The organism is Streptomyces umbrinus, from assembly GCF_030817415.1.
GTDB lineage: Bacteria > Actinomycetota > Actinomycetes > Streptomycetales > Streptomycetaceae > Streptomyces > Streptomyces umbrinus_A.
In genome coordinates this window covers 1,593,521-2,054,893 of record NZ_JAUSZI010000002.1, presented here as the reverse complement: position 1 = coordinate 2,054,893, position 461,373 = coordinate 1,593,521, and the positions used below count along the sequence as shown (strand labels likewise).

Genomic DNA, 461,373 nt, shown 5'->3' with positions numbered 1-461,373 from the left:
CGCACTGCTCGTACGCCTTGGGGCCGAGGCGTGCCACGCTCTTCAGCGCCGTACGCGAGGTGAAGGGGCCGTTCGTGTCGCGGTGCGCCACGATGTTCTCGGCGAGTCCGGAGGTGATGCCGGAGACCCGCGAGAGCAGCGGGGCCGAGGCCGTGTTCACGTCCACGCCCACGCCGTTCACACAGTCCTCCACGACCGCGTCGAGGGAGCGGGAGAGCTTCACCTCGGACAGGTCGTGCTGGTACTGGCCGACACCGATCGACTTCGGGTCGATCTTCACCAGCTCGGCGAGCGGGTCCTGCAGGCGGCGGGCGATGGAGACGGCGCCGCGCAGCGACACGTCCATGCCGGGCAGCTCCGCCGAGGCGAACGCCGACGCCGAGTACACGGACGCGCCCGCCTCGGACACCATCACCTTCGTGAGGTTCAACTCCGGGTGCTTGGCGATGAGTTCACCGGCGAGCTTGTCGGTCTCGCGGGACGCCGTGCCGTTGCCGATGGAGATCAGCTCGACCGCGTGCTCCTTGGAGAGGCGGGCGAGCTTGGCGATGGCCTCGTCCCACTTGTTCGCCGGGACGTGGGGGTAGATGACGTCCGTGGCGACGACCTTGCCGGTCGCGTCGACCACGGCCACCTTCACACCCGTACGGAAACCCGGGTCGAGGCCGAGCGTGGAGCGCGTGCCCGCCGGGGCGGCGAGCAGCAGGTCGCGGAGATTGGCCGCGAAGACGTTGACCGCCTCGTCCTCGGCGGCCGTCCGCAACCGCATCCGCATGTCGATGCCGAGGTGTACGAGCAGCCGGGTGCGCCAGGCCCAACGGACCGTGTCCGTCAGCCACTTGTCGGCGGGACGGCCGCGCTCGGCGATCCCGAAACGGTGGGCGACGATCCCCTCGTACGAGGACGGGCCGGGCTGTTCGGAGGGCTCCTCGGGCTCAAGGACGAGGTCCAGGACCTCCTCCTTCTCGCCGCGCAGCATGGCGAGGATCCGGTGCGAGGGCAGGTCGGTGAAGGGCTCGGCGAAGTCGAAGTAGTCGGCGAACTTGGCGCCGGCCTCCTCCTTGCCGTCCTTCACCTTGGCGGCCAGCCGACCCCGCACCCACATGCGCTCGCGCAGTTCGCCGATCAGGTCGGCGTCCTCCGAGAACCGCTCGGTGAGGATCGCGCGGGCGCCGTCCAGGGCGGCCTGCGGATCGGCGACGCCCTTGTCGGCGTCCACGAAGGCCAGGGCCGCGGCGAGCGGGTCGACGGACGGGTCGCCGAGCAGCCCCTCGGCCAGCGGCTCCAGGCCCGCCTCACGGGCGATCTGCGCCTTCGTGCGCCGCTTCGGCTTGAACGGCAGGTAGATGTCCTCCAGGCGTGCCTTGGTCTCGGCGCCACGGATCTGCGCCTCCAGCTCGTCGGTGAGCCTGCCCTGCTCACGCACCGAGTCGAGGATCGCCGTGCGCCGCTCCTCCAGCTCCCGCAGATAGCGCAGCCGCTCCTCGAGCGTGCGCAGCTGCGCGTCGTCGAGCATCTCGGTCGCTTCCTTGCGGTAGCGGGCGATGAAGGGCACCGTCGACCCGCCGTCGAGCAAGTCGACGGCGGCCTTGACCTGCCGCTCCCGTACGCCGAGTTCCTCGGCGATCCTGCCTTCGATGGACCCTACGAGGGGTGTCGTCACGATCCCGTACCGCCTTCTTGACTGAGGTTGCGCGGCAATTGTGGCAGGTGGCACCGACAACGGGGGATCAGGGCGGCGAACAGGGTCTCGACGCGGCGGACATGCGGGGAGCCGGACACGCCCGTGGCGTCTCCGGCTCCGGTGGCAGTCGGCGGTCAGGCCCTGCGACCCCGCCCGCCGCGCGTCGACTGGGAGGCGCCGCCGAACAGCCGGGCCAAGGCCCGGAACGGCAGCGTCACAACCGTGGCGATGGCCCCACCGATCTGCCGCAGCACGTCTGCGATGGCACGGAACACGTGTTTCCCCTTTCCTCTCCCGGCCGGCACGGCCGGAAGACGTACGAGTACCTCGAACAGGGGATCCGAACCATGGCCGGGCGAGCGCCACGCGCGCGTGCCCGACGACGGGCCTGTCCGCCGCGGCCCGCCGCCCTCAGTTCTTGCCGATCATGCCCTCCGGGAAAGCTCCCGCGGCCATCGCCGCCATGAGCAGCCCCGTGGCCAGCTCGGTGAGGCGTTCGACGCCCGGGGCGCCCAAATGCTCGTACGGAGCCGCGTCGAGGCGGTCCGTCCGCGCCTCGATCTCCTTGCGCAGGGCGACGCCGGCGTCCGTCAACTCGCCCTCGGCGTTGAGCAGTCCGCGCCCCCTGAGCCGGTCCACCGCCGCGTCCCAGTCCTCGCGGGCCCAGCCGCGCGTGGCGAGGACCCACCTCGGGGCCATCCCCTTGCCGGTCGCGGTGTGGCTCACCAGCGCTTCCAGGGGATCGAGTTCAGCGTCGAGCAGCGCCGCGAGATGCCCGTCGCCGCGGTGCTCGCGCAACAGCGTGGCCGCGTGCCACAGTGCGAGGTGCGGCTCACCGGGGACCGGCAGATCGGCGTGCGCGGCGTACAGCGGGCGGGCGGTACGGGTGCACGCCTCGGCCGCGCGCAGCGCGAGGTCCGCCGCCTCGGCGACCTCCTTGGACGCGAGCATCTCGTCCCCGAGCAGCCGGCGCAGCGTCGCGTCCACGGCACGCGCGCGTGCCGCGAGCACCACGTCCGGAGAGGCGGTCTGCCACACCTCGGGCACGTGCCGCGAGACCAGGTCATGGCGGAAGTTGTAGAACGTCGCCGTCACCGTGCCCGCGCCCACCGGCCCCATGGCCGCGGCACGCACCGCGAAGTACGCGGCCCTGGGGTCCGTGACACCGACCCCGGCCAGCTGCTCCGCGAGATCGGGCGAGAAGTAGTGGGTCGAGTGCAGGGGATTGAGGACGTTGTGACATCGGCGTCCGGCACGCTCCGGCAGGGCTGTGGTCATGCCACGCACGTTACCGACTGGTCGGTACGTGCGGAATGGCGGGGCGACGATCGGCTCGGGCGGCCGGCCGTCCACCTGGGCCCCGATGGCAGGAAAGGTGGGATGTTCGTCATTGCGGCCATCCCGCCGCCCGCGGAGAATCGACCCATGGCGTACCGAACCGTCCTCGTCGTCCTCTTCGACGGCGTCCAGAGCCTGGACGTCACGGGCCCCGTCGAGGTCTTCACCGGCGCGGACACCTACGCCGGCGAGCCCGGAGAGACGTACCGCATCCGCACCGCCTCCCTGGACGGCGCTCCCGTACGCACCTCCAGCGGCCTGACACTCGTCCCGGACCACGCCCTGGCTGAGGCCCCGGCGCCGCACACCCTGCTCGTTCCGGGAGGCCGGGGCACGCGGGGTCCCGATCCACGCGTGATCGACTGGCTGCGCGAGCACGGCCCGCGCGCCGACCGCCTGGTCTCCGTCTGCACCGGCGCGATCCTGCTCGCCGAGGCGGGCCTCCTGGACGGCCGCCGCGTGACGACCCACTGGGCGTACTGCGACCGGCTCGCCCGCGACCACCCGGCGATCGAGGTCGACCCGGACCCCATCTACGTACGCGACGGCCATGTGGCCACCTCGGCCGGTGTCACCGCCGGGATCGACCTCGCCCTCGCGCTGGTCGAGGAGGACCTCGGCCGGGACGCCGCGCTCGGCGTCGCCCGGTACCTCGTCGTCTTCCTCCGGCGCCCGGGGAACCAGGCCCAGTTCAGCGCCCAGCTCTCCGCGCAGACGGCCCGCCGCGAACCGCTCCGCGAGGTCCAGCACTGGATCACCGAGCACCCCGGCGACGACCTGTGCGTCGAGTCGCTCGCGGCCCGCGCCAGCCTGTCGCCCCGCCACTTCGCCCGCGCCTTCCAGTCCGAGACGGGCATGACCCCCGGCCGCTACGTCGACACCGTCCGCCTCGAACATGCTCGCCGCCTCCTGGAGGACACGACGGACGGCGTCGAACAGATCGCCCGGGCAAGCGGCTACGGCACCCCGGAGGCAATGCGCCGAGCTTTCATCAGGACCCTGGGCGCACCTCCGGCGGAGTACCGCCGCCGTTTCCGACCGGCGCCAACCTCCTGATGCCCCCTTGGCCCACAACCGCCCCGTTCAGGGGCGCGGGGAAATGCGCGACCAGCCCACGACAACCCGCGGATCACCCACAAACGCCCGCCCCCCAACGGAAAGGCACCCATGCAAATCGCCATCGTCCTCTTCGACCGCTTCACAGCCCTGGACGCGGTAGGCCCCTACGAAACCCTGGGCCGCCTTCCAGGCTCAGAAACGGTCTTCGTCGCCGAGCAATCGGGACCCGTCCGCACGGACACCGGCAACCTGGCCATCACCGCCGACAAGACCCTCGCCGAGGTCCCGACACCGGACATCGTCGTGGTCCCCGGCGGCCCCGGCCAGACCCCGCAGATGGACAACGAGGTGCTCCTCGACTGGCTGCGCGCGGCGGACGCCACGAGCACCTGGACGACATCCGTGTGCACCGGCTCGCTGCTGCTCGCGGCGGCGGGGTTCCTGGAGGGCCGCCGCGCGACCTCCCACTGGCTGGCCCTCGACCACCTGAAGCACTTCGGCGCCGAGCCGACCGGGGAGCGGGTCGTGACCGACGGCAAGTACGTGACGGCGGCCGGGGTTTCGTCCGGCATCGACATGGGGCTCACACTGCTCGGCAGGATCGCGGGCGACGAACAGGCCCAGGCGGTACAGCTGTTGACGGAGTACGACCCGCAGCCGCCCTACGACGCGGGCTCACCGCAGAAGGCCCCGGCCCACCTGGTCGAGCGGTTCCGTGCGGACAGCCGCTTCAACGTGGCGTAGACGTGGGCCCGGCCGCGGGCGTGGTCCAGGTGAAGTCGGGCCGCCGGCGCTCCAGGAAGGCGGCGACCCCCTCCGCGGTGTCGCCGCCGTCGCGCGCCTGCAGCGCCCAGTAGTCGTCCCGGTCCGTACGACCGTCGGCGAACTCCTTCGCCGAGGCCTGCGTCAACTGCGAACGCGAGACGAGGATCCGGCTGAACTCCGCGACCCGCTTGTCGAGTTCGCCGCCCGGCAGGACCTCGTCCACCAGACCGGTGCGCAGCGCACGCTCGGCGTCGATCAACTCGCCCGAGAACAACAGGTACTTGGCGGTGGCGGGCCCCACGAGGGACACCAACCGCCGGGTGGAGGAGGCCGCGTAGACGATTCCGAGCTTCGCCGGAGTGATCCCGAACGACGCCTCCTCGTCCGCGAACCGCAGATCGCACGCCGCCGCGAGCTGACACCCACCGCCCACGCAGTAGCCGCGTACGGCGGCGAGCGTCGGCTTGGCGAACGCGGCGAGCGCCTCCTCGGCCCGTACGGCCAGTCCCTGCGCCTCGCCCGACGAACCCCGCAGCGAGGAGATGTCGGCCCCGGCACAGAACGTCCCGCCCTCACCGGTCAGCACGAGCACGCGTACGGCGGGGTCGGCGGCCAGAGTGTCGAGCAGGGGCGGCAGCGCCAGCCACATGTCCGCCGTCATGGCGTTGCGCTTCGCCGGATGGTGGATGACGACGGTGGCGACCCCGTCGGCGACACTGTGCAGCAGCTGCGGCTCCATACGCCGGATGCTATCCGCCCTCGTCGAACGCGCGATCAAGCAGACCTGGGGCTCGTGACGACCGGTTACGGTGGGCGGCGCGGCGTGATTCCGTCCCGGAGCAAACACGTACAACCCGAAGAGTTCCGGATGCGACACAAGACGGACAGGACCAGTCCCACAGCTGACGGTGTCATGCGTAGGCGATCAGAAATCGCCGATACTCGCTGACTTCTGTTCAGTTATCCGGTACGGACCAGCGCGTTACCAACACTCGACGTGTGGTGACAATCGAGCGCAAGGGCGGCGACCGGACGATGGACGACCAGGGGAGGGGGTCCGGCCCACGCCCCGAAGGCGGCGGGGAGGCGCTCCCCGATGTCAGACCGCCGGGTCCGCTGCCGTACGAGGGGGTGTGGCGCTTCACCGCTCCCGCCGTCGACTCCTCGGTACCGCAGGCGCGGCACGCCGTCCGTGACCTGCTGGCCCGCCAGGGCGTACCCGTCTCGGACGACCTGGTCCAGGGGCTCCTGCTGATCGTCTCGGAGCTGGTCACCAACGCGGTCCGGCACGCGGCGCTGCTCTCCCCGATGCTCGCCGTGGAGATCGCCGTCGGCGCCGAGTGGGTGCGGGTCTCCGTCGAGGACAACCACCCCTACCGCCCGACCGCCCTGGAGGCCGACCACGGCCAGACCGGCGGCCGCGGCCTCCTCCTGGTCCGCGAGGTCACAAGAGAAGCAGGCGGAGTCTGCGACGTGGAACACACGGCAACAGGCGGCAAGGTGATCTGGTCGGCGCTCCCACTCGCACCCGCGCCCCTTTAGGGGCGCGGGGCTGTGTCACTGTGCGGCTCCGCCGCGTGGGCGCGACAAGCCACAACGGGCCCGCAGACGACGAATCAGGCGGTCACCAACCCGCAGCGGCCCCGGTCAACTCCCGAATCGCCGGCCGAGCCGAATCCAGCACCGTCATGAACCACGCGGAGAACGGATCCGCCGCATGCCGCTCCACAAGCTCCCCCGCGGTCACGAACGCCGTGGAACCCACCTCCTCCGGATCCGGCCGCACAACGGACTGCACCATCCCCACGAACAGGTGATTGAACTCCTGCTCCACCAGCCCCGACTTCGGATCGGGGTGGTTGTACCGCACCGTCCCCGCCTCGGCGAGCAGCGACGGCGAGACGCCCAGCTCCTCGTACGTCCGCCGCGCGGCCGCCGCGAAGGGCGCCTCGCCTGGGTACGGGTGACCGCAGCACGTGTTGGACCAGACACCGGGGGAGTGGTACTTGCCGAGAGCCCGCTGCTGGAGCAGCAGCCGCCCCCGCTCGTCGAAGAGGAACACGGAGAACGCCCGGTGCAGCTGCCCGGGCGGCTGATGGGCCGTGAGCTTCTCCGCCGTGCCGATCGTGGTGCCGTCCTCGTCGACCAGTTCGAGCAAGATGGCTTCGGCGGTGCCGTTCGACGAACTGTGCGTCGCGGTGGCAGGTGTGATCGGCATACCCATCCTTCGCATCGGTCTTCAAGCCCCAAGTCTGCCGTACGAAACCGGCACTCCCGGCATCACGCGGAGTCCCGCATGTCCGGTTCCGCCCCTCGGCCGAACCGGGCATCGCGGCCGGCGCCGGTCGGACGCCGAAAGCGGCCGGACACCTGATCGTGCCCGCCGTCACCGGGGCGGAACCGTCCGGTCGGGTGCCGCCACGGCTGCCTCCGGCACCAGGAATCCGGGCCGGATGCCGTAACCCGAAGTCGGTACGCCGCGCTCCCGGACCACCCTCACACGCGCCTGTCGCCTCCGTCACCGGACGTACGCCCCGCCCGTACCCGCAGCTCAGTGGCAGACGCGCAGCTCGTGCGCCGCATGCCCGTCGGGCTCCAGCTGGAAGGTGCAGTGCTCCACATCGAAGTGTTCACCGAGGCACGACCGCAGCTCGTGCAGCATCTTCTCGTGGCCGATGGTGTCGAGGGCCTCGGCTCCGACGACCACGTGTGCGGAGAGCACCGGCAGCCCCGAGGTGATCGTCCAGGCATGCAAATCGTGGACGCCCTCGACACCCGGCAGTGCACGTATGTGCGAGCGCACCGCCGCCATGTCGACGTCCTCGGGCGCCGCCTCCAGGAGCACGTTCAGCGTCTCCCGCAGCAGCTTCCACGTACGAGGAACGATCATCAGGCCGATGACGATCGAGGCGACCGGGTCGGCCGCCTGCCAGCCTGTGGTCAGGACCAGGACGGCGGAGACCAGCACCGCGAGCGAGCCCAGAGCGTCCGCGGCGACCTCCAGGAACGCACCGCGCACGTTCAGGCTGTCCTTCTGACCGCGCATGAGCAGCGAGAGCGAGATCATGTTCGCGACCAGACCGATCAGGCCGAGCACCGCGGTCAGTCCGCCCTCGGTCTCCGCCGGGGTCACGAAGCGCTGGATCGCCTCGTACAGGACGTACCCGCCCACCCCGAGCAGCAGCAGACAGTTCGCGAGCGCGGCGAGGATCTCGGCGCGCGCGTAGCCGAACGTGCGGTTCCCGCTCGGCGGGCGGCCCGCGAAGTGGATCGCGAGCAGAGCCATGGCGAGGCCGAGCGCGTCCGTCGCCATGTGTGCCGCGTCCGCGACGAGCGCGAGCGAGTTCGCGACGATCCCGCCGACGATCTCGACCACCATGACGGTGAGCGTGATCCACAGCGCGACGCGCAGCCTCCCCCGGTACGCCGCTGCCGCCGTGCCCCCACCCCCGCCGTCGGCGCCGTGCGCGTGCCCGTGACTGTGACCGGCCCCCATGAAATCCACCCTCCGAGATCGCCCCGACGCCCTGTCGGCGATCTCCAGTGAACTACGGGTGGGGGGTATGTGCAACGCGGTACTGAACACCGTTGTCATATGCTCTGACCTGCGGAAACGGTCCGCAGGTCAGAGTGGGGGCCGGGTGGTCCCGTGAGGCCTCCGGCGGGTCATCCGGGGTGGTGCAGCCGCCAGCCCTCCCAGGCCGACTCGACCATTTCGCGCACTCCGCGGCGGGCGGTCCACTGCAGCTTCTCGGCGGCCAGCGCGGCCGAGGCGACCGCGCGCGGGGCGTCGCCCGCCCTGCGCGGCTCGACGAGTGCCGGACGGCTGTCACCGGTGACCTCGCCGATGAGCGTCACGAGCTCGCGCACCGAAACCCCCTCGCCGCGGCCGATGTTGACCGTCAGGTCGCCCGTCTCGCTCCCGGCGCCCGCCGAGGTCAGCCGCCGGGCCGCCGCGAGATGTGCCTCGGCGAGGTCGGCGACGTGGATGTAGTCACGTACGCACGTGCCGTCCGGCGTCGGATAGTCGTCGCCGAAGATCCGCGGGGCCTCGTCGCGGGTGAGCCGGTCGAAGACCATCGGGACCACGTTGAAGACACCGGTGTCCGCCAGTTCGGGCGTGGCCGCTCCCGCCACGTTGAAGTAGCGCAGGCACACCGTCGAGATGCCGTGCGCGCGGCCCGCCGCCCGCACCAGCCACTCACCGGCGAGCTTCGTCTCGCCGTAGGGGTTCACCGGGACGCAGGGGGTGTCCTCCGTGATGAGATCCACATCCGGGTTGCCGTAGACGGCGGCGGAGGAGGAGAAGAGGAAGCGCTCGATGCCCGCCCCGGCGACCGCCTCCAGAAGTGTGGCGAGTCCTCCGACGTTCTCCTGGTAGTAGCGCGTGGGCTGGGCCACGGATTCGCCGACCTGCTTGCGCGCGGCCAGGTGCACCACACCCGTCACCGCGTGCTCGGCGAGCACCCGCTTCAGCAACTCCCCGTCCAGCGACGAGCCCTGGACCAGAGGAATGTCGTCGGGCAGCCGCGCGGGGACGCCGGCCGAGAGGTCGTCCAGCGCGATCACGCGCTCCCCGGCCCCGGTCATGGCACGCACCACGTGTGCCCCGATGTATCCAGCTCCGCCTGTGATCAGCCATGTCATGGACGCCAACCCTATGCCGGTCCCCGCGCGGCCGGACCGGTGCGCGTCACGAGGAGGAGCACACGCCCACGAGGACCGGGACGAGAGCTATGCCGTGAATTGCGGTGGAATCAGCCGTGGTTTGTGGGCCGGGGCCCGGATCCCCGATGATGATCGCGGCGGACGCGGCACAGCAGACCCTGTTGATCGGGCCGTGAACGGCCGGTGAACGGTCCGTTCCCATCATCCGATAGCCTCTGCCGACACGCCGCCCGGCCGTTCCTGGCCTGGGGCGCCCCCCACCACGCACATGCCCGGCGTCGGCGTACGCCGGAACCCAGAGGAGTGAGTTCGTCCTGTCGACCGCCATCCTCACCGGTCAGCCGGTCCCCGGGTCGTCGCTCGAGAACGATCTCCGGTCGCTCGGCTTCGACGTGCGGGTCGCCACTGACGCGGCCGACGCCGAGACACTCCTCGCCGCCGTCCCCGCGAACCAGCGGGTCGCCGTCGTCGACGCCCGCTTCGTGGGGCACGTCCACGCGCTGCGGCTCGGCCTGACCGACCCGCGCTTCGACGCCGCCGCGATCCCCGGTGCCGTCACCGCCCGGCCCGCGGCCCGTCCGGCGCTGACCCGCGCGCTGCGCACCGCCTCCGACGACGCCTCGAACGGCTCTGTGGTGGTCGGCATCCTCGCCGAGCGGATCGCGGAGGTCCTCGACACCGACCTGCACCGCCCCGAGCTCGGCGAACTCGTCGCCGAGGTTCCGAGGGACCCGCAGGCCCGCAACGAGGCCCGGCAGGCCGTCTCCGTCGTGGACGACGAGGCGATCCGGCTGCGTACGGCCGTGAAGTCCCGCGACGGCTTCTTCACGACGTACTGCATCAGCCCGTACTCCCGCTACCTCGCCCGCTGGTGCGCCCGCCGCGGCTTCACGCCGAACCAGGTCACCACGGCCTCGCTGATCACCGCGCTGATCGCGGCGGGCTGCGCGGCGACCGGCACCCGTGCCGGCTACGTCGCCGCCGGACTGCTGCTCCTCTTCTCCTTCGTCCTCGACTGCACGGACGGCCAGCTCGCCCGCTACTCCCTGCAGTACTCCACGCTCGGCGCCTGGCTCGACGCGACCTTCGACCGCGCCAAGGAGTACGCCTACTACGCGGGCCTCGCCCTCGGTGCGGCCCGCGGCGGTGACGACGTATGGGCGCTCGCCCTCGGCGCGATGGTTCTGCAGACCTGCCGACACGTCGTCGACTTCTCCTTCAACGAGGCGAACCACGACGCCACTGCCAACACCAGCCCCACCGCGGCCCTTTCCGGCAGGCTCGACAGCGTCGGCTGGACGGTCTGGCTGCGCCGCATGATCGTGCTGCCCATCGGCGAGCGCTGGGCGATGATCGCCGTCCTCACGGCGGTCACGACGCCCCGCATCACCTTCTACGTGCTGCTGATCGGCTGCGCCTTCGCGGCGACGTACACGACGGCGGGCCGGGTGCTCAGGTCCCTGACCCGCAAGGCACAGCGCACGGACCGCGCCGCCCAGGCCCTGGCCGACCTCACCGACTCCGGTCCGCTCGCCGAGTTCCTGGCCCGCCTGACGCGTGGCGTACGCCTCAGCGGCCCGGCCGCCGTCGCCCTGGTCGCCGGCGCACTCGTCGTGGGCGCCTCCTGGCTTTCCCCGTACGGCAGTTGGTGGCCCGCCCTGGGCGCCGGCGTGTACGTCCTGCTGTCGCCCGTGGCCCTCCAGCGGCCCCTGAAGGGTGCCCTGGACTGGCTGGTTCCGCCGTTCTACCGGGCGGCCGAATACGGGACCGTTCTGGTACTGGCGGCCAAAGCCGATGTGAACGGAGCCCTTCCCGCGGCTTTCGGGCTGGTGGCGGCCGTCGCCTACCATCACTACGACACGGTGTACCGCATCCGCGGCAACGCCGGCGCGCCGCCGCACTGGCTGGTGCGGGCGATCGGCGGGCACGAAGGCAGGACGCTGCTGGTCACCGTCCTGGCCGCGCTGCTCACCGCCACAGATTTCAAGGTCGCGCTCACGGCTCTCGCCGTGGCCGTGGCGCTCGTGGTGCTCGTCGAGAGCATCCGCTTCTGGGTGACCGCCCACAAACTCGGCGCACCCGCCGTACACGATGAAGGAGAACCCGCATGATCGGCCTCGTGCTGGCTGCCGGCGCCGGACGGCGTCTGCGCCCCTACACCGACACCCTGCCCAAGGCACTGGTGCCGGTGGGACCCGAGGGCAACGAGGACAGCATCACCGTGCTCGACCTCACGCTCGGCAACTTCGCCGAGATCGGCCTGACCGAGGTCGCGATCATCGTCGGTTACCGCAAGGAAGCCGTCTACGAGCGTCGCGAGGCGCTGGAGCAGAAGTACGGCGTCAAGATCACCCTGATCGACAACGACAAGGCCGAGGAGTGGAACAACGCCTACTCCCTGTGGTGCGGCCGTGACGCGATCAAGCACTCGGTGATCCTCGCCAACGGCGACACCGTGCACCCGGTCTCCGTCGAGAAGACGCTGCTCGCCGCCCGCGGCGACGGCAAGAAGATCATCCTCGCCCTCGACACGGTGAAGTCCCTCGCCGACGAGGAGATGAAGGTCGTCGTCGGCCCCGAGGGCGGCATGACCAAGATCACCAAGCTGATGGACCCGGCCGAGGCGACCGGTGAGTACATCGGCGTCACCCTCATCGAGGGCGACGCGGCCGACGAGCTGGCCGACGCGCTGAAGACGGTCTTCGAGACCGACCCCCAGCAGTTCTACGAGCACGGCTACCAGGAGCTCGTGAACCGCGGCTTCCGCATCGACGTGGCCCCCATCGGCGACGTCAAGTGGGTCGAGATCGACAACCACGACGACCTCGCCAAGGGACGTGAGATCGCGTGCCAGTACTGACGAGGCTCATCCCCTCGCCGGTCGTCGTCGACATCAGGCCGGGGGCGCTCGACGATCTGGCGACGATCCTGTCCGACCAGCGCATCGCGCCCTCCGGCCGCCTGGCCTTCGCCATCAGCGGCGGCTCCGGCAAGGTCCTGCGTGAGCGGTTCGCCCCGGCATTCCCCGAGGCGGACTGGTTCTGCGACGCCGACGGCACCATCGACGGAGCGGTCCGTCTCGCCGACTCGATCAAGAAGGCCGGCCGTTACGACGCCGTCGTCGGCCTCGGCGGCGGCAAGGTCATCGACTGCGCGAAGTACGCCGCGGCGCGGGTGGGCCTGCCGCTCGTCGCGGTGGCCACGAACCTGGCGAACGACGGTCTCTGCTCCCCGGTCGCCACGCTCGACAACGACGCGGGCCGCGGCTCGTACGGTGTGCCCAACCCGATCGCCATCGTCATCGACCTCGACGTCATTCGCGAGGCTCCGGTGCGATTCGTACGGGCCGGTATCGGCGATGTGATCTGCAAGATCTCCGCCGTGGCCGACTGGGAGCTGTCGCACCGGGAGAACGGCGAGCAGGTCGACGGCCTGGCCGCCGCCATGGCCCGGCAGGCCGCTGAAGCGGTGCTGCGCCACCCGGGAGGTGTCGGTGACGACGCCTTCCTGACGACGCTCTCCGAGGCGCTGGTCCTGTGCGGCATCTCGATGTCGGTGGCCGGCGACAGCCGCCCGGCATCCGGCGCCTGCCACGAGATCAGCCACGCGTTCGACCTCAGCTTCCCCAAGCGCAGTGCCCTCCACGGCGAGCAGTGCGGCCTCGGCGGGGCGTTCGCCACGTTCCTGCGGGGCGACCACGAGACGGCCGGGCACATGACGGAGGTCCTCCACCGCCACGGCCTCCCCGTGCTGCCGGACGAGATCGGCTTCACCGTCGACGAGTTCGTCCAGGTCGTGGAGTTCGCTCCGTCGACCCGGCCGGGCCGCTACACGATCCTCGAACACCTCGACCTGTCCACCGACCAGATCAGGGACGCATACGCCGACTATGCAAAAGCCATCGGTAGCTGAGCTCCGCCCGGTCGTCCACCCTCCGGGTGTGAAGGACCGGCGGAGCGGCGAGCACTGGGGAGGCCGGCTCTACATGCGCGAGATCTCGCTGCGCATCGACCGGCACCTGGTGAACACCCGGGTCACGCCCAACCAGCTGACCTACGTGATGACCGTCTTCGGCGTGCTCGCCGCCCCGGCCCTGCTGGTGCCGGGCATCCCGGGCGCCCTGCTCGGCGTACTGATGGTCCAGCTGTACCTGCTGTTCGACTGCGTCGACGGCGAGATCGCCCGCTGGCGCAAGCAGTACTCGATGACCGGGGTGTACGTCGACCGTGTCGCCGCCTACCTGTGCGACGCCGCGGTCCTGGTCGGCTTCGGCCTGCGCGCCGCGGACCTCTGGGGCACCGGGCGGATCGACTGGCTGTGGGCGTTCCTCGGCACCCTGGCCGCCCTCGGCGCGATCCTGATCAAGTCCGAGACCGACCTCGTCGGTGTCGCCCGGCACCAGACCGGCAAGGCGCCGGTCCAGGAGTCGGCGTCCGAGCCGCGCTCGTCCGGCATGGCGCTGGCCCGCCGGGCCGCCGGCGCGCTCAAGTTCCACCGGCTCGTCCTCGGCATAGAGGCCTCCCTGCTGATCCTGGTCCTCGCGGTCCTGGACACGGTCAGGGACGACCTGTTCTTCTCGCGGCTCGGCGTCGCGGTCCTGGCCGGCATCGCGATGCTGCAGACCGTGCTGCACCTGGTGTCCATCCTCGCTTCGAGCAGGCTGAAGTGAGCACGGCCATGAAGGTCGGCGCGGTGATCATCACCATGGGCAACCGCCCCGACGAACTCCGTGCCCTCCTCGACTCGGTCGCCAAGCAGGACGGCGACCCGGTCGAGGTGGTCGTGGTCGGCAACGGCTCGCCCGTACCGGACGTCCCCGCGGGCGTACGGACGGTCGAGCTGGCCGAGAACCTCGGCATCCCCGGCGGCCGCAACGTCGGCATCGAGGCGTTCGGCCCCGGCGGCACCGACGTGGACGTCCTCCTCTTCCTGGACGACGACGGTCTCCTCGCGAACCACGACACCGCGGAGCTCTGCCGGCAGGCCTTCGCGGCCGACCCGGAGCTCGGCATCATCAGCTTCCGCATCGCCGACCCCGAGACCGGCGTCACCCAGCGCCGCCACGTGCCCCGGCTGCGCGCCTCCGACCCGATGCGCAACTCGCGCGTCACCACCTTCCTCGGCGGCGCCAACGCCGTCCGTACGAAGGTGCTCGGCCAGGTCGGCGGACTGCCCGACGAGTTCTTCTACGCCCACGAGGAGACCGACCTCGCCTGGCGTGCCCTCGACGCGGGCTGGATGATCGACTACCGCTCGGACATGGTGCTGTACCACCCCACGACCGCCCCCTCGCGGCACGCGATCTACCACCGGATGGTCGCCCGCAACCGTGTCTGGCTGGCCCGTCGCAATCTGCCCGCGCCGCTGGTTCCCGTATATCTCGGCGTGTGGATGCTGCTGACCCTCGCCCGTCGCCCCTCCCGCCCCGCGCTGAGAGCCTGGTTCGGTGGTTTCAAGGAGGGCTGGACCAGTCCGTGCGGCCCCCGGCGCCCCATGAAGTGGCGTACGGTATGGCGCCTGACCAGACTGGGCCGGCCACCCGTCATCTGACAAGCTCGAAATCTGAGAGCATTCGGGCCGTACCCCGGTCCCTGGCTTTGGCCTACGCCCGACCAGGCTGCGTATCTTGAGGACGAAAGTTTCCACTTGTGAGTGAGACAACGCATGACGGCGGTGTCGCGGTGAGCGCCCCTCCGTCGCCCGATGAAGGGCTCTCCGCGGCGGACCTCGCCGCCAAGTACGGGCTTGCCGTCAGCGGCGCCCGGCCCGGACTCGTCGAGTACGTCCGCCAGCTCTGGGGACGGCGTCACTTCATCCTTGCCTTCTCGCAGGCGAAGCTGACCGCCCAGTACAGCCAGGCCAAGCTCGGCCAGCTCTGGCAGGTGGCCACACCGCTGCTGAACGCACTCGTGTACTTCCTGATCTTCGGCCTGATCCTGGGCGCCGACCGCGGCATGCCCCAGGAGGTCTACATCCCGTTCCTGGTGACGGGCGTCTTCGTCTTCACCTTCACCCAGAGCTCGGTGATGGCGGGCGTCCGCGCGATCTCCGGGAACCTCGGCCTGGTCAGGGCGCTGCACTTCCCGCGTGCCGCGCTGCCGATCTCGTTCTCGCTGCAGCAGCTCCAGCAGCTGCTCTTCTCGATGATCGTGCTGTTCGTCGTGGCGGTCGGCTTCGGCAGCTACCCGGGCCTGTCCTGGCTCCTCATCGTCCCGGTGCTCGCCCTGCAGTTCCTCTTCAACACCGGCCTCGCGATGATCGTGGCCCGGATGGGCGCCAAGACCCCGGACCTCGCCCAGCTCATGCCGTTCGTGATGCGTACGTGGATGTACGCGTCCGGCGTGATGTTCTCGATCCCCGTGATGCTGGAGAAGCACCCCGCCTGGATCGCCGACATCCTCCAGTGGAACCCGGCCGCCATCTACATGGACCTGATGCGCTTCGCGCTCATCGACGGTTACGGTTCCGAGAACCTGCCCCCGCACGTGTGGGCGGTCTCGGCCGGCTGGGCCCTCCTCGTCGCCGTCGGCGGATTCGTGTACTTCTGGAAGGCTGAGGAGCGCTACGGCCGTGGCTGAGGAAAACACCGTGGGCCAGATCCCCACCGTCATCGCGGACGAGTTGCACATCGTCTACCGGGTCAACGGCGCCAAGACCGGCAAGGGCAGCGCCACCGCGGCCCTCAGCCGCATAATCAAGCGCGGCGAGGACCGTGGCGTCCGCAAGGTGCACGCCGTCCGGGGTGTGTCCTTCAAGGCCTACCGCGGCGAGGCGATCGGCCTGATCGGCTCCAACGGCTCCGGCAAGTCCACCCTGCTGCGGGCCATCGCGGGACTGCTCCCCGCCGAGAAGGGGCACGTCTACACCGATGGCCAGCCCTCGCTCCTCGGCGTCAACGCGGCCCTGATGAACGACCTCACGGGCGAGCGGAACGTCATCCTCGGCGGGCTCGCCATGGGGATGTCCCGCGAGCAGGTCCGGGAGCGCTACCAGGACATCGTCGACTTCTCCGGCATCAACGAGAAGGGCGACTTCATCACCCTGCCGATGCGCACCTACTCCTCCGGCATGGCCGCCCGCCTGCGTTTCTCCATCGCGGCGGCCAAGGACCACGACGTCCTGATGATCGACGAGGCCCTGGCGACCGGCGACCGCTCCTTCCAGAAGCGCTCCGAGGCCCGCATCCGCGAGCTGCGCAAGAGCGCGGGCACGGTCTTCCTCGTCAGCCACAACAACAAGTCGATCCGTGACACATGCGACCGCGTGCTGTGGCTGGAGCGCGGCGAGCTGCGCCTGGACGGTCCGACCGACGAGGTCATCAAGGAGTACGAGAAGTTCACGGGCAAGTAGCCCGAATCGCTCAGGGCCCCGTCGGAACGTTCCGACGGGGCCCTGCGTCTGCAAAGGAAACGCCAACTCTGGGCGTCCTTAGGAATCTTGACGCCAATCGGTGTGTTGTTGTGATGTGCAGGACACCCCGACGAGGCATGGCGGGTTGTACAACGTAAGCTGTACCGGTGCTGATTCGCGGCAAGTAGGGCGATAATGCGCGACACCCGGCATAGGGTCTGCTGCGCGGACGTCCGGGCGGCGTGTCCGAAATAGTCCGTATTGGGTCGGCAGTGTAGAACGGGAGATGTGACGGCAATGGCTACGGAAACTCTCCAGCTCAGCTGTGCGCGTGCCGTCTTCGCTTGTGCCGTTCGAGGCCCGGGCAGTGAGCGGTGACGCCAGCCGGGACGGCGCGCGCCGGTGACCCGGAGCGCAGCACCCTGGACAAGGCCACGGACGAGAACTTCCCCGTGGCACCGTTCTTCCTGCCCAGGGCCTGGCGCGCCGACCTCATGGCCGTCTACGGATTCGCCCGCCTGGTCGACGACATCGGCGACGGCGACCTGGCCCCCGGCGGTGCCGACGCCCGGCTCCTTGGCGTGTCCCCCGAGGAGGCCGAGGACCGGCTGCTCCTCCTCGACGCCTTCGAGGCCGATCTGAACAGGGTCTTCGACGCGACCCCGCGCCACCCGCTCCTGCGCCGCCTCCAGCCGACGGTCCGCCGCACCGGGCTGACCCCCGAGCCCTTTCTCGGCCTGGTCGCGGCGAACCGCCAGGACCAGCTCGTCAAGCGGTACGAGACCTACGACGACCTCGTCGCCTACTGCGAACTGTCCGCGAACCCGGTCGGCCGTCTGGTCCTCTCGGTCACCGGCACCTCGACCCCCGAGCGGGTCCGCCGCTCCGACGCCGTCTGCACGGCACTGCAGATCGTCGAGCACCTCCAGGACGTGGCCGAGGATCTGGACCGCGACCGCATCTATCTGCCAGCCGAGGACATGAAGCGCTTTCATGTCCAGGAGGCGGATCTCGCCACGGCCACGGCAGGCGCATCGGTGCGCGCACTGGTTGCATACGAAGCAGAACGCGCCCTGAACCTCCTGAATGAAGGCACCCCCCTCGTGGGTAGCGTCCACGGCAGGCTGAGGCTGCTGCTCGCGGGCTTCGTTGCAGGAGGAAGGGCGGCAATCCGTGCGATTGCCGCCGCCGAATACGACGTACTTTCCGGCCCGCCCAAGCCCGGCAAGATCCAGTTGCTGCGCGAGGTGGGAGTGACTCTGCGAGGAGAGGGGTGATCCGGACCGTGGAGGCTCCGCCACACATGTCCGCACCGGTACTCGCCGCATACAGCTACTGCGAGGCGATCACCGGGCAGCAGGCCCGCAATTTCGCGTACGGCATCAGACTGCTGCCGACGCCCAAGCGCCGCGCCATGTCGGCGCTGTACGCGTTCTCGCGCCGCGTCGACGACATCGGGGACGGCACGCTCGCTCCCGACGTCAAGGCCGCGCGCCTCGAAGACACCCGGGCGCTGCTCGCCCGGGTCCGCGACCGCTCCGTGGACGAGGACGACACCGACCCGGTCGCGGTCGCCCTCAGCCACACGGCGGACCACTTCCCGGTCCCGCTCGACGGCCTCGACGAGTTGATCGACGGCGTCCTCATGGACGTCCGCGGCGAGACCTACGAGACCTGGGACGACCTCAAGGTCTACTGCCGCTGCGTGGCAGGGGCCATCGGCCGCCTCTCGCTCGGCGTCTTCGGTACGGAACCGGGGGCGCGCGGCGCCGAGCGGGCGCCCGAGTACGCCGACACGCTCGGGCTCGCGCTGCAACTCACCAACATCCTCAGGGATGTTCGCGAGGACGCGGAGGACGGGCGGACCTATCTGCCGGCCGACGATCTGGCGAAATTCGGCTGCTCGGCCGGCTTCGACGGAGCGTATCCACCGGCCGGCTCCGACTTCGCGGGCCTCGTCCACTTCGAAGTGCGACGGGCCCGCGCGCTTTTCGCGGAGGGCTACCGGCTGCTGCCCATGCTGGACCGCCGCAGCGGCGCCTGCGTCGCCGCCATGGCCGGCATCTACCGCCGCCTCCTCGACCGCATCGAGCGCGAGCCGGAGGCCGTCCTGCGCGGCCGTGTCTCGCTGCCCGGCCGCGAGAAGGCGTACGTCGCCGTGCGGGGTCTTTCCGGTCTCGACGCCCGGCACGTCTCGCGCCGAACCATCAGGAGGCGCGCTTGATGGACACTTTGGGCCAAGATGAGGCAAGTCCCGGGAAACGGCGCGCAACCCTCCGGTCGGGGACCGCGTCCCTGACTTCAACGGCCGACCGTGCGCTGTTCGATCAGCACGGCCCGGCCTCGGGGGAAGGTGCACGATGAACGACACGACGCAGGACGAGGGGCTCGACGCGGATCAGCGGAGCCGCCCGGCGACGGCCGTGGTGGTCGGCGGGGGGCTCGCCGGAATCACCACCGCGCTCGCGCTCGCCGACTCCGGGGTGCGCGTGACGCTGGTGGAGGGCAGGCCGCGCCTCGGCGGGCTGGCCTTCTCCTTCCAGCGCGGCGCTCTCACCGTGGACAACGGCCAGCATGTGTATCTGCGCTGCTGCACCGCGTACCGCTGGTTCCTCGACCGCGTCGACGGAGCAGAGCTTGCTCCCCTGCAGGATCGTCTCGACGTGCCCGTTCTCGACGCGGAGGCGAAACCCGGACGCAGACTCGGCAGAATCGGCCGCACGGCGCTGCCCGTGCCGCTGCATCTCGCCAAAAGCCTCGCGACCTATCCCCATCTGTCGCTCGCCGAGCGCGCCAGAGTAGGACGTGCCGCGCTGGCCCTCAAGGGCCTCGACCTCGCGGATCCGGCGCTCGACGCGCAGAACTTCGGCACCTGGCTGGCCGCGCACGGTCAGTCGGAGCGTGCCATCGAGGCACTGTGGGACCTGGTGGGGGTCGCCACCCTCAACGCGGTGGCCGGCGACTCGTCGCTCGGGCTCGCCGCGATGGTGTTCAAGACCGGTCTACTGTCCGATCCGGGCGCGGCCGACATCGGCTGGGCACGCGTCCCGCTGGGTGAACTGCACGACCGGCTGGCCCGCAAGGCGCTCGACTCAGCGGGCGTCCGTACCGAACTCCGGACACGGGTCACCTCCATCTCCCTCAACGAGAACGGGCGTTGGAGCGTTCAGGTTCCCGGCGAGACGCTCGACGCCGACGCGGTCGTGCTCGCCGTACCGCAGCGCGAGGCCCACGGTCTGCTGCCCGACGGCGCCCTCGACGCCCCTGAACAGCTCCTCGACATCGGTACGGCGCCGATCCTCAACATCCACGTCGTGTACGACCGCAAGGTGCTCAGCCGGCCGTTCTTCGCCGCGCTCGGCTCGCCGGTGCAGTGGGTCTTCGACCGGACCGGGGCGTCCGGGCTCTCGGACGGCCAGTACCTGGCGCTGTCGCAGTCGGCCGCGCAGGACGAGATCGACGAACCCGTCTCGGCACTGCGCGAGCGGTACCTGCCGGAGCTGGAGCGGCTGCTGCCCGGCACCCGCGGCGCCGAGGTCCGGGACTTCTTCGTGACCAGGGAGCGTACGGCGACGTTCGCTCCGACTCCCGGCGTCGGGCGGCTGCGGCCCGGCGCCCGTACCAAGGCACCCGGCCTCTACCTGGCCGGCGCGTGGACCGCCACAGGGTGGCCCGCGACCATGGAGAGTGCGGTCCGCAGTGGCGTGAGTGCGGCGGACGCCGCGCTGAGCGCCCTGGGCCGGCCCCGCGATCACCTCTTCGAGCTCTTCGAGGAGGCGGCGTGACGCTCGAACTGAGCGCGGCGGGCCCCCGCACCCCCCGTATCACCACAAGAGGAGAGACTGTGCCCACTGTGCCCCCGGCATCGACGGCTGCCGACGCGGTGGACGTGACCGCGCTCCTGGAGCGCGGCCGGACCCTGGCCACTCCGGTACTGAGGGCGGCCATCAACCGCCTCGCCCCTCCCATGGACACCGTCGCCGCCTACCACTTCGGCTGGATCGACGCCGAAGGCAACCCCGCGGAGGGAGACGGCGGCAAGGCCGTACGTCCCGCCCTCGCCGTCATGTCCGCCGAGGCCGCCGGCGCGGCCCCCGAGGTGGGCGTGCCGGGCGCGGTCGCCGTTGAACTGGTGCACAACTTCTCGCTCCTGCACGACGACCTGATGGACGGCGACGAGCAGCGCCGCCACCGTGACACCGTCTGGAAGGTGCACGGCCCCGCCCAGGCCATCCTCGTCGGCGACGCCCTGTTCGCGCTGGCCAACGAGCTGCTCCTGGAGCTCGGCACGGTCGAGGCGGGCCGGGCCACGCGCCGCCTGACCACCGCCACCCGCGCCCTGATCGACGGCCAGGCGCAGGACATCTCCTACGAGCACCGCGACCGGGTCAGCGTCGAGGAGTGCCTGGAGATGGAGGGCAACAAGACGGGCGCCCTGCTCGCCTGCGCCTGCTCCATCGGCGCGGTCCTCGGCGGCGCCGACGACGTCACCGCCGACACGCTGGAGAAGTACGGCTACCACCTCGGCCTCGCCTTCCAGGCCGTCGACGACCTGCTCGGCATCTGGGGCGACCCGGTGGCCACCGGCAAGCAGACCTGGAGCGACCTGCGCCAGCGCAAGAAGTCCCTGCCGGTCGTGGCCGCGCTCGCGGCGGGCGGTCCGGCTTCCGACCGCCTCGGCGAACTGCTCGCCGAGGACGCCAAGAGCAGCGACTTCGAGAACTTCTCCGAGGAGGAGTTCGCCGCGCGCGCCGCGCTCATCGAGCAGGCGGGCGGCCGCGAGTGGACCGCCCAGGAGGCGCGCCGCCAGCACACCATCGCCATCGAGGCGCTCGACACGATCCTCATGCCGGACCACGTACGGGCCCAGTTCGTGGAGCTCGCCGACTTCGTCGTCGTACGAAAGAGATGATCACTATCGGTCGAATAAGCCTCGCGTAGTCGCCGGCCGGTGCCGCGGGAGAACGAGCACCGGCCGACGGCGGACCCACAGCAGAGACATGCCACTGCACGAAGGGGAAGCCATGACAGCGACGACCGACGGAAGCACCGGGGCCCTGCCGCCCCGGGCAGCCGCGGCCAGCGAAACCACAGAAGTCACGACTCCCGAGGCGGCCGGGACAGTCGACACCCGAGACGCCGCCGAGCGCGCGATACTGCGCGCCACCGACTTCCTGCTCTCCACGCAGGACGCCCAGGGCTGGTGGAAGGGCGACCTCGAGACCAACGTCACGATGGACGCCGAAGACCTGCTGCTGCGCCAGTTCCTGGGCATCCGCGACGACGAGACCACCCGCGCCGCCGGCCTCTTCATCCGCGGCGAGCAGCGCGAGGACGGCACCTGGGCCACCTTCTACGGCGGACCGGGCGAACTCTCCACCACCATCGAGGCGTACGTCGCCCTGCGGCTGGCCGGTGACGCGCCGGACGAGCCGCACATGGCGAGGGCGTCCGCATGGATCCGCGAGCGGGGCGGCATCGCCTCGGCCCGGGTCTTCACCCGGATCTGGCTCGCCCTGTTCGGCTGGTGGAAATGGGACGACCTGCCCGAACTCCCGCCGGAGCTCATCTACTTCCCCAAGTGGGTGCCGCTCAACATCTACGACTTCGGGTGCTGGGCGCGGCAGACCATCGTGCCGCTCACCGTCGTCTCGGCGAAGCGTCCGGTACGGCCCGCGCCGTTCCCGCTCGACGAGCTGCACACCGACGCGAACAACCCGAACCCGGTCAAGCCCCTTGCCCCCGTGGGGAGTTGGGACGGGGTCTTCCAGCGGCTCGACAAGGCCCTGCACACCTACCGCAAGGTCGCGCCGGGCCGACTCCGCAGGGCCGCGATGAACACCGCCGCCCGCTGGATCATCGAGCGGCAGGAGAACGACGGCTGCTGGGGAGGCATCCAGCCGCCCGCCGTGTACTCGATCATCGCGCTGCACCTGCTGGGCTACGACCTCCAACACCCGGTGATGCGCGAGGGGTTGGCGTCCCTCGACCGGTTCACCGTCTGGCGCGAGGACGGGGCCCGGATGATCGAGGCCTGCCAGTCGCCGGTGTGGGACACCTGCCTCGCGACCATCGCGCTCGCCGACGCGGGCGTGCCCGCCGACCATCCGCAGCTGGTGAAGGCCGCGGACTGGATGCTCGGAGAGGAGATCGTCCGCCCGGGGGACTGGGCGGTCAAGCGGCCCCATCTGCCGCCGGGCGGCTGGGCGTTCGAGTTCCACAACGACAACTACCCCGACATCGACGACACCGCCGAGGTTGTCCTCGCCCTGCGCCGCGTCAAGCACCACGACCCGGAGCGCATGGAGAAGGCCATCGGGCGCGGGGTGCGCTGGAACCTCGGCATGCAGTCGAGGAACGGCGCCTGGGGCGCCTTCGACGTCGACAACACCAGCCCCTTCCCCAACCGGCTGCCGTTCTGCGACTTCGGCGAGGTCATCGACCCGCCGTCCGCCGACGTCACCGCGCACGTCGTGGAGATGCTCGCGGTCGAGGGACTCTCCCACGACCCGCGCACCCGCCGCGGCATCGAGTGGCTGCTCGCCGAACAGGAGGCGAACGGCTCCTGGTTCGGCCGCTGGGGCGTCAACTACGTATACGGAACAGGGTCGGTGGTGCCCGCGCTGGTCGCCGCCGGACTGCCCGGATCGCATCCCGCGATCCGCCGGGCCGTGGCATGGCTGGAGACCGTGCAGAACGACGACGGCGGCTGGGGCGAGGACCTGCGCTCCTACCACGACGTCGCCGAGTGGAGCGGGCGCGGCGCCTCGACCGCCTCCCAGACCGGGTGGGCGCTGCTGGCGCTGCTCGCGGCCGGGGAGCGCGACTCCAAGGCCGCCGAGCGCGGTGTCGCGTGGCTCGCGGAGACCCAGCTGGCGGACGGCTCCTGGGACGAGCCGTACTTCACCGGTACGGGGTTCCCGTGGGACTTCTCGATCAACTACCACCTCTACCGGCAGGTCTTCCCGCTCACCGCGCTCGGCCGGTACGTCAACGGCGAACCGTTCGCCGACCGGCAGGGCTCCTTCGGCAGGGCGAGCTGATGAGCACGACACCGGGCGCCGCCCCGCTGCTGATCGCCTGCGCGCTCGGCATCGAGCAGCTGGCCCTGCGTACCGGCGGCGACCGGGGCAGCGCCGACGGCCCGGTCACCGTGCTGCGTACGGGCATGGGGCCGGGTGCCGCCGAACGGGCGGTCGCCCGGGCCCTGTCCGGCCCCGCGCTGAGCGGGGCGGCCGTGCTGGCCACGGGCTTCTGTGCCGGGCTCGCCCCCGGTATGCACCCGGGGGACCTGGTCGTCGCCGACGAGACCAGGGACCCGCGCGGCACCACGCCCTGTGTGGGCACCGAACTGCTCGTCAAGGAACTGGCACGCGCCCTGCCAGGGCGCACCGTCCACACGGGGCCGCTCACCGGCTCCGATCACGTCGTCCGCGGTCAGGAACGGTCGGAACTGCTCGCGACCGGCGCGATCGCGGTCGACATGGAGTCGGCGGCCACACTCCACAGCGCCGTCCGCGCGGGCATGCGCCCGGTTGCGGCCGTCCGGGTGGTCGTGGACGCTCCAGAACATGAACTCGTCCGGATCGGCACGGTGCGCGGTGGAATATCGGCCTTCCGCGTTCTTCGTGCCGTTCTTCCAGCTTTCTTCGAATGGCACCGTTCTTTGCTGCTCCCCAGGAGGTGAGCCAGATGGCCATGCCGCTCCGCCAGACCATCAAGGTCGCGACGTATCTCTTTGAACAGAAACTGCGCAAGCGGGACAAGTTTCCGCTGATCGTCGAGCTTGAACCGCTCTACGCCTGCAATCTGGCATGCGAGGGCTGCGGCAAGATCCAGCACCCGGCCGGAGTGCTCAAGCAGCGCATGCCGGTGGCCCAGGCCGTCGGGGCGGTGCTGGAGTCCGGGGCGCCGATGGTGTCCATCGCCGGCGGCGAGCCCCTGATGCACCCGAAGATCGACGAGATCGTGCGGCAGCTGGTGGCCAGGAAGAAGTACGTCTTCCTGTGCACCAACGCCATGCTGCTGCGCAAGAAGATGGACAAGTTCACGCCCTCGCCGTACTTCGCCTTCGCCGTGCACATCGACGGCCTGCGTGAGCGGCACGACGAGTCCGTCGCGAAGGAGGGAGTGTTCGACGAGGCCGTGGCGGCCATCAAGGAGGCCAAGAAGCGCGGCTTCCGGGTCACCACCAACTCGACCTTCTTCAACACCGACACCCCGCAGACGATCATCGAGGTCCTCAACTTCCTCAATGACGACCTGCACGTGGACGAGATGATGATCTCGCCCGCCTACGCCTACGAGAAGGCGCCCGACCAGGAGCACTTCCTGGGCGTGGAGCAGACCCGCGAACTGTTCAAGAAGGCCTTCGCTGGCGGCAACCGGCGGCGCTGGCGGCTCAACCACTCCCCGCTCTTCCTGGACTTCCTGGAGGGTAAGGTCGACTTCCCGTGCACGGCGTGGGCGATCCCCAACTACTCGCTCTTCGGCTGGCAGAAACCCTGCTACCTGATGAGCGACGGGTACGTCACGACGTACCGGGAACTCATCGAGGACACCGACTGGGACTCCTATGGCCGCGGCAAGGACCCGCGCTGCGCCAACTGCATGGCGCACTGCGGCTACGAGCCGACCGCGGTCCTGGCCACCATGGGCTCCCTCAAGGAGTCCCTGCGCGCCGCCCGTGACACCGTCTCCGGAAACCGCGGGTGACGTCATGACCGCCATCTCCTTGGGCCTCCCCGAGGTGCCGGTCCGGCCGATCGCGGAGCGCCGCGCCTCGCGGCAGATCCAGGTCGGACCGGTGGCGGTCGGGGGCGGGGCACCCGTGTCCGTCCAGTCGATGACGACGACGCGTACGTCGGACATCGGCGCCACCCTGCAGCAGATCGCCGAACTGACCGCGTCCGGCTGCCAGATCGTCCGCGTCGCCTGTCCCACACAGGACGACGCGGACGCGCTGGCGACCATCGCGCGCAAGTCGCAGATCCCGGTGATCGCGGACATCCACTTCCAGCCGAAGTACGTGTTCGCCGCGATCGAGGCGGGCTGCGCGGCGGTCCGCGTGAACCCGGGCAACATCAAGCAGTTCGACGACAAGGTGAAGGAGATCGCGCGCGCCGCCAAGGACCACGGCACGCCGATCCGGATCGGGGTCAACGCCGGTTCGCTGGACCGGCGGCTGCTCCAGAAGTACGGCAAGGCGACGCCCGAGGCACTCGTGGAGTCGGCGCTGTGGGAGGCGTCGCTCTTCGAGGAGCACGGGTTCCGGGACATCAAGATCTCGGTCAAGCACAACGACCCGGTCGTGATGGTCAACGCCTACCGGCAACTGGCGGCCCAGTGCGACTACCCGCTGCACCTCGGCGTGACCGAGGCGGGTCCTGCCTTCCAGGGCACCATCAAGTCCGCGGTGGCCTTCGGGGCGCTGCTCGCCGAGGGCATCGGGGACACCATCCGGGTCTCCCTGAGCGCGCCGCCCGCCGAGGAGTGCAAGGTCGGCATCCAGATCCTCGAGTCGCTGAATCTCAGGCAGCGGCGGCTGGAGATCGTGTCCTGTCCCTCCTGCGGGCGGGCCCAGGTCGACGTCTACAAACTGGCCGACGAGGTCACGGCCGGCCTGGAGGGCATGGAAGTGCCGCTGCGCGTCGCGGTCATGGGCTGTGTCGTCAACGGACCGGGAGAGGCCAGGGAGGCGGACCTGGGGGTCGCCTCCGGCAATGGCAAGGGCCAGATCTTCGTCAAGGGCGAGGTCATCAAGACCGTCCCCGAGTCGAAGATCGTGGAGACCCTCATCGACGAGGCGATGAAGATCGCCGAGCAGATGGAGGCGGACGGCGTCGCGTCAGGCGAGCCGGAGGTCACGGTGCCGGGGCAACCCACCGTCACCGCGAGTTAGCTGCAGCACGGACCGAGAGGGGGCCGAGCGTGACGATTCTGGAGAGCATCCGGGGACCACGCGACCTGAAAGCGCTGTCCGAGGCGGAGATAGGTCAACTGGGCGACGAGATCCGGGAGTTCCTGGTGCACGCGGTCGCCAGGACCGGCGGTCATCTGGGGCCCAACCTGGGGGTGGTGGAACTCTCCATCGCGCTCCACCGGGTCTTCGAGTCGCCGGTCGACCGCATTCTGTGGGACACCGGCCATCAGAGCTACGTACACAAGCTGCTGACGGGACGTCAGGACTTCTCCAAGCTGCGCGGCAAGGGCGGCCTGTCCGGCTACCCGTCTCGCGAGGAGTCCGAGCACGACATCATCGAGAACAGTCACGCGTCCACCGCGCTCGGCTGGGCCGACGGGCTCGCCAAGGCCCGCCAGGTGCAGGGGGAGAAGGGGCACGTCGTCGCGGTCATCGGCGACGGCGCCCTCACCGGCGGCATGGCGTGGGAGGCGCTGAACAACATCGCGGCCGCCAAGGACCGGCCGCTGATCATCGTCGTCAACGACAACGAGCGCTCGTACTCGCCGACCATCGGCGGCCTCGCGAATCATCTGGCGACCCTGCGGACCACCGACAGCTACGAGAAGGTCCTGGCCTGGGGCAAGGACGTGCTGCTGAGCATGCCCGTCGTCGGCGGCACCCTCTACGAGTCGCTGCACGGCGCGAAGAAGGGGTTCAAGGACGCGTTCGCGCCGCAGGGCATGTTCGAGGACCTGGGGCTGAAGTACGTCGGCCCGATCGACGGGCACGACGTGGGCGCGGTGGAGTCGGCGCTGCGGCGCGCGAAACGCTTCCACGGGCCCGTACTCATCCACTGTCTGACCGAGAAGGGGCGCGGCTACGAGCCCGCGATCGCCCACGAGGAGGACCACTTCCACACCGTCGGCGTGATGGACCCGCTCACCTGCGAGCCCCTCGCGCCGTCCAACGGCCCTTCCTGGACCTCGGTGTTCGGCGACGAGATCGTGAGGATCGGGGAGGCGCGCGAGGACGTCGTCGCGATCACGGCGGCCATGCTGCACCCGGTGGGACTCGCGAAGTTCGCGGAGAGGTTCCCCGACCGGGTGTGGGACGTCGGCATCGCCGAGCAGCACGCGGCGGTGTCCGCGGCCGGGCTCGCGACCGGCGGACTGCATCCGGTCGTCGCGGTGTACGCGACCTTCCTGAACCGTGCCTTCGACCAGTTGCTGATGGATGTCGCACTGCATCGCTGCGGAGTGACGTTCGTGCTGGACCGCGCCGGGGTCACGGGAGTTGACGGAGCGTCACACAACGGCATGTGGGACATGTCCATCCTCCAGGTCGTGCCGGGGCTCAGGATCGCCGCGCCGCGCGACGCCGACCAGCTGTGCGCCCAACTGCGCGAGGCGGTCGCGGTGGACGACGCCCCGACCCTGATCCGGTTCCCGAAGGAGTCGGTGGGGCCGGTCGTTCCGGCGGTCGACCGGGTGGGCGGCTTGGACGTCCTGCACCGGGGCGAGCGGCCCGAAGTGCTCCTCGTGGCCGTCGGCGTGATGGCGCCGGTGTGTCTCCAGGCGGCCGAACTGCTGGAGGCGCGGGGCGTCAACTGCACGGTCGTGGACCCACGTTGGGTCAAGCCCGTCGATCCCGCGCTGCCCGGACTCGCCGCCGAGCACCGCCTGGTCGCCGTCGTCGAGGACAACAGCCGGGCGGCCGGCGTGGGCTCGGCGGTCGCGCTCGCCCTCGGGGACGCCGAAGTCGACGTGCCCGTACGGCGGTTCGGGATCCCCGAGCAGTTCCTCGCACACGCCAAACGGGGTGAGGTGCTCGCCGACATCGGTCTCACGCCCGTCGAGATCGCCGGGCGGATCAGCGCGAGCCTGGCCACTCAGGAGGCGCGCTCGACAGTCATGGAGGCCGAACCCTCGGTCGAGGGGCAGGCACCCGAAGGGCGGGCCGTGAACGGGAAGACCGCTGACGGGAAGGCCTCCGCGGCGGACGTCTCGAAGGCGCGGCCCGCCGGGCAGGGCGCTTCAGACGCTTCAAGGGCGCAGCCCGCCAGGCAGCGCGTCGCGAAGAAGCAGACCGCCAGGAAGCCGGCGGGCAAGGAGCACGCGTCCAAGGAGAAACAGGAATGACCACCAGCAAGCCCCAGGAGTTCGACCTCGCCGGCCTCCTCGCCGAGCGCGGAGCCGAGCGCTACGAGCTGCACGCGAAGCATCTGAACCACCAGCTGCCGCGCATGCTGCACACCATCGGCTTCGACAAGGTCTACGAGCGGGCCGACGGCGCGTACTTCTGGGACGCGGACGGCAACGAGTACCTGGACATGCTGGCCGGGTTCGGGGTGATGGGCCTGGGCCGCCATCACCCCGTCGTCCGCAAGGCGCTGCACGACGTCCTCGACGCCCAGCTCGCCGACCTCACCCGCTTCGACTGCCAGCCGCTGCCCGGGCTGCTGGCGGAGAAGCTGCTCACACACAGTCCGCATCTGGACCGGGTGTTCTTCGGCAACAGCGGTACGGAGGCCGTCGAGACCGCGCTGAAGTTCGCCCGGTACGCGACCGGGAAGCCGAGGGTCCTGTACTGCACCCACGCCTTCCACGGTCTGACCACCGGGTCCCTGTCCGTGAACGGCGAGGACGGCTTCCGGGACGGCTTCGCCCCGCTGCTGCCCGACACGGCGGTCCCGCTCGGCGATCTCGACGCGCTGGCAAGGGAGTTGAAGAGGGGCGACGTCGCCGCGCTGATCGTCGAGCCGATCCAGGGCAAGGGCGTGCACGAGTCGCCGCCCGGATATCTGCGCGGCGCACAGGAGTTGCTGCGCAAGCACAAGGCGCTGCTCATCGCGGACGAGGTGCAGACGGGGCTCGGCCGGACGGGAGACTTCTACGCCTACCAGCACGAGGACGGCGTGGAGCCGGACCTGGTGTGTGTGGCCAAGGCACTGTCCGGCGGGTATGTGCCCGTCGGGGCCACCCTCGGCAAGGACTGGATCTTCAAGAAGGTCTACTCGACCATGGACCGCGTCCTCGTGCACTCGGCGAGCTTCGGGGCCAACGCGCAGGCCATGGCGGCGGGCCTCGCCGTGCTGTCGGTCATGGAGAACGAGCAGATCGTCGCCAACGCCCGGGCCACGGGGGAGCAGTTGAAGTCCCGGCTCGCGGCGCTCGTCGACAAGTACGAGCTGCTGAGCGATGTACGCGGCCGTGGGCTGATGATCGGCATCGAGTTCGGGCGGCCCAAGTCGCTGAAGCTGCGCAGCCGTTGGACGATGCTGCAGGCCGCGCGGAAGGGGCTGTTCGCCCAGATGGTGGTCGTGCCGCTGCTCCAACGGCACCGGATCCTCACCCAGGTCTCCGGCGATCATCTGGAGGTGATCAAGCTGATTCCGCCGCTGGTCGTCGGGGAGCGGGACGTCGACCGGTTCGTGGAGGCCTTCACCGCCGTGATGGACGACGCGCACAGCGGGGGCGGCCTGATGTGGGATTTCGGGAAGACGCTGGTGAAGCAGGCGGTCGCCAACCGGTAGGTTCCGCTGCTGCGGACCGCTTTGTCGCCGCGGACCGCCTTGTCGCTGCGGCCCGGCCTCGGCGCCGTGGCCCGGCGTGGGCGTCGTGGACCCGTCTGGGCGTCGTGGACCGGCTTGCGCGCCGTGGGCCCGCCTCGCTTTTGCCTCTGAGGTAAGAAATTTGCCTCAGAGGTAAGCCTCCGGCTCAATGGATGACATGAGCCCTGTCGAGGGTACGAGCCCTTCTGAGCCGGAGGCGGCCGACGAGCTGCCTGCGGTCGCACCCCAGCTGCGTGCACTGCGGCGCCGTGCCTCACTCACCCTGGAGTCCGTGGCCCGCACCGCCGGGCTCTCGCCCGCGCATCTGTCCCGTCTGGAGACCGGACAGCGCCAGCCCTCGCTGCCGATGCTGCTCGCGCTGGCCCGCATCTACGGTACGACCGTCTCCGAGCTGCTCGGCGAGACGGTCGCCGAGCGGGACGCCGTCGTGCGTGCCGGCGACATGGAGCCCACCCAGGCCGGTGGCTGGACGTACTGGCAGGCCGGGGCGGCCGGACGCGGCATGCAGTCCCTGCGTGTGCACGTCCCGTACGGGGCCCAGGGCGACATCGTGCGGGTCCACCCCGGAGAGGAGTGGCTCTACGTCCTTGAAGGGCGGCTGCGGCTGCGGCTCGGGGACACAGCGCACGTCCTCGAGCCCGGCGACAGTGCGCACTTCGACTCGCTGACCCCGCACCGGATCGCCGCCGCGGACCGGGACGGGGCCGAGCTCCTCTTCGTACACACCCTGCTGCAGAGCCCCACGGCCACGCTGTGCCTCGGGCCGACGACCCCTGGAGAGACGTCATGAAGGACATGGAGGAGAAGTTCCCGCGCGCTCTGTGGGTGCGGCTCATCATCTACGTGGCGGTCGGGCACATCTTCGCCGCCTTCATCTACCTGCTGTTCTCGCTCGGAGCTCAGGGGCAGTAGCAGCGGCGGACTCCCAGGGCGGGAGGCGGGACGTTGGTCGGCGGGAAGCCGGTCAGTCGAGGAACCGCTCCCGCAGTCGCTCCCGGATCTCGGGGGTCACGCCCAGGCCCTGCTCCAGATACGTGTCCACCCCGCCCCACTTCTCCTCGATGGTGTCGAACGCCGCTTCCAGGTACTCGGCGCGCGCGTCGAAGAGGGGGCTGAGTAGCTCCATCACCTCGGGTGAGTACGCCGAGGCGGAGGACTTGCTGCGGTGCACCTTGTAGCGGCGGTGCGTCGCGTTCGACTCCAGGTAGTCCGCGACGATGGCCTCGCGCTCGACGCCGAGGGCGAGCAGGGTGATGGCGATGGAGAGGCCGGCGCGGTCCTTGCCCGCCGCGCAGTGCATCAGGGCGGGGACGCTGTCCTCGGCCATCGAGTGGAGCACCTGGCGGTGCTCGGCCGTGCGCTCCTGGATGATCGCGCGGTAGGAACCGATCATCCGGTCCGCCGCCTTGCCGTCCCCGAGGATCGAGCGCAACTGGTCGATGTCGCCGTCGCGGACCATCGTCCAGAACTCGGCGCCGTGCGCCGGGTCGGTCAGCGGAAGATTCACGTTCCGCACACCAGGCAGCTCGACGTCGGGCCCTTCGAGTTTCTGGTCGGCGGCGTTGCGGAAGTCGAAGATCGTGTGCAGGCCCAGGGACGCGAGGAACGCGGCGTCCGACTCCGTCGCGTGCGCGAGATGGCCGCTGCGGAACAGCCGTCCGTACGCCACGCGCCGGCCGTCCACCGTCGGCAGGCCGCCGACATCACGGAAGTTGCGCACTCCAGCCAGCTCGGGCTCGGTCGACGGGACCTGCTGCGTCACGGGGGCTCCTCCCATTCGGCTGCCGACGCGGCTCGTCCGCGAAGTGCGTTCTCGACGATACGACATCGATTCGTAGGCCAATGAGTTGTCCACAGGCGTTGCCGGGGAGGCACGCGGCCCATAATGATGTTGATGATTGAGCGTGCCTGTTCGGATCTGTGAGGGTTTGATGTTGGAGATCGGCGAAGACGGTCGTACGTGGCTTCTTTCGGGCCCGGCGAGCAGTTATGCCCTGCGGCTCGGCGAGGACGACGCGCTGCTGCATCTGCACTGGGGCCCGCGTATCGCGCTCGCCGACGCCGAGGCACTCGCCGCCGGCCCGGGACCGGAGTACTGGGCCTTCGAGGCCACCCTCGACGGACACGAGGAGTACCCGGTGGAGGGCGGCCCCCGGTTCGTGCGGCCCGCCCTGTCCGTGCGGACGGACGAGCGGCGCGGCACCGAGTGGAGCTTCGAGACGTACGAGGCCGACGGCGACGAGCTGCGGCTGCGGTTCTCCGACTCCGGGCTCGGGATCACGCTGCACTACCGGATGCGGGCCGGGACCGACGTCGTCGAGCGGTGGGTGACCCTCGACAACGAAGGGCCCGCCCTGGAGGTGCTGCGCGCCGACTCCGCGGCCTGGACGCTGCCGCACCGCGACGGCTGGCGGCTGTCCCAGCTGCACGGCCGGTGGGCGGCCGAGTCCCGGCTCGTACGCTCCGAACTCACCTACGGTGAGAAGGTCATCGGCAGCCGGCGCGGGCACACCTCGCACCAGCACCTGCCCTGGGTCGCTCTGGACGCCGACGGCGCGGCCACCGAGGAGCGGGGCGAGGTCTACGGGTGCGCCCTCGCCTGGTCGGGCACCTGGCGGATCGCCGTGGCCCAACTCCCGGACGCGCGCGTGCAGATCACCGGCGGGGTCGGGTACGACGACTCGGGGCTGCTGCGGCTGGAGCCGGGGGAGAGCTTCGTCACACCCGTCTTCGCGGGGCTGTGGAGCGACGGCGGATTCGGCGGCGCGAGCCGTGCCTGGCACGCCTACCAGCGCGCCTATGTGATCCCGGAGGCGGACGAGCACCGGCCGGTGCTCTACAACTCCTGGGAGGCCACGGAGTTCGACATCTCCGAGGAGCAGCAGGGGGCGCTGGCGCGGCGGGCCGCCGCGATGGGGGTCGAGCTGTTCGTGGTCGACGACGGCTGGTTCGGGGCGCGCACCAGCGACCGGGCCGGGCTCGGCGACTGGACGCCCAACCCCGACCGCTTCCCGGCCGGTCTCAAGCCCCTCGCGGACGAGGTGCACGCGCTGGGGATGCAGTTCGGGATCTGGGTCGAGCCCGAGATGGTCAACCCGGACAGCGAGCTGTACCGCGCGCACCCCGACTGGGTGCAGTTCCAACCGGGACGAAAGAGGACGGAGCTGCGCAATCAGCTCGTACTGAACCTCGCCCGCGATGACGTCCAGGAGTATCTCTGGGAGCAGCTCGACACGCTGCTCTCCAGTGCGCCGATCGACTATGTGAAGTGGGACTTCAACCGCTGCTTCACCGACGCGGGGTGGTCCGGCGAGGCCTACCCGCAGCGGCTCTGGGTGGACCATGTGCACGCCCTGTACCGCCTCTTGGACCGGCTGCGGGCGGCCCACCCGGGCGTCGCCTTCGAGTCGTGCTCGGGCGGCGGCGGCCGTATCGACCTCGGGATCATGGCGCGTACGGATCAGGTGTGGACCTCGGACAACACCGACCCGCTCGACCGGCTCGCCATCCAGCACGGCTTCAGCCAGGTGCATCCCGCGCGGACCATGGCCGCCTGGGTCACCGACAGTCCGAACGTCCAGCTCAACGGTCGCGTCAGTTCGCTGCGCTTCCGCTTCGTGAGCGCGATGGCCGGAGTGCTCGGTGTCGGCGGCGACCTGACGCGGTGGAGCGACGAGGAGCTGGCCGAGGCGCGGACGTGGGTGGAGCTCTACAAGGAGATCCGGCCCGTCGTGCAGGGCGGGGACCTTCACCGGCTGCGGGCGCCGGAGGGCGGGCTGAGCGCCGTGCAGTACTCGCGTGACGGCGAGGTCGTGGTCCTCGCCTGGCTCCAGGCCCAGCACTACGGCGAGCCGGTCGCTCCTGTGCGGCTGCGCGGACTCGACCCGACAGCGGCGTACGAATGCCTTGAAACGGGCGAAGTCCACCGAGGTGCGGTGCTGTTGCATCACGGGTTGCGGACGGGGCTGCAGGGTGACCTTGATGCGGCAGTTTTCCGACTGCGTCGCATGTGACTGTTGTGTCCGTAATGGAGGCTAAGTTCCAACTCGCTCTGGAATAAAGGCTCCTGAAACGGCACTCAGTGAGCAGCGTCATATTCGTGACGGTCCGCTGTCGCCATGTTCACGTAATTCGGCTGCGTTTTCAGGGATTTAACAAACGGGGGAGATCCCGGATTTACGCAGCGTGACCGTCATTTCGGTCAGGGATCAAGAGAACGGGGCACACAGGAAACCCCAGAGGTTGTTCCTGCGTCTTCATGTCGCTTACGTTCGCCACCAATCCGGACGGACGCCCAATCCTGCCGCCGCCCGGAATCCGCTCACCCACCCGTACACGGCAGGAGCGGGGGACCCACAGGTAGAACGCCTGTTCCGGTCTCCGGAACGGCTAGGGGTTAAGTCGTGCGCAAACACGGCCGGGCATCTCCAGCTCGCACCCGACAGCTCACCTCGCAGGCGCCGGAGAGGAATTTGCCATGCCCGCGAAGGGTAAGCACCGCCGTCCCAAGTCCCAGCGTTTCACCCGCTCCATAGCCGTCGCCGGAACCGGCGGCGCGGCGCTCGCCCTTCCGCTGCTCGGCGCGACCGGAGCGCACGCCGCGACTCCGCAGTCCGCCGCCGATTCCGTGGCGAGCGTCTCGAATGTCGCGAACAAGGCCGCCGAATCGGCGCCTGCCGCCGCCGGCAAGAAGGCCGAGGCGAAGAAGGCCGCGGCCAAGACCTATTCCGTGCGTGCGGGCGACTCCCTGTCGAAGATCGCCGACACGCAGGACGTCAACGGTGGCTGGAAGAAGCTGTACGAGGACAACCGCAAGGCGATCGGCGGTGACCCGGCGCTGATCCACCCGGGCCTGAAGCTGTCGATCGGCAAGGCCGCCGCCGCTTCGAGCTCCGACTCCGGCGCCTCCAAGGCCACCCAGTCCTCCGCGAAGAAGGTCGCGGCCCCGAAGGCCGCCGCCGCTCCCAAGGCCGCGTCCGAAGCCGGTGCCGCCGGCTTCACGCTGCCGGTCGCGGGCGCGGGCGTCGGTACCCCGTACAAGATGTCGGGCAGTATGTGGTCCAGCGGATACCACACCGGCGTCGACTTCGTGGTCCCGACCGGCACGTCCCTCAAGTCCGTCGGCGCGGGCACGGTCGTCTCGGCCGGCTGGGGCGGCGCGTACGGCAACCAGGTCGTCATCCAGCTCGAAGACGGCCACTACGCCCAGTACGCCCACCTGTCCTCCCTCTCCGTCTCGGCCGGACAGGCCGTGACCGAGGGCCAGCAGGTCGGCCTCTCCGGCGCGACGGGCAACGTCACCGGCCCGCACCTGCACTTCGAGATCCGCACCACCCCGGACTACGGCTCGGACGTGGACCCGCTGGCGTACCTGCGTGGCAAGGGCGTCTCCGTCTGACCCGACGCCAGGCGCGCCCGGACGGCGTACCACTCCGCTCGTCTCCGAAGGCCGGACCCTGTGATCCCCGGGGTCCGGTCTTCGGTGTTTTGGTTCTGTGGCATGGCCGGGCGATGGGTCGACAGGGGTGCGGAAGCCGGACACAGTGATCTCCGCAAGCGCTTTCTATGCGTCTTCCATGCCTTGGAGGTCTTCATGACGACCACACGCAGAACGTTCGGAGCCCTGGCCACCGGTGTCGCACTCGCCGCGCTGGTCCCCACGCAGACGGCGAGCGCGGCGGCCCGGTACCGTCCGGGGCGACTCATCGCCCGCGACGACTTCCGGCACGGCCTCGGCCAGTGGGCGACAGAGCTGCAGGACGGCGGCAGCGTCACCGCGTCCCAGGGCGTTCTGGAGATGGACGTGCCGAGCGGCGCGACGGTCTGGTTCAAGCGAAGGCTGCGAGGGCCGTACGTCCTGGAATACACCGCCACACCGGTCTCGGCGGGCGGCGCCAACGACCGGGTCTCGGACCTCAACAACTTCTGGAACGCCACGGACGTCCGCTCACCGGAGGACCTCTTCGCCACGCACCGCGGCGGCGCGCTCGACGAGTACGACCACCTCACGACGTACTACGCCGGATACGGCGCCAACTCCAACACCACGACCAGGCTGCGCCGTTACGTCGGTGAGGCGGGCGTCCGGCCGCTCGTCTTCGACTACACGGAGCCGCTGCTCGCGGCGAACGAGCCCAACCGGGTCCGGATCGTCTCCAACGGCTCGACGGTCCAGTGGTGGAACAACGGGCGGCTCGTCTTCGACTTCGTGGACCAAGAGCCGTACACGAGCGGCCACTTCGCGTTCCGGACCGTGTGGAGTCACTTCAGGATCACGGACTTCCGGGTGCGGGAGCTGCGACAACGTCCCTGATCGAGCCCCTTATTCCGGGATTGACCAACACTTGACGAGTGGCTTATCTCACCGCCCGTCAACCCTTTCCTACGGTCGCGTAGCTCACACCCGAAGGTGAATCATGGCCCGATGTGGCAGACGATTCGAAGAATGACGACAGATCAGTGATCGGGTCGTACGTGGCGGTGGGGGACAGCTTCACCGAGGGCGTCGGCGACCTTGGCCCGGACGGGGCGTTCGTCGGCTGGGCCGACCGGTTCGCGGTGCTTCTCGCGGACCGTCGGCCCGAGGGCGACTTCGACTACACCAACCTCGCCGTCCGCGGGAAACTCCTCGACCAGATCGTCGAGGACCAGTTGACGCGCGCGAAGGAACTCGCGCCGGACCTGGTCTCCTTCTGCGCGGGCGGCAACGACATCATCCGGCCGGGCACCGACCCCGACGAGGTCGCGGAGCGCTTCGAGCGTGCCGTCGCGGACCTCACGTCGGCCGTCGGCACGGTCCTCGTGACCACCGGCTTCGACACCCGTGGCGTACCCGTGCTCAAGCACATGCGCGGCAAGATCGCTACGTACAACCTCCATATCCGGGCCATCGCCGACCGGTACGGCTGTCCCGTGCTCGACCTGTGGTCCCTCAAGACCATCCAGGACCGGCGGGCCTGGGACGGCGACCGGCTCCATCTGTCGCCCGAGGGGCACACGCAGGTCGCCCTGCGCGCCGGCCAGGTCCTCGGCCTGGAAGTGCCCGCGGACCCCGACCAGCCGTGGCCGCCGCTGCCTCCGCGCGGCACGCTCGAAATGCGGCGCGACAACATCCACTGGGCGCGCGAGTACCTGGTGCCGTGGATCGGGCGGCGCCTTCGCGGGGAGTCCTCCGGGGACCGCGTGGTGGCGAAGGGAAGCCTGTCGCCCGGCGACATCAAGATGCGGATCGAGCCGGTGGCTTGAAGGTCCGAGGGCCTGAGGGTCCTCGGGGCCAGAAGGGGCGGGGCGGGCCGCGGCTCGACCGGCGGTCTCGGCCTGTGGCCCGAGTGTCCGCGGAGGGGCGGGGCTTCCTTGACGGGTGATGTCGGGGGAGCCCCGCTGCTTCTTTGTGGCGCGCCGGATCCTTTGTGGGTGAGGCCGAACCGTCTCGCGGCCAGGTGATGCCGGGGGAGCCTCGGCGGTCACGGCGATGAGACCTCGACGCCCCCCGGTTGTGAATCAGTGGCGCGTCGGTACGCCGCCTCAGGCGCCCGGAGCCGTCAGCGCCTCGCGCGCCAGCCCCAGCTCCCGGGCCAGTGCCTCGTCCACCCACTCCTGGGTGCGGGCGCGTGACACCGCGCCGGGGTACGCCGTCATCTGGACGGCGAGCCCGTCCAGCAGGGCGGTCAGGCGCAGGGCCGTACTCGTGGGGTCCGGGCAGTGGAACTCGCCCGCGGCCACGCCCTCCGCGATGACCTCGGTGATCGCGGCCTTCCACTGCCGGTCCAGGTCACGGGTGACGTCTCGCAGCGCGGGTTCGCGCAGCGCGACCGCCCAGCCCTCGATCCACAGCCGCCAGCCCTTGGCCTGCCCCGTCGGCGCGTACCAGCGGACCGCCGCCCGCAGCCGCCGCAGCGCGGTCGTCCGGCGGCCGAGCAGCTTGCGGAGATGGGCGAGGTCGTCCTCGGCCGCGTACGTGAACGCGGCTGCGACCAGTTTCTCCTTGGTCGAGAAGTGATAGAGCACCAGCGCGTTGCTCACCCCGAGCGCGGTCGCCACATCGGCGATCCGCACCGCGGACACGCCCCGCCCCTCGATCTGCTGGATGGCGGCCCGCAGCAGTTCCTCACGCCGCTCCGCCACGCTCAACCGCACTCTTGCCACCGGGCAACCCTATTGCGTCGCCCCGGAGTGCGCCGGTGGAGGGTCGGTTACCGGCCGCGGCCGGGCCGTCACCGTTCCCGCCGGGCGTGCCCGCGGCGTCAGCGGTACCAGCCGAAGCGCTCCGCGATCACCGGCAGCCGGTCCGCGACGATCGCGTGCGCGGCCGCCCGCGGTGTCGTCCCGTCGGCCTCCGCGCGCGCGAGCGTCTGGTCGATCAGGGCACGCATCGAACGCCGCGTGTACGCGAACGCCTCGTCCGCGTCGGCCCCGATGTCGCCGAACAGGGTCCACCACCACCAGGCGTTGGTCCCGGAGTTGACCACGACGTCCGGCAGGACGGTGACACCGCGGCCGGCGAGCTGCTGCTCCGCGCCCGGCAGGACGGGCATGTTGGCGGCCTCGACGATCCAACGGGCCGTGATCCGCCCCTGGTTGGTGGTGTCGATCGTGTACGAGACCGCCGCCGGCACCAGCACGTCGGCGTCGGCGGACAGCCAGGCGTCGCCGGGCAGTTCGCGGTCGCCCGGACGCAGCGCCGCACGGTCGATCGTTCCGTACGTGTCCCGGGCGGCGAGCAGCGCGTCGACGTCCAGCCCTCCGGGGTTGGCGATCGTGCCCTTCACGTCGGCGACGGCCACGATTCTGAGCCCCGCGCGCGCGAGGAAGCGGGCCGTGGCCCCGCCCATGGTGCCCAGGCCCTGCACGGAGACCCGGGTCCCCTCGTACGCGACCCCGGCCCGGTCCAGGGCCGCGAGGACCGACTCGGCCACCCCGCAGCCGCCGACCAGCTCGTCGAGCCCGATGCCGTCCACCTCGACCGCGAACGCGTCCGCCAGCCGCCGCCGGGCCGCCGCCTCGTCGTCGAGCAGCGGATACACGGCCTGGATCGACGACACGAGCCCCGCCTCCGCCGCGGCCCGGTCGACGAGGTCCTGGGTGAGACCGAGATCCTCCCCGGTGGTCCAGAGGCTCTCGATGTACGGGCGCATGGCACGCAGATAGCGCACGAGCAGGCCGTACGCCTCCGGGGCCTGGGGATCGCAGTCGATGCCGCCCTTGGCGCCGCCCAGCGGTACGTAGCGGCTCTCGGGGTTGTAGTGCAGGGCCTCTTTCATGGTCATTCCACGGGCGAGCCCGGCGACCTCGTCCAGCGTGCAGCCCGCCCGCATGCGCAGCCCGCCGCTGGAGACACCGCGTACCAGCCGGTCGACGACCAGATGCCCCTGGCGGCCGGTGACGTGGTCGGTCCAGGTGAGCGTCATCAACGGGCTGCTGTCCTGGGCGGTCATGGGGCTCCTCGGGAACGGGGATCTGGGAAGCGGGGGTCCGGAAAACGGGGGGCGAGGGGAACAAGGTGACAGGTTCGGAGCGTTTGACCGGCGTGGGGCCGGGTGCACCCTGCGCCCCGGTGCTGTACCGGCTGCCTCTACTGAATGGTCGGTCAGTATCGAAAGTGCTGCATGTATCTGTCAACTTACTGAATGGATCTTCAGTAGAACGTGATGTCGTACTCGATGGATCCCGCCATGGCCCGCGCGGAAACCGCCCCGCCATACGCCCGACCCGGCGCTGTCAGAGGCGGCGACCATAATGGAAAGTCAGACCGACTCCACCTGGAGGTGCCGTGACCGGTTCCCGTTCCCTGAGCTCCGGGCTCCGTGCGCTGCGGCCCGCCGCGTTCGGCGCGGATCCGAGCGGTGAGCGCATGGAGCGCATCCGCAGATCGCCGAACTACGCGGACGGCGTCTTCCGGAATCCCGAGGGCGCTCCCCGGCCCGACGGTGCCATGCTCGAGTTCGCGCGGTCCTTCTTCCGCAAGGAGGAGCGCGTGCGCCGCGCCCCGGCGGGCACGGTGCCGGTGCATGCCACGACCCTCGCCGACCTGGCCCGGCCACCGGCCGACGGACTGCGGCTCACGTGGATGGGGCACTCCAGCGTCCTCGCCGAGATCGACGGGCACCGGGTGCTCTTCGACCCGGTCTGGGGTGAGCGCTGCTCCCCGTTCGCCTTCGCCGGTCCCAAGCGGCTGCACCCCGTGCCCCTACCGCTGGAGGCGCTCGGCCCGGTGGACGTGGTCGTCATCTCGCACGACCACTACGACCACCTGGACCTGCCCACGATCAAGGCCCTGGCCGGTACGGACACGGTGTTCGCGGTGCCCCTCGGTGTCGGCGCCCACCTGGAGCACTGGGGCGTCTCCGCGGACAGGCTGCGCGAGCTCGACTGGCACGAGACGACGAAGGTCGGCGGAATCTCCCTGACCGCCACACCCGCCCGCCACTTCTGCGGCCGCGGCCTGCGCAACACGCAGCACACCCTCTGGGCCTCCTGGGCCGTGGCAGGGGACGAGCACCGGATCTACCACAGCGGGGACACGGGGTACTTCGCCGGTTTCGCGGACATCGGCGCCGAGCACGGCCCCTTCGACGCCACGATGATCCAGATCGGCGCGTACAGCGAGTTCTGGCCCGACATCCACATGACGCCCGAGGAGGGCATGCGGGCCCACCTGGACCTCCAGGGCGGCCGGCACAGCGGCGTGATGATGCCGATCCACTGGGCGACGTTCAACCTCGCGGCGCACCCCTGGGCCGAGCCCGGCGAGGGCACCGTCACCGCCGCCCGCGCGGTCGGCGCCCGGATCGCGCTGCCCCGGCCCGGTGAGCCCTTCGAGCCGACCTCGGAGACCGTCCCGTCCGAGCCCTGGTGGCGCGGTGTGGCCGTCGTCCCGGAGGGCGGCTGGCCCTCCGCCGAGGAGACGGTCGGTGGCACACCGCGTGACACCAAGGAGGACACCGGAGACCCGGAAACCGTCCCCGCGGGGTGACGTAGAAGCCCGCGAAGGCATTCGGCGAGGGCCGAGGAGCATCCTGCTCCTCGGCCCTCGCCCTTTTTTCGCTGACCGCTTCTGACCAGGTCTGATCGGTTCACTGGCGCACGGGAACGGGCGTGCGAGGGGTTTATCGGCCTGTCGTACGAACCCTCATACCAGAGCGGGACGCAGGCCGCCGGACTTTGTCAACTGCCCACCGCACATGATGCGGTGGCGACTACTGTGAGTGGCCGCTGAGCGACACAGGGCCGAATTCTTCGACTCTCTCGACCGGCGCAGCGATGGCGCGTGTCCCATTCGGCGCATGCCTCGGTCGCAGAACCCGCGGGAGCCCCCACGGCCCCGACGCACCAGTACGAGGACGTCGATGTCTCACCTTCGCGCACCGGCCGCACGCGCAGACCGCCGCGAGGGCGGGCGGCACGGGCGACCGGTCGCCCGCACCACCCCCACGCAGCCCGAGACCCACATACGGCCCCAGCTCCTCCGCCTCGCGGTCCTGCCGCCCATCGCGGTGGCCCTCAGCGCCAGCGCCGCTGTGCTCTTCATCGTCCGCACGACCCCCGCACGGCTCGGCCCCACGCTGTGGATCGTGCTCGGCGGAGCCGTCGCGGTCGCCCTCGCGGGCATCGTGATCGCCGCCGTGGCGGCCGACCGCGCCGCCAGGTCCGTACACGAGCGCGTCGGCACCCTGCGCCGCACCAGTGCCCGCGGCCAGTCCGATCTGCGTGCCCTCGTCGAGACGCTGCGCCGGGGCGAGGGGCCGCCCGAGCGCCGACCGGTCGGCCGGCCCGCCTCGGACGCCGACGAGTTCGACCTGCTCGAGGACGACCTGGCGCGCGCCCACGAAGGCGCCGTGAGCGCGGTCGTCCAGGCCGCCCAGCTCTCCAGCCAGGCGGGCAGCGAGCAGAAGGTCGAGGTCTTCGTCAATCTGGCACGGCGCCTGCAGTCCCTGGTGCACCGCGAGATCTCGATCCTCGACGAGCTGGAGAACGAGATCGAGGACCCGGACCTGCTCAAGGGTCTGTTCCACGTCGACCACCTCGCCACCCGTATCCGGCGGCACGCCGAGAACCTCGCCGTCCTCGGCGGGGCCGTGTCGCGCCGGCAGTGGAGCAACCCGGTCTCCATGACCGAGGTGCTGCGTTCAGCGATCGCCGAGGTCGAGCAGTACTCGCGGGTCAAGCTCGTCCCGCCGATCGACGGCACCGTGCGCGGGCACGCCGTCGCCGACGTGATCCACCTGCTGGCCGAGCTCGTCGAGAACGCCACGGTGTTCTCGGCGCCGCACACCCAAGTGCTGCTGCGGGCCAACGTGGTCACGTCCGGGCTCGCCGTGGAGGTCGAGGACCGCGGGCTCGGGATGCCGCTGGCCGAGCAGCACAAGATGAACGCGTTGCTCGCCGACCCCGATCAGGTGAACGTCGCGAGTCTGCTGCAGGACGGCCGCATCGGGCTGTTCGTCGTCTCCCAACTCGCGCGCCGGCACGGGATCGTGGTGCGGTTGCAGACCAATATCTACGGTGGCGTGCAGGCCGTACTGGTCGTGCCGCAGGCGTTGCTGGGGGCGGAGGGGAAGCAGCCGGCCGGGGGCGGGGCCGATGCGGGGGCTGGTTCCCCGGTTGGTTCTGGGGCTGCCTCCGGGGTTGGGTCTCCGCGGGAGGTCACGGCGGGAGGCGCTGCTGCGGGGGCGGCGGCGAGTGCGGGTGCTCGTGGTGGTCCCGCGCATGGTGGTCAGGCACATGTCGGTTCGGCACATGCTGCTTCGACACAAGGCGCCTCGGCGCAAGGTGGTTCGGTCCCCGGGGCGCCAGCACACGCCGCGCCGGTACATGGGACTGCAGCACACGGCTCTTCAACACACGGAGCCGCGATTTCTCATGGCATGCCGACACACGAGCCGCCGCTGAGGAGTACGCCTCGCCACGGCATGCCAGGGCAGGACACACCGGCCCATGGCACGCCACCACATGGCACGCCCGCACATGGGAGCCCCGTTCATGGGACTCCGGCTCACGGGACGCCTGCCTATGGGGCGCCGGCACATGGGACTCCCGCCCATGGGACCCCTGCCCACGGGACTCCCTCCCACGGGACGCCGATCCCCGTACCGGGAGTGGTCCCGGGCGCCTCCGGCGACGTACCGCGGGCGTCGTTTCACGAAGCCGCGTCGTATGCGCCCCACGACGCCCACGGCATGAGGACCGCCGTGCCGGCGCAGCCGGGGCGGGAGAGTGCGCCGGGCGGGCTGTCGGTCGTGAACGGTGGTGCTCCGGCCCCGCTCCCGGTGCGCGGTGCCGAGACGCGGGCCAACCCGGCGGAGGCCGTGCCCGGTATCCGTCCCGGCGACCGGCGGTTCGTCGCCGAGAACACGGTCACGCCCCCGACCCCGCGCGGCGGTGTGGTGCGCGGCACCATGAGCAAGCCGCAACTGCCCAGACGGCGGGCGCAGGAGCACCTCGTGCCCGAGCTGCGCGACGGACCCGCGCCCCGGCCGGACTCCGAGTTCCACGTCGGTCACGACCCCGGTCTGATGGCGGCGTTCCAGCGCGGCATCGGGCTCGCCGACGCCCAGTTCCGGGACTCGGCCCACATGGATGAAACGCCCATAGGCGAAGCGCACCCAGCGCACGAACCACGCGAGGCGCACGTGGCGCACGAGACGGCGCCCGCGCCAGGTCATGACCTCACCGCCCGGCACGACGGGAGCACACCAGCCGGATGAACAACGCCACCCCCACCCACACTTCCGCTCCCGCAGACCTTCGTACTTCAAGGAGTCGATCCCCCATGGCGAGCGATGTGCCGACCGGGCACGCATCCGATCTCGACTGGCTGATGAGCGGCCTGGTGCAGCGCGTACCGCACACCAGGAGCGCCGTGCTGCTCTCCTGCGACGGCCTCGTGAAGTCGGTGCACGGGCTCGACCCCGACAGCGCCGACCACATGGCGGCCCTGGCCTCGGGGCTCTACTCCCTGGGCCGCAGCGCGGGCGTCCGCTTCGGCGACGGCGGCGACGTACGCCAGGTCGTCGTCGAGCTGGACTCCACGCTGCTGTTCGTGTCCACCGCGGGTTCCGGTACGTGTCTTGCCGTGCTCGCCGGACGCGACGCCGACGCGGCCGTGCTCGGCTACGAGATGGCGATGCTGGTCAAGAGTGTCCGCCCGTATCTGATGACCGCGCCGAGGCAGCACAGCGTCGAACCGTCGGCGATGAGGCCTTGAGCGTGACCTCGGCCGGCGACGGGCCCTGGCTTGACGATGCGGCCGGACGCCTTGTGCGCCCCTACCAGGTCAGCAACGGCCGGACCCGGCCGAGCACCGCGCTCGACCTTCTGTCGCAGGTGATGGCCACCGGCGTCACCCCTCTCGGCTACCTCGGCCCCGAGCACGCCCAGGCACTCGAACTGTGCCGGGACCCCGTCTCGGTCGCCGAGGTCGCCGCGCATCTGAGACTGCCCGCCGCGGTGACCAAGGTGCTGCTGTCCGATCTCGTCGGCTGCGGGGTGCTGTCCATGAAGCCCCCGACGTTCCACCACAACCCCACTGACCGGTCTCTTCTGGAGGCAGTGCTCGATGGACTACGACGACAGCTCTGACCCCTTTCCCACCGCCTTGAAGATCCTGGTGGCGGGAGGGTTCGGAGTAGGAAAGACCACCTTCGTCGGCGCGGTGAGCGAGATCGCGCCGCTCAGTACGGAGGAACTGCTGACCACGGTCAGCGCCGCGACCGACAATCTCGACGGCATCGAGAACAAGGTCGAGACGACCGTCGCGATGGACTTCGGCCGCATCACCCTCGATCCCGAACACGTGCTGTACCTGTTCGGCACGCCCGGACAGGAGCGGTTCTGGTTCATGTGGGACGAGCTCTCCGAAGGCGCGCTCGGCGCGGTCATCCTCGCCGACACCCGCCGCCTGGAGGACTGCTTCGCCGCCGTCGACTTCTTCGAACAGCGCGGCCTGGGATTCATCGTGGCCGTCAACGAGTTCGACGGAGGCTTCCGCTACGACCCGGAGGAGGTGCGGGCGGCCATCGACCTCGACCCGGAGGTGCCCGTCGTGCGCTGCGACGCCCGGATCTCCAGCTCGGGAGTGCAGACCCTGCTCACCCTCGTCCGCCACCTCCTCGCCCACACCCCCTCGCACGCCCCCAGCCACGGAGCCCACACATGACGTACGACCCGCCGCGTCCGGCCGGTCGGCTGCTGCTCACCCCCGAGGACAAGGAGGCCCCCGCCAGAACACGGCGCCTGCGGGTGCTCGGCCTGGGGCAGCACACCGAGCCGGCCCTCGACGCGTTCGCGGACCGGCTCGCCGAGCTCGCGGGGGCGCCCTACGCGATGGTCAACTTCATCGACGAGGAGCGGCAGTTCTTCGCGGGCCTGCACACCCCCTACGGGGGCATCCCGGCCGAGCCGCCGACCGAGGCCCGTACGGATCACGCGGACACCACGAAACCGAGGATCGGCCGCTATATGGCCCGGGACCATGGCTTCTGCCCACATGTGGTCGTCCGCCACAAGGCGTTGGTCCTGGAGGACGTCCGTGACTATCCCCGCTTCGCGGGCAACCCGGTCGTCGACGAGTTCGGCATCCACTCCTACCTCGGCGCCCCGCTCATCGACCGCACGGGCATCGCGCTCGGCACGGTGTGCGTCAGCGATGTCGAGCCCCGGCCGTGGGGGCGGGCGGGGCTCGACACCATCAAGTCGATGGCGGCGGAGCTGGTCGAGCGGATCGAGCTGCGGGAAAGTGGATTCTGACCCGCGGCCTTCGCCTCCACACGGACGGTGTCCCTCTCACGCGGACTCACGCGGACTCACACGGAGACGGTGTCCCCCTCGGGAAACGTGATCCGGACTTCGTCCCCCTCGACCTCGCAGGACACCGACTCCCGTAACGCCTGGGGGTGCACGGAGTCCCGCGTCAGCGCGAGCAGCGTGACGTACACGCCGGAGCCGCCCGGACGGCCCGCCGCGCACCGGAGGTACGGCGTCGCGGAGTGCGGGCCGAAGGCGTTGGCCTCGACCTCACGCGCGATGCCCGTGTCCTCGTCCCAGCCGTGCAGCGCGACGACGACACTGGTCAGCCCGTTGTCCGTGCGGGCCAGTGCCCAGCCGTGGCCCCGCTCGGCGGTGGGCCGGGTCTCGGCGGCGACCGCGTAGCCGCCCTCCCGGACGGTCAGGCCGGTCGGCGCGAGCACCCGGTGCACGCGTATCTCCCAGGGGCCGCGCAGAACGCTTGTCGTCTCGATCGGGAACTCCTCCTCGCTGCCGGGCAGTCGGGCGCTGTAGCGGGAGGCGGCCGTCCGCCCGGAGCAGTGCAGCGGAACGATGGTGCGCCGGCGGGACGCGGTGCCGTCCGGGGTCACCAGCGCGATGTGCCCGTCCACGGTCCGCTCCCAGGCATGGGCGGCCGCCTCGGGCGCGGTCGCCGTCGAGTAGCCGAACTTCGCGTAGTGCGGATCGTCCTCGGCGGGCCCGGCCGGGGAGTTGGGGTCGCCGCCGTGGTTGACCAGGCGGACGATGCCGTCGTGTTTCGTGCCGTGCAACAGCCAGCCGGGGGCCGGGAGCGCGGTGTACTGGTCCGACTCCTCAACCGGTAGCGGCAGTTCGCGTGCCGTCCACACCGGGTGCTCCGGAGGCAGCAGCAGCCCGAGGAAGCCCATGCTCGCCCAGTACGGGGACGCTGGCCCCGAGTACGGCTGGGTCATCGGCAGGAACGTTTCGTACCAGCCGAGCGGCAACAGCCCGCGCTCGTCGGGCACCCCCCGCTCCACGAAGTGCCGCACCGTGCCCGACGCCAGCCGTCGGGTGAGGCCCGGCTCCAGCGGCGTACAGCCGGCGAGGGCGCCCATCCATGCCGGGGCGGCGGTGGCGAAACGGTACGTCAGGGAGCGGCCGTGGTGCACGGGGGCACCGTCCGCGCCGAAGAACCGCGGGTAGTCGGCGAGGAACCGGGCGAGCCGTTCCCGGTAGACGTGGCCGCGCCCGCCGCCGTCGCCGCCGGTCATCCGGCACCACAGCAGCGGGTACAGGTGCATGATCCAGCCGTTGTGGTAGTCGAAGGTCCCGCCGTCGCCGTCGCTGTACCAGCCGTCGCCCACGTACCAGTCGTCGAGGCGGTCGAGCCCGGCGTCGATGTCGTCCTGACGGTGGGGCGCGCCGACCGAGGCCAGGAACTGTTCGGCCACCACCTGGTAGAGCCGCCAGTGGTTGTCCCAGGTGCGGCGGCCCACGAAACCCCACAGCCAGTCCACGACCCGCTCCTGCGCCTCGGTGTGCAGCCGGTCCCAGATCCACGGGCGGGTCTCGTGCAGCGCCACGGCGACCGAGGCGGCCTCCGCCATCTGCTGGGAGCAGTCCGTGAGTTCGGGCCAGGCCTCGCCGCTGTCGCGGTCGGTGCCCGTTGTCAGACCCCGCGCGTAGCGTTCTGTGAGACGGGGATCGACGTCGCCCCGCGCCCCGGCGATCCGGAAGGAGGCCAGCAGGAATGACCGCGCGAACCCTTCGAGCCCGTCCGAGACGACACCCGACCACGAGGTCCGCCCGGGCAGCCGGTACTGCGCGAGGCCCGGCGTCGCGTACGGGACCAGGGCTTCGAGCTGCCGGTCGGCGAGCGCCTCCCAGTGCGCCCGCGTCCAGCCGGTGTGCGGCGACAGGACGTGGTCGATGGGCGGCAGGGATACATGCGGTGCGGGCATGGCTGGGTTCCGACTCCTCTGTTCCCGGGCGCGATTCCAGGTTCCGGAGAGGGATACGGCTGGTGGGGGCCGACAGATCAATTGTGCTGTGTGCGTATGCCATGTGTCGTGTGCGCACACAGTGAGACCTGTTCGCATGTGGTCGGCCCTGTTCGTATGTGCGGCCCTCGTGCGCTCTCCCGGAACGCCTCGGCCGATGGGAAGTTGACTCCGGCGCAGGTGGGCACGGCTTCCTCGGCGGAACACGGCCGGGTCTCCTGCCGCCGGACCCGACTCCTCGTCACCGAACGGGAAGGCACCCCATGACCGACCTGCGTCTCGGCGCCCTCGGCTTCGGCCTGCGCGGTTCGCTCGCGCGCATCGTCCACCGGCCCGGCCGGGGCTCGCGCGTGACCGTCGTCGCCGAACACGATCCGGCACTGCGGGACCGCGCCGCCGACCGCATCCCCGGCGTCCGGACCGTAGAGGACCACCGCAAGGTCGTCGACGACCCGGACGTCGACGCCGTGCTCGTCCTCACCCCGGACCACACCCATGCCGACATCGCCTGCGAGGCGCTGCGTGCGGGCAAGCCCGTCTTCGTCGAGAAGCCCCTGGACATCACCATCGACCGGTGCGACCTCATCCTGCGCACGGGCTTCGAGACGGGCACCCGGCTGTACGTGGGCCACAACATGCGCCACATGCCGGTGATCCGGATGATGCGCGACCTCGTCCTGCGCGGCGACATCGGGACGGTCAAGACGGTGTGGGTACGCCACTTCGTCGGCTACGGAGGCGACTGGTACTTCAAGGACTGGCACGCCGAACGCCGGTGCACCACCGGCCTGTTGCTGCAGAAGGGCGCCCACGACCTCGACGTGCTGCACTGGCTCGCGGGCGGATACACCCGGCAGGTACAGGCGTTCGGCGACCTGATGGTGTACGGCGGCAGTCCGCACCGCCGTTCGCCGGGTGAGCCGAAGGCCGACGACTGGTACACGGAGGACGGCCACTGGCCGCCGCACACCCAGCGGGCCCTCAACCCCGTCATCGACGTCGAGGACGTGTCGATCGTCAACATGCGCCTGGACAACGGGGTGTTGGCTGCCTACCAGCAGTGCCACTTCACGCCCGACTACTGGCGCAACTACACGGTCATCGGCGACGCGGGGCGCCTGGAGAACTTCGGGGACGGGCCGGGGGGAGTGGTGAAGGTGTGGAACTTCCGCCGCTCTGGATACCGGGCCGAGGCCGACGCCGAGTACCTGATACCCGATGTGGAGCAGGACGCCGAGCACGGGGGCGCGGACCCGCTGCTGATCGACGAGTTCCTGCGGTTCGTGCGCGAGGGAGGGCGCACCGACACGTCCCCGGTGGCCGCGCGCATGGCGGTGGCGGCGGGATTCCGGGCCACCGAGTCACTGCGCGGGGGCGGCGTTCCGCACGAGGTGCCGCCGCTGGACGCCGAGCTGGTCGCGTACTTCGAGAGGGGGCAGACACGCTGACGGGGACGGGGGATGCGTGGGAGGGGAGCGGATTTGTGGAAGGAGAGCGAGGCGTGAAGGAAAGCTGCGGCGGAGCTTAAGAAAACCTCGATGGACCGCAGCGCCCGCGTACGGCAGATTTCTCGGCGAAGGCAGTGGAGCGCCGCAGCCGCTGAGAGGCGCTCCCGCATGGCCCACCCGCCATGCCCGCTGCCGTGACGCCACCCCTCACTCCGGGCCTGGGCCTGCCTCGGCATGCCCAGGCCCGGAACCCTCGTACACGGGAGCCGTGTTGAAGGCGCTGGTCAAGGAGAAGGCTGAGCCGGGACTCCGGCTCATGGACGTACCGGAGCCGGTCGTCGGACCGGGTGACGTACTGATCAAGGTCCTCAGGACCGGGATCTGCGGCACCGACCTGCACATCCGCAGCTGGGACGGCTGGGCACAGCAGTCGATCACGACCCCGCTCGTGATCGGCCACGAGTTCGTGGGCGAGGTCGTCGAGACGGGCCGCGACGTCGGCGACATCACCGTGGGCGACCGGGTCAGTGGCGAGGGCCACCTCGTGTGCGGCAAGTGCCGCAACTGCCAGGCCGGGCGGCGCCATCTGTGCCGCGCCACGGTGGGGCTCGGCGTCGGCCGCGACGGCGCGTTCGCCGAGTACGTCGCGCTGCCCGCGTCCAACGTGTGGGTGCACCGCGTCTCCGTCGACCTCGACGTCGCCGCGATCTTCGACCCGTTCGGCAACGCCGTGCACACCGCGCTGTCGTTCCCGCTGGTCGGGGAGGACGTACTGATCACCGGCGCGGGACCCATCGGGCTGATGGCCGCCGCCGTCGCCAAGCACGCCGGCGCCCGGCACGTCGTGGTCACCGACGTCAGCGAGGAGCGCCTGGAGCTTGCCCGCAAGATCGGTGTCAGCCTCGCGCTGAACGTCGCCGAGTCGACCATCGCCGACGGGCAGCGCACCCTCGGCCTGCGCGAGGGATTCGATGTCGGCCTGGAGATGTCCGGCAACCCCGTCGCGATGCGCGACATGCTCGCCAACATGACGCACGGCGGAAAGATCGCCATGCTCGGACTGCCGTCCGAGGAGTTCGCCGTCGACTGGTCCCGGATCGTCACCTCCATGATCACGATCAAGGGCATCTACGGCCGCGAGATGTTCGAGACCTGGTACGCGATGTCGGTCCTCCTCGAAGGCGGTCTCGACCTCGCCCCCGTGATCACCGGCCGTTACGGCTACCGCGACCACGAGGCGGCGTTCGCCGACGCGGCGAGCGGCCGCGGCGGCAAGGTCATCCTCGACTGGACCCACTAAGGACTGATGATGTTCGACTCCGTACGCGACGACCTCCGCACCACCCTCGACGAGATCCGCGCCGCCGGACTGCACAAGCCCGAGCGCGTCATCGGCAGCCCGCAGTCCGCGACCGTGAACGTCACCGCGGGCGGCCGCCCCGGTGAGGTCCTCAACTTCTGCGCGAACAACTACCTCGGCCTCGCCGACCACCCCGAGGTGATCGCCGCAGCTCACGAGGCCCTCGACCGCTGGGGCTACGGCATGGCGTCCGTGCGCTTCATCTGCGGTACGCAGGAGGTGCACAAGGAGCTCGAACAGCGCCTCTCCGCCTTCCTCGGCCAGGAGGACACGATCCTCTACTCCTCCTGCTTCGATGCCAACGGCGGCGTCTTCGAAACCCTCCTCGGCGAGGAGGACGCGGTGATCTCCGACGCCCTCAACCACGCCTCGATCATCGACGGCATCCGCCTCTCGAAGGCCCGCCGCCTCCGCTACGCCAACCGCGACCTCGCGGACCTGGAACAGCAGTTGAAGGAGGCCGCCGGCGCCCGCCGCAGGCTGATCGTCACCGACGGCGTCTTCTCCATGGACGGGTACGTGGCCCCGTTGCGCGAGATCTGCGACCTCGCCGACCGCTACGACGCCATGGTCATGGTCGACGACTCGCACGCCGTCGGCTTCGTGGGCCCCGGCGGCCGCGGCACCCCCGAGCTGCACGGCGTCATGGACCGCGTCGACATCATCACCGGCACTCTGGGCAAGGCCCTCGGCGGCGCCTCCGGCGGTTACGTCGCCGCCCGCGCCGAGATCGTCGCCCTGCTGCGCCAGCGCTCGCGCCCGTACCTCTTCTCGAACACCCTGGCCCCGGTGATCGCCGCCGCCTCGCTCAAGGTCCTCGACCTGCTGGAGTCGGCGGGCGACCTGCGCGAGCACCTCGCCGCGAACACCGCGCTGTTCCGCTCCCGGATGACCGAGGAGGGCTTCGACATCCTCCCCGGCGACCACGCCATCGCCCCGGTCATGATCGGCGACGCGGCCGTCGCCGGACGCATGGCCGAGCTGCTCCTGGACCGCGGGGTGTACGTGATCGGCTTCTCGTACCCGGTGGTCCCGCAGGGCCGGGCCCGCATCCGCGTACAGCTGTCCGCCGCGCACTCGACGGCGGACGTGAACAGGGCGGTGGACGCCTTCGTGGCGGCGCGGGCGGAGCTGGAGGCGGAGACGAAGGCCTGAGCGCGGAGGGAACGAGGTCGGGCGCCCGGCGCCGCGGAGGGGCTGAGGACCGGAGCAGCAGGGTGAGCGCGAACCTCTGAGAGAATCGGTCACATGATCGAAGCGCGGCGGCTCCACATCCTCCGTGCGGTGGCGGACCATCGCACGGTGACGGCCGCTGCCGCCGCGCTCTACCTCACGCCCTCCGCCGTCTCGCAACAGCTGACCGCCCTTGAGCAGGAGACGGGCCACCGGCTGGTGGAGCGCAACGCCAGGGGCGTACGCCTTACTCCGGCCGGCGAGATCCTGCTCAGCCACACCAACGCGGTCCTCGCGCAGCTGGAGAAGGCCGAGGCCGAGCTCGCCGCGTACGACTCGGGTTCGGCGGGCACCGTCACGGTCGCCTCCTTCGCGACCGGCATCGGCCTGGTCGTCGCGCCCGCCGTGGCCCGGCTCGCGCGGACCGCGCCCGGCATCCGCATCCGCGTCCAGGACGCCGAGGGCGACGCCAGCCTGCCGATGGTGCTCGACCGGCAGGTCGACGTGGCGGTCGCCGTCGAGTACCGCGGCGCGCCGGACGCCGACGACCCCCGCCTCGCCCACATCCCGCTGTACGCCGAGCCGTTCGACGCCGTCGTCCCGGTGACCCACCGCCTCGCCGACCGTACGGAGGTGCCGCTCGCCGAGCTGGCCAAGGACCCGTGGATCGGCCCGTACCCCGGAAACCCCTGCCACGACGTGGTGGTCCTGGCCTGCGAGCACGCTGGATTCCAGCCCCGTCTCGAGCACTCCTCGGACGACTTCCGCGCGGTCGTCGCGCTCGCTTCGGCGGACACGGGGGTCGCCCTGGTGCCGCGCTCGGCCCTGAGCGGCATGGATCTCTCGGGTGTGGTCGTGCGCCCCGTGGACGGGGTCGCACCCACGCGCCGGGTCTTCGCCGCCGTGCGCCGGGGCGCCGAGGAGCATCCGCTGATCCGGCCGGTACTGGAGGCGCTGGGGGAGGCCGCACCGGTGGGATGAGCGCCGCGCCGCCGTCGCGTTTCACATGTGGGATAGCATCCCGAATATGAGACATGGTGAGGATGTTGACGCGGCCGGCGCCGGACCGGACCCCGTCGATGCCCGGCTCGGCGTGCGACTGGCCGAGCTGCGGGCCGAACGAGGCTGGTCCCTGGGTGAGTTGGCGGAGCGCAGCGGGGTGAGCCGGTCGACCCTGTCCCGGGCCGAGCGCGCGGAGATCAGCCCCACGGCCTCGCTCCTGAACCGACTGTGCGGGGTCTATGGCCGCACCATGTCGCAGCTGCTCAGCGAGGTCGAGGAGGAGCCCGCCCTGCTGGTACGAGCCGCCGACCAGGCCGTATGGGAGGACAGGGCGTCCGGTTTCGTACGCCGCTCCGTGTCCCCGCCGCATGCCGGGCTGCGCGGCGAACTGGTCGAGGGGCGGCTCGCGGCCGGCGCGGACATCGCGTACGACCGGCCGCCCGTACCCGGCCTCGAACAGCACATCTGGCTGCTCGCCGGGCGGCTTGAGGTCACGGCCCAGGACACCGGACACCGGCTCGACGCGGGCGACTGTCTGCGGTTGCGGGTGTGGGGGCCGACGCGCTTCCGGTCCACCGGCCCCGAGGACGCGCGCTACGTGCTGGCGGTGGTGCTGCCATGACCACGACCGTCGTCCGGCTTACGGCCGACCAACTTCTGCGATCGGTTGATGAGTTGGCCGATCTGCTGACCCACACCGTCAATGAGGGAGCGTCGGTCGGCTTCCTCGCCCCGCTCGACCGCGCGGCCGCCGTGGACTGGTGGCGGGGGCGGGCGCACGTGCTCGCGGAGGGCGGTCTCGCCGTGTGGGCCGCGTACACGCGGGACCGGATCGTCGGCACCGTCAGCCTGGCCTTCCCGGACAAGCCGAACAGCAGTCACCGCGCCGAGGTGGTGAAGCTGATGGTGCACCGGGAGGGGCGGGGAAAGGGACTCGGACGTTCTCTGCTCGCGACGGCCGAACGCGCCGCCGCCGAGGCGGGCGTGACCCTGCTCAACCTCGACACCGAGACGGACAGCCCGGCCGAGTCGCTCTACCGGTCGGCGGGTTGGACCCGGGCGGGCGTCATACCCGACTACGCGCGGACGCCGGACGGGGTGCTTCGTCCGACGACGATCTTCTACAAGTACGTGACGGCGGGCGAGGGTTCGGAGCCTGCTGCGAGTCGCTGACCGCTCCGCTCGCAGCGGGTGGCCGAACCGGCTTTCAGAGGCTCCCGTACCGGCTCTCAGCAGGTGGTTGTCAGTGGGATTGGCTACGGTGCTTTCCATGCAGGATGCCGAAGACGTACGCCGAATCTGCCTCTCTCTGCCGGACACGACGGAGAAGATCGCCTGGAGCATGCCCACCTTCCGGGTCGCGGGGAAGATGTTCGCCACGCTGCCCGAGGAGGAGACCTCCATCGCCGTGCGCTGCCCCAAGGAGGAGCGCGACGAGTTGGTGCTGGCCGAGCCCGGGAAGTTCTGGATCGCCGACCACGAGGCGGGCTTCGCCTGGGTGCGGGTGCGGCTCGCGACCCTTGAGGACTCGGACGAGTTGCGTGACATCCTCGCGGACTCCTGGCGGCAGGCGGCTCCGACCCGACTGCTGGAGTCCTACCCGGAATTGGGGCTTCCGGCCGACGGCTGACGGATGAGGTCTGACGCCTGAGGTCTGACGCCTGAGGTCTGACGCCTGGGGGCGTTGTCAGTGCCGCGTGGCATGATCCGAAGGCGGGTGGGGAGCTCGGCGCGGTGGGGCGCGGTGGTCCCGTCGAGGAGTCGGTCGGTGGGGGAGGGGTGTGAGGGGGATGGCTGGGGGAGGGTTGTCCTCGGGCGGGGTGCCGTCGTCGGGGGAGGATGAGAGCGCCGGCGGCCGTGGCCTTGGTGTCGGAGGGCGTGGCCTGGGCGCGGATCGGCGTGACGCTGGCGCCGGTCATCGTGATGCGGGCGGCAATCACCGTGACGCGAGTGGTAGTCGCCGCAACGCGGGCGGCAGCCACCGTGGCGCTGGCCGTGGGCCCGGGCGTCGTGATGTGAGTGGCGGCGCCCGGCTCCGGAAGGTCTGGTCGCGGGATTTCGGACTGTTCTTCACCGCGCGGGCCGTCGCCAAGCTGGGCGACACGATGTTGCCGGTGGCGCTGGCGGCGGGACTGCTGCAGCACGGCTACGGGGTGGGGGCCGTCGGCCTGGCCATGGCCGCGTCGGCCGCCTGCTTCGCGGGTCTGGTGATCTTCGGCGGGGTCTTCGCCGACCGGTTCAGCACCCGTCTGCTGATGATCGGCGCCGATGTGGTGCGGCTGGGCAGCCAGTCGGTTGCCGCCACGTTGTTCTTCACCGGCCATGTGGTGCTCTGGCAGATCTGTGTGATCGGCGCGGTCAACGGCGCTGCGGCCGCGATCTTCGAGCCCGGCGTCGCCAGCACGGTGCCTCGGCTCGCCACCGACGTCCAGGCGGCCAACGGTGCCATACGGGTCGCGGAGTCCACGGCCCAACTGGCGGGCCCCGCGCTCGCCGGCCTGCTGGTCGCCTTCGCCTCACCGGGCGGAGTCTTCGCGGCCCACGCCACGACGTACGCCCTGAGCGCCCTGTGTCTCCTGCTGCTCCGGCTGCCTCCGGCCGACCCCGGCCACCGGGCCCGCACCAACGGCTTCGGGGCCGATCTCGTCCAGGGCTGGCGGGAGTTCAGATCCCGTACGTGGCTGTGGGGCGTCATCGTCATCTGGTGCGTCCTGATGATCTCCGTCTGGGGCCCGACTGTCCCGCTGGTCGCGACGGAGGTCGTCCAGGAGCACGGGCCGCGCGCCTACGGCCTGGTCAATTCCGCCCTCGGCGCGGGCACGGTCATAGGCGGCCTGATCGCACTGCGCCTGCGTCCTCGGCACATGCTGCGCGCGGGTTCGCTCGCCCTCTTCTCCTTCGCCTGCTTCCCGGCGGCCGTGGGAGCGGGCTTCGGAGTGGCGGCGATGGCGGCCGGTGCGGCGACAGCGGGCGCGGGCCTGTCGTTCTGGGGCGTCATGTGGGCGACCAGCGTGCAGACCCAGGTCCCGCCCGATGCCCTCAACCGCATCCACGCCTACGACATAGCCGGCTCCCTGGCCATGATGCCGGTCGGCCAGGCCCTCGCAGGCCCGGCCGCGGCGGCCCTCGGTGCGGACAACGTCCTCCTCGTGGCCGGCGCCATGACCCTCATCGTGGCGACGGCACTGCTCTCGGTGCCCGCGATACGAGGGCTGGTGCGGGCCGAGGCGCCGACGTCGCGGTCGCTGTCGCACGCGTCCACGGGGACGGCCCGCCCTGCGCATACCGGCGGCGGAGGAAACAGCCAGAGGGACAGACAACAAGGGGACGGGCGAGGGGACGGACTGGGGGAGAGACGGACGTGCACCGGCGGGAAGAGCTGAAGCCCGGCCCGGGAGCCCGGCGGCCTACGCGCTGACCCGCGTCGCCCCCAGGAACCCGCCGATACGCTCCCGCAATGACCGGGCGTCCAGCCCGTGCGCGGCCACGTGTTCCTCGATCTGCCCGTAGCGGCGCAGCTCGCGGCGGCCGACGCCGAGGCCGAGGACGCGGTGCGGCAGGTCCGCGAGGGCGTCGTTCGCGGCCGCCGTCGACGTGCCGGCCAGGTACGGCTCGACGAGGACGACGTCGGTCCCGGCGGCATCCGTGGCCCGGCGCAGGGCGGCCGAGTCGAAGGGGCGCACGGTCGTGCCGTACAGCACGGTGACGTCGAGGCCCTCGGTGGCGGCGAGGACCGCGTCGAGCATCGGTCCGACGGCGACGACCACACCGGCCCGCCCCTCGCGGACGGTGCGGAAGCGGGCTCCGTCGACGGCGAGGGCCTCGGCGTTCGACTGCACGGACAGCCGTACGTACACCTTGTCGTCGCCCGCCGCGACGGCGTGCCGCAGCAGGGTCTCGGCCTCGTCCGGGTGGCCGGGGACATGCACTGTCCAGCCGTCGAGCGTGTCCAGCAGGGCGATGTCGCCGGGTGACATATGGGTGTAGCCGCCCGAGGGCCAGTCGAAGGACGCGGAGGCGCTGACCAGCACCGCGCCCACGTCCTGGTGCCCGAGGTCCAGCTTGACCTGCTCGAAGGGCCGCTCGACGAGGAAGCTGGCGAAGGTGTGCACCACGGGCCGCAGCCCGGTCAGTGCGAGGCCCGCGCCCGCCCCGACCAGCAACTGCTCCCGGATGCCGATGTTGATCACGCGGTCCGGATGCCGGTGCCGCGCGTCCTCGAATCCGGCCACACCGATCTCGGCGAGGACGACCGCGACGCGCGGATCCTCGTCGAGCAGCCGTGAGACGACGGGGGCGAAGCGGTCACGCATGGTGTCCATGGGGAAAGTCCTCCGTTGTGGGAGTGCGGGGGTGCCTGGGTGGGTGCGGGCGTGGGTGCGCGGGTGACCGGCTCAGGCGGTCTTCGGCTCCACCTGGGCGACGACCACGCGCGGCCGTCCCGGGTGAGGGGCGGTGAAGGCGGCGTACAGGGCGTCGTGGTCCCGTCCGTCGACGGTCTCGGCCGACCAGCCCGCGGCCTCGAAGCGCGCGGCGATCCCGCCGGGGAGCGCGTAGCTGGCGGAGGAGTTGTCGATCACGACGGTGTGCAGCCGGTCGAGCCCGGCCGGACCGGCGTACGCGATGGCCTCGTGGTTGCTGCCCTCGTCCAGTTCGGCGTCCCCGACCAGCACCCACACGCGAGGGTCGTGCAGTCCTTGGGCGCGCAGACCCAGCGCCGTACCGACCGCGATCGGCAGCCCGTGCCCGAGCGAACCGCTGCCGATCTCGGCACCCGGTACGAGCACGCGGTCCGGATGGTGCCCGAGCGGTGAGTCGTACGAGCCGAAGCCCGGCAGCCAGTCGACCGGTACGAAGCCCTTCGCGGCAAGCACCGCGTAGTACGCCATCGGTCCGTGCCCCTTGGACAGCAGGAACCGGTCCCGTTCCGGATCGTCCGCCCTCTCCGGTGTCACCCGCAGCACCCTGTCGTAGAGCACCCAGAGCGCGTCGAGCGTGGATGTCGCCGCTGGTCCGTGCTTCTCGTCCCCGCTCATCAGCTCCATCAGGCCAGGCAGGTCCGCATATCCGTAACCGCGATTCACCGTTGTCGTCGTCATACGGACGATCGTGCAACCTCAATCAAAGTTGAGGTCAAGCGGCGACCGCCGGGACGAGGCGGTCACCGGGACGAGGCGGTCACCGGGACAAAAGGAGTGCTCGACCACCGACCCGAGTGCGGTATTGTTTCCGTGCGCGTTCAACCAGGGGAAACCCCAGGTCACAACGGGCAACGGGACGTGGCGCAGCTTGGTAGCGCACTTGACTGGGGGTCAAGGGGTCGCAGGTTCAAATCCTGTCGTCCCGACAGGGCGAAGGGTCTTCGCAGGTGAGAGCCTGCGAAGACCCTTTTCGTATGTCGAGCCCCACCGGGCTGTCGCCGGTCAAGCCTCCTTTCCGAAGACGAGCACCTCGGTGGAGGCGATGCCCATGGGGGCCAGGAAGCCGGCCTCCAGGCTGCAGCCGAGGGTCGCGAAGAGGTCCACGCACGTCTGGCGAGGCATGGCGGCCGGGTAGGAACCGTGACCGGTGCCGCCTTTCGTCGCCCAGGCACGCACTGTGGCCGGGTCCAGGCAGGTCTCGGTCATGACGTCGAAGACGATCCGGCCACCGGGGCGCGTGACCCGTGCCATCTCGAAGAAGTAGCGGGAGGCGCAGAGGAAGGTCACGGTGTTGAAGACCTTGTGAGCCTGAACGAGGTCGACGCTGCCGTCGGGTGTCGAGGCGAGACTGCATCCTGCGGTCGGCTGGGCGACCACGCTGAACGCGTCCACCAGGTAGTCGGACCAGGGCGCAGCCGTCTCGTAGATCTCGTAGCGGCCTGGTGAACACTCCTTCAGTGTCTTCTCCAGGTACCGTCCGGACCCGGGGCCGATCTCCAGCACCGTGTCCGGGTTGGCGGTGAAGACGCCGAGAGCGCGTAGTTCATCGATGGTGAATTGGGTGGCGCCAGGCGTCCCGTTCATGACCTCGTCGATGTAGTCACCGACCGACAGGCCGGCCGCCCGTGCGGCCCGCATCGTTGCCTCGAAGGGGATGAAGTCGTCCACTCCGCCCCGGTTGTTGTTGGTGCGCACGATGTCGAATCCCGCACGTCCCAAGAGCCGCTTGACCCCCGACTTCAATGCTGACGTTCCCCGCACTGCTGGGCTCACCAGGCATCCCCCCTCTTTCCGCCTTAGGTGCCCAAAGCATAGGATCTCGGACGCGGACGCGAAGTGGGACGGCGAACTTGGCTACGCGGCAGTCGAGGACCGGTCCACGGCGCCGGGCGCTCATGCCGACGGGCGTGCCGACGTTTCGTGGCTCCGGCACGGGAAGGTGATCCGGAACCAAAATTCACGGAGTGCTGACCCGTGGACTATCCGATGGTGGTTTGCCGCGACCGCCTCGTTGGTTAGGGTGCAACAGAGACTGATTCCGATGCCCTTGACCAGGGTGATGGACAGGCCGGCGAGTTCGGGGCTGCACAGACTGACGGCCCCCGCGCGGGTCAGGTCGGACACAATGGGGGGCTGTGGGTGGCGAGTTGGCGTCGGCAGAGGCCGAGGACCACGTCGAACGGCGTCAGTCGTGTTGGATCGCTCGGTCGGAGCGGGCCCGGAAGTCGGCCCGGCCCGGTTCGCGCATGACGTGTTCGCAATCCTGCTCGGTCCAGTCGCGCGCAGCCCGTACATCTGACAGTCCCGGCCTTGTCGGCGGGCGGCAGCGGGTTCTTCTCGGTCTCGGTCATGAGCGGGGTGTTCGGCTCGACCGCCATCGAGCAGGGGGTCGTGGCGCGGTCGAGTTCGGCGATGAGGCGTGGTCGTCCGCCGGGGTCGCAGAGGCCGTCGGCGACCAGAGCCCGAATCGTGATGCACGCGGCACGTGCCCGGACCACCGGGCGGTGGGCGTGTGACCGGCCGGTCGGCGCCCGCGGTGCTGCCCCCGTCGCTGCGCGTGTGGCTCGGGCTGACTGCGGTCCTCTCCGCGCTGGTGGTCGTCGTGCTCGGGGTCCTGTACGCCGGCCACAGCGAACCCGGCACAGTGGACAGATGGGTCATCCAGCCGACGGCGGACAGTGTGCGGCCGCCGTGGCGGAACGTCGCTCTGGCCACGGACTTCCTGGGAGAGCCCGCCGGAGCAGCGGTGCTGGTCGTGGCCGCCGTGACGGGCTGCCTGCTGCTGCGGCGTCCTCGCGCGGCGGTGCTCGTCGTTGCCGGTGCCGGCCTGACCGTGGCGACGACGACGCTGCTCAAGTCCCTGGTGGGCCGCACCATCCACGGCGACGACAACCTGTCCTACCCGAGCGGGCACTCCGCCTTCCTCACCGCGCTCGCCCTCGTGGTGGCGCTGCTCGCGACCGGTCGGCTCGGCCTCGGCAGGACGGCCGGCACGTCACTCGTTCTCGCGGCGGCGCTGGTCGCCGGCGCCACCATGGGCTGGGCGCAGGTCGCCCTGGGCGCGCACTACCCGACCGACGTCCTCGGCGGCTGGTGCACCGCGCTGGCAGTGACACCGGCGACCGCGTGGCTGGTCGACCGGACGGCCGACCGGATGGCCGACACCGGTCGTCGGGACCGCCGCTGACGTCCCGTCACGCCAAGCGGCGGAATACGGGCTTCACCGGTCGTCCGCCCAGCCAGGGGGTGGGGTCGGCGGCGTCCAGTGCCTTCCGGTACACCGCGCATGCCTGGGCCACCACGTCGACGGTGTGATCGATGTCGACGTCGTCGAGCGCGCTGCTCACCACGAACGACGGGGCCAGCACCCCGCCCGCGAGGAGCCTGCGCAGGAACAGGGTGCGGTACTGCTGCGACGGCTGCCGGTTCTCGTCGAGGGTGGCGAAGACCAGGTTGCTGGCCCGGCCCCGGACAACGACGTGGTCGCCGACGCCCATGCTGTCCGCCGCGTCGCGGACACCGGCGGCCAGCCGCTCGCCGAGGGTGTGCAGCCGCGCGGTGATACCCTCCTCGACGTAGGTGGTCTGCACGGCCATCGCGGCGGCGAGCGAGTGCGTTTCCGCACCGTGCGTGGTGGACAGCAGGAACACCCGTTCGCCGGAGTGACGCAGTCCGCCCAGCTCCATCAGATCGCGGCGCCCGGCCAGTGCGGAGACGGCGAACCCGTTGCCCAGCGCCTTTCCGAACGTGGAGAGGTCGGGGACGACGCCGTACAGGCCCTGGGCGCCGGCCTCGGACCAGCGGAGGCCGGTGATCATCTCGTCGAAGATCAGCACGCAGCCGTGCCGGTCGGCGAGCTCGCGCAGGCCGACGAGGTATCCGGGCGGCGGCTCGGTGTGGGTGGCGGGTTCGAGGATCAGGCAGGCGACCTCGTCCTCGTACCGGGTGAGCAGTTCCTCCGTGGCGACCAGGTCCCCGTAGGGGAATGCCACGGTCAGCTCGTTGGTCGCCGCCGGAATGCCGGCGGACATCGGCGTGGTGCCGATGAACCAGTCGTCGGTGGAGAAGAACGGATGGTCGGCGCAGAGGGCCACCCGCGGGCGCCCGGTGGCGGCGCGGGCGAGGCGCACCGCGGCGGTGGTGGCGTCGGAGCCGTTCTTCGCGAACTTCACCATTTCGGCGGTCGGCACGGTGGCCAGGAAGCGTTCCGCCGCCTCGACCTCCACGATGGACGGCCGGACGAAGTTGCTGCCGCGGTCGAGTTCCCGTCGCACCGCCTCGAGCACGCGTGGGTGGGCGTGGCCGAGGCTGACCGAGCGCAGGCCGGAGCCGTACTCGATGTAGCGGTTGCCGTCGACGTCCCACACGTGGGCACCGCGGCCGTGGCTGATGACCGGGGCCAGGTCCTCGGGGTACTGGTCGTCGCCCTTGGCGTAGGTGTGCGCGCCGCCCGGGATCAGGGCGTGCAGCCGCTCGTTCGCCGCCCGCGATCGGGGAAGGCCGAACTCTTCGGTGTCCACGGTGACTTCAGCTCTCCTTCTGCTTCAGGACCTCGGCGAGGCTCGGCGCCTCCCGGTCCCGCTGGGACATCGAGGCGGGCGGGAGCGGCCAGGGGACGGCGAGCTCCGGGTCGTCGAAGGCGATCGTCACGTCCTCGGCCGGATCGTGCGGGCGGTCGATCCGGTACGAGGTGTCGGCGGTCTCGGTCAGGGCCTGGAATCCGTGGGCGCAGCCCGCCGGGATGTAGAGGGTCGTCTGCGTCTCGCCGGACAGCTCGAAGGTTGCCACGTTGCGGTACGTCGGTGAGTCCGTCCGCAGGTCGACGACGACGTCGAAGATCCGTCCGTACGAGCAGCGCACCAGCTTGGCCTCGCCCGCGCCGGAGCGCAGGTGCAGGCCGCGCAGCACGCCCCGGACCGAGCGGGACAGGCTGTCCTGGACGAAGGCGTCCGGATCGAGGCCCACCGAGCGGACCACGTCGGCGTCGAAGGTGCGGCAGAAGAAGCCGCGCTCGTCGGAGTACGGCGTCGGCTCGAACAGGTACGCGCCGTCGATCGCCGGCACTTCGGTTGCCTTCATCTGGCCTCCCTCAAGGTGTGGGCGTGGTCGGCCGCCGGGAACAGGGCCGCGGTCAAGGCGGTGAATTGGTCCTCGAGTTGCCGGGCGGCGACCAGGTTCCGCTCGGCGAGGGTCCGCCGCAGCTCCGCCGATCGCTCCTCCAGCGCCCGGAACTGTTCGAGCAGCCGGTCGGCGTCGACCTCGCGAGCCGGGTGGCAGTAGACGGCAAGGCCCATCCGATCCATGAGCGCGTCGCTCTTCGCCGCATAGCTGAGTGCGAGTGTCGGCGTGCCGACCTTCAGCGCGCAGACCAGGTTGTGGTAGCGGGTGGCGACCACGGTGTGGGCAGCCGCCATCTCCTTCATCAGGTCGGCGAGCGAGGCCGCCTCGGCAGCGGTGACCAGCGGCGAGTCCACCGCGTCGAGGATCGCGTCGACCACCTGCCGGTCGCACTCGTCGCCGGTGAGCAGCCGGACCGGCCTGCCGTCCTCGACCAGCGCGCGGACGAAGCGAGTTGTCCCGTCGAGGTAGCGCCGGTGGATCTCCTCGGCCCGTGCGCGGTCGTCGTCGCCGCCGTGGAAGTCCATGACACCGACGCAGACCGGGCCCGGCGGAGCTGAGAGCTTGTCGGGTCCGCTCGCCGGCGGCGCCGGCAGGGCGAAGGCGAGGTCCGGGTAGACCTCGTCGCGCGCGGTGTCCACGCCCATCGCCCGCATCGCGTCGCGGGACAGGCCGTCCCGGTACGACCGGTAGCCGGCCAGCCGCGCCGACCAGCGCACCAGGGCCCGGGTGGGCCGGTTGCCGATCGGGGCGGCGCCGACACCGACCAGTGCGACCCGGGTGCCGAACAGCCGGCCGCTCGCGCAGAGCAGGAACAACGAGTACGGGAAGCCCCACGGCCGCAGCGGCAGCGTGGCCTCCAGGACGCCCATGCCCGGCACGATCGCCACGTCGTGCCGGCGCACCCAGGCGGCAGTGCGGAAGACGTCGACGAGTTTCCCCAGACCCTTCGCCGCGATCGAGGCCGCCCGCGACGCCGTCCGGTACTCCCCGCGGTTCCAGTGCAGCCGCGTCGCGGGGATCCCGAACCGGGTCGTCACGGCCTCAGGTCCGCCGCACAGCGCGTCCACCACCGCGTCCGGGTGCTCGGCGCGGAGGTACCCGAGTACGGCCTCCAGTGACCCGTCGTTGCCGAGGTTGCCGGAGCCGAGCAGGCCGAACACCCCGACGCGCACCGGGGTTCGGTTCGCGGGTGTCATGCCTGCCTCCCTTCACGTCCGGCGACGAGGGCGTCGACGGAGACGGTGAGCCGGCCCGGGTCGACCGGGGCGCGGTCCTCGACCCGCTCGCCGGCACCCGGCCGGACCCGGCTGGTCATCCACGAGGCCAGGTGGCGGTAGCAGGCGCGCCGGTCGGCCGGGGACAACGGGGCCCGCCGGATCGCCGAGACGAAGCCCCAGACGTACTCGGCGAGCAGCCGGGGCGTCGGGTGCAGCGGGCCCGCCCGGCGCGGGTCCAGGTTGACGCACCGGGAGCGTTTGCCCGGGTTCGCCCGCTCGGCGCGGGTGGGGTGGTCGCGGCGGAAGTACAGCAGCTCCGGCACCTGGTGGAACGGCCCGTGCAGGGTGATCTCGGCGACGAACGTGCGATCCGCGTGGTGGTAGCTGTCGTGCGGCTTCACCCGGCGCAGCACGTCGGCCCGCATCACACCGTAGAAGTCGTCGCCACCGGGCTCGAACAGCAGACTGCGGAAGCGCTCCGGCGCGTGGGGCGAGTCGGTGGCCAGCCCGTACTCGTACGGGACCTTCACCCGGCCGTCGCCGTCGATGACCGCCTGGCCGGAGTGCGCGAGGATCACGTCCGGCCGCTCGTCCAGCGCCTCCACGCAGCGCCGCAGCAGGTCGCGGGCGTACAGGTCGTCGTGCGAGGCCCACTTGAACAACTCGCCGCGGCACTCGGTGAACACGTAGTTGTGGTTCGGTGCGGCGCCTATGTTCCGGGGCAGCCGGATGTACCGGATACGCGAGTCCTTCGCGGCGTACCGGTCGCAGATGTCCCGGGTTCCGTCGGTCGAGGCGTTGTCGGAGATGACCAGCTCGAAGTCCTCGTAGGTCTGGCCGAGCAGGGCGTCGAGCGCCTCGGCCAGGTACTCCTCGCCGTTGTACACGGGCAGGCCGATGCTCAGCCTGGGTTGGGCGGTCATGAAGTCCTCACTTCGGGAATGGAGTGGTGGTGGCGCTCGTGCAGGGCGGACCGCAGTTGCAGCCACCACACGGCCGAGGCGCAGACGGTCGCGGCGGCCACACCCCAGGCCGAGCCGACCGTGCCGGCCACGGCGGCACCGCCGAGCCCGCCGCCGACGTAGCAGGCGGAGGCGAACAGCTGGCAGCGCAGGCTGCGCCTTGCCGCGGCGAGAGCGCGCAGCCCGGCCGCCGCGCCGCTGCCGAGTCCGGCGCCCGCGACACCGAGCGTGGCCGGCACGATGAGCTCCGAGGCGGAGTTCCAGACGTCACCGAGCACGAACTCGCCCGCCCGGTCCGGCATCAGCAGCAGTGCCGCGCCCCAGAGCAGCGCGGCGGCGGCCTGTCCGCCGCCGAGGAAGAGGCAGAATCTGCTCAGTCGGTGCGGAGCCTGCCGCAGCACGCGTGCCGCCTCCGCGACGGTGACCAGCGAAAGACCCATCAGCAGGGCGAGGAACGGGCCGAGGAGGAGTTCCGCGCCCCGGACCGCGCCCACCGCGCCGACGCCGACGATCACGCCGAGCCCGTACGCCCGCAGTTGGCTCGCGCCGCTGAGGCTGACGTTCTCGACCAGGTACCGGTAGCCGAGGTCGCGCTGCTCGCGAAGCCACCCGCGCGCCCCGGTCATCCGGGGCCGGATGCCGGACTGGAGGCAGCCGTAGCCCGCGGCCACCGCGGCGGACGCGCCCCAGGCGAGCAGGAAAGCTGCCACGGTGCCCACGTGGGCCGCCACCACCATGGCCGGGACGAGCGCGACACCCCACACGACGTCGTTGGCGAACGCCTTCCGCCCGCTGCCGGCGGCGAAGAACGCGAACCGCCAGGCGTCCTGCAGCAACAGCGCCGGCAGTACGACGCCGAGGCAGACGAACGCGGGCCCGACGCGGCCGCCGAGGCCGAGACCGACGAGCAGGCACACCACGCCGAGAGCGGCACCGATGCCGAGCGCGGCACCCGACGACCGGACCGCCGCCGCGCGCCACGACGCGGCCGGCACACCGCTGAAGCGCACCACGAGCGGGTCGGTGGCCAGCCCGCGGGAGACGTTGAGCACCACACCGTAGGTCAGCCAGGCCAGGCTGAACACGCCGAACGCGGTCAGCCCCAGCGAGCGTGCCACGTAGATCCCCACCGCGAAGTTGGTCATGCTGGAGGCCGCCTGGTCGGCCAGTCCCCAGGACAGCCGCCCGACCATGGCCCGCTTGGCGGTCCGCTTCTCCCCCTCGGCGGTCATCGGTGTCACGCCTTGATCAGCCCGGCGTCGTGCAGGGCATCGGCCGCGGCGGCGACGGTGCTGAACGGCAGCCCGGACCGCTCGGCGACGTCCAGCAGACTGTGCTCGCCCTCGGAGAGGCTGAGTACCCAGAGCATGGCCATCTGGGCCTGCTTCGCGTCGCTGCGGCCGCCGAGCGAGTCGTACAGCCCACGCCGGCCCAACTGCGGCTCGCCGTAGGGGCTGAGGTTGACGTACTGCCGGTTGCGGTCGAGGACGGCGAACGCCTCGCGGCAGACGGCGAGCGTGTCCGCCATCGCCTCCGGGGAGACGAAGTCCGGGTTGTCCGCCGAGGTGTGGTACTCGGGGTAGCCGGCGTACGGGGTCCGGCTGAGCGAGCCCACGCCCAGATCGAACCCGGGCGAGCAGTACTGCCGCTCGTCGTAGCCGTAGGGAGTGAACTCGGTGATGTGGTGCGGGCGTTCGGAGGCGGTCAGCACGTGCCGCATCACCCGGTCGATCTCCGCGTCGCCACGCCTGCTCTGCTTGTACGTCAGTTGGCCCGCGTCGCCCGCGCAGGCCAGCACAAGGCCGTGCTTGACCCGTTCCACCCGCTCCGCGTTGCGGGCCAGCCAGGTGATCGCCCCGATGGTGCCCGGCGCGAAGATGAACCGGTAGGTGTAGTACGGAGTCGTCTCCGCCAGTGCCCGGGCCAGGAACGTCGCCACGGCGATGCCGGCCAGGTTGTCGTTGGCCAGTGACGGGTGGCAGACGTGGCAGGAGACGATCACCTCGTCCTGGACCTGCCCGGGTACCACGTGCTCGGCGTAGGTGAGGTGGCCGTCGGCGAGTGTGGAGTCGATGCACACCTCGTACTCGCCGTCCGGCAGCGCGTCCAAGGTTTCCTGGGCCAGGCAGAATCCCCATTTCGGCTCGTAGTAGCTGGTGCGGTACGGCACCCAGGCCGGGTGGTCCGGCAGGGTGTGCAGGCGCGCGCGGAGCTCGGTCAGCGGCATGGTCGCCGACACCGGCACGCTGTAGCCGAGTACGTGCAGGCTGGACGCGGCGAAGTCGACGACCCGGTGGCCCGAGGCGTCGGCGACGTACGCGTCCCGGATGTTCCACTCCTGTGGCACCGTCCAGTCGAGCACCTGCGTCCCGGTCGGGACCTCGTGCACCTGCAGCGGGACGTACTCGCCGACGATGTCCAGGGTGGCGCGCACACCGTCGCCGGTGATGCTCCGGCACAGTGGGTACAGCCGCTCCACCAGCGCGTGCATCTGTTCTCCGGCCCCGGTCGTCGTCCGCTCGCCGGCCGCGGTCATCGGCGCCACCGCAGGGTGTCGTCGACGGCGCCTGCGTCGGACGCCGCGCGCAGCACGGCCAGCCGGGTGAAGCGTTGCTCGAAGTCCTCCCGGGTCAGCCCGAACTTCCGGTAGGCGTCGGCGAGTTCGAGCGCGCCCCGCTTCACCGTCCACTCGCAGTCGAAGCCCGGTATCGCGGCGCGGAACCGGGAGAAGTCCACCCGGTACGACCGCGGGTCGGCGCCGTTCTCCCCGGTGATCCTCACCTTCGCGCCGGACACCGCCTCGGCGACCTGCTCGGCGATCTCGGCGACCGTCACGTTGTTGGTCTCACTGCCGATGTTGAACGCCCGGTCGTGCACCGCCTCCCGGGGCGCGGTCAGCGCGGCCGCGAAGGCCCGTGCGATGTCGGCGGCGTGCACCAGCGGGCGCCAGGGGGTGCCGTCGGAGAGGACCAACACCTCGCCGGACAGCAGCGCGTGGCCCACCAGGTTGTTCAGCACGATGTCGGCGCGCAGCCTGGGTGAGTAGCCGAAGGCGGTGGCGTTGCGCATGAACACCGGGGTGAAGTCGCCGTCCGCGAGCGCGTGCAGGTCGTCCTCCACCCGCACCTTGGACTCCGCGTACGGCGTCACCGGGCGCAGCGGGGCGTCCTCGGTCACCAGACCCTCTCCACCGGAGGCGCCGTAGACGGAGCAGGTCGACGCGTACAGGAAGCGCCGCACTCCGGCGTCGCGGGCCAGCCGGGCCAGCCGCACGGAGGCGTGGTGGTTGATGTCGTAGGTGAGTTCCGGCGCCAGCGACCCCAGCGGGTCGTTGGACAGCGCGGCCAGGTGGATCACGGCATCGACCCCGGCCACGTGTTCGGCCGTCACGTCGCGCAGGTCCACCCGGGGTCCCGGCGGGTCCGCGGGCGGCGGGCCGAGGACGCAGTCGGCGAACAGGCCGGCGTCAAGACCGACGACCTCGTGCCCGGCGGCCGCGAGGACCGGGGCCATCACGGTGCCCAGGTAGCCCTGGTGTCCGGTCAGCAGTACGCGCAAGGTTCATTCCCCCACATTGAAAGTGCCCAGATCGAGAGTGAGTTTGGTGACGGCGAACGCCTCGGCGTAGCGCGCGTGGCATTCGATGCCGCGGATCCGTGCGAGGCCGAGGAATGCCTCCCGGTCGTACCAGGGCCGGTGCCGCTGCGAGGGGTAGTGCTCCTGCAGCAGCCGCACCTTCTGTTCGGCGATCTCCGGCGACAGCGGCTGGTAGGCCGTCGGACGGCCGAGATCGCCGTCCCACTTGACGATCTCGTAGCCGAGGGCCAGGTGGTCGCGGAATGCGGTGGGTACCAGCTGTGCCAGGCCGCGGTGGTCCTGGTGCGCGTCATCGGTACGCGGGGCCAGGACGAGATCCGGCTCGCTCCCCGCACGCAGCTCCTCGACCGCGGCCTTGGCCTCCTCCCACTGCGCCGGCAGCCGGCCGTCCGCCAGCTTGAGCACGGTCAGCCGCAGGTCGGCGCCCGGGCAGAAGGCGGCGAGCGCGGCCCGCTCCTCCTGCTCCCGGTCGCTGCCGCCGCCGGAGAGCACCAGGGCGTCGATGCGGATGCCCGGCCGTGCGTGGCACAGCGTGAGCAGGGTGCCGCCGGCGCCGATGGCGATGTCGTCGCAGTGCGCGCCCACCGCGACGATCCGGTCCAAAGGCCCGGTACCGAGCCGGATCACGCGGTCCTCACCCCGGGGTTCGCTCCCGCGCCGGCCCGTTCCCACACGGCCCACGGGCGGTCGCCGCGGGCGTAGGCGTCGTCGAGCGCGGCCCGCTCCTTCACGGTGTCCGTCGGCTTCCAGAAGCCGTAGTGCCGGTGCGCCACCAACCGGCCGTGCTTCGCGAGTTGGGCGCATCCGTCGGCGACCAGGTCACCGTTCTCCGGTATGTGGTCGAAGATCTCCTGGCGGAGCACGAAGTAGCCGCCGTTCTCCCACAGCGGCATGTCGCTCACCGCGGTGATGCCCCCCACCAGGCCGTCCTCACCCAGTTCCACGCAGTGGAACGACGACTGCGGCGGCACCACCATCATCGACGCACCGGCGTCGCGCCGGGCGAACCGGTCGATCATCTCCGGCAGCGGAGCGTCGGTGAGCACGTCCGCGTAGTTGGCGAGGAACATCTCGTCGCCGTCCAGGTGGTGCCGCACCCGGCGCAGCCGCTCCCCGATCGGCGACTCGATGCCGGTCTGCGCGAACGTGATGGTCCAGTCCGAGATATCGGTGGAAAGGAGCTCGGTCCGTCCGCCCCGCAGCACGAAGTCGTTGGACGTCGTCTCCTCGTAGTTGAGGAAGAAGTCCTTGATGTGGTGAGCCCCGTATCCGAGGCACAGGATGAACTCCCGGTGCCCGTAGTGCGCGTAGTAGCGCATGACGTGCCAGATCAGCGGCCTGGGGCCGACCATCGCCATCGGCTTGGGCACGTCGTCTGCGGCACCGCTGCGCATCCGCATCCCGTAACCGCCGCAGAACAGAACGACCTTCATGCTGCGATCTCCTTCACGGCGTGACCTCGACAATGCTCAGTTCCGGGATCGGAAAGACGAGCCGGCCGCCCCAGTCGTGCACGAAGGACAGTTGCTCGACCAGCTCGGCCCGCAGGTTCCACGGGAGGACGAGGACGTAGTCCGGTCGGTCGGTGGCGATCTGCTCGGGCGACAGGATCGGGATGCGGGTGCCCGGAGTGAACCTGCCGTGCTTGTAGGGGTTGCGGTCGACCGTGTACGGGAGCAGGTCGGGCCGGATGCCGCAGTGGTTGAGCAGGGTGTTGCCCTTGCCGGGGGCGCCGTAGCCGACGACCGTCTCGCCGCGCTCGGCCGCCTCGATGAGGAACTTCAGGAGGTCCCGGCGCACCTTGGCCACCCGGGCGGAGAACTCGGTGTACCCGGACAACTCCTGCAGCCCGGCGGCCTTCTCCCGGTCCAGGGCGTCGACCACCCGCTGCGTCGGCTCGCCGGCCACCTCGGCCGGCCGGGCCCACAGCCGGACGGAGCCGCCGTGCGTGGGCAGCAACTCGACGTCCACGAGCGTGAGTCCACCGCTCGCGAGGGCTCGGATCGCGGACGCGACCGTGTAGTACTGGAAGTGCTCGTGGTAGATCGTGTCGTACTGGTTCTCCTCGATCAGGGTCAGCAGGTGCTGCACCTCGATGGAGACCCAGCCGTCGTCGGCGACCAGGGCACGCAACCCCTGGGTGAAGCCGACCACGTCGGGGATGTGCGCGTACACGTTGTTGGCCACGACCAGATCCGCCGGGCCGTGCTCGGCGCGGACGGCCGAGCCGGTGTCCGGGGACAGGAACTCCGTGACTGTGGGCACGCCCGCGTCCCGCGCCGCGGCGCCCACGTTCACCGACGGCTCGATGCCGAGGCAGCGGATCCCGCGGTCCACCACATGCCTCAGCAGGTACCCGTCGTTGCTCGCGACCTCGACCACGAAGGCGTCGGGGCCGAGGGCAAGGCGCTCTGCGGCGTCGGCGACGTACGTGCGCGCGTGCTCCACCCAGGAGGTCGAGAAGGAGGAGAAGTACGCGTACTCGCTGAACGTCTCCTCCGGCGTGATCAGCGGAGGGATCTGCGCCAGCCAGCAGTCGGTGCAGACCCGCAGGTGCAGCGGGTACGCCGGCTCCGGCTTGTCCAGTTGGTCCGCGGCGAGAAAGCTCTCACATGGTGGCGTCGCCCCAAGGTCGACGACGCTCGCCATCGCTTCCGAGCCGCAGAGTCGGCATCGTGTCATCTGCTGTCCCCATCCCCCCTGCTCGCGCGAGTGTCCCCGCCGCGAGCCAGTGCTGACCGACCCGCGACCGCGGTGCGGTACTCCTCCACCAGGCGCTCAAGGCCGACGGCCGGGCTGAAGTCCTGCTCGTAACGGCGGCGGGCCGCCTGGCCCATCTCCCGGTTGCGGGCCGGCTCGGCCGCGATCCGGCGTATGCAGGACGCGAGCGAGGCGGGCTCGCCCGGCCGGTGCAGCAGCCCGGTCACCCCGTCCTCGACGAGTTCGACGAAGGCGCCGTGACCAGCGGCAACGGTCGGGACTCCCGCGGCCATCGCCTCCACAACCACCAGGCCGAACGCCTCCAGCCATGTCGAGGGGGCCACCACGGCGACCGACCGCGCGACGGCCTTCCGGCTCTCCGCCGTGTCATACAGGCCGACGCAGCGCACGTCGTCCCGGCCCGCCGCCCAGGCGGTCACCTCCTGCTCCAGCGGCCCCGCGCCGGCGATCACGAGCGGCACGCCCACACCACCCCCCGCCGCGATCTCGTCCCACGCGGCCATGAGCAGCCGCACACCCTTGGCCTCCGCGAGCCGGCCGAGATAGAGCAGATGCTCGCCGTCGCCCGCTCGGAAGGCGCCCGGCTCCGGCACGAAGTTGTGCTTCACCGCCAGCCGCTCGGCCGGCATGCCGGCACCCACCAGGACGTCGCGCTGCGCCGCGGAGAGGCAGAAGAACCGCTCCACGCCGGACCACCACCGCCGCCGGTTGACCGACAGGCTGACCGCGAGCGGCACCGTCGCCAGCCGGGAGTTCCGGTAGCAGCCGTGCCGGACGGCGGGCAGTGGTGCGGAGCCGACGCACTCGGTGCACGGCCGGCCGTCCCGTTGCAGCGTGCCGGGCGGGCAGACCTGGGTGTAGTTGTGCAGCGTGGCGACGGCGGGCACGTCGGCGTCGGCGCAGGCGGCAAGGACCGCGGGCGACAGGAGCGGGAAGACGTTGTGAACGTGCACCACGTCCGGCCGTTCGGTGCGCAGCCGGGCGGCGAGCTCCGTGCGGACCGCCGGGTTCCACGGCACGAGGAGCGGCAGCGCGGCCTTGGAGAGCAGAGACCGGGCGGCGATGTCGTCGCTGCGCCGCTCGAACACCTCGACACGGTGGCCGGCCTCGCGCAGCAGCGCGACCTCCTGGTCGACGACCTTGTTCTCCCCACTCGGCTGTGCCGAGGCGTAGCGGTTGTGCACCACGAGGACGTGCATGCTCAGGTCACCTCCGATCTTCTGGCCCATCGCGGGACGTGTCGTCGCGGGGCTTCTGGCGTCGTGAGTCGAGGGACTTCGGGCGTCGGGAGGCGAGTGGCCGCGGCAGGTGTCGCCAGCAGTGAGGCGGCCACGGCCAGATGCAGCAGATACGGCGAGGCGTCGCCAAGACCGGCCTCGGTGTACGACGCGATCCCGCAGTAGCTGATCAGGAAGATCGCGCAGGCCCTCGACAGCGACGGTGGCCGCAGCAACGCGACGCCGGCCAGGACGACGATGATCGCCGCCACCAGGGCGACGCCGATCAGACCCTGCTCCTGGTAGACGGCCAGCCAGCTGTTGTCGATCGGCAGCCCGCCGAACGACTTGTCGCCCAGGCCCATGCCGAACAGCTGCTCCGAGGTCGTCCGGGGCGCTGCCAGCAGGGCGTCCCAGACCTTGGCCCGACCGGTGAGATTGGAGAAGTTCTCCTGGCTCTGCCCGCGCAGGAACCACGCCTGCAGCGCGGAGTTCAACGCCACCGCGGCCACCGTGGCGCACAGCACCGCCCAGACGAAGAACCGGCGGGCGGCGGCGCTGGTCAGGACGAGCGAGCCGATCGCCAACACCAACCCGATGAGCAGCCCGAGGGTGGCCGTCCGGGTATGGGTCAGCACGAGCAGGACGAGTGACGGCACGATGACCACCGCCGCGCTCGTCCTGTCGGTCCTGCGGCCCAGTACGAGCAGCACGGTGAGCCCGATGATCACCGCCGCGTACTGTCCGATCTGCGGCGGGGTGAGCGGCCACAACGCGCCGACGAGGCGTCCGCCGTAGAGCTCGGGCATGGCCGCGCCCGGTGACACGACCAGGCCGGCGGCCACCGACCCGAGCACCGCGAAGTACATCCGGATGTGGTGCCGGACGAACGTCAGGCCGCCGTCCCACCAGCGGCTGAGCAGCCACAGCGTGCCGACGAAGAGAGCCAGCCGGCCGCAGCGGAACAGTGCGCCGAACCCGGACTCCAGGTTCGCGCTGGAGACCACGCTCAGCACCAGCAGCAGGGTGAGCAGGAACACGAAGGCGCTCGCTCGCAGACGCAGCCGGAGATTGACCGCCAGCGCCAGTGCGAACGCGGCGACCAGAGCACCCATGGTGGCCATCTGGATGAGAGAGCGGGGCAGCGGGATGATGGTCCTCGCCCCGGTGGAGCCGAGCGTGTTGAGGATCAGCAACCCCCAGACGATTCCGACGATCCTCGGGGTGCCGCCAGGGCGCGCTTCGGCGCCGGGCCGTGTGCCCGCCGTGTCCGGTCCGCCCGGCAGCCCACCGCGCCGCAGGTCCCCGCCCATCTCAACCACCGGCCCGTGGGCCGAGGGTGCTGCCCGTGTCCTGCTGGTAGGTCCCGCCCTGCCACTGCCCGAAGCTGAGCACCCGGCCCGGGTCGTGGGCGACGAAACTCCATGGGCCGAGGTAGACGTTGTCGTGCCAGCGATTGTGCTGTTTGCGGGTGATCGCGTCGGCCACCCGCTCGCCCTTGTACGGCGACCAGTCCGGATACGTGCCGTAGTTGGACAGCACCGCCATTCGGTCGCACATCGCCGTGCACTCGACGACGGACTTGTCCAGCACGAAGCGGTTGTCGTGGATGTCCACCCGCTGGGTCTTCCACCGGCAGTCGGAGTAGAGCGGTGCCTTGGCGATCGCCGGCTGCGCGCAGCGGTCCGGGTTCCGCACCAGCAACGTGCAGTCACCGGACGAGGTGTTGGCCGGGCTGTTGCAGAACCGGTCGGCGTTCTCCCACAGGGTGATTCCGGACCAGTTGTTCTCCAGCAGGTTCCCGTAGACCTCGATCCTGTCGGTACGGGCTCGGACCCGTGGTTCGCCGCCGGACTCGGACAGGTAGACGGTCGCGTACGGGAAGTCGTCTCCGCCGTCGGCCCCCTTGCGGCCCTCGACCCAGTTGTTCCGCCGGATCGTGTTGTTCCGGATCACCGCGTTGTAGCTGGTCTCGTAGATCAGCGCGGCACCGTCGTTGGCCTCGATCACATTGTTCTCGATGCGGAAGTCGTTGTTGTTCGTGTCCGCCCACAACCCTGTTCCGCGGTTGTCGTGCACCCAGTTGCCGCGTACGTCGGCGCCGTTGACGGCCCAGAACTTGATGCCTCCGGTGCAGCCGCAGCCCTCCTTCCGCCGCTCCCAGTCGCCGGTGTTGTTGCCCACGATCTCGTTGCCCTCGACCACCAGGCCGCGGATGGAGTCGCCGGCCTTGTAGGCGTTCATTCCGTACTGGCCGTTGTCGCGCAGGCAGTTGGCGCGGACCTGTTGGCGGGCACCGGCCATCAGCCCGGCGGCGGAGTTGTTCTGGATCGTCGCGTGCTCGATCACCCATCCGTCGGCCGAGTCGTGGTTGACCACGCCCTCGTCGTGCGGCGCGACGAAACGCTGCACGGTCAGGTAGCGGATGGTGACGTCACTGGCGCTGCCGCCGAACGCGTACTGGTTCTTCTTCCGGCCGTCGAGCACCGCGCCCGGCGCGCCGAGGTAGCGGTTCCCCTTCTTGGGGATGACCTGGGCGTAGCGGTCCGGATCCAGCCTGTGCTTGCCCGGCCGAAGCCAGAACGTGGTCTTCGGGGGGCTGCTCTTGGTCTTCGCGGCCAGGTCACCGACCACCGCGGGGTCCACCGTCACCGCGCCCGCCGGCGCCTTCGTAGGCCCGGCCGCGGGCTCGGCGCACACGTGGGCCACCGATCGGGCCGCGGGCGGGGCGGACGTGGATGCCGCGGCCTTCGGGTCCGTCTTGGTGCCCTGCGAACTGTCGCAGCCGGTCACCATCAGCAGGGCCAGTGCCAACGGTGCCGCCGCCGGCGCCCAGTGCCGCTTCTTGACGCTCACTCGTCCTCCGGGCCGCGGAACCTGAGCACGGTGGTGAACTCCCCCAACGGCGCAGAGCCGTCGGTGAAGCCGGTGCCGACCAGCGTCGTGGCGGGTTCCTTGCGCCCGAAGCCGGGGGAGTACCAGCCCAGCGGCGGGTCGGTCTCGCCGCGATGCGACCGCCAGCTCAGCTGCCCGGGCAGGTCGAGCACGGCGAAGCGGTCCTCGCCGTCCCGGCTCCAGGTGAGCACGGCCCGGTTGTCCGCCAGGTCCGCGGCGATCGCGGGGCCGAGGTGGAACGCCAGTTGTACGGCCCGGCGCGGGCCGCGCACCTCGTCGACGATCCTCAACTCCTGCCTCGCGGCCGTCAGTTCCACCTGGCGGCGGTGCACGCAGGGCTGGTAGCCGTCGTGTTCGGCACACCAGTGGGCCGTCCCCCCGTCGGAGGCGTCGGACGAGTCCGCGACCAGGACGCGGCTGCGGGCCTGCCGGGTCCACAGGAACGGGCCGCCGGAGACGGACTGGTCACCGCCGTCCAGCTGCAGGGTGTTGTGGCCGAGGGTCGAGCGGAAGTACTGCCGCCACTCGGGCTGCCCGTGGTAGCAGTACGTCCCCGGGTCGGCGAGCACGTCGACCCCGTCGTGCCGGATCTCCACGGACAGCGCGTCCGCGTGGGCATGCGCGGCGATGGACAGGAAGCCGTGCGGACCACCGTCGCAGCGGCACCAGATCTCCGCCGGACCGCGCAGGATGGTCATGCCCGCGTCCGCGAAACGGTCCGGACGGCTTGCCGGGCGGGTCACGGCCGGTGCGGTTCCATCTTTCGGGTACGGCCTGATGAGCGCGGCCAGCAGCGGAGTGCGCACATCGGTGCCGGTCACCGCCGGCCACCAGGCGAGCCGGCCGAACACGGCGTCCCCGGTGGCCAGCAGCGAGGCCCAGCGGTCGGTGCCCGCGCCGTCCACGACCAGACCGTGCCCGTCGTCCGCGTCCCCCTGACGCGGGGGCCGTAGCCGGTTGTCCACGACGGCCGCGAGCGCGTCGGTCATCCGCAGCAGCACCAGCCGGATCGTCGCGGGGACGGGTACGTCGGCGGCGTCGGCCTCGGCCACCGCGGCCAGACCGAGTTCCAGCACAAGTCCGTGATACTCGGTGGCCAGCTCGCGGTTGAGGCCGGAGGGGAAGGTGTTGCTTCGCAGGTGACGCTCCAGCGACCGCAGAGCGCCGGCCCGCCAGCGCGCCGAGGAGGGGAACCACCCGAACGCGCAGGCCGCCGCGAACTGCCCGGCGGCCTCGGCGATGACGTGGTTGTTCGCCGAGGACCCCCGGCTGGGGAAGGCGGCCAGCCAGCGCTGGTGGTGCCAGATCTGGTTCAGTGCCACCGGGTTGCCCTCGAACAGACCGGCCGCGCCCGGCCAGCCGTCGAGCAGCCGGCGGATCCACACCCAGGACAGCAGCCGGATGCCCAGCTCGATGCCGCTGATCCAGTGCACGCCGCGCAGCGGTGGGTTGGCCGTCCACCACGACCGCAGGTGCTCGGCCACGCGCTCGGCGTACCGCTCGTTCCCGGTGATCGCGTAGGCGGCGGCGAGCTGGGTGAGGTACTGATGCCGGGACGGCTCCCAGATCTGCTTGATGTCCCCGACCGCGTCCTCGTTCCGGTACGGCACGTCGAAGGCGTAGCCCCAGGGGGCCCGGCGCCCGGTCTTCGGGTCGCACCACCAGTCCGGGTCGGTCAGGTCGTCGCGGACCACCCCGAAGTACTCGGCGTGCCCGTACATCAGCCGGTCCGCCTCGGCGACGAGACGTTTCGCGGCGTCCGGGGGTACTGCGGCGAACGTCCCGGCGGGCAGTACCGCGGTGAACCGGGCGCCGGTCACGCTCGGGCAGTCCGGGGGTTCCGACCGCCACCGCCGCCTGCGCACCGCGTCGCCCACCCGGCCGCCGACCTCCCGCGGTCCCATCCGGGACAACCGCCGCAGGTACCAGGCCGGACTCCCCGAGTTCACAGTCATCGCGCCCTCGCCAACGTCACCGGCGCGCCGCCGGCCAGGCCGGCCTGCACGGCGAGGGTGGCCGACGTGGTGGCGACCAGCGACTCCAGCGGCACCGGCATCGGCCCGCCGGTCCGCACGGCCTTGACGAACGCGGCCAGCTCGGCGTTCTGGCCCTTGTCCCGGACCTTGGGCAGCCGCGAGCTGACCCACTGCTTGCGGCCGGCTGTCCCGTCCGAATACACAGAGGCACGGACGAAGTCGTCGAGCCGCAGCACCTTGCCGTCCGCGATGAGGTCCAGCGTCTCCTTCGGGAAGCCGGCCGCGCCCGTGGTGACGTAGCTGATGGTGGCGGTGGACCCGTCCGGGTAGCCAAGGACGACCTGCAAGTCCTCGTTGCCGGCCGGGGAGACCGCGTACACCGATGCCGGGTCGGCATCGAGTAGCCAGCTCGCCGTGTCGATGAAGTGACCGCCCTCGCCGGCGAACCGTGAGCCCTCGGTGCCCTGTCGGAGATACCAGCTGCCGTGCTGCAGCCGGCCCGCGTTGACCAGGTAGCGGAGGCTCGCCGGGCCGGTCCGGGCGCCGAACCGCTTCCTGGCCTCCTGCAGCAGCGGCGCGAACCGGCGGTTGAAGCCCACCTGCAGCCGGTCGTTGCCGGACTCCTCCACCGCATCGAGCACGCCGGCCAGCTCGTCCTCGGTGAGGGCCAGGGGCTTCTCCACGAACACCGTCTTGCCGGCAAGGAGCGCTCTGCGGGTCAGTTCGGCGTGCGAGCTGTGCCGGGTGACCACGAACACCGCGTCGATGGACTTGTCGTCGAGCACGGCGTCGAGATCGGTGGTCGCCTCGGCGAAGCCGAACTTCCGCTGCGCGTTGGCCGCGGACAGCGCCGTGGTGGTGACCACGGCCGACAACTCGACGCCGTCGCGCCGGGCCAGGTGCGGCAGCAGCATCGACGTCGCGTAGTTTCCCGCGCCGACGAACGCGAGGCGCACCGGCGAGGTGGCGGCCCGGGCCGGGGCCGACACCTTGTCGCTGCGCCGCACCGCGGGCACGGCCACCGCCGGGGCCTCAGGAGCCGCCTCTTCCTTCTGTTCGGGGTACCGGAACAGCACGGCCACGGCCTTCAACTCGCCGTCCTTGAGGCTCTGGTACGTCTCCACGGCGTCGTCGAAGTCCGCGACGTGGGAGACCAGCGGCTCCACGTCGACGCGGCCGCGGGCGAGGAGATCGAGGAAGCACGCCAGGTTGCGGCGCTCGGTCCAGCGCACATAGCCGATCGGGTAGTCCCGCCCCTCCAGTTCGTACTCCGGGTCGTAGCGGCCGGGGCCGTACGAGCGGGAGAACCGGACGTCGAGCTCCTTCTCGTAGTACGCGTTCCACGGCAGGTCCAGGCGGCACTTGCCGATGTCGACGACCCGGCCGCGGTCCCGGCAGAGCCGGGCGGCCAGCTCGACGGGCTGGTTGCTGCCGCCGCCGGCGGCCAGGTACACCTGGTCGACGCCGTGACCGCCGGTGAGTTCGGCGACGGCGGCCTCCACGGCCGTGGACGCGGGATCGCCGCAGGCCGCGGCGCCCAGGCGCTCGGCGAGCTCGCAGCGCACCGGGTCGGGGTCGACGCCGACGACGCGGACCCCCGAGGCGGCGAGGAGCTGCACCACCAGCTGCCCGATAAGACCGAGGCCGATGACCAGCGCCACCTCGCCGAGCTGCGGCTCTCCCTGGCGGACGCCCTGCATCGCGATCGACCCGACGGTGCCGAAGGCCGCGTGCCGCGGCGCGAGGCCGTCCGGCACCGGGGTGTAGAGGTTCTTCGGCACCCAGTTCAGCTCGGCGTGCAGCGCGTGCTCGTTGCCGGCGCAGGCCACGAGGTCGCCGGCCTTCACGTCGTCGATCCCGGCGCCGACCTGCTCGACCACCCCGCACAGCGAGTAGCCCAGCGGCGTGTAGGAGTCCAGCTTGCCCATCACCTTGCGGTAGGTGGCGGGCACCCCGTTGGTGGCGACGCTCTGCATGACCTTGGCCACCTGGTCAGGGCGGGAGCGGGCCTTGCCCAGCATCGACATGCCGGCCTCGGACACCTTCATGAGCTCGGTCCCGGTGGATATGAGCGAGTAGGCCGTGCGGACGAGGACACCGCCCGGCTTGCACCCCGGCACCGGAACGTCGAGCACCGCCAGCTCGCCGCTCTTGTAGTTCTGAACAACCTGCTTCACCCGAAGTCCCCTTGTTCCTCAGCCGTCTTCGCAGTCTTCGTCGTCTTCGCCGTTCTCTACGCCGCCGAGCGAGCGCTCCGACCGGACCCGGAGGTCGCGTCGCGGTACCAGTACTCGAGGGTCAGCACATGCCACAGATGCTTGGAGAAGTCCCGCTGCCCGGCGGCGTCCTCGGCGACCATGCGCGCCAGCGCGTCACGGCGCAGGAGCCCGGAGTTGACGAGCACACCGTCGTTGACCACCTCGCGCACCAGCGGTGCCAGATCCCGGCTCATCCAGGCGCGCAAAGGGGCGCTGAACAGGCCCTTGGGCCGGTACACGATCTCCCGGGGCAGGATCGAGGTGGCCGCCTCCTTGAGGACGGCCTTGCCCTGTCGTCCGACGATCTTGCGGTCGCCGGGCACGGCGAACGCCGCCTTGACCACCTCGACATCCACGTACGGCACCCGCACCTCGGTCGACGCGGCCATGCTGGAGCGGTCCGTGTAGGCGAGGTTCAGGCCCGGCAGGAACATCCGGGCGTCGCCCAGGCACATGCGGTTGACGAAGTCGTCGAGGTCGTTGTCCTGGTAGATGTCCGCGTGCTCGGTCAGCACGTCGTCGACCGCCCCGGCCAAGTCCGGGTTGACCAGGGCCAGTAGCTCCTCCTGGTCGTACATGGTGTAGCTGCGCCGGAACGCGGTCTCCTCCGGCAGATCGGCGAAGGAGAGGAACCGCTTGGCGAAGCGCACCGACCGGTACCCCCGGCGGGCCGTTGCGACCGGCAACCGGTCCACGGCCCTGGACAGGCCGCGCCGCAGGGGCCGCGGGACGCGCTGGTAGCGCAGCGCGATCAGGTTGGCCAGGTGCTTGCGGTATCCGGCGAACAGCTCGTCGGCGCCCATCCCCGAGAGCATCACCTTGACCCCGGCCTCCCTGGCGGCCTCGCAGATCAGAAACGTGTTGATCGCGGCGGGGTCGCCGATCGGCTCGTCCAGGCTGTACGTCATCTGCGGCAGCAGGTCGAGCACGTTCGGGGCGATCTCGATCTCGTGCAGGTCGACGCCGAACCGCTCGGCCACCTGCCGGGCATAGCGCAGGTCGTCCGGCATCGCCTCGAACCTGGCGTCCTCGGCGCGGAACCCGATCGTGTAAGCGGAGATCCCGGGCCGGTCGCGGGCCGCCAGCGCGGTCAGGTAGCTGGAGTCGAGGCCGCCGGAGAGGAAGGTCGCCACGGGTACGTCGGAGAGCAGGTGGCGCCGCGTCGACTCCTCGACGATGGCGGCCAGATCCGGCTGTTCGCCGCTCCGGGCCCGCTCCTGGCCTTCGGCGGCGACGTCCTTCAGGTGCCAGTACCGGCCGCGCTCCACGCGGCCGTCGGGCCGGAACCTCATCCAGCTCCCCGGCGGCAGCTTCTCCGCTTCGCGGAACGCACACCGTGAGTCCGGCACCCAGTAGTACAGCAGCGAGGCCACCAGCGCCCCATGGTCCACCTGCAGCGATCCGCCGGTGGCGGCGGCGAGCGCCTTGAGCTCGGAGGCGAACATCAGGCCCCCGCCGCGCCGGAGCAGGAACAGCGGCTTGATGCCCAACTGGTCGCGGGCTAGCACCAGGTCACCGGTTCGCTCGTCGAAGATCCCGAACGCGAACATGCCGCGCAGCCGGGGCAGGCAGTCCGTGCCCCAGCGACGCCAGGCCTCGAGCAGCACTTCGGTGTCGGAGGTACCACGGAAGCGCACCCCGGCGGATGCCAGTTCGCCACGCAGCTCGGGCGCGTTGTACAGCTCGCCGTTGTACGTCAGGACGAGGCCGCCCGAGACCATCGGCTGGGCGCCGGTCCCGGACAGGTCGATGATGGCCAGCCGGCGGTGCCCGAGCTGTACCTCGCCGTCACCGACGGGGTGGCCGTACCGGCCCGTCCCGTCCGGACCGCGGTGGGCGAGGGTTTCGGTGAGCCGGTCGGTCACGACCTTCCCGTCCGGCCATCGGTAAGTGCCTGCGATGCCACACATGTCCTACCGCGCCTCCTGGTCGTTGTCCGGGCCCTGGGCGGCCCGCACCGGCAGCCGCTCCGTCCGCCGCAGGTCCTCCCCCACTGCCTGAACGGCGTGGGAGGTACCCCCACCGTTCTGCCGGGCCGGCCGCTCGCTCTGGCCGCGCAGCGCGGTGTGCAGCCCGTCCCACAGCGTCCCGTCGGTCCGGTCACGCGGATCGGGGTCGATCAGCACCACCCCGATCACCGGAATGCGCTGGTCCGCGAGCTGCCGCGCCACGGTGTGCAGCCACGCGGCGCTGCCGTGCCCGGCACGCACGACGAGCACGGTCCGGGTGCCGAGGTACTGGAGGTCGGTCCACGCGGTGCCGGGCGCGACCGAGCCGACGCCGATCGGGCGCTCCTGATGCGACACGGCCGCGGCACGCTCGCCGCTGACCACGGTGGGGGCTCCTGGCTTCGGGCGGCGGCCTGCGAGCTGCGGGCCGGGCAGACCGTCGATGACGACCACCGGCCCCTCCGCCGCCAGTGCCCCGGCGAGGTCCAGGGCGATCACGCTGGTGCTGCGCGCACAGCCCAGTTCCAGCAGCGACACCGGTTCCGCGGAGCCGCGTACGGTGCGGGCCAGATGCGCGGTGAGCCGTTCGCGTGTCGCCCGGGTCCGTCGGCGCTGCCACAGCTTGCCCGACCGGCGGGGCAGTTCGGCGATGACCGAGGCGCCCAGGTTCGCCGCGATGTCCCGACGCAGCACGGGGCGGTCCGCCACCACCGTGCGGACCGCGGCAAGGGCGAGCCCGACGACGAGCCCGAGGACGAGTCCGATCGCGGCATTGGTGACAGCGGTCCTGGGCAGGCAGTGCCGCACCGCGCGCGGGGCGTCCACGATCTGCGTGCCGGCGACGACCTTGGGCGTGCCGGTGCGCGCCTCCGCGGCGCGCTGGTCGAAATCGGCGATCCGCGAGTTGAGTTCGGCCCGGCGGGCGAAGAGCGTCTCGATGGTCGCCGACGCCGTCGGCTCGCTCTCCGGCGTTCGGCTTCCGATCTCCTCATTGACCTGGGCGAGTTCGTCCCGCATGCGGTCACGCTGGTCGAGCAGGGCCTTGGACTCGGCCGTCGCGGTTTCCCGCATCCGTCGCACATGGTCCGCGATGAACGCGTCGGCCAGCGCCTTGGCCCGGGCCACCGCTTCCGCGTCGCTGTCACCTGTCACATCGATCTGCATCACGTTGTTGGTCAAGCCGGTGCCCCGGTAGTCCCGCATGAAGTCCTCCGGCTTCTCCCGGGACTTGAGGGCCCGCAGGGCCTCGTCGGCGATCCGCGTGGTCCCCAGCACCGCGACGTCGGTGCGCATCAGCGTTCCGGTGTCGTTCGGCTGGTCCTCCGCATGCGCGACCAGCACCTTGGTCACCGCGCTCGGCGGAGGCGGCAGCAGGACCGCCACCGCCCCGCCGGCCACCAGCCCGAGGAGCGCCATGGCGCACCAGAGGCGGCGGCGCCTGCGCACCGCCACCACCAGTGCCTGAAGGTCGAAGAGCGGAGTGGCGGCCGACGACTCCGAAGTCGTGCTCGTCGTCACGCTGAACCTCCCGTCGAGTGGCCGCGAACCGCGAGTTCGGGAGAGGCGCTCTCCGGCGGATGACCGGCAGACCGTGTCTCACGGGCCCGGACCGTGCCGGCGACGACGATGCCGACGACCTCGTGCCTGCCGTCCGCACACGCCTCGGCGATGCCGGCGAGCTCCTGTGCGGTCCAGCTGCCCGCGCTGAGTACGACCAGGACACCGGACTCGGTGTCGCGGTCCGGCACCATCGGCCGGTCCACCGAAACCTCCACGACCCGCAGCAGCGGATCGCCCTTGGCCTCGGCGACGAGCTGCCCCGCGGCCCGGCGGGCGACCTCGTCGCCGTCCGGTACGACAGCCAACAGCCGCCGGGGGGAGGAGAGTTGGTCCCGGAGGCGAGCGCACACCCGCCGGTAGCGGATCTGCCTGCCGGCCTCGTCGACCGACCTCTGCGGGGCCGGTATGTCCCACCGGGTGTCGATGCCGAGGAGTCGGCGGATCGAGGCCCGTGGGCCGCTGTCCTCCGGCCGGTGCGCGCGCCGTTCATCAGGCACGTCGACGGTGCCGAGCAGCGCCGAGCCCAGGGCCGCGGCGATCTCCGGTTCGGTGCGCAGCCGGCGGTTCAGCCGTGCGGCGGCGAGATGACCGATGACCGCGAACAGGAAGAACAGCAGTGCCCCGGCGACGATGAGCTGCATCCTCGTCGGCGGCGCCTCGCCGGTCGGCCGGGCCGCGGGACCCATGACGACCATGCCGGCCAGGCTGCTCGCCGGATCGGCCTGGTCCAGCTTCGTCATGGCCTCCTCCAGCGAGGTCCGCAGCTTCTCGAGCGAGGTGCGGGCCTGCACGCTCTCCACGGTCTTCCCCGGATCGGCCGCCTTGGCCAGCTCGGTGATGCGGCGGTTGGTCTCCTCCACCTGCTGCCGCAGCGTCTCGGGCGCCGTGGCCGCTTCGGAGTCGGTGCCGCCCGCGATCCGCGCGGCGAAGGTGACGAACTGCCGGGCCACCTGGTCGGAGAGCCGCTGCGCGCGCTCCGGGGTGCCCGCCGTACCCGAGATCTGGATGATGTTCCCGTCGGATGCCTTGGCGCTCACCCGATCCCGCAGCTCGGCGCCGCTGACGCCCGGCCAGCCGAGCTCGGCGGCCGCGCGGTCGATCACCGTCGAACTGGTCGCGATGTCCACCTGGGTCAGCAGCTCGCGCTCTTCCCACTGCCCCGGCAGCAGTACCGACGCCGAGGTCGTGTACCGCGGCGGGAACACCACCGAGGCGCCGTAGCCGACGAGTGCGCCCACCACGGCGAGGGTGGCCAGAAGCCGCCACCGCCGACGGAGAATCCGCCCGATCGTGGCCAGGCGGATCGTGTCTTCGCTCAACGGCGCTGCCTCTTCCCTGTGCGGTTCGGGTCGTTCGCCGACACCGGAGCATGGTCACGGCACGCGGCGGCGTAGGCGGCGAGCAGCGACGTCTGCGAGTTGCGCCAGGAAAGCTGCCCGCTGATCCGCTCCTGGCCGATCCTGCCCATCCGGGCCCGCTTCTCCGGATCGTCGAGGAGCACCGTGATGAGCTTGGCGAATTCGGCCTCGTCGTTGGCGGGCGCGTAGAGGGCGGCGTCATCGGCGGAGACGCGCGCCTCCCGGAGGTCGAACGAGACGATCGGCCGGCCCATCGCCATGTACTCCAGGACCTTGTTCATGGTCGACACGTCGTTGAGCGGATTGCGCGGGTCGGGGGAGAGGCACACGTCAGCGGTGGACAGGTAGCGCACCAGGTCGGCGTCCGGAATGCGCCCGGTGAACTGCACCTGTTCGGAGAAACCGAGCTTCCGGGACAGCTCCACCATCGCGTCGAAGGCGTCGCCGGAGCCGACGAACACCGCATGCCAGTCGGTCCGCCCGAACTCGTCGCGCAGCTTCGCGAGGGCCCGCAAGGCGTAGTCGACGCCGTCCTGCGGGCCCATGACCCCGAGGTAGCACAGCAGATGAGGCTTGCCGCGCTTCAACTCCGGCTCGGGCGGCACCGGTTGGAACCGGTCGGTCTGGGGCGCGCTGCGTACCACGAAAACGTCCTCCGGCCGCCGGCCGCCACGGCGCACCGCGACGTCCCGGTAGCTCTCGTTCGTGGCGAGTACGACGTCCGCGGCCCGGTAGGTCCGCCGTTCCAGCGCGCACACGGCGCGGTAGAGCAGATCCTCGCCGCGGTCGAACCGGGAGAGGTACAGCTCGGGTACCAGGTCGTGCTGGTCGAAGACGAACCGCGCGCCGCGCCGCTTCAGCCACAGTGCAGGCAGGAACAGCAGGTCGGGCGGGTTGCAGGCATGGACCACGTCGACCGGGCCGACCTTGCGGGCCAATCGGGCCGTGTGCCACAACGCCGATCCGTACTCCCGCAGATAGCCGGCCGGCCCTCCGGTGGCCGCGCGCAACGGGTAGCGGTGGATCCGTACCCCGTCGATCTCCGCCTCCGGCTCCGTGTCCCGCTTCTCCCCCCGGGGACAGATGACGTGCACTTCCCAGCCCGCGTCGCGCAGCGTCGTGCACTCCTGCCACACCCGCCGGTCGAACGGCACCGACAGGTTCTCCACCAGGATCAGCGCGCGACGGCCAGGGCCGTCGCTGTCGGCCGCGTCTTCGAACGATCTGTCACCAAGCAAGGCCCACGTACCCCGGTTCGGTCCGGCGCGCGTCGGCGTCGGGAAGGTGGATGAGGTCGACGATCACCGGGCCGTCGCCATGGGGCAGCGCCGACAGCACGGCCGGATCCCTGGTCCCGACCAGGCACACCTCGGAGTGCTCCAGCACCTCGTCGACGGACTCCGCGAGCAGTTGCGCGAGGTGCGGCAGCCGGGTCTCGATGTACTCGCGGTTCGCGCCGATCAGCCGGGAGAGGCTCACGTTGGCGTCGTAGATCCGCAGGTCGTACCCCTTGCCGAAGAGTCTCTCCGCCAGCTCGACGAGCGGGCTCTCGCGGAGGTCGTCGGTGCCGGGTTTGAAGGACAACCCGAACAGGCCCACCCGGCGTTTGCCGGTGCGCTCGACCAGCTCCACCGCGCGCTGCAGATGGTCGGAGTTGGAGGGCAGTACGTGGGCGAGGATGGGTACGGAGATGTCGGCCCGCTGCGCCGCGTGGACCAGGCTGCGCAGGTCCTTGGGCAGGCAGGAGCCACCGAAGGCGAACCCGGGCCGCAGGTAGGCGGGGCTGATGTTCAGCTTGCGGTCGGCCAGGAAGACATCCATCACCTGGTGCGAGTCCACCCCGAGCGCCTGGTACACCGCGCCCAGCTCGTTGGCGAAGCCGATCTTGAGGCCGTGGAACGCGTTGTCCGCGTACTTGATCGCCTCGGCCGTCGGGACCGGCACCCGGAACACCTCGCCGGGCAAGCCGTCGTACAGCGCCGTCACCGCGTCGCCGCTTGCCGGGTCCAGCTCGCCGATGACGGTCTTGGGCGGGTCGAAGAAGTCCCGCACGCTCGTGCCCTCGCGCAGGAACTCCGGGTTGACCGCGACCCCGATGTCCACCCCGGCCGTGCCGCCGACGGACTTCTCCAGGATCGGGACCAGCAGGTTCAGGCAGGTGCCCGGGAGCATGGTGCTGCGGAACACGACGGTGTGCCGGCCCCCCTTCCTGGCCCCCTCGGCCAGCACGGCACCTATCTGCTCGGTGACCCGCTCCAAGTACGTGGTGCACAGGCTGCCGTTGGGCTCGGACGGCGTGCCCACGCAGACCAGCGACACCTCGCTGTCCATGATCGCCTCGCGGACGTCGTCGGTGGCTCTCAAGGCCCCGGTCCGCACGACGTCGGCGATGAGCTCGCCGATCCGTTCCTCGACCACCGGGGCCTTGCCGTCGTTGACCAGGTCGACCTTCACCTGGTTCACGTCCACCCCGATGACCTCGTGACCCATGCTGGCCAGGCACGCGGCTGACACGCAGCCCACGTAGCCGAGCCCGAAAACGCTGACCTTCATGACCTGTCCCTCCCCCCAGGCAGGCCCCTGCGGCCTGCAGTCCGCGCGCGTGCCGGACGACGACCCCCGCGCATCAATACGCCCCCTGCCCATGGAGCACCGCACGCAGCGTCTTCCACAAGATCACTGTGTCCAGGGCGAGCGACCAGTCCTCGACGTACCGCAGGTCGAGGCGGACCGCCTCCTCCCACGCCAGATCGCTGCGTCCGCTGATCTGCCACAGGCCGGTGAGCCCGGGCTTGACCAGCAGCCGCCGCCGGATGTCCGGGCCGTACTCAGCGGTCTCCTCCGGCAGCGGAGGCCGCGGACCGACGAGCGACATCGATCCGGTGAGTACGTTGAAAAGCTGGGGGAGTTCGTCGAGCGAGTACCGGCGCAGCACTGCTCCCACCCGGGTCACCCGCGGATCCTGGCGGAGCTTGAACAGCAGGCCTGCGCCCTCGTTGCGGTCGGCCAGCTCGGCACGTACCCCGTGAGCCCCGGCGACCATGGTGCGGAACTTGAGAATGGTGAACTCGCGGCCGTTCTTGCCGACCCTGCGCTGGCGGTAGAAGGCCCCACCACGGGTGTCCACCATCACGAGCAGCGCGACGAACACCATCAGCGGTGCGAACAGCATCAGCAGAATCGTTGCGCCCAATCGGTCGACGACCCCTTTGATCGCCCGGCGGCCCCCGGTGAAGGTCGGCAGACTGACTCGCAGCAGCGGGATCCCGAGCACCGCGTCGACGTGCAGCCGAGGGCCGGCCACTTCCATCAGCACGGGGGCCACGACCATCTCGGCATCGCTGCCTTCGAGGTTCCAGGCCAGCCGCTGCAGCCGGTCCGGTGACCAGTGCGGGTCCGGTGTGATGGCGACGACGCGGTAGCCGTCGTGGCGGACGTGCTTGGCGACGTCCGTCAGTAGGCCGACGACCGGCACTCCGTCCAGGTGGTCACCGTCGAGCCCGCGACCGTCCGTCGTGCACACCGCGTCCACCCGCCAGCCGATGTGCGGGAACTTGCGGGTTCGCGCGATCAGGTCGCGCACGGTGTCCGGGCTCCCGGCAGCGAGCACCGGTCTCAGGCACCGTCCTTCCTTGCGCTGTCGGTGAAGCCGTAGGCGGAGCAGATACCGCGCGGTCATGGTGACGAGCGCGATCGCGGGGATCGCGACGAAGATCCAGAGCTTGATGTTGCGTGAGGTGAGTGCGATCCCGCCGAGCGCCAGCACGACGGTCGCCGTGAACAGTGAGCGTCCGAGCCGGCGGAATTCCTCGGCGCCCTGGCCGAGCACGGCCGGAGACCACGACCGGCTCACCGCGAGCGCTCCCAGCACCAGCAGCTCGGTGCCGAATGCGAGAATTCCCCACTTCTCATGCCAGTTGGCCGCGTCCCGGGCCCCGAAGAAGTTGCCGATCGCGGCCACCACGAAAGCGGTTGCCACGGTATCGCTGGTGATCACGGTACGGCGGTACCGCTGCTCCCAGTCGATTGCGGGCCGGCTGATTGCCCCGTTCGTCAGATTCCCGCGCGCTGACGAAAAAGGGCCGACTATTCCCCCCTGCCGCACAGAACCCCCCGGTTCCCAGTGGTACGACGTGATCGCCTAACACTGTCCCTCCCCCGGGAGGCCCCACCCTCCCGCACAGTCCCTTCCCGCAGGAGGCACCCGCCTCTCCGCGCATGACTTCACGGCTCTTTGAGCGTTACTTGAACAACTCACCCTGGCGGCAGTGGACTCGTATGTCCTGCCAGACTCTCAAGGTGTGCGGGAACCCCGTCGAAACCTCGGGTGCTCCCCGCACCCGAAGCCCTCTCGCGGGATCAAGAATTGATCATCCCCACGCGTGGCGCGGGGGACGCGGCTGCTGGCCTTTTGTCGTGCCGGACCTATAGATCATTACTGGTCGCCTCGTGTCCGATCAGCTGAAGCACGGTCAATCTAGACCATCGTTGCCAGTCTGTAGAGGGGGTGTGTGTAATTTGTGGTCAAGCTATGGGGCTGGCCCCGTCTACCGGTGACCGCCTACAGGTGACTGACGCAACCGCGCACTCCAGCAGCTCGTCCGACGGCCCCCGGGCGCTGCCTCTGTGCGGTAGCGGCGGTCGTGATCGACGAGCTGCAGCGGGCCTTCTGCGGTGCCCGGTTCGACAGCGGCTTCCCGCTGTTCGTCCACCACGGCGTGCCCCTGTGGGTCCCCCGGAGGCGGGCTGGGCGATCGACTCCCGCTACCTGTCATCCTTCCCGTCGAATTGGAGTGAACAGCTACGTTCGACGGGTGCACAAGATCCCTTGGGGCCTCTTCGTCGTCTTCCTTGCCGGTCTCGATGCGCCCCCTGCCGCTCGCGCGATCCGTACTTGTGAATTCCGGGGGCTACGTGGCGGGGACAGGGCGCACACAGGGTCGCGCGCATGCCCAATTGGGCCTGAGGAAATTGCCGGAAGATTGGCCAGAACGGCGCCGAACTCCGGCCTTCTTTTGGGGTCCGGACGGGGCCTTCGCAGATTGGCGCGTTCGCAGCTTGCTCGCGCAGTTCGCTCCACCGCGCGGCGCCGGAATGGGTACTTGCCAGCGCCGTGTCATTCATTGCCGGTATCCACAGCCGACGAGAGTCGGACAGCCGGGAAATGGTCTCCTCGATCACCCAACCGGGGTCAAGGGGTCGCAGGTTGAAATCCTGTCGTACCGAGCAGCTTTTTGCAGGTCGGAGGTCGTTCTCTCACTGATGAGAGGGCGGCTTTTCGCGTGTCTGGAGGTCAGGCGATCGCAGCCGATCCAGTCGGCCGTCGGGGGAGGCTTGCGGGCCGTCGGTGGGGTAGGCGACCCGGAAGCCGAGGTTGCCCGTCGTGCTGTCGGTGGTGTTGGCCGTGCGGGCGGCGACGCGATAGCGGTTGCAGTACGAGTCGTGGCACAGGTACGAGCCTCCGCGCATGACGCGCAGTTCCGGGGACTTGGTGTCCCACGCGTCGGCGCACCACTCCCACACGTTTCCGGAAACGTTGTAGAGGCCGTAGGCGTTCGGCGGGAAGGCGTGGACGGGCGCGGTGCCGGTGTAGCCGTCCTCGGGGGTGTTCTTGGTGGGGAAGGTGCCCTGCCAGATGTGGCAGCGGTGCTCGCCGTCGGGGGTGAGTTCGTCGCCCTATGGGTAGCGGGCCTGGTCGAGGCCGCCGCGGGCGGCGTACTCCCACTCGGTCTCGGTGGGCAGCCGTCCGCCGGCCCACCCGGCGAACGCCTTGGCGTCGGACCAGCCGACGTGGGTGACGGGATGGTCCCAGCGGCCTTCGAGGTCGCTGTCGGGTCCCTCCGGGGTGCGCCAGGTGGCTCCCTGGACTCCGCACCACCACGGGGTGGCGTCGGGGCGGGGGGAGACGCGTCTCAGGTCGCCTGGCAGGAAGCAGGCGAAGACGAAGCTCCAGCCGTGGCGCTCGGCCTCGGTGCGGTGCCCGGTGTCCGCGACGAAGGCCGCGAAGCGGGCGGTGGTCACGGCGTGGGCGTCGATGGCGAACGCGTCCACGGCCACCTCACGGACGGGGCCCTCACGGTCGCCGGGGTTCGCGTCCGCGTCCTCGGTGCCCATTCGGAAGGTTCCGCCGGGCAGGGCGACGCGGGTGTCGTGGCCGGGCGACCGGGTGCGGGCGGCGGGCGACATGGGTGCGAGGGCGACCGGCCCCGCGCCGACGGCGCCGACGCGGGACGGGGCGCAGCACGAGGGAGAGGCCCGGTCCGCGCTCGATGGGCCGCTCATCGCGTACCGCCGACCGGCGTCGAGGCATCCGTAGCGGTGAGGGTCGAGGAGCCCGCGCCGCCGGCCTTGTCCGTCTCGAACGACGACAGGGTGGTGTCGTGGTCGGTCGGCACGTCGTACATGGGTGTCATCCAGTGGAAGAAGTTGTCGCCGCGGTCCCGTAGCAGGCGGTACAGCCGGTGCATCAACTGTGTGCGTACGTCCAGGAGTTCGGGGTGGTCGTAGCGGTTGAGCAGCTCGTCCGGGTCGGTCTGCAGGTCGTACAGCTCGTTGCGCGACTCGGGGTTGACGACCAGCTTGTGGCGCCGGGTGCGCAGCATGCGCTGCGGGTACGGGAAGTGGTGGCCGTGGTACTCGGCCAGATGATGCTCGTCCCAGGCCGGCCGTTCGCCGCGGGCAAGGGGCAGCAGGCTGCGGCTGTCGACGGCCGGGGCGGGGTCGCTGCCGGCGAGTTCCAGGATGGTCGCCGTGTAGTCGGTGAGGGAGACGAACTCCTCGCGCACCTGGCCCGGTACGGCGCCCGGCACCCGCAGCAGCCCGGGGATGCGGTAGATGTCCTCGTACATGGCGGGGCCCTTGTCGTGCAGCCGGTGGGCGCCGGTGAACTCGCCGTGGTCGGCGGTGAAGCACACCGCGGTGCGCTCGTCCAGGCCCAACTCCCGTACGGCGTCGAGGATGCGGCCGATCTGCTCGTCGATGAGCGTGACGTAACCCCAGTAGACGGCGATGAGTTTGCGGCTGTCCTCGATCGGCATGGTGTCGAACGCCCACAGCTTGCTGTAGTTGCTCTGCACCGGTGGTTTGCCCGCGAAGGTCTCGCCTATGGAGGCCGGTAGCTCCACCAGGTCCGGGTCGTACAGGTCGAAGTACTCGTCGGGGAGGATGTACGGCAGGTGCGGGCCGAAGAAGTGGGCGGCGAGGAAGAACGGGACACCCTCCCCGGACTGCTCGTTCCCGGCGAAGCGGTGGAGCATCTCGATGGTGCGGGTCGCCAGGTAGTACTCGAAGGTGGCCTCGACGGGCTGGTGCAGCCGGGCCGCGAGGAGGTTGCCGGGGCTGCCGTTGGGGTCGTGCCGCGCATCCGGGCGCTGATGGCGTACTCGGGAAGGCCGTTCTCCTTGAGGTAGGCCAGGTAGTCGGGGTGATCGACGGGGTTGTGCCAGCCGGCGAGGTCCGGGCCCTGGAAGCCGTAGTCGGCGGCGGTGCGCCGGACGCCGCCGTGCCACTTGCCCAGGAGGCCCAGGTTGTAGCCCTCGCTGCGCAGTTGCTCGGCGAACGTGAACTGGCCGTCGGCCAGGTCCTCCAAGTACCCCACGTTGCGCTCGTAGTTGGCGAGCAGCTTGTGCCGGAAGGGTGCCGCGCCGGTCAGCAGGCTGGCCCGGGCCGGGGTGCAGATGGCGGTCGGCGTGTAGCAGCTGTCGAAGCGGGTGCCCTGTGCGGCGAGGCGGTCCAGATTGGGGGTGCGCACGTGCGGGTTGCCGTAGACGCCGAGGGTGTCGACGCGGTGCTGGTCGGTCATCAGGAAGAGCATGTTGTGGCGCACGGCGGTGCCTTTCGAGTCGTACGAGGCGAGTTCGCGTTGCCTCACGGACGGGTCGGGACGGTGCGGGAGGCCGCCCTACTTGCCGCCCTGCGCCTTCTCGTAGAGCTCGCCCGCGTAGTACTCACCCGGATCGGGGTTCTCGCCCAGCTGCTTGTTGCGTACGAAGAAATCGCCAAGTGTCTTCAGCCACTTGTCCACTTCACCGCTCTTAGTCTTGGCGACCAGGTCTGCGGTGGAGAGGGTCCGGACGTGGGAGGCGTCGGCCTTCGTCCGGGCTTCGGAGACCTCCAGCAGCTTCGCGGTGAGCGCGATGGTCTCGGCGGGGTGTGCCTTGCGCCAGTCGTTGGCCTGCTGCAGTACCTTGACCACCTTGCTGTTCTTCTCTTCCGGCACCTTGTTGCCAGCGACGAACGCGGTGGGGAAGGAATCCCCGGTGTCCTCGGTGCTGGCGACCTCCACCAGGTTCGGCACCTTCTTCTTGATGGTGTCGATGGCCGGATAGAAGAAGCCGGCGCCATCGATCTTCCCGGAGGAGAAGGCGGAGACGATCGTGGACGGATCCATGTTGACCTTGGCGATGTCCTTGTCGGTCATGCCGGCCTCCGCCAGCGCGATGTTGAGGATCATGTCGCCGGAAGTGCCCTCGGGCACGCCGATCTTCTTGCCCTTGAGGTCCTTCATGGAGTCCATCCCGGGCTGGCCTATGACCCGGTCCGCGTACGTGAGCGTATTGATGGCGATGATCTTGGAGTGACCGGAGGCGGGCAGCCACACGGCGCCGGGGCCGATGTAGCCGTAGTCGAGGTCGCCGGCACTGAGCGCCTGGATCTGCACCGGGCCGTTGTTGAACGTCTTCGTCTCCGCGGTCAGCCCGGCCTTCTTCCACAGCCCCTGCTTCTCGGCGATCGCCAGCAGACTGGCTCCGTTGTAGTCACCGATGTAGCCGAACCTGACCGTGGAGTCGTCGCCGGACCCGCTCCCGGAACACGCGCTCACGGACAGCGACAGAATGAATACGGCGGGCAGTGTCGTGAGGGCGCGTCTGACCGTGCTTCGGTACATGGTGGATGGTTCCTCTCGTGCGGTACGAGGCTGGGGAGCGGAAAGCCGTCGGGCGGTTATGCGGCCGGGGCGGCTTCGTCCTGGTGGTAGACGGAGGTCCAGACTTCGTTGCGGATGCGGCGGAACTCCGCGGACAGCCGTATCTCCTCCGTGCGCGGATAGGACAGGTCCACGTCGATGACGCGGTGGATGCGCCCGGGACCCGCCGCCATGACGACGACACGGTTGGCCAGGTAGACGGCCTCGTCCACGTCATGGGTGATGAACAGCACGGTCCGCTTCTCCTGGCTCCAGGTGCGCAGCAGCTGGTCCTGCAACTGGACCCGGGTGAGCGCGTCGAGAGCGCCGAACGGCTCGTCCATCAGCAGCACTTGAGGGTCCACCGCGTACGCGCGGGCGATGGCGCAGCGCTGCTTCATGCCGCAGCCGCAACGGATCCGACCTGGCTGCAACTTCAGGCAGCTCTACCTTTCTGAAGCGGGTTGCTCCTCCCATTCGTAGGGTGAGGACGCCCAGGGGAGCCGGGTGTGGCTGTCAGGCAGCTGCCGATCATGGCTTTGATGGCTTGGCCGCCCGGCTCCCCACGACGACTCGGCCGCCGATCAGGAAGTGCGAACAGGTCGCTGTGTAGAGCAATGCCGGCGAGGTCGTCCGTGGCACGAACAGCACGAACACGTACGTCAGGAGCACGATGAGCCGGATATGGGTGGGGATCGACAGCGGCAAGGGCCACCATCACGGCCTCGCCCTGGACATGGACGGCAAGACGCTGCTGTCGCGCCGGGTGGCCAACGACGAGCCCGAGCTGCTGAAGCTGATCGGAGATGTCCTGGACCTCGCCGACGGCCGCCACGTCACCTGGGCCATCGACATGACCGGCGGAGAACCCGCGCTGATGCTGGCCCTGCTGGTCAACCATGGCCAGGAGGCCCTCTACATACCCGGCCGGCTGGTCAACCGGGCATCCGACGGCTACCGCGGCGAGGGTAGGACCGACGCCCGCGACGCCTACGTCATCGCCGACCAGGCCAGAATGCGCCGCGATCTGCGACCCATCCGCCCGGGCGACGAAGCCACGATCGAGCTGAAGTTGTTGACCGGACGCAGAGCTGACCTGGTCGAGGACCGGACCCGTTCGGTCAACCGCCTGCGCGGCACCCTGCTGAGCATGTTCCCGGCCCTGGAGCGGGCCCTGGACGTGACCAACACGGGCCCGTTGAAACTGCTGACGGGCTACCAGACCCCTGCCGCGATCCGCCGCACTGGAACCGCACGGCTGGCGAAGTGGCCGGCCAACCACACGGTCCGAAACGCCAGAGCCCTGGCCGAGGCCGCCGTGGAGGCCGCCGTGGAGGCCGCCGGGCGTCAGCACACCGCCGTCCCCGGGGAGAAGACCATCGCGAAGCTGGTCCACACCCTGGCCGGGGAGGTGATGGCCCTCAACGAGCAGATCTCCGAGACGGACAAGCCATCAACGTCGCGCGCGATCAGGACAAGTGACGCTCGGAGGGCGTTCTCTGTGAGGGGGAGGCGGGTTCGGTCGTTCGTGGCCCGGGTCGTCGGCCGGGGCAGCGTTGCCACCCCGGCCGATGGTCCTTCGGGTCAGTCCCCGATCTGCGGCAAAAGGGAGACGATCCTGCTGCCGCTCCGGGCGACCAGAACGTCCTCGTAGAGCAGGAGTTGGGGCGTGTCCCCGAAGGCGGGGCCCGGCTTCTGGTTGCCGGTGTCGGCGTGGCCGCGCCAGATCCGTTCACCCGTGCGCAGGTCGAGGCCGGACAGATCGCCGGTCGGACCGACGAAGTACACGACCCCTTGGCCCGCCGGCACCACGGGAGCCGCGAGGCCCGTCATCGTGTCCTTGTCGGGCATCCTGACGCCCACCGGCCCGGTCCACAGGGTCTTGCCCGTGGTCAGCGAGTAGGCCGAGGCCTTGCCCTTCCAGGACACGGAGATCAGAAGATCACCGACGATGTCCGAGTTGGCCGGCTCTCCCTCGATCCGGTAGGAGTGCGAGGTCTGCTCGCCGGAGCCGCTGAGGGTGGTCAGCCGCAGGTCCTTGTCGCCCGCATTCTTCGCTGCGATCAGGACCATCCGGTCGCCCGAGGTCCCGAGGAACTGTTGCCTGCCGGGCATGGTCAAGACCTTCTCGGCACTACCGGTGGCGGGATCGAGACGGATGACGTCGGTGTCGTCCTGCTTCTCGGTGTCCTGGTTGCACAGGAGATAGGGCACCCCGCTCAGCACCGCGCGTTGGCACACGATGCCCTTGTCCCAGGTGTGGCGCCACTTCTCCTGACCGGTCAGCGGATCGAGGGCCGACATCGTGCGGAGCGTCGGCGTGTTGGCCAGTACCGCGCCGTCGATGAGCATGGCGGCCTGGTCGGTGCGGTCGTCCTGCGGCATCTCGGCCGTCCACAGCACCTTGCCGGTGTCGGCGTCCACCGCCATCAGATCCGTACCGCCCATGTAGTCGCCGTTCGGCTCCTTGTCCGCGGTGTGATTGCGGTAGGCGTAGACCACGCCGTCACGCGCGGCGAACGCGTGGTCGGGCCCGTCGCCCTCGCGGTTGACCTTGACGGTCCACAGCCGCTCGCCGGTGTTGGCGTCGAACTTCGCGACGTCGTACTTGGAACCGCTGCAGTACAGCGCGGAACCATCCACCAGGCAGCCCCGCTCGCCGGCGCCCCGGGCGTTGCTCTGCCACGGTTTCCAGCCCTCCGGCGACACCGCCGGGCGCACAGGCCGGTCCTGCTCGGCAGCACCACCGCCCCCGAGGCCGAGCACCGCCCCCACCGTGATCGCGGCAACGGCCACCGCCGCCCCCGCGGCCTGCGAGAAACGGCGCCGACTGCGCCGTCGTACCACCGTTTCGGCCAGGTCCCCGGGTGCGCGCACCCGGTCCAGGGCGACCGCGCGCAGTGTCTCCCGGACCTTCTCCTCCACCTGCTCCGTCGTCATCCCTGGACCTCCTTCGGCGTGTAACTGAGCTGCTGCACCTGTTCCGCGGGATTTTCGGGCCCGAGCTCCGGTACGAGCAGCCGGAGCTTGGCGAGCGACCGGTACGCCGTACTGCGCACCGTGCCGACCGGACATCTCAGCAGCGCGGCGACCTCGGCCTCCGGCAGGTCCTCGAAGTAACGCAGTACGACCACGGCCCGCTGCCGTTTCGTCAGTTTTCCGAGCGCCGCCCACAGCGCGATCCGCAGCTCGGTGCCCGACTCGGTGTCGGCGTCGCCGCCGGACTCGGGCAGTACGGGCACCGTCGTCTCGGCGCGGTGCCTGCGCAGCCGCCAGCGGTTGACCTGCTGGCGGTACATGACCTGACGGACGTACGCCTCGGGCTGCTCGACATGAGCCCAGCGCCCGTAGGCCTTCATGAGCGCAATCTGCAGCAGATCCTCCGCGGCGTGCCGGTCCCCGCCGGTGAGCAGCACCGCGAGCTGCAGCAGCGCGGTGGAGCGCATCGCTACGAATTCCCGGAACTCGTCGTGACTTGTGGCCTCCATCGACCCTCCCCTTCTCGCAACCACCACGACGTGATGAGCCGCCCGCGGCTATCCCTCCCCGGGCGAGATTGTGTGTTCACACCAAGTCGGTGACAACCTCGTACACGCGAAGGGGGCCGGCCTTCGCCCCGTCACCCATGAACCGGCACCCTCGGGAATGGAGCCGCGAGCGTGACCGACCCGTTGCAGGATCCGCGGCTCTTCGCCGATCCCTACCCGACCTACGCGCGGCTGCGGGACGCGGCGCCGGTGCGGAGGGTGCCCACCGGTTCAGGAGGGCGCCCCAGCTACCTGGTCACGGGTTACGCGGAGGCCCGGGAGGCATTCGCCGATCCTCGGCTTTCGAAGAACACCACGCGGTTCTTCGCCGGCCGGCCGTCGCAGCGCGACCTCCATCCGGCCGTCTCCCGGAACATGCTTGCCACCGACCCTCCGCAGCACGCACGGCTGCGGGCGCTGGTGACGAAGGCGTTCACCACCGGGGCCGTCGCACGCATGCGCCCCTATATCGCCGGCCTGGTCGACGAGTTGCTCGACGCCTGGCCCGAGGGCGGACCGGTGGACCTCGTCGCGAGCCTCGCCGTCCCTCTGCCGGTCACCGTCATCTGCGAGATGCTGGGGGTACCCGAGTCCGACCGGCAGCTCGTACGCACCTGGTCGAGCGATCTGTTCGCCGCCGGAGACCCCCGACGGATCGACACCGCCTCACATGCCATCGGCGGCTACATGAACGAGCTCGTCGCCTCCAGGCGCAGTTCACCCGGCGGGATGCTCGACGACCTCATCGCCGTACGCGACGGCCAGGATCAGCTGACCGAAGCCGAACTCGTTTCGCTCGCCGTGCTCCTGCTCGTGGCCGGCCACGAGACCACCACCAACTTCATCGGCAACGCCGCCCTGGCGCTTCTCCAGCACCCCGAGTCGCTCGCGCGGTTGAGGGCCGAGCCGCAACTCCTCGGGAGTGCGCTGGACGAGTTGCTGCGCTTCGACTCGCCAGTCGGGATCGCCACGTTCCGCTACAGCACCGAGGAGCTCACACTCGGCGGGACCGTGATTCCCGAAGGCGTTCCGGTACTCATCGCTCCCGGCGCCGCCAACCGCGACCCGGACCGATTTCCCGATCCCGACCAGCTCGATTTCAACCGTGGTGCCACCGGACACCTGGCCTTCGGTCATGGAATCCACAGATGCCTGGGAGCACCCCTTGCGCGAGCCGAAGGCGAACTCGCGCTCCGGGCGGTCATTTCCCGCTTCGCCGACATTCGGCCGGCGATTCCCGCGGAGGAACTGGAATGGCGGCATACGCGATTGATGCGTGGCCTTGCATCCCTGCCTCTCACATGGTCGCGAGCGACACCTCGGTCGACTTGATCAGAGCGGTGACGGCGGTACCGGTTCCCAGGCCGAGGTCGGTGACGGCGTCCTTCGTGATCGCCGAGGTCAGGTTGCCGCCGTCGACGCTCACCTTCACGGAGGCCATGGCGCCGCCCGTGGCGATGTCGGTGACCGTGCCGCGGAGCCGGTTGCGGATGGACAGGCCGTCCACCGAGCCGGTGGCCAGCGAGATCTCGGTGGACTTCACCAGGGCGCGGACGGCGGAACCCTCGGCGAGACCGAGTTCCTTCACGGCCTCCAAGGTGATCGCCGCGGTGAGTTCCTGCCCGCCGTCGAGACGTACCTTGACGGTCGCCATGGCCTCGCCCGGGGTGACGGCGGTGACGGTGCCGGGGAGCTGGTTGCGGATGCTCAGACTCATGACGGGATGCCTCACAGATGCCTGGTTAATATGTCCCACTTTGCGGTGGCTGTGGGTTTCACCGTAGCCGGGTGGGGCGTGAGCCGTGGTGAGGCGACGACCTCGCGTGCCGTGGTGAGCGGAGAGTGTCAGGCCGGGTAGGCGTGGGTCTGGGTCGCCTTGACCGTCGCCCACACCATGGCCCCGGGGTGGAGGTCGAGTTCGGCGGCCGCCATGGTGGTCAGGTCGGCGGCGAGGGGGAGTTCGCCGGTGAGGTCGGCCCGGATCTGGTCCCCGTGGGTCTCCATGCCGGCTACCTCGCACTGCCAGAGGTTGCGGGCGCTGGATCCGGTGGGGCGGTCCCGGTAGAGGGTGACCGCGCTGGGCGGGAAGGCCACGAAGACCGGGCCCGTCAGATCCTCCGTGGTGGTGATCGCCGGGCCGTCGTCCACGTGGACCGTGTGGCCTTCGGCCTGTCCCTTGTAGAGGTTCAGGCCCACCAGGTGCGCGATGTAGTCCGTGCGCGGATGGCGTGCGATGTCGGCGGGGGTGCCCTCCTGGACGATGCGGCCGTCCTCGATGACGACGAGACGGTCGGCCAGGACCATGGCGTCGAGCGGATCGTGGGTGACGAGTACGGCGACGGCCTCGAACTCGGCGAGGTGGCGGCGGAGTTGGGTCCGTACCTCCAGGCGGGTGCGGGCGTCGAGGGCGGCGAGGGGTTCGTCGAGGAGGAGCAGGCGGGGGTTGGTGGCGAGGGCGCGGGCGAGGGCGACGCGCTGGGCCTGGCCGCCGGAGAGGCGGCGGGATCTGGCGCCGGCGTGGTCGGCCAATCCCATCCGCTCCAGCCACTCGGCGGCCTGCGCGCGGGCCTCCGCCTTGGTCGAACCGTGGCAGCGCGGGCCGAAAGCCACGTTGTCCAGGGCCGTGAGGTGCGGGAAGAGCAAGTAGTCCTGGAAGACGACACCGACCGGGCGCGACTCGGGCGCCGTACGCTCCAACGCCGCACCGTCCAGGCGGAGATGGCCGCCGGTGAGCGGCGTCAGGCCGGCCAGGGCGCGCAGGGCGGTGGTCTTTCCGGCGCCGTTGGGGCCCAGCAGCGCGACCACGTCCCCGGGGGCGGCGGTCAGCGCCACGTCGAGCCGGAACGAGCCGCGGTCGACGACCAGATGGGCGTCCAGCCCCGCCGGAGCAGGGCCGGGCACGCCAGTGGCCTCGTACGCGGGCTTCTCGGTCTTCTGGGTCTTCTCGGTGTGGGTCATGAGGCGGTCATCCAGCGGTCGCGCAGCCCGGCCAGGACCGCGACGGACACGGCGAGCAGCACCAGGCTGAGGGCGATGGCCGCCTCGGGATCGCTCTGCAGGGCCAGGTAGACGGCCAGCGGCATGGTCTGCGTACGGCCGGGGAAGTTGCCCGCGAAGGTGATCGTCGCGCCGAACTCGCCGAGCGCCCGCGCCCAGGCCAGGACCGCGCCCGCCGCGATGCCGGGCGCGATCAGCGGGAGCGTGACGCGGCGGAAGGCGGTGAAGCGGGAGGCGCCGAGCGTGGCGGCCGCCTCCTCGTAGCGCGGATCGGCGGCACGCAGGGTGCCCTCGACACTGATGACCAGGAACGGCATCGCCACGAACGCCTCGGCGACGACGACCCCGGCGGTGGTGAACGGCAGCGTGACCCCGAACCACGCGTCCAGCCACTGCCCGACGATGCCGTTGCGACCCAGCGCCATCAGCAGTGCCACACCGCCCACCACCGGGGGCAGGACGAGCGGCAGCGTGACCAGGGCCCGTACGAGCCCGCGGCCGGGGAACTCGACCCGGGCCAGCAGCCAGGCCAGCGGCACCCCGATCACCAGGCTCACGGCGGTCGCCGCGGTCGCGCACAGCAGGGACAGCTTCAGCGCCTGCCAGACCTCGGGGCTGGTCAGCTGGTCCGGCAGGCTGTGCCAGGGGGTGCGGACCAGCAGGGCGATCAGCGGCAGCACCAGGAACGCCAGGCCCAGCAGCGCGGGCACCAGCAGGGGCAGCGGTACGCCCCGGCCGAAGCCCGTCCGGACGCGCCCGCGCCGCGGCCCACCCCGGAGGGTGTCGGCCGCGGCGGCGGACTTGTCGGGCGCGTCGGTCGGGGAGGTCACGGCTTGAGGAACCCGGCCTCGGTCAGGACCTTCTGGCCGTCGGCGGACTGCACGAGCGCGATGAACGCCTCGGCCGCCTCGGCGTTGGGGGCGTCCTTCAGCTGGACGATCGGGTAGTCGTTGATGGCGTCGGCCGACTCGGGGAAGTCCACGCCCTCCACCTTGTCACCGGCGGCGTTCACATCGGTCTTGTAGACGACGGCCGCGTCGGCCTCCTTGAGCTCGACCTTGGTCAGGGCGGCCTTGACGTCCTGCTCGTACGAGACCGGTGTGAGCTTGAGCTTGCCGGCGTCCAGGGCCTTCTGGGCGGCGGCGCCGCACGGCACGGTCTTGTCGCAGAGCACGACCTTCAGGCCCGACTTGGTGAGGTCCTTGAGAGAGGCGATCTTGTCGGGGTTGCCGGGCAGGGTGGCGATTTCGAGCTGATTGCGGACGAAGGTGGCGGGCGTCCCCGACGCGTCGCCCTTGTCCGTGACGATGGCCATCGTCTTGGGGCTGGCGGAGGCGAACACGTCGGCAGGGGCGCCGCCGGTGATGCTCGCGGCGAGCGAGTCGCTGCCGCCGAAGCTGAACATCACCTTCGTGCCGGGGTGCTCCTGCTCGAACTCCTTGCCCAGCGCGGTGAAGCTCTCCTTCAGAGAGGCCGCGGCGAACACGGTCACCGTGCCGGAAAGCTTGTCCGGCGAGGACGCCGACGTGGAGGAGTCGGACCCCGTCGACGAGTCGTCGGAGGAGGAGCAGGCGCTCAGGGCGAGCAACGCGGCGGCTCCCGCACCGGCCACCTGCAGGGTCCGGCGGGTCCGGCGCGCGGAACGAGTCATCACGGATCTACTCCCTCTGTCACATGACGAAGAATCCACCGCGGGACTCCTCTACGGTCTCTCGACGACCACGTTGGTCGACTTGATCACGGCAACCGCCGGAACACCGGGCTCCAGCTTCAACTCCTCGGCCGACTCGCGGCTGACCAGGGACACCACCCGGAACGGCCCCGCCTGGATCTCCACCTGCGCGGACACGTCTCCGAGGATCACGTCCGTGACGATGCCGGAGAGGCGGTTGCGGGCCGAGGAGCCGGCGTTCTCCCGGTCCGTGCGGTGCAACTGCCGGGCACAGGCGGCGAGGACCGGCCCCGGGATGATCCGGCGGCCCGTCCCGTCGCGTTCGGCGGCGAGTCTCCCACCGTCGACCAGGCGCCTCACGGTGTCGGCGCTGACACCGAGCAGGGCGGCGGCGTCCCCGATCCGGTAGGTGTGCATGCGCCGATGATACTGCCGCATATGCAAGGCGAAAGCCCACTGTCTCATTGCATGAGCCGGATCATTGATTAGCAGGCCTGGAATGTGCGTTTGTACGAGACGGGCGCCCGGGTACGGTCGTCCGGGAGGCGGTCGCCGTGATGAATCCGGTTGCCGGACGAAGATTCACCCGCCTACGGTCGGGCGCATGGCGGACGACGAACCCACGCGCGGGGCGCGACTGCTGGACGCTCAGGCGAAGGCCGAGCGGCTCTTCGCGGAGATCGAGGAGCGCGGGCTCGTCGCGCCGGGGCAGCGGGAGCGGGCGGTCAGCGACCGGGTCCGGGATCTGGCGAACGAGATGTTCGGCACGACCCGGCACTGGCACAAGCGGATCGTGCGCTCCGGCCCCAACACGCTGAAGCCGTACCGGGAGAACCCGCCGGACCGTGCGATCGACGCGGACGACATCGTGTTCGCCGACTTCGGACCCATCTTCGAGGAGTACGAGGCCGACTTCGGGCGCACCTTCGTACTGGGCGACGATCCGGTCAAGCGGCGGCTGAAGGACGACCTGCCGAAGATCTTCGCGGCCGGGCAGCGGTTCTTCGAGAGCGAGACCGGCATCACCGGCAAGCGGCTGTACGCCGAGGTCGAGCGGCTCGCCACCGACGCCGGGTGGGAGCTGGGCGGCTGGCACGCCGGGCACCTGGTCGGCGAGTTCCCGCACGAGTGGATCGACGGCGCGGACGTGGAGTCGTACATCGCGCCGGGCAACGACACCCCGATGCGGCGCACCGACAAGGCCGGGCGCCGCTGCCACTGGATCCTGGAGATCCATCTCGTCGACCAGGAGCGCGGGTTCGGCGGCTTCCACGAGGAACTGCTCGACCTGGGCTGATCGGTCACGCCACCGACGCCGCGGGGTTCCTGCGCCTCGGCCCGCCGAATCCGGACGCCGCGCGGTGTCAGCCGCCGCCGTCGAGGTCGGCGCGTCGGCGGAGCACGCGCAGCTCGTGGCCGCTGAGTTCCATCTCGTACAGCTTGCCCCGTGCGTTCTCGAAGGGGCGGTGGAGGATCATCATCAGCCGGTCGTCGAAGGTGTGGAACAGCATGCCGTGGCCGCTGTCGTCGCGGACCAGTGGCCGGTGCTGCCGCCACGGCCCTGTGATGCTGCCGGACCTGGAGGTGGCGTAGGTCTGCACATAGCCGCCGCTGATGGACCCGTCCCGGCCGACCACGTTCTTCTCGTACGTCGACCACAGCATGAGCAGGGACCCGTCAGGGGTGCGGTGGAGCTGGGGGCCGTCGGTGACGTAGGGCGGGAGCTGGTTCGGCAGGCCGGCGGGGATCTGCTCGGTGATCCAGGACGCGTCCGAGGCCTTGAACAGGAGGACCGGTTCGCCGATCGTCCGGGTCAGGTCCGGGGCCAGGCGGATCGCCTCCATGGTTCCGTCGATGGTCTGCAGCCACTCGTGCGCGTACACCATCCAGGGCTGTCCGGACGGGTCGACGTGGAGCGTGCCGTCGAGGGTCATGAGATTTTCGGGTGGGGTGGGGCGTGACGGGTCGACGACGGTGAAGGGGCCCAGCAGCGAGTCGGAAACGGCCGTGATCGTGCCGCGCATGTGGGCCGGGATCTGGAACGGCACACCCCACTGGTTCGGCGGAGGAACCGGAATCGGTCTGTCCTGGTTGTGCAGCGTGGTGAACAGGTAGTACCTGCCGCCCCATTCGTGGACCTCCGGCGCCCATCCGCCGTCGGCCGCCCAGAGTTCCTGCTGCTCGGCGGCCAGGAAGACCACGACGGGACGCGTCCAGTCGCGCAGGCCCTCGCTGCGGTAGACCATCGTGCCGGTGCCGTCCACGCCCGACACGGAAGGGTCGTTGGACGTGTAGAGGTGGTAGGCGCGCGTCTTCGGGTCGGCGACGACGAACGGATCGTGCAGCGGCATGTCGGGAAGGCGCATCAGTTCGCTCTCGGCCACGGCCGAAGACTACGTCGACAGGAGCCGAGAGCGGTCGGTTCGCCGGTGAACTCGACGCCGTCAGCCGAGGCACACCACGAGCAGGCATATCTGCGACGGCGAGGTCGCGGTCGGCGCGGGGCTCGTCTGCGGCGGCTGCGAACTCGGCTCGGTGGCAGAGGGCGTGGGCGTCTGGCTGGGCTGCGCCTCGTTGCGGTCGGAGGCCGTGTCCTCCGCGGACGGGGAGGTCGTCTGCGGCTGAGGGGCCGACTCCTCGGTCGTCGTACCGCGCGGCGGGGCGGCCGAGTCGGGTCGCAGGTTCGAGGGCGTGCTCTGGGGCGGGGCGGCGGTGCGCTGCCGGCTGGGGCGCTCGGGCGCGGAGGACGTGGGGGAGGAGGCGCCCGAGTCGGGCCGCGTCCTGCTCGGCGGCGTGTACGGCGTCGACGGCTTCTCGGCGATGTCCGTATCCGTGCCCGTGGACTCGGGCGCCGTGGCCGCCTGTGCCCGGTCACCGGACTGCTGGTCCATCACGGACACCGTCAGGCCGCCTCCGACGAGTGCGACGGCGGTCGCCACCACGGCCCGGCGCTGGTTCTTCTTCCAGCGGGCCCGCTGGCGACGCCGTGCCGCCCGTCCCTGAGGGGCGGACGGCACGGGTACGAGGTCGTTGCCCGGACCGGTCCGCGGGTGCTCGCTCATGGCCGCCGTGATCGCTGCCCCGCCGGCCGTGGCGTGCGGCCGGTCGTCGTGCCATGTGTCCGCCGGGGCGGCATCCCGTGCGGGCGGTGTGCCCGCCCCCGTCGAGGTGGCCGGGACGGTGTGACCGCCGGCGGTGATCGGGGCGATGTCCGGGGCGTAGGCACCGCACCCTGGACACACCAGGGCGCCATTGAGATGCCGGCGGCAGGAGGAGCAGTAGTCCATCTGGGGTCTTCCTGGGTTGACGCACCGTCGACCCTCCGGGCCGCGGCCCGGACACGTTCGTACGTGGGATCGAGCGGCCAGCAACGCTAACGAGGCTTTCGAGGGACTGTGTGCAGTCCGTGTGAGACTCCTGCGCGGGTTCTCCGGGGGGTCTGTGGGTTACGGCGGTGTACTGCGCCCGGCCGGAGCGGGCTCACCGGGGGCCGTGCTCCGGTTGAACCGCTTCGTGTCCGTTGAGTGCCTCGGGCATCTGGCGCTGCGTCTGCTCGGCCACCGCGCGGGCTTCCTCCACGACGTCACCGCGCTCACGCACCAGGCTCTCGTAGACCGGCAGATGATCGTTTCGGGTTGAGCTGGGTATCACTGGGCTGGTCCTTCTTCGTGTCGTACCCGGATGAACGAGCGGTGTCGATACGGCCATTCAACCGGCCGGGCTGAGATTCGCACGCAATTATGCCCGCCAATTGGCGAGGCAATCCCGTGGCCCGGCCCGGTGGATAAATCGCGGCAGGCGGAACGCAATTGAGGAGAACGCGAAGTAATTCTGTGCCCGTGGTGAAAACATTCTGCAGTGGTCCATTCCGCGCGTGCCGTGTGTACCTGACCCGTCCCGGTGGCGGGGAGGGGGCGGCCACCCGGGCGTACCGGCGCGCACGCGGGCGTACGGGGGCGCACCGGTAGGGGCGGGCCAATGGCTGAGAAAAACGCTTGGACTCGGGGGGTGCCGTCGCGGGACGATTCGGTTCCAGTTGGCACACAACACCACAGGGTTGGAATGGAATCGCCCGAATCGCGAGAGGTTCCGCGGAGCAGGGGCTCGGTGCTCCTGGCACTCCGGTACTACGGACGGGAGTTGGCCCGGTTACGGTGGCTGACGGTACCCGCGATGCTGATGCCCGCACTGGGCAACATCGGCATCAACTACATTGCGCCGCTGATCGTCGCGAAGCTCGTCGGCCGCATCGCCGGTGACGCCGGTATCGACCTCGGCTCGACGCTGCCGTACGTTCTCGGCTTCGCCGGTGCCCTGCTGCTCGCGGAAATACTGTGGCGCATCGGCCTGCACTGTCTGAACCGCCTTGCCGCCCGCGGTATCGAGCGGCTGTACGTGGTCGGCATGGACGAGCTCTTCGCCAAGGACGCGGCGTTCTTCCACGACAACTTCGCCGGGGCGCTGACCAAGCGGGTGCTGAGCTTCGCCTCCCGCTTCGAGGAGTTCGTCGACACCCTGACGTTCCAGGTCGTGGCCAGTCTGGTGCCGCTCGTGTTCGGGTCGGTGGTGCTGTGGCGCTATGAACCGCTGCTCGTTGTGGGCCTGTTGACGATGATCGCGTTCACGGCGCTGCTCGTGGTGCCCCTCATCCGTCGCCGTCAGGCGCTCGTCGACAAGCGCGAGGAGGCGATCGCCAGGGTGGCGGGCCACGTCGCCGACAGCCTGATGAACATGGACACGGTCCGGGCGTTCGCGGCCGAGGAACGGGAGGCGGCCGAGCACCGCTCCCGCGTCGCGCAGTCGCGGCGGCTCACGCTGAGGTCGTGGGACTACGGCAACCTGCGCATCGACACGCTGGTCGCGCCCATGTCCGTACTGACCAACGCGCTCGGCCTGTTGCTCGCGGTCGCGCTCGGCGGGGGGCGGCTCGGCGTGGAGGCGGTCGTGGTCGCCTTCACGTACTACACGAACGCGACGCGGATCATGTTCGAGTTCAACCAGATCTACCGCCGCCTGGAGAGCGCGATGACGGAGGCCTCGCAGTTCACCGAACTGCTGCTGGCGCCGCCGACCGTGCTCGACCCGGCGACACCGGCGCCGCTGCCCGGGGCCGCCGACGTCCGCTTCGAGCAGGTGACCTTCGCCCACGGGGGCGCGGAGCCGCTCTTCGAGGACCTCGACCTGGCCGTGCCCAGTGGGACGAAGATCGGCCTCGTCGGACGGTCCGGCGGCGGCAAGACCACGCTCACCCGGCTGCTGCTGAGGATGACGGACATCGACGCCGGCCGGATCCTGATCGGTGGCCAGGACATCAGCAGGCTGCGCCAGGCCGACCTGCGCGGTCTGATCGCCTACGTACCGCAGGACCCGGCGATGTTCCACCGCACGCTGCGGGAGAACATCGCGTTCGCCCGGCCGGACGCCACCGACGCCGAGATCCGCCGGGCGGCCGAGGCGGCGCACGTCGCGGAGTTCGCCGACGCGCTGCCGGACGGCTTCGACACCATGGTGGGCGAGCGCGGTGTGAAGCTGTCCGGCGGACAGCGCCAGCGGGTCGCTCTCGCGAGGGCGATCCTGCGCGACGCGCCGATCCTGCTGCTCGACGAGGCAACCAGCGCGCTGGACTCCGAGAGCGAGATCCTCGTCCAGGAGGCGCTGTGGCGGCTCATGGAGGGGCGGACGGCGCTCGTGGTGGCGCACCGGCTGAGCACGGTCGCCACCATGGACCGACTCGTCGTCCTCGACCGCGGACGGATCATCGAGCAGGGCACGCACCAGGAGCTGCTCGCGTCGGAGGGCGCGTACGCGAAGCTGTGGCAGCACCAGTCGGGCGGCTTCCTCGACGAGGACGCCATCGACCCCCTCGACGACCCTCTCGACGGCAGCCCCGCCCGGGCCGACCTGCGCTGAACGCGAGCCGGTCGCGCGTCAGGCGGCGAAGACCTGGGAGTCGTCGGCGAACGCCTTGAACTCCAGGGCGTTGCCGGCCGGGTCGAGGAGGAACATCGTCCACTGCTCGCCGGTCTGCCCCTGGAAGCGGACGTAGGGCTCGATGACGAACTCTGCGTCCGCCGCGCGCAGCCGGTCCGCCAGCTGCTGGAACGCGGGGACCGTGAGGACCAGCCCGAAGTGCGGCACGGGTACGTCGTGGCCGTCGACCGGGTTGTGTATGCGCTGGGCGCGCTCCGGCGAGAGGTGCGTGACGAACTGGTGGCCGTGCAGGTTCCAGTCCACCCAGGTGTCCGAGCTGCGGCCCTGCTCCAGGCCAAGCACCTCACCGTAGAAACGGCGGGCGGCCGCCAGGTCGTCGACCGGCATGGCCAGGTGGAAGCGCGGGATCGGGGAGTCGAGAACGGTCATGGACGTCTCCTGCCTCTCAGCGACGCGGGTCCGGCCCCGCCTTCGAGGATTGTCCAGGGTCTCGTCAACGGTCCGGCTGCGGATGGGCAGCCGTGTCGCCAGCCTGTCGGCGACGGACGGCATCTGTCGGTGATCTGTCGGAGGCCGCCGGGATCTTGGGGATGTGGGCATCGGCCATGAACGCACGGCCCCCCACAAACACAGCCAGACCGTCCCGAACGCAAGGAGCCTGCCATGCCGTCCGCAGTCCAGTCCCTGCCGTGGTCCGTTCACCGGCCCCCGCGTGCCGACGGCAAGACCTTCCTGGTCACCGGCGGCAACGCGGGCATCGGGTACTTCGTCGCCGAGCAGCTCGCCGGCACCGGCGCCACGGTGGTGCTCGGCAGCCGCGACGCGGCCAGGGCCGAAGCGGCCATGGTCTCCATCCGCTCCCGTGTCCCCGACGCCCGCGTACGTCATCTGAGGCTGGACCTCGCCGACCTGCCCTCACTGCGGGCCTGTGTGGACGCGCTGGAGATGGACAGCCTGGACGCGGTGGTCCACAACGCCGGGGTCCTGATCGAAGAGCCGGAGCGCCGGGAGACCGCGGACGGCAACGAGTGGATGTTCGGCATCAACCACCTCGGGCACTTCGCGCTGACGGCATGGCTCGCGCCCCTGCTGGCGGCCGCGCCCGCCGGCCGCGTCGTCACCACCGGAAGCTTCACGGGCAAGTCCGTGCGGCTGGACCTCGCCGACCTGCAGAGCACCCGGGACTACCAGCCCAAGCGCACCTACTCCCGCTCCAAACTCGCGCAGATGCTCTTCGGCTTCGAGCTCGACCGCCGGCTGCGGGCCGCCGCGAGCACCGTGTCGAGCGTGGTGACCCACCCCGGCGGCGCGCTGGACTCCCTGACTCCCGAACGCGCGGATGTGCACCGGCGCACCACCGGTGAACGGCTGCGAGGCCTGCCCGCCGGTCTGCTCGTCCAGGGCAAGGAGCACGCCGCGTGGCCTGCCGTACGGGCCGTTCTCGACCCGTCCGTGAGCGGCGGGCAGCTGTGGGGGCCCCGGGTGTTCGGCCTGCGAGGCGTGCCCAGACTCGAACCGGTCGGCGACCGGCTGGCCGACCGGGACGCCGCGGCACGTCTGTGGGAGGCCAGCCGCGACCTGACCGGGGTCGATCCCATCTTCGGGCCCGCGTGACTGTGCACCCCGTAACTGGGTAGCCGCCCGACCGCTCAAGGAGTTCGTCGGTGGCCCGCGAGGCCGGCCAGTGGAGGTCTTGGCCGGGTACCCGGCTGCTCCGCGGGCCGGAGGCGCCCGGACGAGTGGCCCGGCTCACATGGCGCGGGGCGGGCGGGGCCGACACGATGGTGCGCGTCACCGGGCAGGCTGAAGGGATCCAAATGTTCCGCAAGGTGCTGGTCGCCAACCGTGGTGAGATCGCTATTCGCGCGTTCCGCGCCGGCTATGAGCTGGGCGCGAGGACCGTGGCCGTCTTCCCGCACGAGGATCGCAATTCACTGCACCGGTTGAAGGCGGACGAGGCTTATGAGATCGGGGAGCCGGGACACCCGGTGCGGGCCTACCTCTCCGTCGAGGAGATCGTCCGCGCGGCGCAGCGGGCGGGAGCGGACGCGGTCTACCCGGGATACGGCTTCCTGTCCGAGAACCCCGACCTGGCGCGCGCCTGCGAGGAGGCCGGCATCACCTTCGTCGGCCCGAGCGCGGACACGCTGGAGCTGACCGGCAACAAGGCGCGCGCGGTGGCCGCCGCCCGTGCGGCCGGCGTACCGGTGCTCGGCTCCTCGGAACCCTCCACCGACGTGGACGAACTCGTCCGCGCCGCCGAGGACATCGGCTTCCCGGTCTTCGTCAAGGCCGTCGCGGGCGGTGGCGGGCGTGGCATGCGGCGGGTCGAGGAGCCCGCCCAGCTCCGCGAGTCCATCGAGGCGGCGTCCCGCGAGGCGGCGTCCGCGTTCGGCGACTCCACGGTCTTCCTGGAGAAGGCCGTCGTCGAACCCCGCCACATCGAGGTGCAGATCCTCGCGGACGGGGAGGGCAATGTCATCCACCTCTTCGAGCGCGACTGTTCGGTGCAGCGCCGCCACCAGAAGGTGATCGAGCTCGCCCCGGCGCCGAACCTCGACCCCGAGCTGCGCGACCGGATCTGCGCCGACGCCGTACGGTTCGCCCGGGAGATCGGCTACCGCAACGCGGGCACCGTGGAGTTCCTCCTCGACCGCGAGGGCAACTACCACTTCATCGAGATGAACCCGCGCATCCAGGTCGAGCACACGGTGACCGAGGAGGTCACCGACGTCGACCTCGTGCAGTCGCAGCTGCGTATCGCCTCCGGCCAGACGCTGGCCGACCTCGGACTCTCGCAGGAGACCGTCACCCTGCACGGCGCCGCACTCCAGTGCCGGATCACCACCGAGGACCCGGCCAACGGCTTCCGCCCCGACACCGGCAGGATCAGCGCCTACCGCTCACCCGGCGGCTCCGGTATCCGGCTGGACGGCGGAACCACCCACGCCGGTACGGACATCAGCGCGCACTTCGACTCGATGCTGGTCAAGCTCACCTGCCGGGGACGCGACTTCGGCACCGCGATCGGCCGGGCCCGGCGTGCTGTGGCCGAGTTCCGCATCCGCGGCGTGGCCACCAACATCCCCTTCCTGCAAGCGGTGCTGGACGACCCGGACTTCCGGGCCGGCCAGGTCACGACGTCGTTCATCGAGAAGCGTCCGCACCTCCTCACCGCCCGCCACTCCGCCGACCGCGGTACGAAGCTGCTCACCTACCTCGCCGACATCACGGTGAACAAGCCGCACGGTGAGCGGCCCGAGCTGAGCGACCCCGTCACCAAGGTCCCGTCCGTGTCGGCCACGGAGCCGCCCGCCGGGTCCCGGCAGCGGCTCGTCGAACTCGGCCCCGAGGGCTTCGCCCGGTGGCTGCGCGAGTCACCGGCCATCGGCGTCACCGACACCACGTTCCGCGACGCCCACCAGTCGCTCCTCGCCACCCGGGTCCGTACCAAGGACATGCTCGCCGTCGCGCCCGTCGTGGCGCGGACCCTGCCCGAGCTGCTGTCCCTGGAGTGCTGGGGCGGCGCCACCTACGACGTCGCGCTCCGCTTTCTCGCAGAGGACCCCTGGGAACGCCTGGCCGCACTCCGCGAGGCCGTGCCGAACATCTGTCTGCAAATGCTGCTGCGTGGCCGCAACACCGTGGGATACACGCCGTACCCGACCGAGGTGACCGACGCCTTCGTCCAGGAGGCCGCGGCGACCGGCATCGACATCTTCAGGATCTTCGACGCGCTGAACGACGTCGGGCAGATGCGCCCTGCGATCGACGCCGTACGCGAGACGGGAACGGCGATCGCCGAGGTCGCCCTCTGCTACACCTCCGACCTGTCCGACCCGTCCGAGCGGCTCTACACCCTGGACTACTACCTCCGCCTCGCCGAACAGATCGTCGAGGCGGGGGCCCACGTCCTCGCCGTCAAGGACATGGCGGGCCTGCTGCGCGCCCCGGCCGCCGCGACCCTCGTGTCGGCGCTGCGCCGCGAGTTCGAGCTGCCGGTGCACATCCACACCCATGACACCGCGGGCGGTCAGCTCGCCACCTACCTCGCCGCGATCCAGGCCGGTGCGGACGCGGTCGACGGCGCGGTGGCCTCGATGGCGGGCACCACTTCGCAGCCCTCGCTGTCGGGCATCGTGGCCGCGACCGACTACACCGAGCGGTCCACCGGGCTCAGCCTCCAAGCCGTGGGCGACCTGGAGCCTTACTGGGAGAGCGTCCGCAAGATCTACGCGCCCTTCGAGGCGGGGCTTGCCGCGCCGACCGGGCGGGTCTACCACCACGAGATCCCCGGCGGGCAGCTCTCCAACCTGCGCACCCAGGCGGTCGCGCTCGGCCTCGGCGACCGCTTCGAGGAGATCGAGGCGATGTACGCCGCCGCCGACCGCATCCTCGGCCATCTGGTGAAGGTCACCCCTTCGTCGAAGGTGGTCGGTGACCTGGCTCTCCACCTGGTGGGCGCCGGCGTGTCGCCGACGGACTTCGAGGCGACGCCGAACAGGTTCGACATCCCCGACTCCGTCATCGGCTTCCTCCGCGGCGAACTGGGCAACCCGCCCGGCGGCTGGCCCGAGCCGTTCCGCACCAAGGCACTGGAGGGCCGCGCCGCCCCCAAGCCCGTCGAGGAACTGACCGCGGACGACCGCGAGGGGCTGGTGAAGGAGCGCCGGGCGACACTCAACCGGCTGCTGTTCCCCGGCCCGACGCGTGAGTTCGAGACACACCGCCAGACCTACGGCGACACCAGCGTGCTGGACAGCAAGGACTTCTTCTACGGGCTGCGCCCCGGGAAGGAGTACGCGGTCGACCTCGAACAGGGTGTGCGGCTGCTCATCGAGCTGGAGGCCGTGGGCGAGGCCGACGAACGCGGTATGCGTACGGTGATGTCCGCCCTGAACGGCCAGTTGCGGCCCATCCAGGTGCGCGACACCTCGGTGGCCTCCGACGTCCCGGCGACGGAGAAGGCCGACCGGGCCAACCCAGGCCATGTCGCGGCGCCGTTCGCCGGAGTCGTGACGCTCGCGGTCGCCGAGGGTGACGAGGTGGCGGCCGGTGCCACGGTGGCCACCATCGAGGCCATGAAGATGGAGGCCGCGGTCACCGCCTCGAAGGCCGGAACGGTGTCCAGGCTGGCCATCAACAAGATCCAGCAGGTGGAGGGCGGCGACCTGCTCGTCGAGATCGGCTGACCCTCCCGGCGGTTCCGGCCGAACGGTTCGGAGAGTTCGAAGGGTCCGGAGGGAGTTGAGGGGTCCCGGGAGGCGGTTCGCCCCCCCCCGGGGCCCCTGTTGCGTTCTTTCGCGATCTGTTTCCCTCCGACATGCTGAGGGTCTGCCACCGTCGCTGCACGTCCTTGCACAGTCCTGTCCGAGGCGAAGCCGGAGCAGTGAGATGAGCGACGAAGGCGACCCCTTGCACGGCACGGGTGCCCGAGCTGATCGAGCGGTTCGGCGTCACCTCGTTCAAGGTGTTCATGTTCTACGGCAGTCATGGTCCGCACGGCAGATCGGCCGACCAGAACGCGTTCCTGATGATCCCCGAGGACGAGCGGTACGACTACGCGCACTTCGAGTTCGTGATGCGCGGGGTACAGGCCGCCCGCGAGCGGTTTCCCGAACTCGCCGACGAGATCTTCCTGTCCCTGCACTGCGAGACCGCCGAGATCATGACCGCGTACACCAAGCTGGTCGAGGAGGCGGGCGAGCTGACCGGGCTCGCCGCCTACAGCGCCTCCCGGCCGCCGCACTCCGAGGGGCTCGCGGTCTCCGTCGCCGCCTACCTCGCGCACGAGACCGGGCTGCCGACGATCAACCTGCTGCATCTGTCGTCCCGCAAGGCGGTGGACGCGGCCGTGCGGATGAGCCGGGCGTTCCCGCACATCGACTTCCGACGCGAGGTCACCGTCGGACATCTGCTTGCCGACATCACCACCGCGCACGGCCTCGGCGGCAAGGTCAACCCGCCGCTGCGGCCCCGCGACGACGTCGAAGCGCTGTGGGAGTACGTGCTCGACGGCACCGGCGACCGGGTCGTCAGCGATCACGCGTGCTGCCGCGAGGAGGCGAAGTTCGGCGAGCCCAAGGACGACGTGTTCCTCGCCAGGTCGGGGTTTCGGCGGAGCCGAGTACCTCCTCCCCGGCCTGATCACCGAGGGCACCAGGCGCGGCCTGTCCCTGGGCCGGATCTCGGCGCTGACCTCCTGGAACCCGGCCCGCCGCTACGGGCTGCGCACCAAGGGAACCCTCGCACCCGGCTTCGACGCCGACATCGCCCTGGTCGACCCGGACCGTACCTGGACCGTGCGCGCCGCCGAGTCCGAGTCGGCGCAGGAGTACACCCCGTTCGAGGGCTTCGAGCTGACCGCCCAGGTCACGGACACCTTCCTGAGAGGCCATCACATCCTGCGGACGGGCAAGATATCTGGCGAGCCCATGGGGGCGTACCTACACCGCCCTGTGGGTGGGGGGGCACTGCGGGCGGTGAACCTGTGGGGATCACTGCCGGGCGGTGAGCCAGGAGGGTCACTCCCGGGCAGTGAGCCAGCCGGCGTCCGCCCAGAGGGCCGTCGGCGGGATCCGGTCCGCGTAGGCGGCGTCCTTCTCCAACCGCGCGCGGACGCTCTCGTGCACGTGCGCGCCCTGGGGGAGTCCGCGACGCCGGTAGGTGAGCAGAGCCCAGATCCAGCCCATCCGGTGCACCTTGCCCAGGGCGTCCTCGGGCACGAGGGTCACCTCGCGCTCGTAGGCCCGGGGCTTCAGGAGGAGACGCGCATCGGGCTCGCCGTCCCGCGCTTCGAGGGCGCCGTCCACGACCCACTTGAGGGCGATCGTGGGGAGCCGGGGATCGTCGTCGAAGGTTCCGCCGATGTCGGAATGGACCCCGGCGAACCACACCTGCTCGACCGTCGACGGCACGGCGGCCCGCTTCCTGTCCCCGTCGGCGGGGGTGACGAGGTACTCGCGGTAGGGCCTGCGCTTCTCGTCGATGGACACGGCGTGGCGGATGCGGCGGACGTTCGGAGCCTGACGGGTGTACGGCCAGCGCAGGTTCCAGCGCAGGAGGCCCGCGGCCTTCACGGAGTCCCAGATCCCCAGGTACTCGACGCGGATGCCGACCCGCCCGTCGACCGCGTTGCTGAACGCGCCCGCGAATCGGTGGAGTTGGTCCCAGTCCTCCCGCGTCCAGTCCTTGTTCCTCGCGTAGACGGACACGGCGTACGGGACGAGGTTCTCCATGCCGGGCCGCATCAGACCGACCGCCTTGAGCATGCCCACCAGGGCACGGGCCGTGTAGGCGCCGCGGCTGAAGCCGAACACGTAGATGCGGTCGCCCGGTTGGTAGTGCCGCATCAGATAGGTGTAGGCCTCGGCGAGGTTGGTCCGCATTCCGGAGCCGAAGGCGAGACCGAGGAGTTTCGACAGATGCCGGCCCACAGGTGTCCAGGCACCCGCGGCAGAGAACGTGCCGACACCGGGGTCGTAATAGGCGATCTGCCGGGCGGGATCGGTGAGGTCCAGCATTTCGTAGAGCCGGACGACATTGGTGTTCCCTTTCGCCTTCAACTGATTGCCCGTGCCGTCCAGACAGACGACGAGATTCTTGGCCATGGGGGGCCTCACGTTCACCGAGGAACACGGTCACTGCTGATATATCGGGACACATTGGATGTCTCAGGAATATAATAGGGAAAATGCTGCCTTCGGGCATGCTCCGGCGCGGTAGTAGGGGTTCCGGAGGATCCATGGCCGGTTCCGTGGTCCACCTCGATGAGCACGCCGGTTCTCCGTGCACCCACGCACTGGTCATCGGCGTCGGCAAGTATCCCCACCTCGCCGGTGGCGAGGCACCGGTCGCCGATTCCGACGGAATGCGGCAGCTCAGTTCGCCGCCCATCTCCGCCCGTACGCTCGCGACCTGGCTGCTGGCCGAGTACCACGACCCCGGGCGACCGCTCGGCAGCGTCGCCCTGCTGCTCAGCGAGGAGACGCCGGCCCCGTTCGTGAACCCCCGCACCCAGCAGGCCCACCAGGTCGAGACCGCCACCATCGACAACATCCTCACGGCGGTCACCCAGTGGTACGACCGCGGCGACAGCCATGTCGACAACCGGCTCGTCTTCTACTTCTGCGGCCACGGCGTCTCGCAGGGCGACGACATGGCGCTCCTGGCCGCGGACATCTTCGCCGACGAGCACAACCCCCTCAACAGCGCACTGGACTTCGCGGGCCTGATGAACGGCCTCAAGCGGTGCAAGGCGAGCGAGCAGGTGTTCTTCGTCGACGCCTGCCGGTCCAACTCCGATGTCCTCATCGAGCGTTCGGGCGCCCGGTTCGCGGGGCGCTCGCCGCTCGGCGCGGGGACGCGGCCCCTCGATCTCCCCCGCCGCTTCCACATCCCGTACTACGCCACCCTGTCCGGCGACCGCTCGCACGCGCGGCCCGGTCAGGTGAGCCTGTTCACCGAGGCCCTGCTGAAGAGCTTCTCCGGCGCCGCGAGCGACGATCCCGAGGGCGACTGGCGGGTCGACACCTCCGACCTGCTGAAGGCCATCGACCACTTCATGCGTCAGCCGCGGTTCGCCGGGGCGGTCGCGGGCGTCCAGGTCCCCTCGGTCGGCGAACTGCCCGTGTTCGTCCTCCATCAGCTGGACGGCCCGCCGGTCGTCCCGGTGTACGTCGGCTGCGATCCCGCCGAGGACAACGCCGAGGCCGAGTTCGTCTGCCGTGAAGACGGTCTCGAACGGCTGCATCGGGCCGCGGGCGACGTCGACGGCGAGGACCCCCAGAGGGAGTGGGCCATCGAACTGCGCTTCGGGGACTACGACTTCGAGGCCAGACTCGGCGACCAGGACGTGCGGACGAAGTCCGTCACCGTACGTCCGGTGTTCCGCCGCGTGAAGTTGGAGAAGCCATGAGCGCGGGCCTGAGCGTGAACGTCGAGCTGAGCCTCCACGAAGCCGACCTCGCCGACGGGGCGAAGGTGGTCGGCAACATCTACCCGTCCGAGGGCAGCGGCCCGGGTCACCGCGCCGTCCTCTTCCCCTGCGGGACCACGGCACCTCCGGCGCGGTTCGAGGTCGACCCCGGCCACTACATCGTGTCCGCCACACTGCCCTCCGGGGTCGTGCTCTCCAAGGACGCCGAGGTGGCGGACGGCGAGGAGATGCAGGTGACGCTCCGCCCGGCGGCCTCGCCCTTCGAGTCGCACTCCTGGCAGCACCTGATGGGCAACATCGAGTCCTACGGGGCCTACCACGACGGGCTCACGATTCCCGTACCCCGCTCCCTGGGCTCGCGGTCCGGGACCTGGGAGCGCGGCGCGTTCATCGAACCCGGACACGCGGCCTGGGTCGGCGACCCGAAGCCGACGAGCTGGCAGTTCCCGTCGATGCTCCGGCTGACCGACGGGCCCGCGAAGCAACTGGTCCCGTTCGAGATCGCCCGCTCCGAACCGCACACCGTCGCCAGTCTCGAACTGGGCGACGCCGCCGCCCGGCTGTACCGCTTCGGCGAGCACGGCCCGGTCGACGAGCGGGGCGGCCGCACGCTCGACGTGCCCCTGGGTCCACGCCAGTTCCTGGTCGTCTCGCTGGCCGGCACCGAGTACGTCGTCACCCTGCCCGCCCCCTGGGGTGACGCGCAGGTCGAGGTCCTCGTCAACGAACGGCAGAGCCCGACCGGCAGCGCCGTCTCGGTGTCCGTACGGGACAGCCGGGTGGGGCCCGCCCTGGCGTACATGGCCCGGGGCGCCTTCGACGCGGCGGCGACGCTGGTCAGGGACGCGGAGACCATGCTCTACGACGGCAGGATGACCAACCCGCTCGCGGCGGTGGCGGGCGCCTATGTACTCGTCGGCAGCGAGCTGACCGAGCGGCCGCACCGCTGGGACCCTTGGCTGTCCCGGCTGCGGCACGAGTTCGACTGGTTGAGCGACGGATCCCTGCTGTGGGCCATGCGGCATCTGCGCCGGGCCCACACCGAGCCGGAGCGGGAGGCGGCGCGGGACGCCCTGGTCGAGGCCTTCGACCGCGGAGTGCCCGTCTTCACCCTGGGGCTGAGCCGCCTCATCCACGGGCTCTCCGAGTTCCCCGACGACCCCGGGTGCGCCGCGCGGCTCGAACAGGCCCGCCGCCTGTCGTGGCGCGTCGACATGCGCGAGCCGTTCGTGATCGTCGCTCTGCGAGGGAGACAGCAATGATCCGGTTCACGATGATGCCCGGCGAGGACGGCGACTGCCTGCTCCTGGAGTACGGCGACGGCGGCTTCGTACGCCGGATCCTCGTCGACGGCGGCCGCTCGGGCACGTATCCGCTGATCAAGCCCACGCTCGCCGGGCTCGACGGTCAGGTCGACGTCCTCGTCGTCACCCATGTCGACCAGGACCACATCCTCGGCGTGCTCGCCCTGCTGGACGACCTCGACCGGTCGGTGGAGTTCGGGGACGTGTGGTTCAACGGCTTCGACCACCTCCTCGACACCGAGGGGTTCGGCGCCCAGGACGGGGAGAAGCTCACCAGCGTCCTGCTGGAACAGAAGGTGCCGTGGAACGACGCGTTCGGCGGACGCAGTGTCGAGGTCGGCCGGGAACTGGCGTGGTTCGACGACGGATCCACGATGGACGTGCTCTCACCCGACCGCAGGCAGTTGGAGAAGCTGGCGCCGGCCTGGACCGCGGAATGCGCCAGACACGGTCTGATCCCCGGCCGGGATCCCGAGGAGAACGCCCCGGTCCCGGGCTTCGAGCACTTCGGCGGCGTGAACGTGGACCGGCTGGCCGCGTCGGTGTTCAAGCCCGACACGTCGAAGACGAACGTGTCGAGCATCGGTCTGCTCTTCGAGTTCGAGGACAAGCGGGTCGTCCTCACCGGTGACGCCGACGACCGCCGGCTCGTGGCGTCGATACGGCCCCGGGCCGAGGCGGAGGGCGGACGGATGCACGTCGACCTCCTCAAGGTCGCCCACCACGGCAGCGACCACAACCTCTCGAACGAACTGCTCGACCTGATCGACTGCGACCGCTACCTGATATCGACCAGCGGCGCGCGGCACGACCACCCCAACGAGATCGCGATCGCCCGGATCCTCAAGCACGGCGGAGCCGAGAAGGAACTCGTCTTCAACTACCGCGACCGTGCGGCGCTGTGGGACGTCACGGGCCTGAAGGATCGCTTCGGCTACACCGTGACCGCCCCGGCACCGGACGAGCCGGACGGGTTCGTCGCTCTCGAACTCTGAGAACTCCGGGGCAGGACGGGCGCCCGTCGTCAGGACAGGTGGCCGATGTGCGCGAGGGCCTGCTTGAGGAGGGCTCCGGTGCCGCCCGGCATCTCGTTGATGACCACGGGCGACGCGGCCTCCTCGGGGCTGAACCAGACCAGGTCGAGAGCGTCCTGCCGCGGGCGGCAGTCACCGGACACCGGGACGATGTAGGCGAGGGACACCGCGTGCTGGCGGGGGTCGTGGAACGGCGTGACCCCGAGCGTCGGGAAGTACTCGGCGACGGTGAAGGGCTGCAGCGAGGCCGGCACGCGGGGGAGTGCGACCGGGCCGAGGTCCTTCTCCAGGTGGCGCAGCAGGGCGTCCCGCACCCGCTCGTGGTGCAGCACCCGGCCGGAGACGAGCGCGCGGCTGACCGTCCCGTCCGACCCGATGCGGAGCAGCAGTCCGATGCTGGTGACTTCGCCGCTGTCGTCGACGCGGACAGGTACGGCCTCCACGTACAGGATCGGCATGCGTGCGCGCGCCTGCTCCAGTTCGTCGTGTGGGAGCCAGCCGGGCGTGGTTTCGGTCATGTCAGACATTGGTTGATCATACTTTCAGCGTCTCCAGTAGCGAGCGTGTCGCGTGACACAGCCGGGGCCGAGGTCACACGCGCGACACGGCAGGACCGGGGTCACGGTCCGCCCGTGGCCCGGCCCTCTGTATACATCCGCCGGGTTCCCCGCGGACGTCGTCAGGACGTCGGCTCGGTGACCTTCGTGGCCGTGTCGCCGTCGACCGCCGCGCCGAGCGGGGGGACCAGACGCTCCAGCATGTACGGCAGGCTCAGCACCGACACGAACGAGACGGCGTTGCCGTAGTCGCTCGACTCCTTGACGAAGACCTCACGCCCCTGCTTCACCACGTTCAGGTCGGCGTAGAGGGCGTTCTTGTGGAGCGTGGCCGCGTCCTTGGCCGTGTCGCCGACGATCCACACGATCGCGTCGGTGTCCAGCAGGCCGGTGCGCTCCTTGCTGATGTTGGCCCCGAACTCGTCACCGATGACCTTGTCCAGGTCCTTCGGCAGCTCGAAGCCGAGGTCGGTCAGGATGCGCGAGCGCGGATCCTGGCTGCCGTAGACGAAGATGCCCTCGTACGGGGTCGCCATCACGCCGGTGGACTCGGCGAACTCCGGATTGTCCTCGGCCGTGGCCGCGATGTCGTCCTGGACGCCCTTGACCAGGTCCTTGGCCTTGCTCTCCCGGCCGAGTGCCTTGCCGATGGTCTCGGTCTGCTTCTGCCACGGCACACCGAAGTCGTTGTACTCCTTCGGCTGGGCCACGACCGGGGCGAACTTCGACAGGGTCGTGTACTGGTCCTTCGTCAGACCGCTGTAGACCGCGAGGATCAGATCGGGCCGGAGAGCTGCGATCTTCTCCGTCCGCGGGCCCGTGCCGGTGTCCTTCAGCACGGTCGGAGCCTCGGCGCCGCCCAGTTTGCCGGCGGCCCAGGGGCCGATGGCGCCCTTGTAGTCGCCGAGCCACTGGGTGGTGGCGACGGGCACCTTGCCCAGCGCGAGCACGGGGTCCTGGTCGGTCAGCCCGACCGTGACGATCCGCTTCGGCTCGGACTTGACGGTGGTGCTGCCGTACTTGTGGGCGATGGTCACCGGGAAGGCGCCGTTCGCGGACGTGGACGAGTCCGGGCCCGCCTCGGAGCTGTCGTCCTCGGAGCCGCAGGCCGCGGCGGTGGTGAAGAGGAGGAGTGCCGACGCGAGCGCCGCGACGAGGCGTGTGCCTCTTCTGGAAGAGCCGGGCATCAGTGGTCCTTCAGGGTGGTGGTGTCAGGGCGGTGGTGCGTGGGGGTCTGGTCGGCCGTGGTGCGGGTGCCGGACCACGCCTCCCACAGGGAGGCGTAGACGCCGGCCGCTGTGCACAGCTCGTCGTGGGTGCCGCTCTCCACGATCCGGCCGCCGTCCATGACGACGATCCGGTCCGCGGTGGCGGCCTGGGTGAGGCGGTGCGCGACGACGAGCGCGGTACGGCCGTCCACCGCCCGGTCCGCCGCCTGCTCCAGAAGACGGGCACCGGTGCTCCCGGCCTCGGCCGTCGCCTCGTCCAGCACGGCCACCGGCGGATCGGCCAGCATGAGCCGCGCCAGGGCGAGTTGCTGGACCTGCGCGGAGGTGAGGCGGTGTCCGCCCTCGCCGACGACTGTGCCCAGGCCCTCCGGCAGTGCCTCGACCCAGTCGAGAGCGGCCACCGGGGTCAGTGCCGTGCGCAGTTCGTCGTCCGTGGCGTCCGCCCGCGCCAGGCGCAGATCGTCCGCGAGCGGCCCGGCGAAGACGTGCGTCTCCTGGGTGACGAGCGCGACCGGCACCCCGTCGCCGGACTCCCGAGCGCCGTTCGTCGTCACCCGCACCGAGCCGGCCGTCGGACTGTGCACGCCCGCGATGAGCTTGGCGAGGGTGGTCTTGCCCGCGCCGCTCGGGCCGACCAGGGCCACCCGCTCGCCTGCCCGCAGTGTGAGGTTCACGTCGTGCAGGACGGGGCGGCCCGGCTCGTACGCGTGATGGATGCCCGTCACGGTGACCGTGCCGCCCGCCTCCGTGGTCCGGGGCCGCGACTCGTGGGCCTGCTTCTCCGGTTCGGGCTTCTCCGCTTCGGGCGACGTCTGGTCGGCGACTCCGACCAGACGGGCCAGCGCCGCGGTCGCCGACTGTGCGTCGTCCAGGAGGACCAGCGCCGCGTTGACCGGCGTGAACAGGCTGTGGAAGTAGAGCGCGGCGGCTGTCGCCGTGCCGATGGACACCGACCCGCCGCGCACGAGCAGGAACCCGGTGACGAGGACGGCCGCGAGCCCCGCGTACTCGGCGATGTGCAGCCGGTTGTAGAAGTCCAGCACCAGCCGCACGCCACGCAGCGTCAGTTCGACCGCCGCCGACGACCGCCGGGTCACCCGCTCGGTGTGCTCCTCCTCCAGCCGGAACGCCCGTACGGTGCCGGCGCCCGCGATGGTGTCCAGGAGCTGCTGTTGCTGTGACCCGGTGGCGATCCGCTGCCGGGCGTAGAGCGGCACGGCGTTGCGTACGTACCACCGCGCGGTGGAGGCCTGGACGGGCACCGTGATGAGCGCGGCGAGGAAGAACCGCCAGTCCAGGGCCGCCATCGCGGCCAGGGTCAGTGCGATGGCCAGCACGGAGCGGGCCAGTTCGGGCAGCGCGTCGCGTACCGCCTCGCCCACCACCGACACGTCACGGGTGACCCGCGCGGTGAGGTCTCCGGCGCCAGCCTTCTCGACCTGTTCCAGGGGCAGCCGCAGCGCCTTCTCCACGAACCGTTCGCGCAGCCGCGCCAGTACGGTCTCGCCGAGCCGGGAGACGAGGGACAGGCCCAGCGCGGTGGTCGCGCCCTGGGTGAGGGCGACCAGGACCAGCAGGACGACCGGGAGGGTGATGTCTCCCGGCGGACGGTGGTCGGCGACGATGTCCACGATGCGGCCAAGGAGCGGCTGGACCAGCAGGCCCACACCGGTGGCCACGATCATCGTCGCGAAGCCGGCGACCGTCAGGCCCCGGCGCGGACGGACGAGTTCGCGGACCGCGGCACGGGTGCGTGACGGGGGCGCGGTGGGCAGCAGCTCGCGGCCGGCGGGCTCCGAGCCGAAGTCGCGCTCCGAGCCGTCGTCGGGGACCGCGCCGGTCGGGCCCGTGTGTGGTGTGCTGGGGGAGTCGCTCATGCCAGCACCGCCGCGCGGTAGGTCTCGTGACGGGCTATGAGGCCGGCGTGCGGGGCGGTGTCCGTGACCCGGCCGTCGTCGAGCAGCACCACCCGGTCGGTGACGGAGAGCAGCGCGGGACTCGTGGTCACGAGGACCGTGGTGCGGCCCTTGCGGATCTCCCGGATGCCGGACGCGATGCCCGCCTCGGTCACCGCGTCGACCGCGGTGGTCGGATCGTGGATCACCAGGACGGGCCGGTCGGCCGCCAACGCACGGGCCAGGGCGACCCGTTGGCGCTGTCCGCCCGAGAGCGAGCGGCCGCGTTCACTGACCGCCGTGTCCTCGCCGTCGGGGAGAGTCCCGGCGACCTGTGCCATCCCGGCCGCGGTCATCGCGGGCTCGGGATCGGCGGAGCCGGGGGCGACGGCGGTGACGTTGTTGCGGACCGTGCCCTCGAAGAGGTCCGCGTCGTGCTCGGCCACCAGCATCGCCGTACGCAACTCGGCCGGGTCCAGGTCCCGCAGGGGCACGCCGTCCAGCTCGACCGTGCCGCTGTCGGGGTCGGCCCGCCGGGCCAGGCAGCGCAGGAGGTCGGTGGCGTGCGCGGGGTCGGTCGCGACCACGCCGAGCAGTTCGCCGGACGCGATGTCCAGGTCCACCTCGCGCAGGCCGCCGTGACTGACGCCGGTCAGCCGCACGGCGCCGCGCACCGGCTGGGCCAGGCTCCGGTCTCCGGCCGTGACGGTGTGCGGGGTCGCCAGCAGCTCCGCGATCCGGGTGGCCGAGGCGCGTCCCTGGGCGAGCCCGGCGTTGACCCACGCGAGTACCTGAAGCGGTCCGAGCAGGAAGAGCGCGAGCCCCACCGCCGACACCAACTGGCCCAGGCTGATGCTGCCCTGCGCGGCCAGCCGCCCGCCGACCAGCGCGACGAGGGCGATCAGTCAGCCCGTGAGCGAGATCACCATGCCGTTCTGGAAGGCCTGTGCGCGAGCGGCCTTGAGGGTGGCCTGCAGCGAGTCGCGGCTGGTGGTGCGGTAGCGGGCGATGGCCGTCGACTCGCCGCCGATGCCCTTGAGGATGCGCAGTCCGGCCACCAGGTCGGCGGCGACGGCCGAGGCGTGCGCCGCGCGCTCCTGCTCGGCCTCGCTGCGGGTCTCCAGCGGCTTGCTCAGCAGATGTCCGAGCCAGAGCAGCACGGGTGTGCCGAGCAGGACGACCAGGCCGAGCGTCACCGACGTACGCAGCAGGACGACGGCGGTGGTGAGGATGCCGACCAGGGCCGAAATCCCGTACATGACCGCCATGTTGACGGCGCCGACGCGCTTGGCGTCCTCGGTGGCGATGTTGGCAAGGGCGCCGGGCAGCCGGCCTTCCTCGGCCCCGCCGCCGGGATGCAGTACCCGCTGTACGAGGGCGATGCGCAGGGCGTGTTCGGCCCGTACGGCGGAGCGGTCGCCGGACCAGGCGCCGAAGCGCCAGCTCAGTGCCAGCGCCACGTAGACCACGGCGAGGACGCCGAGCCACAGGACGAGGGCGCCGGTGTCGGACCTGGTGACGGCCCGGTCGATGACCAGGCCGATGAGGACCGGAACCAGCGCCTCGCCCAACTGGTGCCCGGAGCCGAGGAGCGAGCCGAGGGCGACGTCCCGCCGCTGCCCCCTGACCGATTCCCGCAGGACGTCCCGCCCCGTCGGACATGAAGGACTCACCCGTATCCCTCCGGGATCGAACGCGGAAAAGTTAGGTGAGGCTACCTTAAGTTAATAGGCGCTGCCGGTGAGGGAACGTGGAACCGGCGGCGGCCCTGCAGGTGGGACGGCACGTGGATCCGTGCCGTCCCACCCGGCCGTCGGGGGCTCTCAGCCGGCTCGCGCGGTGAGGCCGTCCGCCAGGTCGGCCGTGCGATGGGCGAGCAGGGAGTCGAGGATCTCGCCGGACCGGACCGCCGTGGTGGACAGCAGGGTCGAGGTGAGTCCGTGCGTGTGCTCGGTCGCGCCCTGCAGATAGATGCCTGCCGTGACGTCGGGAGTGAGCTCGACACGGTGATCGCGCCCGACGCGCACGGCGTCCTTGTCGTCCCGCAGGCAGAGTTTCGCGGTTCTGCCCAGGAGGGTGTCGAGATCCCTGGGGCGGTAGCCGGTCGCGTGGACGAGCAGGTCCGCGGAGAGCACCTCCCGTTCTCCGGTGGGGAGATACTCGACGGTGACCTCCAGGTGGTCGTCGAGACTGCGTACGTCCCGGATGCGGGACACGTTGCGCAGGCGCAGCCGCTCACGGCCCTGCACCTTCTCGCGGTACATGGTCGCGTACAGCGACTCGATGAGATCCATGTCCACCACCGAGTAGTTGGTGCTGCGGTGGTAGTCGACCAGGGACTGCTTCACCTCCGGTTTGGAGCGGAAGTAGACGTCCACGGCCTCCGGGTCGAAGATCCGGTTGGCGAACGGGCTGTCGTCGGCGGGCGTGTACCCGTACTTGGCGAAGATCGCGCAGATCTCCGACTCGGGGAAGGACTGGTGCAGATAGTCCACGGCCTCGGCCGCGCTCTGGCCCGCGCCGAGCACCAGGACACGGCCCACCGGGGTACCGGATTCGTTCAACTCACGTACGCGCGGGACGAGTTGGCTGTTGTGCCAGATGCGGTCGGACAGGGCCGTGTCCGGTGGCAGGTGCGGCTCCAGGCCGACGGCCACCGAGATGTTCCGGGCCCTTCGGGTGACGGTCCGCTCGGGGGCGCCGGGCACGCGGCTGACCACGTCCAGCCAGCGGACCTCCCCGTCGGGTCCGGTCACCGGGTCGACCGACACGACCTCGTCGGAGTAGTCGACGAGGTGGGCCACCCGGGCGGCGGCCCACTCGAAGTACTCGTGGAACTCGATCCGCAAAGGGAACAGCGTCTTCGCGTTGAGGAAGTCCACCATCCTGCCCCGCTCCCGCAGGAAACACAGGAAGCTGAAGTCGCTGGTCGGGTTGCGCATGGTGACCAGGTCCTTGAGAAAGGACACCTGCATCGTGGCGTCTTCGATGAGCATTCCCCGGTGCCAGCCGAACGATGGCTGGCGTTCCAGGAATCCCGCGCGGATCCGGTGCTCCGGAGCGACTTGGGCGTTGTGTTCCTCAACCGCAATGGCCAGTGCGAGATTTGGACGGCCCGAAACCTATACCGAGCACGTCAAGGATGGCGTCCGGCTCGTCATGCAGTGCGTTCACCGCAACTTTCCTTCCCCTAGGCGCCACTGATGTTAAATAAGGTTAGCCTTACCTTGCAATGGTGTGTCCTAGGAGAGGATCGACGATGCGGGTCGTCATGTTCGGCTGTCAGACCTGGGGGCACCTCACGCTCCAGGCTCTGTTGGACTCCGGCCTGGCCGAGAAGCGCGGGGCCCGCAGCGGCCGGCGGCCGTGAACGGGGCCGTCGTGGCCGAAACGGCCACCTCCTCCGACACCGAGTCCTCCGCCGGTGACCTCACCAATCGCCTCGCGGCGCTGGAACCCCTGCGTGGACACACGGTCGTCGTCAAGTACGGCGGCCACGCGATGACCGACGAGACGCTCCGGCGGGCCTTCGCGCAGGACGTCCTCACCCTGCGGCGCGCCGGGGTCCGGCCCGTCGTCGTGCACGGCGGCGGTCCGCAGATCGGCGCCCACCTGGACCGGCTGGGCCTCAAGTCGTCCTTCCTGAACGGGCTCCGGGTCACCACTCCGGAGACCATGGAGGTCGTCCGCATGGTGTTGTCGGGCAAGGTCCAGAAGGAACTCGTCGGCCTGCTCAACGAAGACGGCCCGTACGCCGTCGGCCTCAGCGGCGAGGACGGGCGCACCCTCACCGCCGTCAAGCGGTACGCCGAAGTGGCCGGTGAGCCCGTCGACATCGGGCTCGTCGGGGACGTGGCACGGGTGAACACCGCGGTCGTGCGCATCCTGCTCGACAGCGGTCACATCCCGGTCGTCTCCTCCGTCGGCCGCGGCGAGGACGGGCAGGTCTACAACGTCAACGCCGATACGGCGGCAGGGGCGTTGGCGGCGGCGCTGGGGACGCGGATCCTGGTCGTCCTCACCGATGTTCCCGGGCTCTATGCCGACTGGCCCGAGAGCGACCGGATCGTCGACCGGATCGGCGCGGGGGAACTGGAGCGGTTGCTGCCGACGTTGAACGGCGGCATGGGGCCCAAGATGGAGGCCTGTCTGAGGGCCGTCAGGGGTGGGGTGGGAGCGGCCCGGGTGCTCGACGGGCGCGCGCCGCACGCATTGCTCGACGGGCTGGCGGATGTCGTCGGAACGGGGACGACGATCGTGCGGTGACGCTCCGCTGGGAGCAGGGCTGTTCGGCCGCGGGTGTGTGGGGACCGGCCGCGCCCCGCGGCGGAGCCGCAGATCGACGCAGCCCCGCGCCCCTAACGGGCGCGGGCCCCATGGTGACGGCCTATCGGGATCACCAGCGGGGTGCCGCTGACCGGGTCCGTCGTGATCTGGCAGGTCAGGTCGAAGACGTCCTCGACCGTGGCGGCGGTGATGACCTCCACGGGGCTTCCTTCGGCGACGATCCGCCCGGACTTCATCGCGACGACGTGATCGGCGTACCGGCAGGCCTGGTTGAGGTCGTGGAGCACCATGACGACCGTGCGGCTCTCGCGCCGGTTGAGGTCGGTGATGAGGTCCAGGACGTCGATCTGATGGGCCAGGTCCAGATACGTCGTCGGCTCGTCCAGCAGCAGTACGGGGGTGCCCTGGGCGACCGCCATGGCGATCCAGGCGCGTTGGCGCTGGCCGCCGGACAACTCGTCCACAGGCCGGTCCGCGAGGTCCGTCATGCCCGTGGCGTCCAGGGCCTCGCGCACGGCCTGCTCATCGGCCTTCGACCACTGCCGCCACCAGGTCTGATGCGGTGAACGCCCGCGGTTGACCAGGTCGATGACCGTCAGCCCCTCCGGCGCGAGCGGACTCTGCGGCAGGATGCCGAGGCGCTGGGCCAGCTCCCTGCTCGGTATCGACCGGATGGCCCGGCCGTCGAGATGGACGGCTCCTTCCTTGGGCGCCAGCAGCCGGGCGAGGGCGCGCAACAGGGTGGACTTGCCGCACGCGTTGGCGCCGACGATGGCCGTGATCCGGCCCGGCGGTACGGCCAGGTCGAGCCCGTCCACGACGATCCGGCTGTCGTAGGCCAGCCGCAGACCGCTCGCGCGCAGGTCCGGGTCGGGGGGCGGCACGCGGTCGGTCGACCGGGGATCAGCCGACGTGGCATCAGCCGACATGGGATCAGCCGACATGGGTTCAACCTCCTGAACCCGCGCGGTTGGCGCGGGCGAGCAGCCAGAGCAGGACCGGTGCGCCGAGCACTCCGGTGACGATTCCGACCGGCAGCTCCGTGCCGGGGACGAGCGTACGGGCGATGAGGTCGCCGCCGAGGACCACCAGCGCCCCGGTCAGTCCCGAGGCGACGGTCGGTGGCCAGGCCGTACGGGCCAGCCGTTGGGCGATCTGCGGAGCGGCGAGCGCCACGAACGCGACGGGACCGGTGGAGGCGGTGGCGAACGCGATCAGTCCGACACCGGCGAGCAGGATGGCGAGGCGGACGGGCTGTACGCGCGTACCGAGGCCGGTGGCCACGTCGTCGCCGAGCTGGAGGGTGCGCAGCAGCCGGCCGAGCAGCAGTGCCGTCGGCAGCAGCACAGCCAGCGCCACGGTGAGCGGGCCGACCTGGTCCCCCGTACGGCCGTTGAGGTTGCCGACCAGCCAGCCGAGGGCGGCCTGTGCCTGGAAGCGTCCGCCCTTGGCCACCAGGTAGTCCGTGGCGCTCGTACAGATCCAGGCCACGCCGATGCCGACCAGGACGATGCGGTATCCGGTGGTGCCGCGCCGCCAGGACAGCACGTACACGACGAGGGCCGAGGCCAGGGCGCCGAGCAGGCCGAGGGCCTGGGTGCCGAGGCCGCCGTCCCAGCCGAGCACGATGCCCGCGACCACGGCGGTGCCCGCGCCCTGGGTGAGGCCGATCATGTCGGGGCTGGCCAGCGGATTGCGGGTCATGGTCTGGAACAGCGCGCCGGAGACACCGAAGGCGATGCCCGCCAGCAGCCCGACCAGGGCGCGCGGCAGCCGCAGTTCCCGCACCACGAGGACTGTTCCGGGGTCGCCGGAGCCCACCAGGGCCCGTACTACCTCGGTGAAGCCGATCGGATAGTCGCCGGTCGTCAGGCCCCAGCAGAACAGCAGGAAGGTGGCGGCGGCGAGCACCGCGCACAGGGTCACCAGGCGGGGGCGGAAGACGCCGGAGACGGGCGGCAGGGCCAGCCGGTAGGTGCGGAAGCGGGGGCCGCCGGGCGAACCGTCCGGAACCGGGCGGGAGTTGAGCGCGGACTTCGGGTTCGGCACGTTCACACCTCCGCCAGATTGCGTCTGCGGACCATGGCGATGAAGAACGGGCCGCCGATGAAGGCGACCAGCACGCCTGCCTGGATCTCGGTGGGCCGTGCCACCAGGCGTCCGAGGATGTCGGCGGTGAGCAGCAGGCTGGGGGCGAGCACCGCGGACAGCGGCAGCAGCCAGCGCTGGTCGGGGCCGATGCCCGCCGACTGGGCCAGTGCACGCGCGACATGGGGGACCACCAGGCCGATGAAGACGACCGGGCCGATGACCGCGACCGAGGCCCCCGTCAGCAGGGTGACCGCGGCGACGCCCGCGAGGCGGACCAGGCCGAGGCGCCGGCCGAGCGAGGCCGCGACGTCGTCGCCGAGGGCCAGGCTGTTGAGGGCCGGAGCGCAGGCCAGCGCCAGCACCGCGCCGATGACGAGGAAGGGCAGCACCCGCCACACCATGCCGCTGTCCGCGTCCGCGAGCGAACCCGCGGACCAGAAGCGGAACTTGTTGAGCGCGTCCGCGTCGGTGAGCACGATGGCCTGGGTGAACGACCACAGCATCGAGGTGACGGCGATTCCCGCGAGCGCCAGTTTCACCGGGGTCATCCCGGACCGCCCGAGACCGCCCAGCAGATAGACGGCCACCGTGGCGATCAGTGCTCCGGCGAACGCGAACCACACATACCCGTACAGGGAGTTGATCCCGAGCACTCCGACGGCCAGCACGATGGCGAAGGAGGCACCGGCGCTGACCCCGAGCACCCCGGGGTCGGCGAGCGGGTTGCGGGTCAGGGCCTGCATCAGCGCGCCGGCCAGCCCGAGGGCGGCGCCCGCCGCCAGCGCGAGGGCGGTACGCGGTACGCGCGCGGTCCAGACGATGTTGTCCACGAAACGGCTCGGAGCGTCGCCGAACAGGGCCCGGATCACCTGGTCCGGCGGGACGTTGGCCGCGCCGAGCGCCAGCGACAGCAGACAGAGGACGGCCAGGACGACACCCAGCAGCGCCACGAGAAGGGCAGGGCGCACCCTCTTGCCTGTCACCTTGCGGTCTCCAACGGCCGGCTCCCTTGGGTGCGGCAGGCCCGAATCGTAGAGGGAGCGCCCCCGCCGTGCGGAGACGGGAAGTTCCGCACGGCGGTGGCGTCCGGCCGGCCCACGGGACCGTGCTGGGGCCGGGGTATCAGGGGCGGGTGGTGAGATAGCCGCCCATGGAGGTGAAGTACTGGGTCGCGGGCAGCTCGCGGCCGTCCTCGGTCCGTACCCGGGTGATGGCCAGGCCGTGGTTGCGGCCGGTGCGGGCGTCGGCTCCGGCGACGATCACCACGCCCTCGCCCTCGCGGTAGAAGATGCGGCCGGGCGTACCGCCGTAGCGGCCCTGGGACACCACGGCGGCGAGGACCTCGAGTCGCTTGCCCTTGTGGAAGGTGAAGGCGCTGGGGTACGGCTCGGACTGGGCGCGGACCAGGCGCTCCAGGTCCTCGGCCGGCCAGGCCCAGTCGATGCGGATGTCCTCGGCGGCCCGCTTGTGGAAGAAGCTGGCCTGGGACCGGTCCTGCTTGGTGAACTCCGTCTGCCCGGCGGCGATGAGGTCGAGCGCGCCGACGGTGACCGGGGCGATGAGGTCGACCGTCTTGTGGAAGAGGTCGGTGGCGGTGTCCGTCGGTCCGACCGGCACCGCCTCCTGACGGACGATGTCGCCCGCGTCGAGCTCGTCGTTCATCATGTGCGCGGTGACGCCCACTTCGGTCTCGCCGTTGATCAGGGCCCAGATCAGCGGGGAGAAGCCGGCGTACTTCGGCAGCAGCGAGTCGTGGACGTTCAGCGTGCCGTGGCGCGGCAGGTCGAAGATGCGCGGGGGGATCCAGGTCCGCCAGTTGTTCGCCACGAGGATGTCCGGGTCGGCCGCCTTCAGGCGCTCGAACAGCTCGTCGTCGTCGGGGCGGTTGCGGATCAGCACAGGGACGCCGTGCTCCTCGGCGAGGTCGGCGACGGAGTCGCTCCAGATCTTCTCGTACGCGTGCTCGCTCTTGGGGTGGGTCACGACCAGCACCACGTCGTGTTCGGAGTCCAGAAGGGCTTGCAGGGTGCGGTGCCCCCAGGTCTGGTAACCGAACATGACGACCCGCATGGGGTTCCTCCTCGAAGGCAGGGGATGGACCGGGGTCAGTAAAGCAAGGCTTACCTTAGTATGCAACGGGGGTGCGCAGTGCCCCAGTTGGCGGGTGCCGGCGCCTCATTGCCCGGTTCGTCCGGTCGACAGCTTTATGGGATTAGCTTAGGCTAACCTAAATTCCCGGCGAGCTCGGCCGCTGGCATGCCCGCCTTTCTCACCTCGTACTTTCCCCACGCCTGACAGGCGACTGCCCCGCACGATGGGAGTGACATGTCACAGGTTCTTCCTGATGACGCACCACTGGTCCACGACCTCATTGGCATCGGTTTCGGACCGTCCAATGTGGCCATGGCGATCGCACTCGGCGAGCACAACGCACGAGCCGGCGAGCAGGAGGCGATCACCGCTCACTTCTTCGAGCAGCAGCCGTGCTTCGGCTGGCACCGGGGCATGCTGATCGACGACGCGACCATGCAGGTGTCCTTCCTCAAGGACCTGGTGACGCTCCGGAACCCGGCCAGCGAGTTCAGCTTCCTCTGCTACCTGAAGAGCAAGGGCCGGCTGATCGACTTCATCAACCACAAGAACCTCTTCCCGCTGCGGGTCGAGTTCCACGACTACCTGGAATGGGCCGCGGCCCAGGTCGAGGACACGGTCTCCTACGGCCACGAGGTCGTCGGCGTCGCGCCCGTCGTCCGTGACGGAGTCGTGGATCACCTGGAGGTGACGGTCCGGTCGGCGGAGGGCCTCGCGGTCCACCGGGCCCGCAACCTTGTCCTCGGCACCGGGATGCGTCCCCTCATGCCGGAGGGCGTCGAGACGGGCGACCGGGTCTGGCACAACTCCGAACTGCTGGCGAAGGTCGACCGGTTGGAGGGCACCTCGCCCTCCCGGTTCATCGTCGTGGGCGCCGGTCAGAGCGCTGCCGAGAACGTCGCCTACCTGCACCGCCGCTTCCCCGGGGCCGAGGTCTGCGCGGTCTTCTCCCGCTACGGCTACAGCCCCGCCGACGACAGCAGCTTCGCCAACCGGATCTTCGATCCCGCGGCCGTCGACGAGTACTTCGCCGCGCCCGAGAACGTCAAGCGCCGCCTGATGGACTACCACGGCAACACCAACTACTCCGTGGTGGACATCGACCTGATCGAGGACCTGTACCGGCAGACGTACCAGGAGAAGGTCCTCGGCACCGAGCGGCTGCGCTTCCTCAACGTGTCCCGGCTGACCGACGTCGAGGAGACCGCGGGCACGGCCCGTGCCACCGTGACGTCCCTCGTCACCGGCGAGGAGACCGTCCTGGACGCGGACGTCGTGGTCTTCGCCACCGGCTACAGCCCCGCCGACCCCCTCGGACTCCTCGGCGAGGTCGCGGACCACTGCCTGCGTGACGGCGAGGGCCGCGTCCGCGTCGAGCGCGACTACCGCATCGTGACGGACCCCGAACTGCGCTGCGGGATCTACCTCCAGGGCGGTACGGAGCACACGCACGGCATCACGTCGTCCCTGCTGTCCAACACCGCGACCAGGGTCGGGGAGATCCTGGACTCGCTCCTCGCCCGGGGCGTCACGTCCCCCTCGGACGAGGCCTGGACGGTCGCCGCCTGAAAGGCCATGGCCATGCTTCTCCGGTGGATCAATAGGGATAACGTACTTCGCCATGGGCACGACTGCGGTTGAGCGCCCCGCGCCCAGGGGCACAGACGCCCGTCGGCGGCGGGTGGTGGGTTTGGGCACGCTGGTGGTGGTCCTCGTGGCCGCGGGGGTGGTGTCGTTGGCTGTCGGTGCGCGCTCGTTGAGCCCCGCCGAGGTGTGGCACGGGCTGTTCGCGGCACCGGACTCCGACCAGCGGCTCACCGAGATCAGGCTCATCGTGCGGACCGTGCGGGTGCCCCGGACGGTGCTCGCGATCGTGGCGGGCATCGCGCTCGGGGTCGGCGGGGCGCTGATCCAGGGGTACACGCGCAACCCGATCGCGGACACGGGCCTGCTGGGCGTGAACGCCGGCGCCTCGTTCGCCGTGGTGTCGGTGATCGCCGTGTTCGGGTTCTCCAACCCGTTCCAGTACGTCTGGTTCGCCTTCCTGGGAGCGGCGGTCGCCGGCGTCGTCGTGTTCGGCCTCGCGAGCATCGGCCGGGGCGCCGGTAATCCGTTGACGCTCGCGCTGGCCGGGCAGGGGATCACGGTGTTCCTCGCGGCGATGACCACCGCGGTCGCGCTGACGGACCTGGCGTCGCTGAACGCGCTGCGGTTCTGGAACGCGGGATCCGTGGCCGGCGTCGGATTCGACGTCATCTGGCCGGTGACCGCGTTCATCGTGGTCGGGCTGGTGCTGGCCCTGGCCGTGCTGCCGTCCCTCAACCTGCTCAACCTGGGCGACGACGTGGCGCGGGGCCTCGGAGTGAACATCGCGCTGAGCCGGACCGTCGGCATCCTCGCCATCACCCTGCTCGCGGGCGCGGCGACCGCGGCATGCGGCCCCATCGCGTTCCTCGGGCTCATGGTGGCCCACGTGGCCCGGTACATGACCGGTCCGGACTACCGCTGGCTCGTGCCGTACGCGGGTCTGCTCGGCGCCATCGTCCTGCTGGTCTGCGACATCGTGGGGCGACTGGTGGTGCGGCCTGGCGAGTTGGACGCGGGTGTCCTCGTCGCCCTCCTGGGCGCTCCGTTCTTCGCGGTCCTGGTGTGGCGCGGAAAGTTCAAGAACGCATGAACGGGACAGACGTGAAGCCTTCGGTGGCGCCGGGTGTGCGGCTCGGCCAGGTCTCGTTCGTATGGCGGCCGTTGATCGTGTTCGTCACGCTGCTGCTGGCGGCGGCGACCTTCCTGGTGTTCTGCGTGTCCATCGGCGTGGGGGACTTCCCCATCGGCCTGTCCCGGGTGATCGCCACGATCCTCGGCCGGGGCGAGCGGGTCGACGAGTTCGTGATCATGGACCTGCGGATGCCGCGTGCCCTGGCCGGGCTCGTCGTGGGGATCGCGCTCGGGGTGTCCGGGGCGATCACGCAGTCCATCGCGCGCAATCCGCTGGCCAGCCCGGACATTCTGGGGGTCACCGGGGGCGCCAGCGCGGTCTCGGTGTTCCTGGTGACGGTGTCGGGCGGGACCGCGACGGCGATCGTCAGCTCCGTGGGCCTGTCCGCGGCGGCGCTCCTCGGCGGGCTCGGCACGGGTCTGCTGGTGTACTTCCTGGCATGGCGGCGCGGGGTCGACGGCTTCCGGCTCATCCTCATCGGCATCTCGGTGAGCGCGGTGATGGAGGCGATCACGACCTGGCTGCTGGTCACGGCCGACATCCGGGACGTGGCCAAGGCCCAGGCGTGGCTGGTCGGTTCGCTGGACAACCGGTCGTGGGGCGAGGTCCGCATAGCCCTCTGGTGCACGCTCGTCCTCCTGGTCGTCGTGGCGAGTGTCGCGTTCCAGTTCAAGCCGATGCACTTCGGCGACGAGATCGCCGCCGGCCTCGGCGTCCGGTACTCGATGGTGCGGGCCGTCCTGCTGCTGTGCGCGGTGCTGCTGGCCGCCGCGGCGGTGAGCGCGGCGGGTCCGGTCCCCTTCGTCGCGCTCGTGGCGCCGCAGGTGGCGATGCGGCTGGCGAGATGTCCGACGCCGCCGATGGTGGCCTCGGGACTGGTCGGGGCGCTGCTCCTGATCGGCGCGGACCTGGTGGCGCGCACGGCACTGCCCATCAGTCTCCCGGTCGGTGTCGTCACCGCCGCGATCGGCGGCCCCTTCCTCGTCTATCTCCTGGTGCGGGCGAATCTCAGATAACTGGTACAAAGAGTTAGGCAAACCTAAGTAGGCAGAGGGGGATTCGTGGCCGCGCAGCACATCGCCGAGGTCGGGTCCGAGGTCGCTGACACCTCGCGGCTGGCGGCCAGGGGCGTCACGGTCGGGTACGGCGGCCGGATCGTCATCGACGAGCTCGACGTGGCGATACCGCCAGGGGTGATCACCACGGTCATCGGCCCCAACGGCTGTGGGAAGTCAACCCTGTTGAGGACCCTGTCGCGGCTGCTCAAGCCGACCAGGGGGACGGTCGTCCTCGACGGCGACGACATCGTCAAGCTCAGGACCAGGGACGTGGCCAAGAAGCTCGGCCTGCTGCCGCAGGCGCCGGTCGCGCCGGAGGGGCTGACGGTGTCCGACCTGGTCGCCAGGGGCCGCCATCCGCACCAGAGTTGGCTGCGGCAGTGGTCGTCGGACGACGTCGCCGTCGTGGAGCGCGCGCTGGCCATGACCGGGGTGTCCGACCTCGCAGACCGTCCGGTCGACTCGCTGTCCGGCGGACAGCGCCAGCGCGTCTGGATCTCGATGACCCTGGCCCAGGGCACCGATCTGCTGCTGCTCGACGAGCCGACCACGTACCTGGACCTGGCGCACGCGATCGACGTGCTCGACCTGGTGGACGACCTGCACGAGGCGGGCTGCACCGTCGTCATGGTGCTGCATGACCTCAACCTCGCCACGCGCTACAGCGACAACCTCGTCGTGATGAGGGAGGGGGCGATCCTGGCGCAGGGGCACCCGCGTGACGTGATCACCGCCGAACTGCTCCACGAGGCGTTCGGACTGCGCGCCAAGGTGATCGACGACCCGGTCGGCGACCGGCCGCTCATCGTGCCGATCGGCCGCACTCACGTCCAACTCGACTAGATCCGCATAAAGATGGCCAAGTTAGGCTAGGCTAACCTCACTTCGCCAGGATAAGGTTTGCCTGCCCTAAGACAGGGTGCAGCGGATGGCGCTAAAGCAAGGGATCTGGGATGTTCCTCCTTCGAACGACGCGTATGAAGCCCTGGCGGCGGGTGGCGGCGACGGTTTCCGCGGCGGCGCTCGGCGTCGGTCTTCTCGCGGGATGTGGTTCCGACTCCAAGGACGAGTCGAACGACAGCGCCCCGGCTGCCAAGTCCGGCGCGTTCCCGGTCACCGTGGAGCACGCGTTCGGATCCACGAAGGTCGCGGAGGCCCCCAAGCGTGTGGTCACCGTCGGCTACACGGACGACCAGAGTGTCCTGGCGTTCGGCATCAAGCCGGTCGGCATGGTCGACCAGTACCCGAACCCGGCGGGCAAGACCCCCGACATCAACACCCAGTGGCCCTGGGTGAAGGACAAGTGGGGCGACGCCAAGCCCGAGGTCATCATGAAGAACGGTGACGCCGGCCCCAACTACGAGAAGATCGCGGCCCTTCGGCCGGACCTGATCATCGCGGTCTACTCCGAGGTCGACAAGGCCGCCTACGACAAGCTCTCCCAGATCGCCCCGACCGTGGGCCGTACCAAGGCCGAGAAGGAACCGTTCAGCGCTCCGTGGCAGGACAACGCCCTCCAGATCGCCAAGGCGCTCGGCAAGGCCGACGAGGGCGAGAAGATGGTGGCGGCCATCCAGGCCCAGCTCGACACCGCCAAGAAGGAGCACCCGGAGTTCGCGGACCAGAAGGCCGTCGCGCTGTCCTGGTACAAGGACGCGGTCAACCCCTTCACCTCCACCGACGTGCGCGGACAGCTCCTGACGGGCATCGGCTTCAAGTACCAGACCGAGATCGACAAGGTCGCGGACGGCAGCTTCTCCGTCGCACTGTCCCCCGAGCGCATCGACCTGGTCGACGTGGACCGCGTCTTCGTCATCAACGACAAGGCGGACACGGAAGCCCTCAAGAAGTTCAAGCTGTTCACCAACCTGGACGCCGTGAAGAACGGCAAGGTGTCCTACCTGCTGGACAGTGAGGGCCCGGCGATCGGCGCGGCCATCTCCCAGGGCACCCTGCTGTCCATGCCATACGCGATCGATGAGCTCGTGAAGTCGGCGGCCGGCTGAAGATGTCGATGGTCAACGGATCCCGTCCCCGACCCGATCTGGTTCTGGTGTGAGCACTACCGACACACACGTCGCCCCGGCAACTCTGCGTACGGCGACCGGGGGTGAGGCCACCCGCTGGGTCGCGGCACACTGCCGCGAGGTGCCATGGCTGACCCTCTCCACCGTGCTCAGCACGGTGGTAGGAGCGGCGCTCCAGGTGCTCCCCGTGCTCCTTCTCGGCCGGGTGGTCGACGGGGTGGTCGGGGGCGAGTCCCGCTCGGTCCTGGTCCAGGTCGGGGTGTTGATGGTGGCCGCCGCGGTGTTCGGCGCGGTGGCCACCGCGGTGTCGACGTACCTGATCGGGCGGCTGGGCGCGGATCTGCTCGCGCGGCTCCGTGAAGGGGCCGTCCGGGCGGTGCTCGGGATGCCCAGCGCACGGATCGAGCAGGTCGGCCGGGGAGACGTGCTGTCCCGGGTCGGCGACGACGTCGCCGTGATCTCCAAGGGCATCCGGACGGCCATCCCCACGGTGTTCTCGGCGGGAGTGCTGGTCGTCATCGCCACGGTCGGCATGTTCGGCCTGGACTGGCGGCTCGGCCTGGCGGGCGCCGGCGCACTGCCCGCGTACGCGCTGGCCCTGCGCTGGTATCTCCCTCGGTCGGCTCCGCTCTACCGGAAGCAGCGGGTGGCCCAGGCCGACCGCGCTCAGGCGTTGATCAGTGGTCTGAACGGGATCGACACGGTCCGCGCGTACCGCCTGGAAGGTGCCGTCCGCGAGAAGGTCACCAGCGAGTCGTGGCGGGTGCGCGAGCTCGGCATCGAGGTGTTCCGGTTCTTCGGCCGGTTCGTCGGCAGGGAGAACCGTGCCGAGTTCATCGGCCTGGTCCTGATCCTCGTGGTGGGGTACGCCCTGCTGGAGGCCGATGCCGCCAGCCTGGGCGAGGTGTCGGCGGCCCCGCTGATGTTCCACCGGCTGTTCACCCCGCTGGGCGCCATCATGTTCACCTTCGACGAGGCGCAGAAGTCGGGCGCGAGCCTGACCCGGCTGGTCGGGGTGCTGGGGGAGGACGCGGAGGACCGGCTGGTGGGCGACGAGGCCGTCGCGGCCGCGGACGCCGTGTCGTACCAAGTGACGGTGGAGGGGCTGACGTTCAGCTATCCCGACACCGAGCAACCGGTCCTGAGGGATGTCGGACTGACGATCCCGGCCGGTGGTTCGCTCGCGCTGGTGGGGGCGACAGGCGCGGGCAAGTCGACCCTGGCCGCGCTGATCGCCGGCATAGGGACACCGCAGGCCGGGTCGGTGCGCGTCGGGTCGACCGACCTCGCCGGTCTGGACGAGGCCGGGGCGCGGGCCCTGGTCAGCATCCTGACGCAGGAGACGCATGTGTTCTCCGGTCCGCTCGCCGACGACCTGCGGCTGGCCGCGCCGGAGGCGGCCGACGCCGAGCTGATGGACGCGTTGCGCACGGTCGGCGCCGGCGGATGGGTCGACGCGCTGCCCGACGGGCTGAACACCCTGGTCGGCGAGGGCGGCGAGCGCCTGGACGTCACCAAGGTCGCCCAGATCGCCCTGGCCCGCCTCGTGTTGGGCCGGGCTCCGGTGGTCGTGCTCGACGAGTCGACCGCGGAGGCGGGCAGCGAGGGCGCCGCCGAGCTGGAGCGGGCCGTGCTGGCCGCGTGCGCGGGCCGGACCACGCTGTTCGTGGCGCACCGGCTGACCCAGGCGATGGCGGCGGACCGCATCGCCGTGCTGGACGCGGGACGCGTCGTTGAGCAGGGGACTCACGAGGAGTTGGTGGCTCTGGGCGGCCGCTACGCACGACTGTGGCGGGCCTGGCGCGAAGGCAGTTAGGTAAACCTAATTTAGGTTAGGCTAACTTTCATTACCTGGAAGGGACGCTGAGTCTTCGATGATGGAACCGAGCGCTCGTCTCGTACTGCTTTCTCCCACGCGCCTTGCCGACGTACGCAGGCGGACCGGCGACTTCTCCGACCGGACCATCGTCGAGGCGTGCGCCATCGGCCTTTCGTACTGGGCGACGGGGCAGAGTCCCGACGGCATCGACCTCACCCCCGGCACGCTGTTCGCCGACGTGCTTGCGTGGGTCGACAACGGCGGGGACACGCCCGGCGGTTGGGAGAGCGGTGGCTGGGAGGCCGACGGGGACGGCTGGAGTATCGCCGTCCCGGCGGGCGCCATGCAGTCCGACGCGCAGCTCGCGCTGGACGACCTGGCCGACTTCCCGGACCGGCCCATCGGCACCATCGGCCCGTCCGGCGTGGCGGCGCGGATCGAGGCCCTGGCCGAGTGGAACGACACCGAGGCCGACCGGGTCCGCCCGACCATGGTGGAGATGTTCCGCGAGCAGGTGCGTACCAGGCCCGACGCCGTTGCCATCGTCGACGAGCACCGATCCCTGACATACCGTCAGGCGGCCGAACTCTCCGGCCAATTGGCCCACCACCTGATCGAGCGCGGACTCACCGCCGAACAGGTCGTCGGCATCTCACTGGGCCGCTCCGCCGACATGGTGATCGGTCTGCTCGGCGTCCTCCAGGCCGGATGCGCGTTCGTCCCGCTCGATCCGCAGTGGCCCGCCGCACGCCGAGCCGTCGTCATCGAGGACGCCCGGGTCGTGCTGCAGCTCAACGACTCCGGCGAGCAGGCCCCGGGCGAACCCGACGCCGTGGCCGTCGACCTCGGCGACTGGAAGTTCGGCTCCCACCCCACCGACGGGACCGGGATCGCCGTCGACGGCGACGCCCTGGCGTACGTGATCTTCACATCCGGGTCGACCGGGCGGCCCAAGGGCGCGATGATCCGTCACGAAGCCATCAGCGAGCGCCTGTTGTGGCAGGTCGACGAGATCCTCGGCTTCGGCCACGACGACGCGTCGCTGTTCAAGGCGCCGCTGTCCTTCGACATCTCCATCAACGAGATCTTCCTGCCGCTGGTGAGCGGCGGCCGGCTGGTGGTCCTGCGGCCCGGTGGCGAACGCGACCCGCACCACCTGCTGAGCGTCATCGCCGAACACCGCGTCACCTTCACCTACTTGGTGTCGTCCATGCTGGACGTACTCCTTGAGATCGCCGGCGACTCCGGAGACCTGGACAGTCTGCGGCACGTGTGGTGCGGCGGCGAGGTGCTGACCCCGGAGCTGTACGAGCGGTTCCGTACCCGGCTCGACATCCCCATGTACCACGGCTACGGCCCGGCCGAGACGACGATCGGCGTCTCGCACGTCATCTACCGGGGCGCGGCGGAACGCCTGTCGACGTCGATCGGCAAGGCCAACCCCAACACCCAGCTGTACGTGCTGGACGACGAACTGCGCCCGGTCCCGGTCGGAGTCGGCGGCGAACTGTACGTGGGCGGGTTCCTCCTGGGGCGCGGCTATGTCAACGCGCCCGGCCTGACGGCGTCCCGGTTCGTGGCGAACCCCTTCGCCGGGGACGGCTCCCGGCTGTACCGGACCGGTGACCTCGCGAGGTTCGCCCCGGACGGATCGCTGGACTTCCTCGGCCGGGCCGACAACCAGATCAAGATCCGCGGTATGCGGCTGGAGATCGAGGACGTCGAGGTCGGTCTCGCCGAACACCCCGGCGTACGGCACACCTGCGTCGTCGCGAAGAAGAACGCGGCGGGCGGCACCTACCTCGTGGGGTACGTGATCCCGGCCGCCGGGAGCGAGACCCTGGGGGCGGACGAGGTCAGGACGTGGGCCGCCGAGCACATGGTGGAGTACATGGTGCCCGCCCATGTCGTCGTGATGAAGGAGTTCCCGCTCACCGCGAACGGCAAGCTCGACCGGAACGCGTTGCCGGAACCCGCCGTCGGGACGGGCTCGATCGTCCCGCCCACCACCGAGAACGAGCGCGCGGTGTGCGCGGCGATCGCGGCGCTGCTGCAGCTCGACGAGGTCGGTGTCGACCAGGACTTCTTCCAGCTCGGCGGCGACAGCATCCTGGCGATCTCGCTGCTGAGCGCGCTGCGCGACGTGGGTCTCTACGTCACGACACGGCAGATCTTCACCCACACCCTGGTGGGGGCGCTGGCGGCGGTGGCGAGCCGTGAGGACGTCTCCACCGTGGACCACGGGGACGTCGCGACCGGCGCCGTCGTGGGATCGCCCATCGTGCAGTGGCTCGGCGAGACCACGGACGCGATCGACGGCTTCGTCCAGTCGGTGGTGCTGAACACCCCGGCGGACCTGACCGCCGACGCGCTCGACGAGATCCTCGCCGCCGTGGTCGGCCGGCACGACATGCTGCGCGCCGAGCTGGTGCGCGGCGACCGTTGGAGCTTCGAGATACCGGAGGCGGACCAGGCAGCCCCGGGGTGGCAGGAGAGCGACCGGCCGCTCGACGAGTGCGTCGCCCTCGCCACCGACGGACTGGACCCGGCGAACGGCGCGATGCTGCGTGCCGTCTGGCGCCGCGAGGCACGCCAACTCGTCCTGGTCGCCCACCACGTGGTGATCGACGGCGTGTCCTGGCGGGTCCTGATGGAGGACCTGGCCACGGCGTGGCGGCAGTTCTCCTCGGGCACGCCGATCGACCTGCCCCCGGTGGGCACGTCGTTCCGGCGCTGGACGCAGTTGCTGGACCGCGCGGCCTTCGACGCGGACAGCGCCTACTTCCGGCGCCCCCTGCCCGGAGCGGACGAACCGGTGGGCAGGCGTGCGCTGTCCGAGGCCGACACCGTCGCGGGCGAACGGCTCCGGACCGTCTCCGTCGGACCCGAGGTCACGGCCGCGCTGCTGGGCGAGATCCCCGCGAAATTCCACGCGGGCGTCAACGACGTACTGCTGACCGCACTCGCCGTCACCCTCGCACGCCGGCGCCGCGACCTCGGTCAGGACCAGACGTTCGCTCACATCGAACTCGAAGGCCACGGCCGCGAAGGACAGTTCGTGGCGGGCACCGCCGGCTTCGAACCCGAACTGTCCCGGACCGTGGGCTGGTTCACCACGCTGTTCCCGGTGACCGTGGACCCCGGCGCGGCGAGCGACCTCACCGCACCCGAGTACCTGGCCGCCGCGCTCAAGGCGGTCAAGGAGGACCTCGCCCGGGTGCCGGACAACGGCGTCTCCTACGGCGCCCTGCGCTACCTGGCCCAGAGCGAGTTCGACGCGCCCGCACCCCAGGTGCTGTTCAACTACCTGGGCCGCTTCGACGCGGGCTCGTCCGGTGACTGGCAACTCGCGGGCACCACCGGCCAGTTGGGCGAGAAGCGCGACCCGAGGATGCGCCTGCCGCGCGCCCTGGAGTTCAACGCGATCGCCGAACCCGCCGCCTCGACCGGCGAGTACGAACTGGTCACCACCATCTCCTGGCCCGACGGGATGTTCACCGACGAGGACATCACGACGCTCGGCGAGTACTTCCGGGTGGCCCTGGCCGGACTGGCCGCGCTCGACCAGGGCGGCCACACCCCCAGCGACTTCCCCCTGGTGCCCCTGACACAGGCCGACGTCGACGCCCTGGACGGCCCGGAGCTGCGGGACATCCTGCCGCTGACCCCGTTGCAGGAAGGCCTGTACTTCCACTCGGTCTTCGACGACGACTCCGCGGGCAGCTACGTCGAGCAGCAACTGCTCACGCTGGACGGCGAGGTGGACGCCGACCGGCTCGCCGCTGCGGCCACCCGCCTGCTCACGCTCTACCCGAACCTGGCCGCACGGTTCGTGGCCCTCACCGACGGCCGCGTGGTCTCCGTGCTGGACAGCGGTGTGGAGGCCCCCTTCACCACGCTGGACCGCCCCGGCATCACCGACGACGAGATACGCGACCACGCGGAACGGGACCGCCGCGCCGGGTTCGACCTGGCCACAGGACCGCTCATGCGGTACACGCTCATTCGCGCGGGCTCCGGCCGCAGCGTCCTGGTGCAGACCGTGCACCACATCATCGCCGACGGCTGGTCGGTGCCCCCGATGCTCCGCGCGCTGCTGGCCGAGTACCACGCGCCGGGGACCGTGTACGCGATCGGCGGCTTCCCCGACTACGTGCGCTGGCTCGCCGGACGCGACGCCGACGAGAGCGACCGGGTCTGGCAGGAGCAGCTCGCCGAGCTGCCCGGCCCCTCCCTCGTCGCCGAGGGGCACACCGCCTCCGACCGGTTCGCCGACACCGCGGTGGAGCCGGCGGACGACATCGACGCGGCCGTCCGGTCGGCCGGGGTGCCGCTGAGCGCGGCCGTGCACAGCGCCTGGGCCGTGACGCTGGGCGGCATCCTGCACGGCACGGACGTCGTGTTCGGCTCCACGGTGTCCGGGCGCGACGCCGAGGTGCCCGGCATCGAGACCATGGTGGGTCTGTTCATCAACACGATCCCCGTACGAGCCCGTTGGACCGGGACCACCACGGCGCGCGACCTGCTCGCCTCGGTACGGGAGCACCAGAGCGCGGTACTGCCGCACCAGCATGTCTCGCTGGCGAGGATCGGCCGCCAGGCCGGCGCCGGCTCCCTGTTCGACACCCTGGTGGTGTTCGACGTGGCGACCGACGTGGACGCGCTGCGAGGGCCCGACGACGACCTGGTCATCACCGACATCGTGAACGAGGGCGCCCCGCACTACCCGTTGACCCTGGTGGTGGAGCGCGCACTCGACGGCCGTCCCCGCTTCAACCTGATCTACGACGGCGAACTCCTGCGGGAGGCGAGCGCCCAGGCGATCCTGCGTACGTTCACCCGGACCCTCACCGACCTGCTCACCCGGCCCGACGCCCTGGTCGAGAACCTGGCGCCCGAGGACGGCCGACGTCCCGCGCGCATCACTCCGACCACCCTGGGCGGACTGTTCGACGCCGCCGCGCAGCGGGACCCGGCCGCCACCGCCGTCACCCAGTGCGCTCTCGACGGCGGAACCAGGTCACTTACGTACGGCGAACTGTCGGACGCGAAGGACGAGTTGGCCTCGGTGCTGCGTGCGTCCGGGGTCGCCCCGGGCAAACGGGTCGCCGTCGCCGTCCCGCGTTCCCTCGAACAGGTCGTCGCCCTGGTCGCGATCGTCGGCGCCGGCGGTGCGTATGTGCCGCTGGACCTGGCGTACCCGGACGAGCGACTGGAGTACATCCTCGCCGACTCCGCTCCGCAGGTCGTTCTCGTGGACCGCGAGCAGCGGGAACGCTTCACCCAACTGCTGGCCCGGGCGGGCGTGCCGGCCCGCGTGCTCGTACAGGGGGACGAGCTGCCGCAGGGACAGGGGGATGGGCAGGCGGAGGGTCTCAACGAGGCCGTTCCGGCGGTCAGTTGGCGCGACCCGGCGTACGTCATCTACACGTCCGGGTCGACCGGTCGGCCCAAGGGTGTCGTCGTCCCGCACTCCAGCGTGGTGACGCTCCTCGCGAACACCCGGCCCGACATGGACTTCGGTCCGTCCGACGTGTGGGTCCAGTTCCACTCCTTCTCCTTCGACTTCGCGGTCTGGGAGCTGTGGGGGGCGTTGGCCCATGGCGGTGAGCTCCTTGTCCCGGAGTACGGGCTGACCCGCTCCCCGGTCGACTTCCAGCGGCTGGTCCGCGAGCGCGGAGTCACCGTGCTCAACCAGACCCCGTCGGCGTTCTACCAGTTCATCGAGGCCGACCGGCATGCCGGTGAGCCCGTCACCGCACTGCGCCGGATCATCTTCGGCGGCGAGGCGCTGGATCTCGGGCGGCTGCGCGGCTGGGTCGAGCGGCACGGCACCGGTTCGCCCGAGCTGGTCAACATGTACGGCATCACCGAGACCACCGTCCACGTCACCCACCGGGTGCTGACCGACGAGGACTTCGGACTCGGCGACGACGTCAGCCCGATCGGTGGTCCGATTCCCGGCCTGGCCACCTACCTGCTCGACGACCGGCTCCGGCCGGTGCCGCCGGGCCGGGTCGGCGCCATCTACGTCGCCGGCGACCAGGTGTCCCTCGGCTATCTGGGCAGGCCGGGGCTCACCGCGGGCCGGTTCGTGGCGAACCCCTTCGCGGACGACGGCTCCCGGATGTACCACACGGGCGACCTCGCCCGCCGCACGCTCGACGGCGAGCTGGAGTTCGCAGGGCGTGCCGACGACCAGGTCCAACTCAAGGGGTTCCGGATCGAGTTGGGCGAGGTCGAGTCCGCGATCAGGGAACTCGACGGCGTGATCGACGTGGCCGTCACCGTGGCGGACAGCGGCGACCACCTGGTCGCGCACGTGGTGGGGTCACTGCCCGGCGACCTCACCGGCCTCCTGTCCACGAAGCTGCCCGTGCACATGGTGCCGGGGCAGGTGCTGTCGGTCGACGCCTTGCCGTTGACGGTCAACGGCAAGTTGGACCGGCAGGCCCTGGCGGACCGGGCCGAACGCTCCGCGGGGAGTGCCGCAGCAGGAGGGTCTTCGGCTGCGGGTGCGTCGTGGCTGGGCGCGCAGTTCCCCGCGCCCCTTACGGGGCACGTCAGTGATTCCACGCTCGCCGAGCTGGTCGGCATCTTCGCGGAAGCCCTGCCCGGCTCCGCAACAGGCACCGTGGACGCCGACACCGACTTCTTCATGGCCGGAGGCGACAGCATCGTCGCCATCACCGTGATCAACCGGGCCAGGGCGCTCGGCCTGCCGATCGCGCCACGGGACGTGTTCCTGTTCAGGACACCGCGCGCGCTCGCCGAGCACGTGGGTACGCGCACACCGCAGGCCACGGCGACGGACCCGGCACCCGCCCGCCGCGAGGACGGCCCGCTGACGCCGACGCCGATCATCCTGCGCCAGCGCGAACTGGGCGGATCGCTCGCCCGGTTCGCCCAGGCGAGGATGCTCGTCGCCCCCGAGGGCACCGGTTTCGCCGATGTCGAGCGCGCCGCGAACGCCGTCGTCGAGGCTCACCCGGCCCTCCGCCTGCGGCTGCGCGCCGGGCACGGGGTGTGGGCACTGCGCACCGAACCCGCCCGCGGGGTCACCGTCGTGGAGACGGACGCGACCGACGCGACGACCGCGGCGAACGAAGCCGCCGGACGGCTCGACCCCGAGTCCGGGGACGTCATCGCGTTCACGTGGCTGGCGGCGAGCCGGACCCTGGTCGTCACCGTGCACCACCTCGCAATCGACTCGGTGTCCTGGCTGATCGTCCTCGACGACCTGGCCGCCGCCCTGAGCGGTGCGCCCCTGGCACCGCCGACCACGTCCTACGCCGAGTACGCCGAAGCACTGACGCTTCAGGCCACCTCGGCGATCGACGACCTCGGGCACTGGGTCACCACGCTCCGGGCGCCCGAACTGCTGCCCGCGGTCGACAGATTGCGCGAGATCACGGTCGTACTCGCGCCCGACGTGAGCGACCGCGTGACCCGTACCGCGCCCGCCGCACTCGGCGTCGGTCTCACCGAGCTGCTGTGCGGCGCCCTGCGCACCGCGCTGACCCGCGTCCAGCCGTCACCCACCGACCTGGCGGTCGAGCTGGAGCGGCACGGCCGGGTCCCGGCCCTCGAACACCACGACTACACCCGTACGGTCGGCTGGTTCACCTCCATCGCGCCCGTGCGGCTCACGGCGCACACCGACCCGGTCGCCGCGGCGCGCGAGGTCGCCGAACGCCAGCCGGACGAGTGCGGACACGTCGCCTACGGCGGGCTCAGGTACCTCAACCCGCAGACGGCCCCGCTCCTCACCGCCCGCCCGCAGGTGCTGTTCAACTACCTCGGCCGGGGGAGCGAGTCCCAGGCGCTGCACATCACCGGCGGCGATCAGGGCAGCCCGTACGCCGTCGAGGTCAACGCCTGGATCGACGAGGCCACCGGGAGCCTGCGCGCGGAGTTCATCCTCGCCGAGGGCGTATCCGACGAGATCACCGAGCACTGGCTCGGCGCGCTGAAGCACATCGCGGACGCCTCCGCGACGGCCGAGCGCACGGCGCCGGTCACTCCGCTCCAGCGGGGCCTGTTCTTCCAGGCCCAGATGGCGGGTTCGGCCGGACACTACGTCGCGCAGAGCTGGTTCACCTTCGACCGGCGGCTGGACACCGACGCGCTGGCCGAGGCCATGGCGTACGTGATCGGGCGCCACCCGGTCGTGGGCGCCGGCTTCTCCACCGACGACGACGGAAACCCGGTCCAGGTCCTCAAGGCGGGCCGCCGGGTCGACGTACGTACGGTCGAGTCGGCGACGGACGCGGAGGTCGAGGCCCTGCGCGCCCGGGACCGGGACACGGGATTCGACCCGGGTGAGCCGCCGCTGATCCGGCTGACCGTGGTACGGCTGCCCGACGGCCGCGACGGCCTGCTGCTGAGCTACCACCTGCTGCTGTGGGACGGCTGGTCCCGCGAGATCATGCTGCGGGACCTGTTCGACGCCTATCAGGCCGTCGTCGCGGGCGAGCCACTGGACGCGGCTCCGGCCACGCCGAGCTTCGAGGACTACGCCCGGGCGCTCGACGCCAAGGACCCCGCCGTATCGGAACGCTTCTGGGCCGAGCACCTGGCGGGCCTCGCGGGCCCGACACTGCTCGCCGGACCGGCGCCGTCCCTCTCGGACGACCTGCCGCAAGCGCTCGTGCACCAGATGTCCGAGGAGCAGTCGGAACTGTTGCGGGAAGCGGCCAGGACGCACGGTGTCACGCTGAACTCGGTGCTGACCGGCGCGTTCGGCCTCCTGCTCGGCGCCCACACGGGCCGCAGTGACGCCGTGTTCGGCGTGACCGTCTCCGGCCGGGAGGGCGAGGGGCTGTCCGACATCGTCGGCGTGCTCCTCAACACCGTGCCCATGTGGACGCGGGCACGGCCGGACGACACGGTCCGCGAGTACCTGTCGGCCGTGCAGACGGCCAGGGTCGAGGCGATGGAGCATGAGCACCTCGGCCTCGGCGAGATCCAGCGGGCCAGTGGACACGACACCCTGTTCGACAACCTGTTCGTGCTCCAGAACTTCCTGGACATGGACGCGTTCGCCGAGATGAACGCCAGGCACGGCATCACCTCGGTGAAGGCCGACGACTCCACCCACTATCCGTTCACCTGGGTCGTCACGCCCGGCGACCGGCTCACGGTCAAGCTGGAGCACCGCCACGGCGACACCGACAGCGCCCGCCGTCTCCTCGACGACTACCTGCGCGTGCTCGAAGACCTGGCCCGGTCGACCGGACCGGTGGGTGCACTGCGGGGCTTGGGCGCGGAGCCCGAGCCGGGCGAGCGTACCGACGTCGGCACGGACACCGTGGTCGACCGGTTCGACCGGGCGGCGGACCGCGACCCGGAGCGGGTGGCACTCGTCGCCCATGGCTCGACCATGACCTTCGCCCAACTGCGGGACCGCAGCCGCGCGGTGGCGGGTGTACTCGCCCAGCGGGGCATCGGCACGGAGACGAACGTGGGGCTCGCGATCCCGCGCTCCCTCGACTCGATCGTGGCGCTGTTCGCCGTGCTGCGCGTCGGCGCCGCGTACGTGCCGCTGGAACTGGACCACCCGGACGAGCGGATCGCCGCGATCGTCGAGGACGCCCGCCCGGACGTGATCCTCACCGTGAGCGCCGTCTCGCCCCGGCTGACCGGCGACCTGATCGAACTGGACCGACCCCTGCCCGAGGCCGAGCCGTTCGTGACGTTCGCGCCGGACGACCCGGACCGCCTGCGGCACCCCGCGTACACGATCTACACCTCCGGTTCGACGGGGAAGCCGAAGGGCGTGGTGACCGAGTACGCCGGGCTCACCAACATGCTGATCAATCATCAGCGCCGTATCTTCGAGCCGGTGTTGGCGGAGCACGACCACCGGGTCTTCCGGATCGCGCACACCGTGTCGTTCGCCTTCGACATGTCGTGGGAGGAGCTGCTGTGGCTCGCCGACGGGCATGAAGTGCACATCTGCGACGAGGAGTTGCGCCGCGACGCACCCCGACTGGTCGAGTACTGCCTCGAATTCGGGATCGACGTCATCAACGTGACCCCGACCTACGCACAACAGCTCGTCGCGGAAGGGCTGTTGGACAACCCGGCCCGACGGCCGGCGCTGGTGCTGCTGGGCGGCGAGGCCGTCACCCCGACGCTGTGGCAGCGGCTCGCCGGGACCGAGGGGACGGTCGGCTACAACCTGTACGGGCCCACCGAGTACACGATCAACACCCTCGGCGTCGGCACCTTCGAGTGCCAGGACCCGGTGGTGGGCGTGGCGATCGACAACACCGACGTGTACGTACTGGATCCGTGGCTGCGCCCGCTTCCGGACGGGGTTCCCGGTGAGCTGTACGTGTCGGGCATCGGCATCGCGCGCGGCTATCTCGGGCAGCCCGCCCAGACCGCGCACCGCTTCGTCGCCTGCCCGTTCGGCGAACCCGGTGAGCGCATGTACCGCACCGGGGACCTGGTGGTCCGGCGGCCCGACGGCAATCTGATGTACCTGGGCCGCACCGACCAGCAGGTCAAGATCCGGGGACACCGGGTCGAACTGGGCGAGGTCGAGGCCCTGTTCGCGGCACACCCGGCTGTGCGGTTCGTCGCCGCGGTCGCCCAGCCCGACCCGCAGGTCGACGGGGCGTACCGGCTGGCCGCCTACCTCGTCCTCGACGGCTCCGACCTGGCGGCGGTCGCCGCCGAAGTGGGCGCCGGGCTCCCGGACTTCCTGCGCCCGACGCACTACGCCGAGGTCGACAGCATCCCGCTGACGGTGAACGGGAAGGCTGACACCAAGGCGCTGCCGGAGGCCAAACCGCTGGGCGCGCTGACCACGGCGGGGGAGCGCGGACCGGAGACCGAGACCGAGACCACGGTGTGCGAGTTCTTCGCCGAGGCACTGGACCTGGACGACGACGAGGTGAGCGCGGTGAGCGACTTCGTGTCCCTCGGAGGGCACTCCATGCTGGCGGTACGGCTGATCGGGCTGCTCCGCCGGGAGTACGGTCCTGTGATCACCATCCGAGACCTGTTCACCCTGCGAACCCCGGAAGCGATTGCCCACCATCTCGATGACAACTCCTGACACGCAGCGGCCCCGCCCGGGGTCCGACATCCTCCGTACCGCTCTGCGTCGCAACATCGGCGCCATGGTCTGGGGCACCGTCCTCATGGGCCTGTACCAGGCGGGTGAGACGGCCTTTCCCATCGCGCTCGGTCTGATCGTCGAACACACGATGCAGGGCGACCGGAGCCTCGGCGCGCTCGGCCTGTCGATCGGCGCGCTGGCCGTGATCATCACGACCGTGTCGCTGTCGTGGCGGTTCGGGATGCGCGTCCTGCAGAAGGCCAACACGACCGAGGCACACCGCTGGAGGGTGCGGGTCGCGGCCTGCGGACTCCAGCCGGTGGCCAGGGACGTCGACCTCAAGTCCGGCGAGATCCTGACCATCGCCACCGAGGACGCCGACCAGACCGCCGACATCATCGAGGTGGTGCCGCTGCTGATCAGCTCGCTGGTCGCGGTGGTGGTCGCGGCGGTCGCGCTGGGCCTGGCCGACATCCGGCTCGGTCTGCTGGTGATCGTGGGCACCGTCGCGATCCTGTCCGTCCTGAGCGTGATGTCCAAGCGGATCGGCGCCAGTACCCAGGAACAGCAGGCCCGGGTCGCGCGGGCCGGGGCGAAGGTCGCCGACCTGATCATCGGCCTCCGTCCGCTGCACGGCTTCGGCGGCAACCACGCGGCGTTCCGGTCCTACCGGAAGGTGAGCACCGAGGCGAAGCACCAGGCGATCACCGTCGCCAAGGTGAACGGCGTCTACGCGGGCACCGCCCTGGCCCTCAACGCGGTCCTCGCCGCCGCCGTGACCCTGACGGCGGGCTGGCTGGCGTTCGGCGGCGAGATCACCATCGGTGAACTCGTCATGGCCGTGGGCCTGGCGCAGTTCATCATGGAACCCCTCAAACTGTTCTCGGAGATGCCGAAGTACGTGATGATCGCCCGCGCGTCGGCCGAGCGGATGGCGCTGGTCCTGACCGCGCCGCCGGTGACGACACCGGGCCCGGAGCGCCCGTCCGAGGGCGGATCCCTGGAGATCGACTGTGTCCGGTACGGGACCCTGCGCGACGTGAAGTTCCAGGTGCCGGCCGGCGAGTTCGTGGCGATCGCCGTCTACCAGCCCCGTTCGGCGGCCGACCTCGCGTCGGTCCTGGCCGTGAACGTCCCGCCCGAGGCGTACGAGGGAGCCGTGCGGGTGGGCGGGCAGGAGCTCGCGGACCTGTCGGTCGACGCGGTGCGCGAGCACATGCTGGTGAACCCCTACGACGGGGAGATCTTCGCGGGCACCCTCCGCACGAACATCGACCCGTCCGGCACCAGCCGGACGGTCACCGAGGCCGTCGAGGCGTCCCTGCTGACCGATGTCGTCGCCCTGCACCGCGAAGGCCTCGACCACGGCGTCCGCGACCGCGGCGCGAACCTCTCAGGAGGACAGCGCCAACGGCTGTCCCTGGCCCGCGCGTTGGCCGCCGACACGGACGTCCTCGTCCTGCACGACCCGACGACGGCCGTCGACGCGGTCACCGAACAGCTCATCGCCCGCAACATCGCGAAACTGCGCCGGGGCCGCACCACCGTCGTCCTCACCAGCAGTCCGGCCCTCCTGGACGCCGCCGACCGAGTCCTCGTCCTGGACGACGGCGTCATCACAGCAGAAGACACCCACCGCAACCTCCTCGCCAAGGACGCGACCTACTGCTCGGCGGTGGCCCGGTAACTCTCTGACAGACCTGCGGCTTCCAAGGGGCGCGGGGAACGGCGCAGTCCTTTGCCTTCAGGGGCGCGGGGAACTGCGCGACCAGCCCCCACCGGACCCGCAGACAGCAACCGTGCCCCGCGGAGCGCCTACGCGAGGGCCCAGGCCACATCCCTCAACAGGGCTTCCCGCCACCCCGCCCGGTCATGGCCGGCGGCCGACCGCGAAACCCGCACAGCCGCCCCAGCTTCCGAGGCCAGCGCCTCAACCAACTCACAGTGCGGCAACATCCGCGTCTCGTGTTCCCCCACATCGAACGCAACCCGCAGCCCGGCCAGTCCGGCGGGCCCCCGGCCCCGCAACAGGGCAGCGATGGACCCACCGAGCGGCCCGCCGAACGGGTCGGCCAAACCCATCGCATCGGGCGTCCACCAGAACGACCCCGACTGGCAGGCGACACGCGACACCAGCTCCGGGAACTCCAACGCCGCGTACAGCGCGCTCAGCCCCCCGAGGCTCTGCCCGGCGACCACCAGCCGGTCCGGGTCGGAGGGGACGTCGGACTCCGCCACCAGCGGCAGCAGTTCGTCCCGGATCGCCTCCCAGAGCTCCCGCCTGCACGCGAACTCGGCCGCCCTGTCCTTGCTCGGAAGGAAGACGAGGGTGACGGGGGGCATCTCACCACTGGCGACGGCCGAGTCGAACGCGGTCATGGCCGGGTGCAGGTACAGCCAGTCGTCCCCGTCGAGCAGCAGGACCACCGGTCCGCCGCCGCCCACTGGATGGACCCGTACGGTGCGCCGCCCGCCGAGCCGTTCACTGGTCCAGCGGAGCCGGGTGAGCGGGAGGGGCAGTACGACATCGGCGCCGATGACGGGCCAGTGCGGCTGGGCCGGGGCGTCCGGGGTCGCGGCGATGGACCGGTCGCCGCCCGCACCGACCGGGTTGAACGGGTCGGCGTGCGCCTCGTCGCCCGCGAGGAACCGGTAGGTCACCCGCAGCCGCTCGGGCATGGGCACCTCCGCGTACCAGCAGTCCGTGTCGCCCCACCGGCGCAGGGGTACCGGCTCCGACCAGCTCTCGAACTCGATGCTTGCCGGAGAGCCGCGCCACAGGAACAAGGTCACCCAACCGCCGCCGTCGGCAGGTACGGACGCGGGTGTCCCCGCCGCCGCCCAGAACTCGTCGGTGCCTGGTCCGCCGGGGAGTCCGAACGCGACGAAGGCGTTCTCCCTGTCGGCCGCGAGGCCGGGAACGGCATCGGTCACGGCCGGACCCCTTCGATCGCCAGGCGCATGAACGTCTCCTTGTGAGAGGGAAGGAGCAAAGGCTAAGCTCGCTTCTAATTAGGCGAGCCTAACCTAATCATGGCATTCCTCTCCATCCCCGATTCCACCCCGGCTCCATCCCCGATGCGCTTCCTGAAAGGGCCACCGATACATGAGCACCAACCCCTTCGACGACACCGAAGGCCGCTTCCTGGTTCTGGTGAACGACGAGGGCCAGCACTCACTCTGGCCGTCCTTCGCCGAGGTGCCCGGGGGGTGGACGGTCGCCTTCGACGAGAACACCCGGGAGGCGTGCCTGGACTTCATCGAGGCCAACTGGACCGATCTGCGCCCCCGGTCCCTCGCGGCGTCCATGGACGTGTGACCCTGCCGACCACTCCGGGGGAACACCGCTGATGCTCTGTACGAGACTGACGAACGCCCGCTTCCTCACCATGGATCCGGACCACCCCGTGGCCCACGACCTGGGCATCTGGCGGGGCCGGATCGTGGGCCTGGACGAAGCCGTGACCTCCCTGCCGGCCCGCGAGGTGATCGACCTTCAGGGCGCCACCGTGCTGCCCGGGTTCATCGACAGCCATGTGCACCTGGCCTGGACCGGTTTCAAGGCGGGCACGCCGAGCGTGGCGCCGTGCACGTCGGTCGAGGACGTGCTCGCCGCCGTGGCGGAGGCGGTGGCTCGTACGCCGGAAGGGGGCTGGGCGGACCTCGCGGGGTACGACCAGCGCGGCCTCGGACGCCATCTGACCGCCGCCGAACTGGACAAGGTCAGCGCCGGGCGAAAAGTCTTCATGATGCACGACTCCGGACACGGCTGCATGGTCAACACGGCTGTCCTGGACCTGCTGCCCGCCGAACTCCCGCACGAGGAGGGCTTCCTGGCCGAGGGTGCCATGGGAGCCGCGCGGGCGCTTCGACTGCCGTACTCCCAGCAGGAGTTGGCCGACGCGATCGGGCTGGCCGCCCGGACCTGTCTGGCCGAGGGAGTGACGGCCTGCGCGGAGGCCGGCATCGGCGGCGTGCTGTTCGGCCACAGCCCGGTCGAGCTCGGCGCCTATCAACTCGCCGAGGAGCAGGGCAAGTTGCCGCTCAGGGTGCAGCTCATGGTGTCCGCGGACCGGCTGCGCCCCGTCACCGCGCACGAGGACGACGGTATTCCCCGCGCCCTCGACCTCGGTCTGCGCACCGGGTTCGGTGACGACCGGCTCTCCGTGGGCGCGCTGAAGATCTACACCGACGGCGGCATGATGGCCCGTACCGCCGCGCTGACCGGCCCGTACCAAGGGCTCGACCACACGGGTCAGTTGCAGGACGACCCCGAGACCCTCGCGGACACCATCGTCGACGGCCATCTCGCGGGCTGGCAGCTCGCCGTGCACGCCATCGGCGACCGGGCGGCCGATGTCGCCCTGGACGCCCTGGAGCGGGCGCAGCGAATACGGCCGCGCCCGGGCGCCCGGCACCGCATCGAGCACGCGGGCCTGATCCGGCCCGACCAGCTGGAGCGCTTCGCGCGGCTGGGCGTGACGGCCGTGATCCAGCCGAACTTCCTGCGCTATTTCGGCGACGACTACGCGACGATCATGGGGGAGGCGCGGGCGCACTGGCTGTACCGGGGGAGGGGATTCCTGGAGCACGGGATCACGCTCGTGGGCAGCTCGGACCGGCCCGTCGCGGACGGATCGCCGCTCAGGGCCGTGCAGTTCATGGTCGAGCGCGCGTCCGAGTCGGGTCAGGTCATAGGCCCGGACGAGGGCATCACGGTCGACGAGGCTCTGCGCGCGTACACCGTGGCCGGCGCCTTCGCCTGCCACTGGGAGGACAGCGCGGGGAGTCTGACCCCGGGGAAACGCGCCGACCTGGTCGTCCTGGGCGACGACCCGAGGAGGGTCGACGTCTCGCGCATCGGCGACATCGAGGTGGTCGCGACGTTCGTCGACGGCCGTGAGACCGAGGAGGCCGCGTCGTGAGCACGCGGACGGACAACGACAACACCCGGTACGCACACCTGTGGCAGGGCTCGCCCTACCCGCACCGGTGGGTGCTCTGGGACACCGCCGACGACATCCTGGTGTTCGACCGGGACGCCAACGGCCTTGTGGACATCGACGACGAGCGTGTCCGGCAGGAGGTCGTGCGCAGGATGCGCGAGGCGGGCGTACCGGAGAGCGACGACTACCCGGGTCGCCCCTGCTCGTGAACGACCCGCGTCGGCGAGGGCGAGGGCGAGGGCGGCGAAGGCATCACATGCTCTGTGCCGCCCTGCCGTGCAGGAGTTGGCGGATCAGCTGGTCGGTGGTGCACACCACGCTGGTGCGTCCGATCCACCGCAGTGCCATGGAGTGGTCCTCGGCGGAGAAGTCGGCCACCGCGTCGGCCACGACGAACGGCTGGATGTCGTTCATGAAAGCGTCCGCGGCCGTCAGCAATATGCCGAGATGCGCCCGTACCCCGCAGAGGATCAGCTGGTCGCGCCCCTCGGAGCGCAGCAGCCGGCCCAGATGGCTGCGGAGGAAGGCGTTGTGGCGGACGTTCACCAACACGTGTTCTCCCACCCTGGGCGTGAGTTCCGCGACGATCGCCGCGTCGTCGCCGGGCTCCTGACCGATGCCCGGGCCCCAGATGTCGGTCATCAGCCCTCGCTGGCCCGGGCGTTGGGCGGCCGGCTCGGCGCTGAACACCACCGGCATGCCGAGCGTCCCCGCGAGCTCGCGCAGGGTGGCGCTGTTGTCGAGCAGCTCCACGACGGGCGAGCAGTCCGGCGGGAAGGCCTGGACGAAGTGGTTCTGCATGTCGTGGATCAACAGCGCGGCCCGTGCCGGATCGATCGTCCAGGGCGGGCCCGACGGGGGCACCGCGGAACGGTCGGGCATGGGATAGGAGTTGATGACCGGCAAGCCCATGGGCGGACTCCTCCCTGATGGCGTGTGCGCCGAGTCCGATTGAGGGAAGTTAGCTTAGCCTAAGCTAACTTGATGAGTGGTGGATCGTCAGGTGGCCGGTTCGGCCCGGTTACCAGGAGTTCGAGGAGCGAGGATCATGGCGAGCAGTACGTACCGGGACGCCTGGGGCATTCCGCATCTCCGTGCCTCCGATCCGCTGCAACTGGCCTTCGCCCAGGGGAAGAACGCGGCGCGTGACCGGGCCTGGCAGATCGAGGCCGAAAGGCATCGCTCGCAGGGCACCACGGCCTCCTTCCTCGGGGCGGCCGCCGTCCCCTGGGACCGTTTCGTCCGCCGGGCCCGGCTCGACGACACGGCCCGGCGCTGCTTCGAAACGCTGGAGGAGGAGACGGCGGCCTGGGTGTCGGCGTACGTGGACGGGGTGAACGCCGGCCTTGAGCGGGGAGTGGCCGACGCGCCGGAGTTCGCGGCCACGGGACTGGCCCCGGGGACCTGGCAGAAGTGGACGCCCCTCGGAGTCTGGCTCGCCCACCACATCCTCTTCGCCGGATTCCCCACCAAGCTTTGGCGCGAGGAGGTCGCACGCCGACTCGGCGACGAGGCCCTCGGACTGTTCGCCGCGGACGGCCCCGCCACCTCGGGCTCCAACGGCTGGATGGTCGCGGGCGACCGCACCGAGTCCGGGGCCGCGCTCATCGCGGGCGACCCCCACCGCTTCATCCAGGACCCAGGGTTTTACCAGCAGATCCACCTCTCGTGCCCGGAGTACGACGTCGTCGGCTTCGCTGTCCCCGGGGTGCCCGGCATCGCGCACTTCGGCCACACCGGGACCGTGGCCTGGGCCATCACCAACGCCATGTCCGACTACCACGACCTCTACCGGGAGCAACTGCGTACATCGGATGACGGCATCGAGGCGCTGGGGCCCGAGGGGTGGCGGCCGGCCGCCCATCACCGGGAGACCATCCGGGTCGCGGGCGGCGACCCGGTCGAGATCGACGTGATCGAGACGGAGCGCGGGCCGGTCGTCATCGACGGACCCGCCGAGAGGGCCGAGGGCGACTCCGGGCCCGCCGCGCTCTCCGAAGGCATCAGCCTCCGCTACCCGCCCCGCGTCACCGAGGACCTGGGGTTCGACGTGCTCCCGGCGCTCCTCCGGGCCCGTACGGTCGCGGACGTGGACCGGGCGCTCGACCGCTGGATCGAGCCGGTGAACGTCGTGCACGCAGCGGACACGTCCGGCGGCCTGCTGCACCGGGTGGCCGGATACGTGCCCGTACGGCACCGGGAGAACGGGCTGCGGGTCGTGCCCGCCTGGCGGAGCGGGCACGAGTGGCAGGGCCGTCACGACACACCTCGCGCCGAGGTGGCCGGCATCGCGGTGATGGCCAACGAGTGTGGCCTCGCCGCGCCGTTGGGCACGGAGTTCGCCCCGCCGTACCGCGCCGACCGTATCGACGGCCTGCTGCGCGCGTCACGGCAGTGGGCGCCCCAGGACATGGCCGCCATCCACATGGACACCCAACTCGCGGCAGCCACACCCCTGTTGGAGCGAGTGGCACGGCTCGACGGACTCGGCCACGAGGCGACGCGACTGAGGGCGCGGCTGCTGGCCTGGAACCGGCACATGGACGCCGACAGCACCGCCGCCGCGGACTTCGCGCGGCTGCGCTCCGCGGTCGTACAACGGGTCGCGACGGCACCGGAGTTGCAGAGTCTCGCCGTGCCGCCCCTGCAGTATCCCGTGGTGTTCGAGCCATGGCTGAACCTCACCGCGAAGGTTGCTTCCGCGCTGGAGAACCTGCTGGCCACCGAGCTGCTCCCGGGGCTGGACAGCACGGCGGTCGTCCGGGCGGCCCTGGAGGAGACGGCGCGCCTGGAGCCCGTCACCTGGGGCGAACTGCACCGGCTCGCCCCCTCCCGGATCCTGCCCGCCGCCGAGGGCGAGGAGTGGCCCGGCCTCGGCGGGGACCACGACTGCGTGCTGGCCACGTCGAGCACGCCAGGCCTGACGGATCTCAGCTCCCGAGGGCCGTCAGCCCGGTACGTCTGGGACCTCGCCCGCCGCGAGAACAGCCTCTGGACCGTGCCCCTGGGCACACGCGGCATCCCCGGAGACCCGCACCGGCGGGACCAGCTTCCGCTGTGGCTGTCCGGTCAACTTGCCCCTGTCATCACTGATTTCGCGCTCCTCACCGAAGAACCGGAGCATGGTTCCCGGGGTCTCGGAATGTGATCGTCCGTTCTTCATGCGGACGAATGAAAGGTGAAGGCCCCTGGTTTTTCGCTCTCCCCGCTCGGACAGACCGGGGCCATGGTTCACGGGAATTGGGCGGAGACCTCAGGCGAGTCCGGGTTCGGCGACCGTGAACTCCAAGAATCCCAGGAGGAGTTACGAAGGGCCCTTTCCTGGGAGGTGATCGCCGGCCACCGGGAGCGGCTGATGAGACTCGTCCGTCGGCGGCTTCCGCATGCGCAGGACGCGCAGGACGCGGAGGACTGCGTACAGGAGGCGATGCTGAGGGCCGCCGCCTGCGGCGATCTTGACCCGGAGCGGATCGGTCCCTTTCTGACCTCGGTGGCCCTGCGCCTCTGCGTCGACAACCACCGCGAACAGGAGCGCAGCAGACGGCTGTTGCCCCGCACCGCCGATGTCCGTACGCCCGAGACCCCGGACGAGGGCGTGTGCGACAGGGACTTCGGGCGCTGGCTGCTCCGCCAGGTGTACCTCCTGCGGGGCCGCGAGCGGCAGGTCGTGCTCGCCCGCGCCCATGGGATCTCCACTCTGGAATTCGCCCGCATCCATCAGATCTCGGTCAAGGCGGCCGAGGGCGCGTTCACCCGCGGTCGTGCGCGGCTTCGGCTGATCTGCGCCAGGTCCATGGACGGTGTCGTGGCGTAGTCGGCGTACGCCGTTTTCGAGCAACGCTCCCGATTTCTCCGGCCACGCTGTTCAATGAGTGTGAACGTATCTGCGGAAGGAGCCGTCCGTGTCCCCTGTGGTCGTGCCGCCCGTCGGCGCGCGCATCCGGCAGGCGCGTACGGCGCGGGGGGTGAGCCTGCGTGGCCTCGCGCGGGAGATCGGGGTCTCCGCGAGCCTGATCTCCCAGATCGAGACCGGCAAGAGCCAGCCCTCGGTCAGCACCCTGTACGCGATCACCACCGCGCTCTCCATCCCGGTCGAGTCGCTCTTCGACGCGGAGGGGGAGACCGCCCCAACCCCGGCGACCGCGGTCGTGGGCGCACCGCCCGACACCGTGCTGCACGCCCTCGCCGCCTTCGCCGCCGACCCCGGCCGCAGGATCGGACCGCTGGTCGGAGGTGGTGAGCGGGAGGTGCTGGAGCTGGACTCGGGTGTTGTGTGGGAGCGTCTCGGCCATGTTCCGGGAGCGGACGTCGACTTCCTGCGCGTGACCTACCGGCCCGGCGGGACATCCTCCAGCGCGGGAGGCCTGATGCGGCACCCCGGGACGGAGTACGGCTATCTGACCTCCGGCGAACTGGTCCTCACACTCGGTTTCGAGGAGTACGTGATCCGGCCGGGCGACGCGGTCTGCTTCGAGTCGACGACCCCGCACCGGTATCGCAACGACGGCAGTGAACCCGCTGTCGGCGTCTGGTTCGTGTTCAGTATGGGTTGACACTTTCCCCGGACGGTCGTTCACTCCGAATGAGGGTGGTGGTCGTCATGGCAATCCGCACATTCGGACCGAACGCCGTCGACTGGGAACAGCGCATCGACCTCGACCGGCTGCGCACGCAGCGGCTGGCCCGGCTCCACGAGGCACTGAACCGCTCCGAGCTGGGAGCGCTGCTCAGCTTCGACTTCGCCAACATCCGCTACATGTCGTCCACCCACATCGGCACCTGGGCGATGGACAAGCTGATCCGTTTCGCGCTGCTCGTCCGCGGCGGCGAACCGATCGTCTGGGACTTCGGCTCGGCCGCCCGCCACCACCAGCTCTACAACCCCTGGCTCGACTACAGCGACGGCAAGGAAGGCCCGCCCACCGGCGCCCGCGCCGGCATCTCCACCCTCCGCGGGGCCTTCCACCCGGACGCCGGCATCGGCGCGGACGTCGCGGCGAAGGTCGCCGCCGAACTGCGCGAACACGGCCTGGCGGGCGAGCCGTTGGGCGTCGACCTCGCCGAGATGCCCGTCCTGCACGCCCTCAAGGAACAGGGCATCGACGTCGTCGACGGCCAGCAGGTCTTCCTGGAGGCCCGCCGTGTCAAGACACCCGACGAGATCTCCCTGCTCACCCAGGCCTGCTCGATGGTCGACGCCGCCTACGAGGAGCTCTACGCCCACCTGCGACCGGGCATACGCGAGAACGAGTGCGTCGGACTCGTCAGCAAGGTCCTCTACGACCTCGGCAGCGAGTACGTCGAAGGCGTCAACGCCATCTCGGGCGAGCGCTGTTCACCGCATCCGCACGTCTACAGCGACCGGCTGATCCGCCCCGGCGACCCCGCCTTCTTCGACATCCTGCACAGTCACCTCGGCTACCGCACCTGCTACTACCGCACGTTCGCCGTCGGCAGCGCCTCGCCCGCCCAGCGCGACGCGTACATCCGCTGCCGCGCCTACATGGACGAGGCCATCTCCCTGGTCCGACCCGGCGCCACGACCGCCGACATCGTCCAGGTCTGGCCGCGCGCCGAGGAGTTCGGCTTCCCGGACGAGACGGCCGCCTTCGCGCTGCAGTACGGGCACGGGGTGGGGCTGTCCATCTGGGAGAAGCCGATCTTCAGCCGCCTCGTCTCGCTCGACCACCCCGAAGTCCTCGAAGAGGGCATGGTGTTCGCCCTGGAGACCTACTGGCCGGCGGCGGACGGCTGGTCGGCGGCGCGCATCGAGGAGGAACTCGTCGTCACGGCCGACGGGTGCGAGGTGATCACCAAGTTCCCCGCCGAGGAACTCCTCGTCGCGGGCCGCAAGTACTGGACCGTCGGCGGCGAACTCAACACCCGGCGCGAGTCCCAGTCCCACCTCAACACCCGCGAGGGCAGGGGGGAACGATGACGGAATCCCCTCACCCGGACGCGGCCCAACTCCTCGCGCTGTACGAGCAGATGGCCGTCATCCGGCGTACGGAGAAGGCCGCCCACGACCTGTTCATGTCCGGCCTCGTCAAGGGAACCACCCACCTCGCCGCCGGACACGAGGCCATCGCCGTCGGCGCGAGCACGGCCCTGCGCGACGACGACTACGTCTTCGCCACCTACCGCGGCCACCACCACGCGCTGGCCCGCGGCGCGACCCCCGAGGAGTGCCTGGCCGAACTCATGAGCCGCGCCACCGGACTGTGCAAGGCCAAGGGCGGCTCGATGCACCTGACCAAGGCATCGCGGAACATGCTCGGTTCGTACGCGATCGTCGGCGCCCATCTCCCGATGGCGGTCGGCGCAGCCTGGTCGGCCCGGCTGCGCGGCACCGAACAGATCGCCGTGGCCTTCTTCGGCGACGGCGCGACCAACATCGGCGCGTTCCACGAGGCGCTCAACCTGGCGGCCGTGTGGAAGCTGCCCGTGCTGTTCATCTGCGAGAACAACCTCTACATGGAGTACACCCCGATCGCCGACGTGACAGCGGTGGCCAACCCCGCCGCAGACCGGGCGCCCGCCTACGGCATCCCCGGCGAGATCGTCGACGGCAACGACGTGGTCGCCGTCCAGGAGGCGGTGACCCGGCTAGCGGGTCGGGCCCGGGCAGGAGACGGGCCCAGCCTGCTGGAGGCGCAGACCTACCGGCACTTCGGCCACAGCCGCGCCGACCCGGCGACGTACCGCCCGGCGGAGGAGGTCGAGCGCTGGCTCAAGCACGACCCGCTGGACGTGGCACGCGGCCGCCTCGCCGAACTAGGGGTGCCCGCCGGCACGGTCATCGAGGCCGACGAGCGCGCAACCGGCCTCGTCCAGGCGGCGATCGAGGCCGCCAAGAACGCGCCCGCGCCCGATCCCCGGGAAGCGCTGACCGACGTATGGGCCGACGGAGGTGCGGCGTGGCGGACGTGATCACCTACCGGCAGGCGGTCGCCGAGGGAATCGCGCGGGAGATGCGGCGCGATCCGACGGTGGTGTGCCTGGGCGAGGACATCGGCGCGGCGGGCGGGGTGTTCAAGACGACCGCCGGGCTGTACGAGGAGTTCGGTTCCGGGCGGGTGTGGGACACGCCGATCTCCGAACAGGCCATCGTCGGGGCCGCGATGGGCGCCGCGATGACCGGCATGCGGCCCGTCGCCGAGATCATGTTCTCCGACTTCCTCGCCTGTTGCTGGGACTACCTCGCCAACGAGATACCCAAGGTGCGGTACATGACGGGCGGTCAGGTCACCGTGCCGCTCGTGGTACGTACGGCCAACGGCGGCGGGCTCGGCTTCGGCGCTCAGCACTCGCAGGCCACCGAGAACTGGGCGCTGACCGTCCCCGGACTGAAGATCGCGGCACCGGCCACACCCGCCGACGTGGTCGGCATGATGGCGGCCGCCATCCGCAGCGACGACCCCGTGGTCTTCTTCGAGCACAAGGGACTCCTGGCGACCAAGGGAGCGCCCGCGCCGCCGGACCACGTCGTCGAGCTGGGGCGGGCCGCCGTCGTGCGCGAGGGCGCCGACATCACGCTCGTGGCCCTCGCCTCGATGGTGCCGGTGGCGCTCACCGCCGCCGAACGGCTGGCCGAGGAGGGCATCGAGGCAGAAGTGATCGACCTGCGCTGTCTGGTGCCGCTCGACACCCGGACCGTACTCGGCTCCCTCGCGAAGACCTCGCGGCTCGTGACCGTCGAGGAGAACCCGTACCAGGGCGGCTGGGGCGGCACGCTCGTGTCGGTCGTCGCCGACGAGGGATTCGGCCTCCTCGACGCGCCCGTGCGCCGGGTCGCCGCCGAATGCGTGCCCCTGCCCTTCGCGGACGCGCTCGAAGAGCAGGTGATCCCCACCGTCGACAAGGTCGTGACCAAGGTCCGCGACCTCACCGCGTACTGAACTCGGCAAGGAGAGAGGCGAGTAGGGCGATGACGAATCGGATGCTCCTGCGCTCGGGCCACGTGATCTCGATGGACCCCGACATCGGGGACCTGCCCGGCGGTGACGTCCTCATCGAGGACGGAAAGATCGTGGCGGTCGACCGCGACATCAGCGCGGACGCCGAGGTGCTCGACATGACGGGCCGCATCCTCGTGCCCGGCTTCGTCGACACCCACCGCCACACCTGGGAGGCGCCCATCCGCGGCTGCGCGCCCAACGCCACCCTCGACGACTACTTCGTGGAGGTCCTCGACACCTTCGCGCCCGTCTACACACCCGAGGACGTGTACGCGGGCAACCTGGCCGGCTCGCTGGAGTGCCTGAACGCCGGGATCACCACCCTCGTCGACTGGTCCCACATCAACAACACCCCCGAGCATCCGGACGCCGCGGTCCAGGCACTCGGCGAGACCGGCATCCGCGCCCAGTACGCGTACGGCAGCGCCAACACCTCGCTCGCCGACTACTGGTACGAGAGCAAGATCTCGATTCCGGGGGACGACGTACGCCGGGTGAGGGACCGTCACTTCGCGTCGGACGACGGGCTGTTGACCATGGGCCTCGCCACCCGTGGCCCCGGCTTCTGCATCAACGATGTCGTCGAGGCCGAGTGGCGCCTCGCACGCGAACTGGGCATCCCCATCACCGTGCACGTCGGCATGGGACGGCTCGCCGGCCGCTTCGGAATGGTCAAGCAACTGCACGAACTCGGGCTGCTCGGCTCCGACACCACCTATGTGCACTGCTGCTACTTCAGCGAGGAGGAGTGGCGGATGGTCGCCGACAGCGGCGGCACGGTCTCCATCGCACCGCAGGTGGAGACCCAGATGGGGCACGGCTGGCCGCCCGTGATGAAGGCCATCGAGCACGGGCTGCGGCCGTCCCTGAGCATCGACGTGGTCACCACCGTGCCCGGCGACATGTTCACCCAGATCCGCGCGGCCTTCGGCGCCGAGCGGGCCCGGGTGAACGCCGAGTGCTGGCAGGCCGACATCCCGGTCCCCGAAACGATGTTGACGGCACGTCAGATGCTGGAGATCGCGACGGTCAACGGCGCGCATGTCGCGGGACTTGAGCACCGCACCGGTTCACTGACCCCCGGCAAGCGCGCCGACGTCGTCGCGATCGACGCGACCGCGCTCAACGTCGCGCCGCTCATCGACCCGGTGGCCGCCGTGACGCTGAGCGCGGACGTGTCCAACGTCGACACCGTCATCGTCGACGGCGTGGTCCGCAAGCGCGACGGCAGGCTGCTCGCCGACGTCGGACGGGCGCGGCGCCTGGTCGAGGAGTCCCGCGACCGCCTCGCGGCAGCGGTCGAGGCACGTGGGAAGCAGCAGGCATGACGCACCACGTGATCCGGCGGGCGGCGGACGCCACGTTCGCCGCCCCGCTCCAACTGCCGTACGGGAGCACGGGATTCACACGGCGGACCGTGGTCGGCGAGGAGGACGGCTCCGTACACACGGGCTTCGGCGTCTGCGAACTGACACCGGACGGGGGGATCGGGGCCCACGTCCACTCGTACGAGGAGTCCTTCCACCTGCTCGCCGGGACGGTGATCCTCGATACGCCCGAGGGCTCGTACCTCCTCGAAGAAGGCGACTACGGGCTGCTGCCGACGGGCGTGCCGCACGCCTGGCGCGGGGCCGGGGACACCCCCGCACGCTGGGCGGACATGCTCGCACCGGTGCCGAGGGCGCGCTACGGACACGACACCCGGGCGGTGCCCGCGCTGACGGACCGCGAGTCGTTCCGCGAGCCGGTCCGGATCGACGTCCGCGACCCGCGCACCCGCTCGTTCGGCCACTTCGAGGCCGCCCAGATGGACCCCGGCAAGCAGTCCCAGGACCTCCTCGCCGTGTCGGCCAGCATGCGCACCGCGCTGCTCGTCTACAGCGGGATCACCGTGAAGATGATGGTGGACGCCGACCTGGGCGCGGTGGCCTCGACGATGTTCATGGTGCAGTACGCGGCTGACGGCGTCGCGGGCGCGCACGACCACCCCTTCGAGGAGACCTATCTCATCGTCGAGGGAACCGTGGACGCCGCCTTCGACGGCGAGCAGTACCGCCTCGGCGTGGGCGACGCCGCCTGGGCTGGCGCCGGTTGCGTCCACGGCTTCACCAACGCCGGTACGGGACCGGTGCGTTGGCTGGAGACACAGGCACCGCAGCCGCCGTCGCGCCACTCCTACCGCTTCGCCCGCGACTGGGTCCATCTGCGCGACGTGCTGGGAGCAGAAGAAGGGGAGAAGAAGCCGTGAGCCAGCAAGCACCGGAGGGGAAGTCCGTGAGCCGTGACGTGCCGGGGGAGGGGCCATGAGCAGTGTTGTCGTCATCGGCGGTACGGCTGGCATCGGCCGCGAGTTCGCCCGCACCCGCGCGGAAAGGGGCGACGAGGTCGTACTCACCGGCCGCGACGCCCACCGCGCCGACACGGCCGCCAAGGAGATCGGTGCGCACGGGCTGGCACTGGACCTGTCCCGGCCCAGGGAGATCGCGGCCGCGCTGGCCGGTGTCGAGCACGTCGACCACCTCGTCCTCGCGGGCATCTCCCGCGACCAGAACAGCGTCACCGACTACGACATCGACGCAGCACTGCACCTCGTCACCCTCAAGCTCGTCGGCTACACCGAGGTCGTCCACACGCTGCTGCCCCGGATGACCGGGGAGAGCGCCGTAGTGATCTTCGGCGGGCAGGCCAAGGAACGGCCCTATCCGGGCGCCACGACCGTCGCCACGGTGAACGCGGGCGTCACGGGCCTGGTGCGCACCCTCGCGAGCGAACTCGCCCCGATCCGCGTCAACGCCGTCCACCCGGGCATCGTCGGCGACAGCCCCTTCTGGGCGGGCAAGCCCCCGGAAGTGCTGGAGAACATCCGCGTTCAGACGCCCACGGGACGGCTCGCGCGCATGCGGGACGTCGTCGACGCGGTGGACTTCCTGCTGCGCAACGGAGCGGTCAACGGCGTCAACCTCGGCGTGGACGGAGGGTGGTTGCTGCGGTGAGCGAGGGTGCTGTCGCCGCGCTCAAGAGGCGGCTCAGGGCGTCTTGAACCCCACACCCGCGTACAGCGGCACCGGCGCCTCGCCCTTGAGCCGCTCGCCCGCCGCGAGTTCCGGATGCCATTCCGGCAGGGGGACGACCCCCGGCTCGACCAGTTCGAGTCCCGTGAAGAATCGGGTCACTTCGGCGTGCGAACGGGCCACGAGCCTGACGCCGCCCGCCGCGTACGACCGCACCGCGCGCTCCATGTTCTCCGGGTCGTAGTCCCCGGTGATCATCGACAACACGAGGCAACTCCCGGCCGGCAGCGCCTCGACCAGGCTGCCGACCAGGTCGTACGCCCCGTCCTCGTCGGCGACGAAGTGCAGCAGCGCGACCAGCGACAGCGCGACGGGCCGGTCGAAGTCGAGGACGGCCCTGGCCTGTTCAAGGATCTTGCCCGTGTCGCGCACATCCGCCTGGACGTACTCCGTCACCCCCTCGGGAGCGCCGTGCAGCAGCGCCGCGGCGTGGGCCAGCACGATGGGGTCGTTGTCGACGTACACGATCCGCGCGTCGGGCGCCGCGGTCTGCGCTATCTGGTGGAGGTTGGGCTCCGTCGGTATACCCGCGCCGATGTCGAGGAACTGACGGATGCCAGCCTCCTGGACCAGCCACCGCGTGGCACGGTGCATGAACCAGCGGTTGTTGAGCGCGGAGTGCCTGGCATGCGGCTCCAACGCCAGCATCTGAAGGCCGAGTTGCTCGTCGACCGGGTAGTTGTCCTTGCCGCCGATGAGCCAGTCGTACACCCGTGCGGGATGTGGCCTGCTGGTGTCGATCCGGTGCGCGGAAGGCTCTGTCCCCGTCATGCGGCGCTCCTCTGCTCATCGATGTGTGCGAGCAGTGTGCCACCGGTCACCGGATCTTCGAATGCCTTTCCCGGGCCCCGCGAGGGGAAGCCTGGGAGGGGAAGCCTGGGGAAGCCCGCCGCTCTAGGAGGGCGGCTTGAGCGGGTCGTGGCCCAACGCCATCAGCCGATGCCGGCGCTGTGTCTCCTCGGCGCCGGAACCGGCCAACCCTTCGCCCTCCGGCTCCGTCTCGGCCGTGACGGTGTCCACGACCTCGTACATCACGTCGAGGTCGTCGTCGGTGAGGTCGGTGCGGCGCTTCTGGAGGATGGCCAGCACATGCTGACCGGTGGGCGAACCCGCGTGCTCCGGCAGCGGTTCCGTCTCCTCGGAGGCGTCGCTCACCCGCAGCCACGCGGCCAGCTCCTGCGAGGTCATGTTCACCGCGCGGTGGAACTCGTCCCACAGCGCGTCGAGTTCGAGGGCGTCGGTCATGACGTACCCCTTTCGGTCGTGCGCTCGTCCCTGCCTACGAGGACTACGAGGCATACGTGGCCTGCGTGCGCTGTTGTGCCGCGCACGCCCGCGGACCTCAGGTGCGCGGCCAGTCCTCGGCCTGGAACATCCAGCGGTGCTTCTCCAGCTCCGCCGTCAGACCGATCAGCAGGTCCTGGGTGACGGGGTCGGGCTCGGCGGTCGCGGTGATCCGCTCCCGCAGCAGTCCGATGGTCGTCTCCAGCGCCTCGACGAGCACGCCGACGACCTCGGTGTCCTGGACCCAGCCCTCCTTCGGGCCCTGCGGGACGGCCGTCGTTGCGACCGTCTCGGGCCGGCCGTCGGGCGGCACACCGAGCGTCGCCGCGCGCTCGGCCACGGTGTCGGCGTACGTACGGGCCGTGTCGACGACCTCGTCGAGCTGTAGATGGATCGAGCGGAACCGCGGGCCCACAATGTTCCAGTGGGCCTGCTTGCCGATGAGCGAGAGCCCCAGCAGATCCACCAGAGTGCCCTGCAGGGCCTCCCCGACGACCTGACGAGCAGACTCGGACAGGGTGCTCTTCACCACGGTCATGGTGCACTTCTCCTTGACGTTTGCGATGTTTTCCGGCGGCGGACCTTGCGGAGCAGTGCGGCGCGCTCTTCCTCGCCCGTGCCGCCCCACACACCGGAGGTCTGCCCGGTGGAGAGCGCCCACGCCAGGCACTGGCCGGCCACCGGACAACGGGCGCAGACGCGCTTGGCGGCGGCGATGTCGTGCCGTGCGGGGCCGACCGAACCCACGGGGAAGAACAGTTCTGGGTCCTCCTCCGCGCAGGCCGCTCGCCGCAACCACTCCATGCGGGGCCGGGTGCCCACGGCGGATCAGCGAAAACACCCGATTTCGAGGACGCGGGGCCCGTCCGCCCTCAGTCGGCGAGGAACCGGTTCACGAAGGCGGTCACGTCCGCGAGGACCGTGTCCTTGTTCGTCTCGTTGAACACCTCGTGCTGCGCGCCCGCGTACACGCGCTCGGTCCAGTCGGCCCCGCGCAGTTCCTCGATGCCCGCGCGGCTGGCGGGCAGCGGCACGATCCGGTCGTCGTCCCCGTGCAGCCAGAGCAACGGCAGCGCACCCACGTCACCGCTCTTGGCGATGGTCTCCAGAGTGCGTACGAACGCCTCCAGGGTGGGGCGCTTGAACGGTCCGTGCCAGACCAGCGGATCCGCCGCGTACGCCGCACCGACCGACGGGTCGCGCGAGAGCGTCGTCGGGTCGATGGGGATGTCGGGAAGCGGATCGAGCGCGAGCAACTGGGGCAGCAGGTCCCAGCTGCCGATGACCGGCCCGGAGAGGACGAGCGCGGCGAGCCCGTCCCCGTACCGCTGGGCGTGTCGCGCGGCGATGAGGCCGCCCATGGAGTGGCCGATCAGCACGACCGGTACGTCCGGATGGGCGGCCCGGGCCAGCCTCTCCACGGCGTGGACGTCGCTCACCACGTCCTCGAAGTCCTCGACCAGCACCCGCTCGCCCGCCGACTTCCCGTGCCCCATGTGGTCGGGGCCGAACACGGCCGCGCCGTGCCCGTGCAGCACGTCGGCCACGTACTCGTACCGGCCGATGTGCTCCCCGTAGCCGTGCACCAGCAGCGCCACGTACCGCGGCCGCTCCCGTGGCCACTCGCGTGCGGTGATCGTGCCCCGGGTGCCCGTGAGGGTGTGCTCGCGGGAGTCGGCCATGGGTCCTCCGTAAGTTGTTAGGCGGCCCGGGAGGGCCGGGTGTGGCTTATGGGTTCTTGCCTTCAGTGGCTTCGAAGGAGTGGCCGCCCGGCTCTCCGGGGCGCCCTGGCTGCTGATTGAGATGTGCGCGCTTCGTGCGGTCGCTGATTACGGAGATGACAGCGGGGTGTTCCTCGGGCCGACGGCATGCCGAACGGCGCGAGGAGGGCGAGTGAGCAAGCGGAGGGCCCAGCTCTGGGCCGGTGTCGACGCGGGCAAGGGCCACCACTGGGCGGCTGTGGTCGATGAGACCGGCGCCACGTTGTGGTCGAAGAAGATCGACAACGACGAGTCGGCGATCCTGGCCGCGCTCGGCGAGATCCTCGATCTGGCGGACGAGGTTCACTGGGCGGTGGACATCTCCGGCACGTCCTCGGCTCTGCTGTTGGCCCTGCTCGCGGCCCACGGCCAGCGGGCCGTCTACGTGCCTGGCCGCACGGTCAACCGCATGTCGGGTGCCTACCGGGGTGAGGCGAAGACCGACGCCCGCGACGCCTACGTCATCGCCGAGACCGCCCGCCACCGCAACGACTTCACCGCCATCGACGTGCCCGCCCAGCTGGCCGCCGACCTCGCGCTGCTGACCGCCCACCGCTCCGACCTGGTGGCCGACCGCGTGCGGATGATCAACCGCCTGCGCGATGTGCTGACCGGCGTCTTCCCCGCGCTGGAGCGGGCCTTCGACTACAGCTCGCACAAAGGCGCGCTGGTCCTGCTGACGGGTTACCAGACCCCGGCCGCCATCCGCCGCCGCGGCCGGGCGAGGCTGACAGCCTGGCTGGCCAACCGCAGCGTGCGCAGCGCCGACGAGGTCGCCGCGACCGCACTGGAGGCGGCACAAGCCCAGCAGACCGCGCTGCCCGGCGAGGACGTCGCCGCGCAGATCGTGGCCGACCTGGCCGGGCAGATCCTGGCCCTGGACGACCGGCTCAAGCGGATCGACAAGCAGATCCGCGACACGTTCCGCGGTCACCCGCAGGCGGAGATCATCGAATCCCTGCCCGGGATGGGCCCGATACTCGGGGCCGAGTTCGTCGTGTCCGCCGGCGACTTGTCGGCCTACGCCGACGCCGGCCACCTGGCGTCGGCGGCCGGGCTGGTGCCCGTCCCGCGTGACTCCGGCCGGCGCACCGGCAACCTTCACCGGCCCAAACGCTACAGCCGCCGCCTGCGACGGGTGTTCTACATGTCCGCGCAGACCAGCATCATCCGCGAGGGACCGAACCGGGACTTCTACCTCAAGAAGCGGGGCGAGGGCTGCAAACACGTCCAGGCCGTCATCGCCCTGGCCCGCCGACGAGCGAGTGTGTTGTGGGCTCTGCTGCGTGACGGACGGGTGTTCACCTCCGCTCCGCCGGTCACGCAGGCGGCTTGACTTCGTCATTGAGACTCCATCGGCGTCGGCGAAGGGTCGAGGGCGATCTTTCCAGGGGGCGGGGGAGCGGTCCACAGCGCGCGACCGGCGTCGGCGGCAGGGGCCACCTGTCGAGACGGTCCTGACGCGACGGGATACGTGGGCATAGCATCGGTCTCCGCATGAACACGATGACCCTCTGGCACATATCCCTGTGGGAGTTCGCCGCGCTCGCCGCCGCGGCCCTGCTCGTCGGCTTCTCCAAGACAGCCGTCAGCGGAGCCAACACCGTCAGCCTCGCCATCTTCGCGGCCGTGCTGCCCGCCCGGGCGTCGACCGGAGTCCTGCTGCCGATCCTCATCGTCGGCGACGTGCTCGCCGTGCTCACCTACCGGCGGCACGCCCACTGGCCGACGCTGTGGAAACTGTTCCCGGCGGTCGCCGCGGGAGTGATCGTCGGCACGGTGTTCCTGATGTGGGCCGACGACCAGATCGTACGGACGTCGATCGGGGCGATCCTGCTGCTGATGGCCGGGGTCACCATCTGGCGCCGCCGCAAGACGGAGGCTGAGGAGGAACCCGACTCCGTGGCCACGCGGACCGGGCGCATCAAGGCCCGTTCGTACGGCGTGCTGGGCGGCTTCACCACGATGGTCGCCAACGCGGGCGGCCCGGTGATGTCGATGTACCTGCTCTCCGCAGGCTTCCGGAAGCTCGGCTTCCTGGGGACCTCCGCCTTCTTCTTCCTGATCGTCAACGTCTCCAAGGTCCCCTTCAGCGTCGGCCTCGGCCTCATCGACGGCAACTCGCTGCTGCTGGACGCGGCCCTCGCCGCCTTCGTCGTACCGGGGGCGTTCATCGGCAAATGGGCCGTGAACCGGATCAATCAGCGCCTCTTCGAACAGCTGGTGATCGCGGCGACGGTGGTGGGCGGAGCACAGCTGCTCCTACGCTGATCTCATCGCGTCCCCACCCGGCCGCAAGACCGCGCCCCTTAAGGGGCGCGGGGCTGTATCGATCTGCGGCTCCGCCGCGGGGCGCGACCAGCCCCCACCGGCTCGCGGCAAAAACGAACCGCAAACCCAGCGGAGCGCCTACGCTGGAAGGCGTCAACAGTGTGTTCCCGGGGCAGGGAGGCTGCGGCCATGTCCGAGGCGTCCGGTCACGAGGATCCACCGGCATCCGCCCGCTATCTGCCGATCGCCGAGCACGGTCTGATCGGCGATCTGCGCAGCGTGGCCCTGGTGGGCACGAACGGCACGATCGACTGGTACTGCTGTCCGTCCTTCGACGCGCCCAGCGTCTTCGCCTCGATCCTCGACGCCGACCGGGGCGGCTCCTTCGAGCTGGCGGCCGCCGTGCCTGCCAGGACCAAGCAGTTCTACTTCCCCGACACCAACGTCCTGGTCACCCGCTTCTTCACCGAGGACGGCGTGGGTGAGATCCAGGACTTCATGCCGGTGGACGGCGACGAGACCGAGGCGGACCGGCACCGGCTCATCCGCCGCGTGCTGTGCGTACGCGGCTCGATCCCCTTCCGCGCGCGGGTGGCCCCCCGGTTCGAGTACGGAGCCCAGCCGCACACCGCACGGACCCACGACGACATGGTGATCTTCGAGTCGGCGGGCCTGTCCCTCGCGCTGACCGCCACGGAGCCGCTCGAATGCGACGGGCTCGACGCGCGCGTGGACTTCAAGCTCCAGGAGGGCGAGTCCGCGGTGTTCGCCCTCGACCAGGTCAGCGGCGACATCGCGCCCCGCCGCTGCCCGCGCGCCGAGGCCGAGGACCTGTTCGCCGCCACGGTGGCCTTCTGGCGGCACTGGCTGACCTCCTCCCAGTACCGCGGCCGGTGGCGGGAGATGGTGCACCGCTCCGCACTCACCCTCAAACTGCTCACCTACGCGCCGACCGGCGCGATCGTGGCCGCGGCCACGACCAGCCTGCCCGAACAGCTCGGCGGCGAGCGCAACTGGGACTACCGGTACGTGTGGGTGCGCGACGCCGCCTTCTGCGTGTACGCGCTGCTGAGGCTGGGTTTCACCACCGAGGCCGAGTCCTTCATGGCCTTCGCGGCCAAGTACATCACCCCGGGCGACGGCCACCCCGGGGGCCCGGTGCAGATCATGTACGGCATCGACGGCCGCACCGACCTGCCCGAGCGGGAACTGCCCCACCTGGAGGGATACCAGGGCTCGGCCCCCGTCCGGGTCGGCAACGCGGCGTCCGACCAGCTCCAGCTCGACATCTACGGAGCGCTCATCGACTCGGTCTACCTCTACGACAAGTGGGCCCAGCCGATCTCCAGCGACCAGTGGGACGACATCTGCGGACTGGTCGACTGGGTCTGCGAACACTGGGACCAGCCCGACGAGGGCGTCTGGGAGACCCGCGGCGGCCGCAAGAACTTCCTCTACTCCCGGCTCATGTGCTGGGTGGCGATCGAGCGGGCCATCAGGCTGGCCACCCGCCGCGGCCTGCCCGCGGACATCGTGCGCTGGCGCGACGCCCGCGACACGATCTACCGGCGGATCATGAAACGCTGCTGGTCACCGGCGCGCCAGGCGTTCGTCCAGCACGAGGACGACGACGTCCTGGACGCCGCGGTGCTGATGATGCCCCTCGCCAAGTTCATCTCGCCGACCGACCCGAAGTGGCTCTCCACCCTCGACGCGCTCACCGAGGACCTGGTCTCCGACTCGCTGGTCTACCGCTACGACCCGAACGCGAGCCCCGACGGCCTGCGCGGCGAGGAGGGCACCTTCTCGATCTGCTCCTTCTGGTACGTCGAGGCCCTGACCCGGGCCGGACGGCTCGACGAGGCGCGGCTGGCTTTCGAGAAGATGCTCACCTACGCCAACCATCTCGGCCTGTACGCCGAGGAGATCAGCCACACCGGCGAACAGCAGGGCAATTTCCCGCAGGCCTTCACCCACCTCTCCCTGATCAGCGCGGCGTTCAACCTGGACCGGGCCCTGGGCTGACAGCGGCCGGGACGGAGGACGGACGGGCGGATCGGGCGAGGGAGTCCGCCCCGTACGCTCGATGCCATGTCCCCGCATGTCCTGGTCCTCGGCGGGACCACCGAGGCGCGTGAACTGGCCGCCTCGCTCGCGGCCCGCCCCGGTGTGCGCGTGACCTCGTCGCTCGCGGGCCGCGTGTCCCGGCCGGGGGCCCTGGACGGGGACGTACGCGTCGGGGGGTTCGGCGGGCCGGAGGGTCTCGCTCAGTGGCTGCGCGCCGAGCAGGTGGACATCGTCGTCGACGCCACGCACCCCTTCGCGACGGGCATCACCGAGAACGCGGCACGGGCCGCGGCGGTCACCGGTGTCCCGGCCGTCGTCCTGCGCCGCCCGGGCTGGACCCCCGCCCCCGGCGACCGCTGGCACCCGGCGGCCTCCCTCGCCGAAGCCGCCGCCCTGCTCCCGCCCCTGGGCCGGCGCGTCTTCCTCACGACGGGCCGCCTGGGCCTCGCGGCCTTCGCCCGGGAGCCCGAACTGCACTACCTCGTACGCTCGGTGGAGCCCCCCGAGCCGCCGATGCCGCGCCACACCGAAGTCCTGCTGTCGCGCGGCCCGTTCACGGTGGAGTCCGAGACGGCCCTCCTGCGCGAGCACCGCATCGACGTCCTGGTCACCAAGGACAGCGGCGGCTCGGCCACCTCGGCCAAACTGACGGCCGCCCGCGCACTGGGACTGCCGGTCGTGGTCGTACACCGCCCTCCCCTCCCGCAGGGGGTACGAGCCGAACCGGATGTGGCGTCGGTGCTGGCCCGGCTGGGCTTCGGGGCGGGGTAGGGCCGCTCGGGCGGCGTGCTCGTCAGGTCTCCGTCGTGGCCGCCGCCAGGGACTTGGGGCGGTCCTCCGTCAGGATGTCGTGGGTCAGGTCCTCGACCAGGAGACGCTTGGCGATGGTGTCGACGGCGGCGCGGAGGTCCGCGCCGGAGGGGCGGCCGATGTCCTGTTCGACGCGTTCGGCGAGCGCGGTGGCCAAGGCCTTGCCGATGACGTGGGCCTCGCGGTCGCCTGCCTCGGTGTGGGAGAAGAGGGTGCCGTCGCGCGTGAGGTAGCCCTCCTCGACCATGCGCTGGAAGACCGGGACCAGGACCTCCGGAGGCATGTGGCGGCGGGTGGCGATCAGGCTGAGGCTCGCGTGGCCGACCATCCGGGTGAACAGCTCGACCTGCATCACGGCCCAGGCGCCCGCGATGTCGAGACGGGTGTCGGACTCGGTGACGAGCCGGCGCATGGCGTCCGGACTCGTACCGCCGATGATCTTTCCGACCACGGCCTCCAGACGCCGCTGGTTGTCGGCCGGGGAGGGGGTACCGAAGCCCTCGCCCAGGTCCGTGGACCCCATCCGGGCGCTGTCGCGCAGCTGCACCTGCTTGAGGAACAGCGCGACCACGAACCCGGTCAGCGTCACCGGTACGGTCCACAGGAAGACGGTCTGGAGCGTGTCGGCGTACGCCTCCACGATGGGGGCGGCGGTCGCCGACGGCAGTCCGTGCAGCCCCTCGGGACTGGTCGCGGCCTTCATGAGAGTCGCGGGGTCGGTCCCGCTCGTCCGGGCCGCCTCCGCGACACCGTCCGCGAGCTGGGGCTTCAGTGTGTTCGTGTAGATCGTGCCGAACACCGCGGTGCCGAACGAACTGCCCAGCGTACGGAAGAAGGTCACCCCGGACGTCGCGGTGCCCAGGTCGGTGTACTCGACGGTGTTCTGCACGGCGATGGTCAGCACCTGCATGCACAGGCCGATGCCGGTGCCCAGGACGAACATGTAGAACGACGCGAGCCAGGTGCTGGTGCCCGGGCCCATCATGGACAGCAGAAACAGGCCGACGCCCATGACGAGGGACCCGACGATGGGGAAGACGCGGTAGTGGCCGGTCTTGCTGACCACGTTGCCGCTGAACACCGACGCGATGAGCAGCCCGATGACCATGGGCAGGGTGCGGACGCCGGAGATCGTGGCCGAGTCGCCGTCCACGTATTGCAGGAACGTCGGCAGGAACGTCATTGCGCCGAGCATCGCGAAGCCCACGATGAAACTGAGGATCGAGCAGACCGTGAAGACGGGGTTGCCGAACAGCCGCATCGGCAGCATGGGCTGGGCCGCGCGGGTCTCCACCCAGCAGAACGCCGCGAGGGCGACGACGCCGCCCGCGAAGAGACCGATGATGACCGGCGAGCTCCAGGCGTACTCGTTGCCGCCCCAGCTCGTCGCCAGGATCAGGGCGCTGGCGCCCACGGCCACGAAAGCGATGCCCAGGTAGTCGATGACCGGGCGGGAGGGCGACTTCACCACCGGGATCGTGCGGGCCGCGGCCACGACCACGAGGATCGCGATGGGGACGTTGACGTAGAAGCACCAGCGCCAGGTGAGGTGGTCGGTGAAGAGGCCGCCGAGCAGCGGGCCGATGACGGTGGCGACACCGAAGACGGCACCGATGGCGCCCTGGTACTTGCCGCGCTCGCGCAGCGGGATCACATCGGCGATCAGGGCCATCGCGGTGACCATCAGACCGCCCGCGCCGATGCCCTGCACGCCCCGCCAGACGATCAGCAGCGTCATGTTCGAGGCGAGGCCGCAGAGGAACGAGCCGGTGATGAAGATGATCGCCGACGCCTGGAAGACCACCTTGCGGCCGAACAGGTCACCGAACTTGCCGACCAGCACGGTCGCGACGGTCTCCGCGAGCAGATAGCTCGTGACCACCCACGACATGTGCTCCGCACCGCCGAGGTCCGACACGATCGTCGGCAGGGCCGTGCCCACGATCGTCTGGTCCAGCGCGGCCAGCAGCATGCCGAGCATGATCGTCACGAAGACGACGTTGCGGCGGCGCTTGTCCAGCACGGGCGGCTGCGCGGGGGCAGCCTGAGCCCCGGACGGCGGCTCGGCGGTGTCGGTGGTCGTCACACCGGTCAGCTTCACACCGGGTGGTGGCGGGTGCATGCGGGGCCGTCCGCACGGGGGCGGGCCGCTGCCGCGGTGGTGCGGGGCCAGCGGTGTGGTGCTCGGCGTCCCACCCCTGTCACGCACCACCGCGGGAAGTCCGGTGCGTCGGCCGCGGGTCCGCCGTGGCTGGTCGCGCAGTTCCCCGCGCCCCTTTGGGGCGCGGTCTAGGCCCGGGGGTGCCTGCGCAGCAGGTATGTGTCCATGATCCAGCCCTTGCGGTCGCGGGCCCGCTCGCGCAGTTCGGCGATGCGCGGGGCCGTCTCCGCGAGGGGGCCGGAGGCCAGGATCTCGTCGGGCGTGCCGATGTAGGCGCCCCAGTAGATGTCGATGTCCTGGTCGGCGTACCGCTGGAACGTCTGGTGGGCGTCGAGCATGACCACCACGTCGTCGACGTCCTGAGGGAAGCCCTGGGCGAGCCGGCGGCCCGTGGTGATCTGGACGGGCCGGGCCACGCGGTTGAGCCCGGTGCGGTGGCGGGCGACCAGCGCCGAGACGCTGCTGATGCCCGGCACCACGTCGTGTTCGAAGGAGACCGCGCCCCGGTCGAGGATCTCCTCCAGAATCCCCAGCGTGCTGTCGTACAAGGAGGGGTCGCCCCAGACGAGGAACGCTCCGCTCTCGTCCTCGCCCAGTTCCTCGGTGATCAGCCGTTCGTAGATGTCGGCCCGCGCACTGCGCCAGTCGCCGACGGCGGGGGAGTAGCCCGCGCCCCCGGCGGCCCGGTCCCGCTCCGGATCGCGCGCCTCCACCAGGCGGTACGCCCCGTCCGGCAGATGCGCGTCGAGAATGTCACGGCGCAACTGGACGAGGTCCGACTTGGCCTCGCCCTTGTCGAGGATGAAGAACACGTCCGTGCTCCTCAGCGCTTTGACCGCCTGCAGGGTCAGTTGGTCGGGATCGCCCGCCCCGATGCCGATGACATGAATCTTTCGCACACCCCGAGTCTGCCCCACGCCACCGACAGCCCCGTCACCGCGTCCGACGCAGGAGGGCCGGCCCGGTCCTGAACCGCTGTCAGGCCCCGCCGCCCCGCAGCCGCGGCGCCCACACCTCCGCGTCCACGGCCGCCCCGTCCTTCTCCACCGTGCCCGCCAACTCCCGCGCCCACGCGGCCAGTCCGGCCAGCTCAAGCCCGTACGGCCGAGACCGCCCGGCCTCCGCCGCCCACTGCTCGACCGCCCCGGCGCCCCGCCGCAGCAAGCGCGCCCCGCCCGTCACGTTCCCCCGGGCCGCGTGCGTGAGCCCCACCGCGAGCTGGGCCAGCCCGCGCCACAGAGCCCGCTCCTCGTCGGGGCCCGACTTCCACGCGTCCTCGAACACCTCGTGCGCGTGGAACGGTTTGCCCGCCGCCAGCAGCGCCTGCGCCTCGACGACCGTCTCCTCGGGCGCGCGCACCACCCCTTCGGGCTGCCGCTCCACCCCGTCGGTCCCGTACGGCAGGGGCCGCCCGAGCCCGTCCCGGGGCCGCGCGTTGCGCGCCCGCCCCTCGGTGTCCCGGTCCCGCCTGTCGTCAGAAGCACTGCTCATGCACCGATTGTCCCTCGCCCCACGCCACCTTCGAAGCAGCACCGGGTGTGGGGTAGTGTTCTGTTTGCGCGATCACGCGGTTCTGCCGCGAGGAAGCGCATCGGGACGTGGCGCAGCTTGGTAGCGCACTTGACTGGGGGTCAAGGGGTCGCAGGTTCAAATCCTGTCGTCCCGACGGTGCGAAGGGTCTTCGCAGGCGAGAGCCTGTGGGGGCCCTTTTCGTGTGGGTCGCTTCCGGCTTCGGGGGTGAGCATGCCGCTCATCGGCAGCTTTACTCGGAGGCCGGCGAAGAGGCCGTTGCTGGGTTTGGAGAAGATGACTGCGGGTCTGTCGGAGGCCTGGTCGGGGTTCCTGCGCCGAAAGCTCCTCTGTGCTGCGTATGTCACTTCAAACCACAGGCCCCACCAAGGCAGAAACCAACTCGCCCCGAACGACCACTGCCATCCCCGTCCGCCAACGGCTCGGATTGAACGCCACGAGGCCGTTGGCGGCCTCATCAACGAGTACCGGCAAGCTGGCTGACGACAGCCAGATCCCAAGCTCAGCACCAGTGAAGCCATTCCGAAGCGCTATGGGCGTCGAGTGCTGGACTGGCAGGCACTCACGTGGCGGAGGTCTCTTTGGCCAGCAGTGCCTGGGGGGCATATCGCAGCACGGTCTCGACCGCCTGGTGGCCCAGACGCCGACGCAGCCGCGGGACGAAGTCCCTGCCGAGCACGTCCATGCCCGGGCCACCACCGTAGGCGTTGAGCGAGGACTTGCGTCCGACGTCGGTCCCCAAGCAGATCTGGCCCAGCTTGCCGGCCTCGGCCATGCGCTCGATGAGGTCGAGGACAACCGAGTCCGGCCGGTACTTGATCCGCCCGATCGTGTCGTAGACGAGGTACGCGCCCCGGGCGATCAGGTCGAGGTGGAGTTCCGGATCGGGGTTGCGGTCGGTGTGGGCCAGCAGGACCCGTCCAGCCGGGACGCCGTGCTTGTCCAGGAGATCCAGGGCGGCGTGCGCGGCGGTCCCGATCTCGGTGTGCACCGCCACGGCCACTCCCGTGCTCCGGGCCGCCGCCGCTCCAGCGGCGAACCAGCGCTCCTCATGGCGGTCGATCCGGTGGTACGAGGCTCCGAGTTTGATGACGCCGGCCTTGTGTGGGCTGGGCATGGGGCGCGGAAAGTCCCAGTCGTGACTGTCCATGCCAACCCGCAGGTCGTCCAGGAGTACGTCGAGAAGCGTCGCGTCGTCGGCGTGGCGGGCCCAGTGGGCGGCCGGATAGTGCGCGCTTCGGTGGAAGCCGGTCGCGGCGACCACGTGGATCCCGCTCGTGCGGGAGGCCTCGGCGAGTTGGCCTGGGTGGCGTCCCAGGCCGACCGGTGTCAGGTCGACGACGGTACGAATGCCGCTTGCCGCGACACGCAGGAGCTCGGCCGCCGCCTTGTCGGTGTCGAGAAACTCGTCACCCGGGTTGACCGGGGTGCGCAGGAAGACGTGCTCGTGAGCATCCACCTCGCCGAGTTCGTGAACGGCGACAGGGCCCAGGACGGTCTCGACGACAGGCAAGGCTGTTTCTCCTTTCGGGTACCGCCCTCTTCGGTGCCCCTGCGAGGGGATCCGGCACGCGACCGGTGGTCCGAGCCGAAGCGGCTAGGCCAGTTCGATGTGGAACACGAAACGGGAACCCGCGTAACGGGATTCGGTGAGTTCGACGGGTGTGCCGTCAGCGGTGGTGATCAGTCGGCGCTCGACAAAAATGGGCGCACCGATGGGCAGGTCCAGGAGGGCGGCGTCGTCTTCGGTGGCGATGGCCGCTATCTGCGTGCCGGTCGCGCGCGTGGGGGTGAATCCCTTGTCGGTGAGCGCCTGATGGAGCGAGCCATGGGTCAGGTCCTCGCCCAACAGCCAGGCGCAGGACGGTGGCAGGACGACGTTCTCGATCGCCATCGGCTGGTCGTCGGCCAACCGCAGCCGTCGCACGTGAACGACGTTGGACTGGGGCGCGAGCCTGAGCGCGGTGATCTCCTCCTGACTGCCCACGCGCAGTTCACTTGTCAGGACAGTCGACGACACGGTCATGCCGCGCAGGGCCATCTCCTCGGTGAAGGAGCGCAGTTGGCCCATCTGGCGGTGGACCTGCGGTTCCCCGACGAAGGTGCCGACGCCGGAGATCCGGTAGATCACGCCTTCGCCGACCAGGCGCTGGGTCGCCTGCCTGACGGTCATCCGGCTGACTTGGAACAGATCACACAGTTCCGCGTCGGACTCGATCTGATCTCCGGGGTTCAGCCCCGCGATCCGACTGCGGATGTGCCGTTCGACTGCTTCATGTCGCGGCATGGGCCGCCGAGCCACGTTTTCTCCTTTGTCTATACCGGTATACGCCTTGCAGCATAGGCCGTCCCTCGATGTGCGTCCACACCTGTCGCGCTCGGTCGGAACCGAAGATCAGCCAGTTCTGATGCTTGACGTGGTGCCGGTCGTCACTCTAGCGTCCGGCATGTACTACCTGTCTATACATACTCCTCGCACCGAGAGGTTTCCGCACGTGCCATCGTGGATCCGTACCGCAGTCGGGATCGTCGAGCAGATTGCCGAGTCCCAGGCCGGCGCGATCGAGGCCGCGGCCCAGATCGCCGCCAGGTCGATCGCCGACGACGGCGTCGTCTACACCTTCGGCACCGGTCATTCGCGCATGCCGGTGGAGGAGTTCTTTCCCCGCTACGGCTCCTACCCCGGTTTCCAGCCGCTGGTGGAGCTCTCGATGACGTTCCACACCCAGGTGGTGGGGGCCAACGGACAGCGGCAGGCGATGTTCATCGAGCGAGTCGAGGGGCTCGCCGACCAGATCCTGGCCAATTTCCGGCTGCGCCCTGCGGACAGCATGTTCATCTTCAGTGTCAGCGGGCTCAACGCCGTCCCCATCGAAATGGCGATGGGCGCGAAGAAGGCGGGCCTGCCGGTCATCGCGGCCACGTCGCTGCAGGAGACGCACGCCGCCGAAGCGCGGCATCCGAGCGGATCCCGGCTCGCCGACCACGCCGATGTCGTGATCGACCTGGGTTCGCCGGTCGGCGACGCCATCTGCCGGGTCCCCGGCCTGGACGTTCCGGTCGGCCCGGTGAGTACCTTCACCGCGGTCGCCGTGGTCAACGAGATCAAGGTCCGGGTCGCCGAGCTGCTGGCCGAACGGGGCGCCATGCCGCCGGTCATCACCAGTTCCCGCCTGGTCGGCGCGGACCGCAGCAACGAGTTGTTCGAGGGCGCCTACCTCGAGTTCGCCCGCCGTTCCGCCGCCGCTCTGCGCACCGCGGACGGTGCACGGTGAGGCGCCTGCTGGTGGCCGGCGCTCAGGGCGGAATCGGCGCCGCGTGTGTCAACGCCGCTCGGGCCGCCGGTGTGCAGGTCTTCGAGGCCGACCGTGACACGTACGACATCACCGGGTCCGCGGGTGCCGACGCGGCGGTGGCGCGAGCAGCCGAGGCACTGGACGGTCTCGACGGCATCGTGCACGCGGTGGGCATGTCCGGCCGGCGTCTCGGCGACGGACCGGTGGACGAGTGCAGCGACGAGGCATGGCACGAAGTGCACCGGGTCGACCTCGACTCGGTGTTCTATCTGCTGCGCGCCGGCCTACGGCAGTTGTCCGGTTCGGGCGGGTCGATCGTCGTCATCGGCTCGGCCCTGGCGAGCACACTGGACGAAGACTTCCTCACCGCGGCCTACGCCAGCGCGAAGGGCGCCCTGGTCCCCCTGGTGCGCTCGGCGGCGTTCACCGGGGCTCCCAAGGGTGTGCGCGTCAACATCGTCGCGGCCGGCCTGGTGGACACCCCGATGGCCGCACGCGCCATGACCGATCCCGCGATCCAGGACCGGATGCCGCGGTTGATGCCGCTCGGTGCGCGGGCCTGCAGCCCCGACGAGATCGCCGACACCGCCCTGTGGCTGCTGTCGGACGCCTCCTCCCGCACGACCGGTGCGGTGGTCCCTGTAGACGGAGGGTGGCACCTGAGGTGAACAGCGCACGCGTCAGTCAGGCGCAGGCCGAGCGGCATCCGCTGCTGTGGGACGGCGATGTGGTGGTCGTCGGCGGCGGGTCGGCGGGCTCCGCGGCAGCCGTCGCGGCCGCCCGTCGGGGCGCTTCCACCCTGCTCGTGGAGAGCGCCGCTCACCTGGGCGGCACCGGGGCAAGCGTCCTGGACACCTTCTACGGTTTCTACGCACCCGGCACGGGCGACCGCGTCGTCGGCGGCGTCGGCTGGGAGGTGTGCCAGGCGCTCACCGATCGCAAGGCGGCCTTCGAACGCCCCAACACCTACGGCGCGGGCACCGGCATCACCTACGATCCCGAGACGCTCAAACTCGTGTGGGACGAACTCACCGGCTCTGCCGGGGTGCGGGTCCTGTTCCACGCCCGTGCGTCACGGGTGGTGATGGAGGGGGAGAACGTCCTCGGAGTGGTCGTCGAAACGGTCGCCGGCCCCGGGCACATACGCGGCAGGGTGGTCGTCGACGCCAGCGGCGACGCCGACATCGCCTGGCGCGCGGGTGCGGCGCTGGAGCGGCCCGCCGAGGACCGCGTCGTGCAACCGCTCACCCAGACCTTCCGGCTCGCCGGTGTCGACGCCGCGGCGACCCCGACGGCGGAACTGCACCGCCTGATGTCTCTGCACGCGGACTCGGGAGCGTACGCACTGCCCCGGCGCGAAGGGTCCGTCCACCGGACCACCGAACCCGGGGTCGTCCACACCAACGTGACCCGTGTGAGCGGCGTCGACCCGACCGACCCGTGGCAGCTTTCGGCAGCCGAGCAGGAGGGACGCCGCCAGGTCGTCGAGTACACACGGTTCCTCAGAGAACAGGTCCCGGGGTATGAACGGGCTTTCCCCATCGCGTCCGCACCGCGCATCGGTGTGCGGGAGAGCCGCCGCCTGATCGGCGAGTACGTCCTGGGCAGGGAAGACGTCCTGACGGCGCGCCAGTTCGAGGACACCATCGCGCTCTGCGGCGCTCCGATCGAGGACCATGCCGCCGGGCAGCGGACGATCTGGCAGTACGTCGGCTCCGGTGACCGGACGCCCACCGGCCGCACCTACGGTGTGCCCTACCGATGCCTGCTCCCTCGCGGGGTCGACGCTCTACTCGTCGCGGGCCGGTGCCTGTCGGCCACCCATGACGCCCACGCCTCGGTCCGTTCCATCGGGCAGTGCATGGCGATGGGGCAGGCCGCGGGGACGGCGGCGGCGCTGACGGTCTCCGCCGGATCCCGGCCCCGCGATGTGGACGCCGTCGAACTGCGCGAGCACCTCACAGCCGACGGCGCCCTGCTCTCACCCGGCTGAACCCCACTTCTGAGTCAAAAGGCTAGACAGGTCTTTGGCCTCCGCCGACGGCTCAGTCGAGGGCACCGTCGCATTGAACCAACAGCCATTCTTTCAAATTCTTTACGTCCCGACTGATTGACTGAACGATTCGCGGCGGCCTAGCTTCCAATAAGTCTATACAGGCAGTACTGATCAGGGAGATCGCATGGTCGCGACCGGGAGCGGTCCTCGCCCCGCAGGTTCCGCCCTGGGGGTGGACATCGGGGGCACGAACATCAAGTGGGTGCACCGCGCCGACGCGGCCGTCGTCGCGCGGGGCACACTGCCTACCCCGGCGGCCGGGCCGGCGCAGGTCACCGCGGCCATCGCCGAGATCGCCGCCGCGCGCAACGTCGAGGCCATCGGCGTAGCGCTGCCCGGCCATCTGAGCCCAGCCCTGCGGTCAACCACCACCATCCCGAACCTCGACGGCGACTGGCAGGACTTCCCGCTGGCGGACATGCTCGAGCGCGCGACCGCGAAACCCGTCCTGCTGATGAATGACGCACGCGCGTTCGCCTCGGCGGAACTCGCCCTGGGCGCCGCGCGCGGCCACAGCGACGTGGTGTTCATGACCATGGGCACCGGGATAGGCGGTGCGATCGCCCTGGGCGGCACCGTCCTGCGTGGTCCCGGGGACAGGATCGGCGAGATCGGGCACATGACCGCCGCGCCCGGCGGTGACCGTTGCGGATGCGGGGCCCGCGGCTGTCTGGAGACGGTGGCGGGCGGCCGGGCGCTGGCGACCGCCTGGTCCCGGGCCCTCGCCTCTCGCGGGACCGGGAACCAGGACCGGTCGCCAACACCCGAGGACCTGGTCCAAGCCGCCCGGTCGGGCGACGCCACGGCCCGGAAGATCCTCGACACCGCCGCCACGGCCGTGGGCACGGCGCTGGGGAGCGTACTGGCCCAACTCGGCCTCTCGACCGTCGTCGTGGGCGGCGGGGTCGCGCCAGCCTTCGACATGATGCGGCCGGCCGTCGAGCCGGCCCTGCGTGACCGTCGGCGACTGATCGGGCCGGTGACGCTCCTGGCCGCCGCGCTCGGTCCGTACGCCGGCGCAATGGGGGCGGCCCTGAACGCCACGGCGCAGCCCCTCGTCGTGCCTTCGGCGCCACCTCGGTTATCAGCGATCTGACGGCCTTTCGCACCCGTCGGCGGGCGTCGCCGCCCCGCGAAACGGCCTTGCCGCCCCGCCGACGGGCGGTCCCGTCCGTCGGCGCGGCGGCGACACGGCTCCGCCCACCGAAGGAATTCGTGCCCCTCAGCTCCATCGCCCCTCCTGCCAAGCCGCCTCCCCGCGCGCCTTCCGTGGCACAGGATCCGGCGCTCTGTCCTCCGGCCGTCGTCCGCCCCGCTCGGCGGCCGGTTTCCATCACGCCCATCCCAGGACGGTTTCCCGATGATCGACGCGTTCGTCGACGACGGCCCGGTACAGAACGAACCGAGCCCCTCCGAGCGGTCCGAGCACACCGCGCAACAGCAGTGGTGGCGCACGGCCGTCATCTACGAGGTGTACGTCCGTAGCTTCCTCGACAGCACCGGGGACGGCATCGGCGACCTGGCCGGTGTCCGTGCGGGCCTGCCGTACCTCAAGCGACTCGGTGTCGACGGCATCTGGCTCAACCCGTTCTATCCTTCGCCGCAGTACGACCACGGCTACGACGTCGCCGACTACTGCGACGTGGACCCGGTCTACGGAGACCTGGCGGAGTTCGGCCGCCTGGTGGACGACGCGCACCGCCAGGGGTTCAAGGTGCTCATCGACATCGTCCCCAACCACTGCTCCAGCAAGCACCCGTGGTTCCTTCAGGCCCTGGCCGAAGGCCCGGACGGCGGCCCGGCCCGATGCCGCTTCCACTTCGCCGAGGGCCGTGGCGCAGGTGGCGAACTGCCGCCCAACAACTGGCACTCCATGTTCGGCGGACCCGCCTGGACCCGGGTCACCGAGCCCGACGGGACGCCGGGCCAGTGGTATCTGCACCTGTTCGGGCCGGAGCAGCCCGACCTGAACTGGCGCAACCCCGAGGTCGGCGGCTACTTCGAGCAGGTGCTGCGGTTCTGGCTGGACCGCGGTGTCGACGGGTTCCGCATCGACGTGGCCACCGGCCTCTTCAAGCATCCCGGACTGCCGGACTCCCCGGACCCGGCAGCCGACGCGCGGGCCCGCGACACGGTCAACCCCCTGGCGTGGAACCAGCCCGAGACGCACGGTGTCTGGCGCACTTGGCGAGCCGTCTGCGAGGAGTACACCGCACGGGACGGCATCGACCGGCTGCTCGTCGGAGAGGTGTCCGTACGCACCCCGGCCGAGCAGGCCGCCTACGTCCGCCCGGACGAGCTCCATCAGGCGTTCTTCTTCCACATGTTGACGGCCCCGTGGGACGCCGCCGTCTTCCGCCGGGTCATCCAGGACGCCCTGCGGGACATCGCCGACACCGGCTCGACCATCACCTGGGTGCTCAACAACCACGACCAGGTCCGCACCGTCACCCGGTACGCGGCCGCGGCCCGCGCTCGCGCCGCCGCGCTGCTGATGCTCTCGCTGCCCGGCGCCGCCTACGTCTACCAGGGCGAGGAGCTCGGTCTGCCGGAGGTCGTCGACCTGCCGGACGAGGTGCTCACCGACCCGATCTTCCACCGCAGCGGCAGCCGTGTGGGAATCCGCGACGGCTGCCGCGTACCACTGCCGTGGTCGGGGCACATGTCCCCGTTCGGTTTCACCTCGGGCGAAGGCGTCGCCAAGCCGTGGCTGCCCCAGCCCACGTGGTTCGCCGCGCACACCACCGAACGGCTCATGGCCGACCCCGGTTCCTTCTGGCACCTCTACCACGACGCGCTTCGGCTGCGCGCGAGCCTGCCGTCGCTCGGCAACGGGACGCTGCGCTGGCTGGAGTCCCCGCCGCAGGTCCTGGCCTTCGTCCGCGGTGACGGGCTGGTGTGCGCCGTCAACTTCGGCGATGTCCCTTGTCCCGCCCCGGTCCCCGGCACGCCGCTGCTCGCGAGCGGTCCCTGCCCGCCCGGGACCCTCCCCGGCAGCACCGCCGCCTGGTGGGCGGCCGACAGCCTCATGGGCTGACCCCGCTGTCCCTCGCCACAGGTTCCGTCCGTCGTCACATCTTCCGTTTCCGTCGCTACATGTTCCTTCCGTCTTTCACAAAGGAGTGACCCGATGAATGGCAGAGCGGCAGCACTGACGGCCGTGGCCGTCCTGGTGATGGGGGCCGCCGGGTGCGGCTCCTCGGACAACGACGCCTCCGGCACCCCGGCGACCACCGGTGCCGAAGACGCCTCCACACTGAACCTGCCCCAGCTCGACGGGCAGGAACTGCAGGTGGCCGGCGTCTGGACGGGCGCCGAGCAGAAGAACTTCCTCAAGGTACTGGCCCGGTTCGACAAGCTGACGGGAGCGAAGACCACCTTCGTGCCCACCGGCGACAACGTGTCGACATTCGTCGGCAGCAAGATCCAGGGCGGCTCTCCGCCGGACGTGGCGCTGCTGCCGCAGCCCGGTGTGCTCCAGCAGTTCGCCAAGGCCGGCTGGCTCAAGCCGCTCCAGCCGGCCGTGACCAAGGAGCTGGACCAGAACTACAGCCAGGTCTGGCGCGACCTCGGCACCTACAAGAACACCCCGTACGGTGTGTTCTTCAAGGTCACCAACAAGTCCCTGTTCTGGTACAACACCGCGGCCTGGGAGCAGGCCGGACTGACCGAAACCCCCACCACCTGGGAGCAGTTGCTCAAGGACGGTCAGACGCTCTCCGACTCCGGCACTCCTCCGTTCTCCATAGGCGGCGCCGACGGCTGGCTCGTCACCGACTGGTTCGAGAACATCTACCTCAGCCAGGCCGGCCCGGCCATGTACGACAAGTTGACGAAGCACCAGATCAAGTGGACCGATCCCTCGGTGGCCAAGGCGCTGACCACCCTGGGCCAGATCTTCGGCAGGCCCGATCTGATGGCGGGAGGCACACGGGGGGCGCTGCAGACCGACTTCCCCACCTCGGTCGGCCAGGTCTTCTCGAAGCCGCCCAAGGCCGCGCTGGTCTACGAGGGCGAGTTCATCGCGACCAATATCACCCAGGAGACCACGGCCAAGGTCGGCACCGACGCCAAGGTCTTCCCCTTCCCCGCCGTGGACGGCGGTAAGGCACCAGTGCTGAGCAGCGGCGACGTCGCGGTCGCACTCAAGGACGGCGAAGGCGCACGGGCGCTGATGCGATTCCTTGCCTCCCCGGAGGCGGCGGAGATCGCCGTGCAGCAGGGCGGTTTCCTGTCACCGAACAAGGCAGTCGGCTTCTCCAACTACCGCGACGACACCGTACGGAGCATCGCAAAGAACCTGATCAAGGCCGGCGACGACATCCGGTTCGACATGTCCGATCAGGCACCGGCCGCCTTCGGCGGAACGAAGGGGCAAGGAGAGTGGAAGGACCTGCAGGACTTCCTCGCCAAGCCCTCCGACGTCGCGGGGGCGCAGAAGCAGCTCGAAGCGGACGCCGCGAAGGCGTTCGCCAAAGCGGGCTGAGGCAGCCGTCATGTCACAGACCCTTACCCCTCCGTCCCCCGCCGCCCCCACGGCGGCGGGGGCACCCGCCCACCGCAGGAGGAGGACGCCCCGAGGCCGTACGTGGATCGCGGCGTTCTTCCTGCTGCCCGCGCTGATCCTGCTCGGCGCGCTCGTGGTGTATCCGATCGTGTGGTCGGTGATACGCAGTCTCTTCGGCCCCGACGGCTTCACCCACTTCGTCGGGCTGTCCAACTACACGGGCATCTTCACCGACCACCAGACTCTCGTCGCCATCAAGAACAACGCGATCTGGGTCGTGGTCGCACCCGTCGCGGCCACCGGGCTGGGCCTGATCTTCGCCGTGCTCACCGAGCGGATCCGTTGGGGCACCGCCTTCAAACTGGTCGTCTTCATGCCGATGGCCATCTCCATGCTGGCCGCCGGCATCATCTTCCGGCTCGTCTACGACCAGGACCCCGGCAAGGGCGTGGCCAACGCGGTGGCAACCGGCGTCCACGACACCTTCTTCAAGGCATCGGCATACCCCGGAGCGCACCCCAGGGTGGCAGGCCCCGGCAGCACCCTGACCGGCCCGGTCGGCGGCCCCTACACCGGTAGATCCGTCAGCCCCGGTGACGGTCCGGCCGCGCTGGCTCTGGTCGGGGTGCAGCCCAGTACCCTGACCGGCGCGACGCAGGCCGCCGCGCCGCGTGCCTGCCCGCGGGGCGCCTTGTGCGGCACGGTCTGGCTGGACTTCCAGCCGGGCGGCGGCACTCCCGGGAAGATCGACCGGGGAGAGAAGGCGCTGGCCGGCGTTCGGGTCGAGGCTGTGCGCGACGGGCGCGTCATCGCCACGGCGACAGCCGCCAAGGACGGCACATTCGCTCTGCCCGCTGCCCGTATCGACGCCTCGCCGCTTCAACTGCGCCTGCCCGCGACGAACTTCACCGCCCAGTACGCGGGCGTCAACTGGCTCGGTCCGACCCTCGTCACCTGGTCGATCATCGGCGCCTACGTCTGGATGTGGACCGGCTTCGCCATGGTCCTGATCGCTGCCGGGCTGGCCGGGATCCCCCGGGAACTCCTGGAGGCCGCACGTGTCGACGGCGCGAGGGAGTGGCAGGTCTTCCGCCGCATCACGGCGCCGCTCCTGGCGCCGGTGCTGGGTGTCGTACTGGTCACGCTGGTGATCAACGTGCTGAAGATCTTCGACCTGGTGTACGTCATCGCACCCGGCGCCAGCCAGCAGGACGCCAACGTGCTCGCCCTGCAGCTCTACCTGTCCTCCTTCGGCGGCGGCAACGACCAGGGCACCGGCAGCGCGCTCGCCGTACTCCTGCTCGCCCTGGTCGCGCCGGTCATGTTCCTCAACATCAAGCGGTTCCGAAAGGAGAAGTCACGGTGACAACCCTTCAGACCGCCCGGGCCGCGCAGACCGCAGCCACAACCGCCTCCGGCCGCACGGGACCGGGCGCCGCCACCCGTGCGGCTCGGCGGCTCGCCGGCGGATCCACACGTCTGGTCCTGCTGGCTGTCGCCCTGTTCTGGCTGTTGCCCACCGTCGGTCTGCTGCTGTCCTCGCTGCGCGGGCCGCTGGACATCCAGTCGTCCGGCTGGTGGACGGTCCTCACCAAGCCCGCGCAGCTGACCCTGCACAACTACACCAACCTGCTGGACAACTCGACGATCACGCATTCGTTCCTGAACAGTCTGCTGATCACCGTCCCTGCCACGCTACTGGTCGTGGTCGTCGGCTCACTCGCCGGATATGTCTTCGCGTGGGTCGAATTCCCGGGCCGGGACTGGGTTTTCCTGCTCATAGTCGGCCTGCTCGTGGTCCCCCTGCAGGTCGCGCTGGTGCCCATCACCAGCCTGTTCGGGAAGCTCGGGATCTTCGGCAGCATCATCAGCGTCGTCCTCTTCCACGTCGCTTTCGGCCTGCCGTTCGCGATCTTCCTGCTACGGAACTTCTTCGCGGGTATCCCACGCGAACTGCTGGAGGCCGCCCGTCTCGACGGGGCGGGCGAGTTGTGGCTCTTCCTCCGAGTGGTGGTTCCGCTGGGCGGGCCCGCGATAGCTTCGCTCGGCATCTTCCAGTTCCTGTGGGTCTGGAACGACATGCTCGTCGCGCTCATCTTCGCCGACCCCGGCTCGGCCCCACTGACCGTGGCCCTGCAACAGCAGACCCGCCAGTTCGGCACCAATATCGACGTCCTGTCCTCCGGCGCCTTCCTCTCCATGATCATCCCGCTGGTGGTTTTCTTCGCCTTCCAACGGCAGTTCGTCAACGGCGTCATGGCGGGAGCACTGAAGTAACCTCTGCCGCTCGAAAAGGCATCGCCGCAGGTGGAGGAGAACGAGCGTGATCCAGATCCTGGGAGAGCCGTAGGTGTCACCCGATTCCTCGAAAACGCGCATGACCGCCTCGGCCGGCTGCCCGCACCGGATCCAACGGGCGGTGGCGGGCGGGTCGTGCCACTTGTAGAACCACGACTCCGACACCCCAGCACCCGGCAGATGACGCGGTGAGGCACGTGGTGCTCGGTCCTCCGACCACCGATGAACGCGGCCGACTCGGCCGGAGCCGTCTCCGTCTTCATCCAGAGGACGTGCGCCGTTTGGGGACATCACGCTCCCTCTCCAGCTCGCGGATGCGTTTGTTCTTCTCCGTCATCTCCCGCCGTGGCCTCTCCAACTCGGCGCACTCAGCCTCCCGCAGACGTCCGCCAGGCGCCGGCTACGGGCCGCCGGCGACAGCGGCGATCTCATGCTGTTACTCGGTTGGGAGTCCGACACTCGGTTGGGAGTCCGACGACATGCCACGTCACCACGGTGCCGGCGCGGCCGCCGAGCGCGCCCAGGAAACCCATCTCAGGATGAGCGCGGCAAGGGCTGCCGCGCAGGCGTCCTGGGCACCGCCCCGTCGGACGCGCCGCCTCCACCACCGAGTGTGCGGAAGGTGACCGGCTGGCTCACCCGCCATCCCACGTCTCTGAACGAGGAGGACGGTGCCGCCTTGAAGGACCTACTGGCCCGCTGTCCTGAACTGGACACGGCCGCCGGGCACATCCGAGACTTCGGCGAGATACTCACCGGCCGCCTCGGCGCCACACACCCCACCTGGATCGACGCCGTTGATACCAGCCAGTCACCCGGCCTCACCGGCTTCGCACTCCACCTGCTTCGCGACCTCGACGCCGTAACTGCCGGACTCAGCCTGGAGTGGCGCTCCGGCGGCACCGAAGACGCCGTGAACCGCATCAAGAAGATCAAAAGGCAGCTCTACGGAATAGCCGGATTCGAACGGCTCCGCAGAATGATCCTGCTCCAGTAACCCTCCGTGACCGCTTGCCAAGATCTGTGCCAGAGCCCAAAACAAACCGACATCGCAAACTCGGTCAGATGGTGACTCCCGCAAGCACGTCGAAACCAAAAGCGGGCGGGCCTTGGAGCATCCACGGACTCACGCGAAGCGGCGCAGGTCGCCGACGGGGAAAGGGCACGAGGTGACAGGGGCGCCGTTGCGGCCGGCCTCGGCTCCGGCGTTGATGGCACGTACGAGGTCGCCTCGACTGCCTACCGCTGCCCCTCGTTCAGAGTCGGTTCTGCTGATCGCCGCGGGTCTTGCGCGCGGCGTCAGCGGCGGCGCTTCGCACGCCGACATGCTCCGACTTGCTGGCTCTTGGCCGAAGCGAGACGTTGGGAAGAGTCAGAGCTCGTTGCGGTTCCCCCCTCGACGAGGGGGAGGCGGTGCGTGAGGCGACGAGGCCGTCCGGCGGAGCTGGGGGTCAAGGGGTCGCAGGTTCAAATCCTGTCGTCCCGACTAGAGGAACACCGATATTCGCAGATCAGAGCCCTGCTTCACTCTTGTGAGGCAGGGCTCTCGATCGTCAGCCAGTCCAGCGCGGTGACCTGCCGTCCTCCCTTCGCCACGAGGTAGAGGTCGTGGGTACCGGACACGTCGCGCTTCAGGCTCACCGTTCGCTCCCGCCACTCGCCGCCGCTGTCGCCCCGGAGGAGCACCACGGCGACCAGCGGACCGTCCGGTGCGTCCAGGCGAAGTTGGATCGAACAGGTGCGCGGACAGGAGGACGCGCTGCGCACGGTGAGCCGCCCGCCGTCGATGTTCACCGCTCGGAAGCCCACCCGGTCGCCGGAGCCGAGCACGCCGGTGGCGGCCGTGCCGCGCTCCACGCCCCGCACGACCGTGGCCTGCTCGGCCTGAAGCGTGGTGGAGGCGTCGGGGCCGTCGCCGTACAGGCGCAGGTCATTGACGACCCAGGGGACCGGTCCGCTCGCGGTGAGCGTGATGCGGAGGTAGCGGGCCGTGGTCTGCCGGGGGAACACCGCGTCCTGGGTGAAGGAGCGGCCCGAAACCCGGGCGAGCGGCTCGCCCCAGTGGGTGCCGTCGCGGCTGACCGAGACGGAGAAGCCGTACGGCTGGCCGACGGTGTCGCGGCCGGCGTCGAGCGAGAGCCTTCCGAAGGCCCTGGGCTCACCGAGATCGACGGTCAGGGACTGGACCGGGGACTGTGGACTCGCCGCCGTCCAGCGGGTGTTGATGTCCCCGTCGGTGACGGCGGCGGCGTCCGTGCCGTCGCTCGCGGTCGCCGTCCAGGTGCCGTGCCGCACTCGCTGCACGCAGCCCGGCAGGTTGCAGCCCGTCGACCAGATGGGTGCTCCGTACTCGTACGCGCCCTGGTCGGGGCCCGCGCCCCGGACGTCCGTCGTGATGCCGTCGATCGTCTCGCCGGCGTCGATGGCGGGTGAGCCGGCCGTCAGCCACAGTTCGCCGTTCACGGCGTCCGTGTAGCCGGGCTTGTCGCTGATCAGGTTGGAGCGGACCACCGGCAGCGGGTCGCCGGTCTGGGTGGCGCTGATCGGCTTCGGGCCGATGATGTTGCTGATGTACGAGCCGGAGGCGTCCGTCGCCCCGCTGAGCAGCACCGAGTTGCCGTTGATGCCCATGCCGTAGCTGGAGTTGTGGTCCTCGTTGGCGAGGCTCGGGCCGGTGTGGCCGTTGAAGAAGGTGCCGCGGGTGCCGGTGTTCCAGGCGACGTTGTGGTGCAGCCGGAAGTGGCCGGAGTAGTTGTCGACGTAGAAGCCGACCTGGCCGTCGGCGTCGTGCGCGGTGTTGTGGTCGATGGAGGTGCCGGTGCCGTTCAGGCTGCAGCAGACGTAGAACGGGGAGCCGTCGCGGGACGTGCGCATCGCCTCGGACATGTCGTTGTAGGCGATACGGTTGTCGTGGAACTCCGTGCCGTTGAGCTGCCATGCCGTGTCGATGGAGGCTCGTCCCGTGCGCCGGATCGTGTTGTGGGTGACCGTGTGGCCGTTGCCGTTGACCTCGATGCCCGGCGTGTAGCTGCCCATCCAGCCGACGTCGTGGATGTAGTTGTTGGTGACGGTGTTGCCGGTGCCGCGCAGCAGGACGCCGTCCCCGGCGGACTGGGAGATCTCGCTGTTCTTCAGGGTGTTGCCGGTGCCGAGGATCTGTACGCCCGAGTCGAGGATGCGGGACGCGACGATGTGGCCCTCGAAGGGCGGGATCGCGAGATCGCTGTCCGGCGGCATGGGGAGAGTGGAGAACTCCGAGATGTAGGTGGCCCGCAGCCGGTCGACCACAACTCCCTTGCTGCTGTCGCCTGTTCGGAGCGAGGTGCCCCACAGATTCAGGCCGCGCACGGTGACGTACGAGCTCTTGCTCAGGTCCACGCCCCACAGCCGGTGCTTCGCGGTCACCGTGTGCCCGGCCATACCGCCCTTCGGCGGCACCATGTAGAGCCGGTGCGCGGTCTCGTCGTAGTACCACTCCCCGGGCCGGTCGAGGGCGGCCTTGGAGCCGACGAGATAGTAGTTGCGGTAGTTCTGGTTACCCATGCACAGCGGCGGGCAGCGGTAGTTGCCGCCCTTGAAGTCCAGCTTGCCGGGGCCGGTGGTGGTGACCGTGCCGGTCTGCTGGGCCCAGGGGTTGGAGCCCGCCCACAAGTGCACGGTCGCGCCGGTCCAGCCGGCGTCCGCCAGGTCGGTGTCGTCGATGTGCTGGTCGGTGGAGGTGGGATCGGCCTCGGCCCAGGTGGTGTTCAGCGGATCGGGGCCGGAGTTGGGCCAACGGCCTTCCTGAGCCCGGGCGTTGTCCAGGAACACCGCGTTGAAGTCGGGGTCGGGGGGAAGGTCGGTGTCGGCGGCGACCAGACCGTCGCCCGCGTCCTTCCAACCGGTCACCGGTTCGGTCCCGTCGACCGTCACCGGTCCGTCGCCGTACGCCCGCGACGGTGATCGGCGCGTTCTCGGTGCCGGAGGGCGGAGCGAGTTGCTCGCGGTAGGTGCCGCGGTGGATCAGACAGGTGTCGCCGGGGCGGACGCGGGAGAGACAGTCGCCGATGGTGCGCAGCGGTCTTGCCGCCGATCCGGACGCGTGGTCCTGGCCCGAGGCGGCGACGTGGTAGATGCGGCCGGGGCCCGCTTCCTGTGCCTGCGCCGGTGTCTGCGCCTGGACCGGGAGGGCCAGCAGTGCCGTGGCAGCGGCCAGCACGGACAGGCGTCTGAGCCTTCTGGTTGTCATGTCCCGCCTCCAGTGGTCGAGGGTTCCGGGGGTTCGTCGGGATTCCGGAGCGTGCCGCCGGGGCCTCCTCGGGTTCCGGACCGTCCGGGGCGCCGAGCACCGCGAGTCTCAACCGGCGCTCGCCCGGCGGGAGTCGGCTGGTCGGCGTGGGCAGTGCGGGACGCCGGGCAAGGACTTCGGTGTCGGGGAGGCAGCCGACGACCACGCCCTCACGTGGCAGGGAGTGGCGTGCCATCTCTGCATCTCGGGACCGCCTCTACTCCCGGGAGTATGGTTGCGATAGTTTTCGCAACTCGTGACCGCCTCGGAAACGTAGGAGATTCATCCGATGACGTCAACAGTTCGGACCGGATCTGCCCCAGGGAGGCGGCGTACTCTGGCCGAAATTGCCGAACAAGCGGGCGTTTCGGTCTCCACTGTTTCCAAGGTGCTGCACGAGAGATCCGATGTATCAGCGGAGACCAGGGCCAAGGTGCAGCGCATCCTCGAACAGCACGGCTATCTGGCGAAGCATCGTCCCGCGGCCACCGCGGCACCACCCGGTGGTCTGATCGACTTCGTCATCAACGAACTGGACAGCCCCTGGGCCGTGGAGCTGATCCGCGGTGCGGAGGACGTCCTGCACGACGCGAACATGGGACTGGTCGTCTCGGCCACTCATGGTCGGACCAGACGCGCCCGCCAATGGCTGGACTCCCTGGCCACCCGGTCCACCCGCGGGGCGATCCTCGTGGTGCCTGAGCTGACGCCGGAGCAGCACGAGGAGCTGGGCCGGCTCGGCATCCCGTACGCGCTGGTGGCGCCGATCGACGAGCCCGCGCCCGGGACGCCGTGGGTGGGTGCGACCAACTGGCCCGGCGGTCTTGCCGCCACCCGCCATCTCATCGAGCTGGGCCATCGGCGGATCGCGATCATCAGCGGCCCGGAGCGCCGGCTCACCTCGCGGGCGCGGGTCGACGGCTATCGCTCGGCGCTGACGGAGGCGGGGCTCCCCTTCGATCCGGCGCTGGTGCGCTACGGCGACTTCACCCACGACCTCGCGCACCGGCACGCGCTGGAACTGCTGGCGCTGCCCGAGCGTCCGACGGCGGTCTTCGCGGGCAGTGACCACCAGGCGCTGGGTACCTACCGGGCCGCCGCCGAACTCGGGCTGCGGATCCCGGCCGACGTCAGCGTGGTCGGTTTCGACGACCTGCCGTTCGCCGACTGGGTGACCCCTCGACTGACCACGGTCCGCACCCCCCTGGCAGACATGACCGCCCTCGCGGCGCGGATGGTGCTCCGGCTGCTGTCCGGGGAGCAGCCGGAGGCGACGCGAGTGGAGGTGGCGACGGAACTGGTGGTGCGGGAGAGCAGCGCGCCGCCGGGTCGTGGATGAGTCGTCGTTGATCAGTCATCGGATGAACAGCTGAGTGTGTGAGTCGTATTGACGCCTCATTAGCTGCTTCCTACCCTCGCATTCAACCAAGTCATCGGATCAATGTGGCGGGACGGGAGTCGATGATGGGTGTCAGCAGGCGGGGATTCCTGGGCCGCGTCGCCGCGAGCGCGGCCGGCGGAGCGGCGACCGGAATGGGCGTCGCGGAACCGGCGTCGGCCCAACCGGGCCCGCTCGTCGGCCCCGTGGCCCTCACCGGTATGCGTACGGACCGCGAATGGCGGGACTTCCTCGCCGGACAGGACCCGCGCTGGAAGCGACTGCCGCGCGCCTGGTACGAGGGGCCCTTCCTCGGCAACGGCCTGCTCGGCTCGATCATCCACGGGGAACCCGGGACCAACGCCCTGCGCTTCACCGTGCACCACACCGAAGTGCAGGACCACCGGCCGGAGTTCGGCCACAACTGGGGCGTGGCCCGCCTCCCGGTCGGCAACCTCCGTCTGCACCCCGTCGGCGCCATCACGGGCGCCGACCTGCGCCTGGACCTGTGGAACGCCGAGGTCAGCGGAACGGTCACCACGGACAAGGGCACCATCGCACTGCGCGCGCTGGTCCACAACGACCGGACGCTGCTGCTCGTCACCGCACGCGCGAGCGCGGGCGAGCGTGATTTCCGCTGGGAGTTCGTCCCCTCGCCCGCCGTCAGCCCGCGCATCGTCCGGGAGGACCCTCCGGCGGGCCTGGAGCCCAACCCCGCTCCGGTGACCACACGCGAGCCGGACGGCACGGGCGTCGTCGTCCAGTCGCTGGTCGCGGGAGGCCAGACAGTCACCGCCCACCGGGAACACCGGCGGGGCGACGAGCGCGCGTACGTACTGGCCGTCGCCCACTCCCATCCCGGCACCGACGCCGAGGGACGGGCGAGATCCGCGGTCCGCAAGGCATCGGCGCTGCCCGTCTCCAGCCTGCTGCGCACCCATCGTGCGTGGTGGCACCGCTTCTACCGCAAGAGCTTCCTCTCCGTCCCCGACGAGATGCTGCAGAGCTTCTACTGGATCCAGCTCTACAAACTCGCCTCCGCCGCCCGCGAGGACGCGCCCATCATGGCGACCACCGGACCCTGGCTGGAGTCCACGCCCTGGCCCGCCGTGTGGTGGAACCTCAACGTCCAGCTGGAGTACTGGGCGGTGCACGGCTCCAACCACCTTGAGCTGGACGCCGTCCCACGCACCCTCGCCGAGAACACCGGCACACTCGTCGGCGGCCTGCGCCCCGAGTACCGGCCCGACTCGGCGGGCCTGCGCCGCGCCACCGACGCCACCTGCGACACCAGCGGCACCGTGGCTGTCCCGGGCATCGGCGCCAGTCCGGAGCTCGGCAACCTCCCCTGGGCGCTGCACAACGTCTGGCTGACCTACCGCCACACCATGGACCGGGGCGTCCTGGAGGACGTCCTGTACCCGCTGCTGCGCCGAAGCACCAACTACTACCTGCACTTCCTGTACGAGGGCGACGACGGCAGGCTGCATCTGCCGCCGACCCACTCGCCCGAGTACGGCAACGCTCCGGACTGCAACTACGACCTGGCACTGCTGCGTTGGAGCTGTACGGCCCTGCTGGAGATCGCCGCCCTGCTCGGTGTACGGGACGAGCTGGCGCCCAAGTGGCGCGAGGTGCTGGAGAAGTTGACCGACTACCCGGTGGACGGGAACGGCTTCATGATCGGCGCCGGCGTTCCCTTCGCCAAGTCCCACCGCCACTACTCCCACATGCTCTCCGTCTACCCGCTCCACCTCGTCAACTGGGAGCAGCCCGAGCACCGGGACCTGATCGAGCGGTCGCTGAATCACTGGATCGGCTTCGAGGGTGCCCTGCGCGGCTACAGCTTCACCGGCGCCGCCTCCATCACCGCCCAGATGGGCCGGGGCGACGACGCGCTGACGTACTTACGGGAGCTGGTCGACCGGTTCGTACAGCCCAACACCATGTACTACGAGGCGGGTCCGGTCATCGAGACACCGCTGTCCGCCGCGCAGAGCCTGCACGACATGCTCTGCCAGAGCTGGGGCGACACGATCCGCGTCTTCCCGGCCGTCCCGGGCGCGTGGCGGGACGTCACGCTGCACGACTTCCGCACCCAGGGCGCGTTCCTCGTCAGCGCCGTCCGCCGGGGCGGCACCACCCGCTGGATCCGTGTACGCAGCCTCGCCGGAGAGCCGTGCCGGGTACGCCACTCCCTGCGCGGCCGGCTCGCGGTCGCCGGGGTCGGCGGCCCCGCACCCGCCTGGCGCGACCTGGGCGACGGTGTCGTCGAACTGGACCTGGCACGGGACGCGGAGGCGGTGATCCACCCGGTCGGCTCGCGGCCCGACCTGCGGATCGCCCCGGTGAAGGTGACCGTGCCCGCCGACCCGTGGGGACTGCCGGAACCGCCGCAGAGCGGAACCGTCACCCAGCTCGATCTCACAGGGCACTTCGACAACGACGGCATCACCACCGAGATGTACTACGGCGACGGGGACTTCGACGGCACCGGCCGTACGTACCCCATGGCCCAACTTCCGCAGACCGGGCAGACGACGGACAACGGGATCGCCTTCCTCTTCACCAACGGCAGCGAGGGAACGAACAACAACCTCGTGGCGGCAGGGCAGGAGATCGCCGTTCCGCAGGGCGCGCAACGTGCGTTCACGAAGCTGCACGTGCTCGGCGCGGGCGACACGGCGGCCGTGACCGTCCCCGCGGTGGTCCGGTACGCCGACGGAACGAGCGAGGCCGCCCCGATCGCGCTCACCAACTGGCTGGCGTCCGGTCCCGAGTTCGGAGAGACCGAGGCGGTGATCACCGGTCAGATCCACTCGCGCACCGGGCCGTTGGCCACCAAGGCGGCCGTCTTCCATCAGGTGATCGAGCTCGACGCGAGCAAGCAGCTCACCGCGATCATGCTGACCGGGCCCTCAGGGTCGTCCAGGGCCCATGTCTTCGCCGTCTCGCTGGAGCAGTAGTTGCGAGTGGCGGGAGCAGCAGGATCGGCGAACCGTGAGAAGTCGTCGAAGTCCGGCGATGTCTCGACCCGGTACGACGAAGGTCACAGTTATATATCGGACACTTCGCCCTTCAATCTTCACACGAGGTGCACATGTTGGCTAAGTTGACGGACAGGACGCACGACTCCCTCCGGTGAACCTCGCCGGGTCGCGCGGCCTCCGCCGAATCCGGTGGCCCTCGCGGCGACCGGAACCGGGGACCCAACCGAACTTTGGGGTGAATCGGCCCGACCGCCCGACAGGGCAAGGGCCGTAGGGCATACCTTCCGGATTCCTCGCCCGAACCCGACAGCTAACTCGGTAGGCGGAGCACGGAAGGAGTACGGCTCCCATCGCGCCGGAACGAACCCCGCGCCCCGGAGGCAGCAACCTCCCGGGCATACCCCGGCCCGCCCTCGCGACGGCGGCCGCCACCTCAGTGGACCTCTACTCCTCGGCCGGCGGATCCTCGCCCGCAAGAGGGGACGACGGGCCCAGTCGCGAAGAGGTCCAGCAGCGGATCAGCAGCCTCTACGACCAGGCAGAGACCGTCAGCGGGAACTACAACGCGACCCGGGCGATGAACTCGGGCCGGCCGCGTGAGCGTATGGCGCCCGGGCCCGACACCGGGCGTGGGCGTGCCGACACGGTCGCCGCCGCCGATCCCGTTCTGAGCGACCGCGCCAAGCAGTGGTTCGACGTGGGGCGTTCGCAACTGGGGCCCCTCATCCCCGCCGTGCTGCCGCCCGACAGGGCGCCGGACCGCGGCCAGGCCGCGACGCGGCCCAAGAGCCCCGGTGACCGTCCGGCAGACCGGTCACCCGACCGCTCGCCCGACCGTGCGCTGGAAGGGGCGGGCAAGCCCCTCCTGGAGCTGACCGCCGGACCCGGCGCCGCGACAGCCGCCCGACCCGTGGCGGAGTTGACCGCAGGACCCGTCGCCGCGCTGCCGGCCGTGCCGCAGGCGCGTCAGGAGGCCACCGCGGTACTGCCCGTGACTGCCGCCGATCCGCGGCAGTCGCTGAAGACCTCCAAGCAGCGGAACCAGAGCAAACTCGCGAAGGCCCGTGAACTGCTCTCCGCACACATCGCCCGGCGGAGCGCGCCGGTGGCGGCCATCGAACCTCCTCCGGCGGAGACCGCCTGGGTCACCACCGAGGGACAGGGCTACCGCCAGGCCGAGGCCGAATGGTGGCAGCCGCAGGCACAGGCGCAGCCGCTGTCGGCCGGTTTCGGCATGGAACCGGCTGTCGACGCCTTGGGCGGCCCGGACCTGACGTTCGGCATGGGGCTGCCCGCCGCTCCGGCTCCGGCAATCGTTCCACCAATCGCTCCGGCTCCGTCGTTCGGCATGGATCTGTCCATGGGCCCGGACCTGTCGTTCGGTATGGCTCCGCCCGTCGACTCCCGTACGCCGATCGGCACGGGCCTGCCCATCGGTTCGGACGGTGCTGCGAACCCGGGGTATGGCACTCCGACCCCGGGATACAGCGCTTCGTCTCCGGCATACAGCGGTCGGTCGACCCCGGGATACGCCGGATCGACCCCCGGATACGGCGGGAAGGCCGCGACAGCCGTCGACTTCGCCCGTGAGCAGATCGGCAAGCCCTGTGTGTGGGGAGCGATGGGGCCGGGCTCGTACGACTGCTCCAGCCTCACCCAGGCGGCGTGGAAGGCGGCGGGGGTCGCACTCCCGCGTACCGTGCACGATCAGGCGGTCGCCGGTACGGCTGTCCCCCTCTCCGACATCCGTCTCGGCGACCTGGTCCTCTTCCACGGGCACGTCGGCCATGTCGGCATCTACAGCGGCAACGGCATGATGGTCCACGCGCCGAGCCCGGGGGCGTCCATCCGCGAGGAGTCGATCCACTGGGCCGGCGAGGCGGCGATCCACAGCGTGATCCGGCCCGCCTGACCCCGGAGCCGTACCTGACCCGGAGGCCGTATCGGAACGCGCGCGAGGCGCCGACCGATACGGCCTCTGATCGTCTCGTCTCCGAGACGGCCGGTCCGCGGTCGGGTCAGCCCGCGTCGAGCGCGACGGCGATGTCGGTGATGGGTATCGGGAACGCGTACACGTCGGTCGTGGCTCCGGTGAGTACGTCGACGGTGTAGAGCGTCGTCGTCGAGGCACCGGCCGGAGTGAGGGCGGCGAAGGCCGTGTTCGAGATGGTCTTGCCCGCGCTCAGGTCGCTGAAGATGTCGAAGCCCGCGTTGGCGCCGGCGTCGAAGCCGAGCGAACCGGTCGCGGTCAGCAGGCCGTTGGCGGGCGGTGACTGGATGACGACCTGGTCCGAGGTCGTGTTGATGTCGAACAGCGTGGTCGCGGTGGCCGAGTTGAGGTCGTTGTTCGTGTAGGCGGCGCCGGTGACGCCGTGGGTCGTCGCCCCGTCCGTGGTCAGCGGGGTGTTCGTGGCGGTGCTGCTGTTGGCGAGGTTGTGCGCCAGGTTCTGGCCGGTGTCGCTGATGATCCGGAGCCGGTCGGCCGCGGGGTTGAAGTCGACACCGAAGTTGGTGCCCTGCAACGGGACACTGAGCTGCGAGACCTTGGTGACCTGTACGTCCGGGACGGCGGGCGGGGTCTTGACCGTGTAGACGCCGCCCTGGTTGCCGACGGCGTACATCAGTCCGTTCTGTACGCGGAAGTCGATCCCGATGACCGAGGTGTCGCCGCTGAGCCCGTTGATGACCCTGAACCAGTTGAGCACGTCGGGTCTGTCGGTGGTGAAATACGCCATCAGCTTGCCGTCGGCCGAGATGCCGAACGCCGGCAGGCTGGGCGTCGCCGCGTGGCTGGTGCCCGGGGTCGCCACGACGAGTGCCGCCATGGCGGACGCGGCCGCGACCGCCGTGGCCAACTTCTTCCTGAGCCCTGCTTTCATCGCTTCTTCCCTCTCGGTCGGCGTGAGCTTGAGCGTGGAGGTGAGCACGAGCGTGTACTGAGGCATAGGCATTGCCGCCTGGTCCGCCAGGCCGGATCGTCAGGCGGCGACGGCAAGCTATGGGGCAGGACTGGACGTCCACTGGACGGTGGTTGAACGGCTGGACGGTTGAACGGCGGGGCTCCGCGGGTTCACGGCCCCGATGTGGTCGACGACGCGGTGGCTGTCACCCACGGCCCCAGGGCCCGGCGGGCGCGCTCGGCGCCTGCGTGCGCCCGTGCCAGTTGGTCGTGTTCACCGGTCACGGCCGCGACCGTCGCCGCGGTGGAGTGGTGGTCGAGCGCCTCGTCGTGACGGCCGCTGCCGTGCAGCGCCTCGGCCAGGCCGTTGAGCGCCGACGCCTCGCCGTAGCCCTCCCCGTTCTCACGGAACAGTTCGAGGGCTCGCCGCTGACAGGCGACGGCGGCCTGGAACTCGCCCTGTCCCAGCCGGATGTCGCCTAGGCCGGACAGCGCGTACGCCTCGCCGCCGTGGTGCCCCAACTGCCGGAAGAGCGTGAGGGCCTGCTCCTGGCATTCGGCCGCGGACTCCGAACGGCCCAGCCGCAGAAGGGCGTTGCCGAGATGGGAGAGGGTGCGGGCGCGGCCGATCCGGTCACCGGTCAGGTCGTGCAGGGCGAGGGCCTGCCGTTGGTGGTCGGCCGCCTGCTCGTACTCGCCCAGCCGCAGACACACATTGCCGAGGTTCGTGAGGGTGCGCGCCTGGCCCACCTGGTCGCCGGTCTCCCGGTAGAGGGCGAGGGCCTGTTGATGGTCGTGCGCCGCGTCGCGGAGACTGCCCAGCCGCCAGTGGACGTTGCCGAGGTTGGACAGGGTTCGCGCCCGCCCAGCGCGGTCGCCCGTCCGGAGGTGCAGTTCGAGGGCCCGTACGAGGTGGTCCTCGGCCGATCCCGCGTCGGCGAGCCGCCAGTGCACGACCCCGAGGTTGGTCAGTGCGTGGGCCTGTCCGCCCAGGTCACCGATCGTCTCGGCGGCCCGCAGGGCGTGGCGGTGGATCTCCAGCGCCTCGGTGTGGTGACCGGAGTCGAGGTGGCGGAACAGCAGAGCAGCCAGACGGACGGCGTGCCGGGGACTGCCGCGGTCCGCGGCCACCGCGCAGACGGCGGCCAGCGTCGGCCGCTCGGCGTCCAGCCAGGCCAGTGCCGCGGCCGCGTCGCCGACGGCGGGCGGGGCATGGACGGAGGGTGCGACCGCGGGCCTGTGGTGCCGCTCGGCCGGGTAGAGCGTGTCCATGGCTGCCGCGGCCGTGCCGAGGTAGTGGTCGAAGAGACGAACCAGCGCGGCCTGCCGTTCGGCCTCGGAGTCATGCGTTCGGGTCAGGCGGTACGCGTAGGCACGCAGCAGATCGTGGGTGCCGAACCGGCCCGGCCGGGCGGGCTCCAGGAGATGGGCCCGGGCCAGCAGGGCCAGTGTTGCGGCGGCCTGGGCGGGGCTCTCACCGGCACCCGCGCGCTCGTCGCCCGGTACGGCATCTGACGCGTGGGCCGACACCCGGCCTGGCATGTGGTCCGGCAGGTGGTCCGGCGCGTGGAGTGGCAGGCTGTCCGGCACCTGGTCCGACAAGGCGCCCGGCACGTGCTCGGGTCTCTCTTCCTGCGCTGCGCCCGGCACATGGGTCGGCCCCTCGCCCGGCACACAGGTCGGTGCTTCCCCCGGCGCTTCGCCGATCAGCGCCGCGACCGCATGGGCGTCCGCCTCCGGTCCCGGGTGCAGGCTCAGCAGGCGGAAGGTGCGGGCGGCCGGGGCGGGGAGCCGCTCGTAGGACCAGGAGAACACCGCCTCCACCGCCGCGCGCCGGTCGCCGCCCGCGTCCAGGAGGTCGAGCCGCCGCTGCTGGTCGGCCAGCTCCGCGACCAGGTCCGCCAGTCTCGACGACGGGTGGGCGACGGCGAGTTCGGCCGCGACCCGGAGCGCCAGCGGGAGACGTGCGCACTGTTCGGCCAGGGCGGCGGCCGACCCCGGCTCGGTGTCGACGCGCGCACCGACGAGCGTGCGCAGCAGGGCGAGGGCGTCGGGCGGCGGGAGCGGGCCCAGACCGATACGGCGGGCGCCGTGCAGGGCCACCAGTCCGGCGAGGCTGTCCCGGCTGGTGACCACGACCGCACAGGCCGGCGAGCCGGGAAGCAGCGGGCGGACCTGCTCCTCGGACAGGGCGTTGTCGAGGACCAGCAGCATCCGCCGGTCGGCCAGTTCGGTCCGGAACCGGCTCGCGCGGTCGTCGACGTCGAGCGGGATCGCGTCACCGGGCACTCCGAGGACGGTGAGAAACCGGGTGAGGGCGTCGCCGGGCGGCATGGGGCGGTCCGGGTCGTAGCCGCGCAGGTTGACGTAGAGCTGGCCGTCGGGGAACCGGTGCCGCGTGCGGTGCGCCCAGTGGACGGTCAGCGCGGTCTTTCCCACCCCGGCCGTGCCGGAGACGACCGTGACGGCCCCGGCCGTCGGACTGCCCGCCGCCGCGGCCAGCAGCCGGTCCAGCGCCGACAGTTCCGGGTCCCGGCCCGCGAAGTCGGGTACATCCGCGGGGAGTTGCGCGGGTAATCGGCGCGCCGAAGTCGGGTACGGGGGTACGTGGGCGGGCACCTGCGCGGGCAACTCGGCGGCGCCTGCCGTGCCAGGGCCGTCGGCGGTGTCGTGGGCGGGAGCGTGCCCGGCGTCGGGAGCGGAAGGCCGGGTGCGGCGGCGCAGCAGGGCGGCATAGGCCTCGGCCAGTGCTGGGCCGGGGTCTACGCCGAGTTCGTCGGCCAGCCGGCGCCGGCTCCGTCGGTAGACGGCGACCGCCTGATCACGTCGCCCGACGGCCTCGTACGCCCGGATGAGCCGGGCCTGGGCGTCCTCGTCCAGCGGCTGCGCGACCGCGGTCTCCTCCAGGACGGGCAGCGCGTCGGCGCTCCGGCCCGCCGCGATCATGGCCTCGCCGTACTGGGCGACCGCCCCACGGCGTTCCTCCGCCAGCGCGACGACCACCGGGTGTGCGGAGAGGAAGGGCAGGTCCGCGAGGGGCGGTTGCTGCCAGAGCCCGAGTGCGTCGGTCAGCAGTGCGGCGGCCCGCTCCTGGCCGCCGCGCCGCCCGTCCCGTCGTACGGTCACCGCCTCGGCGACCAGGTCCCTGAAGCGCAGCAGGTCGATGGCGTCGTACGGGACGCGCAGCGCGTAGCCGTCGCCGAGCCGGGGGAGCAGCGCACTGCGGGAGCGTGGTGGCCGGTCCGGCTCCAGCAGGTGGCGCAGATGCTTGATGTGGGTCTGGACGACGTTCGGCGCGGTCGCCGGCGGGCGCTCGCCCCACAGTGCGTCCGCGAGTCCGAAGAACGGCAGTTGCTGTCCACGGGACACGGCGAGCAGGGCGAGTACCGCGCGGCGCTGGGGCGAACCGAGGTCGAGGCGGGTGCCGTCCCGCCAGGCGCAGACCGGCCCGAGTACCTGAATGCGCATCCGCTCCCCGCCCCCAGTTTTACAACTCCCTCACTGTTCCCTTTCTCTATCCCCGTTACCGGCATATCCGGAAGGCGTATTCAGGCCCACTGCCGCACAGTTGTCACACCCGCCGGTGGGCCGGCGCTCAGGTTCTGCGCTCAGCGCTCGTCGGTGGAGAGGTCCGGGTGATCGCCGAGACGTCGTACGTACTCCTCGATGTGGCGGTACGGAGCGAGGGTGCCGGCCGCGTCGAAGTGGTCGAGGTGGGTGAGTGTCACCCAGAGGTCCCTGTCAGCGGTGCCGAGCTCGTCGCCCAACACGTAGGGCTGGCAGGCGAGTTGCCGGTCGAGCCGGTCCAGTGCGGACTCGCGTGCTCCGTCGGCGAGCAGGCCGGCCAGGTCGCGGAGGATGTCGGGCGTGTGGTTGCTGACGACGCGTCCGCTCCAGCGGTCGCACAGCGCGGGCGCGGTGAGCGGGCCGTCGTAGTGGTGCCAGGTCGCCTCGTAGGCGCCGCGCAGCGATGCGAAGCCATCGGGTGTCTCGGCGGGGAGCTTCAGGACCGTGGTGGTGAGCGCGCCCTTGAGGCCGAGCAGGTCGAGGACGACCGCCACGCGCCCCGAGTAGGGACAGGCCTCCGACAGATACAGCTGATAGCGGTGCGGCGCCGGGTAGAAGCCGCCCGCGAGACCGACGCCGATACGGCTGCGGAAGCGGTGCGGGCGGGCGGCCGGAACGGGGACGGACGTGCCACCGGCGGCCGTACCGCAGCCGGAGGAGTGGGCGGCGCTCGGGCGGGAGGCCGCCGTCGTGAAGGTGTCGGTGCTGCTGGAACCACGGGAAACTGTCTCGGGCATGACTCTCCAGGGGGAACGCGGAGGCCCTGGCCGCCTCGTGGGCGCCAGCGGCGGAACGGAGTGACTGCGCTGCCGTACAGGTCCGGATCGGTCGGACGCGTAGCGGATCAGTAAGCGCTGGAGACACGCGACAAATCGATGTGCAGGCGCCTCGTCAAGCCGTTCCTGGACAATTCCCACCGGTCCTGCCGTCGGGGCTCGCGAGACGCGAGACCACGCTTGCCCCGCCGCTCCGGCGGAACCCGGTCGTCACCCGGGGCACCCCGTCGCGGTGGAAGGGTTGCCTGCCAGCGGGCCGGGGCCGATGACCGCACGAACGGGGAGTCCCCGCACGACGGGCGCTGGCAATCGTGACCGTCTCCGTCAGTGTTGATGCGCTCAGCGTGACCGTCAAGACGGCGTCTCAGCAGCTGGGCATCCGGCCGCCTCACCACAAGACCGGCTTCGCACCTCGTGATGAGAAGCGTCCTGACAGGAACGCCCGGTGGCCGAAGGAACAGGAACTCCCGCCAGCCGTGGCAACAGGAACTCTTGGTAGCCGGAAGAAAAGGCACAGCCGTACTGTTGTGCTCGTTGACGACGAGGCGGTGCCCGATCGAGGGCCCGCGAACACGAGGTCGGCCGGACCCCAGGTCCGCCGGGCCGGAAGGGCGGAGGTGACGCACGTGCCGGCGCGAACCGTGTCCCGCCGCAGCGCCCCGAAGGCCGCCCCGCTCCATCGCGTACGCCTCTACTCCCGGCCGCACATCGACCTGCTGCGCGTTGCCGGCGCGCTCTGTTGCTCCTGACCCGAATCCCACGCGGCCGCGTCCTCCGGTGAGGGCCGGCTTTCTCGTACGGTCGATCAGGAAGGCACACCTCTCGTGTCCTCAGCACCTTCTGCCCTGCCCTCCTCCGCGCATCTGCACCTCGCCGTGGCGCTCGACGGCGCCGGCTGGCATCCCTCCGCCTGGCGCGAACCGGTGGCCCGGCCCCGGGAACTGTTCACCGCCGGTTACTGGGCCGACCTCGTCGCCGAGGCCGAGCGCGGTCTCCTCGACTTCGTGACCTTCGAGGACGGCCTCGGACTGCAGTCGTCGCACTTCATCGAGCCGGACGGGCGGACCGACCAGGTCCGCGGCCGGCTCGACGCCGTTCTCGTCGCCGCCCGGGTCGCCCCGTTGACCCGCCACATAGGTCTGGTGCCGACCGTGGTGGCCACGCACACGGAGCCGTTCCACATCTCCAAGGCCATCGCCACCCTCGACTATGTGAGTTCCGGCCGGGCGGGCTTGAGGGTGCAGTTGACGGCACGCCAGAACGAGGCGGCGCACTTCGGCCGCCGAACGCTGCCCCGCCTGGACGCCTACGACAGCCCGGCCACCCAGGACGTGGTGACCGAACTCTTCGACGAGACGGCCGACTACGTCGAGGTCGTACGCAGACTCTGGGACAGCTGGGAGGACGACGCCGAGATCCGGGACGTGACCACCGGCCGCTTCGTCGACCGCGACAAGCTCCACTACATCGACTTCGAGGGCCCGCGCTTCAGCGTCAAGGGCCCCTCCATCACCCCGCGTCCGCCCCAGGGCCAGCCCGTCGTCAGCGCCCTCGCCCACCAGACCGTCCCGTACCGGCTGGTGGCCCGCGCCACCGACATCGGCTACGTCACCCCGCACGACACCGACCACGCCCGGGCGATCGTCGCCGAGATCCGCGCCGAGCAGGCCCTCGCGGGCCGCGCCGACCAACCTCTGCACGTCTTCGGGGACCTGGTGGTCTTCCTCGACGACGATCCGGCCGCCGCGGCCGCCCGAAGGGACCGTCTCGACGCCCTCGCGGGAGAGCCGTTCACCAGCGACGCCCGCGTCTTCACCGGCACACCCGCCCAACTCGCCGACCTGCTCCAGGAGCTGTGGTCGGCCGGGCTGAGCGGCTTCCGGCTGCGCCCCGCCGTCCTCGGCCACGACCTGCCCGCCATCACCCAGGGACTGGTCCCCGAACTCCAGCGCCGGGGTGCCTTCCGCCGCGCCTACGAGGCCGACACCCTGCGCGGACTGCTCGGGCTCACCCGCCCGCCCAACCGCTACGCCACCGGCGCTGCTGCCGCCAACGCCAACGCCGCTGCCAACGCCACCGCCTGAGCCGGACGGAGACCGCAGGACCATGAGCAAGCCGCTGAAGCAGATCCACCTGGCCGCCCACTTCCCCGGCGTCAACAACACCACCGTCTGGAGCGCCCCGGAGGCCGGCAGCCACATCGAGTTCAGCTCCTTCGCGCACTTCGCACGGACCGCCGAACGCGCCAAGTTCGACTTCCTGTTCCTCGCCGAAGGGCTGCGACTGCGCGAACAGGGCGGAAAGATCTACGACTTGGACGTCGTCGGCCGCCCCGACACCTTCACCGTCCTCACCGCGCTCGCCGCCGTCACCCAGCACCTCGGCCTGACCGGCACCATCAACTCCACCTTCAACGAGCCCTATGAAGTAGCTCGGCAGTTCGCCAGCCTCGACCACCTCTCGGACGGGCGCGCCGCCTGGAACGTCGTCACCTCCTGGGACGCCTTCACCGGCGAGAACTTCCGGCGCGGCGGCTTCCTCCCGCAGGACGAGCGCTACTCCCGGGCCAAGGAGTTCCTGGCCACCGCGAACGAACTCTTCGACTCCTGGCACGGCGACGAGATCATCGCCGACCAGGACACCGGCACCTTCCTGCGCGACGCGAAGGCCGGCGCCTTCGTCCACCAGGGCCGGCACTTCGACATCGAGGGGCAGTTCAACGTCCCGCGCTCCCCACAGGGCCGCCCGGTGATCTTCCAGGCCGGCGACTCCGAGGAGGGCCGGGAGTTCGCCGCCGCAGGCGCCGACGCGATCTTCAGCCGGTACGCCACCCTCAAGGACGGCCAGGCGTTCTACACGGACGTCAAGGGACGCCTGGCCCGCTACGGCCGTACGCCCGACCAGTTGCTGATCCTGCCCGCGGCGACCTTCGTCCTCGGCGACACCGACGCCGAGGCGGAGGAGCTGGCCCGCGAGGTGCGCCGGCAGCAGGTCAGCGGGGCGACCGCCATCAAGCACCTGGAATTCGTCTGGAACCGCGACCTGTCCGCGTACGACCCCGACGGCCCGCTGCCCGACATCGACCCCGACCTCGGCGAGCACACCGTCGCGCGCGGCCGGGCCCAGGTCCGGATGTACCGCGACCCGCTGGCCACCGCCCGGGAGTGGCGGGAGCGAGCGGCCGCCAACAACTGGTCCATCCGCGACCTGGTCATCGAGACCGGCAACCGCCAGGCCTTCGTCGGCTCCCCGGCCACGGTCGCGGCCACCATCGACGACTTCGTCCAGGCCGACGCGAGCGACGGCTTCATCCTCGTCCCGCACATCACCCCCGGCGGCCTCGACGCCTTCGCCGACACGGTGGTCCCGCTGCTCCAGGAGCGCGGTGTGTTCCGTACGGAGTACGAGGGCACGACCCTGCGCGACCACCTGGGCCTGGCCCATCCCGATTCCCGTACCAGTGCCGATGCCGATGTCGACGCCGCCGACGACATCGGTGAGCGAGGTGAGCGGGTGGCTTCGTGAACGTACGGGCGGTCACTCCGATCGTGTAAGCACGAGACCACAGAGTGAGGGTCGAAACCGGTCACCTGGCTTGATACGGATGCCGAAGGGGACGATTCTTGTACACATGGTGACATTGCCGCGCGACGGAGGACCGGCGGCCACGGCCGGTGACGCCATGGCGGTGGTCGACGCGAGCGGCAATGTCACGGGCTGGAGCGAGGGCGCGCGGCTGCTGACGGGGTACACGGCCGAGGACGTGACCGGGCGCCCGGCGTCGGAGCTGGTGGCGGGGGAGCCCGCGGCGGCCCGGCGGGCTCTGCTGACACACGGCGACACTGTCGTGACCGTGCGCCACAAGGACGGGCGGCGGCTGGAGCTGGCGCTGCGAATGTGCCCGCTGCAGGGCGGGAAAGGGTGCCAGGGTCCCGGGTTCGTCGTCACCGCGACTCCGGACCCGGGCGAGCGGACCCTGGGCGAGCTGGCCTTCAAGCAGGCGTCGATGTCCATGTCGATCTTCGACACCGGGCAGCGCTACCTGCGGATGAACGACTTCGCGTGCCAGGTCATGGGACAGCCCGAGACGGCGTTCCGGCACCGGTACTTCCCCGACACCGTGGAGAACGCCGAGCACAGCCGCGGCTTCCTGCGCCATCTGGAGATCGTCGCCGAGACCGGGCAGCCGGTCCACTACGAGAGCTGGACCCGCGCGCCGTCCGGCCGTCGCATGCACGCCTGGAGCTTCGAGATGTGGCCGGTGCGGGACCGGACCGGAGAGCTGCTGGGCACCGCGCTGGCCGGGTTCGACAGCAGTGAGCAGTACTGGGCACGACAGCGGCTGGCCCTGCTGAACGAGGCCGCCGGCTCCATCGGCACCAAGCTCGACGTGATCCAGACCGCCCGTGAACTCGCCGAACTGGCCGTGCCCCGGCTCGCCGACTTCGCCGGCGTCGACCTGCTGGACTCGGTGCTCCAGGGCGAGGAACCCGAAACGGGGCCGGTGGAGGGCGGCGTGGAGCTGCGCAGGGTGGCCCACCACTCCGACACCCCCGGTGTGCCGGAGGCGGCCATCGACCTGGGTGCCGCCGACATCTACCCGGCCTTCTCCCCGCCCGCCCGCGCCCTGGCCACCGGCGAGCCGGTGCTCACCCGGAGCGGCGACAGCGGCCTCGACACCTGGTTCGCCGAGCACGACGCCCGCTCCGCCAAGCTGCGGGAGGGCGAGGACCACGAGCTGTCGCTGATGGCCGTCCCGCTGGTGGCACGCGGCACGACACTGGGCGTGGCCGTCTTCGTACGGATCCTCACCCCCGAGCATCCCGACGCCTTCGACCCGGACGATGTGTCGCTGGCCGAGGAACTGTCCAGCCGGGCGGCCGTCTGCGTCGACAACGCCCGCCGCTACAGCAAGGAGCGCACCACCGCGCTGGCCCTGCAGCGCAGCCTGCTGCCCCAGGTGATGGCGGTGCAGGCTGCCGTCGAGTTCGCCTCCCGCTACCTTCCGGCGCTGTCGCAGGCGGGAGTGGGCGGCGACTGGTTCGACGTGATCCCGCTGTCCGGGACCAGGGTGGCGCTGGTCGTCGGGGACGTCGTCGGACACGGCCTGCACGCCTCCGTCACCATGGGCCGGCTCCGTACGGCGGTCTGGACCCTCGCCGATGTCGACCTGCCGCCGGACGAGCTGCTCACACACCTGGACGACCTGGTCGGCCACCTCGCGGCCGACGAGAGCGCGATGATCGGCGAGATCGGCGCCACCTGCCTGTACGCGGTGTACGACCCGGTGTCCCGCCGCTGCACCGTCGCCTCCGCCGGCCACCCGCCGCCCGTCGTGCTGCTCCCGGACGGGACGGTGAAGGTCGTCGAGGTCGCCGCGGGACCGATGCTCGGCGTCGGCGGCCTGCCGTTCGAGGCCACCGAGCTGGACGTGCCCGAAGGTGCCGTACTCGCCCTCTACACCGACGGTCTCGTCGAGGCCCGCGATGTCGACGTGGACGTGGGCACCGCCGCCCTCTGCACCGCCCTGGCCGCCCCGGCCCGGAATCTGGAGGACACCTGCGACAACGTCCTCAAGGCCCTGCTCCCGCAGCGCCCGGCCGACGACGTGGCGCTGCTCCTGGCCCGTACCCGTGCCCTGGACGCCGACCAGGTGGCCGTCTGGGACCTGGAGTCCGATCCGGCGCTGGTCGCCACGGCCCGGCAGTACGCCACCGAGCAGCTGACCCGCTGGGGGCTCGACGAGGCCGCCTTCGTCACCGAACTCGTCGTGAGCGAACTGGTCACCAACGCCATCCGCTACGGCGGTACCCCGATCCAGCTCAGGCTCATCCGCGACCGTGCGCTCATCTGCGAGGTCTCCGACGCCAGCAGCACCTCGCCCCATCTGCGCCGGGCCCGCACCTTCGACGAGGGCGGCCGGGGCCTGCTGCTCGTCGCACAGCTCACCGACCGCTGGGGCAGCCGGCCGAGCGGCACCGGAAAGACCATCTGGGCCGAGCAGGCACTGCCGGTCCAGTGAGCACTCGGCCGGACTCAGGATTTCGCACGGACTCAGGAAGCGGGCCCGACTCAAGAAGTGGGGCGGCTCGGCTCAGTCGAGGCCCACGTAGTCGCGCAGGGCCTGTGAGCGCGACGGGTGGCGCAGCTTCGACATCGTCTTGGACTCGATCTGGCGGATGCGCTCGCGGGTGACGCCGTAGACCTGGCCGATCTCCTCCAGGGTCTTCGCCTGTCCGTCGAGAAGCCCGTACCGCAGGGTGATGATGCCGGCCTCGCGCGGGGTCATATGGGCGAGGATCTCCTGGATGGTGTCCTTGAGCAGGAGGAACGTCACCGCGTCGAAGGGGGAGATGCTTTCGCTGTCCTCGATCACGTCACCGAGTTCGCTGCCGCCGTCCTCGCCCAGCGGCAGGTGCAGCGAGACCGGGTCCTTGGTGTAGCTGTCGAGCTCGATGACCTTGGAGACGGGCAGCTCCATCCGCTCCGCCACCTGCCCCACCGTCGGCTCGACGCCCAGTTCCTGAAGCATCTCCCGGCGGAGCCTGGCCATTCTGTTGATGACCTCGACCGCGTGGACCGGAATGCGGATCGTGCGGCTCTGGTCGGCCAGGGCCCGTGTCAGCGCCTGCCTGATCCACCAGGTGGCGTAGGTCGAGAACTTGAAACCCTTGACGTAGTCGAACTTTTCAACGGCCCGAATCAGACCTGTGTTGCCCTCCTGGATCAGGTCCAGAAAAGTGAGACCCCGTCTCGTATAACGCTTTGCGATGGACACGACCAGGCGGAGGTTGGCCTCGATGAGGTGGGATTTCGCCCGGTGGCCGTCCTCGACGAGGATTTTCAGCTCGCGCCGGAACGCCGGATCGAGATCGGGTTCTTCTTCGAGCCTGTGCTCGGCGAACAGGCCGGCCTCGATCCGCTTGGCGAGGTCGACCTCCTGTGCGGCGCTGAGGAGGCGGACCCGGCCGATCACCTTCAGGTAGTCCCGGACCGGATCGACCGAGGCACCGTCGGAGCCGAGCCGGGGCTCGGGGGCGTCGGCGTCGTAGTCCGGAGACACCAGAAGAGTCTCCTGCCCTTGTTCTGGGGTATCCGTCTCCATTGCGGTCAACATCTCTTCCCGTGCCTCAGTTCTTGGTGCAAACTCAACAATGTCGAGCAAGACCTTCGGTCTTCAGGAATCCTGAATTCTCGTCGTCCACGGTGCTGATCGCTGGGCGTGGGAATCTTCATCAGGCTCGCCCCATTACGGTACACCCGCCGGAGCCCCGGTCAGCGGCCCCGCATTGCCTCGAATTGTGGGTGACATGAATCACGTCGTCCGCGCTGTTGATTTTCTCGACGGATTCTGAACGCCCAATATTCCGTGGCCCGCAGGGGCGGGGTCAGCCCATACTCCGACACCGATGAGTACACAGACTTCCGGGGAGATCCCCGAAAAGTTCGCCGCCCGGGACTTCCTGGACCGCTGGTCACTGACGCCGGACGGCCCGACGGCGCGCGGTATGGCCTCCGTCATCCTGCCGGTGACCCGCGCGGACGGCACGCCCGCGGTCCTGAAGTTCCAGGAACTCAGCGAGGACAACGCGGGCGCGACACTGGGACTGCGGGTGTGGAACGGTGCCGGCGCGGTGCGTCTGCTCGACCACGACCCGGACACCGGCACCATGCTGCTGGAGCGACTGGACGCGGCGCGGCCGCTGTCGTCGCTGGCCGACGACGCCGCCGCTCTGCGGATCCTCGCCGACCTGTTGGCGCGCCTGGTCGCGGTGCCCGCGCCGGACGGCCTGCGACGGCTCTCCGGCATCGCCGCCGCCATGCTCGACCAGGTGCCGCACGCGCTGCCCGCCCTCCGCGACCCCGCCGACCGGCGTCTGCTGCGCACCTGCGCGTCCGCCGTGGCCGAACTCGTCGGCGAGGCGGGGGACCGGCTGCTCCACTGGGACCTGCACTACGACAACGTCCTCGCCGGGCAGCGGGAACCCTGGCTCGCCATCGATCCCGAACCCCTCGCCGGAGACCCGGGGTTCGACCTGTGGCCCGCGCTGAACAGCCGCTGGGACGCGGTGACGGCGACCGGCGACGAGGCCCGCGCGGTGCTCCGCCGTTTCGACGTGCTGACCGGGACGGTCGGCCTGGACCGCCAGCGGGCGGGTGGCTGGACGCTGGGGCGCATCCTGCAGAACACCCTGTGGGACATCGAGGACGGCAAGACGGCGATCGATCCGCCTCAACTGGTCATCGCCTCGGTGGCGTTGGGGCGGTGGGTCGGGAGGGGGTAGGGGGTGGCTTCGGGGCGCCGGGTGCGTGCGGGTCGTCTCTGGCTGGTCGCGCAGTTCCCCGCGCCCCTGAAGGGGGGCGCCCCCGCGTTCCCAGCGAAAGTTTCGAATAGCGGTGCTCGTCCGACGGGAGCGTTGACCCTGCGGCAACCGGTTCCTACATTGAGCGCGCCTCAGCGAGGCGTGGCGGACTCCGTGTGAAGGGACCTGCATGACCGTGGGCCACATCAGCAACCCCGTGCTGCCCGGATTCCACCCGGATCCGAGCATCCTGCGCGTCGGCGCGGAGTACTTCCTCGCCACCTCCACCTTCGAATGGTTCCCGGGCGTACCCGTGCACCGCTCGACGGATCTCGTCCACTGGGAGCAGGCCGGCCACATCCTGGACCGGCCCGATCTGCTCGACCTCCGTGGAGTCGCCGACTCGGCGGGTGTGTGGGCGCCCTCGCTCTCGCACCACGAGGGGCGGTTCTGGCTCGTCCACAGCATCGTGCGGACGATCGGGCATCCGTTCAAGGACGTCGACAACTACCTGATCACGGCCCCGTCGATCGACGGCCCGTGGTCCGAGCCGGTGTTCCTCAACTCCTCCGGCTTCGACCCGTCGTTCTTCCACGACGAGGACGGCCGCAGCTGGCTGCTCAACATCCAGTGGGACCCGCGCGACGGCCGCCCGTCCTTCGCCGGGATCGTGCTTCAGGAGTACGACGCCGACAAGCGTGCCCTGATCGGACAGCCGCGCACGATCCTCACCCATGAGGAACTGATCGAGGGGCCCAACGTCTACCGGCGCGACGGCTGGTACTACCTGATGCTCGCCGAGGGCGGCACCGGCTGGAACCACGGCATCCTGATGGCCCGCTCGCGCGAACTGACCGGACCGTACGAACTCGACCCGGACGGCTCGCTGTTGACGACCCGCGACGCCCCGGACTGGCCGTTGCAGAAGGCCGGTCACGGCGAGCTGGTCGAGACGCCGGAGGGGGAGTGGTACCTCGCACACCTGGCCTCCAGACCCGTACGGACGCCGGACGGACCGCGCTGCGTCCTCGGCCGGGAGACCTGTCTGCAACGCGTTACCTGGACGGACGACGGCTGGCTGCGGCTGGCGGACGGAGGGCGGCGGCCGAGTCTGGAGGTCCCGGCGCCCACGGGGGTCGAGTCGGGCCCGGTCGGCCCTCCCATCGCCCGGGACGACTTCGACTCGCCCTCCCTGGGCGGGAGTTGGAGCACACTCCGCGTCCCCGCCACCCCCGACTGGCTGACTCTGCGCGAGCGTCCCGGACATCTGCGGCTGCGCGGCAGGCAGAGCCCGCACTCGCGGTTCGACCAGAGCCTGGTCGCGCGGCGGCTCACCTCGGTGCGCTGCGAGGTGACGACGGTCGTCGACTTCCGCCCCGCGCACTTCAGCCAACTCGCGGGCCTCATCTGCTGGTACGACACGTCGACGCACTTCTATCTCCGCCTCACCCATGTCGAGGGCCGGGGCCGCGTCCTGGGCGTGGTCCTCACCGACGACGGCGCGTACGGAGAGCTCCCCGCCGGCGAACTCGCCACGGACGACTGGCCGTTGGTCCATCTGCGGGCCCGCTTCGACGGCTCGGAACTCCGCTTCTCCGCGTCGCCCGACGGCACGGACTGGCATGCCGTCGGCCCCGTCCTGGACGCGAGCAAGCTCTCCGACGACTACGGGGACCGACTGCGGTTCACCGGCGCCTTCGTCGGCATCTGCGCGCAGGACCTGGGCGGGACCCGCACCCCGGCGGACTTCGACTGGTTCGAGATGCGGGAGCTCGACGGCAGGCAGTAGGGGTCCGGCGACCCCTCTCCGAACAACCGGTTGCGCGGCTGCCCCGACGGTCGGACCGCGTGTCATCACCTCACCGACACCGACGTTCGGCATGCCCCGGACCTCTGCTTCGGGGCCTCCTGGGCACCGGTTCTTTTCGAAAGTCGGCGCAGACCCTTGACGCGGTTTCCGGAGAGGAAGAAGCTCTGCGCACCCACCTATAGAAACCGGTTGTCGAACGTGCCGCCGCACACAACCCGAAGCAGGAGATGACCAGTTGATGCGCTCACCCGCCGTCGCTCCCCTCGGCCGAGGTCCCTTCCTCACCCGCTCGGCGGTCGGCACCACCGGAGCGGAGGACGGAGCCGAGGACGGACCGGAGGCCGCCGATCGGCTGGTGGTGCATCCCGTACCGACCGGGCTGCCGCTCAACACCAGCTTCTCCGTCAAGGCCCGCACACCCGGCGGCGGGTGGCGGACGGTGCCCGTTCTGCGTGCCAGGACGAGGACCGTCGACGAGACGACCGGCGCGGGCATCGTCAGGAACTCCTCGGTCGCCAACCTGGACTTCACCGGCACGGTCGAGGTCGAGGTCACCTCCGCCAAGGGCGCCATCGGCTCCGTACGAATCCGCCCCTTGTCGTACGCGGTCGAGCACGAGGTGAGTGGCGACACCGTCCGCTTCGGCCTCACCGAGCCGCGCAACCTCTCCGTCGAGATCGACGGCGACCGCTACGACAACCTCCACCTGCACGCCAACCCGATCGAGCAGCGGCGCCCCGATGCCGACGACCCGGACGTCCTCTACTTCGGCCCCGGTATCCACACCGTCCCGGACGACGTGCTGCGGGTGCCCAGCGGGAAGACGGTCTACCTGGCCGGCGGCGCGGTGCTCAAGGCACGGGTCGACTTCACCGACGTGGAGAACGCCCGGCTGATCGGCCGGGGCATCCTGTACGACGCGGACGGCGGCACCACGGTGGCGTTCTCCAGGAACATCGAGATCGACGGCATCCTCGTCCTCGACCCGAGGACCGGATACTCCTGCGCCATCGGCCAGTCCCAGCAGGTCACCGTCCGCAACCTGCACTCGTACAGCTGCGGGCAGTGGGGCGACGGGATCGACGTGTTCAGCAGTGAGGACGTCCTGATCGAAGGCGTCTTCATGCGCAACAGCGACGACTGTGTCGCCGTCTACGCCCACCGCTGGGACTACTACGGCGACTGCCGCAACATCACCGTCCGCGACTCCACCCTGTGGGCCGATGTCGCGCACCCGGTGAACATCGGCACGCACGGCAACCCGGAGCAGCCCGAGGTCATCGAGAACGTCGTCCTGAGCAACATCGACGTCCTCCAGCACCGCGAGCCGCAGGTGCTCTACCAGGGCTGCCTCGCCCTCAATCCCGGTGACTCCAACCTCCTCCGGAACGTCCGTGTCCAGGACGTCCGGGTCGAGGACTTCACCTGTGGCCAGCTGGTCAACCTGCGGGTGATGGCCAACCGGTACAACGCCTCGCCCGGCCGGGGCATCGAGGACGTGTACGTGCGGAACCTGACGTACGACGGCACCCACGCGGACACGGCGATCCTGGCAGGCTACGACGCCGACCGGTCCGTCAGGAACGTCACCTTCCAGAACCTGACGGTCAACGGCACGGTCGTCCACGACAGGATGGAGAAGCCGGGCTGGTTCCTGACCACCGACATGGTGCCGATGTTCGCCAACGAGCACGTGCGGAACCTCCGCTTCCTCGACGAGGAGACGGCCGCCTCCACGGCGGCCCCGGAGATCACCAGCGCGGACGAGGCGACGGCCACGAACAACCGCGCCTTCAACCACCTCGTCACCGCGACCGCTCTGCCGACGTCGTTCGACGCCGAGGGGCTGCCGAAGGGCCTGGCCATCGACAAGGGCACGGGACTGATCTCAGGGACCCCGGAGGCGCCCGGCACCAGCACGGTCACCGTCTCGGCCACGAACGCGGCGGGCACGGCGACCAAGCCGCTCAAGCTCACCGTCCGGAACGTGTGAGGGGAGTCACCGTGCTTCTCCCGAGCCGACGGACATTGCCCGGCAGCACAGGGCGCGAGAACGCTTTCCGTCCGAACCGAGCAGTACGGGCGGGCCGTACGTACTACTGCTCGGTCTCCGCCACCAACCCGCAGGAGGCAAGCGGCAGCAGCTCGGGGTGGGTGGCGGTGACCGTCGGCCTCCCCGCTGTGCCGCGACCGACGAGCACCGGGACTGCTTCCGGCGCGGCCCTTTCCTCTGATGACGGCGTCGCCCGGCCCCCTCGCCGAAGGAGAGATCCCCGACCCCTGCGACGCCCCCCACCTGAGCGGTCCCCGGCAGCGCGGGTGCGTTCCCGTGTGCCTCCGGGCCGCTGATCCTTCCCAGGATTGGAGATGCACAGAATGAGCCGCACATCCCCCCACCAGCACCTCCCCAGCACGGAGTTGAGCCGACGCGGTCTGCTGAGGACCGCCGGTGGCCTCACGGCCGCCCTCGCGGTCGGCGCCTCCGCCACGGCCCTCACCGGCAGTACCGCGGCGGCGGCCCCGGCGACCTTCACCCACCCGGGCATGCTGCACGCGTACGGCGAACTCAACCGGGCCAAGGTACGGGTCGCCGCGGGGAACGAGCCGTGGCTGTCCGGCTGGAACCGGCTGACCGCCAACTCCCACTCCGCCGGCACCTGGACAGCGCGTCCGCAGGCCACGATCATCCGCGGTGGCACCGGCGAGAACTACAGCCTCCTGTACAACGACATCCACGCCGCCTACCAGAACGCCCTGCGCTGGAAGATCGCCGGTACCACGGCCCACGGCGACAAGGCCCGCGACATCCTCAACGCCTGGTCGGCCACGCTCACCACGGTCACCGGCAACGCCGACCGCTTCCTGGCCGCCGGGATCTACGGCTACCAGTTCGCGAACGCCGCCGAACTCATGCGCGGCTACAGCGGATTCGACCTCGACCGGTTCAAGACGATGATGCTCAACGTCTTCTACCCCCTCAACAACCAGTTCCTGAACAGTCACAACGACGCCTGCATCACCAACTACTGGGCCAACTGGGATCTGTGCACCATGAACTCGATCCTGGCGATCGGCATCCTCTGCGACGACGCCGCCAAGTACGACGAGGCCGTGAACTACTTCAAGAACGGCGCGGGCAACGGCTCCATCAACCACGCCGTCCCGTTCGTGTACGACTCGGAAGGGCTCGCCCAGTGGCAGGAGAGCGGGCGGGACCAGGGCCACACCATGATGGGCATGGGCCAGATGGGCGCGTTCTGCGAGATGGCCTGGTCGCAGGGCGAGGACCTGTACGGCTACGGCGACAACCGGTTCATGAAGGCCGCCCAGTACGTCGCCAAGTACAACCTCGGACAGGACGTGCCCTTCACGAGGTACACGTGGGGTTCGGGTCAGAACTGCGCCCAGCAGGCGCACACCGTGATCTCCGCCAACAGCCGGGGGCAGATCAGGCCGGTGTGGGACATCCTCCACTACCACTACGCCCGCCGGCGCGGGCTGTCCGTCCCGTACATCACCGCCATGGCCGAGAGCGTGCGGCCCGAGGGCGGCGGAGGTGACTACGGTGCCGCCAGCGGAGGCTTCGACCAGCTCGGTTTCGGGACGCTGATGTACGCCAAGTAGGCGCCGCCGGTCACCGCCGAGTGTTGGGCGGGGGCGCCACCGAGGCCCGTACGACCACGTGCGTGCCCAGGAGGAGGTGTTCGTCGGGGGCGTCCGGGGTGCGGGTCAGGGCTGTGCGGACCGCGAGCCGGCCCAGGTCCTCGTAGGGGACATGGACGGTGGTCAGCGGCGGATTGAGGTCCCGGGCGAAGGGGATGTCGTCGTAGCCGACCAGCGACACGTCCTCCGGGACGGAGAGCCCCGCCTCGTGGAGCGCGGTCAGGGCTCCCGAGGCGACCATGTCGGTGGACGCCATGACCGCGGTGAAGTCGAGGCCCTGGGCGAGGGCCTGGCGGACGAGGCGGTGGCCCGAGTCGCGGGTGAAGTCGCCGAAGAGGCGGAGGGCCGGGTCCGCGGTGACGCCGCGGGCCCGGTGGGCCGCGAGGTAGCCCTGCTCGCGGCCCTGGGCCGTGGTGTTGGACGGTTTGCCGCCCAGGAAGAGGACGCGGCGGTGGCCCTGGGCGAGGAGATGGGCGCAGAGTGCGTACGCCCCGCTCTCGTTGTCGTATTCGATGACGGTCACCGGCGTGCCCGGGTCCAGGGGCGGGCGGCCGCAGAGGACCAGGCGGGAGCCCGCGGAGGCAAGTGAGTCCGCGATACGGGCCATGCGTTCGCGGTACTCGGCGGTGTCCGCGGTTCCGCCGACGAGGATCACCGCAGCGGCGCGCTGGGCGCGCATCATCTCGATGAACTCCAGCTGGCGTTCGGCGTCGCCGTCCGTGCTGCACACGAGGGACAGATGGCCGAGGCGGGTCGCCTCGCGTTCCACGCCGTGTGCCATGTGTGCGAAGGACGGGCCCGTGATGTCGTCCAGGACGAACGCGAGCGTGGGAGTGCCCGCCCCCGCGATGGCCTTGGCGCGGGCGTCCGCCACGTAGTCGAGGTCGCGGACCGCACGCATCACGCGGGTACGGGTCGAGGTGCTGACCGGGTAGTCGCCGCCGAGGACGCGCGACACCGTGGACGCGGAAACGCCGGCCCGTGCGGCCACGTCCCGGATGGTGCGTCGGCCCGCGACGTCGCTGGTGGTCTTCCTGGTCATGACCCGCCCCTCTGCTCCGCCCCGGAAGCGACTCGTCCGCCGTCCGGGTGCGCCCCACCCCTGGGAAGTGCGGCAACGCTCGTGGCAACCGGTTCCCGGGCCGGAGGCTAGCAGGGGGAGCGGCGGACGGGGAGGGGGCGGAATTCCCCTGTCACAGGGAGTAGCCCCGCAGCTTTCGGTACAGGGTCGCGCGGGCGATGCCCAGCGCCGCCGCGGCCCGTGCCTTGTTGCCGCCGTGACGGCGCAGCGACTCCAGGATGGCCGTGCGCTCGGCGAGTTCCATCGGACTCAGCTGCCGTGTCGCGGGGCCCTCCCGGACGGGGTCCGGGAGTTCGGTGCGACGCACCGGCCCCGCCACCTGTCGGTGCTCGGCCAACGCCCTGACGAGATGGGCGAGTTCCGTGATGTTCCCGGGCCACGGATGGTGTTCCAGGGCCCGCAGCGCGTCCAGAGTCCAGGTGAGAGGCGGCCGTCCCGGTACCGGCTTCGGTGCCAGTTCGGGGAGCAACTCCCTTATGTCGTCCGGGCGTTCGCGCAGCGCCGGGAGAGTCACCGAGCGGACGGCCAGGGTGTCGAGCAGCCGCTGGAGACAGGGGCCCGGGGGAGTGCCGGGTGTGAACGTGAGGAGCAGGGGCGCGTCCGGGCGTTCGTCGAGCAGGGAGTTGAGAGCGGCGACGTCGGCCTGGGCGAGGCGCTCGGCGTGGCGGAGGAGAAGCGCGCGGCTGCTCGCCAGTGCCGTTGCCCAGATGCCGGGTTCATCGACCGGGCCCTCCGCCGCGTCCACGACCAGCGGATCCAGATCCCCGCGCGCCCTCAGCAACTCCCTTGCCAGGGCGGTCTTTCCGGTGCCGCGCTCCCCGGTCAGGAGCAGGGGCTCCCGGGAACGGGCCAGTTCCGCGGCCATCGCCGTCGCGTGACGCCACGGCACCGAGCGCCCGGCGAGCGCGACGCGGGGCTGCCGCGTGTGCTGTCGCACGGCTTCGTCGGCGGGCGGCTCGACCACGGCGACCACACCGATGACCGCGCCCTCGTGGCGTACGGGAGTGACATGCGCCGTGCCCGTGCCGTCGGGGAGTTCGAGGTGTCCCGAGCCGTTCGCCGCCGCGGTCCGCTCCAGGACCGCCACCGCGCCCGGCGACAGCATTCCCGCTGCCGCGTCGCTCAGCAGCCGGTTCCTGCCGTCGAGCGCCACGACCGCCGCCCCCGGCCGGGCGGCGGCCCGCTGGAAGGCGTCGAGCAGCGCTCGTTCCGTCGTGCGGGACCGCGCCACCAGCTCCGCCTCGACGGCCGTCGCCGTGGCCTCGGCGAGGGCGGCGCCCGGGTGCGGCGTGCACCCGGTGCACAGGCCGGACGCGACGGTCACCGTGCCCAGGACCTGGCCGTTCTCCGGGGCCAGCACCGGCACGCTGACGGCGGACACGTCCTGCCACAGGTCGAGGAAGTGCTCGGGGCCGTGCACCTCGGCGCGACGCCGGGTGCGCAGGGCGAGGGCCGCGCTGTTGTGCCCGACCTCCTGCTCGGACAGGTCGTGGCACTTCTCGTCGCCGGGCCCGCTCCCGGCCGACCAGAGCACGCGCAGCCGCTCGTCGGTGAGGACGAGGGACGACTGCCCCGAGGCGAGGGCGGGGGCGAGCCGTTCGAGCACGGGGCGCGCGGCGGTCAGCAGGGCCGACTGCACGGGAGGCAGGGTCTCGGAGGGTTCCGTCAGGTCGTGGCGTACGCCGAAGAACCGGGCACGCCGCCAGGCGGCGACGATCTCGTCCGGTACTCCGTCGGGCAGCGGGCGTCCCGTCAGGAACCGCTCTCGCGCCTGGCGCAGCGGCGTGAGAGCGGGACGGGCGGGGGACTCTTCGGTGGTCGTCACGGCGCCTCCCACCGTACCGGGCATGGTTGAACAGGTAACAAAGGGGCGCACTCGTTGTGTTCCGCGCCCGCACCGGTCGGTGTTCCGCGCCCGCACCGGTGCCGCGCAAACCCGCACCGGTGTCTCGTAATGAGACACCCGCGCTCCCGCGCCCCGGACCATGATCATGAATGGTTGGTGCTGTTCTCATCCTCTGGAGCGTGCCCGTGCACACCGTCGAGCCCGTAGTCGAGACCGACGTACTCATCGTGGGCAGCGGCCCCGCGGGCGCCTCGGCCGCCCTGGCCCTCAGCACCTACGGTGTGCCCAACATCGTGGTCACCCGCTACGCGAGCCTCGCCGACACACCCCGGGCCCACATCACCAACCAGCGCACGATGGAGGTCCTGCGCGACCTCGGCGTCGAGCAGGACGTCGTCGCGCAGGCCACGCCCCAGCACCTGATGGGCAACACCACCTTCTGCACCAGCCTGGCCGGCGAGGAACTCGGCCGCGTCCGCTCCTGGGGCAACGACCCCCTCGTACAGGCCGCGCACGACCTCGCCAGCCCCACCCGTATGTGCGACATGCCGCAGCACCTCATGGAACCGGTGCTCGTCGACGCCGCCGTCGCCCGGGGCACCCACCTCCGCTTCAGCACGGTCTACAAGTCGTTCGTCCAGGACGCCGACGGAGTCACGGTCACCGTCGAGGACCGGCTGCGCGGCGACGAGTACACCATCCGCGCCAAGTACCTGATCGGCGCCGACGGGGGCCGCTCCAAGGTCGCCGAGGACGCGGGTCTGCCGATGGGCGGCCAGATGGGCGTGGCCGGCAGCATCAACATCGTCTTCGACGCGGACCTGAGCAAGTACACCGCGCACCGGCCGTCCACGCTCTACTGGGTGCTCGCCCCGGGCGCGACCGTCGGCGGCATCGGCGCCGGCCTCGTCCGCAACGTCCGCCCCTGGAACGAGTGGATGATCGTCTGGGGCTACGACGTGACCGCGGGCGCCCCCGACCTCACCACCGAGTACGCGGAGTCCATCGTCCGCAGACTCGTCGGTGACGACGAGATCCCCGTGACCATCAAGTCCTCCTCGGCGTGGACGGTCAACGAGATGTACGCCGAGACGTACTCGAACGGCCGCGTCTTCTGCGCGGGCGACGCCACGCACCGCCATCCACCGTCCAACGGCCTCGGCTCCAACACCTCCGTCCAGGACGCGTACAACCTGGCGTGGAAGCTCAGGCTCGTCCTCGACGGCACGGCCTCGCCGAAGCTCCTCGACACGTACACCGCCGAGCGCGCCCCGGTCGGCAGGCAGATCGTCACCCGCGCCAACAAGTCCATCGGCGAGACCGCGCCGATCTTCGAGGCGCTCGACGGCCTCTCGCCGCAGAGCCCCGAGCAGCTGTGGGCCAACATCGCCGCCCGCAAGGACGCCACCGAGGCCGCCGAGAAGCAGCGCGCCAGGCTCCGCGAGGCGATCGCCTTCAAGGTGTACGAGTTCAACGCGCACGGCGTCGATCTCAATCAGCGGTACGTGTCGGACGCGGTTGTCCCCGACGGTACGGAGGATCCCGGGTTCGAGCGGGACCCCGAGCTGTACCACCAGCCGTCCTCGCGGCCCGGTGCCAAGCTGCCCCATGCGTGGATCACGGCCGGGGACCGGACCCTGTCCACGCTCGACGCGGCCGGGCAGGGGCGCTTCACCCTGTTCACCGGTATCGGTGGGGACTGCTGGGTGCGGGCCGCCGAGGCCGTCGGCCTCGACATCGCCACCGCCGTCGTCGGGCCCGGGCAGCAGTACGAGGATCCGTACGGTGACTGGGCGCGGCTGAGTGATGTCTCCGACTCGGGTGTGCTGCTTGTGCGGCCCGACGGGTATGTGGCGTTTCGGTACGGGACGGCTGTCGGCGACGCGGAGGCGTTGCTGGGGGATGCGGTGCGGCGGATCCTCGGTCACGGGTAGCTCTGCTGGTTGTGCCGTTGGGCGTCGGGGTTGTGTGGGCCGTCGTGCTTGTGCGGGTCGTACGTGGCTGGTCGCGCAGTTCCCCGCGCCCCTGAAGGGCGAAGGGCTTGCGTCGTTCACAACGCGAGGCAGGCTGTACGGGACAGTGATCGTCGGGAAGCGGGACACGGTGAATCAGGAGTCGTCATGACCATCGATGCCGGCGGGACCGCGGTCACCGAGGAGGCCGTCGGGAGTCTTGGTGCGGGTACCGATCCGCGGTTGCGGGAGTTGCTCACCGGTCTGATCCGGCACCTTCACGACTTCGCGCGGGAGACGCGGCTCACCCAGGAGGAGTGGGAGCGGGCGATCGGGTTTCTGACGGCGACCGGGCAGACGTGCACCGACACCCGGCAGGAGTTCATCCTCCTGTCGGACGTGCTCGGACTGTCGATGCTGGTGGAGACCCTGAACGCCGACCGCGGCCCCGGCGCCACCGAGTCGACCGTCCTCGGTCCCTTCCACATGACCGAGTCCCCGGTCCGTGAACTCGGGGCCGACATCGACCTGGTGGGCAGCGGCGAACCGTGTGTCGTCAGCGGCCGGGTGCTCTCCCAGGACGGCACCCCGCTGCCCGGCGCGGTCCTCGACGTCTGGCAGGCCGACGCCGACGGCTTCTACGACGTGCAGCAGCCGGACCTCCAGCCGCCGGGCAACGGACGCGGTCTGTTCACGGCGGACGCGGCGGGCCGCTTCTGGTTCCGCACCTGCGTACCGAGCCCGTACCCCATCCCCACCGACGGACCGGTCGGCGACCTGCTCCGCGCCACCGGCCGGCACCCCTACCGCCCCGCCCACATCCACTTCATCGCCACCGCCGAGGGCCACGCCCCCGTCACGACGCACATCTTCGTGGCGGGCAGCGACTACCTCGACTCGGACGCGGTCTTCGCGGTGAAGAGCAGTCTGGTCGAGGACTTCGCGACGACCGACGACCCCTCCCTGGCGCGGGAGTTCGGCATCCCGAACCCCTTCCGGCACGCGCAGTTCGATCTCGTACTGACTCCTGGGGCGAAAGCGTGAACTTCTCGTACGAGGCCCAGCCCATGCGGGTCGTCTTCCGGCCCGGCGCCTCGGTGAGCGCGACGGCGGAGGAGGTCCGACGGCTCGGTCTGCGGCGGGTGTTGCTGGTGTCCGGCGCGCGTGGCTCGGACACCGCGCGGGCGGTCGCCGACTCGCTGGGCGAGCTGTGCGCGGGACTGCACACCGAAGCCCGGATGCACGTCCCGGTGGAGGTCGCCGACCGGGCCGTCGAGGTGGCTCGCGAGGCCGGCGCCGACGGCTGCGTCGCCGTGGGCGGCGGTTCGTCGATCGGCCTGGGCAAGGCGATCGCGCTGCGCACGGGACTGCCCCTGATCGCCGTGCCCTCCACGTACTCCGGTTCCGAGATGACCCCCGTGTGGGGCCTCACCGAGCACGGCGCGAAGCGCACGGGGCGCGACCCGTCGGTCCTCCCGCGCAGCGTGGTGTACGACCCCGAGCTCACCCTCTCCATGCCCGTGCCCCTCTCCGTCACGAGCGGAGTCAATGCCGTCGCACACGCGGTCGAGGCGCTGTACGCCCCCGACACCTCGCCCCTCGTCTCCCTGATGGCCGAGGAGGGCGTACGGGCGATGACCGCGGCGCTTCCGGAGATCGCTGCGGAGCCTTCGTCCCTGGAGGCCCGCGGGCGTGCCCTCTACGGGGCCTGGCTGTGCGGTTCCTGCCTGGGCGCGACCACCATGGGTCTGCATCACAAGCTCTGTCATGTGCTGGGCGGCACGTTCGGCCTGCCGCACGCCGAGACGCACACGGTCGTCCTCCCGTACGCCCTCGCCTACAACGCGCCCGCCGCTCCCGAGGCGATCGGGGCCCTCGATCGCGCCCTGGACACCGACAACGCCCCGCTCGCTCTGTGGACCCTGTCCGGAAAGCTCGGCGCACCTCGGTCCCTCGCTCAACTGGGTCTCGCCGAGGCCGACTTGGCGGTCGCGGCCGAGCAGGTCGCGGGCCAGGCGTACGCCAATCCGCGCGAGGTCACGCACGAGGGTGCGCTCGCCGTGCTGAGGGCGGCGTTCGCGGGGGACACCCCTCGCGTCTAGGTCTCCATGTCTTGACATACACCTGAAACGATTCTTAGCTGGCTGCGCGCCATCTAGATTCATGAAGCAGGTTCATGGACGTGAATGGAGCGTGTGTGAAGCTCATCGACCACGGCCTGGAGGCAGTCCGCGCATGACCACCCCCGACAGTCGGATCCGTGAACTGATCGTCACGCCGATCGCCTTCCGTGACCCGCCGCTCCTCAACTCCAGCGGTGTGCACGAGCCCCTCGCCCTGCGGCTGATCCTCCAACTCGTCCTGGAGGACGGCACGGTGGGCCTCGGCGAGTCGACCGGCGGTGACATCCGTATCGAACGGCTGGCGGCCGCGGCGCAGGTGGTCGTCGGTATGGACGTCTTCGACACGACCGCCGTCGCCGCCGCGATCGACACCGTCCTGCTGCCCACCGTGCCCAGTTCCCACGAGCGCGGCTGGACCACCTCCGCCGTGGAGGTCGCCTGTCTGGACGCCCAGGGCAAGCTCCTCGGGCGCTCGGTCAGCGACCTGCTGGGCGGCGCGGTCCGCGACGCCGTGCCCTTCGCCGCGTACCTCTTCTACAAGTGGGCCGAACACCCGGCGCTCGACGGCAACCCGGCCGTCGGCGACGAGTGGGGCGAGGCTCTCGACCCGGCGGGCATCGTCGAGCAGGCCCGGCTGATGCAACAGCGGTACGGATTCGGCTCGTTCAAGCTCAAGGGCGGTGTCTTCCCGCCCGACGAGGAGATCGCCGCGATGAAGGCGCTCGCCGAGGCCTTCCCGGGACAGCCGTTGCGGCTCGACCCCAACACGGCCTGGACGGTGGAGACTTCGCAGTACGTGGCGCGGGAGCTGGACGGCTGCCTGGAGTACCTGGAGGACCCCACCCCCACGATTCCCGGCATGGCGGGAGTCGCGAAGACCTCGCCCATGCCGCTGGCCACCAACATGTGCGTGGTCGCCTGGGAGCACCTGAAGCCGGCCGTGGAACAGGACGCCATCCAGGTCCTCCTCACCGACCACCACTACTGGGGCGGACTCCGCCGCACCCGTGAACTCGCCGCCGTCTGCGAGGCGTTCGGGATCGGCCTGTCCATGCACTCCAACTCGCACCTCGGCATCAGCCTCGCCGCCATGACCCATGTGGCCGCCGCGATCCCGAACCTCGACACCTCCTGCGACACCCACTACCCGTGGAACTTCGCGGACGACGTCGTCGTCCCCGGTGCCCTGGAACTGCGGGGCGGCGCGGTCAAGGTCCCCACGGGTCCCGGTCTCGGCGTCGAACTCGACCATGACGCGCTGGAACGGCTCCACCGGGTCTATCTCGACTCGGGGATGAAGGGCCGCGACGACACCGGTTACATGCGGCGCGTCCACCCGGAGTACGAGCTCAAGCTCCCTCGGTGGTGACGCCGGCGCGCCCATGAGGCCGTGGGACACGGGTGCCCGTAGGCCACTGCCGTGACACGGGCGTCCGTAAAACTATCGAAACAGAAAGCGCTGTCACGCGTCTCGACAACCGTTTGCCCCCGCCCCATTCTTCAACCAGGTTGTGGCATGAGCGCGACAGGAGACCTCCATGATGAAGCGCAGATCGCTGCTGGCGGCGGCGGGCGGCACGCTGCTGGGCAGTGCGCTGGCGACGGGCACCGCCCGCGCCGACGCGACCATCGGCGTCAACCCCGGTACAAGCTACGGGCGTTGGGAGGGCTGGGGTACCTCGCTCGCGTGGTGGGCGAACGTGTTCGGCGCGCGGGACGACTTCGCCGACATCTTCTTCACCACCAAGTCCGTGGCGTACGGCGGCAGGACGCTGCCGGGCCTCGGCATGAACATCGCCCGCTACAACCTGGGCGCGTGCAGCCCGAACAGCGTGGGCGGCCAGTCCATGGTCGCCTCGCCCAACATCCCGGCCTTCAAGCAGATCGAGGGCTACTGGCAGGACTGGAACAACGAGGACCCCACCTCCTCGGCCTGGGACTGGACGGCGGACGCCAACCAGCGCGCCGCCCTGGTGAAGGCCGTCCAACGCGGCGCGGTCACCGAGCTGTTCGCCAACTCGCCCATGTGGTGGATGTGCCTCAACCACAACCCGTCGGGCGCGTCGGGGGGCGGCAACAACCTCCAGTCCTGGAACTACCGCCAGCATGCCTCCCACCTGGCGGCCGTCGCCCTGCGCGCCAAGAACAACTGGGGCGTGAACTTCGCGACCGTCGACCCCTTCAACGAACCCTCGTCCTCCTGGTGGACCGCCACCGGCACCCAGGAGGGCTGCCACATGGACGCCGCCGTCCAGGCCGCCGTCCTCCCGTACATGCGCAGCGAACTCGACACGCGGGGCCTGTCCGGCATCAGGATCTCGGCGTCCGACGAGACCAGCTACGACCTGGCCCGTACGACCTGGAACTCCTTCGGGGCGTCGACGAAGGCCCTGGTCAGCCAGGTCAACGTGCACGGCTACCAGGGTTCGGGCGGCCGCCGCGACCTCCTCCACACGGATGTCGTGACGACCGCCGGCAAGAAGCTCTGGAACTCCGAGACCGGTGACAGCGACGGCTCCGGCCTCACCCTGGCGAGCAACCTGTGCCTGGACTTCCGCTGGCTGCACCCGACCGCCTGGGTCTACTGGCAGGTGATGGACCCCTCCACCGGCTGGGCGATGATCGCGTACGACGCGAGCACCCTGCAGCCCACCACCGTCCAGACCAAGTACTACGTGATGGCCCAGTTCAGCCGTCACATCCGGCCGGGGATGACCATCCTCGACACCGGTGTCGGCTACGCGGTCGCCGCCCATGACGCGACGCAGAAGCGCCTCGTCATCGTGGCCGTCAACTCCGGTGCCGCGCAGACGCTCACCTTCGACCTGTCCCGCTTCACCACGGTCACGGGCGGCAGCGGCGGGCTCGTACGGCGCTGGAACACGCTCACCTCGGGCAGCGGCGACCTCTACACGGCACGCTCGGACACCTACCTCAACGGCAAGAGCCTGAGCGTGCCGTTCGCCGCCGCCTCGGTGCAGACCTTCGAGATCGACGGTGTCACCGTGTGAGGGCGGCCCCGCCCGCGCCGGTGACCTTCAGGTCGCGCATCCGTCCGATGTTGTCGAACGAGCCGAAGCCCACCCGGCCGGAGGAGAGCGTGGTGTCGACGGCCGTCATCAGGGGCTGTTTCGAACCGTCGAGATAGACCGCGATCTCACCGGTGCCGGGGCAGTGCACCACCCGCACCTTGTGCCAGGCCGAGTCGGTGACGGCCGGTGGCGCACCGGTGGTGCCGTTCCACTGGTCCTCCAGGCGCAGCCGGTCGGCGTCGTTCACGACGAAGATCCCGTTGTGCGGATAGATGGTGTTGTCGGTCGACAGGTGCGCGTAATAGAACTTCGTGTCGGACTGGTGGCCGAACACGACGATCACGTCCCGGTTGGTGACCTCGACGGGCGTGTCGAGGCGGACCTGCGCGTCGATCCGTACAGAGCCGAAGGCCGGGGGACCCGCGGTGAGCACGGCGTACTCGAAGGGTCGGCGCGGGCCGGGGCGGGCCACTCCCGCCTCGGCGAGGATCGCCTCACGGCCCGGGAACCGCCACTTGGACGGGGTGACCGGCGCCCAGTTCCGTCCGGCCATGACGTTGGTGACCTTCGTGCCGTCGGTGTCGCAGGAGGCGAACTTCCGGGTGCCGGTCACCTTCCAGATCCTGCCGTTGGCCTTGGAGAGCAGATAGAGCCCGCCGTCGGCGTCCTGCCCGAAGCGCAGGTCGACCCGGTCGTCCCCGGCCAGGTCCTGCAGCGTCACCCGGGCGCCGCTCTCGTCGTACAGCATCAGGTCGTACAGCTCGGCCAGTTCCGTGCCGCCCCGGCGCATGTCCTTGGTGTCGGCGTAGAGGAGCCGGCCGTCGACGAGGTCGCCGAAGACGTACTTGCCGTACAGCTCGGGCAGGTCGCGGTCGCGCAGGACGAAGCCGCCGACGACGGCCCGTCCGACGTCGGAGGTGCAGTTCCAGTCGGCGGGCGGGTCGTGGTCGTAGGCGGCGACGGGATACGTGTAGCCGTACTTCTCGTCGTCGGCGGGCAGCGGCTGGATCTTGGCGCAGGGATCGGTGGCTGCCTTGTCGAAGACGAAGGCGCCCTCGCGTTCGCTCCAGCCGAGGTTGTCGCCGGCCCTCACCTCGTAGACGGCCTCTATGGCGTGCTCACCGATGTGGCCGAGGTACATACGGTTGCGGCCGCCGGAGTCCCAGCTGAAGCGGTGCGGGTCGCGCATGCCGTACGCGTAGATCTCGCCGAGGGCGCCGGGGGTGTCGACGAAGGGGTTGCGGGACGGGATGCCGTACTTGCCGTTGGCGCTGTCGGTGCCCCGCGGGTCGATGCGCAGGATCTTGCCGTGCGGCACGGTCAGGCTCTGCGGCTCGCTGTTCCTGGCGCCCTGGCCGCCGTCGCCGACGGCGAGGTAGAGCAGCCCGTAGTCCTTGTCGTGGGGCCGGGCGGTGGGGTTGAAGTCGATCTGCTGGATGCCGTGGACGCGGCCCGTGAAGCCGATCCGGAGCACCTCGCGACGCGTGCCCTCGAAGGTGTCGGCCGAGGGGGCGTCGGCCGTCCACTCGGTGACGACGCCGTGGTACACCGTGTTCGACGCCTGCCGCATGTCGGGCACGGCGGTGGTGGCGGAGGCCAGTTCGGTGTGGACGGTGTAGAAACGGCCGTTCTTCTTGAAGCGCGGGTCGAAGGTGACGAACCCGAAGCCCATGCCGAGACCCTGGCTGCCGAAGAACGCGGGGGAGAAGGTGCCGGCGACGTCGAGGTAGACGCGCGGGGTGCCGTTCTCGACGAGATACAGCTTGCCGTTGAGGTCCGGCACGGCCATCCGGCCCGAGCCGTCGGGCAGTTCGCTCAGATAGTTGATGCGGGCGTGCCGCCTCAGCCGTGGATCGGTGACGGGACCGTCCGGCGGCTCGCTCTTCGGGAAGGCCGCGAACTCCTCGACGGTGAGCCCGATGCCGGAGGTGGTGGGCCGCTCGGGGATCGGGTCGGTGATCGGTTCGGCCGCGTGGGCCGTGGCGCCGGGCAGGGCGACGAGGACGGACAGCAGCAGGGCGAGAACGAGTAACGGTGTAAGGACGATGGGCCTGTGGCTGGGCCCGTGTCTGGGTCTGGTGCCGGGGGATCCGGTCATGGCTGTCACTCCTCTGCGGCCTTGTGCGTGACCAGTCGGTACTGCGCTCGCACCAGCGCGGCGTCCACCGCGCGGTCGAGGAACATCAGGCTGTCCATACGGCAGTTGCAGGGATTGCCCTCCCGGGTGTTCTGCGGGAAGCTGCCGCCGATCTTGATGCCTCGCGGGTCGGTGGCCGAGGTGCGGTGCGGGCCGGGGCCCGAGAGGTCCCAGGGGTCGCCGGGCACGGTGTAGAAGCCGTCCAGCGGCCTGCCGTTGCGGTAGAGCGCCATCTCACCGCTGTCGAAGTCGAAGGTCGCGGCGAGGAACACCCACTTGCCGGGCGGCAGCAGGGTCCGCCAGTCCTGGGAGGCCGCGAAGGTCTGGGAGGCGGCCCCGTCGATCCGCCGGCCGAGGGCGACCAGCCGGAGTTCGCCGTTCACGTTGATGAGTTCCAGCAGGGCGCGCACACCATGTCCGTCGGAGTCGCCGGAGAGCACCCCGGCAAGACCGATCGCGCCGTAGAGGTCGTCGGGGGAGGCCGTGTTGGTGTTGGGGCTCGGGTTCTGCCCGGTCATCTTGAACCACCCCATGACGCTGGTCCCGCGCACCGCGTTGAAGGCGTTCAGCGTCGGCACGCCGGACGCGGAGTACACGCCCGCCTTCCAGTCGTCGTTGCCCGCCGAGTCCGGATCGACCTGCCGCACCTGGAGCGAGGTCCGGCTGCCGCGGTGCGCGCCGTCTCGCGCCCGCATCTGCGCGCCGCCGCCGACGAGGTCGATGTCGGTGCCGGAGAAGCCCCGGTCGCGTTCCCGGGCCGGATTGCCGCGCACCGGATGCTCGAAGTCGTAGTGGGCGGCGAGGTGGGGTCTGAGTCCGGGGTGCACGGCGGGTCCCGGCCGTCCGTCGCCGCGGGCCCCGGCCGGAGCTGCCGCCAGTGCCGTGAGGACTGTCAGGAGAACGGCGAGAACCGCTCCCTCGTACCGTCTGTGTGCTCTGTGTGCTCTGTGCGGCCTGTGTCCATAGGGTCTACGGGGTCCATGAGGTCCGTTCCGTCCGTGCTCAACCATGTCGCTCGCTCCTTTGCGAGGCGTGCCACGTCATAGCTGTCCTTGCCGTGTGTCATCCCTGCGGGGCTACCTCTTGGGTGTGGCCGGTGGCTGCGCCGGCCTGCCCCCGAGGTAGAGCTCGCCCAGCTGTGGATCGGCCAGCAACTCCCTCGCCGGACCCGAGATATGGACCCGTCCGAGGTCGAGTACGCAGCCGATGTCGGCGGTCTCCAGCGCGCGGCGGGCGTTCTGCTCGACCAGCAGTACGGCCGTGCCCGCCTCCCGCATCCGCACGATCTGCTCGAAGACCACGCCCGTCGTCTTCGGGTCGAGCCCCATGGACGGTTCGTCGAGCAGCACCACCCGGGGCCTGACCATCAGCGAGCGGGCGAACTCCACCTGCTTCTGCTGGCCGCCCGATAGCAGTCCGGCCAGGCTCGTCCAGCGTTCGGCGACGAGCGGGAAGAGGTCGCGTACGAAGTCGGCGCGCTCGGCGACGACCGCCTTGTCCTTGATGGTGTAGCCGCCGAGGAGGACGTTCTCGGCGACCGTCATCTCCCGGAAGACGCTGTGCCCTTGGAGGACGTGGGCGACCCCGGCGGCGAGCAGTTGCTGCGGTCCGCGGCCGGTGACGTCCTCGCCGTCGACCAGGACCCGGCCGGAGCGCGGTGCGAGCAGTCCGCTGGCCACCTTCAGCACGGTGGACTTGCCCGCGCCGTTCGGACCGACCAGGCACACGACGCCCCCGGCGGGCACTCGTACCGTCAGACCGCGCAGCACCAGGGCCGCGCGGCCGTATCCGGCGCGGATGTCGTCGAGTTCGAGAAGGAAACCGGAGTCGGAGGGGGACGGGGACGGGGAGACGGTGGAGGAGCCGGAGTCAGACGCCAAGGTAGGCCTCCAGGACTCGTTCGTCGGACTGGATCGCCGAGGGCGGGCCTTCCGCGATCGGCCGCCCGCGGTCGAAGACGACGATGTGGTCGCTGAGGGACATGACCAGGTCCATGTTGTGCTCGACGATCAGGAACGTCCGTCCCTCGGCGTTGAGTTCGCGCACCAGGTCGCAGATGCGGTCGATCAGCGCCGGGTTGACCCCGCCCGCCGGTTCGTCGAGCAGGATCAGCTCGGGCTCGCTCATCAGGACGCCCGCGAGTTCCAGCAGCTTCTGCTGCCCCCAGGACAGATTTCGTGCCTCCGCCCGTTCCAGGTGATCGATACCCATGCGCGTCAGCCAGTACCGGGCCCGTTCCGTCTCCTCCCGCTTGCGGGCACCGGCGAGTTGGGCCAGGAGGTTCTGCGGGCGTACGGCGACGAGCAGGTTGTCCAGGACCGTCATCCGGGGGAAGACACGGCAGAGCTGGAAGGAGCGGCCGATACCGGCCCGGGCGATGCGGTGCGGCGGCCTGGCGGTGATGTCCCGGCCCCGGTACGTCGTGCGGCCCGCGTCGGGACGGATCATGCCGGTGACGCAGTTGAAGAACGTGGTCTTGCCGGAGCCGTTGGGCCCGATCAGGGCGTTGACCCTGCCGTGCCGGAAGGACACGGTGGCGCCGTCCAGGGCGGCGACCCCGCCGAAAGCCTTGGTGAGTCCGACGGTCGCCAGGCTCTGCTCACCCTCGTCCGCGCTCACTGCCTCACCTCTCTTTTCCCGTCTCTCTTCCCGTCCGGTCTTTTCCCGTCCGGCCGGTGGTCCGGCCGGACGTCCGCCTCGCGCTCGTCGCGCTCGTCGCGCAGTTCGGCCGCGGTGACCTCGCGGATCGACGTCTCGCCGGTCCCGAGGACACGGGCGACCAGACCGGTCACCGCCGGGATGACACCGTCCGGCATGAACATCACGACGACCCCCAGCAGCAGGCCCGCGAAGACCAGGTGCAGCGGAGTGTCCCCGTATTCGAGCTTGGAGTACTCGAGGCCGTACCCGACGACCACCGCCCCGAGCAGTGGCCCGTACAGATGGCGTACGCCCCCGAGGAGCGCCATCAGGACCATGTAGGCACCGCTCAGGATCGAGAACTGGAAGACGGGGTCGAGGTCGCCGAACCACAGCCCGTAGAGCCCTCCGGCCAGAGCGGTGAAGGCCGCCGAGACCACGAAGACGACGAGCTTGTACGTATAGGTGGGGGTGCCCAGCGACTGGGCCTTGTCCTCGTCCTCGCGGATCGCCTTCAGGCCCATGCCGAACCGCGAGCGGTCGATGATCCACCAGGCCAGCAGCGCCAGTGCCAGCAGCCCGAGGAACAGGAAGTAGAAGATCTCGTGGTGCTCGGAGCGCAGCTTGCCCGGGAACGGCCGCGGGACCACCAGACCGCGCGAGCCTCCGGTGAAGGAGGCCCAGCTCTGGAAGACCAGCAGCATGATCAGCACGAGTGCGATCGAGACGATGACGAAGGACGCGCCGCGGACCCGCAGTGCCGCGTAGCCGACGGGTATCGCGAGCACGGCGACCAGGGCGGCCGCGACGAACAGCGCGACGAAGGACGGCAGTTCGCCCTTGGTGACGAGCAGCCCGGTCGCGTAGGCGCCGAGCCCGGCGAACGCGCCGTGTCCCAGGGAGATGTAGCCGGTGAAACCGCCGACGAAGTTCCAGGAGGTGGAGAGCACCGCGAAGTTGAGGATGGCGATGCCCACCGTCAGCTCGTACGGACTCGGGGCCATGGACGGGAAGGACAGCGCGACGGCGATCCCGGCGAGCAGTGCTCCCAGCCGCAGCAACCTGGCTGTGTGGCGCGGGCGTTCAGAATCTCTGGGCAAGCCGACCCCCGAAGAATCCCTGCGGCCGGACGGCCAGCGTGGCGAAGAGCGCGACGTAGAACACCGTCTGCGCCCAGGTCGTGCTGAGTTCCAGCTGCAACAGGCTCTGTGTCATGCCGAGGGCCATGGCGGCGATCGCGGCGCCCGGCACGCTGCCGAGGCCGCCGACGACGATGATCGCCATCAGCGGGCCGATCCAGTGCCAGTGCAGCGACGGGTAGATGGTCGTGTCGAGCGAGAGCGCCGTACCGCCGACCGCCGCCGTGGCGAGACCGAGTCCGAAGCCGTACCCGGCGATCCGGTCGGTGTCGATGCCGACCAGCGCGGCGGCCTCCCGGTGCTGGATCGTCGCCCGCAGCGCCTGGCCGAACCTGCTGTGCCGCATCAGGAGATACAGCCCGAGCAGTGCGGCCGCCGCCAGGCCGAACGCGATGAGCTTGACCACCGCGACGCGCGCGCCGAAGAACTCCAGGCTCGCGGAGGAGTAGCCGAGCCGGATGCGGCGCTGGGTGCCGGAGAAGGCGTACCCGAGGAGCCCCTCGATGACGAGGGCGACGGAGAACGTCAGCAGCACCGACATCATGGTCAGGGTCGCCGGGCGCAGCCGGGTCAGGAGCAGCCGTTGCATGGCCACGCCCGCGACGAAGAACAGGGGCACGGTCACGAGCAGGGTGAGCAGCGGGTCGACACCGGTCTCCCGGTGGGCGTACCAGGCGAGGTAGGCGGCGAGGATCAGGAACGCGGAGTGGGCGATCATCACGACGCGCATGACACCGAAGTAGAGGGTCAGGCCGGCCGCCAGGAGGGCGTAGAGCCCTCCCAGCAGCACGCCGAGGACGATGCTCTGGAAGACGAGGCTCGCGGAGGGCACAGAGGCTCACCACTTCGGCTTGGGATGGACCAGGTCGGCTTCCTTCTGTTCCTCGGGCAGAACGATCTGGATCTCGCCGTCCACCCACTGCTGGATCATGTGCGCGCTCTGCGGGCGCCCCTTGTCGTCCCACTTGAGGGGCCCGACGACGGTCTCCACCTCGTTGCCGCGCAGCCACTTCACGAGCTTCTGCTGGCATTCCTCGTCCTGGGAGGCGCACTTGGCGGCCTCGACGGCCGCGGCGACGACCTGTCCCGTGGTGTAGGCGTTGGCCTCGTCCTCCTCCGGGGCCTTGCCGAACTGCTCGGTGTACTTCTCGACGAACTCCTTGTTGCTCGGGTAGTCCGCGTGCTGCGTGTAGCCGGTCGGCGCGAGGATGCCCTCGGTCTTGTCGCCGATGGCCTTGGCGAACTCCGGTTCGGTGGGGGCGGTGGAGAAGGCGGCCATCTTCGGCTGGTAGTTCAGCTGTTGGAGGGCGACGATCAGGTTCACCCCGTCCTGGTACTGCGAGCCGCCCACCACCATGTCGGCTTTGGAGGAGGCGATCTGCGCGGCGATCGAGCCGAAGTCGGTGGTGTTGGGCGGGTAGACCTCGTCGACGACGGTCTTGATACCGCCCTTCTCCAGCTTGTCCTTCAGCCCGTACGCCGTTCCCTGGGCGAAGGGGTCGTCCATCGCCGCGTACGCCACGGACTTGGGACGCTCCGCCTCGGGCAGCGCCAGGATGTAGTCGGCGAGGTGGTTGTAGTGGTCGTTGGCGACCGCCGGGGCCGCGTAGAAGAGGTTCTTGAAGCCCTGGTCGAAGACCTCCGGGGCCGCGCCGGCCGGTTCGACGAAGAGCAGACCGTACTCCTCCGCCACCCGGGCCGCCGGCACCACGAGCCGGGTGGAGAACGGGCCGAGGACCAGGTCGACCTGGTCCCTGCCGATCAGCTGCTCGTAGTCGGAGACCACCCTGTCGGCGTTCGACTGGTCGTCGAGGATCTTCAACTCGACCTTGCGGCCGAGCAGTCCGCCCTTGTCGTTGACGATCTTCGCCCATGCCTTGTAGCCGCGCTCCACACCCTTGCCGGGCTCCGAGAAGTCCCCGGTGAGCGGCAGTGAGACACCGATGGTGATGGGGTCGTCGGGTGAATCCTCCGAGCCGCCGCCCGAGCCGCAACCGGCGGCAGTGAGTGCCGTGGCGGACGCGAGGGCGGCAACTCTCCATGAAAGGCGCTGTGTTGTGCTCATCGCTGGACTCCCCTGTCCGCAGGCACTCTCTTCGCCGTTCGAAAGCGCTTTCGCGAGCGCTTGCGTACTATGTAAGCCACGTCACATGAGTTGAGACAAGCGTCGTGCACGGACCGATTGACAAGGCCCTGTTCGGAGGCGGTGACGAATGCCAAGGCCCCGTTCACGACTGCGGCTCGCCGATGTGGCCGAGCGCGCGGGCGTTTCACTGACCACGGCGTCCCGGGCGCTCGCCGGACGGGACGGGGTGCGCGAGGAGGTGGCCGAGCGGGTCCGCCGCATCTCGCGGGAGCTCGGCTATGTCGCCAATCCCCATGCGCGCACCCTGGCGGGCGGTACCGCGTCGACGGTGGGGCTGATCGTCCATCAGATCGACGACCCGTACTTCTCGGAGATCGCGGGCGGGGTCGTACAGGTGGCGGGCGAACGGGATCTGATCGTCCAGATCTGCCATTCCGGCCGCAATCCGCAGAACGAACTGCGCCAGATCCGCCATCTGATCGCCCAGCGCGTCGGCGTCATCATCATCGCGGGCTCCGGGTACGTCGATCCCCGGATGGAGGCCGAGTCCAGGGCAGAGCTGTCCGCCTTCCAGGACGCCGGCGGGCGGCTCACGGTGATCGGCCGTCACTTCCTCAACGCGGACGCGGTACGGCCCGACAACAAGGAGGGCGCCGAGACCGTTACCGGGCATCTGCTGGCCCTCGGGCACCGCCGGATCGCGGTGGCGGCGGGGGAGATGCTGCTGTCCACGGTCGCCGACCGGTTCGCGGGGGTGGCGGCGGCGCTGGCGGGGGCCGGACTGCCCTCGGACGAACTGCCGTTGGCGCAGGCCGAGTTCACCCGCGACGGCGGGCGCCACGCGGCCGAGCGGATCCTGCGCGACCACCCGGACACCACCGCGATCGTCGCCCTCAACGACGCCATGGCCATCGGTGTCCTCTCCGCGCTCCGTACCCACCGCGTGCCGGTCCCGCACCGGATGTCGGTCGCCGGATTCGACGACGTGTCGTTCGCGGCGGACCTCGCCCCCGGCCTCACCACCGTCCGGCTGCCCCTCGCCGAAATGGGCCGCCAGGCCCTCTCGATGGCCCTCAGACCACCCGCCTCCCGGCCCCGCCGCAAATCCACCGGCCATGAGCTGGTGGTACGCGACTCCACGGGACCCGCGCCCTCGCGGTGAGTCCGGGGCGGGCTCGCGGAGTCCGGACGTCGTGCCGTCGAGCCACCTCTCGTACGGCGAGCCACTGTCTCGTATTGAGACACCCACGCCGTGGATGGCTGGATCACGATCATGAGTGGCTCACGTCCCGGTCCGCCGTGCCCGTGTCCGTGCGGCCCACGGGCCTGCCGGGTGCGTGGGAGGGCGTCGAGCCGTGGCACGCAACGGAATTGAGAAGACAGGTGAACATCATGGCCCTCGGACTGCTTCGGCGTCGGCGTTCCAGGGACGCCTCCGCCGCCTCGGGCCTCACGCTGCCCTTGCCGCCCGGCGCGGGCGCGGTCGGCTGCGAGGTCGCGGACCCCATGGGACAGCCCATGGGCGGCGCCGACGTCACGATCACCGCGCTCGACTCCCATCGCGTCGCGGCCCGCGGCACCACCGACCCGTACGGCTTCTTCATGGCCGTGCTGCCGCCGGGCGGCTACAGCATGATGGTCATGGCCGAGGGGCTCTCCCCGGTCCGCGAGACCGTCGAGATCGTCGCCGGCGTCACCCTCCCCACCCTGTACGCCCGCCTGGAACCGGCCCGTCAGCTCGACCTGCCGCCGACCGGCACCTGGCTCTTCGACCCGCCCCACACGGCGATCCGCTTCATCGCCAAGCACGTCGGGATGGCCCATGTGCACGGGCGCTTCGAGCGTTTCGACGGCGGCATCCAGATCGCCCAGGACATGACCGAGTCCCGGGTCCATGTCCGGATCGACGCGTCGAGCATCACGACCGGCAACACGACCCGCGACAACCACCTCCGGTCGGCGGACTTCCTGGACGTCAAGCGGTTCCCCTTCATCGACTTCCACAGCACGCGGTTCGCCTACCGCGGCGGCAGCAAGTGGATCCTGCAGGGCTCGCTGACGATGCACGGGGTGAGCCGCTCGGTGGCTCTGGACACGACGTACCTCGGTATGGTGAACGGCGGTTACGGCGAGGAACTGCGCTGTGCGGCCCTGGCCAAGGCCGAACTGCACCGCGAGGACTACACCCTCAACTGGCGGAACATGCTGGCCCGCGGTATCGCGGTGGTCGGCCCGACGATCCAGCTCGAACTGGACGTACAGGCGATGTACCGCACGCACGACACACCCACGCCGCCGGAGTAGCGGGCCCTCTCCGAACCCGCTCACCGTCCGATCGAGTTGAGGGCGTCGAGCAGCCGGGGACTCGCCGGGGAGCCCTTGTCGGGCGGCCCGGCCGTGCGATGGAGTTCGCCGTCGACGATCTCGTAGTGCCCGATGGCCTCGATCGGCGGCGAGTAGACGTGGATGGTCACCGCGCCGGCGTCGTGGTCCATCCGATGGACGCCCGAACCCGGGAACGAGAACGACTCGCCGGGCCCGTACCTGCGGGTGCGACGCGGGCCGCCCACCGGCAGTCCCTCCTGCCAGGCGGCGCCTTCGATCACGTGCACGCCGACGCAGGACCCCTGATGGTCGTGGTAGCCGGTGTCGCGCGACTGCCACCAAGTGTTCAGCCACGCCTCGGAGTTCGCGTTCCGCCACAGCAGCAGATACGAGCCGGGACCGGAGCGGTCGAGCGCGGGCGGTGTCGACGAACGCCGCGGCCCGGCGGGCCCGGTCCGCGCACTCCTCGGGCCGGAACGGCCGGTCGGACGCGCCGAGTTCGGCGAGCGCGGTCGTGTCGATCGGGGTCGGGTTCATGGTCATCCCCCTGGTGCCGGTTGCGTGTTGGACGACGGCCACGGGTGGCCGTCGGGCGCGGTCAGTCCTCTCCGGTGAGCAGGCGGCGTGGATTGGTGATGCGGAAGGCGTACGCGGTGGCTCCGCCCAGGCCGAAGCCGGGCTGCTGCGGCGGTTCCGCGTAGGGCCGGTCCGAGCCCATCACGACGACGTCGGTACCGAGGACGCGGACGACCGAGTCGACGGCACGCGGACCGTACGAGGACGTCTCGACGAACACATCGGGGTCGACCCCCGCGTGCCCCTCGGCCCCGCCACGTGCGGCGAAGCGCTCCCCGTGCAGCGGGGCGAGCCCGGCCAGCAGCGCGAAGCACACCCGCAGCCGGGGATGACGAGGCCGGCCGAACGCCCGGAAGGCGAACCAAGCGGAGTGCATCTGCTGCACGTACGGCACCATCGCGGGCCACCAGCCGGGCCCTGGCGACGCACCGGGCGCCGGGCCGGGGTGGACGAACAGCGGGAGGCCGCGCGCTTCGAGCAGATCGAGCAGCGGGGCGCAGCGCGCGTACCCCGCCTCGTCGGTCAGGGCGTTCGCCGGGAGCTGGAGCCCGGCGAACCCGCGGGCGAGGTCCGCGGCGGTCGCGTCGGCGTCGATGTCCCGGACGCAGGCGGCGGCCCAGGCCCCGAACGGCTCGGGCAGGCCTGCCGCGTCCTGGTGGTAGGCGGCGAGCAGGGGGCGTGCCTCGTCGGACGGCAGCCACTCGATGCCGAGCGGGGCGGACAGTGAGACGAGCGCTCTGCCGAGCCCGTCGGCGGCGGCCCGTTCGGCACGCGCGGCCACATCGTGCTGGGCGGCCGGGACCTCGTAGGGCGGCTCACCGGCCGTGTGCAGGGTCCAGCCGTCAAGGAACGGCGGCTCGTCACGCGCGCGGAGGGCCGCGAGGAACGAGGCGGTCCACAGATGCTGGTGTACGTCGACGTTGGTCACGAAGGTCCTTCCACCAAAGCGTGCAGAGCGCTTCGTACCTCGTCGGACCCCAGGACGTCCCGGCTCACCAGGTCCACGTCCACTCCGCAGGGCCGGTCGTCGTCCAGGCGCGGGACCAGCTCGCGGATCGCGCGGTGCAGGAGACCGGGCCCCCGTCCCATGGTGGCCGGGGCCGCCAGGTCCACGGCCTGTGCCGCGGCCAGGGCCTCCACGGCGAGCAGTTGCCGCAGCCTGACCAGCATCGTCGTCAGCCGTCGCGCGCCGAGCGCCGCGTTGGTCGAGTCGTCCTCGACCGCGTCCGCGCCGTGCCGGGGGTCGGTGCACACGGGCGCGGACAGGGCACGGATCTCGGCGACGAGTGCCTGTGCCGTCTTGGCCAGCGGCGCGAAGCCCGAACGCTCCGGACCGTACGGCGAGAGGTTCGCGGGCAGTCCGCTGACAGCGGGATTCAGCAGTCGCCGCATGCGCTCGGCGGAGATCGCCGCGGTCTGTGTCAGGGCCAGCGCGACGGTGTCGAAGCCGAGGGCCAGGGCCGGGGTGTGGAAGTTCCCGGACGAGAGGATCTCCCCGGTGTCGGCCAGGACCACCGGGTTGTCGCCGCAGCCGTTGAGTTCGGGTTCCAGTGCGGCGAGGGCGAAGTCCAGGGCGGAGTGCAACGCCCCGTGCACCTGGGCGGCACAGCGCAGGCTCACGGGGTCCTGGACGCGCCTCGCGTGCCGGGGATCCGCCAGCTCGCCGCCGTCCAGCAGGGCGAGCAGTTCGGCCGCCGCCCGGGCCTGGCCGGGGGCCGGACGCAGGCCCAGTACGCGGCTGTCGAGCGGGCTCGTGTTCGCCCGGAACCCCTCGAAGGTGAGCGCCGTGACCGCCTGGGCGAGGGTGAGGACGGCGGCCGCCTCGTGGAGGGCGAGGGCGCCGGCACCGGCGGCCAGCGGGCTCGCGCTGCACAGCACATGCCCGTCCTTCGGCCCCAGTTCGGCGGGGGCCAGCCCGGCCCGCCGCAGTGCCTGCGCACCGTCGAGAGCCTCACCGGAGACCTCGGCACGGCCCTCGCCGATGACGACCAGGCCGACATGGGCCATCTGGCACAGGTCGGAGGCGCCGATCGACCCCACCTCGGGGATCACCGGGTGCACCCGTGAGTTGAGCATGGAGACCAGCAGCGGCACGATCTCCGGCCGCACCCCGCTGCCGCCGCCCGCGATGCCGTTCACCCGGGTCAGCAGGGCGGCGCGTACGACGGGGACCGGCAGCGGATCGCCCACCGCGTTGGCCCGTCCCCGCACCGTGCGCACGCTGAACTCGCCGAGTTCGGCCCGCGGCAGCGCGTACGAGGACCGGCTGCCGAGCCCCGTCGTCAGGCCGTACGTCGGCACCTCACGGTCGACCACGTCGTCGACGACCGCGCGGTCGCGCTCCAGCCGGGGCAGTACCTCCTCGGCCAGGGCGACCCGGGCGCCGCGGAGTGCGACGGCGGCGACGTCGTCGCAGGTGAGGGCGCTCCCGTCGAGGACCACGGCGTCAGCCGCGACGGGTGGGGTAGGAGCGGGAGGCGTACCGCTCATGAGAACCGCAGGTTCTGCCCGAGGCCACGTTCTTCGGCCTTCTTGAGCATGGCCGCGCCCAGCGCGATGTCGGACAACGAGAGGCCGCGATGCCAGAACAGGATGGTCTCGTCGTCGCGCTCACGGCCGGGCTTGTCGCCGACGACGATCTCGCACAGCTCGCCGTGCAGGGTCTCCTCGCTGAGCCGCCCCGACTCGACATGCGCGCGCAGGGCACCGAACGGCCCGGACCGGCACTGGCCCCAGTCGTCGACGACGACCTTGTCCATGATGTCGGTGAGGGAGAGTTCGACCGCGCTCATCGTTCCGTACGGTACGACAAGCGCTCCCGGCGCGATCCACTCCGTCCTCAGCAGGGGCTCGGGCCGTTCCAGCCGGGACGCCTCCACGACGATGTCCGCGCCCTCGACACAGGTCTTCCAGTCGTCGGTGACGGTCACGGGCTTGCCGAGGTCGTTCTCCAGGCGCTCGGCGAAGGCCTCACGGCTCTCCGAGCGGCGCGAGTGGACACGTATCTCGTCGAAGTCGAAGATCCGGTCGAGCAGGCGGACGTTCCAGTAGGAGGTGGCGCGGGCGCCGATGTGGCCGAGCACCTTGGAACCGGGGCGGGCCAGATGGCGCGCCCCGAGCGCGGTGAGCGCGCCGGTGCGCATCTCGGTGATGGCGGTGGCGTCGACCACGGCCACCGGCATGCCCGTACGCGGGTCGAAGAGGTTGAGCAGCGCCATCTCGGAGGGCAGTCCGGCCTTGTAGTTGCCGACGTAGTCGCCCACAATCTTGACTCCGGCCAGCCCCAGTGGCGCGATATAGCCGCGCAGGACGTTGAAGTGGCCGTTGAACGAGGGATCGGGCGTGAGGTGGACCCGTGGTTCGATCACCGTTTCCCCGCGGCCCTGAGCATGCAGCCCCTGCTCGACGGCGTCGAGCACCTCGGTGTCGTCAAGTTCGAGCTGTTCGATGTCCGAGCCGTTCAGGAACGTGAACCAAACCGGGTCAAACGCCTGCATTTCGGGCGCCCTTTCACTTTCTTCGGACGAACGTAACGTGCCGTTTACAAAAGGGGATTGACTGTAATTCAGCCACACACAACTCTGCATGACCATATGCAGTCGGGTAAGGGGCAGCTTTGATCAGATTCGACGCGGTGAGCAAAAACTATCCCAACGGCACGACAGCCGTGGACGAGCTGTCGCTGGAGTTGGCGGAGGGCGGCATCACGGTCCTGGTCGGCCCTTCCGGCTGCGGCAAGACCACGACGTTGCGCATGGTCAACCGCATGGTCGAGCCGACGGCCGGCACGGTGAGCCTGCGCGGCCAGGACATCCGGGAGATCGCCGCCCCGGAGCTGCGCCGGGGCATCGGCTATGTGATCCAGCACGCGGGGCTGTTCCCGCACCGCACGGTGCTGGACAACATAGCCACCGTGCCGCTGCTGCTCGGCTGGGGCAAGAAGAAGGCGCGCTCGCGGGCGGCGGAGCTGCTGGAGCTCGTGGGGCTGCCGGCCTCCATGGCCAAGCGCTATCCGTACCAGCTCTCCGGCGGGCAGCAGCAGCGCGTCGGAGTGGCCAGAGCGCTGGGCGCGGACCCGCCGGTGCTGCTGATGGACGAGCCGTTCAGCGCGGTCGACCCCATCGTCCGGGGGGAACTGCAGGCGGAGTTCATCCGGCTGCAGAAGGAGCTGCACAAGACGATCGTGTTCGTCACCCATGACATCGACGAGGCGATCAAGCTCGGCGACAACATCGCCGTGTTCCGCACCGGGGGCAAGCTGGCGCAGTTCGACACCCCGGAGCGGCTGCTCGCGCATCCCGCCGACGACTTCGTGGCCGATTTCGTCGGCCAGGACCGTGGCATCCGCCGTCTGTCCTTCGTCAAGGCGGCCGATCTGCCGCTGCGGGAGGGGCTGGTCCTGCCGGCCGACTCCCCGGTGGCCCGGGCCCGAGCGGCGGGCGAACCCTGGGTGCTCGTCGTCGACGGGGACCGGCGTCCGCTCGGCTGGGCCGCGGTCGCCGACCTGCCGGCCGGCGGCACGCTCGCGGACGCCGCGCTGACCCCCCTCGGCCACACGTTCAGCCTGGCCGGCGACTCGGCACGGGCCGCCCTCGACGCGGCCCTGCTGTCGCCGTCGCGGCTCGCGGTGGGTGTGGACCCCCAGGGCGCGGTCGTCGGGGTCGCGGACGCGTACGAACTGTCCGCGGCGATGACCGGGGACGGCGCTGTCGGTGACGCGGCGGCCGAGGAGGCGACGGCCGCACCCGGGACGGCCCAAGTGGAGACGACTGAAGCGGAGACTGCCGAGGCGGCGGCGACCGGCGCGGGGACGGTCGGCACGGAGACGGCTGGCGCGGAGACCTCCGGCGCCGAGTCGGCCGACGCGGCGACCGCCGAGGACTCGGTGTCCAAGGTGCCGGTCGCCAAGGACGAAACGGTCGGCGGCAGCGGCGGCGATGCCGACGGAGCGGGCTCGGGTTCGGGCGGTGACGGGCGATGAGAGACGGCGAACCCCTCATACGCTGGGACTGGATCGGCGATCACATCGGCGAGCTGGCCGACTACACCGGCGTCCATCTGCGGCTCGGACTCCTGCCGGTGCTGTTCGGGCTGATCATCTCCGTGCCGCTCGGCATCCTCTGCCACCGGTGGCGGTGGATCTACCCGCCGACCCTCACCGCGGCCAACGTGCTGTACTCGATCCCGTCGCTGGCCCTGTTCATGATCTTCGTGCGCTACACGGGTCTGACCGAACGCACGGTGATGATTCCGCTGACGCTCTACACGCTGTCGGTGCTCATTCCCAACGTCGTGGACGGACTGGCCTCGGTCCCCGAACCGGTACGGCAGGCGGCCACCGCCATGGGATTCAGCACGGTACGCCGTGTCGTCCAGGTGGAGCTGCCGATCGCCGTGCCCGTCGTCGTGGCCGGCGTCCGGGTCGCCGCCGTCTCGTCCATCAGCCTCGTCGCCGTGGGGCAGCTGATCGGACAGGGCGGCCTCGGCTACTACATCACCCGCGGACTCCAGCTCGACTTCCCGACCCCGATCATCACCGCGACCGTACTGATCATGCTGCTGGCCCTCGTCACCGACGCACTGCTCGTGCTGGCACAGCGGCTGCTCACACCATGGGCGCGCGGCAAGGGGGCGACGGCGTGAACGACTTCCTGAACCAGGTCGAGCTCGTGGGCGACTGGCTGACGTCGTCCCAGCAGTGGAGCGGTGACGACGGCATCCCCCACCGGCTCGCGGAGCATCTGACCTACAGCGGCATATCGCTGGTGTTCGCCACCCTGATCGGGCTGACGTTCGGACTGCTGGTCGGGCACACCGGCCGGGGCGCGTTCGCCGTCGCGAGCGTGGCGAACCTCGCGCGCGCGATCCCCACCTTCGGCCTGGTCGTCCTCGTCGTCACGGTCGCCGGGCTGAGCACCACGCCGGTGCTGGTCGCCCTGGTCGCGCTGGCGGTCCCGCCGATCCTCATCAACACCTTCGAGGGCGTACGCGGAGTCGACCCCGACACCAGGGACGCGGCGCGCGGGATGGGCATGACCGGCTGGGAGGTCCTGCTGAAGGTCGAGGTGCCGATGGCGCTGCCGCTGATCCTGCTCGGGCTGCGGGTCGCCGCGATCCAGGTCGTGGCCACGGCGACCGTCGCCGCGTACCCCGGTCTCGGCGGTCTGGGGCGCTTCATCGTCGACGGACTCGCCCGCAACAACTACGAACTGGTCATCGGCGGCTCCGCCGTCGTCGTCATGCTGGCGCTCGTCGTCCAGGCCGTCTTCACCGCGCTGCGGCGCCTCGTCGTCTCGCCGGGGCTGCAGCCTTCGGCGACCAAGTCCTGATGTCCCGAGTTCCTGATTTTCCGAGCTCCCACGCTCCTGAAGGCCCCGAGAGCTCCTGAGGGCTCCCAAGAAAGGAAACACCCATGAAAGCCAAAGCCATCGTTCGCGCCACCGCGTTCGGCCTCGTCACCGCGTTCGCCCTGACCGCCTGCGGAGGAGGCGACGACAGCGACGACAACCCGCTGACGGGCAGCAGCGGGGACAGCGGAGGCGGCAAATCCATCGTCGTCGGCTCGGCCAACTTCCCCGAGAACCAGCTCCTCGCCGAGATCTACGCCCAGGCCCTGGAGGACAAGGGCCTGAAAGTGACCCGCAAGTTCGACATCGGTGCCCGCGAGGTGTACTACGACCAGGTGGTCAAGGGCGGCATAGGTGTCTTCCCCGAGTACAACGGCGCGCTGCTGTCCGTCGCGGTCGACAAGAAGAGCACCGCCACCAGCACGGAGGAGATCAACGCCGAGCTGAAGGCGAAGCTCCCGAAGTCCGTGGAGATACTCGACTCCGCCGCGGCCGAGGACAAGGACTCGGTCACGGTCACCTCCGAGACCGCCGCCAAGCACAACCTCAAGACCCTGGCCGACCTGAAGCCGGTCGCCAAGGACATGACCATAGGTGCCGGCTCGGAGTTCAAGACCCGCACGCAGGGCGGTGTCGGTCTGAAGACGGTCTACGGCGTCGAGTTCGGGAAGTTCCAGCCGCTGGACGCGGGCGCCCAGAGCACCTTGCTGAAGCTGCTGAAGGACAACAAGGTGCAGGCCGCCAACCTGTACACGACCGACCCCGCCATCGTCGAGGACAAGCTGGTCGTCCTGGAGGACCCGAAGAACCTCTTCTCCTCGCAGAACGTCACCCCCCTCGTCTACAAGGCCGCGGTCGACGACAAGGCCAAGGCGGCCCTCAACGCCCTCTCGGCCAAGCTCACCACCGAGGACCTGCTGGAGATGATGAAGAAGCTCGTCAACGACAAGGAGGACGCCTCCGACGTCGCCAAGGAGTGGCTGACGAACGCCGGTCTCGCCGGCTGACGCCGACGGTCGCCCGGACCGTCCGCAATGTGTGTGGACGGTCCGGTAACCCCCGGTGGGGAGTCAGACAGGACCGGCAACGAGTCCGGTACGCGCGCGGCAGGGAGGGGGACCAGGGTGACCGACACGGAAGGGGCCGGCGTCGGTGTCGACGCACCTCAGGGGGCTGTCGAGCCCGCGCGGCTGCACCAGTTGTTCGAGGGGCGCCGGCTGACGCCCACGCAGCGCCGGATCGCCCACTGTCTGGTCCGGCAGACCGCGGCCGCACCCTTCCTGTCGAGCGTGGAACTGGCCCAACTGGCAGGCGTGAGCCAGCCGTCGGTGACCCGCTTCGCGGTCGCCCTCGGCTTCGACGGATACCCGGCCCTGCGCAGGCACCTGCGGGACGTGGCACCGGCCGGGCCGTCCGTGGACGCGCGGCCGGCCAACCCGTACCAGCAGGCGGTACGGGCCGAGATCCACCACCTGCTCCAACTCGCCTCCCTGCTCGCCGATGCCGGGCCCGTGGAACGCGCGGGACGGCTGCTGGCCGCCTCGCGGCCTCTGCCGGTGCTCGGGCTGCGTGCCTCCGCGGCCCAGGCCCGCGGCTTCGCGTACTTCGCGGCCAAGGTCCACCCGGACGTGCGTCTCCTCGACGAGGGAGGCTCACGGCTCGCCGACCGCATCGACATGGCCAAGAACGCCGGTGCGAGCGCCCTCATGTGCTTCGCCCTTCCGCGCCACCCGGCCGAGCTCCTGGACGCACTCGACCACGCCCGCGCGACGGGACTGACCGTGGTGACGATCGCCGACGGCACCTTCGCCCCGGTCGCCGCCCACAGCGACCTGCTCCTGCCGGCCGCCGTCGGCACCGACCTGGTCTTCGACACGGTGAGCGCCCCCATGCTCCTCGGCCAGGTCCTCCTGGAAGCGATGTGCGACGCCCTGCCCGACGCCCAGGCCCGCCTGGAGGAGTTCGACACGAGGGCGGCGGCACGGGGCCTGTTCGTCGACTGACCGCCGCGGGCGAGCGCCGCGCGACGGGTGCCGCCCCGACACCGGTCACGAGTGCTGAGCGGGCCTCGGTCACCGGGCGCGTACGATAAGGTTCACCTGCGTGTTCACGCGGAACTCCGCGACGAAGCGCATCGGGACGTGGCGCAGCTTGGTAGCGCACTTGACTGGGGGTCAAGGGGTCGCAGGTTCAAATCCTGTCGTCCCGACTGGAGACAGTCGCAGGTCAGGGCCGGTTTCGGAGGCATCCGAAACCGGCCCTTGGTCATTCTTGGGGACCAGTTGGGGACTGGCGTCCTTGACCGGGGTCAGCGGGTCATGACGATCGGGCTCGGCAGGGAGCGCGGAGCGCGCTGCGCCGGCGGCTGTGATCTTGTGTACGTCCGGGTGGAGGTAGCGCTGGGTGGTGGTCAGCGATCCGTGGCCGGCGATCCTGCGGAGGACGTGCACGTGGACTCCGGCGTCGGCGAACCAGGTCAGTCCGGTGTGCCGGAGGTCGTGGCGGCGCAGGTGCTCGTAGCCGAGTTTGCGCACTCTGCAGGGGCGACGCCGAAGCCGACCTGAACGAGATGCCGGCATGGCGCAAGTCGTAGGGGTGCTTGGCCGGTTCAAGGGCCGTGTTCGTCAAGAGCGAGAACAGCCGGCACTACCCAGGCGGATAGCCGCTGATGTCTCTGTCCGCCAGGAGTTCCCTGATGCGCTCGTCGACCTGCTTGCAGTCGTATCCTCGCCCCACGACCTGGAACAGAGGCGGGCTCGCTGCCGAGTCGGTTTCGGACAGCGCTTCGAGATAGCGGTCCACCTGATCGCGGGCGTAGCCCTCTCGCACCACATCGAAGCCCCGGACTCCGGACGGTGACGGCGCTTCCCAGCCGCTCCTCGTGTATCCGTACACGCGTGTCATCAAAGCCGGGGCCCAGCGCCTGTGTACCCGGCTTTCAGCAGCAGCGAAGCGTTCGGTCATCGACTTCGCAGTCGGGGGTCGCTGGCTGTGCAACGTCCACAAGGCCACCGGCGCGCCGATCGCAACCAGCGCGGCAGCGGTGTAGAGCCCCGCTTGGTATCCCGCCAGAAATGCCTCACCGGCATGGGCTCCCGCGGAAGCCGCTGAGTGTTGCCGGTACGTGACGATCACACCGACCACGGCGACGCCGAGGACACCCGAGGCTTCGCGGGTGGCGCTGAACAAGCCCGCGGCGATACCTGATGCATGGCCAGGGGCGGCTTCCAGAGCCCGCGTCGTCAAGGGAACCGCCATGGCGGAGCCGATGCCGATACAGGTCAGCCCGGGCAACAGGTCGGTGAAGCCGCCCGCGGCGCTGCCGCGGGCGACGAGCAACAGCCCCAGGGCCACAAGTAGCAATCCCACTGCCGATACCCGCCCCTCGCCCCACCGCCGGACCATCTTCGGGACCAGCACAGCGGTCACGAGCAGGGCTGACGCCACTGGCGTGAACGTCAGGCCGGCGGACGTCGGGCTGAAATCCAGCACATTCTGCAGGAATTGCGAAGTGAAGAAGAATACGCCAGTGACTCCCAGGCCCCACAACAGCTGGGTAACGATTCCTCCCGCGAACGCCCGCCGAAGAAGTAGATCGGCAAGCGGCGTTCTCCTGCTCGATGATTCCGTTATCACGACGGTAATCAAGCAGATGAGGGACATGATTCCAGGAACAACGATTCTGGCGGCCGTGAAACCGTAGCGAGGCCCCTCAATCAGGCAATAGGCGAGTCCGCCGAAGAAGAGACAGGCCAGCATCACTGTGCGGAGTGGAAGGGCGGAGTTCGGGGGCTGCCGCAGGACAGCGCCGTCGGGTTTGGCGGCGCGAGGAATCGCCGCGACCGTCACGAGCAGGGAAAGAACGCCGAGCGGCGCGTTGATCGCGAACAGCCATTTCCATCCCAGGTGTTCTGTGATAATTCCGGAGATCACGGGACCGCAGGCGAGTGCGGTGGCCAGTGCCCCAGTCAGCGCGCTGATACCGGCGTTACGTGCGCCGGAGGGCAGGTCGTGGGACAGCAACGCGAGCGAAGCCGGCATGATGAGAGCCGCTCCCACCCCCTGCACCCCCCGCCAGACGATCAAGTCCGGACCGTTCGTGGCCACGCTGCACAGCAGTGACGAAGCCGTGAAGAGGGCGATCCCCGAGACCTGCGTGGGACGCCGCCCTCTGGAGTCCACACAGCGGCCCCCCAGCAGCAGGAAGCTGGAAAAGGTGAGCGGGTACACCGTCGCGACCCACTTCAGGCCGGACTCGCCGAGGACCAACTCCTCTTGGATTTGCGGAAAAGCGACGTTGACAATGGTGTTGTCGAGAGCCGTCATGAAGGACGGCAGGATGATTGCCGCCAGAACGCTGAGTCCGCGCAGTCGGCTCATCAACCATGCCTCGGAAGTCGACCCCGATCGACGGGGGCGGGAGCAGCCCGAGCGGGCTCGAACAGGTGGAGCAGGAATTTATCGTACAGAGTGGACCAGCGGACGCAAGTGGACACGCCACGCTTGCTCATTCCGCCTGCTGCCCTTCCCGTGTGCTCCTCCGTTCCGTCCTGTGCGTAGCATGGATGAGAATGAGGACATCCGTACAGCGGACCCCGCGTGTCGTCCTGTCAATATCATAGCTTCATGTTTCGCTGACGCTGAATAAGGGGCCTCTCAGGCATTGCCGGAACGAACGGAAGCACGCCCGTATCCATCCTTCCCTGTGCTGCACGGGGCGCGCCTCGGATGGTGAATCGGCCGGGCCGCGGAAAGCCCTGTCATGCTGTCCGACCCCTATCAAGGCATGGTGATCAGATGTCGTCAGCCACGGGCGATACACTCAGCCGCCATTTGGCCCTCTCCGCCCAGCAGACACCCGATGAAGCGGCCTTCACCTTCGTGCACTTCGGCGCCAACAGGGGCGGGGACTCGGTCGAGCTGACGTGGAACGAGCTGGACACGCGGGTGCGGACGGTGGCAGCAGGGCTGCGCCGGGCGGGTGCGGTAGGCGAGCGAGTAGCCATCGTCGCACCGCAGGGCCTCGACTACGTGGTCGGATTCCTGGGGTCCGTATGCGCGGGCGCGATTGCCGTGCCGCTCTTCCCCCCCGACCTGCCCGGCCACGGCGAGAAACTGGCGGCTGTGCTGGCCGACGCGGCACCCTCCGTTGCCATCTCCGCCCCCGAGCAACGGGAATCGGTGGCGGACTTCTGCGCCGGCCACGGTATTGCTCCCCGTTTGCGCGTCGTGAGCGTCGAGGACCTGACGCAGAGTGCTGGAACAGAGGGTACGGAAGCTCGGACAGCCCGGGAGCCGCAGCCCGAGGACTGCGCCTACCTGCAGTACACATCCGGATCGACGAGGATGCCGTCCGGGGTGGAGATCACCCATGCCAACGTCTGCGTCAACGCGCGGCAGGCTATGGAAGCGTATGGCGTCCGCAGAGGGCGCAACTGCGCCGTGAGCTGGCTTCCGCTGTATCACGACATGGGTCTGATGCTGGGGATCGCCATGCCGGTCGTGGGCCGCATGCGGTCCGTCATCATGGATCCGCTGGATTTCGTCCAGCAGCCGGCCCGCTGGCTCCGCTTGCTCACGCGCCATGACGGAGCCCTCACAGCCGCACCGAACTTCGCCTACGACTACTGCGTTCATCGGGTGCCACCCGAGGAACGGACCGGCCTGTCCCTGGGATCGGTCGCCGGCATGATCAACGGCAGCGAGCCCGTCAGCCCGCGGACTCTCGAGCGCTTCCATGAAGCCTTCGCGCCGTCCGGCATCCACAGGACGACCATGCGCCCCTCCTACGGCCTCGCGGAAGCCACCGTGTTCGTCGCGGCGTCGCCTGCCGGTGAGGAACCGACCGTCACCTCCTTCGACCGGAACCTGCTGGCGCAAGGCACCGCGCGTGTCGCTGAACCGACCGAAGGCGGACCCAACATTGAACTGGTCGCCTGCGGCCGACCGACCGATCAGGAAGTGGCCATCGTCGACCCTGCCACCGGCCGCCGACAGGAGGACGGGACAATCGGGGAGATCTGGCTACGCGGCCCGAACATCGGACGCGGCTACTGGGGTCGCTTGCTGAACGGGGAGTCCTTCGGCGCCGTTATGGAGGGCGGAGACCCGGCTGATCCGGCACAGCGTTGGCTGCGCACGGGCGATCTGGGCATGTGGCACGACAAGCAGCTCTATGTCACGGGTCGAATGAAGGACCTGGTGATCGTCGACGGTACGAACCACTATCCACACGACGTCGAACTCACCGTAGAAAACGCACACTCTGCTGTCCGACGCCACCACACGGCCGCGTTCGCCGTGTCCACCGACGAGGGCGAAAGGCTGGTCGTCGTCGCCGAGCACTCCCCTGCCGTCACGGACCCGCACACGCATCTCGACGAGGTGACGCGGGCCGTACGCGGGGCTGTCTCAGTCACCCACGGCATCGCCGTTCATGACTTCGTCTACGTCCCACCCGGCGCCGTGCCCCGCACGACCAGCGGCAAAGTGGCCCGCAGCGCCTGCCGAGCGCGCTACCTCGCCGACACCTGGACGGCTACGAAGAACGCGGCACTGAAGGGATCTGGTAGCGCATGACCACCGCACAAGGAGGGGAGGCGGAATCGCAGCCGCCGAGCGCTGAGCACGCGCCTGCGCCGGGGACCGCGGGTATCGAGGCACCGACCGCCGCCGAGATCCGCTCCATGGTGCGTCATCTGGTCGCGGACCTGTGCGGCGTACCCGGTGACGAACTCGACGCCGAGCGTCCCCTGACCGAGTACGGACTGACCTCGCGCGACGCGGTCGGTCTCAGTGGACGGCTGGAAGAGCTGCTCGACCGGACACTCCCCGCCACCTTGGTGTGGGAGAACCCGAGCATCGAGCAACTGGTCCGCAGCCTGGCATCAGGAGAACCGCGCGAACAGAGCACCCGCCCCCAGACGGCGGCCAAGGGCACCGACCGCACCGGCGCCGACGCGGTCGCGGTGGTCGGTATCGGCTGCCGTCTCCCCGGTGGCATCAACGGGCCTGACGCCTTCTGGGAGGGACTGCTCGCAGGCACGGACGGTGTGGGCCAGGTCCCGGACGAACGCTGGCAGTTCTTCGACGACGGGGCGGCCGAGACCGCGGCAGCGCTGGCTCGTACCACTCGCTGGGGCGCTTTCCTGGCCGACATCAAGGGCTTCGACGCGGACTTCTTCGGGATCACGCCCGACGAAGCCGAAGTCATGGACCCTCAGCAAAGAATGCTGCTCGAAGTGGGATGCGAGGCCCTCGATCACGCCGGAATCCCGCTCTCGGCCCTCCAAGGCAGCGCCACCGGCGTATTCGTCGGTCTCAGCGCGCTCGAATACGGGCATCTCACCACGGCCGACCTGTCAGGAGTTACGCCGTGGACGAGCACCGGGGCGGCAGGCAGCATCGCCGCAAACCGTATGTCGTACCTGCTCGACCTCCGCGGCCCCAGCATGACGATCGACACCGCCTGTTCCTCGTCCCTGGTCGCCGTGCACCAGGCGAGCCGCAGTCTCCGCGACGGCGAATGCGAGACCGCTCTCGCCGCTGGGGTCAACGTGCTCCTGTCGCCGGCCATCACCGCCAACTTCGACCAGGTCGGCGCGTTGGCACCGGACGGCAGATGCAAGCCGTTCGACGCGAGGGCCGACGGCATCGTGCGCGGGGAGGGATGCGGCGTCGTCGTCCTGAAACGGCTGACCGACGCCCAGCGCGACGGCGACAGGGTGCTGGCCGTCATCCGCGGAACAGCAGTCAACTCGGACGGCCGCTCAGCCGGGCTCATGGCACCCAACCCGGTCGCCCAGGAAGCACTGCTGCGCAGCGCACTGGGCGACGCCGGCACCGAAGCAGCCGACATCGGCTATGTCGAGGCCCACGGCACCGGAACGCTGTTGGGCGACCCCATCGAGGCGGGAGCCCTGGGCGCCGTCCTGGGCCGTGGCCGCCCGGCCGACCAACCGCTGCTGATCGGCTCGGTCAAAAGCAACCTGGGGCATCTGGAGGGCGCAGCGGGGATCGTCGGCCTGATCAAGACGGTGCTCTCGCTTCACCACGGAAAGCTGCCTGCCAACCTCCACTTCCAAAGCCCCAACCCGCACATCGACTTCGCGGAGCTGGGCCTGCGCGTCGTCACTGAGCCGACTCGCTGGCCGGCCGAACGCGGGCGCCCCGCCCTGGCGGGCGTATCGGCCTTCGGCTTCGGGGGCACCAACGCTCATGCCGTCCTCGAGCAGGCGCCCCGACCGGCTTCTCCGCGCGCCGAGGAAACCGCCGAGGGTGTCCCGCACATCCTCGTGGTCACCGCACGCTCGCAGGACCGGCTCGGCGACGTTGCCACCGGTCTCGCCCATTGGCTGAACGCGCGGGGCCGTACTCTGCCGCTCGTTGATGTCGGCCACACGCTGGCACACCAACGCCGGGGACCGGCAGGCGCCGCCGTCGTCGGCCGGGGGCGGCAAGACCTCACCGCAGCACTCGCAGCGCTCGCCAAGGGCGAGACTCCGACGTGCGTCGTACCACCACGGACAGCACAGGACTCGGAAGCGGACCGGAAGACGCCGAGAAGACCGGTCCTCGTCTTCTCCGGTTACGGCTCCCAGTGGAACGGAATGGGCCGCGGGCTGCTGCGCGACGATCCCGTCTTCGCCGCTGCCGTACGCGAACAGGACCCGGTCTTCGAGGCGGAGACGGGCAGTTCCCTGACGGATCTCATCTCCCGCGCGGACCAGGGCACGGGCGTCGACCGCACGCAGCCTCTGCTCTTCGGTCTCCAGCTCGCCCTGGCGGGCACGTTGCGTGCCTACGGCGTCGAACCCGGCGCTGTCATCGGACACTCGATGGGAGAAGTGAGTGCGGCCGTGGTCGCCGGCGCCCTTGACACCCGTGACGGCCTACGAGTGATCCTCAACCGGTCCACCCGGCTCGCGGCCATCGACCAGGAGCAGGCCGGCGCGATGGCGGCCGTGGAACTGCCGGAGGAAACCCGCGCGGACGTCCTCGACCGCTATCCGGATGTCGGCATCGCGGTGTACGCCTCGCCGCGGCGTTGTACCGTCACGGGCCCCAGCGAACCGATCGCGCGCATGGTCGAGGAAGTCGAGGCGCAGGGGCGACTCGCCCGGCTCCTCGCTGTCGGCGCCGCCGGACATTCACCGGCAGTCGATCCCGTCCTTCCGGCACTGCGCGACGCCCTCGACAGCGTCAGCCCACGTACCGCGACCATCCCCTGGTACGGAACGGTCCTCGACGACGCGCGCGCCGACATCCATGCGGACGCGCAGTACTGGTGCGCCAACGCCCGCCGCCCCGTTCGCTTCCAGCAGGCGGTGGCCGCCGCGGCGGCCGACGGCCACGACATCTTCCTGGAGGTCTCACCCCACCCGATTGCCGTCGTTCCCGTCACCGAGACGCTTGACGCGGTGGCCCCGGGGCGCGGCCGCGTGCTGTCGACGATTCACCGGGACAGCGATGAGTGCGTGCGCCTGCGCACCGCGCTTGCGGAACTCCACCTGGCCGGAGTGCGAGGTCTGGCCGGACAACTGTGGCCGGACGGCAAGCGGGTGGCCTTGCCGAGCCCTCCCTGGCGTCATGTCCCCCACTGGTTCCGCAGGGGCAGCCTGTCGAGTCGGCCGGTCCCCGCAGGCGGCCACGGGCTGCTGGGTACGCGCGTGGAGGATCCTGGCACGGACCGTGTCCTGTGGCACGGGGACATCGGCACCGACGGCTGGAACCAGCAGCCGGCCAAGCTGCACGGCAGGGCCGTTCTTTCGCTGCCCGTCTGCGCGGAACTCATGATCACCGCCGCGACTGCCGCGAGCGCCAGGGCCATCGAGACGGTACGCATCGAGAACCTGGCAGTGCACCATTGGCTGCCGGTCTCCGCGAGGACGCCTGTCACCACCGTCTGGGAGCCGGAGGGGCGCGATCAGGCAACCGTCGGCATCCACTCACGGTCGTCCTCCGGCGCCTGGCTGTGCCATGCCTCTGCCCGTGTTCTCACCAGACCCGAACCGCTGGCCCGCCGTGAACCAGGAGGGGCCGCGCCCTTCGAGGCCGGCTTCCCCGTGCCCGGCACTGAGGAGCACGCACCGAACCAACGGCCACACGGAGAGCTCCTCCATGCCGTCCTGCACGCACCTGCCGGTCGCGACCGCCCGGACGGGGAGGTGCCCGGGGCAGATCAGGCACCGTCCGCAACGGAAGACGTTCCGGTCTTCGTACGGTCTCTGCAGGTACGGCTGCAGGCTCCTGCCCGGAACGAGTGCCGGGTCCGGTGCCTGCCGTGTATCGATGAATCGACTACCGGCGACGCCCGGGGGCGATCACCCCACCGCGGCAGGTGGGACATCCACGCGGAGGGCCCCGGGGGACGGGAGCTGGTCGTCGCTAATGACACGCGGCTCCGGACCGTCGAACCGGGGGAGATTCCGCGGCCGCTCGACGAAACCACGTATGAGATCACGTGGGAGAAAGCACCTGTCTCCCTCCCCTCCCCACCGGCCCACGTCCTGCTGCTGACGGATCAGTCCGGCGGCGGCGTCCACCCCTGGGCCGCTTCCCTCGCGTCGGCACTGCGGGAACAAGGCTTCGAGGTAGCGCTCGCGGATCACCAGGCCGATTCCCTCGGCAGCCTGTTGGACACCTGGCGGGAGGAGACCCGCGACGGGCGGGCTGCCGTGGTCATGCTCCTGGCGGCCGGTCCCGAGCCGACCGGAGCGTGCCGAGGACTTCACGCCGCCGCGGACGTCGCCCGCCGTCTGGCCTCGGACGAGCGGCAACTGTCGCTTCCCCGGCTGTGGCTGGTGACCGAACGGGCCCAGACGGTGGTGCCGGGGGAAACAGGGAACCCCGATTTGGCCGCTCTTCGCGGTCTCGTACGCGTACTGGCCCTGGAGCGTCCCACTCTGCGTACGACCCTCGTGGACATCGACCCGCAGCCCGGTCTCGTCGACGACCTGGCCCAGGAACTGCTCGCCGACGGCGAGGCCGACGAGGTCGCCTGGCGCGGAGGTACCCGCTTCATTGCCCGGCTGGCTGCCGTGGACCCTGACGACGCATGCGCCAGGGTGCCCTTCGCGCGTTCCGACGGCGCCTACATCGTGACGGGCGGACTGACCGGCCTCGGCCTGGCGACGGCGCGACGGCTGGCCCAGCAGGGCGCCGGCCGCATCGTCCTGAACGGCCGCAGCGCCCCGGGCCGCGCGACGCAGGCCGTCCTGACCGAACTCGGCGAGCTCGGCACCTCCCTCGTCGTGGTGCAGGGGGACGTGGCTCATCCAGGTGTGGCTACGCGTCTGGTCGAGGCGGCCCTGTCCAAAGGCCATTCCCTGTGCGGAGTCGCACACGCCGCGGCTGTGCTCCACGACCGCGTCATCACCGACCTGCAATCGTCCGACATCGAGGCTGTCTTCCGGCCGAAGGTCACTGGCGCCCTCCAGTTGGAGGCGGCCACCGCGGGGCACGATCTCGACTGGTGGCTGGCGTACAGCTCCGCCGCCGCCCTCTTCGGCTCTCCCGGGCAGGCGGCCTATGCCGCTGCCAACGCCTGGCTGGACGCGCACGCCCACCGCCGCCGGGTCGGCGGCCTGCCGGCAACCGCCATCGCATGGGGCCCCTGGGCCGACGTGGGTGCGGCACCCCAGAACCCCGCCGTGGCTCTTGAGCCCATCACCTCGGCCGAAGGGTTGGACGCCCTCCAGGCGCTTGTCACCCGGGGCAGGACGTACACCGGCGTGGTACATCTGGACGCCCGTCGGGCTTTGGAAGCCTTCCCGGGACTGGACGCGGTCGCGTTCTTCGCGGGGGTTCTGCGCGGCAGTGGTCTCCCCGACGACGACTGGGACGGCCCGGGAAGCATCTCGACGCTCGGCGGAGCGGCCCCCGCCAGAATTTACGAACGTCTCGGCAGGCGTACGGCCGCTGTCATGGGACGTGCCAGCCAGGACCTGGACGAGAACGTTCCGCTGACCGACCTCGGCCTCGACTCCCTCATGGCCGTGCGGATCCAGAACGCCGTCAAACAGGACTTCGCCGTGGCATTGCCCGGGCCTCTCCTTCTGCGGGGTGCCAGTCTTCGTGCCGTCGGTGACGCGGTACTGCGAGAGCTGGGTCTGGCAGGGGCTGACACCCGTGACACGGCAGCAGCCGCTCAGCCGAGGGGCGTCGAGCAGGAGCGCGTCGGCAGCGAGGCGATCCCGGCGCTGCCGACCACGCTGGATCCTCGAGACGCCGCCGAACGCCTGGTGGCCGGCGTCTGGCACGAGGTCCTCGGACGGCGGCCAAAAGGCGTCAACCAGGACCTCCTTGCCGCAGGTGGTGACCAGCACACCGCTCATGACCTGGTGGAGGGCATCCGCCGGCGCCTGGGCGACACCGCCCCGGCCCTTACCGAGGAGCAGGTGCTCGACCACTCCACCGTCGCCACCCTCGCCGAGCTGATCCGGCCCGCGGTGAACGAAACGGGCGGGTCCGTCCTACGCGTCATCCGGCCCGGGACCCACCGCCCCGCCCTGTTCACCTTTCACCCCGCCGGCGGCCCGACATCGGTCTACCGACCCCTCGCCCAGCTACTTCCGGCGGAACAGCCCGTGTACGGATTCGAGCGCGTGGACCGCCTCCACACGATGGAGGAGAAGGCCGCCCACTACCTGGGTCTCATCCGGGAGCTCCAGCCACAGGGGCCGTACCACCTGCTGGGCTGGTCCTTCGGCGGCTGTCTCGCCTACGAGGTCGCCCGCCAGCTCCGCGAGACGGACCAGGCCGTGGGCTTCCTCGGACTCCTCGACACCATCCTGCCGGCAGCACTCCCCGGGCTGGACTCCAAGGAACTGCTCCTCGAACGGTTCGGCCGGTTCGCCGAATACATCGAGAAAACATACGGCCGCCGTCTTGACCTGCCCTACGAGGAACTGGCTGCCACGCCTGACGAGCAGCAGATCGACGTGGTCATGCGACTCGTCGCCGAAGCCGGCCTCGACATGAGCCCCGGCATCATGGAGCACCAGCGGACGTCCTACATCGACGCGCGCGTCGGAGAGCGGTACCGGCCTCAGCCCTGTCCGGACCCCGTCGTGCTCTACCGGGCCCAGGAGGCACAGCGGCTGACCACGTCGCTCGACCCTCGTTACCTGCGCAGCGAGCCAGACCTCGGGTGGGCATCGTTGTGCCCGTCGCTCGAGGTCGTACCCGTCCAAGGCGACCACTTGTCGCTCATCGACCCGCCTCATGTCGAGGTCATCGCACAGCACCTGACCAAAGCCCTTCAGGGGCAGGGGGACGAGTAGCCGGCGGTTGCGACGCCGTCGAACGTGCGGGACCGGGCCGAAAACGGGAGTTCACGCCCATCCAGCCCGAACCGAGCGATCACACCGGCGAGCCGGCCGTGCCGGACCGGCTCGCCCGTGCCGGACCGGCCGGACCCGATGAACGCCAAGGCCGGTCTTCACACACGAGCCAACCGGCGCCCTTCGTCATGGTCACGGCCGGAAGAAGCATCGGACTCACTCGTCCAGCCCTGGAAGGTGCGCAGACGGTCCTCGCCCACTCGTGCCCTGGCCTGCGGGTCCGTCACCCCCAGCCCAGGGCGTGGGGCCAGACACAGAACGCCCACCTTGCCGATGTGCTGGTTGGTCTGGACGCTCCGGGCAGCCGTTGCGACCTCGTCCAATGGGTATGTCGTCGACAGGGCCGGCAGCAGACGGCCCATGCTGAGCAGCCGGTTGGCCTCCCACTGCTCATGCAGGTTGGCCCCGTGGCTTCCGATGATCCGCTTGAGCCGCATCCACAAGTAGCGGTTGTCGTAGGTGTGCTGGTATCCGGTACTGGAACCGCACGTGACCACTGTCCCTCCGCGTCTGGCGAGGAAGACCGAGGCACCGAACGTCTTCTCGCCGACGTGCTCGAAGACGATGTGCGGGTCTTCTCCTACCGCGTCGCGCACCGCGGCGCCGATCTTCCTCCAGCCTTCCGGCCGCTGCAGCAGGGTGGCGTCTCCCCCGTCGATTTCCGAGCGGTTGATGACGATCTCGCATCCGAGGGACCGCAGCAGGTCAGCCTTCCGGCGGGAGTTCACCACGCCCACCGGAATACCGCCACCGTTACGGACGAGTTGCACTGCGTAGGAACCGAGCCCCCCGGTCGCACCCCAGATCAGCACCACATCGCCCTGCTTCATGTGCGCTCCGCGATCGCTGACCAGCATGCGGTACGCGGTGCCGGCACACAGGGGATTGACGGCCGCCTCCTCCCAGGTGAGCAGCCCTGGTTTGGGCATCAACTGGCTTGCCCGCACGATCGCGTAGTGCGCCAGTCCGCCGAAGTTCGTTTCGAAGCCCCACGCTTTCTGTCCCTCGCCGAGCATGCCGTCCCGATGTGTGTCATGGTCCTGGTCGTCGACGTACGCGGTGGCCACCACGACGTGGTCTCCGGCCTTCCACTTGCGCACGGACGACCCTGTCCGCACGATGACGCCTGCGGCGTCCGACCCCACGACGTGGTAAGGCAGGTCATGGCGCCGCTCCCATCCCCCGGCCTTTGCCATCTGTTTCAGGAACTGGAACGTCGGCAGCGGCTCGAACATCGCGGTCCACACGGTGTTGTAGTTGATGGAGCTCGCCATCACAGCGACCAGTGCCTCGTCCGGAGCCAGTTCGGGCATCGGGACCTCATCGACGATGAGGGACTTCTGCACATCCTTGTCGTCGACGTCCTGGAACATTTTGATGTCAGCCAGACGCACCGTCGCCGCGGCGAACCGCTCGGGCAAAGGCAGTTTCTCCAGCGCATCCCCGCCGGCACCCGCGATGACGGCTTCGGACATGGTCGTGCTCATCGACTCTCCCTCACTCCGGGCCGCGTGGAGCCCTGCCCTTCAGTTCACCGGCTGATCTGACCTGCCAACTTGTACCTAGCAAGCTGCCTGCCTCGTCGCGTCGCAACCGCACAGCCCCCGCCTGGTGTTTCCTTGGAGGGAAGACGCAGGTCAGTTGAGGTGGAGCGGTATGCGTGCCGTTGCTCGAAGGGTGTAACGGCATGGCCGCCCGGTGGCCGACGCGGACGGGGCCGGACGCGCGATCAGCTGTCCGGCTGATCTTTCAGGCGGTGCCGTCGGCCTTCGGGCTCCGGCCCGATTCATCCCCTCCAACGGACGGGATCCGGCGACGACATGGACGGCCGACCACGGAGCGGTGGTCCGGTTGCCTGATCTGACCGCGGTGGGACACCTCATCGCCATGGTCGCGGTCGCCGCCGACGCGGCAGATGCCCCTCCCCCAGGTGACGTGCGATCGGTTGATCATATTCACATCAAATCGGTGTGTCGGCTGGTCTTTGATCACCTATTTCGACATGGTCTGCACGTATATGTCCACTTCGGTTCTGGCGATCCGTTGGCACCCGGGACGGCCACTCCTGCCATGTCCGCAGCACGGAGCGAAGCACCCCAGCGTCGAGCCGACGCTGACGGCTGGTTACCGGCGTCGGCGGCAGTACAGGAGTGTCGAGCACCTGAGGAGGTATCGCGACCCGCGGCCCCGGCTTGTCGCGCACGCCGCTCGCCGTCTCGTGACGACCGTCGCCCCCGTGGCCAAGCCCCCGGGAGCCGTGAGCCGCTCAGCACGGGCTGGGCCGTGCATCGTGTCAGCGGTCGGCCCCGGGGCTCCTCTCCGCTTCCGCCTGTGTCCCGTCGTCCGGGCTTCACCCGCCCCAAGGAGTTCCGCAGCCCATGCCATCCGCCCCCACACTGTTCACCGGCCGGGCACGACTCACCGGCCTGTCACTCCTTGCCTGTCTTTCGCTCCTCACACCGCTGGGCGGCACCGCGACAGCCGCGGCCACCAGTGGCCCGGACCATCGATCGTGGTCGTCCGACACCGGCGCCTGGATCACAGGCGTCAAGACCATCGACGAGCGCACGCTCGATCTGACCGTCCTGTCACGGGCCATGCGAAGCACCGTGCCGGTCCGTGTCATCCTCCCCAAAGGCTGGTACAGCGAGAGGAGACGCACGTTCCCCGTGGTGTACATGCTGCACGGTGGGGAGGACGACTACACCTCCTGGACGCGCGAGACGGACGTCGAGGTACTGGCCGAGAACTCCGGCGCACTCGTCGTGATGCCCGACGGCGGGAGATACGGGTACTACTCCGACTGGTACGCCGGCAGACCTCGCTGGGAGACGTTCCACACCAGCGAACTGGTCCGGCTCATGGAGAGCAGATTCCGGGCCAACTCCTCCCGGGCCGTCATCGGCCTGTCCATGGGGGGGTTCGGCGCGCTCAACTATGCGGCGCGTCACCGGGGAATGTTCCGGTACGCGGCCTCCATGAGCTCGTACGTCGACCTCAACGACCCCTTGGTGCGTTTCCTCCTCGACCTCGGCTCCCGCGGGGACGGAACCGATCTTCATGACATCTGGGGCGACCCGAAGGAACACGACGACATCTGGCAGACCCACAACCCGTCCGCCATGCCACGCGCTTTCCGGGGAACGAAGGTCCACCTGTCCACGGGAAACGGAACACCCGGCCCCCTGGACGACGGCAATCCGTCCGGTGTGACCCTTGTGGGCGCGCTCGCCGAAGCCGCACTCCCGGCATCGGTGAGCAAATTCGCCGAATCGCTCCGCTCGGTGGGCGTCGACGTCACGACGAACCTCTACGAACCCGGGACGCATTCCTGGCCGTACTGGGAGCGGGAACTGCACCGCATCTGGCCCACGGTGATGAAGGAACTGGATGGATCGAGGGGGGCATGGCCCGCACAGTAGTGATCTTCGCTGCGGGGTCGCGTGGCGACGTCCAGCCGTGCCTGGCGCTGGGCAGGGCACTGAGCCGTCAGGGCGATGCCGTCCGCCTGCTCGCCAGCGCCCGTTACCAGCAACTGATCACCGCGGCGGGACTGCAGTTCCACTCGCTCCCGGCGGACCCCACCGAGATCATCGAGTCGCCCGAAGGCCAGGAACTGCTGGCCGGCAGACGCAATCCGGCGGCCTTCATCCGCGGCATCAACCGGATCGTACGTCCCCTGTTCTCCCGCTTGCTCGCCGAGACCCAGGCCGGTGCGCAGGGAGCCGATCTCGTCCTTGCGCCCACATTCGGCTTTCTGGGCATCCACCTCAGCCAGTATCTGCGCGTCCCGCACGCGATCATCCATTTCCAGCCCAGCCAGCCCACGGGCGTGTTCCCCCACCCGTTCACGCCTACCGCACGCTTCCTCGGATCGCTCGGGAACCGTCTCAGTTTCGAGGCGGTCAACCTGGGATCGTGGCTGGTCTCCCGCCCGTTCATCAACGCCTGGCGCATGGAGAGCCTCGGTCTTCCCGCCCTCTCCCCGCTCGGCCCTTTACACCGAGTCCGCCATGCCCCCGTGCTGTGTGCCTTCAGCCCCACCGTCGTACCCCGGCCGACCGACTGGGGACCCAACGTCCACATGACCGGCTTCTGGCACCACGAACAGCCACTGTGGAAACCGCCACGGCGCCTGCTCGACTTCCTGGACGACGGACCCCCGCCCGTGTACGTGGGCTTCGGCAGCATGAGAACCTGCGACCCCGAGGCCACCGACCGCGTCGTACGCGCCGCACTGCGGCGCGCGGGACTGCGTGGTGTCCTGGCCGGAGATCCCGCCACGAGTGACGACGACATGCTCGTGGTCGGGGACACGCCCCACAGCTGGCTGTTCCCCCGTATGGCTGCGGTGGTCCATCACGGCGGTGCGGGCACCACCGCCTCGGCTCTGAGTTCTGGAGTGCCGTCCCTGGTCTGCCCGTTCTTCGGCGACCAGCCCTACTGGGCCGACCGGGTCCACAGCCTCGGAGTGGGGCCGAAGCCCTTGCCTTCCCGGCAGCTCACCGTCCCCGCTCTCGCCGGCCGCCTGCGAGCCGTCACGAGGGACAGCGGCCATGCTGAGGAGGCCCGCCGACTGGGCCGTGCGCTGACGGCCGAGGACGGGGTCGGGCGTGCATGCCGCATTCTGAACCGGCTTGTCGGGTGACCCAGCCGGCCACAGGACAGCCACGGGGCTCCACCTCCCCAGGTAGAGCTGAGTGCGCCAGGTCGGGCCTCGGGCCAAGATCCGGGCCGTTCCCGGATCATCAAGCCGCCACCCGCTCCTCAGCCGAAGCCAATTCGGATGAGCAGTGGTCGGTGCTGGAGCCGTTGTTGCCGGTCGTGGGGCTGGGGCGTCCGGCTCGCAACCGGCGGCAGTTGATCGACGGGGTGCGGTGGCGTGTGCGGACCGGTGTGCCGTGGCGGGACCTGCCGGTGGAGCATGGGCACTGGCAGACGGTCTACGGACTGTTCAGGCGCTGGCAGCGTGAGGGCGTGTGAGCCGGGATCCTGACTGCACTGCAGGCCCGGGCCGATGCTGCGGGCCTGATCACGTGGGAGGTGAACGTCGACTCCACGGTCTGCCGGGCCCATCAGCATGCCGCCGGTGCCCCGCCGGGACCCGGCCGGGCAGAAGGAACCGCCGGGCGGGACGCGGACCGAGCCGGACGATCACGGGCTGGGCCGCTCGCGCGGCGGATTCTCCACGAAGATCCATCTGACCTGCGAGCAGGGACAGAAGCCACTGTCGCTGCTGGTCACAGCGGGCCAGCGGGGCGACAGCCCGCAGTTCGAACCGGTCCTCAAAGCGATCCGGGTGCCCCGCACCGCCGGCGGACGCCCCCGGGTGCGTCCTTTGCGGGTACGGGGCGACAAGGCGTATTCCTCGCGAGCCAACCGCGCCTGCCTGCGCCGACGCGGAATCAGGTGCACGATCCCCGAGCCGGCCGACCAGATCCGGCGGTGATCCGTCCGGCACCTGCTGGTCTACGGCAGGCAGATACCCACGCTGTCACCACTGCCCTGGGGACCATTCGGGGACCACACGGTGCTCGCGACCCTGAACAGCACGCTCGGGGATGCACGTCCTGCACCCTGGTTCTGCTTGATATGTGCAGGTAATTCCTATGGCCCTCACTCCTGGGGGTCAAGGGGTCGCAGGTTCAAATCCTGTCGTCCCGACAGAGCGAAGGGTCTTCGCAGGCGAGAGCCTGTGAGGGCCCTTTTCGCGTGCGGGTGTTGTGCCGATGCTCAGCATCGGCGGGGGAGAGGCGCGTACCTCTGGCTGGAACCGGTCATCATCAACGTCCGATATTTCGTTCGTGGTTCGAAGTTTCGGTGCTGAAAATAGAGCCGTGCCGGAAGCGCGTCAAGACCCTTGCCATGAACCCGTGTTGTGGGCCGCCGGCCCGACACCGCGTGCTTCCGCCGCGTTACTCAAACGTGACGTCCTCCTGCTGTTCGAACCCTTGACCGGCATGAATTGTTAGCGCTCACAATGACCTCCGCAATCACCGGCCGACTTCCAGGGAGGTACGACCATGGCGTTCGCGACGCCCCAGCTCGCCTCCGTGGCAACTGCCGTGGTCGTGGAGCTCCCGCCCGGAGAGTTACCCGGCTGTCCGGCGGACCGGTTGCCGTTGTCGCGGGCCGGGCCCCAGCGCCCGGAGACGTCCACGGGTGCCACAGAAATCTTCCGGTATACGACCGCCAAGGAGGTGCGGCCATGGCACAATCGCAGCTTCGGCCGCCCACCATGGCCGATGTCGCGCGACTGGCGGGCGTGTCCCACCAGACTGTTTCCCGTGTGCTGGGGGATCACCCCAACGTGCGGGACGAGACACGGGCCAGGGTGCTGCACGCGATCGAGGAAATGGGCTACCGCCGCAACTCCTCCGCACGAGCCCTGGTCACACGACGCACTCGGACCCTGGGAGTCGTCGCCTCCGACACGACGCTCTACGGTCCGGCCAGCACCCTCTTCGCACTCGAAGAGGCCGCGCGCGCCGAGGGCTACCTCGTCTCCACTGTCAGCCTGCGCAAGCTGACCGTCGGGACGCTGTCCGAAGCCCTGGACCACCTCAGTGAGGGCGGGGTGGAGGGAGTCGTCGCCATCGCCCCGCAGCGGTCGGCGGTCGAGGCCCTCGCCGAACTCCGCCATCCGTTCCCGGTGGTGACCGTGGGCAGTGGACCGGGCGTGGGGATCCCCTGCGTCAACGTGGACCAGCACATGGGCGCACGGCTGGCCACCGGTCATCTGCTGGCCGCCGGCCACCGTACGGTCTGGCACCTCGCCGGACCCGAGGACTGGCAGGAGGCGGCCGACCGGGCCGCCGGCTGGCGGGCGACCCTCGAAGAGGCCGGTGTCGAACCGCCGATGTCCCTGCGCGGGGACTGGAGTCCGCTGTCGGGCTACCGGGCGGGCCAGGAACTGGCCGGCTGGGTGGGCCGGGGGCTGACCGCGGTCTTCGTCGCCAACGACCAGATGGCACTGGGGGTGTTGCGGGCCCTTCGGGAAGCGGGCGTGCGAACTCCCCAGGACGTCGCGGTGGTCGGCTTCGACGACATACCGGAGTCGGAGTTCTTCGCCCCACCGCTCACCACCGTCCGGCAGGACTTCTCGGCGGTGGGCAAACGGAGCATCGCCCTGCTCCTGGACCTGATCGAGGGCCGTGACCCGGCCGGGACACCCCGGTTCGCCATCGAGCCCCAACTCGTGGTCCGCGCAAGCACTTTCCCGTACACCGCGGACCCGGGCGCAGCACCCACCTGACACCGCGCACAGCACCCCCCGGCCGATTTTCACCGCATCTGTATGGCCGATATGTCGAACAATGATCGACAGGCTGGACGAGGGCAGCCTGTCCCGGCGAGTAGCAAGGCGTACCAGCAGGTCCCCCAGGGACCGGCTCTTCAAAGGAGAAGACACATGCTCAACAGAAGGAACTTCCTCACCGCGGCGGTCGGCGTGGCGGCGGCGGGCGGCCTGGCGGCCTGTGCCAAGGAGGACGAGGGCAGCTCGAGTTCCTCCGCCGGCGGCAGCGGTGGCAAGAAGATCACCCTCGGCTTCGCACAGGTCGGCTCGGAGAGCGGCTGGCGCACCGCCAACACCAAGTCGGTCAAGGCGGCGGCCAAGGACGCCGGTTACACCCTCAAGTTCTCCGACGCGCAGCAGAAGCAGGAGAACCAGATCTCGGCGATCCGCAGCTACATCGCGCAGAAGGTGAACGTCATCGCCTTCTCGCCGGTGGTCGTCACCGGCTGGGACGCGGTGCTCAAGGAGGCCAAGACCGCGAAGATCCCGGTCATCCTCACCGACCGCTCGATCGAGACGTCCGACGACTCCCTGTACGTCTCCTTCATAGGCTCCGACTTCACCGACGAGGGCCGACGCGCGGGCAAGATGCTGGAGACGGTTCTCGAGAAGGCCGGCCACAAGGGTGCGGTGAAGATCGCCCAGCTGGAGGGCACCACCGGCGCCGCCCCCGCGCTCGAACGCGCCAAGGGCTTCAAGGAAATCATGGAGGCCGACCACAAGGACGACTGGAAGATCGTCGTCAGCCAGACCGGCGACTTCACCAGGGCAGGCGGCAAGCAGGTCATGGCGGCCTTCCTGCAGTCCAACCCGGACATCAACGTGCTCTACGCGCACAACGACGACATGGCTCTCGGCGCCATCCAGTCCATCGAGGCGGCCGGCAAGAAGCCCGGCAAGGACATCCTGATCATCTCGGTCGACGGTGTGAAGGACGGCTTCGTCGCGATGTCCGAGGGCAAGATCAACGGCATCGTCGAGTGCAACCCGCTGCTCGGCCCCCAGCTGATGGAGCTCGTGAAGAAGGTCAACGACGGCGAGACGGTCGAGCGCCGTATCAAGACCAAGGAGGGCGACTTCCTGCAGGAGCAGGCCAAGGACGCGCTCCCGACCCGCAAGTACTGACCCACGGGTGCCGACCCGCAGGTACTGACCTTCGGGTGCCGATCCGCAGTCACTGATCCGCGGGTGCCGATCCGCACGTACGGATCCGCGGGCGTCGGCCCGCACGTACTGACCGACCGCACCCACCGCCAGGGAGCCTCCCTCCGGCCGAAGACCTCGGCCCAGGGGGCTCCCTGCGGGACTGAACGAAATCCATGAGGAGCGCTGCCATGGCAGAGCCGCTGCCCGTCCTGGAGATGACGGGCATAGTCAAAGAGTTTCCGGGGGTACGGGCTCTGTCGGGTGTCGACTTCCGGCTCTTCCCCGGCGAGATCCACGCACTGCTCGGCGAGAACGGCGCCGGCAAGTCCACCCTCATCAAGGTGCTGACCGGGGTCCACTCCCTGGACGGCGGCACCATCACCCTCAACGGCACGAACGTACGGTTCGCCAGCCCGTCGCAGGCGCAGCAGGCCGGCGTCAGCACGGTCTACCAGGAGGTCAACCTCTGCCCCAACCTGTCGGTGGCGGAGAACATCTTCATCGGGCGCGAGCCCACCCGCTTCGGCCGCATCCAGTGGAAGCGGCTGCGCCGTGAGGCCGCCGAGCTGGTCGACCGGCTCGGCCTCGACATCGACGTCACCGCGCCCCTGTCCTCGTACCCGCTGGCCGTGCAGCAACTGGTCGCGATCGTACGGTCGGTGGGCACCGGAGACGCCGACGGTCAGGGGGCGGGCACCAAGGTGCTCATTCTCGACGAGCCGACCTCCAGCCTCGACCGCGACGAGGTCCTCGAACTCTTCGCCCTGATGCGGCGGTTGAAGGACGAAGGCGTCGCGATCCTCTTCGTGTCGCACTTCCTCGACCAGATCTACGAGGTCTGCGACCGGATGACCGTCCTGCGCAACGGCACCCTGGTCGGCGAGCACATGGTCCGCGACCTCGACCAGGTCGGCCTCGTCCAGCTGATGATCGGCAAGGCCCTGGACCAGCTTGAGGAACTGCACGACCAGCAACTCCACTCCGACGTGGGCGAACCGCTGCTCCAGGCGGACGGCCTCGGCCGCGTCGGCGGCATCGCCCCCTTCGACCTGGAGATCAAGAAGGGCGAGGTCATCGGACTCGCCGGTCTCCTCGGATCGGGCCGCACCGAACTCGCCCGGCTGCTCTTCGGCGCCGACCACCCCGACAGCGGCAAGCTGACCATCGGCGGCAAGCAGGTCTCGATGAGCGCCCCGAACGACGCGATCGCCGCGGGCGTCGCGTTCTGCTCGGAGAACCGCAAGACCGAGGGCCTCGTACCGGACCTGACGGTGCGGGAGAACATCATCCTCGCCCTGCAGGCCTCCCGCGGCTGGACCCGGCCCATCCCCATCGCCCAGCGCGACGAACTCGTCGCCAAGTACATCAAGGCCCTGGACATCAGGCCCGCCAACCCCGAGGCCAGGGTCGGCCAGCTCAGCGGCGGCAACCAGCAGAAGGTGCTGCTCGCCCGCTGGCTGATCACCCAGCCCAAACTGCTGATCCTGGACGAGCCGACGCGCGGCATCGACATCGGCGCGAAGGCCGAGATCCAGAAACTCGTGGTCTCGCTCTCCGAGGAGGGCATGGCCGTGCTGTACATCGCGGCCGAGCTGGAGGAGGTCCTGCGGCTCAGCCACACCATCGGAGTGCTGCGCGACCGCAAGCTGGTGGCGCAGCTCGCCAACGGGCCCGAGATCACCACCACCCGGATCCTGGAGACCATCGCGAGCGGAGAGCACCAGTGACCACCACTCCCCGATGGCGAGCGCTGACACACCATCACCTGTTCTGGCCGGTCGCCGTGCTGGTCATCCTGCTGCTCGTCAACGTTCCCTTCACACCCGACTTCTTCGCGATCAAGATGACGGACGGCCACCTCTACGGCAGCCTCGTCTCGATCGTCCTGTTCGGCTCGCCCCTCATCCTGGTCGCGGTCGGCATGACCCTGGTCATCGCCACCGGCGGCATCGACCTCTCCGTCGGCGCCGTGGTCGCCATCACCGGCGCCCTGACCTGTTCGTACATCAGCGACCAGGCCGACCAGAGCGCCCTGTCCGGGGTGTTCCTGGCCCTGGGCATCGGACTGGTGGCCGCGATCGTCTGCGGCCTCTGGAACGGCTTCCTGGTCGCCAGGATGGGCATCCAGCCGATCATCGCCACGCTGATCATCATGGTCGCCGGCCGCGGTGTCGCCCAGCTGATCACCGACGGGCAGATCATCACCGTCAACAGCGAGCCGTACAAGCTGATCGGCGGCGGCTACTGGCTGACGCTGCCCTTCTCCATCTTCATCGTGGCCGCCGTCGTGGCCGTCACCGTGGTGATCACCCGCCGCACGGCCCTCGGCCTGCTCGTCGAGTCCGTCGGCGGCAACGCCGAGGCCAGCCGCCTGGTCGGCATCAGGTCCATGCGGATCAAGATCATGGTGTACGTGTTCTGCGCGCTGTGCGCCGGTATCGCGGGCCTGATGATCAGCTCCAACACCTCGGCCGCGGACGGCAACAACGCCGGTCTGTGGATCGAGCTCGACGCGATCCTCGCCGTGGTCATCGGCGGTACGTCGCTGCTCGGCGGCCGGTTCTCCATCGGCGGCACGGTCGTCGGCGCCCTCGTCATCCAGACCCTGACCACCACGATCTACACCATCGGTGTGCCGACCCAGACCAACCTGGTCTTCAAGGCCGCCGTCGTCATCATCGTCTGCCTGATGCAGTCGCCGAAGTTCCGCGCCAAGGTGTTCGGCGCGAAGCTCGGCGGCAAGCAGGCCGCGGCACCGGCACCGGCGGAGACCGCCCCGGCGGCCGAGGCCTCCCCCAAGATGGAGGTGTCGTGATGAGCACGACCACCCAGCGGCCGACGGCGGCGGACAGCCGTACGACCAGCAAGGCCGCGCGCGTACTCGGCGACCGGCGGCTGCCCGTCCTGGTGACGGCCGGTCTCTTCCTCGTGATGTACGCCGTCGGCCTGAGCCGGTACCAGAACTACGGGTTCGCCGAAGCGCAGGTCTTCCTCAACCTGTTCATCGACAACAGCTATCTGCTGGTCGCAGCCGTCGGCGCCACCTTCGTCATCCTGTCCGGCGGCATCGACCTGTCGGTCGGCTCCGTCATCGGCTTCACCACCATGTTCACGGCATGGCTGGTGGAACGTCAGGGCCTGCCGATCGTGGTCGTCATCCCCATGGCGCTCGCCGTGGGAGCCTTCGGCGGCTTCCTGATGGGCTATGTGATCCAGAACTTCGAGATCCAGCCCTTCATCGTGACCCTCGCCGGCCTCTTCCTCTTCCGGGGCCTGTGCCTGGTCATCAGCAAGGAGTCCATCTCCATCGGCGACTCCTCCGTGAGCAGCATGGCCCAGACACAGGTGTCACTGGGAGGCGCCTTCCTCTCCATCGGGGCCATCGTGGCGCTGGTGGTGCTGGCCGCGGCGTTCTACGTCCTGCACTACACGCGCTTCGGACGTCGGGTGTACGCCATCGGCGGCAACGAGCAGTCGGCCCTGCTGATGGGCCTTCCGCAGGGCGGCACCAAGATCGCCGTGTACACGATGAGCGGTTTCTGCTCGGCGCTCGCCGGACTCCTCTTCACCCTCTACATCCAGTCCGGCGACCCCCTGCACGCCACCGGCATGGAGCTCGACGCGATCGCCGCGGTCGTCATCGGGGGCACGCTCCTCACGGGCGGCTCCGGCTATGTGATCGGCACCCTCTTCGGCGTCCTCGTCCTCGGCCTCATCAAGAGCCTCATCCAGTTCGAGGGCACACTGAGCTCGTGGTGGACGAAGATCGCGACGGGTGTGCTGCTGTGCGCGTTCATCCTGATCCAGCGGGCGATGACGTCCCGCCGCAAGACCTGACCCACCGTTCACTCCTCGCCTTCGGGCCCGCCCGGAAACACTCGGGGCGGGCCCTTGGCGTGCGTGGCGGGCCGAGTCAGGACAACGGCGGCAGCTCCCCGCCACGGTGGCCCGAGTCGTCCGAGGCCAGCGTCTCCTTGATGGCGCCGAAGAGTGACCGCCGCGCCACGACCTGAGCGCCCCGCATGTCCGCGAGCGGCTCGGGGCGATCGCCGAAACCGGCGGGCAGCGGGGGCAGCCCGAGCAACGTGAACGTCTCCCCGATGTGCTGCAGTGGTGCCCCGGTGCCGCGGAGGGCGGCGGTGAGCGGCCGGTGGTCAGCCAAGCCGTAGCAAGCCGCCAGTGCTGTCGCCCGCTTGGCCGCCTCCTCCTGCGTCGGCATCTCGGCCGGGTCGGTCCACCAGACATGGGCGGTCAGCTCCCGGCCGTCGCGGTACAGGCGGAGCGTGTAGTCGGCTCCCTCCTTCGCCACCACGAGGACCGGCCATGTCTCACCCCTGCTGAACGCGCGGGCGAGCCGGGGCAGTTCGCCCTCGCCCAGCAGCGTCCTGCGCATGCCCTTGCGGCGGGCCGGCGGATCGGCCGAGGGTGCGGTCTCCACCAGGGTGCTGCCCCGGGGTGCCGGGGCAAGGCGCATGGTCGTACCGGTGATCAGGACCGCCTCGCGGACCTCGCTCATCCGGGCACCGACGACTGCCAGGGCCATGGCCGTGGCCGCGGGTACGGTCGCGGTCGTGCCCGGCGCCAGGGTTTCTGACGGGGCCTCGGCCACCGGGGAGGGGATGGAACCGCCGAAGTACGGGGTGGATGTGGAGACTTGGACGCGGACCCCCTTGCGCAGGAGGAGGAAGATCTCCCGGGCGTCGCCGAGGTACGCCCAGGGGAAGGTGCGCGCGTCGGTGCCGATGAGCCGGAAGGTCTCCAGGGCCTCGTGGTGGCGCTCGCAGCGGATCAGCGCGAGGGCGAGATGGTTGCGGAACTTCGCGGCCTGCCGGTCGCCCGGCCCGTACGCGGCGGAGAGTTCGAGACCCGCCTCGACGAGGGCCTCGATACGGGACCAGGCCACCGGCCCCTGGCCCATCCCCGCGTCGTGGTCCAGCGCGTACTCGGTGACCGCCTGCAGGGGCAGACCGCGCAGCAACGAGCCCTCGGGCGCAGCGGCGGCGGCCGACTCCGCGAAGTCGAACATCTCGGCATGCGAGCCGTACCACTTCTGTGCCAGGTACTGCACCGCACGGGTGTGCAGGCCGAGGTCGTGCGGGTCGCAGTCCCTGCCCCGTGCCAGGTACTCGTCGAAGACGTCGCGGGGCCCGCCCAGTCCCATGGCATGGCCGATGAGGATCCGCCAGGGAACGGGGTCGCCCGGGTTCAGATCGGCGGCCGTCCGCAGTACCGGCGTGGCGTCGTTCAGGAGGGTGCGGAACGCGTGGAACTGCTCCTGTGACACATGGCGGGCGCGTGCCGCCGTACGGATCTCCCAGGCGCGGTCGATCTCCAATTCGGCGAGTACCAGGGCCAGATCGGGGTCGCCGGGCCGTGCGCGGTTCCAGTCGTCCAGCCACCCGTGGTGGTGCAACGCGAGTTCGGCGAGACCGGCGCTGAACAGGCCGCGCCGGTACCAGCCCCCGGCGGAGCGAGTCTCCGCCAGCAGAGTCGCGGCAGGCTCCCAGGTCCCGGACCTCGCGGCGGAGAGCACGGCACGGAGCGCGTCGTCCGGGGCATCCACCTCCACCGCGCCGTCCTCGGGGAGCCCTTCGCCGGTGGTCGCGAAATGACGGAGCATCCGAGGCAGCGCCAGCACGCCCGGCAACTTGGCCACAGCAGTCCTTCCCCCAGCGGTCCGGGGACCGCACACATGTGATCGTCGACAACGTGGACGCACCCTACCGAGGGAGCGGCGCCCGGGCTCACGAGCCAGGGCGCCGCTCCCTCGGTGGTATGTCAGCCGCCAGACCTCAGCCGAGCACGATGCCGTAAGCCTTCGAACCGGTGCGGTTGTCGTAGATCACGTCGCCCGTGGACTTCTTCCAGATCCTGATGCGGTAGGTGTCGGGGGAGTCGGTGATGGTGATGCGGAAGGCGTATCCGCTGGTGCCGTTGACCGTGCCCGAGCCCTGGTACTGGGCTTCGGAGCGGGTGACGACCAGCCAGTCCGAGTCGGTGGAGCGGAACTTCACCTTGCCGGCCGCGAAGTCGAAGGTCGCGTTGCCGCTGGGCACGGTGTCCTTCGCCTTCTTGTACGCGGCGCCGAAGGAGAAGCCCGCAAGACCGGTCAGCGAGGGCTTCGCCGGGTAGGCGCCCGCCGGGGAGGAGATGACTCCGACGCCGGCGATCGGACCGGCCGCACGGTCGTAGACGACCAGTTCGGGCAGCTGGATGCTGTCCTTGCCGCCGTCGTCGTCGGTGACGGTGAGCACCGGACGGTGGATGCCCGCCTTCTTGTACGTGTGTGTGGCCTCGCAGCCGGTGGAGGTGACCGTGCCCGTGGTCGGCTCGGTGCCGTCCTTCCAGTCGACCTTGCACGTCTGGGTGTCGTCGGACCCCAGGTCGGTGAACAGGGCCTTGACGGCCGCGCTCTTGCCGACGGACACCGCCGAGGCGGGACCCGTCGACGACGTGATCACCGGCGCCGCGTTGTCCACAGTCACGGTGAGCGTGTCACTGCTGCGGCCCCCGGCCAGCGTCACCTCGTACGTACCGTCGTCGGCGCAGGTGACCGAGGTGAGGACGGCGTCGGGGTCGGCGAAGGTGCAGGGAGCTCCGCTCTCGACCGTCCACCGGGGCTTGCCCGCCCCGGAGATCGTGCCGGTGACCGGGATCGCGCTCCCCTCGGTGCCCATCGCGTCCGGACCCGCCCGGACGATGGTGACCGGGTCGATGCTCGACAGCGTCGGGACGACCTTCTTGATCAGCCCGTCGGCGTCGAACTCCAGCTTGTCGATGGTGGTTTCGCGGTTCGTGCCGTCACCGCCCGGGATGGCGAAACGGTGGTAGGCGATGTACCAGTCGTCGGTGTTCGGCACCTTGACCACCGAGTGGTGGCCGGGGCCCTTGATGCCCAGGGACAGGTCCTTCTCCAGGATCACGCCCCGCTTGGTCCAGGGGCCCGTGGGCGAGGAGCCGGTCGCGTAGGCGACGCGGTAGTTCTCGTCCCGGGTGTCGTTCTCCGACCACATGAAGTAGTAGGTGCCCTTGCGCTTGATGACGAAGGTGCCCTCGTTGTAGCCGCTGGGAGTCATGTCGGTGACCTTCGACGTGTCGAAGGAGACCATGTCGTCGTTCAGCGGGACGGCGTACGCCCTGCCGTTGCCCCAGTAGAGGTACGGCGTGCCGTCGTCGTCCGTGAACACCGCCGGGTCGATCATCTGGCCCGGATACTGGCCCGCCTTCAGCAACGGCTTGCCCAGCGCGTCCTTGAACGGGCCGGTGGGCGAGTCGGACACCGCGACACCGATGTTCGCGTCGGCGCAGAAGTAGAAGTAGTACTTGCCGTTCCGTTCCTCGATCGCCGGCGCCCAGGCCCTGCTGTCGGCCCAGCCGACGTCCGGACCGAGGTCGAGGATGACGCCGTGGTCCGTCCAGTGGACCAGGTCCTTCGACGAGTACGCCTTGAACTGCGTGCCGCTCCAGCCCGGGAAGCCGTCGGTGGTCGGGTAGATGTAGAAGGTGTCGCCGAACCTCGTGATGTTCGGGTCGGCGTTGAGCCCCGGCAGTACAGGGCTCTTCATCTCCAGGGCCCGGACCGTCCAGGTGCGCTTCTTGCCGTCCGAGCCGGTGACCTCGTACGTCACGGGCTCGGTGAAGTCGTGGAGCGAGCCGGACGCGGGGCTGATCGACGCCCCGTGGGCGAGCCCGAACTCCGGTGCCAGCGCGGTGAGATCACTGCCCTCGGCCAGCGGGAGAGTGACCTTGCTGTCCGCGTCGTCGATGATCGCGTCGACCTTGAGCGCGGGGTGGGTCGCCGTGGCGATGCCCGTGGTGTTCCCGCTCAGCTCCAGGACCTCGGTGGGCGACAGGGCCCGGTTGTAGATCCGGAAGTCGTCGACCTCGCCGCCGAAGTACGGGTCGGGGGAGTACATGGACCGGCCGATGTAACCGGAGTAGCCCTTCGACGCGTCGTACAGCTCGGACGGCTTGATGGTGACGCCGGTCGCCCGGGCCGCTTCGACGCCGTCCACGTAGAGGACCGCGGTCTCGGTCGCGCCGTTCACGGTCACGGTGACGTGCTGCCACTTACCGGGTGTGAGCTGCGAGCCGCCGGTCATCTGCTTCTCGCCCGACCAAGTGGCCTTGGTGATCGCCGAGAACAGCTTGCCGCCGCCGTTGGACGGAGTGGCGAAGAGGTACTTGTCGCTGTCCGGGCCAAGACCGAAGAGCCACTGGAAGTTGTCCCCGCCCTTCCACTTGGCGTACGTGGAGACGGTGACGCTGTCGGCACCCTTCAGCACGCCGTTGGGGATCCTGACGTACGGGGAGGAGGTCGAACTGCTCGAACCGCCGGACATCTTGAACGAGCCGCCGTCCACGCCGGTCCCGAAGTCGGGCGTACGGACGTAGGTGCCGTGGTAGCCGTGGCCGCTGGAGTCACGGGCGATGCTGCCGCCCGTCTCGTCGAAGCCGTAGTGCAGGACCAGGTCTGCGGGCACGTCGGGGCCCTGAGCCGAGACCGTGACCTCGGCCTCGACCCTGAGCGCGGCACCGTCGGGCAGGCTGCCCTTCACGGTGAAGGTGCCGGCCTGCGCGTACTCCGAGGCGGGGACGTCTTCCCAGGTGACGGAGACGGGCCGCTTGACGCCGTCGGCGTAGTCGGCGATGACCGTCCCCGGCAGGACCGGGGCGTCACCGATGCGCGTCGTTACTTTGACGTCCTCGACCGACTCGACGATCTGGTCCGGCTGGTACGCCTTCAGCAGCCGGTCGTACTCGGCCTGCGTGACCGGAAGTACCGTGCCGTGGCGCGGTTTTGACGGAAGGTCATATCCGGTGGACGGCGTCCAGTTGCCGGAGGCGAGGTTCGTCGTCTCGAAGGGGATGTAGCCGCGGCCGCCGAACTCGTCGAGGAACGCGTACCACTTCTCCTCGGTGTTGGACTTGAACACCAGCGGTCCCTCGGCGGCGCTCATCGCGCCCTTGCCGATGCCCTCGGCTACGAAGTCCCAGGACTCGTCGAGGATCGAGTCGCTCTTCTCCTGGAAGATGAACTTGCTGTTGGGAGTCGACGAGGAGTTGTTCCGCTCGTCCTTCGACAGCCGGTAGTAGGTGTCACCCTGCTTGATCATCGTGGAGTCGATGACCGAGTAGCCCCGGTCGATCCACACCTTGGGCTCGCTGAAGGTACGGAAGTCGCGGGTCGTCGCGTACATCATGCGGTTGTACGTGTCGCCCGAGTGCTCGGCGTTGTCGTACAGCTTCGACGCCCAGAAGACGACGTACGAGCCGAGCTTCTCGTCGTAGAACGCCTCGGGCGCCCAGGTGTTGCCGGCCGAGTCGGGCGAGACCTTGACCAGGCGCTGGTCGGTCCAGTGGACCAGGTCGGTGGACTCCCAGACCATGATGGACTTGCTGCCGGTGCGCTGGGACGCGTCCCAGTTGCCGTTGCCGTAGATCCGCAGGTCGGTGGCTATCTGGTAGAACTTGTCGCCCTCGGGGGAGCGGATGATGAACGGGTCGCGCAGGCCCTTCTCGCCGAGCGTGGAGGTCAGGACGGGCTTGCCGTCGTTCAACTCCCGCCATTTCAACGGGTCGTCGCCCTTGCTGAGGGCCGCGTAGAGCTGCTCGCCGTCCGAGGTGCCCTCGCCGGTGAAGTAGCTGAACATGTAGCCCTTGAGGGGCGCCTCGGCGGGGAGTTCGGGCACCTTCGCGGTCAGGACACGGGTCGCCTCCGCGTCGCCCTTGGTGACGGTCGCGGTCAGCTCGACGGTGGTGCCGCCGTCGCCGTGCGCCGGGCGGTGGACGATGCCGTCGGCGGAGACGACGTCCGGCTTCGCGGAGGTCCAGCCGACCTTCGTGCCGTACGAACCGGTCGACGGCAGAGTGATGTTGCCGCGCACGTCGTCGAGGCTGTCCACCTTCAGCGCCTCGGCGGCCTGTTCGGTGGCCGTGTCGTCGTCGAACGCGGGCGGGACCGTGATGTCGAAGGTCTTGGTGCCGGTCACCGAGCCCTTCTTCAGGGTCGCGGTGAGCGTGGCGTGGCCGTCCGGTTCGCCGGCGGCGGGGCGGGTGACGGCACCGGAGTCCGACACCACCGAGGGGGTGTCGGACTTCCAGCTGATGGCGGAGCCGCCCGCGGTGCCCGTGGTCGGCAGGGTCACGTCCGCGACGACGGCGCTCGTGTCGCCGAGGGTGAGGGCGGCCTTGTCGTCGGCGACACCCTGAGTGGCGACGGGGAGGGAGAGCTGCTCGACCTCCGAGCCGGCCAACGCCCGGTCGTAGACCCGGAAGTCGCGGATGCTGCCCTTGAAGAGCTTGTCGCCCGGGTACACCGATTTGCCGATGTAGTTGGCGGTCGTGGTGCCGGAGCCGATGGAGCCGGGAGTGATGGTGACCGCGGTGTTGCGGGCCACCTCGATGCCGTCCTCGTACAGGACACCGGTGTTGCCGGTCTGGGTGTACGTGACCTGCTTCCACACGGCACGGGTCATGGCGCGGGCGGGGGAGGGCTGGGTGGTCTGTTCCGTCGACCAGTTGCCGGAGGCGATGGAGGTCCGGAAGGTGCTGCCGGTGGTGAAGAGGTAGCCGTTGCCCGCGGAGCCGCTCGTGTTGCCGAACCCGTAGATGAAGTATGGGGTGTTCTGCGCGGAGTCGACCTTCACGTCCATCGAGACGGAGATCGAGTTCATGCCGCTCATGACGTTGTCCGGCACCTTGACGTAGGTGTCGGAGCCGTTGAACGAGAGCCCCTCGCCGGTGTCGGACCAGGTGGCGGCGCCGTTCACCGTGCCGGTCCGGCCGTTGCCGGAGGCGTCGGCCACCGTGGTGCCGGAGGCGGCGTCGAGCTTGTACCAGAGGGCCAGGCCGTCGGTGATGTCCGCGCTCTCGGCCGCGCTGGCGGGGGCGACGGGCCCGGCGAGTCCGAGGAGCAGTGAGGCCGCGGTCAGTCCCGCGAGCCCTCCTGCCCAACGTCTCGTACGGCTACGGGGTCTCGCGGGTTGCATCGTTTCAACTTCCTCTGCTGAGACATGCCGGAAGGAAAGGACCGCGAGGTCTCAGCAGCGGGCTCGTGCCGTTTCGCGTGTGTGACGTCGCGTTGCGAGAGTGTGAAGCGGTGTGAACGGGGGCGTCAAGAGGTTCCGAACAATGTCCGACAGGTCGAACGATGAGGAGCTTTGTGCAACACCCGTAAGTCCGTGTGGCGTTCGTGGTTTTACGTCACGGAAAGCCGACCGGAACCAAACGCGTCAGAAACGTTGACGCCTACCTCGTGCGTACTTATCTTCTGGTCGAAGTTACGCACGCTGTACGGGATTTCGAACATCGCGCATGTCGTGCTCATCGGAAGGGGATCCGCCGTGTTCCGTGCCCGTCACTGGTGCACCCTCGTGGCAGCGCTGCTCGTGATGCTCGCCTCCGTCGCCACGCAGCCCGCCACGGCCGCGGAGGGGCGGCCGTACACGAACCCCGTCAAGGCGCAGAAGGGCGCCGACCCCTGGCTGGAGTACTACAACGGCAACTACTACCTGGTCACCACGTCGTTCACCGGTGTGCTGACCATGCGGAAGTCGCCGACCCTGGCCGGTCTGTCGGTGGCCCCCAGTGTCCAGGTGTGGAGTGACACCACCTCGACCCGCAACACCAACTTCTGGGCCCCCGAACTGCACTTCTTCGACGGGCACTGGTACCTGTACTACTCCGCCGGGCAGGGCGGAGTCGCCTGCTGCGACTCCCAGCGCACGTACGTCCTGGAGAGCGCGGGCACCGATCCGATGGGCCCGTACAGCTTCAAGAACCAGCTCACGGGCTCCAACCTCACCCCCGGCGGCTGGCTCATCGACGCCAGCGTCCTGAAGCAGGGCAACAACCTGTACCTGGTCGGCAGCGGCTTCATCAACGGCAGTACGCAGAGCCTGGTCATCGCGCCGATGAGCAACCCGTACACGCTGAGCAGTTCCACCTTCAGCGTCATCTCCAGCCCCACGCTGAGCTGGGAGACCTCCGGCGGCGCCGTCAACGAGGGGCCCGAGCCGCTGTACCACGACGGCCGCACCTTCCTCACCTTCTCCGCCAGCCACTGCCAGACCGCGGACTACAAGCTCGGCCAGCTCGAACTGACCGGCACCAACCCGCTGTTGGCGTCCTCCTGGACGAAGAAGCAGACCCCGGTCTTCCAGCGCAATGACGCGGCGGGTGTCTACGGCCCCGGCCACAACGGCTTCTTCACCTCGCCCGACGGCACCGAGAACTGGATCGTCTACCACGGCAACAACACCGCGAACGGCGGCTGCGGCAACGGCCGGACGACCCGCGCCCAGAAGTTCACCTGGAACGCGGACGGCACGCCCAACTTCGGCACCCCGGTCGCCCTCGGAACCACCCTTCCCGGCCCGTCCGGCGAGACCGCGGCGACCCCGACGGCGTACACGCTGGTGAACCGCAACAGCGGCAAGTGCCTGGACGTGGCCGGCGGCAGTACCGCGGACGGCGCCAACATCTTCCAGTGGACCTGCACCGGCGGCGCCAACCAGAAGTGGCGGATCGAGGACCAGGGCAACGACACCAGCCGACTGGTCAACGTGGCCACCGGCAAGGTCATGGACACCGCAGGCTGCGCCGCCGCCGACGGAACCGACATCGCCCAGTGGTCCTGGCTGAACAACAACTGCCAGAAGTACCGCCTCGTGTACACGGCCACCGGCGACTACGTGCGGATCGTCAACGAGAGCACCGGCAAGGTCGCCGACGTCGCCAACTGCGGTACTGGCGACGGCGTCGACGTACGCCAGTGGACCTGGCTCAACAACACCTGCCAGCAGTGGCAGTTCAAGCCCACGACGTGACCGGCGCGTTCGACGTGATTTGACGCATTCGACGTGATCGAGAGGAACTCAGTGAGACGCACGATCGCAAGGGTGGTCACGGCGCTGCTCGTCACCCTGGCCGCCCTGACCTCCGGCATCGCCGAGGCCGCCGCCCCCGCCTCGCCGGCCGTCACCTTCACCAACCCGATCGCCGAACAGCGCGCCGACCCGCACATCTTCAAACACACCGACGGCTACTACTACTTCACCGCCACCGTGCCCGCGTACGACAGGATCGTCATGCGGCGGGCCACCACCCTCCAGGGGCTGTCCACCGCCGCCGAGACGACGATCTGGACGAAGCACGCCAGCGGTGACATGGGCGCGCACATCTGGGCGCCGGAGATCCACTTCATCGACGGCAAGTGGTACGTCTACTTCGCCGCCGGTGCCACCAACGACATCTGGAAGATCCGGCCGTACGTCCTGGAGACCAGCGCCGCCAACCCGCTGACCGGGACCTGGACCGAGAAGGGCCGTATCGCCCTGCCGCTGGACACCTTCTCGCTCGACGCGACGACCTTCACCGTCGGCGGCACCCGCTATCTGAGCTGGGCGCAGAACGACCCGGCGGTCGGCACCGGAACCAGCATCTACCTCGCCCCGATGTCCAACCCATGGACCATCAGCGGCACTCCGGCGCGCATCTCCACCCCCACGCTGTCCTGGGAGACCGTCGGTCACCGCGTCAACGAAGGACCGGCCGTCATCCAGCGGAACGGCAAGGTCTTCATGACCTTCTCGGCCAGTGCCACCGACGCCAACTACTGCCTCGGCCTGCTGACCGCCAATGCCACCGCCGACCTGATGAACCCGGCCTCCTGGACGAAGACCCAGACTCCGGTCTTCAAGAGCAACGACGCGACCGGCCAGTACGGCCCGGGCCACAACACCTTCACCACGTCCGAGGACGGAAAGTCCGACGTCCTCGTCTACCACGACCGCAACTACAAGGACATCAGCGGCGATCCGCTCAACGACCCCAACCGCCGTACGCGCTACCAGAAGCTGTACTGGAACGCCGACGGCACGCCCAACCTCGGCATCCCGGTGGCCGACGGCGTCACCCCGGTCCGCTTCTCCTCGTACAACTTCCCCGACCGGTTCATCCGGCACTGGGAGTACCGGGCGAAGATCGAGCCGAACGTCACCAACCTCGCGGACTCCCAGTTCCGTGTCGTGACCGGCCTGGCCGGTACCGGGACCGTCTCCCTGGAGTCGGCGAACTTCCCGGGGTACTACCTCCGCCACCGGAGCAACGGTGAGGTGTGGGTGGACAAGAGTGACGGGAGTACGGCCTTCAAGGGCGATGCGAGCTTCTATCGGCGGGCGGGGCTGGCCGATGCGTCGGCGGGGGTTTCGTTCGAGTCGTACAACGTGGCGGGCAGCTATGTCCGGCACTACAACTATCTGCTGGTGACGCAGCCGGCCGATACGACGACGGCGAAGGCTGACGCCACGTTTTACGCCGAGTAGGCGGAGGGCTCGCCCCGTGGGGCGCCGGGTGCGGGTCGGCTGTGGCTGGTCGCGCCCACGCGGCGGAGCCGCTCAATGTCACAGCCCCGCGCCCCTTCGGGGCGCCCGAGCTAGGGGGCGAAGGGAAGCCTCATCGTGAACGTTGTCGCGCCCGGGCCGCTTGTCAGGGTGATGGTGCCGCCGTGGGCCTGGACCAGGGAGCGGGCGACCGCCAGGCCGAGGCCGCTGCCTCCGCGGTCTCGGCTGCGGGCCTTGTCGATGCGGAAGAAGCGGTCGAAGACGCGCTCCTGGTCGGCGGCCGGGATGCCGGGACCGGAGTCGGTGACCCGGACGATCGCCGCGCCGGACTCGACGGACACCTCCACGGACACCTCCGTACCGGCGGGGGTGTGGACGGCGGCGTTCGTGAGGAGGTTGTCCAGGACCTGCCGGATGCGCAGGGCGTCGAGGCGCAGCCGCACCGGACCGGGACCGGCCGTCACGGCCAGCGGATGGTCCGGGCGGGCCGCGCGGAAGGCTTCCGCGGCCTGGCGCACCAGCTCCGCGAGATCCGCGTCCTCCAGCCGAACCGGCGCCTCCACCTCGGCGGCGTCCAGCCGGGCGAGCAGCAGCAGGTCGTCCAGGAGGATGCCCATCCTGGCCGCCTCGGCACGCAGCCGGGCCAGGTGCTTCTCCCGTTCCTCGGGCTCGTTGGCCGCCGCGTACTGGAAGAGGTCCGCGTAGCCGCGTACCGACATCAGGGGCGTGCGCAGCTCGTGCGAGGCGTCCGCGACGAACCGGCGCAGCCGCTGCTCGGCCTCCGTGCGGACGGCCAGTGAGTCGTCGATGTGCTCCAGCATGGTGTTGAAGGCGGTGCGCAGTTCCTCGACCTCCGGGCCGCCGTTCCCGCGGTCGGCGCGCACGGGAAGCCGCGCCGAGTCGGTGAAGTCGTGCGAGGTGATGCCCCGCGCCGTGTGCGCCATGTCGCTGAGCGGCTTCAGGCCCCGCCGCAGCACCGCACGGCCGAACACCACGAGCCCGACCAGCGCGAGGGCGAACGCGACGACCTGGACCGTGGCCAGCTGGTCCATGGTGTCCTCGATGTCGTCCATGGGCGCCGCGGTGACCAGGACCACCCCGGGTTCGGCCTCGCAGGCACGCAGCCGGTACGTTCCCTTCCCCTTGATGTGCGCGGTGCGGAAGAGCGGGTCGTGGCCCGAGGCCTGGAGCGCCTCGGCGACGGTGGCGAGCTCGTCGGCGTCCGCCGGTACGTCCGCGGGCTTGCGGAGGACGGCAGAGTCGGCCGAGACCTCGTAGGAGGCGGTGTACCAGCCGTAGTACGGCTTGCCCTGCACGGTGCCGTACGCCGTGACGTCCTTGGACTGGGTGATCTGGACGAGCTTCATCTGGTCGTTGAGCTGGCGTTCCAGATAGCCCCGCATGTACATCGACAGCGACGCCCCGACGACGGCGAACACGACCAGCGAGAGCACGCCCATGCCGAGGGCCAGCCGGGTGCCCAGCCGCAGCCTGCGGTAGGTCTCCCTGAAGCGACGGATCACTCGGCGACCTGCCGCACCACGTATCCGACGCCCCGAACGGTGTGGATGAGCGGCGCCTCGTCCTCGTCGCTGCCGTCGAGCTTGCGGCGCAGCCTGCTGATGACCAGCTCCACCACGTTCGACCGGCCGCCGAAGCCGTACTCCCAGACATGGTCGAGGATCTGCGCCTTGGTGAGCACGGTCGGCGACTTCCGCATCAGATAGCGGAGCACCTCGTACTCGGTCGGGGTGAGCGTCAGCAGCCGGTCACCGCGGCGCACCTCGCGGGTGTCCTCGTCCATGGTCAGGTCCGCGACACTGAGCACCGACCGCTGGAAGGCCGGTCCCGCGCTGCGGCGCAGCACGGTCCGCAGCCGGGCCATGAGCTCCTCCACCGCGAACGGCTTCACCAGGTAGTCGTCACCGCCCCTGGTCAGGCCCGCGACCCGGTCCGCCACGCCGTCCCGGGCGGTCAGGAACACCACGGGCACCATCGTTCCGGACAGCCGCAGCCGGTCGAGCACGGCGAAGCCGTCGAGCCCGGGCAGCATCAGGTCGAGCACCACGATGTCCGGATGGAAGTCCGCGGCCCGGTGCAGCGCCTCCTCGCCGGAGTTCGCGGTCACCGCCTCCCAGCCCTCGTAGCGGGCGACCGTCGCGACCAGGTCGGCGATGGGCGGGTCGTCGTCCACAACGAGAAGTCGTACTTTTTCCACGTGCCCATAGTGCTTCACGCGCCTCCCGACGCCATAGCCACGGGCCTGTCTACTTCATATCGATAAACACTTGAAAGTTGACCGACAGGAAAACGACAGCACTCGGCAGGCAGGCTCGGAGTCCCAGGACCCGATCAAGGAGTTGCCGACCCCGTGACTACTGTCCAGACGACCGTTCCGCCACCTTCCGCGGCTGTACGCCCCAAGGTGGTGGCCCGCGCCGGCCTGTACGGCGTGCTGGCCGTGAACGTAGCCGTGGTGACCGTGTTCTTCGTCCAGGCCGGGTTCGCCTCGAACGCCCTCATCGTCATGGGCCGGCTCCTCGGCCTGTACGGCGCGCTCCTGATGGCCTTCCAACTGCTGCTGGTCGCCCGGCTGCCGTGGCTCGACCGCCGCATCGGCATGGACCGGCTGACCTCCTGGCACCGCTGGGTCGGCTTCGGCCTGCTCTGGACGCTGCTGGGCCACGCCGTGTTCATCACCTTCGGCTACGCCGACTCCTCCGGCATGGACCCGGTGAGCCAGCTCGTGGACCTCGCCGAGACCGTCGAGGGCGTGCTGCGCGCCGTCGTCGCGCTGGTGCTGATCCTCGTGATCGGCGGCGTCTCGGCCCGCTACGCCCGCCGAAGGCTGGCCTACGAGACGTGGCACTTCATCCACCTCTACACGTATGTCGCGGTCGTGCTGGCCTTCACGCACCAGGTCGCGGTGGGTACGACCTTCACCGCGTCGTCCTTCGCCACGGCGTACTGGTACGGCGTGTGGGGCGTGGCGCTCGGCGCGGTCGTCTTGGGCCGGCTGGTGCTGCCGCTGTGGCGGAACATGCGCCACCAGCTGCGGGTCTCGGCCGTGGTCCCCGAGTCCGACAGTGTCGTGTCGATCTACATGACGGGGCGCGACCTGGACCGGCTGCCGGCGCGCGCGGGCCAGTTCTTCCTGTGGCGGTTCCTGACCAAGGACCGGTGGTGGCAGGCCAACCCGTTCTCGCTGTCGGCGGCGCCGGACGGCCGGACGCTGCGGCTCACCGCCAAGACGGCGGGTGACGGCACCGCGGGCCTGCGGCACCTGAAGGTCGGTACGCGGGTCTTCGCCGAGGGCCCGTACGGCGCCTTCACCGCGATGCACCGCACCCGGCCGGAGTCCGTGCTCATCGCCGGCGGTGTGGGCGTCACCCCCATCCGGGCCCTGCTGGAGGAGGTGCAAGGGCACGCGGTGGTCATCTACCGGGTGTCCACGGACCGGGAAGCGGTCCTCTACGACGAGCTGCGGGAGCTCGCCCAGGCCAAGGGCGCCGAGCTGCACCTCGTGTCCGGGCCGGTCAGCCCCGACAAGCTGGCGCCGCACGAGCTCGTACGGCTCGTGCCGGACATCGGTGACCGGGACGTCTTCCTGTGCGGACCGCCTCCGATGATGAACGCGGTGCTGGGCAGCCTGCGCGAGCTGAACGTGCCCAAGCAGCAGATCCACTTCGAGCGCTTCAGCCTGGCGGGATGAGAGAGACACCGTGAAACGAGCCATTCCTGTCCTGGTCCTGACCGTCGCGGGTCTGATCCCGGTCTGGCGCTACGCGCCCTCGACCGACACGTCGTCCACCACGGAGGTCGCCGAACCCGCCTCGACACCTTCCACGTCCTCCTCGGGGGGTACCTCGAACCAGGTCGTCGCCGGTTCGACCATCAAGACCGAGAAGGGTCCCGTCCAGGTCGAGGTGACCTTCGACGGCGACAAGATCAGCTCCGTACGGATGCTGCAGCAGCCGAACCACCCGCAGACGAAGGCCGCGGTCCCGAAGCTGATCGCGGAGACGCTCACCGCGCAGAGCGCCGACATCGACGCGGTGTCCGGCGCCACGATCACCAGTGAGGGGTACGTCGAGTCCCTCCAGGCGGCCATCGACGCGAAGCCGGCATCTTCCTCGTCCTCTTCGTCCTCCTCCTCGTCCTCGCCGTCCGCCTCGGCCGCCTCCCAGGTCGTCGCGGGTTCGGCTGTCGGCACCGAGAAGGGCACCGTGCAGGTGGAGGTGACCTTCGAGGGCGACAAGATCGACGCGGTACGGATGCTGCAGCAGCCGAACCACCCGCAGACGAAGGCCGCCGTGCCGAAGCTGATCGCGGAGACGCTGGAGGCGCAGAGTTCCGACATCGACGCCGTCTCGGGCGCCACGATCACGAGCGAGGGGTACGTCGAGTCCCTCCAGGCCGCCATCGACGCGAAGGGCTGATCGCGATGTCGACGGCCGAGGAAGTGCGCCGGGTCGAGCACATCATGGGGCTGCCGATCTCCCTGCGGATCGACGACGGTGACGCTGACGGGGGTGACCCCGCAGGGAGCGCGTCCGTGGCCGCGGACCGGGTGTTCGCGTGGCTGCGCGAGGTCGACGCGCGGTTCAGCCCGTTCATCGCCGACAGCGAGGTGTCCCGGCTGGGCCGGGGAGAGCTCGAGTCCCACGAGCTGAGCCCGGACCTCGTCGAGGTGCTCGACCTGTGCGAGGAGTACCGGGTCGCGAGCGGGGGCGCGTTCCAGGTGCGGCTGCCCGGCCGCGGACTCGACCCCTGCGCGATGGTCAAGGGCTGGGCGGTGCAGCGGGCGGCCGAGCTGCTGCTCGCCGAGGGCGTGACGACGTTCTGCCTGAACGCCGGCGGCGATGTGGTCTCCGCCGGCCGTCCGTGGCGGGTGGGCGTGCGTCACCCGGAACAGGCCGACCGGCTGTGCACGGTCCTGGAGATCACCGACGGCGCGGTGGCGACCTCCGGGCGCTACGAGCGCGGTGACCACATCCTCGACGGCCGCACCGGCCGTCCGGCGACCGGACTGCTCAGCCTGACCGTCGTGGCCCCGTCCCTGACCGAGGCGGACGCGACGGCGACCGCGGCGTTCGCGATGGGCGCGGACGGGATCGACTGGGCCGCCGCGCGCGAAGGCTGCGAGGTGTTCGCCGTGGACGCCGAGCGCCGCGTCCTCCGCACGTCGGGGTTCCCTGTCGCTGCCTGAGCGCGGGAGACCCCTCGTACGAACTCCTGAGGGCCCTGGTATCCGCAACTGCGGATACCAGGGCCCTTGTTGGTATGTGGTCGCACCACATGGAGAACAAAATTGTTGACAATCTTGTTCGTCTAGATTTAGGTTCGACAGGCACTCACTCAGGGAGAGCACACATGCCGAAACAAGCCCGTCCGAGCACTGGGGAGCAGGCCAGGCAGCACGCGCTCGCGCAGCTGCGGCAGGCGATCCTGCGTGGCGACATGGCACCGGCCCAACGGCTGGTGGAGAACGAACTCGCCGAGCAGTTCGGTGTGACACGGGCCAGTGTGCGGGCGGCACTGATCGAGCTGGAGTCGGAGGGTCTGGTCGAGCGGATCCGCAACCGCGGTTCGCGGGTGCGGGTGGTGACCGTGGAGGAAGCGGTCGCCATCACCGAGTGCCGCATGGTCCTCGAAGGGCTGTGCGCGGCCAAGGCGGCCGTCGCGGTCACGGACGAGCAGCTGACCCGGCTGGTCGACGTGGGCGAGGCGATGTCCAAGGCCGTCGCCGACGGCGAGCCGGTGACCTACTCCGACCTCAACCACGAACTGCACGCCCTCATCAGACAGTTCTCCGGCCAGCAGACGGCCGTGGAACTGCTGGAGCGGCTCAACGGGCAACTGGTGCGCCACCGTTTCCAGCTCGCGCTGCGACCGGGGCGGCCCCAGAAGTCCCTGGGTGAGCATCTGGCCATGATCGAGGCGATCAGGGCCCGGGACCCGCAGGCGGCCGAAGCGGCCGTCCGCGCCCACCTTTCGGGTGTGATCGACGCGTTGCGCGAGTGACACCTCGGGGGTGGGCCAACCGGCTTGTCCACCAAGGAGATTGCAACAATGACGCATGGCAATGCGGCCGGTACCTCAACACCGTCGACGCCCGCCACCCCACGATCCACGCTCGTCATCACCGCGCATGCCGGGGACTTCGTGTGGCGCGCGGGCGGAGCCATCGCCCTCGCCGCCTCGCGCGGCGAGAAGGTCACCATCGCGTGCCTGACCTACGGCGAGCGCGGTGAGTCCGCGAAGGCATGGCGCGAGGGCAGGTCGCTGGAGGAGATCAAGGGGATGCGTCGCGCGGAGGCCGAGGCGGCCGCCGCCACCCTCGGCGCCGAGGTCGTCTTCTTCGACGCCGGCGACTACCCCCTGACCATCACGCCCGAGCTGACGGACCGGCTGGTGGCCGTCTACCGCGAGGCGCAGCCGGACGTCGTCCTGACCCACCCGCTCGACGACCCGTACAACGGCGACCACCCGGCGGCCGCCCGGATGGCGTTGGACGCGCGGGTGCTCGCCCAGGCCATCGGCTACCCGGCCGAGGGGGAGATCATCGGCGCCCCGCCGGTGTTCTTCTTCGAGCCGCACCAGCCCGAGATGTGCGGCTTCAAGCCGGAGGTCCTCCTCGACATCTCCGAGGTGTGGGAGACCAAGCGCAAGGCCATGGAATGCCTGGCCGCGCAGCGGCATCTGTGGGACTACTACACCGACCTCGCCGTCCGCCGCGGTGTGCAGCTCAAGCGCAACGCGGGCCCCAACCTCGGCCTGCCGCACACCACTTACGCCGAGGCGTACATGCGCCCCTACCCGCAGGTCACGGGGGAGCTGGCATGAGCGGCCTGATCGTCACCAACCCCCCGAAGGCCGCCGAGAAGGACGTCGAGGCGCTCTCCGCGTACGGCGTGGCGACCGTCCACGAGGCCCTCGGCCGCACCGGCCTCCTCGGCAGCGACCTGCGCCCGATCCAGCAGGGCGTACGGGTCGCGGGCACCGCCGTCACCGTGTTGAGCTGGCCCGGCGACAACCTCATGATCCACGCGGCGGTCGAGCAGTGCGGCGAGGGCGACATCCTCGTCGTCACCACCACCTCGCCCTCCACGGACGGCATGTTCGGCGAACTCTTCGCCACCGCCCTGCAACGCAGGGGCGTACGCGGCCTGGTGACCGGCGCCGGAGTGCGCGACACCGAGGAACTGCGCGCGATGGGTTTCCCCGTCTGGGCGTCGGCCGTGTCCGCGCAGGGCACCGTGAAGGCCACCGGCGGATCCGTCAACGTACCCGTGGTGCTCGGCGGCCAGAGCGTCCGGCCGGGCGATGTGATCCTCGCCGACGACGACGGCGTGATGGTCGTCCCGCGCGAGCGGTCCGCCGAGGCCGTCGACGCGTCCGCCGCGCGCACCGCGAAGGAGGAGGCGACACGCGCCGCCTTCGCCGAGGGCCAACTCGGCCTGGACCGCTATGGGTTGCGCGAGACGCTCGTACGACTCGGCGTGCGCTACCAGTCGTACGAGGAGTACCGGCGGGAGCGGCAGGAACGGCCGGAGCGTCGGGAGCCGTGGGACGGGGCCGGGTCGTGACCGGGCACAGGGTCGGAGTGGGTCCGTGACCGGGGCCGGGGCCGAGGAGGTGCGCTGCATGCTCATGCGCGGCGGCACCTCCAAGGGCGCCTACTTCCTGGCCGGGGACCTGCCCGCCGAACCCGCCCCGCGCGACGACCTGTTGCTGCGCGTCATGGGCAGCCCCGACCCGCGCCAGATCGACGGCCTGGGTGGCGCGCACCCCCTGACCAGCAAGGTGGCCGTGGTCTCCGCGTCGGCCGACCCCGAGGCGGACGTCGACTACCTGTTCCTCCAAGTCGGCGTCGACACGCCGGAAGTGAGTGACCGTCAGAACTGCGGGAACCTCCTCGCCGCGGTCGGCCCGTTCGCCGTCGAACGCGGACTGGTCGCCGCCGGAGACGGCCGTACGTCGGTGCGGATCCGCATGCTCAACACCGGGGACCTCGCCGTCGCGTCCTTCCCCACCCCGGAGGGGCGCGTCGACTACACCGGTTCCGCCGAGATCTCCGGGGTGCCGGGGGCCGCGGCGCCGGTGGTCATCGAGTTCCCGCAGGGCGGCAGCCCGTTGCTGCCGACCGGCCGGGCACGTGACCTCGTCGCCGACGTACCGGTCACCTGCGTGGACAACGGCATGCCGACCGTGCTGATCGCCGCGTCCTCGCTCGGTGTCACCGGCTATGAGACGCCCACCGACCTGGAGGCGGACCAGGCCCTCGCGGAACGGCTCCGGGAGATCCGGCTGGAGGCGGGAAAACTGATGGGGCTCGGCGATGTCGAAGGCACCACCGTGCCCAAACTCAGCCTGCTGGCACCGCCGTTGGACGGTGGTGCGGTCATGACCCGCACTTTCATCCCGGTGCGCTGCCACACCTCGATCGGGGTCCTGGGCGCCGCGAGCGTCGCCGCCGGGCTGCGGATCGAGGGCGGCGTCGGCCGGGCGGTCGCACGTCTGCCGGCCGGCGGGGACCGGGTGCGTATCGAGCACCCCACCGGATTCCTCGACATAGAAACGACCCTCGCGTACGACACCCCGGACGCTGAACCTGGAGCTGAACCGGGCGCCGCATCGAGTGTCGCTTCAGGCGCTGCCCCCAGCCCCGTCCCGGTGGCCCGGCGCACCGCCGTCGTCCGTACCGCACGCAAGATCTTCGACGGCACGGTCTTCCCCCGGCCGGCCGGAGCCGTACAACACCCCTGAGGAGGCCTCATGGCCCCGCCGCTAGGCGACATCGCCCACCTCGGGCACGTCGAACTGCTCACCCCCGACCTGGACGCCAGCGTCCGGTTCTTCACCGACTACCTCGGCCTGACCGAGAACGGCCGCTCCGGGGACTCCGTATACCTGCGGACCTGGGACGACTACGAGCACCACAGCGTGACCCTGACCGCCCACGCCACGTCCGGGATCCGCCGCACCGCCCTGCGCGCCTCCAGCGAGGAAGCCCTCCAGCGCCGGGTCAAGGAGACCGAGAACGCCGGCCGCCCCGGCCGCTGGGTCGAGGACGAGCCGGGCATCGGCCCGCTGTACGTCACCACGGACCCGGACGGCCATGAACTCGCCCTCTACTGGGAGAGCGAGTGGTACCGGGCGCCGGACGAGCTGAAGCCAGGCTTGAAGAACCAGCCGCAGGCCAAGCCCGGTCACGGCGTGGGCGTACGCCGCCTGGACCACGTCAACTTCCTCGCCGCCGATGTCGAGCCCAACGGAGGCTTCGTCCACGAGGTGCTCGGCGCCCGGCCCACCGAGCAGATCCGGCTCGACAGCGGGAGGATCGCCGCCCAGTGGCTGACCTTCAGCAGCAAGTCGTACGACATCGTCTACACCGAGGACTGGACCGGCTCCAACGGACGCCTGCACCACATCGCGTTCGCCACGGACACCCGTGAGGACATCCTGCGGGCGGCCGATCTCGCCCTGGACACCGGTGTGTTCATCGAGACGGGCCCGCACAAGCACGCCATCCAGCAGACGTTCTTCCTGTACGTCTACGAGCCCGGCGGCAACCGCGTCGAGCTGTGCAACCCGCTCACCCGCCTCGTCCTGGCGCCCGACTGGCCGCTGATCACGTGGACCGAGGAGGAGCGGAAGAAGGGTCAGGCCTGGGGTCTGAAGACCATCGAGTCCTTCCACACCCACGGCACGCCGCCGGTCGGCTGACACCGGCGTCCCCGTTCGCTTCCGAGGCGGCACACCCCTGCCGTGTGCCGCCCCGGCGACCGCCTTGCCTCTGTGATTGTTTACGAAAAGGTTGACAATTTCGAAGGGGATTTCCAGCGTCATGCGCATCACGGGGTCAGCCGCACGAACCGCTCGCGCCGCACGCTCCCCGCCTCCCCGATCCCCTCCAGGGACACGACTCCTGGACGAGAGGAAACAACGATGTCCTCCTCCTTCGCCCTGTCCGCCCGCGGCGGCAAACTGGCGGCACTGGTCGTCGGTCTGTGCTGGATGGCCGTGCTCTTCGACGGCCTCGACATGTTCATCTACGGCTCGGTGCTGCCGCACATGCTGGCGGAGAAGTCCCTCGGCATCACTCCGGACCAGGCCGGTGACCTGGGCAGCTACGCGACCTTCGGCATGCTGGTCGGCGCACTGACCGCGGGGACGGTCGCCGACCGCATCGGCCGCAAGAAGCTGATGGTCGCCTGCGTCACGCTCTTCTCGCTCGCCTCCGGGCTGTGCGCGATGTCGGGCAGCGTCGCGGTCTTCGGCCTCGGCCGCACCCTCGCCGGAGTCGGTCTCGGCGGACTGCTGCCCACCGCGATCAGCATGGTCTCCGACTACGCCCCGCGCGGCCGCACCGCCCTCACCATCGGCATGCTGATGACCGCCCACCACGCCGGCGGCATCCTCTCCGCCTATGTGGCCCTGTGGATCGTGGAGCCCTTCGGCTGGCGTGCCGCCTTCTGGGTCTGCGTGGTCCCGCTGCTCTTCGTCCCGGTGCTCGCCAGGTTCATGCCTGAGTCGCTGAGCTTCCTGGTCGCCAAGGGCCGTACCGAGGAGGCCCGCGAGCTGGCCGGCCGCTTCGAGGTCGAACTGCCCGCCGCGGCAGGGAAGAAGGCCCCCGCCGACCGCTGGAACGCCCTCGTCAACCTGTTCCGCGGCGGCGAGTGGACCCAGACCCTGCTGTACTGGCCGGCCTCCTTCGGCGGGCTCCTGCTCGTCTACGGCGTCGCCACCTGGCTGCCCACCCTGATGCGCAGCGAGGGCTACGAGTTGGGCTCCGCGCTCACCTTCGTCGTCCTCTTCAACCTCGGCGGCATCGTGGGCATGCTGGTCGCGGGCCGGGCCGCCGACCGGTTCGGGGCGCCGCGCATCTCGTCGATCTGGTTCGCGCTGACCGCCGTCGGAGTCTTCCTGCTCAGCGTCCACATGCCGCTCGCGGTGACCTTCACGGTGGTCTTCCTCACCGGCGTGTTCCTCAACAGCGCCCAGACCATGATCTACGCGACGGTCTCGATCCGCTCGACCCCCGACAACCGCGCCACCGCCGTCGGCTGGACCTCCGGCATGGGCCGCTTCGGAGCCGTGTTCGGCCCGTGGCTCGGCGGCCAGCTGCTCGCCGCGGGCAATGGCGACTGGGGCTTCACGGCCTTCGCGATCGCGGGCCTGTCGTCGATGGTCTTCATCGGCATCGCCGCGCTGCGCGGCTCCAGGCAGGCGCCGCGCAGCGGCACCCCGCAGACACTGCTCACCATCCACTGACCACGAAGGGCCGGGCCCGGACGCCATGTTCATGAGCGCCCCGCCCCGGCTCCTCCACCGCCCCGGCTCCTCGACCGCCCCAGTTGCTCCACCGCCTCGGTCAATCCGGCCCCCTCCGCACTGGTTCCGCACGGAGTATTGACTCGTGCGGCCGCGCTGTGAACACTGGCCTGACTACGCAGTCATCCCGAACCTCGCATCATCACGCGCGAGATTGACTACGTAGTCAACGCCGATGAACACCGGACGAGCACGAGGAGGGCCATGGCCACCACCGGCACCGAGCCGTCGTCCCCCCGTGGTCCCGGACGCCGCCGGCGCGGCCCCGGGATGATGGAGGTCGCCCGTGCCGCGGGTGTCTCCCAGAAGACCGTGTCCCGCGTCGTCAACGGCGAACCCCACGTCAGCGCCGACGTCCGCGACCGCGTGCTCGGCGTCATCCGCGAACTGGACTACCGTCCGAACAACGCGGCCCGCGCCCTGCTGATGGGCAGGTACCGGCGGATCGGCGTGGTCTCGCTCGGCAGCGCGCTCTACGGTCCGTCGACCCAGCTCATCGACCTGGAGCGGGCCATGCACCGGGTGGGCTACTCGTTCGCCGTGGCCAGCACCCTGGAAGGTCAGGGCGGCGCCGGAATCGCGGCAGCCGTGGAATCCCTGCTGGAACAGGGCGTCGACGGGATCGTCCTGTCGGAGCCCATCGACGACGGCACGCCCCTGCGACTGAGCGCGGACGTACCGGTGGTGAGTCTGGGCGAGGGCGTGCACCTGGCCGACGCGCCCAGCACCGTGGTCCGTGCCGACGGAGTCGCCGCCGCACGGATCGCCACACAGCACCTGCTCGGGCTCGGACACCGCACGGTCTGGCACATCCCCGGCCCGCAGGACTGGTGGACCGCCCGCGACCGGCTCCGCGGCTGGCGCGAGGCGCTGGCCGACGCCGGAGCCCCCGAACCACCGCTGCCCGCGGACGGCGACTGGACCCCGGCCTCGGGCTACGCGGCCGGGCGGTCGCTGGCCCAACTCCCCGACCTGACCGCGGTGTTCGCCGCCAACGACGACATGGCCCTCGGCGCGCTTCGTGCCTTCGCCGAGGCCGGACGTGCCGTACCCGCCGCCGTGAGCGTGGTCGGCTTCGACGACATCCCCGCCGCGCCCTATCTCTCCCCGCCGCTGACCACCGTCCGTCAGGACTTCGCCGCCGTCGCGTCCCGCGCCGTCGACGTCCTGGTCGCCATGATCGAGGGCCACTCCCACCCGGCCGAACCCGTCGATCTCGCGGTCGAGTTGACCGTACGTTCCTCCACCGCACCGCCTGCCTTCTGATCGACCCCCACCCCCCCTGAACCCCCGAACCCCTGAACCGCCGAATCGCTGAACCGTCGGCGGGACGGCCGACCTCGCCGTCGGCCGGATCCGCCCTGCCCGCGCGCGCCCGGACCGGGACGTCCGTCGCACGCACACCCCGTAGCCGCCACGTGAGGAGTCACGTGTGTACACCCCACCGCCCCTGCCGCGCCGCACCCTGCTGCGTGGTGCCCTAGGCCTGGGCACGGCCACCGCGCTCGCCGCCTGCGGCCGTGACAGCACCACCGCCCGCACCTCGGGAGACGTGGACCTCGCCCTGTGGACCCACGACCCGGGATACGAGGCCTTCTTCCGCAAGGGCATCCCGGAAGCAGACCGGCTCGCCGACTTCCGCTACCACCTGACCGTCACCCGCGCCGGACCCGCCGACATCGTCACCAAGCTGCTCGCCCAGGCCGTCGCCGGACGCGGCACACCGGACATGGCCGGCTTCGAGATCGGCAGCTTCCCGCGCATGCTGCGCGGCGACATCTCCGAGCGGCTGCTGCACGACTTCACCCCCGACATCGCGGCCGTGCCAGGCCTGAAGAACGACCTCCTGCCGGCCCGAACCGCCCCCTACAGCAAGGACGGCCGGGTCTACGCCCTCGACTCGGACACCCCCATGGTCGTCTACTACTACCGCGACGACCTGTTCACGAAGTACGGGCTGGCCAAGGACACCCCGACCTGGGAGGAGTTCGCCGAACTCGGCGCCCGCGTGCACAAGGACCACAACGCCTCGCTCTGCGTCGTCAGTACCAACGGCAGCGACACGGCACAGATCGTGCAGTCCTTCCAGATGCTGCTCTACCAGCGCGGCGGCGCCTTCTTCGACGCCGACCAGCAACTGGTGCTCGACTCGGCCGAGGCCGAGGAGGTACTGGGCTTCCTCTGCAAGGGGCTGCGCAGCGGCTTCGTCATCGACATCTCCGACTACTACGGCGCCGCGATGCAGACCGCCCTGAAACAGGGCAGGGTCATCGGCCTGCCCATGGCCATCTGGTACAAGAGCTACGGTCTCGTGCCCAACGTGCCCGAGCAGAAGGGGAAATGGCGGGTCCGCGCGATGCCGCGGTTCGCGGAGGGCGGCGGGACGACGGCGGCCCTCGGCGGCACCGGCTTCGGTGTCATCAAGGACAAGGCCAACACGCGGGCCGCCACGGACTTCCTCCTCAACACCTGGCTCACGCACGAGGGTCAGGTCCGGCGGTTCATCGAGACGGGCTATCTGCCCACGCGGCGTTCCGTGTTCGAGGACCCGCAACTCAGAGGTCTCAAGGACGACTTCTGTGGTGGTCAGCGGTTGTTCGGTCTCTACCGCGACCTGCTTCCTGATGTGCCTCCGCAGCACACGAGTCCCGACCAGTCGATTCTCTTCGACGTGCTCGCCGGGAATCTGTTGCGGGCCTATCGCGGGGACGTCAGTCCCCGGCAGGCGTTGCGGCGGACCGCGGAGGAGTTCCGAGACCAGGCCGGGCGCTAGCGCCGCTTGGTCAGGCGCCGTTGGAAGACTGCGGGCCTTCCGTGGCTGGTCGCGCAGTTCCCCGCGCCCCTGACGGGGCGCGCCCCAGGACCGCATCCGATGTGTGGCACGTACGCCAGGAGAGCCGCCCATGACCACTGCCATCGCCGGCCCCGCCGGCAGTACCCGCGAACGCGCGCACGCCAACCGGACCGCTCCCCGTCTCAAGCAGTCCCGCGCCCCCTATCTCTTCATCGCCCCCTTCTACGTCCTCTACGTGCTCTTCATGCTGGTGCCCGTCCTGGTGTCGCTCTGGCTGAGTCTCACCGAGTGGGTGGGTCTCGGTACTCCGCACTGGGTGGGGCTGCGCAACTACCGTCTCCTCGCCACCGACGTCAGCTTTCACCGGGCCCTGGGCAACACGGGCGTCTTCGTGATGATCGCGGTCTTCGTCGTCGTGCCGCTCGCGCTGCTGATCGCGCAGGCACTCAACACCCGTGGCCTGCGGGTTCGCGACCTGTGGCGCACCGCCTACTTCGTGCCGATCGTCGTCTCGCCGATCATCGTGGCGCTCATCTTCGGGCTGATCTTCGACCGGCAGTTCGGGCTGCTGAACTCCGTCCTGCGGGCCCTGTTCGGCACCGGAGGCGTCGACTGGCTCGGCGATCCGGACCTGGCCAAGGTGAGCATCGGGCTCGTGATGCTGTGGCGCTGGACCGGCTACCTCACCGTGTTCTTCCTCGCCGGACTCCAGGCCGTACCGAAGGAGTTGTACGAGGCGGCCGCCCTCGACGGCGCCGGACGCATCCGCACCTTCACCACCGTCACGCTCCCGGCGCTGAAACCGGTGACCGCCTTCGTGGTCGTCACCTCCTTCATCGGCGCCGCGCAGATCTTCGAGGAGCCGTATCTGCTGACCGGCGGCGGACCGGCCGAAAGCACCCTGTCGGTGACGATGTTCATCTACCGGGCGGCCTTCCAGCGCCAGCAGTTCGGGTACGCGGCCGCCGCGGCCGTCGTGCTGTTCGTCCTCGTCTTCGGGCTCAGCCAGCTCTTCAACCGTCTGTTCGGCATCGGGAGGGCAACCTCATGAGCGCGACCACTTCCCCCATACGCACCTCGACACATGCATCCGTACGTTCCTCCGCGGGCGCGAGGAGCCGGCGCGGCCTGCTCTACCTGACGCTGGTCCTGCTGCTGCTCGCCTTCCTGGCGCCGCTGGTGTGGGCACTGAGCGGGTCGTTCAAGCCGCGCGGCGACATCTTCGCGTACCCGCCGAAGCTGCTTCCTGATCCCTTCACCCTGCACAACTACCGGGCGCTCATCGAGGATCAGCCCTTCGCGCAATGGTTCGTGATGAGCACGGTGGTCGCCGTCGTCGCCACCGTCGTGTCGGTCTTCGTCTGCGCCCTGGCCGGCTACGGCTTCGCCAAGTTCCGGTTCGCGGGCAAGAGGCTGCTGTTCGGCGTGATGTTCAGCTCGCTGTCCATCCCGTTCGCCGTGATCCTCGTGCCGCTGTTCGTGATCCTGGTCAAGACCGGGCTCGGCAGCCCGTGGTTCGCGCTGATCGTGCCGTGGGTGGCGCCCGCGTTCGGGATCTTCATGATGCAGCAGTACATCGTGCAGTCCGTCCCCGACTCGGTCCTGGAGGCCGCCCGTATCGACGGCGCGAGCGAGTTCGGCATCTTCCGGCGGATCGTGCTGCCCCTCCTGCGGCCCTCGCTCGGCGCCCTCGCCGTGTGGACCTTCCTGCAGAGCTACAACAGCTTCCTGTGGCCGCTGGTCCTGGTCTCCGACAGCTCGCAGTACACGCTGCCGCTGGGCCTGCAGACGCTCTTCGTCTCGGAGCAACGGCAGTACGACCTGGTGATGGCCGGTGCCGTGCTGGCCGTCCTGCCCGCCGTCGCCCTCTTCGTGCTGCTGCGCAAACAGCTCCTCGAAGGCCTTTCCACGGGTGCCGTCAAAGGCTGATGCACCCTCACATCCCGTAAAGGAGAAGCATGTTCGAGCTGCCCGGCCGGGTTCTGTTCGGTGCCGCCTACTATCACGAGTACCAGCCGAACGAGCGGCTCAAGGACGACCTCGACCTGATGGCGGAGGCCCGCTTCACAGTGATCCGGGTCGGCGAGTCCGTCTGGTCGACGTGGGAGCCGGAGAACGGCCGCTTCGACCTTGACTGGCTCCAGCCCGTCCTGGACGGGGCGGAGGAGCGGGGAATCGGCGTCATTCTGGGGACGCCCACCTATGCCGTGCCGCCGTGGCTGGCCCGGCAGTACCCGGAGATCGCGGCGGAGCGGCGCACCGGCGAGCGCGTTCCCTGGGGCGCCCGCCAGGAAGTCGACTACACACACCCGGCGTTCCGCTTCCACGCCGAGCGGATCATCCGCAAGGTCGTCGGCCGGTATGTTGCGCACCCTGCGGTGATCGGCTTCCAGGTCGACAACGAACCCGGCCTCGAACTCTTCCACAACCACGGTGTGTTCCAGCGCTTCACCGACCATCTGCGCGAGACCTACGGCGACGTGGAGACCCTCAACCGCGAGTGGGGACTGGTCTATTGGTCGCACCGGCTGTCCACCTGGGCCGACCTGTGGACCCCCGACGGCAACGCCCAGCCGCAGTACGACCTCGCGTGGCGGCGCTTCCAGGCGAGGCTCACCACCGAGTTCATCGCCTGGCAGGCGGACATCGTGCGCGAGTACGCCCGGCCGGACCAGTTCGTCACGACCTGCATCTCCTACGACCGGCCCACGGTCGAGGACGACGAGCTGACCAGGAAGCTCGACGTCACGGCGGGCAACCCCTACTACACGATGCAGGACGCCCTTGCGCTGCCGGACCGGAACCGCCAGGACCAGGGCTGGACCACCAACGGCACTTGGGCGCTGTACCAGAGCGCCGACCGCATGTACGCCTCCCGCCAGGAACCCTTCCTGGTGACCGAGACCGACGCGCAGGCCATCGGCTTCCCCTGGAACAACCGCCCCGCGTACGACGGGCAGTGGCGCCAGGCCGCCTGGGCGCTGATATCGAGGGGCGCCTCGATGATCGAGTACTGGCACTGGCACACCCTGCACTTCGGCACCGAGACCTACTGGGGCGGAGTGCTGCCGCACAACGGGCGACCCGGCCGTGTGTACCGCGAACTGGCCGCGCTGGGAGCCGAGTTGGAGACCGCGGGTGACCTCGTGTCCTCCCTCACCCCGGACGCCGAGGTGGCGTTCCTCTACTCGAACCCGAGCAAGTGGGCACTCCAGGCGCAGCCCTCACTCGCCACGCCCGACGGAGGGCCCGACCGGCGCTCGTACCAGACCGTCTTCGACGCCTTCTACCGCGGCGCCTTCGACGCGGGGCTGCAGAGCAGGCTCGTACACCCGGGCCAGTTGGACGACACCGACCTGCCGCCGGTACTCGTCGTCCCCGCCTTCTACGCGGCCGACGACGCCACCCTCGACCTCCTCCTCGCCTACGCCGAGACCGGTGGCCACCTGGTCCTGGGCCCGCGCACGGCGTACGCGGACCACGAGGCGCGGGCCCGTACGGAGGAACAGCCCGCCCGGCTGGCCGAGGCCGCCGGAGTCACGTACGACGAGTTCAGCAATCTGAGTACCGGACTCGCCGTCCACGGCACGGATTCCCTTCAGCTGTCCGGGGAGGCGCGTGCCCTCCACTGGGTGGACGGCCTGCGACCCAGGGGAGCGGACACCCTGGCCACGTACGACCATCCGCACTTCGGCCGCTGGCCCGCGGCCACGACCCACGCACATGGCGCGGGACGTGTCACCTACGTCGGCACGGTGCCCGACCCGGAGTTCGCCAGGGCCCTCCTCCGCTGGGCTGCCCCGGCGGACCTCGTGAGTCCGGCCCACCCGAGCGTCACGTCGACCAGGGCGACCGCGCGTGACGGCCGCCGGGTCCGGTTCCTTCACAACTGGTCGTGGGAGCCGGTGGAGGTCACGCTGTCGACGCCGGTACGCGACGCGCTCACGGGGACGTCGTACGCGCCGGGCGAGGCGGTCCCGCTCGGGGCGTGGGACGTGAAGGTGTTCCAGGAGGAATCATGAGCAACTGAGCAACTGAGCAACTGAGCGGCCGACGGTTTTGTGGGCGGGGCCGGGGCAGGTCGCCTCGGTCTAGCCCCGTTGCCGCGCGGCCAGTTCATGGGCGATGTCCCGTGTCGCCGGGTAGAGGCGAAGGTACAGCGCGTACAACTCGTCGTAGCCGTAGCGCAGTTGAGGGTCCGGGGCGACGCGTTCGCGTACCGGGTTCCACTCGTCGATGAGCGGGTCGCCGACCGCGCTCGCCGCGAGGAACGCCGCGCCGTAGCTCGCCCCGAGGGTGACGGTCCTGATCTCCTGCTCCAGGCCCGTCACGGCCGAGACGATCCGGGTCCACAGGCCGCCCCGGGTGCCGCCGCCCACGGCGACGACACGGCGGATGTCCGCGCCGGCGGCGCGCATCGCGTCGACGTTGTGCCGTACCCCGAAGGCCGTCGCCTCCAGGGCGGCACGGTAGAGGTCGCCGCGGGTATGCTCCACCGTCAGCCCGGCGATCACCCCGCGGGCGTGCGGATCGGCCACCGGCGTCCGCTCGCCCGCGAAATACGGCAGCATCAGCAGCCCGCGCGCACCGGGACCGGACGCCTCCGCCCCGGTGAGCAGGTCGGTGTGCTCGGTCGTGCCGAACAGCTCCCGCAGCCAGTCGGTGATCGTGCCGGAGGTGGCCATGCCACCCGCGAGACTGCGCGTTCCGGGCAACGCCCCGACGGTGCTCCACAGTTGGGGCACCAGCAGACGCTCGGACAGGGTGTTGATCAGGAACATCGTGCTGCCGTACATGAGCATGAGGTCACCCGTGCGCTGCGCGCCCACGCTCAGCGCCTCGGACCAGGCGTCGCCGGCGATCACCGGGATCCCGGCGGGCAGACCGGTGGCGTCGGCGGCCTCGGCCGTGACCTGCCCGGCGATGTCGCCAGGCCAGAGCAGGCGGGGGAGTTCGAGCCAGGGTGCGATGTGCCGGGTCCACGGCTCGAACCACTCCCGGGCCACGGAGTCGTACAGCGGAACGGCCTGGCTCGCCGAGTGGTGGTCGAGCACATAGGTCCCGGTGAGCCGGACCACCAGGTACGAGCTGGGCATGTAGAGCCGCCGGGCCCGGGCGACCACGTCGGGCTCGTGCTCCGCCAGCCAGGCGATCTTGGGGCCGACTGCCTGGGTGGAGAGCAGCGACCCGCAGCGTCGGAGTACGGCGTCGCGGCCCAACTCGTCGTCCAGGCGGGCGATCTGCTCGGTGGCCCGGGTGTCGACGCCGTACAGGATCGCCGGGCGCAGCGGCGTGTCCGTCTCGTCGGCGAGGGCTACGCACGGGCCCATGCCGCTGACTCCGACCGCGGTGACGGAGGTGCCGTCCGGTGCGGACGTGAGCAACTCCCGGGTGATGGAGGCGAATTCGTCCCACCACACCTGTGCGTCCATCTCGACGTGCCCGGGGTGCGGACGGCCGACCGTGTGCGGGCGGACAGCCGTCGCGAGGACGGTTCCGTCCCCGTCCACCAGCACGCCCTTGCTGCTGGACGTACCGATGTCGACCCCGATCACCGTCATACGCTCACATCTCCCCGCTCACCCGCACCGGCCCGATGGGGGGCGGCCTTCGCGGACCGCCCCACCCCGATGTTCTACGGGATCGACAGGGATCCGTCGCGCTGAGGCGGAATCGCCACGCCGTTCTGCTGGAGGGCGACGGTGCGCGCGGGAGAGGGGATGCGGATGCCCTCCACGTGGTACCGCTTGTGCAGCCGCTTCACGAACTCGTGCTTGATCCGGTACTGGTCGCTGAACTCCCCGACACCCAGGATGACGGTGAAGCTGATCCGCGAGTCCCCGAACGTGTGGAAGCGGATGGCGGGTTCGTGCTCCGGAACCGCGCCCTCGATCTCCGTCATGACCTCGGTGACGACCTCGGAGGTGACGCGCTCGACATGGTCGAGGTCGCTGTCGTAGCCGACGCCGACCTGCACGGTGAGCGTCATCTCCTGTTCCGGACGGCTGAAGTTGGTCATGTTGGTGCTGGAGAGCTGGGCGTTCGGGATGATGACGAGGTTGTTGGAGAGGTTGCGTACGACGGTGTTGCGCCAGTTGATGTCGACGACGTACCCCTCCTCCCCGCTGGTGAGACGGATGTAGTCGCCGGGCTGGATCGTCTTCGAGGCGAGGATGTGGATGCCCGCGAAGAGGTTGGCGAGGGTGTCCTGGAGGGCCAGGGCGACCGCGAGACCGCCGACGCCGAGGGCCGTGAGCAGCGGGGCGATGGAGATGCCCAGGGTCTGCAGGACGACCAGGCAGCCCATGGCCAGCACGACGACCCGGGTGATGTTGACGAAGATCGAGGCCGATCCCGCGACCCCGGAGCGGGACTGGGTGACGGCCCGCACCAGGCCGGCGACCACGCGTGCCGCGGTGATGGTGGCGGCGAGGATGAGCAGGACCGTCAGGATCTGGTTGACGGTGTGGTTGACCTTGCCGGTCAGCGGCAGCGCCGCCGCGGCGGCCGCGATGCCGCCCGTGAGGGCCGCGACCGGTATCAGCGCGCGCAGCGCGTCGACCAGGACGTCGTCGCCGCTCCAGCTCGTGCGGGTCGCGTGCTTGCCCAGCCAGCGCAGGAGGAGGCGCAGCAGGACGCCCGCCGCGAGTCCGACGGCCAGCCAGACACCCGCGACGATCCAGTCGTGCACAGTGAGGTCCCGGTTCACCAACTGCCTCCCGTCGTGCCGCGAAGGGCGCTCGCGCCCGGTATGTGATGTGTCGTCACCTTGTTGCCACCTGCTGCTCGATTCCTGGATGTACGACCGCGCCGGGAACGACAAGTCGTTGACCGGCGGGTTCGCTCATCTTGCTACATGCGCACAGGTGTTCCGTGCCAGGACCGCTCGGGTCAGGCCATCTCCCACCAGCATCGCCGCCAACTCGTCATGCCCGTAGGCATGTTGGCGTCTTCCTCGCCTCTTCCCCTCCTCGGACGAGTGCCGAGGCCCCCCTCATCGTCCGGCCCGGCGGACGTCCCCAGCCCCCTTGGTGGATCCCACCCCAACTTGGCCTGGATACGCCGTCGGGAACGCTCAGATCTCGCCGAACGAACCGTGCCGCCCCGCACCCGCCGAGAACCGCGCCGCCCCCTCAAGGCTCTCCTCCAGTACACCTGTCCCGTGACGGAATTCACCCCGCATCGCGGCGCGCTCGTTCAGCCCCTCCTGGTCGAGGACGGAAGCGCGGTCGCCGCGGAGACAGGCCTGCGGGAAGCGGGCGATCGACGTGGCCAGCGCCTCCGCCTCCGCACGGGCCCGGCCCGGCGGGACGACCCGGTTCGCGAGGCCCATCTCGTACGCCTCGGGAGCCGCCACCGGGCGGCCGGTCAGGATCATGTCCATCGCACGGCTGGTGCCGATGAGGCGGGGGAGCCGAACCGTGCCGCCGTCGATGAGCGGCACGCCCCAGCGGCGGCAGAAGACTCCGAAGACCGCGTCCTCCTCGGCGACCCGCAGATCGCACCAGAGGGCCAGTTCCAGACCACCCGCCACGGCGTGGCCCGCGACCGCGGCGATCACCGGCTTCGACAGCCGCATCCGCGTGGGGCCCATCGGTCCGTCGCCGTCCTCCGTCACATGATTGCCGCGTTCCGTGCCGAGCGCCTTGAGGTCCGCGCCCGCGCAGAAGGTGCCGCCCTCACCCCACAGCACCGCCACCCGGGCCGTCTCGTCGCTCTCGAACGCACGGAACGCGTCGGCGAGGTCGGCCGCCGTGGGGCCGTCCACCGCGTTGCGGACCTCGGGGCGGGAGAGGACGACGGTGGTGACGTGTTCCTGGCGCTCGATCCGGACCGGCATATCGCGGACCCCTTCGTGTGACGACGCCAGCAGGTTACTCCCGAGTCACACCGGCGAGTTCAGGCCGTCCACGTCAACTTCCGGGCGGAATGAGAAGAGTGCTTTCCGGCCCGGACGCCGACACGCTCAGATCATCTTCAGCCGCACGAGCGCGCCGAGCGTCAGCGCCCCCGGCAGCAGCGGCAGCCACACCGTGATGATGCGGTAGGCGAGCACCACCGCCGTCGCCACCGCCACCGGACCGCCCGCCGCCACCAGCGCCAGGATCAGCGCGGCCTCCACCGAGCCGATCCCGCCCGGCGTCGGCACCAGGGCGACCGCCACCGTCGCCGCCAGATACGCGAGCGCCATGTGCAGCGGCGGCACCGGCAACCCGAGCGCCTGCCCCACCGCGGCCAGTCCGGCCGCCTGGAACATCGGGAAGGAGAGCGAGCCGCCCCACAGTGCGAGCGCGCGGGCCGGCCGCAAGTGCACGGACCGGGCCTCACCCAGCGCGGTCCGCAGGAACGTGAACACGACCGTACGCACCCGTCGTGCGAGCAGAAGCACCGTCACCGCGACGCACACCACCGCCCCGACGGCGAGCAGCAGCGGGCCGACCGCGCCGTCCGGCAGGAGCTCGCCGACCCGCAGTGCGTCGGGGAAGGCGATCAACAGGGCAAGCAGCAGCCCGACCCGGGCGACGGACTCCGCCAGCAGGTAGAGCGCGAGCGCGGCCGACGAACGGGCCAGCGGCACCCCGCACACCGTCATGAACCGCAGATTGACGGCACTCGCGCCAAGACCTGTCGGCAGCAGATGGTTGGCCGCGCCCGCCGCGAACTGCGTGGCCAGCAACCGCCGTTTGGGCAGCCGTTCGACGAGCGCGCCCTGCCGGGTGACGGCGGCCGCCACCCAGGTCAGACAGGTCGCGGCGACCGCGGCCAGCAGCCACGGCCACTTCGCAGACGCCAGATGCCCGAAGCCCTCCGCGAGCACGGACCGGTGCTGCACCGCGACCACGGCCACGAGGGCCAGCGGGACGAGGCACAGGATTTGCCGGACCGGAAGGCGTCTGGCGAAGCCCTGGGGAAAGCGTTCGACCGTCACATCGGGAGAGGGTTTCCACACCGCACCAACGTGGGGTTGCGGGCACGGGGACAGCGGCTGACACGCCGGGCACGGCATCGGGTCGCCGGGCCCGGCGAGGGCCTTCGTCCCGGTGAGAACCGCTGTCCCGGTGGGATCCGTCGGCCCTGCGAGGGGAGTGGGTTCAGTCAGTGTCATCGATCACCCCTTGACCTCAAGATTGCTTTAGGTTCTACGGTCTGTCCCATGAGTATGGAGACCACAGCCTGGACGCAGCTCCACAGCGTCATGAACGCCGAGCAGGAACGCCGCCCCTTCGCCCGAGCGACCCTGCGTCGCATTGCCGGATTTGCCCGCCCGCACCGCCGCCGAATCGCGCAGTTCGTGGTGCTCAGTGTGGTGACGGCGCTGCTCGCCGTGGCCACCCCGGTCCTCGCCGGACGCGTCGTGGACGCGATCGTGTCCGGCGGCGACGAGAGCACTGTCGTACGACTCGCCCTGCTCATCGCCCTGATCGCGTTCGCGGAGGCGGCGATCGGACTGGTGGGCCGCTGGCTCTCGGCGAACCTCGGCGAAGGACTCATCCTGGATCTGCGGACAGCGGTCTTCGATCATGTACAGCGCATGCCGGTCGCGTTCTTCACACGCACTCGTACGGGCGCGCTCGTCAGTCGACTCAACAACGACGTGATCGGCGCCCAGCGGGCGTTCAGCAACACCCTCTCCGGAGTGGTGAGCAATCTCGTGACCCTGCTGCTCACCCTCGCCGTGATGCTCACCCTGTCCTGGCAGATCACCCTGCTCGCCCTCGTACTCCTCCCGGTGTTCGTGGTGCCCGCCCGCCGGATGGGCAGCCGGATGGCGAAGCTCCAGCGCGAGGCGGCCGACCTCAACGCGTCCATGGGCACCCGGATGACCGAGCGCTTCTCCGCACCGGGCGCCACCCTGATCAAGCTCTTCGGCAGGCCGGGCCAGGAGTCCGCGGAGTTCGCGGTGCGTGCCCGGCGGGTGCGGGACATCGGGGTGCGCACGGCGATGGCTCAGACCGCGTTCATCACGGCCCTGACCCTCGTCTCCGCCCTCGCACTCGCCCTCGTCTACGGACTCGGCGGCTGGTATGCCCTGCGCGGCAGCCTGGAACCGGGCGCGGTCGTCTCGCTGGCCCTGCTCCTGACCCGTCTGTACGCGCCACTGACCTCGCTCGCCGGTGCCCGCGTGGAGGTCATGAGTGCCCTGGTCAGCTTCGAGCGGGTCTTCGAGGTCCTCGACCTGAAGCCGCTGATCGACGAGAAGCCGGACGCCCGCGCGGTCCCCGACGGCCCGGCCTCCGTCGAGTTCACCGACGTCCGATTCGCCTACCCGTCCGCCGACAAGGTCTCCCTCGCCTCCCTGGAGGAGGTCGCCGCACTCGACACCCGCGGCGGCGCCGAGGTCCTGCACGGCATCTCCTTCCGCGCCGAACCCGGCCAGACCGTCGCCCTCGTCGGCTCGTCCGGCGCCGGCAAGTCCACGGTCGCCTCGCTGCTGCCACGGCTGTACGACACCGACGAGGGCTCCGTACGCATCGGCGGCGTCGACGTCCGTGACCTGAGCGCCGAGTCGATGCGGGCCACACTCGGAATGGTCACCCAGGACGGCCACCTCTTCCACGACTCGGTCCGCGCCAACCTGCTCCTCGCCAGGCCCGACGCCGACGAGGAGGAACTGTGGGACGTCCTGCGCCGGGCCCGCCTCGACGACCTCGTGAACTCCCTGCCCGACGGCCTCGACACGGTCGTCGGCGAACGCGGCTACCGCCTCTCCGGCGGCGAACGCCAGCGCATGACCATCGCCCGGCTGCTCCTGGCCCGCCAGCGGGTGGTCGTCCTCGACGAGGCGACGGCCCACCTGGACAACACCTCCGAGGCCGCCGTACAGGAGGCACTCGCCGAGGCACTCCAGGGCCGCACCGCACTCGTCATCGCCCACCGCCTCTCGACGGTACGGGCCGCCGACCAGATCCTCGTCGTCGAGGCCGGCCGCATCGCGGAACGCGGCACCCACGAGGAACTCCTCACGGCGAACGGGCGGTACGCGGAGCTGTACCGGACCCAGTTCGAGAAACCGGCACGGGCCGACGGGACCGAGGCGGACGCCACCGACAACGGCGTGACCGAGGACGGCGTGACGGAGATCGCTGTGGCGGAGGAGGCAGTGGCATAGGCGCCGCGCACGACGCCGCCGTACCTGACGGCGTCGGCGCGTCCCTGCTTCCCGGGACGCGACCCTCTCACCGCACCGCGCTCTTCTCGAAGGTCCAACTGGCAGCCGCCGCCCTCGACGAGCTCCAGCACCTCGCGCCCGCACCACGGGAGCTCCTGCGCCATGCCGTGGCGGGGAGGGATTCACTCCATCGGGTGGGAGATACCGCAGGTCGGCGTAGTGCCGAAATGCCATGGGCAATTTTCGCAGCGGTGTGGGTTCCACGCCATCAGCGGATGTAAGGGAGGACTTGCATGCAGCAGGACGAAGTGTACGAACCGCCGGCCATGGTGGAAGTCGGTGACTTCGCCGAGCTGACCCGCGGTGAGGCCCTGGGCGCGCACTACGAGGGCGGATTCCCGCCCTACGAGTGATATCTCGGCCCCAACTGAGACCGAGACCGACAGGACATGATGGGTAACGTGCCATGAGCGGTGACGTGTGGTTCACGATCCTTCCGGACGGTGAATCCGGCGTGGCCGCGGCGCGGCTCCTGCGCCCCTGGGCCACCGAGACCATCGCTCACCACTCCGGTCGGCCGTGGCTGCTGGGCAGTTGGCCGGACGGACTGGTGACGGTGGGCGCGGCAGGGGCGCGGCGAGTCGCGGTGATCGGGCGCTGCCCGGTCACCGTCGAGGCGCTGTCCGCGCGAGCGCGACGGCTGCGGGACATCGCGGACGTGGAGGCGGTCGCCCACGGGCTGCCTGGAAGCTTCCACCTCATCGCCTCCGTCGACGGTTCGGTGCGGGCCCGGGGGACCGCGTCCGGGGTGCGACGGCTCTTTCACGCGCGGGTGGGCGGAGTGACCGTGGCCGCCGACCGGTCGGACCGGCTCGCGGCCGTGACCGGTGCGGCTCCCGACGAACGGCTCCTCGCCGCTCACCTGCTCGCCTCGCCGCTTCCCTATCCGCTGGACGACCGCTGTGTGTGGCAGGGCGTGGAAGCACTTCCGTCCTTCGACAGTCTGCTGATCGACGCGGACGGGCGGGTCCGGACCCAGCGGTGGTGGACTCCGCCGGAGCCGCAGCGTCCCTGGCGGGAGGGAGTGCCCGCGGTGCGTGCGGCGCTGACCGCCGCGGTGGGAGCGTGCACGGCCGACGGGGGCACGGTGAGCGCGGAACTGTCGGGCGGCCTGGACTCCACCAGCCTGTGCTTCCTGACCGCACACGAGCAGGAGCGGACCCGCCCGGCCGGAGCCAAACTGGTGACGCTGGGCTGGCGAAGCCTCGACCCGGAGAACGACGACGCGGCATGGGCTGCCCGCGCCGCCGCCCGGCTTCCCGGCAGCGAGCACGTCACGCCCGCCCCCGACCAATGGCCCCTGTGGTACAGCGACTTGCCGGCTCTCACCGGCGACGCCGTCCCCACCGACGAGCCAGGGCCATGGGTCCGCGACGGCGCCAGGATGGCAGCGCTCTGCCGCCTGATGACCGGCCGGGGGTCACGCCTGCACCTGATGGGCGGCGGCGGAGACGAGTTGTTCAGCACGTTCCCCTCACACCTGCACGACCACGTCCGACGCCATCCGCTGGCGGCGTATGCCCGTATCCGTACGCAACGCGCCTCCCAGCACTGGCCGCTCGGACAACTGCTGCGGCAGCTCGCCGACCGCAGGACGTTCGGCCAGTGGCTGGCCGCATGGGCACAGGGCCTCACCGCCGCCGGGCCGTCCTCGTCGGCCCTGGTCCGCGGAGCGCCCTCGACGGCATGGGGCGTGGAGTCGCGCATGCCGCCGTGGGCGACCCGCGACGCGGCCGCGGCCGTGCGGAGCTTGCTCCGGGAAGCCGCCGAGAGCGCCGAGCCGCTCGCGCCCCAGCGCGGACAGCACACGGCACTGGCGTGCGTACGGACCGGTGGGCGTGGCCTGCGGCAACTGGATCAGGTGACCTCCCGCAGAGGCCTGGGTCAGGCCGCGCCCTACCTCGACGACCAAGTGATCGAGGCGGCCCTGGCCATCCGCGTGGCCGAGCGCAGCACGCCCGGCCGGTACAAGCCGGTGCTCGCCGAGGCGATGCGCGGCATCGTGCCCGACGACGTCCTGCGCCGGCACACCAAGGGCGAGTACAGCACGGACTTCCACGTCAGTCTGCGCCACAACCGCGCCGACCTGGTCGAGCTCTTCGACGGCTCGCGGCTCGGCCGAGCCGGACTGATCGACGACGCCGCCGTCCGTGCGTCCCTGCTCGGGGTGCATCCCACCCCGGAGGGGCTGCGCTCCCTCAGCTCCAGCCTGGGCAGCGAGATCTGGCTCCGTGCCCGTCCCGCGCACATCCGCCCGCCGAGCACCGCGATCACTGAAGGAGCGCCGTGAGCCTGAGCCTGCGATCCGACGTCTGCGCGACGGACACAGCGGACGGCATGGTGCTGCTCGACGAGGTCACCGGCCGGTACTGGCAGCTCAACCGCACCGCGGCGCTCGTCCTGCGCGGGCTCATCGACGGCGCCGAACCATCGGACATGGCCCGCGCACTGTGTGAGGCCTACCCCCGGCTCACCGCCGAGCGCGCCGACGCCGACACGGCCTCGATCACGCGCGCGCTGATGGCGTCCCGGCTGGTGGTGCCCGCATGAGCCAGCCGATGGTGCCCGCCACCCGCAGCTGCCTGCCCCTGCGCCGCCGTCCCGCCGTCCTTCTCGCCACGGCCGCCGCCCGGCTGATCGTCGCGTTCAAGCCGCACCGCATCCGCCGCGTCCTGTGCGTGGTCCGGCGCGGGGCCGCCCCCGCCACCACCCGGCAGGCGCTCGCTGCCCGCGAGGCAGTGGTCGCGGTCAGCGCGCGTTGCGCCGGCGAGGGCTGTCTCCAGCGTTCGGTGGCCACCGCATTGCTGTGCCGGATGCGCGGAGTCTGGCCGGACTGGTGCACAGGGGTGCGGACGGCACCGTTCCGCGCGCACGCCTGGGTGGAGGCCGACGGCCTCCCGGTGGGCGAACCGCACCGGCCGGAGGAGTACCGGCGCATGATCGTGGTGCCGGCCGTCCGGCCGGAGAAGCGGCCGCCGGAGGACAGCCCTGAGGCCCCCGGCCGCAGAGACGTCCCGGTAGCAGAGGAGCGTCGGTAGGAGGGAGGCCTCGGTAGCAATGAGGCCGGCGGTCACCGGTCCTGGGCGAGGCGGTAGAGCTCGGCGAAGAGTCCGTCGCGTTCCATCAGCGCCTGGAAGTCGCCCTCTTCACGGACACGACCCCGGTCGAGGACGACGATGCGGTCCGCGATCCGGGCGTTCTCCAGTCCCTGGGTGACGAAGACGGCGGCGTCCGAAGACGCGTACACCACCGGTGGCGGCGACGGTTTGTGGCGCATCAACGGCCTGACGCCGCGATGGGGCGGTAACACCTCGCCAGGCGGCCCGGACCACCGGAACAGTGATCACGGAAGGGGGCCCGGCGGGATTTCTCCCAGCCTGGGCCCCTTTCGAGCCGTGCGAAGAACTGGTGGACACGAAGAGCTCGCTTCCGGCAGGTGCGCATGTACGTGAGGGCTCGCAGTGGCGAAGGTCACGACTGCCCGTCAAGCCCGATGCGTAGGCTGGTCGACTGAGCCGATGACGTGTCGGGAAAGTCGGCAATCGGTCAGCGCAAGTCCTGAGAACCCGTCCAATGCTGCCCGTGCGCGCGACTCTTCGTAAGGTAAGGAAACAGCCCTTGACCTGCAAGAACGCAGGCAGGGAGCCTAGGTCCGGGAGTCTGTCCATGCTGCGCACCATGTTCAAGTCCAAGATCCACCGTGCCACGGTCACCCAGGCTGATCTGCACTACGTCGGATCCGTGACCATCGACGCCGATCTCCTCGACGCCGCCGATCTGCTGCCGGGAGAGCTGGTGCACATCGTCGACATCGACAACGGCGCACGCCTGGAGACGTACGTCATCGAGGGGGAGCGCGGGTCCGGTGTCATCGGTATCAACGGTGCGGCGGCGCATCTCGTGCACCCCGGAGACCTGGTGATCATCATCAGTTACGCTCAGGTCTCCGACGCCGAGGCCCGGTCGCTGAGGCCGCGGGTCGTGCACGTGGACGCGGGGAACCGGATCGTGGCGCTCGGCGCGGATCCGTCCGAGCCGGTACCGGGCTCGGACCAGGAGCGCAGTCCCCAGGCCGTCCCGGCCTGACCGCCATCCACATCCGCATCCGCATCCGCATCCGCGAGGAGAGACCATGAGCGAGATCGCGATCCGCGACGACCGGGAGGCCGGCCGCCTGGAGGCGTACGCCGGTGACGAAGTCGTCGGCCACATCGAGTACTTCGTCCTCGAAAGCCCGGGTCGCGCGCTCGTCCCGGTCCACACGATCGTGGAGCCCGCCCATGAGGGCAAGGGCATCGCGGGCTCCCTCGCCCGCGAGCTGTACGTCATGTCGGCCCGCGAGGGAGTCCCGGTCGCCCCGCTCTGCCCGTACGTCGTCAAGTGGGCCGCACGCCACCCCGACGAGGCTCCGGTGGCCGACCCCGAGCTGCTGATCGCGGCGAAGTCATGGCTGGCCGCCCACCCGGGCCGGTTCTGATGGGCCGGCTCGCCCTGCTGCACACCTCGCCCGTCCACATCCCCGTCTTCGACGCGCTCCGCGACGAGGACCACCCGGCCCTGGAACTGCGGCACTTCGTGTCCGAGGAGCTCCTGGAGCGGGCCCGGGCGGAAGGACCGGAGGCGGTGGCCGACGGGGTGCGCGCGATGCTGGACCGGGCCGTCGCCGACGGAGCGGCGGCGGTCCTCTGCACCTGCTCCACCATCGGCGCGGTCGCCGAGGCCGCCCGTCCCGGTGTGCCCGTGCTCCGGGTGGACCGTCCGATGGCGGCCGCCGCGGTGGCGGCCGGCCCGCGTGTCGTCGTGCTCGCCACGGTGGAGAGCACCCTCGGCCCGACGGTGGCCCTCGTCGAGGAGGAGGCCGCCCGCGCGGGATCCCCGACGGCCGTACGCACCCTGCTGGCCGCCGACGCCTGGGACCACTTCGAGGCGGGAGACATGGACGCGTACGCCCACGCGGTCGCGTCCGCCGCCGACAGCGTCACGGACGCCGACGCGATCGTCCTCGCCCAGGCCTCGATGACCCCGGCCCAGCACCTCACCACGACCGCCGTGCCGGTGCTTTCCAGCCCGCGCCCCGGCCTCGCTGCGGGAGCGGCCGCGGTGGGCATGGTCGGCGCGGCGGGCGGGGCGTAGGCCCATCTGGTCCCCCGTTCGTCCCGCGACGGGGTGAGTGGGCGCGCGGGGCACGGGTACGCGTGGGAGAAGTCCAGGGCCGACGTACCGACTGGCTGGAGGACGCCATGACGCACCCGTACCCCGACCCCGTGAAGCCGGGCCCCACCCCGGGCCCGGGCCCCGACCACCCCCAACCCTTCCCGGAACCGGACCCGGTCCCGTCCCCCAAACCCCACCCGGTCCCAGAACCGTCCCCGTCCCCCCTCCCTCAGCCCCCCGATCCGTCCCCGGCCCCACCCCCGGAGCCCCAGCCGGGCCCCTTGGGCTGAGGGCGCACAAATGCCGGCGGGCCGGCGTGGACCATGTCCACGCCGGCCCGCCGGCATTTCAGGGGCGCGGGGAACTGCGCGACCAGCCCCCACACCCGCAGCCCGAAACCGAACCTCAGCCGGCAACCTCGGACCGGTCCCCGCCCCACAGCGTGTGGAACGACCCTTCCCGGTCGGTCCGCCGGTAAGTGTGCGCACCAAAGAAGTCCCGCTGCCCCTGAGTGAGCGCCGCAGGCAACCGCTCCGCACGCAACGCGTCGTAGTACGCCAGCGCCGCCGCGAACCCGGGCGTGGGCACCCCCTGCTGCACGGCGGAGACGAGCACGGCCCGCCAGTCGTCCTGCGCGGCCGCGATCTCCTGCGCGAACGTCTCGTCGGCCAGCAGGCTCGGCAGATCGGCGCGTGTGTCGTACGCGGCGCGGATCCGGTCGAGGAAGGCCGCCCGGATGATGCAGCCGCCGCGCCAGATCGACGAGACCGCACCCAGGTCGACGTTCCAGTCGTACTCGGCGCTGCCGGCCGCGATCTCGTGGAAGCCCTGTGTGTAGGACACGATCTTCGACGCGTACAGCGCCTGCTCCACCTGGTCGGCGAAGGCCGCGGCCTCGGTCTCGCTCAGCGCCGTGGCCTTGGGCCCGGCCAGCCCCCGCGAGGCCTCACGCAGCTCGGTGTGGCCCGACAGGGACCGCGCGAAGACGGCCTCGGCGATGCCCGACACGGGAACGCCCAGGTCGAGGGCGATCTGCACGGTCCACCGCCCCGTGCCCTTCTGCTCCGCCTGGTCCTGCACCACGTCCACGAAGGCCTTGCCCGTCGCCGCGTCCACGTGCGACAGGACCTCGGCGGTGATCTCGATCAGGTAGGAGTCGAGCCGCCCGGTGTTCCAGGTGCGGAAGATGTCCGCGATCTGCGCGGGGGAGTAGCCCGCCACGTCACGCAGCAGCTGGTACGCCTCGCCGATCAGCTGCATGTCGGCGTACTCGATGCCGTTGTGCACCATCTTCACGAAGTGTCCGGCGCCATCGGGACCGACGTGCGTGACACACGGCGCGCCGTCGGCGGCCTTCGCGGAGATCTTCTCCAGCATCGGGCCGAGCGACTCGTACGACTCGACCGGACCACCGGGCATGATGCTCGGCCCGTGCAGCGCGCCCTCCTCGCCGCCGGAGATGCCCGCGCCGACGAAGTGGATGCCCTGCTCGCGCAGTTCGCGCTCCCGGCGCCGGGTGTCCGCGAAGTGGGCATTGCCACCGTCGATGATCATGTCGCCGGGCTCCAGGAGCGGGGCGAACTCCTGGATCACCGCGTCGGTCGGCTCGCCCGCCTTCACCATGATCACAAGGCGGCGCGGGCGCTCCAGCGCGGCCACGAACTCCTTGGCGGTCTCCGTCGCGACAAAGGTGCCCTCGCTGCCGAACTCCTCCACCAACGCGTGCGTACGCGCCGCCGTCCGGTTGTGCAGGGCGACCGCGTATCCGTTGCGCGCGAAGTTACGGGCGAGATTGCGCCCCATGACCGCGAGTCCCGTGACGCCGATCTGGGCTGAAGTGCTCATACGGTTGGCTCCTAGAGGTGCTGAATCGGTAGTGCCGGTCATGCCTGCCAGTTTGCCCCACCGACCATCCTGACTTGCAGGTTCGCCGACCGCACATCCTGACTTTCCGACGGTGTGTACGCAGCGGAGCCGCCCCCGCCTCAGTGCCCCGCCGAACTTCGCCGTCACATCTGCCCCGGGCATACGCGTCGGCAGCCGCCAACGAAGGTCGATTCCTGGTCACTTGGCGGGATAGGGAGGCCGATTGCCCTCTTGTCATGGCCTGTTAGCAGCGTTTACTTTTGCCGCTCCTGACGCTTGTCGAGGGGGCACCTTCATGGCCGTACGCGGCCGGCACCGCCGGTATCAGCCGAATAGGATCAACCGCGCCTCACTCACCGTCACAGTGGGCGGCGCCGGGATGGCGATACCGCTCATCGGTACCGGCGTCGCGAACGCGGCAGACGTGGACACCTGGAACAAGGTGGCCGCCTGTGAGTCCACCAACAACTGGAAGATCAACACCGGCAACGGCTACTACGGCGGGCTGCAGTTCACCCAGTCCACCTGGGAGGCGTACGGCGGCAGGGCCTACGCGGCACGCGCCGACCTCGCCTCCAAGGACCAGCAGATAGCCGTCGCCGAGAAGGTCCTCAAGGGCCAGGGCCCCGGAGCCTGGCCGACCTGCTCGGTGCGGGCGGGCCTCACCCGCGGCGGCGACACCCCCGACATCAACCCCTCGGGCAGGTCCACGCAGCCGTCCAAGCGCACCGTCCGCGACGTACAGCCGCAGACCACGCCCCAGTCGCAGGCCGGCACCGCCGAGATGTACACGGTCGTCCGCGGCGACACACTCTCGGGCATCGCCGGAGCCCGCGAGGTCCCGGGCGGCTGGCGGCAGTTGTACGACGCCAACCGCAGGACGGTCGGCGCCGACCCGGACATGATCGTTCCCGGCCAGCGGCTGAACCTGAAGCCGAAGGCGTCGCCGGGCGCGGGATCCACCTCCGACACGTCGGAGAAGACGGAGAAGAAGCCGAAGGCAAAGGCCAAGGCGAAGGTCGAGGAGAAGTCCGAGAAGAAGACCCAAACGACCACGCGCGGCCTCACCGCCCCGGTGAGCGCCGGTACGGGAACGCCGTACCACGCTGCGGGTTCCTCCTGGTCGAAGGGCTACCACACGGGCGTCGACTTCCCGGTGCCCACCGGCACGTCCGTCAAGTCGGTCGGGGCGGGCAGCGTCGTGACCGCGGGCTGGGGCGGTTCCTTCGGCTACCAGGTCGTGATCCGGCACGGCGACGGCCGCTACACCCAGTACGCCCATCTGTCGGCGATCTCCGTGAAGGCCGGGCAGAGCGTGGTGACCGGCCAGCGCATCGGCCGCTCCGGTTCCACGGGCAACAGCACGGGCCCGCATCTGCACTTCGAGGTGCGGACGGGGCCCGGTTTCGGCAGCGACGTCGACCCGGTCGCCTATCTGCGCGCGGGTGGCGTCACGATTTGACGCTGGAGCGGATCACCACCGGGGCGGGGAGCAACGGCAGGAAGGGAAGGCCGTAGTACCCGCCGCGGGGCCAGGAAGGTTCGTCGATGCCCTCGATGTCGTCCGGTGTGTCGCCGGACGGCGGGGGCCCGTTCGACCCAGGCGGCGGCAGGAGCGAGTCCTGCCGCGCCGAGGCGGAGGCGAACATCCCGGCGTGCGCGAACGCGTCCTCCCGGGTCGGCTCCTCGTCCCGTACCTCCGCGGAGACCACCAGCCGCTCCGCCGGGACAAGCTGCTCCGGTAGTACGCGGTCGGGCGGAACGACGGCGGGCTCCTCCATGTGGCTCGGCTCGGCTGCCGGGCCCGGCCGGGTCATGACGGCCGCGTCGGTCATCGCTCCGGCCACTGCCGGGGCGGGCACGGGTGCAGGTGCGGACACCGGCGCCGTACGCTCCGAACCGCTGATGCGCTCCGTCGTGAGCAGGATCAGGCCGCCCGCGGCGACTACCCCGCAGCCCAGCGCGAGGGCGGTACCCGTCTCGCCGTAGCGGAACGTCTCGCCGAACATCGTGATGCCGACCGCGGCGGCCACGATGGGGTTGATGACCGTCAGCGTGGCCAGCGGCGCGGCGAGTCCGGCGCCCCGGTAGGAGGCCTGCGACAGGAGCATTCCGGCAGTCGCCAGGACACCGATCACGGTGAGGCTCGGGACGTCGGCGAGCGAGACGCCGCCCGTCCAGTCGACCGCGACCGTCTTCGTGAACACCGACGACATACCGAAGGCGACACCCGCCGCGGTCGCGAGCAGCACGCTGCGCACGGCCGGGTGCCGGTGCACGGCGCGGGCGGCCATCATCAGGGCCACCACGGCACCGCCGGTGACCAGGGCCACCACCACGCGCTGGGTGCTGTTCAGGGACTGCGAGTCGGCCGTGCCGACCAGGGCGAGCAGACCGGCCAGGCCGACCGTCGCCATGATCGCGCCGCGCCAGGCCGTCGCACCGGCCCTGCGGCGTACGAAGACGGCAGCCATGGGAAGCGCGAAGACGATGGTCAGCGCGCCCAGCGGCTGGACCAGGCTGAGCGGTCCGTAGGCGAGCGCCACGACGTGCAGCAGCCCGCCGAGGGCGTTGAGGCCGACCGCGATCCACCAGGCGAGCTGGCGCATGGGTGCGTACGTCGTGCCGGGCGTGTTCGCCGCGACCCGTTCCTGCACGATCGCTCCGCCGGCGTACGCGACGGCGGAGACGAGAGAGAGCAGCACAGACAGCACGAGTGCGTTCATGTGTCGCTCCTCCTCTGCATGTGACGGACGTTCTCCCGAAGGCGGGGAGTCCGGTGCGGCGATCGGTCGGCTTCCATGGTTAATACGATCCCTTTTGAAAGCGCCCGTGTCGTCGTACCTGAGCAGTCATTGGGTCCTACTGCCGATGGAGTACGTCTTGGGCCTAGTCCTCCCCAGGTCGGGTGACACCGGGTACAACCCCCCTAGTGGCTCCGTTATGCCCCCTTGGTGTACTTGGTCTCCGTGAACCTCGATCCGGATCTCAATCGACTCGCCTCTCTCGAAGGTTTCTTCGCCCTGCGCACGGGACGGCCGTCGCTGCCGACCCTCGCGGAGGCGTATGGGATACGGAGTGTCACCGAAGGGTCGGATCCGCTCACTTTCCGTGTCCGTAAGGTCGTACGGCTGCTGGACGCGCCCGAGACGCGTATCGGGGTCTCGGTGATGCAGCAGGGACTCGCCGCCCGGCTCTGGTCGGTGGCCCTGGGCGCGGCCGCCCTCTACGGACAGATTCCCGACCTCGACGCCCGGCTGCTGCGCTGGGACGCGGACGGCAGCGCGCCCGACGACCTGTGGCTGGCCGAGACACGCGCCCTGCCCGGCGACGCGGCCACCGTCCGGCAGGTCGTACAGGACGGCCATCTCGAACCCCTCGCGGCGGCGCTGCGGGCCCGGCAGCCCGTCTCCGCGGGGCTGCTGTGGGGCAACGCGGCCTCCGCTCTCGCGGGCGCCGCACGCGAACTCGACCGCTGGGCCCGCGCCAACGGCCACCCGGAGGTGGGCGACAGAGGCCGCTCACTCGCCGCCGAACTCCTCGATCACCCCGACCTGCGGGACACCGGCACCCTGAACGGCACGGCGTTCCGGCGGCGCAGCTGCTGCCTCTACTACCGGGTGCCCGGCGGGGGCGTATGCGGCGACTGCTGCTTCGTGCGCCCGCCTCGCAGACTCTGAGCACGGAGGGGTCGCTCCGAGCACGGTGGTGCCGAGCCCTGAGGCGTGCCTTGCCTCGCGGTCTTCCCCAAGGGCCACTTCTGGGTGACCATGTGGGAACCAGCCGCTGAGACAGGGGGTTCCGGGTGCGTGTGGGACTGCTTTCCCGGGAGTACCCGCCGGATGTGTACGGCGGTGCGGGGGTTCACGTCGAGTTCCTCGCCCGGGAGTTGAGGCCCCTCACCGACCTGGACGTGCACTGCTGGGGCGAGGGCGCCGCGGGCGGAGTCGTACGCCACCGGCCCTGGCCCACGCTCGACGGCGCGAACGACGCGCTGCGCACCTTCTCCGTGGACCTCGCCATCGCCGCCGCCCTCGAAGGCCGCGAACTCGTCCACTCGCACACCTGGTACGCCAACCTCGCGGGCCACATGGCGAAGCTGCTGTACGGCATCCCGCATGTCATGACCGCACACTCCCTGGAGCCGCTGCGCCCCTGGAAGGCCGAGCAGCTCGGCGGCGGCTACGCCCTCTCCAGCTGGGCCGAGCGCAGCGCCATCGAAGCCGCCGACGCCGTGATCGCCGTCTCCACGGCCATGCGCGAGGACATCCTCGGCTGCTACCCCTCCCTGGACCCGGCGAAGGTGCGCGTCGTGCACAACGGCATCGACACCTCCCTCTACGCGCCGGACCACGGCACGGACGTGATCGACCGCATCGGCCTCGACCTCGACCGCCCGTACGTCCTGTTCGTCGGCCGCATCACCCGGCAGAAGGGCGTGCCCCATCTGCTGCGCGCGGTCCGGGACATCGACCCGGCCGCCCAGGTCGTCCTCTGCGCGGGAGCCCCCGACACACCGGAGATCGACCAGGAGTTCCGCGACCTGTTCCAGGAGCTCAGCGGCGTCCGGGAGGGCGTGCACTGGATCCCGCAGATGCTGCCGCGTCCGGATGTGATCCAACTGCTCACGCACGCCGCCGTGTTCGTCTGCCCCTCGGTGTACGAGCCCCTGGGCATCGTCAACCTGGAGGCGATGGCCTGCGGCACTGCCGTCGTGGCCTCGCGGGTGGGCGGGATTCCCGAGGTCGTCGCGGACGGCGAGACCGGGCTGCTGGTGTCCGTCGAGGACGATTTCGAGGCGCAGCTCGCGCGTGCCCTCGACTCGCTGCTCGCCGATCCGCAGGCCGCCCGGCGCATGGGCGAGGCGGGACGGGAACGGGCGGTGCGGGAGTTCGGCTGGGACGCGGTGGCCCGGCGAACCGTCCAGCTGTACGAGGAAATCCTCAAACAGGGGTAGTCCGCGGGCGCGGATCACCCTCTCACGGGGGTAGTCCTCTGGCAGGTGTAGTTCAAGAACGTGGCCCGAACCGGGCGGTAGAGGGGCGGCGGCATGCGACGCGGTGGACCTTCGGTACTGGGAATCGTATTGGCGGGCGGCGAGGGCAAGAGGCTGATGCCCCTGACCGCCGACCGGGCGAAACCCGCGGTGACTTTCGGCGGCACGTACCGCCTCGTGGACTTTGTACTCTCCAACCTCGTCAACGCCGACATCCTGCGCATCTGCGTCCTGACGCAGTACAAGTCGCACTCGCTCGACCGGCACATCACCACGACCTGGCGGATGTCCAGCCTGCTTGGCAACTACGTGACGCCGGTCCCGGCCCAGCAGCGGCTCGGCCCGCGCTGGTACCTGGGCAGCGCCGACGCGCTCCTGCAGTCGCTGAACCTCGTGCACGACGAACAGCCCGACTACATCGCGGTGTTCGGTGCCGACCACGTCTACCGCATGGACCCGCGGCAGATGCTGACCCAGCACATCGACAGCGGCGCGGGAGTGACCGTCGCGGGCATCCGCGTGCCCCGGAGCGAGTCGTCGGCCTTCGGGGTCATCTCTCCCGGGACGGACGGCCAGAGCGTCCGGGGCTTCCTGGAGAAGCCCGCCGACCCGCCGGGCCTCCCGGACGACCCGGAGTGCGTCTTCGCGTCCATGGGCAACTACATCTTCACCACCAAGACCCTGGTGGAGGCGTTGCACCGGGACGCCGAGGACGAGAACTCCGTGCACGACATGGGCGGCTCGATCCTGCCGACGCTCACCGACCGCGGCGAGGCCCAGCTGTACGACTTCAGCCAGAACCACGTGCCCGGCGAGACGGTCCGCGACCAGGGCTACTGGCGTGATGTCGGGACCCTCGACGCGTACTACGACGCCCACATGGACCTGATCGCCGAGCGGCCCGCCTTCAACCTCTACAACCGAAGCTGGCCCATCTACACCCACTCCGGCCAGCTGTCGCCCGCCCGCTTCAACGCCGGCGGTATGGCGAGCGAGTCCATCATCAGCGCGGGCTGCCTGATCCGTGGCCAGGTCACCCGTTCGGTGCTCTCGCCGGGTGTCGTCATCGATCCGGGCGCGGTCGTCCAGGGCTCGGTGCTGCACGACAACGTGCACGTGGGGCGGGGTGCGGTCGTGCGCGGCGCGGTCCTCGACAAGAACGTACAGGTGCCCCCGGGAGCGACGATCGGCGTCAACCCGGAGCGGGACCAGGAGCTCTACACGGTCTCCAAGGGCGGCGTGATCGGGCTCGGGAAGGGCCAGCACGTGTCGTAGCGGCCGGGCACGTTGGGCTGCCGGGGTGGCAAAGGCGCGGCCCACCCCGGCAGGTCCGAGGTGACGGGCGGGCCGAGCGGTCTCATAAGTACGACCGCACGGTGATCAAGCCCGACACGGAGGACCTGCGTATGAGATGGACCGGACGCCCGCGCCCGCGTACGGCCGCGGTGATCGCTGCCGCCCTGCTCGGGCTGGGCGGCGGGCTCACCGCTCCCGCCGTCCGGGCCGCCGAGCCGGGGGAGGGCCGGCTCACCGAGCTGGTCAACCCGTTCATCGGCAGCCAGAACGAGGGCAACACCTTCCCGGGTGCCGCCGTGCCCTTCGGCATGGTGCAGCTGTCCCCGGACACCGGGCACAACACCGGCTACGACTACTCGCAGCGCCACATCCGCGGCTTCTCCCTCGTCCACCTGTCCGGTGTCGGCTGTCGCCTCGGCGGGGATCTGCCGGTCCTGCCGACCACGGGTGACGTCACACAGACCGACTACGCGAAGTACGCCGCAGAGTTCGGCCACGACTCGGAGAAGGCGAGCCCCGGCCACTACAGGGTCGGCCTGAAGAGCGGCATCGACGCCGAGCTGACCGCCACCGCGCGCACCGGTGTGCAGCGCTACACCTTTCCGGCCACGGACAAGGCGAACGTCCTCCTGAACGCCGGCCAGTCGCTGCACAAGACGGTCTCCACGACGATCGAGATCCTGGACGGCCGCACCGTACGCAGCACCATCACCGGCAGCGGCTTCTGCCGCGCCACCGGGCCGTACACCGTCCACACCCTCACCCGCTTCGACCGGCCGTTCACCACGTCCGGCACCTGGCAGGGCGACACGGTCACCGAGGGCTCGACGCGCTCGGCCGGCACGGGCCGCAACGGGGCGTACCTCCGCTTCGACACGACGAAGGACCGCACGGTCGAGGCGACCACCGCGCTGTCGTACGTGGACGCGCGCGGCGCCGCCGTGAACCTCCGCTCCGAAGGAGACCGTTCCTTCGACAGCGTCCGGGACTCGGCGCGGCGGGCCTGGGAGAACCGGCTCGACGACGTACGGGTGCGAGGCGGCGAGGACACGCTCCGGCGCACCTTCTACTCCTCTCTCTACCGGTCCTTCCTCGCCCCGAACATCGGCAGCGACGCGGACGGCCGCTACACCGGCTGGGACGGGAAGGTCCACCGGGAGAAGGGCTTCACCTATTACCAGAACTGGTCGCTGTGGGACACGTACCGCACCCAGGCACAGCTCCTCGCCCTGCTCGCGCCCCGCGAGTCGCGTGACATGGCGCTCTCCGTCCTGAAGATCGACGAGGAGGGCGGCTGGCTGCCCAAGTGGGGTTACGGGACGATCGAGACCAACATCATGACCGGCGATCCGGTCACCCCGTTCCTCACCAACGCCTACCAGCAGGGCCTGCTGGACGGGCACGAAGAGGAGACCTACCGGGCGCTGAAGAAGAACGCCGACGGGGTGCCGCCCGCCGGCTCGCCCGCGCTGGGCCGGGAGGGCAACAGGGAGTACATCGCCGACGGATTCGTGCCCCGTCTCAAGGGACGCCCGCACGCCAAGCCCGGCGACTCGGACTACGACCACGGGGCGTCCGCGACGCTGGAGTACGCCCTGTCCGACGCGATGCTCGCGCAGATGGCACGGGATCTCGGGCACGAGGCGGACGCCGAGCGGTACGCCGCCCGCGCCCAGAACTACCGCCGTATCTTCGACCCCTCGACCGGCTTCTTCCGGGCACGGGACGGCTCGGGCGCCTTCACGGGCGCGGCCGATCCGGCCAGGACCGAGGGATTCCACGAGGGCACGTCCTGGCAGTACCAGTGGCTGGTTCCGCAGGACCTGCCCGGGATGATCGACCTGATCGGCGGAAGGCAGGCCGCGAACGACCGGCTCGACGCGTTCTTCGCGTACGACCGGTTGATGAAGGACCCCGCGAGGACGGCCCGTGAGGTGTGGGTCAACGGGCCGTACGCCTACTACAACGCCGACAAGTACAACCCCCAGAACGAGCCCGACCTGATCGCCCCCTACACCTATCTGTCGACCGGCACGCCCTGGAAGACCACCGACGTCGTGCACGCCGCGCTGACCCTCTTCACGGACGCGCCGACCGGCATGACCGGCAACGACGACCTGGGGACCATGTCCGCCTGGCACGTCCTGTCGTCCATCGGGATCTTCCCGGTGCAGCCCGGATTCGACACCTGGGGCCTGTCCACACCGGTCTTCGAACGGGTGGACATCACGCTCGACCGCCGCTACCACCCGCTCGGCGCGCTGACCGTGACGGCCGGGCCGGACGTCTCCGACGGGCGCCGGTACATCCAGTCGGTACGTGGTGACGGGGCCGCGCACGACCGTACGTACCTGACGACCGGCGAGCTGCGGGGCATCCGCGAGTTGGCCTTCACCGTGGGCGGGAAACCGTCCGCCTGGGGCACGGCCCCGGACGCCGCGCCGCCCGTCCTGAAGTGACATCGCCCACTGACCTGACCCCATAGACCACACGAGTCCCGCCACCGCCACCGGTGGCGGGACTTAATCTGCTGTTAACTGAGCGTAGCTTGATCGTACTTGACCGTAATCGCCTGCCCGGGATTGACTGCTTGCTCACCCGTCGTCGACGCGAGAGCCAAGCCCTTGACCTCTGACCTTCTCGCACCTCTCGACCTGGCGTTCTGGAACATCGAGTCCGCGGAGCACCCGATGCACCTCGGGGCCCTCGGCATCTTCGCGGCCAACTCGCCCGCCGCGGCCGCGCACGCGGCCGACCTCCTCGCGGCCCGCGCGGCCGGCGTCCCCGGGCTGCGGATGCGGATCCGCGACATCTGGCAGCCGTTCGACCTGCGGCAGCCGCTGGCCTTCGCCTTCGGCGGCGCGACCCGCGAACCCACTACCGACTTCGAACCCTTCGACCACATCCGGCTGCACGCACCCGTCGCGGACTTCCACGCCGCCGCGGGCGCGATCATGCAACGCCCCCTGGAGCGCGGAAGGCCCCCGTGGGAAGCCCATGTGGTGCCCGGCGTGGACGGCACCTCGTTCGCCGTGCTCTTCAAGTTCCACCACGCCCTGGCCGACGGACTGCGGGCACTGACGCTCGCCGCGGCGCTCATGGACCCCATGGACATGCCGACGCCCCGCCCCCGCCCCAAGCAGGCCTCGCGCGGCTTACTCCCCGACGTGCGCAAGCTGCCAGGACTCGTCCGCGGCACGCTCTCCGACGTGGGCAGGGCCCTCGACATCGGCGCCTCCGTCGCCCGCGCCACCTGGGGCGTACGCTCCTCCGCCGCCCTGGTCTCCGAGCCGACCGGCACCCGCCGCGTCGCGGGCGTCAACGTGGACCTCGACGAGATCCACAAGATCCGCAAGAGCGCGGGCGGCACCGTCAACGACGTACTGATCGCCGTCGTCGCCGGCGCCCTGCGCCGCTGGCTGGACGAGCGCGGCGACGGCAGCGAGGGCGTGGCGCCCCGCGCCCTCATCCCCGTCTCACGGCGCCGGCCGCGCACCGCCCACCCACAGGGCAACCGGCTCTCCGGCTACTTGATAAGGCTTCCCGTCGACGATCCGGACCCGCTCGGACGGCTCTCCACGGTCCGAACGGCCATGAACCGCAACAAGGACGCCGGTCCCAACCGTGGCGCGGGCGCCGTCGCACTGCTCGCCGACCATGTGCCGGCGCTCGGTCACCGGCTCGGCGGGCCCGTCGTCGGCCAGGCCGCCCGGCTGCTCTTCGACATCCTGGTCACCAGCGTGCCGCTGCCCAGCCTCGGCATGAAGCTCGGCGGCTGCCCGCTCGCCGAGGTCTATCCGCTCGCGCCGCTGGCCCGCGGCCAGTCCCTCGCGGTCGCGGTCTCCACCTTCCGCGGACGGGTCCACTACGGTCTCGTCGCCGACGCGGAGGCCGTGCCGGACCTCGACAGGTTCGCCAAGTCGCTCACCGCCGAGGTGGAGGAACTGCTCGCCGCCTGCCTGCCCTGAGGCGCCGCTTCCGGGTCCCGTGGACCGCCCGCCACGGGCCCCGGAAGAGACCGGTGATCATCTCGGGTTTGGTGCCTTTGCCCTGGGCTCCGTAAAATTCCGCCTTCGAAAGCGAGCGCGGTTCGAGCGCGGCGCGGAACCCTAGGAACGGCAACGGCGATGACGGTGACAGAGGACAGCCAGGCGGCCCCCGCCGTGGACACGGCAGAGGCTCCGGAGGGCTCGTACGGTCCCGGTATCGACCCGGAGCGGCTGGCCGTCTGCCTCAGCGTGCTCGACGAACTCGAGAAGATCGAGGTCGACCACCCCGACGCCGTCGCCGTGCGCCGCGCCACCGCGGGCGTCTACCGCACGGTCAAGCAGCGCCGCCGCCAGGAGCGCCGGGCCGCCAAGACCGCCCACGACAAGGCGGTCACCGAGTCCACGGCCACCGGCTCCGCCCAGCGCATCGACGACGAGACCGAGGGCATCCTGCCCTCGTCGGTGACGGACGAGGGCCAGATCGCGGGGATACTCCAGCGCCCCCGCTCCTGCTACATCTGCAAGGCGCGGTACGTCGAGGTCGACTACTTCTACCACCAGCTCTGCCAGAACTGCGCCGCCGAGAACCGCACCCGCCGCGACGCCCGCGCCGACCTCACCGGCAAGCGGGCACTGCTCACCGGCGGCCGCGCCAAGATCGGCATGTACATCGCCCTCCGGCTGCTCCGCGACGGCGCGCACACCACGATCACCACGCGCTTCCCGAACGACGCCATCCGCCGCTTCAAGGCCATGCCCGACAGCGACGAGTGGATCGGCCGCCTGAAGATCGTCGGCATCGACCTGCGTGACCCCGCCCAGGTCGTCGCCCTCGCCGACTCGGTCGCCGCCGAGGGCCCGCTCGACATCCTGATCAACAACGCCGCCCAGACCGTACGCCGCTCCCCGGGGGCCTACAGCGAGCTGCTCGCCGCCGAGTCGGGACCGCTGCCCGCCGGTGAACTGCCGCCCGCCGAGGTGATCGGCACCTTCGGCTCCGGAGCGGTGTCCGCGCTTCCGGTGGCCGGGGGCGGCGCGCTGACCGCCGAGGACGTCACCGGCCTGGCTCTCGTCTCCGGCTCGGCGTCCCTGGAGCGGATCGCCGCCGGTACGGCCATCGACGCGGGCGGTCTCGTGCCCGACCTGCACGACACCAACAGCTGGATCCAGGCCGTCGAGGAGGTCACGCCGGTCGAGCTCCTGGAGGTCCAGCTCTGCAACTCCACCGCGCCGTTCATCCTCATCAGCCGGCTGCGCGCGGCGATGTCGGCCGCCGGGGCCGACCGCACGTACATCGTGAACGTCTCCGCCATGGAGGGCGTCTTCAACCGTGGCTACAAGGGTGCGGGCCACCCGCACACCAACATGGCCAAGGCCGCGCTCAACATGCTCACGCGCACCAGTGCCCAGGAGATGTTCGAGAAGGACCGCATCCTGATGACCGCCGTCGACACCGGGTGGATCACCGACGAGCGGCCGCATCCGGACAAGATGCGGCTCGCGGACGCGGGCTTTCACGCGCCGCTCGATCTGATCGACGGGGCGGCTCGGGTGTACGACCCGATCGTGCGGGGGGAACAGGGCGAGGATCTGTTCGGGGTCTTCTTGAAGGACTACGCGCCCGGTAAGTGGTGAGTCTGCGGGTGTGTGGGGGCTGGTCGCGCAGTTCCCCGCGCCCCTATCGGGGCGAGGCCCCTGGGACCCGAGCCCGCAGCTGTTCGTGGACGGTGTACGGCGTGGTCGTCGCTGCCGCGCGCACCCTCGTGCCGCCGTCCACCAGCAGGTCCGTCCCTGTGATCCACTCCGCCGCGTCCGAGGCCAGCCAGACCACCGCGCGGGCGATGTCCTCCGGTTCGCCGATGCGGCCCAGGGGGAGTGCGGCGGCGAGTTCGTTCTCGGCCTGTTCCCATACGAAGCGGGCCATCTCGGTACGGATGAGGCCGGGGGAGACGGAGTTGACCCGGACCCTGGGGGCCAGTTCGCCCGCGAGTTGCCGGGTGAGGTGGAGGAGGGCTGCCTTGCTTGTGGAGTAAGCGCCCACGTTCGGGCCCACGTGTGTCGCGCCCTCCGTGCAGATGTTGATCACTGAGCCGCCGTGGTCGGCCATCCAGGCCCGCCACGCGTACTGGACGAGCCGCAGCGGTGCCTCGACGTTGACCGTGAACGCCTCGCGCCAGAGGTCCGGGTCGGCGTCCATGAGCGGGCCGTAGGGCTGGTTGGTCGCCGCGTTGTTCACCACGATGTCGATACGGCCGAACTCGTCCATCGCCAGCTCGGTCAGCTCCCGCAGATGCGCCGGATCGGCCACGGTGCCTGCCAGCCCCACGGCACCCAGCTTCGTGGCGGCCCGGCGCACGTCCTCGGCGTCCCGACCCGTGACACACACCCGTGCCCCCGCGGCCACGAGCCCCTCGGCGACGGCCAGCCCGATCCCGCGCGAGGCCCCGGTGACGACGGCGACCCTGCCCTGAAGTCCGTACGGCGACATCATCCGCGTACGGTCTCATGACGGGCCGTCAGTCAACAGGCCTCGGTCCGACCGTGCTTGAGCGGCGGGTGTGTGTGACCGTCAGCCGACGGTCCTGGGGCGTGCGTGACGTGCCGCGACCAGCTCCAGCACCGTGCGCCAGTCCTCCAGGACCCCTGCGTCGAGGCCGGACGCCCACGAGGCTTCGTCCGCCTGCCGCAGGACCTGGACGTCCTCCATGACCGGGTCGTCCTCCCACCCGCCCCGGTGGAGGCGGACGAGACGGGAGACGCGCTCGCCGAGCAGCGGGCGAACCGTGTCGGCCGCGTGGTCCGCGTGCGCCGCGACATCACCGGGCCGCAACAACTGTCCGATGACATGCACCAGGCCCGCCACCTGGAGTTCCTTGTCGGCGGGGCGACTTCGACGCAGCAGCGCCGCGGTCTGCAGCGCGTGGTCGTGGAGATCGGCCGGAGCGCCGCCGTGGCCGGCGGAGTTCCGGAAACCTCGGCAGGCGTGCAGCAGATCCATCAGCTCTTCGACACTGCGCAGCTCCATGCGCCAGTCCTCCCTGCGGGCGAGAAAGGCCGTTGCCACGCGTCAGCAGATCATGGCCAGCTTTCGATCGAACCAACGGGAACTGAACTGCGAGCCGTGGAATGCCCGGGACGCCCCGCCCCGCTCCACCCCGCCCGCACCGCTCCACCCCACACCGCCTGCCCCGGGCCACGGTTCCCGGGGCGGGCAGTGCTGTCTCCCGGCGGCCTCGGCTCAGTGCCCGCGGTCGATCCACTCCTGAAGGTTCGGGGCCTCGGCACCGACCGTCGTCGAGTCGCCGTGGCCCGTACGGACCACCGTCTCCGGGGGCAGGGCGAGCAGCCGCCCCCGGATCGATTCGACGATCGTCGGGAAGTGGGAGAACGACCGGCCCGTCGCGCCCGGGCCGCCCTGGAACAGGGTGTCCCCGGTGAAGACCGTGCCCAGCTCCGGGGCGTACAGGCACACGGCGCCCGGCGCGTGTCCCGGTGTGTGCAGGACGGTCAGCTCCACGCCCGCGACGGAGAGCTGCTCCCCGTCGGTGAGCTCGCCGTCCGGCAGGCGGTCCGGGTGGGTCTGCTTCCACAGGGGGAGGTCGTCCGGGTGGAGCAGGACCGGAGCGCCGGTGCGGGCCGCGAGGGCGGGCGCCGCGTCGATGTGGTCGTTGTGGGCGTGGGTGCAGACGATGGCCCGCAGCGTGCGGTCGCCGAGCGCCTCGGCGATGGCGTCGGCGTCGTGCGCCGCGTCGATCACCACCGCCTCGGAGTCGTCCCCCACGATCCAGACGTTGTTGTCGACGTCCCAGGTGCCGCCGTCCAGGCTGAACGTGCCCGACGTGACCAGATGCTCGATCCGGGCCGCCATCACAGCATCACCACCGAGCGCAGGACGTCGCCCTGGTGCATGCGGTCGAAGGCCTGCTCCACCGCGTCCAGTTCGATCGTCTCCGTCACGAAGGCCGCCAGGTCGAGGCGCCCCTGCTGGTGGAGGTCGATCAGCATCGGGAAGTCGCGCGAGGGAAGGCAGTCGCCGTACCAGGACGACTTGAGGGCGCCGCCGCGGCCGAAGACGTCCAGCAGGGGCAGCTCCAGCTTCATCTCCGGCGTCGGCACACCGACCAGGACCACCGTGCCCGCGAGATCCCGGGCGTAGAACGCCTGCTTGTACGTCTCGGGGCGGCCGACCGCCTCGATGACGACGTCGGCACCGAAGCCGCCGGTCAGCTCGCGGATCGCCTCGACCGGGTCCGTCTCCTTGGAGTTGACCGTGTGGGTGGCGCCCATCGTGCGGGCCTTCTCCAGCTTCCGGTCGTCGATGTCGACGGCGATGATCCGCGCGGCGCCGGCGAGGTTCGCACCGGCGATCGCCGCGTCCCCGACGCCGCCGCAGCCGATGACGGCCACCGAGTCTCCACGGCCCACGCTGCCGGTGTTGATGGCGGCGCCGATGCCGGCCATCACACCGCAGCCGAGGAGGCCCGCGACCGCGGGGGACACGGACGGGTCGACCTTGGTGCACTGGCCGGCCGCGACCAGGGTCTTCTCGGCGAAGGCGCCGATGCCCAGGGCGGGGGAGAGCTCCGTGCCGTCCTCCAGGGTCATCTTCTTCTTGGCGTTGTGCGTGTTGAAGCAGTACCAGGGGCGGCCGCGCAGACAGGCACGGCACTGGCCGCACACCGCACGCCAGTTGAGGACCACGAAGTCACCGGGCGCCACGTCGGTGACGCCCTCGCCGACCGTCTCCACCACACCGGCCGCCTCGTGGCCGAGAAGGAAGGGGTAGTCGTCGCTGATGCCGCCCTGCTTGTAGTGCAGGTCGGTGTGACAGACCCCGCAGGCCTGCACCTTCACGACGGCCTCGCCGGGACCCGGGTCCGGGATCAGAATCGTCCGGATCTCCACCGGTTCGTTCTTACCGGGGGCGATGACACCGCGTACCTGCTGGGCGGCCATGTCGGGCTCCTTCGCGTGGACAATGGGGCGTTGATCATGTTGGCACAGGGCCGGTCGAGTGGATCCGAGCCTGTGGACAACCGAGTGAAACACGCCCGACCGGGGCCTGAACGGACCCTGAAAGACTTCAGACGGTTACACCTTGTTTTCAGCCCCATCGAGCGGACGCCCGCTCATTTGGTTACCCTGTACGGGACGGACAGCTTATTTGGGTCCCACCCACACCCACGGTCCGTCCCGGGACAAGCCGGTCACCACGGCCTGCTCTCATACGAGTTGACCGGCGCCACCGCGTCCGAACGGCCTCTACTCAGACCCGAGCGGGCGTCAGGCGACCGGTAGCAGAGTGGTCCTGCACGCCCCGAGGGTGACCGACACATAAGGAGTGCGCGGTGACACCGGAGAAGACGAATCTCGATCAGGGTCCCAAGGAACGTACGGAGCACGCAGGCCGGGCGGAGAAGCTCGGCAGTCTGGACGTCTGGGCCAGGTCCGCACCCATCCGCCTGGCGGGCTACGAGGACGACCTCGCCGAGCCTCACATCCTGCCCAGCGTGGACTGACCGCCGAGGTCCACGGCAGGACTGCAGGACCCGCACGATCGCTGATCGGCATGGGCGTGCCAGACTCACGTCCATGCTGATCAGAGAAGCCGCGGCCAGTGACTGGCCGCGGATCTGGCCTTTCTGGCACCGCATCGTCGCCGCCGCCGAGACCTACGCCTGGGACCCGGACACGTCCGAAGAGGACGCCCGCGCCCTGTGGATGGCCCCGGGCAAGCGCGTGTACGTCGCCGAGGACGCCACCGGAGCCGTGGTCGGCTCCGCCTACGTCACGCCCAACTACGGCGGCCCCGCCGACCGCATCGCCAACGCCGGCTTCATGGTCGACCCGGACCACTCGGGCCGGGGCATCGGCCGGGCCCTGGCCAATCACGTCCTGGAAACGGCCAAGGCCGACCGCTACCGGGCGATGGTCTTCAACGCCGTCGTCGAAACCAACCCCGCCGTCAACCTCTGGCTCTCCCTGGGCTTCACCATCGTGGGCACGATCCCGGACGCCTACGCCCACCCGACCAAGGGCAGAGTGGGCTTGCACGTGATGCACCGGGCCCTCTGACGGCTCAGGGGACGTGATCCCGGGGCCGGGGATCCTCCGGCCTTCGGGTGCGTCTGCCGTCTTTCGGGGTCGCAGGCAGCGCCTTTCTCGCAAGGGCCACGGGCAACCCCATCTTTCAGGGGAGCGGGGAACTGCGCGACCAGCCCCCACGCGCCCGCAGCCGACCTACAACCCTTCCCCCGAACCCCCCAGCGGAGCCGTCCGCGTCCAAGGCCGCAACTCCTCCAACTGCCCCGCCAACTCCAACAACACCGCCTCACTCCCGGGCCGCCCCACCAGCTGGACAGCACCCGGCATCCCCGACGCCAGTGTCCCGAACGGCACAGCCATGGCCGGCCACCCCGTCAGATTCCACGGCGGCGTCAACGGCGAATAGTTCGTGTTGACCAACACATTCCGCAGCCACCCCCGCCGATGCCACTCCGCAGCGGCGGGCCCCCGCCGAGCAAGCGCGGGCGTGAGCAGCACCTCGTGCTCCGCGAAGAACGGCTCGAACCGCTCCCGCAACTGCTCCCGCCGCACCCCACCCCGCACCGACCCCACAAACCGCCGCCCCAGGGCAGCGTGCACCCGAGTCCGCCGAGCCAGCCGCCGCGGATCGAGCCCCTCCGCGTCCACCGCCGTCCCCGCGGTCCAGTGCGCGAGCGAGGTCGTCCCCAGCCACACGGGATACGGCGGATCCGCCCGCCGAACCCGATGCCCCGCTCCCGCCAGCAACTCGCCCGCCGCACGGGCCGCGTCGGCGTAGGGCCGGCTGACGGTAACCCCCATCAGAGGACTCCGCACGGAGACGGCGACCGTCCGGGTGACGGGATCCCCGGCCCGTACGACGCCGGTCGCGGCCTCGGCCCCCGTCGTGCTTTCCGTCCCGGTCTCCGTCCCGGCCAGGACCGAGAACATCAGCCGCGCGTCCTCGACCGTCGTCGCCAGTGGCCCGTTCTCGGACATCCCGAACCAGTCACCGTGGCCGATGCCCGCCGGGACGACACCGTGACCCGGCTTCAGCCCGACCAGGCCACAGTTGGCGGCGGGTATGCGCAGTGACCCCATGCCGTCGTTGCCGAGCGCGATGGGCACCATGCCGGCGGCGACCGCGGCGGCGCTGCCGCCGGACGAGCCGCCCGCAGTGCGCGTGGTGTCCCACGGATTGCGGGCCGTGCCGTGCACGCCCTCCGTGGTGCCGAAGACGCAGAGTTCCGGGCAGTTCGTCAGCCCCACCACGACCGCGCCCGCCGCGCGCAGCCGCGCCACGGTGACATGGTCCTCGTCGGCCGGAGTGTCCGGGCTCGCGGCGGTGCCGTTGCGGGTGGACTCGCCGCGTACCGCCAGATTGTCCTTGACCGCCACCGGCACGCCCGCGAGGGGCAGTTCGGCCAGGTCGGCGCGGGCCGCCACCTCGTCCGCCTCGGCGAGCGCCGCCGTCGCGCGCAGGGTGCGGAAGGCACCCACGCGGGCGTCGAGCAGCTCGATCCGGGCGAGGTGCTCGGCCACGACCTCGCGCGGCGTGACCCGCTTCTCGCGTACGGCGGCGGCGATCTCGGCGGCGGTCCGGCCGGCCCAGCTGGTCACGGTGGCTCCTCGGGGGCGTGTGATTACCGGTGAGTACGAGTGAGTTACGAGGAGCACTGTGCCCCGGCGCGGGGCATTCCGTCGAGAGTCACCGCGCTTGGACATTCGCTCCGGTCCTCTTGGACTTTTCGCGCCGAGGTTGTCGCACTGTTCGCGCGGAGTGGCAGGTCATCCGACCACTGGGTCAACTTGGCTGACTTCAGACCCCATTGACAGGCCCTGAAGCCAGCCCAATTATCACACCTCCGATGATTGGGAGGTGCCCGTGCGTACGGATGCCAGGAGTACGTATCCAAGACGGTCCCGGCTGGTCGGCGTCGTGGCGGCACTGCTGCTGCTCGCGGCCCCGGTCCCGGCGGCCCAGGCGGCCGGAGGGGTTGAGAAGGCGGTCCCGGCGACCCCGGTCACCGTTCCCGCGCTGTCCGACTGGGCGCCGGAATCAGGACAGTACGTCTACGGCCGCGGCACGCGTCTCGTGGCGGACGGCAAGGCCGAGCGCCGCGTCGCCGACACCCTCGCCGACGACCTGCGCGCGGCGGGCCACGGGAGCGTCCCCGTCGTAGGCGGGGAAGCACGGACGGGGGACATCGTTGTCGACGTCGCGCCGGCCAGGGCAGCGCTCGGCAAGGAGGGGTACGAACTCCGCGCGGGCAAACGCCTGTCGGTGACGGGCGCCACCGAGACCGGCGTCTTCTACGGCACCCGGACCATCCTCCAACTCCTGGCCCAGGGCGACCGGTTGCCCGCCGGACGCACGGTCGACGTGCCGCAGTACGAGGAGCGCGGCGTCGGCGTCTGCGCCTGCTACATCCACATCACCACGGCCTGGCTCGAGAACCTCGTACGCGACATGGCGTACAACAAGCTCAACCAGCTGCTGCTCGAACTGAAGGTGAAGAGCGACGCGCACCCCGAGGCCAACACCTGGGGCTACTACACCAAGGACGAGATACGACGCCTCGTCGCCCTCGGCGAGAAGTACCACGTCACGATCATTCCGGAGATCAACTCCCCAGGGCACATGGACCCGTGGATCGAGAACCGCCCGGATCTCCAGCTCACCGACTCCGACGGCAACAAGCAGCCGTCCCGGCTCGACATCACGCGCCCCGAGGCCTTCGCCTACTACACGAGCCTGATGGACGAGTACGCGGAGGTCTTCAAGGCCGGCTCGTGGCACATGGGCGCCGACGAGTACATGCTCGGCTCGGACTTCGCCAAGTACCCGCAGGTCCTGGAGTACGCCAGGGCGAAGTACGGCGCGAACGCCACGCCCCAGGACGCGTTCATCGACTTCGTCAACCGTGTCCACGCCTACGCGGCGGGCAAGGGCAAGAAACTGCGCATCTGGAACGACGGTCTCACCGGCGCCAACACCGTGCCCGTCACGGCCGGGACGACGGTCGAGCACTGGCTGAACGTGGCGACGAAGCCCAGCCAACTCCGGGACCAGGGCTACCCGTTGATGAACGCGGCCTACGCTCTCTATCTCGTGCGCGGCGGCTTCCACTCGGACACCAAGGGGCTGTACGACCAGAGTTGGGACCCGCGCAGCTTCGAGGGCGAGAAGCTCGCCTCACGCGCGGGCATCACCGGGGCGAAGATCAGCCTCTGGCCCGACAACGGGCGCGGCGAGACCGAGAACGAGGTCGCGGTCGACACGGATCCGGCACTGCGGCACGTCGCGCAGGCCACGTGGGGCAGCCCTCACCCGGACGCCACCTACGCGCAGTTCACCGCTCGCGCGGCGGCCGTGGACCACGCGCCCGGATGGCGGGACCTCACCCGCGTGCCGGTCGCGGACGGGACGTACACCTTCCGCGCGGGGAGCGCGACCATGATGGCCGAGGTGAAGCGCACCCCGGACGGTTACGTGACCTTGAAGACCGCGAACGGCTGTCTCGAAGTACGCGGCGGCAAGCTCACCCTCAATGTGCCGCTCCAGCCCGGTGTCGAGGTGTCCCGGGGGACCTGCGACCCCGCGAACACCCTGCAGCGCTGGCAGTTGGCGCCCGCGCAGGACGGCTACCGGCTCGTCAACGCGATCACCCAGATGGCAGTGCACGTGACCGACGACGGTCGCCTCGTGCAGTACCCGCCGGACCAACAGCCGCCTGCCGTATGGCAGTTGACCGCCGGATGACCCGTAGAGCCGTAGCTCGTACCCCCGTTGACCCGCTGACCTGAGGAGTCCGACCCGCATGGCAGTCTCCAGACGTCTCTTCGTCACGGCCGCCGCCTCGCTCGTGGCGTCGAGCGGTACGTCCCTGGCCCTCGCGCCTTCCGCATCCGCCTCCACGGCTTCCGCTTCCGCCTCGGCCTCCGCCTCGGCCGAAGAGCCGTGGTACCGAATCCCCGTCAGCCCCGACGACACCCCGGAGGAACTGGTCCGCAAGGCCTCCCAAGTCCGGCCCACGCAACGGCAGATCGCCTGGCAGGCCCTCGAACGCACCGCCTTCCTGCACTTCGGCGTGAACACCTTCACCGGCCTCGAATGGGGCACCGGGGACGAGGACCCCGACGTCTTCCAGCCGGTCGGCCTCGACACCGACCAGTGGGCCCGAGCCCTGCGCGACGGCGGCTTCAAGCTGGCCATCCTCACCGTCAAGCACCACGACGGCTTCGTGCTCTACCAGTCCCGGTACACCAACCACTCGGTGGCGTCGAGCAGTTGGCAGGGCGGACAGGGCGACGTCCTGCGCTCGTTCGCCGACTCGATGCGGCGCCACGGCCTCAAGGTCGGCGTCTACATCTCACCGGCCGACGAGAACCAGTACCTGCACGGCGTGTACGCCAACGGCAGCGCCCGCTCCGAGCGCACCATCCCCACCCGCGTCCCGGGGGACGACCGCCCGGACGGGCCCACCTTCACGCTCCCGGCCACCGACTACGGCGCCCATATGCTCGACCAGCTCTACGAGGTCCTCACCGAGTACGGGCCCGTCGACGAGGTCTGGTTCGACGGTGCCCAGGGCCGCATCCCCCCGGACAAGGTCGAGAAGTACGACTGGGACAGCTGGTACACGCTGATCCGGACGCTCGTGCCGGACGCCACGGTCGCCGTGTCGGGACCCGACGTGCGCTGGGTCGGCAACGAGGGCGGGTTCGCCCGCGAGAACGAGTGGAGTGTCGTCCCCGTCCAGGAGAAGGACAACGGGCGCATGGACTTCGCGCTCTCGTACGAAGCGCCCGACATGGGAGGCCGGGACGCCCTGGTCGCCGCCCAGCCCGTGGCCGACTACCTGCAGTGGTGGCCGGCCGAGGCCGACGTCTCCATCAGGGACGGCTGGTTCTACCACGCCGACCAACAGCCCAAGTCCGTGCAGCAGTTGACGGACATCTACTTCGGCTCGGTGGGCCGCAACTCGGTACTCCTGCTCAACATCCCGCCGGACAAGCAAGGCCTCCTCCCGGCCGCCGACGTCACCCGCCTACGGGAGTTCCGCGAACGAATCGACCGCGAACTGCCGGAGGACCTGGCCCACGGCGCCCGGGTCACCACGTCCCCGGGCACAATCACGGTCGACCTCGGCCGAGCCCGCGAGGTGAACCGCATCCGCCTCGCCGAGGACATCCGGCACGGGCAACAGGTGGAGGGCTTCGTGGTCGAGACCCAGTCCGGCGGCGCCTGGACGCGAGTCGCCGAAGCGGGCACACTCGGCGCGAGCCGCATCCTGCTCCTGCCGACCCCCGTACGGGCAAGGCACTGGCGGGTACGAGTAACCCAGTCACGCCGACCACCGGTCCTGGCCCAGTTCGCCCTATACCGCTCGCGAATCTGATTCCCACAGGTGAGGGCGCGCTCGTTCAGCAGGGCGCGCCCTTTCAGGGGCGCGGGGAACTGCGCGACCAGCCCCCACTGTCCCGCAGACGAAACACCACCGCCCCCAACCTTGCCGCTCAAGCCCCGCAGGGCCCCGTACTCTCCCGAGAGATCAACCGCGGCACAGGCACCCGCACCGCCCGCGCAGGCCCCCCGTCCAGCAGTGACGTCAACTCCTTCGCGGCGGTGCGCCCGAACTCCACCGTGTCGCGGGACAGCGCCGACAGCCACGGCTTGACCATGCGGCACAGCGCCGAGTCCTCCCAGGCGACGACCGAGACGTCGCCCGGCACCGAGAAGCCCAGCTCCGTCGCCGCGGCGACTCCGGCGACGGCCATCACGTCGTTGTCGTAGATCAGCGCGGTCGGCCGCGAACCGCCCTCCACAATGCCGCCCGCCAGAACCTCGCCCTCAAGAACCCCGCCTTGCAGGACCCGGCGCGTGACGGCGGCCCCCTCCGCGTCCGAGTAGTCCGTGGTCACCGAGCGCACCTCCGCGAGCCCGCGCCGATCGGCCTCGGCGCGCAGCGTACGGATGCGGCGCTCGGTGTGCGCGAGGCCCGGCAGGCCCGCGATGTGCACGATCCGGCGGTGCCCCAGCGCGGACAGCTCGTCCACGACGGCGGCCATCGCGCCCGCGTCGTCCGCCCAGACGGTGGACAGACCCGGGTGCCGCGCGTCCGGCGCCCCGCCGATGACCACCGCGGGCAGTCCCAGCTCGTCCAGCAGGTCCGGGCGTGCGTCGTCCGTCCGCGGGTCGACGACCAGCACCCCGTCCACGCGGTGCTCCGCCCACCAGCGCCGGTACACCGCGCACTCGTCGTCGACGTCCTCGACCACCTGGAAGAGCAGGCCGAGATGACGCTCCGCCAGGACCTCCTGGATGCCGGAGATGAGCTGCAGGAAGAACGAGTCCACGCCCAGGGTGTCCGCGGGCCTGGCCAGGACGAGGCCGACCGTCGCCGCGCCCTCGCCGGACAGTTGGCGCGCCGCCGTGCTGGGCCGCCAGCCCAGTTGCTCGGCGACCCGGCGCACCCGGTCCCGGGTGATCTCGGAGACCCCCGGCCGGTCGTTGAGCGCGAAGGAGACCGCGCTCTCGGAGACCCCGGCACGCTGCGCGATGTCCTTCATCGTCGGCCGGCGCGCGGGAGACCGCTTGGCTGGCAACCTTGCTCCCCATTTCATGAAGCCCTGCTCAATGAAGCCCTGCTCAATGGAGCTCCGCACTAATGCGCTTGAGTCAGGTCACTCTAAAGCGCATTAGTGATCGGTTGCAAGAGGCGACCCGCAAGCTCATGACCTGGTCTTATCTCCAGCTAATGAATTTAGCAAGGTGGAATCCATTGACTTCCCCACCGCGATGGATGCAAGGTCTGCCCGTCACCTCCGACCCACTCCGTCGCAAAGGAGCCCAGTCACCGTGCGCATGCCTCGCAGAGCACTCGCCGCCGCTGTCGTCGCCCTAGCCCTGCCGCTCAGCGCCTGCGGCTCGGGAGGTGACGAGGGCGGTTCCACGGACGCCTCCGGCAAGGTCGAGGGCGACATCACCTTCCAGACCTGGAACCTGAGGGCCAACTTCAAGCCGTACTTCGAGGGCCTGATCGCCGACTTCGAGAAGAAGTACCCCGGCACGAAGGTGAAGTGGGTCGACCAACCCGCCGAGGGTTACGCCGACAAGATCAGCGCGGACGCGGCCGGCGGCACCCTGCCCGACGTCGTGAACGTCTCGCCGGACCTGGTCGCCCCGCTCGCCAAGGCGGGCCTCGCGCTCGACCTCGACAAGTCCGCCGCGAAGTACAAGAAGGAGTACCTGCCGGGCGCCTGGGCGAGCCACGAGATACCGGGCATGGAGGGCACGTACGCCTTCCCCTGGTATCTGAACACCGGCCCGCTCTTCTACAACAAGTCGCTGTTCAAGGAGGCCGGCCTGGACGCCTCGAAGCCTCCGAAGACGTACGACGAACTGTTCGACGACGCACTGGAGCTGGCGGACAAGAGCGACGGCAAGGTCGCCACCCTCGCGAACGTGCCCACCATCGAGGACTTCGGCCGCTACGGCGTCGAGCTGATGAACAAGGAGGGCACCGCCTTCGCGTTCAACGACGCCAAGGGGGTGGAACTCCTCACCAAGTACAAGGAGTTGTACGACGCCAAGGCGCTCGACTCGCAGGCGCTGACCGCGACCCCCGAGTCGTCCGGCAAGAAGTTCCTGACCGGGGCCGTCGCCATGAACCCGGGCAGCGCCCTGGACCTCGGCAACTTCAAGAAGCAGGCGCCGAACCTCTACAAGAACATCGGCATCACCGACCAGATCACCAGCACCGGCAAGGTCAACATGTACGTGATGGGTGTGATGGTCAACGCCCAGACCAAGCGGACCCCCGCCGCGGTCGCCTTCGCGCACTACGTCACCGACGCGCAGAACCAGATGTCGTTCGCCAAGAAGGTCGCGATCTTCCCGAGCACCGCCGGTTCGCTGGACGACCCGTACTTCACGAAGGAGGACGGCACGGACGAGACCCGCGTCCGGATCGCCGCCGCCAAGTCCCTGAAGAACGCGGTCAACTACACGCCGGTTCTGTTCAGCGAGCAGATGAAGACCGAGCTGCGGAACTCCGTCGCCAAGGCGCTGCAGGGCAAGGTGAGCCCCGAGGAAGCGCTCGACAACGCTGTCAAGGCGTGCGACCGGCTGCTCCAGCAGCAGGGTTGACCGACATGGCGAGTTCTTCCAGTACCGCTTCCTCCGGCACCGCCGCTCCCCGTGCCGCTTCTTCCGGGGCCGTACGGGTGCGGCGCCAACTGCCCACCAGTCCCTGGCTGTTCGCCGCCCCGGGGCTGCTGGTCGTCGGCATCTTCATCCTGTACCCCTTCGTCTCGACGCTGGTCAACGCCTTCACCGACCGCCGGACCCTTATCCCCGGCGAGTTCGTGGGCCTGGCCAACTTCCGGGAGCTGCTGCACGACGAGATGTTCTGGATCGGCCTGCGCAACAGCACGCTGTACGTCCTCGGGGTGGTCCCCGCGCTCGTCCTGCTGCCCCTGCTGCTCGCGCTCCTGGTCCAGAAGAACATCCCCGGCATCGCCTTCTTCCGGTCGGCCTTCTACACCCCGGTCGTCGCGTCCATCGTCGTGGTGGGACTCATCTGGGTGTGGCTGCTCGACGAACGCGGCCTGGTGAACTCGCTGTTGGAGACGATCGGCGTCGGCAGGATCGGCTTCCTCAGCGACCAGTGGCTGCTCCTGCTGAGCGCCATGGCCGTCACGGTCTGGAAGGGGCTCGGCTACTACATGATCATTTATCTGGCCGCGCTCGCCAACGTGCCGCGCGAGCTGCACGAGGCCGCGTCGGTGGACGGCGCGGGCGCGATCCGCCGCTTCCTCACGGTCACCGTGCCCGCCGTCCGCTCCACCATGGTGCTGGTCGGCGCGCTCTCCTCGGTCGCCGCCTTCAAGGTGTTCTCCGAGGTCTACCTGATGGCCGGCCCGGACGGCGGGCCCGCGGGCGAGGACACCACGCTCGTGATGCTCGTGCAGCGCACCGGCACCGGCCTGACCGGCCGGGTCGGCTATGCCTCCGCCATCTCGGTCGTCGTCTTCGTCGTCACCGTCGCGCTGATGCTGCTCGTGCTGCGCGCCGACCGGAAGGAGGACGCGTGAGCATCGCCGAGAAGGTGCGCGAGGAACCGGCCGCCGTGGAGGCGGCGCCCCGCCGCAAGCGCGTCACCGACGAGCACGGCCGAAGCGTCCGGGTGTGGGAACTCGCCCTGCGCTACCTGCTGTTGATCGCCGTCCTCGCGCTCACCGTCGGGCCGTTCGTGTGGCAGCTGTCCACCTCGCTGAAGGGCCCGACCGAGGACATCTTCAGCTCGCCGCCCAAGTTCCTGCCGAGCGAACCGACCCTGCACAACTACGAGCGGGTCGCCGAGACCATCCCCGTATGGGACTACGCGTTCAACTCGCTGAAGGTCGCCACCGCCAACGTCGTGACGAACTGCGTCGGTTCGGCACTCGCGGGTTACGCGCTCGCCCGACTGCGCTACCGCGGACGCAAGGTGACCACGCTCGTGTTCATCCTCGCGATGCTGGTGCCCGTGGAGGGCATCATCATCGCCCAGTTCACGACGATGCGTGAGCTCGGTCTGAACAACACCCTCATCGGGGTCGTCCTGCCCGGCTGCATCGGCGCGATGAACGTCCTGCTGATGCGCAACGCCTTCCTCAACCTCCCCTACGAGATCGAGGAGGCGGCCTACGTGGACGGGGCGAACGTCTGGCAGCGGTTCCTGCGGATCGCCCTGCCCTCGGTGAAGGGCACCCTCGCCGTCGTCGCGATCTTCGCCTTCATGGGCGCCTGGGACGACTTCCTGTGGCCGCTCATCGTGCTCAGCGACCCGGACAAGTTCACCCTGACCATCGGCCTCAACTATCTGCACGGCACCTTCGCCAACGACGAACGGCTCGTCGCCGCGGGCACGATCATCGCAGTGGCACCGCTGATCGCCCTCTTCGCCTGCCTCCAGCGGTACTTCTTCCGCGGGGTCGGCGAGGGCGCGGTCAAGGGCTGAGCCCCCCCGGCAACCACCGGCTCGCCCGCCCACACCACGGGCTCAGCCGTCCACACCGACCCCGGGCTGAGCCGCCCGCAAGTCCCCCACACCCCCACGTACGCACCCCAGAACCAGGACTCCTGCATGCCGCCTTCTGTCGTGCGCTTCGGCGTCAACTACACCCCGAGTGAAGGGTGGTTCCACCACTGGCTGGACTTCGACCTCGACTCCGTACGGGCCGACCTCGACTCCATCGCCGCACTCGGCCTGGACCACATCCGGGTCTTCCCGATCTGGCCCTACTTCCAGCCGAACCGTTCGCTGATCCGTCCGCGGGCCGTCGAGCAGCTCGTCGACCTCGCGGACGCGGCCGCCGAGCGCGGACTCGACGTCAACGTCGACGGTCTGCAAGGGCACTTGTCCAGCTTCGACTTCCTGCCCTCGTGGACGCAGACCTGGCACCGGCGCAGTCTCTTCACCGACCCCGAGGTGGTCGAGGGGCAGGCGGAGTACCTGCGGACCCTCGCGGCGGCGCTCGCGGACCGGCCCAACTTCATCGGTATGACGGTCGGCAACGAGGTCAACCAGTTCTCGGCGGGCCCCCATCCGGACCCCGACCGCGCGGAGCCGGCCCAGATCGACGCCTGGCTGGAGCGGATGCTCACCGCCTGCGAGAAGGGCGCGCCGGGCAAGCTGCATCTGCACGCGGAGTACGACGCGGCCTGGTACCAGGACGACATGCCGTTCACCCCGGCCCAGGCCGCCCGGCGCGGCGCGGTGACCGCCGTGCACTCGTGGGTCTTCAACGGCACGGCCCAGCGGCACGGACGTACCGGAGTCGCGACCGAACACCACGCCGCCTATCTGATCGAGCTGTCCAAGGCCTGGGCCGACGACCCGTCCCGCCCGGTCTGGCTCCAGGAGGTCGGCGCCCCGGCACCGCTGGTCCCCGCCGAACACGCCGCCGCCTTCACCGAGGCGACCGTCGCGAACGCGCTCGACTGCACCGATCTGTGGGGCATCACCTGGTGGTGCTCCCACGACGTGTCCCGCGACCTCGCCGACTTCCCCGAACTCGAATACGGGCTGGGCCTGTTGACCAACGACCGCCGCCCCAAGGACAGTGCACGGGCGCTCGCGCGCATGGCCGGCTCGGCGCGCGAGCACACGTACGCCCCCAAGACCCGCACCACCGCGCTCGTAGTCCCCGACAGCCCCGCCGACCGCTCGCTCTGCGCGCCCGGCGGACCCGTCTTCGAGGCGTTCTTCCGGCTCACCGCCGACGGCGCCCGCCCTGCCACCGTGCTCGCCTCACGCGCGGACGACGAGGAACACCTCGCCGCCCGCGGCATCACCGAAATCGTCACTCCCGATCAGGTTCCGTAGTCCCCCACAAGAACTCCCACAAGGAGGCACTTGCTCGTGAACCCCACCAGACGCACCGTCCTGCTCGCCGCCGGCACCGGAGCCGCGGCAGCCCTGCTCCCGGCCGCACCCGCCACCGCCGGGCCGAAGGCCGCCGCGGCACTCCAGCCGTACGCGTCCTACTGGTACCCGGACTCGTTCCCCTCGGGCTCCCCGGGCGCGGGCATCACCTGGCGCAGCCTGAAGGCCTGGCGCGCCGCCGACGACACCGACCTGGCGTTCAACGCGGCGTCCGTGCCGCTCGCCGACCGCTTCACCCCGACACCGGCGAACACGACGGCCCGCTCGGGCCAGGCCCGTATCCAGTCCCTGGTCTCCTTCGGCCCGACCGCGAGCAACCCCTCGCAGGGCGCGGCCAACGCCGACTACTACGCCCTCACCCACTGGTCGTACGTCGACGAGCTGGTCTTCTGGGGCGGCTCCTCCGGCGAGGGCCTGATCCTGGCCCCGAACGCGCCGATCGTGGACGCCGCCCACCGGCACGGCGTGCCCGTCCTCGGCAACATCTTCCTGCCGCCCGTCGCGTACGGCGGACAGCTGCAGTGGACCCGGGACCTGGTGCAGAAGGACGCGGCCGGGCACTATCCGCTCGCCGCCCAGCTCGTCGCGGTCGCCGAGGCGTACGGGTTCGACGGCTGGTTCGTCAACGCCGAGACCAGCGGCGGGAACGCCGCCCTCGCCACCGACATGCTCGGCTTCCTCACCGAGCTGAAGACGCTCAGCGCGGCGAAGGGGCTGCGCGTCACCTGGTACGACTCCATGACCGTGAGCGGCTCGGTGAGCTGGCAGGGCGCGCTCAACAACCAGAACAGGGTGTTCTTCCAGGCCGCCGACTCCATGTTCGTCGACTTCCGCTGGTCGTCGAGCAGCCTTGCCTCCTCGGGCACGACGGCCCAGCAACTCGGCCGCAGCCGCTACGAGTTGTGGGCGGGTGTCGATGTGGAGGCCAACGGCTGGAACCGCTCCGTGAACTGGGACGCCATGGTGCCCAGCGGCTCGGCGCACGTCGTCTCGGTGGGCTTCTACCGGCCCGAGTGGACCCGCAACCACCTGCCCGCCGGGCGCACCCCGGGCGACTTCCACGCCGCCGACGACCGCTTCTGGACCGGACGCTCGCTCGATCCGGCGAAGCCCGACGCCACCGACACCTGGCGGGCCCCCGCCGTGTCCGTCGCCGACCGCTCGACGGTGACCTCGGTCCCCTTCGCGAGCACCTTCAACACCGGGCACGGACTGCGCTGGTACGAGGACGGCCAGGTCACCTCGACCGCCGCCTGGAACCACCTCGGCCTCCAGGACCGGCTGCCGTCCCGGCGCTGGGTCGTGCGCACGACGGGCGCGCGCCCCGCCGTCACCTTCGACTTCGCCGACGCCTGGAGCGGGGGCAGCAGCGTCCTGGTCACCGGCGCCCTCGACGCGCCCGCCACCCTCGACCTGTACGCGACCAGGCTCCCGATCGGCGAGGACACGGTCGTCGAACTGACCCACCGCCTCGACTCGGGGAGTGCGACGGTCGAGCTGGCCGTCGCCACCGCCGAACCGTCGGGCGCGGGCCAGCCGTACGCGTACACGTACTTCCCGGTCACCGTAGGCAGCGGCTGGGGGACCTCGACCGTACGGCTGACCGGTCTGCCGGCCGGCGGCACTGTGCACGGCCTCGGGGTCCGGCTCACCGGGTCCGGCGGCGCCGTGAAGTGGCGGCTCGGCGGAATAGCCGTACGGAACCAGGCCGCCCAGAGCCCGTCCGTCCCGGCCGACCTGAGCATCACCGGCGCCTCGGGAGGCGACCTGCGCTTCGCGTGGCGGGCCGTCCCCGGTGACGTACGCCACTACACGCTGCACCGGGTCCTGCCCGACGGCACCCGGCGCTTCCTCGGCGGCACCGCCCAGCGGGCCTTCTTCGTCGGCGGATTGACACCCGAGGGCGGTGAGTCCACGGCGAGGTTCGAACTGCGGGCCGTGGGGGAGCTTTACACCGCGTCGGCCCCCGCTACCGTCACACACACCTGGTGACCGCCGACCAGGTGGTCACCATCGAAAGCCGGTGTTGACCACCGACACCGAGCAGCAACCCGCACAACGGAGTTACGGAGCACCTCACATGCATGACGACCGCAGCCTGGTCGAAGCCCGCCTCAAGCGTGTGCTCGACGAGCGCATACGACCCGCCGTGTACCCCGAGTCGGTACCACTGGAAGTGGCGGTGTGGCACGCGCCCGGCGAGCCCGTGCCGGTCGACGAAGGGCTGTCCGCCCCGGTCGAACCGATCGAGGCGGGCGCGCGGTGGGGTGCTCCGTGGGGCACGAGCTGGTTCCGGGTGACCGGGACCGTGCCCCAGGAGTGGGCCGGCAGGACCGTCGAGGCGATCCTCGACCTCGGCTTCGACGAGAACATGCCGGGCTTCCAGTGCGAGGGCCTCGTCTACCGGCCCGACGGCACACCGGTGAAGGGCCTGAACCCGCGCAACCAGTGGGTGCGGATCGGCGCCCCCGTCGAGGGTGGCGAGGAGGTGCGGCTGCACGTCGAGGCCGCGTCCAACCCCGTCATCCTCGACTACCACCCCTTCCGGCCCACGCAGTTGGGCGACAAGGAGACGGCCGGCAGCGAACCGCAGTACAAGCTGGAGCGCATGGACCTCGCCGTCCTCGACGAGACGGTGTGGCAGCTGGTCATCGACCTGGAGGTGCTCGGCGAGCTGATGGCCGAGCTGCCGGTGGAGTCCGCCCGCCGCTGGGACATCCTCCGGGCCGTGGAGAAGTCCCTCGACGCCGTCGACCTGCAGAACGTGGGCGGCACGGCGGCCGCGGCCCGCACGCACCTCGAAGGGGTGCTGTCCGCGCCCGCCGTCCCCTCCGCCCACCGCATCAGCGCGGTCGGCCACGCCCACATCGACTCGGCATGGCTGTGGCCGCTGCGCGAGACCGTACGCAAGGTCGCCAGGACCACCTCCAACATGACCGCCCTGATCGAGGACGAGCCGGACTTCGTCTTCGCCATGTCGCAGGCCCAGCAGTGGGCCTGGGTGAAGGAGCACCGGCCCGAGGTGTGGGCGAAGGTGAAGAAGGCCGTCGCCGACGGGCGGTTCGTGCCGGCCGGCGGAATGTGGGTCGAGTCGGACACCAATATGCCGGGCTCGGAGGCGATGGCCCGTCAGTTCGTGCACGGTAAACGGTTCTTCCTCGACGAGTTCGGCGTCGAGAACGAGGAGGCGTGGCTACCCGACACCTTCGGCTTCGCCGCCGGACTGCCGCAGATCATCAAGGCGGCGGGCTCCAAGTGGCTGCTCACACAGAAGATCTCGTGGTCCCAGACCAACAAGTTCCCGCACCACACCTTCCAGTGGGAGGGCATCGACGGCACGCGGATCTTCACGCACTTCCCGCCCGTGGACACGTACAACTGCTCCATGAAGGGCAGCGAGATCGCCCACGCGGCGAAGAACTTCAAGGACAAGGGCGCCGCCCGGCACTCCCTCGCGCCGACCGGCTGGGGCGACGGCGGTGGTGGCACGACCCGCGAGATGGTCGCCAAGGCGGCCCGGCTCCGGGACCTCGAAGGCTCGGCCACCGTGGTCTGGGAGACCCCGGAGAAGTTCTTCGAGAAGGCGGAGGCCGAGTACCCCAACGCCCCTGTCTGGGTGGGCGAGTTGTACCTGGAGCTGCACCGCGCCACGCTCACCAGCCAGGCCAGGACCAAGCAGGGCAACCGACGCAGCGAGCACCTTCTGCGCGAGGCCGAGCTGTGGGCGGCGACCGCGGCCGTCCGGACCAAGTTCACCTACCCGTACGAGGAGTTGGACCGCCTCTGGAAGACGGTGCTGCTCCACCAGTTCCACGACATCCTGCCCGGCTCGTCCATCGCCTGGGTGCACCGCGAGGCCCGTAGGACGTACGAGGCCGTTGCCGAGGAGCTGAACGGCATCATCGACTCCGCCCAGCGCGCGCTGGCCGGTGACGGCACGACCGCGCTCGCCTTCAACTCGGCGCCGCACATCCGCGACGGGGTGCCCGCCGGCGGAGCGCGGACCCCGGCCGTCGGCGGCGAGTGCACACTCGTGCCGCGCACGGACGGCGGCTATGTGATCGACAACGGACGGCTGCGGATCGAGATCGACGAGCGCGGCCTCGTGGTCTCCGCGTTCGACCTCGCCGCGGACCGCGAGACCCTCGCGCCCGGCAAGGCGGCCAACCTGCTCCAGATCCACCCCGACTTCCCCAACATGTGGGACGCCTGGGACGTCGACGAGTTCTACCGGAACACGGTCACCGACCTGGTCGACGCCGACGAGGTCGCCCCCGGTGACGACGGCGTCTCGGTCCGGATCGTACGGACCTTCGGGGCGTCGAAGGTCACTCAGGTGCTGTCGCTCGCGCCGGGGGAGTGGCGGCTCGACATCGACACCGAGGTCGACTGGCACGAGACGGAGAAGTTCCTGAAGCTGGCCTTCCCGCTCGACGTGCACGCCGAGCGGTATGCGTCCGAGACGCAGTTCGGGCACTTCTTCCGGCCGACGCACACCAACACGTCCTGGGAGTCCGCCAAGTTCGAGGCCTGCAACCACCGGTTCGTCCACATGGAGGAGCCCGGCTGGGGTGTCGCGGTCGTCAACGACTCCACGTACGGCCATGACGTGACGCGTGCGGTGCGCGACGACGGTGGTACGACCACCACGGTCCGCGTCTCTCTGCTGCGCGCCCCGCGCTTCCCCGACCCCGAGACCGACCAGGGCGTCCACCGCTTCCGGCACGCACTGGTACCCGGTGCCGCGATCGGCGACGCGGTGCGCGAGGGCTGGCGGATCAACCTGCCCGAGCGGAAGGTCGTGGGCGGGGCCTCGGAGGTCGCGCCCCTGGTGGCCGTTGCCCAGGACGCGGTCGTGGTCACCGCGGTGAAGCTCGCCGACGACGGCAGCGGCGACGTGATCGTCCGCTTCCACGAGTCCCGCGGCGGCCGCAGCCGGGCCACCCTCACGGCGGGCTTCGAGGTCGAGACGGTCACGGTCACGGACCTCCTGGAACGGCCCCTGGCCGACGCAGTCGCCCCGGAGCGGGACGGCAGCCGGCTCACCCTGAAACTCCGCCCGTTCGAGCTGGTGACGCTGAGGCTGAAGAGGGCCTGAGGTTCCTTTTGGGCTGCGGGTGCGCTGTGGTTGCTCGTGCAGTTCCCCGCGCCCCTAAAGGCGAAAGACAGGGGCGCAGCCCCGTCTTTCAGGGGCGCGGGGAACTGCGCGACAAGCCCCCACCGGCCCGCAGATGCCCCCGACCCGACTTCGGACCCGGTTCCAGCCCTCAAGGCTGGAGCTGGGTCCGAAGCCATTGCTCAACCTCACCCACATGCGCCGCCGCAGCGGCCCGCGCGGCCTCAGGATCGCGGGCGACCAGCGCACGATGGATAGCCGCATGCTCCCGCCGCGTGCGCTCGAACGCCCCCTCCTCCTGATAACCGCGCCAGACCCGGGCGCGAAACGTGCGCGAGGAGAGCCCCTCCAGGATGGCCGCCATCGTGTCGTTGCCCGCGGCGACCCCGATGGCGCGGTGGAACGCCAGGTCGTGGGAGAGGATCTCCTCCGGGTCGTCCGTCGCGTTCATGGCCGTCAAGTGCTTCTCGACCTCGGCCAGTTGGTCGGCGGTGATCCGTGCGGCCGCGAGCGCCGTCGCCGTCGACTCCAGGATGCGCCGCACCTCGAGGAGTTCGACCAGCCCCGGCCCCCGGGAGAGGTCCGCGACCACGCCGAAGGTCTCCAGCAGGTCCCCGGCCTCCAACTGCGTGACGTAGATCCCGGACCCGTGCCGGGCCTCCAGGACGCCCAGGACCGTGAGGGCCCGGATCGCCTCGCGCATCGAGCTGCGCGAGATGCCCAGCTGTGACGCCAGATCCCGCTCGGTGGGCAGCCGCGCGCCCGGCTCCAGACGGCCCTCGCCGATCATCGCCTTGATCTGGTCGATGGCGCGCTGCGTCACGGTCCCCTTCTGCGGGGCCGTCGTCGTCCCCTGGGGCAGGCTCTCGTCCACGCCATGTCCTCCTGTTGCCGGGTGCGCCGCAGTCTAACCACTCAGGTGGTCGGACCACTACGTATGAAAACCAGGGAAAAATGCGGTCCAGGGGTGTTGTCAGGGGGAAGTGGTCTGATAAATATGCGTGGCACCTGCTCGATCACGCTCAACGAGGAGCCGATAGATGGCCGGCAGAACAGTGCGGTACCGGAACGGTCGAAACACCTCACGGGCGATACGTGCGGCGGCCGTTGCCGCCTGCGCCACGCTCGTACTCGCGGCATGCGGCAGCACCAAGGACAACGTCGCCTCCAAGGGCGACGGCGGAGGCGACGGCAGCGGCAAGGTCGGCGTGATCCTGCCCCTGCTGACCTCGCCGTTCTGGCAGTCGTACAACGACTACGTGCCCAAGATGGCGAAGACCGAGGACGTCGACGCCCTCAAGACCGTGAACTCCAACAGTGACCCGTCGCAGCAGATCACGGACATCAACAACCAGCTCAACCAGGGTGTGAAGGGCCTCGTCGTGGCCCCCCTGGACAGCGCCGCGATCTCCGCCGGGCTCGACCAGGCCGAGCGCAAGGGCGTGCCCGTGGTCGCCGTGGACGTGGCGCCCGAGAAGGGCAAGGTCGCGATGGTCGTACGCGCCAACAACGTCGCGTACGGGGAGAAGGCCTGCGAGTACCTCGGCAAGCAGATCCCCTCCGGCAAGGTCGTGCAGATCATGGGCGACCTGGCCTCGGTCAACGGCCGGGACCGCTCCGAGGCCTTCCGGGCCTGCGTGAAGGAGAAGTTCCCGAAGCTGAAGGTCCTGGAGATCCCCGCGAAGTGGGAGTCCGACACGGCGGCCTCCAAGCTGGACACGCTCCTCAACGCCAACCCGGACATCAAGGGCATCTACATGCAGGCGGGCGGCGTCTACCTCGCGCCCACGCTGCAGACCCTGAAGTCCAAGGGGCTGCTGAAGCCGGTCGGCCAGAAGGGCCACATCGCGATCGTCTCGAACGACGGCATCCCGCAGGAGTACGACGCCATCCGCAAGGGCCAGATCGACGCCACCGTCTCGCAGCCGGCCGACCTCTACGCCAAGTACGGCATGTACTACATCAAGGCGGCGATGGAGGGGAAGACCTTCAAGCCGGGTCCGACCGACCACGACTCCGAGATCGTCAAGCTGCCCAGCGGCATCCTCGAGGACCAGCTGCCGGCGCCGCTGGTGACCAAGGAGAACGTCGACGACCCCGAGCTGTGGGGCAACACGGTCAAATGAGCACACCACTCGTTGAGGCGCGGGGCATAGCCAAGCGGTACGGCCCCACGGTCGCCCTCGCCGACGGACAGCTGACCGTGCACGCGGGCGAGTCCCATGCCCTCGTCGGGCGCAACGGCGCGGGCAAGTCCACCCTCGTCACCGTACTCACCGGCCTCCAGGCCCCCGACGAGGGCACGGTCAGCTTCGACGGCGAGCCCGCGCCCGCCCTCACCGACCGGGACGCCTGGCGGCGCAAGGTGGCCTGCGTCTACCAGAAGCCCACCGTCGTCCCCGAGCTGACGGTCGCCGAGAACCTCTTCATCAACCGGCAGCCGCAGGGCCGCGGCGGCTTCATCAGCTGGCGCAGGCTGAAGACCGAGGCCGCGGAGGTCCTCGACACCTGGGACGTCCACGTCGACCCGGACGCGCGGACCGCCGACCTCAAGGTCGAGGACCGCCAAATGGTGGAGATCGCCCGGGCGTTGAGCTTCGGCGCCCGGTTCATCGTCCTCGACGAACCGACCGCCCAGCTCGACAACCGGGAGATCGAGCGCCTCTTCACCCGCATGCGCGCGCTCCAGGAATCCGGCGTCACGTTCCTGTTCATCTCGCACCACCTCCAGGAGGTGTACGAGGTGTGCCAGACCGTGACGGTCCTGCGCGACGCCCGCTGGATCACCACGGCCCCGGTGGCCGAGCTGCCGCGGGCGGCCCTGGTCGAGGCCATGGCGGGGGAGTCCATCGCCGCCGTGGAGGAGAAGGCATCCCGTGGCGACGTGGACGCCGGCGCGCCCGTCGTCCTCGAAGCACACGGGCTCACGTCGGAGTCGTACGAGAGCATCGACCTCACCGTCCGTGGTGGTGAGGTCGTCGGTCTCGCCGGATCGAGCGGCAGCGGCAAGATCGAGCTGGCCGAGTCCTTCGCGGGACTGCACACGCCGACCGGCGGAACCGCCCAACTGGAGGGCAGGCGGCTGCCGTTCGGCGATGTGACAGCCGCTCTGCGCGCGGGGGTCGGCTGTGTCCCGCGCGACCGGCACGGGCAGGGACTTGTCTTCGGCATGACCGTCGGCGACAACGCCACCATGAGCGTCCTGGACCGCCTCGGCCGGTACGGGTTCGTCGGCACCGACCGCAAACGGGGCTTCGCCGACGAGCTGATCGAGCGGCTCGACATCCACACCGCGGGACCAGACCAGCCCGTGTCCGACCTCTCCGGCGGCAACGCGCAGAAGGTCGTCATGGCCCGGGCCCTCGCCTCCGACCCACGGTTGCTGGTCCTGATCAACCCCACCGCGGGCGTCGACGTGAAGTCCAAGGAGTCCCTGCTCTCCCGCATGGACTCGGCCCGGGACGACGGCACCGCCGTGCTCGTCGTCTCCGACGAACTCGACGACCTGCGCCGCTGCGACCGCGTCCTCGTCCTCTTCCACGGCCGCGTCGTCGCCGAGCACCCGGCGGGCTGGCGCGACCACGAGCTGATCGCCTCCATCGAAGGAGTGGACCACCATGGCTGACACGAAGGCCCCGTCGGCCTCGGCCTCCACCCCCCTACGGCCACTCAAGAGCAAGGCCGACGCCAAGGCCGTACTCCTGCGCAGGGCACGCGAACTCGCCCTCGTACCGGCCCTGTTGCTGCTGCTCGTCCTCGGTGCGTTCGTCAACGACGCCTTCCTCACCGAGCAGAACCTGATCTCCATCCTTGGGGCCTCGGCAGCCCTCGCGATGGTGGTCCTCGCCGAGTCGCTCGTGCTCATCACCGGCAAGTTCGACCTGTCGCTTGAGTCGGTCGTCGGCATCGCGCCCGCCGTCGGCGCGCTGTTGCTGCTGCCCGCCGCACAGTCGGGCTGGGGCACGGAACTGCCCGCCGGAGTCGCCCTGCTCGCGATCCTCGTGGTGGGCGCGATCATCGGCGGCTTCAACGGCATCCTCGTGGTGAAGCTCAAGCTCAACGCGTTCATCGTGACGCTGGCGATGCTGATCATCCTGCGCGGTCTGCTGGTCGGCGCGACCGAGGGCAAGACGCTCTTCGGCATGCCCGACGCCTTCTACACGCTCGCCACCACCACCTTCCTGACCGTGCCCATCTCGGTGTGGCTGGCGGCGGCGTCGTTCGGCGTCGCCGGGTTCTTCCTCAAGTACCACCGCCTGGGGCGTGCCCTGTACGCGATCGGCGGCAACGCGGACGCGGCCCGCGCGGCCGGCATCCGGGTCGAGCGCGTGATGCTCGGCGTGTTCGTCGTGGCCGGGACGCTCGCCGCGGTCGGCGGTCTCATGCAGACCGGCTACGTCGGCGCGATCAACGCCAACCAGGGCCAGAACATGATCTTCACGGTGTTCGCGGCCGCGGTCATCGGCGGCATCAGCCTCGACGGGGGCAAGGGCACGATGTTCGGCGCCCTGACGGGCGTCCTCCTTCTTGGGGTTGTGCAGAACCTGCTCACCCTTGCGCAGGTGCCGTCCTTCTGGATCCAAGCCATTTATGGGGGAATCATCCTTGTTGCCCTGATGATCGCCCGCGTGACCACCGGCCGTGCGCAGGACTAGGTGTCGTGTGCAGCCGCGGGTCCGTCGTGGCTGGTCGCGCAGTTCCTCGCGCCCCTGAAGGGCGCCTGTCCCTGACCGAAAGGCACCTCCGTGTCCTCATCTGCCGCTCGCATCACCGCGGTCGACACCTACGACATCCGTTTCCCCACCTCGCGCGAGCTCGACGGCTCCGACGCGATGAACCCGGACCCCGACTACTCGGCCGCGTACGTCGTGCTGCGCACAGGCAGCGACGACACGGCCGACGGCCTGGAGGGACACGGATTCACCTTCACCATCGGGCGGGGCAATGATGTCCAGGTCGCCGCGATCGAGGCGCTGCGCCCGCACATCCTGGGCCGGCCGGTGGACGAACTGTGCGCGGATCCGGGCGCGTTGAGCCGGGACCTGATCGGGGACAGCCAACTGCGGTGGCTCGGGCCCGAGAAGGGCGTGATGCACATGGCGATCGGCGCCGTCGTCAACGCCGTCTGGGACCTGGCCGCCAAGCACGCCGAGAAGCCGCTCTGGCAGTTGCTCGCTGACGCCACGCCCGAATGGCTCGTGTCCCAGGTGGACTTCCGCTACATCGCGGACGTCCTCACGCCCGAGGAGGCCCTGAGCCTGTTGACCCGGGGCCGGGAGGGCGCGACGGAACGCGTCGCGCTGCTCAAGGAGCGCGGCTTCCCCGGCTACACCACCTCGCCCGGCTGGCTGGGCTACTCGGACGAGAAGCTGACCCGGCTGGCCCGCCAGGCCGTCGCCGACGGCTTCACCCAGATCAAGCTGAAGGTCGGCGCGGACCTCGCCGACGACGTACGCCGCTGCCGGGTGGCCCGTTCCGTGGTCGGGCCCGACATCCGCGTCGCCATCGACGCCAACCAGCGCTGGAACGTCGACGAGGCCATCGAGTGGACCAGGGCACTCGCCGAGTTCGACCCGTACTGGATCGAGGAGCCCACCAGCCCCGACGACGTCCTCGGCCACGCCACGATCCGCAAGGCGATCGCCCCGGTCAAGGTCGCCACCGGCGAGCACGTACAGAACCGGATCATCTTCAAGCAGCTTCTCCAGGCGGGTGCCATCGACGTCCTGCAGATCGACGCGGCCCGTGTCGGCGGCGTCAACGAGAACCTCGCGATCCTGCTCCTCGCGGCCAAGTTCGGCGTCCCGGTCTGCCCGCACGCCGGCGGCGTCGGCCTGTGCGAACTGGTCCAGCACCTCTCGATGTTCGACTACGTGGCACTGTCCGGCACGACCGAGGACCGGGTGATCGAATACGTCGATCATCTGCACGCCCACTTCCTCGACCCGGTGGTGATCAGAGAGGGTCACTACATGGCACCCACCTCACCGGGCTTCTCGGCGACCATGCGGCCGGAGTCCATCGCGGAGTTCACGTTCCCCGGCGGCACCTTCTGGGCCGCCGACCTCGACCGGCAGAAGGAGCAGGCGGCATGAGCGACTTCGAGGGCCTCAAGGCCCTGGTGACGGGCGGCGCCTCCGGCATCGGCCGGGCCACCGCGGAGCTCCTCGCCTTCCGCGGCGCCCAGGTCGCCGTGCTCGACCTGGACCCCACGAGCGTGGAGAAGCCCCTGCTCGGCTATCAGGCGGACGTCACCGACGACGACTCCGTACGCCGGGCCGTCGCCGCCGCGGTCGCCGACCTGGGCGGCCTCGACGTGCTGATCAACAACGCGGGCATCGGCGCCCAGGGCACCGTCGAGGACAACGACGACGAGGTCTGGCACCGCGTGCTGGACGTCAACGTCCTCGGCATGGTCCGTACGGCCCGGGCGGCCCTGCCGCACCTGCGGAAGTCCTCGCACGCGGCCATCGTGAACACCTGCTCCATCGCGGCCACCGCGGGCCTCCCGCAGCGCGCCCTGTACTCCGCGTCCAAGGGCGCCGTCCTGTCGCTGACCCTCGCCATGGCCGCCGACCACGTCCGCGAGGGCATCCGCGTCAACTGCGTGAACCCCGGGACCGTCGACACCCCGTGGGTCGGCCGCCTCCTCGACGCCGCGACGGACCCCGCCGCCGAACGGGCCGCTCTGGAGGCCCGCCAGCCCACCGGCCGCCTCGTCTCCGCGTCCGAAGTCGCGGGCGCCGTCGCCTACTTGGCGAGCCCGCTGTCCGGCGCCACCACCGGCACCGCGCTCGCCGTGGACGGCGGTATGCAGGGGCTGCGACTGCGTCCGGCGGGCCAGTGAGCGGGCCGGTGGGCGAGCCCGTGAACAGGCTCGGCCGCAGCGGCGTCGAGATCACCACCCTCGCCCTCGGCGCGGCCGGCATCGGCAACCTCTTCACGGAGGTCCCGGACGAGCAGGCGTACGAGACCGTGGTCGCCGCCTGGGACGCGGGCGTCCGGTACTTCGACACCGCGCCCCACTACGGCATCGGCCTCTCCGAACGCCGCCTGGGGGCGGCCCTGAGCGAGCGCCCCCGGTCGGCGTACACCATCTCTACCAAGGTGGGCCGCCGTCTGGAGCCCAGCGACGCGGGCGGCGACGACCTCGCCAACGACCTCGCCAACGGCTTCGCCGTGCCCGCCACACACCGCCGCGTTTGGGACTTCAGCGCGGACGGCGTACGCCGCAGCCTGGAGGCCAGCCTGGAACGGCTCGGCCTCGACCGGGTGGACGTCGTCTACCTCCACGACCCGGACGACCACGCCGAACAGGCCTTCCGGGAGGGCTATCCGGCGCTGGAGAAACTCCGCGCGGAGGGCGTGGTGAGCGCGATCGGCGCGGGCATGAACCAGGCCGAGATGCTCACCCGCTTCATCCTCGACACCGACGTCGACGTGGTGCTCTGCGCCGGGCGCTACACCCTCCTCGACCAGGGCGCCCTGGCCGAACTGCTGCCGGCCGCGCAGGAGCGCGGGACCTCGGTCGTCGTCGGGGGTGCCTTCAACTCCGGTCTGCTGGCCGACCCGAGGCCGGGAGCGACGTTCAACTACACGGCCGCACCGCCCGAGGTGCTGGACCGCGCCCTCGCTCTCGACGCCATGGCCGACCGGCACGGCACCACCCTGCGCGCCGCCGCCCTGGCCTTCTGCGCCGCCCATCCGGCCGTCGCGGGCGTCCTCGTGGGAGCGAAGTCGCCGCACGAAGTCCGCGACTGCGCCGAGCAGTTCACGGCGCCCGTGCCCGCCGCCTTCTGGCAGGAGGTGCGGGACGCGGGCCTTCTGCCCGCCGACGCCCCCGTACCCGGCGAGGACGCGTCGAAGCCGGAGGAGCCGTCATGAGAGTGGCCCTGCACACCAAGGTCCGCGCCGACCGCGTCGCCGAGTACGACGCCGCCCACCGCGAGGTCCCCGAGAAGCTCACGGACGCCATCCGCGCCGCCGGAGCCTCCTCCTGGACGATCTGGCGCAGCGGAACCGACCTCTTCCACGTCCTGGAGTGCGAGGACTACCCGCGACTCCTCGCCGAACTGGAGCAACTGCCCGTCAACATCGCCTGGCAGGCCCGGATGGCGGAGCTCCTCGACGTGGTGCACGACTACTCGGCCGAGGGCTCACGGGCGGAGCTTCCGGTCGTATGGGAGCTGCCATGACCGCACGCACGGGCGCCGTCGACGCCCACCACCACGTCTGGGACCTCTCCGTACGGGACCAGGACTGGATCACCGGCCCCGAACTGGTGCCCCTGAGAAGGAACTTCACCGTCGAGGACCTGGAGCCCGAGGCACGTGCCGTCGGAGTCACCCGGACCGTCCTCGTGCAGACGGTCACGGTGGCGGAGGAGACCCCGGAGTTCCTGGCCCTGGCGGAGGCACAGGACCTGATCGGCGGAGTCGTCGGCTGGACCGACCTCACCAGTCCCGGCGTGGCCGACGAACTGGCCCGGCTGCGCGAACTGCCGGGCGGCCGTCACCTCAAGGGCATCCGTCACCAGGTCCAGGGCGAGCCGGACCCCGAATGGCTGCTGCGCGAGGACGTACGCCGAGGACTGGCGGCGGTCGCCGAGGCGGGCCTGGTCTACGACCTGGTGGTCCTCCCGCACCAACTGCGGGCCTGCGCGAGGGCGGCGGAGCTCCACCCCGAACTCACCTTCGTACTGGACCACTTGGGCAAGCCCCCGATCGCCGCGGGCGAGCCGGAACCCTGGGCCACCGGCATCCACGCCCTCGCGGCGCTGCCGAACACCGTCTGCAAGCTCTCCGGAATGGTCACGGAGGCGGACCCGAAGGGCTGGAAGGTGGGCGACCTGACCCGCTACTCGGACACCGTGCTGGAAGCCTTCGGCCCCGGCCGGCTCATGTTCGGCTCCGACTGGCCGGTGTGCACCCTCGTTGCCTCGTACACCGAAGTGGCGGACATCGCGGGCCAGTTGACCGGGAAACTCGGTGAGAGCGAACAGGAGGAGATCTTCGCGGCCACCGCGACCCGCGTCTACGGCCTCTGACGCACAGTGCGGATTCACTTCTACGACCTCTGGACCACCACGTCCAGCCGCGTCGGTGGTAGGAATTCCCGTACATACGTCCGCTCCCAGCAGGCGCCCGTCTCCCGCAGTTCCTGCCAGGTCGTGTACCGGTAGCGGAAGAGGCGGGCCCGGACGTACCGGGGCGGTGCGTCCGGCGGGAACGGGGAGCGGCGCAGGAGGCGCAGCGTGTCCCGGTCGTTCTCCAGGAGCCGCTCCACCAGGGTGCCGAACCACGATTCGGCGTAGGCGGGGGAGAGCGCGGCGAACCACATCATCCAGTCGAGCCGCAGGTGGTACGGGGCGAACTGACGCGGCCAGCGCCTCGGATCGCCGGGCTTGCCCCTGAACTCGTACTCCCGCCAGTCGGAGTCCTCGTGGGGTACGGAGTCGGCCGTGCCCTCGACCACCACCTCGTACCGGATACGGCTGACGCTGCCGAACGCCCCGTAGGTGTTCACCAGGTGGAGGGGGTCGAAGGAGCGGTTCATGACCTGGCGGCGGGAGATCATGTTGCGGACCGGGCGGTAGCTCAGCGTCACGAGCAGCACGGCGACCGCGAGGACCACGACCTCGTACCAGAGCGGGGCGCCGGGGACGTCCGGGGCCGTGCCCGGGAGCTCCAGTGCCGAGAGGGCCAGCACGATCGTGATCCAGTTCAGCCAGGAGAAGTTGCCGGACAGGATCAGCCACAGCTGGGTGAGGATCATCAGGGACGCGGCGGCCGTGGCGACGGGCTGAGGCGTGAACAGCAGGACGGGAACGACGAGTTGGGTGAAGTGGTTGGCGGCCACCTCGACCCGGTGCAGCGGCTTCGGCAGATGGTGGAAGAACCAGCTCAGCGGGCCGGGCATCGGCTGGGTCTCGTGGTGGTGGTCGAGGCACGTCAGCTTGCGCCAGCACGCGTCGCCGCGCATCTTGATCAGCCCCGCCCCGAACTCGACGCGGAACAGGATCCAGCGCAGCAGGAAGAGCACCACGACCGGCGGCGCGACCTCGTCGTTGCCCAGGAAGACCGCGAGGAAGCCGGTCTCCAGGAGCAGGGACTCCCAGCCGAACGAGTACCAGGTCTGGCCGACGTTCACGATCGACAGATACATGACCCAGGGCACCAGCCAGAGCAGCATGGCGCCCCACAGCGGCAGCAGACCGTCCAGCCCGGCGACGAGCGCCACCGACACCGCGCAGCCGGTCCACGCCCAGGCCGCGAAGAAGCGGTCGGAGCAGTGGAGATGGAACGCGCTCGGCGCCTGCCGGAACGGCACCCGCGCCACGAACCGGGACACCGGCAGCATCCCGCGCTCGCCGATCAGTGCACGGAACTGCAACGCCGCGCCCAGGAACGCGACGAGATAGATCACGGCCAGAGCCTTCTGGAGGACCAGCCGGCTCATCCAGTACTCGGGGGCTGTGAACCACTCCACGGAGCCCGCTCCCTTCCCTGCCATTGTGACGCTGCGTGACTCGCTCCGGCTTGCGGGGTTCCCGGGACCGGCGCAGACAATGGTGGACATATTGCCCGGGCCGGACCGGGACGGACGGGAGAACGTGGTGCGCATACCCACCAGAACCCTCGTCACGGCCTGCGCGCTCTCCGCGGCGCTCCTCACGGGGGGCTGCGGCGGCGACGGGGACAAGGCGTCCGGCTCCGCCACCTCCGGCGGCGAGGTCTTCCTCCAGCCGGTAGCGGACCAGGGCCCGGACCCCTTCACCGACTCCACGGCCACCGCGACCGCGCCACCCGTCACCCGTACGCCCGAGTCCACGCCCACCGGACACGCCACGGCCACGGCGGAGGGCGTGAGGTCCATCTCCGGCGGCACGCCGGGCCTCTACGGAGGCACCCGGCACGTCGGCAGCTGCGACGTCGACCGGCAGATCCGCTTCCTCACCGCCGACCAGGTCAAGGCGCGCGCCTTCGCTCGGGCCGCAGGCATCGCCCAGGCAGGCATCCCCGACTACCTGCGCGGGCTGACCTCGGTCGTGCTGCGCGCCGACACCAGAGTCACGAACCACGGTTTCCGGGACGGGCGCGCGACCGAGTACCAGGCCGTCCTCCAGGCGGGCACCGCCGTCCTCGTCGACAACCGGGGCGTACCGCGTGTGCGCTGCGCCTGCGGGAACCCCCTCAAGCCGCCGGTCGCCCTCCAGGGAACCACCGGGCACAACGGCCGCCCGTGGTCCGGCTACCAGCCCACCAAGGTCATCGTGGTCACTCCGGCCCCGCGGGTGATCGTCAACATCACGATCATCAACATCCAGAACAACACCTGGATCGAGAGGCGGATCGGCGACCACGACGGCGACGAGGACCGCATCGTGCCCGCGCCCCTCGTCGACCCGCACAGCCCGCGCCCGGACGGATCCTCGCTGTCGCCGGACGATTCGTCGTCCGATCGGCCGTCGCCCGACGGGTCGTCGTCGGAGAGTTCCCCGGAAAGCGCCGACGAGTCCGCGAGCGACTGCGTGACACCGACCGTGACCATCACCCCCGGCACCACCGAGGGCACTCCGACGGACGACTCCACGGACACCACGCCCCCGGACCCCTCGGACTGCCCCACGGTCACCGAGACGGCCACTCCGGACCCCTCCGACGGCCTGGTGTCGCCCCCGGACGGTACGGACACGGGCACGCCGCCCGACACGGACGTCCCCGACGAGCCCACCGTCGACCAGCCCGAACCGCCGCTGGACTCCCCGGACAGCGAGGCCGGCCCCGACACCGTCCCGGAGGGCCCCGATCTGCCCGACGGCGGCGGCCTGATCCCCGGCTAGGCGCGGCCGTGCGCAACCTGTCGTACATCCGTCGGCCGAGCGGTTCCCGAGGGCGTCCCACGGGTCGAAGAATCACCCAAATCCTGGCAAGGTGGGCCCATGGTTGATCGGGGAGCGAGCGCCCTGTCACTCCCGGACGACTGGCCCGCCCACCCGGACCCGATCCTGGCGCTCAACCGCATGGGCAGCTTCGACTGGGACCTGGACACCGGAACGTTTCAGATGGATGCCCTGGCCCACGAGATCTTCGACGTGCGCCCCGACGAGTTCGACGGCCGCCCCGAATCGCTGAGCCCCCGGGTGCCGCCGACCGAGGGCCGCCGCCTGGACGCCCATGTCTCCCAGGCCATCAAGGACGGCAGCGAGAACTACGGGGCGTACTTCCGGGTCCGCCGCCGTGACGGCACCCTGCGCTGGACCCACACCCAGGGCTACATCCGGCGCGACGAGACCGGCCGTCCGCGCCGCATCATCGGCATCGTCCGCGACGCCACGGAGGAACTCGGCGAGGCCGAGGCCCGCCGCGAGCAGGCCGCCCTGGACGCGGCCCGCCGCGAGCAGACGAACGTCGTGCAGATCACCACCGCGGCCCTCGCGCACGCCCACACCGTCCAGGACGTCATCGACGTCCTCAAGGACACCCACGGGGTCACCCACCTGGGCGCCAAGAGTCTCGTCATGGGTCTGGTCGAGGCCGGCCGCATCCGGCTGGTCGCCGAGGGCCCCGAGGGCAGCTTCGTACCGGGCACCCTGGTCACCCGTATCGACGAGCAGTACCCGATGAGCGAGGCCGTGCGCACGCTCGCCCCGCGCTTCATCGAGTCGCCGGAGGAGTTCGCCGAGCGCTACCCGCTGCTCTGGCCGCACATCACCGGTCTGGAGATCACCTCGGCCGCCTATCTGCCGCTCATCGCCCAGGCCAGACCCATCGGCGCCATCGGACTGCTCTACAACGACCGGCATGGCTTCTCGTCGGAGGACCGCAACGTCCTGGTCGCGCTCGGCAGCAGCATCGCGCAGAGCCTCCAGCGGGCCATGTTCTACGAGCAGGAGAAGGACCTCGCCCAGGGCCTCCAACAGGCCATGCTGCCGCGCTCCATCCCCAGCGTCCCCGGCGCCGACATCGCGGTCCGCTACCGCTCCGGCTCCCTCGGCCGGGACATCGGCGGCGACTGGTACGACGTGATCCCGCTGCCCGGCGGACGCGTCGGGGCCGTCATCGGCGACGTCCAGGGCCACGACACGCACGCGGCCGCCGTCATGGGCCAGCTGCGCATCGTCCTGCGCGCCTACGCGGCCGAGGGCCACACCCCCGCCACCGTCATGGCCCGCGCCTCCGTCTTCCTGCACGAACTCGACACCGAGCGCTTCGCCACCTGCCTGTACGCGGAGGTCGACCTGTCCACCGGTGTGATGCAGGTCGTCAGGGCGGGCCACATCGACCCGCTTGTCCGTGACACCGACGGCAGCTGCCGCAGACTGCCCGTCGAAGGGGGCCTGCCCCTCGGCCTCTCCGCCCTGTTCGGGCGCCTCGAATACCCGGTCAACACCCTCGAACTCGACCCCGGCCAGACCCTCCTGCTGTGCACCGACGGCCTCGTCGAACAGCCCGGGATCGACCTCGACGACGGCATGCAGACCCTGCGCGCGCTCATCTCCACCGGCCCCGACGACGTACGCGACCTCGCGGACCGGCTCATCGACGTGGCCGAGGAACGCGGCGGCGAGGACGACGTGGCGCTGCTCCTGATGCGGCGCCTCGGCCTCGACGCGCAGCGCCCCGGAGGCCGCCTCCAGCAGCACGTCGGGCCCGGCGACCCCGAGGCGCTCGCCGAGTCCCGGCACATGATCCGGGCGGCCGTACGCGCCTGGGGCGCGGGTGAGAGGGCCGACGAGATCGAGCTGGTCGCGGACGAGCTGATCACCAATGCCCTGATGCACACGGAGGGCTCCGCGATTGTGACGTTGCGTGTCCTCGCCGGGCTCGACCGGCGGCTCCGTGTGGAGGTCGAGGACGCGTCCAGTGCGTTGCCGCGGCGGCGGGAGGCGGGGGAGTCCGGGGTCTCCGGGAGGGGGCTGCTCTTGGTCGACCGGCTCGCGGATGTGTGGGGCGTGGAGGCTCGGGGTGGTGGCAAGTGCGTGTGGTGCGAGTTCTCGGTGCCCGAACGGAAGTGAGCGGGGCTGGAGGCTTGCGGGTGCGTTGTGATGTGCCGGTCGTTGAGGCTTGTCGCGCCCACGTGGCGGAGCCGCACGATGTCACAGCCCCGCGCCGTGGAGGGGCGGGGGTGGCACCCTGGTTCTATGCCGGAGCTGCCTGAGGTCGAAGCCCTGAGGAACTTTCTGGGTGATCATCTGGTCGGTCACGAGATCGTGCGGGTGTTGCCCGTCGCGATCAGTGTGCTGAAGACGTACGAGCCGCCGCTGAGCGCCCTCGAAGGGCGTGAGGTCGTGGCCGTGCACCGGCACGGGAAGTTTCTGGACCTGGAGACGGACGGCGGGCCGCGCTTCGTGACGCATCTGGCACGGGCGGGGTGGCTGCACTGGAAGGACCGGCTTCCGGACGGGCCGCCGCGGCCCGGCAAGGGCCCGCTGGCGATGCGCGTCGCCCTGGAGACCGGCGAGGGCTTCGACCTCACCGAGGCGGGCACCCAGAAGCGGCTGGCCGTGTACGTCGTACGGGATCCGGGTGAGGTCCCGGGTGTCGCCCGGCTCGGCCCGGACCCGCTGGCCGACGACTTCGACGAGGCCCGTTTCGCGAAGCTCCTACACGGCGAGCGGCGGCAGCTGAAGGGCGCCCTGCGTGACCAGAGTCTGATCGCGGGAGTGGGGAACGCCTACAGCGACGAGATCCTGCACGCCGCGAAGATGTCGCCCTTCAAGCTCGCCTCGTCCCTCACGCCGGAGGAGACGGGGCGGCTGTACGAGGCCCTGCGGACGACCCTCGCCGACGCCGTCGAGCGCTCCCACGGAATCGCCGCGGGCCGGCTGAAGGCCGAGAAGAAGAGCGGACTGCGGGTCCACGGCCGCACCGGAGAGTCCTGCCCGGTCTGTGGCGACACCATCCGCGAGGTCTCCTTCAGCGACTCGTCCCTCCAGTACTGCCCGACCTGCCAGACGGGCGGCAAGCCCCTCGCGGACCGCAGGATGTCGAAGTTCCTGAAGTAGGCCATGTGAAGCCACGGCGAGCCGTGACCGGCCGTCAGGCGCCCACGCAAGGGCCGTCGGGCACCCGCTTAGGTGCCGTCAGGCGCCCGCGCCTCAGGGGGCCTTGAGCGTCACCAGTGCCTGCCCGTCCGGGTTGCGCACCTCGTAGCGGACGACCTCGCCGGGATGCATCGCCGCCGCGCCCTGCATGGGCTCGGAGGGCTTGCTCTCGGCGGTCCCGCCGGTCTTCTCGGGCACGGTCCAGCTGAGTACGACCTGCTCCGAGTCGTCGCGGCCTATGGCGACGAGCTGGCAGCGCAGGAGACTCGGCGCGTTCTTGACCTTCAGGTCCACTTCGCTGCCCCAGGCGCGGTTCAGGGTGGTGACCTCGGCCCATACGCCCGACGACGGGTCGGTCGCCGCGACCGTCTGGCCGCCGGAGGACTCGTCCCCGGTGAAGACCGCCACCGCGGGACCGCCCACGGCGAAGACCACGGCCGCGGCGACGGCGTACAGCCAGCGCCTGCGCCCGCTGCGGCGTGTCGACGCGACATCGTCCAGGAGCCGGTCCAGCAGGGCCGGCCCGGCCTGCGTCATGGGATGCACCGCACGTGGCGTCGCCTGGGCGTATGCCCGCAACGACCGTGTGGTGGCTGCCAGTTCATGTATCTGAACCGCACACTGGGGACACTCCGTGAGGTGGTCCTCGAAGCGGAAGGCATCCGCCTCGTCCAGCACGCCGAGCGCATATGCGCCGACGTCGCGGTGGCGTTCCAGCGACCTCATACCAAATCCTCGGTGCCGATGGGGTGTGTGTGCGGGGAGTAGTTGCTTGCCCACCGGTACGCAGGAGACCGCCGAATCACTCAAGTCCCGCAGGAAACGAACCAAGAGATTCGGAGCGGACGGGCCCTCGGATTGGTCGAGGTTCAGAAAAAACTGGCCAGGGTAGTTGGAGGGGGAAGTCTGTCGGAAAATCGCTCAGAAAAGATGGATCGCCAGGTGCCCCAGCGGCAGCCCCAGCTGCCAGGCGGGCGTCCAGACCTTCGGGCCGTCGTCCTCCCCGATGACCGGACCGCCGCCCGGCACCGCGTCCAGGTCGGGCGCGAGCAGTTCGGTCTCCTCCAGCCAGCGCCAGGCCGCCGTCGCCAGGTCCAGATCCGGCGCCGGGCCACCCGCGTCGATCGCCTCGGCCGCGAGTCCGGCCATGCGCTCGCGCACCCAGTCCTGCCACGGCTGGTCGTACGCCGTCAGCGACAACCACGTCTCCAGCTGTGAGACGACCCGGATGCCGGAGAGTTCGCCACTCGTGTCCGACAGGAAGATGGTGAGCGCCAGGGCGTCGCGCCCGGCGCGGAACTCGAAGGACGTCGGCGGCATCAGGTCGCCCGTCCGCAGCAGTTCGTCGGCGATGTACTCGGCGTACAACCACGCCATGGGGACGGTGAGTTCACCACCGCCCGCGCCGTCCGTGCTCTCTTGACCTCTGTGCAGCATCCCTTCCTGCCTTCCTCCGGTGCGTGCGCGTCGCCCGACCCCGGGCCCCAGTCCGGAACACGGATGAAGACAGCTGATTGCTCAACCATGGTCCTCGGCAAGGCGCTTTACGGAGGCTTGACCTGGCCTCCGGTTTCACCGCAGGTCGGCCGCGTATCCCGGAAGAACCCGGCGCAGGGCGCGCAGCGCGTAGTACGCGCGAGATTTCACGGTACCGGGCGGAATCCCCAGGGCCTCGGCGGCCTCCGCCACACTCGCCCCCCGGAAATACACCTGCACCAGGACTTCACGGTGCTCCGGAGTGAGTGTCTTCACAGCCTCTCGCACATCGAGGGTCGCCACCGAGCGTTCCGCGTGATCGGCCGCGACCCGCGCGCTCTCCAGTACGGCGTCCCCGACCTCGGCGGGCCGCGCCTGACGGGCCCGCCGCGCGTCTATGGCCAGCCGCCGGCCCACCGTCAGCAGCCAGGGCCGTACGGACTCGAAGTCGTCGGCGCGCAGCGCCTCGGGATGCTGCCAGGCGCGTACGAACGTCTCCTGCACCAGATCCTCGGCACGCTGGCGGTCTCCGTCGGAGAGCCTCAGCATCAGGGCGAAGAGCGGTGCGCCGTGCTCCCGCTGCAATTCGGCCAGCTCGTGCTCGGCGGTCGTCCTGCTGGTCATGGTCGTGGCGGCCGTCATGGCCGTATGCCAGCGCAGGGCGACCCGCCGGGACAGGCCACGGACACGGCTCGTCGGCAGACGGTCGAACCCGTCGACGAACGGTACGACGAACGGTCAACCGGGACGGAAGGCTCCGCCTCCGCATCTCGGTTCGCCCCAATGGCCCCGTCCTGGAACCCCGTTCGGGGCAGTGGCAGTGGCGCCTTCTTGCCTCCCGTCGGACTCTTATCTGGACACATATGGGTTCGTACTCAAATACGACCGCATTGAGTGGTATTGAGCCGCATGGGAGCGAGGCCGAGAATGGCGAGGACACCACGCACCCGACAGGCGGCAACGGTCCTCGCGGTCCTGTGCTGCGCCGCGGTTGTCGCGAGCTGTCAAGGTCAGGACGGGCCGAAACGCCGGGGGAGCCCGGTCGGGGGCGGAGCGTCGGCGCAGGGCTTCACACTCGTCGCCTCCGGTGACGTCCTCCCGCACAGCTCGATCATCGACAGGGCGAAGGCCGACGCGGGCGGTTACGGCTACGACTTCCGCCCCATGCTGTCGGGGGTCAAACCCGTCGTGGCCCGCGCCGACCTGGCGATCTGTCATATGGAGACGGTGTACGGAGCGGACGGCGACTACACCGGCTACCCCACCTTCAAGTCCCCGCCGCAGGTGGCGGAGGGCCTCGCCGCGACCGGCTACGACGCCTGCTCGACCGCCTCCAACCACACCCTCGACGACGGCGCCGCCGGTATCCACCGCACCCTCGACGCGCTCGACCGGGCCGGGGTGCGGCACGCCGGGTCCGCCCGCAGCGCCGCCGAGGCGGGCGCGCCCACGATCATGCAGACGGGCACCGCCAAGGTCGCCCACCTCGCGTACACGTACGGCACGAACGGCTTCCCGCTCCCGGCCGGCGAACCCTGGGCCGTCAACCTCATCGACTCCGACCGGATCGTCACGGACGCCCGGGCCGCCCGGAAGGCCGGTGCCGACGTCGTGGTCGTGTCCCTGCACTGGGGCACCGAATGGCAGGACGAGCCGGACGACCAGCAGCTGGACCTGAGCAAGCGGCTCACCGGGGCCCGCACGGACGGCCGCCCCGACATCGACCTGATCCTCGGCACCCACGCCCACGTGCCCCAGGCGTACGAGAAGGTCAACGGAACCTGGGTGATCTACGGGATGGGCGACCAGATCGCGGGCAGGATGACCAACCACAGCGGCGCCCAGGACCCCCGCGGCAACGAGAGCACGATCGGCCGCTTCACCTTCGCCCCGCCGGAGAGGTCCGGCGACCGCTGGCGGGTCGAGAAGGCCGAATTCGTACCCCAGTGGTTCGACGTCGACTCGGGCCGCGTGGTCGATCTCAACAGCGCGATCGGCCAAGGAGCCGACGTGACCGCTGTACGCGACCGGATCCGCCGCGTCGTCCTCAGCCGGGGCGCGGCCGCCGACGGCCTCGTCATGGGGAAGCCGGCGAAGCAGATGAAGTAGCGGGGCGCGTTGAAGCGCCTCGCGGGCGTGAACGCCTGGGGAGCGCCGTCCGTACCCCCGGCGCCCGCACCGACGGCACCGCCCGCACTGCTCGGCGCTCTACGGCACCACAGTCACCGGCCACCGCCCCGCCTTCACCAGGCGGATCGCGACGGAACCGACGATCCGGTGGCCCGCCTGCTCGGAGGCGCCCACGACGACGGCGTCCGCCTTGAGCTGGTCCGCCGCCGAGACGAGTCCGTTGTACGGGTCGCCGCGGAAGGTGTGGAACTCCCAGCGCACATCGAATATGCCCTTGACCTGCTCGGTCGCGTCCCGGATCTCCCGCACCAGCTCCTCGGCGATCTGGTCGGTCGTCTCGGCGACCGGAACCCCGAGCGCGGCGCCGGCCGCCATCACCGGCTGGATGTAGACCAGGGCGAGCAGCGCCCGCTGGCGCCGGGCCAGCCCCGCGGCGTAGGCGGCGGCGCGCAGGGACGAGTCGGAGCCGTCCACGCCGACCACGATGACCTTGGGCCCGTCGGTGCCCCGTTCGAACTGGTGGGGGTGCTGTTCCGTCACGGCGCAGAGGCTATCGGAACGGGTGGCTCCCACGGTCGCCCGGGACCGCGCACGGCCGCGCTCGACAGGCGGCCGGGCCCCGCTCTTCCTACAGTCGAGAGCATGAGTGCCGGCGTCCGGGCGGAAGCCCCGAGGGACCCGAAGGACACGACAGGGCCGATACGCCCGTCGCGGGACGGTCTCCTCAGCAAGGTGCCCGAGGGATTCGCGGTCTTCTTCGCCGCCCTCGGCCTGCTCTGTCTGGTGCTGGCCTTCATCCCGCCGCTGCGCCGGCTGCTGCGCCCGGTCGTCCACGTGCTGAACCTGGTCGTGGTCCCGGTCAGCGCGAACCTCGCGTACGCCGTCTTCCTGTTCCTCCTCGCCGCCGCCATCGCGGCCCGCAAGAAGATCGCCTGGTGGCTGGTCGTCGTCTATCTCGGACTGCTGGTCCTCGTCGACGTGCTGGGCACCGCGATGGGCCAGTACGCCGACTCCGTCCCCTCGCTCGTGGTCTGCGCCCTGGCCCTGGGCCTGCTGATCGTGGCCCGCCGGGAGTTCTACGCGGACTCGCGCAGAGCCGCGGTGCGCCGCGCCCTCGGCGTGCTGCTCGCCGGGCTGGCCGTGGCGATCCTCGTCGGCTGGGGCCTCGTCGAACTCTTCCCCGGCACACTGCCGCGCGGCCAGCGGCTGCTGTGGGCCGCCGACCGGGTCTGCGGCGGACTGATCTCGGGCGGCGCCTTCGACGGGCGGCCACCCCGCCCGCTGTTCTTCTTCCTCGGCCTGTTCGGTGCGCTCGCCCTGCTGAACGCGGCGTCCACCCTCTTCCGCTCCCAGCGTATGGAGGCGGCCCTGCACGGCGACGAGGAGCGCCGCATCCGCGCCCTGCTGAAGGCGTACGGGGCGGACGACTCGCTCGGCTACTTCGCCACCCGTCGCGACAAGGCCGTCGTCTTCTCACCCAGCGGCAAGGCCGCCGTCACCTACCGTGTCGAAGCCGGGGTGTGCCTCGCCAGCGGAGACCCCGTCGGCGACCGCGAGGCCTGGCAGCACGCCATCGGCGCCTGGCTCGACGTGGCCCGCCGCTACGCCTGGGCCCCCGCCGTCATGGGCGCCTCCGAGGAGGGCGCGAAGGCGTACGCACGCTCAGGGCTCGGAGCTCTGCAGCTCGGCGACGAGGCGATCCTGCACGTCGCCGGCTTCGACCTCGACGGCCGCGACATGCGGGTGGCCCGACAGGCGGTGGGCCGCGTCCGCCGCACCGGCGCCACCTGCCGCGTACGCAGACACTCCACCCTCACCGACGAGGAGATGGAGGAGATTGTCGACAGGGCGGACGCCTGGCGGGACACCGAGACCGAGCGCGGCTTCTCCATGGCCCTGGACCGGCTCGGCGACCCCGAGGACGGCGACTGCCTCCTCGTCGAGGCGATCGACTCCGACGGCAGACTGCTCGCGCTGCTGTCCCTCGTGCCCTGGGGCCGCGACGGCGTCTCGCTCGACCTGATGCGCCGGGACCGCAGCGCACCCAACGGCGTCATGGAGTTCATGGTCGCCGAGCTGTGCGCGGTCGCCGGAAAGCTCGGCGTGCGCAGGATCTCGCTCAACTTCGCCGTGTTCCGCTCGGTCTTCGAGGAGGGCGCCCGCATCGGCGCCGGACCGGTCCTCAGACTCTGGCGCCGCCTGCTGCTGTTCTTCTCCAAGTGGTGGCAGCTGGAGGCCCTCTACCGGTCCAACGCCAAGTACCACCCCGAGTGGTATCCGCGCTTCATCTGTTACGGAGACACCGCGGCCCTCGCCCGGATCGGACTGGCCTCGGGCATCGCGGAGGGCTTCGTCTCCGTACCGTCGCTGCGCACGCTCCGGGGCCGGGGGCACGCGAAGGGCGGGCCGAAACCGGCGAGCACCGAGGGCCTGCCGTCGCTGTCGGCGCTCGGCCTCGACGGTGGGGACGAGGCCGAGGCCGCCGATCCGACGTCCGGCCTGCCCGAACAGGTCCGCATCCGGCACCGCACACTCGACCGGCTCCGCGAAGAGGGCATCGACCCCTACCCGGTCGGCATCCCGCCCCGCACCCACACCCTCGCCGAGGTCCGCGAGGGGCAGCACGTGACGGTCGCGGGCCGCGTCATGCTCGTACGCGACTTCGGCGGCATCGTCTTCGCCGTCCTGCGCGACTGGTCCGGCGACTTCCAGCTCGCCCTCACCCGGAAGGACACGGGCCCCGGCCTCGACCGGTTCCGAGAGGACGTCGACATCGGCGACCACGTCAGCGTCACCGGTCTGACCGGTGTCAGCGACAAGGGGCAGCCCACGGTCTTCGTCACCTCCTGGCAGCTCATCGGCAAGTGCCTGCGCCCCCTGCCGGACAAGCGGCGCGGCCTCGCCGACCCCGAGGCCAAGGTCCGCCGCCGCTATCTCGACCTGGTCGCGAGCCCGGACACACGGGACGTCGTACGAGCCAGGTCCACCGCCGTCCAGGCCCTGCGCCAGGGCCTTCTGGAACGCGGCTATCTGGAGGTCGAGACGCCGATGCTCCAGCAGATCCACGGCGGCGCCAACGCCCGGCCCTTCCACACCCACATCAACGCCTACGACCTCGACCTCTATCTGCGGATCGCCCCCGAGCTGTATCTGAAGCGGCTGTGCGTCGGCGGCATGGAGAAGGTCTTCGAGATGGGCCGCACCTTCCGCAACGAGGGCGTCTCCTACAAGCACAACCCCGAGTTCACGATGCTGGAGGCCTACCAGGCCTTCGCCGACTACGACGTGATGCTCGACCTCACCCGCGAACTGATCCAGGGCGCGGCGACCGCCGCCTTCGGTTCGCCGGTCGCCCGCAAGGACGGCACCGAGCACGACATCTCGGGACCCTGGCCCGTCAGGACGGTCTACGGGGCGATCTCCGAGGCGCTGGGGGAGGAGATCGACGCCGACACGCCCCTGGAGTCCCTGCACCGGCTGTGCGACCGGGCGGGCGTCCCGTACACCGCCGAGCACGGCCGTGGCGATGTCGTCCTCGAAATGTACGAACGCCTGGTCGAGGAGAAGACCGAGCTGCCGACCTTCTACAAGGACTTCCCGACCGACGTCTCCCCGCTTACCCGCCAGCACCGATTGGACCCTCGGCTCGCCGAGCGCTGGGACCTCGTGGCCTTCGGCACCGAGCTGGGGACCGCCTACTCCGAGCTGACCGACCCCGTCGAACAGCGCCGGCGTCTCACCGCGCAGTCGCTGCTCGCCGCCGGGGGAGACCCGGAGGCGATGGAGCTGGACGAGGACTTCCTCGACGCCCTGGAGTACGCCATGCCGCCCACCGGAGGGCTCGGCATCGGCGTCGACCGGCTCGTCATGTTCCTCACCGGGCTCACCATCCGCGAGACGCTGCCCTTCCCGCTCGTACGCCGCCGCTGAGCCGCTCCCGACGCCCGGGAACTGCTCTCAACGGGTGCTTTCGTGCGTCCGCACCGGTGGACATGTGCTGCGGCACACGTCGGTCGGGCGACTGATTACTCATGAATAAGGATCAGTTCCTCTCGCGGCGCCGGGCGTTGTTCGCCGGCGCCGCCGTGCTGGGAGCGGTGGGCGCGGCCGGCACGGTACAGGTGCTCACCGCCGACCCGGGCTCCCCGGTCCGGTCCTCCGCCGCTCCCGCCGCCGGCGCCCAGGCGAAGCGCGCGGCCCTGAGACCCTCCGCCTACCGTCTTCAGCCCATCGCCGGATACGGGCCGGTCCGCGGCACGGCCGCGCGGACCCTCGTACGGCACCAGCCGTTCCTGCGTATGTCGGGGCGCGGCAAGACCATGGTCCTGACCTTCGACGACGGGCCCGACCCCCGCTATACCCCTCAGGTCCTGCGCACGCTCAAGGCCCACAAGGTGCGCGCCATGTTCTTCGTGTGCGGGGAGATGGCCGCCGGCCACAAGGACCTGCTGCGCCGGATGGCCGACGAGGGACACGTGGTGGGCAACCACACCTGGTCCCACCCCCTGCTGACCCGGCTGACCAGGGCCGAGATCCGCTCCCAGATGGAGCGCACCTGCGATGTCATCGAGGAGGGAACCGGGGAGCGGCCCGGCTGGTTCCGCGCGCCGTACGGGGCCTGGAACCGGGCCGCCTTCCAGATCGGCGCCGAACTCGGCATGGAACCGCTCGCCTGGACCGTCGACACCCTCGACTGGACCTCGCCGGGTGCCGACGCGATCGAGGGCCGGGTCATCAAGGGCGCGGCCCCGGGCGTCGTGGTCCTCGGACACGACGCGGGCGGGGACCGCACGCAGAGTGTGACGGCGCTGCGCGACTATCTGCCCCGGCTGCTGGACTCGGGCTATCACATCATCGTGCCCCGGCGGCATTCCACATAGATGCCGGCACATAGATGTCGGCAGTCCACATAGAGCCGCGGAGTTCCACGGAACCGAAAGGGTTCCGTGGAACTCCGCGGGTTTTCGCCCGCCCGGCCGGGGAACGCTCAGCGAACCTCGATCAGGCGGGCGAACACGACGACGTTCCCGTCGTAGCCGTTCTGCTTGGAGAAACCGCCCCCGCAGGTGATGACGCGAATTTCGGGGGTTCCGGTGTTCCCGTAGACACGGTCTCCGGGGAAGTTGTTCTTCTCGAAGACCTCGATGCCGTAGATCTCGAACACGGCGGTCTTTCCGTCCTTGCGCAGGACCTCCACGCGATGTCCCTTTTTCAGGGCCCCGAGTCCGTAGAAGACGGCGGGGCCCTGCCGGTTGTCGACGTGGCCGACCATGATGGCCGTGCCCTTCTCGCCGGGCGAGACCGCGCCCGAGAACCAGCCCGCGAGGTTCGGGTCCTCCGGCGGTGGCGCGTCCACCCAGCCCTCCATGTCGAGGCCCACGGGTGTGGCGGGGGCGTCGACCCGGATCGCCGGGATCCTGATGCGGTCGACCACGGAGAACGTCAGGGGGGCCGGAGTGCCCGTGCGGGTCGTGTCGCCGGTGACGTGGTTGTCCGCGGCGGCGGCCGTCGCGGGTTGCGGGGGCCCGACGTCGAACTCTCCCGAACCATTCCGGACGAGAGCGAGGCCGGTCAGCAGGACAAGCGCTATCACGCCCCAAGGAGCGCGCTTCTTGGGGCGCTCCTCCTCTTCCGCCAGCTCGGACACGGACATTCGCAATCCCCTCTCGACGTGGCCGTCGCCACGTCCGTCGCGCATACGAGAACGCTAAGCGCAGCGCGCGCACAGGGCGACGGGAGAAGCGCGAACGGGTGGCGGAGTGTGTCGCCGTGCGCCATCCGAGTTGCCGTCGCCAGGAAATTTCTGACGGTCCGTGACCTGCGGCGATATCCGATTGTGTTCCTTTCCGTCGGCGTGTCCTCTCACCGGTACGGAGCATTCTCGAAATGCGGCCCTGTGCACGGCAACTGAGGGTCTGTCTGGGAGGCGTTTTCTCGCCGATCGACTCGGGGACGGTTCCCGGGGCGCCTTCCGCGGAGGATCACATGCGTACCAATCGTGCCCTGGCGGTCTCTGCGGCGGCGTTCGCCGCCCTCGGACTCGCCGCTCCCACGGCCGCGGCCTGGGACAACCCGAGCAACATCACCGCGATGCCCAGCGTCATCGCCCGCGGCGGCCAGCTGTCGGTCACCGTGGACGGCTGCCCGCACGGCGGCACCATGACGTCGACCGCCTTCCCGCAGTCCACTCTCACGTCGGTCAACGGCGGCGGCAACGAGACGGCGAAGGGGAGCGCCACGATCAACAGATCGGCCAACCCCGGTTCGTACGACATCACGGTCCACTGCAGCGGCAAGACCCTCACCAAGCCGCAGGCCTTCACCGTCATCGGCGGTGTGAAAGGCGGTCTCGGCGGCAGCAGCACCACCGGTGCCACACCGACCGACATCGCGATCGGCGGCGGCCTTGTCGGCCTCGCCCTCATCGGCGGCGGGGTGTTCTGGATGCGCCGCCGCTCCGAGAACAAGATCTGAGCCCGGACAGCCCTTCGCCCCGGAACCCTTCAGGGTCCGGTGCGAAGGGCTGTCCGGTGCGTGCGGTGCGTCAGCCGCCGTGCTCGCCGGTGCGCCGCCGCGACCAGTAGTACGCCGCGCCGACCGAGCCCGCGATGAGTGCGGCGCCGAGGCCGATCTCGCTCAGGTCGAAGCCACCCGCGCTGCCGCCGACGCCCGCCTTGACGCCCCGGTGGACGGGGGTGTGCGTCGGGTCGTCCGGGCGGCCGGTGGCGATGGTGAGGTCCGTGTGGCCGGACTCGTTGCCGCACTGGAAGGTCACCTCGTACACCGCGCCGGGCTTGGCGTCCCAGTCGACGGTGGCCGTGGCCGAGCCCTGTCCCTTGGGGATCGTCACCGTGTCGAAGACGCCCGAGGAGACCTTCGTGTCCGATTTGCACCCGTTGACCGACAGCGAGACGCGCCCGCCCGCGGCGATGGTCGTGGGCGAGACGTTGAAGCCGAACGAGGTGATGTTGCGCTCGCCGTCGTCCCGGGCGGCGGCGACGGGTGCGGTGAGGGTCAGGGCGGTCATGCCCAGCAGTGCGGCCGAAGCGACGCGTATCGCGCGCATGGTGAGTCCTCCGGGTCCCCGAGGCGCAGCCGCGGACCTTTTCCGCTGCGCCGTACATGCACCTCGATGATCGAAACGCTAGGAAGGTGCGGGCGCCGGCGCGATCGCTGTCGCGCGAATGGGGCAACCGTGTGGGCCGAACCGGGTATCGGATGCGTGCGGTCGGGGGACGGGCCCGGCGTGGCGTCCGTCCCCCGGTGACGTCGGCTCGTAAGGGTCCCCGTCACTCACCGGCCTTCGGGAAGAGCGTCAGGAACGGATCGGCGGTCGCCGTGATCCCGCGGCTGTAGGGAGCGTCGAAGTCCCAGATCAGGAAGAGCAGGAAGGCGATCAGAGCGGCGAACAGGCCCGCCAGGATCACCTCGCGCAGGGTGCGGCGGATCTGCAGCGCGAAGATCAGCCCGACGGTGACCACGGCTCCGGTGATCAGACCGAACCACACGACGCCCGGCATCGTCGGGGCTGTCGACTCCGCGCGGGCCGTGCGCGCGTTGTCCGCCGCGGTGACCTGGTCGAGGAGCGGCTGGTAGGCCTGGGCCTCGAAGTCCGTCCGCGGCTCGTAGTCGGTGACCTCGTTGCGGATCCTGGCCAGCAGTTTGGTCCCCCGGTCGGTGACCTTGCCGTCGTCGGCCATGGCCTTCCACTCGGTGGTGACGACGTGGCCGACATAGTCGTTGACGTCGTCCCGGATGCGGTCGCGCACGTCGGGCGGGTACACCCGGACGCGCTCGGAGATCTCGTGCAGCGCGTACGCCTCGTTCTGGACGTGATCCTGGGCGACGCCGCGCGCCTCCCAGACACCGGCGATGGCCAGGCCGAGCACGATGGCGTACACCACGCCGATCATCATCGTCATGTACTCGATCACGTCCGGAGTCTCGGACGGATCGTCGTCGTCGGCGGCGGTGTGGTGCCGCACGACGGTGACGATGAGGACGACGACACTGGCCGCCGCCATCGCGAGGGCGAGAACAAGCCATTCCGACAAAGGATTCCTCCAGGGGTCAGCGCGGGCGCAGCGCGGCGACGGCGAACACCGCGGGCGCGGTGATGAGCAGGGTGAGCGAGACCAGGGACGGGCCGCCGCGGGGCGGCGCCTTGCGCGGCCGAGTGCGGTACGGGGGATAACTCACCGGAGTCGGCGAGGGGCTGGGACGCACGGTGGGGGTCGGCGTCGGTGTCGGAGTGGGCTTCGGGGCCGGTACGGGAGCCGCCGGGCGCGGTACGACGGGCGCCGGCCGTGGTGGGGCGGGCGCGGGCGGCGGCACGGTCGGCGGGTCGGGGGCAGGCCGCGGTGGGGGAGGCGGCGGGTCGGGTGTCGGGGTGGGCGTCGGAGTCGGCTTGGGCGGGGACTTCGGCGGAGGGGACGGTTCCGGAGTCGGGCAGGGCGGTGTCGGTGTTGGCGTCGGTGTCGGTGTCGGCGTGGGGCAGGTCCCCGCGACGGCCACCGCCACCGTGCCGTTGCCGCCGGGCCCCGTGGCGGCGTACGCGCAGGAGTCGGCGGCCGCCGGAGCGGGCGCCCCACCGGCGATCCAGGTCAGAGCGAGCAGCATCAGCAGGCGTATGACGAGGGCGCATCCGGTCCGTGGCTGAGTTCGTAGTGGTCCAGGCACGACGGAGATCATCGGTCCCCACGCGCTCGCGCGCGCGAGAGTGGCCTCAGGTTGCCCCGAAGGAGGGACTAGGGGGCTCACGCGCTTGCCGTCACGCGCCCGAACAGGCCTCCCGCGCCCCACCGAAAGCAGGGCTCCCGGGCGTTACCAGAAAGAAATTTGTGCGCGCTTTGAACACTCACCGCACTCCCACCCGTACCTAGGGCCATACGCGGTGTGGATCAGCGCCGCAACACCTAAGCAGACAGCGGGAGTTACCAATGAAGACCTCCTGGCGGAGCGCCTCACTCGTAGCGTCAGCTGCGGCAGTGCTGGTGCTGACGACGGCGTGCGGTCAGGACAAGGCGGACACTTCGACCGGCAGCCAGAACGTGGGCGCGGCGCCCGCGGCCAATGGTTACGGTTCGGCGGGAGCCGCGGCCAGCCCGAGCACCGGGGCCGGTGCCGGCACGGCCGGTGCGGCCGCCGGTACCCAGACGCAGAGCGCCGGACAGCTTGCCGTGGCGGACACCGACAAGCTCGGTGAGGTTGTCACGGACAGCGCGGGCATGACGCTCTACCGCTTCGACAAGGACACTGCCGAGCCGCCGAAGTCGAACTGTGACGGCGACTGCGCCACTGCCTGGCCGCCGGTTCCGGCTTCGGGCGCCACCGCGCCGATCGGCGTCGACAAGACCCTGCTCGGCGAGGTCACCCGTACCGACGGTTCCAAGCAGCTGACCTACGAGGGCTGGCCGCTGTACCGGTTCGCGAAGGACACCAAGGCCGGTGACACCAAGGGCCAGGGTGTGGGCGGCACTTGGTACGCGACGGCCCCCGACGGCAAGAAGGCCTCGGGCGGCGGCGAGGCCGCGGCCGGCGGCAGCGCGGAAGCCGCGGACCTGCCGGGTCTGTCGACCCGTAACGACCCCGAGCTCGGTGAGGTCGTCGTCGACAAGAACGGCATGACGGTCTACCGGTTCGAGAAGGACGTCCCCTGGCCGATGAAGTCGAACTGCGTCGGCGAGTGCCTGGAGAAGTGGCCGGTCGTGGCGCCGGTCGACGCCGCCGACACCAAGGGCATCGACAACAAGAACGACGGTCGGCGCGGATACGTCGTCAACAACCGTCCGGACGGCCTGAAGCAGCAGAGCATCGACTGCTGGCCGCTCTACACCTTCGCGGGCGACAAGAAGCCCGGTGACACCAACGGCCAGGGCGTCGGCGGCACGTGGTACGCCATCTCCCCGGAGGGCAAGCCGCTCGGCAAGCCGAAGTAGTCCGGCCGAAGCAACCGCGACGCAGCCAAGCAGACGACCACTTCCCCAGGTTGGTCACCGAGACACACCGATCACGAAGCGCGGAGGGGAGGCGACGTTCGAAGCGCGGAAGGTTGTGAACGCACAGAGAACGTGAACGCACAGAGAAGGAGAGTGCCGAAAGTTCGGAAAACGTGTGCACAACCACCGGTTCGCCCCCTCCGCACCGCACGGAGGGGGCGAAGCGGCTTTTTCACATCCGGCCGGACCCGGTCGCGTGAACGGTTTTCCGGGGCTTCTTCGTAACGCTGCGCAGTTTTACCGGAACTCTTTGGAATGCTTCGGTGTGATTTCGTAAGGCGGTCAATTCGGCACGTGCCGGAGGCAGTGACCTGGAACGGACGGTCAATTTCCGTTTCCACTCGCTCCTTTGGCGGGCGATCAGTAGCCTCAGCTCGAACACCGGATCGCCTACGCCTTGGAGAGATAGATGGAGCGTCCCGCCTGGGCCCCGCGTGGCATCGACATCTCGGTGCCAAGCGTGAGCCGCGTCTACGACTACTACCTGGGCGGATCGCACAATTTCGAGGTCGACCGGGAAGCCGCGCGCCGGGCCATGGAGTTCATGCCGGGACTTCCCAAGATCATGCAGGCGAACCGCGCGTTCCTGCGCCGCGCCGTGCGCTTCGCGGCCGACGAGGGCATCTCCCAGTTCCTCGACATCGGTTCGGGCATCCCCACCTTCGGCAACGTCCACGAGGTGGCTCAGAGTGCCCGCCCCGGCGCACGTGTCATGTACGTCGACCACGACCCGGTCGCCGTCGCCCACAGCATGGCAGTCCTGGCCGGGAACGAGGACGCGGACGTGGTCGCCGCCGACCTCCGCAAACCCCAGGAGATCCTGGCGAGTCCTCAGGTTCAGCGCCTGATAGACCTGAATCAGCCAGTCGCACTCCTTCTCGTTGCCATACTTCACTTCGTGGAGGACGCGGACGACCCGTACGGGGCGGTGGCAGAGCTGAGGGACGCGCTTGCGCCCGGCAGCCTGTTCGTCGTCTCGCACGCCTCGTACGAGGGACTCCCGCTCTCCCAGGAGCGGGCCGAGGGCGCCGTCGACGTCTACAAGGACATCCGAAACCCGCTGATCATGCGCTCGCGCGAGGACGTCGCGCGGTTCTTCGAGGGGTACGACATGGTGGAACCCGGACTGGTGCCGATGGCGAAATGGCGGCCCGACTCGGCGTCCGAGGACGAGGATCCTTATTCCTACTCGGGTTTCGCGGGCGTGGGGCGCAAGGCGTGACCGCCGAGCCGGACGGGCCGGAGGACAGACTGCGCAGGTTCGCGACGATCTGGAGCCGGGCCGTGTTCCCGGCGACCGCGACGTCGCTGACCAGGCCGGAGTTCGAGCAGCGCCTGGTGCCGCTCGCCCGGCGGCTCAGCGAGGCGCTGCGGGCCAGGACGTTCGAGGCGGCCGAGGGCCAGGCCGTCGGTGCCGCGCTCATCGACGCGCACTGCACCGAACCCGAGGCACTCAGCCGCACACTCGACTGCGTCGACGCCTATCTGGTGCTCTACTGCGGCGGCGACGGGTCCCAGGAGGCCCTGCGCACCCGCTCGGCGCGCCTGCAGCACGCCATGGCCGCCGGGTTCGCGCACGCGCTGCGCGAACGGACGCTGGCCGAGCAGGAGTCCATAGCACGCGCCGCCCTCCAGGCCCAGGGCGTGGTGGCCGACGCACTGCACGCCACCGAGGCACGCTTCCGCGCGGTCTTCGAGGGCGCCGCGATAGGCATCGGCGTCGCCGACCTCGACGGCAACATCCTTCAGGTGAACAACGCCCTGCTGCGTATGTTCGGCGGCACCGAGCAGCTGATGCGCGGCCGCAACGTCACCGAGTGGACCCACCCCGAGGACGCCCCCCAGGTGTGGCGGCTCTACGAGGAGCTGGTGCGCGGCGACCGCGAGCACTACCACGTGGAGAAGGCCTTCTACCGGCCCGACGGAACGGTTCTGTGGACCAACCTCACCGTCTCCCTGCTGCGTGACGCGGACGGCCGGCCCCAGTTCCAGCTCGCCCTCATGGAGGACACCACCGAGCGGCGGCTGCTCAACCTGCGGCTGCGGTACGAGGCCACGCACGACGCGCTCACCGGACTGCCCAACCGGACGCTGTTCTTCGAGCGGCTCGACAAGGCGCTCGCGGCGGGCGACGGCATGCGCTTCGGTCTCTGCTACCTCGATCTCGACGGCTTCAAGACCATCAACGACAGCCTCGGGCACGCGGCCGGCGACCGGCTGCTCGTCGAGGTCGCCGACCGGTTGCAGTCCTGCGCGACCGCGCCCGGCGAGATGGTCGCCCGGCTCGGCGGCGACGAGTTCGTCGCCCTGACGACCGGGCCCGACACCGAGAGCGAGGTCGACGCGCTCGCCGACCGCATCATGAACGCCCTGATCACACCGGTGCGCATCGACGGCAGGGAACTGACCGTCCGGGGCAGCATCGGCATCGTCGAGGGCCCGGCGGGCGAGCGCGGCCCGGCCGAGGTGCTGCGCAGCGCCGACATCACGATGTACCGCGCCAAGTCGGCGGGCGGCAACCGATACGAGCTCGCCGACCCCGAGGCCGATGCCCGTGCCATCACCCGGCACGGGCTCACCACGGCGCTGCCCGCGGCCCTGGACCGGAACGAGTTCTTCATCGAGTACCAGCCGCTCGTCCGCCTCGGCGACGGCAGTGTGCGCGGCGCCGAGGCGCTCGTGCGCTGGCTGCATCCGCAGCACGGCGTGCTCGGACCCGACCGGTTCATCCCGCTCGCCGAGCACACCGGCCTGATCGTGCCGCTCGGCCGCTGGGTGCTTGAGCAGTCGGTCCGCCAGGCCCGCGAGTGGCAGGAACGTCACGCCGACGCGGGGCCGCTGCGCATCAACGTGAACCTCTCGCCCTGCCAGCTGACCCATCCCGGTCTGGTCGCCGACACCGTCGACATTCTGGAGCGCATCGGGCTCGACCCGTCCTCGCTCTGCCTGGAGGTCACCGAGTCCGCCCTGATCGGCGCCGACGACGACCTGCTCAAGCCGCTGCGCCGGCTCGCCGAGATGGGCGTCGACATCGCCCTCGACGACTTCGGCACGGGCTATTCGAACCTCGCCAACCTGCGTCGTCTCCCGGTGAGCATCCTCAAGCTGGACCGTTCCTTCACCCAGGGCATGCAGCAGTTCCCCGCCGATCCCGTCGACCTCAAGATCGTCGAAGGGATCGTTACTCTGGCCCACAGCCTGGACCTCGCGGTCACGGTCGAGGGCGTCGAAACAGCGGCCCAGGCCGAACAACTCCGCATACTGGGCTGCGACACGGCCCAGGGCTGGTACTACGCCCGCCCGGGACCCCCGGACCGCCTCCACGAGCTGGCGCTGGTGGACGCGACGGGTTGAGCGCGGAGCGCTCCGCGGGGCCGCCGTTTTGGTGGAGCGCCGTTTTTGGGTGCGGCTCCGTTCTGGCTGGTCGCGCAGTTCCCCGCGCCCCTAAAGGCGAAAAGCCAGGGGCGCAGCCCCGCTTTCAGGGGCGCGGGGAACTGCGCGCTCAGCCACGATGCACCCGCACCCAAGGCGCCACGCCGACCCCCACCCACCCAGGGGCGCGGGGAACTGCGCGCTCAGCCACAATGAACGCGCACCCAAAAACGGCGCTCCACCAAAACGGCGGTCCCGGGCACGGCCCCCCGGCGGAGCCTCACCGCTCCAACAGCATCCGCTGGAGCTCCCGAGCCGCCCGAGGCGGAGCCACATCGCTGCGGTGCGCCAGCGCGATGGTCCGAGCCAGCCCGGGCCGGGCGAGCGGGGTGACCCGCAACCCCCGCCCGGTCCGCGCAGCGACCATCCGCGGCACCACAGCCACCCCCAGCCCCGCCCGGACGAACCCCAACACCGCGTCCATCTCCCCACCCTCCACCGCGAAATCCGGCTCGAACCCCGCGGAGCGACACGCGGCAACCGTCAGCTCCCGCAAGTCGTACCCGTGCCGGAACATCACCAGCCGCTCACCCTCCAGGTCGGAAACCCGCACGGACCGCCGCCCGCCCCCCGGCGCCGACGCGTCCGGCGACGACACCACCACCAGGTCCTCCCGCAGCACCTCCACCGTGGTCAGAGCGGGCGACGGCGTGGGCAGCGGCAGCACCACGAGGGCGAGATCGAGCGCCCCGCGCGCTAGCTCCCGTACGAGATCGTGCGAGCCGCCCTCCTCGATCAGCAGCCGGATGCCGGGATACCGGTCATGGAAGGCGCGCAGCACATCCGGCAGCAGGCCCGTGCACAGGCTCGGCGTCGCGCCCAGCCGGACCCGCCCGCTGCGCAGCTGGGCCAGCTCCTGGACCTCGTGCCGAGCCGTGTCCGCGTCGGCCAGGATGCGGCGGGCCAGCGGCAGCAGCGCCTCGCCCGCGTCCGTGAGCGTGATGTTCCCGCGGGCCCGGAGAAAGAGATCGGCGCCCAACTCCCGCTCCAGAGCCTTGATCTGCTGGGAGAGCGACGGCTGAGCGACATGGACCAGATCGGCGGCCCGGGTGAAGTGCCGCGTCTCGGCGACGGCCACGAAGTACTGGAGCTGCTGGAACTGCATGCCCCAAGAATACGCCCACGATAGCCAGGGCCTATCGAATCGAGCTGCTCCATGTCTTGGACCGATCGGCCCTCCCGGCCCTAGCGTGCGTTCCATGGCTCTGGCAACGCGGACGGAACGAAAACCGTCCATGACGCGCACCATGTGGGACTCGTCCGTCGGCAAGAAGACCGTGATGGCCGTCAGCGGCCTGATCATGCTGGGGTACCTGGTCGTCCACATGCTGGGCAACCTCAAGATCTTCTTCGGGTCGGACGAGTTCAACCACTACGCGCACTGGCTGCGCACCATCGGCGAGCCCTTCCTGCACTACGAGTGGGCGCTGTGGATCATCCGCGTGGTCCTGGTCGCCGCCGTCGTCGCGCACGCCGTCTCCGCGTACCAGCTGAGCCGCCGCGACATCAGGGCGCGCCCCACCAAGTACGTCCACAAGAAGCCCCGGGCGAGCTACGCCACCCGCACCATGCGCTGGGGCGGGATCATCCTCGGCCTGTTCATCGTCTGGCACATCCTCGACCTGACGACCGGCACCGTGCACGCGAACGGCTTCCAGCACGGACACCCGTACCAGAACGTCATCGACACCTTCTCCACCTGGTACGGCAACCTCATCTACATCGTCGCGATGCTCGCGCTCGGCCTGCACGTACGGCACGGCTTCTGGAGCGCGGCACAGACCCTCGGCGTGGGCAGCCGCACCCGCGACCGGGCTTTCAAGACCATCGCCAACGTGCTCGCGGTGGTGCTGACGGCGGGCTTCATCGCCGTACCCGTGGGCGTGATGACCGGAGTGGTGAGCTGACATGACCGCTGAATTCGCCGAGTACACGACCGGGGAGCCGGTCGTCGACACCAAGGCCCCCGAGGGACCGGTCGGTGAGCGCTGGGACACCCGCCGCTTCGAGGCCAAGCTGGTCAACCCCGCCAACCGGCGCAAGCACACCGTGATCGTCGTCGGCACGGGTCTGGCAGGCGGCTCCGCCGGCGCCACGCTCGCCGAACAGGGCTACCACGTCGTCCAGTTCTGCTACCAGGACTCCCCGCGCCGCGCTCACTCGATCGCCGCGCAGGGCGGCATCAACGCCGCCAAGAACTACCGCAACGACGGCGACTCGATCCACCGGCTGTTCTACGACGCCGTCAAGGGCGGCGACTTCAGGGCACGCGAGTCCAACGTCCACCGCCTGGCGCAGATCTCGGTCGAGATCATCGACCAGTGCGTCGCCCAGGGCGTGCCCTTCGCCCGCGAGTACGGCGGCCTCCTCGACACCCGTTCCTTCGGCGGCGTCCAGGTGTCCCGCACCTTCTACGCCCGCGGCCAGACGGGCCAGCAACTCCTGCTCGGCGCCTACCAGGCGCTGTCCCGCCAGATCGCCGCCGGCAACGTCGAGATGCATCCGCGCACCGAGATGCTCGACCTGATCGTGGTCGACGGACGGGCGCGCGGCATCGTCGCCCGCGATCTGATCACCGGGAAGATCGATACGTACTACGCGGACGCCGTCGTCCTCGCCTCCGGCGGCTACGGCAACGTCTTCTACCTGTCGACGAACGCCATGAATTCCAACGCCACCGCGATCTGGCGGGCCCACCGGCGCGGCGCCTACTTCGCCAACCCGTGCTTCACCCAGATCCACCCCACCTGCATCCCGCGCACCGGCGAGCACCAGTCCAAGCTCACGCTGATGAGCGAGTCGCTGCGCAACGACGGCCGGATCTGGGTCCCGAGGGCGAAGGGCGACAATCGCCCCGCGAACGAGATCCCCGAGGACGAGCGCGACTACTACCTGGAGCGCATCTATCCTTCCTTCGGCAACCTCGTCCCGCGCGACATCGCCTCCCGCGCCGCGAAGAACGTCTGCGACGAGGGCAGGGGAGTGGGCCCCGGCGGACAAGGGGTCTACCTCGACTTCGCCGACGCCATCGGGCGCATGGGCCGCGAGAAGGTCGAGGAGAAGTACGGCAACCTCTTCGAGATGTACGAGCGGATCACCGCCGAGAACCCGTACGAGGTGCCCATGCGGATCTATCCCGCCGTGCACTACACGATGGGCGGCCTCTGGGTCGACTACGACCTGCAGACCACGATCCCCGGGCTGTTCGCGATCGGCGAGGCCAACTTCTCGGACCACGGCGCGAACCGGCTCGGCGCCTCCGCGCTGATGCAGGGACTCGCCGACGGCTACTTCGTCCTCCCGTCGACCATCAACGACTACCTCGCCCGCAACCCGCACCACGAGAGGGTGGACGATGAACACCCCGTCGTCCAGGAGGTGTTGGCCGACACCGAGGACCGGCTTCGGCTGCTCCTCGCCGTCGACGGCGACCGCACTCCCGACTCCTTCCACCGCGAACTCGGCGAACTGATGTGGGAGTTCTGCGGAATGGCGCGTACGGACTCGGGGCTGCGCAAGGCCCTGGAGCGCATCCCGCAGATCCGCGAGGAGTTCTGGCGGCGCATCAAGGTCCCCGGCGCCGGCGAGGAGTTCAACCAGTCGCTGGAGAAGGCCAACCGCGTCGTCGACTACCTGGAGCTCGCCGAGCTGATGTGCCTCGACGCGCTGCACCGCGACGAGTCCTGCGGCGGCCACTTCCGCGAGGAGTCCCAGACCCCGGACGGCGAGGCGGAGCGCCGGGACGAGGAGTTCTCGTATGCGGCCGCCTGGGAGTTCACAAGTACGGGCTCTGCTCCCGTCCTGCACAAGGAAGACCTCGTCTTCGAGTACGTCCACCCCACCCAGCGGAGCTACGCATGAAGCTCACCCTGCGCGTCTGGCGGCAGCGCAACGCCGACGCCGACGGAGCGATGTCCACGTACGAAGTGGACGGCATCTCGGCCGACATGTCCTTCCTGGAGATGCTGGACACTCTCAACGAGGAGCTCATCCTCAAGGGCGAGGACCCGGTCGCCTTCGACCACGACTGCCGCGAGGGGATCTGCGGCGCGTGCTCGCTCGTCATCAACGGCGACGCGCACGGGCCGGAGCGCACGACCTCCTGCCAGCTGCACATGCGGTCCTTCGAGGACGGCGACACGATCGACATCGAGCCGTGGCGCGCCTCCGCCTTCCCGGTCGTCAAGGACCTGGTCGTCGACCGGTCCGCCTTCGACCGGATCATCCAGGCCGGCGGATATGTCACCGCGCCTACTGGGGCCGCGCCGGAGGCGCATGCCACGCCAGTGCCGAAGCCGGACGCCGACTTCGCCTTCGAGCACGCCGAGTGCATCGGCTGCGGGGCGTGCGTGGCGGCCTGCCCGAACGGGGCCGCGATGCTCTTCACCTCGGCGAAGATCAACCATCTGAATGTGCTGCCGCAGGGTGCGCCGGAGCGCGAGACGCGGGTGCTCGACATGGTGGCGCAGATGGACGAGGAGGGGTTCGGCGGGTGCACGCTGGCCGGGGAGTGTGCCACCGCGTGCCCCAAGGGGATCCCGCTGGTCTCCATCACGGGGATGAACAAGGAGTGGCTGCGGGCGACTCGAAAGGCGGGTAAGCGGTAGCGCCGTAGGGGCCGTGGTTGTTTGCGGGCTGCGGGTCCGATGTGGCTGGTCGCGCAGTTCCCCGCGCCCCTTGCGGGGCACGGTTTGCCGCGGTTTCATCAGGCACCCCTGGCATTCAACAAGCTCACACCCGGTCTCTCTCCGGGGGTTACTCGCCGGTCAGCCGGCGTCGGAAGAACAGGAGCGCACGGACCGTTCGCTTCGGTCCGTCGCGCCGCTCCGCCGAACCGGCCCGTGACCAGGAGAGTGCCATGACCGGCGTTTCCACGCTCGACAGCCCCCCACTGTCGACGGCCCCCACCCGCTACACCGTCACCCTCGCCCGCGACGAGGCAGACGTCCGCGCCGCCCAGCGGCTGCGTCACGACGTCTTCGCCGGGGAGATGGGCGCGCTGCTCTCCTCCTCGCAGCCGGGCCTCGACGTCGACGCCTTCGACGCGTACTGCGATCACCTGCTCGTACGCGACACCACGACCGGGCAGGTGGTCGGCACCTACCGGCTGCTGCCGCCCGACCGCGCGGCGATCGCCGGACGGCTCTACTCGGAGGGCGAGTTCGACCTCGGACCGCTGGCCGGAATCCGCTCCGGGCTCGTCGAGGTCGGCCGCTCCTGCGTCCACCCCGACCACCGCGACGGCGCGGTCATCGGTCTCATATGGGCCGGGATCGCCCGCTACATGGTCGACGGCGGCCACGAGTGGCTGGCGGGCTGCTGCTCCATCCCGCTCGCCGACGGCGGCACGATCGCCGCGGGCACCTGGGACCGGGTGCGGGACAAGCACCTGGCGCCCGAGGAGTACCGCGTACGTCCGCTGCTGCCGTGGAGCGCCGAGGGCGTCACCCGCCCCGCCCGCACCGAACTGCCCCCGCTGCTGCGCGGCTACCTCCGCCTCGGCGCCTGGGTCTGCGCGGAACCGGCCCACGACCCCGACTTCGGCGTCGCCGACCTGTACGTGCTGCTGTCGATGCGCCGGGTCAACCCGCGCTACCTGCGGCACTTCCTGTCGCTCGTGCCGGCGTGATCACCATGTCCCGCATGGGTGCGATGGGTGCGACGGGTGTGTCTCGCGTGGCCGTGAAACTCCGCCCGCGCCGGGGCGGCACCACGGCGTTCGTGAGCCCAGGCGTGAGCACCCCGGTGTTCCCGGGCCCGGGCCTCGGGAAGGTGCTGCGCCCACGGCGCGGCGGTGTGCGTGTCGGAGCAGGGGAACGTCCGGTCGCGGCGCCCTCGGCACCCGCCCCGGTGAGCGCGTGGCTGCCCAGCGCCCCGTGCTCCCGGGTCTGTGTGGAGTCCGTGGGGTCGCCGGCCGCCGTGCCCCGCGCGCTGCTGCGGCTGGCCGCACTCCTGGCCGTGCTCCTCTTCGGGATCGTGCTCATCCCGGTCGTGGGACGGCTCGCCGCCGTGTGGCGCGACCCGCTCACCCGGACGTGGTGCCGGACGATCGTGCGCGCCACGGGTGTCCGGTTGCGGATCACCGGGTCGGCCCCGCCCGGCGGTGGACTGCTCCTGGTGGCCAACCACATCTCCTGGCTGGACATCCCCCTGCTCGCCGCCGTCCGCCCCGCCCGGATGCTGGCCAAGGCGGAGATCAGGCAGTGGCCCGTGGCGGGCGTGCTCACCGCGAGCAGCGGCGCGCTGTTCATCGAGCGCGACCGCCTGCGCGCTCTGCCGAGGACCGTCGAACGGATCGCGGACTCCCTGCGCGGCGGATCGGCGGTCGTGGTCTTCCCGGAAGGGAGCACCTGGTGCGGCCGTGCTCAGGGCCACTTCCGCAGAGCCGCCTTCCAGGCCGCCCTGGACGCCGCCGTGCCCGTCCAGCCGGTGCACCTCCACTACCGGTTCGACGGGGGAGCGGCGACCACCGCGCCCGCGTTCGTCGGGAGCGACTCGCTGCTTACCTCGGTCTGGCGGGTCGTGTCGGCCCGCGCCCTCGTGGCCGAGGTGCGCGTGGAGCCGGTGCTCCCGGCGGGCAGCGCACCCGACCGGCGAACACTCGCTCTCGCCGCAGAGACGGCCACCACCGGGGCGGCCGGCACCGGGACGGCCGTCGTCGAGACCGCCGACGCCCACCGAAGGAGCGCCGACGCCCACCGGCGGAACGCGAACTCCAAGGCGTATGCACACCTCTGACGCACCGTCACCACCGCGAGGTACCGTCCCCGCATGTATCCCGGAGCGTACGACCCCGCCAGGCCGGCCGTCGTCACCGCGGACGGCGGCCGGACCCTCACCTACGGCCGGCTCGAAGAGCGCTCCCTGCGCCTCGCGGACCACCTGCGGACCGCCGGACTGCGCGTGGGCGACCATCTGGCGCTCCTCTCCGACAACGACCCACGCGTCCTGGAGGTCTACTGGGCGGCCGTCCGCTCCGGCCTCCACCTCACCGTCGTCAACCACCACCTGACCACCGACGAGGCCGCGTACATCGTCCGCGACTGCGGTGCGAGCGCACTCGTCGTCTCCGGACCGCTCACCGAACTCGGGGAGCGAATACGGCAATTGGTGCCCGGTCAGGCCTCGTACCTGGGCTTCGACGACGGCTCGTACGAGCGGGCGCTGGCCGCCGCCTCCCCCGAACCCCCGGCCCACCAGCCCCGCGGCGCCGACATGCTCTACTCCTCCGGCACCACCGGCCGCCCCAAGGGCATCGCGCCGACGCTCCCCGAGGGTGATGTCCGCGAGGTGATGACCATGTATCAACTGCTCTTCCAGCCCATGTACGGCTTCGGCGAGGACACCGTCTACCTCTGCCCCGCCCCGCTCTACCACGCCGCGCCACTCCGCTTCAGCCACGTCGTCACGGCGACCGGCGGCACGATCGTCCTCATGAACACCTTCGATCCACAAGGGGCGTTGGAGGCGATCGAACGCCACCGGGTGACGCACAGCCAGTGGGTGCCCACCATGTTCGTACGGATGCTGAAGCTGCCGCGCGAGGTGCGGGAGGCGTACGACGTGTCGTCGCTGAAGGTCGCCATCCACGCCGCTGCGCCCTGCCCCGTCGAGGTCAAATGGCGGATGATCACCTGGTGGGGTTCCGTCCTGTACGAGTACTACGCGGCGACGGAGGCCAACGGGATCACCTTCATCGGCCCCGAGGAATGGCTGCGCAAACCGGGGTCCGTGGGCCGCGGCGGCCTCCTCGGTGAGCTGCGGATCTGCGGCGAGGACGGCAAGGTGCTGCCCGTCGGAGAGACGGGAACCGTGTACTTCGAGCGCGAGGAACTCCCGTTCAGGTACCACAACGACGACACGCGCACCCGTGAGGCGCAGCACCCCGAGCACCCCAACTGGACGACCACCGGGGACATCGGGCACGTCGACGAGGACGGCTACCTCTTCCTCACCGACCGCAGGGCCTTCACGATCATCTCCGGCGGCGTGAACATCTACCCCCAGGAGATCGAGGACTGTCTGACCCTGCACCCCAAGGTCACCGACGTCGCGGTCGTCGGCGTCCCGGACGCGGAGATGGGTGAGGCGGTCAAGGCGGTCGTCCAGCCCGCCCCCGGCGTGGCCCCCGGTCACGAACTCGAACGTGAACTCCTCGACTTCGTCCGCGACCGCATCGCCCACTACAAGTCGCCCCGCAGCGTGGACTTCACGGACGCGCTGCCGCGCACACCCACGGGGAAACTGGCCAAGTCCCAGCTCAGGAAGGTCTATTGGGACTGAGCGCTCCCGGTGCCGAGCGCACGGGCGAGGTACGGAGCCGTGGTGCTCGACTCCGCCCGTGCGACCTCCGCCGAAGGCCCCGCCGCCACGATCCTGCCTCCCGCGTCGCCGCCGCCCGGCCCCAGGTCGACCACCCAGTCCGCGCCCGCCACCACCGCCATGTCGTGCTCCACGACCACGACGCTGTGCCCGCCGTCGACCAGACCGTGCAACTGCCGCATCAGGACCTCGACATCGGCCGGGTGCAGTCCGGTTGTCGGCTCGTCGAGGAGATACAGCGTGTGACCACGGCGTACGCGCTGGAGTTCGCTCGCGAGCTTGATGCGCTGAGCCTCACCGCCGGACAGCTCGGTCGCCGGCTGGCCGAGCCGCAGATAGCCGAGTCCGACATCGAGGAGCGTGGAGAGGCTGCGTGCGACGGCCGGAGTGTCGGCGAAGAACTCCGCGGCGGCCTCGACCGTCAGATCCAGCACCTGCGCGATATTCCGTTCCCTGTACGTCACTTCGAGCGTCTCGGGGTTGTAGCGCGCCCCGCCGCAGTCCGGGCACGGGGCGTAGGTGCTCGGCAGGAAGAGCAGTTCGACGCTGACGAACCCCTCACCCTGACAGGTCTCGCAGCGCCCGCCCGCCACGTTGAACGAGAAGCGCCCCACGCCGTATCCGCGCCGGTGCGCCTCCTCCGTGGCCGCGAAGACCTTCCGCACGACGTCGAAGAGCCCTGTGTACGTCGCCAGATTCGAGCGGGGTGTGCGGCCGATCGGCTTCTGGTCGACAGCGACCAGCCGCCCCACACCCGGAAGGTCCTCCCTGATCTCTCCGATGAGCGTGGACTTGCCCGAGCCGGAGACACCGGTGACCGCTGTGAGCACGCCGAGCGGGAACTCGGCGGTCACCCCGCGCAGGTTGTGCCGTGTCACCGGGCCGACCTTCAACTGGCCGCGCGGTGCCCGGACTTCACGTACCGGAGCGGGGGAGCGGTCGAAGAGGAACCGGGCCGTCGCGGACTCCGTGACACTCTCCAGGTCCGCCACCGGGCCGCTGTGCAGCACCTCTCCTCCGTGCTCGCCCGCCCTCGGCCCCACGTCGACGAGCCAGTCGGCGCCGCGCATGACGTCGAGGTGGTGCTCCACGACGAACACCGAGTTGCCGGCCGCCTTCAGCCGTTCGAGGACGGTGAGGAGTGCCTCGGTGTCGGCCGGGTGCAGTCCGGCGGACGGCTCGTCGAGGACGTACACGACCCCGAAGAGACCGGAACGCAACTGCGTGGCCAGGCGCAGCCGTTGAAGCTCACCGGCCGACAGCGTGGGGGTGGCGCGGTCGAGGCTGAGATAGCCGAGGCCCAGTTCGGTGACGGGGTCGATACGTGCGAGCAGATCCTCGGTGAGGACGCGGGAGGTCTCCGAATCGCCATGTCCGGTAAGGGAGGCGGCCAGTTCGACGAGCGGCAGCGCGGCCAGCTCCGCGATGGTCCGGCCCGCGAACGTCACCGCGAGCGCCTCGGGCCGCAGCCGGCTCCCGCCGCACACCGGACAGGGCGCGGCCTCCAGAAACCGCTCGGCTTTGGCCCGCAACGTCTGACTCTTCGAGTCCGAGAAGGTCTTCATGACATAGCGCCGAGCGCTCATGTACGTGCCCTGGTACGGGCGTTGGATCCGCTCGGCGTCCCGCACCGGATGCACGGTCACGACCGGCTGCTCGTCCGTGAACAGGATCCACTCGCGCTGCTCGGCGGGCAACTCGCGCCACGGCCGGTCCACGTCGTACCCCAGCGCGTCGAGGACATCGCGCAGGTTCTTGCCCTGCCAGGCGCCCGGCCACGCGGCGATCGCACCCTCGCGGATCGACAGCGACGGGTCGGGGACCAGCGACTCCTCGGTCGTACGGTGCACCCGACCGAGCCCATGACACTCGGGACAGGCCCCGGCGGCCGTGTTCGACGAGAAGGCGTCCGAGTCGAGACGCTCGGCCCCCGGCGGATAGTCGCCCGCGCGCGAGAACAGCATCCGAAGCGAGTTGGAGAGATTGGTGACCGTACCCACCGACGAGCGCGAGGTGGGCGTCGACCGTCGCTGCTGCAACGACACCGCCGGCGGCAGCCCGCTGATGTCCCCGACCTTCGGTGCCCCCACCTGATGGATCAGCCGCCGCGCGTACGGGGCCACCGACTCGAAGTACCGCCGCTGCGCCTCCGCGTAGATCGTCCCGAAGGCCAGCGACGACTTCCCGGACCCGGACACCCCCGTGAAGACCGCCAGCACATCCCGAGGAACATCGACATCGACCCCCTTGAGATTGTGCTCACGGGCACCACGCACACGGACGTACGGGTCGTGGGGGCTGTGCATGGGGTGACTCCTGAGATACGACGGGCGAGGCAGGACCGATGATGCACGGTGCGGCACGGCGCGCCCCACAGGGGCGCGGGGAACTGCGCGACCAGCCACAAACGGCCCGCAGCCAACAAATGACCTGAGCGGATCACTCAGGCGGGGCCCAGCCCCACAACCCCGGCCAACCGCCGGTACGAGTCCACCAGCGCCTCCCGGTCATACGTGCTGGTCGTAACCAGCACTTCATCCGCCGCGGTCTCCTTGATCACCGTCTCCAGCTCGTGAGCGACCTGCTCCTCCGTCCCGACGACCTGGCCGGAGAGCCCGGATTCGTAGAAGCCGCGCTCCCTCCCCGTCATCGTCAGCGACTCGACGCGCTCGGCAGGCGGGAGTGGCGGAAACGTGCCGTGCGTGCGCGAGTACGCCATCGACCAGGCTTCCGGGACGAGCAGGCGCCGAGCCTCCTCCGGGGTCGCAGCGACGGCGACCGTGCCGGAGATGACCACGTACGGTTCCGGCGCCCAGGCGGAAGGCCGGAACGTCTCGCGGTAGTGGTCGATGCCGCGGCGCATCTTGTCGCGGTTCCTGAGGTCGCCGATCACCATGGGGAGGCCGGCCCGGGCGGCGATGGTCGCGCCCTCGCCCATGGCCAGCACGAACGGCGGCACGGTCAGGCCTTCGGCGGGACGGGCGTGCACACCGGTCGGGGACGTGCCGCGGAACCAGCCGAGCAGTTCGTCCAGCTGGGCCGCGAAGTCGTCGGCAACGTCCTTGTCCCGGCCGAGCGCCCTCCGTACGCCGTCCGTGAACCCGACGGAACGGCCGAGGCCCATGTCGATGCGGCCGGGGAAGAGGGACTCCAGGACGCCGAACTGCTCGGCCACCACCAGGGGCTGGTGGTTGGGCAGCATCACCCCGCCCGTGCCCACCCGGATCGAGCTGGTCGCGGCGGCGACCGCGGCGGCAAGGACGGTCGGCGCGGAACCGGCGACGCCCGGCACGCCGTGGTGCTCCGAGACCCAGATCCGGTGGTACCCGAGCTCCTCCAGGTCCCGCGCAAGCCGGACGGTGTCGCGCAGCGCCTCGGGGGCGTCGTGGCCCTCCCGGGTGCGCGAGCGGTCGAGGACGGAGAACCGTGTCCCTCCGAGGCGGGAGCCCGGGGCCGGGTCCCGTCGGGCTTCGTGATCCTGCTCGTTCACCATGGTCTCTCCGCTGGAAGAACTGTGCTCTGTTGTGTCAACAGTCATTCCGCCGATTTCTTCCGCGGCTCCCGGCAAAGCCGGAGAGGGTGGTGCCGGAGCGGCACCACCCTTTCCCGTCGCTCTCCGACCGTGGTCGGACGTGTCCTCAGACCCCGGCCGGAAGGACCGTTCGCGGGCGGGGCGGGAACCCGGCCCCCTGGTAGCAGTCGTCGATGAGCCGCATGGTGGCGAGCGCGTCGTCGGCGTCCAGGCGCAGGGGCGTGCCCCGGCGCAGATGGGCCGCGAACGATTCGAGCTGGTAGGTGTACGAGGACCGGCGGCCGAGCATCTCGGTGCGCTCGCCCGTGGCCGTGCGGACCAGGACCCGGTCGTCCACGTGCGGCTGGACGAAGTTCACCGCCGTGGCCTCGCCGAGTGAACCCACGATCCGGTAGCTGAACTGCAGCTCGTGGTGGGCCATGTGGCAGCGGGCGGTACCGGTGGCCCCACCCGGGAACTCCAGGTCCGCGTCCAGCCACTCGTCCACTCCGGGCGCGCCCGGACGCTCGCCGCCGCTCGCCGCGACGAGCCGCGGTGCGCCGCCCGCCCAGGGGGCGAGCACCCGCTGGGCATGCAGGCTGTAGCAGCCCAGGTCCATGAGCGCGCCGCCCGCCAGCGGAAACGACCAGCGCACGTCGGTGTCCTCGGGCGCCGGCATGACCATCGTGGTTTCCACATGCCGGAGTTCGCCCAGTTCCCCGCTGTCCAGCAGCTCGTGCAGGCGCCGGGTGACCGGGTGGAACAGGTAGTGGAAGCCCTCCATGAAGGCCGTGCCCGCCTTCGCGACGGCATCCCGGACCTTGATGGCCTCCTCCGCGCTGCTCGCGGAGGGCTTCTCGGTGAGCACGTGCTTGTCCGCGGCGAGGGCGGCGAGGTTCCAGGGCCCGTGCAGACCGTTGGCGAGGGGGTTGTAGACGACCTCGACCTCGGGGTCGGCGATCACGTCGGCGTACGAGTCCAGGACCCGTTCGACATCGTGCTCGGAGGCGAACTCCTCGGCGCGGGACCGGTCGCGGGCGGCCACCGCGACGAGGCGGTGGCCGGTCACACGGGCCGGGCCGACGATCGAGAGCTCGGCGATCCGGGCGGCGCCGAGAACGCCGATCCGTAGTGGTTCCTCCGTCATGCCTTGCGCACCTCTTCCAGTCGTACGGGCCGGTGCTCGTGCAGCGACAGCGTGCATGCCTCGGCGATCCAGCTCGCTTCGAGGGCGTCGGCCACGGTGCAGGGGGAGGGACGGGAGCCCGCCACGACCTCGGTGAACGCGGTGAGTTCGGCGCGGTAGGCGTCGGCGAAGCGGTCCATGAAGAAGTGGTGCGGGGGGCCGGCGGGGAAGGTGACCCCCGGCTCGACGGACCGCAGCGGCAGCTTGTCCTCCAGGCCCACGGCGATGCTGTCCTTCATGCCGTGCACCTCCAGGCGGACGTCGTAACCGCGGGCGTTGTGCCGGGAGTTGGAGATGACGCCGATCGTGCCGTCGTCGAAGGTGAGCAGCGCGGAGGAGGTGTCGACGTCGCCGGCCGCCGCGATGTAGTCGGCGCCCCGGTTGCCGCCGGTCGCGTACACCTCGACGACCTCGCGGCCGGTGACCCAGCGCACGATGTCGAAGTCGTGCACGCTGCAGTCGCGGAAGATGCCACCGGAGACGGCCACGTACGCGGCGGGCGGCGGGGTGGGGTCCAGGGTGGTGGACCGTACGGTGTGCAGCAGTCCGAGTTCGCCGTTCACCACGGCCTGGCGCGCGGCGACACAGCCGGCGTCGAAGCGGCGGTTGTAGCCGATGTGCACCTCGACCCCGCCGTTCTCCACCGCACGCAGTACGTCGAGGCTCTCCTCGACGCCGCGGGCCACGGGCTTCTCGCAGAAGACCGGGATACCCGCCTTGACGGCGGCGAGAATGAGTTCGGGGTGCGCGTCGGTCGCGGCGGCGATCACCACTCCGTCCACACCGGCGGCCAGCACCGCGTCGGGGGAGTCCACCGCCGTGGCTCCGAACCGCTCCGCGGCGGAGGAGGCGGCCGCGGCCACCGGATCGGTGACCACCAGCGAGTCCACCGCCTCGAGTCCTGCCAGGGTTTCCGCGTGGAACGCGCCGATCCGGCCCAGCCCCATGATGCCAATACGCATGAGAATCGTGCTCCTTCAGCCCAGGGGGCGGTTCAGTCGAGTCCGCCGAAGACGATCTGGTCCCAGTCGATGACCGAGCCGGTCACCACACCGCTGCGGTCGGAGAGCAGGAAGACGACGAAATCGGCGATCTCGTCGACCTGCCCGATCTTGCCCATCGGCTGGGACGCGGCGGCCTGCTCCAGCCAGTCGTCGCCCGCACCGTGGAAGGCACGCTGGGTGGCGTCCTCGCCCTCGGTGTCGGTCCAGCCGATGTTGAGGCCGTTGATACGGACGCGGTCCCAGCGGTGTGCGTGGGCCGCGTTGCGGGTCAGTCCCGCGAGCCCGGCCTTCGCCGCGACGTACGGGGCGAGGAAGGGCTGGCCGCCGTGCTCGGCGCTGGAGATTACGTTGACCACGGTGCCGGGGGCCTTGCGCGCCACCATGTCCGCCACCGCCGCCTGCATCGCGAAGAACGGCGCCCGCAGATTGATGGCGATGTGCGCGTCGAACAACTCCGGCGTGGTGTCCAGGAGCGAACCGCGTGACGTCAGCCCCGCCGCGTTGACCAGGCAGTCGACGCGTCCGTGTGTGTCCACCGTCTGTACGACGCTGTCCCGGGCCTGAGCGGCGTCCGACAGGTCCGCGCGTACGAAGCGGGCGCCGGTGTCAGCGGCGAGTTTCTCGCCGACGTCGGCCCGGCGTCCGGTGAAGACGACGGTCGCGCCTTCGCGCACGGCAGCCCGGACGATTCCCGCGCCGACGCCCTGGCTGCCGCCGTTGACGAGGACGACCTTGTCCTCAAGCAGTCCCATGAGTGCGTTGTTCTCCTTCAGCTCCGGCGGCGCTTGGCGCCCGCCTGTAGTTCCTGGCGGAGCCGGGCCGGGGCCCAGCCTTCGGCGACTGCCTGCCAGAGGGTGTCCGCCTGGGAGGGCGGAGCGAGACCGTCGACCGGCGGGTCGAGGTCCAGGTTGGTGGGGAAGGGGTAGCCCTCGGCGGTGGCGGCGACCACGCGGCGCAGCCAGCTCTCCGGGGCGCCCTCCTCCTTGCGGCGCAGCAGCACCGGGAACAGGGCCACAGCCATGGCCTCCCGGTCCACGGACTCCATGGCGCGGCCGAAGGCGGAGGAGATCTGCAGCAGGTTGGCCATGCGCTTGATGTCCGCCGAGCGGTTGTGTCCGGCGGCGTGGAAGAGCGCGGGGTTGAAGAACACCGCGTCCCCCTTCTCCAGCGGGAGCTGGACGTGATGCTCCTCGAAGTACGCGATGAACTCCGGGTGCCGCCAGGCCAGATAGCCGGGCTCGTACTTCTGCGAGTGCGGCAGGTACAGCGTCGGCCCGGACTCGACCGGCATGTCGCAGTGCGCGACCGCGCCCTGGAGCGTCAGTACGGGGGAGAGACGGTGGACGTGCGCGGGGTACGCGGCGGCGACGTCGTTGCTCAGGAAGCCCAGGTGGTAGTCGCGGTGCACCCTCTGCGCGGCGCCGCCCGGGTTGACCACGTTGATCTGCGAGGTCACCTGGTAGGCGGGGCCGAGCCAGGCCTCGGAGGCCAGGGCCAGCATGTCGTTGGCGTAGTAGTCCGCGAACACCTCCGGCGCCCGCACGGCCACCTTGTCCAGGGCGTTCCACACCCGGTCGTTGGCGCCGGGCCTGGCGAAGTGGTCACCGCGGGCCGTGCCGCTCGAACGTTCCTCCTCGATCAGCGAGTTGAAGGCACCGGAGGCCGCGTCCACGACGGCCGGGTCCGTGAACGCGCCCTTGAGGACCACGACTCCGGGCCCGTCCAGCAGGGCCCGCACCAGCTCGGCCTGCACCTCCCGGCGCCCCTGCGGGGTGACCGCGAGCTCGCGGATCCGATCACTGATGTAGACCAGGACGTTCTGCTCGATCCGCTCGGCCGTGGGATACGCCTGCGGCTCGGTGCTCTGCTCGACCAGCGAGCGGAACGCGTCGAGATCGCAGTCGTCCTCGCTCAGCCAAGTCGGTGCTCCCGCCTCCTTGGGGGACATCCCGGATCCTTTCGCCATGCGTGCTTTTCTGCCAGTCTTGTGAACCAGAGCCCGTCATTCAATCCGCAGAGACCCATCAAAAGTCCATCATTCAGCTTTCGGGGACCGCCATGCGACATCCGTATCCGATCAGAGAGATCGCCCGTCAGGCCGGTCTGAGCGAGGCCACGGTCGACCGGGTCCTCAACGACCGGGGCGGCGTACGGGAGAGCACCGTCATGGAGGTCCGCCAGGCGATCAAGGATCTGGACCGTCAGCGCACCCAGGTACGCATCGGCGGACGCACGTTCATGATCGACATCGTGATGCAGACACCGGAGCGGTTCTCCACCGCGGTACGGGACGCCCTGGAAGCCGAACTGCCGTCCCTGCACCCCACCGTGGTGCGATCGCGCTTCCACTTCCGGGAGGCCTGCCCCGCCTCGGACCTGATCGCCACCATGGACAAGATCGCGAAACGCGGTTCGCAGGGCGTGATCCTCAAGGCCCCCGACCTGCCGGAGATCGGAGCGGCCGTCAGCCGTCTGGTCGCGACCGGCATCCCCGTCGTCACACTGGTCAGCGACCTGCCCAGCAGCGCGCGCATGGCGTACGTGGGAATCGACAACCGGGCCGCGGGCGCCACCGCCGCCTACCTCATCGGGCAGTGGCTCGGCGACCGGCCGGGCAACGTGCTCGCCACGATCAGCCGGGGCTCCTTCCGCGGTGAGGAGGAGCGAGAGATGGGCTTCCGCAGCGCGATGCGGATCGCGCAGCCCGGGCGTTCCCTGGTGGAGGTCACCGACAGCGACGGCCTCGACGCCACCCAGCGGGACCTCGTCCTGGAGGCCCTCAAGCGGGACGAGGACGTCATCGCCGTCTACTCCGCCGGCGGCGGCAACGCCGCGACCCTCGACGCGTTCGACACCCTCGGACGGGAGTGCGCGGTCTTCATCGCCCACGACCTGGACCACGACAACACCCGCTTCCTGCGCGACCGCCGCCTCTCCGCCGTCCTTCACCACGACCTGCGCCAGGACATGCGCCGCGCCTGCCAGACCATCATGCGTGCCCACAATGCCCTCCCGGACGAGGGCCCCTTCCTCCCCTCGGCGATCCAGGTGGTCACGCCCTACAACATGCCACCGGGGGTACCACTGGCGGAGTTCGCGGGCTGAGGCGAGACCACCTGCCTCGCGTCGCCACGCCGGAGAGGCTGATGTGAAGGGTTGCTCGTCCGGTGTCGGGTGCGGGTGGTGTGTGGCTGGTCGCGCAGTTCCCCGCGCCCCTGAAAAACGCGCCCTCCCAGCCCGGTCCGCATCATCCAGCCCGTCCGGCGTTCGAGGACGAGGGCGCCAGGCCGATTCCCCACCGACCCACGGTCAACCCGCCCACCCTCGGCAGCGCCCGCCCATCCAGCCCGTCCGGCGTTCGAGGACGAGGGCGCCAGGCCGATTTCCCACCGACCCACGGTCAACCCGCCCACCCTCGGCAGCGCCCGCCCATCCAGCCCGTCCGGCGTTTGCGGACGAGGGCGCCAGGCCGATTCCCCACCCACCCACGGTCAACCCGCCCACCCTCGGCAGCCCCACCTACCCAGCCCGTCCGGCGCTTGAGGACAAGCGCGGCAGCGCGATGCGTAGGCCTGGGGGAGGAGCCCCCAGATAAGGGACGGGAATGGGTAGGGGCGGCGGGGGCGAAAAAAGCCATGAGCCTCACGGGATGCCAACGCGAAGAGACACCCACCGTCTGTATATGCAGACGGCGTCTCTAATATGGAACGTCAGCGTCAACGCCAACGCCAGCGTCAACACAAACCCCTGGCGCGCCAGAACGCCCCCGCACCCGTGAAGACAAGAGGCCAACGTGCAAGCGCTGATCGCCGGCCAGCCAACCCCCGGCGCCGCACTCCTCCTCCTGGCCGCAGGCATAGCCTCCGGACTGGCCGGATCGATAGCCGGCCTGGCCTCCCTGTTCAGCTACCCCGCACTCCTGGCCGCAGGCCTCCCCCCGGTGGCAGCCAATGTCACCAACACAGTCGCCCTCTTCTCAAACACAGTCGGATCCGCGGTCGGCTCCCGCGAGGAACTCCGAGGTCAGCGCGCCCGACTCGTCCCCCTGGCCATCACGGCGGCCCTGGGTGGCGCGATAGGGGCGGCCCTCCTCCTCGGCACCCCGTCCTCGACGTTCGAACTGGTCGTACCGTGGCTCATAGCCCTCGGCTCGGTCCTGATCCTGGCCCGCGAACCCCTGCGCCGGCTGACCGCGAGATTCAGTCCGGATCAGGGCTCCCTGCCGAAGCTCCCACTGGCCTGTGCCGTCCTCCTGGTCGGCCTGTACGGCGGCTACTTCGGCGCCGCGGCAGGCGTCCTCATGCTGGCCGTCCTCTCGTTGTCCGCGACGGAGCCCCTGCGGGTGACCAACGCCGTCAAGAACATCGCCACCGGCGCGGCCAACGTCACCGCCGCCGTCGCCTACGCGTTCCTCGCCCCGGTCGACTGGAGCGCGGCCCTCACACTCGGTCTGGGCTGCTTCGTGGGCGCATGGATGGGACCTGCGGTCGTACGACGCCTGCCCGAGGCCCCGCTCCGGATAGCGATCGCCCTCGCCGGCCTCGGACTCGCGTGGAGCCTGTGGCGCGAGGCCACCGCGTCCTGAACGCCGGCTGCGCCGACACAGTGCGGTGCGTATGCCTCCACGTAGGCGTTTGTTTACCTTCTGGGGGTGGTTTTGTTTCTGATGCCTAACAACGCTGTCAGTTCGCACCATCGGTCCCCGGAGGAACAGTGAACGTCTCCCTTGGCGTGTGGGCGCTGTCTGTCGCAGTGCTCTGCGGGCTCATCGCCGTCGACTTCTTCATCGGCCGCAAACCCCATGAGGTCTCCCTCAAGGAGGCCGGCATCTGGAGCGCGGTCTGGGTCGCCCTCGCGGTGGCGTTCGGAATCGGACTGCTGGTGGTCCACGGAGGCGGGCCGGCGGGCGAGTTCTTCGCCGGCTACATCACGGAGAAGTCGCTCAGCGTCGACAACCTCTTCGTCTTCGTCCTGATCATGGCGAAGTTCTCGGTGCCGGCCCAGTACCAGCAGCGGGTGCTGATGGTCGGCGTGCTGGTGGCCCTGGTGCTGCGCACGATCTTCATCGCCGCCGGTGCCGCGATCATCTCGACGTTCTCCTGGGTCTTCTACATCTTCGGCGCGTTCCTGATCTGGACCGCGTGGAAGCTGGTCCAGGACGCCCGCAAGGGCCACGGGGACGAGGAGTACGAGGAGAACAAGCTGCTCAAGGCGGTCGAGCGGCGCTTCGGTGTGGCCGACCGCTACCACGGCACCAAGCTGTGGGTCGAGCAGAACGGCAAGCGGGTGATGACCCCGATGATGGTGGTCATGCTGGCGATCGGCTCCACGGACGTCCTGTTCGCCCTGGACTCCATCCCGGCCATCTACGGCCTCACCGAGGAGCCGTACATCGTCTTCACCGCGAACGCCTTCGCACTGATGGGCCTGCGGCAGCTGTACTTCCTGATCGGCGGCCTGCTCAAGAGGCTCGTCCATCTCTCGTACGGGCTCTCGATCATCCTCGGGTTCATCGGCGTCAAGCTGGTGCTGCACGCCCTGCACGAGTCGGGGGTGCACGTCCCGGAGATCAGCATTCCGTTCTCGCTCGGCTTCATCGTTCTGGTACTCGCGGTGACGACCTTCACCAGCCTGCGGGCCTCGAAGAAGCAGCAGGTGGAGACCGGGCGGTCCATGTCCTAGGTGCTCCGGTAGTAGTCCGATGGCAGTCCGGCACGTCGTCTGCGGGCGCGTCGTGGCTGGTCGCGCAGTTCCCCGCGCCCCTATCGGGGCGCTGCCGCCGCACCGGACTCTAGGGTGGGCCGAGTGACGAACACCAGCAGGCCACGCCCCGGATCCGACGCCCGCGGCGGTGCCGGCGGACGCAGGCCCCTCGCCGTATTCGACCTCGACGGCACCCTCGCCGACACCGCGCACCGGCAGAAGTTCCTGGAGCGCAAGCCGCGCGACTGGGAGGCCTTCTTCGCGGCGGCGCCGGACGATCCGCCGCTCGCGGAGGGCGTCGCCCTCGCGCTGGAGCACGCGCGGGAGTGCGAGATCCTCTATCTGACCGGGCGGCCCGAGCGCTGCCGCAAGGACACGGAAGCCTGGCTCGTGGCCCAGGGCCTGCCCGAGGGCCGCATCCGGATGAGGCGCAACGACGACCGCAGGCCCGCTCGGCGCACCAAGCTGGAGATCCTCCGCGAGCTGGCCCGGAACCGTGAGATCCGGGTGCTCGTGGACGACGACGAGCTTGTGTGCGATGACGCCGAGCGGGCCGGCTTCAGCGTCGTACGGGCGCGCTGGGCAGCCGCGTCCGAGGCGTTGAAGGTGGCGCAGGAGCGGGAGGGGCGGACCTGACGGGTTCGCCCCTCCCGCTCCTGCCGCGGCGGTGGGGTTCCGCAGAGGTCAGTCCGCGTCCTCCAGGCGGAAGCCGACCTTCAGGCCGACCTGGTAGTGCTTGATCTGCCCGTCCTCGATCTGGCCGCGGACCTGGGTGACCTCGAACCAGTCGAGGTTGCGCAGGGTCTGCGAGGCCCGGGAGATGCCGTTGCGGATCGCCTCGTCGACGCCCTCGTGCGAGCTGCCGACGATCTCGGTGATCCGGTAGGTGTGGTCGGACATGCGGGTGCTCCTCTCCGCCGTGGCCTGTGTGCCACGCGTCATTCCACGGTGCCGCACGAGGCGGGGGACCGCGAGATGTAGGCCCGAGGGACATGGGTCCGTACGGGTTCCCGCCCGGTGCGGGTCACCGGGCCGTGCTCAGCGACAGCGCGAACCTCCCTTGTGCGTCCGTCCACCAGTGCGTGAGGTCCAGTCCGGCCGCCGCCAGTTCCGTGCGTACGCCGTCCTCGCGGAACTTCGCCGACACCTCGGTGCGCATCTCCTCGCCCTCCGCGAAGTCCACGGCGAGGTCGAGCGCGGGGATCTTCACGGTGAGCGCCGAACGGGCGCGCAGCCGCATCTCGATCCACTCCCGCTCGGCGTCCCAGAGGGCGACATGGGTGAAGTCGTCGGGGTCGAAGTCGGCGCCGAGTTCGCGGTCGACCACGGTCAGCACGTTCTTGTTGAACGCGGCCGTCACCCCGGCCGCGTCGTCGTAGGCGGCGACGAGGACCGACTCGTCCTTGACCAGGTCGGTGCCGAGCAGCAGGGCGTCGCCGGGCGACAGCAGCGAGCGTACGGACGCCAGGAACGTGGCGCGTTCGGCGGGCAGCAGATTGCCGATCGTGCCGCCCAGGAACGCGACGAGCCGCGGACCCGGCGTGCCGGGCAGGGTGAGACCGCCGGTGAAGTCGGCGATGAGCGCGTGCACGTCGAGCGAGGGACGCTCCTCGATCAGAGCCTGCCCGGCCTGGGCGAGCGCGCTCTCGCTCACGTCGACCGGCACGTACGTGTGCAGGTCATGCATCGCGTCGAGCAGGTGGCGGCTCTTGTCGGAGGACCCGGAGCCCAGCTCGACGAGCGTGCGCGCCCCGGTCGCCTCGGCGATCTCGGCGGCCCGGGCGACGAGAATCTCGCGCTCGGCCCGCGTCGGGTAGTACTCGGGCAGTTCGGTGATCTTCTCGAAGAGCTCGCTGCCGTGCGCGTCGTAGAACCACTTCGGCGGGAGCGTCTTGGGCGTGCGGGTCAGGCCGTGCAGGACGTCGGCGCGCAGGGCGGCGTCGGTGGCGTCCTCGGGCAGGGTGCGGGTGACGAGGAACGGACTCACGTACTGGGCTCCTTGGGTGCGGCGGATGCCAGGTGTTCTTCCACGTCCTTGAGCGGGGTGAGCAGGACGTCCGTGCGGCTCGCGGCCAGCAGCGTGCGGTCCGGCACCTCCTGCCAGTGCGGATCGTCGTCGTACGGCTCGGACGCCACGACCGTGCGCCGGCCGGGCTCGGTCAGATACCAGAGCGTGTCGCCCCAGGCGGTGGCGGCGATCACCTCGCCGTTGGTGAGCAGGAGGTTGAGCCGTGAACCGGGGGCCGCCGCCGCGACGTCGAGGACCGTGTCGGCGAGCGCCTGGCCCTCCTCGTCGCCGCCGCGCAGCCGGTTCAGGACCAGCGCCCAGACGAGCGCCGAGTCGCAGCGCGCCTCCATGGACAGCAGGTCCTCGGCCGGCAGTGTCCGGGTGAGCGGGGCGAGCGAGCGCGGCCAGCCGGCGACCGCGCCGTTGTGGCTGAACAGCCAGGTGCCCGCGGCGAACGGCGCCGCCGCGGCCTCCCCGTCGGCGCTCGCCACGGTCGCGTCGCGCACCGCGGCGAGCAGCGCGCCCGAGCGCACCACCCGTGCGAGGTCGGCGAACGAACGGTCGCCCCAGATCGGCCCGGTACGCCGGTAGCGTGCCGGTACCGGATCGCCCTCGGCATACCAACCGACCCCGAAACCATCGGCGTTGACGGTCCCGTGCTGTTGCCGCCGTGGCGCCCACGACTGCCGGAAGAGGCTGTGTGGCGGGTCCACGAGGAGCCGTCCGAGCCGCTCCTCAGGGCCCAGGAACGCGAGATGACGGCACATCAGACCGTCTCCGGATCGGCGTCCCGAGCGGTACGGAACCCGGAGAAGATCTGCCGACGGATCGGGTAGTCCCAGTTGCGGAACGTTCCCCGGCAGGCCACGGAGTCGACCGCGAACGAGCCGCCGCGCAGCACCTTGTACTCGGGCCCGAAGAAGACCTCCGAGTACTCCCTGTACGGGAAGGCCGCAAAGCCCGGGTAGGGGAGCAGATCGCTTGACGTCCACTCCCACACGTCACCGATCAACTGCCGTACGCCGAGCGGGGACTGGCCCTCCGGGTAACTGCCGGCGGGGGCCGGTCGCAGATGGCGCTGGCCGAGGTTGGCGTGCTCGGGCGTCGGGTCGGCGTCGCCCCACGGGTAGCGTGTGGAGCGGTCGGCCACCGGGTCGTGACGGGCCGCCTTCTCCCACTCCGCCTCGGTCGGCAGCCGTCGGCCCGCCCAGCGGGCGTACGCGTCGGCCTCGTACCAACTGACGTGCAGCACGGGCTCGTTCGCCGGTACCAGCTCGGTGACACCGAAGCGCCGCCGCAGCCACTGCCCGCCCTCGCGGCGCCAGAACAGCGGCGCCTCTATGGAGTGGGTCCGGATGTGGGACCAGCCGGCGGGCGTCCACCAGCGCTGGTCGGTGTAGCCCCCGTCCGCCATGAACGCTTGGTACGCGCCGTTGGTGACCGGAGTCGTGTCGATGTGGAACGGCGGCACGAGCCGTTGGTGCGCGGGTCGTTCGTTGTCCAGCGCCCATGGCTCGGTGGACGTGCCCATCGTGAACGGGCCGCCGGGGACCAGCACTTCGGACGGTCCGGTGAACGCCGGGTCGGGCATGGGGTCCGGCGCCGTCAGCGCCGCCGGACCCCTGCGCAGCTGATGGGTGATCAGCATCGTCTCGTCGTGCTGCTGTTCGTGCTGGGCGATCATGCCGAAGGCGAAACCCGCCTCGGTGAGCTGCGCGCCCGTGCCCTGGAACGAGGCGCTCTCCAGGACGTCCAGCGCCCGCCCGCGCACCTCGGCCGCGTAGTGGCGGGCCTCGGCGGGCGGCAGCAGCGGCAGCGAGGGCCGCTCGGAGCGCGAGTGCTCGAACGCGTCGTAGATGCCGTCGATCTCGGGCCGCATCGCGTCACGGCCGGCGACCGTCCGCAGCAGCCACAGCTCCTCCTGGTTGCCGATGTGCGCGAGGTCCCACACCAGCGGCGACATCAACGGCGAGTGCTGGGCGGTCAGTTCGGGATCCTCCACGCAGGAGGTCAGGAGCGCGGTGCGGTCACGGGCCGTGGTGAGTGCCGCCAGCGCGCGCTTCCTGAGCGTCTCCGGGTCGGTGGGAGAGGAGTGGGTGTCAGGGCCGGTCATGTGCGGATGTCCTTCCCGGGGAGCAGGTGTTCCGTGCTCCGGAGTTCCGTGCCGTTGAACAGGTGGTCGGTGCCGTCGGTGTGGTCGAGGATGTCGTCGGCGGGGCAGCGGCCCCGGGCCACATAGCGGTCGGTGAACTCCGCGACCGCCTCCTGCACCTCGGCGCTCGCGCCGATCCGGGGCAGGGCGTCGGCGGCCGCCGTGAAACAGGTGACGGCGGCCTCGCGTAGCTCGGGGTCGGTCAGGCCCGCGCGGGCGGCCGTCGTCCACAGCGGGTTCTGCGGAGCCGGCAGCGAGCCGGCCCGCTCGGCGAGCGGTTTGACCGTCCGGTACGCGGTCTCGGCGGCCTCCGGGTCGTCGAACAGCGCGGCCGTCACGGCGAGCGGCACGATCCAGCCGTTCTCGCCCGGCTGCGCGTCGATCATGCGCAGCTCCAGATGGCCGCGCGGCCGCACCGGCGGGAACAGGGTCGTCTGGTGGTAGTCGAGATCCTCCCGGTCGGGCGGTGCGTCGGACCGGGTCCACGCACGGAAACTCAGCCCCTCCGGCACGTCCCAGGGTCCGCTGGGCGCCCGGACGCACATGACCGGCGCGTCCAGGACGTGCCGGGCCCAGGCCGTCCGCGGATCGCCGTCGAGGGGCGGGGCGCTGGTGCGGCCCGGATCCATCGCCGCCCACAGGGACTGCCGGGTGGAGCGCCAGCCCGTGGGCTGCCCACAGGCCATCGGGGAATTGGCGAACGCGGCCACGAGGACCGCGCCCAGCTGATGTGCGAGCCACCAGCGCCGCCCGTGCCCGAGCGGGCCCGGCTCCTCGTACCCGGCGTCCAGGCAGACCTGGACGGAGGCGGAGGTGCACATCATGGCGCGGCCCTCGGGGCCCGTGCGGTCGAGGTAGGTCTCCATGGCGTCGTAGCGCGGGTCATGGAGGAAGCGGGTGGGCGGGTTCCAGGGGTCCTGGCCGAGGCCACTGAGGGTCAGGTCCGCCTCGCGCAGTACCGCGCGTACGGCGTCGAGGTCGGCGGACACGGACCCCACGCACTCCATCAGGGAGGCGGCGGGAGCGGAGCTGAGCTCCAGCTGACCACCCGGTTCGACGGTGAGCGCCGAACTCAGGGGCAGGGCCCGCAGCGCGGCGTAGGCCGCTTCGAGACGTTCCGGTGGTACGGGGAGTCGCGGGGAACGCGACTCGTGGACGAGCCATTCGAGTTCCACACCGAGGAATCGGGGCGGGCCGGTCTTGAAGCAGATGCCGCGGACCAGCGCCTCCACTTCGGCCTCGGTGACGGCGGAGCGCCGGGGCTCCGTACAGTCACTCACCGAATCGGACATGTCGGGATCCTCCTGAGATTCCATCCATGCCGTCGGCCCGGTGTCGGATGGACCGGGCCGACAGTCGCTCGTCCCACCCAAGACCCTCGCGGCGCCTCGCACAAGGGTGCGTATCGTCGCTTTTGGGGCCGGGAAACTCTGTTGCGGCGGAATACCAGGATCGCTCACCATGCGTTCATGAGCACGACGGGGGATGCGACGGGGGAGTCGGGGGAGATCGCGCGGGACGCGATCATGGCGCGTACAGGGGTGGCGCCATGAGTGCCCGCCTGCGCGGGATCGCGCGGCAGACGGAGGAGATCGTCGCGGCGGGTTCGTACCGCGCGTCCGACGGACGCACGGTGCCGATCGCCGCGGCGGTGGCCGCCGCGCGGCAGGGCACGCGGATGTACGGGCCCGGGCCCGTCGAGACAGCGCAGACCAGCCCTTGGACCCCTTCCCGGGGCGGCCCGGTGGACACGTTCTTCGAGGTCACGGGCGAGAGCAGCCTGGAGGCGGCGCGTCGGCTGACCGGCCCGGTGGCGGTCCTGAACTTCGCCTCGGCCCGTAACCCCGGTGGGGGCTATCTGAACGGCGCGCAGGCCCAGGAAGAGGCCCTGTGCCGGGCCTCCGCGCTGTACGCGTGCGTGGTGGAGGCCAGGGAGTTCTACGACCACCACCGGGCACACCGGGACCCCTTCTACACCGATCGGGTGATCCACTCACCCGCTGTCCCGGTCTTCCGCGACGACCGGGGACAGCTCCTGGACGAGCCGTACACCGCCGGATTCCTGACCGCGGCCGCGCCCAACGCCGGGGTGGTCCTGCGCACGGCGCCGGAGCGCGCGCCCGAGCTGCCGGGCGCCCTCGCGTCACGGGCCGAGCGGGTCCTGGAGACGGCCGCGGCGCACGGCTACCGACGGCTGGTGCTCGGGGCCTGGGGCTGCGGCGTCTTCCAGAACGACCCGGCGCAGGTGGCGGACGCGTTCCGCGCCCTGCTCACGGACGGCGGCCGGTTCGCCGGCTCCTTCGAGCACGTCGTGTTCGGAGTCCTCGACCGTACGAAGGGTGCGGTGGTCCTCAGCGCCTTCGAGCGGGCGTTCCGGGAGGTACTGGAGGCGAAGGCGGCTCAGCGCCAGCCGTAGCGCTCCCGCAGCCGGTGCACCACCGAGTTGAACCGCATCCGGTCCAGCGCGCACGCCTCCCGGCGCATCCCCTTCTCGTGCAGCCGCAGCACCCGGTCCACGTCCACCCAGGAGTCGCGCCCCGACCGGTCCCACGGCCCGCTGCCGATCGGCACCCACTCCCGGTCGCCGTCGTGCCGCTTGCTCGACAGCTGCACGGCGAGAAACGTCCCGGCGGCCTCACGGGCGACGACCAGCACCGGCCGGTCCTTGCCACGACCGTCGTTCTCTTCATAGGGCACCCAGGTCCACACGATCTCGCCCGGGTCCGGATCCCCGTCGTGCGCGGGCGAGTACTCGGTACGCACCTGACCCACCCGGCGCGGATCCGCTTCGACGGTGGCGGAGGGCCCGGAGTGGCCGGGGATGTCTTGCTCGGTAGAGGCAGTCACGGGCACACGGTAGCCCGCGCCCTTCCGACTGGTGCCCGCGCCCCTTTTGGCCAGGGGCGCGGGCCGTTGTTCTTAGGGGCGCGGGGAACTGCGCGACCAGCCACGTACAACCAGCAGTCGACCCATCACCGTTCTACGACTCCCCATCCATCGGCACCTTCTGCGAAGGAGGAGCAGCCGACGGCGTCGCAAACCCGTTCACCGCCGAACCGTCCTTACCAGCCTGCCCGTTCTGATCCTGACCCATCGACGACAGCAACTGCCGAGCCAGCCCCAACCCCGTACCACCCATCGTCAACGCCTTGGCGAACATGTCGGACATCCCATCGGCCCCGTTCAGCAACACCATGTGCTCAACGTTCCCGAACGCGCCGGCCCCCGCCCGCACGATCTCCGGCCAGTTCTCGGCAAGTTGCTGCGCGACAACGGCCTCCTGGTTCTCCGCGAGCGCGGCGGCCCGCGCCTTGATGGCCTCGGCCTCCGCGAGCCCCTTCGCCCGCGCGGACTCGGCGATCGCAAGGCCCTTGGCCTGCTGGGCGGCGGCCTCCGCCTCACCGGTGGCCCGGGTCGCCGTCGCGGCGGCGGCGCCACGCGCCTTGGTCGCCTCGGCCTCGGCACCCGCGGCCGTGGTGACCCGGGTCGCTTCCGCCGCGGCCGCGAGTTCCGTCTCCTTGGCCTTGGCCTGCGCCGCGGAGATCCGGACGTCGCGCTCGGCCTCGGCCAGCGTGCGCTTCTCGTACGCCTTCGCGTCCGCGGGCTTGCGGACGTCCGCCTGGAGCTGCTGCTCGCGGCGGTGCGCCTCCAACTCGGCGACACGTGTCTCCTGGACCACGACCTCCTGCCGCGCGGCCGCGTCGGCGAGCGGTCCGGCCTGCCGGGCCTTGGCGGAGGCGTTGTCTCGCTCCGCCTGGTATCCGGCCTGCAGGATCTCGCTGTCCCGGGTCGCCTCCGACATCCGCGCGGCGGCCTGCTGTTCGGCCTCGGTGGCCCGCCGGTTGGCCTCGGCCTGCGCGATCCGGGCGTCCCGCTGGACGGCCGCCGCGTGTGGCATGGCCAGGTTCTTGATGTAACCCGTCGGATCCTCGATCTCGTGGATCTGCAGCGAGTCGACGATCAGCCCCAGCTTCTCCATCTCCGTACCGCAGGCCGCCCGGGTCTGCCCCGTGAGCTTCTCGCGGTCGCGGATCATGTCCTCGACGGTCAACCCGCCGACGATGGACCGCAGATGACCGGCGAACACGTTGTGCACCCGCTCCGACATCAGCTTCTGCTGGTCGAGGAAGCGGCGGCCCGCGTTGGCGATCGACACGAAGTCGTCGCCCACCTTGAAGATGACCACGCCCCGCACCTTGAGCGGAATGCCCTGGTGGGTCACGCAGTCCACGGACAGCTCGGTCTCGTTGAGGTCGAGCGAGAGTTTGCGCACCGCCTGGACGCCCGGCAGCACGAGCGTGCCGCGGCCGGTGACGATCCGGAAGCCCATGCCCTCCTCAAGGCCTTCCGTGCGGTGCTTCGAACCGGAGATGATCAGTGCTTCGTTGGGCTCCGCCACACGCCACATGAGCTTGAAGATCACCACGATGAAAATGAGCGCGAGGACCGCTGCCCCCGCCACGACGCCGACAATCATCGGCATACGCCCCCTGTTGGATGGTGCCCTTTCGGCACCGAACGAACGGAGTGTGCGCCCGGTCGGGCCCGGCGGTACAGACGCCGGCGACTCTTTGGCGCATCTTTGACGAGCACGACACGCTCACATGGCACAGCGGCTCACGGCCGGCTCAACTGTCGTACGCCGCCGACACGTACACCGTCCGGGGCGGTAGGTACTCGACCACCATCACCACCGTGCCCGACTCGATGCGGTCCTTCGGGGAGGCGGGATACGCGAGGAAGTGCTCGGCGCCACCGCGGACCCGGACGATCACCTCGCCGACGAGCCCCGGCCCGATCGTGCCGGTCACCCGTCCCATGAGGCCCACCATCGACGCGTCGTCCATGGCCCCAGACTACGGGCCGGAGGGCGACCCGAACTCAGGTACGGCACCGTCCACTTCGCGGCTCGGCCAGCTCTCGTACCACCGCTGGTCCGCCTCCAACTGCGCGGCCAGCGACACGAGAACGGGTTCGCTGTCCGCGGGCCCGAGCAGCTGCGCGCCCACCGGCAGGGAGCCGTCGACGAACCCCGCGGGGACGTTGACACCGGGCCAGCCCAGCACGTTCCATGGCCAGGCGTACGGACAGGCGGCGATCATGGCCCGGTCGGTGCCGAAGCCGCTCAGCTCGTGCAGCGCGCCGATACGCGGCGGGGGAGCGGCGGTCGTCGGCGCGAGCACCACGTCGTACGTGTCGAAGAGCGAGCCGATGCGCCGGTGCAGCCTCGCCTCGGCGCGCCGGGCCAGCCGCAGCGGGGCCCCGCCGAGCAGCCGGCCCAGTCGGGCGGCTTCCAGAGTGCGCCGGTCGAGCAGGTCGGGATAAGGCGTCTCGCGGACCCGCTCGGCGATCCCGGCCGTGGCGCGCGGGACGAAGGCCAGCCCGATCTGCCCGTACGGCGGATCGGCCTCCTCCACCTCGTGGCCGAGCGCGGCCAGCCGCTCCGCGAGGGCGAGGACCCGGGCGCGTACGTCGGGTCGCAGCCGGGCGGGCAGCGCCGTGAACGGCGGCTTCAGCGAGAGCGCGATGCGCAGTCTTCCCGGCTCCCGGCCCACCGCGTCCGACACACGCAGCGCGGACGGGCGGTGCAGATCGCGCTCGTGGCTGCCGCTCGCCGCGTCCAGCAGCAGCGCGGCGTCCTCGACCGTACGGGCGAGCGTGCCGTTGACCGTGATGCCGTGGAAGGACTCCGCGCGCGGCCAGGTCGAGATGCGGCCGCGCTGCGGTTTGATGCCGATCAGATGCGTCCAGGAGGCCGGGATCCGCACCGAGCCCGCGCCGTCCGAGCCCAGCGCGGCGGGCACCAGACCGGCCGCGACCGCGGCCGCCGAACCGCCGGACGAACCGCCCGGCGTGTGCCCGGTGTGCCACGGGTTGCGGGTCTCACCGAAGGCCGGCCCCTCGGTGAAGGGCCACTGTCCGAACTCGCAGGTGTTGGTCTTGCCGACGACCACGGCCCCGGCCGCCCGCAGCCGCCGCACCGCCTCGCCGTCCTCGGCCACCGGCGGGAACTCCCCGCGGCAGCCGAACGCGGTCGGCTCGCCCGCCACGTCCATGTCGTCCTTGACCGCCACCGGCACCCCGAGCAGAGGTCGGCGTTCGCCCGCCGCCAGCTCCTTGTCCGCGGCGTCGGCCTCGGCGAGCGCGGCCTCGGCACGCACCAGCCGGAAGGCGTTCAGCGTGCCCTGAGATGCCTCGATCCGGGCGAGGGCCTCCTCGACGAGCGTCCGCGAGGACACCGTTCCCTCGGCCAGGGCGCGGGCACACTCCGCGAGACCCGCGGCACGGTCGGGAGTCACGGGAGTCATACGGCCACCTCCGGGAGCGTGTTGTCTACTGAACGGTAACGTCAAGGCGGGCCCAGCGGTACGGGAAGGGCGACTTCCCTTGCCGGGGTGGTGATTCGCCCGTCCGTGGCACCGCTCCCGCCGGTCGGACGGTACGTCGGCCCTTGACTTCGAGCGTGCTCCAAGATCTACCGTCATGGCAGTCGGTGACGGTCCGACGGTGAGCCCAGGGTGACGGAGACGGACATGCGGGTCGGCGTACACATCAACCGGTTCAACCACCCCCGGGGCGCGGCCGCGCTCGGTCCCGAGCTGGCCGCCGCGGGCGCCGCCGCCGAGGCGGCGGGCGTGAGCTGGATGTCGGTCATGGACCACTACTTCCAGATGGAGTTCAACGGCGGTGCCGAGAGCGACATGCTGGAGGCCTACACGACCCTCGGCTTCCTCGCGGCCCACACTTCCACGGTCCAGCTCGGCACGCTGGTGACCGGCGTGACGTACCGGCACCCCGGACTGCTCGCCAAGATCGCCACCACGCTCGACGTCCTGTCCGGCGGCCGGGCCACCCTGGGCATCGGAGCGGCCTGGTACGGCCGCGAGCACGAGGGTCTGGGCGTGCCGTTCCCGCCGCTCGCGGAGCGCTTCGAGCGGCTTGAGGAGACACTGCGGATCTGCCTGCAGATGTGGGACCCGGAGGCCGACGGTCCCTTCGAGGGCAAGCACTACCGGCTCGCCGAGACCCTCTGCGTACCGGCGCCGGTGAGCACCCCGCGTCCGCGGATCATGATCGGCGGGGGCGGCGAGAAGAAGACCCTCCGGCTGGTCGCCCAGTACGGGGACGCCTGCAACCTCTTCGCATCGACCCCGGAGGAGGTCGCGCACAAGCTGGACGTCCTGCGCGGGCACTGCGACGCCGTGGGGCGCGAGTACGCCGACATCCACAAGACGCTCACCCACTCGGGCGACCCGCGGGGCGAGGCCGAACTCGACGCCTTCACCCGGGAGTTGGAGGGCTACGCCAAGCTCGGGATCGAGACCGTGATCCTCGGCCCGCGCGTGGACGAGCCGGCCGAGTGGATTGAGCGGAGGGTGGCCCCGGCGGTCGAGCGCCTGGCCGAACTCGGCTGAACCACAGGGCTTTTGGGGCGCGCCCTCGACCACCGTGATTGATTGGCCTGCCCCGCAGGACTTCTGACGCGCCCCGACCCACACGGACTCGGGCGAGCTGCCTACGCGGGCTGGCGGTACGCCAGTGCGACGAACTGCTCCAGCACCCGGGCCACCCCGTCCTCGTCGTTGGAGGCGGTGTGGAACCGCGCCGCCCTCCTGACCTCGGGATCGGCGTTGGCCATGGCGTACGAACGGCCCACGGCCCTGAGCATGGGCAGGTCGTTGGGCATGTCGCCGAACGCGGCGATGTCGTCGGGACGTATGCCGAGCCCGGCGCTCCAGGCGGTCAGCGCGCTGGCCTTGGTGACCCCCGGCGCGCTGAACTCGACGAGCGCGAGCCCCGTGGAGTGCGTGGTCTCGGCGTCCGTGCCCGCGCTGACATGCGCCCGCGTATGGAAGTCGCGCAACGACAGCGTCGGATGATGCGCCAGGATCTTGAGGACCGGACGGTCGGGGTCGCTCGCCAGCAACTCCTCGGCGCTGCCGATCAGTTCGACCTCGGACTCCCCGTACGACCATGCGGGGTACGCCGGTTCGTGGCCGAAGACCGTCTCGTACTCGAAGGCGAAGGAAACACCCGGCACCGCCGCGCGCACCCGCGCCACGAGCGGGGCCACCGAGGCGGCAGGGAACGGCGACAGCCGTACGGGCGTGCCGTCGGGTGCGTACACGGCGGCGCCGTTCGCGGTGACGGCGAAGTGCCGGCCGATGTCGCGGTGCAGAGCGGGAAGGCCACGCGGGGGACGGCCGGTGACGAGGGCGAGGCGGATCCCCGCCGCCTCGGCCGCCGCGAGCGCGACCGCCGTCCGCCCGGAGAGGGTCCCGTCGCTGCGCAGCAGCGTCCCGTCCAGGTCGGTCGCCACCAGCTTCGGCGGCGTGGCGGGGACGGGGGCAGGGGCCGGGTCGGGCGTCGTCATCGTGAACCGGTGCCTTCCAGGCCGGATCGAGGGCCCGGCCGGGCTGTGAGGACCGGTGGTGCCGGGAGGCGGCCACCGGACGGACGGACGTACGGGAGGGGGCCGGAACCAGGTCGGTTCCGGCCCCCTCCCGCCCCTCGCGGCGAGCCGCGGGAGTCTGTCGTCGTCAGGCGGCGACGGGTGCGCCGGCCTCGCCGTGGATGCGGCCGATGACCTCGGTGAGCTGGGCGGCGACCTCGGTGTCGTCGGCCGGGTGCGTCTCGGCGAAGCGGACCACGGAGCCGGGGATCGAGAGCTTGATGTCCTCGAGGACCTTGGCACCGGCGATGCCCGCCGCCTTGCGGGTCTCGTCCTGCGCCCAGACGCCGCCGAACTGGCCGTAGGCGGTGCCGACGACGGCGAGGGGCTTGTCCTTCAGCGCGCTCGCGCCGAACGGGCGGGACAGCCAGTCGATGGCGTTCTTCAGGACGGCCGGGATGGTGCCGTTGTACTCGGGCGAGAAGAGCAGCAGGGCGTCGGCGGCGGCCGCGGCCTCGCGCAGCCGGACGGCGGCGGCCGGGACGCTGCCCTCCACGTCGATGTCCTCGTTGTAGAAGGGGATCTCGGCGAGGCCCTCGAACAGGTTGATCTCCGCGCCCTCGGGGGCGAGCTTGACGGAGGCCTCGGCGAGCTGGCGGTTGTGGGAGCCGGCGCGGAGGCTGCCGACGAGCGCGAGGATGCGAACAGACATGGGGAACTCCAAGGGGGGTGAAACATTGCCGTTACGATCCGGACCGAGGTCCGTTTAAAGTTGTAGCACCTAAACGGACCACGGTCCAGTTTTCTTCCCGGGGCGATACGCTGTGTTCATGTCCGCCTCCCTGCCGCCCCTGCCGAAGCCTCAGGAATCGACCGGCGAGCCCGTCCTGCTGGAGCTCGGCTCCGCCGAGGACGAGCCCTGCCTGCGCGCCGACGCGGCGCGGAACCGGGCCCGGCTGCTGGAGGCGGCCACACGGCTGATCGAGGAGCACGGAGCGGCCGGCGTCACGATGGAGGCGGTGGCCGTGGCGGCCTCGGTGGGAAAAGGGACGGTCTTCCGCCGCTTCGGCGACCGCACCGGCCTGCTGACGGCCCTGCTCGACCACTCCGCGAAACAGCTCCAGGCGGCCTTCCTCAGCGGGCCGCCGCCGCTGGGCCCCGGAGCGCCGCCCGTCGACCGGCTGAGGGCGTTCGGTCTGGCCGTCCTGCGTCAGGCGGCCGACCACCTGGAGCTCCAACTGGCGGCCCAGCCGGAAGCGGCCCGCCGCTACTCCATCCCACCTACGCGTTTTCTGTCCGGTCACGTCACCCTGCTGCTGCGGCAGGCGGTGCCCGACGCCGACTGCGCCCTCCTCGCCCAGGCCCTGATGGGCTATCTCGACCCCGCCCTGATCCACCACCTGACCGAGGAGTGCGGGATGCCGATGGAGCGCCTGGACGCGGGATGGATCGACCTGGTCGCACGTGTGACGAGTACGGAACTGCCCCAGTAGGCCCGGGACTTGGGCCGCACTGGGCCCGGTGCGGCGGTTCCGCAGGTCCGCCGCGCGCGGCGCCCCCGGCCCCGGGCCCTTCCCCGGCTTCTGCAAAGATGCCGTACGTCATGGTGCAGATACCGAAAACATCCGCCCTTACGTCGCCCGCGCCGCACTCCGTGCCCACGAGTGCCGATGTGGCCCGCCTGGCGGGGGTCTCGCGCGCGACCGTCTCCTACGTCCTGAACAACACCAGCGCCGTACGGATCAGCGAGCCCACCCGTCGCCGTGTCCACCAGGCGGCCAAGGAACTCGGGTACGTACCGCACGCCGCGGCCCGCAGCCTGCGCGCCGGGCACAGCCGCATGGTCCTGATGCCCGCGCCCGACGTGCCCGTGGGCCCGCTCTACAGCCAGTTCTTCAACGAACTCCAGTGGGCCCTGAGCCGACTCGACTACACCGTCGTGCAGTACGGCAGCGTCGGCCTCCAGGGCGACGAGGCGGCCCGCGCCTGGGCCGAACTGCGCCCGGTCGCCGTGCTCGTACCCGGCAGCGGACTCGGCACGGAGGGCGTGGCCGTCCTCAAGCGCTCCGGCGCCCGGGCCGTCGTCACCCTCGGACCCGACCGGGTCGAGGGCGCGCACGCCCTGATCATGGACCACCACGAGGTCGGCCGCAGTGCGGGTGCCCACCTGCGGGCCCGCGGCTACCGTCGCGTCGGAGTCGTGGTGCCCGAGGACCCCGGTCTGGAGATCTTCTCCAAGCCCCGCTTCGAAGGCGTACGGCAGGCCCTCAGCGGCTCGGACGCGTCCGTGACCGAGGTGTCGCTCGCCTACGACGAGGAGGCCGCGTCCCAACTCGCCGCTCGCTGGCGCTCATTGGGCCTGGACGCCGTGTTCGCCTACAACGACGAGTACGCGATGCTGCTGATGCGCGCCCTTCAGGATGAAGGCATCGGCATCCCGGGGGACACTGCTGTCATCGGCGCCGACGACCTGATGCTCGGCCGGCTGCTGCGTCCCCGGCTGAGCACCGTCCACATCGACCTGCCGTCCGGACGGGAGCTCGCCGAGCTGGTCGACCGCGCGGTGCGGGAGCCCGGCGCCCCGCCGGAGGCGCACGAGGTGCTGGGAGCGACGGTCGTGCACCGCGAATCGAGCTGAACACCTGGGAGGCGCGTCATGCGTACCACGGTCGGCATCATCGGCGGAGGCCCGGCCGGGCTCCTGCTGGCCCGGCTGCTGCACCGGACGGGGATCGACTGCGTCGTCCTGGAGAGCAGGACGCGCGAGTACGTCGAGCAGCGGCAGCGCGCCGGGATGCTGGAGCAGGGCACGGTGGACGCCCTGCGTGAGTGCGGCGCCGCCGACCGGCTGGAGGCCGAGGGGCTGGTCCACAACGGCATCGAGCTGCGCTTCGACCGCGAGCGGCACCGCATCGACTTTCCCGTGCTCACCGGCGGCCGCACCGTCACGATCTACGCCCAGACGGAGATCGTGAAGGACCTCGTGGAACTCCAACTCGCCGACGGGGCGCCGCTGTTGTTCGAGGCCGAGGTGCTCGCCGTCGAGAACGCGGTCGAGGAGCCGGGCGGCGGCGCACCCCTCGTGCGCTTTGTGCACGACGGCCGCGAACAGACCCTCACCTGCGACTACGTGGTCGGCTGCGACGGCTTCCACGGCATCGCCCGCGATGCCTTCCCGGCCGGCCTCAGCCGTACGTACGAGCACGACTACCCCTACTCCTGGCTCGGGATCCTGGCCGATGTGGCGCCCTCCTGCGAGGAGTTGATCTACGCGCGCGGCCCGGGAGGCTTCGCGCTGCACAGCATGCGCTCGACGTCGGTGTCACGGCTGTATCTGCAGGTCCCGAACGGCACGGACGCCGACGACTGGCCCGACGAACGCATCTGGGACGAGCTCGACGCACGCTTCGCGATCGACGGCGACTGGCGGCTGGAGCGCGGCCCGATCACCTCCAAGTCGGTCACCGGGATGCGGAGTTACGTCCACGAGCCGATGCGCCACGGACGCCTCTTCCTCGCCGGGGACGCCGCGCACATCGTGCCGCCGACGGGCGCCAAGGGGCTGAACCTGGCCGTGTCCGACGTCCGGGTCCTGGCCCGCGGCTTCGCCGAGCTCCACCGCTCGGGTTCGACCCAACTCCTCGACTCCTACTCGGAGTTGTGCCTCGAACGGGTCTGGCAGGCGACGCGCTTCTCGTACGACATGACTAAGATGTTGCACGCTCAACCAGATAGGGATGCCTTCGAGGACCGGCTGCAGCTCGCGCGACTGCGGCGGATCGCGGCATCCCGCCCCGCGGCCGCCGAACTGGCCGCGAACTACACGGGACTTCCGCTCGCGGCCACCCTTCGCGCTGTGGGTCCCACCGGTGTCCACTGACCGAACGGAGAGCCGTCATGCCGCTGCTCGACCCGGAGAACTGGCAGTCCCCCAGCTTGTCGGGCGGTGAGTACGCCGTCACGGAGCCCGCGACCGGCGACCCGCTCGGCACCGTCACGCTCGCCTCCGCCGAGGACGTCTCGGCAGCCGCCGGGGCCGCCCGTGCGGCCCAGGCGGAATGGGCCCGCGCCCCGCACTTCGTCCGCGCCGCCGTCCTGCGCAGGGCCGGTGACCTGTTCACCCAGCACGCCGACGAACTGCGCGACTGGATCGTGCGTGAGTCCGGGTCCATCCCCGGCAAGGCCGACTTCGAACTGCATGTCGCGGCCCAGGAGTGCTACGAGGCGGCCGCGCTCGCGTCGCGTCCGGCAGGACAGGTCCTGCCGTCCGAGGCCGCCCGGCTGTCGTACACACGGCGTGTCCCGGTCGGCGTCGTGGGAGTCATCTCGCCCTTCAACGCCCCGCTGATCCTCTCGATCCGCTCGGTGGCCCCGGCGCTCGCGCTCGGCAACGGCGTCGTACTGAAGCCGGACCCGCGCACCGCGGTCTGCGGCGGCCTCGCGCTCGCCGCGGTCTTCGCCGAGGCGGGCCTCCCGCAAGGGCTGCTGCACGTGCTGCCCGGAGGCCCGGAAGCCGGGCAGGCACTGGTCGCCGACCCGCAGGTGCCGGTGATCTCGTTCACGGGCTCAACCGCCGCCGGGCGAGCGGTGGGTGAGGCCGCCGGCCGCCATCTCAAGCGCGTACACCTGGAGTTGGGCGGCAACTCCGCGCTGATCGTGCTGGAGGACGCCGACATCGACGCGGTGATCTCCACGGCGGCCTGGGGCTCGTTCTTCCACCAGGGCCAGATCTGCATGACCACCGGCCGCCACCTCGTCCACGCCTCTCTGTACGAGGAGTACATCGAGCGGCTCGCCGCGAAGGCCGACTCGCTGGCTGTCGGAGACCCGCACCGGGAGCAGGTGCACCTCGGGCCGATCATCGACGACGCCCAGCTCGCCAAGATCCACGGTCTGGTCGAGTCCAGCACCGCACGCGGCGCCAAGCTGGCTGCCGGCGGCACCCACGACCGGCTGTTCTACCGTCCGACGGTCCTCGCGGGGGTCGACGACTCGACCCCCGCGTACGCCGAGGAGGTCTTCGGCCCGGTCGCGCCGGTGCGCTCGTTCAGCACCGTCGACGAGGCCGCAGCTCTCGCTTCCGACGGGCCGTACGGCCTCTCGCTGGGCATCGTCACCCGGGACACCGCGCGTGGCCTCGACCTCGCCGAGCGTGTCCCCACCGGGATCGTCCACATCAACGACCAGACCGTCAACGACGAGGCCGTCGCGCCCTTCGGCGGCATTGCCGCCTCCGGCACCGGCGCCAGGTTCGGCGGCGAGGCCAACCTGGAGGCCTTCACCGACCTGCGCTGGACGACGGTGCGGGGAGATGTGGCGGGCTACCCCTTCTAGGGGCGCCGACGAGGTACTGGGCCCGCCAGGGGCGCCGGCGGATCGCCGGGCCTCAGCGGCGCCGGCTGATCACTGGGCCTGCTGGCCCTGCTCCGCGATGGACTTGCGGACCTCGTCCATGTCCAGCTTCCGGGCCTGTCCGATGACGTCCTCGAGGGCGGCCTCGGGCAGCGCCCCGGGCTGGGCGAAGACGGCGACCTGGTCACGGACGATCATCAGCGTCGGAATCGACTGGATGTTGAAGGCCGCGGCCAGCTCCGGCTGCGCCTCGGTGTCCACCTTGCCGAAGACCAGGTCGGGGTTGGACTCCGCCGCCTTCTCGTAGACCGGGGCGAACTGGCGGCACGGGCCGCACCAGGACGCCCAGAAGTCGATCAGGACGAATTCGTTGTCCGTGACCAGCTGGTCGAAGTTGTCCTTGGTGAGCTCCACGGTGCTGCTCATGGCGTTGAATCCCTCTTCCTGGGGTCGGGGCCTTGCCGCTGTCCACAACGGCGTCGATCAGTGGCGTATTCCGCGCACGTACCCGTGTGGCCACGGCCCACACCAAGCACCAGACTGGCCCCATGACGGAATCGGAATCCATCGCGTACGACGTCGTGGTGCTCGGGGCCGGGCCCGTGGGGGAGAACGTCGCCGACCGCGCCCGCGCGGCAGGCCTCTCCACCGCGATCGTGGAGAGCGAGCTGATCGGCGGCGAGTGCTCCTACTGGGCGTGCATGCCCAGCAAGGCCCTGTTGCGCTCGGTCCTCGCCCGTGCGGACGCACGCCACGTGCCGGGCCTCAGCCAGGCCGTGCAGGGCCCCCTCGACGTCGGCGCGGTCCTCGCCCATCGTGACGAATACACCTCGCACTGGAAGGACGACGGCCAGGTCCGGTGGCTCGACGGCATCGGCGCCGACATCTACCGAGGACACGGACGGCTCGCCGGACCACGCAAGGTCACGGTCGACGGCCCCGACGGGGAACGGCACGTCCTGACCGCCCGGCACGCCGTGGCCGTGAGCACCGGCACCCGTGCCGTCGTGCCCGACCTGCCCGGAATCGCCGAGGTCAAGCCCTGGACCAGCCGCGAAGCCACCAGCGCACACGCCGTGCCGGGCCGCCTCGTGGTGGTCGGCGGCGGGGTCGTCGGCGTGGAGATGGCCACGGCCTGGCAGGCCTTCGGCTCGAAGGTCACGGTCCTCGTCCGTGGCAAGGGCCTGCTGCCCCGTATGGAGCCCTTCGCCGGGGAACTGGTCGCCGAGGCGCTGACGGAGGCGGGCGCGGACGTGCGGACGGGCACGTCGGTCGAGGCGGTGACCCGGGAAGGCACGACGGTCGTGGTCACCACCTCCGCGGGCGACCGCATCGAGGCCGACGAGATCCTCTTCGCCACCGGCCGCGCCCCGCGCACCGACGACCTCGGACTCGAGACGATCGGCCTGGACCCCGGTTCCTGGCTGTCGGTCGACGACAGCTGCCGGGTGACGGGCAGCGACTGGCTCTACGCGGTCGGCGACGTCAACCATCGCGCCCTTCTCACCCACCAGGGCAAGTACCAGGCCCGTATCGCCGGCGCCGCCATCGCGGCCCGCGCGGCCGGTGTCCCGCTCCTGGAGACCGATCCCTGGGGCGCCCACGCGGCGACGGCGGACCACGCGGCCGTTCCGCAGGTCGTCTTCACCGACCCGGAGGCCGCCGCCGTCGGCCTCTCCCTCGCCGAGGCCGAACAGGCCGGTCACCGGGTCCGGGCGGTCGACGTCGACCTCTCCTCGGTCGCCGGCGCCGGCCTCTACGGAGAGGGCTACCGCGGACGCGCCCGCATGATCGTGGACCTCGACACCGAGACCCTCCGTGGCGTCACGTTCGTCGGCCCCGGCGTCGGTGAAATGCTCCACTCCGCCACGATCGCGGTCGCGGGCGAGGTTCCGGTGAACCGGCTGTGGCATGCGGTGCCGGCGTATCCGACGGTGAGTGAGGTGTGGCTGCGGCTGCTGGAGGCGTATCGGGACGCGTGAGCGCTCCGCTGGGGTGCGCGTCTTTGGCTGCGGGTTCGTTGTGGCTGGTCGCGCCCACGCGGCGGAGCCGCATATCGATACAGTCCCGCGCCCCTTGAGAGGCCCTGCGGGCACTCAAGGGGCGCGGGGGCTCAGCTCTCCGCTGGCAGGTCGAAGCCGAGGTCCGCAGCCGCCTGGCTCGGTGTCGGGTGGGACCAGCGTTCCGCCATCGCCTGGTTCGAGGAGAGGGAGCGCAGTTCGGCGCGGTCCAGGTAGAGGGTGCCGTTCAGGTGGTCCGTCTCGTGCTGGACGATGCGGGCGGGCCAGCCCGTGAACACCTCGTCCAGCGGGCGGCCGTTCTCGTCCTGGGCCAGGAGCCGCACCTCGGCGGGCCGGGCCACCACCGCCTGCCAGCCCGGCACGCTCAGGCAGCCCTCGAAGAACGCTGCGCGGGCGGGACCCACCGGCTCGTACACCGGGTTGACCAGCACGCGGAAGGGCAGGGGCACCCGGCCGCGCGCCTCGCGGATCTCGTCCGGCACCGGTGCCGGGTCCTCGACGACCGCGAGGCGCAGGGGTACGCCGACCTGAGGTGCGGCCAGCCCGACGCCCGGTGCCGCGTGCATCGTGTCGCGCAGGGCCGCGACGAAGCGCGCGAGGAGCGTCGGGTCCAGCTGGCCGTCGAAGGGCTCGGCCGCGCGCCGCAGCACCGGGTCACCGGCGGCCACGATCGGCAACGGGCCTGTACGGGAGAGCAGTTCCTCCACCTGATCGCTGAGGGACGAGGGCACGGGGTCACTGGTGGAAGCCATCGCGCCAGGATGCCAAAGCGGGATGCCGGGGCGCGAGGCGGCTCTCTGAAGGGGAGCGAAGGTGCCGAACCCCGGCGGGGTGCGAGGGAGCCGCGCCACCCGGGATCCCGGATCCTCCCCCGGCTCCCTACCCGGCCCCCTGATCCACTCCCTGCCCCTCCCTGGTTCCCTCCCTGCCACCTCCCTGGATTCCTATCCCGCGGCTTCCAGCAACGCCGTCACGCTCTCCCGGGCGCGCGCGACCCGCGACCGTACGGTCCCGACCGGGCAGCCCACCGCCGACGCGGCATCCGCGTAGGGCAGGCCCGCCAGTTGGGTCAGGACGAACGCCTCGCGCCGTGGGGCGTCCAGGGTCTCCAGGAGGTCGAGAAGAGCCACGCCCTCGTCGAAGCCGGGCAGCCCGCGCGGCTGTGCGCGCTCGGCGGCCGTCTGCCAGTCGCCGGTGTCGGACATACGCGGCCGGGTCGCCGCTGTGCGGAACCGGTCGGCCACCGTGCGGCGGGCGATCGCCAGCAGCCAACTGCGGGCACTGGAGCGGGCGGAGAACCCCGGCAGGGCGGTCAGCGCCCGGAGGAAGGTTTCCTGGGTGAGGTCGTCGGCGCCGTGCACATCGCCGCTGAGGTGGGCCACGAAACGCCATACGTCCCGGTGGGTGGCCCGCACGAACCGCTCGACCGCGTCGGGGTCGCCGGCCCCGGCGGCCAGGGCCCAGCGGGTGATCCGTTCGTCGTCGTGTGCCTGAAGCAGGGCAGTAGCCATCGCAGGTGGTCCTTCGGTGAAGGGAAGCGCGGAGTGAGGAGAGCGGCGTACGGCCCGCGCGACCCGGAGGTGTGCGCGTGAGGCACGCGCGCGTGGGCCTCGCGTGGACCAAGGGGCCATCGCACGCGCGCGTGGGCCTACGGCGACGGCACGCGCGCGTGGCTTCGTACGACGCCTGGGCGCGGTACGAGAAGGACCAGGATTTCGGCCTACGAGTTGGACCGGGACCGGCCTATGAGCAGGACCGGGACTGGTCTACGAGGAGGACCGGGACTTGGTCGCCGGGCACGCGAGCCGTTCGCCGACGGCAGGCACGTACGCCGCGTATCCGCCCGTCACCGGTGGCGGGACGGACGGTCAGCGGGCGGCCGGTGCGACCGGCGGACCCCTCCGCGCGACGGCGTACTCCAGCAGAACTCCGCGCAGCCGGCGCACCGGGACGAACACGGGGGTCCGTACGGGCCCGGCCGGACGCATGGCCGCCGACACCCGCAACGCCCGCCGCAGCGGCTCGAAGAGCGCGGTGCCGAGCAGCCGGCCGGTCCGGTACGCGATCGCCCGCGCCGTGCGGAACGCGGCCTCCTCGCCGCGCCACAGCCACACACCGCAGACGAGCGCGGCGAGCAGGTGGGCCGCGAACATGCCGACGTCACCACCCATGAGCAGGGTGTCCGCCGGATCGGGGCCCATCGGGTGCGTATGGCCCGCGTCCATGGACGACGTGGACATGAAGATGTCCGACGAGCGCGCCCGCTGGGCGAGTCCGAACAACTGGTGCAGCCCGAGCTGCGCCACGACCGTGGCCGCGGTCACCAGCCCGGCGCCGCGCTCCCGCCCGGTGAGCCACCACGCGGCGGCCGTCGTCGCGGCGAACGCGTACCCGACGGCCCACCACGGCAGACCCGCCCCGGACATCAGCGCGTGCCCCAGGGCCGCCGACACCCACGCACACGGCCGCGAACACGGCGGCACGCGCGAGGCGGAAGGCGATCCCGGAGGTCATGGCGAGCATCGTGCCAGTCCAGGGCCGCCCGGATGACCGGAGCCCCGATATGCGCCTCACGATGTGACCCACACCACGCGAACCTCCGGGAACTCAACGCCCCCGCCCACCGACTACTGCACCGCAACGGCCGAGCACGGCCCGTCGTCCCCTGCCCCACCGGAGAAGCCCGCCGATGACCACCGCTCCCACGACCGAGACGGACGAGTCCCCGCAAGCCGTCGCCCCCTCCCCGAAACGCGGCCTCTGGTCGCCGCTGCGACCTCTGGTCCTGCGGCTGCACTTCTACGCCGGAGTGCTCGTCGCCCCGTTCCTCCTGGTCGCCGCCACGACCGGATTCCTGTACGCGGCGTCGTTCCAGGCCGAGAAGATCCTGTACTCGCATGAGATGACCGTCCCGGTCGGCGACGAGAAGCTGCCGATATCCGAGCAGGTCACCGCCGCCCGCAAGGCCCACCCGGAGGGCACGGTCTCCGCCGTACGCCCCTCGCCGAAGGACGACGAGACCACCAGGGTGATGCTGTCCGGCGTCCCGGGCATCGAGGAGACGCACACCCTCGCGGTGTTCGTCGACCCGTACACCGCCAAGGTGCGCGGCTCGCTCGAACAGTACGGATCCACCGGCGCACTGCCGCTGCGCACCTGGATCGACGAGTTCCACGCCAACCTGCAGCTCGGCCAGAACGGCCGGCTCTACAGCGAACTCGCCGCCAGCTGGCTGTGGGTGATAGCGGGCGGCGGTCTGGTGCTCTGGTTCAGCCGCCGCCGTACGCAGCGCAAGATACGCGGCACCACCGGCCGCCGACGCACACTCGGTCTGCACGGCACGGTCGGAGTCTGGGCCGCCCTAGGGTTCTTCTTCCTCGCGGCGACGGGGCTGACCTGGTCGACATACGCCGGCGCGCACATCGACGAACTGCGCACCTCGCTCCACCAGGCCACCCCCGCGGTGTCGGCGGCCGCGGGCGGCGAGCACTCCGGCCACGGCTCCGCCTCGGCCGAGGAAGACGTCGAGCACGGCGTCGGCCTCGACAAGGTGCTGGCGTCCGCGCGGGCGGAGGGCCTGGGCGACCCGGTGGAGATCGTCCCGCCCGCCGACGCGGAGTCCGGATACGTGGTGAGGCAGGTCCAGCGCAGCTGGCCCACCAAGCAGGACGCCGTCGCCGTCGACCCGTCGAACGGCGAGGTCACCGACACGGTGCGGTTCGCCGACTACCCGGTCCTCGCGAAGCTGACCCGCTGGGGCATCGACGCCCACACCGGAGTCCTCTTCGGCCTCGGCAACCAGCTCGTACTGATGGCCCTGGCCCTCAGCCTGATTCTCCTCATCCTGTGGGGCTACCGAATGTGGTGGCAACGCGGCCGAGCCTCGGCCTTCGGCCGCCCCATCCCGCGAGGTGCCTGGCAACAGGTCCCCGCCTACATCCTGGTCCCCCTGATGGCGGCAATAGCCGTCCTCGGCTACTTCGTCCCCCTCCTCGGCATCCCACTGGCCGCCTTCATCACCGTGGACGTCGTCCTGGGCGAGATCGCACACCGCCGCGGAAAGCGGACGTACGCGACGGCCAAGTAGCGGCCCGCCGTTGCCCGTGCGGCCGGGACCCTTCGGGCGGGGACCCGGCCAGCCGCAACGAGGTGGCTCAACGAGGCGCCCGCAACGATGTGGTGGCGAAGAGATGTTCGCGAAGAACTCTTCCGGAAGAGTTCTTCGCGTTCTACGCTGCGGCCCATGGCGGACGACGACCTCACCCTCGACACGGCCGCACTGCGTGTACTGGCGCACCCCATGCGGCTCGCACTGCTGAACCGGCTGCGCCGGCAAGGTCCGGCGACCGTGCGGCAGTTGGCCACGCACTTCGAACTGGACTCCGGCGCGGCCAGCTACCACCTGCGGCGTCTGGCGGCGGGCGGACTCATCGAGGAGGACACGGAGCGGGGAACGCGGCGGGACCGGTGGTGGCGTGCGCGGCACCGGATCTCGATGCACGACCCGTCCACGTCACCGGACGCCACCGAAAGCCGTGCGTACGTACAGGCTCTGGCCCTGTCCGACGGCGAGACGCTGCGCAGGGTGGCCGGCGAGGTCGTACCTGTACTGCCCGACGAGTGGTTCGGGGTGAGCGCGTTCATGAGCCAGACCCTGCACCTGACGCCCGGTGAACTCGACGTGATGAAACGGGAGTTGGCGGGAGTCATCGAGCGGTACCGGGCGGGGGAGCCGACCGAGGGGGCCGAACGGGTGGCCGTTCAGCTGCAGATGTTCCCGTTGCTCACCGACGAGACGTGACCGCGAGGCCCGCCTTCCGCGATGCCGACGTCCTGCGCTGGCTGGGCGCGTACACCACGTCGGTCACCGGCGACGTCGCCTACTTCATGGCCCTGTCCTGGGCCACTGCCCGGATCGCGGGTCCCGCGCAGGTGGGTGTCGTCCTCGCCGTCGGGGCGATACCCCGTGCCGTCCTCATGCTGGGCGGCGGTGTGCTCGCCGACCGCTTCGGCCCGCGCCGCGTCCTGATCGGCAGCGACCTCGTACGGTGCGGGGTGCTGCTCGGCGCCGCCGCCGCGACCTGGGCCGGTGGCCCTCAACTGTGGCTGCTGTACGCCCTGTCCGTGCTCTTCGGCGTGGTCGACGCGGTGTTCATGCCGGCGGTGGGCGCCCTGCCGCCGAGGCTCACGGACCAGGGGCAGTTGGCCCGCGTACAGGGCATGCGGGTCCTGGCGGTGCGGTTCAGCAACGCGGTGGGACCGTTGGTCGGGTCCTTCGCCCTGGTCGTGGTGGGGGCGGCCGGCGCATTCGCCGTGGTGGGCGTGCTGTTCGGGGTGTCGTTGGGGCTCTTGTCGGCGGTGAGCGTGAAACCGGTCGCCGTGACGACGGTCGCCACGGCGCCGGGGGAGAGGGACGCCGAGCCCGCCCCGCATCGGAGCGGTCCCGTCGAATCCAGTCCGCCCCGGCCGCTGTCGGCCGACCTGCGCGACGGCCTCCGCTATCTTCGCGGTCACCGGCGGCTGCGCCGCCTCGTCTGGGTCATCGCTCTCGGTGAGATGTGCTTCAGCGGCCCGCTCGCGGCCGGACTCGTCCTTCTCGCCGATGAACGGAAGTGGGACGCCGCCGCACTCGGCTGGATTCTCGCCGCGTTCAGCGTCGGCGGTGCCGTCAGTGCCCTGGCGATGGCCGCGGCCCGCCGGGTGCCACGCGCCGGAGTCGTCCTGGCGGTCTCGCTCGCCGTGACCGCCGGTCTGGTCACGGCGCTGGGCAGGGCCACGGCACCAGGAACCGCTGTCGCGCTCGGCGGGCTTCTCGGTGCGGTCAGCGGTGTCGCGATGGTTCTGGGCAACGCCCTGCTGCAGAAAGAGGCCGACCCCCGGTACCTCGGGCGCGTCACCTCCGTGACGACCCTCGGCACCTTGGGGCTCAGCCCTCTGCTCTTCCCTCTCACCGGCCTGGCCGCCGCACTCTGGGGCACGGCGACCTTCTTCGCCGGCTGCGGCGCGGTCTGCGTCCTGGCGGCCGCGACCGCGCTCAGCCCGCCGCTTCGCGGCGCGCGCCTCTAGGCGCTACCGCTTCTCCCGGCACTCACAACGACTCGAACTCGCCCGCCAGAGCCGAGGCGAGGCGGATGTGGGGCTCGGCCTCGTCGGTTCGGCCCTGGCGTTGGAGGGTGCGGCCCAGCATCAGGCGGGCGTAGTGCTCCACGGGGTCGCGCTCGATGAGTAGCCTCAACTGGGTCTCCGCGCGGCCCAGTTGGGCCGAGTGGTAGTACGCGCGGGCCAGCAGCAGTCGCGGGCCCACCTGCTCCGGCACCTCCTCGACCAGGCCGTCGAGGATGCGCGCCGAGGCGGCGTATTCCTTGGCGTCGAAGAACATCCGGGCGCGCTCCCAGCGCTCCGCGGACGTCCCGTGGTCGTAGTACGTCGTGTCCACTGTCCGACCTCCTTCGACGGGCAGAACGACGTTGATTCGTTGAATATTCCACGACCTCTACGACCTCCACGAGTGCCCTGGAGTGGCTGCCGGTGGTGCTAGATCCGGGCGAGTTCGGCGTTCGCCCGCTCGGTGACGAGTGTCAGTACGCGGCCCGCCGTCGCCAGGTCCTCGGCGGGAATGTCCGCGTAGATCCGGGCGGAGATCTGGTTGGTCTCGGCGGTGACCCTCTCGTACAGCTCTCGGCCGCCGGGCGTGAGCCGCAGCCCGGAACCGTCCGGCGAATCCTCTTCGACCAGCTTCGCTGCCACCAGTTCGTCGATGGTGGTCTGTACTGCCGACTCCTCGATCTTCAGCGAGCCGGTCACCTCGGCGGCCACCGTGTCGCGAGCTATGGGGGCGTCCGCGATCGCGACGACCCTGAGGGTCACCGACTGGTGGAACGTGTTGCCCGTACGCGCCAGGACTCGCTCCAGGACGGCCCGTCCCGCGTAGTGGGCCAGGGCGATGACGCGGCCGTTGACGGTGGGTTTGGTGGGTGTGGTGGTGGTCATGACTGCTCCGTCTCGTTCTCGGTCGGCGGATCAAGGGGTACGTCCAGCAGGGTCGCCAGCTCGCGGCTGAAGGCCTTCGTACGTGGGCCGTCGAGGCCCCCGAGCGGCGTCAGCAGTTGTTCCAGCAGTCCGTGCACGATCCCGATCGCGCGGCGGGTGACCTCGCGACCCTGATCGGTGAGCGTCAGCTGCACCGCACGGGGATCGGCGGGGTCCCGCGTGCGCTCGACGAGGCCGGCGGCCTCCAGGGCGCGGGCGAGCTTCGACACGTACAGCGGTTCGAGCCCTGTGTGGTCGGCGAGTTGCCGCTGGCTGGGGCGCAGCCCGGCCCGGTGCATGCCGTACAGCGATGCCACCAGCGAATACTGCGCGTGGGTCAGGCCGAGCGGCGCCATCGCCCGGTCGACGGCGACCCGCCATTTCATCGACAGGCGCCACACCAGGAAGCCGGGCGTCGCGCCCTCGGGGTTCGTACTCACGAGAAATACAGTACATGGCTACTATGTACATGGCTACTACGTTCGGCGCGGGCACCGTGCCCGCCGATCGGCGGGTGGATGGCCTGACGGAGAGTCCTTCGCGGGGCTAGGTTGTGGGCCATGAGCAATCTTGATCGCGAGGCAGTTCCCGCTCTGTGCGGCGGCCGGGGTTTCGTGGTGGCGGAGCCGGTGCGTGAACTCCTCAGTCCCCGCCGGGTCAAGCTGGGCGAGTCCAGCGAAGTCCGCCGTCTGCTGCCCAACCTGGGCCGGCGCATGGTGGGCGCCTGGTGCTTCGTCGATCACTACGGCCCCGACGACATCGCCGAAGAGCCCGGCATGCAGGTCCCGCCGCATCCGCACATGGGCCTGCAGACCGTCAGCTGGCTCCACGAGGGCGAGGTCCTGCACCGCGACTCCACCGGCAGCCTCCAGACGATCCGGCCGCGCGAGCTGGGCCTGATGACGTCCGGCCGGGCGATCAGCCACTCGGAGGAGAGCCCCAAGTCGCACGCCCGCTTCCTTCATGGCGCGCAGCTGTGGGTCGCGCTCCCCGACAGTGACCGCCACACCGACCCGCTGTTCGAGCACCACGCCGAACTGCCCGTCGTCACCGCACCCGGCATCGAGGCCACGCTCATCCTCGGCAGTGTCGACGGGGCCGCCTCGCCCGGCACGACGTACACCCCGATCGTCGGTGCCGACCTGGCCCTCGCCCAAGGCGCCGACGTACGCCTCCCGTTGGAGCCGGACTTCGAGTACGCCGTGCTCTCCATGTCCGGCGAGGCCCACGTCGACGGCGTACCGCTGCTGCCCGGATCCATGCTCTACCTCGGCTGCGGCCGCTCCGAACTCCCCCTGCGCGCCGAGTCGGACGCGGGCCTCATGCTCCTCGGGGGTGAACCGTTCGAGGAGGAGCTGATCATGTGGTGGAACTTCATCGGCCGCTCCCAGGAGGAGATCACCCAGGCCCGCGCGGACTGGATGACGGGCTCCCGCTTCGGCGAGGTGGTGGGGTACGGCGGGGCCGCGCTGCCCGCTCCCGAACTTCCGCCCGTGCCGCTGAAGCCGCGTGGAAGGGTGCGCTGACGTGGAGTTGTGACGCGGCGGCCGCTCTCCCGGGGCGCGTCGGCTTCTGTGCGGTGCCTGGCGCGCCGGACCGAAGCCGTCGCGCCCCTTCTGTTTTCCGCCTGTTGGGTACCGGGCGGCGGCCCGACTTCACGGGCGGCGAACGTGTAAGGGTCATGGACTTCTCGCGGAGAAAGTGACCGTCCCGGCGCCCGAGTCCGGCTCCTATGCCCGGATTGCGGGTGGAGGAAACTATGAACCTGAGAATTCAGTGAACATCCTGTGACCACATCCGTATCAAAGGAGAGCTTCGCCCACACCGGAAGTCCCGCCGGTTCCGAGGATGTTCAGAGAGGCCTGATGAGACGCAACACGCGGAAGAAGTCGAAGACCACCGTTCGGGTGGTGGGCGCTGCGGCGGCACTGGCCATGGGGGCCGGCGGACTCGTCGCGGCCAACATCTACGCCTCTGCCGACGAAACCGGCGCAGCGAAGGGCACGGCCCAGAACCAGGCGTTGGCGGCCGGAACCTCCACGATCGACTGCCCCGACGTCGGCCAGCAGTTGAAGGCGGTGCCCGAAAAGGCCCGAACCCAGGTCGACAGGGAGCTTGCCCTGCTCGACAAGCAGGTGTCCGAGGCCTACCAGCGCCTCTCCACCTCCCAGCAGGCGATTCAGCAGGACGCCAACTTCGCGCAGAACGCGATCGTGAATCCGCTGAAGGACAAGCGGAAGGCCACGATCGACCGGATCGTCATCGCCATCGGCCGTGTGGGCGCCAAGCCGCAGGGCCTTGAGGCGCTGGCGCCCTGTACGTTGCGCTCCACCGGCAACCAGCCCGCCGCCGGTCAGCCCTCCGGCCAGCCCGCCGCCGGTCAGCCCTCCGGCCAGCCCGCCTCCGGTCAGCCGGCTTCGGGCCAGCCCGCTTCTCCGGCCGCCGGCCAGCCCGCCGCGGGCAACGGGCCCGTCGCCGCCGACTTCGTGGACATCACCAAGGTCAAGGCCAACGTGAGCACACCGCGCAAGTCGTCGAAGGCGTCCAGGGGCACCTTCGTCACCAAGTGCGGGGTGAACGCCAACAAGCTGTACAACAGCGACAACGTCATCGTCGCGCCCGGTGTCACCAACGGTGCCCACCACGTGCACGACTACGTCGGCAGCCAGGACAACGACGCCTTCACCAGCGACCAGGACTTCCTCAAGGCCAACACCAGCTGCAAGAACAAGGGCGACAAGTCGTCCTACTACTGGCCGGTGCTGCGTCTGCAGGACGGCACCAAGGAGTTCGACGCCGACCGGCTGGGCGGTGGGGCCGAGGGCAACACCGGCCGCATCCTGACGGCCAAGCAGGCCACGCTGGACTTCGTGGGCAGCCCGCGCGGCAAGGTCGTGGCGATGCCGCAGCTCCTGCGCATCATCACCGGTGACGCCAAGGCGTTCACGAACGGCCCGGGCAACGCGAACGCCTCCTGGAGCTGCACGGGCTTCGAGAACAAGGTGCAGCTGAAGGACAAGTACCCCCTCTGCCCGTCGGGCCGGGACGTGGTGCGCACCTTCAAGTTCCAGAGCTGCTGGGACGGCACCAACATCGACAGCGCCAACCACCGTACGCACGTGGCCTTCGCGGACGCCAAGGGCAACTGCCCGACCGGCTTCAAGGCCATTCCGCAACTGGTTCAGCGTCTGGTGTACGACGTGGACGCGCCCAGCCTGAAGGACAACGGGAAGACCCGGCCGTTCTTCTCCCTGGACGGGTTCCCCGAGCAGGCGCACAAGCCGATCACGGACCACGGTGACTTCATCAACGTGTTCGACACGAAGGTGCAGAACAAGATGGTCCAGTGCATCAACTCCGGACGCAGGTGCAGCTGAGTCCGAACAGCGGGTCTAGCTAGTTGGTCCGCGGTAGGGGTGGGCGTCGTGCGAACGGCGCCCACCCCGGCGCGTTTGCGGCCACCTCGGCGCGTTCGCGGCGCCACCCCACCGCTTTCGGGGCGCCGGGCGGGCCGACCGCCTAGGCTTCCGGTCGGCACCGGAACCGGCACAGACCCCAGGAGCGCACACCGTGTTCGACCCCGCACCTGAGCACCCGTACCCCGACGGCCACCAGCCGGACGGGGCGCCGAAGCCGCACGCACTCCTCGAACCCGTCCTGGGCCTCCTGGGTTCCTGGCACGGCCGGGGCCAGGGCGAGTACCCGACGATCTCCGGGGACTTCGTGTACGCGCAGGAGGTGACCTTCAGTCATGACGGCCGCCCCTTTCTGCGTTACGAGGCCAGGGCCTGGCTGCTCGACGCCGATGACGCTCCGCTGCGTCCGTCGGCCAGGGAGAGCGGCTGGTGGCGGCTGCAGCCCGACGGCCGGGTGGAGGCACTGATCACCCAGCCCACCGGTATCGCCGAGATCATGGTCGGCCGCGCGGCCGACAAGACGGTCGACCTCTCCACCCACCAGGTGGCTCTCGCCCCCACCGCCAAGAAGGTCGACGCCACCCGCCGCCGCTACACGCTGACCGACGACGACACGCTCACGTTCCACCACGACCTGGAGGCGGTCGGCCAGCCCATGCAGCACCATCTCTCGGCGCTGCTGCACCGCAAGGCCGACGACGGCTCCGGCGGGCGGTTCACAGGGCGCTGAGCAGGAGTGACGCCCCCACGCCGAACCGACCCCGGAGATCGAGGAAGACCATGACCAGCATCGCCATCATCGGAGCCGGACCCGGGCTGGGAGCGGCCGTCGCGCGGCGCTTCGGGCGTGAGGGCTTCGACGTCGCGCTCATCGCCCGCGACCACGAGCGGACGAACGCCCTCGCCGCCGAGCTGCGCCGGGAGGGCGTCACGGCCAGGGGCTTCGCCGCCGACGTACGGGATCCGAAGGCGCTCGCCGCCGCCCTCGACGCGGCGAACGCGACTCTGGGGCCGGTCGAGGTCCTGCAGTACAGCCCGGTCCCGCAACGGGACTTCATGCTGCCGGTCCTGGAAACCACCCACGCCGACCTCACAGGCCCGGTCGAGTTCTCCGTCTACGGGCCCGTCGTCGCCGTACAGCAGGTGCTCCCCGGCATGCGCGCCCTGGGCCGCGGCACCGTCCTCTTCGTCAACGGCGGCACCGCGGTCGTCCCCCACCCCGACCGCGCCGGCACGTCCATCGCCTTCGCCGCGGAGAGCGCGTACGGCCATCTGCTGCACGACGCGCTCGGCGGCGAGGGCATCCATGTCGCCCAGCTGATCGTCCCCGGCGCGATCATCGCCGGACACCACAGGAAGGACCCGGCCGTGCTCGCGGACACCTTGTGGGGGATCCACCAGGAGCGGCACGGGTTCCGGCACTACGCCGACGACCTCGACTCCTGACGGCCGGACGGTGACCGGGCGGCGCACTCCGCGGCTCAAGCGGTGGACTCCGCGGCCTGGACGGCGGACTCCGTGACTAGGCGGCGGACTCCGCCGGGCGGGGGAGGAGCCGCATCGTGGTGGAGTTCGCCTCGGGGCCGGTGATGGCCTTGATGATGTCCGCGGCGTAGTGGCCGTACTTGGCGCGGTAGGCCGCGTCGACCTCGTCGTTGAGGGCGGGATCCGCGTCGACGAACGTCACGTCCTTGTCCACGCCACCGGCCTGGATGCGGCCCTGCAGCCGGGCACGTGTGCCCCGGTACCAGGCGGCCGTCGGCCCGTTGACGGACCGTACGCAGATGTCGTCGCCGACGCGGACGACCCAGATGGTCCGCCAGCTGCCTGGCGATCCGTCGCGCCGCAGGGAGACGACGCGCAGCTCCTCGGCGTGCTCGATCCGGGCGAGTTCGTCATTCGGCCAAGTCGTCATCGACGGTCTCCTTGTCGCTACCGGTGTGCCGCCTTCGGATCCAGCCTCACCGCCGCGATCGGCACCGGCAACAGCACGGCGCTCAATGGGCTGACGGGGTGCCGGGAGGCGTCGCGGATGCCGAGGGTGATCCCGCGCGTGAGGCGCTGTTCCCCCTGGTCGTCGAGCGGGGCGGGCGCCCGCGGGCGGAGGGAGACGGTCGGGTGCGGCCAACGGCAATGACTCCAGGGGGAGTTCACGCCGCACCGCTCTGGCGCGTGTGCGATCACTTGGGCTACCGTCGGTAACACCTTGCCGTCGCAGCGGCATCTTTGGCGTCTCCCGCCCCTTCCGTACCTCCTCCGGAAGGCACCCCATGGAGAATTCAGCAGCCACGGCTGCCATCACGCGCCGCCGTGCCCTGACGGTGGCGGGCGGCACGCTCGCGGGCGCCGCCCTGGCCCAGTCGGCCGGATCCGCCTTCGCCGCCTCGGCGTCGGACGCGGACGCGATCGTCGTCGGCGGGGGGCTCGCCGGTCTTGTCGCCACGGCGGAGCTGGCCGCGGCGGGCCGCAAGGTACTGCTCCTGGACCAGGAACCGGAGTCGAACCTCGGCGGACAGGCGTTCTGGTCCTTCGGCGGTCTGTTCCTCGTCAACTCCGACGAGCAGAGACTCATGGGCATCAAGGACACCCAGGAGCCGGCCTGGCAGGACTGGCTGGGCACGGCCGGCTTCGACCGCGGCATCACCGACCCGAAGGGCCAGGACCACTGGGCCTACAAGTGGGCCGAGGCGTACGTCGACTTCGCCTCCGGTGAGAAGCGCTCCTGGCTCGCCGGCCTCGGGGTGCAGTGGTTCCCGATCGTCGGCTGGGCCGAGCGGGGTGGCGGTCTCGCGGACGGACACGGCAACTCCGTGCCCCGCTTCCACGTCACCTGGGGCACGGGACCGGCGGTCGTCGAGCCGTTCGAGAAGAAGGTGCGCGCCGCGGTCGAGGCCAACAAGGTGACCTTCAAGTTCCGGCACCGCGTCGACGGACTCGTGACCACGGGCGGCGCCGTCACCGGCGTACGCGGCGCGATCCTGGAGCCGAGCAGCGCCGCCCGCGGCAAGCCCAGCTCCCGTACGGTCGTGGGCGAGTTCGAGCTGCGCGCCCCGGTCGTGATCGTCACCTCCGGCGGCATCGGCGCCAACCACGATCTCGTACGCCAGAACTGGCCGGCCCGGCTCGGCACCCCGCCCAAGACCATGATCACCGGCGTGCCGGCCCACGTGGACGGCCGCATGCTCGCGATCACCGAGAAGGCGGGCGGCCGGATCGTCAACCCGGACCGCATGTGGCACTACACCGAGGGCCTCAGGAACTACGACCCGATCTGGCCGGGCCACGGCATTCGCATCCTGCCGGGCCCGTCGTCCATGTGGTTCGACGCCACCGGCAAGCGCTTCAGCGCACCCGACCTGCCCGGCTACGACACCCTCCACACGCTCAAGTCGATCACCGCGACCGGGTACGACTACTCCTGGTTCGTGACGACCCAGAAGATCATCGCCAAGGAGTTCGCGCTCTCCGGCTCCGAGCAGAACCCGGACCTCACCGAGAAGAACATCTGGATGCTCCTCTCGCGCATCTGGCAGACCCCGGAGCCGATCGAGAAGTTCAAGAAGAACGGCGTGGACTTCGTCGTCGCCACGACACTGTCCGAACTCGTCCGCGGCATGAACAAGCTGACCGGGGACGGCCTGATCGACCTGAACGACCTCCAGCGGCAGATCGACGCGCGCGACCGGGAGATGGACAACCCCTACTCCAAGGACGCCCAGGTCATGGGTATCCGCAACGCCCTCTCCTACCCGGGGGACACCCTCAGCCGCACGGCCGCCGCCCACAAGATCATGGACAGCAGTGCCGGGCCGCTGATCGCCGTACGCCTCAACATCCTCACCCGCAAGACCCTCGGCGGCCTCCAGACCGACCTCTCCGGCCGCGTCCTGAACGCCGCCGGAGAAGCCGTACCCGGTCTGTACGCGGCCGGTGAGGTGTCGGGATTCGGCGGAGGAGGCGTCCACGGATACCGCTCCCTGGAGGGCACGTTCCTCGGCGGTTGTCTGTTCTCCGGCCGTACGGCGGGACGGGCCGCGGCAGCGGCGACCGGGTCCTGAGACTCACGTCGACGCGGTGCCGATGTGGCGCCGAATGTGGTGCTGGCTCGGAGATCAGTCCCGCGCCGGCGCCTGAAGCTTCGCGAGCGTCAGTACCTCGCCGCCGACTCCCCATCCGCCGTCGGTGACCTCCTCGACCACTACGAGGGTGCTGGCGCGGGCGCGTTCGCCGTAGATGTCGACGTAGAGCTCGGTGGTGCGGGTGATGATCTGCTCCTTCTGCTTCTCGGTGAGGGTGCCGGCGGGCACCTTGAAGTTCGCGAACGGCATGTTCGTTCTCATTCCTGTGATTGCTGGTGATGGATGGCTGTTGTTCGTCGCGCCGATGGGGCGGCCGTCAGACGATGCCGCCGTTGGCCCGGACGACCTGTCCGTTGATCCAGTGGCCGGCCGGGGAGGCGAGGAACGCGACTGTCTCGGCGATGTCGGCAGGGGTGCCGAGGCGTTCCAGCGGAGGCTGCGCGGCCAGCCGGGCGACGGTCTCCTCGTCCTTGCCGTCGAGGAACAGATCGGTCGCGGTGGGACCGGGGGCGACGGCGTTCACCGTCACGTCCCGGCCGCGCAGTTCGCGGGCGAGGATCATCGTCAGCGCCTCCACCGCTCCCTTGCTCGCGCTGTAGGCCCCGTACGTGGGAAACGCGAGACCGACGACGGACGTGGAGAAGGTGATGATGGTCCCGCCCGGCCGGATCCGTCGTGCGGCCTGCTGGGCGACGACGAACGTGCCGCGGATGTTGGTGCGGTGCAGCGCGTCCAGATCCGCCAGGTCCAGGTCGACGACGGCCGCCGTGTGGGCCCGGCCCGCCGCGTGGACGACCACGTCGACTTCGCCGTACGTGGACTCGGCCAGGTCGAACAGCGCGGACATGTCGTTCTCGTCGGCGACGTCCCCGCGTACGGCGATGGCCCGGCCGCCGGCCGCGGTGACCTCCTTGACCGCGGCTTCGGCGAGGTCCGCGTTGCCCGAGTAGCCGGCCACGACCGCGAATCCGTCGGAGGCCAGGCGGGCCACGGACTGGCGGCCGATGCCGCGTGAGCCGCCCGTGACGACGGCGACGCGGGGGTGGGGGCGAGCACCCGGCACCACCGGGTTCTGGACGTTCTCCGCGGGATGCGTCTCCTCCGGATTCGTCTCCACCGGATTCGGAATGGGCATGATGGTGATGGCTCCTTGCTGCGGTGTCTGCGGTATCGGTGAGCGCTGTTCCGCGACTTCTCCACGGGCGCCCCGAGATCCACCATCGGCGGCTCTTCCCGCGTTAACCAGGGCTGTCTCTACCCTGGGGTCGGCATCCCCTGGCTCCGGATGCGCGCGCGAGTGAGGATGAGGGGGTGACCTTTCCCGAACTGGCGGCATTCCTGAAGTCCCGGCGCGACCGTGTGAAGCCGGGTGATGTGGGGCTGCCGGTCGGCCCCCGCAGGCGCGTACCGGGGCTGCGCCGGGAGGAGGTCGCCCAGCTGGCCGGCCTGTCGGCGGACTACTACACCGAGCTGGAGCAGGGGCGCGGCGCCCAGCCCTCGGAGCAGACCCTGGCCGCTCTCGCCCGCGCTCTGCGGCTGGCCGGCGACGAGCGCGACCATCTCTACCACCTCGCGGACCGGCGAGTCCCCCCGGCCGCGCACGGTCCCGCCGCCCACGTCCAGCCGGCGCTCCTCCGCCTCCTCGACCAGCTCACCGGTACGCCCGCGCAGGTCATCACCGACCTCCACGAGACGCTCGTCCAGAACGAGGCGGCCGCTGCCCTGATCGGCCGCCCTCCGGCCGTCCGCGGACCGGCGGCCAGCTTCGTCTTCCGCTGGTTCACCGACCCCGCGGCCCGCTCCCTCTATCCGGCCCCGGACCATCCCCGCCAGTCCCGGGCCTTCGTGGCGGACCTGCAGGTGGTCGCCGGCCGACGAGGCCGCGATGCCGAGGTGGCCCGGATGATCCGCGAACTACGCCGTCGCAGTACGGAGTTCACGGAGCTGTGGGACACCCACGATGTGGGCCTGCGCAGGAACGACCACAAACGCATCGTCCACCCCGGCCTCGGCGTCATCGAGGTCGAATGCCTCACCCTCTTCAGCGAGGACGGCCGCCAGCGCCTGCTCTGGTTCACGGCCCCGCCCGGCAGCCGTGCCGCCGAGCAACTGCGGCTGCTGTCCGTCATCGGCACCCAGGACATGACGGAACCGGCCCCTCTCCGGCCGTGAACCAAACTCACGGCGACGCGCGCCCCAACCCCTCAACTGCCTTGCGGCGAACGACGTAATGTGACCGGTCATGAAAGATTCGGTTCGGTTCATGAGGGGCGCAGGGGTATGGGGGACGGCGGCTCGTTAGGCGACCTCGTGGTCGCGGCGCGGGACCGGGCGTTCGTCGGGCGGGCGGCGGAACGGGCGATGTTCCGGTCCGCGCTGGCGGGGGACCCCCACGGTTCTCCGGTGCTTTATCTGCACGGGCCCGGCGGAATCGGCAAGTCCACGCTGCTCAGGCGGTTCGCGCTGGAGGCGCGGGAGGCGGGACGGCTGGTCGTCGAGGTCGACGGCCGTACGGTTCCGGCGACGCCCGACGACTTCGAGCAGGCCGCCGGAAAGGCGATCGGCGAGCCCGGATCGGTGCTCCTGGTCGATGCGTTCGAGCACTGTCAGGGCCTGGAGCACTGGTTGTGGGAGCACTTCCTGCCGCGGCTGCCGCTGGGCACGGTCGCGGTGGTCGCCGGGCGCTCGGCCCCCGATCCGCGCTGGGTCGCCGACCCGGGATGGGCGGACCTGATGCACGTCGTGCCGCTGCGGAACCTGGCCCGGGGCGACGCCGCCACCTTCCTGCGGGTACGCGGAGTCCCGGACGGGGCACACCACGCGCTGCTGTCCTTCACCGGCGGCAATCCGCTGGCCCTGTCCCTGGCCGCCGCGGTCGTTGTGCGGCAGGACGCGGACGGTACGGCCAGGGCGGCCGAATGGGCACCAGGCCGGGACGTGATCGCGACGCTGCTGCCACGACTCGTGGGCGATCCGCCGAGCTCCGCACACCGCACCGCGCTGGAGGTCTGCGCCCAGGCCGACGTCACCTCCGAGGCCCTCCTGCGGGCGATGATGGGCGAGCGCGCCCCCGAACTTTTCGCCTGGCTGCGCACCCAGCCCTTCATCGAATCCACCCCGGCGGGGCTCTTCCCGCACGACGTGGTGCGCGAGGTCCTGGCAGCCGACCTGCGCTGGCGCGACCCGGACGGATTCGCGGCCCTGCGCCGACGGATGTACGAGTATCTGCTCGGCCGCGTCCGGGAGGCGTCCGCCGCGCAGATACTCCCGGCGATGCAGGCGCTCGTGTACCTGCACCGGACCCTCGGCCATCTCGCGCAGGCCTTCGACTGGCACTCCCACGGCCTCGTGCGGGAACTCCCGTGCACTCCCGCCGACGAGAAACGCGTGGTGGAACTGGTCCACGAGGCGGAGGGCCCCGAGTCCGCCGCGCTCGCCCGCTTCTGGCTGGACCGGCAGCCCGAAGCGTTCGTCGTGTACAGGTCGACCGGCACCGATGACATCGTTGCCCTCTCCGCCTGGCTGCAACTCGCCGAGCCGGAGGGGGAGGATGTGGATCCGGTGGTGGCCGCCGCCTGGGCCCATGTGCGTACGGCCGGGCCGTTGGGAACGGGGGAGCGTGTCGCCGTCGCGCGTTTTCATGTCAACCCGCAGGCGTACCAGCGGCCTTCGGCCTCCATGAACCTGATCCAGTGGCGCGTCATCGGGGAGATCGTCCGGTCCGACGATCTCGCGTGGTCGTTCGTCGTGATGCGGGACGACGGCTTCTGGAACGACTATCTCGAACGCAGCGACATGCTGCCGACCGACGCCAGACCCGTGGTCGGCGACCACGGATACCGTCTGTTCGCCCACGACTGGCGTACCCGGCCCGCCCTGGCGTGGATGGTCGAGAAGAACATGGCCCTGCTGGCCGGTGCCGGCATCGATGTCGGCAGCGGCACCCAACTCGTCGACGCCATCGGCGAGTTGGCACCTCCGCCCTCGGGCGGAACTCCGCGGGAGGGGGCGGACCGTGTCGTGCTGTCCCGGCGGGAGTTCGACACCGCGGTACGGGACGCCCTGCGCGCGCTGTGGTGGCCCAACGAGCTCGCGGCCAACCCACTCAGCCGCAGCCGCCTCGTCGCGGCGCACGGCCAGAGCCTCCACGACGTCCTGCTGTGCGCCATCGACACCGTCCTGGCAGAGCGCGGCGGGGAGAAACGACACCGCGTCGTCACGACCACGTACAGCAAGGCCGCGCCCACCCAGGAGGCGGTGGCCAGACGCCTCGGGATGTCCTTCAGCACCTATCGCCGCCATCTGACGGCCGCGGTGAAGCGCGTCAGCGATGTGCTGTGGAGTCATGAACTGAGCGGGGAACCGATGGTGCCTGCCGACCGGGACGCGACGCCGGACCAGCGGGACGGCCGGTCGCTCGACGGCCCGGGCTGATGGACAGCACATGGGCATAAGCGCCTGGTCCGGCGAGGTCAACAGGGTGCGCCCGCCGGCCCGTTGACGCTCCGCCTGCGCGCCCGCGGGCGGCTCGCCTCGGCCGACTCACCCAGTGGCGCGGACCGCCCGCCGTGTCGGACGCCCGGCCAGCAGCCGAAGGCACGCCACCGGACGGTCCCGTACCGGACGACGGGCCACCGAGGCGCCGCGGGCCGTCACCGACGCCAGTCGCTGGTGGTGCAGGTCCAGGATGAAACGCATCAGCCGCCGGTGCTCCTCGGAGCAGTGCTCCAGGAGCACGGTGGCCTCGTGGAGCGTGGCGCGCGCCGCCTCGACGGTGGCCGCGACCAGCGCGCGGACTCCGGGCAGGTCGCGCCCCTTCTCGAGGTCGGCGCGCGTGATGCCGTGCCGGTCGAGATCGCTGAGGGGCAGATACAGCCGCCCGCCGCGCAGGTCCTCCGACAGGTCGGTGAGGATGTCCGTGCGCTGGGCGGCGTCGGCGAACAGCCGACAGGAGGCGGCGAACTCGGCGCTCCCGCCCCCGAGATGGGCCAGCCCCGACGTGATCATCAGGAACGGCCAGGTGAGCTGCTCCACATACCGCTGGTAGTCGGCCTCGGTCTCGAACCCGGAGAAGTCGAGGTCGATCCGCGCACCCTCCAGATACGAGTCGACCCAGCGGCGCGGCAGTTCACGCTCCGCCGCGGTGTGCAGGAACGCCCGCAGCAGAGGATGCGCGGCGCTTCCCGTACTCAGCGCCGTACGCACCTGCTCGGCCCACGCGTCGTAGTGCCCTGTGCGTTCCTGGACCGTCCCCCGGTCGCAGACGTCGTCGGTGAACGCCGCGAAGGCGTACCCGGCCAGCACATGGGGCTGGTGGGAGGCGGGCACCAGCAGGCGCACCGCCAGATAGCCGGCCGGCTCCCGCCGCTGCATGAAACGCGCGACCTTCATGTAGTCGTCACGCAGAGCGCCCTGGTGCGCTCCTGCCGATTCCAGACAACTCCGCCAGGTCCGCACGTACGTCTCCCACGCGATGGTTCCTTTTTATAACTAAAGAACGCGCAGGCTATCAGTCACGGTTTTCGAGCTTCTCACCGGCGGCGGCGCAGGGTGAACGCCGCGCCCGCCGTGATCAGCAGTCCGGCCGCACCGCCCGCGACGAGAGGCAGGGCCAGGGCCTGGCTGTCGTCGTCGGAGCCGGGCGAGGAGACCGCCTCGCCGGCCGCGTCGGTCACGGTGACCGACGGTTCCACGGGCGCGCTGGTGGCCTCGGCCGGGGACTCCGACGGCGTGGGAGTGGCCGCGGCCTTGGTGGGGGCGGCCTTCGTCGGTGTCGCCGCGGGCTTCTCCGACGCTGACCCGCCGGCCCCGGCACCCGCGTTCTCCTTCGCCGCGGGGAAGACCACGTCCGAGCACGAGTAGTACGTGTCCGGCGTGCTCGTGTTCTGCCAGATCGTGTAGAGCAGATGGCGTCCGGTGCGGTCGGACGGCAGCTTGGCCGTGATCCGGTAGGCGCCGTTCACGAGCGCCGGGTCGGTGGCCGTGGCGAAGGGCTGCGACGGCAGGTCGGACCAGGTCAGGGGCTTCGTCGGGTCGTAGCCCTCCTTGGTCAGGAACAGCTTGAACGAGCCGGTGTGCGGAATCGTCGACCGGTAGGTGAGCGTCATGTTCGCCCCGCCGGTCAGTTTGGTCGACGGCCAGTCGGCGCGGGCCAGATCCAGGCCCCGGTAGGCGGCGATGCCTCCACTGCACAGCTTGCCGTCGGGGACGACCTGGCGGTCCCGGCCGTTGACACCTGCGAGGCGCAGATTGTCGAAGGCCGCGATGCCGGAGGAGGCGGCCGCCCGGCACGCCGCCGCCTGCGACTGCTGCGCTCCGGGGGAGCAGGCCACCACCCGGCTCACGGGGTCCGTCGGCGCACCGTGCGCGGCGGCGGGCCCGGCGGCCCACACCGCGAGCAGGAGCGGGGCCGTCCCGAGGAGGGCGGCGGTGCGGTGTGCGGTCATGGGTCGGGTCCTCCTAGCACGGCAGACGGGTCGGGCCCGCTGCCCCTGAAGTACGGGGATCACGCGAAGCCCGTTCAACGCCCCCGTACGGGCGATCAATACGCGCCACCCCGCGCCCGCCCGGCTGGAATGGAGCCGTGACCGCGCCCCCGGACGACTGCCTCGCGCGCAACGAGTGGATCTGCGGTGAATACCTCAGCACCCGCCGCGACATCCTCCTCGACGCGGTCGGTCAGCACCTTCAGCTGACCGCGCTCTCCGTCCTCATCGGGCTGGCCCTCGCCGTGCCGCTGGCCGTGCCGGCGCGCCGCTGGGGCTGGGCGGCGGGCCCGGTGCTCGCCGTGACGACGATCCTCTACACGATCCCGTCGCTCGCCATGTTCTCGCTGCTCCTGCCGGTGTACGGGCTGTCGGCGGCCCTCGTCGTCGCCGGTCTCGTCCTGTACTCGCTGACCCTGCTCGTACGGAACATCCTGGCCGGACTGCGCGCCGTGCCCGAGGAGACCCGGCAGGCGGCCCGCGGCATGGGATACGGGCCCATCCGTCTGCTGCTCACCGTGGAACTGCCGCTCGCCCTGCCCGCCGCCATGGCCGGGCTGCGGATCGCGACCGTCTCGGCGGTATCGCTGGCCACGGTCGGCGCGATCGTCGGCTTCGGAGGGCTCGGCAACCTCATCTACTCGGGCATGAACACCTTCTTCAAGGCGCAGGTCCTCACCGCGTCCGTGCTGTGCGTCGTCATCGCCGCCGATCTGCTGCTGCTCGGTGTGCAGTGGCTGATCACCCCGTGGACCCGGGCGGCCCGGGCGTGAACACACTGGCCGACGCCTGCGACTGGCTCACCGACTCCGCGAACTGGGCGGGCGACGACGGCGTGTGGCACCGGCTCACCCAGCACCTGGTGCTGACCGTGGTCTGTCTCGTCATCAGCTGTCTGATCGCGCTGCCGGTCGCGCTCGTCCTCGGCCACCTCGGCAAGGACGGCGCGCTCGCCGTCAACATCTCGAACGTCGGCCGCGCGATCCCCACCTTCGCCGTCCTCGTCCTGCTGCTCCTCACCCCCATCGGCAAGTGGAGAGAGGGCCCGACGGTCGTCACGCTCGTCCTGTTCGCCGTGCCACCGCTGCTCACCAACGCGTACGTCGGGATGCGCGAGGTCGACCGCGACGTCGTGCGGGCCTCGCGCGGTATGGGCATGACCGGGCGGCAGATGCTGTGGCAGGTCGAGGTGCCGCTCGCGATGCCGATGATCCTCAACGGGGTGCGCATCGCGGCCGTCCAGCTCGTCGCCACCGCCACGATCGCCGCGCTCGCGGGCGGCGACGGCCTCGGACGGACCATCACCGCCGGGTTCAACCTCGCGAGTACGCCCCAGGTCGTCGCCGGAGCCGTTCTCGTGGCCCTCTTCGCGCTGCTCGTCGAAGGCGTCTTCGAGGCGGCCGAGCGACTGGCACCCAAGAGGGGCGCACGATGAGGCGCCGCGCCGCACTCGCGGGCCTGCTCCTGCTGACCGGCTGCGCCTCCGGTCCGTCGCTGGAGACCCAGGGCGAGGTCACCGAGGCGCCTGGGGACAGCAAGCATCTGACCATCGGCTCGGCCGGCTTCACCGAGAGCGACCTGCTCGCCACCATGTACGGGCTGCTGCTGAACGAGGCCGGCTACAAGACGTCGATGCTCACGGTCGCCAACCGCGAACTGTACGAACCCGCCCTGGAGTCCGGGCAGATCGACGTCGTCGCCGAGTACGCGGCGACCTTCGCCGACTGGCTCAACGCCAAGACCAACGGGGCGGACGCGCCGGCCGTCGGCTCGCCCGACCTGAAGGCCACGATGACCGCGCTGCGCAAGCTCGCCACCCCGCGCGGGCTCACCGTCCTCGATCCCGGCCGGGCGGTCGACCAGAACGCCTTCGCGGTGACCGGAGCGTTCGCACGGCAGCACGATCTCAAGACACTGAGCGACCTCGGCAGATCGGGCCTCGAAGTGCGGCTCGCGGCGGGCGACGAGTGCGTACAACGCCCCTATTGCGAACCAGGGTTGAGGAAGACGTACGGCATCGACATCACCGGTGTGGACCCGAAGGGCGTCGGTACTACGCAGGCGAAACGGGCCGTGCAGAACGGCCAGGACCAGATGGTGCTCACCACCACGACGGACGCGACGCTCGACGAGTTCCGACTCGTCCTGCTCGCGGACGACAAGGATCTGCAGAACGCCGACTACATCGTGCCGGTCGTGAACCGCTCCCGGTCAGGCAGCGAGGGTGCGACCGGGGCACTGGACAGGCTCAACGACGTACTCACGACTGCCGATCTGGCGTCCATGAACGAGCAGGTGGACAGCTGGCGCCGCCTGCCGGAGGACGTGGCGCGTACGTACCTGGAGGACAAGGCCTCCTCAAGTGACAGGGCTGTGACGTCGGTGACCGTACTGGAGCGGTGGCTCGGGTTCCCGCGTCCGGTGCCCGTCGGTACAGGTACTTCATGGGGGACAAAAACGGGGGAAGCCGCCGGGACTGGCGGAAGAGAGTGTGCGAGACGGTCGAGGGGGCGGACACCGATCTCGATCCGCAGGGGTTGATGGACCTGGTGGAGCCCGAACTGCGGGACGCGTACGCGCAGTTCGGCAGGTCGTTTCCCGCGGAGCAGCTGCACCTGCAGTCGCTCTACGGCGAAGCGCAGCGCGCCTTCGAGGAGAAGACCAGGCAGTCGCTGCGCACCACGGTTCAGCGGGTGCTGAGAAACGTCCTGCGTGATCAGCGGCTGGGAGACCGGCAGTCCGACGAGCATCTGGCCGCCTATCTGGAACGGGAGATCCTGCGCATCCGGGTCCGCCTCGACCAGGACGGCGAGCTCGCCGTCAACCGCGGGCTCAACAGCGGATTCGTGCTGGGGATGGTCCTGCTGATCGTGCCGTTGCTGGTGGGGGAGAAGCTTCTCGGCCTCTGTGACGTCTCGCTGAAGTGCACCGACCGATGGAGCCTGCTGGGCGCGCTCGTGTGCGGGGGAGCGGGAGCGTTCGGGGCGGTGCTCAGCGTCCTGACAAGGTTGCGCAACAGCGGCGACCAGCTGATGCGCCGACCGGCCAACGGGTCGAGGGAAGCGGTCCCGCCCGGCCAGCAGGCCCGCGCCATGCGGCGCGGCGGGGTCCACCGGGTCTTCCTCGGCTGGCTGCTCGCGATCGCCGTCTACCTGCTGCTCGGCAGCGGTCTCGTCACCGTGATCGAGATACCGGCCGGCATCACCGACATCTGCGCCCCGGATGGCCGCGCGGACTCGGCGGGCACCGCCTTCTGGGGGTTCTGGGGCGCGATCGGCTTCCTGGCCGGGTTCAACGAGCGGTGGGCGTACGGACTGGTCGGGCGGGGGGCCACCTCGCGCAAGGGCAGCGGTTAGGCGTCCGCCCAAGGGTAGAGGGCAGGCGCCAGTCCAAGGGCAGGGGACAGGCGCCCGTCCAAGGGCGGAGCTAGGCGTCCGCCACCGAGTCGAACTCCACCTGGCCCCGGGCCACGCCCAGGGCGTCCGCGTCCACCGACCGTCGCAGCGCCTCGTGCAGCTTCGCGGGAGTCAGTACGCCGAGGAACCGCGCGCCCTCCAGCATGGCCACCCACCCGGCGTCGTGCTGGAGCATCACACCGAAGGCCTGCTTCAGCGGGGCGCCCACCGGTACCCAGGAGTTCATCCGGTGGGCGAGGTCGCCGACCGTGCCGCCCGCGGCGAGCTCGTCGACGCCCACCCAGCCGTGCAGCTCGTCGCCGGAGTCCAGGACTACGGCCCAGCGGGAGCCGTCCGCGTTCATCCGGGCGGCGGCCCGCTCGGCCGGCTCGTCGAGGCGCGCGACCGGCGGCTGCTCCAGGTCGTCGGGCTCGATCTCGGTGACCGACAGCCGCTTCAGACCCCGGTCGGCGCCCACGAACTCGGCCACGTTAGGGAGTCGCCGGGGTGCCCAGCACCGCCCGGGGCGTGTCGAACTGCTCGATGCGCCCCTGCCCGTACACCGCGATGCGGTCGCCGAGCCGGACGGCCTCCTCGATGTCGTGCGTGACCAGCAGCACCGTCTTTCGCACGGCGGCCTGCATCCGCAGGAACTCGTCCTGCAACTGCTCGCGCACCACGGGGTCGACCGCGCCTGGGGGCACCTCCCACGCCCGTTCAGGGCAGTGGGGGAGGCTCGTCCATCAGCAGCACTGGGGGTCCCCCCGGCCGAAGGCTGGGGGAGGGTCGGCGGCGAGTGCCCGCGCCACGCCGACACGCTGGCGCTGACCGCCCGACAACTGGTCCGGATAGCGCGAGCCGAACGTCTTCGGGTCCAGACCGACCAGGTCGAGCAGCTCGGCGGCCCGCGCCCCGGCCTTCGCCTTCTTCCAGCCCACGAGTGTCGGCACGGTCGCCGTGTTGTCGAGGACCGTGCGGTGCGGGAAGAGGCCCACCTGCTGGATGACGTATCCGATCCGGTGCCTGAGCTTCACCGGGTCCACCGCCGCGATGTCCTCGCCGTCCACGAGGATCGGGCCGGACGTCGGCTCGATGAGGCGGTTCACCATCATCATGGTCGTCGTCTTGCCGCAGCCGGACGGGCCCACGAGCGTGACGAGTTCGCCCTCGGACACCTCGAACGAGAGGCCGTCCACGGCCGTTGTGCCGTCCGGGTAGCGCTTGGTGACCTGTTCGAACCGGATCATGCCTTCACGCCAACCGCGTCCGTCACTCTGCGCTCACCAGCACCACCTCTAGGGTGCGCGGACCGTGCACCCCCTCGACCCGGTCGAGTTCGATGTCACTCGTGGCGGACGGCCCGGAGATCCAGGTCAGCGGACGGGCCGGGTCGAGGCGCTCCAGACCCTGGGGCACGGAGGACACGACCTGGTCCGGGACGCGTACGACACAGATGTGGTGGTCCGGGACCAGGGTGATCCGGCGGCGGCCCTGGTCCGGGCCGCCGTCCAGGACGATGGTGCCGGTCTCGGCGATGGCGACCGCGCACGCGGTGACGACGCTGTCGACGCGGTCCAGTTCGGCCGGGGTGCTGTCGAGCCGGTCCGCAACCCGCGTCACGGCGGTGGCCGCGAGCCACTCCGGGTCCAGGCCCGTCGGCACGACGACCGACGTCGAACCCCGCTCGGCCAGCAGCCCGGCGATCGTCGCCGCCAGCCCGTCGGCGTCACACCGGTGCACCCGCGCCCGGTAGTCCGCCAGGTTCTCCGCCAGCAGATCCACCGTCTGCTCGACACTCCGGTCCCCGTGCTCGCGCAGATACCCGCGCTCGAAGGCCTGGTCGTACGGCGTGTCGTCCCGTGGCACGTCCGCGAGCGCGCGCCGCACCCGGGCCAGGATCAGATCCCTGCTGCTCACTTCGAGGCGTCCTTTCCTCCGTGCGTCCGCTGCCACCAGTCGCGGAACGGCTCCGCGGGAACCGCCGGCAGCGCCCGGGTCTCGCTCCACGCCTTGCCGGGCCCGGGCAGCGTCCGTGGATGGAAGCGACGGGTCCGGGACGCGAACCGCTGGCCGGTGCGCAGAGCGCCCGGGTGACCGAAGGCCCACCGCGCCGCACGCATCGCCGCCCGCTCGGCGGCATGCCCCTTCGCGGGCTTGAGTACGACCTTGGCGCCGTCCCGGGTCACGACGCCGCCCTCGACGACCCGCTCCCGAAGATGCACCAGCACCTCCGGGATGTCGATGGCCACCGGGCAGACGTCGTAGCAGGCACCGCACAGCGAAGAGGCGTACGGGAGGGAGGCGTCGATCTCGCTCTGGGTGCCCCGGAGTTGAGGGCTGAGGATCGCGCCGATCGGGCCCGGGTAGACCGAGCCGTACGCGTGGCCGCCGGCCCGCTCGTACACCGGGCAGACGTTGAGGCACGCCGAGCAGCGGATGCAGCGCAGGGCCTGGCGGCCGACCTCGTCGGCGAGCGTGTCGGTGCGGCCGTTGTCGATGAGGACCAGATGGAAGGTCTGAGGACCGTCCTCGTCCGTCGTACCCGTCCAGGTGGAGGTGTACGGGTTCATGCGCTCGGCGGTGGAGGAGCGGGGGAGTGTCTGGAGGAAGACCTCCAGGTCCTGCCAGGTCGGCACGATCTTCTCGATGCCGACGACCGAGATCAGCGTCTCGGGGAGGGTCAGGCACATCCGGCCGTTGCCCTCGGACTCCACGACGACCAGCGTGCCGGTCTCGGCGACCATGAAGTTGGCGCCGGAGACACCGACCTTGGCGCGCAGGAACTTCTCCCGTAGGTGCACGCGTGCTGCCTCGGCCAGTTCGGCGGGCGTGTCGGTCAGGCCCTCCGGTGCCGGGCGGCCCCACTCGCTCATCTCGCGGGCGAAGATGTCGCGGATCTCGCCGCGGTTGCGGTGGATGGCCGGGACGAGGATGTGGGAGGGCCGGTCCTTGCCCAACTGCACGATCAGCTCGGCGAGATCGGTCTCGTAGGCGTTGATGCCCTCGGCTTCGAGCGCTTCGTTGAGGCCGATCTCCTGTGTGGCCATCGACTTGACCTTGACGACCTCGCTCTCGCCGGTCGCCTTGACGAGGTACGTGACGATCCGGTTGGCCTCGTCCGCGTCGGCGGCCCAGTGCACGGTGCCGCCGGCCGCCGTGACCGATTCCTCCAACTGCACCAGATACCGGTCGAGATGACGGAGCGTGTGGTCCTTGATCTGCTTGCCGGCCTCGCGCAGCTCGGCCCAGTCGGAGACCTCCGCGACCGCGTTCGCGCGCTTGGCGCGGATGGTGTGGGTGGCGTGGCGCAGATTGCCGCGCAGGGTCTGGTTGTGGACGGCCTCGTGCGCGGCCTTCGGGAAGGACGGCATCCCGACGAAGGTCCCACCGCTCATGCGCTCGGCTCCTCTCCGATGTGGCTGTTCGTGCCGGCGAACGTCCCTCTCATGCGTGGGTCTCCTCCTCCGTGCTCGCCAGGATCTCCGCGATGTGCACCGGACGCATGTCCGTCCTGAGCCGGGTCATGGTGCCGCCGATGTGCATGAGGCAGGAGTTGTCAGCGGCGCACAGCACGTCGGCGCCCGTCGACTCCGCGTTGCGCACCTTGTCGGCCCCCATCGCCGCGGATACATCGGAGTTCTTGACGGCGAACGTGCCGCCGAAGCCACAGCATTCGTCCGCGCCGGGCAGCTCCTTGAGCTCAAGTCCCTTGACGGACTGGAGCAGTCGGCGCGGCCGGTCGCCGAGCCCGAGGCTCCGCAGTCCGTGACAGGTGGGGTGGTACGTGACGGTGTGCGGGTAGTACGCGCCCACGTCCGTCACCCCGAGCACGTCCACCAGGAACTCGGTGAGCTCGTACGTCTTCGGCACGACCGGTGCGAGCGTCGCCGCGAGGGTGTCCCCGCGGCCCTCGGCGCGCGCCCGCTCGCCCATCCGCGGGTACAACTCCCGCACCATCGCGCCGCACGAACCGGACGGGGTCACGATCGCTTCGTACCCACCGAAAACATCGGAGAAATGCCGGGCCATCGGCTCGGCCTGGTGACGGTAGCCGGTGTTGTAGTGCGCCTGCCCGCAGCATGTCTGCGCCATCGGGAAGTCGACGTCCACGCCCAGCCTGGTCAGCAGTTTCACCACGGCACGGCCGGTGTCCGGATAGAGCGTGTCGTTGACACAGGTCAGGAACAGAGCGACACGCATCGCGGCTCCTTGGGTTCGATCATCGGATGAGTGCAGCGTACGCGGCGATGCGCTTTGCTGGAATGAGGTGCGTCGGCTGTTGGTTGTCGGGTGCCGGTCGTCGGTGGCTGATCGCGCAGTTCCCCGCGCCCCCATGGGGCGCCTGTGCTGGGGCGGGGATACAGGTCATCGGCCTGTCGGGCGAGCCTCGGCGGCCTGCCATGCCGACGTGGTGCCCCGGGGTTCGTAGCGGGTCAAGGGCTGCGTACGGGCGAGCAGTTCGCGCATCGACGTGCGGTCGCCGACCAGGCCGTGGGTTCGGGCCTGGACGAGGACGTTGCCGAGGGCTGCCGCTTCCGCGGGGCCCGCCACGACCGGGAGGCCGCAGGCGTCGGCGGTCAGCTGGCAGAGCAGGGCGTTGCGGGTGCCGCCGCCGACGATGTGTACGACGTCGACCGGGTGGTCGGCCAGTTCCTGGGCCTGGGCGATGGCCCGGCGGTGGGCCAGGGCGAGCGAGTCGACGATGCAGCGCGTGATCTCGGCGGGCGACTCGGGCACGGGCTGCCCCGACTCCCGGCAGGCGTCCGCGATCCGGGCCGACATGCGGCCGGGGGCCAGGAAGGCCGCGTCCCCCGCGTCCACGACGGACCGCAGCGCGGGTACCTCGGCGGCGGCCGACAGGAGGTCCCCCAGGTCGGGGTCTCCCCATTCCCGTACGCACTCCTGGAGCAGCCAGAGCCCCATGATGTTCCGGAGATAGCGGACCGTGCCGTCCAGGCCCAGTTCGTTGGTGAAGTTGGCCGCGCGGCTCGCCTCGGTGAGGACCGGCGCCTCCAGCTCCAGGCCCGCCAGGGACCAAGTGCCGGTGCAGATGTAGGCGAAGCGCTCGCCGCCCACGGCCGGAACCGCGGCCACCGCGGAGGCGGTGTCGTGCGAGCCGACCGTCGTCACCGGCACCGGACCGGTCAGCCCGGTCTCGTCCAGCACGCTCTGCCGGAGCAGCCCCGCCGGATCCCCGGGCTGCCGCAGCGGCGCGAACAGCGTCAGGTCGATGCCGAGGCGCTCCGCGATGTCGTACGACCAGTCGCGGGTGCGTGGGTCGATCAGCTGGGTCGTGGAGGCGTTGGTGAGCTCGGTACCCAGCACGCCCGTGAGCCAGTACGCCAGCAGGTCGGGGATGAGCAACAGGCGGCGTGCGTGAGCCAGTTGGGACGACGAGTGGGCGGCCACCAACTGGTACAGCGTGTTGAAGGGCGCGTACTGGAGCCCGGTCGCCGCGTACAGCTCGGCGGCGGGCACGCCGGCCCACACCTTCTCCGCGACGCCCTGGGTACGGGTGTCGCGGTAGTGCACCGGGTTACCGAGGAGCGCCCCGTCGGCGTCCAGCAGGCCGTAGTCCACGGCCCAGCTGTCGATGCCGACGGAGTCGACCTGCCCTGCCGCGCGCAGCCCGTCGAGGACACCCGCGTACAGCGCGAGGATGTCCCAGCGCAGCCCTTCGGGCGTCCGCACCGGCCGGTTCGGGAAGCGGTGCGCCTCCGTCAGCTCCAGCGAGTCGGGGCCCACGCGGCCGACCATGACGCGCCCGCTGGACGCGCCGAGGTCGACCGCGGCGTACGACTTCACAGCCGCCTCCTGAGGTTCACTGTCGCTTCCTGAGTCACGTTCGTCACCGGAGGAACGCGGCGGCGACACCGGCGTCGACCGGGACGTGCAGACCGGTGGTGTGGGTGAGGTCGCCGCCCGTCAGGGCGAAGACGGCGTTGGCGACGTGCTCGGGCAGCACCTCGCGCTTGAGGATGGTCCGCTGGGCGTAGAACTCGCCGAGCTTCTCCTCCTCGATGCCGTACGTGGCCGCGCGCTGAGCACCCCAGCCGCCCGCGAAGATCCCGGAGCCGCGCACGACCCCGTCGGGGTTGATGCCGTTGACCCGGATCCCGTGCTCGCCCAACTCGGCGGCCAGCAGCCGCACTTGATGGGCCTGGTCGGCCTTGGTGGCCGAGTACGCGATGTTGTTCGGACCTGCGAAGACGGCGTTCTTGGACGCGATGTAGATGACGTCCCCGCCGAGTCCCTGCGCGATCATCACCCGGGCCGCCTCGCGCGAGACGAGGAATGAGCCGCGGGCCATGATGTCGTGCTGGAGGTCCCAGTCCTTCGCCGTGGTCTCCAGGAGCGGCTTGGAGATGGAGATGCCGGCGTTGTTCACGACCAGGTCGACACCGCCGAAGGCGAGCACCGCCGCCTTGAAGGCCTCGGCGATCTGCTCCTCGGAGGTCACGTCGACGGTGACGGCGACGGCCTTGTCGGGCCCGCCGAGCGCGGTGGCGACATCGGCCGCGTTCTCCGCGTTCAGGTCCGCGATCACCACGCACGCGCCCTCGGCGACCAGCCGCTCGGCGATCGCCTTGCCGATACCGCTGCCCGCACCCGTCACCAGCGCCACCCGCGTGGCGAGCGGCTTGGGCTTCGGCATCCGCTGGAGCTTGGCCTCCTCAAGAGCCCAGTACTCGATGCGGAACTTCTCCGACTCCTCGATCGGCGCGTACGTGGAGACGGCCTCGGCCCCGCGCATCACGTTGATCGCGTTGACGTAGAACTCGCCGGCCACGCGCGCGGTCTGCTTGTCCTTGCCGAAGCTGAACATGCCGACCCCGGGAACGAGCACGATCGCCGGATCGGCGCCGCGCATCGCGGGGGAGTCGGGCAGGGCGTGCCGCTGGTAGTAGGCGGCGTACTCCTCGCGGTACTCGGCGTGCAGCTCCTTCAGCCGTGCGATCGCCTCGTCCGGTTCGACGGTCGGCGGCAGATCGAGGACGAGCGGCCTGACCTTCGTACGGAGGAAGTGGTCGGGGCAGGAGGTGCCGAGCGCGGCGAGCCGCGGGTGCTCGGCGCTCGCGAGGAAGTCGAGCACGACCTCGGAGTCGGTGAAGTGACCCACCTGCGGCCGGTCCTGCGAGGCCAGCGACCGGATCACGGGCGCGAGGGCGGCGGCCCGCTCCCGGCGCTCGACGCCACCGAGAGCCGCGTACCCCTCGACGACCGGCCCGAAGGGCTCGTCCTTCCCGCGCTCGGCGAGGAACGTCTCGGCGGTACGGATGATGTGCAGCGAGTTCCGCTCGCACTCCTCGGCCGTGTCGCCCCAGGCGGTGATGCCGTGCCCGCCCAGAACGCAGCCGATGGCCTGCGGATTCGCTTTCTTCACGGCGGCGATGTCAAGACCGAGCTGGAACCCCGGCCGGCGCCACGGCACCCACACCACACTGTCCCCGAAACACTCGGCGGTCAGCTTCTCCCCGTCGGCCGCGCAGGCGAGCGCGATCCCGGAGTCGGGATGCAGATGATCCACATGCGCCGCGTCCACCAGCCCGTGCATGGCCGTGTCGATCGACGGAGCCGCCCCGCCCTTCCCGTGCAGGCAGTAGTCGAACGCGGCCACCATCTCGTCCTCGCGCTCGACCCCCGGATACACGTCCTTGAGCGCCAGCAGCCGGTCGATCCGCAACACCGCGAGCCCGGATTCGGTGAGGGTCCCCAGGTCGCCCCCCGACCCCTTGACCCACATCAGCTCGACGTCCCCACCGGTCACAGGATCGGTGTCGATGCCCTTCGCGGACGTGTTCCCGCCCGCATAGTTCGTGTTCCGCGGATCAGAGCCAAGCCGATTGGAACGGGAAAGCAGAGCGGCGGCTTCGGGATGGGGTGCCATGTTCCTAGTCCTTAGAAGAGTGTGTGTACGTGTGCTCGTGCCCCGTAGGGGCCGTGCCCCTTCAGGGGCGCGGGGAACTGCGCGACCAGCCCAATCCGGCCCGCAGCCTGCAACGGTCCGCACCAGGGCAGACGAGACTCAGAGGTCACGCCCCCCAGCCGGCCTGCTGCCCACCAACCCGCTCCGCAGCGATCTTCTCCGCCCACCCGGACCGCCGATACGCCGCCATCGGGTCCGCGTCCAACCCCAGCTCCTCACGGACCTCACCCACCAACGGCCGCACATCCGTGTTGTACGCGTCCATGACGACAGCGTTCGCAGCCAGCACATCCCCCGACCGCTGGGCGACGACAAGAGCCTCGCGGTCCACCAGGAGAGCCTTCGCCGTGGCCTCCTGGACGTTCATCACCGAACGAATGATCGCCGGGATCTTCGCCTCGATGTTGTGGCACTGGTCGAGCATGAACGCCACATCCGGACTGAACCCACCCCCACGAATCACCTCGTACATGATCCGGAACAACTGGAAGGGATCGGCGGCCCCGACCATCAGGTCGTCATCGGCGTAGAAGCGCGAGTTGAAGTCGAACGCCCCGAGCTTCCCCTCGCGCAGCAGCGTCGCGACGATGAACTCGATGTTGGTCCCGGGAGCGTGGTGCCCGGTGTCGACGACGACCTGTGCCTTGGGCCCGAGCTTCAGGCAGTGGGCGTAGGCCGTGCCCCAGTCCGGCACGTCCGTCGTATAGAAGGCGGGCTCGAAGAACTTGTACTCCAGCAGCATCCGCTGGTCGTCGCCGAGCCGCTCGTACACCCGGGCGAGCCCCTCGGCGAGCCGGTCCTGGCGCTCGCGGATGTCGTCCTGGCCGGGATAGTTCGTGCCGTCCGCGAACCACAGCTTCAGGTCCTTCGAACCCGTGGCGTCCATGATGTCGACGCACTCCAGCAGATGGTCGAGCGCCTTGCGGCGCACCGCCGCGTCCGGGTGGCAGATGCTGCCCAGCTTGTAGTCGTCGTCCTGGAAGGTGTTGGAGTTGATCGCGCCGAGCTTCAGGCCGCGCTCCTCGGCGTGCTTCGCCAGGGCTGCGTAGTCCTCGACCTTGTCCCACGGGATGTGCAGCGCCACGGTCGGCGCGGCGCCCGTGAACTCGTGCACCTTCGCGGCGTCGTCCAGCTTTTCGAAAGGATCGCGCGGGACTCCTGGCTGCGCGAACACCTTGAAGCGGGTTCCCGAGTTCCCGTACGCCCATGACGGCGTCTCTACTGCCTGGGTCTTGAGGGCGGCCTTCACCGCGGCAAGCTCGGTCACTTCAGGGCTCCTGTGACTTCGGTTGTGGCTTCGGGTCCGAAGGGCTTCAGCGCGGCTTCCGCACGACGTACAGCGCGAGGCCACTCTGAAACGATTCAGAACGCTGAAGCTATGAGCAGCCCGAATGGCTGTCAACCCCTCCGACGAATACGTCTCTCCGTGACTCGGTTGTGACCTTTGGCTATCGAAAATTTCGGCCTTTACCCATTGACGTGACCTGGGCTACCTGCCTAACGTCCCGGCAACCTAGTTGAAACCTTTCACGACGTCGTGAGGCCGCATCGCCCGCGTCGTTGAGGAGCCCTCATGACCCACCGGTCCGACGCGGGTCCGGCCCCCGTGCTGGCGCTCAAGGACATCTCGAAGTCCTTCGGCGCCGTACGCGCCCTGCGGGACGTGTCCCTCGAACTCTTCCCCGGCGAAGTGCACGCACTCGCCGGAGAGAACGGCGCGGGCAAGTCGACCCTCATCAAGACGCTCGCCGGCGTGCACCGACCGGACGCCGGTCAGGTGCTCCTGGACGGCGAGCCCACCGTCTTCCACGGTCCCGCCGACGCCCGGGACGCGGGCATCGCGGTGATCTACCAGGAGCCCACGCTCTTCCCCGACCTGTCGATCGCCGAGAACATCTTCATGGGCCGCCAGCCGCGGCGCGCGCTCGGCCGGATCGACCACAAGGCCACGCACGCGTCGACCCTGGCCCTGATGAAGCGCCTCGGCGTCGAGCTCGACCCCGACCGCCCGGCCCGCGGCCTGTCCATCGCCGACCAGCAGATCGTCGAGATAGCCAAGGCGCTCTCCTTCGACGCCCGCGTCCTGATCATGGACGAGCCGACCGCCGCCCTCACCGGCAGCGAGGTGGCCCGTCTGTTCGGCGTCGTGCGCACCCTGCGCGAGCAGGGCTCGGCCGTGCTGTTCATCTCGCACCGCCTGGAGGAGATCTTCCAGATCTGCCAACAGGTGACGACCCTTCGCGACGGCGCCCTGATCTCCAGCGAGCCGATCGACGGCTTGACCGAGGACGACCTCGTACGCCGCATGGTCGGCCGCGACCTCGACGAGCTCTACCCCAAGCAGGACGTCCGGGCGGGCGAAGTCGCCCTGAGCGTAAGGCGGCTGACCCGCGAGGGCGTCTTCACCGATGTCTCCTTCGACGTCCGCCGCGGCGAGATCGTCGGCCTCGCCGGACTCGTCGGCGCCGGGCGTACGGAGGTCGCCCGGGCCGTCTTCGGCGTCGACCGCTGGGACGCCGGAGAGGTCGAGATCGACGGCAGGAAGCTCACCAACGGGGCGCCCTCCACGGCCATGGCCGCCGGGCTCGCCCTCGTCCCGGAGGACCGCCGCGCCCAGGGCCTGGTGATGGACATGTCCATCGAGCGCAACATCGGCCTCACCGGACTGCGTACGACCGTCAAGGCCGGCCTGATGGACCCGCGTGCCGAGCGCAGCCGCTCCCTCGACTGGGCCGTCAAGCTCCAGGTCAAGTACGCGCGGATCGCCGACACCGTCAACACCCTGTCGGGCGGCAACCAGCAGAAGGTCGTCCTCGCCAAGTGGCTCGCCACCGGCCCGAAGGTGCTGATCGTCGACGAGCCGACCCGTGGCATCGACGTCGGTACGAAGGCCGAAGTGCACCGGCTGCTCAGCCAGTTGGCCGCCGACGGGGTCGCCGTCCTGATGATCTCCTCCGACCTGCCCGAGATTCTCGGCATGGCCGACCGGGTCCTCGTGATGCACGAGGGCCGGCTCACCGCCGAGATCCCACGCACCGACGCCACCGAGGAAACCGTGATGGCCGCAGCCACCGGGAGGGCAGCCGCGTGACGGTGACCGCTCCCAATCCCGCTCCTGCCGCAGAGGTGCCCAAGTCCAGCGGCACCCGGCTGGTGGACCGCGTCTTCAAGATGCGCGAACTCGCCATCCTGGTCGTCTTCCTGGTGATGATCGTCATCACCCAGATCGGCAACAGCGACTTCCTGTCCGAGCAGGGCATCAAGGATCTCCTGCTGAACGCGACCATCCTCGTACTGGTCGCCACCGGCCAGTCGCTGGTCGTCATCACCCGCAACGTCGATCTGTCGGTCGGCTCGACGCTCGGCATCAGCGCCTTCGCCGCTGGTACTTACCTCCAGGGCGGCGGCAACTCCGTTGTCGCCGTGGCCCTCGCGGTCCTGCTCGGCATCGGCTGCGGACTGGTCAACGGACTGCTCGTCAGCCTCGGCCAAGTGCCCGCGCTGGTCGTCACCCTCGGCACGCTCTACATCATCCGCGGCATCGACTCCATCTGGGTCGGCTCCCGGCAGATCACCGCGGCGGGCCTGCCCGACGGATTCATCGACTTCGGCTCCGGCGGCCTCTCCGCCGTGCCGTGGCTGGCGATGATCGCGCTGGCGGTGCTGATCGCGACGGCGTACTACCTCAAGCACTTCGGCAGCGGCCGCGAGTTGTACGCGCTCGGCTCCAACCCGGAGGCCGCCCGCCTCGCCGGCATCCCCGTACGCAAGCGGATCCTCGCTGCCTACACCTTCTGCGGAGCCCTCGCGGGACTCGCGGGCGCGCTGTACCTCGCCCGGTTCGGCAACGTCGACTCCGGCACCGGCAACGGCTACGAACTCACCGTCGTCAGCGCGGTCGTGGTCGGCGGTGTCGTCTTCACCGGCGGCTCCGGCAGCGTCTACGGGGCGGCCCTGGGCGCGCTCCTCCTGACCTCCATCAACAGCGTGCTGCCCGCCCTCGGCGTCAGCTCGGTCTGGGTGCTCGCCATCAACGGCATCCTGCTCATCCTCGCCATCGCGGTCGACCGGATCGTCGCCCTGCGCGTGGCGACCGCCCTGAAGAAGAGGAACGCCCGCCATGGCTGACTCCGCTCTCGCGCGCGCCGTCCGCTGGTCCGCCTTGAAAAGGTGGGATTCTGCCGTCGGCGCCCTCCTGATCGTCGTCCTGTTGCTGTCCTTCACCACCGTGGACGGCTTCGGCAACGCCCTCAACCTGTCGTTCCTGCTGGGCAACACACTGCCCATCGCGCTGATCGCCCTGCCGATGACCCTGCTCGTGGTCTCCGGCGAGATCGACCTCTCGGTCGCCTCCACGGCCGGCCTGTCCGGGGCGGTGATGGGCGCCTTGTGGAACGAGGGCATGACGATCGAGACGATCATCCCGATCTGTCTGCTCCTCGGCGTGGTGTGCGGGCTGATCAACGGTCTGCTGGTGACGCGGCTCGGACTGCCGTCCCTCGCCGTCACCATCGGTACGCTCGCCGCCTACCGGGGCATCGCGCAGATCGTCCTCGGCTCGGACGCGGTGACCGACTTCCCCACCCAGTACCTGGACTTCGCGTCCGGACGCATCGGGGACACCTTCATCCCGTACGCCTTCCTGCCCTTCCTCGTGCTGCTCGCGATCGCCGTGGTCGCGCTGCACGCGACGCCGTTCGGACGCTCGCTGTTCGCGATCGGGGCCAATGAGGAGGCCGCGCGGTTCGCCGGCATCCGCGTCAAGCGGCAGAAGCTGATCCTGTTCACCCTGACGGGTCTCATGGCCTCACTGACCGGCATCTTCTGGGCGCTGCACTACGCCAGCGCCCGCTACGACAACGCCACCGGTCTCGAACTCTCCGTCGTGGCGGCCGTGTTGCTGGGCGGCATCGACTTCGACGGCGGCAAGGGCACGTTGGGCGGCGCTGTCGCAGGGGTGTTTTTGCTCGGGGCGCTGCAGAACGTGATGAGTCTGCAGGACGTTTCGGCTCAGTCGCAGATTGTCGTTACCGGTGTGCTGTTGGTGCTGTCCGTGCTTGGACCGCGGGTGGCACGGCAGATCTCCATCGCGAGGGCGCAAAGGCTGACGTTGTAGCGCCGTTTTGAAGCTGCGGGCCGCATGTGGCTGGTCGCGCAGTTCCCCGCGCCCCTGAAGGGGCGCACCGTACTCATCCCAGTAAAGGACCCACCATGCGCAAGTCATCCCTCCGCCGAGCCTGTGCGGTTCTCGCTGCCACCACCTCCCTGGCCCTGGCTCTCACCGCCTGCGGTGGCGGAACCTCCAAGGACGACGTCAAGGAAGAGGGCGCGTCGAACGCCGCGGCCGGCAAGGCCGACCCGAACGCGGCCACCAAGAAGGGGCTGACCGTCGGCTTCCTGCCCAAGGCGGTCAACAACCCGTACTTCACCTCCGCCGACAAGGGCGGCGAGAAGGCCCTCACCGAGCTGGGGTCGAAGTACAAGGAGGTCGGCACCAGCAGCGCCACGGACACCTCGGGCCAGGTGAGCTACGTCAACACGCTCACCCAGCAGCAGGTCGACGCGATGGCCGTCTCGGCGCAGGACCCGGGTGCCCTGTGCACCGCGCTCAAGCAGGCCATGAAGAACGGCGTCAAGGTCGTCACGTACGACTCCGACACCAAGGCCGACTGCCGCAACGCCTTCGTGTCGCAGGCCAGCGCCGAGGCCCTCGGCCGTACCGAGGTCCAGCTCCTCGCCGAGCAGATCGGCTACAAGGGCGAGATCGCGATCCTGTCCGCCGCGCAGACCGCGACGAACCAGAACACCTGGATCGACTTCATGAAGGACGAGCTCAAGGACCCCAAGTACAAGGACATGAAGCTGGTCAAGGTCGCGTACGGCAACGACGACGCCCAGCAGTCCTTCCAGCAGACCCAGGGCCTGCTCCAGGAGAACCCGAAGCTGGCCGGGATCATCTCCCCGACCACCGTCGGCATCAAGGCGGCCGCCCAGTACCTGTCGGGATCGAAGTACAAGGGCAAGGTCAAGCTCACCGGCCTCGGCACCCCGAACGACATGCGCAAGTACGTGAAGAACGGCACCGTCGAGGCCTTCGAGCTGTGGGACCCGGCGAAGCTCGGCGAGCTGGCCGCGCGCACCGCCGTCGCACTGTCGTCCGGTCAGATCACGGGCAAGGAGGGCGAGACCTTCAAGGCCGGTGGCATGGGCACCTTCACCATCGGCAAGGACGGCGTGATCGACCTCGGCAAGCCGACCGTCTTCGACAAGAAGAACATCGACCAGTTCGACTTCTGATCCCCCTCACCCCGGGAGTTGCCCTTCATGCAGCGCGTCTGTTTCCTGCTCAAGGTCCGCGAGGACCGGCTCGACGAGTACCGCGAGAGACATGCCGCCGTGTGGCCCGAGATGCTCGAAGCGCTCTCGGCCACCGGCTGGCACAACTACTCGCTCTTCCTTCGTGAGGACGGCCTGCTGGTCGGCTACTTGGAGACCGAGGACTTCGCGGCCGCGCAGGCAGGAATGGAGGCCGCCGAGGTCAACGCCCGTTGGCAGGCCGAGATGGCGCCGTTCTTCGAATCGCTGGACGGCGCCAGGCCCGACGAGGCCATGAAACCCCTCACCGAGGTGTTCCACCTCGCCTGATCCACCGTGCTTCTCCCCGCTCACCCAGCTCACTCAGGTCACCCAACTCACCCCGCTCTTCCCCTCGCTCGTTCTCCTCGTCCCCGCACGCCCAGGAGCCCCGAACATGAAGAGACGCACCCTGCTGGCGACCGCCCTGCTCGGCAGCGTGGCGGCCCCCGGCATCGCCGGCACCGCCCGGGCCGCCGACCCCGGTCCCTCGGTCACCCAGACCGGCAACACCACGCTCGACGGCCAGGCCATCTTCTTCGTCTCCTACGACGGTCTCGTCAACAACAACTCGTTCCAGAAGAACGGCCTGCTGACCTACAAGGGCTACCAGTACGCCGTCTGGTACACCGCCGACCGCAACGCCGTCGTCGGCCGCCGCGTCCTCGGCGGGAGCACCTGGTCCACCGTCAAGGTCGGCCACACCCTGCGGTACAACGACTCCCACAACGTCATCTCGATGGGCGTCTCCAAGGTCGACGGCCGCCTCCACCTCAACATGGACTCCCACAGCGACGGCTTCACCTACGTGAAGTCGGTGGCCGGGCTGATGGACAACCCCGCCGGGCTGAGCTGGACCGCGAGCCGCTTCGGAGCACCGCAGTCCACCCTCGACGGGCTCACGCTCACCTCGCAGTTCACGTACCCGCAGTTCATCTCCACGCCCGACGGGAAGCTCCAGCTGAGCTACCGGGTCGCGGTCTCCGGCAACGGCCGCAACGCCCTCGCCGAGTACGACGGCACGTCCTGGACCGGCCTCGGCGAGTGGACCAGCTCCACCGGCACCTACACCAGCGAGCACGGGTCCAGCACCGTCCGGAACATGTACCTGCACGGCATCGACTACGACAGGAACGGCCGGCTGCACTCCTTCTTCACCTGGCGCGAGCAGAACGGCGCCGTGATGTGCAACGGCGGCGGCATCACCAACCACGACACCGGCTACGTCTACTCGGACGACCGCGGCCGCACCTGGCGCAACAATGCGGGCACGGTGGTGGGCACCACCGGCGGCTCCGACAAGGTCGCCGTCACCGACAGCGGGCTGGTGATCGACGCGATCAACCCGGACCACTCCCTGATGAACCAGGAGAGCCAGTTCACCGACTCGGCGGGCCGTCCGCACGCGATCATCAGCTACGTACCGGGCCGGTTCGGTCAGTGCACCACCAACTACGTCGCCGACCGGACAGCCAACGGCCGCGCCTTCCACGTCCGTAAGACGTCCACCGGCACCTGGCGCAAGACCGAGATCCCGGTCCCTCTGAACTCCAGTCAGCGCACCAAGCTGGTCCTGGACAAGTACGACAACGCGTACGCGGTCCTGCCCTTCGGACGGATCGTCGCCGCGTCGGCCGCCTCCGGGCACACGGACTGGGCGACGCTGTTCGACGGCAGCGGCCTGAACGCCTTCGGTGAGGTCGTGGTCGACGAGACCCGGATCGCCCAGGACGGCGTGCTGTCGATCCTCTACCAGGTGAAGTCCAGCGGTACGACTCCCTCGGCGCTCCATGTCGTGGACTTCAAGCTGCCCGCATGACGGAGTCCGTTCCACGTGGGCACGCGGGTAATGTGACTGCGTGCCCACCACTCCCCGTTCCCCGGAGGTAACCGCCTGATGGCCCAGTCGGTGGGTATCAAGGACGTCGCACGAGTCGCCGGAGTCTCCGTCGGCACGGTCTCGAACGTCATCAACCGCCCGGACACGGTCGCCTCCGAGACCCGCGCCCGCGTGCTCTCCGCCATCGACCGGCTCGGCTACGTCCGCAGCGAGTCGGCGCGGCAGCTGCGCGCCGGACGCAGCCGGATCATGGGCCTGCTCGTGCTCGACATGGGAAACCCCTTCTTCGTGGACGTGGCACGCGGCGCCGAGCGGGCCGCCCGCGAGGCCGGGCTCGGCGTGATGGTCTGCAACAGCGCGCAGAGCGCCGGCGAGGAGGCCGACTACCTGTCGCTCTTCGCCGAGCAGCGCGTCCGGGGCGTCCTGCTGACCCCCGCCGACGCCACCGGGCGCAACATAGAGGCGTTCCGCCGCCACGGCATCCCCTTCGTGCTCGTCGACCGTGTCGCCGAGGGCACCACCGAGTGCTCGGTGTCGGTCGACGACGTGGCGGGTGGCGCCCTGGCCGTACGGCATCTGATCGACGCGGGCCACCGCTCCATCGCGTACGTGAGCGGGCCGCCCGGGCTGAACCAGGTCAGAGACCGCCGGACGGGCGCCCTGAACGCGCTCGGCGAGGCGGGGCTCGGCCCGGAGTGCCTGCGCGAGCTGCCCACCGAGCGGCTCGACGTGGCCGCGGGCCGCGACGCCGGGGCCCGCCTCCTCGGCCTCGGCGACCGCCCGACCGCCGTGTTCTGCGCCAACGACCTGCTCGCTCTGGGCGTCCTGCAGGCCATGTTCGCGGCCGGGGTGAGCGTCCCGGACGACCTCGCGATCGTCGGCTACGACGACATCGAGTTCGCGGCCGCCGCGGCCGTCCCGCTGACCTCCGTACGGCAGCCCGCCGTGACGATGGGCGCGCTCGCCGCCTCGCTCCTCCTGGAGGAGACCGAGGCCGAGACCGCACCCACCCCGCACGAGCACCAGCGCGTGGTGCTCCAGCCGGAGCTGGTGGTGCGGCGCTCCAGCCTCCCGCCGCGCTGAGCGGTCGTTCAGTACGTAGGCGGTTCCCGGCCTGATCGGCCGGTCAGTACGATTTTCTTGATCCCCGGGCTCGGCTCGCCGGAGAACTTGTGCTGAACTGGTTCGCGGTCAGGAATCCGTCCGTCTCGGGAGCCCCTTTTGAGCGCCAGCTACCGTCAGCCCGGTGTCGTCCTCAGTGACCGCCGCTTCACCGTGCCCCTCGATCACGACAACCCCTCCGGGGAGACGATCGAGCTGTACGCCCGTGAAGTGGTCGGCAGCGACAAGGCGGACCAGGACCTGCCATGGCTGGTGTATCTCCAGGGTGGCCCAGGCTTCGGGGC

General features: G+C 70.4%; 365 protein-coding genes, 3 tRNA genes, 12 pseudogenes and 3 riboswitches (2 of these 383 only partly in view). Of the genes and pseudogenes, 222 read left to right on the top strand and 158 right to left on the bottom strand.

Annotated features, from left to right (window positions below; all coding sequences use genetic code 11):
- The 3 genes from QF035_RS09760 to QF035_RS09750 all read right to left on the bottom strand — a co-directional run.
- Positions 1-1,663 carry the 5' portion of a Tex family protein gene (locus QF035_RS09760; RefSeq protein WP_307519636.1) on the bottom strand. 722 nt of this gene lie to the left of the window's left edge, so the window shows 1,663 of its 2,385 coding nt (coding positions 1-1,663); the start codon lies at positions 1,661-1,663; its stop codon lies off the left edge, out of view.
- 155 nt (positions 1,664-1,818) lie between these two features.
- On the bottom strand, positions 1,819-1,959 hold the full coding sequence (locus tag QF035_RS09755; RefSeq protein WP_189839553.1) for an LPFR motif small protein: 141 nt from the start codon (positions 1,957-1,959) through the stop codon (positions 1,819-1,821).
- A gap of 136 nt (positions 1,960-2,095) precedes the next feature.
- Positions 2,096-2,962, bottom strand: coding sequence for an SCO6745 family protein (locus QF035_RS09750; protein ID WP_307519635.1), 867 nt, complete (start codon positions 2,960-2,962; stop codon positions 2,096-2,098).
- 147 nt (positions 2,963-3,109) lie between these two features.
- Here QF035_RS09750 and QF035_RS09745 point away from each other — a divergent pair, with 147 nt between their 5' ends.
- Positions 3,110-4,078 carry a GlxA family transcriptional regulator gene (locus QF035_RS09745; protein WP_307519633.1) on the top strand — a complete coding sequence of 323 codons (969 nt, stop codon included), beginning with the start codon at positions 3,110-3,112 and terminating at the stop codon, positions 4,076-4,078.
- A gap of 111 nt (positions 4,079-4,189) precedes the next feature.
- Positions 4,190-4,825: a DJ-1/PfpI family protein gene (locus tag QF035_RS09740; RefSeq protein ID WP_307519631.1), complete on the top strand. Its 636-nt coding sequence runs from the start codon at positions 4,190-4,192 to the stop codon at positions 4,823-4,825.
- Here the strand turns inward: QF035_RS09740 and QF035_RS09735 are convergent.
- On the bottom strand, positions 4,812-5,585 hold the full coding sequence (locus QF035_RS09735; protein ID WP_307519630.1) for an enoyl-CoA hydratase/isomerase family protein: 774 nt from the start codon (positions 5,583-5,585) through the stop codon (positions 4,812-4,814). The genes QF035_RS09740 and QF035_RS09735 overlap by 14 nt on opposite strands.
- A gap of 296 nt (positions 5,586-5,881) precedes the next feature.
- On the opposite strand from QF035_RS09735, the gene QF035_RS09730 reads away from it, so the two are divergent.
- The gene (locus QF035_RS09730; RefSeq protein ID WP_307531014.1) at positions 5,882-6,388 is read left to right on the top strand and encodes an ATP-binding protein; all 507 of its coding nucleotides are present in this window, start codon (positions 5,882-5,884) and stop codon (positions 6,386-6,388) included.
- Between the two features lie 82 nt (positions 6,389-6,470).
- On the opposite strand, the gene idi is transcribed toward QF035_RS09730, so the two are convergent.
- The 3 genes from idi to galE form a co-directional block, all read right to left on the bottom strand.
- Complete coding sequence (gene idi / locus QF035_RS09725; RefSeq protein WP_189839548.1) at positions 6,471-7,064, bottom strand: isopentenyl-diphosphate Delta-isomerase; 594 nt, start codon at positions 7,062-7,064, stop codon at positions 6,471-6,473.
- A gap of 333 nt (positions 7,065-7,397) precedes the next feature.
- Positions 7,398-8,342: a cation diffusion facilitator family transporter gene (locus tag QF035_RS09720; RefSeq protein ID WP_307519627.1), complete on the bottom strand. Its 945-nt coding sequence runs from the start codon at positions 8,340-8,342 to the stop codon at positions 7,398-7,400.
- 170 nt (positions 8,343-8,512) lie between these two features.
- Positions 8,513-9,493: a UDP-glucose 4-epimerase GalE gene (gene galE, locus QF035_RS09715; RefSeq protein WP_307519625.1), complete on the bottom strand. Its 981-nt coding sequence runs from the start codon at positions 9,491-9,493 to the stop codon at positions 8,513-8,515.
- Positions 9,494-9,828: 335 nt separating this feature from the next.
- Here galE and QF035_RS09710 point away from each other — a divergent pair, with 335 nt between their 5' ends.
- From QF035_RS09710 to QF035_RS09620, 20 genes and pseudogenes are all read left to right on the top strand, one after another.
- Positions 9,829-11,625, top strand: coding sequence for a DUF5941 domain-containing protein (locus QF035_RS09710; protein ID WP_307531012.1), 1,797 nt, complete (start codon positions 9,829-9,831; stop codon positions 11,623-11,625).
- A complete protein-coding gene (locus tag QF035_RS09705) occupies positions 11,622-12,374 on the top strand; it encodes a phosphocholine cytidylyltransferase family protein (protein ID WP_269649843.1) in 753 nt (250 codons plus the stop codon). The genes QF035_RS09710 and QF035_RS09705 overlap by 4 nt, the downstream gene beginning before the upstream one ends.
- Positions 12,362-13,426 carry an iron-containing alcohol dehydrogenase family protein gene (locus tag QF035_RS09700; protein WP_269649844.1) on the top strand — a complete coding sequence of 355 codons (1,065 nt, stop codon included), beginning with the start codon at positions 12,362-12,364 and terminating at the stop codon, positions 13,424-13,426. Before QF035_RS09705 ends, QF035_RS09700 begins: the two co-directional genes overlap by 13 nt.
- Positions 13,404-14,183 carry a CDP-alcohol phosphatidyltransferase family protein gene (locus QF035_RS09695; RefSeq protein ID WP_307519622.1) on the top strand — a complete coding sequence of 260 codons (780 nt, stop codon included), beginning with the start codon at positions 13,404-13,406 and terminating at the stop codon, positions 14,181-14,183. The genes QF035_RS09700 and QF035_RS09695 overlap by 23 nt, the downstream gene beginning before the upstream one ends.
- A complete protein-coding gene (locus tag QF035_RS09690; RefSeq protein ID WP_307519620.1) occupies positions 14,180-15,064 on the top strand; it encodes a glycosyltransferase family 2 protein in 885 nt (294 codons plus the stop codon). Before QF035_RS09695 ends, QF035_RS09690 begins: the two co-directional genes overlap by 4 nt.
- A 98-nt stretch (positions 15,065-15,162) precedes the next feature.
- Entirely contained in the window at positions 15,163-16,092 is a 930-nt protein-coding gene (locus tag QF035_RS09685; RefSeq protein WP_307519619.1) for an ABC transporter permease, read from the top strand.
- The gene (locus tag QF035_RS09680; protein ID WP_055616162.1) at positions 16,085-16,864 is read left to right on the top strand and encodes an ABC transporter ATP-binding protein; all 780 of its coding nucleotides are present in this window, start codon (positions 16,085-16,087) and stop codon (positions 16,862-16,864) included. Before QF035_RS09685 ends, QF035_RS09680 begins: the two co-directional genes overlap by 8 nt.
- Positions 16,865-17,238: 374 nt before the next feature.
- Positions 17,239-18,141, top strand: coding sequence for a squalene synthase HpnC (gene hpnC, locus QF035_RS09675; RefSeq protein WP_307519618.1), 903 nt, complete (start codon positions 17,239-17,241; stop codon positions 18,139-18,141).
- A gap of 26 nt (positions 18,142-18,167) precedes the next feature.
- Positions 18,168-19,088 carry a presqualene diphosphate synthase HpnD gene (gene hpnD / locus QF035_RS09670; RefSeq protein ID WP_307887923.1) on the top strand — a complete coding sequence of 307 codons (921 nt, stop codon included), beginning with the start codon at positions 18,168-18,170 and terminating at the stop codon, positions 19,086-19,088.
- Positions 19,088-19,228 carry a DUF6380 family protein gene (locus QF035_RS55680; protein WP_373466938.1) on the top strand — a complete coding sequence of 47 codons (141 nt, stop codon included), beginning with the start codon at positions 19,088-19,090 and terminating at the stop codon, positions 19,226-19,228. Before hpnD ends, QF035_RS55680 begins: the two co-directional genes overlap by 1 nt.
- On the top strand, positions 19,225-20,649 hold the full coding sequence (hpnE, locus tag QF035_RS09665) for a hydroxysqualene dehydroxylase HpnE (protein WP_307519616.1): 1,425 nt from the start codon (positions 19,225-19,227) through the stop codon (positions 20,647-20,649). The genes QF035_RS55680 and hpnE overlap by 4 nt, the downstream gene beginning before the upstream one ends.
- Positions 20,646-21,776 (top strand): polyprenyl synthetase family protein, encoded by a 1,131-nt coding sequence (locus QF035_RS09660; RefSeq protein WP_307519614.1) that lies wholly within the window; start codon positions 20,646-20,648, stop codon positions 21,774-21,776. Before hpnE ends, QF035_RS09660 begins: the two co-directional genes overlap by 4 nt.
- 112 nt (positions 21,777-21,888) lie before the next feature.
- Entirely contained in the window at positions 21,889-23,907 is a 2,019-nt protein-coding gene (gene shc, locus QF035_RS09655) for a squalene--hopene cyclase (RefSeq protein WP_307519613.1), read from the top strand.
- The gene (locus QF035_RS09650) at positions 23,907-24,551 is read left to right on the top strand and encodes a phosphorylase family protein (protein WP_307519612.1); all 645 of its coding nucleotides are present in this window, start codon (positions 23,907-23,909) and stop codon (positions 24,549-24,551) included. Before shc ends, QF035_RS09650 begins: the two co-directional genes overlap by 1 nt.
- A 5-nt stretch (positions 24,552-24,556) precedes the next feature.
- The gene (gene hpnH / locus QF035_RS09645; protein ID WP_307519611.1) at positions 24,557-25,579 is read left to right on the top strand and encodes an adenosyl-hopene transferase HpnH; all 1,023 of its coding nucleotides are present in this window, start codon (positions 24,557-24,559) and stop codon (positions 25,577-25,579) included.
- A 4-nt stretch (positions 25,580-25,583) separates the two neighbouring features.
- Entirely contained in the window at positions 25,584-26,765 is a 1,182-nt protein-coding gene (ispG, locus tag QF035_RS09640; protein ID WP_307519610.1) for a flavodoxin-dependent (E)-4-hydroxy-3-methylbut-2-enyl-diphosphate synthase, read from the top strand.
- 29 nt (positions 26,766-26,794) lie between these two features.
- Positions 26,795-28,672, top strand: a pseudogene (gene dxs, locus QF035_RS09635) (1-deoxy-D-xylulose-5-phosphate synthase); the annotation flags it as partial.
- 230 nt (positions 28,673-28,902) lie between these two features.
- Complete coding sequence (locus QF035_RS09630; RefSeq protein ID WP_307519609.1) at positions 28,903-30,300, top strand: aspartate aminotransferase family protein; 1,398 nt, start codon at positions 28,903-28,905, stop codon at positions 30,298-30,300.
- Between the two features lie 196 nt (positions 30,301-30,496).
- Positions 30,497-31,129, top strand: coding sequence for a helix-turn-helix domain-containing protein (locus QF035_RS09625; protein WP_307519607.1), 633 nt, complete (start codon positions 30,497-30,499; stop codon positions 31,127-31,129).
- Positions 31,126-31,251, top strand: coding sequence for a DUF6126 family protein (locus QF035_RS09620; protein WP_055616152.1), 126 nt, complete (start codon positions 31,126-31,128; stop codon positions 31,249-31,251). Before QF035_RS09625 ends, QF035_RS09620 begins: the two co-directional genes overlap by 4 nt.
- 52 nt (positions 31,252-31,303) lie before the next feature.
- On the opposite strand, the gene QF035_RS09615 is transcribed toward QF035_RS09620, so the two are convergent.
- Positions 31,304-32,101: a tyrosine-protein phosphatase gene (locus QF035_RS09615; RefSeq protein ID WP_307519606.1), complete on the bottom strand. Its 798-nt coding sequence runs from the start codon at positions 32,099-32,101 to the stop codon at positions 31,304-31,306.
- 169 nt (positions 32,102-32,270) lie between these two features.
- On the opposite strand from QF035_RS09615, the gene QF035_RS09610 reads away from it, so the two are divergent.
- The 4 genes from QF035_RS09610 (at position 32,271) to QF035_RS09595 (ending at position 37,584) form a co-directional block, all read left to right on the top strand.
- Complete coding sequence (locus QF035_RS09610) at positions 32,271-34,352, top strand: alpha-galactosidase (RefSeq protein WP_307519605.1); 2,082 nt, start codon at positions 32,271-32,273, stop codon at positions 34,350-34,352.
- A gap of 295 nt (positions 34,353-34,647) precedes the next feature.
- A riboswitch (cyclic di-AMP (ydaO/yuaA leader) is annotated at positions 34,648-34,814 on the top strand.
- Between the two features lie 2 nt (positions 34,815-34,816).
- Complete coding sequence (locus QF035_RS09605) at positions 34,817-35,737, top strand: M23 family metallopeptidase (RefSeq protein ID WP_307519604.1); 921 nt, start codon at positions 34,817-34,819, stop codon at positions 35,735-35,737.
- A 195-nt stretch (positions 35,738-35,932) separates the two neighbouring features.
- On the top strand, positions 35,933-36,652 hold the full coding sequence (locus tag QF035_RS09600; protein ID WP_307519603.1) for a DUF6250 domain-containing protein: 720 nt from the start codon (positions 35,933-35,935) through the stop codon (positions 36,650-36,652).
- 146 nt (positions 36,653-36,798) lie between these two features.
- Positions 36,799-37,584 carry an SGNH/GDSL hydrolase family protein gene (locus QF035_RS09595; RefSeq protein ID WP_307531010.1) on the top strand — a complete coding sequence of 262 codons (786 nt, stop codon included), beginning with the start codon at positions 36,799-36,801 and terminating at the stop codon, positions 37,582-37,584.
- Positions 37,585-37,863: 279 nt separating this feature from the next.
- Here the strand turns inward: QF035_RS09595 and QF035_RS09590 are convergent, their stop codons facing one another.
- Positions 37,864-38,484: a TetR/AcrR family transcriptional regulator gene (locus QF035_RS09590; RefSeq protein WP_307519601.1), complete on the bottom strand. Its 621-nt coding sequence runs from the start codon at positions 38,482-38,484 to the stop codon at positions 37,864-37,866.
- Between the two features lie 98 nt (positions 38,485-38,582).
- Positions 38,583-39,773, bottom strand: a complete 1,191-nt coding sequence (locus QF035_RS09585; RefSeq protein ID WP_307519600.1) for a glutamate dehydrogenase — start codon at positions 39,771-39,773, stop codon at positions 38,583-38,585.
- A gap of 335 nt (positions 39,774-40,108) precedes the next feature.
- Between QF035_RS09585 and QF035_RS09580 the strand changes: the two genes are divergently transcribed.
- The 6 genes from QF035_RS09580 (at position 40,109) to QF035_RS09555 (ending at position 46,083) form a co-directional block, all read left to right on the top strand.
- Positions 40,109-41,311, top strand: a complete 1,203-nt coding sequence (locus QF035_RS09580; RefSeq protein ID WP_307519599.1) for an MBL fold metallo-hydrolase — start codon at positions 40,109-40,111, stop codon at positions 41,309-41,311.
- A 373-nt stretch (positions 41,312-41,684) separates the two neighbouring features.
- Positions 41,685-44,042, top strand: coding sequence for an ATP-binding protein (locus QF035_RS09575; protein WP_307519598.1), 2,358 nt, complete (start codon positions 41,685-41,687; stop codon positions 44,040-44,042).
- 65 nt (positions 44,043-44,107) lie between these two features.
- Entirely contained in the window at positions 44,108-44,542 is a 435-nt protein-coding gene (locus QF035_RS09570; RefSeq protein WP_055509592.1) for a roadblock/LC7 domain-containing protein, read from the top strand.
- A 2-nt stretch (positions 44,543-44,544) separates the two neighbouring features.
- Positions 44,545-44,916: a DUF742 domain-containing protein gene (locus QF035_RS09565; protein WP_307519597.1), complete on the top strand. Its 372-nt coding sequence runs from the start codon at positions 44,545-44,547 to the stop codon at positions 44,914-44,916.
- Positions 44,894-45,493 (top strand): GTP-binding protein, encoded by a 600-nt coding sequence (locus tag QF035_RS09560; RefSeq protein ID WP_266492174.1) that lies wholly within the window; start codon positions 44,894-44,896, stop codon positions 45,491-45,493. The genes QF035_RS09565 and QF035_RS09560 overlap by 23 nt, the downstream gene beginning before the upstream one ends.
- Positions 45,490-46,083, top strand: a complete 594-nt coding sequence (locus tag QF035_RS09555) for a GAF domain-containing protein (protein WP_307519596.1) — start codon at positions 45,490-45,492, stop codon at positions 46,081-46,083. Before QF035_RS09560 ends, QF035_RS09555 begins: the two co-directional genes overlap by 4 nt.
- Positions 46,084-46,139: 56 nt before the next feature.
- Here the strand turns inward: QF035_RS09555 and QF035_RS09550 are convergent, their stop codons facing one another.
- Complete coding sequence (locus QF035_RS09550; RefSeq protein WP_307519595.1) at positions 46,140-48,023, bottom strand: DUF2264 domain-containing protein; 1,884 nt, start codon at positions 48,021-48,023, stop codon at positions 46,140-46,142.
- Positions 48,024-48,325: 302 nt separating this feature from the next.
- On the opposite strand from QF035_RS09550, the gene QF035_RS09545 reads away from it, so the two are divergent.
- From QF035_RS09545 to QF035_RS09505, 9 genes are all read left to right on the top strand, one after another.
- Positions 48,326-49,510: a Gfo/Idh/MocA family protein gene (locus tag QF035_RS09545; RefSeq protein ID WP_307519594.1), complete on the top strand. Its 1,185-nt coding sequence runs from the start codon at positions 48,326-48,328 to the stop codon at positions 49,508-49,510.
- Between the two features lie 271 nt (positions 49,511-49,781).
- Positions 49,782-50,810, top strand: coding sequence for an L-threonine 3-dehydrogenase (gene tdh, locus QF035_RS09540; protein WP_307531008.1), 1,029 nt, complete (start codon positions 49,782-49,784; stop codon positions 50,808-50,810).
- Between the two features lie 9 nt (positions 50,811-50,819).
- Positions 50,820-52,025, top strand: coding sequence for a glycine C-acetyltransferase (locus QF035_RS09535; RefSeq protein WP_307531006.1), 1,206 nt, complete (start codon positions 50,820-50,822; stop codon positions 52,023-52,025).
- 93 nt (positions 52,026-52,118) lie between these two features.
- Positions 52,119-53,024, top strand: coding sequence for a LysR family transcriptional regulator (locus tag QF035_RS09530; protein ID WP_307519593.1), 906 nt, complete (start codon positions 52,119-52,121; stop codon positions 53,022-53,024).
- A 46-nt stretch (positions 53,025-53,070) separates the two neighbouring features.
- Complete coding sequence (locus QF035_RS09525; protein WP_307519591.1) at positions 53,071-53,667, top strand: helix-turn-helix domain-containing protein; 597 nt, start codon at positions 53,071-53,073, stop codon at positions 53,665-53,667.
- Positions 53,664-54,218: a GNAT family N-acetyltransferase gene (locus QF035_RS09520; protein WP_307519590.1), complete on the top strand. Its 555-nt coding sequence runs from the start codon at positions 53,664-53,666 to the stop codon at positions 54,216-54,218. The genes QF035_RS09525 and QF035_RS09520 overlap by 4 nt, the downstream gene beginning before the upstream one ends.
- A gap of 97 nt (positions 54,219-54,315) precedes the next feature.
- A complete protein-coding gene (locus QF035_RS09515; RefSeq protein WP_307519588.1) occupies positions 54,316-54,675 on the top strand; it encodes an MmcQ/YjbR family DNA-binding protein in 360 nt (119 codons plus the stop codon).
- 209 nt (positions 54,676-54,884) lie between these two features.
- A complete protein-coding gene (locus tag QF035_RS09510) occupies positions 54,885-55,064 on the top strand; it encodes a hypothetical protein (RefSeq protein WP_307519587.1) in 180 nt (59 codons plus the stop codon).
- A complete protein-coding gene (locus QF035_RS09505; protein ID WP_307519586.1) occupies positions 55,061-56,428 on the top strand; it encodes an MFS transporter in 1,368 nt (455 codons plus the stop codon). The genes QF035_RS09510 and QF035_RS09505 overlap by 4 nt, the downstream gene beginning before the upstream one ends.
- Positions 56,429-56,452: 24 nt before the next feature.
- Here the strand turns inward: QF035_RS09505 and QF035_RS09500 are convergent, their stop codons facing one another.
- Positions 56,453-57,367 carry a transketolase family protein gene (locus QF035_RS09500; protein ID WP_307519585.1) on the bottom strand — a complete coding sequence of 305 codons (915 nt, stop codon included), beginning with the start codon at positions 57,365-57,367 and terminating at the stop codon, positions 56,453-56,455.
- A gap of 72 nt (positions 57,368-57,439) precedes the next feature.
- Positions 57,440-58,144, bottom strand: a complete 705-nt coding sequence (locus tag QF035_RS09495) for a transketolase (RefSeq protein ID WP_307519584.1) — start codon at positions 58,142-58,144, stop codon at positions 57,440-57,442.
- 174 nt (positions 58,145-58,318) lie between these two features.
- Here QF035_RS09495 and QF035_RS09490 point away from each other — a divergent pair.
- A tRNA-Pro gene (locus QF035_RS09490) sits at positions 58,319-58,392 on the top strand.
- 76 nt (positions 58,393-58,468) lie between these two features.
- Here QF035_RS09490 and QF035_RS09485 read toward each other — a convergent pair.
- Positions 58,469-59,185, bottom strand: coding sequence for a methyltransferase domain-containing protein (locus tag QF035_RS09485; protein WP_307519583.1), 717 nt, complete (start codon positions 59,183-59,185; stop codon positions 58,469-58,471).
- 793 nt (positions 59,186-59,978) lie between these two features.
- Here QF035_RS09485 and QF035_RS09480 point away from each other — a divergent pair.
- Positions 59,979-60,653, top strand: coding sequence for a phosphatase PAP2 family protein (locus tag QF035_RS09480; RefSeq protein WP_307519582.1), 675 nt, complete (start codon positions 59,979-59,981; stop codon positions 60,651-60,653).
- 7 nt (positions 60,654-60,660) lie between these two features.
- Here the strand turns inward: QF035_RS09480 and QF035_RS09475 are convergent, their stop codons facing one another.
- The 25 genes and pseudogenes from QF035_RS09475 to QF035_RS09355 all read right to left on the bottom strand — a co-directional run.
- The gene (locus QF035_RS09475) at positions 60,661-61,986 is read right to left on the bottom strand and encodes a glutamate-1-semialdehyde 2,1-aminomutase (protein WP_307519581.1); all 1,326 of its coding nucleotides are present in this window, start codon (positions 61,984-61,986) and stop codon (positions 60,661-60,663) included.
- Between the two features lie 7 nt (positions 61,987-61,993).
- Positions 61,994-62,545, bottom strand: coding sequence for a dTDP-4-dehydrorhamnose 3,5-epimerase (gene rfbC, locus QF035_RS09470; protein WP_307519580.1), 552 nt, complete (start codon positions 62,543-62,545; stop codon positions 61,994-61,996).
- The gene (locus QF035_RS09465; RefSeq protein WP_307519579.1) at positions 62,542-63,783 is read right to left on the bottom strand and encodes a polysaccharide pyruvyl transferase family protein; all 1,242 of its coding nucleotides are present in this window, start codon (positions 63,781-63,783) and stop codon (positions 62,542-62,544) included. The genes rfbC and QF035_RS09465 overlap by 4 nt, the downstream gene beginning before the upstream one ends.
- Entirely contained in the window at positions 63,780-64,727 is a 948-nt protein-coding gene (locus QF035_RS09460) for a glycosyltransferase family 2 protein (RefSeq protein WP_307519577.1), read from the bottom strand. The genes QF035_RS09465 and QF035_RS09460 overlap by 4 nt, the downstream gene beginning before the upstream one ends.
- Positions 64,724-65,998, bottom strand: coding sequence for a hypothetical protein (locus QF035_RS09455; protein ID WP_307519575.1), 1,275 nt, complete (start codon positions 65,996-65,998; stop codon positions 64,724-64,726). The genes QF035_RS09460 and QF035_RS09455 overlap by 4 nt, the downstream gene beginning before the upstream one ends.
- A gap of 5 nt (positions 65,999-66,003) precedes the next feature.
- Positions 66,004-67,302, bottom strand: coding sequence for a DUF4910 domain-containing protein (locus QF035_RS09450; protein ID WP_307519574.1), 1,299 nt, complete (start codon positions 67,300-67,302; stop codon positions 66,004-66,006).
- Positions 67,299-68,324: an NAD-dependent epimerase/dehydratase family protein gene (locus tag QF035_RS09445; protein ID WP_307519572.1), complete on the bottom strand. Its 1,026-nt coding sequence runs from the start codon at positions 68,322-68,324 to the stop codon at positions 67,299-67,301. Before QF035_RS09445 ends, QF035_RS09450 begins: the two co-directional genes overlap by 4 nt.
- 3 nt (positions 68,325-68,327) lie before the next feature.
- A complete protein-coding gene (locus QF035_RS09440) occupies positions 68,328-68,990 on the bottom strand; it encodes a PIG-L deacetylase family protein (RefSeq protein WP_307519570.1) in 663 nt (220 codons plus the stop codon).
- Positions 68,987-69,796, bottom strand: a complete 810-nt coding sequence (locus QF035_RS09435) for a glucose-1-phosphate cytidylyltransferase (RefSeq protein ID WP_307519567.1) — start codon at positions 69,794-69,796, stop codon at positions 68,987-68,989. Before QF035_RS09435 ends, QF035_RS09440 begins: the two co-directional genes overlap by 4 nt.
- Positions 69,797-69,809: 13 nt before the next feature.
- Positions 69,810-71,045, bottom strand: a complete 1,236-nt coding sequence (locus QF035_RS09430; RefSeq protein WP_307519565.1) for a class I SAM-dependent methyltransferase — start codon at positions 71,043-71,045, stop codon at positions 69,810-69,812.
- Positions 71,042-72,283: a glycosyltransferase gene (locus tag QF035_RS09425; protein ID WP_307519563.1), complete on the bottom strand. Its 1,242-nt coding sequence runs from the start codon at positions 72,281-72,283 to the stop codon at positions 71,042-71,044. Before QF035_RS09425 ends, QF035_RS09430 begins: the two co-directional genes overlap by 4 nt.
- Positions 72,284-72,285: 2 nt before the next feature.
- A complete protein-coding gene (locus QF035_RS09420; protein ID WP_307519561.1) occupies positions 72,286-73,614 on the bottom strand; it encodes an O-antigen ligase family protein in 1,329 nt (442 codons plus the stop codon).
- A gap of 1 nt (position 73,615) precedes the next feature.
- Entirely contained in the window at positions 73,616-75,157 is a 1,542-nt protein-coding gene (locus QF035_RS09415; protein ID WP_307519559.1) for a right-handed parallel beta-helix repeat-containing protein, read from the bottom strand.
- The gene (locus QF035_RS09410; RefSeq protein ID WP_307519558.1) at positions 75,154-77,151 is read right to left on the bottom strand and encodes a heparinase II/III family protein; all 1,998 of its coding nucleotides are present in this window, start codon (positions 77,149-77,151) and stop codon (positions 75,154-75,156) included. The genes QF035_RS09415 and QF035_RS09410 overlap by 4 nt, the downstream gene beginning before the upstream one ends.
- Positions 77,148-79,349, bottom strand: coding sequence for a bi-domain-containing oxidoreductase (locus QF035_RS09405; protein WP_307519557.1), 2,202 nt, complete (start codon positions 79,347-79,349; stop codon positions 77,148-77,150). The genes QF035_RS09410 and QF035_RS09405 overlap by 4 nt, the downstream gene beginning before the upstream one ends.
- 56 nt (positions 79,350-79,405) lie before the next feature.
- The gene (gene asnB, locus QF035_RS09400; protein WP_307519556.1) at positions 79,406-81,340 is read right to left on the bottom strand and encodes an asparagine synthase (glutamine-hydrolyzing); all 1,935 of its coding nucleotides are present in this window, start codon (positions 81,338-81,340) and stop codon (positions 79,406-79,408) included.
- 3 nt (positions 81,341-81,343) lie between these two features.
- Positions 81,344-82,897, bottom strand: a complete 1,554-nt coding sequence (locus QF035_RS09395; RefSeq protein ID WP_307519555.1) for a Wzz/FepE/Etk N-terminal domain-containing protein — start codon at positions 82,895-82,897, stop codon at positions 81,344-81,346.
- Complete coding sequence (locus tag QF035_RS09390) at positions 82,894-84,258, bottom strand: Wzz/FepE/Etk N-terminal domain-containing protein (RefSeq protein ID WP_307519554.1); 1,365 nt, start codon at positions 84,256-84,258, stop codon at positions 82,894-82,896. The genes QF035_RS09395 and QF035_RS09390 overlap by 4 nt, the downstream gene beginning before the upstream one ends.
- Positions 84,255-85,535, bottom strand: a complete 1,281-nt coding sequence (locus QF035_RS09385; protein ID WP_307519552.1) for a glycosyltransferase family 4 protein — start codon at positions 85,533-85,535, stop codon at positions 84,255-84,257. The genes QF035_RS09390 and QF035_RS09385 overlap by 4 nt, the downstream gene beginning before the upstream one ends.
- Entirely contained in the window at positions 85,525-86,850 is a 1,326-nt protein-coding gene (locus QF035_RS09380; RefSeq protein WP_307519551.1) for a nucleotide sugar dehydrogenase, read from the bottom strand. Before QF035_RS09380 ends, QF035_RS09385 begins: the two co-directional genes overlap by 11 nt.
- 73 nt (positions 86,851-86,923) lie before the next feature.
- The gene (locus QF035_RS09375; RefSeq protein ID WP_307519549.1) at positions 86,924-88,402 is read right to left on the bottom strand and encodes a sugar transferase; all 1,479 of its coding nucleotides are present in this window, start codon (positions 88,400-88,402) and stop codon (positions 86,924-86,926) included.
- A 1,151-nt stretch (positions 88,403-89,553) separates the two neighbouring features.
- Positions 89,554-90,483, bottom strand: a pseudogene (locus QF035_RS09370) (formylglycine-generating enzyme family protein).
- 92 nt (positions 90,484-90,575) lie between these two features.
- Positions 90,576-92,110 (bottom strand): annotated as a pseudogene (locus QF035_RS09365) (sulfatase-like hydrolase/transferase).
- Positions 92,111-92,197: 87 nt separating this feature from the next.
- Positions 92,198-93,184 (bottom strand): aliphatic sulfonate ABC transporter substrate-binding protein, encoded by a 987-nt coding sequence (locus QF035_RS09360; RefSeq protein ID WP_307519547.1) that lies wholly within the window; start codon positions 93,182-93,184, stop codon positions 92,198-92,200.
- A gap of 56 nt (positions 93,185-93,240) precedes the next feature.
- Positions 93,241-93,606: pseudogene (locus tag QF035_RS09355) on the bottom strand (ABC transporter ATP-binding protein); the annotation flags it as partial.
- 269 nt (positions 93,607-93,875) lie between these two features.
- Between QF035_RS09355 and QF035_RS09350 the strand changes: the two are divergent.
- Positions 93,876-94,652: pseudogene (locus QF035_RS09350) on the top strand (IS110 family transposase); the annotation flags it as partial.
- 134 nt (positions 94,653-94,786) lie between these two features.
- On the opposite strand, the gene QF035_RS09345 reads toward QF035_RS09350, so the two are convergent.
- On the bottom strand, positions 94,787-96,142 hold the full coding sequence (locus tag QF035_RS09345; protein WP_307519545.1) for an outer membrane protein assembly factor BamB family protein: 1,356 nt from the start codon (positions 96,140-96,142) through the stop codon (positions 94,787-94,789).
- Positions 96,139-96,690, bottom strand: coding sequence for a SigE family RNA polymerase sigma factor (locus tag QF035_RS09340; RefSeq protein ID WP_307519543.1), 552 nt, complete (start codon positions 96,688-96,690; stop codon positions 96,139-96,141). Before QF035_RS09340 ends, QF035_RS09345 begins: the two co-directional genes overlap by 4 nt.
- 171 nt (positions 96,691-96,861) lie before the next feature.
- On the opposite strand from QF035_RS09340, the gene QF035_RS09335 reads away from it, so the two are divergent.
- A complete protein-coding gene (locus QF035_RS09335) occupies positions 96,862-98,061 on the top strand; it encodes a cytochrome P450 family protein (RefSeq protein WP_307519541.1) in 1,200 nt (399 codons plus the stop codon).
- Here the strand turns inward: QF035_RS09335 and QF035_RS09330 are convergent.
- From QF035_RS09330 to QF035_RS09310, 5 genes are all read right to left on the bottom strand, one after another.
- Positions 98,027-98,446, bottom strand: a complete 420-nt coding sequence (locus QF035_RS09330; protein ID WP_307519539.1) for a TOBE domain-containing protein — start codon at positions 98,444-98,446, stop codon at positions 98,027-98,029. The genes QF035_RS09335 and QF035_RS09330 overlap by 35 nt on opposite strands.
- A gap of 128 nt (positions 98,447-98,574) precedes the next feature.
- Positions 98,575-99,687 carry an ABC transporter ATP-binding protein gene (locus QF035_RS09325; RefSeq protein ID WP_307519538.1) on the bottom strand — a complete coding sequence of 371 codons (1,113 nt, stop codon included), beginning with the start codon at positions 99,685-99,687 and terminating at the stop codon, positions 98,575-98,577.
- Positions 99,684-100,556 carry an ABC transporter permease gene (locus QF035_RS09320; protein ID WP_307519537.1) on the bottom strand — a complete coding sequence of 291 codons (873 nt, stop codon included), beginning with the start codon at positions 100,554-100,556 and terminating at the stop codon, positions 99,684-99,686. The genes QF035_RS09325 and QF035_RS09320 overlap by 4 nt, the downstream gene beginning before the upstream one ends.
- Entirely contained in the window at positions 100,553-101,377 is an 825-nt protein-coding gene (gene modA, locus QF035_RS09315) for a molybdate ABC transporter substrate-binding protein (protein ID WP_307519536.1), read from the bottom strand. Before modA ends, QF035_RS09320 begins: the two co-directional genes overlap by 4 nt.
- 51 nt (positions 101,378-101,428) lie before the next feature.
- Positions 101,429-101,815: a TOBE domain-containing protein gene (locus QF035_RS09310; protein ID WP_307519534.1), complete on the bottom strand. Its 387-nt coding sequence runs from the start codon at positions 101,813-101,815 to the stop codon at positions 101,429-101,431.
- A 187-nt stretch (positions 101,816-102,002) separates the two neighbouring features.
- On the opposite strand from QF035_RS09310, the gene QF035_RS09305 reads away from it, so the two are divergent.
- Positions 102,003-102,695, top strand: a complete 693-nt coding sequence (locus QF035_RS09305) for a M24 family metallopeptidase (protein ID WP_307519532.1) — start codon at positions 102,003-102,005, stop codon at positions 102,693-102,695.
- Between the two features lie 67 nt (positions 102,696-102,762).
- Here the strand turns inward: QF035_RS09305 and QF035_RS09300 are convergent, their stop codons facing one another.
- Positions 102,763-103,764, bottom strand: a complete 1,002-nt coding sequence (locus QF035_RS09300; RefSeq protein WP_307531004.1) for a glycoside hydrolase family 43 protein — start codon at positions 103,762-103,764, stop codon at positions 102,763-102,765.
- 78 nt (positions 103,765-103,842) lie between these two features.
- Positions 103,843-104,685, bottom strand: a complete 843-nt coding sequence (locus QF035_RS09295; protein WP_307519531.1) for an SCO2400 family protein — start codon at positions 104,683-104,685, stop codon at positions 103,843-103,845.
- A gap of 226 nt (positions 104,686-104,911) precedes the next feature.
- On the opposite strand from QF035_RS09295, the gene QF035_RS09290 reads away from it, so the two are divergent.
- Both QF035_RS09290 and QF035_RS09285 read left to right on the top strand, forming a co-directional pair.
- Positions 104,912-105,037, top strand: coding sequence for a hypothetical protein (locus QF035_RS09290; RefSeq protein WP_307519530.1), 126 nt, complete (start codon positions 104,912-104,914; stop codon positions 105,035-105,037).
- Positions 105,038-105,460: 423 nt separating this feature from the next.
- Positions 105,461-107,308, top strand: coding sequence for an ABC transporter ATP-binding protein (locus QF035_RS09285; protein WP_307519529.1), 1,848 nt, complete (start codon positions 105,461-105,463; stop codon positions 107,306-107,308).
- A gap of 18 nt (positions 107,309-107,326) precedes the next feature.
- On the opposite strand, the gene QF035_RS09280 is transcribed toward QF035_RS09285, so the two are convergent.
- Entirely contained in the window at positions 107,327-107,758 is a 432-nt protein-coding gene (locus tag QF035_RS09280; RefSeq protein WP_307519528.1) for a VOC family protein, read from the bottom strand.
- A gap of 234 nt (positions 107,759-107,992) precedes the next feature.
- On the opposite strand from QF035_RS09280, the gene QF035_RS09275 reads away from it, so the two are divergent.
- The 3 genes and pseudogenes from QF035_RS09275 to QF035_RS09265 all read left to right on the top strand — a co-directional run.
- Positions 107,993-108,943: an SDR family NAD(P)-dependent oxidoreductase gene (locus QF035_RS09275; RefSeq protein WP_307519527.1), complete on the top strand. Its 951-nt coding sequence runs from the start codon at positions 107,993-107,995 to the stop codon at positions 108,941-108,943.
- A gap of 203 nt (positions 108,944-109,146) precedes the next feature.
- On the top strand, positions 109,147-112,521 hold the full coding sequence (locus tag QF035_RS09270) for a pyruvate carboxylase (RefSeq protein WP_307531003.1): 3,375 nt from the start codon (positions 109,147-109,149) through the stop codon (positions 112,519-112,521).
- Positions 112,522-113,247: 726 nt separating this feature from the next.
- Positions 113,248-113,667, top strand: a pseudogene (locus QF035_RS09265) (amidohydrolase family protein); the annotation flags it as partial.
- Between the two features lie 186 nt (positions 113,668-113,853).
- Here QF035_RS09265 and QF035_RS09260 read toward each other — a convergent pair.
- Positions 113,854-114,939, bottom strand: coding sequence for a T6SS phospholipase effector Tle1-like catalytic domain-containing protein (locus QF035_RS09260; RefSeq protein ID WP_307519526.1), 1,086 nt, complete (start codon positions 114,937-114,939; stop codon positions 113,854-113,856).
- Positions 114,940-115,073: 134 nt separating this feature from the next.
- Here QF035_RS09260 and QF035_RS09255 point away from each other — a divergent pair, with 134 nt between their 5' ends.
- The 3 genes from QF035_RS09255 to QF035_RS09245 are packed head-to-tail and all read left to right on the top strand — an operon-like array spanning position 115,074 to position 118,566.
- Positions 115,074-116,246 (top strand): caspase family protein, encoded by a 1,173-nt coding sequence (locus QF035_RS09255; RefSeq protein ID WP_307519525.1) that lies wholly within the window; start codon positions 115,074-115,076, stop codon positions 116,244-116,246.
- A complete protein-coding gene (locus QF035_RS09250) occupies positions 116,243-117,529 on the top strand; it encodes a hypothetical protein (RefSeq protein ID WP_307519524.1) in 1,287 nt (428 codons plus the stop codon). The genes QF035_RS09255 and QF035_RS09250 overlap by 4 nt, the downstream gene beginning before the upstream one ends.
- Positions 117,526-118,566 (top strand): ComEC/Rec2 family competence protein, encoded by a 1,041-nt coding sequence (locus QF035_RS09245; protein WP_307519522.1) that lies wholly within the window; start codon positions 117,526-117,528, stop codon positions 118,564-118,566. The genes QF035_RS09250 and QF035_RS09245 overlap by 4 nt, the downstream gene beginning before the upstream one ends.
- A gap of 29 nt (positions 118,567-118,595) precedes the next feature.
- Here the strand turns inward: QF035_RS09245 and QF035_RS09240 are convergent, their stop codons facing one another.
- The 5 genes and pseudogenes from QF035_RS09240 to QF035_RS09220 form a co-directional block, all read right to left on the bottom strand.
- Positions 118,596-119,123 (bottom strand): NUDIX hydrolase family protein, encoded by a 528-nt coding sequence (locus QF035_RS09240; RefSeq protein ID WP_055612524.1) that lies wholly within the window; start codon positions 119,121-119,123, stop codon positions 118,596-118,598.
- 161 nt (positions 119,124-119,284) lie between these two features.
- On the bottom strand, positions 119,285-120,349 hold the full coding sequence (locus QF035_RS09235) for an iron-siderophore ABC transporter substrate-binding protein (protein WP_307519521.1): 1,065 nt from the start codon (positions 120,347-120,349) through the stop codon (positions 119,285-119,287).
- The gene (locus tag QF035_RS09230) at positions 120,349-122,268 is read right to left on the bottom strand and encodes an ABC transporter ATP-binding protein (RefSeq protein ID WP_307519520.1); all 1,920 of its coding nucleotides are present in this window, start codon (positions 122,266-122,268) and stop codon (positions 120,349-120,351) included. Before QF035_RS09230 ends, QF035_RS09235 begins: the two co-directional genes overlap by 1 nt.
- Positions 122,265-123,959, bottom strand: a pseudogene (locus QF035_RS09225) (ABC transporter ATP-binding protein). The gene QF035_RS09230 and the pseudogene QF035_RS09225 overlap by 4 nt, the downstream one beginning before the upstream one ends.
- Positions 123,960-124,109: 150 nt before the next feature.
- A pseudogene (locus tag QF035_RS09220) lies at positions 124,110-125,460 on the bottom strand (lysine N(6)-hydroxylase/L-ornithine N(5)-oxygenase family protein).
- A gap of 207 nt (positions 125,461-125,667) precedes the next feature.
- Here QF035_RS09220 and argB point away from each other — a divergent pair.
- Positions 125,668-126,552, top strand: a complete 885-nt coding sequence (gene argB, locus QF035_RS09215) for an acetylglutamate kinase (RefSeq protein WP_373466621.1) — start codon at positions 125,668-125,670, stop codon at positions 126,550-126,552.
- 92 nt (positions 126,553-126,644) lie between these two features.
- Here the strand turns inward: argB and QF035_RS09210 are convergent, their stop codons facing one another.
- From QF035_RS09210 to QF035_RS09195, 4 genes are all read right to left on the bottom strand, one after another.
- A complete protein-coding gene (locus QF035_RS09210; RefSeq protein ID WP_307530998.1) occupies positions 126,645-127,502 on the bottom strand; it encodes an ABC transporter ATP-binding protein in 858 nt (285 codons plus the stop codon).
- Between the two features lie 19 nt (positions 127,503-127,521).
- The gene (locus tag QF035_RS09205; RefSeq protein ID WP_307530996.1) at positions 127,522-128,541 is read right to left on the bottom strand and encodes a FecCD family ABC transporter permease; all 1,020 of its coding nucleotides are present in this window, start codon (positions 128,539-128,541) and stop codon (positions 127,522-127,524) included.
- 83 nt (positions 128,542-128,624) lie between these two features.
- Entirely contained in the window at positions 128,625-129,647 is a 1,023-nt protein-coding gene (locus QF035_RS09200; protein ID WP_307519519.1) for a FecCD family ABC transporter permease, read from the bottom strand.
- 139 nt (positions 129,648-129,786) lie between these two features.
- Complete coding sequence (locus QF035_RS09195) at positions 129,787-130,734, bottom strand: methionyl-tRNA formyltransferase (RefSeq protein WP_307519518.1); 948 nt, start codon at positions 130,732-130,734, stop codon at positions 129,787-129,789.
- Positions 130,735-130,989: 255 nt separating this feature from the next.
- Here QF035_RS09195 and QF035_RS09190 point away from each other — a divergent pair, with 255 nt between their 5' ends.
- From QF035_RS09190 to QF035_RS09155, 8 genes are all read left to right on the top strand, one after another.
- On the top strand, positions 130,990-132,324 hold the full coding sequence (locus tag QF035_RS09190; protein WP_307519517.1) for a lysine N(6)-hydroxylase/L-ornithine N(5)-oxygenase family protein: 1,335 nt from the start codon (positions 130,990-130,992) through the stop codon (positions 132,322-132,324).
- 52 nt (positions 132,325-132,376) lie between these two features.
- The gene (locus QF035_RS09185; RefSeq protein WP_307519516.1) at positions 132,377-133,432 is read left to right on the top strand and encodes a FecCD family ABC transporter permease; all 1,056 of its coding nucleotides are present in this window, start codon (positions 132,377-132,379) and stop codon (positions 133,430-133,432) included.
- A complete protein-coding gene (locus QF035_RS09180) occupies positions 133,429-134,490 on the top strand; it encodes a FecCD family ABC transporter permease (RefSeq protein ID WP_307519515.1) in 1,062 nt (353 codons plus the stop codon). Before QF035_RS09185 ends, QF035_RS09180 begins: the two co-directional genes overlap by 4 nt.
- A gap of 45 nt (positions 134,491-134,535) precedes the next feature.
- Positions 134,536-135,375, top strand: a complete 840-nt coding sequence (locus tag QF035_RS09175) for an ABC transporter ATP-binding protein (protein WP_307519514.1) — start codon at positions 134,536-134,538, stop codon at positions 135,373-135,375.
- Between the two features lie 110 nt (positions 135,376-135,485).
- The gene (locus QF035_RS09170; RefSeq protein ID WP_307519512.1) at positions 135,486-136,538 is read left to right on the top strand and encodes an ABC transporter substrate-binding protein; all 1,053 of its coding nucleotides are present in this window, start codon (positions 135,486-135,488) and stop codon (positions 136,536-136,538) included.
- 49 nt (positions 136,539-136,587) lie between these two features.
- Positions 136,588-138,375 carry an ABC transporter ATP-binding protein gene (locus QF035_RS09165; RefSeq protein ID WP_307519510.1) on the top strand — a complete coding sequence of 596 codons (1,788 nt, stop codon included), beginning with the start codon at positions 136,588-136,590 and terminating at the stop codon, positions 138,373-138,375.
- A 58-nt stretch (positions 138,376-138,433) separates the two neighbouring features.
- Positions 138,434-149,446 carry a non-ribosomal peptide synthetase gene (locus tag QF035_RS09160; protein ID WP_307519509.1) on the top strand — a complete coding sequence of 3,671 codons (11,013 nt, stop codon included), beginning with the start codon at positions 138,434-138,436 and terminating at the stop codon, positions 149,444-149,446.
- Positions 149,433-151,136 (top strand): ABC transporter ATP-binding protein, encoded by a 1,704-nt coding sequence (locus QF035_RS09155; protein ID WP_307519508.1) that lies wholly within the window; start codon positions 149,433-149,435, stop codon positions 151,134-151,136. The genes QF035_RS09160 and QF035_RS09155 overlap by 14 nt, the downstream gene beginning before the upstream one ends.
- A 128-nt stretch (positions 151,137-151,264) precedes the next feature.
- Here QF035_RS09155 and QF035_RS09150 read toward each other — a convergent pair whose 3' ends face one another.
- Positions 151,265-152,383 carry an alpha/beta hydrolase-fold protein gene (locus tag QF035_RS09150; RefSeq protein ID WP_307519507.1) on the bottom strand — a complete coding sequence of 373 codons (1,119 nt, stop codon included), beginning with the start codon at positions 152,381-152,383 and terminating at the stop codon, positions 151,265-151,267.
- Between the two features lie 172 nt (positions 152,384-152,555).
- Between QF035_RS09150 and QF035_RS09145 the strand changes: the two genes are divergently transcribed.
- Genes QF035_RS09145 through QF035_RS09135 form a run of 3 tightly spaced genes read left to right on the top strand, consistent with a single transcriptional unit; the run spans position 152,556 to position 154,604 of the window.
- Entirely contained in the window at positions 152,556-152,768 is a 213-nt protein-coding gene (locus QF035_RS09145; RefSeq protein ID WP_307519505.1) for an MbtH family protein, read from the top strand.
- A 31-nt stretch (positions 152,769-152,799) separates the two neighbouring features.
- A complete protein-coding gene (locus tag QF035_RS09140) occupies positions 152,800-154,374 on the top strand; it encodes an amidohydrolase (RefSeq protein WP_307519504.1) in 1,575 nt (524 codons plus the stop codon).
- Entirely contained in the window at positions 154,371-154,604 is a 234-nt protein-coding gene (locus QF035_RS09135) for a hypothetical protein (protein WP_055612544.1), read from the top strand. Before QF035_RS09140 ends, QF035_RS09135 begins: the two co-directional genes overlap by 4 nt.
- A 43-nt stretch (positions 154,605-154,647) precedes the next feature.
- Here QF035_RS09135 and QF035_RS09130 read toward each other — a convergent pair whose 3' ends face one another.
- Positions 154,648-155,307 carry an isochorismatase family protein gene (locus QF035_RS09130; RefSeq protein ID WP_266752504.1) on the bottom strand — a complete coding sequence of 220 codons (660 nt, stop codon included), beginning with the start codon at positions 155,305-155,307 and terminating at the stop codon, positions 154,648-154,650.
- A 136-nt stretch (positions 155,308-155,443) separates the two neighbouring features.
- Here QF035_RS09130 and QF035_RS09125 point away from each other — a divergent pair, with 136 nt between their 5' ends.
- The 9 genes from QF035_RS09125 to QF035_RS09085 all read left to right on the top strand — a co-directional run bounded on the left by QF035_RS09125 (position 155,444) and on the right by QF035_RS09085 (position 165,346).
- Positions 155,444-157,543 (top strand): penicillin acylase family protein, encoded by a 2,100-nt coding sequence (locus tag QF035_RS09125; protein WP_307519501.1) that lies wholly within the window; start codon positions 155,444-155,446, stop codon positions 157,541-157,543.
- A gap of 78 nt (positions 157,544-157,621) precedes the next feature.
- Positions 157,622-158,209, top strand: coding sequence for an RNA polymerase sigma factor (locus tag QF035_RS09120; protein ID WP_307519499.1), 588 nt, complete (start codon positions 157,622-157,624; stop codon positions 158,207-158,209).
- An 88-nt stretch (positions 158,210-158,297) separates the two neighbouring features.
- Entirely contained in the window at positions 158,298-158,948 is a 651-nt protein-coding gene (locus QF035_RS09115) for a helix-turn-helix domain-containing protein (RefSeq protein WP_307519497.1), read from the top strand.
- Between the two features lie 47 nt (positions 158,949-158,995).
- On the top strand, positions 158,996-160,333 hold the full coding sequence (locus tag QF035_RS09110) for a M24 family metallopeptidase (protein WP_307519496.1): 1,338 nt from the start codon (positions 158,996-158,998) through the stop codon (positions 160,331-160,333).
- A complete protein-coding gene (locus tag QF035_RS09105) occupies positions 160,330-161,325 on the top strand; it encodes a thiamine pyrophosphate-dependent dehydrogenase E1 component subunit alpha (RefSeq protein ID WP_307519494.1) in 996 nt (331 codons plus the stop codon). Before QF035_RS09110 ends, QF035_RS09105 begins: the two co-directional genes overlap by 4 nt.
- Positions 161,313-162,293 (top strand): alpha-ketoacid dehydrogenase subunit beta, encoded by a 981-nt coding sequence (locus QF035_RS09100; RefSeq protein ID WP_307519492.1) that lies wholly within the window; start codon positions 161,313-161,315, stop codon positions 162,291-162,293. Before QF035_RS09105 ends, QF035_RS09100 begins: the two co-directional genes overlap by 13 nt.
- Positions 162,294-162,322: 29 nt before the next feature.
- A complete protein-coding gene (locus QF035_RS09095) occupies positions 162,323-163,681 on the top strand; it encodes an amidohydrolase family protein (protein WP_307519491.1) in 1,359 nt (452 codons plus the stop codon).
- Positions 163,678-164,601 carry a cupin domain-containing protein gene (locus QF035_RS09090; RefSeq protein ID WP_307519489.1) on the top strand — a complete coding sequence of 308 codons (924 nt, stop codon included), beginning with the start codon at positions 163,678-163,680 and terminating at the stop codon, positions 164,599-164,601. The genes QF035_RS09095 and QF035_RS09090 overlap by 4 nt, the downstream gene beginning before the upstream one ends.
- Before the next feature lie 55 nt (positions 164,602-164,656).
- Positions 164,657-165,346 carry an SDR family NAD(P)-dependent oxidoreductase gene (locus QF035_RS09085; protein WP_307519488.1) on the top strand — a complete coding sequence of 230 codons (690 nt, stop codon included), beginning with the start codon at positions 164,657-164,659 and terminating at the stop codon, positions 165,344-165,346.
- Between the two features lie 33 nt (positions 165,347-165,379).
- Here the strand turns inward: QF035_RS09085 and QF035_RS09080 are convergent, their stop codons facing one another.
- The 5 genes from QF035_RS09080 to QF035_RS09060 all read right to left on the bottom strand — a co-directional run bounded on the left by QF035_RS09080 (position 165,380) and on the right by QF035_RS09060 (position 168,390).
- Positions 165,380-166,195 (bottom strand): SAM-dependent methyltransferase, encoded by an 816-nt coding sequence (locus tag QF035_RS09080; protein ID WP_307519487.1) that lies wholly within the window; start codon positions 166,193-166,195, stop codon positions 165,380-165,382.
- Between the two features lie 123 nt (positions 166,196-166,318).
- Positions 166,319-166,669 carry a DUF3140 domain-containing protein gene (locus tag QF035_RS09075; RefSeq protein ID WP_307519486.1) on the bottom strand — a complete coding sequence of 117 codons (351 nt, stop codon included), beginning with the start codon at positions 166,667-166,669 and terminating at the stop codon, positions 166,319-166,321.
- A 97-nt stretch (positions 166,670-166,766) separates the two neighbouring features.
- Positions 166,767-167,246 (bottom strand): Dps family protein, encoded by a 480-nt coding sequence (locus QF035_RS09070; RefSeq protein WP_307519484.1) that lies wholly within the window; start codon positions 167,244-167,246, stop codon positions 166,767-166,769.
- On the bottom strand, positions 167,243-167,512 hold the full coding sequence (locus QF035_RS09065) for a WhiB family transcriptional regulator (protein WP_307530994.1): 270 nt from the start codon (positions 167,510-167,512) through the stop codon (positions 167,243-167,245). The genes QF035_RS09070 and QF035_RS09065 overlap by 4 nt, the downstream gene beginning before the upstream one ends.
- 68 nt (positions 167,513-167,580) lie before the next feature.
- Positions 167,581-168,390, bottom strand: a complete 810-nt coding sequence (locus tag QF035_RS09060) for an alpha/beta hydrolase (protein WP_307519483.1) — start codon at positions 168,388-168,390, stop codon at positions 167,581-167,583.
- A 211-nt stretch (positions 168,391-168,601) separates the two neighbouring features.
- Here QF035_RS09060 and QF035_RS09055 point away from each other — a divergent pair, with 211 nt between their 5' ends.
- The 4 genes from QF035_RS09055 (at position 168,602) to QF035_RS09040 (ending at position 173,577) form a co-directional block, all read left to right on the top strand.
- A complete protein-coding gene (locus QF035_RS09055; protein WP_307519482.1) occupies positions 168,602-169,804 on the top strand; it encodes an IS110 family transposase in 1,203 nt (400 codons plus the stop codon).
- 161 nt (positions 169,805-169,965) lie between these two features.
- Positions 169,966-170,739: a sulfite exporter TauE/SafE family protein gene (locus QF035_RS09050; protein ID WP_307519481.1), complete on the top strand. Its 774-nt coding sequence runs from the start codon at positions 169,966-169,968 to the stop codon at positions 170,737-170,739.
- Positions 170,740-170,928: 189 nt separating this feature from the next.
- Positions 170,929-172,764: a glycoside hydrolase family 15 protein gene (locus QF035_RS09045; RefSeq protein ID WP_307519480.1), complete on the top strand. Its 1,836-nt coding sequence runs from the start codon at positions 170,929-170,931 to the stop codon at positions 172,762-172,764.
- Between the two features lie 66 nt (positions 172,765-172,830).
- Positions 172,831-173,577 (top strand): cobalt-precorrin-6A reductase, encoded by a 747-nt coding sequence (locus tag QF035_RS09040; RefSeq protein WP_307519479.1) that lies wholly within the window; start codon positions 172,831-172,833, stop codon positions 173,575-173,577.
- Positions 173,578-173,599: 22 nt separating this feature from the next.
- Here the strand turns inward: QF035_RS09040 and QF035_RS09035 are convergent, their stop codons facing one another.
- From QF035_RS09035 to QF035_RS09025, 3 genes are all read right to left on the bottom strand, one after another.
- Positions 173,600-175,702 (bottom strand): MDR family MFS transporter, encoded by a 2,103-nt coding sequence (locus QF035_RS09035; RefSeq protein WP_307519478.1) that lies wholly within the window; start codon positions 175,700-175,702, stop codon positions 173,600-173,602.
- A 203-nt stretch (positions 175,703-175,905) separates the two neighbouring features.
- The gene (gene cobF / locus QF035_RS09030) at positions 175,906-176,676 is read right to left on the bottom strand and encodes a precorrin-6A synthase (deacetylating) (RefSeq protein WP_307519477.1); all 771 of its coding nucleotides are present in this window, start codon (positions 176,674-176,676) and stop codon (positions 175,906-175,908) included.
- A 79-nt stretch (positions 176,677-176,755) separates the two neighbouring features.
- Positions 176,756-177,268, bottom strand: a complete 513-nt coding sequence (locus QF035_RS09025) for a DUF309 domain-containing protein (protein ID WP_307519476.1) — start codon at positions 177,266-177,268, stop codon at positions 176,756-176,758.
- A gap of 101 nt (positions 177,269-177,369) precedes the next feature.
- Here QF035_RS09025 and QF035_RS09020 point away from each other — a divergent pair.
- Positions 177,370-177,443: transfer RNA gene (locus tag QF035_RS09020), tRNA-Pro, on the top strand.
- 426 nt (positions 177,444-177,869) lie between these two features.
- Here QF035_RS09020 and QF035_RS09015 read toward each other — a convergent pair.
- Complete coding sequence (locus tag QF035_RS09015) at positions 177,870-178,820, bottom strand: phosphotriesterase family protein (protein ID WP_307519475.1); 951 nt, start codon at positions 178,818-178,820, stop codon at positions 177,870-177,872.
- A gap of 84 nt (positions 178,821-178,904) precedes the next feature.
- Positions 178,905-179,594, bottom strand: coding sequence for a GntR family transcriptional regulator (locus QF035_RS09010; RefSeq protein WP_307530992.1), 690 nt, complete (start codon positions 179,592-179,594; stop codon positions 178,905-178,907).
- A gap of 121 nt (positions 179,595-179,715) precedes the next feature.
- On the opposite strand from QF035_RS09010, the gene QF035_RS09005 reads away from it, so the two are divergent.
- The 9 genes from QF035_RS09005 (at position 179,716) to QF035_RS08965 (ending at position 190,461) form a co-directional block, all read left to right on the top strand.
- The gene (locus QF035_RS09005; protein WP_307519473.1) at positions 179,716-180,582 is read left to right on the top strand and encodes an SIS domain-containing protein; all 867 of its coding nucleotides are present in this window, start codon (positions 179,716-179,718) and stop codon (positions 180,580-180,582) included.
- Positions 180,579-181,271, top strand: a complete 693-nt coding sequence (locus QF035_RS09000; protein WP_307519471.1) for an SDR family oxidoreductase — start codon at positions 180,579-180,581, stop codon at positions 181,269-181,271. The genes QF035_RS09005 and QF035_RS09000 overlap by 4 nt, the downstream gene beginning before the upstream one ends.
- The gene (locus tag QF035_RS08995; RefSeq protein ID WP_307519470.1) at positions 181,268-182,596 is read left to right on the top strand and encodes an FAD-dependent oxidoreductase; all 1,329 of its coding nucleotides are present in this window, start codon (positions 181,268-181,270) and stop codon (positions 182,594-182,596) included. The genes QF035_RS09000 and QF035_RS08995 overlap by 4 nt, the downstream gene beginning before the upstream one ends.
- A gap of 187 nt (positions 182,597-182,783) precedes the next feature.
- Positions 182,784-183,755, top strand: coding sequence for an ROK family protein (locus QF035_RS08990; protein WP_307519468.1), 972 nt, complete (start codon positions 182,784-182,786; stop codon positions 183,753-183,755).
- A gap of 264 nt (positions 183,756-184,019) precedes the next feature.
- A complete protein-coding gene (locus QF035_RS08985; protein ID WP_307519467.1) occupies positions 184,020-185,696 on the top strand; it encodes a glycoside hydrolase family 13 protein in 1,677 nt (558 codons plus the stop codon).
- A 93-nt stretch (positions 185,697-185,789) separates the two neighbouring features.
- Positions 185,790-187,145 carry an ABC transporter substrate-binding protein gene (locus QF035_RS08980; protein WP_307519465.1) on the top strand — a complete coding sequence of 452 codons (1,356 nt, stop codon included), beginning with the start codon at positions 185,790-185,792 and terminating at the stop codon, positions 187,143-187,145.
- Between the two features lie 10 nt (positions 187,146-187,155).
- The gene (locus QF035_RS08975; protein ID WP_307519463.1) at positions 187,156-188,532 is read left to right on the top strand and encodes a carbohydrate ABC transporter permease; all 1,377 of its coding nucleotides are present in this window, start codon (positions 187,156-187,158) and stop codon (positions 188,530-188,532) included.
- On the top strand, positions 188,529-189,443 hold the full coding sequence (locus tag QF035_RS08970; RefSeq protein ID WP_373466620.1) for a carbohydrate ABC transporter permease: 915 nt from the start codon (positions 188,529-188,531) through the stop codon (positions 189,441-189,443). The genes QF035_RS08975 and QF035_RS08970 overlap by 4 nt, the downstream gene beginning before the upstream one ends.
- Positions 189,444-190,086: 643 nt before the next feature.
- A complete protein-coding gene (locus QF035_RS08965; protein ID WP_307519462.1) occupies positions 190,087-190,461 on the top strand; it encodes a transposase in 375 nt (124 codons plus the stop codon).
- Positions 190,462-190,590: 129 nt separating this feature from the next.
- Here the strand turns inward: QF035_RS08965 and QF035_RS08960 are convergent, their stop codons facing one another.
- Positions 190,591-190,791, bottom strand: coding sequence for an Rmf/CrpP fold protein (locus QF035_RS08960; RefSeq protein WP_307519461.1), 201 nt, complete (start codon positions 190,789-190,791; stop codon positions 190,591-190,593).
- A 197-nt stretch (positions 190,792-190,988) separates the two neighbouring features.
- Complete coding sequence (locus QF035_RS08955) at positions 190,989-193,352, bottom strand: discoidin domain-containing protein (protein WP_307519460.1); 2,364 nt, start codon at positions 193,350-193,352, stop codon at positions 190,989-190,991.
- Positions 193,353-194,020: 668 nt separating this feature from the next.
- Here QF035_RS08955 and QF035_RS08950 point away from each other — a divergent pair.
- From QF035_RS08950 to QF035_RS08940, 3 genes are all read left to right on the top strand, one after another.
- Positions 194,021-195,070: a LacI family DNA-binding transcriptional regulator gene (locus QF035_RS08950; RefSeq protein ID WP_307519459.1), complete on the top strand. Its 1,050-nt coding sequence runs from the start codon at positions 194,021-194,023 to the stop codon at positions 195,068-195,070.
- Between the two features lie 125 nt (positions 195,071-195,195).
- Positions 195,196-198,075, top strand: a complete 2,880-nt coding sequence (locus tag QF035_RS08945) for a glycosyl hydrolase family 95 catalytic domain-containing protein (RefSeq protein WP_307519458.1) — start codon at positions 195,196-195,198, stop codon at positions 198,073-198,075.
- Positions 198,076-198,267: 192 nt separating this feature from the next.
- Positions 198,268-198,440, top strand: a riboswitch (cyclic di-AMP (ydaO/yuaA leader).
- Between the two features lie 95 nt (positions 198,441-198,535).
- The gene (locus QF035_RS08940; RefSeq protein WP_307519457.1) at positions 198,536-200,011 is read left to right on the top strand and encodes a C40 family peptidase; all 1,476 of its coding nucleotides are present in this window, start codon (positions 198,536-198,538) and stop codon (positions 200,009-200,011) included.
- A gap of 106 nt (positions 200,012-200,117) precedes the next feature.
- Here QF035_RS08940 and QF035_RS08935 read toward each other — a convergent pair whose 3' ends face one another.
- From QF035_RS08935 to QF035_RS08925, 3 genes are all read right to left on the bottom strand, one after another.
- Positions 200,118-200,978, bottom strand: coding sequence for a DUF4394 domain-containing protein (locus QF035_RS08935; RefSeq protein WP_373466937.1), 861 nt, complete (start codon positions 200,976-200,978; stop codon positions 200,118-200,120).
- 191 nt (positions 200,979-201,169) lie between these two features.
- Entirely contained in the window at positions 201,170-204,466 is a 3,297-nt protein-coding gene (locus QF035_RS08930; RefSeq protein ID WP_307519456.1) for an AfsR/SARP family transcriptional regulator, read from the bottom strand.
- Positions 204,467-204,606: 140 nt separating this feature from the next.
- Positions 204,607-205,302: a glutathione S-transferase C-terminal domain-containing protein gene (locus tag QF035_RS08925; protein ID WP_307519455.1), complete on the bottom strand. Its 696-nt coding sequence runs from the start codon at positions 205,300-205,302 to the stop codon at positions 204,607-204,609.
- Positions 205,303-205,512: 210 nt separating this feature from the next.
- Positions 205,513-205,658, bottom strand: a riboswitch (SAM riboswitch).
- Between the two features lie 309 nt (positions 205,659-205,967).
- On the opposite strand from QF035_RS08925, the gene QF035_RS08920 reads away from it, so the two are divergent.
- From QF035_RS08920 to QF035_RS08905, 4 genes are all read left to right on the top strand, one after another.
- Positions 205,968-206,090, top strand: coding sequence for a putative leader peptide (locus QF035_RS08920; protein ID WP_307519453.1), 123 nt, complete (start codon positions 205,968-205,970; stop codon positions 206,088-206,090).
- A 75-nt stretch (positions 206,091-206,165) separates the two neighbouring features.
- Positions 206,166-207,425 carry an LLM class flavin-dependent oxidoreductase gene (locus QF035_RS08915; protein ID WP_307519452.1) on the top strand — a complete coding sequence of 420 codons (1,260 nt, stop codon included), beginning with the start codon at positions 206,166-206,168 and terminating at the stop codon, positions 207,423-207,425.
- 22 nt (positions 207,426-207,447) lie between these two features.
- Positions 207,448-208,866 (top strand): NtaA/DmoA family FMN-dependent monooxygenase, encoded by a 1,419-nt coding sequence (locus QF035_RS08910; protein WP_307519451.1) that lies wholly within the window; start codon positions 207,448-207,450, stop codon positions 208,864-208,866.
- Positions 208,867-208,972: 106 nt separating this feature from the next.
- On the top strand, positions 208,973-211,363 hold the full coding sequence (locus QF035_RS08905; RefSeq protein ID WP_307519449.1) for an ATP-binding SpoIIE family protein phosphatase: 2,391 nt from the start codon (positions 208,973-208,975) through the stop codon (positions 211,361-211,363).
- Positions 211,364-211,435: 72 nt separating this feature from the next.
- Here the strand turns inward: QF035_RS08905 and QF035_RS08900 are convergent.
- Positions 211,436-212,470: pseudogene (locus QF035_RS08900) on the bottom strand (RNA polymerase sigma factor); the annotation flags it as partial.
- A 280-nt stretch (positions 212,471-212,750) separates the two neighbouring features.
- Here QF035_RS08900 and QF035_RS08895 point away from each other — a divergent pair.
- The 4 genes from QF035_RS08895 (at position 212,751) to QF035_RS08880 (ending at position 219,078) form a co-directional block, all read left to right on the top strand.
- Positions 212,751-213,626 carry an aminoglycoside phosphotransferase family protein gene (locus tag QF035_RS08895; RefSeq protein WP_307519448.1) on the top strand — a complete coding sequence of 292 codons (876 nt, stop codon included), beginning with the start codon at positions 212,751-212,753 and terminating at the stop codon, positions 213,624-213,626.
- A 208-nt stretch (positions 213,627-213,834) separates the two neighbouring features.
- Positions 213,835-215,433 (top strand): glycoside hydrolase family 43 protein, encoded by a 1,599-nt coding sequence (locus QF035_RS08890; RefSeq protein WP_307519446.1) that lies wholly within the window; start codon positions 213,835-213,837, stop codon positions 215,431-215,433.
- A gap of 259 nt (positions 215,434-215,692) precedes the next feature.
- A complete protein-coding gene (locus QF035_RS08885; RefSeq protein ID WP_307519445.1) occupies positions 215,693-217,447 on the top strand; it encodes an Ig domain-containing protein in 1,755 nt (584 codons plus the stop codon).
- A gap of 383 nt (positions 217,448-217,830) precedes the next feature.
- Complete coding sequence (locus tag QF035_RS08880; protein WP_307519443.1) at positions 217,831-219,078, top strand: alginate lyase family protein; 1,248 nt, start codon at positions 217,831-217,833, stop codon at positions 219,076-219,078.
- A gap of 10 nt (positions 219,079-219,088) precedes the next feature.
- Here the strand turns inward: QF035_RS08880 and QF035_RS08875 are convergent, their stop codons facing one another.
- Positions 219,089-220,159: a LacI family DNA-binding transcriptional regulator gene (locus QF035_RS08875; RefSeq protein WP_307519441.1), complete on the bottom strand. Its 1,071-nt coding sequence runs from the start codon at positions 220,157-220,159 to the stop codon at positions 219,089-219,091.
- 151 nt (positions 220,160-220,310) lie between these two features.
- On the bottom strand, positions 220,311-222,023 hold the full coding sequence (locus QF035_RS08870) for a helix-turn-helix domain-containing protein (protein WP_373466619.1): 1,713 nt from the start codon (positions 222,021-222,023) through the stop codon (positions 220,311-220,313).
- Positions 222,024-222,229: 206 nt separating this feature from the next.
- Here QF035_RS08870 and QF035_RS08865 point away from each other — a divergent pair, with 206 nt between their 5' ends.
- The 5 genes from QF035_RS08865 (at position 222,230) to QF035_RS08845 (ending at position 229,130) form a co-directional block, all read left to right on the top strand.
- On the top strand, positions 222,230-223,978 hold the full coding sequence (locus QF035_RS08865; RefSeq protein WP_444968447.1) for an FAD-dependent oxidoreductase: 1,749 nt from the start codon (positions 222,230-222,232) through the stop codon (positions 223,976-223,978).
- A 186-nt stretch (positions 223,979-224,164) separates the two neighbouring features.
- A complete protein-coding gene (locus tag QF035_RS08860) occupies positions 224,165-225,040 on the top strand; it encodes an intradiol ring-cleavage dioxygenase (protein ID WP_307519437.1) in 876 nt (291 codons plus the stop codon).
- A gap of 23 nt (positions 225,041-225,063) precedes the next feature.
- On the top strand, positions 225,064-226,098 hold the full coding sequence (locus QF035_RS08855; protein WP_307530986.1) for a maleylacetate reductase: 1,035 nt from the start codon (positions 225,064-225,066) through the stop codon (positions 226,096-226,098).
- Between the two features lie 133 nt (positions 226,099-226,231).
- The gene (locus QF035_RS08850; protein WP_307519436.1) at positions 226,232-227,488 is read left to right on the top strand and encodes a glucarate dehydratase family protein; all 1,257 of its coding nucleotides are present in this window, start codon (positions 226,232-226,234) and stop codon (positions 227,486-227,488) included.
- A 169-nt stretch (positions 227,489-227,657) separates the two neighbouring features.
- A complete protein-coding gene (locus QF035_RS08845; RefSeq protein WP_307519435.1) occupies positions 227,658-229,130 on the top strand; it encodes a glycoside hydrolase in 1,473 nt (490 codons plus the stop codon).
- On the opposite strand, the gene QF035_RS08840 is transcribed toward QF035_RS08845, so the two are convergent.
- From QF035_RS08840 to QF035_RS08810, 7 genes are all read right to left on the bottom strand, one after another.
- The gene (locus QF035_RS08840; RefSeq protein ID WP_307519433.1) at positions 229,120-231,249 is read right to left on the bottom strand and encodes a PQQ-dependent sugar dehydrogenase; all 2,130 of its coding nucleotides are present in this window, start codon (positions 231,247-231,249) and stop codon (positions 229,120-229,122) included. The two genes, QF035_RS08845 and QF035_RS08840, sit on opposite strands and share 11 nt — an antisense overlap.
- A 5-nt stretch (positions 231,250-231,254) precedes the next feature.
- Complete coding sequence (locus QF035_RS08835; RefSeq protein ID WP_307519432.1) at positions 231,255-232,115, bottom strand: LamG-like jellyroll fold domain-containing protein; 861 nt, start codon at positions 232,113-232,115, stop codon at positions 231,255-231,257.
- 249 nt (positions 232,116-232,364) lie between these two features.
- The gene (locus QF035_RS08830) at positions 232,365-233,168 is read right to left on the bottom strand and encodes an ABC transporter ATP-binding protein (protein ID WP_307519430.1); all 804 of its coding nucleotides are present in this window, start codon (positions 233,166-233,168) and stop codon (positions 232,365-232,367) included.
- Positions 233,158-233,907: an ABC transporter ATP-binding protein gene (locus QF035_RS08825; RefSeq protein WP_307519429.1), complete on the bottom strand. Its 750-nt coding sequence runs from the start codon at positions 233,905-233,907 to the stop codon at positions 233,158-233,160. The genes QF035_RS08830 and QF035_RS08825 overlap by 11 nt, the downstream gene beginning before the upstream one ends.
- Positions 233,904-234,989 (bottom strand): branched-chain amino acid ABC transporter permease, encoded by a 1,086-nt coding sequence (locus QF035_RS08820; protein WP_307519428.1) that lies wholly within the window; start codon positions 234,987-234,989, stop codon positions 233,904-233,906. Before QF035_RS08820 ends, QF035_RS08825 begins: the two co-directional genes overlap by 4 nt.
- 22 nt (positions 234,990-235,011) lie before the next feature.
- On the bottom strand, positions 235,012-235,899 hold the full coding sequence (locus tag QF035_RS08815; protein WP_307519427.1) for a branched-chain amino acid ABC transporter permease: 888 nt from the start codon (positions 235,897-235,899) through the stop codon (positions 235,012-235,014).
- 6 nt (positions 235,900-235,905) lie between these two features.
- Positions 235,906-237,132 carry an amino acid ABC transporter substrate-binding protein gene (locus tag QF035_RS08810; RefSeq protein ID WP_307519426.1) on the bottom strand — a complete coding sequence of 409 codons (1,227 nt, stop codon included), beginning with the start codon at positions 237,130-237,132 and terminating at the stop codon, positions 235,906-235,908.
- Between the two features lie 148 nt (positions 237,133-237,280).
- Between QF035_RS08810 and QF035_RS08805 the strand changes: the two genes are divergently transcribed.
- Positions 237,281-238,315 carry a LacI family DNA-binding transcriptional regulator gene (locus QF035_RS08805; protein WP_307519425.1) on the top strand — a complete coding sequence of 345 codons (1,035 nt, stop codon included), beginning with the start codon at positions 237,281-237,283 and terminating at the stop codon, positions 238,313-238,315.
- A 230-nt stretch (positions 238,316-238,545) separates the two neighbouring features.
- On the top strand, positions 238,546-239,457 hold the full coding sequence (locus QF035_RS08800) for a YceI family protein (protein WP_307519424.1): 912 nt from the start codon (positions 238,546-238,548) through the stop codon (positions 239,455-239,457).
- A gap of 20 nt (positions 239,458-239,477) precedes the next feature.
- Here QF035_RS08800 and QF035_RS08795 read toward each other — a convergent pair whose 3' ends face one another.
- The 4 genes from QF035_RS08795 to QF035_RS08780 form a co-directional block, all read right to left on the bottom strand.
- Positions 239,478-239,858: a hypothetical protein gene (locus QF035_RS08795; RefSeq protein ID WP_307530984.1), complete on the bottom strand. Its 381-nt coding sequence runs from the start codon at positions 239,856-239,858 to the stop codon at positions 239,478-239,480.
- 218 nt (positions 239,859-240,076) lie between these two features.
- On the bottom strand, positions 240,077-240,982 hold the full coding sequence (locus QF035_RS08790) for an amidohydrolase family protein (RefSeq protein ID WP_307519422.1): 906 nt from the start codon (positions 240,980-240,982) through the stop codon (positions 240,077-240,079).
- A complete protein-coding gene (locus QF035_RS08785) occupies positions 240,979-242,544 on the bottom strand; it encodes an HAL/PAL/TAL family ammonia-lyase (protein ID WP_307519421.1) in 1,566 nt (521 codons plus the stop codon). Before QF035_RS08785 ends, QF035_RS08790 begins: the two co-directional genes overlap by 4 nt.
- Entirely contained in the window at positions 242,541-243,551 is a 1,011-nt protein-coding gene (locus tag QF035_RS08780; RefSeq protein ID WP_307519420.1) for an ornithine cyclodeaminase family protein, read from the bottom strand. Before QF035_RS08780 ends, QF035_RS08785 begins: the two co-directional genes overlap by 4 nt.
- A gap of 119 nt (positions 243,552-243,670) precedes the next feature.
- On the opposite strand from QF035_RS08780, the gene QF035_RS08775 reads away from it, so the two are divergent.
- From QF035_RS08775 to QF035_RS08750, 6 genes are all read left to right on the top strand, one after another.
- Complete coding sequence (locus tag QF035_RS08775) at positions 243,671-245,035, top strand: ABC transporter ATP-binding protein (RefSeq protein WP_307519418.1); 1,365 nt, start codon at positions 243,671-243,673, stop codon at positions 245,033-245,035.
- Entirely contained in the window at positions 245,032-245,697 is a 666-nt protein-coding gene (locus QF035_RS08770; RefSeq protein ID WP_055612587.1) for an ABC transporter permease, read from the top strand. The genes QF035_RS08775 and QF035_RS08770 overlap by 4 nt, the downstream gene beginning before the upstream one ends.
- On the top strand, positions 245,694-246,383 hold the full coding sequence (locus tag QF035_RS08765; protein ID WP_266752367.1) for an ABC transporter permease: 690 nt from the start codon (positions 245,694-245,696) through the stop codon (positions 246,381-246,383). Before QF035_RS08770 ends, QF035_RS08765 begins: the two co-directional genes overlap by 4 nt.
- Positions 246,384-246,466: 83 nt before the next feature.
- Entirely contained in the window at positions 246,467-247,408 is a 942-nt protein-coding gene (locus QF035_RS08760) for an ABC transporter substrate-binding protein (protein WP_307519416.1), read from the top strand.
- Positions 247,409-247,435: 27 nt separating this feature from the next.
- On the top strand, positions 247,436-248,404 hold the full coding sequence (locus tag QF035_RS08755; RefSeq protein ID WP_373466618.1) for a MurR/RpiR family transcriptional regulator: 969 nt from the start codon (positions 247,436-247,438) through the stop codon (positions 248,402-248,404).
- Between the two features lie 132 nt (positions 248,405-248,536).
- Positions 248,537-248,610: transfer RNA gene (locus QF035_RS08750), tRNA-Pro, on the top strand.
- Here QF035_RS08750 and QF035_RS08745 read toward each other — a convergent pair.
- Both QF035_RS08745 and QF035_RS08740 read right to left on the bottom strand, forming a co-directional pair.
- Positions 248,576-248,980, bottom strand: coding sequence for a tyrosine-type recombinase/integrase (locus QF035_RS08745; RefSeq protein ID WP_307519413.1), 405 nt, complete (start codon positions 248,978-248,980; stop codon positions 248,576-248,578). The genes QF035_RS08750 and QF035_RS08745 overlap by 35 nt on opposite strands.
- Before the next feature lie 67 nt (positions 248,981-249,047).
- Positions 249,048-250,781: an MFS transporter gene (locus tag QF035_RS08740; protein WP_307519412.1), complete on the bottom strand. Its 1,734-nt coding sequence runs from the start codon at positions 250,779-250,781 to the stop codon at positions 249,048-249,050.
- Between the two features lie 417 nt (positions 250,782-251,198).
- Here QF035_RS08740 and QF035_RS08735 point away from each other — a divergent pair, with 417 nt between their 5' ends.
- Together QF035_RS08735 and QF035_RS08730 are read left to right on the top strand one after the other, a co-directional pair.
- The gene (locus QF035_RS08735) at positions 251,199-252,980 is read left to right on the top strand and encodes a fatty acyl-AMP ligase (protein ID WP_307519410.1); all 1,782 of its coding nucleotides are present in this window, start codon (positions 251,199-251,201) and stop codon (positions 252,978-252,980) included.
- Positions 252,977-259,684, top strand: coding sequence for an SDR family NAD(P)-dependent oxidoreductase (locus QF035_RS08730; protein WP_307519409.1), 6,708 nt, complete (start codon positions 252,977-252,979; stop codon positions 259,682-259,684). Before QF035_RS08735 ends, QF035_RS08730 begins: the two co-directional genes overlap by 4 nt.
- 158 nt (positions 259,685-259,842) lie before the next feature.
- Here the strand turns inward: QF035_RS08730 and ccrA are convergent, their stop codons facing one another.
- Positions 259,843-261,231, bottom strand: a complete 1,389-nt coding sequence (ccrA, locus tag QF035_RS08725; protein WP_307519407.1) for a crotonyl-CoA carboxylase/reductase — start codon at positions 261,229-261,231, stop codon at positions 259,843-259,845.
- 891 nt (positions 261,232-262,122) lie between these two features.
- Here ccrA and QF035_RS08720 point away from each other — a divergent pair.
- From QF035_RS08720 to yjfF, 8 genes and pseudogenes are all read left to right on the top strand, one after another.
- Positions 262,123-263,166: an alpha/beta hydrolase gene (locus tag QF035_RS08720; RefSeq protein WP_307519405.1), complete on the top strand. Its 1,044-nt coding sequence runs from the start codon at positions 262,123-262,125 to the stop codon at positions 263,164-263,166.
- Positions 263,151-264,392 (top strand): glycosyltransferase, encoded by a 1,242-nt coding sequence (locus QF035_RS08715; RefSeq protein ID WP_307519403.1) that lies wholly within the window; start codon positions 263,151-263,153, stop codon positions 264,390-264,392. Before QF035_RS08720 ends, QF035_RS08715 begins: the two co-directional genes overlap by 16 nt.
- 152 nt (positions 264,393-264,544) lie before the next feature.
- A pseudogene (locus QF035_RS56225) lies at positions 264,545-265,187 on the top strand (IS5 family transposase); the annotation flags it as partial.
- Positions 265,188-265,952: 765 nt separating this feature from the next.
- Positions 265,953-266,999 (top strand): LacI family DNA-binding transcriptional regulator, encoded by a 1,047-nt coding sequence (locus QF035_RS08700; protein ID WP_307519398.1) that lies wholly within the window; start codon positions 265,953-265,955, stop codon positions 266,997-266,999.
- Between the two features lie 156 nt (positions 267,000-267,155).
- Entirely contained in the window at positions 267,156-268,166 is a 1,011-nt protein-coding gene (locus tag QF035_RS08695; protein ID WP_307519396.1) for an ABC transporter substrate-binding protein, read from the top strand.
- Positions 268,167-268,375: 209 nt separating this feature from the next.
- Positions 268,376-269,914 carry a sugar ABC transporter ATP-binding protein gene (locus QF035_RS08690; RefSeq protein ID WP_307519395.1) on the top strand — a complete coding sequence of 513 codons (1,539 nt, stop codon included), beginning with the start codon at positions 268,376-268,378 and terminating at the stop codon, positions 269,912-269,914.
- Positions 269,911-271,002, top strand: a complete 1,092-nt coding sequence (locus tag QF035_RS08685) for an ABC transporter permease (RefSeq protein ID WP_307519394.1) — start codon at positions 269,911-269,913, stop codon at positions 271,000-271,002. Before QF035_RS08690 ends, QF035_RS08685 begins: the two co-directional genes overlap by 4 nt.
- Complete coding sequence (gene yjfF, locus QF035_RS08680) at positions 271,002-272,024, top strand: galactofuranose ABC transporter, permease protein YjfF (RefSeq protein ID WP_307519393.1); 1,023 nt, start codon at positions 271,002-271,004, stop codon at positions 272,022-272,024. The genes QF035_RS08685 and yjfF overlap by 1 nt, the downstream gene beginning before the upstream one ends.
- 76 nt (positions 272,025-272,100) lie before the next feature.
- On the opposite strand, the gene QF035_RS08675 is transcribed toward yjfF, so the two are convergent.
- Positions 272,101-273,843 (bottom strand): hypothetical protein, encoded by a 1,743-nt coding sequence (locus QF035_RS08675; RefSeq protein ID WP_307519392.1) that lies wholly within the window; start codon positions 273,841-273,843, stop codon positions 272,101-272,103.
- Positions 273,844-273,979: 136 nt separating this feature from the next.
- Positions 273,980-279,178 carry a family 43 glycosylhydrolase gene (locus tag QF035_RS08670; protein ID WP_307519391.1) on the bottom strand — a complete coding sequence of 1,733 codons (5,199 nt, stop codon included), beginning with the start codon at positions 279,176-279,178 and terminating at the stop codon, positions 273,980-273,982.
- Between the two features lie 402 nt (positions 279,179-279,580).
- On the opposite strand from QF035_RS08670, the gene QF035_RS08665 reads away from it, so the two are divergent.
- Positions 279,581-281,017, top strand: a complete 1,437-nt coding sequence (locus tag QF035_RS08665) for a family 43 glycosylhydrolase (protein ID WP_307530982.1) — start codon at positions 279,581-279,583, stop codon at positions 281,015-281,017.
- Positions 281,018-281,089: 72 nt separating this feature from the next.
- Positions 281,090-282,514 (top strand): family 43 glycosylhydrolase, encoded by a 1,425-nt coding sequence (locus QF035_RS08660; protein WP_373466936.1) that lies wholly within the window; start codon positions 281,090-281,092, stop codon positions 282,512-282,514.
- Positions 282,515-282,624: 110 nt separating this feature from the next.
- Here the strand turns inward: QF035_RS08660 and QF035_RS08655 are convergent, their stop codons facing one another.
- Positions 282,625-284,055 carry a sensor histidine kinase gene (locus QF035_RS08655; protein WP_307519389.1) on the bottom strand — a complete coding sequence of 477 codons (1,431 nt, stop codon included), beginning with the start codon at positions 284,053-284,055 and terminating at the stop codon, positions 282,625-282,627.
- Positions 284,052-284,750: a response regulator transcription factor gene (locus QF035_RS08650; RefSeq protein ID WP_307519388.1), complete on the bottom strand. Its 699-nt coding sequence runs from the start codon at positions 284,748-284,750 to the stop codon at positions 284,052-284,054. The genes QF035_RS08655 and QF035_RS08650 overlap by 4 nt, the downstream gene beginning before the upstream one ends.
- Before the next feature lie 153 nt (positions 284,751-284,903).
- Here QF035_RS08650 and QF035_RS08645 point away from each other — a divergent pair, with 153 nt between their 5' ends.
- The 14 genes from QF035_RS08645 (at position 284,904) to QF035_RS08580 (ending at position 300,685) form a co-directional block, all read left to right on the top strand.
- Positions 284,904-286,244, top strand: coding sequence for a ferredoxin reductase family protein (locus QF035_RS08645; RefSeq protein ID WP_307519386.1), 1,341 nt, complete (start codon positions 284,904-284,906; stop codon positions 286,242-286,244).
- 10 nt (positions 286,245-286,254) lie between these two features.
- On the top strand, positions 286,255-286,971 hold the full coding sequence (locus QF035_RS08640) for an FMN-binding protein (protein ID WP_307519385.1): 717 nt from the start codon (positions 286,255-286,257) through the stop codon (positions 286,969-286,971).
- 23 nt (positions 286,972-286,994) lie between these two features.
- The gene (locus QF035_RS08635; RefSeq protein ID WP_307530980.1) at positions 286,995-287,741 is read left to right on the top strand and encodes an FAD:protein FMN transferase; all 747 of its coding nucleotides are present in this window, start codon (positions 286,995-286,997) and stop codon (positions 287,739-287,741) included.
- Between the two features lie 164 nt (positions 287,742-287,905).
- A complete protein-coding gene (locus tag QF035_RS08630) occupies positions 287,906-288,556 on the top strand; it encodes a GntR family transcriptional regulator (RefSeq protein WP_307519383.1) in 651 nt (216 codons plus the stop codon).
- 48 nt (positions 288,557-288,604) lie between these two features.
- A complete protein-coding gene (locus QF035_RS08625; protein WP_307519382.1) occupies positions 288,605-289,378 on the top strand; it encodes a PIG-L deacetylase family protein in 774 nt (257 codons plus the stop codon).
- On the top strand, positions 289,375-290,121 hold the full coding sequence (locus QF035_RS08620; RefSeq protein ID WP_307519381.1) for a 4-carboxy-4-hydroxy-2-oxoadipate aldolase/oxaloacetate decarboxylase: 747 nt from the start codon (positions 289,375-289,377) through the stop codon (positions 290,119-290,121). The genes QF035_RS08625 and QF035_RS08620 overlap by 4 nt, the downstream gene beginning before the upstream one ends.
- A 58-nt stretch (positions 290,122-290,179) precedes the next feature.
- Entirely contained in the window at positions 290,180-291,301 is a 1,122-nt protein-coding gene (locus QF035_RS08615; RefSeq protein ID WP_307530978.1) for a 4-oxalomesaconate tautomerase, read from the top strand.
- Between the two features lie 9 nt (positions 291,302-291,310).
- Positions 291,311-292,261 (top strand): catechol 2,3-dioxygenase, encoded by a 951-nt coding sequence (locus QF035_RS08610; RefSeq protein WP_307519380.1) that lies wholly within the window; start codon positions 291,311-291,313, stop codon positions 292,259-292,261.
- Positions 292,262-292,483: 222 nt separating this feature from the next.
- Positions 292,484-293,809: an MFS transporter gene (locus QF035_RS08605; RefSeq protein ID WP_307519379.1), complete on the top strand. Its 1,326-nt coding sequence runs from the start codon at positions 292,484-292,486 to the stop codon at positions 293,807-293,809.
- Positions 293,810-294,142: 333 nt separating this feature from the next.
- Positions 294,143-295,135, top strand: coding sequence for a LacI family DNA-binding transcriptional regulator (locus tag QF035_RS08600; RefSeq protein ID WP_307530977.1), 993 nt, complete (start codon positions 294,143-294,145; stop codon positions 295,133-295,135).
- Positions 295,136-295,301: 166 nt separating this feature from the next.
- A complete protein-coding gene (locus tag QF035_RS08595; protein ID WP_307519378.1) occupies positions 295,302-296,642 on the top strand; it encodes an ABC transporter substrate-binding protein in 1,341 nt (446 codons plus the stop codon).
- 130 nt (positions 296,643-296,772) lie between these two features.
- Positions 296,773-297,714, top strand: coding sequence for a carbohydrate ABC transporter permease (locus QF035_RS08590; protein WP_307519377.1), 942 nt, complete (start codon positions 296,773-296,775; stop codon positions 297,712-297,714).
- Positions 297,711-298,592, top strand: a complete 882-nt coding sequence (locus QF035_RS08585) for a carbohydrate ABC transporter permease (RefSeq protein ID WP_307519375.1) — start codon at positions 297,711-297,713, stop codon at positions 298,590-298,592. The genes QF035_RS08590 and QF035_RS08585 overlap by 4 nt, the downstream gene beginning before the upstream one ends.
- A gap of 29 nt (positions 298,593-298,621) precedes the next feature.
- Positions 298,622-300,685 (top strand): beta-galactosidase, encoded by a 2,064-nt coding sequence (locus QF035_RS08580; protein WP_307519373.1) that lies wholly within the window; start codon positions 298,622-298,624, stop codon positions 300,683-300,685.
- Positions 300,686-300,754: 69 nt separating this feature from the next.
- Here QF035_RS08580 and QF035_RS08575 read toward each other — a convergent pair whose 3' ends face one another.
- From QF035_RS08575 to QF035_RS08560, 4 genes are all read right to left on the bottom strand, one after another.
- Entirely contained in the window at positions 300,755-302,224 is a 1,470-nt protein-coding gene (locus QF035_RS08575) for an FGGY-family carbohydrate kinase (RefSeq protein ID WP_307519371.1), read from the bottom strand.
- A 74-nt stretch (positions 302,225-302,298) separates the two neighbouring features.
- On the bottom strand, positions 302,299-303,372 hold the full coding sequence (locus QF035_RS08570) for a mechanosensitive ion channel family protein (RefSeq protein WP_055612608.1): 1,074 nt from the start codon (positions 303,370-303,372) through the stop codon (positions 302,299-302,301).
- Between the two features lie 366 nt (positions 303,373-303,738).
- On the bottom strand, positions 303,739-304,503 hold the full coding sequence (locus tag QF035_RS08565; protein WP_307519369.1) for a crotonase/enoyl-CoA hydratase family protein: 765 nt from the start codon (positions 304,501-304,503) through the stop codon (positions 303,739-303,741).
- A 126-nt stretch (positions 304,504-304,629) separates the two neighbouring features.
- On the bottom strand, positions 304,630-305,670 hold the full coding sequence (locus tag QF035_RS08560; RefSeq protein ID WP_307530975.1) for a lysylphosphatidylglycerol synthase transmembrane domain-containing protein: 1,041 nt from the start codon (positions 305,668-305,670) through the stop codon (positions 304,630-304,632).
- A gap of 147 nt (positions 305,671-305,817) precedes the next feature.
- On the opposite strand from QF035_RS08560, the gene QF035_RS08555 reads away from it, so the two are divergent.
- The 5 genes from QF035_RS08555 (at position 305,818) to QF035_RS08535 (ending at position 310,871) form a co-directional block, all read left to right on the top strand.
- A complete protein-coding gene (locus QF035_RS08555; RefSeq protein ID WP_307519368.1) occupies positions 305,818-307,773 on the top strand; it encodes an ABC transporter ATP-binding protein in 1,956 nt (651 codons plus the stop codon).
- Positions 307,774-308,066: 293 nt separating this feature from the next.
- Positions 308,067-308,186, top strand: coding sequence for a lasso RiPP family leader peptide-containing protein (locus QF035_RS08550; protein WP_307519367.1), 120 nt, complete (start codon positions 308,067-308,069; stop codon positions 308,184-308,186).
- 53 nt (positions 308,187-308,239) lie between these two features.
- Positions 308,240-310,123 carry an asparagine synthase-related protein gene (locus QF035_RS08545; RefSeq protein ID WP_307519366.1) on the top strand — a complete coding sequence of 628 codons (1,884 nt, stop codon included), beginning with the start codon at positions 308,240-308,242 and terminating at the stop codon, positions 310,121-310,123.
- Positions 310,120-310,383, top strand: coding sequence for a lasso peptide biosynthesis PqqD family chaperone (locus QF035_RS08540; protein ID WP_307519364.1), 264 nt, complete (start codon positions 310,120-310,122; stop codon positions 310,381-310,383). Before QF035_RS08545 ends, QF035_RS08540 begins: the two co-directional genes overlap by 4 nt.
- Positions 310,380-310,871: a lasso peptide biosynthesis B2 protein gene (locus QF035_RS08535; RefSeq protein WP_307519363.1), complete on the top strand. Its 492-nt coding sequence runs from the start codon at positions 310,380-310,382 to the stop codon at positions 310,869-310,871. Before QF035_RS08540 ends, QF035_RS08535 begins: the two co-directional genes overlap by 4 nt.
- A gap of 32 nt (positions 310,872-310,903) precedes the next feature.
- Here the strand turns inward: QF035_RS08535 and QF035_RS08530 are convergent, their stop codons facing one another.
- Complete coding sequence (locus QF035_RS08530; protein ID WP_307519361.1) at positions 310,904-311,110, bottom strand: hypothetical protein; 207 nt, start codon at positions 311,108-311,110, stop codon at positions 310,904-310,906.
- Between the two features lie 389 nt (positions 311,111-311,499).
- Between QF035_RS08530 and panD the strand changes: the two genes are divergently transcribed.
- The 3 genes from panD to QF035_RS08515 are packed head-to-tail and all read left to right on the top strand — an operon-like array spanning position 311,500 to position 312,966.
- Positions 311,500-311,919, top strand: coding sequence for an aspartate 1-decarboxylase (panD, locus tag QF035_RS08525; RefSeq protein ID WP_189839350.1), 420 nt, complete (start codon positions 311,500-311,502; stop codon positions 311,917-311,919).
- Positions 311,858-312,310 carry a GNAT family N-acetyltransferase gene (locus QF035_RS08520; protein WP_373466935.1) on the top strand — a complete coding sequence of 151 codons (453 nt, stop codon included), beginning with the start codon at positions 311,858-311,860 and terminating at the stop codon, positions 312,308-312,310. The genes panD and QF035_RS08520 overlap by 62 nt, the downstream gene beginning before the upstream one ends.
- Complete coding sequence (locus tag QF035_RS08515) at positions 312,280-312,966, top strand: aspartate/glutamate racemase family protein (protein WP_307519358.1); 687 nt, start codon at positions 312,280-312,282, stop codon at positions 312,964-312,966. The genes QF035_RS08520 and QF035_RS08515 overlap by 31 nt, the downstream gene beginning before the upstream one ends.
- Before the next feature lie 426 nt (positions 312,967-313,392).
- Here the strand turns inward: QF035_RS08515 and gndA are convergent, their stop codons facing one another.
- Positions 313,393-314,832, bottom strand: a complete 1,440-nt coding sequence (gene gndA, locus QF035_RS08510) for an NADP-dependent phosphogluconate dehydrogenase (RefSeq protein WP_307519356.1) — start codon at positions 314,830-314,832, stop codon at positions 313,393-313,395.
- 316 nt (positions 314,833-315,148) lie between these two features.
- Between gndA and QF035_RS08505 the strand changes: the two genes are divergently transcribed.
- Positions 315,149-316,315 carry a transglycosylase family protein gene (locus tag QF035_RS08505; RefSeq protein ID WP_307519354.1) on the top strand — a complete coding sequence of 389 codons (1,167 nt, stop codon included), beginning with the start codon at positions 315,149-315,151 and terminating at the stop codon, positions 316,313-316,315.
- On the opposite strand, the gene QF035_RS08500 is transcribed toward QF035_RS08505, so the two are convergent.
- Entirely contained in the window at positions 316,305-317,579 is a 1,275-nt protein-coding gene (locus QF035_RS08500; RefSeq protein WP_307519353.1) for a DMT family transporter, read from the bottom strand. The two genes, QF035_RS08505 and QF035_RS08500, sit on opposite strands and share 11 nt — an antisense overlap.
- 225 nt (positions 317,580-317,804) lie before the next feature.
- On the opposite strand from QF035_RS08500, the gene QF035_RS08495 reads away from it, so the two are divergent.
- From QF035_RS08495 to QF035_RS08470, 6 genes are all read left to right on the top strand, one after another.
- Positions 317,805-318,533: a (2Fe-2S)-binding protein gene (locus QF035_RS08495; RefSeq protein ID WP_307519352.1), complete on the top strand. Its 729-nt coding sequence runs from the start codon at positions 317,805-317,807 to the stop codon at positions 318,531-318,533.
- 125 nt (positions 318,534-318,658) lie between these two features.
- A complete protein-coding gene (glgA, locus tag QF035_RS08490; protein ID WP_307519350.1) occupies positions 318,659-319,810 on the top strand; it encodes a glycogen synthase in 1,152 nt (383 codons plus the stop codon).
- A gap of 93 nt (positions 319,811-319,903) precedes the next feature.
- On the top strand, positions 319,904-321,124 hold the full coding sequence (gene glgC, locus QF035_RS08485; RefSeq protein ID WP_307519348.1) for a glucose-1-phosphate adenylyltransferase: 1,221 nt from the start codon (positions 319,904-319,906) through the stop codon (positions 321,122-321,124).
- A 131-nt stretch (positions 321,125-321,255) separates the two neighbouring features.
- Positions 321,256-323,604 carry a GH92 family glycosyl hydrolase gene (locus QF035_RS08480; protein WP_307519347.1) on the top strand — a complete coding sequence of 783 codons (2,349 nt, stop codon included), beginning with the start codon at positions 321,256-321,258 and terminating at the stop codon, positions 323,602-323,604.
- 165 nt (positions 323,605-323,769) lie between these two features.
- The gene (locus QF035_RS08475) at positions 323,770-325,113 is read left to right on the top strand and encodes a wax ester/triacylglycerol synthase family O-acyltransferase (protein WP_307519346.1); all 1,344 of its coding nucleotides are present in this window, start codon (positions 323,770-323,772) and stop codon (positions 325,111-325,113) included.
- Positions 325,114-325,272: 159 nt separating this feature from the next.
- Positions 325,273-326,769: an SDR family NAD(P)-dependent oxidoreductase gene (locus QF035_RS08470; protein ID WP_307519344.1), complete on the top strand. Its 1,497-nt coding sequence runs from the start codon at positions 325,273-325,275 to the stop codon at positions 326,767-326,769.
- Between the two features lie 43 nt (positions 326,770-326,812).
- Here the strand turns inward: QF035_RS08470 and QF035_RS08465 are convergent, their stop codons facing one another.
- From QF035_RS08465 to QF035_RS08450, 4 genes are all read right to left on the bottom strand, one after another.
- Positions 326,813-327,625 carry an SDR family oxidoreductase gene (locus QF035_RS08465; protein ID WP_307519343.1) on the bottom strand — a complete coding sequence of 271 codons (813 nt, stop codon included), beginning with the start codon at positions 327,623-327,625 and terminating at the stop codon, positions 326,813-326,815.
- Between the two features lie 78 nt (positions 327,626-327,703).
- Positions 327,704-328,159 (bottom strand): HD domain-containing protein, encoded by a 456-nt coding sequence (locus QF035_RS08460; RefSeq protein ID WP_307519341.1) that lies wholly within the window; start codon positions 328,157-328,159, stop codon positions 327,704-327,706.
- A gap of 213 nt (positions 328,160-328,372) precedes the next feature.
- The gene (locus QF035_RS08455; protein WP_307519340.1) at positions 328,373-329,002 is read right to left on the bottom strand and encodes an MBL fold metallo-hydrolase; all 630 of its coding nucleotides are present in this window, start codon (positions 329,000-329,002) and stop codon (positions 328,373-328,375) included.
- Complete coding sequence (locus QF035_RS08450; RefSeq protein ID WP_307519338.1) at positions 329,002-330,090, bottom strand: S-(hydroxymethyl)mycothiol dehydrogenase; 1,089 nt, start codon at positions 330,088-330,090, stop codon at positions 329,002-329,004. Before QF035_RS08450 ends, QF035_RS08455 begins: the two co-directional genes overlap by 1 nt.
- Positions 330,091-330,482: 392 nt before the next feature.
- Here QF035_RS08450 and QF035_RS08445 point away from each other — a divergent pair, with 392 nt between their 5' ends.
- Positions 330,483-330,653: a hypothetical protein gene (locus QF035_RS08445; RefSeq protein ID WP_189839336.1), complete on the top strand. Its 171-nt coding sequence runs from the start codon at positions 330,483-330,485 to the stop codon at positions 330,651-330,653.
- A gap of 73 nt (positions 330,654-330,726) precedes the next feature.
- Positions 330,727-331,209 (top strand): GNAT family N-acetyltransferase, encoded by a 483-nt coding sequence (locus tag QF035_RS08440; protein ID WP_307519336.1) that lies wholly within the window; start codon positions 330,727-330,729, stop codon positions 331,207-331,209.
- 165 nt (positions 331,210-331,374) lie between these two features.
- On the opposite strand, the gene QF035_RS08435 is transcribed toward QF035_RS08440, so the two are convergent.
- Positions 331,375-332,778, bottom strand: a complete 1,404-nt coding sequence (locus QF035_RS08435) for an amidase (RefSeq protein WP_307519335.1) — start codon at positions 332,776-332,778, stop codon at positions 331,375-331,377.
- A 265-nt stretch (positions 332,779-333,043) separates the two neighbouring features.
- On the opposite strand from QF035_RS08435, the gene QF035_RS08430 reads away from it, so the two are divergent.
- Positions 333,044-334,921 (top strand): family 20 glycosylhydrolase, encoded by a 1,878-nt coding sequence (locus QF035_RS08430; protein ID WP_307519333.1) that lies wholly within the window; start codon positions 333,044-333,046, stop codon positions 334,919-334,921.
- Between the two features lie 58 nt (positions 334,922-334,979).
- The gene (locus QF035_RS08425) at positions 334,980-336,560 is read left to right on the top strand and encodes an alpha-L-fucosidase (RefSeq protein WP_307519332.1); all 1,581 of its coding nucleotides are present in this window, start codon (positions 334,980-334,982) and stop codon (positions 336,558-336,560) included.
- A gap of 118 nt (positions 336,561-336,678) precedes the next feature.
- Here QF035_RS08425 and QF035_RS08420 read toward each other — a convergent pair whose 3' ends face one another.
- Complete coding sequence (locus tag QF035_RS08420; protein WP_307519330.1) at positions 336,679-337,767, bottom strand: LacI family DNA-binding transcriptional regulator; 1,089 nt, start codon at positions 337,765-337,767, stop codon at positions 336,679-336,681.
- Between the two features lie 259 nt (positions 337,768-338,026).
- On the opposite strand from QF035_RS08420, the gene QF035_RS08415 reads away from it, so the two are divergent.
- The 6 genes from QF035_RS08415 (at position 338,027) to QF035_RS08390 (ending at position 347,691) form a co-directional block, all read left to right on the top strand.
- Positions 338,027-339,310, top strand: a complete 1,284-nt coding sequence (locus QF035_RS08415) for an ABC transporter substrate-binding protein (protein WP_307530973.1) — start codon at positions 338,027-338,029, stop codon at positions 339,308-339,310.
- A 5-nt stretch (positions 339,311-339,315) separates the two neighbouring features.
- Positions 339,316-340,257, top strand: a complete 942-nt coding sequence (locus QF035_RS08410; RefSeq protein WP_307519328.1) for a carbohydrate ABC transporter permease — start codon at positions 339,316-339,318, stop codon at positions 340,255-340,257.
- On the top strand, positions 340,254-341,165 hold the full coding sequence (locus QF035_RS08405; RefSeq protein ID WP_373466617.1) for a carbohydrate ABC transporter permease: 912 nt from the start codon (positions 340,254-340,256) through the stop codon (positions 341,163-341,165). Before QF035_RS08410 ends, QF035_RS08405 begins: the two co-directional genes overlap by 4 nt.
- 141 nt (positions 341,166-341,306) lie before the next feature.
- Complete coding sequence (locus QF035_RS08400) at positions 341,307-342,533, top strand: glycoside hydrolase 5 family protein (RefSeq protein WP_373466934.1); 1,227 nt, start codon at positions 341,307-341,309, stop codon at positions 342,531-342,533.
- 36 nt (positions 342,534-342,569) lie between these two features.
- On the top strand, positions 342,570-344,585 hold the full coding sequence (locus tag QF035_RS08395) for an endo-beta-N-acetylglucosaminidase (protein WP_307519326.1): 2,016 nt from the start codon (positions 342,570-342,572) through the stop codon (positions 344,583-344,585).
- An 88-nt stretch (positions 344,586-344,673) separates the two neighbouring features.
- Positions 344,674-347,691 (top strand): alpha-mannosidase, encoded by a 3,018-nt coding sequence (locus QF035_RS08390; protein ID WP_307519325.1) that lies wholly within the window; start codon positions 344,674-344,676, stop codon positions 347,689-347,691.
- Positions 347,692-347,860: 169 nt separating this feature from the next.
- Here the strand turns inward: QF035_RS08390 and QF035_RS08385 are convergent, their stop codons facing one another.
- Entirely contained in the window at positions 347,861-348,583 is a 723-nt protein-coding gene (locus QF035_RS08385) for a FadR/GntR family transcriptional regulator (protein WP_307519324.1), read from the bottom strand.
- A 166-nt stretch (positions 348,584-348,749) separates the two neighbouring features.
- Between QF035_RS08385 and QF035_RS08380 the strand changes: the two genes are divergently transcribed.
- The 8 genes from QF035_RS08380 to QF035_RS08345 all read left to right on the top strand — a co-directional run bounded on the left by QF035_RS08380 (position 348,750) and on the right by QF035_RS08345 (position 356,755).
- Positions 348,750-349,835: a sugar ABC transporter substrate-binding protein gene (locus QF035_RS08380; protein ID WP_307519323.1), complete on the top strand. Its 1,086-nt coding sequence runs from the start codon at positions 348,750-348,752 to the stop codon at positions 349,833-349,835.
- Entirely contained in the window at positions 349,832-351,334 is a 1,503-nt protein-coding gene (locus QF035_RS08375) for a sugar ABC transporter ATP-binding protein (protein ID WP_307519320.1), read from the top strand. Before QF035_RS08380 ends, QF035_RS08375 begins: the two co-directional genes overlap by 4 nt.
- Entirely contained in the window at positions 351,327-352,364 is a 1,038-nt protein-coding gene (locus QF035_RS08370) for an ABC transporter permease (RefSeq protein ID WP_307519318.1), read from the top strand. Before QF035_RS08375 ends, QF035_RS08370 begins: the two co-directional genes overlap by 8 nt.
- A 90-nt stretch (positions 352,365-352,454) precedes the next feature.
- The gene (locus tag QF035_RS08365) at positions 352,455-353,804 is read left to right on the top strand and encodes an L-fuconate dehydratase (RefSeq protein WP_307519317.1); all 1,350 of its coding nucleotides are present in this window, start codon (positions 352,455-352,457) and stop codon (positions 353,802-353,804) included.
- Positions 353,801-354,556, top strand: coding sequence for an SDR family NAD(P)-dependent oxidoreductase (locus tag QF035_RS08360; RefSeq protein ID WP_307519316.1), 756 nt, complete (start codon positions 353,801-353,803; stop codon positions 354,554-354,556). The genes QF035_RS08365 and QF035_RS08360 overlap by 4 nt, the downstream gene beginning before the upstream one ends.
- A gap of 20 nt (positions 354,557-354,576) precedes the next feature.
- Positions 354,577-355,593: an aldo/keto reductase gene (locus QF035_RS08355; RefSeq protein WP_307530969.1), complete on the top strand. Its 1,017-nt coding sequence runs from the start codon at positions 354,577-354,579 to the stop codon at positions 355,591-355,593.
- Entirely contained in the window at positions 355,590-355,904 is a 315-nt protein-coding gene (locus QF035_RS08350) for an L-rhamnose mutarotase (protein ID WP_307519314.1), read from the top strand. Before QF035_RS08355 ends, QF035_RS08350 begins: the two co-directional genes overlap by 4 nt.
- Positions 355,901-356,755: an amidohydrolase family protein gene (locus QF035_RS08345; protein ID WP_307519313.1), complete on the top strand. Its 855-nt coding sequence runs from the start codon at positions 355,901-355,903 to the stop codon at positions 356,753-356,755. The genes QF035_RS08350 and QF035_RS08345 overlap by 4 nt, the downstream gene beginning before the upstream one ends.
- A gap of 20 nt (positions 356,756-356,775) precedes the next feature.
- Here the strand turns inward: QF035_RS08345 and QF035_RS08340 are convergent, their stop codons facing one another.
- A complete protein-coding gene (locus QF035_RS08340) occupies positions 356,776-358,197 on the bottom strand; it encodes a lipase maturation factor family protein (protein WP_307519312.1) in 1,422 nt (473 codons plus the stop codon).
- A gap of 79 nt (positions 358,198-358,276) precedes the next feature.
- On the opposite strand from QF035_RS08340, the gene QF035_RS08335 reads away from it, so the two are divergent.
- The 3 genes from QF035_RS08335 to QF035_RS08325 all read left to right on the top strand — a co-directional run bounded on the left by QF035_RS08335 (position 358,277) and on the right by QF035_RS08325 (position 362,716).
- Complete coding sequence (locus tag QF035_RS08335; RefSeq protein WP_307519310.1) at positions 358,277-359,551, top strand: DUF6777 domain-containing protein; 1,275 nt, start codon at positions 358,277-358,279, stop codon at positions 359,549-359,551.
- 99 nt (positions 359,552-359,650) lie between these two features.
- Positions 359,651-361,726 (top strand): SpoIIE family protein phosphatase, encoded by a 2,076-nt coding sequence (locus tag QF035_RS08330; protein ID WP_307519309.1) that lies wholly within the window; start codon positions 359,651-359,653, stop codon positions 361,724-361,726.
- Positions 361,727-361,852: 126 nt separating this feature from the next.
- Positions 361,853-362,716: an Fpg/Nei family DNA glycosylase gene (locus QF035_RS08325; RefSeq protein WP_307519306.1), complete on the top strand. Its 864-nt coding sequence runs from the start codon at positions 361,853-361,855 to the stop codon at positions 362,714-362,716.
- A gap of 93 nt (positions 362,717-362,809) precedes the next feature.
- On the opposite strand, the gene QF035_RS08320 is transcribed toward QF035_RS08325, so the two are convergent.
- From QF035_RS08320 to QF035_RS08310, 3 genes are all read right to left on the bottom strand, one after another.
- Complete coding sequence (locus QF035_RS08320) at positions 362,810-363,481, bottom strand: anti-sigma factor family protein (RefSeq protein ID WP_307519305.1); 672 nt, start codon at positions 363,479-363,481, stop codon at positions 362,810-362,812.
- Positions 363,482-363,676: 195 nt separating this feature from the next.
- On the bottom strand, positions 363,677-364,192 hold the full coding sequence (locus QF035_RS08315) for a hypothetical protein (RefSeq protein WP_055617218.1): 516 nt from the start codon (positions 364,190-364,192) through the stop codon (positions 363,677-363,679).
- A 135-nt stretch (positions 364,193-364,327) separates the two neighbouring features.
- Positions 364,328-364,873 carry a sigma-70 family RNA polymerase sigma factor gene (locus tag QF035_RS08310; protein ID WP_055617217.1) on the bottom strand — a complete coding sequence of 182 codons (546 nt, stop codon included), beginning with the start codon at positions 364,871-364,873 and terminating at the stop codon, positions 364,328-364,330.
- Positions 364,874-365,158: 285 nt separating this feature from the next.
- Between QF035_RS08310 and QF035_RS08305 the strand changes: the two genes are divergently transcribed.
- Positions 365,159-366,340, top strand: coding sequence for a CapA family protein (locus QF035_RS08305; protein WP_307519304.1), 1,182 nt, complete (start codon positions 365,159-365,161; stop codon positions 366,338-366,340).
- A 99-nt stretch (positions 366,341-366,439) separates the two neighbouring features.
- On the opposite strand, the gene QF035_RS08300 is transcribed toward QF035_RS08305, so the two are convergent.
- Positions 366,440-366,901, bottom strand: coding sequence for a universal stress protein (locus QF035_RS08300; RefSeq protein WP_200394483.1), 462 nt, complete (start codon positions 366,899-366,901; stop codon positions 366,440-366,442).
- Between the two features lie 102 nt (positions 366,902-367,003).
- On the opposite strand from QF035_RS08300, the gene lysX reads away from it, so the two are divergent.
- Both lysX and QF035_RS08290 read left to right on the top strand, forming a co-directional pair.
- Positions 367,004-370,291: a bifunctional lysylphosphatidylglycerol synthetase/lysine--tRNA ligase LysX gene (gene lysX / locus QF035_RS08295; RefSeq protein WP_307519302.1), complete on the top strand. Its 3,288-nt coding sequence runs from the start codon at positions 367,004-367,006 to the stop codon at positions 370,289-370,291.
- Positions 370,292-370,392: 101 nt separating this feature from the next.
- Positions 370,393-371,241, top strand: a complete 849-nt coding sequence (locus QF035_RS08290) for a polysaccharide deacetylase family protein (protein ID WP_307519301.1) — start codon at positions 370,393-370,395, stop codon at positions 371,239-371,241.
- A gap of 107 nt (positions 371,242-371,348) precedes the next feature.
- On the opposite strand, the gene QF035_RS08285 is transcribed toward QF035_RS08290, so the two are convergent.
- Positions 371,349-372,014, bottom strand: a complete 666-nt coding sequence (locus QF035_RS08285; RefSeq protein WP_307530968.1) for a class F sortase — start codon at positions 372,012-372,014, stop codon at positions 371,349-371,351.
- A gap of 332 nt (positions 372,015-372,346) precedes the next feature.
- Here QF035_RS08285 and QF035_RS08280 point away from each other — a divergent pair, with 332 nt between their 5' ends.
- Complete coding sequence (locus QF035_RS08280) at positions 372,347-372,835, top strand: hypothetical protein (protein ID WP_307519300.1); 489 nt, start codon at positions 372,347-372,349, stop codon at positions 372,833-372,835.
- Positions 372,836-372,905: 70 nt separating this feature from the next.
- On the opposite strand, the gene QF035_RS08275 is transcribed toward QF035_RS08280, so the two are convergent.
- From QF035_RS08275 to QF035_RS08265, 3 genes are all read right to left on the bottom strand, one after another.
- Positions 372,906-373,427 (bottom strand): hypothetical protein, encoded by a 522-nt coding sequence (locus QF035_RS08275; protein ID WP_307519299.1) that lies wholly within the window; start codon positions 373,425-373,427, stop codon positions 372,906-372,908.
- Between the two features lie 223 nt (positions 373,428-373,650).
- Positions 373,651-374,415, bottom strand: a complete 765-nt coding sequence (locus tag QF035_RS08270; RefSeq protein WP_307519298.1) for a bestrophin-like domain — start codon at positions 374,413-374,415, stop codon at positions 373,651-373,653.
- 16 nt (positions 374,416-374,431) lie between these two features.
- Positions 374,432-375,040 (bottom strand): hypothetical protein, encoded by a 609-nt coding sequence (locus tag QF035_RS08265; RefSeq protein WP_307519297.1) that lies wholly within the window; start codon positions 375,038-375,040, stop codon positions 374,432-374,434.
- Positions 375,041-375,300: 260 nt separating this feature from the next.
- On the opposite strand from QF035_RS08265, the gene QF035_RS08260 reads away from it, so the two are divergent.
- The 3 genes from QF035_RS08260 to QF035_RS08250 all read left to right on the top strand — a co-directional run bounded on the left by QF035_RS08260 (position 375,301) and on the right by QF035_RS08250 (position 379,713).
- Complete coding sequence (locus tag QF035_RS08260) at positions 375,301-376,299, top strand: SCO0930 family lipoprotein (RefSeq protein WP_307519296.1); 999 nt, start codon at positions 375,301-375,303, stop codon at positions 376,297-376,299.
- Positions 376,300-376,768: 469 nt separating this feature from the next.
- Positions 376,769-377,581, top strand: coding sequence for an SAM-dependent methyltransferase (locus QF035_RS08255; protein ID WP_307519295.1), 813 nt, complete (start codon positions 376,769-376,771; stop codon positions 377,579-377,581).
- The gene (locus QF035_RS08250) at positions 377,578-379,713 is read left to right on the top strand and encodes a putative bifunctional diguanylate cyclase/phosphodiesterase (protein WP_307519294.1); all 2,136 of its coding nucleotides are present in this window, start codon (positions 377,578-377,580) and stop codon (positions 379,711-379,713) included. Before QF035_RS08255 ends, QF035_RS08250 begins: the two co-directional genes overlap by 4 nt.
- A gap of 298 nt (positions 379,714-380,011) precedes the next feature.
- On the opposite strand, the gene QF035_RS08245 is transcribed toward QF035_RS08250, so the two are convergent.
- The gene (locus QF035_RS08245) at positions 380,012-380,896 is read right to left on the bottom strand and encodes a LysR family transcriptional regulator (RefSeq protein ID WP_307519292.1); all 885 of its coding nucleotides are present in this window, start codon (positions 380,894-380,896) and stop codon (positions 380,012-380,014) included.
- A 130-nt stretch (positions 380,897-381,026) separates the two neighbouring features.
- Here QF035_RS08245 and QF035_RS08240 point away from each other — a divergent pair, with 130 nt between their 5' ends.
- The 6 genes from QF035_RS08240 (at position 381,027) to QF035_RS08215 (ending at position 388,074) form a co-directional block, all read left to right on the top strand.
- Positions 381,027-381,698, top strand: a complete 672-nt coding sequence (locus QF035_RS08240) for a succinate dehydrogenase (protein WP_307530966.1) — start codon at positions 381,027-381,029, stop codon at positions 381,696-381,698.
- A 1-nt stretch (position 381,699) separates the two neighbouring features.
- Positions 381,700-383,652 (top strand): fumarate reductase/succinate dehydrogenase flavoprotein subunit, encoded by a 1,953-nt coding sequence (locus tag QF035_RS08235; RefSeq protein WP_307519291.1) that lies wholly within the window; start codon positions 381,700-381,702, stop codon positions 383,650-383,652.
- Positions 383,649-384,398 (top strand): succinate dehydrogenase/fumarate reductase iron-sulfur subunit, encoded by a 750-nt coding sequence (locus QF035_RS08230; RefSeq protein WP_307519289.1) that lies wholly within the window; start codon positions 383,649-383,651, stop codon positions 384,396-384,398. Before QF035_RS08235 ends, QF035_RS08230 begins: the two co-directional genes overlap by 4 nt.
- Before the next feature lie 251 nt (positions 384,399-384,649).
- Positions 384,650-385,420 carry a GNAT family N-acetyltransferase gene (locus QF035_RS08225; RefSeq protein ID WP_307519288.1) on the top strand — a complete coding sequence of 257 codons (771 nt, stop codon included), beginning with the start codon at positions 384,650-384,652 and terminating at the stop codon, positions 385,418-385,420.
- A 221-nt stretch (positions 385,421-385,641) separates the two neighbouring features.
- A complete protein-coding gene (locus QF035_RS08220) occupies positions 385,642-386,529 on the top strand; it encodes a lysophospholipid acyltransferase family protein (protein ID WP_307530964.1) in 888 nt (295 codons plus the stop codon).
- 33 nt (positions 386,530-386,562) lie between these two features.
- A complete protein-coding gene (locus QF035_RS08215; protein WP_307519286.1) occupies positions 386,563-388,074 on the top strand; it encodes an acyl-CoA synthetase in 1,512 nt (503 codons plus the stop codon).
- On the opposite strand, the gene QF035_RS08210 is transcribed toward QF035_RS08215, so the two are convergent.
- From QF035_RS08210 to QF035_RS08185, 6 genes are all read right to left on the bottom strand, one after another.
- Entirely contained in the window at positions 388,062-390,419 is a 2,358-nt protein-coding gene (locus QF035_RS08210; protein ID WP_307519284.1) for an excinuclease ABC subunit UvrA, read from the bottom strand. The two genes, QF035_RS08215 and QF035_RS08210, sit on opposite strands and share 13 nt — an antisense overlap.
- Before the next feature lie 137 nt (positions 390,420-390,556).
- The gene (locus QF035_RS08205) at positions 390,557-391,606 is read right to left on the bottom strand and encodes an LLM class flavin-dependent oxidoreductase (protein WP_307519283.1); all 1,050 of its coding nucleotides are present in this window, start codon (positions 391,604-391,606) and stop codon (positions 390,557-390,559) included.
- Positions 391,607-391,751: 145 nt separating this feature from the next.
- Positions 391,752-392,771: a Gfo/Idh/MocA family protein gene (locus QF035_RS08200; protein WP_307519282.1), complete on the bottom strand. Its 1,020-nt coding sequence runs from the start codon at positions 392,769-392,771 to the stop codon at positions 391,752-391,754.
- The gene (locus QF035_RS08195; protein WP_307519280.1) at positions 392,768-393,772 is read right to left on the bottom strand and encodes a Gfo/Idh/MocA family protein; all 1,005 of its coding nucleotides are present in this window, start codon (positions 393,770-393,772) and stop codon (positions 392,768-392,770) included. Before QF035_RS08195 ends, QF035_RS08200 begins: the two co-directional genes overlap by 4 nt.
- Positions 393,773-393,804: 32 nt before the next feature.
- Positions 393,805-394,566, bottom strand: a complete 762-nt coding sequence (locus tag QF035_RS08190; RefSeq protein ID WP_307519279.1) for an SDR family oxidoreductase — start codon at positions 394,564-394,566, stop codon at positions 393,805-393,807.
- A gap of 17 nt (positions 394,567-394,583) precedes the next feature.
- Positions 394,584-395,762 carry a phytanoyl-CoA dioxygenase family protein gene (locus tag QF035_RS08185; RefSeq protein WP_307519277.1) on the bottom strand — a complete coding sequence of 393 codons (1,179 nt, stop codon included), beginning with the start codon at positions 395,760-395,762 and terminating at the stop codon, positions 394,584-394,586.
- Positions 395,763-395,872: 110 nt separating this feature from the next.
- Between QF035_RS08185 and QF035_RS08180 the strand changes: the two genes are divergently transcribed.
- From QF035_RS08180 to QF035_RS08165, 4 genes are all read left to right on the top strand, one after another.
- Positions 395,873-396,919, top strand: coding sequence for a LacI family DNA-binding transcriptional regulator (locus QF035_RS08180; RefSeq protein ID WP_307519276.1), 1,047 nt, complete (start codon positions 395,873-395,875; stop codon positions 396,917-396,919).
- Positions 396,920-397,607: 688 nt separating this feature from the next.
- Positions 397,608-398,399 carry a sulfite exporter TauE/SafE family protein gene (locus QF035_RS08175; RefSeq protein WP_307519275.1) on the top strand — a complete coding sequence of 264 codons (792 nt, stop codon included), beginning with the start codon at positions 397,608-397,610 and terminating at the stop codon, positions 398,397-398,399.
- Positions 398,400-398,527: 128 nt separating this feature from the next.
- Positions 398,528-399,496, top strand: a complete 969-nt coding sequence (locus tag QF035_RS08170) for a TerC family protein (RefSeq protein ID WP_307519274.1) — start codon at positions 398,528-398,530, stop codon at positions 399,494-399,496.
- 123 nt (positions 399,497-399,619) lie between these two features.
- Entirely contained in the window at positions 399,620-400,153 is a 534-nt protein-coding gene (locus QF035_RS08165; protein WP_307519273.1) for a phosphatase domain-containing protein, read from the top strand.
- Between the two features lie 48 nt (positions 400,154-400,201).
- Here QF035_RS08165 and QF035_RS08160 read toward each other — a convergent pair whose 3' ends face one another.
- The 5 genes from QF035_RS08160 to egtA form a co-directional block, all read right to left on the bottom strand.
- A complete protein-coding gene (locus tag QF035_RS08160) occupies positions 400,202-400,417 on the bottom strand; it encodes a dodecin (protein ID WP_269652094.1) in 216 nt (71 codons plus the stop codon).
- Between the two features lie 124 nt (positions 400,418-400,541).
- Positions 400,542-401,504: an L-histidine N(alpha)-methyltransferase gene (gene egtD / locus QF035_RS08155; RefSeq protein WP_307519271.1), complete on the bottom strand. Its 963-nt coding sequence runs from the start codon at positions 401,502-401,504 to the stop codon at positions 400,542-400,544.
- A complete protein-coding gene (gene egtC, locus QF035_RS08150; RefSeq protein WP_307519270.1) occupies positions 401,501-402,292 on the bottom strand; it encodes an ergothioneine biosynthesis protein EgtC in 792 nt (263 codons plus the stop codon). Before egtC ends, egtD begins: the two co-directional genes overlap by 4 nt.
- On the bottom strand, positions 402,292-403,638 hold the full coding sequence (gene egtB, locus QF035_RS08145) for an ergothioneine biosynthesis protein EgtB (RefSeq protein WP_307519268.1): 1,347 nt from the start codon (positions 403,636-403,638) through the stop codon (positions 402,292-402,294). Before egtB ends, egtC begins: the two co-directional genes overlap by 1 nt.
- The gene (gene egtA / locus QF035_RS08140; RefSeq protein ID WP_307519266.1) at positions 403,635-404,969 is read right to left on the bottom strand and encodes an ergothioneine biosynthesis glutamate--cysteine ligase EgtA; all 1,335 of its coding nucleotides are present in this window, start codon (positions 404,967-404,969) and stop codon (positions 403,635-403,637) included. Before egtA ends, egtB begins: the two co-directional genes overlap by 4 nt.
- A gap of 257 nt (positions 404,970-405,226) precedes the next feature.
- Here egtA and QF035_RS08135 point away from each other — a divergent pair, with 257 nt between their 5' ends.
- Entirely contained in the window at positions 405,227-406,093 is an 867-nt protein-coding gene (locus QF035_RS08135; RefSeq protein ID WP_307519265.1) for a TIGR02452 family protein, read from the top strand.
- Here QF035_RS08135 and QF035_RS08130 read toward each other — a convergent pair.
- The 4 genes from QF035_RS08130 to QF035_RS08115 all read right to left on the bottom strand — a co-directional run bounded on the left by QF035_RS08130 (position 406,078) and on the right by QF035_RS08115 (position 409,976).
- Positions 406,078-406,524, bottom strand: coding sequence for a type II toxin-antitoxin system PemK/MazF family toxin (locus tag QF035_RS08130; RefSeq protein WP_307519264.1), 447 nt, complete (start codon positions 406,522-406,524; stop codon positions 406,078-406,080). The two genes, QF035_RS08135 and QF035_RS08130, sit on opposite strands and share 16 nt — an antisense overlap.
- Before the next feature lie 133 nt (positions 406,525-406,657).
- Positions 406,658-408,160, bottom strand: a complete 1,503-nt coding sequence (locus QF035_RS08125) for a flotillin family protein (protein ID WP_307519263.1) — start codon at positions 408,158-408,160, stop codon at positions 406,658-406,660.
- Positions 408,161-408,305: 145 nt separating this feature from the next.
- The gene (locus QF035_RS08120; RefSeq protein WP_307519262.1) at positions 408,306-408,524 is read right to left on the bottom strand and encodes a hypothetical protein; all 219 of its coding nucleotides are present in this window, start codon (positions 408,522-408,524) and stop codon (positions 408,306-408,308) included.
- 9 nt (positions 408,525-408,533) lie between these two features.
- Complete coding sequence (locus tag QF035_RS08115; protein ID WP_307530962.1) at positions 408,534-409,976, bottom strand: amidase; 1,443 nt, start codon at positions 409,974-409,976, stop codon at positions 408,534-408,536.
- Positions 409,977-410,210: 234 nt separating this feature from the next.
- Between QF035_RS08115 and QF035_RS08110 the strand changes: the two genes are divergently transcribed.
- On the top strand, positions 410,211-411,092 hold the full coding sequence (locus QF035_RS08110) for an LLM class F420-dependent oxidoreductase (protein ID WP_307530960.1): 882 nt from the start codon (positions 410,211-410,213) through the stop codon (positions 411,090-411,092).
- Positions 411,093-411,193: 101 nt separating this feature from the next.
- On the opposite strand, the gene QF035_RS08105 is transcribed toward QF035_RS08110, so the two are convergent.
- Entirely contained in the window at positions 411,194-412,051 is an 858-nt protein-coding gene (locus QF035_RS08105) for an HAD family hydrolase (RefSeq protein WP_307519260.1), read from the bottom strand.
- Positions 412,052-412,217: 166 nt separating this feature from the next.
- Positions 412,218-412,781 (bottom strand): NAD(P)H-dependent oxidoreductase, encoded by a 564-nt coding sequence (locus tag QF035_RS08100; protein WP_307519259.1) that lies wholly within the window; start codon positions 412,779-412,781, stop codon positions 412,218-412,220.
- Positions 412,782-412,899: 118 nt separating this feature from the next.
- Between QF035_RS08100 and QF035_RS08095 the strand changes: the two genes are divergently transcribed.
- The 4 genes from QF035_RS08095 (at position 412,900) to QF035_RS08080 (ending at position 417,403) form a co-directional block, all read left to right on the top strand.
- Positions 412,900-413,562, top strand: coding sequence for a TetR/AcrR family transcriptional regulator (locus tag QF035_RS08095; protein WP_307519257.1), 663 nt, complete (start codon positions 412,900-412,902; stop codon positions 413,560-413,562).
- A 110-nt stretch (positions 413,563-413,672) separates the two neighbouring features.
- Positions 413,673-414,707: a LacI family DNA-binding transcriptional regulator gene (locus tag QF035_RS08090; protein ID WP_373466616.1), complete on the top strand. Its 1,035-nt coding sequence runs from the start codon at positions 413,673-413,675 to the stop codon at positions 414,705-414,707.
- An 18-nt stretch (positions 414,708-414,725) separates the two neighbouring features.
- Positions 414,726-415,949, top strand: coding sequence for a 4-hydroxybenzoate 3-monooxygenase (locus tag QF035_RS08085; RefSeq protein WP_307519254.1), 1,224 nt, complete (start codon positions 414,726-414,728; stop codon positions 415,947-415,949).
- A gap of 17 nt (positions 415,950-415,966) precedes the next feature.
- Positions 415,967-417,403 (top strand): benzaldehyde dehydrogenase, encoded by a 1,437-nt coding sequence (locus tag QF035_RS08080; protein ID WP_307519253.1) that lies wholly within the window; start codon positions 415,967-415,969, stop codon positions 417,401-417,403.
- A 69-nt stretch (positions 417,404-417,472) separates the two neighbouring features.
- Here QF035_RS08080 and trxA read toward each other — a convergent pair whose 3' ends face one another.
- Positions 417,473-417,847, bottom strand: a complete 375-nt coding sequence (gene trxA, locus QF035_RS08075) for a thioredoxin (RefSeq protein WP_189839268.1) — start codon at positions 417,845-417,847, stop codon at positions 417,473-417,475.
- Positions 417,848-417,969: 122 nt separating this feature from the next.
- On the opposite strand from trxA, the gene QF035_RS08070 reads away from it, so the two are divergent.
- Complete coding sequence (locus QF035_RS08070) at positions 417,970-419,403, top strand: dihydrolipoyl dehydrogenase family protein (protein ID WP_307519250.1); 1,434 nt, start codon at positions 417,970-417,972, stop codon at positions 419,401-419,403.
- Between the two features lie 131 nt (positions 419,404-419,534).
- Here QF035_RS08070 and QF035_RS08065 read toward each other — a convergent pair whose 3' ends face one another.
- The 3 genes from QF035_RS08065 to QF035_RS08055 form a co-directional block, all read right to left on the bottom strand.
- On the bottom strand, positions 419,535-420,194 hold the full coding sequence (locus tag QF035_RS08065; RefSeq protein ID WP_307519248.1) for a peptide deformylase: 660 nt from the start codon (positions 420,192-420,194) through the stop codon (positions 419,535-419,537).
- Positions 420,195-420,386: 192 nt separating this feature from the next.
- A complete protein-coding gene (locus tag QF035_RS08060; RefSeq protein ID WP_307519247.1) occupies positions 420,387-420,953 on the bottom strand; it encodes a sigma-70 family RNA polymerase sigma factor in 567 nt (188 codons plus the stop codon).
- Positions 420,954-421,310: 357 nt separating this feature from the next.
- Entirely contained in the window at positions 421,311-421,895 is a 585-nt protein-coding gene (locus tag QF035_RS08055; protein ID WP_307519245.1) for a hypothetical protein, read from the bottom strand.
- A 236-nt stretch (positions 421,896-422,131) separates the two neighbouring features.
- Between QF035_RS08055 and QF035_RS08050 the strand changes: the two genes are divergently transcribed.
- From QF035_RS08050 to QF035_RS08040, 3 genes are all read left to right on the top strand, one after another.
- Positions 422,132-423,529: a PepSY-associated TM helix domain-containing protein gene (locus QF035_RS08050; RefSeq protein ID WP_307519244.1), complete on the top strand. Its 1,398-nt coding sequence runs from the start codon at positions 422,132-422,134 to the stop codon at positions 423,527-423,529.
- Between the two features lie 156 nt (positions 423,530-423,685).
- A complete protein-coding gene (locus tag QF035_RS08045; RefSeq protein ID WP_307519243.1) occupies positions 423,686-424,243 on the top strand; it encodes a winged helix-turn-helix domain-containing protein in 558 nt (185 codons plus the stop codon).
- Complete coding sequence (locus QF035_RS08040; RefSeq protein ID WP_307519241.1) at positions 424,240-425,508, top strand: MFS transporter; 1,269 nt, start codon at positions 424,240-424,242, stop codon at positions 425,506-425,508. Before QF035_RS08045 ends, QF035_RS08040 begins: the two co-directional genes overlap by 4 nt.
- Before the next feature lie 22 nt (positions 425,509-425,530).
- On the opposite strand, the gene QF035_RS08035 is transcribed toward QF035_RS08040, so the two are convergent.
- The 3 genes from QF035_RS08035 to QF035_RS08025 all read right to left on the bottom strand — a co-directional run bounded on the left by QF035_RS08035 (position 425,531) and on the right by QF035_RS08025 (position 426,911).
- Entirely contained in the window at positions 425,531-425,878 is a 348-nt protein-coding gene (locus QF035_RS08035) for a tetratricopeptide repeat protein (protein ID WP_063997398.1), read from the bottom strand.
- 98 nt (positions 425,879-425,976) lie between these two features.
- Complete coding sequence (locus QF035_RS08030; protein WP_307519239.1) at positions 425,977-426,432, bottom strand: MarR family winged helix-turn-helix transcriptional regulator; 456 nt, start codon at positions 426,430-426,432, stop codon at positions 425,977-425,979.
- Entirely contained in the window at positions 426,429-426,911 is a 483-nt protein-coding gene (locus QF035_RS08025) for a MarR family winged helix-turn-helix transcriptional regulator (RefSeq protein ID WP_307519238.1), read from the bottom strand. Before QF035_RS08025 ends, QF035_RS08030 begins: the two co-directional genes overlap by 4 nt.
- A gap of 120 nt (positions 426,912-427,031) precedes the next feature.
- Between QF035_RS08025 and QF035_RS08020 the strand changes: the two genes are divergently transcribed.
- The 4 genes from QF035_RS08020 (at position 427,032) to QF035_RS08005 (ending at position 431,333) form a co-directional block, all read left to right on the top strand.
- The gene (locus tag QF035_RS08020; RefSeq protein ID WP_269654485.1) at positions 427,032-427,997 is read left to right on the top strand and encodes a pirin family protein; all 966 of its coding nucleotides are present in this window, start codon (positions 427,032-427,034) and stop codon (positions 427,995-427,997) included.
- Positions 427,998-428,336: 339 nt separating this feature from the next.
- Positions 428,337-429,848 carry a DUF1996 domain-containing protein gene (locus QF035_RS08015; protein WP_307519237.1) on the top strand — a complete coding sequence of 504 codons (1,512 nt, stop codon included), beginning with the start codon at positions 428,337-428,339 and terminating at the stop codon, positions 429,846-429,848.
- A 193-nt stretch (positions 429,849-430,041) separates the two neighbouring features.
- Positions 430,042-430,617 carry an FABP family protein gene (locus QF035_RS08010; protein WP_307519236.1) on the top strand — a complete coding sequence of 192 codons (576 nt, stop codon included), beginning with the start codon at positions 430,042-430,044 and terminating at the stop codon, positions 430,615-430,617.
- Positions 430,618-430,667: 50 nt separating this feature from the next.
- Complete coding sequence (locus tag QF035_RS08005) at positions 430,668-431,333, top strand: SDR family NAD(P)-dependent oxidoreductase (RefSeq protein ID WP_307519234.1); 666 nt, start codon at positions 430,668-430,670, stop codon at positions 431,331-431,333.
- A gap of 76 nt (positions 431,334-431,409) precedes the next feature.
- Here QF035_RS08005 and QF035_RS08000 read toward each other — a convergent pair whose 3' ends face one another.
- Complete coding sequence (locus QF035_RS08000; RefSeq protein ID WP_307519232.1) at positions 431,410-431,802, bottom strand: DUF2255 family protein; 393 nt, start codon at positions 431,800-431,802, stop codon at positions 431,410-431,412.
- A gap of 17 nt (positions 431,803-431,819) precedes the next feature.
- Entirely contained in the window at positions 431,820-432,071 is a 252-nt protein-coding gene (locus QF035_RS07995; RefSeq protein WP_307519231.1) for a hypothetical protein, read from the bottom strand.
- Between the two features lie 86 nt (positions 432,072-432,157).
- Between QF035_RS07995 and QF035_RS07990 the strand changes: the two genes are divergently transcribed.
- Entirely contained in the window at positions 432,158-433,945 is a 1,788-nt protein-coding gene (locus tag QF035_RS07990; protein ID WP_307519230.1) for an FAD-binding dehydrogenase, read from the top strand.
- 54 nt (positions 433,946-433,999) lie between these two features.
- On the opposite strand, the gene QF035_RS07985 is transcribed toward QF035_RS07990, so the two are convergent.
- Together QF035_RS07985 and QF035_RS07980 are read right to left on the bottom strand one after the other, a co-directional pair.
- The gene (locus QF035_RS07985) at positions 434,000-434,215 is read right to left on the bottom strand and encodes a 4-oxalocrotonate tautomerase family protein (RefSeq protein WP_307519229.1); all 216 of its coding nucleotides are present in this window, start codon (positions 434,213-434,215) and stop codon (positions 434,000-434,002) included.
- Positions 434,216-434,282: 67 nt separating this feature from the next.
- The gene (locus tag QF035_RS07980) at positions 434,283-435,101 is read right to left on the bottom strand and encodes an SDR family oxidoreductase (RefSeq protein WP_307519228.1); all 819 of its coding nucleotides are present in this window, start codon (positions 435,099-435,101) and stop codon (positions 434,283-434,285) included.
- Positions 435,102-435,277: 176 nt separating this feature from the next.
- On the opposite strand from QF035_RS07980, the gene QF035_RS07975 reads away from it, so the two are divergent.
- On the top strand, positions 435,278-436,138 hold the full coding sequence (locus tag QF035_RS07975; protein ID WP_307519227.1) for a helix-turn-helix transcriptional regulator: 861 nt from the start codon (positions 435,278-435,280) through the stop codon (positions 436,136-436,138).
- Between the two features lie 108 nt (positions 436,139-436,246).
- Entirely contained in the window at positions 436,247-438,400 is a 2,154-nt protein-coding gene (locus QF035_RS07970) for an ATP-binding protein (RefSeq protein WP_307519226.1), read from the top strand.
- Between the two features lie 108 nt (positions 438,401-438,508).
- On the opposite strand, the gene QF035_RS07965 is transcribed toward QF035_RS07970, so the two are convergent.
- A complete protein-coding gene (locus tag QF035_RS07965) occupies positions 438,509-439,423 on the bottom strand; it encodes a squalene/phytoene synthase family protein (RefSeq protein ID WP_307519224.1) in 915 nt (304 codons plus the stop codon).
- Positions 439,424-439,497: 74 nt separating this feature from the next.
- Positions 439,498-440,412, bottom strand: a complete 915-nt coding sequence (locus QF035_RS07960) for a lytic polysaccharide monooxygenase (RefSeq protein WP_307519223.1) — start codon at positions 440,410-440,412, stop codon at positions 439,498-439,500.
- 137 nt (positions 440,413-440,549) lie between these two features.
- On the opposite strand from QF035_RS07960, the gene QF035_RS07955 reads away from it, so the two are divergent.
- From QF035_RS07955 to QF035_RS07940, 4 genes and pseudogenes are all read left to right on the top strand, one after another.
- Positions 440,550-441,224, top strand: a complete 675-nt coding sequence (locus QF035_RS07955) for an ABC transporter permease (RefSeq protein WP_307519222.1) — start codon at positions 440,550-440,552, stop codon at positions 441,222-441,224.
- The gene (locus QF035_RS07950; protein ID WP_307519220.1) at positions 441,221-441,886 is read left to right on the top strand and encodes an ABC transporter permease; all 666 of its coding nucleotides are present in this window, start codon (positions 441,221-441,223) and stop codon (positions 441,884-441,886) included. The genes QF035_RS07955 and QF035_RS07950 overlap by 4 nt, the downstream gene beginning before the upstream one ends.
- Positions 441,883-442,803, top strand: a pseudogene (locus QF035_RS07945) (ABC transporter substrate-binding protein); the annotation flags it as partial. The gene QF035_RS07950 and the pseudogene QF035_RS07945, both read left to right, overlap by 4 nt.
- A gap of 137 nt (positions 442,804-442,940) precedes the next feature.
- Positions 442,941-443,807 (top strand): hypothetical protein, encoded by an 867-nt coding sequence (locus QF035_RS07940; protein ID WP_307519219.1) that lies wholly within the window; start codon positions 442,941-442,943, stop codon positions 443,805-443,807.
- A 70-nt stretch (positions 443,808-443,877) separates the two neighbouring features.
- Here the strand turns inward: QF035_RS07940 and QF035_RS07935 are convergent.
- The 7 genes and pseudogenes from QF035_RS07935 to rhaI form a co-directional block, all read right to left on the bottom strand.
- A pseudogene (locus tag QF035_RS07935) lies at positions 443,878-445,093 on the bottom strand (ABC transporter ATP-binding protein).
- 22 nt (positions 445,094-445,115) lie between these two features.
- A complete protein-coding gene (locus QF035_RS07930) occupies positions 445,116-445,763 on the bottom strand; it encodes a LutC/YkgG family protein (RefSeq protein ID WP_307519217.1) in 648 nt (215 codons plus the stop codon).
- The gene (locus QF035_RS07925; protein ID WP_307519216.1) at positions 445,760-447,241 is read right to left on the bottom strand and encodes a LutB/LldF family L-lactate oxidation iron-sulfur protein; all 1,482 of its coding nucleotides are present in this window, start codon (positions 447,239-447,241) and stop codon (positions 445,760-445,762) included. The genes QF035_RS07930 and QF035_RS07925 overlap by 4 nt, the downstream gene beginning before the upstream one ends.
- A 49-nt stretch (positions 447,242-447,290) precedes the next feature.
- Positions 447,291-448,046 (bottom strand): (Fe-S)-binding protein, encoded by a 756-nt coding sequence (locus tag QF035_RS07920; protein ID WP_307519215.1) that lies wholly within the window; start codon positions 448,044-448,046, stop codon positions 447,291-447,293.
- A gap of 165 nt (positions 448,047-448,211) precedes the next feature.
- The gene (locus QF035_RS07915; protein WP_307519214.1) at positions 448,212-449,651 is read right to left on the bottom strand and encodes a rhamnulokinase; all 1,440 of its coding nucleotides are present in this window, start codon (positions 449,649-449,651) and stop codon (positions 448,212-448,214) included.
- Between the two features lie 43 nt (positions 449,652-449,694).
- Positions 449,695-451,734 carry a bifunctional aldolase/short-chain dehydrogenase gene (locus QF035_RS07910; protein ID WP_307519212.1) on the bottom strand — a complete coding sequence of 680 codons (2,040 nt, stop codon included), beginning with the start codon at positions 451,732-451,734 and terminating at the stop codon, positions 449,695-449,697.
- Positions 451,735-451,879: 145 nt separating this feature from the next.
- Positions 451,880-453,040: an L-rhamnose isomerase gene (rhaI, locus tag QF035_RS07905; protein WP_307519210.1), complete on the bottom strand. Its 1,161-nt coding sequence runs from the start codon at positions 453,038-453,040 to the stop codon at positions 451,880-451,882.
- Positions 453,041-453,346: 306 nt separating this feature from the next.
- On the opposite strand from rhaI, the gene QF035_RS07900 reads away from it, so the two are divergent.
- From QF035_RS07900 to QF035_RS07865, 8 genes are all read left to right on the top strand, one after another.
- Entirely contained in the window at positions 453,347-454,864 is a 1,518-nt protein-coding gene (locus QF035_RS07900) for a sugar ABC transporter ATP-binding protein (protein ID WP_307519208.1), read from the top strand.
- Positions 454,861-455,901, top strand: coding sequence for an ABC transporter permease (locus QF035_RS07895; protein WP_266491551.1), 1,041 nt, complete (start codon positions 454,861-454,863; stop codon positions 455,899-455,901). The genes QF035_RS07900 and QF035_RS07895 overlap by 4 nt, the downstream gene beginning before the upstream one ends.
- Positions 455,894-456,889: an ABC transporter permease gene (locus tag QF035_RS07890; protein WP_307519206.1), complete on the top strand. Its 996-nt coding sequence runs from the start codon at positions 455,894-455,896 to the stop codon at positions 456,887-456,889. Before QF035_RS07895 ends, QF035_RS07890 begins: the two co-directional genes overlap by 8 nt.
- Positions 456,890-456,984: 95 nt before the next feature.
- Positions 456,985-458,070: a rhamnose ABC transporter substrate-binding protein gene (rhaS, locus tag QF035_RS07885; RefSeq protein WP_307519204.1), complete on the top strand. Its 1,086-nt coding sequence runs from the start codon at positions 456,985-456,987 to the stop codon at positions 458,068-458,070.
- Positions 458,071-458,097: 27 nt separating this feature from the next.
- On the top strand, positions 458,098-458,418 hold the full coding sequence (locus tag QF035_RS07880; protein WP_189844217.1) for an L-rhamnose mutarotase: 321 nt from the start codon (positions 458,098-458,100) through the stop codon (positions 458,416-458,418).
- A gap of 106 nt (positions 458,419-458,524) precedes the next feature.
- The gene (locus tag QF035_RS07875; RefSeq protein ID WP_307519202.1) at positions 458,525-459,946 is read left to right on the top strand and encodes a BNR repeat-containing protein; all 1,422 of its coding nucleotides are present in this window, start codon (positions 458,525-458,527) and stop codon (positions 459,944-459,946) included.
- Between the two features lie 78 nt (positions 459,947-460,024).
- Positions 460,025-461,050, top strand: a complete 1,026-nt coding sequence (locus QF035_RS07870) for a LacI family DNA-binding transcriptional regulator (RefSeq protein WP_189844215.1) — start codon at positions 460,025-460,027, stop codon at positions 461,048-461,050.
- A gap of 138 nt (positions 461,051-461,188) precedes the next feature.
- Positions 461,189-461,373: the beginning of an alpha/beta fold hydrolase gene (locus tag QF035_RS07865; RefSeq protein ID WP_307519199.1), read on the top strand. It continues 1,117 nt past the right edge of the window; the window shows 185 of its 1,302 coding nt (coding positions 1-185); its start codon is at positions 461,189-461,191; its stop codon lies off the right edge, out of view.

Coding starts and splice junctions, on each gene's coding strand:
- QF035_RS08585 (WP_307519375.1), top strand. CDS start 297,711: ATGAGCGCGACCACTTCCCCCATACGCACCTCGACACATGCATCCGTA.
- QF035_RS08120 (WP_307519262.1), bottom strand. CDS start 408,524: ATGGACGACGCGTCGATGGTGGGCCTCATGGGACGGGTGACCGGCACG.
- QF035_RS09605 (WP_307519604.1), top strand. CDS start 34,817: ATGCCCGCGAAGGGTAAGCACCGCCGTCCCAAGTCCCAGCGTTTCACC.
- QF035_RS08575 (WP_307519371.1), bottom strand. CDS start 302,224: ATGACGGTGATCGGGGTCGACATCGGTACGTCCAGCAGCAAGGGCGTG.
- QF035_RS08905 (WP_307519449.1), top strand. CDS start 208,973: ATGGTGACATTGCCGCGCGACGGAGGACCGGCGGCCACGGCCGGTGAC.
- QF035_RS09510 (WP_307519587.1), top strand. CDS start 54,885: ATGAGAGCGCCGGCGGCCGTGGCCTTGGTGTCGGAGGGCGTGGCCTGG.
- QF035_RS08505 (WP_307519354.1), top strand. CDS start 315,149: ATGGCCGTACGCGGCCGGCACCGCCGGTATCAGCCGAATAGGATCAAC.
- QF035_RS08380 (WP_307519323.1), top strand. CDS start 348,750: ATGGCCGGCAGAACAGTGCGGTACCGGAACGGTCGAAACACCTCACGG.
- yjfF (WP_307519393.1), top strand. CDS start 271,002: ATGAGCACGACCACCCAGCGGCCGACGGCGGCGGACAGCCGTACGACC.
- QF035_RS08460 (WP_307519341.1), bottom strand. CDS start 328,159: ATGGAGCTGCGCAGTGTCGAAGAGCTGATGGATCTGCTGCACGCCTGC.
- QF035_RS09695 (WP_307519622.1), top strand. CDS start 13,404: ATGCAAAAGCCATCGGTAGCTGAGCTCCGCCCGGTCGTCCACCCTCCG.
- QF035_RS09455 (WP_307519575.1), bottom strand. CDS start 65,998: ATGACCGCCGAGGGGGAGAAGCGGACCGCCAAGCGGGCCATGGTCGGG.
- QF035_RS09275 (WP_307519527.1), top strand. CDS start 107,993: ATGCCGTCCGCAGTCCAGTCCCTGCCGTGGTCCGTTCACCGGCCCCCG.
- QF035_RS07960 (WP_307519223.1), bottom strand. CDS start 440,412: ATGACCGCACACCGCACCGCCGCCCTCCTCGGGACGGCCCCGCTCCTG.
- QF035_RS08945 (WP_307519458.1), top strand. CDS start 195,196: ATGGGTGTCAGCAGGCGGGGATTCCTGGGCCGCGTCGCCGCGAGCGCG.
- QF035_RS09360 (WP_307519547.1), bottom strand. CDS start 93,184: ATGTACCGAAGCACGGTCAGACGCGCCCTCACGACACTGCCCGCCGTA.
- QF035_RS08760 (WP_307519416.1), top strand. CDS start 246,467: ATGAAAGCCAAAGCCATCGTTCGCGCCACCGCGTTCGGCCTCGTCACC.
- QF035_RS08500 (WP_307519353.1), bottom strand. CDS start 317,579: ATGAACGCACTCGTGCTGTCTGTGCTGCTCTCTCTCGTCTCCGCCGTC.
- QF035_RS08715 (WP_307519403.1), top strand. CDS start 263,151: ATGGCCCGCACAGTAGTGATCTTCGCTGCGGGGTCGCGTGGCGACGTC.
- QF035_RS08195 (WP_307519280.1), bottom strand. CDS start 393,772: ATGCGTATTGGCATCATGGGGCTGGGCCGGATCGGCGCGTTCCACGCG.
- QF035_RS09465 (WP_307519579.1), bottom strand. CDS start 63,783: ATGACACCCGCGAACCGAACCCCGGTGCGCGTCGGGGTGTTCGGCCTG.
- modA (WP_307519536.1), bottom strand. CDS start 101,377: ATGACTCGTTCCGCGCGCCGGACCCGCCGGACCCTGCAGGTGGCCGGT.
- QF035_RS08800 (WP_307519424.1), top strand. CDS start 238,546: ATGGCCCTCGGACTGCTTCGGCGTCGGCGTTCCAGGGACGCCTCCGCC.
- QF035_RS08855 (WP_307530986.1), top strand. CDS start 225,064: ATGCGGGTCGTCTTCCGGCCCGGCGCCTCGGTGAGCGCGACGGCGGAG.
- QF035_RS08085 (WP_307519254.1), top strand. CDS start 414,726: ATGCGTACCACGGTCGGCATCATCGGCGGAGGCCCGGCCGGGCTCCTG.
- QF035_RS08005 (WP_307519234.1), top strand. CDS start 430,668: ATGACCAGCATCGCCATCATCGGAGCCGGACCCGGGCTGGGAGCGGCC.
- QF035_RS09170 (WP_307519512.1), top strand. CDS start 135,486: ATGTTCCTCCTTCGAACGACGCGTATGAAGCCCTGGCGGCGGGTGGCG.
- QF035_RS08230 (WP_307519289.1), top strand. CDS start 383,649: ATGAAGCTCACCCTGCGCGTCTGGCGGCAGCGCAACGCCGACGCCGAC.
- QF035_RS09610 (WP_307519605.1), top strand. CDS start 32,271: ATGTTGGAGATCGGCGAAGACGGTCGTACGTGGCTTCTTTCGGGCCCG.
- QF035_RS08325 (WP_307519306.1), top strand. CDS start 361,853: ATGCCGGAGCTGCCTGAGGTCGAAGCCCTGAGGAACTTTCTGGGTGAT.
- QF035_RS08280 (WP_307519300.1), top strand. CDS start 372,347: ATGCGTACCAATCGTGCCCTGGCGGTCTCTGCGGCGGCGTTCGCCGCC.
- QF035_RS07920 (WP_307519215.1), bottom strand. CDS start 448,046: ATGCGTGTCGCTCTGTTCCTGACCTGTGTCAACGACACGCTCTATCCG.
- galE (WP_307519625.1), bottom strand. CDS start 9,493: ATGACATGGCTGATCACAGGCGGAGCTGGATACATCGGGGCACACGTG.
- QF035_RS08360 (WP_307519316.1), top strand. CDS start 353,801: ATGAGCGACTTCGAGGGCCTCAAGGCCCTGGTGACGGGCGGCGCCTCC.
- QF035_RS08255 (WP_307519295.1), top strand. CDS start 376,769: ATGGAGCGTCCCGCCTGGGCCCCGCGTGGCATCGACATCTCGGTGCCA.
- QF035_RS08745 (WP_307519413.1), bottom strand. CDS start 248,980: ATGCCGGCATCTCGTTCAGGTCGGCTTCGGCGTCGCCCCTGCAGAGTG.
- QF035_RS08515 (WP_307519358.1), top strand. CDS start 312,280: ATGGCTGGCCGCCCACCCGGGCCGGTTCTGATGGGCCGGCTCGCCCTG.
- QF035_RS08210 (WP_307519284.1), bottom strand. CDS start 390,419: ATGCACAGCCCCCACGACCCGTACGTCCGTGTGCGTGGTGCCCGTGAG.
- rfbC (WP_307519580.1), bottom strand. CDS start 62,545: ATGAAGGCAACCGAAGTGCCGGCGATCGACGGCGCGTACCTGTTCGAG.
- QF035_RS09420 (WP_307519561.1), bottom strand. CDS start 73,614: ATGGGCGGGGACCTGCGGCGCGGTGGGCTGCCGGGCGGACCGGACACG.
- QF035_RS09575 (WP_307519598.1), top strand. CDS start 41,685: ATGTCTCACCTTCGCGCACCGGCCGCACGCGCAGACCGCCGCGAGGGC.
- QF035_RS09430 (WP_307519565.1), bottom strand. CDS start 71,045: ATGACACGATGCCGACTCTGCGGCTCGGAAGCGATGGCGAGCGTCGTC.
- hpnE (WP_307519616.1), top strand. CDS start 19,225: ATGAACGACACGACGCAGGACGAGGGGCTCGACGCGGATCAGCGGAGC.
- QF035_RS08695 (WP_307519396.1), top strand. CDS start 267,156: ATGCTCAACAGAAGGAACTTCCTCACCGCGGCGGTCGGCGTGGCGGCG.
- QF035_RS09180 (WP_307519515.1), top strand. CDS start 133,429: ATGAACGGGACAGACGTGAAGCCTTCGGTGGCGCCGGGTGTGCGGCTC.
- QF035_RS09730 (WP_307531014.1), top strand. CDS start 5,882: ATGGACGACCAGGGGAGGGGGTCCGGCCCACGCCCCGAAGGCGGCGGG.
- QF035_RS08860 (WP_307519437.1), top strand. CDS start 224,165: ATGACCATCGATGCCGGCGGGACCGCGGTCACCGAGGAGGCCGTCGGG.
- QF035_RS07980 (WP_307519228.1), bottom strand. CDS start 435,101: ATGCCCATTCCGAATCCGGTGGAGACGAATCCGGAGGAGACGCATCCC.
- QF035_RS08240 (WP_307530966.1), top strand. CDS start 381,027: ATGACGCGCACCATGTGGGACTCGTCCGTCGGCAAGAAGACCGTGATG.
- QF035_RS08020 (WP_269654485.1), top strand. CDS start 427,032: ATGAGCAATCTTGATCGCGAGGCAGTTCCCGCTCTGTGCGGCGGCCGG.
- QF035_RS09145 (WP_307519505.1), top strand. CDS start 152,556: ATGAGCACCAACCCCTTCGACGACACCGAAGGCCGCTTCCTGGTTCTG.
- QF035_RS09255 (WP_307519525.1), top strand. CDS start 115,074: ATGGCCGGTTCCGTGGTCCACCTCGATGAGCACGCCGGTTCTCCGTGC.
- QF035_RS09085 (WP_307519488.1), top strand. CDS start 164,657: ATGAGCAGTGTTGTCGTCATCGGCGGTACGGCTGGCATCGGCCGCGAG.
- QF035_RS09235 (WP_307519521.1), bottom strand. CDS start 120,349: ATGCCCGGCTCTTCCAGAAGAGGCACACGCCTCGTCGCGGCGCTCGCG.
- QF035_RS08930 (WP_307519456.1), bottom strand. CDS start 204,466: ATGCGCATTCAGGTACTCGGGCCGGTCTGCGCCTGGCGGGACGGCACC.
- QF035_RS08590 (WP_307519377.1), top strand. CDS start 296,773: ATGACCACTGCCATCGCCGGCCCCGCCGGCAGTACCCGCGAACGCGCG.
- QF035_RS09195 (WP_307519518.1), bottom strand. CDS start 130,734: ATGCGGGTCGTCATGTTCGGTTACCAGACCTGGGGGCACCGCACCCTG.
- QF035_RS08890 (WP_307519446.1), top strand. CDS start 213,835: ATGACCGTGGGCCACATCAGCAACCCCGTGCTGCCCGGATTCCACCCG.
- QF035_RS08045 (WP_307519243.1), top strand. CDS start 423,686: ATGGCGGACGACGACCTCACCCTCGACACGGCCGCACTGCGTGTACTG.
- QF035_RS09650 (WP_307519612.1), top strand. CDS start 23,907: ATGAGCACGACACCGGGCGCCGCCCCGCTGCTGATCGCCTGCGCGCTC.
- QF035_RS55680 (WP_373466938.1), top strand. CDS start 19,088: ATGGACACTTTGGGCCAAGATGAGGCAAGTCCCGGGAAACGGCGCGCA.
- QF035_RS09295 (WP_307519531.1), bottom strand. CDS start 104,685: ATGGACTACTGCTCCTCCTGCCGCCGGCATCTCAATGGCGCCCTGGTG.
- QF035_RS09095 (WP_307519491.1), top strand. CDS start 162,323: ATGACGAATCGGATGCTCCTGCGCTCGGGCCACGTGATCTCGATGGAC.
- QF035_RS09230 (WP_307519520.1), bottom strand. CDS start 122,268: ATGAGCGACTCCCCCAGCACACCACACACGGGCCCGACCGGCGCGGTC.
- QF035_RS09065 (WP_307530994.1), bottom strand. CDS start 167,512: ATGGAGTGGTTGCGGCGAGCGGCCTGCGCGGAGGAGGACCCAGAACTG.
- QF035_RS09130 (WP_266752504.1), bottom strand. CDS start 155,307: ATGGGCTTGCCGGTCATCAACTCCTATCCCATGCCCGACCGTTCCGCG.
- QF035_RS08770 (WP_055612587.1), top strand. CDS start 245,032: ATGAGAGACGGCGAACCCCTCATACGCTGGGACTGGATCGGCGATCAC.
- QF035_RS08810 (WP_307519426.1), bottom strand. CDS start 237,132: ATGAGCACAACACAGCGCCTTTCATGGAGAGTTGCCGCCCTCGCGTCC.
- QF035_RS09310 (WP_307519534.1), bottom strand. CDS start 101,815: ATGCACACCTACCGGATCGGGGACGCCGCCGCCCTGCTCGGTGTCAGC.
- QF035_RS09585 (WP_307519600.1), bottom strand. CDS start 39,773: ATGACCGCCCAGGACAGCAGCCCGTTGATGACGCTCACCTGGACCGAC.
- QF035_RS09745 (WP_307519633.1), top strand. CDS start 3,110: ATGGCGTACCGAACCGTCCTCGTCGTCCTCTTCGACGGCGTCCAGAGC.
- QF035_RS08880 (WP_307519443.1), top strand. CDS start 217,831: ATGAGCCGCACATCCCCCCACCAGCACCTCCCCAGCACGGAGTTGAGC.
- QF035_RS09515 (WP_307519588.1), top strand. CDS start 54,316: ATGCAGGATGCCGAAGACGTACGCCGAATCTGCCTCTCTCTGCCGGAC.
- QF035_RS08620 (WP_307519381.1), top strand. CDS start 289,375: ATGAGCGGCCTGATCGTCACCAACCCCCCGAAGGCCGCCGAGAAGGAC.
- QF035_RS09520 (WP_307519590.1), top strand. CDS start 53,664: ATGACCACGACCGTCGTCCGGCTTACGGCCGACCAACTTCTGCGATCG.
- QF035_RS08375 (WP_307519320.1), top strand. CDS start 349,832: ATGAGCACACCACTCGTTGAGGCGCGGGGCATAGCCAAGCGGTACGGC.
- QF035_RS08535 (WP_307519363.1), top strand. CDS start 310,380: ATGAGCCAGCCGATGGTGCCCGCCACCCGCAGCTGCCTGCCCCTGCGC.
- QF035_RS08110 (WP_307530960.1), top strand. CDS start 410,211: ATGCGGGTCGGCGTACACATCAACCGGTTCAACCACCCCCGGGGCGCG.
- QF035_RS08275 (WP_307519299.1), bottom strand. CDS start 373,427: ATGCGCGCGATACGCGTCGCTTCGGCCGCACTGCTGGGCATGACCGCC.
- hpnD (WP_307887923.1), top strand. CDS start 18,168: ATGTCCGCACCGGTACTCGCCGCATACAGCTACTGCGAGGCGATCACC.
- QF035_RS08805 (WP_307519425.1), top strand. CDS start 237,281: ATGCCAAGGCCCCGTTCACGACTGCGGCTCGCCGATGTGGCCGAGCGC.
- QF035_RS08335 (WP_307519310.1), top strand. CDS start 358,277: ATGGTGGACATATTGCCCGGGCCGGACCGGGACGGACGGGAGAACGTG.
- QF035_RS09620 (WP_055616152.1), top strand. CDS start 31,126: ATGAAGGACATGGAGGAGAAGTTCCCGCGCGCTCTGTGGGTGCGGCTC.
- QF035_RS08480 (WP_307519347.1), top strand. CDS start 321,256: ATGAGATGGACCGGACGCCCGCGCCCGCGTACGGCCGCGGTGATCGCT.
- egtB (WP_307519268.1), bottom strand. CDS start 403,638: ATGACCGGCCCTGACACCCACTCCTCTCCCACCGACCCGGAGACGCTC.
- QF035_RS09245 (WP_307519522.1), top strand. CDS start 117,526: ATGATCCGGTTCACGATGATGCCCGGCGAGGACGGCGACTGCCTGCTC.
- QF035_RS09340 (WP_307519543.1), bottom strand. CDS start 96,690: ATGGAGGCCACAAGTCACGACGAGTTCCGGGAATTCGTAGCGATGCGC.
- trxA (WP_189839268.1), bottom strand. CDS start 417,847: ATGAGCAGCACCGTGGAGCTCACCAAGGACAACTTCGACCAGCTGGTC.
- QF035_RS08065 (WP_307519248.1), bottom strand. CDS start 420,194: ATGGCTTCCACCAGTGACCCCGTGCCCTCGTCCCTCAGCGATCAGGTG.
- QF035_RS08875 (WP_307519441.1), bottom strand. CDS start 220,159: ATGACCAGGAAGACCACCAGCGACGTCGCGGGCCGACGCACCATCCGG.
- QF035_RS08200 (WP_307519282.1), bottom strand. CDS start 392,771: ATGACGGAGGAACCACTACGGATCGGCGTTCTCGGCGCCGCCCGGATC.
- QF035_RS09330 (WP_307519539.1), bottom strand. CDS start 98,446: ATGAGTCTGAGCATCCGCAACCAGCTCCCCGGCACCGTCACCGCCGTC.
- QF035_RS09045 (WP_307519480.1), top strand. CDS start 170,929: ATGTCCGAGGCGTCCGGTCACGAGGATCCACCGGCATCCGCCCGCTAT.
- QF035_RS09210 (WP_307530998.1), bottom strand. CDS start 127,502: ATGTCGGCTGATGCCACGTCGGCTGATCCCCGGTCGACCGACCGCGTG.
- QF035_RS08285 (WP_307530968.1), bottom strand. CDS start 372,014: ATGTCCGTGTCCGAGCTGGCGGAAGAGGAGGAGCGCCCCAAGAAGCGC.
- QF035_RS08370 (WP_307519318.1), top strand. CDS start 351,327: ATGGCTGACACGAAGGCCCCGTCGGCCTCGGCCTCCACCCCCCTACGG.
- QF035_RS08935 (WP_373466937.1), bottom strand. CDS start 200,978: ATGAAAGCAGGGCTCAGGAAGAAGTTGGCCACGGCGGTCGCGGCCGCG.
- QF035_RS08730 (WP_307519409.1), top strand. CDS start 252,977: ATGACCACCGCACAAGGAGGGGAGGCGGAATCGCAGCCGCCGAGCGCT.
- QF035_RS09740 (WP_307519631.1), top strand. CDS start 4,190: ATGCAAATCGCCATCGTCCTCTTCGACCGCTTCACAGCCCTGGACGCG.
- QF035_RS08105 (WP_307519260.1), bottom strand. CDS start 412,051: ATGACGACGCCCGACCCGGCCCCTGCCCCCGTCCCCGCCACGCCGCCG.
- QF035_RS08160 (WP_269652094.1), bottom strand. CDS start 400,417: ATGTCCGACCACACCTACCGGATCACCGAGATCGTCGGCAGCTCGCAC.
- QF035_RS08740 (WP_307519412.1), bottom strand. CDS start 250,781: ATGAGCCGACTGCGCGGACTCAGCGTTCTGGCGGCAATCATCCTGCCG.
- QF035_RS07875 (WP_307519202.1), top strand. CDS start 458,525: ATGAAGAGACGCACCCTGCTGGCGACCGCCCTGCTCGGCAGCGTGGCG.
- QF035_RS09460 (WP_307519577.1), bottom strand. CDS start 64,727: ATGACCGCCCAACCCAGGCTGAGCATCGGCCTGCCCGTGTACAACGGC.
- QF035_RS09735 (WP_307519630.1), bottom strand. CDS start 5,585: ATGGAGCCGCAGCTGCTGCACAGTGTCGCCGACGGGGTCGCCACCGTC.
- QF035_RS09325 (WP_307519538.1), bottom strand. CDS start 99,687: ATGACCCACACCGAGAAGACCCAGAAGACCGAGAAGCCCGCGTACGAG.
- QF035_RS08330 (WP_307519309.1), top strand. CDS start 359,651: ATGGTTGATCGGGGAGCGAGCGCCCTGTCACTCCCGGACGACTGGCCC.
- QF035_RS09525 (WP_307519591.1), top strand. CDS start 53,071: ATGAGACATGGTGAGGATGTTGACGCGGCCGGCGCCGGACCGGACCCC.
- QF035_RS09560 (WP_266492174.1), top strand. CDS start 44,894: ATGGACTACGACGACAGCTCTGACCCCTTTCCCACCGCCTTGAAGATC.
- QF035_RS09075 (WP_307519486.1), bottom strand. CDS start 166,669: ATGACCGACGCCCTCGAACTCGACGCGCTGTGGGACGAGTTCCACCGC.
- QF035_RS07970 (WP_307519226.1), top strand. CDS start 436,247: ATGGGGGACGGCGGCTCGTTAGGCGACCTCGTGGTCGCGGCGCGGGAC.
- QF035_RS09705 (WP_269649843.1), top strand. CDS start 11,622: ATGATCGGCCTCGTGCTGGCTGCCGGCGCCGGACGGCGTCTGCGCCCC.
- QF035_RS08735 (WP_307519410.1), top strand. CDS start 251,199: ATGTCGTCAGCCACGGGCGATACACTCAGCCGCCATTTGGCCCTCTCC.
- QF035_RS09005 (WP_307519473.1), top strand. CDS start 179,716: ATGCTTGACGTGGTGCCGGTCGTCACTCTAGCGTCCGGCATGTACTAC.
- QF035_RS08310 (WP_055617217.1), bottom strand. CDS start 364,873: ATGACGGCCGCCACGACCATGACCAGCAGGACGACCGCCGAGCACGAG.
- rhaS (WP_307519204.1), top strand. CDS start 456,985: ATGCGCAAGTCATCCCTCCGCCGAGCCTGTGCGGTTCTCGCTGCCACC.
- QF035_RS09750 (WP_307519635.1), bottom strand. CDS start 2,962: ATGACCACAGCCCTGCCGGAGCGTGCCGGACGCCGATGTCACAACGTC.
- QF035_RS08425 (WP_307519332.1), top strand. CDS start 334,980: ATGGCAGTCTCCAGACGTCTCTTCGTCACGGCCGCCGCCTCGCTCGTG.
- QF035_RS08125 (WP_307519263.1), bottom strand. CDS start 408,160: ATGCCGATGATTGTCGGCGTCGTGGCGGGGGCAGCGGTCCTCGCGCTC.
- QF035_RS08600 (WP_307530977.1), top strand. CDS start 294,143: ATGGAGGTCGCCCGTGCCGCGGGTGTCTCCCAGAAGACCGTGTCCCGC.
- QF035_RS08950 (WP_307519459.1), top strand. CDS start 194,021: ATGACGTCAACAGTTCGGACCGGATCTGCCCCAGGGAGGCGGCGTACT.
- QF035_RS08845 (WP_307519435.1), top strand. CDS start 227,658: ATGATGAAGCGCAGATCGCTGCTGGCGGCGGCGGGCGGCACGCTGCTG.
- QF035_RS09010 (WP_307530992.1), bottom strand. CDS start 179,594: ATGCCGCGACATGAAGCAGTCGAACGGCACATCCGCAGTCGGATCGCG.
- QF035_RS08690 (WP_307519395.1), top strand. CDS start 268,376: ATGGCAGAGCCGCTGCCCGTCCTGGAGATGACGGGCATAGTCAAAGAG.
- QF035_RS09450 (WP_307519574.1), bottom strand. CDS start 67,302: ATGACCGCGGCCGGCGAGCGGACGACGACCGGGGCCGGAGAACAGATG.
- QF035_RS09185 (WP_307519516.1), top strand. CDS start 132,377: ATGGGCACGACTGCGGTTGAGCGCCCCGCGCCCAGGGGCACAGACGCC.
- QF035_RS09070 (WP_307519484.1), bottom strand. CDS start 167,246: ATGACCGTGGTGAAGAGCACCCTGTCCGAGTCTGCTCGTCAGGTCGTC.
- QF035_RS09190 (WP_307519517.1), top strand. CDS start 130,990: ATGTCACAGGTTCTTCCTGATGACGCACCACTGGTCCACGACCTCATT.
- asnB (WP_307519556.1), bottom strand. CDS start 81,340: ATGTGTGGCATCGCAGGCACTTACCGATGGCCGGACGGGAAGGTCGTG.
- QF035_RS08450 (WP_307519338.1), bottom strand. CDS start 330,090: ATGGCCGCCCAGCAGGTACGCGGTGTCATCGCCCCCGGTAAGAACGAA.
- QF035_RS08350 (WP_307519314.1), top strand. CDS start 355,590: ATGAGAGTGGCCCTGCACACCAAGGTCCGCGCCGACCGCGTCGCCGAG.
- ccrA (WP_307519407.1), bottom strand. CDS start 261,231: ATGAGCACGACCATGTCCGAAGCCGTCATCGCGGGTGCCGGCGGGGAT.
- QF035_RS08840 (WP_307519433.1), bottom strand. CDS start 231,249: ATGACCGGATCCCCCGGCACCAGACCCAGACACGGGCCCAGCCACAGG.
- QF035_RS08030 (WP_307519239.1), bottom strand. CDS start 426,432: ATGACCACCACCACACCCACCAAACCCACCGTCAACGGCCGCGTCATC.
- shc (WP_307519613.1), top strand. CDS start 21,889: ATGACAGCGACGACCGACGGAAGCACCGGGGCCCTGCCGCCCCGGGCA.
- QF035_RS07890 (WP_307519206.1), top strand. CDS start 455,894: ATGGCTGACTCCGCTCTCGCGCGCGCCGTCCGCTGGTCCGCCTTGAAA.
- QF035_RS08245 (WP_307519292.1), bottom strand. CDS start 380,896: ATGCAGTTCCAGCAGCTCCAGTACTTCGTGGCCGTCGCCGAGACGCGG.
- QF035_RS09125 (WP_307519501.1), top strand. CDS start 155,444: ATGGCGAGCAGTACGTACCGGGACGCCTGGGGCATTCCGCATCTCCGT.
- QF035_RS08090 (WP_373466616.1), top strand. CDS start 413,673: ATGGTGCAGATACCGAAAACATCCGCCCTTACGTCGCCCGCGCCGCAC.
- QF035_RS08985 (WP_307519467.1), top strand. CDS start 184,020: ATGATCGACGCGTTCGTCGACGACGGCCCGGTACAGAACGAACCGAGC.
- QF035_RS09250 (WP_307519524.1), top strand. CDS start 116,243: ATGAGCGCGGGCCTGAGCGTGAACGTCGAGCTGAGCCTCCACGAAGCC.
- QF035_RS08785 (WP_307519421.1), bottom strand. CDS start 242,544: ATGAGCGGTACGCCTCCCGCTCCTACCCCACCCGTCGCGGCTGACGCC.
- QF035_RS08580 (WP_307519373.1), top strand. CDS start 298,622: ATGTTCGAGCTGCCCGGCCGGGTTCTGTTCGGTGCCGCCTACTATCAC.
- QF035_RS08960 (WP_307519461.1), bottom strand. CDS start 190,791: ATGTCGGCGTGCGAAGCGCCGCCGCTGACGCCGCGCGCAAGACCCGCG.
- QF035_RS08755 (WP_373466618.1), top strand. CDS start 247,436: ATGTGTGTGGACGGTCCGGTAACCCCCGGTGGGGAGTCAGACAGGACC.
- QF035_RS08205 (WP_307519283.1), bottom strand. CDS start 391,606: ATGGTGAACGAGCAGGATCACGAAGCCCGACGGGACCCGGCCCCGGGC.
- QF035_RS08190 (WP_307519279.1), bottom strand. CDS start 394,566: ATGGGACTGCTTGAGGACAAGGTCGTCCTCGTCAACGGCGGCAGCCAG.
- QF035_RS08700 (WP_307519398.1), top strand. CDS start 265,953: ATGGCACAATCGCAGCTTCGGCCGCCCACCATGGCCGATGTCGCGCGA.
- QF035_RS09140 (WP_307519504.1), top strand. CDS start 152,800: ATGCTCTGTACGAGACTGACGAACGCCCGCTTCCTCACCATGGATCCG.
- QF035_RS09535 (WP_307531006.1), top strand. CDS start 50,820: ATGTTCGACTCCGTACGCGACGACCTCCGCACCACCCTCGACGAGATC.
- QF035_RS09425 (WP_307519563.1), bottom strand. CDS start 72,283: ATGCACGTCCTCGTGGTGCACAACCGCTACGCCTCGGCACAGCCGAGT.
- QF035_RS08440 (WP_307519336.1), top strand. CDS start 330,727: ATGCTGATCAGAGAAGCCGCGGCCAGTGACTGGCCGCGGATCTGGCCT.
- QF035_RS09630 (WP_307519609.1), top strand. CDS start 28,903: ATGACCACCAGCAAGCCCCAGGAGTTCGACCTCGCCGGCCTCCTCGCC.
- QF035_RS09270 (WP_307531003.1), top strand. CDS start 109,147: ATGTTCCGCAAGGTGCTGGTCGCCAACCGTGGTGAGATCGCTATTCGC.
- QF035_RS09260 (WP_307519526.1), bottom strand. CDS start 114,939: ATGGCCAAGAATCTCGTCGTCTGTCTGGACGGCACGGGCAATCAGTTG.
- QF035_RS07910 (WP_307519212.1), bottom strand. CDS start 451,734: ATGGCACCCCATCCCGAAGCCGCCGCTCTGCTTTCCCGTTCCAATCGG.
- QF035_RS09380 (WP_307519551.1), bottom strand. CDS start 86,850: ATGAAGGTCAGCGTTTTCGGGCTCGGCTACGTGGGCTGCGTGTCAGCC.
- QF035_RS09080 (WP_307519487.1), bottom strand. CDS start 166,195: ATGACGGGGACAGAGCCTTCCGCGCACCGGATCGACACCAGCAGGCCA.
- QF035_RS08345 (WP_307519313.1), top strand. CDS start 355,901: ATGACCGCACGCACGGGCGCCGTCGACGCCCACCACCACGTCTGGGAC.
- idi (WP_189839548.1), bottom strand. CDS start 7,064: ATGCCGATCACACCTGCCACCGCGACGCACAGTTCGTCGAACGGCACC.
- QF035_RS08990 (WP_307519468.1), top strand. CDS start 182,784: ATGGTCGCGACCGGGAGCGGTCCTCGCCCCGCAGGTTCCGCCCTGGGG.
- QF035_RS07870 (WP_189844215.1), top strand. CDS start 460,025: ATGGCCCAGTCGGTGGGTATCAAGGACGTCGCACGAGTCGCCGGAGTC.
- egtC (WP_307519270.1), bottom strand. CDS start 402,292: ATGTGCCGTCATCTCGCGTTCCTGGGCCCTGAGGAGCGGCTCGGACGG.
- QF035_RS09720 (WP_307519627.1), bottom strand. CDS start 8,342: ATGGGGGCCGGTCACAGTCACGGGCACGCGCACGGCGCCGACGGCGGG.
- QF035_RS08060 (WP_307519247.1), bottom strand. CDS start 420,953: ATGGCTACTGCCCTGCTTCAGGCACACGACGACGAACGGATCACCCGC.
- QF035_RS09545 (WP_307519594.1), top strand. CDS start 48,326: ATGACCGACCTGCGTCTCGGCGCCCTCGGCTTCGGCCTGCGCGGTTCG.
- QF035_RS08185 (WP_307519277.1), bottom strand. CDS start 395,762: ATGTCCCCCAAGGAGGCGGGAGCACCGACTTGGCTGAGCGAGGACGAC.
- QF035_RS08560 (WP_307530975.1), bottom strand. CDS start 305,670: ATGCCGTGCCCGGCGTGTCAGCCGCTGTCCCCGTGCCCGCAACCCCAC.
- QF035_RS08225 (WP_307519288.1), top strand. CDS start 384,650: ATGACCGGCGTTTCCACGCTCGACAGCCCCCCACTGTCGACGGCCCCC.
- QF035_RS09050 (WP_307519481.1), top strand. CDS start 169,966: ATGAACACGATGACCCTCTGGCACATATCCCTGTGGGAGTTCGCCGCG.
- QF035_RS09500 (WP_307519585.1), bottom strand. CDS start 57,367: ATGGACACCATGCGTGACCGCTTCGCCCCCGTCGTCTCACGGCTGCTC.
- QF035_RS09025 (WP_307519476.1), bottom strand. CDS start 177,268: ATGAGCAGTGCTTCTGACGACAGGCGGGACCGGGACACCGAGGGGCGG.
- QF035_RS08630 (WP_307519383.1), top strand. CDS start 287,906: ATGCCGAAACAAGCCCGTCCGAGCACTGGGGAGCAGGCCAGGCAGCAC.
- QF035_RS09090 (WP_307519489.1), top strand. CDS start 163,678: ATGACGCACCACGTGATCCGGCGGGCGGCGGACGCCACGTTCGCCGCC.
- QF035_RS09435 (WP_307519567.1), bottom strand. CDS start 69,796: ATGAAGGTCGTTCTGTTCTGCGGCGGTTACGGGATGCGGATGCGCAGC.
- hpnH (WP_307519611.1), top strand. CDS start 24,557: ATGGCCATGCCGCTCCGCCAGACCATCAAGGTCGCGACGTATCTCTTT.
- QF035_RS09600 (WP_307519603.1), top strand. CDS start 35,933: ATGACGACCACACGCAGAACGTTCGGAGCCCTGGCCACCGGTGTCGCA.
- QF035_RS07880 (WP_189844217.1), top strand. CDS start 458,098: ATGCAGCGCGTCTGTTTCCTGCTCAAGGTCCGCGAGGACCGGCTCGAC.
- QF035_RS08455 (WP_307519340.1), bottom strand. CDS start 329,002: ATGGCGGCCCGGATCGAGCATCTGGTCACGTCGGGCACGTTCAGCCTG.
- QF035_RS07985 (WP_307519229.1), bottom strand. CDS start 434,215: ATGCCGTTCGCGAACTTCAAGGTGCCCGCCGGCACCCTCACCGAGAAG.
- QF035_RS09240 (WP_055612524.1), bottom strand. CDS start 119,123: ATGACCGAAACCACGCCCGGCTGGCTCCCACACGACGAACTGGAGCAG.
- QF035_RS09110 (WP_307519496.1), top strand. CDS start 158,996: ATGGCAATCCGCACATTCGGACCGAACGCCGTCGACTGGGAACAGCGC.
- QF035_RS08975 (WP_307519463.1), top strand. CDS start 187,156: ATGTCACAGACCCTTACCCCTCCGTCCCCCGCCGCCCCCACGGCGGCG.
- QF035_RS09550 (WP_307519595.1), bottom strand. CDS start 48,023: ATGCCCGCACCGCATGTATCCCTGCCGCCCATCGACCACGTCCTGTCG.
- QF035_RS08080 (WP_307519253.1), top strand. CDS start 415,967: ATGCCGCTGCTCGACCCGGAGAACTGGCAGTCCCCCAGCTTGTCGGGC.
- QF035_RS09410 (WP_307519558.1), bottom strand. CDS start 77,151: ATGACTGTGAACTCGGGGAGTCCGGCCTGGTACCTGCGGCGGTTGTCC.
- QF035_RS09495 (WP_307519584.1), bottom strand. CDS start 58,144: ATGACGACGACAACGGTGAATCGCGGTTACGGATATGCGGACCTGCCT.
- glgC (WP_307519348.1), top strand. CDS start 319,904: ATGCGACGCGGTGGACCTTCGGTACTGGGAATCGTATTGGCGGGCGGC.
- QF035_RS09040 (WP_307519479.1), top strand. CDS start 172,831: ATGTCCCCGCATGTCCTGGTCCTCGGCGGGACCACCGAGGCGCGTGAA.
- QF035_RS09160 (WP_307519509.1), top strand. CDS start 138,434: ATGATGGAACCGAGCGCTCGTCTCGTACTGCTTTCTCCCACGCGCCTT.
- QF035_RS08605 (WP_307519379.1), top strand. CDS start 292,484: ATGTCCTCCTCCTTCGCCCTGTCCGCCCGCGGCGGCAAACTGGCGGCA.
- QF035_RS08530 (WP_307519361.1), bottom strand. CDS start 311,110: ATGCGCCACAAACCGTCGCCGCCACCGGTGGTGTACGCGTCTTCGGAC.
- QF035_RS09625 (WP_307519607.1), top strand. CDS start 30,497: ATGAGCCCTGTCGAGGGTACGAGCCCTTCTGAGCCGGAGGCGGCCGAC.
- QF035_RS08315 (WP_055617218.1), bottom strand. CDS start 364,192: ATGCTGCACAGAGGTCAAGAGAGCACGGACGGCGCGGGCGGTGGTGAA.
- QF035_RS09285 (WP_307519529.1), top strand. CDS start 105,461: ATGGAATCGCCCGAATCGCGAGAGGTTCCGCGGAGCAGGGGCTCGGTG.
- QF035_RS09345 (WP_307519545.1), bottom strand. CDS start 96,142: ATGACGACGGAGCAGGTGGAGGAGAAGGTCCGGGAGACACTGCGCGCG.
- QF035_RS08215 (WP_307519286.1), top strand. CDS start 386,563: ATGTATCCCGGAGCGTACGACCCCGCCAGGCCGGCCGTCGTCACCGCG.
- ispG (WP_307519610.1), top strand. CDS start 25,584: ATGACCGCCATCTCCTTGGGCCTCCCCGAGGTGCCGGTCCGGCCGATC.
- QF035_RS08260 (WP_307519296.1), top strand. CDS start 375,301: ATGAAGACCTCCTGGCGGAGCGCCTCACTCGTAGCGTCAGCTGCGGCA.
- QF035_RS08070 (WP_307519250.1), top strand. CDS start 417,970: ATGACGGAATCGGAATCCATCGCGTACGACGTCGTGGTGCTCGGGGCC.
- QF035_RS08235 (WP_307519291.1), top strand. CDS start 381,700: ATGACCGCTGAATTCGCCGAGTACACGACCGGGGAGCCGGTCGTCGAC.
- QF035_RS08980 (WP_307519465.1), top strand. CDS start 185,790: ATGAATGGCAGAGCGGCAGCACTGACGGCCGTGGCCGTCCTGGTGATG.
- QF035_RS08465 (WP_307519343.1), bottom strand. CDS start 327,625: ATGATGTCGCCGTACGGACTTCAGGGCAGGGTCGCCGTCGTCACCGGG.
- QF035_RS09570 (WP_055509592.1), top strand. CDS start 44,108: ATGGCGAGCGATGTGCCGACCGGGCACGCATCCGATCTCGACTGGCTG.
- QF035_RS08665 (WP_307530982.1), top strand. CDS start 279,581: ATGCTCGCCTCCGTCGCCACGCAGCCCGCCACGGCCGCGGAGGGGCGG.
- QF035_RS08555 (WP_307519368.1), top strand. CDS start 305,818: ATGAGTATGGAGACCACAGCCTGGACGCAGCTCCACAGCGTCATGAAC.
- panD (WP_189839350.1), top strand. CDS start 311,500: ATGCTGCGCACCATGTTCAAGTCCAAGATCCACCGTGCCACGGTCACC.
- QF035_RS09060 (WP_307519483.1), bottom strand. CDS start 168,390: ATGGCCGACTCCCGCGAGCACACCCTCACGGGCACCCGGGGCACGATC.
- QF035_RS08610 (WP_307519380.1), top strand. CDS start 291,311: ATGGCCCCGCCGCTAGGCGACATCGCCCACCTCGGGCACGTCGAACTG.
- QF035_RS09555 (WP_307519596.1), top strand. CDS start 45,490: ATGACGTACGACCCGCCGCGTCCGGCCGGTCGGCTGCTGCTCACCCCC.
- QF035_RS08180 (WP_307519276.1), top strand. CDS start 395,873: ATGCGACATCCGTATCCGATCAGAGAGATCGCCCGTCAGGCCGGTCTG.
- QF035_RS08100 (WP_307519259.1), bottom strand. CDS start 412,781: ATGTCTGTTCGCATCCTCGCGCTCGTCGGCAGCCTCCGCGCCGGCTCC.
- QF035_RS08550 (WP_307519367.1), top strand. CDS start 308,067: ATGCAGCAGGACGAAGTGTACGAACCGCCGGCCATGGTGGAAGTCGGT.
- QF035_RS08545 (WP_307519366.1), top strand. CDS start 308,240: ATGAGCGGTGACGTGTGGTTCACGATCCTTCCGGACGGTGAATCCGGC.
- QF035_RS08470 (WP_307519344.1), top strand. CDS start 325,273: ATGACGGTGACAGAGGACAGCCAGGCGGCCCCCGCCGTGGACACGGCA.
- QF035_RS08895 (WP_307519448.1), top strand. CDS start 212,751: ATGAGTACACAGACTTCCGGGGAGATCCCCGAAAAGTTCGCCGCCCGG.
- QF035_RS09280 (WP_307519528.1), bottom strand. CDS start 107,758: ATGACCGTTCTCGACTCCCCGATCCCGCGCTTCCACCTGGCCATGCCG.
- QF035_RS08615 (WP_307530978.1), top strand. CDS start 290,180: ATGCTCATGCGCGGCGGCACCTCCAAGGGCGCCTACTTCCTGGCCGGG.
- QF035_RS09300 (WP_307531004.1), bottom strand. CDS start 103,764: ATGCGCCTTCCCGACATGCCGCTGCACGATCCGTTCGTCGTCGCCGAC.
- QF035_RS07990 (WP_307519230.1), top strand. CDS start 432,158: ATGGAGAATTCAGCAGCCACGGCTGCCATCACGCGCCGCCGTGCCCTG.
- QF035_RS08720 (WP_307519405.1), top strand. CDS start 262,123: ATGCCATCCGCCCCCACACTGTTCACCGGCCGGGCACGACTCACCGGC.
- QF035_RS08305 (WP_307519304.1), top strand. CDS start 365,159: ATGGCGAGGACACCACGCACCCGACAGGCGGCAACGGTCCTCGCGGTC.
- QF035_RS08925 (WP_307519455.1), bottom strand. CDS start 205,302: ATGCCCGAGACAGTTTCCCGTGGTTCCAGCAGCACCGACACCTTCACG.
- QF035_RS07900 (WP_307519208.1), top strand. CDS start 453,347: ATGACCCACCGGTCCGACGCGGGTCCGGCCCCCGTGCTGGCGCTCAAG.
- QF035_RS09530 (WP_307519593.1), top strand. CDS start 52,119: ATGATCGAAGCGCGGCGGCTCCACATCCTCCGTGCGGTGGCGGACCAT.
- QF035_RS08320 (WP_307519305.1), bottom strand. CDS start 363,481: ATGAGGTCGCTGGAACGCCACCGCGACGTCGGCGCATATGCGCTCGGC.
- QF035_RS08135 (WP_307519265.1), top strand. CDS start 405,227: ATGAGTGCCCGCCTGCGCGGGATCGCGCGGCAGACGGAGGAGATCGTC.
- QF035_RS09120 (WP_307519499.1), top strand. CDS start 157,622: ATGGTTCACGGGAATTGGGCGGAGACCTCAGGCGAGTCCGGGTTCGGC.
- QF035_RS08850 (WP_307519436.1), top strand. CDS start 226,232: ATGACCACCCCCGACAGTCGGATCCGTGAACTGATCGTCACGCCGATC.
- QF035_RS08625 (WP_307519382.1), top strand. CDS start 288,605: ATGACGCATGGCAATGCGGCCGGTACCTCAACACCGTCGACGCCCGCC.
- lysX (WP_307519302.1), top strand. CDS start 367,004: ATGAGTGCCGGCGTCCGGGCGGAAGCCCCGAGGGACCCGAAGGACACG.
- QF035_RS08390 (WP_307519325.1), top strand. CDS start 344,674: ATGCATGACGACCGCAGCCTGGTCGAAGCCCGCCTCAAGCGTGTGCTC.
- QF035_RS08885 (WP_307519445.1), top strand. CDS start 215,693: ATGCGCTCACCCGCCGTCGCTCCCCTCGGCCGAGGTCCCTTCCTCACC.
- gndA (WP_307519356.1), bottom strand. CDS start 314,832: ATGAGCACTTCAGCCCAGATCGGCGTCACGGGACTCGCGGTCATGGGG.
- QF035_RS08290 (WP_307519301.1), top strand. CDS start 370,393: ATGAATAAGGATCAGTTCCTCTCGCGGCGCCGGGCGTTGTTCGCCGGC.
- QF035_RS08050 (WP_307519244.1), top strand. CDS start 422,132: ATGACCACCGCTCCCACGACCGAGACGGACGAGTCCCCGCAAGCCGTC.
- QF035_RS08000 (WP_307519232.1), bottom strand. CDS start 431,802: ATGACGACTTGGCCGAATGACGAACTCGCCCGGATCGAGCACGCCGAG.
- QF035_RS08415 (WP_307530973.1), top strand. CDS start 338,027: ATGCCTCGCAGAGCACTCGCCGCCGCTGTCGTCGCCCTAGCCCTGCCG.
- QF035_RS08565 (WP_307519369.1), bottom strand. CDS start 304,503: ATGCCGGTCCGGATCGAGCGCCAGGAACACGTCACCACCGTCGTCCTC.
- QF035_RS08780 (WP_307519420.1), bottom strand. CDS start 243,551: ATGCAGGCGTTTGACCCGGTTTGGTTCACGTTCCTGAACGGCTCGGAC.
- QF035_RS08910 (WP_307519451.1), top strand. CDS start 207,448: ATGAGCAAGCCGCTGAAGCAGATCCACCTGGCCGCCCACTTCCCCGGC.
- egtA (WP_307519266.1), bottom strand. CDS start 404,969: ATGTCCGATTCGGTGAGTGACTGTACGGAGCCCCGGCGCTCCGCCGTC.
- QF035_RS08015 (WP_307519237.1), top strand. CDS start 428,337: ATGAGACGCAACACGCGGAAGAAGTCGAAGACCACCGTTCGGGTGGTG.
- QF035_RS08670 (WP_307519391.1), bottom strand. CDS start 279,178: ATGCAACCCGCGAGACCCCGTAGCCGTACGAGACGTTGGGCAGGAGGG.
- QF035_RS09305 (WP_307519532.1), top strand. CDS start 102,003: ATGGCGGACGACGAACCCACGCGCGGGGCGCGACTGCTGGACGCTCAG.
- QF035_RS08410 (WP_307519328.1), top strand. CDS start 339,316: ATGGCGAGTTCTTCCAGTACCGCTTCCTCCGGCACCGCCGCTCCCCGT.
- QF035_RS09105 (WP_307519494.1), top strand. CDS start 160,330: ATGACGGAATCCCCTCACCCGGACGCGGCCCAACTCCTCGCGCTGTAC.
- QF035_RS07925 (WP_307519216.1), bottom strand. CDS start 447,241: ATGAGCGGTGGGACCTTCGTCGGGATGCCGTCCTTCCCGAAGGCCGCG.
- QF035_RS08095 (WP_307519257.1), top strand. CDS start 412,900: ATGTCCGCCTCCCTGCCGCCCCTGCCGAAGCCTCAGGAATCGACCGGC.
- QF035_RS09155 (WP_307519508.1), top strand. CDS start 149,433: ATGACAACTCCTGACACGCAGCGGCCCCGCCCGGGGTCCGACATCCTC.